This window comes from Amycolatopsis tolypomycina (genome assembly GCF_900105945.1).
In the GTDB taxonomy this organism is placed as follows: domain Bacteria; phylum Actinomycetota; class Actinomycetes; order Mycobacteriales; family Pseudonocardiaceae; genus Amycolatopsis; species Amycolatopsis tolypomycina.
Window position 1 is genome coordinate 6420875 of the sequence record NZ_FNSO01000004.1, and the last position, 449161, is coordinate 6870035.

437 protein-coding genes, 2 tRNA genes and 4 pseudogenes (2 of these 443 cut by a window edge) are annotated in these 449161 nt (G+C 71.6%); 195 read left to right on the forward strand and 248 right to left on the reverse strand.

What is annotated here, in order from left to right; genetic code table 11:
• Both BLW76_RS38965 and BLW76_RS38970 read right to left on the reverse strand, forming a co-directional pair.
• Positions 1-932, reverse strand: partial view of an HNH endonuclease signature motif containing protein gene (locus BLW76_RS38965; RefSeq protein WP_091316964.1) — the 5' portion only. The gene continues 196 nt to the left of window position 1, outside the view; only the first 932 of its 1128 coding nucleotides appear in the window; it begins with the start codon at positions 930-932; its stop codon lies beyond the left edge, outside the window.
• A gap of 132 nt (positions 933-1064) precedes the next feature.
• Positions 1065-3101, reverse strand: a complete 2037-nt coding sequence (locus BLW76_RS38970; RefSeq protein WP_244170521.1) for a cellulose binding domain-containing protein — start codon at positions 3099-3101, stop codon at positions 1065-1067.
• A 266-nt stretch (positions 3102-3367) separates the two neighbouring features.
• Between BLW76_RS38970 and BLW76_RS38975 the strand changes: the two genes are divergently transcribed.
• On the forward strand, positions 3368-4783 hold the full coding sequence (locus tag BLW76_RS38975) for a M1 family metallopeptidase (RefSeq protein ID WP_244170522.1): 1416 nt from the start codon (positions 3368-3370) through the stop codon (positions 4781-4783).
• A gap of 1 nt (position 4784) precedes the next feature.
• On the opposite strand, the gene BLW76_RS38980 is transcribed toward BLW76_RS38975, so the two are convergent.
• Positions 4785-6020: a hypothetical protein gene (locus tag BLW76_RS38980; RefSeq protein WP_143060768.1), complete on the reverse strand. Its 1236-nt coding sequence runs from the start codon at positions 6018-6020 to the stop codon at positions 4785-4787.
• 118 nt (positions 6021-6138) lie between these two features.
• Positions 6139-6807 carry a TetR/AcrR family transcriptional regulator gene (locus BLW76_RS38985; RefSeq protein WP_091316969.1) on the reverse strand — a complete coding sequence of 223 codons (669 nt, stop codon included), beginning with the start codon at positions 6805-6807 and terminating at the stop codon, positions 6139-6141.
• Positions 6808-6897: 90 nt separating this feature from the next.
• Here BLW76_RS38985 and BLW76_RS38990 point away from each other — a divergent pair, with 90 nt between their 5' ends.
• Positions 6898-8307 carry an MFS transporter gene (locus tag BLW76_RS38990; protein ID WP_091316970.1) on the forward strand — a complete coding sequence of 470 codons (1410 nt, stop codon included), beginning with the start codon at positions 6898-6900 and terminating at the stop codon, positions 8305-8307.
• A 24-nt stretch (positions 8308-8331) separates the two neighbouring features.
• On the opposite strand, the gene BLW76_RS38995 is transcribed toward BLW76_RS38990, so the two are convergent.
• Positions 8332-9543: an IS110 family RNA-guided transposase gene (locus BLW76_RS38995; protein ID WP_091303863.1), complete on the reverse strand. Its 1212-nt coding sequence runs from the start codon at positions 9541-9543 to the stop codon at positions 8332-8334.
• A 245-nt stretch (positions 9544-9788) separates the two neighbouring features.
• Here BLW76_RS38995 and BLW76_RS39000 point away from each other — a divergent pair, with 245 nt between their 5' ends.
• A complete protein-coding gene (locus BLW76_RS39000) occupies positions 9789-10427 on the forward strand; it encodes an NAD(P)-dependent oxidoreductase (RefSeq protein WP_091316972.1) in 639 nt (212 codons plus the stop codon).
• Positions 10428-10445: 18 nt separating this feature from the next.
• Here BLW76_RS39000 and BLW76_RS39005 read toward each other — a convergent pair whose 3' ends face one another.
• From BLW76_RS39005 to BLW76_RS39025, 4 genes are all read right to left on the reverse strand, one after another.
• Positions 10446-13760, reverse strand: coding sequence for an error-prone DNA polymerase (locus BLW76_RS39005; protein ID WP_091316973.1), 3315 nt, complete (start codon positions 13758-13760; stop codon positions 10446-10448).
• 152 nt (positions 13761-13912) lie between these two features.
• Positions 13913-15487: a DNA polymerase Y family protein gene (locus BLW76_RS39010; protein ID WP_167384879.1), complete on the reverse strand. Its 1575-nt coding sequence runs from the start codon at positions 15485-15487 to the stop codon at positions 13913-13915.
• A 472-nt stretch (positions 15488-15959) separates the two neighbouring features.
• On the reverse strand, positions 15960-16631 hold the full coding sequence (locus BLW76_RS39020; RefSeq protein WP_091320421.1) for a hypothetical protein: 672 nt from the start codon (positions 16629-16631) through the stop codon (positions 15960-15962).
• A gap of 115 nt (positions 16632-16746) precedes the next feature.
• On the reverse strand, positions 16747-17649 hold the full coding sequence (locus BLW76_RS39025) for a class I SAM-dependent methyltransferase (protein WP_091316975.1): 903 nt from the start codon (positions 17647-17649) through the stop codon (positions 16747-16749).
• 92 nt (positions 17650-17741) lie between these two features.
• On the opposite strand from BLW76_RS39025, the gene BLW76_RS39030 reads away from it, so the two are divergent.
• A complete protein-coding gene (locus BLW76_RS39030; RefSeq protein ID WP_091316976.1) occupies positions 17742-19142 on the forward strand; it encodes an NAD(P)/FAD-dependent oxidoreductase in 1401 nt (466 codons plus the stop codon).
• On the opposite strand, the gene BLW76_RS39035 is transcribed toward BLW76_RS39030, so the two are convergent.
• Positions 19070-20593, reverse strand: a complete 1524-nt coding sequence (locus tag BLW76_RS39035) for an alpha/beta hydrolase (RefSeq protein ID WP_091316978.1) — start codon at positions 20591-20593, stop codon at positions 19070-19072. The genes BLW76_RS39030 and BLW76_RS39035 overlap by 73 nt on opposite strands.
• Positions 20594-20768: 175 nt before the next feature.
• Here BLW76_RS39035 and BLW76_RS39040 point away from each other — a divergent pair, with 175 nt between their 5' ends.
• The 5 genes from BLW76_RS39040 to BLW76_RS50715 are packed head-to-tail and all read left to right on the forward strand — an operon-like array spanning position 20769 to position 26323.
• Positions 20769-21164 carry a GntR family transcriptional regulator gene (locus BLW76_RS39040; protein WP_167384880.1) on the forward strand — a complete coding sequence of 132 codons (396 nt, stop codon included), beginning with the start codon at positions 20769-20771 and terminating at the stop codon, positions 21162-21164.
• Complete coding sequence (locus BLW76_RS39045) at positions 21161-22042, forward strand: ABC transporter ATP-binding protein (protein WP_091316981.1); 882 nt, start codon at positions 21161-21163, stop codon at positions 22040-22042. The genes BLW76_RS39040 and BLW76_RS39045 overlap by 4 nt, the downstream gene beginning before the upstream one ends.
• Positions 22039-23022 (forward strand): ABC transporter permease subunit, encoded by a 984-nt coding sequence (locus BLW76_RS39050; RefSeq protein ID WP_091316983.1) that lies wholly within the window; start codon positions 22039-22041, stop codon positions 23020-23022. Before BLW76_RS39045 ends, BLW76_RS39050 begins: the two co-directional genes overlap by 4 nt.
• A gap of 20 nt (positions 23023-23042) precedes the next feature.
• Complete coding sequence (locus BLW76_RS39055) at positions 23043-24146, forward strand: alpha/beta hydrolase family protein (protein WP_091316985.1); 1104 nt, start codon at positions 23043-23045, stop codon at positions 24144-24146.
• Positions 24143-26323: an alpha/beta hydrolase family protein gene (locus BLW76_RS50715; protein ID WP_091316986.1), complete on the forward strand. Its 2181-nt coding sequence runs from the start codon at positions 24143-24145 to the stop codon at positions 26321-26323. Before BLW76_RS39055 ends, BLW76_RS50715 begins: the two co-directional genes overlap by 4 nt.
• 42 nt (positions 26324-26365) lie before the next feature.
• On the opposite strand, the gene BLW76_RS39065 is transcribed toward BLW76_RS50715, so the two are convergent.
• The 4 genes from BLW76_RS39065 to BLW76_RS39080 all read right to left on the reverse strand — a co-directional run bounded on the left by BLW76_RS39065 (position 26366) and on the right by BLW76_RS39080 (position 30805).
• Positions 26366-27277, reverse strand: coding sequence for an extracellular catalytic domain type 1 short-chain-length polyhydroxyalkanoate depolymerase (locus BLW76_RS39065; protein ID WP_091316988.1), 912 nt, complete (start codon positions 27275-27277; stop codon positions 26366-26368).
• An 11-nt stretch (positions 27278-27288) separates the two neighbouring features.
• Positions 27289-28917, reverse strand: a complete 1629-nt coding sequence (locus BLW76_RS50180) for an endo-1,4-beta-xylanase (protein ID WP_244170523.1) — start codon at positions 28915-28917, stop codon at positions 27289-27291.
• Entirely contained in the window at positions 28914-29966 is a 1053-nt protein-coding gene (locus tag BLW76_RS39075; RefSeq protein WP_091316989.1) for a glycoside hydrolase family 62 protein, read from the reverse strand. The genes BLW76_RS50180 and BLW76_RS39075 overlap by 4 nt, the downstream gene beginning before the upstream one ends.
• A 215-nt stretch (positions 29967-30181) precedes the next feature.
• Positions 30182-30805, reverse strand: coding sequence for a hypothetical protein (locus BLW76_RS39080; protein WP_208613475.1), 624 nt, complete (start codon positions 30803-30805; stop codon positions 30182-30184).
• Positions 30806-30863: 58 nt separating this feature from the next.
• Between BLW76_RS39080 and BLW76_RS39085 the strand changes: the two genes are divergently transcribed.
• Complete coding sequence (locus tag BLW76_RS39085) at positions 30864-31496, forward strand: TetR/AcrR family transcriptional regulator (RefSeq protein ID WP_091316992.1); 633 nt, start codon at positions 30864-30866, stop codon at positions 31494-31496.
• On the opposite strand, the gene BLW76_RS39090 is transcribed toward BLW76_RS39085, so the two are convergent.
• The 7 genes from BLW76_RS39090 to BLW76_RS39120 all read right to left on the reverse strand — a co-directional run bounded on the left by BLW76_RS39090 (position 31478) and on the right by BLW76_RS39120 (position 41069).
• Positions 31478-36358 carry an RHS repeat-associated core domain-containing protein gene (locus BLW76_RS39090; RefSeq protein WP_091316993.1) on the reverse strand — a complete coding sequence of 1627 codons (4881 nt, stop codon included), beginning with the start codon at positions 36356-36358 and terminating at the stop codon, positions 31478-31480. The two genes, BLW76_RS39085 and BLW76_RS39090, sit on opposite strands and share 19 nt — an antisense overlap.
• A complete protein-coding gene (locus BLW76_RS39095; protein WP_091316995.1) occupies positions 36355-36834 on the reverse strand; it encodes a YbaB/EbfC family nucleoid-associated protein in 480 nt (159 codons plus the stop codon). The genes BLW76_RS39090 and BLW76_RS39095 overlap by 4 nt, the downstream gene beginning before the upstream one ends.
• An 11-nt stretch (positions 36835-36845) precedes the next feature.
• Entirely contained in the window at positions 36846-37151 is a 306-nt protein-coding gene (locus tag BLW76_RS39100) for a type VII secretion target (RefSeq protein ID WP_091316997.1), read from the reverse strand.
• Positions 37148-39121, reverse strand: a complete 1974-nt coding sequence (locus tag BLW76_RS50580; RefSeq protein ID WP_091316998.1) for a PPE domain-containing protein — start codon at positions 39119-39121, stop codon at positions 37148-37150. Before BLW76_RS50580 ends, BLW76_RS39100 begins: the two co-directional genes overlap by 4 nt.
• Positions 39122-39126: 5 nt before the next feature.
• Positions 39127-39453, reverse strand: coding sequence for a hypothetical protein (locus tag BLW76_RS39110; protein WP_091317000.1), 327 nt, complete (start codon positions 39451-39453; stop codon positions 39127-39129).
• Entirely contained in the window at positions 39443-40249 is an 807-nt protein-coding gene (locus BLW76_RS39115; RefSeq protein ID WP_091317001.1) for an ESX secretion-associated protein EspG, read from the reverse strand. Before BLW76_RS39115 ends, BLW76_RS39110 begins: the two co-directional genes overlap by 11 nt.
• Positions 40250-40532: 283 nt before the next feature.
• Positions 40533-41069 carry a ferritin gene (locus tag BLW76_RS39120; protein WP_091317003.1) on the reverse strand — a complete coding sequence of 179 codons (537 nt, stop codon included), beginning with the start codon at positions 41067-41069 and terminating at the stop codon, positions 40533-40535.
• 48 nt (positions 41070-41117) lie between these two features.
• Here BLW76_RS39120 and BLW76_RS39125 point away from each other — a divergent pair, with 48 nt between their 5' ends.
• Entirely contained in the window at positions 41118-41876 is a 759-nt protein-coding gene (locus BLW76_RS39125) for an SDR family NAD(P)-dependent oxidoreductase (protein ID WP_091317005.1), read from the forward strand.
• Positions 41877-41925: 49 nt separating this feature from the next.
• On the forward strand, positions 41926-42573 hold the full coding sequence (locus BLW76_RS39130; RefSeq protein WP_091317007.1) for a PaaI family thioesterase: 648 nt from the start codon (positions 41926-41928) through the stop codon (positions 42571-42573).
• A 96-nt stretch (positions 42574-42669) separates the two neighbouring features.
• Here the strand turns inward: BLW76_RS39130 and BLW76_RS39135 are convergent, their stop codons facing one another.
• From BLW76_RS39135 to BLW76_RS39155, 5 genes are all read right to left on the reverse strand, one after another.
• The gene (locus tag BLW76_RS39135) at positions 42670-43428 is read right to left on the reverse strand and encodes an MHYT domain-containing protein (protein WP_167384881.1); all 759 of its coding nucleotides are present in this window, start codon (positions 43426-43428) and stop codon (positions 42670-42672) included.
• A gap of 19 nt (positions 43429-43447) precedes the next feature.
• Positions 43448-43987, reverse strand: a complete 540-nt coding sequence (locus tag BLW76_RS39140; protein WP_091317010.1) for a GTP-binding protein — start codon at positions 43985-43987, stop codon at positions 43448-43450.
• A 115-nt stretch (positions 43988-44102) separates the two neighbouring features.
• Positions 44103-44480 carry a DUF742 domain-containing protein gene (locus tag BLW76_RS39145; protein WP_091317012.1) on the reverse strand — a complete coding sequence of 126 codons (378 nt, stop codon included), beginning with the start codon at positions 44478-44480 and terminating at the stop codon, positions 44103-44105.
• The gene (locus BLW76_RS39150; RefSeq protein WP_167384882.1) at positions 44477-44911 is read right to left on the reverse strand and encodes a roadblock/LC7 domain-containing protein; all 435 of its coding nucleotides are present in this window, start codon (positions 44909-44911) and stop codon (positions 44477-44479) included. The genes BLW76_RS39145 and BLW76_RS39150 overlap by 4 nt, the downstream gene beginning before the upstream one ends.
• Positions 44908-47187 carry an ATP-binding protein gene (locus BLW76_RS39155; RefSeq protein WP_091320430.1) on the reverse strand — a complete coding sequence of 760 codons (2280 nt, stop codon included), beginning with the start codon at positions 47185-47187 and terminating at the stop codon, positions 44908-44910. Before BLW76_RS39155 ends, BLW76_RS39150 begins: the two co-directional genes overlap by 4 nt.
• A 395-nt stretch (positions 47188-47582) precedes the next feature.
• On the opposite strand from BLW76_RS39155, the gene BLW76_RS39160 reads away from it, so the two are divergent.
• The 3 genes from BLW76_RS39160 (at position 47583) to BLW76_RS39170 (ending at position 49528) form a co-directional block, all read left to right on the forward strand.
• A complete protein-coding gene (locus BLW76_RS39160; protein WP_091317013.1) occupies positions 47583-48542 on the forward strand; it encodes an ArsR/SmtB family transcription factor in 960 nt (319 codons plus the stop codon).
• 205 nt (positions 48543-48747) lie between these two features.
• Positions 48748-49017, forward strand: coding sequence for a hypothetical protein (locus tag BLW76_RS39165; protein ID WP_091317015.1), 270 nt, complete (start codon positions 48748-48750; stop codon positions 49015-49017).
• A gap of 37 nt (positions 49018-49054) precedes the next feature.
• Complete coding sequence (locus BLW76_RS39170; protein ID WP_091317016.1) at positions 49055-49528, forward strand: DUF4383 domain-containing protein; 474 nt, start codon at positions 49055-49057, stop codon at positions 49526-49528.
• A 1-nt stretch (position 49529) separates the two neighbouring features.
• Here the strand turns inward: BLW76_RS39170 and BLW76_RS39175 are convergent, their stop codons facing one another.
• The gene (locus BLW76_RS39175; protein WP_091317018.1) at positions 49530-50552 is read right to left on the reverse strand and encodes an NAD-dependent epimerase/dehydratase family protein; all 1023 of its coding nucleotides are present in this window, start codon (positions 50550-50552) and stop codon (positions 49530-49532) included.
• Between the two features lie 111 nt (positions 50553-50663).
• On the opposite strand from BLW76_RS39175, the gene BLW76_RS39180 reads away from it, so the two are divergent.
• Complete coding sequence (locus BLW76_RS39180; protein WP_091317019.1) at positions 50664-51095, forward strand: organic hydroperoxide resistance protein; 432 nt, start codon at positions 50664-50666, stop codon at positions 51093-51095.
• 252 nt (positions 51096-51347) lie between these two features.
• Positions 51348-51644, forward strand: a pseudogene (locus BLW76_RS50860) (alpha/beta fold hydrolase); the annotation flags it as partial.
• Between the two features lie 119 nt (positions 51645-51763).
• Here BLW76_RS50860 and BLW76_RS39190 read toward each other — a convergent pair.
• Both BLW76_RS39190 and BLW76_RS39195 read right to left on the reverse strand, forming a co-directional pair.
• Positions 51764-52798, reverse strand: a complete 1035-nt coding sequence (locus tag BLW76_RS39190; protein ID WP_091317023.1) for an alpha/beta fold hydrolase — start codon at positions 52796-52798, stop codon at positions 51764-51766.
• 94 nt (positions 52799-52892) lie between these two features.
• The gene (locus BLW76_RS39195) at positions 52893-55586 is read right to left on the reverse strand and encodes an ATP-binding protein (RefSeq protein ID WP_091317025.1); all 2694 of its coding nucleotides are present in this window, start codon (positions 55584-55586) and stop codon (positions 52893-52895) included.
• Positions 55587-55722: 136 nt separating this feature from the next.
• Here BLW76_RS39195 and BLW76_RS39200 point away from each other — a divergent pair, with 136 nt between their 5' ends.
• Together BLW76_RS39200 and BLW76_RS39205 are read left to right on the forward strand one after the other, a co-directional pair.
• Entirely contained in the window at positions 55723-57255 is a 1533-nt protein-coding gene (locus tag BLW76_RS39200; protein ID WP_091317027.1) for a tannase/feruloyl esterase family alpha/beta hydrolase, read from the forward strand.
• Between the two features lie 81 nt (positions 57256-57336).
• The gene (locus BLW76_RS39205; protein ID WP_091317028.1) at positions 57337-58392 is read left to right on the forward strand and encodes an aldo/keto reductase; all 1056 of its coding nucleotides are present in this window, start codon (positions 57337-57339) and stop codon (positions 58390-58392) included.
• A gap of 595 nt (positions 58393-58987) precedes the next feature.
• Here BLW76_RS39205 and BLW76_RS39210 read toward each other — a convergent pair.
• Positions 58988-59338, reverse strand: coding sequence for a helix-turn-helix domain-containing protein (locus BLW76_RS39210; protein ID WP_143060770.1), 351 nt, complete (start codon positions 59336-59338; stop codon positions 58988-58990).
• A 459-nt stretch (positions 59339-59797) separates the two neighbouring features.
• Positions 59798-62830, reverse strand: coding sequence for an AfsR/SARP family transcriptional regulator (locus BLW76_RS39215; protein ID WP_143060771.1), 3033 nt, complete (start codon positions 62828-62830; stop codon positions 59798-59800).
• Between the two features lie 223 nt (positions 62831-63053).
• Here BLW76_RS39215 and BLW76_RS39220 point away from each other — a divergent pair, with 223 nt between their 5' ends.
• Together BLW76_RS39220 and BLW76_RS49025 are read left to right on the forward strand one after the other, a co-directional pair.
• Positions 63054-64280 carry a hypothetical protein gene (locus BLW76_RS39220; protein WP_091317033.1) on the forward strand — a complete coding sequence of 409 codons (1227 nt, stop codon included), beginning with the start codon at positions 63054-63056 and terminating at the stop codon, positions 64278-64280.
• The gene (locus tag BLW76_RS49025) at positions 64277-64813 is read left to right on the forward strand and encodes a hypothetical protein (RefSeq protein WP_167384570.1); all 537 of its coding nucleotides are present in this window, start codon (positions 64277-64279) and stop codon (positions 64811-64813) included. Before BLW76_RS39220 ends, BLW76_RS49025 begins: the two co-directional genes overlap by 4 nt.
• A 107-nt stretch (positions 64814-64920) precedes the next feature.
• Here the strand turns inward: BLW76_RS49025 and BLW76_RS39230 are convergent, their stop codons facing one another.
• On the reverse strand, positions 64921-65646 hold the full coding sequence (locus BLW76_RS39230; RefSeq protein ID WP_167385061.1) for an ANTAR domain-containing response regulator: 726 nt from the start codon (positions 65644-65646) through the stop codon (positions 64921-64923).
• Positions 65647-65821: 175 nt separating this feature from the next.
• Between BLW76_RS39230 and BLW76_RS39235 the strand changes: the two genes are divergently transcribed.
• Positions 65822-66157 (forward strand): DUF3140 domain-containing protein, encoded by a 336-nt coding sequence (locus tag BLW76_RS39235; protein WP_091317038.1) that lies wholly within the window; start codon positions 65822-65824, stop codon positions 66155-66157.
• Positions 66158-66254: 97 nt separating this feature from the next.
• Here BLW76_RS39235 and BLW76_RS39240 read toward each other — a convergent pair whose 3' ends face one another.
• From BLW76_RS39240 to BLW76_RS39265, 6 genes are all read right to left on the reverse strand, one after another.
• Complete coding sequence (locus tag BLW76_RS39240) at positions 66255-68153, reverse strand: RICIN domain-containing protein (RefSeq protein ID WP_244170525.1); 1899 nt, start codon at positions 68151-68153, stop codon at positions 66255-66257.
• 121 nt (positions 68154-68274) lie between these two features.
• Positions 68275-70029 (reverse strand): glycoside hydrolase family 35 protein, encoded by a 1755-nt coding sequence (locus tag BLW76_RS39245; RefSeq protein WP_091317041.1) that lies wholly within the window; start codon positions 70027-70029, stop codon positions 68275-68277.
• Positions 70022-71566: an arabinosylfuranosidase ArfA gene (arfA, locus tag BLW76_RS39250; protein WP_091317043.1), complete on the reverse strand. Its 1545-nt coding sequence runs from the start codon at positions 71564-71566 to the stop codon at positions 70022-70024. Before arfA ends, BLW76_RS39245 begins: the two co-directional genes overlap by 8 nt.
• A complete protein-coding gene (locus BLW76_RS39255) occupies positions 71563-72906 on the reverse strand; it encodes an ABC transporter substrate-binding protein (protein ID WP_091317045.1) in 1344 nt (447 codons plus the stop codon). The genes arfA and BLW76_RS39255 overlap by 4 nt, the downstream gene beginning before the upstream one ends.
• Positions 72907-72938: 32 nt before the next feature.
• Positions 72939-73748, reverse strand: a complete 810-nt coding sequence (locus BLW76_RS39260; RefSeq protein WP_091320433.1) for a carbohydrate ABC transporter permease — start codon at positions 73746-73748, stop codon at positions 72939-72941.
• A 70-nt stretch (positions 73749-73818) separates the two neighbouring features.
• Positions 73819-74748 carry a carbohydrate ABC transporter permease gene (locus tag BLW76_RS39265; RefSeq protein WP_167384883.1) on the reverse strand — a complete coding sequence of 310 codons (930 nt, stop codon included), beginning with the start codon at positions 74746-74748 and terminating at the stop codon, positions 73819-73821.
• A 111-nt stretch (positions 74749-74859) separates the two neighbouring features.
• On the opposite strand from BLW76_RS39265, the gene BLW76_RS39270 reads away from it, so the two are divergent.
• Both BLW76_RS39270 and BLW76_RS39280 read left to right on the forward strand, forming a co-directional pair.
• Positions 74860-75912, forward strand: coding sequence for a substrate-binding domain-containing protein (locus BLW76_RS39270; RefSeq protein ID WP_091317048.1), 1053 nt, complete (start codon positions 74860-74862; stop codon positions 75910-75912).
• Between the two features lie 726 nt (positions 75913-76638).
• The gene (locus BLW76_RS39280; RefSeq protein ID WP_091317050.1) at positions 76639-76821 is read left to right on the forward strand and encodes a hypothetical protein; all 183 of its coding nucleotides are present in this window, start codon (positions 76639-76641) and stop codon (positions 76819-76821) included.
• On the opposite strand, the gene BLW76_RS39285 is transcribed toward BLW76_RS39280, so the two are convergent.
• Entirely contained in the window at positions 76799-77434 is a 636-nt protein-coding gene (locus BLW76_RS39285; RefSeq protein WP_208613476.1) for a DsbA family oxidoreductase, read from the reverse strand. The genes BLW76_RS39280 and BLW76_RS39285 overlap by 23 nt on opposite strands.
• 130 nt (positions 77435-77564) lie before the next feature.
• Here BLW76_RS39285 and BLW76_RS39290 point away from each other — a divergent pair, with 130 nt between their 5' ends.
• Together BLW76_RS39290 and bdeA are read left to right on the forward strand one after the other, a co-directional pair.
• Positions 77565-78164, forward strand: coding sequence for a QsdR family transcriptional regulator (locus tag BLW76_RS39290; protein WP_091317051.1), 600 nt, complete (start codon positions 77565-77567; stop codon positions 78162-78164).
• 198 nt (positions 78165-78362) lie between these two features.
• Positions 78363-79292, forward strand: coding sequence for a bis(hydroxyethyl) terephthalate hydrolase (gene bdeA / locus BLW76_RS39295; protein ID WP_091317053.1), 930 nt, complete (start codon positions 78363-78365; stop codon positions 79290-79292).
• On the opposite strand, the gene BLW76_RS39300 is transcribed toward bdeA, so the two are convergent.
• Positions 79289-80263, reverse strand: coding sequence for an NAD(P)-dependent alcohol dehydrogenase (locus tag BLW76_RS39300; protein WP_091317054.1), 975 nt, complete (start codon positions 80261-80263; stop codon positions 79289-79291). The two genes, bdeA and BLW76_RS39300, sit on opposite strands and share 4 nt — an antisense overlap.
• 91 nt (positions 80264-80354) lie before the next feature.
• Between BLW76_RS39300 and BLW76_RS39305 the strand changes: the two genes are divergently transcribed.
• Together BLW76_RS39305 and BLW76_RS39310 are read left to right on the forward strand one after the other, a co-directional pair.
• Positions 80355-81008, forward strand: a complete 654-nt coding sequence (locus BLW76_RS39305) for a TetR/AcrR family transcriptional regulator (RefSeq protein WP_091317056.1) — start codon at positions 80355-80357, stop codon at positions 81006-81008.
• A 45-nt stretch (positions 81009-81053) separates the two neighbouring features.
• Positions 81054-82046: an LLM class flavin-dependent oxidoreductase gene (locus tag BLW76_RS39310; protein ID WP_091317057.1), complete on the forward strand. Its 993-nt coding sequence runs from the start codon at positions 81054-81056 to the stop codon at positions 82044-82046.
• Position 82047: 1 nt separating this feature from the next.
• On the opposite strand, the gene BLW76_RS39315 is transcribed toward BLW76_RS39310, so the two are convergent.
• From BLW76_RS39315 to sigK, 4 genes are all read right to left on the reverse strand, one after another.
• Entirely contained in the window at positions 82048-82719 is a 672-nt protein-coding gene (locus BLW76_RS39315; protein WP_091320439.1) for a fasciclin domain-containing protein, read from the reverse strand.
• Between the two features lie 92 nt (positions 82720-82811).
• Complete coding sequence (locus tag BLW76_RS39320; RefSeq protein WP_167384884.1) at positions 82812-84305, reverse strand: molybdopterin-dependent oxidoreductase; 1494 nt, start codon at positions 84303-84305, stop codon at positions 82812-82814.
• A complete protein-coding gene (locus BLW76_RS39325; protein WP_091317059.1) occupies positions 84298-84978 on the reverse strand; it encodes an anti-sigma factor in 681 nt (226 codons plus the stop codon). Before BLW76_RS39325 ends, BLW76_RS39320 begins: the two co-directional genes overlap by 8 nt.
• Entirely contained in the window at positions 84975-85571 is a 597-nt protein-coding gene (sigK, locus tag BLW76_RS39330) for an ECF RNA polymerase sigma factor SigK (protein ID WP_091317061.1), read from the reverse strand. Before sigK ends, BLW76_RS39325 begins: the two co-directional genes overlap by 4 nt.
• 320 nt (positions 85572-85891) lie before the next feature.
• Between sigK and BLW76_RS39335 the strand changes: the two genes are divergently transcribed.
• Positions 85892-86305, forward strand: a complete 414-nt coding sequence (locus BLW76_RS39335) for an SsgA family sporulation/cell division regulator (RefSeq protein ID WP_091317062.1) — start codon at positions 85892-85894, stop codon at positions 86303-86305.
• A 13-nt stretch (positions 86306-86318) separates the two neighbouring features.
• Positions 86319-87674: a class I adenylate-forming enzyme family protein gene (locus BLW76_RS39340; RefSeq protein WP_091317064.1), complete on the forward strand. Its 1356-nt coding sequence runs from the start codon at positions 86319-86321 to the stop codon at positions 87672-87674.
• Here the strand turns inward: BLW76_RS39340 and ilvD are convergent.
• Positions 87653-89344, reverse strand: coding sequence for a dihydroxy-acid dehydratase (gene ilvD / locus BLW76_RS39345; RefSeq protein WP_091317065.1), 1692 nt, complete (start codon positions 89342-89344; stop codon positions 87653-87655). The genes BLW76_RS39340 and ilvD overlap by 22 nt on opposite strands.
• Before the next feature lie 114 nt (positions 89345-89458).
• On the opposite strand from ilvD, the gene BLW76_RS39350 reads away from it, so the two are divergent.
• Complete coding sequence (locus BLW76_RS39350; RefSeq protein ID WP_091317067.1) at positions 89459-90535, forward strand: NAD(P)H-dependent amine dehydrogenase family protein; 1077 nt, start codon at positions 89459-89461, stop codon at positions 90533-90535.
• On the forward strand, positions 90532-91017 hold the full coding sequence (locus BLW76_RS39355; RefSeq protein ID WP_091317068.1) for a carboxymuconolactone decarboxylase family protein: 486 nt from the start codon (positions 90532-90534) through the stop codon (positions 91015-91017). The genes BLW76_RS39350 and BLW76_RS39355 overlap by 4 nt, the downstream gene beginning before the upstream one ends.
• 34 nt (positions 91018-91051) lie before the next feature.
• Here the strand turns inward: BLW76_RS39355 and BLW76_RS39360 are convergent, their stop codons facing one another.
• Positions 91052-92605 (reverse strand): GMC oxidoreductase, encoded by a 1554-nt coding sequence (locus BLW76_RS39360; protein WP_091317070.1) that lies wholly within the window; start codon positions 92603-92605, stop codon positions 91052-91054.
• Between the two features lie 208 nt (positions 92606-92813).
• On the opposite strand from BLW76_RS39360, the gene BLW76_RS39365 reads away from it, so the two are divergent.
• A complete protein-coding gene (locus BLW76_RS39365) occupies positions 92814-93182 on the forward strand; it encodes an RNA-binding S4 domain-containing protein (protein WP_208613477.1) in 369 nt (122 codons plus the stop codon).
• Positions 93183-93330: 148 nt separating this feature from the next.
• Positions 93331-94173 carry an HARBI1 family protein gene (locus tag BLW76_RS39370; protein ID WP_091317073.1) on the forward strand — a complete coding sequence of 281 codons (843 nt, stop codon included), beginning with the start codon at positions 93331-93333 and terminating at the stop codon, positions 94171-94173.
• 200 nt (positions 94174-94373) lie between these two features.
• Here BLW76_RS39370 and BLW76_RS39375 read toward each other — a convergent pair whose 3' ends face one another.
• Entirely contained in the window at positions 94374-94907 is a 534-nt protein-coding gene (locus BLW76_RS39375; protein WP_091320444.1) for a TetR/AcrR family transcriptional regulator, read from the reverse strand.
• A gap of 91 nt (positions 94908-94998) precedes the next feature.
• On the opposite strand from BLW76_RS39375, the gene BLW76_RS39380 reads away from it, so the two are divergent.
• Positions 94999-95715, forward strand: a complete 717-nt coding sequence (locus tag BLW76_RS39380) for an SDR family oxidoreductase (RefSeq protein ID WP_208613478.1) — start codon at positions 94999-95001, stop codon at positions 95713-95715.
• Positions 95716-95841: 126 nt separating this feature from the next.
• Entirely contained in the window at positions 95842-96342 is a 501-nt protein-coding gene (locus BLW76_RS39385) for a sigma-70 family RNA polymerase sigma factor (protein ID WP_091317076.1), read from the forward strand.
• Between the two features lie 90 nt (positions 96343-96432).
• Here the strand turns inward: BLW76_RS39385 and shbA are convergent, their stop codons facing one another.
• On the reverse strand, positions 96433-97062 hold the full coding sequence (shbA, locus tag BLW76_RS39395) for an RNA polymerase sigma factor ShbA (RefSeq protein ID WP_167385062.1): 630 nt from the start codon (positions 97060-97062) through the stop codon (positions 96433-96435).
• A 154-nt stretch (positions 97063-97216) separates the two neighbouring features.
• A complete protein-coding gene (locus BLW76_RS39400) occupies positions 97217-98146 on the reverse strand; it encodes a hypothetical protein (protein WP_244170526.1) in 930 nt (309 codons plus the stop codon).
• Positions 98147-98386: 240 nt separating this feature from the next.
• Here BLW76_RS39400 and BLW76_RS48170 point away from each other — a divergent pair, with 240 nt between their 5' ends.
• On the forward strand, positions 98387-98647 hold the full coding sequence (locus BLW76_RS48170) for a hypothetical protein (RefSeq protein WP_143060773.1): 261 nt from the start codon (positions 98387-98389) through the stop codon (positions 98645-98647).
• Here BLW76_RS48170 and sigJ read toward each other — a convergent pair.
• A complete protein-coding gene (sigJ, locus tag BLW76_RS39405; RefSeq protein ID WP_244170527.1) occupies positions 98644-99510 on the reverse strand; it encodes an RNA polymerase sigma factor SigJ in 867 nt (288 codons plus the stop codon). The genes BLW76_RS48170 and sigJ overlap by 4 nt on opposite strands.
• A gap of 90 nt (positions 99511-99600) precedes the next feature.
• Here sigJ and BLW76_RS39410 point away from each other — a divergent pair, with 90 nt between their 5' ends.
• A complete protein-coding gene (locus tag BLW76_RS39410) occupies positions 99601-100080 on the forward strand; it encodes a carboxymuconolactone decarboxylase family protein (RefSeq protein WP_244170528.1) in 480 nt (159 codons plus the stop codon).
• Here the strand turns inward: BLW76_RS39410 and BLW76_RS39415 are convergent.
• The gene (locus BLW76_RS39415; RefSeq protein ID WP_244170529.1) at positions 100077-100397 is read right to left on the reverse strand and encodes an amidohydrolase family protein; all 321 of its coding nucleotides are present in this window, start codon (positions 100395-100397) and stop codon (positions 100077-100079) included. The two genes, BLW76_RS39410 and BLW76_RS39415, sit on opposite strands and share 4 nt — an antisense overlap.
• A gap of 246 nt (positions 100398-100643) precedes the next feature.
• Between BLW76_RS39415 and BLW76_RS39420 the strand changes: the two genes are divergently transcribed.
• On the forward strand, positions 100644-102956 hold the full coding sequence (locus BLW76_RS39420) for a putative bifunctional diguanylate cyclase/phosphodiesterase (protein WP_244170530.1): 2313 nt from the start codon (positions 100644-100646) through the stop codon (positions 102954-102956).
• Here the strand turns inward: BLW76_RS39420 and BLW76_RS39425 are convergent.
• A complete protein-coding gene (locus BLW76_RS39425) occupies positions 102953-103789 on the reverse strand; it encodes a cyclase family protein (RefSeq protein ID WP_091317086.1) in 837 nt (278 codons plus the stop codon). The genes BLW76_RS39420 and BLW76_RS39425 overlap by 4 nt on opposite strands.
• 82 nt (positions 103790-103871) lie before the next feature.
• Between BLW76_RS39425 and BLW76_RS39430 the strand changes: the two genes are divergently transcribed.
• Complete coding sequence (locus tag BLW76_RS39430) at positions 103872-104297, forward strand: DUF5709 domain-containing protein (RefSeq protein WP_091320448.1); 426 nt, start codon at positions 103872-103874, stop codon at positions 104295-104297.
• Positions 104298-104361: 64 nt separating this feature from the next.
• On the opposite strand, the gene BLW76_RS39435 is transcribed toward BLW76_RS39430, so the two are convergent.
• A complete protein-coding gene (locus BLW76_RS39435; protein WP_091320450.1) occupies positions 104362-104754 on the reverse strand; it encodes a MerR family transcriptional regulator in 393 nt (130 codons plus the stop codon).
• Positions 104755-104818: 64 nt separating this feature from the next.
• On the opposite strand from BLW76_RS39435, the gene BLW76_RS39440 reads away from it, so the two are divergent.
• Positions 104819-105982: an MFS transporter gene (locus BLW76_RS39440; RefSeq protein ID WP_091317087.1), complete on the forward strand. Its 1164-nt coding sequence runs from the start codon at positions 104819-104821 to the stop codon at positions 105980-105982.
• A 49-nt stretch (positions 105983-106031) separates the two neighbouring features.
• Here BLW76_RS39440 and BLW76_RS39445 read toward each other — a convergent pair whose 3' ends face one another.
• Positions 106032-107225, reverse strand: a complete 1194-nt coding sequence (locus BLW76_RS39445) for a glycoside hydrolase family 18 protein (RefSeq protein WP_208613479.1) — start codon at positions 107223-107225, stop codon at positions 106032-106034.
• Between the two features lie 153 nt (positions 107226-107378).
• On the opposite strand from BLW76_RS39445, the gene BLW76_RS39450 reads away from it, so the two are divergent.
• Positions 107379-107771 (forward strand): hypothetical protein, encoded by a 393-nt coding sequence (locus BLW76_RS39450; protein ID WP_091317090.1) that lies wholly within the window; start codon positions 107379-107381, stop codon positions 107769-107771.
• Here the strand turns inward: BLW76_RS39450 and BLW76_RS39455 are convergent.
• Positions 107765-109108 carry a pyridoxal phosphate-dependent decarboxylase family protein gene (locus BLW76_RS39455; RefSeq protein WP_091320451.1) on the reverse strand — a complete coding sequence of 448 codons (1344 nt, stop codon included), beginning with the start codon at positions 109106-109108 and terminating at the stop codon, positions 107765-107767. The two genes, BLW76_RS39450 and BLW76_RS39455, sit on opposite strands and share 7 nt — an antisense overlap.
• Positions 109109-109173: 65 nt before the next feature.
• A complete protein-coding gene (locus tag BLW76_RS50585) occupies positions 109174-109758 on the reverse strand; it encodes a YdeI/OmpD-associated family protein (RefSeq protein ID WP_091317092.1) in 585 nt (194 codons plus the stop codon).
• 85 nt (positions 109759-109843) lie between these two features.
• Between BLW76_RS50585 and BLW76_RS39465 the strand changes: the two genes are divergently transcribed.
• Positions 109844-110377, forward strand: coding sequence for a GNAT family N-acetyltransferase (locus tag BLW76_RS39465; protein ID WP_091317093.1), 534 nt, complete (start codon positions 109844-109846; stop codon positions 110375-110377).
• Here the strand turns inward: BLW76_RS39465 and BLW76_RS39470 are convergent.
• Complete coding sequence (locus tag BLW76_RS39470) at positions 110367-110834, reverse strand: nitroreductase family deazaflavin-dependent oxidoreductase (protein ID WP_167385063.1); 468 nt, start codon at positions 110832-110834, stop codon at positions 110367-110369. The genes BLW76_RS39465 and BLW76_RS39470 overlap by 11 nt on opposite strands.
• Positions 110835-110876: 42 nt before the next feature.
• Between BLW76_RS39470 and BLW76_RS39475 the strand changes: the two genes are divergently transcribed.
• The 4 genes from BLW76_RS39475 to BLW76_RS39490 all read left to right on the forward strand — a co-directional run bounded on the left by BLW76_RS39475 (position 110877) and on the right by BLW76_RS39490 (position 113528).
• A complete protein-coding gene (locus tag BLW76_RS39475; protein WP_091317096.1) occupies positions 110877-111506 on the forward strand; it encodes a class I SAM-dependent DNA methyltransferase in 630 nt (209 codons plus the stop codon).
• Between the two features lie 95 nt (positions 111507-111601).
• Entirely contained in the window at positions 111602-112780 is a 1179-nt protein-coding gene (locus tag BLW76_RS39480) for a PucR family transcriptional regulator (RefSeq protein WP_091317098.1), read from the forward strand.
• 56 nt (positions 112781-112836) lie between these two features.
• Complete coding sequence (locus tag BLW76_RS39485; RefSeq protein ID WP_091317100.1) at positions 112837-113316, forward strand: DUF2975 domain-containing protein; 480 nt, start codon at positions 112837-112839, stop codon at positions 113314-113316.
• Positions 113316-113528 carry a helix-turn-helix domain-containing protein gene (locus BLW76_RS39490; RefSeq protein WP_091317102.1) on the forward strand — a complete coding sequence of 71 codons (213 nt, stop codon included), beginning with the start codon at positions 113316-113318 and terminating at the stop codon, positions 113526-113528. The genes BLW76_RS39485 and BLW76_RS39490 overlap by 1 nt, the downstream gene beginning before the upstream one ends.
• Here BLW76_RS39490 and BLW76_RS39495 read toward each other — a convergent pair.
• Complete coding sequence (locus tag BLW76_RS39495) at positions 113525-113989, reverse strand: MarR family winged helix-turn-helix transcriptional regulator (RefSeq protein ID WP_091317103.1); 465 nt, start codon at positions 113987-113989, stop codon at positions 113525-113527. The genes BLW76_RS39490 and BLW76_RS39495 overlap by 4 nt on opposite strands.
• 63 nt (positions 113990-114052) lie before the next feature.
• Between BLW76_RS39495 and BLW76_RS39500 the strand changes: the two genes are divergently transcribed.
• On the forward strand, positions 114053-114484 hold the full coding sequence (locus BLW76_RS39500) for a RidA family protein (RefSeq protein ID WP_341866539.1): 432 nt from the start codon (positions 114053-114055) through the stop codon (positions 114482-114484).
• A gap of 291 nt (positions 114485-114775) precedes the next feature.
• On the opposite strand, the gene BLW76_RS39505 is transcribed toward BLW76_RS39500, so the two are convergent.
• Complete coding sequence (locus tag BLW76_RS39505) at positions 114776-115291, reverse strand: hypothetical protein (protein ID WP_091317106.1); 516 nt, start codon at positions 115289-115291, stop codon at positions 114776-114778.
• Between the two features lie 254 nt (positions 115292-115545).
• Here BLW76_RS39505 and pgfA point away from each other — a divergent pair, with 254 nt between their 5' ends.
• On the forward strand, positions 115546-116613 hold the full coding sequence (gene pgfA, locus BLW76_RS39510) for a cell envelope lipid trafficking protein PgfA (protein ID WP_091317108.1): 1068 nt from the start codon (positions 115546-115548) through the stop codon (positions 116611-116613).
• Here pgfA and BLW76_RS39515 read toward each other — a convergent pair.
• Positions 116610-117305, reverse strand: coding sequence for a class I SAM-dependent methyltransferase (locus tag BLW76_RS39515; protein WP_091317109.1), 696 nt, complete (start codon positions 117303-117305; stop codon positions 116610-116612). The genes pgfA and BLW76_RS39515 overlap by 4 nt on opposite strands.
• Positions 117306-117466: 161 nt before the next feature.
• Here BLW76_RS39515 and BLW76_RS39520 point away from each other — a divergent pair, with 161 nt between their 5' ends.
• Entirely contained in the window at positions 117467-118597 is a 1131-nt protein-coding gene (locus BLW76_RS39520) for a glycosyltransferase (protein ID WP_091317111.1), read from the forward strand.
• A 52-nt stretch (positions 118598-118649) separates the two neighbouring features.
• Here BLW76_RS39520 and BLW76_RS39525 read toward each other — a convergent pair whose 3' ends face one another.
• From BLW76_RS39525 to BLW76_RS39535, 3 genes are read right to left on the reverse strand one after another with little or no spacing between them, the layout of a single operon-like run.
• Positions 118650-119699, reverse strand: coding sequence for a hypothetical protein (locus BLW76_RS39525; protein ID WP_091317112.1), 1050 nt, complete (start codon positions 119697-119699; stop codon positions 118650-118652).
• A 3-nt stretch (positions 119700-119702) separates the two neighbouring features.
• Positions 119703-119885 (reverse strand): hypothetical protein, encoded by a 183-nt coding sequence (locus BLW76_RS39530; RefSeq protein WP_091317114.1) that lies wholly within the window; start codon positions 119883-119885, stop codon positions 119703-119705.
• Positions 119886-119888: 3 nt separating this feature from the next.
• The gene (locus tag BLW76_RS39535) at positions 119889-121565 is read right to left on the reverse strand and encodes an MmpA family trehalose lipid delivery protein (RefSeq protein WP_091317115.1); all 1677 of its coding nucleotides are present in this window, start codon (positions 121563-121565) and stop codon (positions 119889-119891) included.
• A gap of 70 nt (positions 121566-121635) precedes the next feature.
• On the opposite strand from BLW76_RS39535, the gene BLW76_RS39540 reads away from it, so the two are divergent.
• Positions 121636-122838, forward strand: coding sequence for a polysaccharide biosynthesis protein (locus tag BLW76_RS39540; protein WP_091317117.1), 1203 nt, complete (start codon positions 121636-121638; stop codon positions 122836-122838).
• Positions 122839-123029: 191 nt separating this feature from the next.
• On the opposite strand, the gene BLW76_RS50590 is transcribed toward BLW76_RS39540, so the two are convergent.
• Complete coding sequence (locus BLW76_RS50590) at positions 123030-127034, reverse strand: alpha-(1->3)-arabinofuranosyltransferase (protein WP_091317119.1); 4005 nt, start codon at positions 127032-127034, stop codon at positions 123030-123032.
• Positions 127035-127138: 104 nt separating this feature from the next.
• Here BLW76_RS50590 and BLW76_RS39550 point away from each other — a divergent pair, with 104 nt between their 5' ends.
• Entirely contained in the window at positions 127139-127813 is a 675-nt protein-coding gene (locus tag BLW76_RS39550; RefSeq protein ID WP_091317120.1) for a class I SAM-dependent methyltransferase, read from the forward strand.
• A 62-nt stretch (positions 127814-127875) separates the two neighbouring features.
• Here BLW76_RS39550 and BLW76_RS39555 read toward each other — a convergent pair whose 3' ends face one another.
• From BLW76_RS39555 to BLW76_RS39565, 3 genes are all read right to left on the reverse strand, one after another.
• Positions 127876-128112, reverse strand: a complete 237-nt coding sequence (locus BLW76_RS39555) for a hypothetical protein (RefSeq protein ID WP_091317121.1) — start codon at positions 128110-128112, stop codon at positions 127876-127878.
• Between the two features lie 97 nt (positions 128113-128209).
• Positions 128210-129955: a glycosyltransferase family protein gene (locus BLW76_RS39560; protein ID WP_091320454.1), complete on the reverse strand. Its 1746-nt coding sequence runs from the start codon at positions 129953-129955 to the stop codon at positions 128210-128212.
• 12 nt (positions 129956-129967) lie between these two features.
• Positions 129968-131548 carry a substrate-binding and VWA domain-containing protein gene (locus BLW76_RS39565; RefSeq protein WP_091317122.1) on the reverse strand — a complete coding sequence of 527 codons (1581 nt, stop codon included), beginning with the start codon at positions 131546-131548 and terminating at the stop codon, positions 129968-129970.
• Positions 131549-131743: 195 nt separating this feature from the next.
• Here BLW76_RS39565 and BLW76_RS39570 point away from each other — a divergent pair, with 195 nt between their 5' ends.
• Positions 131744-132535 (forward strand): glycoside hydrolase family 25 domain-containing protein, encoded by a 792-nt coding sequence (locus BLW76_RS39570; RefSeq protein WP_091320457.1) that lies wholly within the window; start codon positions 131744-131746, stop codon positions 132533-132535.
• A 3-nt stretch (positions 132536-132538) separates the two neighbouring features.
• On the opposite strand, the gene pdxR is transcribed toward BLW76_RS39570, so the two are convergent.
• Positions 132539-133927 (reverse strand): MocR-like pyridoxine biosynthesis transcription factor PdxR, encoded by a 1389-nt coding sequence (pdxR, locus tag BLW76_RS39575; RefSeq protein WP_091317123.1) that lies wholly within the window; start codon positions 133925-133927, stop codon positions 132539-132541.
• Positions 133928-133974: 47 nt separating this feature from the next.
• Between pdxR and BLW76_RS39580 the strand changes: the two genes are divergently transcribed.
• Positions 133975-134433, forward strand: coding sequence for a carboxymuconolactone decarboxylase family protein (locus tag BLW76_RS39580; RefSeq protein WP_091317124.1), 459 nt, complete (start codon positions 133975-133977; stop codon positions 134431-134433).
• 100 nt (positions 134434-134533) lie between these two features.
• Here BLW76_RS39580 and BLW76_RS39585 read toward each other — a convergent pair whose 3' ends face one another.
• Positions 134534-135994, reverse strand: a complete 1461-nt coding sequence (locus tag BLW76_RS39585) for an MFS transporter (RefSeq protein WP_091317125.1) — start codon at positions 135992-135994, stop codon at positions 134534-134536.
• Positions 135995-136080: 86 nt separating this feature from the next.
• Between BLW76_RS39585 and BLW76_RS39590 the strand changes: the two genes are divergently transcribed.
• Positions 136081-136458 (forward strand): MarR family winged helix-turn-helix transcriptional regulator, encoded by a 378-nt coding sequence (locus tag BLW76_RS39590; protein WP_091320459.1) that lies wholly within the window; start codon positions 136081-136083, stop codon positions 136456-136458.
• Here BLW76_RS39590 and BLW76_RS39595 read toward each other — a convergent pair.
• From BLW76_RS39595 to BLW76_RS39625, 7 genes are all read right to left on the reverse strand, one after another.
• Positions 136455-137765 carry a S1C family serine protease gene (locus tag BLW76_RS39595; RefSeq protein WP_091317126.1) on the reverse strand — a complete coding sequence of 437 codons (1311 nt, stop codon included), beginning with the start codon at positions 137763-137765 and terminating at the stop codon, positions 136455-136457. The genes BLW76_RS39590 and BLW76_RS39595 overlap by 4 nt on opposite strands.
• A 121-nt stretch (positions 137766-137886) precedes the next feature.
• Positions 137887-140313, reverse strand: a complete 2427-nt coding sequence (locus BLW76_RS39600) for a GcvT family protein (protein ID WP_091317127.1) — start codon at positions 140311-140313, stop codon at positions 137887-137889.
• Positions 140314-140326: 13 nt separating this feature from the next.
• Entirely contained in the window at positions 140327-141169 is an 843-nt protein-coding gene (gene purU / locus BLW76_RS39605; RefSeq protein ID WP_091317128.1) for a formyltetrahydrofolate deformylase, read from the reverse strand.
• Complete coding sequence (locus BLW76_RS39610; protein WP_091317129.1) at positions 141166-141636, reverse strand: sarcosine oxidase subunit gamma; 471 nt, start codon at positions 141634-141636, stop codon at positions 141166-141168. The genes purU and BLW76_RS39610 overlap by 4 nt, the downstream gene beginning before the upstream one ends.
• Positions 141626-144163 carry a 2Fe-2S iron-sulfur cluster-binding protein gene (locus BLW76_RS39615; protein WP_091317130.1) on the reverse strand — a complete coding sequence of 846 codons (2538 nt, stop codon included), beginning with the start codon at positions 144161-144163 and terminating at the stop codon, positions 141626-141628. Before BLW76_RS39615 ends, BLW76_RS39610 begins: the two co-directional genes overlap by 11 nt.
• A complete protein-coding gene (locus BLW76_RS39620; RefSeq protein ID WP_091317131.1) occupies positions 144160-144438 on the reverse strand; it encodes a sarcosine oxidase subunit delta in 279 nt (92 codons plus the stop codon). Before BLW76_RS39620 ends, BLW76_RS39615 begins: the two co-directional genes overlap by 4 nt.
• Before the next feature lie 24 nt (positions 144439-144462).
• A complete protein-coding gene (locus tag BLW76_RS39625) occupies positions 144463-145674 on the reverse strand; it encodes a sarcosine oxidase subunit beta family protein (RefSeq protein ID WP_091317132.1) in 1212 nt (403 codons plus the stop codon).
• 57 nt (positions 145675-145731) lie between these two features.
• Between BLW76_RS39625 and BLW76_RS39630 the strand changes: the two genes are divergently transcribed.
• The gene (locus BLW76_RS39630) at positions 145732-146379 is read left to right on the forward strand and encodes a GntR family transcriptional regulator (RefSeq protein WP_091317133.1); all 648 of its coding nucleotides are present in this window, start codon (positions 145732-145734) and stop codon (positions 146377-146379) included.
• On the opposite strand, the gene BLW76_RS39635 is transcribed toward BLW76_RS39630, so the two are convergent.
• Together BLW76_RS39635 and BLW76_RS39640 are read right to left on the reverse strand one after the other, a co-directional pair.
• Positions 146376-147494, reverse strand: coding sequence for an aromatic ring-hydroxylating oxygenase subunit alpha (locus BLW76_RS39635; RefSeq protein ID WP_091317134.1), 1119 nt, complete (start codon positions 147492-147494; stop codon positions 146376-146378). The two genes, BLW76_RS39630 and BLW76_RS39635, sit on opposite strands and share 4 nt — an antisense overlap.
• Positions 147495-147778: 284 nt before the next feature.
• On the reverse strand, positions 147779-148357 hold the full coding sequence (locus BLW76_RS39640) for a TetR/AcrR family transcriptional regulator (protein WP_091317135.1): 579 nt from the start codon (positions 148355-148357) through the stop codon (positions 147779-147781).
• Between the two features lie 92 nt (positions 148358-148449).
• On the opposite strand from BLW76_RS39640, the gene BLW76_RS39645 reads away from it, so the two are divergent.
• The 7 genes from BLW76_RS39645 (at position 148450) to BLW76_RS39675 (ending at position 159419) form a co-directional block, all read left to right on the forward strand.
• Positions 148450-149916, forward strand: coding sequence for an aldehyde dehydrogenase family protein (locus BLW76_RS39645; RefSeq protein ID WP_091317136.1), 1467 nt, complete (start codon positions 148450-148452; stop codon positions 149914-149916).
• Between the two features lie 30 nt (positions 149917-149946).
• Positions 149947-151515, forward strand: coding sequence for an amino acid permease (locus tag BLW76_RS39650; RefSeq protein ID WP_091317137.1), 1569 nt, complete (start codon positions 149947-149949; stop codon positions 151513-151515).
• A 9-nt stretch (positions 151516-151524) separates the two neighbouring features.
• Entirely contained in the window at positions 151525-153183 is a 1659-nt protein-coding gene (gene betA, locus BLW76_RS39655) for a choline dehydrogenase (RefSeq protein ID WP_091317138.1), read from the forward strand.
• 183 nt (positions 153184-153366) lie between these two features.
• Complete coding sequence (locus BLW76_RS39660; protein ID WP_091317139.1) at positions 153367-153687, forward strand: bifunctional 3-phenylpropionate/cinnamic acid dioxygenase ferredoxin subunit; 321 nt, start codon at positions 153367-153369, stop codon at positions 153685-153687.
• Entirely contained in the window at positions 153684-154832 is a 1149-nt protein-coding gene (locus BLW76_RS39665) for an NAD(P)/FAD-dependent oxidoreductase (RefSeq protein WP_091317140.1), read from the forward strand. The genes BLW76_RS39660 and BLW76_RS39665 overlap by 4 nt, the downstream gene beginning before the upstream one ends.
• Positions 154833-154843: 11 nt before the next feature.
• A complete protein-coding gene (locus BLW76_RS39670; protein ID WP_091317141.1) occupies positions 154844-155329 on the forward strand; it encodes a putative immunity protein in 486 nt (161 codons plus the stop codon).
• 37 nt (positions 155330-155366) lie between these two features.
• Positions 155367-159419 (forward strand): tetratricopeptide repeat protein, encoded by a 4053-nt coding sequence (locus BLW76_RS39675; RefSeq protein WP_091317142.1) that lies wholly within the window; start codon positions 155367-155369, stop codon positions 159417-159419.
• Positions 159420-159421: 2 nt separating this feature from the next.
• On the opposite strand, the gene BLW76_RS39680 is transcribed toward BLW76_RS39675, so the two are convergent.
• The 5 genes from BLW76_RS39680 to pdhA are packed head-to-tail and all read right to left on the reverse strand — an operon-like array spanning position 159422 to position 164239.
• The gene (locus BLW76_RS39680) at positions 159422-160402 is read right to left on the reverse strand and encodes a hypothetical protein (protein WP_091320461.1); all 981 of its coding nucleotides are present in this window, start codon (positions 160400-160402) and stop codon (positions 159422-159424) included.
• Positions 160399-160947 (reverse strand): hypothetical protein, encoded by a 549-nt coding sequence (locus tag BLW76_RS39685; RefSeq protein ID WP_091317143.1) that lies wholly within the window; start codon positions 160945-160947, stop codon positions 160399-160401. The genes BLW76_RS39680 and BLW76_RS39685 overlap by 4 nt, the downstream gene beginning before the upstream one ends.
• Before the next feature lie 55 nt (positions 160948-161002).
• Complete coding sequence (locus BLW76_RS39690; protein WP_091317144.1) at positions 161003-162178, reverse strand: dihydrolipoamide acetyltransferase family protein; 1176 nt, start codon at positions 162176-162178, stop codon at positions 161003-161005.
• Positions 162171-163169 carry an alpha-ketoacid dehydrogenase subunit beta gene (locus BLW76_RS39695; protein ID WP_091317145.1) on the reverse strand — a complete coding sequence of 333 codons (999 nt, stop codon included), beginning with the start codon at positions 163167-163169 and terminating at the stop codon, positions 162171-162173. The genes BLW76_RS39690 and BLW76_RS39695 overlap by 8 nt, the downstream gene beginning before the upstream one ends.
• Positions 163169-164239, reverse strand: a complete 1071-nt coding sequence (pdhA, locus tag BLW76_RS39700) for a pyruvate dehydrogenase (acetyl-transferring) E1 component subunit alpha (protein WP_091317146.1) — start codon at positions 164237-164239, stop codon at positions 163169-163171. Before pdhA ends, BLW76_RS39695 begins: the two co-directional genes overlap by 1 nt.
• A gap of 132 nt (positions 164240-164371) precedes the next feature.
• Between pdhA and BLW76_RS39705 the strand changes: the two genes are divergently transcribed.
• The 5 genes from BLW76_RS39705 to BLW76_RS39725 all read left to right on the forward strand — a co-directional run bounded on the left by BLW76_RS39705 (position 164372) and on the right by BLW76_RS39725 (position 172000).
• Entirely contained in the window at positions 164372-164848 is a 477-nt protein-coding gene (locus BLW76_RS39705; RefSeq protein WP_091320464.1) for an Lrp/AsnC family transcriptional regulator, read from the forward strand.
• 316 nt (positions 164849-165164) lie between these two features.
• The gene (locus tag BLW76_RS39710) at positions 165165-167753 is read left to right on the forward strand and encodes a glycoside hydrolase family 3 protein (RefSeq protein ID WP_091317147.1); all 2589 of its coding nucleotides are present in this window, start codon (positions 165165-165167) and stop codon (positions 167751-167753) included.
• A gap of 62 nt (positions 167754-167815) precedes the next feature.
• A complete protein-coding gene (locus BLW76_RS39715; protein WP_091317148.1) occupies positions 167816-169450 on the forward strand; it encodes a DUF885 domain-containing protein in 1635 nt (544 codons plus the stop codon).
• 53 nt (positions 169451-169503) lie between these two features.
• Positions 169504-170199, forward strand: coding sequence for a response regulator transcription factor (locus BLW76_RS39720; protein WP_091317149.1), 696 nt, complete (start codon positions 169504-169506; stop codon positions 170197-170199).
• Positions 170189-172000, forward strand: a complete 1812-nt coding sequence (locus BLW76_RS39725) for a sensor histidine kinase (RefSeq protein WP_091317150.1) — start codon at positions 170189-170191, stop codon at positions 171998-172000. Before BLW76_RS39720 ends, BLW76_RS39725 begins: the two co-directional genes overlap by 11 nt.
• Here BLW76_RS39725 and BLW76_RS39730 read toward each other — a convergent pair.
• The 4 genes from BLW76_RS39730 to BLW76_RS39745 form a co-directional block, all read right to left on the reverse strand.
• Positions 171979-173130 carry a 4-hydroxybenzoate 3-monooxygenase gene (locus BLW76_RS39730; protein WP_091317151.1) on the reverse strand — a complete coding sequence of 384 codons (1152 nt, stop codon included), beginning with the start codon at positions 173128-173130 and terminating at the stop codon, positions 171979-171981. The genes BLW76_RS39725 and BLW76_RS39730 overlap by 22 nt on opposite strands.
• 74 nt (positions 173131-173204) lie before the next feature.
• Positions 173205-173957: an IclR family transcriptional regulator gene (locus BLW76_RS39735; protein ID WP_091320465.1), complete on the reverse strand. Its 753-nt coding sequence runs from the start codon at positions 173955-173957 to the stop codon at positions 173205-173207.
• Positions 173958-174020: 63 nt separating this feature from the next.
• Positions 174021-175787 carry a chitinase gene (locus BLW76_RS39740; RefSeq protein WP_091317152.1) on the reverse strand — a complete coding sequence of 589 codons (1767 nt, stop codon included), beginning with the start codon at positions 175785-175787 and terminating at the stop codon, positions 174021-174023.
• 279 nt (positions 175788-176066) lie between these two features.
• Positions 176067-176621 carry an AAA family ATPase gene (locus BLW76_RS39745; RefSeq protein WP_091317153.1) on the reverse strand — a complete coding sequence of 185 codons (555 nt, stop codon included), beginning with the start codon at positions 176619-176621 and terminating at the stop codon, positions 176067-176069.
• 251 nt (positions 176622-176872) lie between these two features.
• Here BLW76_RS39745 and BLW76_RS39750 point away from each other — a divergent pair, with 251 nt between their 5' ends.
• Positions 176873-177295 carry a hypothetical protein gene (locus BLW76_RS39750; RefSeq protein ID WP_091317154.1) on the forward strand — a complete coding sequence of 141 codons (423 nt, stop codon included), beginning with the start codon at positions 176873-176875 and terminating at the stop codon, positions 177293-177295.
• On the opposite strand, the gene BLW76_RS39755 is transcribed toward BLW76_RS39750, so the two are convergent.
• From BLW76_RS39755 to BLW76_RS50205, 3 genes are all read right to left on the reverse strand, one after another.
• Positions 177273-179000, reverse strand: coding sequence for a serine/threonine-protein kinase (locus BLW76_RS39755; protein WP_091317155.1), 1728 nt, complete (start codon positions 178998-179000; stop codon positions 177273-177275). The two genes, BLW76_RS39750 and BLW76_RS39755, sit on opposite strands and share 23 nt — an antisense overlap.
• Complete coding sequence (locus tag BLW76_RS39760; RefSeq protein WP_091317156.1) at positions 178997-179782, reverse strand: hypothetical protein; 786 nt, start codon at positions 179780-179782, stop codon at positions 178997-178999. The genes BLW76_RS39755 and BLW76_RS39760 overlap by 4 nt, the downstream gene beginning before the upstream one ends.
• 354 nt (positions 179783-180136) lie before the next feature.
• Positions 180137-180514, reverse strand: coding sequence for a hypothetical protein (locus tag BLW76_RS50205; RefSeq protein WP_091320468.1), 378 nt, complete (start codon positions 180512-180514; stop codon positions 180137-180139).
• Here BLW76_RS50205 and BLW76_RS39770 point away from each other — a divergent pair.
• The 5 genes from BLW76_RS39770 (at position 180513) to BLW76_RS39790 (ending at position 185769) form a co-directional block, all read left to right on the forward strand.
• Entirely contained in the window at positions 180513-180749 is a 237-nt protein-coding gene (locus tag BLW76_RS39770; RefSeq protein WP_091317157.1) for a hypothetical protein, read from the forward strand. The genes BLW76_RS50205 and BLW76_RS39770 overlap by 2 nt on opposite strands.
• Before the next feature lie 43 nt (positions 180750-180792).
• Entirely contained in the window at positions 180793-181569 is a 777-nt protein-coding gene (locus BLW76_RS39775; protein WP_091317158.1) for an ArsR/SmtB family transcription factor, read from the forward strand.
• 210 nt (positions 181570-181779) lie between these two features.
• Complete coding sequence (locus tag BLW76_RS39780) at positions 181780-182937, forward strand: imelysin family protein (RefSeq protein WP_091317159.1); 1158 nt, start codon at positions 181780-181782, stop codon at positions 182935-182937.
• Positions 182934-184124, forward strand: coding sequence for a Dyp-type peroxidase (locus tag BLW76_RS39785; RefSeq protein WP_091317160.1), 1191 nt, complete (start codon positions 182934-182936; stop codon positions 184122-184124). The genes BLW76_RS39780 and BLW76_RS39785 overlap by 4 nt, the downstream gene beginning before the upstream one ends.
• 28 nt (positions 184125-184152) lie before the next feature.
• Positions 184153-185769 (forward strand): phospholipase C, encoded by a 1617-nt coding sequence (locus BLW76_RS39790; RefSeq protein ID WP_091317161.1) that lies wholly within the window; start codon positions 184153-184155, stop codon positions 185767-185769.
• A 60-nt stretch (positions 185770-185829) separates the two neighbouring features.
• Here the strand turns inward: BLW76_RS39790 and BLW76_RS39795 are convergent, their stop codons facing one another.
• The 5 genes from BLW76_RS39795 to BLW76_RS39815 are packed head-to-tail and all read right to left on the reverse strand — an operon-like array spanning position 185830 to position 189861.
• Complete coding sequence (locus BLW76_RS39795) at positions 185830-186237, reverse strand: ATP-binding protein (protein ID WP_091317162.1); 408 nt, start codon at positions 186235-186237, stop codon at positions 185830-185832.
• On the reverse strand, positions 186234-186590 hold the full coding sequence (locus BLW76_RS39800; RefSeq protein ID WP_244170534.1) for an STAS domain-containing protein: 357 nt from the start codon (positions 186588-186590) through the stop codon (positions 186234-186236). Before BLW76_RS39800 ends, BLW76_RS39795 begins: the two co-directional genes overlap by 4 nt.
• A gap of 34 nt (positions 186591-186624) precedes the next feature.
• Positions 186625-187065, reverse strand: a complete 441-nt coding sequence (locus BLW76_RS39805) for a response regulator (protein WP_091317163.1) — start codon at positions 187063-187065, stop codon at positions 186625-186627.
• Complete coding sequence (locus BLW76_RS39810) at positions 187062-188639, reverse strand: sensor histidine kinase (protein WP_091317164.1); 1578 nt, start codon at positions 188637-188639, stop codon at positions 187062-187064. The genes BLW76_RS39805 and BLW76_RS39810 overlap by 4 nt, the downstream gene beginning before the upstream one ends.
• On the reverse strand, positions 188629-189861 hold the full coding sequence (locus tag BLW76_RS39815; protein ID WP_091317165.1) for a PP2C family protein-serine/threonine phosphatase: 1233 nt from the start codon (positions 189859-189861) through the stop codon (positions 188629-188631). Before BLW76_RS39815 ends, BLW76_RS39810 begins: the two co-directional genes overlap by 11 nt.
• A 193-nt stretch (positions 189862-190054) precedes the next feature.
• Here BLW76_RS39815 and BLW76_RS39820 point away from each other — a divergent pair, with 193 nt between their 5' ends.
• Positions 190055-190411 carry a hypothetical protein gene (locus BLW76_RS39820; RefSeq protein ID WP_091317166.1) on the forward strand — a complete coding sequence of 119 codons (357 nt, stop codon included), beginning with the start codon at positions 190055-190057 and terminating at the stop codon, positions 190409-190411.
• A 4-nt stretch (positions 190412-190415) separates the two neighbouring features.
• Here the strand turns inward: BLW76_RS39820 and BLW76_RS39825 are convergent, their stop codons facing one another.
• Positions 190416-191477: a DUF6801 domain-containing protein gene (locus tag BLW76_RS39825; RefSeq protein WP_091317167.1), complete on the reverse strand. Its 1062-nt coding sequence runs from the start codon at positions 191475-191477 to the stop codon at positions 190416-190418.
• 74 nt (positions 191478-191551) lie between these two features.
• On the reverse strand, positions 191552-192739 hold the full coding sequence (locus BLW76_RS39830; protein WP_244170723.1) for a DUF6801 domain-containing protein: 1188 nt from the start codon (positions 192737-192739) through the stop codon (positions 191552-191554).
• A 349-nt stretch (positions 192740-193088) separates the two neighbouring features.
• Between BLW76_RS39830 and BLW76_RS39835 the strand changes: the two genes are divergently transcribed.
• Positions 193089-193655 carry a hypothetical protein gene (locus tag BLW76_RS39835; RefSeq protein ID WP_244170535.1) on the forward strand — a complete coding sequence of 189 codons (567 nt, stop codon included), beginning with the start codon at positions 193089-193091 and terminating at the stop codon, positions 193653-193655.
• The gene (locus BLW76_RS39840; protein WP_091317170.1) at positions 193652-194839 is read left to right on the forward strand and encodes a lipase family protein; all 1188 of its coding nucleotides are present in this window, start codon (positions 193652-193654) and stop codon (positions 194837-194839) included. The genes BLW76_RS39835 and BLW76_RS39840 overlap by 4 nt, the downstream gene beginning before the upstream one ends.
• On the opposite strand, the gene BLW76_RS39845 is transcribed toward BLW76_RS39840, so the two are convergent.
• Positions 194840-195475 (reverse strand): hypothetical protein, encoded by a 636-nt coding sequence (locus tag BLW76_RS39845; protein ID WP_091317171.1) that lies wholly within the window; start codon positions 195473-195475, stop codon positions 194840-194842.
• Between the two features lie 38 nt (positions 195476-195513).
• On the opposite strand from BLW76_RS39845, the pseudogene BLW76_RS39850 reads away from it, so the two are divergent.
• Positions 195514-195870: pseudogene (locus BLW76_RS39850) on the forward strand (GtrA family protein); the annotation flags it as partial.
• A 63-nt stretch (positions 195871-195933) separates the two neighbouring features.
• On the opposite strand, the gene BLW76_RS39855 reads toward BLW76_RS39850, so the two are convergent.
• The gene (locus tag BLW76_RS39855) at positions 195934-196647 is read right to left on the reverse strand and encodes a GNAT family N-acetyltransferase (protein WP_091317172.1); all 714 of its coding nucleotides are present in this window, start codon (positions 196645-196647) and stop codon (positions 195934-195936) included.
• A 55-nt stretch (positions 196648-196702) separates the two neighbouring features.
• Positions 196703-197899, reverse strand: a complete 1197-nt coding sequence (locus tag BLW76_RS39860) for a PucR-like N-terminal domain-containing protein (RefSeq protein ID WP_091317173.1) — start codon at positions 197897-197899, stop codon at positions 196703-196705.
• A gap of 191 nt (positions 197900-198090) precedes the next feature.
• Between BLW76_RS39860 and BLW76_RS39865 the strand changes: the two genes are divergently transcribed.
• The 3 genes from BLW76_RS39865 (at position 198091) to BLW76_RS39875 (ending at position 202546) form a co-directional block, all read left to right on the forward strand.
• Entirely contained in the window at positions 198091-199290 is a 1200-nt protein-coding gene (locus BLW76_RS39865; RefSeq protein ID WP_091317174.1) for a PucR-like N-terminal domain-containing protein, read from the forward strand.
• A 662-nt stretch (positions 199291-199952) separates the two neighbouring features.
• On the forward strand, positions 199953-201326 hold the full coding sequence (locus tag BLW76_RS39870) for a PucR-like N-terminal domain-containing protein (RefSeq protein WP_091317175.1): 1374 nt from the start codon (positions 199953-199955) through the stop codon (positions 201324-201326).
• Positions 201327-201352: 26 nt separating this feature from the next.
• A complete protein-coding gene (locus tag BLW76_RS39875) occupies positions 201353-202546 on the forward strand; it encodes a PucR family transcriptional regulator (protein ID WP_091317176.1) in 1194 nt (397 codons plus the stop codon).
• Between the two features lie 139 nt (positions 202547-202685).
• Here the strand turns inward: BLW76_RS39875 and BLW76_RS39880 are convergent, their stop codons facing one another.
• Genes BLW76_RS39880 through BLW76_RS39940 form a run of 13 tightly spaced genes read right to left on the reverse strand, consistent with a single transcriptional unit; the run spans position 202686 to position 214977 of the window.
• Entirely contained in the window at positions 202686-203795 is a 1110-nt protein-coding gene (locus BLW76_RS39880; RefSeq protein WP_091317177.1) for a KR domain-containing protein, read from the reverse strand.
• Positions 203795-204295, reverse strand: a complete 501-nt coding sequence (locus BLW76_RS39885) for a hypothetical protein (protein WP_244170536.1) — start codon at positions 204293-204295, stop codon at positions 203795-203797. Before BLW76_RS39885 ends, BLW76_RS39880 begins: the two co-directional genes overlap by 1 nt.
• Entirely contained in the window at positions 204292-204789 is a 498-nt protein-coding gene (locus tag BLW76_RS39890) for a hypothetical protein (protein ID WP_091317179.1), read from the reverse strand. Before BLW76_RS39890 ends, BLW76_RS39885 begins: the two co-directional genes overlap by 4 nt.
• A complete protein-coding gene (locus tag BLW76_RS39895) occupies positions 204786-205892 on the reverse strand; it encodes an MlaD family protein (protein WP_091317180.1) in 1107 nt (368 codons plus the stop codon). Before BLW76_RS39895 ends, BLW76_RS39890 begins: the two co-directional genes overlap by 4 nt.
• Positions 205892-206863: an MCE family protein gene (locus BLW76_RS39900; RefSeq protein WP_091317182.1), complete on the reverse strand. Its 972-nt coding sequence runs from the start codon at positions 206861-206863 to the stop codon at positions 205892-205894. The genes BLW76_RS39895 and BLW76_RS39900 overlap by 1 nt, the downstream gene beginning before the upstream one ends.
• Positions 206860-207900 (reverse strand): MCE family protein, encoded by a 1041-nt coding sequence (locus BLW76_RS39905; protein WP_091317184.1) that lies wholly within the window; start codon positions 207898-207900, stop codon positions 206860-206862. Before BLW76_RS39905 ends, BLW76_RS39900 begins: the two co-directional genes overlap by 4 nt.
• Positions 207900-208895: an MCE family protein gene (locus tag BLW76_RS39910; protein ID WP_091320472.1), complete on the reverse strand. Its 996-nt coding sequence runs from the start codon at positions 208893-208895 to the stop codon at positions 207900-207902. Before BLW76_RS39910 ends, BLW76_RS39905 begins: the two co-directional genes overlap by 1 nt.
• The gene (locus BLW76_RS39915; protein ID WP_091317185.1) at positions 208892-209908 is read right to left on the reverse strand and encodes an MCE family protein; all 1017 of its coding nucleotides are present in this window, start codon (positions 209906-209908) and stop codon (positions 208892-208894) included. The genes BLW76_RS39910 and BLW76_RS39915 overlap by 4 nt, the downstream gene beginning before the upstream one ends.
• Positions 209905-211098 carry an MCE family protein gene (locus BLW76_RS39920; RefSeq protein WP_091317187.1) on the reverse strand — a complete coding sequence of 398 codons (1194 nt, stop codon included), beginning with the start codon at positions 211096-211098 and terminating at the stop codon, positions 209905-209907. Before BLW76_RS39920 ends, BLW76_RS39915 begins: the two co-directional genes overlap by 4 nt.
• Complete coding sequence (locus tag BLW76_RS39925; protein WP_091317189.1) at positions 211095-211910, reverse strand: MlaE family ABC transporter permease; 816 nt, start codon at positions 211908-211910, stop codon at positions 211095-211097. Before BLW76_RS39925 ends, BLW76_RS39920 begins: the two co-directional genes overlap by 4 nt.
• Positions 211911-212696: an MlaE family ABC transporter permease gene (locus BLW76_RS39930; RefSeq protein WP_091317190.1), complete on the reverse strand. Its 786-nt coding sequence runs from the start codon at positions 212694-212696 to the stop codon at positions 211911-211913.
• Positions 212693-213412 (reverse strand): hypothetical protein, encoded by a 720-nt coding sequence (locus tag BLW76_RS39935; RefSeq protein ID WP_244170537.1) that lies wholly within the window; start codon positions 213410-213412, stop codon positions 212693-212695. The genes BLW76_RS39930 and BLW76_RS39935 overlap by 4 nt, the downstream gene beginning before the upstream one ends.
• Before the next feature lie 5 nt (positions 213413-213417).
• A complete protein-coding gene (locus BLW76_RS39940; protein ID WP_091317193.1) occupies positions 213418-214977 on the reverse strand; it encodes a DUF6801 domain-containing protein in 1560 nt (519 codons plus the stop codon).
• A 251-nt stretch (positions 214978-215228) separates the two neighbouring features.
• On the opposite strand from BLW76_RS39940, the gene BLW76_RS39945 reads away from it, so the two are divergent.
• Entirely contained in the window at positions 215229-216158 is a 930-nt protein-coding gene (locus tag BLW76_RS39945) for an ATP-binding cassette domain-containing protein (RefSeq protein ID WP_091317194.1), read from the forward strand.
• Positions 216159-216169: 11 nt separating this feature from the next.
• Positions 216170-217003: an ABC transporter permease gene (locus BLW76_RS39950; protein ID WP_091317195.1), complete on the forward strand. Its 834-nt coding sequence runs from the start codon at positions 216170-216172 to the stop codon at positions 217001-217003.
• 136 nt (positions 217004-217139) lie between these two features.
• Here the strand turns inward: BLW76_RS39950 and BLW76_RS49030 are convergent, their stop codons facing one another.
• From BLW76_RS49030 to BLW76_RS39975, 5 genes are read right to left on the reverse strand one after another with little or no spacing between them, the layout of a single operon-like run.
• Entirely contained in the window at positions 217140-218246 is a 1107-nt protein-coding gene (locus BLW76_RS49030; RefSeq protein WP_167384887.1) for a glycosyltransferase, read from the reverse strand.
• Positions 218243-219019 (reverse strand): alpha/beta fold hydrolase, encoded by a 777-nt coding sequence (locus tag BLW76_RS39960; protein WP_091317197.1) that lies wholly within the window; start codon positions 219017-219019, stop codon positions 218243-218245. The genes BLW76_RS49030 and BLW76_RS39960 overlap by 4 nt, the downstream gene beginning before the upstream one ends.
• Positions 219007-219291: an acyl carrier protein gene (locus BLW76_RS39965; protein ID WP_091317198.1), complete on the reverse strand. Its 285-nt coding sequence runs from the start codon at positions 219289-219291 to the stop codon at positions 219007-219009. Before BLW76_RS39965 ends, BLW76_RS39960 begins: the two co-directional genes overlap by 13 nt.
• Positions 219288-223040 carry a beta-ketoacyl synthase N-terminal-like domain-containing protein gene (locus BLW76_RS39970; RefSeq protein WP_425266068.1) on the reverse strand — a complete coding sequence of 1251 codons (3753 nt, stop codon included), beginning with the start codon at positions 223038-223040 and terminating at the stop codon, positions 219288-219290. Before BLW76_RS39970 ends, BLW76_RS39965 begins: the two co-directional genes overlap by 4 nt.
• Before the next feature lie 20 nt (positions 223041-223060).
• Positions 223061-228832 (reverse strand): type I polyketide synthase, encoded by a 5772-nt coding sequence (locus tag BLW76_RS39975; protein ID WP_091317201.1) that lies wholly within the window; start codon positions 228830-228832, stop codon positions 223061-223063.
• A gap of 205 nt (positions 228833-229037) precedes the next feature.
• On the opposite strand from BLW76_RS39975, the gene BLW76_RS39980 reads away from it, so the two are divergent.
• Both BLW76_RS39980 and BLW76_RS39985 read left to right on the forward strand, forming a co-directional pair.
• On the forward strand, positions 229038-229823 hold the full coding sequence (locus BLW76_RS39980) for an SDR family oxidoreductase (RefSeq protein WP_091317203.1): 786 nt from the start codon (positions 229038-229040) through the stop codon (positions 229821-229823).
• Position 229824: 1 nt separating this feature from the next.
• Positions 229825-230790, forward strand: coding sequence for an aldo/keto reductase (locus tag BLW76_RS39985; RefSeq protein ID WP_091317204.1), 966 nt, complete (start codon positions 229825-229827; stop codon positions 230788-230790).
• Positions 230791-230804: 14 nt separating this feature from the next.
• Here the strand turns inward: BLW76_RS39985 and BLW76_RS39990 are convergent, their stop codons facing one another.
• From BLW76_RS39990 to BLW76_RS39995, 3 genes are all read right to left on the reverse strand, one after another.
• Positions 230805-233297 (reverse strand): CHAT domain-containing protein, encoded by a 2493-nt coding sequence (locus tag BLW76_RS39990; RefSeq protein WP_244170539.1) that lies wholly within the window; start codon positions 233295-233297, stop codon positions 230805-230807.
• Positions 233298-233506: 209 nt separating this feature from the next.
• A complete protein-coding gene (locus BLW76_RS49035; RefSeq protein ID WP_167384888.1) occupies positions 233507-233683 on the reverse strand; it encodes a hypothetical protein in 177 nt (58 codons plus the stop codon).
• Positions 233684-234002: 319 nt separating this feature from the next.
• Positions 234003-235142 (reverse strand): serine hydrolase domain-containing protein, encoded by a 1140-nt coding sequence (locus BLW76_RS39995; protein ID WP_091317207.1) that lies wholly within the window; start codon positions 235140-235142, stop codon positions 234003-234005.
• Positions 235143-235274: 132 nt separating this feature from the next.
• On the opposite strand from BLW76_RS39995, the gene BLW76_RS40000 reads away from it, so the two are divergent.
• The 5 genes from BLW76_RS40000 (at position 235275) to BLW76_RS48175 (ending at position 239333) form a co-directional block, all read left to right on the forward strand.
• Positions 235275-235640, forward strand: coding sequence for a VOC family protein (locus BLW76_RS40000; protein WP_091317209.1), 366 nt, complete (start codon positions 235275-235277; stop codon positions 235638-235640).
• 76 nt (positions 235641-235716) lie between these two features.
• A complete protein-coding gene (locus tag BLW76_RS40005) occupies positions 235717-237387 on the forward strand; it encodes a hypothetical protein (RefSeq protein ID WP_091317210.1) in 1671 nt (556 codons plus the stop codon).
• A gap of 15 nt (positions 237388-237402) precedes the next feature.
• On the forward strand, positions 237403-237804 hold the full coding sequence (locus BLW76_RS40010; RefSeq protein WP_091317212.1) for an NUDIX hydrolase: 402 nt from the start codon (positions 237403-237405) through the stop codon (positions 237802-237804).
• A gap of 605 nt (positions 237805-238409) precedes the next feature.
• Entirely contained in the window at positions 238410-238856 is a 447-nt protein-coding gene (locus BLW76_RS40015) for a hypothetical protein (protein ID WP_091317214.1), read from the forward strand.
• Between the two features lie 33 nt (positions 238857-238889).
• Positions 238890-239333, forward strand: a complete 444-nt coding sequence (locus tag BLW76_RS48175) for a hypothetical protein (protein WP_143060774.1) — start codon at positions 238890-238892, stop codon at positions 239331-239333.
• A 54-nt stretch (positions 239334-239387) separates the two neighbouring features.
• Here BLW76_RS48175 and BLW76_RS40025 read toward each other — a convergent pair whose 3' ends face one another.
• From BLW76_RS40025 to BLW76_RS40035, 3 genes are all read right to left on the reverse strand, one after another.
• Positions 239388-240128 carry a dihydrofolate reductase family protein gene (locus BLW76_RS40025; protein ID WP_091317217.1) on the reverse strand — a complete coding sequence of 247 codons (741 nt, stop codon included), beginning with the start codon at positions 240126-240128 and terminating at the stop codon, positions 239388-239390.
• A complete protein-coding gene (locus tag BLW76_RS40030; protein WP_091317218.1) occupies positions 240125-240688 on the reverse strand; it encodes a pterin-binding domain-containing protein in 564 nt (187 codons plus the stop codon). Before BLW76_RS40030 ends, BLW76_RS40025 begins: the two co-directional genes overlap by 4 nt.
• A 108-nt stretch (positions 240689-240796) precedes the next feature.
• The gene (locus BLW76_RS40035; RefSeq protein ID WP_091320476.1) at positions 240797-241096 is read right to left on the reverse strand and encodes a YciI family protein; all 300 of its coding nucleotides are present in this window, start codon (positions 241094-241096) and stop codon (positions 240797-240799) included.
• Positions 241097-241308: 212 nt separating this feature from the next.
• On the opposite strand from BLW76_RS40035, the gene BLW76_RS40040 reads away from it, so the two are divergent.
• The 5 genes from BLW76_RS40040 (at position 241309) to BLW76_RS40060 (ending at position 245999) form a co-directional block, all read left to right on the forward strand.
• Complete coding sequence (locus BLW76_RS40040) at positions 241309-242217, forward strand: hypothetical protein (protein WP_091317220.1); 909 nt, start codon at positions 241309-241311, stop codon at positions 242215-242217.
• 32 nt (positions 242218-242249) lie between these two features.
• Positions 242250-243434: a pyridoxal phosphate-dependent aminotransferase gene (locus tag BLW76_RS40045; protein WP_244170540.1), complete on the forward strand. Its 1185-nt coding sequence runs from the start codon at positions 242250-242252 to the stop codon at positions 243432-243434.
• An 11-nt stretch (positions 243435-243445) separates the two neighbouring features.
• Positions 243446-244372, forward strand: a complete 927-nt coding sequence (locus tag BLW76_RS40050; protein ID WP_091317223.1) for a phosphotransferase enzyme family protein — start codon at positions 243446-243448, stop codon at positions 244370-244372.
• Between the two features lie 62 nt (positions 244373-244434).
• A complete protein-coding gene (locus BLW76_RS40055; RefSeq protein WP_091317225.1) occupies positions 244435-245124 on the forward strand; it encodes a TetR/AcrR family transcriptional regulator in 690 nt (229 codons plus the stop codon).
• 26 nt (positions 245125-245150) lie between these two features.
• On the forward strand, positions 245151-245999 hold the full coding sequence (locus BLW76_RS40060) for an LLM class F420-dependent oxidoreductase (RefSeq protein WP_244170541.1): 849 nt from the start codon (positions 245151-245153) through the stop codon (positions 245997-245999).
• Here BLW76_RS40060 and BLW76_RS40065 read toward each other — a convergent pair whose 3' ends face one another.
• Both BLW76_RS40065 and BLW76_RS40070 read right to left on the reverse strand, forming a co-directional pair.
• Positions 246000-246728: a nitroreductase/quinone reductase family protein gene (locus BLW76_RS40065; RefSeq protein ID WP_091317226.1), complete on the reverse strand. Its 729-nt coding sequence runs from the start codon at positions 246726-246728 to the stop codon at positions 246000-246002.
• Between the two features lie 198 nt (positions 246729-246926).
• Positions 246927-247754, reverse strand: a complete 828-nt coding sequence (locus BLW76_RS40070) for a hypothetical protein (protein WP_208613480.1) — start codon at positions 247752-247754, stop codon at positions 246927-246929.
• Between the two features lie 61 nt (positions 247755-247815).
• Here BLW76_RS40070 and BLW76_RS40075 point away from each other — a divergent pair, with 61 nt between their 5' ends.
• The gene (locus tag BLW76_RS40075) at positions 247816-249339 is read left to right on the forward strand and encodes an AMP-binding protein (RefSeq protein ID WP_091317229.1); all 1524 of its coding nucleotides are present in this window, start codon (positions 247816-247818) and stop codon (positions 249337-249339) included.
• Here BLW76_RS40075 and BLW76_RS40080 read toward each other — a convergent pair.
• From BLW76_RS40080 to BLW76_RS40120, 9 genes and pseudogenes are all read right to left on the reverse strand, one after another.
• On the reverse strand, positions 249332-249655 hold the full coding sequence (locus BLW76_RS40080; RefSeq protein WP_143060775.1) for a multidrug efflux MFS transporter: 324 nt from the start codon (positions 249653-249655) through the stop codon (positions 249332-249334). The genes BLW76_RS40075 and BLW76_RS40080 overlap by 8 nt on opposite strands.
• Before the next feature lie 248 nt (positions 249656-249903).
• Positions 249904-251010: an epoxide hydrolase family protein gene (locus BLW76_RS40085; protein ID WP_091317232.1), complete on the reverse strand. Its 1107-nt coding sequence runs from the start codon at positions 251008-251010 to the stop codon at positions 249904-249906.
• Entirely contained in the window at positions 251007-251552 is a 546-nt protein-coding gene (locus BLW76_RS40090; protein WP_091317234.1) for a dihydrofolate reductase family protein, read from the reverse strand. The genes BLW76_RS40085 and BLW76_RS40090 overlap by 4 nt, the downstream gene beginning before the upstream one ends.
• Positions 251553-251596: 44 nt before the next feature.
• The gene (locus tag BLW76_RS40095; RefSeq protein WP_091317236.1) at positions 251597-253900 is read right to left on the reverse strand and encodes a molybdopterin-dependent oxidoreductase; all 2304 of its coding nucleotides are present in this window, start codon (positions 253898-253900) and stop codon (positions 251597-251599) included.
• Positions 253897-254922, reverse strand: coding sequence for an LLM class flavin-dependent oxidoreductase (locus BLW76_RS40100; protein ID WP_091317237.1), 1026 nt, complete (start codon positions 254920-254922; stop codon positions 253897-253899). Before BLW76_RS40100 ends, BLW76_RS40095 begins: the two co-directional genes overlap by 4 nt.
• Positions 254919-255410, reverse strand: coding sequence for an SRPBCC family protein (locus BLW76_RS40105; protein ID WP_091317239.1), 492 nt, complete (start codon positions 255408-255410; stop codon positions 254919-254921). Before BLW76_RS40105 ends, BLW76_RS40100 begins: the two co-directional genes overlap by 4 nt.
• 59 nt (positions 255411-255469) lie before the next feature.
• Positions 255470-255973, reverse strand: a complete 504-nt coding sequence (locus BLW76_RS40110; RefSeq protein ID WP_091317240.1) for a winged helix-turn-helix transcriptional regulator — start codon at positions 255971-255973, stop codon at positions 255470-255472.
• Positions 255974-256370: 397 nt separating this feature from the next.
• A pseudogene (locus BLW76_RS40115) lies at positions 256371-257287 on the reverse strand (IS982 family transposase).
• Between the two features lie 28 nt (positions 257288-257315).
• Positions 257316-257696, reverse strand: a complete 381-nt coding sequence (locus BLW76_RS40120; protein WP_425266040.1) for a cupin domain-containing protein — start codon at positions 257694-257696, stop codon at positions 257316-257318.
• A gap of 52 nt (positions 257697-257748) precedes the next feature.
• Here BLW76_RS40120 and BLW76_RS40125 point away from each other — a divergent pair, with 52 nt between their 5' ends.
• Both BLW76_RS40125 and BLW76_RS40130 read left to right on the forward strand, forming a co-directional pair.
• Positions 257749-258714 (forward strand): GlxA family transcriptional regulator, encoded by a 966-nt coding sequence (locus BLW76_RS40125; RefSeq protein WP_091317243.1) that lies wholly within the window; start codon positions 257749-257751, stop codon positions 258712-258714.
• Positions 258715-258716: 2 nt separating this feature from the next.
• Positions 258717-259127 carry a GNAT family N-acetyltransferase gene (locus BLW76_RS40130; RefSeq protein WP_091317245.1) on the forward strand — a complete coding sequence of 137 codons (411 nt, stop codon included), beginning with the start codon at positions 258717-258719 and terminating at the stop codon, positions 259125-259127.
• A 25-nt stretch (positions 259128-259152) separates the two neighbouring features.
• Here BLW76_RS40130 and BLW76_RS40135 read toward each other — a convergent pair whose 3' ends face one another.
• Complete coding sequence (locus BLW76_RS40135) at positions 259153-259734, reverse strand: TetR/AcrR family transcriptional regulator (RefSeq protein WP_091317247.1); 582 nt, start codon at positions 259732-259734, stop codon at positions 259153-259155.
• Between the two features lie 60 nt (positions 259735-259794).
• Between BLW76_RS40135 and BLW76_RS40140 the strand changes: the two genes are divergently transcribed.
• The 5 genes from BLW76_RS40140 to BLW76_RS40160 all read left to right on the forward strand — a co-directional run bounded on the left by BLW76_RS40140 (position 259795) and on the right by BLW76_RS40160 (position 264870).
• The gene (locus BLW76_RS40140) at positions 259795-260259 is read left to right on the forward strand and encodes a GNAT family N-acetyltransferase (protein WP_091317249.1); all 465 of its coding nucleotides are present in this window, start codon (positions 259795-259797) and stop codon (positions 260257-260259) included.
• 334 nt (positions 260260-260593) lie between these two features.
• Positions 260594-260923 (forward strand): hypothetical protein, encoded by a 330-nt coding sequence (locus tag BLW76_RS40145; protein WP_208613481.1) that lies wholly within the window; start codon positions 260594-260596, stop codon positions 260921-260923.
• A gap of 89 nt (positions 260924-261012) precedes the next feature.
• Entirely contained in the window at positions 261013-262407 is a 1395-nt protein-coding gene (locus BLW76_RS40150) for an MDR family MFS transporter (RefSeq protein WP_091317252.1), read from the forward strand.
• Between the two features lie 82 nt (positions 262408-262489).
• On the forward strand, positions 262490-263980 hold the full coding sequence (locus BLW76_RS40155; RefSeq protein WP_091317254.1) for an alpha/beta hydrolase: 1491 nt from the start codon (positions 262490-262492) through the stop codon (positions 263978-263980).
• 50 nt (positions 263981-264030) lie between these two features.
• Positions 264031-264870, forward strand: a complete 840-nt coding sequence (locus BLW76_RS40160; RefSeq protein WP_091317255.1) for an SGNH/GDSL hydrolase family protein — start codon at positions 264031-264033, stop codon at positions 264868-264870.
• A 50-nt stretch (positions 264871-264920) separates the two neighbouring features.
• Here BLW76_RS40160 and BLW76_RS40165 read toward each other — a convergent pair whose 3' ends face one another.
• Positions 264921-265103 carry a hypothetical protein gene (locus tag BLW76_RS40165; RefSeq protein WP_143060776.1) on the reverse strand — a complete coding sequence of 61 codons (183 nt, stop codon included), beginning with the start codon at positions 265101-265103 and terminating at the stop codon, positions 264921-264923.
• A 158-nt stretch (positions 265104-265261) separates the two neighbouring features.
• Here BLW76_RS40165 and BLW76_RS40170 point away from each other — a divergent pair, with 158 nt between their 5' ends.
• Positions 265262-265702, forward strand: coding sequence for a GNAT family N-acetyltransferase (locus BLW76_RS40170; protein ID WP_091317258.1), 441 nt, complete (start codon positions 265262-265264; stop codon positions 265700-265702).
• A gap of 2 nt (positions 265703-265704) precedes the next feature.
• Here the strand turns inward: BLW76_RS40170 and BLW76_RS40175 are convergent, their stop codons facing one another.
• Positions 265705-266424, reverse strand: coding sequence for a hypothetical protein (locus tag BLW76_RS40175; protein ID WP_244170542.1), 720 nt, complete (start codon positions 266422-266424; stop codon positions 265705-265707).
• 88 nt (positions 266425-266512) lie between these two features.
• The gene (locus BLW76_RS40180; protein WP_244170543.1) at positions 266513-267259 is read right to left on the reverse strand and encodes an SDR family oxidoreductase; all 747 of its coding nucleotides are present in this window, start codon (positions 267257-267259) and stop codon (positions 266513-266515) included.
• Positions 267260-267311: 52 nt separating this feature from the next.
• Here BLW76_RS40180 and BLW76_RS40185 point away from each other — a divergent pair, with 52 nt between their 5' ends.
• From BLW76_RS40185 to BLW76_RS40195, 3 genes are all read left to right on the forward strand, one after another.
• Positions 267312-268226, forward strand: coding sequence for a LysR family transcriptional regulator (locus BLW76_RS40185; RefSeq protein WP_091317263.1), 915 nt, complete (start codon positions 267312-267314; stop codon positions 268224-268226).
• A gap of 195 nt (positions 268227-268421) precedes the next feature.
• Entirely contained in the window at positions 268422-269585 is a 1164-nt protein-coding gene (locus BLW76_RS40190) for a lytic transglycosylase domain-containing protein (protein WP_091317265.1), read from the forward strand.
• A complete protein-coding gene (locus BLW76_RS40195) occupies positions 269582-269848 on the forward strand; it encodes a hypothetical protein (RefSeq protein ID WP_244170544.1) in 267 nt (88 codons plus the stop codon). The genes BLW76_RS40190 and BLW76_RS40195 overlap by 4 nt, the downstream gene beginning before the upstream one ends.
• Here the strand turns inward: BLW76_RS40195 and BLW76_RS40200 are convergent.
• On the reverse strand, positions 269845-270615 hold the full coding sequence (locus BLW76_RS40200) for a TetR/AcrR family transcriptional regulator (protein ID WP_091317267.1): 771 nt from the start codon (positions 270613-270615) through the stop codon (positions 269845-269847). The two genes, BLW76_RS40195 and BLW76_RS40200, sit on opposite strands and share 4 nt — an antisense overlap.
• A gap of 61 nt (positions 270616-270676) precedes the next feature.
• On the opposite strand from BLW76_RS40200, the gene BLW76_RS40205 reads away from it, so the two are divergent.
• Positions 270677-271090 carry a DnaJ family domain-containing protein gene (locus BLW76_RS40205; RefSeq protein ID WP_091317268.1) on the forward strand — a complete coding sequence of 138 codons (414 nt, stop codon included), beginning with the start codon at positions 270677-270679 and terminating at the stop codon, positions 271088-271090.
• Here the strand turns inward: BLW76_RS40205 and BLW76_RS40210 are convergent.
• Positions 271073-271288 carry a hypothetical protein gene (locus BLW76_RS40210; RefSeq protein WP_244170545.1) on the reverse strand — a complete coding sequence of 72 codons (216 nt, stop codon included), beginning with the start codon at positions 271286-271288 and terminating at the stop codon, positions 271073-271075. The genes BLW76_RS40205 and BLW76_RS40210 overlap by 18 nt on opposite strands.
• Positions 271279-271692, reverse strand: a complete 414-nt coding sequence (locus tag BLW76_RS50210; protein ID WP_244170546.1) for a YidC/Oxa1 family membrane protein insertase — start codon at positions 271690-271692, stop codon at positions 271279-271281. The genes BLW76_RS40210 and BLW76_RS50210 overlap by 10 nt, the downstream gene beginning before the upstream one ends.
• 249 nt (positions 271693-271941) lie before the next feature.
• Between BLW76_RS50210 and BLW76_RS40225 the strand changes: the two genes are divergently transcribed.
• The 3 genes from BLW76_RS40225 (at position 271942) to BLW76_RS40235 (ending at position 274674) form a co-directional block, all read left to right on the forward strand.
• Entirely contained in the window at positions 271942-273063 is a 1122-nt protein-coding gene (locus BLW76_RS40225; RefSeq protein ID WP_244170547.1) for a metallophosphoesterase, read from the forward strand.
• An 85-nt stretch (positions 273064-273148) separates the two neighbouring features.
• Positions 273149-273940: an alpha/beta fold hydrolase gene (locus BLW76_RS40230; protein WP_091317271.1), complete on the forward strand. Its 792-nt coding sequence runs from the start codon at positions 273149-273151 to the stop codon at positions 273938-273940.
• Between the two features lie 86 nt (positions 273941-274026).
• Positions 274027-274674, forward strand: a complete 648-nt coding sequence (locus BLW76_RS40235; protein ID WP_091317273.1) for an HAD family hydrolase — start codon at positions 274027-274029, stop codon at positions 274672-274674.
• On the opposite strand, the gene BLW76_RS40240 is transcribed toward BLW76_RS40235, so the two are convergent.
• The gene (locus BLW76_RS40240) at positions 274664-275131 is read right to left on the reverse strand and encodes an NUDIX hydrolase (protein WP_091317275.1); all 468 of its coding nucleotides are present in this window, start codon (positions 275129-275131) and stop codon (positions 274664-274666) included. The genes BLW76_RS40235 and BLW76_RS40240 overlap by 11 nt on opposite strands.
• Positions 275132-275234: 103 nt before the next feature.
• Between BLW76_RS40240 and BLW76_RS40245 the strand changes: the two genes are divergently transcribed.
• On the forward strand, positions 275235-275669 hold the full coding sequence (locus BLW76_RS40245; RefSeq protein ID WP_091317277.1) for a DoxX family protein: 435 nt from the start codon (positions 275235-275237) through the stop codon (positions 275667-275669).
• A 109-nt stretch (positions 275670-275778) separates the two neighbouring features.
• Here the strand turns inward: BLW76_RS40245 and BLW76_RS40250 are convergent, their stop codons facing one another.
• From BLW76_RS40250 to BLW76_RS40270, 5 genes are all read right to left on the reverse strand, one after another.
• Entirely contained in the window at positions 275779-276381 is a 603-nt protein-coding gene (locus tag BLW76_RS40250; protein WP_004561734.1) for a GTP-binding protein, read from the reverse strand.
• Positions 276362-276733, reverse strand: a complete 372-nt coding sequence (locus BLW76_RS40255; protein WP_004561733.1) for a DUF742 domain-containing protein — start codon at positions 276731-276733, stop codon at positions 276362-276364. Before BLW76_RS40255 ends, BLW76_RS40250 begins: the two co-directional genes overlap by 20 nt.
• Positions 276730-277146, reverse strand: coding sequence for a roadblock/LC7 domain-containing protein (locus BLW76_RS40260; RefSeq protein ID WP_043776694.1), 417 nt, complete (start codon positions 277144-277146; stop codon positions 276730-276732). Before BLW76_RS40260 ends, BLW76_RS40255 begins: the two co-directional genes overlap by 4 nt.
• Complete coding sequence (locus BLW76_RS40265) at positions 277146-279719, reverse strand: sensor histidine kinase (RefSeq protein WP_091317279.1); 2574 nt, start codon at positions 279717-279719, stop codon at positions 277146-277148. Before BLW76_RS40265 ends, BLW76_RS40260 begins: the two co-directional genes overlap by 1 nt.
• A gap of 600 nt (positions 279720-280319) precedes the next feature.
• Positions 280320-280976, reverse strand: coding sequence for a transcriptional regulator (locus BLW76_RS40270; RefSeq protein ID WP_091317281.1), 657 nt, complete (start codon positions 280974-280976; stop codon positions 280320-280322).
• A gap of 197 nt (positions 280977-281173) precedes the next feature.
• On the opposite strand from BLW76_RS40270, the gene BLW76_RS40275 reads away from it, so the two are divergent.
• On the forward strand, positions 281174-283030 hold the full coding sequence (locus BLW76_RS40275; protein ID WP_091317282.1) for an AMP-dependent synthetase/ligase: 1857 nt from the start codon (positions 281174-281176) through the stop codon (positions 283028-283030).
• Positions 283031-283126: 96 nt separating this feature from the next.
• Here BLW76_RS40275 and BLW76_RS40280 read toward each other — a convergent pair whose 3' ends face one another.
• Positions 283127-284026, reverse strand: a complete 900-nt coding sequence (locus BLW76_RS40280) for an SDR family NAD(P)-dependent oxidoreductase (RefSeq protein ID WP_091317284.1) — start codon at positions 284024-284026, stop codon at positions 283127-283129.
• Positions 284027-284316: 290 nt separating this feature from the next.
• On the opposite strand from BLW76_RS40280, the gene BLW76_RS40285 reads away from it, so the two are divergent.
• Both BLW76_RS40285 and BLW76_RS40290 read left to right on the forward strand, forming a co-directional pair.
• A complete protein-coding gene (locus BLW76_RS40285) occupies positions 284317-285576 on the forward strand; it encodes an MFS transporter (RefSeq protein WP_425266041.1) in 1260 nt (419 codons plus the stop codon).
• 319 nt (positions 285577-285895) lie between these two features.
• Positions 285896-287302 (forward strand): GGDEF domain-containing protein, encoded by a 1407-nt coding sequence (locus BLW76_RS40290; protein WP_091317286.1) that lies wholly within the window; start codon positions 285896-285898, stop codon positions 287300-287302.
• On the opposite strand, the gene BLW76_RS40295 is transcribed toward BLW76_RS40290, so the two are convergent.
• On the reverse strand, positions 287280-288308 hold the full coding sequence (locus BLW76_RS40295) for a hypothetical protein (protein ID WP_091317288.1): 1029 nt from the start codon (positions 288306-288308) through the stop codon (positions 287280-287282). The genes BLW76_RS40290 and BLW76_RS40295 overlap by 23 nt on opposite strands.
• A 146-nt stretch (positions 288309-288454) precedes the next feature.
• On the opposite strand from BLW76_RS40295, the gene BLW76_RS40300 reads away from it, so the two are divergent.
• The 3 genes from BLW76_RS40300 to BLW76_RS40310 all read left to right on the forward strand — a co-directional run bounded on the left by BLW76_RS40300 (position 288455) and on the right by BLW76_RS40310 (position 293076).
• Entirely contained in the window at positions 288455-290608 is a 2154-nt protein-coding gene (locus BLW76_RS40300; RefSeq protein ID WP_091317289.1) for a phospholipase A2, read from the forward strand.
• A 145-nt stretch (positions 290609-290753) separates the two neighbouring features.
• Positions 290754-292427, forward strand: a complete 1674-nt coding sequence (locus tag BLW76_RS40305) for an LCP family protein (protein ID WP_091317291.1) — start codon at positions 290754-290756, stop codon at positions 292425-292427.
• A gap of 178 nt (positions 292428-292605) precedes the next feature.
• Positions 292606-293076, forward strand: a complete 471-nt coding sequence (locus tag BLW76_RS40310) for a helix-turn-helix domain-containing protein (RefSeq protein ID WP_091317292.1) — start codon at positions 292606-292608, stop codon at positions 293074-293076.
• 102 nt (positions 293077-293178) lie between these two features.
• Here BLW76_RS40310 and BLW76_RS40315 read toward each other — a convergent pair whose 3' ends face one another.
• Positions 293179-294636 (reverse strand): flavin-containing monooxygenase, encoded by a 1458-nt coding sequence (locus BLW76_RS40315; RefSeq protein WP_091317294.1) that lies wholly within the window; start codon positions 294634-294636, stop codon positions 293179-293181.
• A gap of 113 nt (positions 294637-294749) precedes the next feature.
• On the opposite strand from BLW76_RS40315, the gene BLW76_RS40320 reads away from it, so the two are divergent.
• Together BLW76_RS40320 and BLW76_RS40325 are read left to right on the forward strand one after the other, a co-directional pair.
• On the forward strand, positions 294750-295307 hold the full coding sequence (locus tag BLW76_RS40320) for a TetR/AcrR family transcriptional regulator (RefSeq protein WP_167385064.1): 558 nt from the start codon (positions 294750-294752) through the stop codon (positions 295305-295307).
• Between the two features lie 204 nt (positions 295308-295511).
• On the forward strand, positions 295512-295928 hold the full coding sequence (locus tag BLW76_RS40325; RefSeq protein WP_208613619.1) for a hypothetical protein: 417 nt from the start codon (positions 295512-295514) through the stop codon (positions 295926-295928).
• 4 nt (positions 295929-295932) lie between these two features.
• Here BLW76_RS40325 and BLW76_RS40330 read toward each other — a convergent pair whose 3' ends face one another.
• On the reverse strand, positions 295933-296154 hold the full coding sequence (locus tag BLW76_RS40330) for a DUF3618 domain-containing protein (RefSeq protein WP_004559246.1): 222 nt from the start codon (positions 296152-296154) through the stop codon (positions 295933-295935).
• Between the two features lie 99 nt (positions 296155-296253).
• On the opposite strand from BLW76_RS40330, the gene BLW76_RS40335 reads away from it, so the two are divergent.
• Positions 296254-296327, forward strand: a tRNA-Leu gene (locus BLW76_RS40335).
• 6 nt (positions 296328-296333) lie between these two features.
• Here the strand turns inward: BLW76_RS40335 and BLW76_RS40340 are convergent.
• Complete coding sequence (locus BLW76_RS40340) at positions 296334-297251, reverse strand: helix-turn-helix domain-containing protein (protein ID WP_167384889.1); 918 nt, start codon at positions 297249-297251, stop codon at positions 296334-296336.
• Positions 297252-297321: 70 nt separating this feature from the next.
• On the opposite strand from BLW76_RS40340, the gene BLW76_RS40345 reads away from it, so the two are divergent.
• From BLW76_RS40345 to bcp, 5 genes are all read left to right on the forward strand, one after another.
• A complete protein-coding gene (locus BLW76_RS40345) occupies positions 297322-298269 on the forward strand; it encodes a saccharopine dehydrogenase NADP-binding domain-containing protein (protein WP_091317301.1) in 948 nt (315 codons plus the stop codon).
• A gap of 105 nt (positions 298270-298374) precedes the next feature.
• Complete coding sequence (locus tag BLW76_RS40350; protein ID WP_091320484.1) at positions 298375-299262, forward strand: hypothetical protein; 888 nt, start codon at positions 298375-298377, stop codon at positions 299260-299262.
• Positions 299263-299397: 135 nt separating this feature from the next.
• Complete coding sequence (locus BLW76_RS40355) at positions 299398-299580, forward strand: hypothetical protein (protein WP_091317303.1); 183 nt, start codon at positions 299398-299400, stop codon at positions 299578-299580.
• A 190-nt stretch (positions 299581-299770) separates the two neighbouring features.
• Positions 299771-300316: a hypothetical protein gene (locus BLW76_RS40360; RefSeq protein ID WP_091317305.1), complete on the forward strand. Its 546-nt coding sequence runs from the start codon at positions 299771-299773 to the stop codon at positions 300314-300316.
• Between the two features lie 16 nt (positions 300317-300332).
• Positions 300333-300806, forward strand: coding sequence for a thioredoxin-dependent thiol peroxidase (gene bcp / locus BLW76_RS40365; RefSeq protein WP_091317306.1), 474 nt, complete (start codon positions 300333-300335; stop codon positions 300804-300806).
• 36 nt (positions 300807-300842) lie between these two features.
• On the opposite strand, the gene rdgB is transcribed toward bcp, so the two are convergent.
• The 5 genes from rdgB to BLW76_RS40390 are packed head-to-tail and all read right to left on the reverse strand — an operon-like array spanning position 300843 to position 304470.
• Positions 300843-301445 (reverse strand): RdgB/HAM1 family non-canonical purine NTP pyrophosphatase, encoded by a 603-nt coding sequence (gene rdgB, locus BLW76_RS40370; protein ID WP_091317308.1) that lies wholly within the window; start codon positions 301443-301445, stop codon positions 300843-300845.
• Positions 301442-302218 carry a ribonuclease PH gene (gene rph / locus BLW76_RS40375; protein WP_091317310.1) on the reverse strand — a complete coding sequence of 259 codons (777 nt, stop codon included), beginning with the start codon at positions 302216-302218 and terminating at the stop codon, positions 301442-301444. Before rph ends, rdgB begins: the two co-directional genes overlap by 4 nt.
• A gap of 22 nt (positions 302219-302240) precedes the next feature.
• Positions 302241-303008 (reverse strand): MBL fold metallo-hydrolase, encoded by a 768-nt coding sequence (locus BLW76_RS40380; RefSeq protein ID WP_091317311.1) that lies wholly within the window; start codon positions 303006-303008, stop codon positions 302241-302243.
• A 29-nt stretch (positions 303009-303037) separates the two neighbouring features.
• Positions 303038-303844 (reverse strand): glutamate racemase, encoded by an 807-nt coding sequence (gene murI / locus BLW76_RS40385; RefSeq protein WP_091317313.1) that lies wholly within the window; start codon positions 303842-303844, stop codon positions 303038-303040.
• The gene (locus BLW76_RS40390; RefSeq protein ID WP_091317315.1) at positions 303841-304470 is read right to left on the reverse strand and encodes a rhomboid family intramembrane serine protease; all 630 of its coding nucleotides are present in this window, start codon (positions 304468-304470) and stop codon (positions 303841-303843) included. Before BLW76_RS40390 ends, murI begins: the two co-directional genes overlap by 4 nt.
• Before the next feature lie 84 nt (positions 304471-304554).
• Here BLW76_RS40390 and BLW76_RS40395 point away from each other — a divergent pair, with 84 nt between their 5' ends.
• Entirely contained in the window at positions 304555-305415 is an 861-nt protein-coding gene (locus BLW76_RS40395) for an arylamine N-acetyltransferase family protein (RefSeq protein WP_091317317.1), read from the forward strand.
• Here the strand turns inward: BLW76_RS40395 and BLW76_RS40400 are convergent.
• From BLW76_RS40400 to clpS, 7 genes are all read right to left on the reverse strand, one after another.
• Positions 305373-306089 carry an aspartate/glutamate racemase family protein gene (locus BLW76_RS40400; RefSeq protein WP_091317318.1) on the reverse strand — a complete coding sequence of 239 codons (717 nt, stop codon included), beginning with the start codon at positions 306087-306089 and terminating at the stop codon, positions 305373-305375. The genes BLW76_RS40395 and BLW76_RS40400 overlap by 43 nt on opposite strands.
• A 13-nt stretch (positions 306090-306102) precedes the next feature.
• Positions 306103-307053, reverse strand: coding sequence for a PLP-dependent cysteine synthase family protein (locus BLW76_RS40405; RefSeq protein ID WP_004559267.1), 951 nt, complete (start codon positions 307051-307053; stop codon positions 306103-306105).
• A 3-nt stretch (positions 307054-307056) separates the two neighbouring features.
• The gene (locus tag BLW76_RS40410) at positions 307057-307329 is read right to left on the reverse strand and encodes a MoaD/ThiS family protein (protein WP_091317320.1); all 273 of its coding nucleotides are present in this window, start codon (positions 307327-307329) and stop codon (positions 307057-307059) included.
• Positions 307330-307394: 65 nt separating this feature from the next.
• Positions 307395-307802 carry a M67 family metallopeptidase gene (locus tag BLW76_RS40415; protein ID WP_091317322.1) on the reverse strand — a complete coding sequence of 136 codons (408 nt, stop codon included), beginning with the start codon at positions 307800-307802 and terminating at the stop codon, positions 307395-307397.
• Between the two features lie 64 nt (positions 307803-307866).
• The gene (locus BLW76_RS40420) at positions 307867-308835 is read right to left on the reverse strand and encodes a P1 family peptidase (protein WP_091317324.1); all 969 of its coding nucleotides are present in this window, start codon (positions 308833-308835) and stop codon (positions 307867-307869) included.
• Positions 308832-309389, reverse strand: coding sequence for a DUF2017 domain-containing protein (locus BLW76_RS40425; protein ID WP_091317326.1), 558 nt, complete (start codon positions 309387-309389; stop codon positions 308832-308834). Before BLW76_RS40425 ends, BLW76_RS40420 begins: the two co-directional genes overlap by 4 nt.
• Positions 309386-309685: an ATP-dependent Clp protease adapter ClpS gene (clpS, locus tag BLW76_RS40430; RefSeq protein WP_004560461.1), complete on the reverse strand. Its 300-nt coding sequence runs from the start codon at positions 309683-309685 to the stop codon at positions 309386-309388. The genes BLW76_RS40425 and clpS overlap by 4 nt, the downstream gene beginning before the upstream one ends.
• 74 nt (positions 309686-309759) lie before the next feature.
• Between clpS and BLW76_RS40435 the strand changes: the two genes are divergently transcribed.
• The 3 genes from BLW76_RS40435 to BLW76_RS40445 are packed head-to-tail and all read left to right on the forward strand — an operon-like array spanning position 309760 to position 312294.
• Positions 309760-311061, forward strand: coding sequence for a nicotinate phosphoribosyltransferase (locus tag BLW76_RS40435; protein ID WP_091317327.1), 1302 nt, complete (start codon positions 309760-309762; stop codon positions 311059-311061).
• 13 nt (positions 311062-311074) lie between these two features.
• Entirely contained in the window at positions 311075-311653 is a 579-nt protein-coding gene (locus tag BLW76_RS40440; RefSeq protein ID WP_091317329.1) for an isochorismatase family protein, read from the forward strand.
• Positions 311650-312294, forward strand: coding sequence for a bifunctional 4-hydroxy-2-oxoglutarate aldolase/2-dehydro-3-deoxy-phosphogluconate aldolase (locus BLW76_RS40445; RefSeq protein WP_091317331.1), 645 nt, complete (start codon positions 311650-311652; stop codon positions 312292-312294). The genes BLW76_RS40440 and BLW76_RS40445 overlap by 4 nt, the downstream gene beginning before the upstream one ends.
• Before the next feature lie 29 nt (positions 312295-312323).
• On the opposite strand, the gene BLW76_RS40450 is transcribed toward BLW76_RS40445, so the two are convergent.
• Positions 312324-312941 (reverse strand): choice-of-anchor P family protein, encoded by a 618-nt coding sequence (locus BLW76_RS40450; RefSeq protein WP_091317333.1) that lies wholly within the window; start codon positions 312939-312941, stop codon positions 312324-312326.
• Between the two features lie 210 nt (positions 312942-313151).
• On the opposite strand from BLW76_RS40450, the gene BLW76_RS40455 reads away from it, so the two are divergent.
• The 3 genes from BLW76_RS40455 (at position 313152) to BLW76_RS40465 (ending at position 316328) form a co-directional block, all read left to right on the forward strand.
• On the forward strand, positions 313152-313739 hold the full coding sequence (locus BLW76_RS40455; protein WP_091317335.1) for a biotin transporter BioY: 588 nt from the start codon (positions 313152-313154) through the stop codon (positions 313737-313739).
• Between the two features lie 139 nt (positions 313740-313878).
• Positions 313879-315927: an ATP-dependent DNA helicase gene (locus tag BLW76_RS40460; protein WP_091317337.1), complete on the forward strand. Its 2049-nt coding sequence runs from the start codon at positions 313879-313881 to the stop codon at positions 315925-315927.
• Between the two features lie 59 nt (positions 315928-315986).
• Complete coding sequence (locus BLW76_RS40465; protein ID WP_013229471.1) at positions 315987-316328, forward strand: hypothetical protein; 342 nt, start codon at positions 315987-315989, stop codon at positions 316326-316328.
• Here BLW76_RS40465 and BLW76_RS40470 read toward each other — a convergent pair.
• From BLW76_RS40470 to ctaD, 4 genes are all read right to left on the reverse strand, one after another.
• A complete protein-coding gene (locus BLW76_RS40470) occupies positions 316325-316729 on the reverse strand; it encodes an OsmC family protein (RefSeq protein WP_091317338.1) in 405 nt (134 codons plus the stop codon). The two genes, BLW76_RS40465 and BLW76_RS40470, sit on opposite strands and share 4 nt — an antisense overlap.
• Positions 316730-316745: 16 nt before the next feature.
• Entirely contained in the window at positions 316746-317525 is a 780-nt protein-coding gene (locus BLW76_RS40475) for a peptidyl-tRNA hydrolase (protein ID WP_091317340.1), read from the reverse strand.
• A complete protein-coding gene (gene serB / locus BLW76_RS40480) occupies positions 317522-318751 on the reverse strand; it encodes a phosphoserine phosphatase SerB (protein ID WP_091317342.1) in 1230 nt (409 codons plus the stop codon). Before serB ends, BLW76_RS40475 begins: the two co-directional genes overlap by 4 nt.
• Before the next feature lie 118 nt (positions 318752-318869).
• Positions 318870-320657, reverse strand: coding sequence for an aa3-type cytochrome oxidase subunit I (gene ctaD, locus BLW76_RS40485; protein WP_091317343.1), 1788 nt, complete (start codon positions 320655-320657; stop codon positions 318870-318872).
• 135 nt (positions 320658-320792) lie between these two features.
• Here ctaD and BLW76_RS40490 point away from each other — a divergent pair, with 135 nt between their 5' ends.
• Complete coding sequence (locus BLW76_RS40490; RefSeq protein WP_091317345.1) at positions 320793-321605, forward strand: phosphotransferase; 813 nt, start codon at positions 320793-320795, stop codon at positions 321603-321605.
• Here BLW76_RS40490 and BLW76_RS40495 read toward each other — a convergent pair.
• On the reverse strand, positions 321593-322354 hold the full coding sequence (locus BLW76_RS40495) for an alpha/beta fold hydrolase (RefSeq protein WP_091317346.1): 762 nt from the start codon (positions 322352-322354) through the stop codon (positions 321593-321595). The two genes, BLW76_RS40490 and BLW76_RS40495, sit on opposite strands and share 13 nt — an antisense overlap.
• On the opposite strand from BLW76_RS40495, the gene BLW76_RS40500 reads away from it, so the two are divergent.
• Positions 322353-322892 carry a GNAT family N-acetyltransferase gene (locus BLW76_RS40500; protein WP_091317348.1) on the forward strand — a complete coding sequence of 180 codons (540 nt, stop codon included), beginning with the start codon at positions 322353-322355 and terminating at the stop codon, positions 322890-322892. The genes BLW76_RS40495 and BLW76_RS40500 overlap by 2 nt on opposite strands.
• Before the next feature lie 33 nt (positions 322893-322925).
• Here BLW76_RS40500 and BLW76_RS40505 read toward each other — a convergent pair whose 3' ends face one another.
• The 3 genes from BLW76_RS40505 to BLW76_RS40515 all read right to left on the reverse strand — a co-directional run bounded on the left by BLW76_RS40505 (position 322926) and on the right by BLW76_RS40515 (position 325735).
• Positions 322926-323231, reverse strand: a complete 306-nt coding sequence (locus BLW76_RS40505; protein ID WP_091317350.1) for a hypothetical protein — start codon at positions 323229-323231, stop codon at positions 322926-322928.
• A 168-nt stretch (positions 323232-323399) separates the two neighbouring features.
• Entirely contained in the window at positions 323400-324500 is a 1101-nt protein-coding gene (locus tag BLW76_RS40510) for an NAD/NADP-dependent octopine/nopaline dehydrogenase family protein (RefSeq protein ID WP_208613483.1), read from the reverse strand.
• A 110-nt stretch (positions 324501-324610) separates the two neighbouring features.
• Positions 324611-325735, reverse strand: a complete 1125-nt coding sequence (locus BLW76_RS40515) for an alkaline phosphatase family protein (protein WP_091317351.1) — start codon at positions 325733-325735, stop codon at positions 324611-324613.
• A gap of 45 nt (positions 325736-325780) precedes the next feature.
• On the opposite strand from BLW76_RS40515, the gene BLW76_RS40520 reads away from it, so the two are divergent.
• On the forward strand, positions 325781-325987 hold the full coding sequence (locus BLW76_RS40520; RefSeq protein ID WP_091317353.1) for an FmdB family zinc ribbon protein: 207 nt from the start codon (positions 325781-325783) through the stop codon (positions 325985-325987).
• 6 nt (positions 325988-325993) lie between these two features.
• Here the strand turns inward: BLW76_RS40520 and BLW76_RS40525 are convergent, their stop codons facing one another.
• Positions 325994-327112: a trans-sulfuration enzyme family protein gene (locus tag BLW76_RS40525; protein ID WP_091317355.1), complete on the reverse strand. Its 1119-nt coding sequence runs from the start codon at positions 327110-327112 to the stop codon at positions 325994-325996.
• 58 nt (positions 327113-327170) lie between these two features.
• Here BLW76_RS40525 and BLW76_RS40530 point away from each other — a divergent pair, with 58 nt between their 5' ends.
• Positions 327171-327647 (forward strand): Lrp/AsnC family transcriptional regulator, encoded by a 477-nt coding sequence (locus tag BLW76_RS40530; protein WP_091317357.1) that lies wholly within the window; start codon positions 327171-327173, stop codon positions 327645-327647.
• Positions 327648-327649: 2 nt separating this feature from the next.
• Here BLW76_RS40530 and BLW76_RS40535 read toward each other — a convergent pair whose 3' ends face one another.
• Both BLW76_RS40535 and BLW76_RS40540 read right to left on the reverse strand, forming a co-directional pair.
• On the reverse strand, positions 327650-328174 hold the full coding sequence (locus tag BLW76_RS40535; RefSeq protein WP_091317359.1) for a EutP/PduV family microcompartment system protein: 525 nt from the start codon (positions 328172-328174) through the stop codon (positions 327650-327652).
• Positions 328158-328622: an Lrp/AsnC family transcriptional regulator gene (locus tag BLW76_RS40540; protein ID WP_091317360.1), complete on the reverse strand. Its 465-nt coding sequence runs from the start codon at positions 328620-328622 to the stop codon at positions 328158-328160. The genes BLW76_RS40535 and BLW76_RS40540 overlap by 17 nt, the downstream gene beginning before the upstream one ends.
• A gap of 93 nt (positions 328623-328715) precedes the next feature.
• On the opposite strand from BLW76_RS40540, the gene BLW76_RS40545 reads away from it, so the two are divergent.
• The 4 genes from BLW76_RS40545 (at position 328716) to BLW76_RS49350 (ending at position 331008) form a co-directional block, all read left to right on the forward strand.
• Positions 328716-329555 (forward strand): LLM class flavin-dependent oxidoreductase, encoded by an 840-nt coding sequence (locus BLW76_RS40545; RefSeq protein WP_091317362.1) that lies wholly within the window; start codon positions 328716-328718, stop codon positions 329553-329555.
• Positions 329552-329980 (forward strand): nucleoside deaminase, encoded by a 429-nt coding sequence (locus BLW76_RS40550; RefSeq protein ID WP_091317364.1) that lies wholly within the window; start codon positions 329552-329554, stop codon positions 329978-329980. The genes BLW76_RS40545 and BLW76_RS40550 overlap by 4 nt, the downstream gene beginning before the upstream one ends.
• Positions 329981-329991: 11 nt before the next feature.
• Positions 329992-330387, forward strand: coding sequence for a tRNA (N6-threonylcarbamoyladenosine(37)-N6)-methyltransferase TrmO (gene tsaA, locus BLW76_RS40555; RefSeq protein ID WP_091320488.1), 396 nt, complete (start codon positions 329992-329994; stop codon positions 330385-330387).
• Between the two features lie 105 nt (positions 330388-330492).
• The gene (locus BLW76_RS49350; RefSeq protein WP_208613484.1) at positions 330493-331008 is read left to right on the forward strand and encodes a hypothetical protein; all 516 of its coding nucleotides are present in this window, start codon (positions 330493-330495) and stop codon (positions 331006-331008) included.
• Here BLW76_RS49350 and BLW76_RS40565 read toward each other — a convergent pair whose 3' ends face one another.
• The 10 genes from BLW76_RS40565 to nucS form a co-directional block, all read right to left on the reverse strand.
• A complete protein-coding gene (locus tag BLW76_RS40565; RefSeq protein ID WP_091317365.1) occupies positions 331009-332775 on the reverse strand; it encodes a 3-hydroxyacyl-CoA dehydrogenase family protein in 1767 nt (588 codons plus the stop codon).
• A 118-nt stretch (positions 332776-332893) separates the two neighbouring features.
• Positions 332894-333565: a dihydroxyacetone kinase phosphoryl donor subunit DhaM gene (gene dhaM / locus BLW76_RS40570; RefSeq protein ID WP_091317367.1), complete on the reverse strand. Its 672-nt coding sequence runs from the start codon at positions 333563-333565 to the stop codon at positions 332894-332896.
• Positions 333562-334191: a dihydroxyacetone kinase subunit DhaL gene (gene dhaL / locus BLW76_RS40575; protein ID WP_091317368.1), complete on the reverse strand. Its 630-nt coding sequence runs from the start codon at positions 334189-334191 to the stop codon at positions 333562-333564. The genes dhaM and dhaL overlap by 4 nt, the downstream gene beginning before the upstream one ends.
• Positions 334191-335192, reverse strand: a complete 1002-nt coding sequence (gene dhaK / locus BLW76_RS40580) for a dihydroxyacetone kinase subunit DhaK (protein ID WP_091317370.1) — start codon at positions 335190-335192, stop codon at positions 334191-334193. The genes dhaL and dhaK overlap by 1 nt, the downstream gene beginning before the upstream one ends.
• Positions 335193-335259: 67 nt before the next feature.
• Complete coding sequence (locus BLW76_RS40585) at positions 335260-336252, reverse strand: DUF3558 domain-containing protein (protein ID WP_244170549.1); 993 nt, start codon at positions 336250-336252, stop codon at positions 335260-335262.
• 47 nt (positions 336253-336299) lie between these two features.
• Positions 336300-336584, reverse strand: a complete 285-nt coding sequence (locus BLW76_RS40590) for a hypothetical protein (RefSeq protein ID WP_091317373.1) — start codon at positions 336582-336584, stop codon at positions 336300-336302.
• A 9-nt stretch (positions 336585-336593) separates the two neighbouring features.
• Positions 336594-338291 carry a sodium:solute symporter family protein gene (locus tag BLW76_RS40595; RefSeq protein ID WP_091320491.1) on the reverse strand — a complete coding sequence of 566 codons (1698 nt, stop codon included), beginning with the start codon at positions 338289-338291 and terminating at the stop codon, positions 336594-336596.
• Positions 338292-338489: 198 nt separating this feature from the next.
• Positions 338490-339266: a hypothetical protein gene (locus BLW76_RS40600; RefSeq protein WP_091317374.1), complete on the reverse strand. Its 777-nt coding sequence runs from the start codon at positions 339264-339266 to the stop codon at positions 338490-338492.
• A gap of 399 nt (positions 339267-339665) precedes the next feature.
• Complete coding sequence (locus tag BLW76_RS40605; protein WP_091317376.1) at positions 339666-339872, reverse strand: DUF1653 domain-containing protein; 207 nt, start codon at positions 339870-339872, stop codon at positions 339666-339668.
• Position 339873: 1 nt separating this feature from the next.
• Positions 339874-340533 carry an endonuclease NucS gene (gene nucS / locus BLW76_RS40610; protein ID WP_167384890.1) on the reverse strand — a complete coding sequence of 220 codons (660 nt, stop codon included), beginning with the start codon at positions 340531-340533 and terminating at the stop codon, positions 339874-339876.
• 36 nt (positions 340534-340569) lie between these two features.
• Between nucS and BLW76_RS40615 the strand changes: the two genes are divergently transcribed.
• Complete coding sequence (locus tag BLW76_RS40615) at positions 340570-341115, forward strand: NUDIX domain-containing protein (RefSeq protein ID WP_091317379.1); 546 nt, start codon at positions 340570-340572, stop codon at positions 341113-341115.
• Here BLW76_RS40615 and BLW76_RS40620 read toward each other — a convergent pair whose 3' ends face one another.
• Together BLW76_RS40620 and BLW76_RS40625 are read right to left on the reverse strand one after the other, a co-directional pair.
• A complete protein-coding gene (locus BLW76_RS40620; protein WP_091317381.1) occupies positions 341116-341883 on the reverse strand; it encodes an enoyl-CoA hydratase-related protein in 768 nt (255 codons plus the stop codon).
• Positions 341862-342842: a GlxA family transcriptional regulator gene (locus BLW76_RS40625; RefSeq protein WP_091317382.1), complete on the reverse strand. Its 981-nt coding sequence runs from the start codon at positions 342840-342842 to the stop codon at positions 341862-341864. The genes BLW76_RS40620 and BLW76_RS40625 overlap by 22 nt, the downstream gene beginning before the upstream one ends.
• A gap of 71 nt (positions 342843-342913) precedes the next feature.
• Between BLW76_RS40625 and BLW76_RS40630 the strand changes: the two genes are divergently transcribed.
• Positions 342914-343483, forward strand: a complete 570-nt coding sequence (locus tag BLW76_RS40630) for a cysteine hydrolase family protein (RefSeq protein WP_091317384.1) — start codon at positions 342914-342916, stop codon at positions 343481-343483.
• On the opposite strand, the gene BLW76_RS40635 is transcribed toward BLW76_RS40630, so the two are convergent.
• The 4 genes from BLW76_RS40635 to BLW76_RS40650 form a co-directional block, all read right to left on the reverse strand.
• The gene (locus tag BLW76_RS40635) at positions 343449-345467 is read right to left on the reverse strand and encodes a protein meaA (protein WP_091317385.1); all 2019 of its coding nucleotides are present in this window, start codon (positions 345465-345467) and stop codon (positions 343449-343451) included. The genes BLW76_RS40630 and BLW76_RS40635 overlap by 35 nt on opposite strands.
• An 85-nt stretch (positions 345468-345552) precedes the next feature.
• On the reverse strand, positions 345553-345903 hold the full coding sequence (locus BLW76_RS40640; RefSeq protein WP_091317387.1) for a hypothetical protein: 351 nt from the start codon (positions 345901-345903) through the stop codon (positions 345553-345555).
• Between the two features lie 15 nt (positions 345904-345918).
• Positions 345919-346449: a hypothetical protein gene (locus tag BLW76_RS40645; RefSeq protein ID WP_091317389.1), complete on the reverse strand. Its 531-nt coding sequence runs from the start codon at positions 346447-346449 to the stop codon at positions 345919-345921.
• A 60-nt stretch (positions 346450-346509) separates the two neighbouring features.
• Positions 346510-347031, reverse strand: a complete 522-nt coding sequence (locus BLW76_RS40650; protein ID WP_091317390.1) for a YdbT family protein — start codon at positions 347029-347031, stop codon at positions 346510-346512.
• 153 nt (positions 347032-347184) lie between these two features.
• Here BLW76_RS40650 and BLW76_RS40655 point away from each other — a divergent pair, with 153 nt between their 5' ends.
• Both BLW76_RS40655 and BLW76_RS40660 read left to right on the forward strand, forming a co-directional pair.
• The gene (locus BLW76_RS40655; protein ID WP_091317392.1) at positions 347185-347811 is read left to right on the forward strand and encodes a LysE family translocator; all 627 of its coding nucleotides are present in this window, start codon (positions 347185-347187) and stop codon (positions 347809-347811) included.
• Positions 347811-348434: a LysE family translocator gene (locus BLW76_RS40660; RefSeq protein ID WP_091317393.1), complete on the forward strand. Its 624-nt coding sequence runs from the start codon at positions 347811-347813 to the stop codon at positions 348432-348434. Before BLW76_RS40655 ends, BLW76_RS40660 begins: the two co-directional genes overlap by 1 nt.
• Before the next feature lie 12 nt (positions 348435-348446).
• Here BLW76_RS40660 and BLW76_RS40665 read toward each other — a convergent pair whose 3' ends face one another.
• The 3 genes and pseudogenes from BLW76_RS40665 to BLW76_RS40675 all read right to left on the reverse strand — a co-directional run.
• Complete coding sequence (locus BLW76_RS40665; RefSeq protein ID WP_091317395.1) at positions 348447-349637, reverse strand: alpha/beta hydrolase family protein; 1191 nt, start codon at positions 349635-349637, stop codon at positions 348447-348449.
• Positions 349634-350452 carry an NmrA family NAD(P)-binding protein gene (locus BLW76_RS40670; RefSeq protein ID WP_091317397.1) on the reverse strand — a complete coding sequence of 273 codons (819 nt, stop codon included), beginning with the start codon at positions 350450-350452 and terminating at the stop codon, positions 349634-349636. The genes BLW76_RS40665 and BLW76_RS40670 overlap by 4 nt, the downstream gene beginning before the upstream one ends.
• A pseudogene (locus BLW76_RS40675) lies at positions 350445-350870 on the reverse strand (nuclear transport factor 2 family protein); the annotation flags it as partial. The pseudogene BLW76_RS40675 and the gene BLW76_RS40670, both read right to left, overlap by 8 nt.
• 92 nt (positions 350871-350962) lie before the next feature.
• Between BLW76_RS40675 and BLW76_RS40680 the strand changes: the two are divergent.
• Complete coding sequence (locus BLW76_RS40680; protein WP_091317400.1) at positions 350963-351556, forward strand: TetR/AcrR family transcriptional regulator; 594 nt, start codon at positions 350963-350965, stop codon at positions 351554-351556.
• Position 351557: 1 nt separating this feature from the next.
• On the opposite strand, the gene murA is transcribed toward BLW76_RS40680, so the two are convergent.
• The gene (gene murA, locus BLW76_RS40685; protein ID WP_091317402.1) at positions 351558-352832 is read right to left on the reverse strand and encodes a UDP-N-acetylglucosamine 1-carboxyvinyltransferase; all 1275 of its coding nucleotides are present in this window, start codon (positions 352830-352832) and stop codon (positions 351558-351560) included.
• Between the two features lie 62 nt (positions 352833-352894).
• Here murA and BLW76_RS40690 point away from each other — a divergent pair, with 62 nt between their 5' ends.
• Positions 352895-353467, forward strand: coding sequence for a cob(I)yrinic acid a,c-diamide adenosyltransferase (locus tag BLW76_RS40690; RefSeq protein WP_091317403.1), 573 nt, complete (start codon positions 352895-352897; stop codon positions 353465-353467).
• Here BLW76_RS40690 and aroA read toward each other — a convergent pair.
• The 13 genes from aroA to BLW76_RS40755 form a co-directional block, all read right to left on the reverse strand.
• Positions 353464-354702, reverse strand: a complete 1239-nt coding sequence (gene aroA, locus BLW76_RS40695; protein WP_091317405.1) for a 3-phosphoshikimate 1-carboxyvinyltransferase — start codon at positions 354700-354702, stop codon at positions 353464-353466. The two genes, BLW76_RS40690 and aroA, sit on opposite strands and share 4 nt — an antisense overlap.
• Before the next feature lie 54 nt (positions 354703-354756).
• The gene (locus BLW76_RS40700; protein WP_003102655.1) at positions 354757-355191 is read right to left on the reverse strand and encodes a DUF2550 domain-containing protein; all 435 of its coding nucleotides are present in this window, start codon (positions 355189-355191) and stop codon (positions 354757-354759) included.
• A 25-nt stretch (positions 355192-355216) separates the two neighbouring features.
• Positions 355217-355582, reverse strand: a complete 366-nt coding sequence (locus BLW76_RS40705) for a F0F1 ATP synthase subunit epsilon (protein ID WP_013229521.1) — start codon at positions 355580-355582, stop codon at positions 355217-355219.
• A gap of 113 nt (positions 355583-355695) precedes the next feature.
• Complete coding sequence (atpD, locus tag BLW76_RS40710; protein WP_091317407.1) at positions 355696-357123, reverse strand: F0F1 ATP synthase subunit beta; 1428 nt, start codon at positions 357121-357123, stop codon at positions 355696-355698.
• Positions 357123-358061 carry a F0F1 ATP synthase subunit gamma gene (locus BLW76_RS40715; RefSeq protein WP_091317409.1) on the reverse strand — a complete coding sequence of 313 codons (939 nt, stop codon included), beginning with the start codon at positions 358059-358061 and terminating at the stop codon, positions 357123-357125. The genes atpD and BLW76_RS40715 overlap by 1 nt, the downstream gene beginning before the upstream one ends.
• Positions 358062-358072: 11 nt before the next feature.
• Positions 358073-359710: a F0F1 ATP synthase subunit alpha gene (gene atpA, locus BLW76_RS40720; RefSeq protein WP_091317410.1), complete on the reverse strand. Its 1638-nt coding sequence runs from the start codon at positions 359708-359710 to the stop codon at positions 358073-358075.
• 57 nt (positions 359711-359767) lie between these two features.
• The gene (locus BLW76_RS40725; RefSeq protein ID WP_091317412.1) at positions 359768-360595 is read right to left on the reverse strand and encodes a F0F1 ATP synthase subunit delta; all 828 of its coding nucleotides are present in this window, start codon (positions 360593-360595) and stop codon (positions 359768-359770) included.
• 25 nt (positions 360596-360620) lie between these two features.
• Positions 360621-361172 carry a F0F1 ATP synthase subunit B gene (locus BLW76_RS40730; protein ID WP_091317413.1) on the reverse strand — a complete coding sequence of 184 codons (552 nt, stop codon included), beginning with the start codon at positions 361170-361172 and terminating at the stop codon, positions 360621-360623.
• A gap of 30 nt (positions 361173-361202) precedes the next feature.
• Positions 361203-361460: an ATP synthase subunit c family protein gene (locus tag BLW76_RS40735; RefSeq protein WP_043777226.1), complete on the reverse strand. Its 258-nt coding sequence runs from the start codon at positions 361458-361460 to the stop codon at positions 361203-361205.
• A 55-nt stretch (positions 361461-361515) separates the two neighbouring features.
• A complete protein-coding gene (atpB, locus tag BLW76_RS40740; protein ID WP_091317415.1) occupies positions 361516-362301 on the reverse strand; it encodes a F0F1 ATP synthase subunit A in 786 nt (261 codons plus the stop codon).
• Positions 362302-362844: 543 nt separating this feature from the next.
• Positions 362845-363288 (reverse strand): Cg1360 family ATP-synthase-associated protein, encoded by a 444-nt coding sequence (locus tag BLW76_RS40745; protein WP_091317417.1) that lies wholly within the window; start codon positions 363286-363288, stop codon positions 362845-362847.
• 48 nt (positions 363289-363336) lie between these two features.
• Positions 363337-364494 (reverse strand): glycosyltransferase family 4 protein, encoded by a 1158-nt coding sequence (locus BLW76_RS40750; RefSeq protein ID WP_091317418.1) that lies wholly within the window; start codon positions 364492-364494, stop codon positions 363337-363339.
• 74 nt (positions 364495-364568) lie between these two features.
• Positions 364569-365219 carry an L-threonylcarbamoyladenylate synthase gene (locus BLW76_RS40755; protein ID WP_091317420.1) on the reverse strand — a complete coding sequence of 217 codons (651 nt, stop codon included), beginning with the start codon at positions 365217-365219 and terminating at the stop codon, positions 364569-364571.
• Positions 365220-365936: 717 nt separating this feature from the next.
• Between BLW76_RS40755 and BLW76_RS40760 the strand changes: the two genes are divergently transcribed.
• Positions 365937-367910 (forward strand): M6 family metalloprotease domain-containing protein, encoded by a 1974-nt coding sequence (locus BLW76_RS40760; protein WP_091317421.1) that lies wholly within the window; start codon positions 365937-365939, stop codon positions 367908-367910.
• 489 nt (positions 367911-368399) lie between these two features.
• Here BLW76_RS40760 and prmC read toward each other — a convergent pair whose 3' ends face one another.
• Positions 368400-369266: a peptide chain release factor N(5)-glutamine methyltransferase gene (gene prmC, locus BLW76_RS40765; RefSeq protein WP_091317424.1), complete on the reverse strand. Its 867-nt coding sequence runs from the start codon at positions 369264-369266 to the stop codon at positions 368400-368402.
• A 245-nt stretch (positions 369267-369511) separates the two neighbouring features.
• Between prmC and BLW76_RS40770 the strand changes: the two genes are divergently transcribed.
• The 5 genes from BLW76_RS40770 to BLW76_RS40790 are packed head-to-tail and all read left to right on the forward strand — an operon-like array spanning position 369512 to position 373897.
• Positions 369512-370516, forward strand: coding sequence for a glycosyltransferase family 2 protein (locus BLW76_RS40770; protein ID WP_091317425.1), 1005 nt, complete (start codon positions 369512-369514; stop codon positions 370514-370516).
• A complete protein-coding gene (locus BLW76_RS40775) occupies positions 370513-370944 on the forward strand; it encodes a GtrA family protein (RefSeq protein ID WP_091317427.1) in 432 nt (143 codons plus the stop codon). Before BLW76_RS40770 ends, BLW76_RS40775 begins: the two co-directional genes overlap by 4 nt.
• Positions 370937-372202 (forward strand): mannosyltransferase family protein, encoded by a 1266-nt coding sequence (locus BLW76_RS40780; RefSeq protein WP_091317428.1) that lies wholly within the window; start codon positions 370937-370939, stop codon positions 372200-372202. The genes BLW76_RS40775 and BLW76_RS40780 overlap by 8 nt, the downstream gene beginning before the upstream one ends.
• Positions 372203-372225: 23 nt before the next feature.
• Positions 372226-373512: a hypothetical protein gene (locus BLW76_RS40785; RefSeq protein WP_091317430.1), complete on the forward strand. Its 1287-nt coding sequence runs from the start codon at positions 372226-372228 to the stop codon at positions 373510-373512.
• Positions 373513-373522: 10 nt separating this feature from the next.
• Positions 373523-373897, forward strand: a complete 375-nt coding sequence (locus BLW76_RS40790; protein WP_091317431.1) for a VOC family protein — start codon at positions 373523-373525, stop codon at positions 373895-373897.
• A gap of 136 nt (positions 373898-374033) precedes the next feature.
• On the opposite strand, the gene prfA is transcribed toward BLW76_RS40790, so the two are convergent.
• The 8 genes from prfA to argS form a co-directional block, all read right to left on the reverse strand.
• Complete coding sequence (gene prfA, locus BLW76_RS40795) at positions 374034-375104, reverse strand: peptide chain release factor 1 (RefSeq protein WP_091317433.1); 1071 nt, start codon at positions 375102-375104, stop codon at positions 374034-374036.
• A 78-nt stretch (positions 375105-375182) separates the two neighbouring features.
• The gene (rpmE, locus tag BLW76_RS40800) at positions 375183-375410 is read right to left on the reverse strand and encodes a 50S ribosomal protein L31 (RefSeq protein WP_003102730.1); all 228 of its coding nucleotides are present in this window, start codon (positions 375408-375410) and stop codon (positions 375183-375185) included.
• Between the two features lie 184 nt (positions 375411-375594).
• Complete coding sequence (gene rho / locus BLW76_RS40805; RefSeq protein WP_091317435.1) at positions 375595-377583, reverse strand: transcription termination factor Rho; 1989 nt, start codon at positions 377581-377583, stop codon at positions 375595-375597.
• 410 nt (positions 377584-377993) lie between these two features.
• Positions 377994-378878, reverse strand: coding sequence for a homoserine kinase (gene thrB, locus BLW76_RS40810; protein ID WP_091317436.1), 885 nt, complete (start codon positions 378876-378878; stop codon positions 377994-377996).
• 103 nt (positions 378879-378981) lie between these two features.
• The gene (gene thrC / locus BLW76_RS40815) at positions 378982-380043 is read right to left on the reverse strand and encodes a threonine synthase (RefSeq protein ID WP_091317438.1); all 1062 of its coding nucleotides are present in this window, start codon (positions 380041-380043) and stop codon (positions 378982-378984) included.
• Between the two features lie 76 nt (positions 380044-380119).
• On the reverse strand, positions 380120-381433 hold the full coding sequence (locus tag BLW76_RS40820; protein WP_167384891.1) for a homoserine dehydrogenase: 1314 nt from the start codon (positions 381431-381433) through the stop codon (positions 380120-380122).
• Between the two features lie 5 nt (positions 381434-381438).
• Entirely contained in the window at positions 381439-382869 is a 1431-nt protein-coding gene (lysA, locus tag BLW76_RS40825; protein ID WP_091317442.1) for a diaminopimelate decarboxylase, read from the reverse strand.
• Positions 382870-382872: 3 nt separating this feature from the next.
• Positions 382873-384537, reverse strand: a complete 1665-nt coding sequence (gene argS, locus BLW76_RS40830; RefSeq protein ID WP_091317443.1) for an arginine--tRNA ligase — start codon at positions 384535-384537, stop codon at positions 382873-382875.
• 196 nt (positions 384538-384733) lie between these two features.
• Between argS and BLW76_RS40835 the strand changes: the two genes are divergently transcribed.
• Genes BLW76_RS40835 through BLW76_RS40845 form a run of 3 tightly spaced genes read left to right on the forward strand, consistent with a single transcriptional unit; the run spans position 384734 to position 386661 of the window.
• Positions 384734-385531: a DUF3105 domain-containing protein gene (locus BLW76_RS40835; RefSeq protein WP_091317445.1), complete on the forward strand. Its 798-nt coding sequence runs from the start codon at positions 384734-384736 to the stop codon at positions 385529-385531.
• Positions 385531-386223 carry a DUF305 domain-containing protein gene (locus BLW76_RS40840; RefSeq protein WP_091317447.1) on the forward strand — a complete coding sequence of 231 codons (693 nt, stop codon included), beginning with the start codon at positions 385531-385533 and terminating at the stop codon, positions 386221-386223. Before BLW76_RS40835 ends, BLW76_RS40840 begins: the two co-directional genes overlap by 1 nt.
• Positions 386224-386259: 36 nt before the next feature.
• Complete coding sequence (locus BLW76_RS40845) at positions 386260-386661, forward strand: hypothetical protein (protein WP_143060777.1); 402 nt, start codon at positions 386260-386262, stop codon at positions 386659-386661.
• Positions 386662-386665: 4 nt separating this feature from the next.
• On the opposite strand, the gene BLW76_RS40850 is transcribed toward BLW76_RS40845, so the two are convergent.
• Positions 386666-387586, reverse strand: coding sequence for a cation diffusion facilitator family transporter (locus BLW76_RS40850; RefSeq protein WP_091317450.1), 921 nt, complete (start codon positions 387584-387586; stop codon positions 386666-386668).
• A 179-nt stretch (positions 387587-387765) separates the two neighbouring features.
• Positions 387766-388866: an epoxide hydrolase family protein gene (locus BLW76_RS40855; protein WP_091317452.1), complete on the reverse strand. Its 1101-nt coding sequence runs from the start codon at positions 388864-388866 to the stop codon at positions 387766-387768.
• A 150-nt stretch (positions 388867-389016) separates the two neighbouring features.
• On the opposite strand from BLW76_RS40855, the gene BLW76_RS40860 reads away from it, so the two are divergent.
• Positions 389017-389089: transfer RNA gene (locus tag BLW76_RS40860), tRNA-Arg, on the forward strand.
• Positions 389090-389412: 323 nt separating this feature from the next.
• Positions 389413-389940: a hypothetical protein gene (locus BLW76_RS40865; RefSeq protein WP_091317453.1), complete on the forward strand. Its 528-nt coding sequence runs from the start codon at positions 389413-389415 to the stop codon at positions 389938-389940.
• An 87-nt stretch (positions 389941-390027) separates the two neighbouring features.
• Here BLW76_RS40865 and BLW76_RS40870 read toward each other — a convergent pair whose 3' ends face one another.
• The 3 genes from BLW76_RS40870 to BLW76_RS40880 all read right to left on the reverse strand — a co-directional run bounded on the left by BLW76_RS40870 (position 390028) and on the right by BLW76_RS40880 (position 391810).
• Entirely contained in the window at positions 390028-390774 is a 747-nt protein-coding gene (locus BLW76_RS40870) for a hypothetical protein (RefSeq protein ID WP_091317454.1), read from the reverse strand.
• Between the two features lie 34 nt (positions 390775-390808).
• Positions 390809-391357, reverse strand: a complete 549-nt coding sequence (locus tag BLW76_RS40875) for an RNA polymerase sigma factor (RefSeq protein WP_244170551.1) — start codon at positions 391355-391357, stop codon at positions 390809-390811.
• A 120-nt stretch (positions 391358-391477) separates the two neighbouring features.
• Positions 391478-391810: a PilZ domain-containing protein gene (locus tag BLW76_RS40880; protein WP_143060778.1), complete on the reverse strand. Its 333-nt coding sequence runs from the start codon at positions 391808-391810 to the stop codon at positions 391478-391480.
• A 244-nt stretch (positions 391811-392054) separates the two neighbouring features.
• Between BLW76_RS40880 and BLW76_RS40885 the strand changes: the two genes are divergently transcribed.
• Together BLW76_RS40885 and BLW76_RS40890 are read left to right on the forward strand one after the other, a co-directional pair.
• Complete coding sequence (locus tag BLW76_RS40885) at positions 392055-393215, forward strand: pectate lyase (protein WP_091317459.1); 1161 nt, start codon at positions 392055-392057, stop codon at positions 393213-393215.
• Positions 393216-393363: 148 nt separating this feature from the next.
• Positions 393364-393639 (forward strand): YggT family protein, encoded by a 276-nt coding sequence (locus BLW76_RS40890; protein WP_091317461.1) that lies wholly within the window; start codon positions 393364-393366, stop codon positions 393637-393639.
• Here the strand turns inward: BLW76_RS40890 and BLW76_RS40895 are convergent.
• Positions 393636-394295 carry a TetR/AcrR family transcriptional regulator gene (locus tag BLW76_RS40895; RefSeq protein WP_091317463.1) on the reverse strand — a complete coding sequence of 220 codons (660 nt, stop codon included), beginning with the start codon at positions 394293-394295 and terminating at the stop codon, positions 393636-393638. The two genes, BLW76_RS40890 and BLW76_RS40895, sit on opposite strands and share 4 nt — an antisense overlap.
• A gap of 114 nt (positions 394296-394409) precedes the next feature.
• Between BLW76_RS40895 and BLW76_RS40900 the strand changes: the two genes are divergently transcribed.
• The 3 genes from BLW76_RS40900 to BLW76_RS40915 all read left to right on the forward strand — a co-directional run bounded on the left by BLW76_RS40900 (position 394410) and on the right by BLW76_RS40915 (position 397026).
• Positions 394410-395645 (forward strand): FAD-dependent monooxygenase, encoded by a 1236-nt coding sequence (locus BLW76_RS40900; RefSeq protein ID WP_143060779.1) that lies wholly within the window; start codon positions 394410-394412, stop codon positions 395643-395645.
• A gap of 4 nt (positions 395646-395649) precedes the next feature.
• Positions 395650-396621 carry an MCE family protein gene (locus BLW76_RS40905; protein WP_167384892.1) on the forward strand — a complete coding sequence of 324 codons (972 nt, stop codon included), beginning with the start codon at positions 395650-395652 and terminating at the stop codon, positions 396619-396621.
• A gap of 162 nt (positions 396622-396783) precedes the next feature.
• The gene (locus tag BLW76_RS40915; RefSeq protein WP_091317464.1) at positions 396784-397026 is read left to right on the forward strand and encodes a MarR family winged helix-turn-helix transcriptional regulator; all 243 of its coding nucleotides are present in this window, start codon (positions 396784-396786) and stop codon (positions 397024-397026) included.
• Positions 397027-397029: 3 nt separating this feature from the next.
• Here the strand turns inward: BLW76_RS40915 and BLW76_RS40920 are convergent, their stop codons facing one another.
• Together BLW76_RS40920 and BLW76_RS40925 are read right to left on the reverse strand one after the other, a co-directional pair.
• Positions 397030-397764: a class I SAM-dependent methyltransferase gene (locus BLW76_RS40920; protein ID WP_091317466.1), complete on the reverse strand. Its 735-nt coding sequence runs from the start codon at positions 397762-397764 to the stop codon at positions 397030-397032.
• Entirely contained in the window at positions 397761-398678 is a 918-nt protein-coding gene (locus tag BLW76_RS40925) for a proteasome assembly chaperone family protein (RefSeq protein WP_091317467.1), read from the reverse strand. The genes BLW76_RS40920 and BLW76_RS40925 overlap by 4 nt, the downstream gene beginning before the upstream one ends.
• Before the next feature lie 175 nt (positions 398679-398853).
• Here BLW76_RS40925 and BLW76_RS40930 point away from each other — a divergent pair, with 175 nt between their 5' ends.
• The 6 genes from BLW76_RS40930 to BLW76_RS40955 all read left to right on the forward strand — a co-directional run bounded on the left by BLW76_RS40930 (position 398854) and on the right by BLW76_RS40955 (position 403129).
• Positions 398854-399363, forward strand: a complete 510-nt coding sequence (locus tag BLW76_RS40930; protein ID WP_091317469.1) for a PH domain-containing protein — start codon at positions 398854-398856, stop codon at positions 399361-399363.
• Positions 399360-400889, forward strand: coding sequence for a PH domain-containing protein (locus BLW76_RS40935; RefSeq protein WP_091317471.1), 1530 nt, complete (start codon positions 399360-399362; stop codon positions 400887-400889). Before BLW76_RS40930 ends, BLW76_RS40935 begins: the two co-directional genes overlap by 4 nt.
• Positions 400890-401062: 173 nt before the next feature.
• Positions 401063-401848: an IclR family transcriptional regulator gene (locus BLW76_RS40940; RefSeq protein WP_091317472.1), complete on the forward strand. Its 786-nt coding sequence runs from the start codon at positions 401063-401065 to the stop codon at positions 401846-401848.
• Between the two features lie 31 nt (positions 401849-401879).
• Entirely contained in the window at positions 401880-402383 is a 504-nt protein-coding gene (locus tag BLW76_RS40945) for a GNAT family N-acetyltransferase (protein WP_244170552.1), read from the forward strand.
• A gap of 132 nt (positions 402384-402515) precedes the next feature.
• Complete coding sequence (locus BLW76_RS40950) at positions 402516-402713, forward strand: hypothetical protein (protein WP_004561810.1); 198 nt, start codon at positions 402516-402518, stop codon at positions 402711-402713.
• On the forward strand, positions 402713-403129 hold the full coding sequence (locus BLW76_RS40955; RefSeq protein WP_091317475.1) for a VOC family protein: 417 nt from the start codon (positions 402713-402715) through the stop codon (positions 403127-403129). Before BLW76_RS40950 ends, BLW76_RS40955 begins: the two co-directional genes overlap by 1 nt.
• A 93-nt stretch (positions 403130-403222) precedes the next feature.
• Here BLW76_RS40955 and BLW76_RS40960 read toward each other — a convergent pair whose 3' ends face one another.
• Positions 403223-404491, reverse strand: coding sequence for an aminotransferase family protein (locus BLW76_RS40960; protein ID WP_091317477.1), 1269 nt, complete (start codon positions 404489-404491; stop codon positions 403223-403225).
• A gap of 33 nt (positions 404492-404524) precedes the next feature.
• Positions 404525-405706: a CaiB/BaiF CoA transferase family protein gene (locus BLW76_RS40965; protein WP_091317478.1), complete on the reverse strand. Its 1182-nt coding sequence runs from the start codon at positions 405704-405706 to the stop codon at positions 404525-404527.
• 173 nt (positions 405707-405879) lie between these two features.
• Between BLW76_RS40965 and BLW76_RS40970 the strand changes: the two genes are divergently transcribed.
• A complete protein-coding gene (locus BLW76_RS40970; RefSeq protein WP_091317480.1) occupies positions 405880-407799 on the forward strand; it encodes an NPCBM/NEW2 domain-containing protein in 1920 nt (639 codons plus the stop codon).
• Here the strand turns inward: BLW76_RS40970 and BLW76_RS40975 are convergent.
• Positions 407789-408775, reverse strand: a complete 987-nt coding sequence (locus BLW76_RS40975) for an ArsR/SmtB family transcription factor (RefSeq protein ID WP_091317482.1) — start codon at positions 408773-408775, stop codon at positions 407789-407791. The genes BLW76_RS40970 and BLW76_RS40975 overlap by 11 nt on opposite strands.
• Positions 408776-408861: 86 nt before the next feature.
• Between BLW76_RS40975 and BLW76_RS40980 the strand changes: the two genes are divergently transcribed.
• Positions 408862-409110, forward strand: coding sequence for a hypothetical protein (locus BLW76_RS40980; protein ID WP_244170554.1), 249 nt, complete (start codon positions 408862-408864; stop codon positions 409108-409110).
• Here the strand turns inward: BLW76_RS40980 and BLW76_RS40985 are convergent.
• The 6 genes from BLW76_RS40985 to BLW76_RS41010 form a co-directional block, all read right to left on the reverse strand.
• A complete protein-coding gene (locus BLW76_RS40985; protein ID WP_091317485.1) occupies positions 409064-409777 on the reverse strand; it encodes a GntR family transcriptional regulator in 714 nt (237 codons plus the stop codon). The two genes, BLW76_RS40980 and BLW76_RS40985, sit on opposite strands and share 47 nt — an antisense overlap.
• 4 nt (positions 409778-409781) lie before the next feature.
• Positions 409782-410561, reverse strand: a complete 780-nt coding sequence (locus BLW76_RS40990) for an SDR family NAD(P)-dependent oxidoreductase (RefSeq protein WP_167384893.1) — start codon at positions 410559-410561, stop codon at positions 409782-409784.
• 2 nt (positions 410562-410563) lie between these two features.
• Entirely contained in the window at positions 410564-412261 is a 1698-nt protein-coding gene (locus BLW76_RS40995) for a hydantoinase B/oxoprolinase family protein (protein WP_091317488.1), read from the reverse strand.
• A complete protein-coding gene (locus BLW76_RS41000) occupies positions 412258-414276 on the reverse strand; it encodes a hydantoinase/oxoprolinase family protein (protein ID WP_091317490.1) in 2019 nt (672 codons plus the stop codon). Before BLW76_RS41000 ends, BLW76_RS40995 begins: the two co-directional genes overlap by 4 nt.
• On the reverse strand, positions 414273-415868 hold the full coding sequence (locus tag BLW76_RS41005; RefSeq protein ID WP_091317492.1) for a thiamine pyrophosphate-binding protein: 1596 nt from the start codon (positions 415866-415868) through the stop codon (positions 414273-414275). The genes BLW76_RS41000 and BLW76_RS41005 overlap by 4 nt, the downstream gene beginning before the upstream one ends.
• Before the next feature lie 71 nt (positions 415869-415939).
• Positions 415940-417115 (reverse strand): NAD(P)/FAD-dependent oxidoreductase, encoded by a 1176-nt coding sequence (locus BLW76_RS41010; RefSeq protein ID WP_091317494.1) that lies wholly within the window; start codon positions 417113-417115, stop codon positions 415940-415942.
• A gap of 80 nt (positions 417116-417195) precedes the next feature.
• On the opposite strand from BLW76_RS41010, the gene BLW76_RS41015 reads away from it, so the two are divergent.
• The 8 genes from BLW76_RS41015 to BLW76_RS41050 all read left to right on the forward strand — a co-directional run bounded on the left by BLW76_RS41015 (position 417196) and on the right by BLW76_RS41050 (position 423373).
• Complete coding sequence (locus BLW76_RS41015) at positions 417196-418560, forward strand: WS/DGAT/MGAT family O-acyltransferase (protein WP_091317496.1); 1365 nt, start codon at positions 417196-417198, stop codon at positions 418558-418560.
• A gap of 127 nt (positions 418561-418687) precedes the next feature.
• Positions 418688-418774 carry a pyrroloquinoline quinone precursor peptide PqqA gene (pqqA, locus tag BLW76_RS41020; RefSeq protein ID WP_043776987.1) on the forward strand — a complete coding sequence of 29 codons (87 nt, stop codon included), beginning with the start codon at positions 418688-418690 and terminating at the stop codon, positions 418772-418774.
• Between the two features lie 3 nt (positions 418775-418777).
• Positions 418778-419467, forward strand: coding sequence for a pyrroloquinoline-quinone synthase PqqC (pqqC, locus tag BLW76_RS41025; protein ID WP_091317498.1), 690 nt, complete (start codon positions 418778-418780; stop codon positions 419465-419467).
• Entirely contained in the window at positions 419464-419730 is a 267-nt protein-coding gene (gene pqqD / locus BLW76_RS41030; RefSeq protein ID WP_091317499.1) for a pyrroloquinoline quinone biosynthesis peptide chaperone PqqD, read from the forward strand. Before pqqC ends, pqqD begins: the two co-directional genes overlap by 4 nt.
• On the forward strand, positions 419721-420785 hold the full coding sequence (pqqE, locus tag BLW76_RS41035) for a pyrroloquinoline quinone biosynthesis protein PqqE (RefSeq protein ID WP_091317502.1): 1065 nt from the start codon (positions 419721-419723) through the stop codon (positions 420783-420785). Before pqqD ends, pqqE begins: the two co-directional genes overlap by 10 nt.
• Entirely contained in the window at positions 420782-421600 is an 819-nt protein-coding gene (gene pqqB, locus BLW76_RS41040; protein WP_091317503.1) for a pyrroloquinoline quinone biosynthesis protein PqqB, read from the forward strand. The genes pqqE and pqqB overlap by 4 nt, the downstream gene beginning before the upstream one ends.
• A 43-nt stretch (positions 421601-421643) precedes the next feature.
• Complete coding sequence (locus BLW76_RS41045) at positions 421644-422153, forward strand: helix-turn-helix domain-containing protein (RefSeq protein ID WP_091317504.1); 510 nt, start codon at positions 421644-421646, stop codon at positions 422151-422153.
• Positions 422150-423373, forward strand: coding sequence for an MFS transporter (locus BLW76_RS41050; RefSeq protein WP_091317505.1), 1224 nt, complete (start codon positions 422150-422152; stop codon positions 423371-423373). The genes BLW76_RS41045 and BLW76_RS41050 overlap by 4 nt, the downstream gene beginning before the upstream one ends.
• A 12-nt stretch (positions 423374-423385) precedes the next feature.
• On the opposite strand, the gene BLW76_RS41055 is transcribed toward BLW76_RS41050, so the two are convergent.
• Together BLW76_RS41055 and BLW76_RS41060 are read right to left on the reverse strand one after the other, a co-directional pair.
• Entirely contained in the window at positions 423386-424768 is a 1383-nt protein-coding gene (locus tag BLW76_RS41055) for an amidase (RefSeq protein ID WP_091317507.1), read from the reverse strand.
• Complete coding sequence (locus tag BLW76_RS41060) at positions 424765-425763, reverse strand: D-2-hydroxyacid dehydrogenase (RefSeq protein ID WP_091317509.1); 999 nt, start codon at positions 425761-425763, stop codon at positions 424765-424767. Before BLW76_RS41060 ends, BLW76_RS41055 begins: the two co-directional genes overlap by 4 nt.
• A gap of 100 nt (positions 425764-425863) precedes the next feature.
• Here BLW76_RS41060 and BLW76_RS41065 point away from each other — a divergent pair, with 100 nt between their 5' ends.
• From BLW76_RS41065 to BLW76_RS41075, 3 genes are read left to right on the forward strand one after another with little or no spacing between them, the layout of a single operon-like run.
• A complete protein-coding gene (locus BLW76_RS41065) occupies positions 425864-426604 on the forward strand; it encodes a maleate cis-trans isomerase family protein (RefSeq protein WP_091317510.1) in 741 nt (246 codons plus the stop codon).
• A 60-nt stretch (positions 426605-426664) separates the two neighbouring features.
• Positions 426665-427411 (forward strand): maleate cis-trans isomerase family protein, encoded by a 747-nt coding sequence (locus BLW76_RS41070; RefSeq protein ID WP_091317512.1) that lies wholly within the window; start codon positions 426665-426667, stop codon positions 427409-427411.
• Between the two features lies 1 nt (position 427412).
• Entirely contained in the window at positions 427413-428132 is a 720-nt protein-coding gene (locus tag BLW76_RS41075; protein WP_091317513.1) for a GntR family transcriptional regulator, read from the forward strand.
• Between the two features lie 236 nt (positions 428133-428368).
• Here BLW76_RS41075 and BLW76_RS41080 read toward each other — a convergent pair whose 3' ends face one another.
• Positions 428369-429028 (reverse strand): response regulator transcription factor, encoded by a 660-nt coding sequence (locus BLW76_RS41080; RefSeq protein WP_091317515.1) that lies wholly within the window; start codon positions 429026-429028, stop codon positions 428369-428371.
• Between the two features lie 199 nt (positions 429029-429227).
• Here BLW76_RS41080 and BLW76_RS41085 point away from each other — a divergent pair, with 199 nt between their 5' ends.
• Together BLW76_RS41085 and BLW76_RS41090 are read left to right on the forward strand one after the other, a co-directional pair.
• Complete coding sequence (locus tag BLW76_RS41085; protein WP_091317517.1) at positions 429228-429578, forward strand: hypothetical protein; 351 nt, start codon at positions 429228-429230, stop codon at positions 429576-429578.
• 68 nt (positions 429579-429646) lie between these two features.
• A complete protein-coding gene (locus BLW76_RS41090) occupies positions 429647-430000 on the forward strand; it encodes a hypothetical protein (protein ID WP_091317518.1) in 354 nt (117 codons plus the stop codon).
• Positions 430001-430047: 47 nt separating this feature from the next.
• On the opposite strand, the gene BLW76_RS41095 is transcribed toward BLW76_RS41090, so the two are convergent.
• The 4 genes from BLW76_RS41095 to BLW76_RS41110 are packed head-to-tail and all read right to left on the reverse strand — an operon-like array spanning position 430048 to position 433538.
• Positions 430048-431241 carry an ABC transporter permease gene (locus BLW76_RS41095; protein WP_091317520.1) on the reverse strand — a complete coding sequence of 398 codons (1194 nt, stop codon included), beginning with the start codon at positions 431239-431241 and terminating at the stop codon, positions 430048-430050.
• The gene (locus BLW76_RS41100) at positions 431234-431917 is read right to left on the reverse strand and encodes an ABC transporter ATP-binding protein (protein ID WP_208613485.1); all 684 of its coding nucleotides are present in this window, start codon (positions 431915-431917) and stop codon (positions 431234-431236) included. Before BLW76_RS41100 ends, BLW76_RS41095 begins: the two co-directional genes overlap by 8 nt.
• Positions 431914-432930: a peptidoglycan-binding protein gene (locus tag BLW76_RS41105; protein WP_244170555.1), complete on the reverse strand. Its 1017-nt coding sequence runs from the start codon at positions 432928-432930 to the stop codon at positions 431914-431916. The genes BLW76_RS41100 and BLW76_RS41105 overlap by 4 nt, the downstream gene beginning before the upstream one ends.
• Positions 432931-432983: 53 nt before the next feature.
• Positions 432984-433538, reverse strand: coding sequence for a hypothetical protein (locus BLW76_RS41110; RefSeq protein WP_143060780.1), 555 nt, complete (start codon positions 433536-433538; stop codon positions 432984-432986).
• Between the two features lie 137 nt (positions 433539-433675).
• On the opposite strand from BLW76_RS41110, the gene BLW76_RS41115 reads away from it, so the two are divergent.
• Together BLW76_RS41115 and BLW76_RS41120 are read left to right on the forward strand one after the other, a co-directional pair.
• Positions 433676-434803, forward strand: coding sequence for a sensor histidine kinase (locus tag BLW76_RS41115; RefSeq protein ID WP_341866540.1), 1128 nt, complete (start codon positions 433676-433678; stop codon positions 434801-434803).
• A 372-nt stretch (positions 434804-435175) separates the two neighbouring features.
• The gene (locus BLW76_RS41120; protein WP_208613486.1) at positions 435176-435856 is read left to right on the forward strand and encodes a MerR family transcriptional regulator; all 681 of its coding nucleotides are present in this window, start codon (positions 435176-435178) and stop codon (positions 435854-435856) included.
• Positions 435857-435908: 52 nt separating this feature from the next.
• Here the strand turns inward: BLW76_RS41120 and BLW76_RS41125 are convergent, their stop codons facing one another.
• The 3 genes from BLW76_RS41125 to BLW76_RS41135 form a co-directional block, all read right to left on the reverse strand.
• Entirely contained in the window at positions 435909-436334 is a 426-nt protein-coding gene (locus BLW76_RS41125; protein ID WP_244170556.1) for a DUF4262 domain-containing protein, read from the reverse strand.
• Between the two features lie 100 nt (positions 436335-436434).
• The gene (locus BLW76_RS41130) at positions 436435-437493 is read right to left on the reverse strand and encodes a tartrate dehydrogenase (RefSeq protein WP_091317530.1); all 1059 of its coding nucleotides are present in this window, start codon (positions 437491-437493) and stop codon (positions 436435-436437) included.
• On the reverse strand, positions 437490-438953 hold the full coding sequence (locus tag BLW76_RS41135; protein ID WP_091317532.1) for an NAD-dependent succinate-semialdehyde dehydrogenase: 1464 nt from the start codon (positions 438951-438953) through the stop codon (positions 437490-437492). Before BLW76_RS41135 ends, BLW76_RS41130 begins: the two co-directional genes overlap by 4 nt.
• A gap of 91 nt (positions 438954-439044) precedes the next feature.
• On the opposite strand from BLW76_RS41135, the gene BLW76_RS41140 reads away from it, so the two are divergent.
• Positions 439045-440301: an aspartate aminotransferase family protein gene (locus tag BLW76_RS41140; RefSeq protein WP_091317534.1), complete on the forward strand. Its 1257-nt coding sequence runs from the start codon at positions 439045-439047 to the stop codon at positions 440299-440301.
• A gap of 2 nt (positions 440302-440303) precedes the next feature.
• Positions 440304-440801: a DUF3830 family protein gene (locus BLW76_RS41145; protein WP_091317536.1), complete on the forward strand. Its 498-nt coding sequence runs from the start codon at positions 440304-440306 to the stop codon at positions 440799-440801.
• 502 nt (positions 440802-441303) lie between these two features.
• Here BLW76_RS41145 and BLW76_RS41150 read toward each other — a convergent pair.
• The gene (locus BLW76_RS41150) at positions 441304-442125 is read right to left on the reverse strand and encodes an aldo/keto reductase (protein ID WP_091320497.1); all 822 of its coding nucleotides are present in this window, start codon (positions 442123-442125) and stop codon (positions 441304-441306) included.
• A gap of 207 nt (positions 442126-442332) precedes the next feature.
• Between BLW76_RS41150 and BLW76_RS41155 the strand changes: the two genes are divergently transcribed.
• The 7 genes from BLW76_RS41155 (at position 442333) to BLW76_RS41185 (ending at position 448738) form a co-directional block, all read left to right on the forward strand.
• A complete protein-coding gene (locus tag BLW76_RS41155) occupies positions 442333-442704 on the forward strand; it encodes a hypothetical protein (protein WP_091317537.1) in 372 nt (123 codons plus the stop codon).
• A gap of 32 nt (positions 442705-442736) precedes the next feature.
• Complete coding sequence (locus tag BLW76_RS41160; RefSeq protein ID WP_244170557.1) at positions 442737-443186, forward strand: roadblock/LC7 domain-containing protein; 450 nt, start codon at positions 442737-442739, stop codon at positions 443184-443186.
• Positions 443187-443293: 107 nt separating this feature from the next.
• On the forward strand, positions 443294-444679 hold the full coding sequence (locus BLW76_RS41165; protein WP_091317539.1) for an FAD-binding oxidoreductase: 1386 nt from the start codon (positions 443294-443296) through the stop codon (positions 444677-444679).
• Between the two features lie 5 nt (positions 444680-444684).
• Positions 444685-446238 carry an acetolactate synthase large subunit gene (locus BLW76_RS41170; protein WP_208613620.1) on the forward strand — a complete coding sequence of 518 codons (1554 nt, stop codon included), beginning with the start codon at positions 444685-444687 and terminating at the stop codon, positions 446236-446238.
• A 45-nt stretch (positions 446239-446283) separates the two neighbouring features.
• Entirely contained in the window at positions 446284-447087 is an 804-nt protein-coding gene (locus BLW76_RS41175) for an SAM-dependent methyltransferase (RefSeq protein ID WP_091317542.1), read from the forward strand.
• Positions 447087-447890 carry an SAM-dependent methyltransferase gene (locus tag BLW76_RS41180; RefSeq protein WP_091317544.1) on the forward strand — a complete coding sequence of 268 codons (804 nt, stop codon included), beginning with the start codon at positions 447087-447089 and terminating at the stop codon, positions 447888-447890. The genes BLW76_RS41175 and BLW76_RS41180 overlap by 1 nt, the downstream gene beginning before the upstream one ends.
• 41 nt (positions 447891-447931) lie before the next feature.
• Positions 447932-448738: an SAM-dependent methyltransferase gene (locus BLW76_RS41185; RefSeq protein ID WP_091317547.1), complete on the forward strand. Its 807-nt coding sequence runs from the start codon at positions 447932-447934 to the stop codon at positions 448736-448738.
• Here BLW76_RS41185 and BLW76_RS41190 read toward each other — a convergent pair.
• A protein-coding gene (locus BLW76_RS41190) for an MFS transporter (RefSeq protein ID WP_091317548.1) crosses the window boundary here: on the reverse strand, positions 448735-449161 show its end. It continues 977 nt past the right edge of the window; the window shows 427 of its 1404 coding nt (coding positions 978-1404); its start codon lies off the right edge, out of view — the gene reads right to left on this strand; the stop codon is at positions 448735-448737. The two genes, BLW76_RS41185 and BLW76_RS41190, sit on opposite strands and share 4 nt — an antisense overlap.

A 449161-nucleotide genomic window follows, 5' to 3' on the forward strand; every position in this document is an offset into this window, starting at 1 on the left:
ATCAACCGGCGGAGGCGGCCGAGGTTGAGGGGTTCGCTCTTCTCACCCAGGAGCGCAGGGATGACCATGGCATCGCAGGCATGCACCCGGGCCTCAGCAGCAGTCATCGTCCCGGTGTCGCCGAGCGTGGCCTTCCCGACGCCGGACTTCAAGTCCTCCAACGACACCGCGACCATCACGTGGGCCCGTTCCCCAGCCTGCATCGGCAGGTCCGGGGAGTTGAGGGCGAGATCCACGGCGTCGGAGAAAGCATCCCCGTAGCGCTGCGGGGTGGTGCGGAAGTCGGGGCCGTCGTCGCCGGTGCGGCGCTCGGCCAACGCATCCAGCAACGCACTGGCCCGCTTACCGGTCTCGTCGTCGAACCGGCCGCTCAGCTCCCATACCCCGGTTCTTTTCCGGCGCAGGAACAACTCCCGCGTCGGCGCCACCGGCTCGGTGTCGTCGGGGGCGGGGCCGTCGGGGACGAGGTGGGCGAGGATGCGGGCACCGAGAGCGGCAACTTGCTTGTGCCCGGCCTCCTCGGCGAAAGTGAGCAGGTTGGCCTCGGCACTCAACCGATGTTCGGGCGGAACCTGGGTCAGGACATCGGTGATCACGTCGATCATCGGGTTGCTCAGCCGCCCAGCCCGGGCAGCAGCACCGGTCGCGGGTGCCAGGGCGGGAATCGGGCTGCCATCGAGGTTGCGGCCGGGATTCACCAAGCGGGCACGCTTCACCAGACGTTCCACGGTCGGCTTCGGCTCGTCGCCGAGGTGCTCCAGAAGCCGTGCCACAGAACGGTATCCGAACAGCTCCATCACCCCACGCTGCTCGATGTCCACCAGCAGCGCACCAAGCTCGGCCTCGGCGGAGCGTATGGTCGTGAGCAGCTCACCGATGCGGTCGGCGAATGCCACCGCCTCGGAGGAGGAGTGAGCCGCGTTGCCGGTCATACCTCCAAACTACCGACCATCGAACACACAGGCATCACTCGATCGGGCATAACCACGAAACCCCGGCAGGACAACATAAGCCTGCCGCAACCGGCCTTGCCTGACTCACTCAAGCAAGGCCGGCCGCGAAGGTCAGCCCAGTGCGCAGAGGACTCCGTTGAGGGTGAACGCCGTCGGCAGGATGTTCGGTCCACTGTAGTCTGCGGTGAACCCGACATCGACCCCCGTTGCCGTCGGGGCTGAGGACGACACCGTCACCGTTGTCCCGTTCTGCGCCCACGTGCCGTTCCAGCCGCCGGTGAGGCGCTGCCGCGCTGTCGGCCAGGCGAACGTCAGTGTCCAGTTGCCCACCACCCCGGTCGCGGTCACCCTGATCCCGCCGACGAAGCCGCTTGCCCAGTCGGTGACGTCGGTCATCCGGACCGTGCAGCTGCTCGTCGCCGGTGCGCCGGTGGTGAACGTCAGCGGTGGGGAGGCCGCCGACACGTTGCCGGCCGTGTCGCGGGCCAGGACGTTGATCGTGTAGCGGCTGCCGGGCACGAGGTTTGCGACGTCGAGTGACGTGCCGGTCGTCGCACCCCACTGCTCGCTCACCGCGCCCACCTGCCGGTAGACCTCGTACTTCGCGATCGGGTGGGCGCCGGGCGCGGCCGCGGGCCAGCTGATCGTCGCGGTCCGGTCGGTCGCCGTCCCGGACGGCTGCCCGGGTGTTCCCGGTGCGCCGGACGCGGCGATCGCGGGGTGCAACACAAGGGTGGTGAGCGAGTACGGCGGCAGCGTCTGGGACGTGCTCGTCCCGGTCGCCGACTCCGCAAGATCCCTGGCACCGTTGGTGAACGTGAACACCTGCGGCGCGCCGGCCGCGGGCGTGTAGCCCGCGTAGTCCAGCGTCACCGCCCTGGCCTGGTCGGGGTCCTTGTTGAGCAGCAGCACGGCGAGGTCGCCGTTCGGCCGGCGGACGGCGTGCGCGTCGACGAGCGGGTCGTCCGCCCCGGCGCGGACGAACTGGTCGCCGGGCCGCGCGAACTTGCTCAGCATCTTCAGGCCGTAGTAGGGCGCGAACGGCGTGTTGAGCGGCGGCTCGCAGGCGCCGCCCTCCAGGCACGTGCCGCTGGAGAGCAGGCCGCCGTCACCGTAGTCCGGGTATCCGGCCACAGTGGACAGTTTCGTCGGCCCGTTGTGCGTGTCCCACCAGTCGATGGTGAACACGCCGTTTTCCAGCAGGGAGCTGTAGGTCTCGGCGGCGAACAGGGCGCCGGGCTGGGTGTTCATGCCCACCGGGGTGTTCGTTTCGGTCATCGAGATGCCGATGCGCCCGGAGTTCGCGCCCGCGTACCGGGTGATCTGCTCGCGCGTCTGGTAGATCATGTCGTCGATCTGCTCCGGCTTGGCGATGGCTTCCGCCGCGGTCGCCCCGGTGGGGTACCAGTGCAGGATGACGAAGTCGATGTGCGGGCCCGCGATCGAGAGCACGGTCTGGTTCCAGCTCGCGGTGTCACCGGCGCCGACGATGGCGTCCGGCCAGTTCGCCGGGGTGGTCAGCACGGCGCCGATCTTGACGCCCGGATCGACGGCCTTCATCGCGTCGGCGTAGGCCACGACTCCGTTGGCGTAGGCCGTCGGGCTCTTGTCGGCGTGGTTGTCGGCTTCCCAGTTCGCCCCGTAGTGGCCGTTCCCGTACAGCTCGTTGCCGATCTCCCAGTACTTGACGCCGTAGCCCTTGGTGACGTTGGCGTACCGCACCCAGTCCGCGGCTTCCTCCGGCGTGCCGGTGCCGTAGTTGGCGATGATGATCGGCTGTGCCCCGGCTCTTCGGACCCCGCCCATGAAGGTGTCGAAATCGGTGTTCGGCGCCACGTACCCGCCCGGCGCGGTGTTGTCCTTCCAGTGGTAGATGTCGCCGTAGGAACCACCGGGGTAACGCATCGTGCGGACGCCGGCGGCACCGAACAGGTCGGCCACCTCGTCGGTCCCCAGCTGGCTGTCCCAGACCGCGTGGTTGATGCCGATCCCGGTGTCCGGCATGGTCGCCAGCCCGGCTCGGGCGTTGACGGTGACCGTCGCCGTGGGCGCGGTCGCCGCCCCGGCGGTACTGGGCAAGCTTGCCACCGCCGCGGCGAGCACGGCGGTCACCGGCCACGCTGCCCAGCGCAGACGTCGAGCTGTCATGAAGTCCATCCTCACTCGTCGGGCACGAACGGATGACTGGGAGCGCTCTCAGCGAGAGAACCACCGAGGCGGCCCGAAGTCAACGGACGTCGCGCGGGGGCCCGGTCCTCGTTGGATGTTCGAGGTTTTCGACGTGGCGAGGAAAACCCGGTCACCCCAACGCCACACGAACCGCCCCAACCGGACTCCGCGGCCGGCCACCATGCTTGATCCGCGCGTCGGATCGGTCCTACTCTGCAGCGTCGATGATTTGCCGAGGAGGAGCGATGCGAGGCGCCAACCGCAACCGTGGCCACCTGCTGGTCGTCTCCTGCGTGCTGTCCGCCGGCCTGCTGGCCGCGACGAGCCCGGCGGCGGAGGCGGCACCGCGCTACTCCCCCGGTGCCCCCGGCGCCGGGGACCCGTACTTCCCCGACATGGGCAACGGCGGCTACGACGTCAGCCACTACGACATCCGGCTGGCGTTCGACCCCGGCACCGGAGCCATCGACGCGACCACGACCGTGCTCGCCACGGCCACCCAGGACCTCTCCCGCTTCGACCTGGACTTCCAGGGCCCGCTGACGATCGGCAAGCTCTCGGTGAACGGCCGGGCCGCCACCTTCACCCGCAGCGGCGCCCAGGAGCTGGTGATCACGCCGCCGTCAGGGCTGCGGAAGGGCAGCCCGTTCGTCGTCTCGGTGAGCTACTCCGGTGTCCCGCAGAAGATCGACGACCCCGCCCTCGGCGTCTCCGGCTGGGTCGCCACCAAGGACGGCGCGGTCGCGCTCAACCAGCCGATCGGCGCCGCGACCTACTACCCGGTGAACGACACCCCCACCGACAAGGCGACGTACACGCAGACCATCACCGTGCCGGCCGGGCTCACCGTGCTGGCCAACGGCGAACCCGGGCCCACCACCACGCGCGATCACCGGACCACCTTCCGCTGGTCCATGAACCGGCCGATGGCCAGCGAGCTGAGCATGCTCGCGATCGGCGACTACGCCGTCACCCGCGGCGTCGCGGCCGGCGGGCTGCCGAACATCACCGCGATCGGCAAGTCGATCGACACGAAGCCCGGTCAGGGCAAGGTGTTCAACCAGACCACGGCGCAGATCGTCCAGTGGGAGTCCTCGTTGTACGGGCCGTACCCGTTCGACTCGACCGGCGGCATCCTCGCCGACGTCGGCGTCGGCTACGCCCTCGAGACACAGGGCCGCCCGGTCTACGACCGGCGCACCAATGACGTCGACGGCGACCTGCTCGCCCACGAACTCGGCCACCAGTGGTTCGGCGACAGCCTCACCCCGGTGCGCTGGTCGGACATCTGGCTCAACGAAGGCTTCGCGACGTACTCGGAGTGGCTCTACCAGGAGAAGTTCAACGGCATCCCGGTGCAGCAGACGTTCGCGAAGGTCTACGCCGACGAGAAGGACTGGAGCGGCCAGGTCGCCGACCCCGGCCGCGACCACATCTTCGACGATCTGGTCTACAACCGCGGCGCGATGACCCTGCACGCGCTGCGCACGAAGATCGGCGACGCCGCCTTCTTCAAGCTGCTGACGCTGTGGCCGGCGACGCACCGGTACGGCAACGTCTCGACGCGGCAGTTCATCGAGTTCGTCGAGCGGCTGACCGGCCGCAACCTCGACGCGTTCTTCGACACCTGGCTCTACCGGCCGGGCAAGCCGGCGCTCTGACTCACCCGGTGGTCCGTGGCGCTTCCAGGACGAAAGCGCCGTTGACCACCAGGTTCACCGTGGTCAAGTCCGTGGTCCGACCAGAGGGAACGAACTCGGCGTGCAGGGTGGTCATCCCGTTCTCGTTGGACGGCAACGTCGATGTCGCGGACGACGACTGGGACAACGCCGTGTCGAATGTTCGCCTCTGCACCATGCGCATCTCGCTGGCCAGTTCCAAGATCACCGGCGTCGGGATCTGCGAGCGAGTGCCAACGGCGACCTCTGCCCGGTGGTACTCCGTCGGCCGCGCTCCGTACAGACCGATTCGCTGGAGGAACCACTGCCATTCGTCACCCGCCTTGAAGGTGCCGAAACGCGATCGGCGCCTGTCGGGGTCCGGGAGCGATTCGACTTCACGCCACTTGATCGTGAGTTCCTCGAAAACGAGATCCGGTCCCGCGTCCGATGCCGAGAAGGCCCACCTGTCCAAGCGAGGACGAGGAACGTGCTCCGGCTCCTCGTAACCGCCGATCGCCCTTTCGTCGCGACTGGGCGTGTCGCCGTCGTCGACGCGCGCCAGAATCGGTGATTCGTCACCGAAGTGACCGGCGACAAGGTAAGCGTCACGCAAGGCGACGATTGACTCGTTGAAGTCCCTGACCGCGCCCTGGTCGATCCGCGACTGCTCGTTTCGCACTCGGTTCTCGTATTCGACGCGCGCTTTCTTGTCGGCTGCTTTCCTCGAGTCGGCTGGCACGCGCAGCGGACCGACGTGTTCACGGGCCACCGAGTCACTCAGCATGTAGTCACCGGCTGCCTTCAGCGCGCCGTGGAAAGCGGACCGTCGGAACAGCCGGTAGGCCGTCTCCGCCAGCTCCGGCTCGTCGAGGGCGAGCGCGCAGATCATCAGATATTCTTCGGCGATCGCCACCTGCACCGGCGACACCGCGGCGGCCTGCGCGTTCTTGAAGTGCTCTCGGGCGTCGATCAGTTCCCGCGGCCGCGCCGCCGCACCGACACTGGCCGCGTCCGCCAGCGTCCGGATGCCCCGGGCGAGGGCCATCCGGTAAGGGTGCTCGATGAGATTGCCGACGCCTTGCTCCACGCTGCGCCGCAATTCGTAGGAAAGATCTTGCAGGGCGGAAATGATCTCGGTTCGCACGCTGCCGAGCGTGGGAGTCCCTCGTAGCTGGTCGAGAAAAGATCCAATACCTTGTTTCGCCAAGGTCATCAACGGCGCCATGGTCAGCTCCATGGAAAGAGACTAATGGAAAGGCCGGCGGGTTATAGCCGGCTGTGGCTTCTTCCCGGCCGCCTACGCCACCACCATGACCCCGCGTCGTTCACAGCCGTGCGCCGGCCGGGACGGCGCCTCATGAGCGCGCCAGGACCCCGTCCAGGATCACGTCGATGATCCAGGCGCCGCGCTCCTCGTGGCTGCCGCCGACGAACAGCGCCGGCCCGAGCGCGTGCAGCGTCGGGTGCCGCTCGGGATCCGCCGCGCCGAGGGTGGCGACCAGGTCGCCGAGGTCCTGCTCGCCGCGGTCGCGGCGGCCGTCCCATTCCGCAACGGCCGCGGTGGCGTGTTGCAGCAGCAGGTCCGTCGCGCGTCCGGCGGGCTCCGGGCGCACGCCCGCCGTCGTCAGCAGCCGCATCAGCAGCTCGATCAGGTCGAGGCAGTGCGGCCCGTCCGGCCAGACGAACAGCGCCGACCGCGCGATGCCCGGGTGGGCGGCCAGCATCGCCGAGTAGTCGGCGAGCAGGCGGTGCAGCCGGTCGCGCCACGGTTCCGCCCCGTCCCAGGACAGGTCCAGCGAGGCGATCAGCCGGTCGATCAGCAGCGAGCTGAGCTCGGTGGCGTTGCGGACGTACACGTAAAGCGACGCCGGACCGGTGTCCAGCTCTGCCGCGATCCTGCGCATCGTCAGGGCCTGCGCGCCTTCCGCGACGAGGATCGCCATCGCGACGTCCACGATGCCGTCCCGGGTCAGGGCGGGTTTCGCCGGCCGTTCACGGCGGCTGACCGGCGTTTGGCGTGCCATGTGATCAGCGTATCAGCACCTGAACGCGATCGTGACGAACATGTTCGTTACGATCGCGTTCGTCAGATCACGCCGACCAAGGACACGCCCATGACCACGACCACCGCTCCCTCCCGGGCGTCGAAGCGAACGATGGTGATGACGCTCCTCGTCGTCCTGCTCGCGGACGCCATGGACCTGATCGACGCCACCATCGCCAACGTCGCGGCACCGTCACTGGCCGCCGACCTCGGCGCCGGACCAGGATTGATCACCTGGCTGGGCGTGTCCTACGCGCTCGCGCTCGGCTCACTGCTGGTGCTCGGCGGCCGGATCGGCGATCGCTTCGGCCAACGCCGGACCTTCCTGGCCGGCCTCACCGGGTTCGTCCTCGCCTCCGCCGCGGCAGGCCTCGCGGCCGGACCGGGGATGCTCGTCGGCGCCCGGGTCGCCCAGGGCGCGTTCGGCGCTTTGCTCATCCCGCAGGGCATGGCGATCATCACCTCGACGTTCCCGAAGGACGCGCTGCGCACGGCGTTCGGGCTGTTCGGTCCGATGCTGGGCGTCTTCGCGGTCGCCGGCCCGCTGCTCGGGGGCGTCCTCATCGACGCCGACCTCTTCGGCTTGGCGTGGCGGCCCATCTTCCTGATCAACATCGTCGTCGGGGGCGTGGCGCTGGCGCTGGCCTTCCGGTTCCTGCCGACCGTCGAAGCCGACCGCACCACCCGCATCGACCTCGTCGCGAGCGGGCTGCTCGCCGGCTCGCTCTTCGGCTTCCTGTTCGGCCTGATCACCGGCGCGGAGCACGGCTGGGGAGCGCTCGCGGTCGGCACCACGGCGGCCGGTGTCGTGCTCTTCGCCGTCTTCTGCCGCCGCCAGGCCCGCAGCGACCAGCCGCTGCTGGCCCGCTCGCTGCTGCGCAACCGCGGCTTCACCTCGGGCCTGGTCATGGGTCTGCTGGTGTTCGCGGTGTTCAGCGGACTGATGTACGTGATCTCGTTGTTCTTCCAGCTCGGCCTCGGCTACTCGCCGACCACGACGTCGCTCACCCTGATCCCGCTCACCGCGGGCATCATGGGCGGCTCCGGGATCAGCACCGCCCTGGTGGCGAGGCTCGGCCGCAAGCTCGTCGCCGGCGGCCTGCTCACCACCCTGGCCGGAACCGGGCTCCTGCTGCTCGTGGTGAACGTCGCCGGCGCGGAAGCGACGTGGTGGCACAACGCCGTCGCGACGGTCGTCGTCGGACTCGGCGCCGGCATCTGCTTCAGCACGATCTTCACCTTCGCGCTCGGCGACGTGGAGCCGCACGAGGCCGGCGCCGCGAGCGGCTCCCTCAGCGCCGTGCAGCAGGTCGCCAACGGCATCGGCTCCGCGACGGTCACCAGCGTCTTCCTCGCGGCGAGCGCCGGCGGAGGCACGACCACCGCCATGACCACGACGCTCCTGGTCGTCGGCGGTGTCGTGCTCGCCTGCCTCGCCGCCGTGCCGCTCCTGCCCCGCACCGCCGCCCTCGAAAACTGAACCCGGAGAACCGCCATGAGTTTCCTAAGTCAACCCTTCCACTGTGTTGATCTTGGTGGTGGTGTGGTGGATGGCAGGGTCGTAGCAGGTTCTGTCGCGCCAGCAGGCCCAGATGACGCGCAGCCAGGCGCGGGCCAGGATCCGCACCGCGTGGGGGTGGCGTTTGCCTCGGGAACGCGCGTTGTTGTAGATCGTGGCGGCCCAGTCGCTGTCGTGCCGGCTGTTGTCGGCGAAGGTCATCAGGGCTTGCCGGGCTCGGCGGTTGACCGCGTGCCGGAAGTTGACCTGGCGGTGTTTCCCGGATTCCTTGGTGACCGGTGCCGCACCGGTCTCGGCGGCCAGTTGCGCGCAGCCGTTGGCGCGTTCGAGCATGGGGCCGATCTCACCGATGACTTGACCGAGGTTGACGGAGCCGATCCGGGGCAGTCCGGCGATCAGTTCGGCCCAGGGATGCGTCTTGACTGCCTCGGCGATGGCGGCATCCAGTTCGCGGATGGTGACACGCAGGGACCGCACCAGCTGCACTTGGACACCGACCAGCCGGGTGATCACAGTCCGGCCCAGCCGGGAGGCCGCCGCGGGGGCGGTGCGCAGCCGCTCGATCAGCGCACTGCCGGGTCGTTTGCCGGAGTAGCCGTGGCGTTTGCAGAACGCTTCCAGCCGGCCGGCGGTCAAGCGGGCCGCGTCCGCGGGCGTGGGGTAGCGGTCCAGGAAGGCCAGGGCGATGTCACTGTCCAGGCTTGCGAACACGGCTTTCCCGCCGGGCCAGTGCTCATCCAGCAGCGCAGCGAGCTGGTTGACCGCCGCGACGCGCGCTTCGACGTGGTCGGCGCGTTGCCGGGTCAGCGCTTGCAGCTCCAGTGTCTCGGGCAGCGTGGGTGTCAAGGTCCGCAGCTGGTGGCCGTCGGTGCGCAGGTAGTCCGCGAGTTTGAACGAGTCGCCGGGGTCGCTTTTGGCCCGGGCTGCGCCCCAGCGGGGCCGGACGGCGTTGAAGGCGTTGGGGTGTATGGGAATCACGGGGTGCCCAGCAGCCAGCAGCCGGTCCACGACCAGTCCCCGGGTGGTCTCGATCGCTACCGGCAGCCCGGCCGGATCGCCGTGGCGGCGCAGCCTGGCCAGGGTGCCGGCAATTCCGGTTTCGGCGTGGGCCAGCGCCCATCGGTCGGTCCTCGTCCCGGCCTGGTCGATCACGGTCACATCGTGCGAGCCGCTGGCCCAGTCCCATCCCGCGAACACGCGCGCGGTGCTCCTTCTCTGACGGTGGAGGACCCGCTCGGTGGTGAGGACGCTGTCCGGAAGCTCATTAATCGGCCCTCGGCCAGGTCGGGGCATGTTCCTAAGGCCGGTAAAGCGGCCTCGGCCCGGCGGGGCTGGCAGTACTCATGCTGGCCGTCAAGCGGCACGCACGCTAGGCCATGCACCCACCGGGACCGAGTGGTCACAACCCTATCGGTTCGGGCTGCAGAAGGGATGGTGGCCTAATGAGCAAGCTCGTCGTCTTCGGCGCCAACGGCGCCACCGGTCACGCCATCGTCGAACAAGCCCTCCGCGACGGCCACCACGTCCGCGCCGCCGTGCGCGACCCGGCCACGTTCCGCCCGGTCCGGGCGGAGCTCCCGCCCGAGCTGGAGGTCGTCCGGGGCAACGTGCTCGACCACGAGGAGGTGCGCGCCGCGCTGAGCGGCCAGGACGCCGTCATCTCCGCGATCGGACCGTCCGGGAGCCGCTCCGGCGGCCTGTACTCCGGCAGCGCCCGCCACTTCGTGACCGCGATGACGGAGGAGGGCGCCGACCGGATCGTCGTGCTCTCCTCCAGCGGAGTGCGACACGACGACCCCCACCACCCCCGGTGGTACCGCGCGGTCGCCCGCACGCTCATGCGCGAGCTCTACGGCGACATGCGCGCCATGGAGCACGTTCTCGAAAGCAGCCTGCTGAACTGGACCGCCGTTCGCCCCTCCCGGATCGTCGACGCGCCGGCGACGGGGAACTACCGGGTGGGCGACGCCGAGAACCCCGAGGGCGGCACCGCCATCACCCGCGACGACCTCGCCCGGTTCGTCGTCCGGGCGGCCACCGAGGACCGGTGGTCACGGCGTCGTCCCACCCTCGCGCGCTAGCCGGAAAGCGCACCGAACTCACCGGAAGTCACGTGAAGGCCCGGTCCGCAGCGGCAGATCGAGGTTTTCGACGCGGTCGGCGAGAAGCGTGACAACCCCTTCCCCCGCCTGCACCCGCCCCCGGATCAGCAAGGCCGCGCTGGTGCGGGCGACGAGCAGCTGCCGCCGCCAGAGGCCCGGTGAGACGAGGACGTTGGCCATGCCCGTCTCGTCCTCGAGGTTGAGGAACGTGATCCCGCCCGCGGTCGCCGGGCGCTGGCGGTGGGTGACCGCGCCGCCCACCCACACCCGGGTGCCGTCTTCGGTGCGCATGAGCTCGGCGACGGTGATCGCGCCGCGGGTGGTGAGCAGTTCGCGCAGGTACTCCACCGGGTGGCTGTCCGGGGAGACGCCGGTGGCCCACAGGTCCGCCGCCGTCACCTCCACCCGCGTCATGCCGGGCAGTGCCGGTGCGTCGAGGCCGGGGGCGAGGCCCGGCAGGTGTCCCGGCCGGGTCGCCGCCGCGCCGGCGGCCCACAGGTCCTGGCGCCGGTCACCGCCGAAGCTGCTGAACGCGCCCGCCGTCGCGAGGGCTTCGGTGGCGTTCTTCTTCAGCCGCACGCGGCGGGTCAGGTCGCCGATGCTCCGGTACGGGCCGTGCGCCTCCCGCTCGGCGACCACCAGGGAGGCGACGTCTTCGCCGAGGTGGCGGACGGCGGCGAGGCCGAGCCGGAGCGCGACTCCGCCGTCGTCCGGTTCGAGCGTGGCGCCGGCGAGGCTCGCGTTGATGTCGGGCTCGCGGACGCGCACGCCGTGCCGTCGCGCGTCGGCGACCAGGGACTGCGGGCTGTAGAAGCCCATCGGCTGGGCGCGCAGCAGCCCGGCGCAGAACGCCGCCGGGTAGTAGCGCTTGAACCACGCCGACGCGTACACCAGCAACGCGAAGGACATCGAATGCGCTTCGGGGAAGCCGTAGCCGGAAAAGGCGTGGATCTGCTCGAAGATCCGGGTGGTGAGTTCGCGGTCGAGCCCGTTGGCTGCGCAGCCGGCGAAGAACCGCGCCATCAACGCCTTCATCTTCGCGCTGGACCGCTTGGCGCCCATCGCCCGGCGCAGCTGGTCGGCCTCGGCCGGGGTGAACCCGGCGACGTCGACCGCCATCTGCATCACCTGCTCCTGGAACAGCGGCACGCCGAGGGTGCGGTCCAGTGACGCGGCCAGCAGCGGGTGCGCGTGCTGCCACTCCTCCTCACCGCGGCGACGGCGGATGTAGGGGTGCACCGACCCGCCCTGGATCGGGCCGGGGCGGATCAGCGCGACTTCGACGACCAGGTCGTAGAACTCGCGGGGGCGCAGCCGCGGGAGCGTGGCCAGCTGGGCGCGGCTTTCCACCTGGAACACCCCGACCGCGTCCGCTGCGCAGAGCATGTCGTAGACGTTCGGGTCGGCCAGGTCGAGCTTTCCGATGTCCACTGTGGATCCGTGGTGCTCGGCGACGAGGTCGATCATGTGGTGCAGCGCCGACAGCATGCCGAGGCCGAGCAGGTCGAACTTGACCAGCCCGACGGTGGCGCAGTCGTCCTTGTCCCACTGCAGCACGCTGCGGTCCTTCATGGTCGCCCACTCGACCGGGACCACTTCGGACACCGGCTGCTTCGAGATCACCATGCCGCCGGAGTGGATGCCGAGGTGGCGCGGGAAGTCCTCGAGCCGCGCGGCCAGGTCGAGGACGTCGTCCGGGATCGCCCCGGCCGCCTGCTGCCTCGTCGCGGCGACCCCGCCCCAGCGATCGACGAGCTTGCCGTAGGCGTCCTGCTGCCCGGGGCTGTGGCCCAGCGCCTTCGCGGCGTCGCGGATCGCCGACGGCGCCCGGTAGGTGATGACGTTGGCGACCTGCGCGGCGTGGAACCGGCCGTGCTTGTCGTAGACGTACTGGATGGCTTCCTCGCGGCGGCCGGACTCGATGTCGACGTCGATGTCCGGCGGCCCGTCCCGCTCCGGCGCGAGGAACCGCTCGAACAGCAGGTTCCACTTCACCGGGTCGGCGTGGCAGATCTCCAGCGCGTAGCAGACCGCGGAGTTCGCCGCCGAGCCGCGGCCCTGGCAGAGGATGTCCGCTTCCCGGCAGAACCGGACGATGTCCCAGACCACGAGGAAGTAGCCGGGGAAGCCGAGCTTTTCGATGACGGCGAGCTCGTGGTCGAGCTGGGCGTAGGCCTTCGGGTCGTCCTCCCGCGAGCCGTAGCGCTTCGCCGCGCCCTGCCAGGTCAGCTCGGTCAGGAACGACATCTCGTCGTGCCCGGCCGGGACCGGGAACGGCGGCAGGTCCGGCGCGACGAGCTGCAGGTCGAACGCCACTTCGACGCCGAGGACGGCGGCCCGGCCGACGGCACCGGGGTACCGGCGCTCGAAGCGGCGCCGCTGCTCCATCCCGGAGCGCAGGAAAGCCTGCCCCGACGGCGGCCGCCACCCTTCGAGGTCTTCGGCCGACCGGCGCGCCCGGACGGCGGCGACCGCGTCCGCCACCACGGCGTCTTCGGGCCGGGCGTAGTGCACGTTGCCGGACACGACCGTCGGCAGGCGCAGGTCCTTGGCCATGCCGTCGAGGAGGTCGTTGACGGCGTCGTCGGTGGGCAGCCGGTGGTCGATCAGCTCGACGGCCACGTGCGAGCGCCCGAACCGGTCGACGAGCCGCGCCAGCTCGGCGCGCGCGGCGGCCGGGCCGTGGTGGGCGAGCGCCTGCCGGACGGCGCCCTTGCGGCAGCCGGTGAGGACGACGACGTGCCCGGCCAGCTCGTCGGCGACCTCGTCGAAGTCGTAGACGGGCCGCCCCTTCTCCCCGCCGGCGAGCTGGGCGCGGGAGATGACGCGGCACAGCCGGTGGTAGCCGCTCTGCTGCCGCGCGAGCACGAGCAGGTGCGACCCCCGCGGATCGGGTTCACCGGCCTGCGGCCCGGGCAGCCCGAGCGAGAGCTCGGCCCCGAACCCGACGCGCACGCCGAGCTCGCGGGCGGCGTCGTTGAACCGCACGGCGCCGTACATGCCGTCGTGGTCGGTGAGGACGAGCGCGTCGAGCTCGAGCCGCGCGGCCTCTTCGACGAGGGTCTCGGGGTGGCTCGCGCCGTCGAGGAAGCTGAAGTTGGAGTGGACGTGCAGCTCGGCGTAGGGCGCCCGGATCCGGTCGCCGCCGTCGTCCCGGCCGCGCCGGTTACGCAGGTCCGCGGGCGCCCCGGCATACCCTTCGCGCTTGCGCGACCACGCGGGGGCGTCGTTGCCGTCCCCGGGAACGGGTGGCCGCCCGGAGGCGATCCGCTCCACCTCGGACCACGGAACGCGCGGATTGTTGAACGCCAAGGCCTGCTCCCACCGGTTTCGCTGTGGGGAAGCCAGCGACTACTGTTCGAACACACGGACGAATGCCGTGTCCCGATCCTGCGTCGGGAGCACCGTCGCTGTCAACTGTGGACACTGCGGCACGGGTATGACGACCCTCACCCCGGTCGCCGTCAGTCGTAGCAGCCCTCGACTGTCCACTGTGGATCGTCGCCCAGCGTGGCCCGCAGCAGGAGCGCGACGTCGCCGTCGGTGTCGCCGGCCAGCACCACCTGGACGCGGGCGAACGGCCGCTCGCCGCGGCGGCCGGGCAGGGTCGGGCGCACCACCCACGGGCCTGCCGAACCGATGACCCGGCGGGGCGGCCCGCCGTCGACCGCGACCGTCGACGGCGGGTAGCCCAGCTCGCCGCGGGCGGTGCAGCGGACGACGTCGCCGACCGCGTCGAGCACCTCGGCCGGCACCGGGCGGGGCGGCACGACCGTCGGGGACGGGGCGGGCAGGCGGCCCGGCCACGGGCGGTCCGCGGCCAGGGGGCGGCGCGGCTCGCCCCACGGGATGAGCCGGACGCGCTCGCCCGGGCCGCGGCCGCCGTCCAGCAGCGGTGTGACGACGGCGGCCGGGCCCAGCAGGCCCTGGATGCGGACCAGGGCGCGGCCGGCGCGCTCGGCGGCGTCGGCGTCGGCGCCCACCGAGCCGAGCTGCAGCTGCAGCGCCTCGCCGCCGACGACCTCTTCGGGGTCGAGGCGCAGCCGGACGATGCCGGCGGTCGGCCGGTCCCGCGCGGTGAGCCAGCCTTCGCACTGCCAGCGCACGCGGTCGGCCGTCGCGCGGGCGGTGAGGGGTTCGGCACAGCGCCAGACGCGGACGCGTTCCTCACCGGCTTCGGTGACGGCGACGATGGCCAGGCGCGTGCAGGCGAGGCCGTGGTTCGCGAGCCCGGCGAAGAAGCGTTCGCCGAGGGTCTTCGCGACGAAGGCGGCTTCGTCGATCCTCTTCAGGGGTTCGTCGAAGGTTTCGGTGACCGCCAGGTCCGGCGGGAGGGCGCGGCGCAGGGGCGGGCGTTCGGAGCGGCCGCGGGCGAGCCGGTGGGCGGCGACGGCGTCCTTCGGGAAGCGGCCGGCGACGTCGCGTTCGGCCAGCGCGGCGAACGCGCCGAGGGTGCGCAGGCCGAGCCGCTTGAGCAGGTCGACGAGCTCGCCGCGGTCGTCACCCGGCTGGTTCAGCTCGGCGATCGAGAGCGGCGCGAGGAAGTCTTTCGCGGTTCCCCGGGGGACGAGAGCCGATCGCCGGGCGGCGAGGGTGGCGGCGAACAGCCCGTCGGCGATCCCGACCTGGCATTCGACACCGGCCCGGGCAGCGACCTCGTCGATGAGCAGCTCGGCGAGGGCGGCCTCCCCGCCGAAGTACCCGGCGGCCCCGTCGACGGGCACGGCGACGATCCCGGGCCGCACGACCTCGACCCCGACGGCCTGCCCTTCGACGGCGGCGGCCACGGGTTCGAACAGCCGGGCATCGCGGTCGGGATCGTGCTGGTGCACCACGAGTCCCGGACAGCGCGACTGGGCATCCCGGCGCCGCATCCCCCGCCCGACACCGTGCTGCCGGGCGGAAGCGGAGCAGGCAACGACGCGATTGGCGGAGAAGACGGCGGCGGGAGCAGAGGGCGGCGAGCCAGCCGCAGCCCCGGCGGCGACGACCGGCCAGTCCGGGCACCACAGCACGAGCAGCCGTGGCGCGTCGCTCATCCCGCGGCCGGCGGGTGCTGCCGGGGTGGGAGCGGGAGCGCCGGGGGCAAGGGGTGCTCGGGCAGGGGGCGGTCGGGCGGGTTTGCCGTCGCGGTCGTGAGGGGGACCGGAACTCGCGTGACCCAGGACGGAACTCGCGTGATCGGACGCGGGACTCGCGTGACCGAGGGCGGAACCCGCATGACCCGGGACCGAACCCGCGTGCCCCGGGACCGAACTCGCGTGATCGGACGCGGAACTCGCGTGACCGAGGGCGGAACCCGCGCGATCCGGGCCGGAACTCGCGTGCCCCGGGACCGAACTCGCGTGATCGGAAGCGGAACTCGCGTGACCGAGGGCGGAACCCGCGTGACCCGGGCCGGAACTCGCGTGATCCGGGACCGAACTCGCGTGATCGGAGGCGGAACTCGCGTGATCCGGGGCGGAACTCGTGTGGTCATGCCGTGACCCGCCTGGCCGCGTGACCCCGGCGTCACCCGGCCACCCCGACCAGCCGCCGCTCCGGGTGGTTGCCTTCCGCCACCGCTCCGCCCGGGCCTGGCAGCTGCAACGCCGCCGTCAGGGGGCGGGCTGCCGCGCCTCGGCCGTGGCTTGTGGCCTGTACCTCGCGGGATCTCAGGTGGCCGTGGCCGTCCTGGGTGAGGCCGTGCCAGCGGCGGCCCGAGACCGTCAGTTCCACGTCCGCTCCCGGCCAGGAGCCTGCCGTCAGCAGGACCGTTCCCCGGTTGCGGACCCGGCCCGCCAGCTTGCGGGCCGTCTGCGGCGACACCGAAGCCGGGCCCAGCACCACCAGGTCGAAGCCGTCGACCAGGGCCGACAGCACCGCCACCAGCTCCGCGCCCGGGTCCGGCACCAGCGCCAGCCGCGCCAGGTCGACGCCGAGTTCCGCCGCCGCGGCCAAGCCCAGGTCCGGCAGGCCCGTGACCGCCGCCCACGAGCCGTTGCGGGTCGCCGCCGCGAGGAGGGCCAGCACCAGGGACCGCGCGCCGCGGACCGCGACCGTGCTGCCGCGCCGCAGGCCGCCGCCGGGGAGCAGGCGGGCCAGCTCGGGCAGCACCGTCAGCACGTCCCCGTCGGCCGGCTCACGCAGCTGCGCGGCCGTGCGGACTCCCGGGATGGCCGTGAGCGCCTCCGGCACCGCCACCACCGCTCACCTCCAGCACCACGTACTCGCACCGGAGACGCCCACCGGCGCACCCAGACTCATCGAACACTTGTTCGCATACTGCGAGACGCGGCGGCCGCTGTCAAGCCGGGCGTCACCTCCGGGGGAGAACGCCGCTGACGTACCGCACGTCGCCGGTGCGCAGGTCGTCGTCGCCCAGCGGGGCGAGGCCGTGCGCGGCGAGCAGCTCGCGGACGGTGCTGGCGGTCAGCACCCAGCCCCGAGCGGCCAGGTAGGTCTCCACGTCGTGGCGTTCACCGTAATAGCGTAGCTTCGCCATGTCCGTGTCGAAGCGCTGTTCGCGCCAGCGCCCGGAGATCCGGTCCAGGCCCGCCTTCGTCCGCGCTTCGTCGCCCGGCCGCGGATTGGGCCGGTTTTCCGTCGCCAGCCTGCTGCCCTCCGCGCTGAGCCCGGTGATGACGTCCAGCAGGCGGTCCTGCGCCTCGGGCGGCAGGTAGCCGAGCAGGCCTTCGGCGCTCCACGCGGTCGGCCGCGAAGGGTCGAAGCCGGCGTCGCGCAGTGCGGCGGGCCAGTCCTCGCGCAGGTCGGCGGGCACCACCCGCCGGTCGGCGGCGGGCTCGGCCCCCAGCTCCGCCAGGGTGCGGGTCTTGAACTCGAGCACCTCCGGCCGGTCGACCTCGTACACGACGGTCCCGGCCGGCCACGGCAGCCGGTACGCGCGCGAATCCAGCCCCGCGCCCAGGATCACGACCTGCGGGACCGCCGATTCGCGGAAGAACGCGTCGTAGAACCCGGTCCGGACCTTGGCCACGTCGATCCAGACCTGCTCGACCAGGTCGCCGGGCGGGGTTTCGCCGCTCGCCAGCCGGGTGAGCAGGTCGACGCCGACGGCCCGGACGAGCGGTTCGGCGAAGCGGTCGTCGATGCGCGCGGGATCCGAGCGGGTCGCGATCGCCCGCGCCGCGGCGGCCATCGTGGCGGTCGCGCCGACGCTCGACGCCAGATCCCAGGTGTCGCCCTCGCGCCGGGAAGCCATCCCCGGATTCTGCCCGATCCCTGTGACGCGGCTCGCGGTCACACCCGCCCCCGCCACCTCGTCCAGGGGGTGAACCGAGAAAAGAGGACGAAATGCGCCGGATCCTGATCGTCGGTGGTGGTTACGCCGGTTTCTACGCCGCCTGGAAGCTCGAGAAGAAGCTGCGTCGCGGGGAGGCCGAGGTCACCCTCGTCGACCCGCGGCCCTACCTGACCTACCAGCCGTTCCTGCCCGAGGTCGTGGCCGGTTCGGTCGAGGCGCGGCACGCCGGGGTGTCGCTGCGGCGGCACCTGCGCCGCACCCGGATCGTCGCCGGGAAGGTCACCGCCATCGACCACGCCCACCACGTCGTCACCGTGCAGCCGGCCGACGGCGAACCCTTCGAAAGAAGCTACGACACCATCGTCGTCACCGCCGGCGCGGTCACCCGGACGCTGCCCGTGCCGGGCATCGCCGAGCAGGCCATCGGCCTCAAGCACGTCGAAGAGGCCGTCGCGATCCGGGACCGGCTGCTCACCGCCTTCGACCGCGCCGCCGCGCTGCCCGCCGGGCCGCAGCGCCGCAAGCTGCTCACCGTCACCTTCGTCGGCGGCGGCTTCTCGGGCGTCGAGGGCTTCGGCGAACTGCTGTCGCTGGCGACGGCGTTGCTCAAGCGCTACCCCGAACTGCACCGCGACGAGCTGCGGTTCCACCTCGTCGAGGCGTCGGACCGCATCCTGCCCGAGGTCACCGACCGGCCGGGCCGCTGGGTCGTGCGCGAACTGGAACGCCGCGGCGCCCACGTCCACCTGAACACCCTGGTGACGTCGGCGAAGGACGGTCACGTAACGCTCTCGACCGGCGAGGAGTTCGACGCCGAGCTGATCGTCTGGACCGCGGGCAACGGCGCCAACCCGGTCGTCGGGCGGCACACCGACCTCCCGGTCGACGAACGCGGCTTCCTCGTCGTGCGCCCGGATCTGCGCGTCGAGGGCGTGGCCGACGCGTGGGCCGCCGGGGACGACGCCGCCGTGCCCGACCTCACCTCGCCGGTGCCGGGCACGCGGACCGTGCCCAACGCCCAGCACGCCTACCGGCAGGGAAAACTGCTGGCCCGCAACATCATCGCGACGCTGCGCGGCCGGGAGCCGAAGCCTTACGTGCACCACAGTCTCGGCGCGATCGCGACGCTCGGCCTGGGCCGCGGGATCTTCCAGTACAAGCGGCTCGTCATCAAGGGCCTCCCGGCGTGGCTCATGCACCGCGGTTACCACGTGCTCGCCGTGCCCACCTGGGAACGCAAGATCCGGGTGCTCGCGGTGTGGCTGACGCAGGCGCTGTTCGGCCGCGACATCCTCAGCCTGGCGTCGGTCCAGCACCCGCGGGACGCCTTCGTGGCGGCGGGCCGCACCGTCGCCGATGCGGCCCGCCGGGGTCAGGATCAGCCCGCGAAGGGGCTCGCGTCGATCCCGCAGGTCGTGCCCGCGGCCGGGAAGGTCCCCGAGATCAGGTAGTCCCGCTTGACCTTCTCGGTGCACGTGCTCGGCACGTACATCGAGGAGTGACCGTAGCCCTCGGTCACGAACACGCGCGCCCGCGCCAGCTCCGCGGCGCCGTCGCGGGCGCCGTGCAGCGGGGTGGACGGGTCGTAGCGGTTGTTCAGCACGAGGATCTCCGCCGACGTCGGGCGGTTCCACGGACCCGTGTAGCGGTCGGTGTCCTTAGCCTTCCAGAACGCGCAGCTCATCATGTCCAGCACCGCGATCCGCCCGAAGTACGGCACGCGCTGGTCTTCCGACTCGGCGTAGGAGCTGTAGACCGCCGGGTCGGTCGGCACGTCGCTGTCGGAGCACTGGATGGCGTTGAACGCTTCGGTCCGGTTCGAAACGTACTGCTCGCCCTTGACAGCCGCGGAACGCAGGGCCGGCGTGGCCGGGGCTTCGTAAAGCCGTTGCAGCAGCGCGGCGATGTCCGCCCAGCCCCGCGAGTCGGACAGGTCCGCCGCCGCGTTGATGATGCCCGAGTACGTCCACGTCTCGCCGTCGCTGACGATCGGGGCCTGCTTGGCCCGCGCCGTCAGCGCCGCCCACTTCGCCTTCGGGTCACCCGAGGAGAACGCGCACTTCGGGCCGGCTTCCGAGCACAGCCGCAGGAACTGCTCGAAGGTCTGCGCGATGCCGGTCGCGACGTCCTGGCGGGTGTCCAGCGGGACGCTCTTGCCGTTGCCGTTCTGGCCGGTCGAGTTGCCGGCGAAGTCCATGGTGCCGTCGAACACCATCGCCCGGATCCGGTTCGGGAACAGGTTGGCGTAGGTCGCGCCGAGCTGCGTCCCGTAGGAAATGCCGTGGTAGTTCAGCTTCGGGTCGCCGACCGCGCGGCGCAGCAGCTCCAGGTCACGGGCGGTGTTGGCCGTGGAGACGTGCTCGAGGATCGGGCCCGCCTTCGCCGAGCAGCGGTCGGCGAGCTCCTTCGACTTGGCGTAGAAGGCCGCGTTGCCGCTCGGGTCGCCCGGCATCTCCGGGAACGAGCCGAAGAACGCCTGCTGCTCGGCCACGGTGTCGAAGCACCGGACCGCGGTGCTGTTGGCGATCCCGCGCGGGTCCCAGGAAACCAGGTCGAACCGCGCGCGCAGCTCGTCGGAGAACAGCCACGGCCACTTGCCGCGCTCCCGCAGCCGCTGCAGGCCGGACGCGCCGGGGCCGCCGAAGTTGACGAACAGCGAGCCGATCCGGTGCTTCTGGTCGGTCGCGGGCAGCTTGATCAGCGCCAGGTCGATCTTCGTGCCGGACGGCCGGTCGTAGTCCAGCGGCACGGAAGCCTTGCTGCACTGGAAACCGTCGGCGCAGTCCGTCCAGCTCAGCTGCGGCGTCGGCACGCTGTCGATGGAAGCCGGTGCCGCGGACGCGACCGCCGGTCCCGCCGCGACGGCCATCGAGACACCGAGTGCGACGACCACGCCGCGCACGATGCCTCCCCCAGAAATTCGACGCACGAAAGAAGTCCTCTCGAGAAGGGAAACGATCACCACCACAGACGGACGAGGGGGTGCCGAGGTTGGCTCCGGTCGCCGAAAAAGATCGCTGGCCATCTCCACCGCTACTTAGCTATAGTACTAGGCAACTAGATAAATGGAGTTGCCGATGATCGAGTTCCACCTGGACGCGAGGTCCGGCCTGTCGCCGTACCAGCAGCTGGTCCAGCAGGTGCGGCACGCGCTGCGCCTCGGCCTGCTGTCCGAGGGAGACCAGCTCCCGAAGGTCAAGGACGTCGTCGCGAGCCTCGCGATCAACCCGAACACCGTGCTGAAGGCCTACCGCGAGCTGGAGCACGACGGCCTCGTCGCCGCCCGCCCCGGCGTCGGCACCTTCGTGACGGCGACGCTGAACGGCGGCGCTTCGTTCGCCGCGATGGGCCCGCTGCGGCAGGACCTGCGCCGCTGGCTGGGCAAGGCCCGCAAGGCCGGGCTCGACGAAGAGAGCATCGAGGCCCTGCTGATGTCCACGTTTCGCGACTCCGCCAGAGAGGGAATAGCGTGACCGTCCTGCGCGCCCAGGGGCTGGGCAAGAAGTACAAGCGCAAGCAAGCGCTCACCGGCTGCACGCTGGAGATCGAGGCCGGCCACGTCACCGGGCTCGTCGGGCCCAACGGCGCGGGCAAGTCGACGCTGCTGAACATCGCGGCCGGCATGCTGGAGCCGACGACCGGCACGATCGAGGTGTGCGGCGGGGTGCCGGGCAGCGGCCCGGAGCAGCTGGCCAAGGTGGGCTACGTCGCCCAGAACACGCCGGTCTACAGTGGACTGACCATCGAGGAGCACCTGCGGCTCGGCGCCCACCTCAACCCGGGCTGGGACGCCTCGCTCGCCGAGAAGCGCGTCGAACGGCTCGGGCTGGACCCGAAGCAGCACGCCGGCAAGCTCTCCGGCGGCCAGCGCGCCCAGCTGGCGCTCACCATCGGCATCGCCAAGCGTCCCGAACTGCTGCTGCTCGACGAGCCGGTCGCGGCACTGGACCCACTGGCGCGCCGGGAGTTCCTGCAGGACCTCATGGAAGCCGTCGCCGAGCACGGGCTGTCCGTCGTGATGTCCTCACACCTGGTCAACGACCTCGAACGGGTCTGCGACCACCTCGTCGTGCTGGTGGCTTCGCAGGTCCGGGTGATCGGCGAGGTGGAGACGCTGCTCGCCACGCACCACCGGCTCTCCGGGCCGCGCCGCGACCTCGACACGCTCCCGGCCGACCAGCACGTCGTCTCGGCGAAGCACACCGACCGCCAGACCACCGTGCTCGTCCGCACCGAGGCCCCGATCCTCGATCCTTCGTGGACGGTCGGGCAGCTCGGGCTGGAGGACCTCGTCCTCGAGTACATGAGCAACCCCACCGCCGCCCGCCCCGCCCTGGAGGTCCTCCGATGACCTGGCTGACCTGGCGCCAGTTCCGCCTCCCCGCGCTGTCCGTGTTCTCCGGGCTGATCGCGATCGCCGTCGTGCTCGCGATCACCGGACCCGAACTGGTGGGCCGCACGGACTTCTCCGACCAGGATGTCCTCTTCCAGGGGACCATCCTGGTGCTGTACCTGCTGCCCGCGGTCATCGGCGTGTTCTGGGGCGTCCCGATGATCACGCGCGAGCTGGAGAGCGGCACGCACAGTCTCGTCTGGAACCAGACCGTCACGCGCAAGCGGTGGCTCACCACCAAGCTCGGCTTCGGCCTGCTCGCCGCGATGGCCGCCGCCGCGGTGCTGAGCGTCGCCGTCTCCTGGTGGGCGAGCCCGATCGACGCGCTTTCCGCGCTGCAGACCGATCGCGGCATGCAGGCGCGCATCGCCCCGGTGGTGTTCGGCGCCCGCGGCATCGTCCCGATCGGCTACGCGGCCTTCGCCCTCGCGCTCGGGGTCGCGGTCGGGATGCTGCTGAAGCGGACCGTCGCCGCCATGGCCGTCACGCTCGCCACGCTCGCTGCCGTGCTGCTCCTGGTGCCCGCCTTCGTGCGGCCGTACCTGCTGCCGCCGCAGACCCAGGTGGTCGCGATCACCGGGCAGAACATCACGAACATCAGCGGTGACGACACCCACGGGATCCTGGAGATCGGCGTGCGCAAGCAGGCCGGCGCGTGGGAGCTGGCGAACGAAACCCTCGACCCGGCCGGGAACGTGGCCGACCCGCTGCCGTCCTTCATCCAGAACTGCGCACCGAGGCCCGGCGCGGGCCCGCCGGAGCGAGGCAGCATGGAAGCGTGCCTGGCCCAGCTGGGCACCCACGGCTACCAGCAGCGCCTGACCTTCCAGCCGGGCTCTCGCTTCTGGCCGCTGCAGTGGCTCGAACTCGCGCTCTACCTCGCCATGACCGCCCTGCTCACCTGGTTCTGCTTCCGCCGTCTCCGCCACCTGTCCTGACGAATCCGACTGGGGGATTCATGCGCACTCTCGCGGTAGCCACCGCCCTGACCGTCGCTTTGTCGACACCCGCCGCGGCGGCCACGACGCCGTCCCTGCCCCGCCCGACCGGGCACGCACCGGTCGGCGTCACCACCTTGTCCTTTGTGGACAAGTCGCGCGCCGACCCGTGGGTGCCGTCGGTGCCCTACCGGGAGCTGATGGTCTCCTTCTTCTACCCGGCGACCTCGGTGCACGGACCGAAGAAGCAGTACATGACCCCGCTCGAGTCCGAACGCAACCTCGAGCGGCAGAACATCCCGGGCCTCCCGCTGGACGTCCTGAGCACGGTCCGCACGAACGCCGTCGTCGACGCGAAGCCGGCCGGACGGAGGCACAGCCTGCCGCTGGTCGTGCTGTCCCCGGGCTGGACGCAGCCCCGCGCGACGCTCACCGCGCTGGCCGAGGACCTGGCCAGCCGCGGGTACGCCGTCGCGGCGATCGACCACACCTACGAAAACCGCGCCACGACGTTCCCCGACGGGCACGTCACCGGCTGCGCCGCCTGCGAAGTCGACGACCAGCCCGGGTTCTGGGAGAAGTTCGCGCAGGTCCGGTCGAAGGACACGTCCTTCGTGCTCGACTCCCTGCTGTCGTCGAAGCAGGGTGCGCTGATCGACCCGCAGCGGATCGGCATGACCGGCCACTCCGCGGGCGGCGCGATCACCACCCAGGCGATGCTGGCCGATCCGCGCATCCGGGCCGGCGCCGACATCGACGGCAGCATCCACGTCCCGCTCCCGGCGTCCGGGCTTGCGCGGCCCTTCCTGTTCCTGGGCAGCATGGACAACTACACGCCGGGCGCGCCGGGGCCCTACGACGACTGGGAGACGGACTGGCCGCACCTCACCGGCTGGAAGCGCTGGCTGATGGTGTCCGGCACGGTCCACGCGTCGTTCACCGACCTCGGCGTGCTCGCCGCCCAGCTCGGCGTCGACATCGGCGACGCGATCGACCCGTACCGCGCGCTGGCGGTCACGCGGACCTACGTAAGCGCTTTCTTCGACCTGCACCTGCGCTGCCGCCCGCAGCCGCTGCTGGCCGCGCCCTCGCCCGCTTTCCCGGAAGTGACCTTCATCGGATGAAACTGAAGAGCCTCATGGTCGTCACCGCCCTCACCCTCGCGCTGACGTCGCCGTCCGCGTCGGCCGACCCGGTGCTCACGCTGGCGAAACCGACCGGCGACCGGCCCGTCGGCACGACGTCGCTGTACCTCAAGGACACCTCGCGGGCCGACCCGTGGGTGCCGTCGGTGCCCTACCGGGAGCTGATGGTCTCCCTCTTCTACCCGGTGGCCTCGGCCACCGGGCCGAAGAAGCAGTTCATGTCCGAAGCCGAAGCCAAGGCCGTCTTCGCCGAAGCCGGCATCGAGGGCATCCCGCCGTCGGTCATGACGACGGTCCGCACGGACGCCGTCGTCGACGCCCACCCGGCCGGGCGCGGCCTGCCCGCGGTCGTCCTGTCGCCCGGCTTCAAGCGGCCCCGCGCCGAGCTGACCTCGCTGTCGGAAGACCTGGCGAGCCACGGCTACCTGGTGGTCCTGGTCGACCACACCTACGAGAACGTGGCCACCACGTTCCCGGACGGCCGGGTCACCGGCTGCGCGGCCTGCGGCAGCTACAACCTCGAGTTCTGGCAGAAGCTGGGCCGTGGCCGGGCGAAGGACGTGTCGTTCGTCCTGGACTCGCTGATCCGCTCCCGGCCGGGTTTGCTCGATCCCGCGCGGATCGGCATGGCCGGGCACTCCGTCGGCGGCGCGAGCGCGATCGGCACCATGGTGGCCGATCCGCGGCTCAAGGCCGGGATCGACATCGACGGGACCACGGACGACCCGCTCCTGGCGCCGGGCCTGGACCGGCCGTTCCTGTTCCTCGGCAGGCAGGACACGTACACGCCGGGCACCGGCGACGAAGCCGCGACCTGGGAGCGGGACTGGGCGCAGCTCAAGGGCTGGAAGCGCTGGCTCACCGTGTCCTCCGGGGCTTTGCCCCGGGCCGGGGGCTCCGCCACCCGGAACCCCCGAAAGCCTCTCGTGGCCGGGATGCAGCACCCGTCGTTCACCGACATCGGCCTGGTCGGCGAGCAGCTGGGCCTCGATTTCGGCGCGACCACCCCGGCCGCGCGCGGCCAGGCGATCACCGCGGCGTACGTCCGGGCGTTCTTCGACCAGCACCTGCGCGGCAAGCCGCAACCGCTGCTGGACCAGCCGTCGGCGCAGTACCCGGAGATCGCCTTCGCCCGGACGTCGACGCCGTACCTGCCCGCCCCGACCGGCGACAAGCCGGTGGGCAGCACGGCGGTGTACCTGAAGGACACTTCGCGTCCCGACCCGTGGGTGCCGTCGGTCCCCTACCGGGAGCTGATGGTCACCCTCTTCTACCCGGCCGCGTCGGCGAAGGGCCCGAAGACGCAGTACCTGACGCCGCAGGAGTCGGCGGCATTGCTGGCGGGCAGCGGCCTGCCGTCCGGCACGCTCACCGGGCTGGTGACGAACTCCGTCGCCGACGCCCGGCCGGCGGGCCGCGGGCTGCCGCTGGTCGTGCTCTCACCGGGCTACACCAAACCCCGCGCCACGCTGAGCGCCCTCGCCGAGGACCTGGCCAGCCACGGGTACGTCGTCGCGGTGGTCGGCCACACCTACGAGAACACCGGCCAGAGCTTCCCCGGCGGGCGGTTCGCCGGGTGCGCGTCCTGCGAAGTCCCGCACGACAACGACGCGTTCTGGCAGAAGCTGGAGCGCGGCCGGGCCGCCGACGTCTCGTTCGTCCTCGACTCGCTGACGCGGTCGAAGTGGGCGGGCCTGATCGACAGTTCCCGGATCGGCATGGCCGGGCACTCCGTGGGCGGCGGGAGCACCATCCCCGCGATGGTCGCCGACACCCGGATCAAGGCCGGGATCGACATCGACGGGTCCAACAAGGTCCCGCTGACCGCACCGGGGCTGGCGCGGCCGTTCCTGTTCGTCAACCACGAGCAGGTGCCGAAGTGCGCACCGGGCAACGCGGACTGGGAACGGGACTACGCGCAGATGACCGGGTGGAAGCGCTGGATCGAGGTGGCGGGCACGCAGCACGCGTCCTTCACCGACGTCGGGCTGGTGGGCGAGCAGCTGGGCGTCCCCGTCGACGGCCCGAACGCGGCCGCGCGGGCGAGTGAGATCACCCGGGCGTACGTGCAGGCGTTCTTCGACCAGCACCTGCGCGGGCAGGCACGGCCGATCCTCGACCGGCCGGGGTTCCCCGAGGTCTCGTTCTGCCGGTGAGCACGGCGGAGGCGGCACTGGGGGTGCCGCCTCCGCCGGTCGTCACCGGTCGAGGCCGAGGAACGAAATCGCGTACGCCAGCTGGCCGGTCATCGGCAGGGAGTGCCCGACCCCGGCGATGCTGACGCCCTCCACCGTCGCCTGGGTACTCGTGTTGCCGTACCGGGTGCGCGTCCACGACGACTGCGGGTGGTCGGTGAACGCCGGGGTCTGGCCCAGCCCGTTCAGGTTGGTCCACTGCTTGATTTCTTCCCCGAAGTTCGGGTACGCCAGCGTGGTGTCGGTGGTGCCGTGCCACAGCTGCATCCGCGGGTAGCGGCCCGTGTAGCCCGGGTACATCGCCCGGGCCAGGTCACCCCACTGCTGCGCGGTCCTGATCGACCGCCCGCCCGAGCAGGTGCTGTTCCACAGCGAGCCGTTCGTGGTCGCGAAACACCCGGCAGGCACGCCGGAGAACGCCGAGGCCGCCGCGAACACGTCGGGGTACTGGGCGGCCAGCACGTTCGTCATCATCGCCCCGGACGAGAACCCGCTGACGACCACCCGCGCCGGATCGACGTTGTAGCGCGCTTTGGCCCAGGCGACCATCGACATGATCCCGGTCGAGTCCCCGCCCCCGTTGCGCCGCAGCGCGTTCGGCGTCGAGACGTCGAAGCACTTCTCGCTGCGGGTCGCTTCCGGCAGCACCATGACGTAGCCGTACCGGTCGGCCGCGGTGACGTAGTCCTTGCCGTTCCAGCCGAAGACCGAGCTCGCCGAGCCGCCGCAGTAGTGCACCAGCACCAGCAGCGCCGGCTTGGCCGCCACCCGGTCCGGGACGTAGACGTACATGTTCAGGTTCGTCGGGTTGTTGCCGAAGTTCGTCACCCTGGTCAGCGCGGCCGCGTGGGCGGGCGCGGCCAGGCCGGTGACCATGACCACCAGTGCCAGCAGGGCACCGAGCATGCGTTTCATCGCGTCTCTCCTCACGCCGCACCGAAGGCCGAAAGCACGGCGGTGTGGGCCTGCTTCTTGGTGTAGTTGCCGTCGAACAGCAGCGGGGTGCTGCCGGCGCGCCAGGAGTACTTGTCGGTGACGCCCCACGTGGTGATGCTCGTGCAGCGCGAAACCGCGAGGCAGGCCCGCACGACCTGGCCGTAGGTGTTCGCCTGGGCGCTGCCGGAGCCGCCGACGTCGAGCTCGGTGATGTTCACGTCGACGCCGAGCGCGGCGAACCGCTGGAGGTTGGCCTGCAGCGTCGAGAGGTTCTGCCCGGCCGAGAGGTGGGCCTGGAAGCCGACGCAGTCGATCGGCACGCCGCGGGCCTTGAAGTCGCGCACCATGGCGTAGACGCCGTTGCTCTTGGCGTTCTGGTTGTCGGTGTTGTAGTCGTTGTAGCAGAGCTTCGCCGAGCCGTCGGCCGCGCGGGCCGCCCGGAACGCCTCTTCGATGTAGCTGTTGCCGATGCGCTGCTGGAAGATCGACGGCCGCCGGGTGCCGTCTTCGTTGAAGGCCTCGTTGACGACGTCCCAGTAGGCGATCTTCCCGCGGTAGTGCCCGGCCACGCCGTTGATGTGGTTGCGCATCGCGGTGAGCAGGTCGGAGCCGGACACGATGCCGCTCACCCAGGCGGGCACCTGGGCGTGCCACACCAGCGTGTGGCCGCGGACCTTCTGGCCGTGGCCCTGGGCGTGGTTCACGATCGCGTCGCCGGCGCCGAAGCGGAACGAGCCGCGGGACGGCTCGGTCGCGTCCCACTTCATCTCGTTCTCCGGGGTGACGCCGGTGAACTCGCGGTCCAGTGTCGTGGTGTACGCCGATTCGCCGAGGTGGCTGTTGGCGACGGCGGCGCCGAACGTCCGGCCCTTCGCGCCGGCCGCCGAGCCGAGGGTCGCCGCGGCTTCGGTGGCCACGGCGGCGCGGGGGTTGCCGATGCTGCCCGGGACCGACCGCAGGGCGTTGTACCAGACCGCCGCCATCTTGTCGTAGCCCGCGGCGTTCGGGTGGACGCCGTCGGGGAGGTCGGCGGTGGCGACCGCGCCGTGCATGTTCACCAGGTGCACGCGCTTGCCGGCGTTCACCTTGCCCTGCACGATCCCGGGCAGGGCGTTGTTGAAGGTGCGCACAGCGGCGTCCCCGCTCGCCCAGCCGATCGGGATGAGCTGGGCGACGAACACGTCGGCGTTCGGCGCGGTCGCGGTGATGTGGTCGAGCAGGGTGGACAGCCGGCCGGGCGCGCCGGCGACGTTGTAGTTCTGCAGCACGTCGTTGGTGCCGATGTGCAGCAGCACCGAACGCGGGTTGTAGGTGCGCAGCCAGCCGGTGACGTTCGCGTCGATCTGGTCGATGCGCCAGCCGGGGTGCCCTTCGTGGTCGTGGTCCCAGAGGCTGCCGGGCCCGTTGAACTGCGAACCGACGAAGTCGTTGGTGTAGCGGCCGGCGGCGAGGCGCTGCCACAGGCCGATCCGGTACCCGCCGGGCACGCCCGTGCCGTGGGTGATCGAGTCGCCCAGCGGCATGATCCGCACCCCGCCGTTCGATTCGGCGTTCGCGACCCCGGTCAAGCCGGTGAACGCGATCGCCAGTGCCGCCGCGGCGGCCAGGAACCTCTTCATCGCCGTCCCTCCTTCAACCAGCAGTGGGAGTTCGTCTGGGTGAGCAGGCCGAGCCGCCAGGGCAGGCTGTTGTAGTCGCCACCCGCGGCCGGGTCCATGCCCTGGTAGAGGTACCGCAGCCGGCAGGGGCTGATCGGCAGGGTCTGGTCGTTGCCCGACCGGAGCATTTCGCCGTGGCTGATGTCCTTCGTCCACTGCCCGCCGGGGAAAGTCACGTTGGCCGCACGGGCGAACGGGTTGCTTTCGGTGTCGGCGAGCGGCCGCCAGGTGCCGGCGATGCTCGACGACGTCCAGGAGCGGAACCAGCGGCGCCCGTCGGCGCCGATCGCCTCCACCAGCAGCAGGTACTGGTTCCGGCCGGCGATCTTGTAGACGTTGCTGGCCTCGAACAGGTTGTACCGGTTCGGGTCCTGCATCGCGATCACCGTGTTGCCGAAGCCGTTCGGGAAGTTCGCCAGTGTGGTCTGCGACCGGTACAGGTGCCCGTTGTCGTCGGAGGAGAACAGGTAGCAGTCGGCCGAGTCGCAGATGACCCACATGTCGACCCAGTAGCCGTTGCCGATGTTCTGCGCGATGATGTCCGGCATCGCGTCGTAGAAGTTCTTCGGCGCGCTCCAGCCGTTCGGATTCGAGATATCACTGTTGGTGGAGTAGGCGGCGTTGCCGTTCTGGTAGACGAGGTACCACTTTCGCTGCGGCGCGAAGTAGAAGACCTGCGGCGCCGCCCGGTAACCCGGGCCGATGGCGGTTTTGTCGAGGTAGTGGTGCGGCGCCGAAGCGGCCTGTGACCAGTCGGAGAAATTGAGGTACACCAGGTTGTAGCCCGCGGCGTTCGCGGTGCTGGCGAACACGTGGTACTTGCCGCCCGAATAGACGACCGTGGGATCCTTGATCCCGGCGATGTCGTGCGTCGCATCGGACTTCGGGCTGATCAGCACCCCGCTGGAGCTCCACCGGAAGTGGCCCGGCAGCGCGGCGGCGTCCGCCGCGGGGGCGTTCAGGAGGGCGGTCAGCAGCACGACGACGAGGGCGAACAGGGACCTTTTCACATGACCTCCTGCAGGCAGGGACAAGTGCGCCGGTGGCGGCCGAAACTTTCGCCACCGGTCCCGAAATTCGACGAATTCTCGAAACTTTCGCTGATGCTGTTAGCGATAACATTCGATTGTTCGCCCAGCTTAAACCCGCGCACCGCTCAATGACAACGGCCGATGACGGACTCGTCACGCGCGGCAACGTGGAAAGCCCCGGTGGCGGGAAATGCTCAGAGCGCCAGCAGAGTGCCGCCGCCGGCGACGATCCACGTGATCCACCCCAGCCAGCCGATGAGCCCCACCGGAGCGAGCCGGTTCGTGCCGTCGACGTGGTACGGCGCGGCCGACGCCGAGACGAACAACAGGGCCGCACTGGCGTACCCGAGCCAGGCGTGCCAGTCCGCGAAGAGCCCCGCCTGCGCCCCCGCCGCGGAGAAGCCGAGCAGCGCGATCGCCAGGAACACCTGGTTGAACCCGAAGAGCACCGCACTGAAGCCCCACAGCCCCGCCACCGGTTCGCCGTCGCGCGCCGCCGCGGCCACGCCGAACCGCAGCGCTTCGACGACCGCGAAGGTGGCGTTCTGCAGGAGCACACCGGCGAACCCGGCCAGCGCCCATCCGCCGGGCAGGACGGAAAGCAGCCCGGCCGCGAACACCGTCGTGCCCAGCCACGACGCCGGAGCCAGCACCGAAGGCAGCTTCAGCGCGTTGCCCGCCGCCGCGAAAGCCGCGGCGACACCGTCCGGCTTCGCCCCCGGCATCGGGAGCCGGGCCCGGAGGTAGCAGGCGTTGACCACGACGGCCAGCAGCACGAACCCGAGGCCGCCCCAGCCGGCCACAGCGGTGAAACCCATGATCGTCCCCCTTTGGCTTTACGGATGTTATATTGAATATAGCCACCGGAAGGGACTCATGGGAGAACGCCGCTACGACTCACTGCGCCGGCTGGAACAGGCCCAGCGCACCCGCGCGGACATCGCCGAAGCGGCCCGCCGGCTGTTCGTCGCCCAGGGCTGGGCGGCGACCACGGTGCGGGACGTGGCGCGCGAGGCCGGGGTTTCGGTCCCGACCGTCTACGCGGCCTACCGGAACAAAACCGGCCTGGTCCGCGCGCTGGCCGACGCCGCGGACCTCACCGCCGACCTCCCGCGGCTGCTCGACGAGCTGGAAGGCACCGCGGTCCCGGCGCGGCAGCTGGCGGCCATGGCCGGGTACGACCGGCGGCTGTTCGAGCGCGCGGGCGACCTCATCGCGCTGGTCCGCGAAGCGGGCCGCACCGAACCCGAACTGGCGGACCTGTACCGGCAGGCCCGGCAGACGGCCGACGGGACCCGCGTGCAGGTGTTCACGTCCTGGCCGGAAGGCACGCTGCGCCACGACCTCCCGACCGCCGTGGACGTTTACGCCGGCCTGTGCACCATCGACGTCTACACCACGTTCACCGTCGAACGCGGCTGGTCGCCCGACCGGGTCGAGCGCTGGTGGGCCGGGGCACTGGCCCGGGAACTGCTCAGTGACCCGCCGGCTCAGTCGTCGGAGTCGTAGGACGGCCCCCCGAGGTCACCGCGTTCGAGCGCTTCCCAGTCCTGCGGCGTCGGGTCGCGGTACTTCCGGTGGCTCTCCTCGAGTTCTTGCTCGTAGGTCTGGTGGTCCGGGAACTTCCCGGTGCGCGCGGCTTCCCGGGCCGCCTTGAGTTCCCGGACGTCGTGCGTGCTGAGCGGCGGCGTGGTCGCGTTGACGCCCGGGCCCGTCGCGTACGTGACGCCCTTGCCCTTCGCGTGCTCGACCATGTGCCGGTAGGAGTCGTCCGCGATGTCGCCCCCGAGCGTGCCGGTCGTGGTGTGGAAGTGCTGCTGGTGGGCGTAGTCGAGCTGGTTGAGCTGCAGGGCCGTGTTCGGGTCGCCCGCCTCCAGCGCGGTGCGCTGCGCGTCGCGGTAGGACTGCGCGGTGAACCCGGACTCCGCGGTCCGCGAACTGGTGCCGGTCCCGATGTGCGCCCGGTGCGACGCGTACTCCTCCTGGTACGCGGGTGCGTGGTTCTCCAGCTGCTTCTGCTGGTCCCCGGCCCCGCGCTTGGCGGCGCTGCCGCGGCCGAGCACCTCGTAGCCGATCGGGTGCTCCGACTGGTGGGTGTCGCCGCTGACCTTGCCCTTCGCCGGGCCGCCCGGTGCCTTCAGCCGGGCGTCGAACAGCTTGGTGAGCCGCTGCTGCTCCCGGCCCTTCGCGCCGTGGGTGCCGTCGTCGTAGCTGGTCTTGGCGCGCTTCGGCGGCTGCGGACCCGACGACGAACCGGGCGTCAGCCCCGGGTTGCTGCCCGGCGGCCGCTTGCCGCCACCGCCGCCGGCCGCCGCGCACGGCGTCACGCCGGTGAGGCCGAGGGGGTCGATCTGGCGGGTCGGGTTGGGCACGTACGCCAGCGAGTCCGGCGCCGGGCCCAGCCCGAGCGGGTCGTGGCTGAGGTAGCGCCCGGTTTCGGGGTCGTAGTAGCGGTGGAAGTTGTAGTGCAGCCCGGTTTCCCGGTCGTGGTACTGGCCGGGGAAGCGCAGCGGGGTCCAGGCCCGCGCGGGCTCGTCGGCGACCTGGCCCCAGAGAGTGGCGCGCGGGTGCCAGGCGACCTCGCCCGCTTCGTCGACGAGCTCGGCCGGGGCCCCGACCAGGTCGGTGACGATGGTGTGGAACCGCTCGCCGGTCCCCCACCGCTCGGTCTGGGCGATCGGCCGCCCGGACCCGGGCTCGCGGTCCCACCCGACGGTCATCCCGGCGTGGGTCTCCTCGGCCAGTTCGGTGCCGTCCCAGGTGAAGCCGATCGCCTCGGCGACGCGCCCTTCGCCGTCGAGCCGCAGTTTCGCGATCCGCCGCCCGAGCGCGTCGTACCGGTACACCCACTCGGTCCCGTCCGGGGTGCCGACCGCGGTGAGCCGGTCGTCGGAGTTCCAGTGGTAGTGCCAGCTCCGGCCGTGCCGCTGCCGCTCGACCGTGCGGCCGAGGGCGTCGTGCCGGTAGACCGTGTCCCCGGCGGCGGTCAGCAGGGTGCCCGAGTACTGCCGCGGCCCGACCGCGGCGTCCGGTGACATCCGGGGCTCCGCCTCGGGCCGGGCCGGCCAGCCCGCGTGCGTGATGGCGCCGGACGCGCGGTAGGCGTAGTCCTCGCGCCACGCGGGCCCGGTCACCGAACACACCCGCCCGGCGGCGTCGACCTCCAGCGCGCGCGGGCCGGACAGCGCGTCGGTGACGCCGGCGAGGTGGCCGTCGGGCAGGTAGGTGTACTCGCGCCGCTGGGTCATCCGGTCGCCGGCGCGCACCGCCTGGCCGAGCAGCCGGTCCTGGGGGTCCCACCACTGCCGCAGCTCGGTGTGCCCGAGCCGGCGGGACACTTCGCGACCGCCGCGGTCGTGGGCGAACGACAGCTCCCGGGTGCCGGTGCGCAGCGCGACCGGACGGCCCGCCGCGTCGTAGGCGAAGGCGGACTGCGCCCCGGACGGCGTCCGCCGGAGGGTCCGGCGGCCGAGCGCGTCGTACGCCGAGTGCACCACGCGGCCGTCGACGGACTCGGCGACCACCCGGCCGAGCGGGTCGTGGGCGAAGATCACCTCCGCGGCGTCGTTGCGGGCGGAGATCAGCCGATCCGCGGCGTCGTAGGCGAAGACGGCCACGTCGGAACCCGCGCGGCGGGTGACGATCCGGCCCAGGACGTCGCGTTCGAGCAGGACGGTGCCGCCGTCGGCCCGGTCGACCCGGACGAGCTGTCCCGCGGCGTCGTAGCCGTAGCGCGTGGTGCGGCCGTTGAAGTCGGTTTCGGAGACCGGGTTCCCGGCGGCGTCGTACTCGTAGCGCCACACCAGCCCTTGGGCGTCGGTCACCGCCACGAGCCGCAGTTCGGTGTCGTAGGTGTACTCGAGCCGCTGCCCGGCCGGCCCTTCGTCGGAAACCGGCAGGTCGAACGGGCCGAACTCGGTCCGGCTGACCAGGCCACGCGCGTCGACGGCTTCTTCGGCGGTGCCCGCGGCGGCGTCGGACCAGCGCCAGGTCGCGCCGTCCGGGTCGACCTGCTCCCGCAGGTCACCGCCGGGCGACCAGCGCATCCTGGTCACCGCGCCGAGCGGGCCGGCGACGGTCGTGACCCGGCCGAAGCCGTCGTACTCGTAGCGGGTGACGGCGCCGAGCGGGTCGGTCACCGAGACCGGCAGCCCCGCCGCGTTGTTCTCGAACCGGGTGACCCCGCCGAGCGCGTCGGTGACGGCGGCGATGTTGCCCGCCTCGTCGTACCCGTACCGCGTGACCGCCCCCACCGGATCGGTGGTGTGCAGGAGCTTGCCGCGCGGGTCGTACTCCCACTGCCAGGCCGCGCCGTCGGGACCGACGCGCAGCACCGGACGGCCGTTGCCGTCGTACTCGGCGACCGCGACACCGCCGTCCGGCCGGGTCACGCGCACGACGTTGCCCGCGTCGTCGAACTCGTAGGCGGTGGTCCGGCCGAGCGCGTCGATGCGGGCGCGGACCCGGCCGAGCGCGTCGAGGTCCACTGTGGACGTGTGGCCGAGCGGATCGGTTTCGGCGACCACGCGCAGGCGTTCGTCGAGCCGGTAGGTCGTGGTCGCGCCGAGGGAGTTGGTGAGCCGGGTGACGCCCGGCTCGTACGCCAGGGTGCAGTCCAGGTGCCCGCCGTCGCTTTCGGTGCGGACGCACCGGCCGAGCGCGTCGAAGCCGTAGCGGTACCAGCGGCCGGCGCAGTCCTCCCACCGGACGATCCGGCCGTCGGCGTCGTAGGTGAACTTCGTCGGGACGCCGCGGGCGTCGGTCACCTCGGTGAGCCGCCGCCGCGCGTCGTAGGCGTAGCGGGCCAGCGGCGTTTCCGCGCCCGGCAGGCGCAGCGCCGTCACCAGGCCGTCGCCGGTCTCGACGAGCAGCCGGTAGCCGCCGGAGTGCCGCAGCTCGGTGGGCAGGCCGGCGGCGTCGTAGGCGATCGTGACGCGGTTGCCGTCGCCGTCGCCCTCGCCGTGCAGCCGGCCGCCGGAGTCGAAGAACAGCAGCCGTTCGGTGGCCGGGTCGCCGACGGCGTACCCGTCGCCGTCCCGCCACAGCCGCAGCCGCGGGCCGCTGTCCGGGACGACCGGGGCGGCCCCGGCGGGCACGGGGAAGGTGAGCACGGTGCCGTCGGCCAGCGCGAGGTCCAGCCCGCCGGGCCCGGCTTCGAGGCGCTGGTCGAGCGTGGACGCCCAGGACGGCCCGAAGAGGCGGCCGTGGCGGTAGGCCGAGAGGTGGGTGCGCGACACGACGAGCGGCAGGGCACCGGCGAACTCGGCGTCGTCCTTGGCGAGGACGACCCACCCGGTGGCGACGTCGACGGGGTCGGCGCAGAGGGTGCGGTCCTTGACCGGGACGTCGTGTTCGGCGGGGTTGCCGCGGTCGCTCAGCGGCCGCGTGGCCGACGCGGGTTTCGTGGCGGCGGGTGTGTCCGGAGTGTCTGGAGTGTCCTGAGTGGACGGTTTCGGAGGTGGGGCGGCGGCCGGTGCGTCACCGTCCGCGTGCGTCGGCGTGCTTCCGCCAGCGTGGGCGGGCGGGGTGGCACCGCCGCTGCCGCCCGCGTGGGCGGGCGTGACCGAGCCGCCGTCGCCGGGCAGGGTTTCCCCCGCGCCGGGCCGCGTCGGCAGGTCGCCGACCGCGCGCGACGGCGTGACCGAGCCGGCGTCGACGCGCCGCAGGGCCGCGGACGCGTCGCCGAAGACGTCACCCGCCCGCTTGAGCAGCGGGATCAGCCGGCCCAGCGCGTCGATCACCCGGCCGGTGAGGCTCGCGATCTTCGCGGCCGTCGAGGCGACCGCCCTGGCCACCTGCGGCACCACCCAGGTCAGGCCGATGCCGAACGTGCCGAGCACCTGCAGCGCCCAGCTGATCATGCGGCCGACCAGCTCGGCGACGATGTCGCGGACCAGCGAGCGGACCGCGCCCACGAGCTCCCCGGCGGTGCGCACCCCGCCCGCGGCGCCCTCGGCGGCGTTCTGCGACGCGAGCAGGAGCTGCGCGGTGTCGGCGGTCCGCCGGCGGTAGGCGTCGGCCGCCGGGCCGGTCCAGCTCGGCGTGTCGGCGGCTGCCAGCGCGGTGAGGTCGGTGCCGATCGCCGCCAGCTGGGTGCCGACGGACTGCCACGCCTCGGCGTGCGCGGCGATCTCCGCCGGGTCACCGGCGAGCGCGTCCAGGGCCTCCTTGAGCGGGCCCACGTGCTCCATCAGCCAGCCGACCCCCTGGGAGAGGATCGTGCCGAAGGGGTCCATCACCGCGCCCAGCGCGTCGAGCCCGGCGCCGGCCGCGGCGAGGGCACCGGCGGCCCAGTCCCCGCTGTCGATCGCGGACTTGAGGTCGGCGGCCGACTCCAGCAGCGAGGCCCCGGCGAACGCGGGGTCCGTCACCACGGCTCCTCGTCCTGGGCGGCGTCGTCGTCGCGTTCGGTCTCCTGCGGTTCGCCGGCGGAGTCTTCGACGGCGTCTTCGTCGGGCTCGGGGAACCGGCCGCGCAGGTCGGCCAGCATCAGTTCCCGGGTCTGGGGGTCTTCGTCGCCGAGTTCGGCGGCCAGGACGTCGCCGACCCGCCCGGCGATCCCGGCTTGGGCCCGGCGCATGGTGTCGAGGATGAGCGTGGCCAGCTCGGGCATCGGGACGGTCCGCGCCTGGGGCCCGAATTCGAGGTCGGTGACGCTCCCGTCGGCCCGGACGGTCACCTTCACGAAGTTCGACACGCTGGTGGCGCTCAGCCGCAGGTCACCGGTCTGCCGGGCGACCGACTCGTACTTCGCGGCCTTGGCGCTCAAGCCTTCGGCCCACTGGTCGAGGCGCGCTTTCGCTTCGTCGGGGCTGCCGTTCATGGCCATGACGCCGGGTCCGGTCATCTTCGGTCCTCTCAGGCGAGGTAGTCGCGGAAGGGCTGAGTGGAGGCGTCTTCCCGCTGCCGGTAGCTCCCGGCGGCGGTCCGCACGTTGACGGCGGTGGTCCGCACGGCCTCGACGGTGGCGGCCAAGGCGGCTTTCCCCTTGTCCTCGACCGGGTTGACGCAAGGAGGCAGGAAGGAGCAGAGCAGCCCATAGGCGTTCCCGGACATCGCCGCGGAGGCGGCAGCCTCGGCGACGGCGGCCAGCCGCCTCTCGATCCCGTCGAGGTGACCGGCATGCACGGTGAGCTCGTCCGCGGCCACTCCGAACCCGGTCACGGCTGCTTCCTCCAGATCTTGTTCTTCTTCCAGTCACCGAGCGTGGGCGGAACAACGGGCTGTTCGACGGCGAAGAGTTCGGGATCGGCTTCGAGGTAGTCGGCAACGCGGTGTTCGTCGTCTTCGGCAGGCTTGCCCCCAGGACGCGGAACCCCGGCAAGCGGAGCAGGCTGGCCGGTTCGCGGGGGTTCGGAGGTGCCGGCCGGGGTGTCCCGCACCGTCCCGGACCGTTCAGGCAAGGCGGCGGTGCCGGACCCGGTGGCGTTCCCGTGGTCACCACCGGGAGCGCCGGAGCCGGCCGGGGGCATCCCGGAGCCACCGGGACCACCGAAACCGGCCGAGGGCATCCCGGAGCCACCGGGACCACCGAAACCGGCCGAGGGCATCCCGGAGCCACCGGGACCACCGGCACCAAGCCGCGGCCGGCGGCTGCGGGCGTCCTCACCCGAGCCGAGCCGGGGTGCCCGGCCGAGACCGCCCACCCCCTGCGGCACCCGCCCCGGCCCGCCGGTGCCACCGGGAACCGGAGGATCGGGCGGCAGCGGCGGAACCCCAGCCGCAACAGCCGGATCACCCGGCGGCAGCGGAGGAATCGGCGGAACGAGCCGGGCACCACTCACCCCGGTCGAGTCGGAGTGCGGCGAAACCCCACCTGGCAGGACCGAACCCGGCGGCAACCCTCCCGGCACCCCCGAACCCGGCGGCAACCCTCCCGGCACCCCCGGACCCGGCGGCAGCCCGCCCGGCACCCCCGAACCCGGCGGCAATCCTCCCGGCACCCTCGAATCCGGCTGCGGGAGGGGCGGAACTCCGGCGGCGCGCACCTCCTCCAGCCCCGGCGGCACCCCGGCGGCGGCATCCACCCGCGGCCGCAACTCCTCGGACACCACCGAATCCGGCGGCAATCCGCCCGGCACCCCCGAACCCGGCGGCAGCCCTCCCGGCACCCCCGAATCCGGCTGCGGGAGAGGCGGAATCCCGGCGGCGCCCACCCTCTCCACCTCCGGCGGCACTCCAGCGGCGGCATCCACCCGCGACCGCAACCCCTCCGACACCACCGAACCCGGCGGCAACCCGCCCACCACCCCCGAATCCGGCTGCGGAAAAGGCGGAACCCCGGCTGTCGCATCCACCCGCGACCGAACCCCGTCCGAGGTCACCGAATCCGGCTGCGGCACCTCCGCCCGCGACCGAGCATCCTCCGCCACCACCGAATCCGGCGACGGCACCCCACCGGCCCCGCTCGTCACCACCGCCGCCGGCTGCACCCCGCCAAACCCCGGCACACCGCCCACCCCGGCGCCGTCCCGCGTCAGTCCACTTCGGACCGCCACTCCCGGCAACTCCGGCGGCGCCGCGAAGAACGGCGTCACCACCGCCTGGGCCAGCGCCCGGTCGAACTCCGTCATGATCCGCACCGCCTCGGCGTGGGCCGCTTCCTGGGCGTCGCGCAGCCGGGTGTCCTCGGCCAGCTGCCGCGCGTAGGCCACCGGATCCGTGATCCCCTGCAGCCGCGCGTTCGCCTCGGCCACGGAAAACGCGACCGGCGGGTTGGCCGCCATGCGACGGCGGGCCTCCTCCAGCGCCTGCGCGTGCGCCTGCTGCTGCCGTCCGGCCTGCTGCGCGCCGCGGGCCGTGGTGGCCAGCCAGTCCGCCACCTTCGTCAGGTGGCGGCGGACCGCGTCGCCGCCCGCGCCCCGCCAGTCGCCTCGGCTCTCCTCGATCGCCCGGCGCACCGCCCGCTCGTGCTGCTGGAGCTCGTCGGCGATGCGCAGCCACTCCTGCGCCGACTCCGCGACCGCCGCCGGGTTCGCGTTCGTCGTCACCTCGGCCGCCATCTGCTCGTGGGAGACGTTCGCCCACACCGTCATCGGCACCCCGTCGGACGGCCGCGGCTCCAGGCCGTCGGCCGGCACCGGGTCCGCGGCGGGTGGCCGCAGCAGCCGGCGCCGGAACTCTTCGTGCCACATCGCGGTCAAGACCCCGGCTCCGTGAAGACCGAGAGCGTCGCGGCCTCCCGCCCGGCGTAGTTCTTCGCCGCCGTTTCGATCGCCTCGACGTACTGGGGGAACGTCGTCCTGGCCCGCTCGAGCCCGGTCAGCAGACCGCGGTCGTCCGTTGCGGAAGCCACCATGCGGGCCGCGACGAACCGGCCCGCCGGCGTCGCCCCCAGCGGCGGCTGCCCGCCGATCACCGCCCACCGGCCCGCTTCCGCCGCCAACGTCGCCGCGACGGCGTCGAGCGCCGTCACCAGCTGGGCGCCGACCTGGGCGCCGACCGCGAAACCACCGTCAGTAGACATGCGCCACCGCCCGTCCGATCGCGTCGGCCACGACGTCGCGGCCGGCGGGTTCGTAGTGCGCCGACACGGCCCCGCCGGGCCCCGCCTGCGCGTGCACCAGATACCGGCCCGCGGCCGTGTCGACCCAGCCCAGCGTGGGCGCCCGGCGCCCGCGGCCGGTCACCACGATCTGCCCGCCGCCGTACCGGACGCCCGGAAGCAGCTCGTCCGCCTCGGGTTCCGGCGGCGCGCCGGGGCCGAGGTCCGGGCCCATTTCGAGGGTGTCGAAGGCCAGCGTCTCCGCGTCGTCGTGCTCGGCCTCGGCCAGGCGCCGGCGTCGCATCGCCGACAGCTCGGGGCCCGCCCGCCGCTCGACGGCGACGACCGGGCCGCCCACGCCCGCGACCGGCGGCAGCACCCCGGCGAGCACGTCGACGAACTCCTCGTCGGAGAAGAGCGAGAACCCGAGCCGGTCGTCCGCGGCGAACTGCGTGATGCCCAGTGCCTGCGCCCCGTCGGTCAGCGCGGCCACCGCGATGGTGGCGCCGAGCCCGTCGATCCCGGCGATGGCGACCAGCACGCGGTGCCCGGTGAACAGGGAAAACGCGGTGCGGAGGTGGCTGTTGAGGCGGCCGCGCACGGACAGCCGCCGCCCGGCGAGCGCCGTTTCGACGTCGTCGGCCAGCGCGGCCAGCCGCGCGGGGTCCCCGGGCGCGGGCCCGAACCGGAGCGGGAAGATCCGCGCGGGCACGCCGAGGGCTTGGCCGAGGACATCCGCTTCGACCGGGTCGAGGGTGAAGTCGAACCGCTCCGCCATCGCTGCCACCTTCCGCCGGCCCCGTCGCCGGCGAGAACCCTCACCATTACGCCGAACGGCGGCACGGCGCTAGCCCCGGCGGCTCAGAAGCGGCCGACCGACGGCAAATGGTTGCACGCCCGCAACCCCATCGAGGCCGACGTCGGAGTGCACCACCCGATCTCGCGGCAAGACCGCGCGAACAGGTGAAACGCAGCGGGTCGCGGCCATGCTGGGCGCTGCCGGCAAGGGGTGATCCGCCAGGACGGTGGCCGGGCCGCACCGCCCGGCCACCGTCCTGCCGTCACAGCTTGCCGCCCGCGACCGGCGGCATGTCCGGGGCGTCCTCGGCTTCGTTGCCCGCCTCGCGGAACAGGTGGTTCTCGACCTCGAACAGGTTGCCGCCGGCCCGCTCCACCACGGTGAGCAGCGTCGACATCTGCGCGACCTCCTCCACCTGTTCCTTCAGGAACCAGTGCACGAACTGCTCGCCGAGGTAGTCCTCCTCCACCCGCGCGGCCTTCGCCATCGCCTCGATGTCGGCGGTGACCGCGCGTTCCTGCGTCAAGGCCAGCTCGATCGCTTCGTGCACACTCGAAAAGTCGTTCCGCACGTCACCGCTGCCGGGGATGGCCACCGGCTCGTCGCGGTCGAGCAGGTAGCGCACCATCGCCAGCGCGTGGTTGCGCTCCTCGATCGCCTGCCGGTAGAAGCGCTTGGCCAGCCGCGGCAGGTCGCGGGCGTCGAACCAGACGGCCAGGGCGATGTACTGCTGGGCGGCGGTGAACTCGTGGCGGATCTGCGTCTGCAGCAGTTCGGCGAACTTCCGGGTCTTGGCCATGCGTCCCAACCTACGACGGACCCGGGGTGCGCAGCTACGATCGGCGCGATGACCGCCTTGCCCGACCTGTCCGGCTCGATCGCCTGCGTCACCGGCGCGTCCGGCGGGCTGGGCCGCGGGATCGCGCTCCGGTTCGCCGAAGCGGGCGCGGCGGTGGCCGTGCACCACCGCCGTCCGGGCGCGGCCGAGGACGTCGTCGCGGCCATCGAAGCGCTGGGCGGGCGGGCCCGCGCGTTCGCCGCCGAACTCACCGACGACCACGCCTGCCACACGCTGCTCGACGCCGTCGCGGACTGGGGCGGCCGGCTCGACGCGCTCGTCAACAACGCCGGCGTCCAGCCGGTCGAAGCGCTCGAGACGCTGCCGGTGCGGAGCTGGCGGGAAATGCTGGACGCGACCCTGACCAGCGCTTTTTCCTGCACCCAGGCGGCGGCGCGGCTGATGGGCGACGGCGGGAGCGTCACGCACATCGCGTCGATCGAAGCCCAGCAACCGGCGCCCGGGCACGGCCACTACAGCGCGGCCAAGGCGGCGCTGGTGATGCACGCCCGCGGCGCGGCGCTGGAGTACGGGCCACGCGGGATCCGCGTCAACACGGTGTCACCCGGGTTGATCTCCCGGCCGGGCCTCGCCGAGGACTGGCCGGAAGGCGTCGAGCGGTGGCAGCGCGCGGCACCGCTGGGCCGGCTGGGCACCCCGGCCGACGTCGGCAACGCGTGCGTCTTCCTGGCTTCGCCGCTGGCGTCCTGGATCACCGGCCACGACCTGGTCGTCGACGGCGGCGTCACGGCGCACCCGACCTGGTGATCCCCTGCTAGACTGAAACGTGTTCTAGTTCCGGTCCCCGGGGAGCGCGATGTCCGAAAATCCGTTTCCGGTAGTCGACGGCGTGCCGCCGGGGCGGGCGCTGCTCGGCGCCCGGATCCGCGAGCTGATCGAGGCCGCCGTCTGCGTCCGCGACGACGAAGCCGACCTCGCCGCCGCCGCTCGCCGCGTCGAAGCGGTCACCGAGGCGCTGCGGGCGGGCGGCCACCGGTCGCCGCTGCTGCTGGCCGCCCTCGACGGCGGGGGCCACCTGAGCATCAACAACCCGCTGGAAGGACCCGGAAACCCCCTGGCGCCACCGCTTTCGTGGGCGCACATCGGACCTGAGTCGGTGCGCGCCGACGTCCTCCTCGGCGCGGCACACGAAGGCCCACCCGGCCGCGTGCACGGCGGCTGGGTGGCCGCCGTACTGGACCACGTGCTCGGCCGCGCGACCGCGGCGGCCGGCTTCCCGGGAATGACGGCGTCCCTGACGGTCGATTACCACCACGGGACGCCGTACGCGGTGCCGCTCACCGCGGAAGGCCGGCTCGTCCGCCGCGACGGCCGGAAACTCCACGCCACCGGCGAACTCAAGGCGGGCGACGTCGTCTGCGCCACGGCGACGGCGATCCTCGTCCACTTCAGCGCCGACCAATTCCCCGTGGCGACCCGCGCCATGCCGTCCACTGTGGACTAACCGATCGAGTGATGATGTTCGAACGCTTGTTCGGGTAGCGTGGCAGCATGACCGAAACCGAGCAGACAACCACAGCCCAGCACCGAGCGGGAGCGCCTAGGACACGACCGTCGTGTGCCGGGGTGCTTCCGAACTCGACGTCGCCATCAGGACGGCGCAGATCGGCACGGCCATCGCCAGCGCAGCCAGGACGAACACGGGGAACAGGAAGGAGAACACCTCCGTGCCGGACGGGTCCGGCGCTTCCGCGTCCAGGTGCACGCGGACCGCCGCCATGCCCGTGTAGTGCATGCCGGTCACGGCCGCGCCCATCACCAGGCCCGCCGCCAGCCGGGGCAGGAGCTTGTCCAGGCCGACCGTGAACCACAGGGCCGCGGTCGCGGCGACGACAGCGATGACCACCGACAGCACCACCAATGTCGGGTCGTAGCCGATCGTGCCCTTGACCTGCACCGCCCACATGCCCGTGTAGTGCATGACGGCCACCGCGAGCCCGGTCAGCAGGCCGCCGAGCAGCAGCCGCTTCCATGCGAACCGGTTGCGGACACCGAACACCAGCAACCCGCAGAACACCGCCACCACGGAAAGGATCGCCGACAGCGCAGTGCGGAGGATGTCGTAGCGCACCGGCAGGCCGGGCGTGGAAAACCCGAGCATCGCGATGAAGTGCATGACCCAGATACCGACACCGCCGATGGACACCGCCGCGAGCACCAGCCAGGTCAGCCGGGCGCGCGGGCTGTCGGTCGACCGCGCCTGCAGCGTGCAGGCGAGGCCGAGGGCGCAGCCCACCACCGAGGTGAGATAGGCGAGCACGACGAGCCAGTTGCCCATCGCGAAGTCTTCGTGGTTCATGGGCATTTGTCCGGCTCCTTCAGGCTTTCCGTGATCTGGGCGCGTGGTGCTCCGCGAGCGCGTGCTCGGCTGCGGCGATGAGGGTCCGCTTCGTCGACTCCGGTGAGCGCGCGTCACACGTGACAACCTCCACCGCGGCCGGGATCTTGAGGGCCTCGCGCACCTGCTCGGGCCCGTGCTGACGGGTGTCCTGGAACTGGTTGATGGCAACCAGGAAAGGCAGGCCGCGCGACTCGAAGAAGTCGATCGAAGCGAAGGAGTCCGCCAGCCGGCGCGTGTCCACCAGGACGATCGCCGCCACCGCACCGCAGACGAGGTCGTCCCACATGAACCAGAACCGGTGCTGGCCCGGCGTGCCGAAGACGTAGAGCACCAGGTCTTCGGCCAGGGTGAGCCTGCCGAAGTCCATCGCGACCGTGGTGGCGAACTTCCCCGGCACCGCTTCGGTCCGGTCGACGCCGACGGCGGCCGAGGTCATCAGCGCCTCGGTCCGCAACGGGTCGATCTCCGAGACGGCACCGACGAACGTCGTCTTGCCGGCCCCGAACCCCCCGGCCACGACGATCTTCGCCGACGTGATCCGGTTCGTGGAGGCACCGTTTTGGGAGGCACTGGTTTGGGAGGCACTGTTATTGGCAGCACTGGTTTCGACAACGCGGCTTTCCGCCGCACCGTCAGAGCGCACGTAGTCCACTGAGGACCCTTTCGAGCAGGTCGTTCCGTTCGTCCCAGGAGGCGTCCGCGGTGAGCGTGTCGCGGATCGACACCTGGCCGGCGATGAGCAGGTCGCCGATGAGCACCCTGGCCACACCGAGGGGCACGCCCAGGTGGGCGCCGACCTCGGCGACCGATCGCTGGTGCAGGCACAGCTGCGTGATCACCGCCAGGGGGTTGGTCGGGCTGTACGGCGCCGTGCGGCCCTCCGCCGTCGTCTCCACGAGGGCTTCCACCGCCAGGTCGACCGTCGGCCGGGTGCGACCGGCGGTCCACGCGTACGGGCGGGCCAGCGACGCCGCGTGCCGCCCGCCCTCGCGTCGCCGGCCTTCCGTCACCGGGCCGCCCCCGGGGCGGCCGCGGGCCGAGCCGGTGTCTCGACCACCTTCCCGACCCGGTCCACCAGCAACGTCATCTCGTAGCCCACCAGTCCGATGTCGCAACCCGGGTTGGCCAGCACCACCAGGTTCGAGCCGTCGCCGACGTTCATCAGCAGCAGGAAGCCCTGCTCCATCTCGATCACCGACTGCACCACCCGCCCCGCGGTGAACAGGTCGGCGGTGCCGAGGGCGAGGCTGGAGAGGCCGGAGGCGATCGCCGACAACTGGTCGGCGCGGTCACGCGGCAGGGTTTCGTTCGCGGCCACGAGCAGCCCGTCCGCCGAGACGAGCGCGGCGTGCGCGACGCCGGGAACCTCCTGGGTGAACGCCGAAACCAGCCAGTTCCGGGACCTTTCGGCCACTTCCGTTCCTTCCTGCCGGGTGATCATCGCTGCTCCGCCTCCGGCTCGCCCGCGACCCGGTGCCGGGCCGCGCGCATGCCGCTGTAGTGCCGGGAAAGGTTGTTCCGCACCGCGGCCGGGTCGCGGAACGACGTGTCCGGCGGCTGCTGCGGACGCGGGGTGACCGAGCCGGGCGCCAGCTGCGCACCCGGTGTCCGGGCCGGCAGCCCCGAATCGGTGAACTCGATGTCGGCCAGGTCGTCGAGGGTGCCGACGGCGGCTTCCGCGGCCTGGCGGACCTGGTCGGCCGGGGTCGCCCAGCCGCCGGGCCGGGCCGGGGTCGCCGGGGCTTCGGCGAACCAGTGCGACAGCATCTGGTCGAAGATCGGCGTCGGCGGGTCCGCCACCGGGGGCGGTTCTTCGGCAGGCCACCGCGGTTCGAGCTCGTGCCGGGCGGTGCCGTTCGAGCTGCCGTTGACAGCGCCGTTGACCACAGCGCCGTTGGCCGAGCCGGTGAACGAGGCGCCGTTGACCACAGCGCCATTGACCACAGCACCGTTGACCACAGCGCCGTTGACGCCCGGCGTGGGCGGGGCGGTCCGGGGCGGCAGGTCGACCAGGATCAGCACCCCGGGCACGTGCACGCTGGCCGTGATGCCGGCGCTCGCCGTGCGCGTGGTCGTCGGCCGCAGGCGGACGGTGATCCCGTGCGACGCCGCCAGCCTGCTCACCACGAACAGGCCCATCCGGCGGGTGGTCTCCGGGCTGACCGAGGCCCCCGCGGCCAGCCGGGCGTTCGCCGCGTCGAGGTCTTCGCGGGTCATGCCGAGCCCGACGTCGACGACCTCGATGAGCAGGCCGCCGTCGAAGCCGCGGTCGGCGGTGAGCACGACCTGCTCGTCCGGCGGGGACGACCGGATGGCGTTCTCCAGCAGCTCGGCGAGGATGTGCACGACGTCCGCGGCGGCTTCGGCCTGCACCGACCCGCGGGGCGCGTTGCCGAGCGAGACGCGCTGGTAGTCCTTGACCTCCGACGTCGCGGCCCGCAGCAGCTCGACCGTCGCGACCGGGCCGACGTCGCGGCGAACCGGCCGGCCACCGGCGAGGACCTGGAGGTTCTCGCCGTTGCGCCGCAGCCGGGTGGCGATGTGGTCGATCTGGAACAGCTCGGCCAGCCGCTGCGGGTCCTGCTCGTCGGCTTCGAGGTCCTCGATCACCGACAGCTGCAGCTCCACCAGCGACTGGCTGCGCCGGGACAGCGTCATGAACATCTCGCTGACCTGGATCCGCATCTCGGCCTGCTCGCCGACGGCCAGGCGCACCGCCTGCCGGTGCATGTCGTCGAAGGCGCGCGCGAGCTGCCCGATCTCCTCCTCGGAGTCGACCGGGATCGGCGCGGTCGTCCGCCAGTCGACGTCATCGCCCTCGCGGATGCGTTCGATCGTGTCGGGCAGCCGGCGGCGCGCGGTGTCGAGCGCGGCCGCGTGCAGCCGCCGGATCGGGGCGACCACCGACCGGGCCACGGCGAGGGCGATGGCGAGGGCGCCGAGGAGCGCGGCGAGCACCAGGGCGGCGTCGCGCAGCGCGTCGGAGCGGGCGGTGTTGGTCTGCGCGCCCACGGCGTCCGAAAGCGTTTTCACCTGCTCGGCGAGGATGGTGCCGAGCATCGCGCGCTTCGCCTCGGCGCCCCCGGCACCGGGACTGGTGGCCGCGGCGAACCGGGCGGCCGCGGCGCCGGCGGGCAGGGCGCGCCGGATCTGTCCGGTGAGCACGGTTTCCTCCGCCGCGGCCCGTTCGGCGGCCCCCGCCGAAGCGTCGTCGGGACGGCCGGCCAATGCTTCTTGACCGGCGAGGCTGGTCCTCAGCTGGACCAGGGATTCGGCAGCGGCGGCCAAAGCGTCGAGATCACCATTCCCGGCCTGCTCGACGACCCCGTCGATCACTTCGCTCAGCCCGACGGTGAAGTCGTGGTACGCGGCGGTTTTCACGGGTGGCGAACCGGTCTGCTGCCGCAGGTCGGCCAATTTACCCAGCTGATCTTCCAATGACCGCGACAGCTCCGCGTTGAGCTGGGAAAATGCGGCGTCGTGGCGGACGGCGGCGGCTTTCTCGTCGACCGCTTCGGTCTGGGCGGCTCCGCCGCCGTGGATCATCTCGTCGTCGGCCAGTCCGGCGAGTTCGGAAATCCCTTGCACGACCGGCATTTGGTCGCGGACCGCGCTGAGCCCGCCCGCACGGGCGAGCTCGGCCTGCACCCGGCCACCCGCCAGCAGCAGGGCGACCAGGACGGGCAGCAACAGCACGACGGAGATCTTGGTGCGCAGCCGCCAGCTACCGGGATTCCAGGAGGCGATGGAACGGCGCGACAGGGGTTCGTCTTCTTTCATCGGTGGCGTGGCTCGATTCGTACCGGTGGCCCGAGAACCATTTCCGTTCTTTTTCCGCGGAATTCAGCCGACGACGTAACTCCGGCGACCGTGGTGCTGTCAAGGAATGCCGGTCGTTTCCCCCGTACGCACCAAGGACTCCCCCTTACGCACCAATGACACAGCGTGAAGCGCCACGGCATGGCTTTTTACCCTTGCGGAGGGTGAAGGCTTCTCGCAAGGCCGTGCGGAATTGCGACCCGGGTGCGTGAATTTCCGGCGGCCGCGCGACCCCCGTCGGCGGCCCCCGCGGCGCCCGTTACCCTCGGCCGGAAAGGGGGTGCGCACGGCGGATGTTGAAAGTTCACTTCACGGAAGCGGACCTGGCGAAGATCACCATCGCCGAGGACGCCGACCCGATGTGGGAGCTGCTGATGAGCAGCTACCGCATCCGGCGGCCGGAGGGTGAGCCGTTCTTCGGCCGCTGGCGGCGGGGGTCGCGTTCGGCGGTCCCCCAGTCCGGCCGGCTGCTGATGTCCGCCGTCCCGCCCTACGGCTACTGCCCGGACTTCCTCACCCCGGCCGGCGCCCGCACCATCGGCGAGGGCGTCTCGGCGGTGCTCGAAACACCGGCCGACTCGCTGGCCGGCGACGTCGCCGAGCTGACGGCACAGGGCACCCACGTCCCGGCGTGGCTGCGCCGCGTCGGCGACGGCGAGCCCGCCGAGCTGCGGCGGCTGGGCACGGCCCTGCACGACTACTACCGCCAGTGCGTCGCCCCCGACTGGCCTGCGGTCCGCCGCGCGGTCGCCCGCGACCGCCACCGGCTGCAGGCCAACCTGGACCGGGGCGGGCCGCAGCTGCTGCTCTCGACGTTGCACCCGGACGTGACGTGGTCCCCGCCGGTGCTGCGGGTGCGCTTCCCGATCGAGCAGGAGCTGCACCTCAAGGGCCGCGGGCTGCGGCTGATCCCGGCCTTCTTCGCCCACGGCATGCCGACGACGTTCAAGGACCCGGCCCGCCCGCCCGCGCTGGTCTATTCGATCAGCCACCCGCGGTTCGACAGCGACGCGGAGCCGGGCCCGTCACTGGCGGCGCTGCTCGGCCACACCCGGGCCCGGGTGCTGGTGACGATCGCGACGACCCGGTGCAACACCAGCGAGCTGGCGGAGCTGACGGGCATCTCCCCGGCCACGGCGAGCCAGCACGCGTCGGTGCTGCGGGCCAGCGGGCTGATCAGCAGCAACCGGTCGGGCAAGTCGCAGATCCACGAGATCACCCCGCTCGGCCTGGGGATCATCCGGGCGAGCTGACCGAGGTGGGGCGGTGGGCGACCGCCCGGCTCGTGCGCGGCGCTCCGAGGTCGTGTTAGCCTGTCGCCGTGCTGCGCCCGACGTTGTCCTCGCGACTCGTAACCCGGCGCGCCGGCTGAACCCAGGTCGCCGGCGCGCTGCGTCGACGACCGCATTTTTCCGGGACCTGGCCCCGATCTCGTTCCTTCCACACAGGAGATCAGCCATGTCCACTTCCTTCGCCGTTCCCGCACCCCGCTCCGCCATGCTGCTGCGCCGCCGGATCGCCACCTACTTCGTCGGCGGGGCCGAAGAGGTCCCCGCGCTCGTCGGTGCCCTCGGCGGCCGGCCCGTCCACGAGCTGTCCGTCGACGTCAAGGACGGCGTCCGCGAGAGCAGCATGGTCTGCGCCGTCCTGCTGGCCGCCGACGAGACCGGTCCCCTGCTCGACCGGCTGCGTGAGCTGCCGTCGGTCGTCTCGGCCGAGCTCGCCTGAGGCGTTTGCCGGGGCCCGCGGCGGGTAGCCCGGCGCCATGACGGACGTCCACGCCCGGCCCCGGCGGAGCACCGCCCGGGCCGCCGCCCTGCTGTTCGGTGCCGCGTTCCTGCTCGTCGGCGTGCTGGGGTTCGTCCCCGGCATCACCGTGGACTACGACGCGCTGAAGTTCGCCGGCCACGAGTCGGGCGCGCAGCTGTTCGGCGTGTTCACCGTGTCGGTGCTGCACAACCTCGTCCACCTGCTGTTCGGCGTGCTCGGCGTCCTCGCCTCCCGCGCCAACGGGAGTTCGCGGGCCTTCCTGATGATCGGCGGCGGGATCTACGTGCTGCTGTGGGTGTTCGGCCTCGCGATGGACCACGACAGCCCGGCCAACTTCATCCCGCTCGACAACGCCGCCGACTGGCTGCACCTCGGTCTCGGCGTGGCGATGATCGCCGCGGGGGTCGCCACCGCGGCGGCCGACCGGGCCCGCGGCCAGTACCCCGAGCCGGAGAAGCAGGGCCACTGACTCAGGGCTCGCGGCCCACGCCCGTCGCGATCTCGTGGAGCCGGTGGCGGTCCGGGGCCAGCGGAGCCGTGTCCGCCCCGGCACCCGCGCGCAGCCCCGCGAGGAACTCCTTCAGCGCGAACGCGGCGTCGTGCCGCGGCTGCCAGTCCAATACGGACTCCGCACGGCTCGTGTCGAGCACCGGCAGCCGCATGACCGCGTCGAACAGGCCCGGGCTGGCGGGCACCGCGTGCAGCCGCCAGGCCGCGTCCACCGCCGCGCGGACGACCCCCGCCGGGACCGGGATCGTGCGCGCGCCCAGCAGGTCCGCCACGAACCGGGGATCCACGACCGGGCCGGTCGCGATGTTGAACGGCCCGCGCACCGGGCGCGTCACCACCCGGCGGACGGCGTCGGCCAGGTCGTCGGTGTGCACCACCTGGACGCGCAGCCCGCGCACGTCCGGGACGACCGGGATCAGCCCCGGCCGCACCAGCGAACCCGGGAGGAACGGCCCGGCGAACAGGCGGCGCTGGGCCGTCGCGGCGCTGCGCTGGAAGACGAACCCGGGCCGCAGCCGGACGACGTCGAGCTTCGGGTGCCGCGCCTCGAACGCGTCCAGATACCTTTCCAGATAAGACTTTTCGCGCGTGTAGGCCGCTCCCGGCCAGCCGTGCGTCGGCCAGTCCTCGCCGACCGGCTCATCGTCCTCCCGCGGCGAGTACGCCCCGATCGACGACGTGTGGACGAGCTTGGGCACGCCCGCCGCGGCCACCGCCTCGAACACCCGCAGCGAGCCGAGGACGTTGGCGCGCCACGTCCGCTCGGGACGCCGGGTGGGCTGGAACAGCCACGCCAGGTGCACGACGGCGTCGGCACCGCGGAAGAGCGGTACGAGGTCGTCGCGTTCGACGTCGGCGGGCACCACCCCCTCCGCCGGCCGCCTGGCGAGCCCGACGATGGTTTCGACCTGCGGATCGGCGCGCAACGCACGCACGACTCCGGTTCCGATGTTGCCGGTCGCTCCGGTCACCACGATGCGCATCCGGGCCGGTTACCCCCGTCCCGGTGACGTACACGGATGACGTCGAGCGACGGTCGCCGCGGGTACTTCGGGATTCCTAGCGTGGTGGAGTCACCCGCTGAAAGGAACACCATGTCCGAAGTGACCTACACCGCCGTCGCCACCTCCACCGCGGAGGGTCGCAACGGCGGCCGCGCGACCTCCGACGACGGCGCGCTCGACGTCACCCTCGCCGTCCCCAAGGCCTTCGGCGGCGCGGGCGACGGCACCAACCCGGAGCAGCTGTTCGCCGCCGGCTGGGCGTCCTGCTTCGTCGGGGCCGTCCGCCGCGTCGCGGGCGCGAAGAAGGTGCCGCTGAACGACCTCGCCGTGGTCGCCGAAGTGACCCTCCACCACGACACCGACGCGGGCGAGTTCCAGCTCAGCGCGGTGCTGCACCTGGAGGCGACCGGCATCGACCAGGCCACCGCCGACGAGCTCGTCCAGGGCGCGCACCAGGTGTGCCCGTACTCGAAGGCCACCCGCGGCAACATCGAGGTCACCCTCGACGCGACGGTCGCCTGATGAAGCGCACCCTCACCGCCCTCGCGGCGGTGGCGGTCGCCGGGGCAGGCGTGCTCACCGCCGCCTCCCCCGGCGTCGCCGCCGCGCCTTCGGCCCCGAAGCCGACGGTCGTGCTGGTGCACGGCGCGTTCGAGGACGCGTCCGCGTGGGCGCCGGTGACCCGGCGGCTGCTGGCCGAGCACTACCCGGTCGGTCGTCGCGCCCGCGGTGCCGCTGCGGGGAATCGCCGCGGACGTCGCTTCGCTGCAAGGCGTGCTCGACGCGGTCAAGGGACCGAAGATCCTCGTCGGGCACTCGTACGGCGGCCTGCTGATCAGCGAGCTGGCCGGCCGCACGGCCGACGTGCGGGCCCTGGTCTACGCGGCGGCGTTCATCCCGGAGGCGGGTGAGACGGCCGGGCAGCTCAACGCGCAGTTCCCGGGGTCGCTCATCGGCCCGAGAAGGTCACCGCCACCGCGCCGGCGGGCATCCGGAAGTACGCTCTCGTCGCCACCCGCGACCAGGCGATTCCCCCGGCGGCGGAACGGTTCGAGGCCCGGCGCGCGCACGCGTCCATCACGGAGGTCGACTCGCCGCACGCGATCGCCTCGGCCGCACCCGGCGCCGTGGTCGACGTCATCCACCGCGCGACGCGCTGAAAAAGGGGCCCGGTCTCCCGGGCCCTTTCTTCACATCCGGGCGGCGTCGACGATCGCCTGGGCGAACGGCCGCGGCGCTTCCTGCGGCACGTTGTGGCCGATGCCGTCGAACACGCGGTGTTCGTACTTGCCGGTGAACCTGGCGCGGTAGGCCGCGCCGTCCTTGGCCGCGCCGTCGAAGTCGCTGCCGATCGTGATGGCCGGGACGCCGATGGTCGCGCCGGCGGTCAGTTTCTGTTCGTACGCCTCGTACTGCGGCTCGCCAGGGGCGAGGCTCAGGCGCCAGCGGTAGTTGTGGATGACGATGGCGACGTGGTCCGGGTTGTCGAACGCCGCCGCGCTGCGGTCGTACGTCGCGTCGTCGAACTTCCAGGCCGGGGACGCGGTCTTCCAGATCAGCTTGTTGAAGTCGTGGCGGTTCGCCGCGTAGCCGGCGCGGCCGCGCTCGGTCGCGAAGTAGTACTGGTACCACCAGCCGAGTTCCGCCTGCGGGGCCAGTGGCTTCTGGTTCGCCGCCAGGTTCGTGACGATGTACCCGCTGACCGCGACGATCGCCGTGCAGCGTTCCGGCCACAGCGCGGCGATGATGTCGACGGTCCGGCCGCCCCAGTCGTAGCCGCCGAAGACGGCCTTGTCGATCTTGAGCGCGTCCAGCAGGGCGACGACGTCGAGCGCGACCGCCGTCTGCTGGCCGTTGCGGACGGTCTCGGCGGACTTGAACGCCGTCGGGCCGTAGCCGCGCAGGTAGGGGACGATCACCCGGTGGCCGGCGGCGGCCAGGATCGGTGCGACGTCGACGTAGCTGTACGGGTCGTACGGCCAGCCGTGCAGGAGCACCACCGGCTGCCCGCCGGCCGGCCCGAACTCGTGGTAGGCCATGGTGAGCACGCCGGCGTCGGCGTGCTTGACCGGCCCGAGCGAGGTGTGTTCCCCGGACCCGGCCCGCAGGTCGGGGGCGGGCGCCGCGGCGGGGGCGGTGGCGGAGGTGCCCGACGAGCAGGCCGCCAAGGACGTCGCCGCGAGCCCGGCCGCGACCGTCTGCCCGAACCTTCTCCTGCTGATCATGTGCTGCTCCTGCGCCGAACGTGGGTGGGACTTTCACGACGTTAGGAGCAGGTTGGTGACCCTCGCGCCCGTCAGGTGACGCAGCCGGTGTACGTCACCCTTCGAGGGTCTTGAGCATCCCGGCGAGGTCGGCGCGGGAGCTCACGCCCAGCTTGGGGAAGATCCGGTGCAGGTGGGTGCCGACGGTGCGGTGCGAAAGGTAGAGCCGCTGCCCGATCTCCCGGTTCGTCAGCCCTTCCGCGGCCAGCTGCGCGATGCTCAGCTCGTGCGGGGTCAGCTTGTCGCGAGCGTCCGGGCCGCGGTTCGGGCTCGACTCACCCGCGCTGCGCAGCTCGCGCCGGGCCCGGTCGGCCCACGCGGCCATGCCGAGCGCGTCGAACGTCTTGCGGGCGGTGCGCAGGTGCGTCCGCGATTCCACGACGCGCCGCTGCCGCCGCAGCCACTCGCCGAACGCCAGGTGGACGCGGCCGCGTTCGGCGGGCCAGCCGGTCAGGTCGGCGTCGAGGGCTTCGGCGAACCGCTCGTCGCTCGGGTCGAGCACGGCACGGGCGTACCGGAGGCCGATCCGCAGGGCGGGTGCCGGGGCGCCGAGGGCCTCGAGTGCGGCCACGACGTCCCGCAGCGCGTCCGTCTGCCCGGCCCGGACGGCGGCTTCGGTGAGTTCCGGGACGCAGTACGCGCGCAACGCCGGCTGGTAGGCGGGATCGGCCGGGTCGAGCAGCCGCCGCAGGTCGGCGAAGGCGTCCTCGAAGCGGCCCTCGCTCAGGTTCGTCAGCCCGCGGGTCAGCTGCACGGTGGCCAGCACGGGCCGGGCGCCGGCCGCGAGCCCGGCGCGTTCGGCTTCGTCGGCCAGGGTCTTGGCCTGCTTGTGGTCGCCGCGCAGGGCGGCGATCTCGGCCTGGACCGCGGTGGCGAACCCGGCCATGAACGGCTGGCCGGTCTCCCGGGCGAAGCGCACGGCCTCCGCCGCGGCGGGCACGGCCCCGGCCAGGTCGCCGAGGCGGACGCGGCTCCACGCCTGCACGGCCAGCGCCCGCGGCAGCAGCCCGAGCCTGCCCTGGGCCCGCAGCCCGGGCGCGGCGGCGGCGGAGAACCGGGCGGCGAGGTCGAAGGCGCCGACCTGCAGGGCGGCGCTGCCCAGGTACCGGTCGACCTCGGGGTCGGCGCCGGTCCGGGAGACCAGGTCCCGCAGGTGCCCGAGGACGGCCTCGCCGCGTTCGAAAGGAGCCACGTACGCGGTGACGGCGACGATCCGCGGGTCGGCGCCGGGGACGGGCAGCCGGTCGGCGACGTCGAGGAGCTGTTGCCTCGCTTCGGGCCCGGGTTCGGTCCAGAAGCAGCGCATGGCGGCGCTCCAGAGGATCCGCAGGGCGGCGTCGTGCTGCCCGTCGGCGGCGACGGCGGCGGCGGTCCGGGCGAGCTCGGCGACGCGGGCGGGGTCTTCGCGGACGCCGTCTTCGAACTCGCTGAGCAGCCGGCCCGCGGTGGCTCGCCGCCGGGCATCGGCGGGGTTGGCGGCGTGCACGAGACGTTCGGCGGTTTCCCGCCGCCCGGACTCGACGGCCAGTTCGGCGGCCAGCAGCAGCCGGTCGGTCCGGTCGCCGGTGTCGGGACTCAGCCGCGCGGCCTGTTCGAGGGCGCTGATCGCGGCGGCGGCACCACCCCGGAACCGGGCCCGCTCGGCGGTGCGCACCAGCGCGGCGGCCACGGTTTCGTCCGGCCCGGCACAGGCGGCGGCCTGGTGCCAGGCGCGGCGATCGGGCTGGTCCCGGAGGGCGTCGACGAGGGCGAGGTGAGCGTTCCGGCGGTCGAGGGGCGTGGCGGAGGCGGGGAGCGCGGACCGCATGAGGGGATGCCGGAAGGTGACGGCCCCGGCGGAAAGTTCGATCAGCCGCGCCTCGACGGCAGGGGCGAGGACAGCAGGATCGGCGGCCACCCCCAGCAGGGTGCCCGTCGCCGTCAGGGTCTCTGTCAACGATGTCGTCTCGTTCAGCGCCGCCACCAGCAGGGCCGTGCGCGTCACCTCGGGCAGCGCCGCCACCCTCGCCGTGAACGTGCGCTCCAAGCGTTCCGTCAGCGGCAGCACCGGGTCCAGCCCGTCCAGCTCCCCGACCGCCGACGGCAGTTCCGTCAGCGCCAGCGGCAGTCCCGCCGCCTCGGCCAGCAGCCGCGTCCGGACCGGTGGGGCCAGCCGGGGCGCCACCGCGTCCAGGACCTCCGCCGCCGCGTCGGCCGGCAAGCGGTCCAGCACCATCGGGGCCAGGCCGGCCTCCAGCAGCGGGGACTCGAACCCGTCCCGCAGGGTCGCCACCAGGACGATCGGCTCGGCCTCGATCCGCCGCGCCACGAACGCCAGGACGTCCGCACTCGCGCGGTCCAGCCAGTGCGCGTCCTCCGCCACCAGCAGCAGCGGCTTGGCCACGGCCTCTTCGGCCAGCAACGTCAGCGCCGCCAGCCCGACCAGGTACGCGCTCGGCTCCGCCCCCGACGCCAGCCCCAGCGCCGTCCGCAGGGCGTCCCGCTGCGGCTCGGGCAGGTTCGCGACCCCGGCCCGGACCGGGTACAGCAACTGGTGCAGCCCGGCGTAGGCGAGGTTCCGCTCCGCCTCGGCACCGGTCGTCCGCAGCACCCGCAACCCGGCGACCGACGCCGCCGCGGCCGTCTCGGCCACCAGCGCGGACTTCCCGATGCCCGCCTCGCCGCGGATCACGACGCCGCTGCGGTCCTCCGGGCCGTCGACGAGCTCGCCCAGCTCCTTCAGCTCGGTGTCCCGTCCGATCAGCGCCATGGAAACGACCTTACCCAACCCGCGTTTCCGCAGCTCACGGCCGAGTGACGTACAGCGGCAGCGTCATCCGACGGGCGCGCGGCCGCGGCCGGCGCCCCTAGCGTTCCCCCGTCACGTTCAGCGACCGGAGAGATCTATGCTGAGATATTCGAAGAAGGGCCTCCTACTCGCCGCCGCCGTGCCGCTCCTGCTGACCACAGTCACGCAGCCGGCCGCTTCGGCAGCGACCTCGACGACCCCGTGCGCCGCCGTCGCGGTGCCCGCCCCGCCGGGCGCCAAGATCGAATCGGTGCAGGCTGACTCCCAAGCCGGGGCCCAGCCGTCGTACTGCCTGATCACCGTCACGCTGACCCACACCGGCGCGGACCACGTCAAGGTCGCCGTGGCCCTGCCGGACACCGGCTGGAACGGCCGGCTCCAGGCCCTCGGCGGCAGCGCCTACGCCGCCGGCAACTTCGACGCGCTCCCCCAGGCGGTCAAGGACGGCTACGCCGCCGTGACCACCGACGCGGGCGTGTCCCTGAACGGCCTCGACACGTCCTGGGCGCTCAAGGACGGCCAGGTCGACCAGACGCTGCTGACCAACTTCGCCACCCGGTCGGTGCACGAAGAAGCCGTGCTCGGCAAGGCCGTCACGCAGCGGTACTACCAGCGGCCGATCTCCTACTCCTACTGGACGGGCTGCTCGACCGGCGGCCGCCAGGGCTATTCCGAGGCGCAGAACTACCCGAAGGACTTCGACGGCATCCTGGCCAACGCGCCCGCCGTCGACTGGACGCAGTTCGCGGTCGCGACCCTGTGGCCGCAGGTCGTGATGAACCAGAGCCACGATTTCCCCAGCCCCTGCGTGCTTTCGGCGTTCCGCACGGCCGCGGTCCAGGCGTGCGACGCGCGCGACGGCGTCACGAACGGCATCGTCGACCGGCCCGACGAGTGCAGCTACGACCCGCGCACCCTCGTCGGGACGAAGCTGGCCTGCGACGGCCGCGAGGTCACCGTCACGGCCGCGGACGCCGAGGTCGTCCGCAAGATCTGGGCCGGCCCGACCGACGAGCGCGGCCGCCGGCTGTGGGCCGGGCTGCCGAAGGGCGCGGACTTCACCTGGCTGGCCGGCACCCAGCCGGGTCCCGACGGCACGCTGACCGCGCCGGGCTTCCCGGTGGCCGTCAAGTGGGTGCAGTCGTTCCTGGAGAAGCAGGCCGACTTCGACACCTCGAAGCTGACGTACGCGCAGTTCGCGGCCCTGTTCCGCCAGTCGGTGCGGGAGTACGACGGCGTCATCGGCACGTCCGATCCCGACCTGTCGGCGTTCCGCCGCGCCGGCGGCAAGCTGATCACGTTCGTCGGCGCGAACGACCAGCTGATCCCGCCGGGCGGCACGCTGTCCTACCGCACGCAGGTGGAACGCACGATGGGCGGCGCGCACCGGGTCAACGACTTCTACCGGCTGTTCCTCGCGCCGGGTGTCGAGCACTGCTTCGGCGGTGGCGGCCCGGAGCCGACGAACGCGCTGGGCGCGCTCGTCGACTGGGTCGAGCACGGCAAGGCGCCGGCCACGCTGGCGGCGGCGTCCGCGGACGGCAAGACGCGCGACCTGTGCGCGTACCCGCGGGTTTCGCGCTACACCGGCGGTGACCCGGCCACGGCGTCGAGCTACCGCTGCCGCTGAGTCTCCGGTCCGCGAGCGTCACCCCCAGGGCGCTCGCGGACTGGACTTGCGGGTCCAAAAATGGCTCGGCACGCTGAGGTCATGGCACTCGACCAGTACTACCTCCTCGGCCGCTCCGGCCTGCGCGTCAGCAGGCTCGCCCTCGGCACCATGAACTTCGGCACCGGCGGTTTCCACGCCGCCTACGGCAAAACCCTCGACGAAACCCGCCCGATCTTCCGGAAGTACGTCGACGAAGGCGGCAACTTCGTGGACACGGCGGACTTCTACACGGCGGGCGAGAGCGAGACGATACTCGGAAAGCTGATCGCCGAGGCGAAGATCCGCGACCGCGTGGTCCTCACCACCAAGTTCACCAACAGCGTCGACCCGGCCGACCCCAACGCCGGCGGCAACGGGCGCAAGCACATGATCCGCGCGCTCGAGGCGTCCCTGCGCCGGCTGGACACCGACCACGTCGACGTCTTCCTGCTGCACACCTGGGACCGGATCACCCCGGTCGAGGAGGTGGTGCGCACGTTCGACGACCTCGTCCGCGCGGGCAAGATCCGCTACCCGGGCCTGTCCGACGTCCCGAGCTGGTACGCGGCGCGGGCGCAAAGCCTCACGGAAGCGCATTCCCTGGCGCCGATGGTGAACCTGCAGCTGCCGTATTCGCTGGTCGAGCGGCAGATCGAAACCGAGCACGTCCCGATGGCCCAGAGCCTCGGCCTCGGCGTCACGGCGTGGAGCCCGCTGGCCGGCGGCATCCTCACCGGCAAGTACCGCGACGGCGGCACGGGACGGCTCAGCGACGGGCCCGAGCGCACCCCGCAGCTGCTCGGCCCCCTCGAAGAGGTCGCGGGCAAGCTGGGCGTGACGATGGCCCAGGTGGCGATCAACTGGGTGGCCACCCAGCCGGGCATCGCGGCGGCGATCGTCGGCGCGAGCAGCGCCGACCAGCTCGGCAAGAGCATGGCGGCACTGGACTTCGAGATCCCGGCCGAGCTGCGCACCCTGCTCGACGAGGCGAGCGCGGTCCCGCCGGAGTCGGTGTACCGCATGTTCACCCCGGCCTACCAGAACTGGATCGTCAGCCCGGAGCTGAAGATCGGCGACAAGCCGGTGGGGTACGCCCCCGCCGTGCGGAACTGGTAGCCCGCCACCCATTGGGGTGAAAATCATTCACTTTTCTTTCAGGGGGTGGCGAGTGAGGCGCTATCGCCACCCCAACAGGTGATAGAAATTCCTCGTTCGAGCTAAAGCCATCCACTGCGAGCAGCTTCGTGGCGCCCATGTCGACCCGGGCGAACGACGCATCGTTGCCAGAGAAGAGATCATCCGGACATCGAAGCTCTACTGTGGACTGTCCAATGGCGACCCGCAAGTTGAATTCGAGGCGGATTTGCCTGGTCAGGCCTTTGGGTGGCTTTTGCTCGAACGTGGCACACGATCGAATGACACCCCGCTTTGATTGGACCTCGTCCGACACGCTACGGTTCGACCACACCAACGAATGACAACCGAACGAGGTCCCCTTGACCACCGCACGACCCACGAGGGCAAAGATTGCACCTCATCCGGCAGCGGAGCGAGCGGCTTCCGGTCCCGAGCGATGGAAGGAGAAGCCGTTGACGCACCTGATGCCGTTCTGGTGGATCATCATGGCTCGCTGACCCGCCTGCGACCACCCTACCGGGGGCGAGTTGCGCCGGGCTTCACAGTGTGCTGACGAAGCCCGGCGTGGCCGGAGTCACGGCTGCCCCCGCCGCCGGAGTTCGACGCCTTCCGCGAGGAGGACGTTGCGTGTCTGGTTGTACGACATGCCGTAGGTCTTTGCGAGCTGGCGGATCGACCGCCCGTCGAGGTAGGCGTTGACCAGCCCGGGCGGGGTGGGCGGCAGCGGGATCCGCGGTGGACGCAGGGTGACCCCCGCGTCGAGCAGGGCGACGCGGATCTTGCGATAGCTGTAGGGGTGCCGCGCGACCAGGCTTTCGATCGTTTCCCCGGCGGCGTACCGGTCCACGAGGTACCGAACGAGGTCGGCCGGGATCTCCGTGGGAACGGGCTCGGGAGGACGCGTGTCTCTGTGGTCGTCGCTCACCAGATCATCGCCGCCCCGACCAGCTGATCCGTGTACGTGGGAACGCGGCCGAGGTCGCTGGCTCGCGTGTCACGCGGTCCGTATCCCACCCAACGACATCGATGTCGGCGGGTACACCGCCAACCGGGTGGCGGTCGTTCCTCACGTACGCTCATGGCTGGTTCCGCTCCCCGTGCGGTTGGCCTGTCCCTGAGGGAGGACCGGCTCGAGCGACGGTCATGACGTCAATGTGGGCCGTCGCACACGAGCGGCCGGAGAAGCCGAGTTGCCGGCACGAGCAAATCGGGCGCATGCCCCCAGCATGGTCGCCACGCCGTCCGGAACACCAGCGCACGATCGGGCCGAATATTCCACTGTGGACACAACCGCGCCGGAACACGCGTCGCACCAGGCTGTTGCCGGCTCCGCCTGTCGCGGACTCCTCGGGTGGCGGTCCGCGGAACGCCGGTTCGGGGGAACCTAGCGGTTGCGCCGCAACCGCGGTGGCGGCATCGCCACCGTGTCACGCTCGCCGTCGCGGGCGGCCGGGATGACCGGCTCCGAGGCATCCAGCTCGGCGACGAACTCCTCGACCTCCGCCGCACGCCTGGTTCGTGCCCGCCCCCGGTAGAGCTCCGCCGCCTGTACCCACAACGCCCTCGCGTCTTCTCGGTTCCCGTGGTCGCGCAGGATCGCCGCCAGCGTCGACAACGCCCTGGCCTGGCCGGTGGCGTGGCGGGTCCGGTCGGCCAGCTCGACCGCACGGTGCGCATACCACAACGCAGCCCGGGCATTGCCCTGCCGGTGCCGCAACCGGGCCAGCACGGTGTTCAGCTTCATCACCGCCGGCAGGTTCAGGCACACCGGGGTCAGTTCCGAAGCTCGCCGGCACTGGTCGTCCGCCTCGGCCAGGCGCCCCAGATCGGTGAGCAGCGCGGCCAGCGCCGTGTGGATCTGCAACCGCGCCGTCCCGTCCTCGGACTTCCACAGGTGTTCCAGCGCCTCGGCGTAGAGGTCCAGCGCCTCCTGCTCGAACCCACCCGCCGCCACCAGCGCGTTCGCCAGCCGGTGGGCCGCGGCCGCGCACAACGAAGGCTCGGCCAGTTCGTAGGCGACCTGCAGCGCCAACCGGCACAGCACAGCGGCCTCCGGTGCCCGGCCGACCCGCAGGTGCCACCGGGCGAGGTTCAGCGTCGAAGCGATCCGGCCCAGTGGGAAACCGTCGGTCTCCGCGAGTGCCAGCGCACGCCGGAGGTGGTGTTCCGCCTGCCCCTCTTCTCCCATGTGCATCAACACCACCGCGAGGTCGTTCAGGTGCGACCCGAGCACCTGACGCAGCTCCGGAACCGACTCCCCACCTTCGGCGAGGACCTCGTCGATGCTGCGGATCGCCCCGGTGAGGCAGCTGACCGCGTCGGCGTAGAAACCCATTTCGGTGATCAGCTCGGCGAACAACGCGGGGAGGTAAGCGCTTTCACTGCCACCGGCCGCGGCGATTTCCAGCAGCAGGTTCTTTTCCCGCACCACCCACTGCCGGGCCAGCGCCGCACTGCCGAAGCCGGCCCCCGGGTGCGTCCGGCTCACCGGCAGCCGCGGCGGCGGCTTGTGCGGGAAAACCAGGCGGTGCGCGTCGTAGGCCATCACCAGGTAGAAATCGAACAGCCGGCGCCGCACGGCCGAACCGTCGGCCAGCTGCTCGGCGACCGAGGCGGCGTAGGCGTGCACGAGGTCGTGGACGCGGTAGCGGTCCAGGTCGCTGGGGTGCTCGAGCAGGTGGGCCGCCACCAGGACGTCGAGCGAACGGCGAACAGCAGGCAAGGGGCGCCCGTCCCCGGCTGCCACCGCTTCGGCCGTCACCTCCGCACCGGGGTGCGCCCCGATCACCGCGAGCGCCCGTCGCTCACCGGGTCCCAGCACCTGGTAGGACGCCGTGAACGCCGCGCGCAGGCTCCGCTGGAGCGCGTCTCCCTCGTACCCGAGGTCCAAGAGCATGTCCGCGTCCCGCAGCTGCCCGGCCAGCGTCGACAGGAGCATGCCGGCGCGCGCCGCGGCGCGATCGGCCACCAACGTGAGCGCCAGCGGATTCCCCTGGCACACCCGCACGAGTTCGGCGACCCCGGCACGGTCGTCCCTGGCCCGTCGGCCGATCCTGCGGTCGAGCAGCGCGGTCGCGTCCGGCACGGCCAGCGGCGGCACCGTGACCACCGGCGGGGACACCGTCGCGGCCAGCGACGGCAACCGCCACCGCGAGACCACCAGCACCGTGCAGGCGTCGAGCACGCCCAGCAGCGGGGCGACCTGCTCGCGGCCACGCACGTTGTCGAGGATCACCAGCATCGACCGCTGGTGCAGCAGCGCCGAGAGCTTCGCCGCTCTCGCCACGGGGTTCACCACCTGGTCGACCGGGAAATCCAGCAGCGACAACAGCGTGTCCACGACCTCGCCGCTGTTCGCGGACGTCGCCTGACCGTCGCCCCGCAGGTCGAGCAGGACGACGCCGTGCCGGAACCGGCGCCGGGCCCGGTGCGCCCAGCGCACGACCGCCGTGGACTTGCCCACGCCCGGTCCCCCGGTCACCACGACCACGCCCCGGCGCGACGCACCGCTCGAATCGGAGGTGAAGGCGTCGAGTTCGGCGAGCAGTTCGGCTCGCCCCTCGACCCCGTCGCAGTCGGGGGGCACGTGCCACACGGCTTGCCCGGCCGGCTCCTCGGCAGCAGCCACGGCGCGCACCTGCACGGCCGGGCGCGGGAAGTCACCGTCACCCGAGATGACCTCGTCGTGCACGGCCCGCAGCTCGTCCGCGGCACGCAGCTCGCCGATGTCCCGGTACTCGCGGCGCTTGGCGAAGTAGAACTCGGTCACCTCGTCCGGGCGATCCGTTGCGGCCAGGGCCCGCAACCGCAGCTTCGCCAGGCTGAGCTCCAGCGGATGCGCGTGCTCCAGCTCCAGCAGCCTGCCGAGCGCCACGTCCGCATGCCCGACGGCGAGCAGCTCGGCGACGAGGAAAGCGTTGGCAGGCAGCCAATGGCCGCGCGTCCACTGCGCACGCCAGTCGTCGGCCCGCTGCGTCCGCAGGTCGGCCAGCGGATCGTCCCGCCACAGCCGCACCGCCGCCTGTGCCTCGATCTGGGCCCGCCGGTGGTCGCCGCGATCACGCAGCTCGCGCGCCCGCGCCATCCCGCGGGCGAACGCGCGGTGATCGACCAGCGCCTCGTCGATCTCCACCACGCACCCGTTCTTCCCGACCCCGACGCGCGCCGGGATTCCGCTCTTCTGCAGGGCTTGCCGGAGGTGGACGGCGTTCTGGTGCAGGGTGGCCAGCGCTCCTCGCGGCGCGTTCTCGTGCTCGGCCCACACCCAGTCCACGACCGCGTCGACCGGGAACCGCTGGTTGGGGGACGTCAGCAAGGCGGCGAGCACCTGCCTCGATCGCGGGTGAGCCCACTTCACATCCACTTTCCCGTGCAGCAGCATGGCCGTTTGCCCGAGAATTCCGAACGCGATTTCCACGCGGTCCCCCTTCGCCCTGGATCGGTCACCCGCCAACCGCTCCACCCCCCGGGCATTTTTCCATTGTCATCCGCGAATAACCACGTCAGAACCCTTGCGACGACCTGGATGACCGTCATTTTTGATCGATTGTCAACCGACAAAACCGCAGGCCGAAAGGCTTTTGTGAACCGCGCCCTCCACCTTCGTGACAACAACTGGACAAAACACGAGGAGGATCGCGATGACCGCCGGTACGTGGTTGCGCAGCCCCATCGGACGCACCGACGCGCACTGGGCGACCCGCTGCGGGACGAAGTCCGTCCTGGTGCTCGTCCCGCACGTCGTCGCCGGTGCACGGCTGCTGGATCTGCTGCCCCTGCTCGAAGCCGACCACCGTGTCCAAGTCGCGTTCACCGATCCCGAAGGCGGCGACAACTGGCAGGCCACCCACGAATTCCTGCGCGCACAGGGCGGCCCGGTGCTGCCGTGGGCGCAGGCCCGCCGCAGCGACGTCGACCTCGTCCTCGCCGGCAGCACCCGCGGCATCGACGACTTCACCGCCCCCGTGGTGCTGGTCCCGCACGGCGGCGGGCTCGGGCAGTACCGGCCCTGGCGCCCGCCCTTCGCCGTGGCGCGGCGCCACGACCCGCAGCTCGGTCTCGGGCCCGACCAGCTGGTGCGCGAAGGCCGGGTCCGCGCGGACGCGCTCGTCCTGGTCCACGACCGCGAGCGCGAACTCCTCGCCGAGGCTTGCCCGCGCGCCCTGCCCACCGCGGTCGTCGCGGGCGACGTCGCCCTCGACCGCATCACCGCCAGCCTGCCTCACCGCGACCGGTACCGGCACGCCCTCGGCGCCACCGAAGACGATCAGGTCGTCGTGGTCACCTCGACCTGGTCCCCCCGGTCGGCGTTCGGCCGTCACCCTGATCTGTTCGACCGTGTCCTGGCGGCGCTCCCGCGGGACGGCTACCGGGTCGTCGGGGTACTGCACCCCGCGATCTGGGCGCACCACGGGACCTGGCAGATCCGCTCCTGGCTGGCCGCCGCCCTCCGTTCCGGGCTCGTCCTGCTGCCACCGGAAGAAGGGTGGCGCGCGGCACTGGTCGCCGCCGACCACGTGCTCGGGGACTACGGATCCGTCACCGGGTACGGCGCCGCGGCAGGCGCGTCGATCCTGCTGGCCGGCGACCCCGGCCAGCCACTCCTGTGCGGCACCCCGGCCGAGGTCCTCGCCCGGCACGCACCCCGCTGGCAGCCCGGCCGGCCGCTGCGGCCCCAGCTGCGCGCCGCCAGGGAGGCCCGCGACGCCGCCGGGCTGCCGGACGTCGTCCGCGGCCTCCTGACCTCCCGCCCGGACGAGGCCGGCACGATCCTGCGCCGCACCCTGTACCGGCTGCTGGGCATTCCCGAACCGGCGCACGCCGTCCCGGTTGCCCCTGTCCCGCTGCCGAAACCGGTGACGGCATGACTGCCCGCCCCGCGGACCTCACGACGTGGCACTACACCTGCGGCCACCACGAAGGCACGGTGGTCACCGGCGCTCCGGACGACCGGGCTTCGCTCGCCGACGCGGTGATCACCCCGGCCCGGTCCCGCGAAGCCGACGGCCGCGCCGCGCTGGCCGGGCTCTTCGACCGGCTCCCGGGGCTCACCCTGGCCGCCGTCCCGATCCGCTCGACCGGTCTGCTGCTCGGCGACCGCCTCGGTCACCTCACCCTGACCGGCCACGGGCCCGCCGAACCGGCCGCGGTCGTCGCCTGCGCGTGGTTGACCACCGGACGGCCCTTGACCACCCTGGCGGCGATCACCGGCTGGGCATGCCGTCCCGGGTCCGCCAGGTGGCGGCCGGAGACCACTTCGCCACCCTGGATGATCTGGTGGGAGTGCTCCACCGTCGAGGTGGCCGAACGGAGGACCTCCGCGGGTGACCGGACCTCGGCGCGCGGGCGGAACTCGTGGTTCTGGTGGCGGTGCACGCCGCCGAGGGGGTCGGTTCCGTAGACCAGGCGGACGGCGGGCCGGCCCGTCGGCCGCGGCCGACGTCGGCGAGCAGCTCGTCGCCGGCCCACCTCGCCGTCCTCGAGCGGCTGGACGTCGAACGCGTTTGTTCAGTGCCGGGCCGGCCCTCCGTCCGCCGAGCTCATCCGCTTCGTGAACCGCGCCGCCACGTCGCGCAGCTTGATGTTCGTGTGCTGGGACTCCACGATCAGACGGTGCATCGCCGCGTCCTCGGTGACGCGGTGGATCAGCATCAGCATGCCCTTGGCCTGCTCGATCACCGCCCGGGTCTCCATCGCGTTGCGCAGCTCGTCCGCCAGCCGGCGCGCTTCGCGGTACCTGCGCGTCAGCCGCAGCACCGTCTCCACGCACAACGTGAACAGGCGTAGCACCTTCGTGTCGAACTCGTGGTAGCCGTGGGTCTCGAAGCCGAACAGCGTGATCGCGCCCACCAGGGTGTCGTCCACCCGCAGGGGGACCGCCAGGTAGCTGCCCACGCCGAGTTCCTTGGCCGCCGCCACGAATTCGGGCCACTGGTCGCCCGTCTCGGCGACCGCCACCCGGACCACCTCGCCCGTCAGTGCCGCGAGCAGGCCGGGGCCGTCGCCCGCCGCGTACTGGACGTCGTCGATGCGCCGGGCTCGCTCGTCGGTGAAGGCCGCGGTCTGCGTCACGCCGTCGCGGACGACCATGATGCTGGCCAGGTCCGCGTCCGGGACCACCCGGACCGCCTCGCCGCAGACCGCGTCGAGCAGGCCGGGCGTGTCGGACATCGATTCGAGGACCCCGACGAGGTCCGCCAGGACGGCGTTCAGCTCGTCGACCCGCTCCGCCATGCCGTCGCCAGTGGTCGGCAAGGCCCACCCCTCCCATGCGTCAAGCGGCGAGCACGGGATCGAGCTCGCCAGCAGCGTCAACAGAGACCACCGCTGGCGTTTCAACGGGTCCGAACGAATTCTACCGGCCACGGACCGCCGGTTTGGCGGAGGCCGCGCCGGGTAGCCGACGAAGATGGACAATCCGGCTGTTGACGACGAGCTGTGGGCGGAGTTCCACCGGGTGGTGAACATGACCTCGCGCGAGCTGGAGGACTGGCTGCGCACCCGCGACGCGGGCCCGGAGACGGAGCCGCTCCCCGACGAAGCGGGGCCGCCGACGGGGCACCAGGTCCTGGGCGTCCTGCGCAAACGGCGGTCCGACGTGGACGACCGCGACGCCGACGTGATGCGGAAGGTGGTCGACCGGGTGCTCTCGGAGCGCCGCGACGACCTCGAGCCGACGGCGGGCGAGGCCCACTGGCGCCACCGCCTGATGTCGATCGGCCACGACCCGCTCAAACCCGCCTGACCAAAGCGCCCCAATGTGGCGTTCGTTGCGTCCAACGCACCCAATGTGGCGTTCGGTGCGTCCAACGCACCGAACGCCACATTGGGGCGCTTGAGACTCAGCCGGCGATGGCCTGCCAGCGCTGGTTGGGCCCGTTGGTCGGCTTGTACAGGCCGATCCGGGCGCCGTCCTCACGGGACTCGCTCGTGACGTCGAGCAGCTGCCCGCTCGCCGCGTTGACGAACGTCCAGGTGCCGTCACCGGTCGTGGACAGCGTCCACTGCGCCGCCGGGTCGCACGCGCCCGGCGCGGCCAGCGTCACCGCGCCACCCGACGTGCTGAGCACCTGGCCGGTGCCCGCGTTGGTGATGGTGAACCGGTCGCGGTTGCCGTAGCGGCCCGTGCGGTCGGTGAGCGTCCAGCGCTGCGACGCCGCCGAAGCGTCCGTCGTCCGCTGGACCAGCGTGCCGTTCTCCGCCGACAGCGACTTGCCACTCTGCACCCCGGTGAAGGTGAACGGCTTGCCCGAGCCGATGCCCGTGCCGGCCGCCGTCGACGAGACGCCGTTCACGAGGAACGTCGTCACCGAACGCGCCGGCACCCGCAGCGTCGCCTTGCCCGCCGACACCCGCACCGGCTTGCCGCGCTGCAGGGCCCCGTTGACGTCGGTGACGACCGGCGTCACCGAGGCGCCCGGGCGCACGGTCCGGAAGCCCGACAGGTCCAGCGTGACGTCCTGGTCGTCGGTGCCCGCGTTGGTGTGCACGACCGCGGACAGGTCCTCGCCCCGCATCGCGACCGTCGACGCGGTGTCGTTCACGCCGATCAGCCGGTCACCCGGCTTGATGTAGTGGGTGAAGTTGCGCATCGTGTTGAACTTGGTGTTCGTCTTGATCTGGCACGTCTGCAGGGTGGCGTTCTTCGGGCAGTCGAACGGGACCTGGATCTCGCCCCAGTTCATCCCGGCCGCGGACTCGCCGCCCGGCTTCATGTTGTTGTAGTCCTCGATCGGCTGCCAGCTGACCCACGCGCTCGGCTCGAGCAGCCGCAGGTCGTCGGTGATCTGCTTGGCCATGCCGAGGCCGGGGTCCATGTTCGTGAAGTCCTGGCGGTCCAGCCAGCTGCCGCCGACCTCGCTCATCCACAGCGGCTTGTCCGCGCCCTTGGCCAGGTCGCGCGGGACCGGCCGGTTGCCGGTGCCGTAGGTGTGCACGTTGAGCCGGCCCGCCGCCGCGCGGGCGTCGGCCGACCAGCCGTTCCAGTCCGCGGCGAAGATGTCCGGGTTGGTCTCGTCGGGCGCGGAGACGATCGCCCGCGAGCCGGCCGACTTCAGGGCCGCGGCCATCGCCGGGATCAGCTGCGACTGGACCGCCGGGCCGATGTGCGCGCCTTCCTGCCGCCCGCCGGTCGGGTTGCCGTCGGCGCCGAGGGTGGTCTTCCAGTAGTTGGTGTTCGGCTCGTTCAGCGGGTTCACCGAGGCGAACTTGATGCCGTGCGCCTTTTCGAGGGCGCGCACGGCCTGCGTCATGTACGCGGTGAAGTCGCCGATCTTGTCGGTGCGCAGCTGCTCGTCGGTGGCGTTGAAGCCGCCCGAGACGTAGCCGGAGACGGTCTGGAAGTACGGCGGCGAGTTGCTGAACGCCTCCCACTTCGTGACCTGCTTCTTGATCTTGTCGATCCACCAGCGCTGGTTCGGGTCGGCCTTGGGGTCGAACTCGGCCGGGTCGCCGGGGGTCCACCAGTCCTTGTCGGTGCGGGTGGTGCCGGCCGGCGCCTTCCACCAGCCCGGCACCGCGGCGCCCGCACGCAGGTACGACGGGACGTCGGGGGCGTTGCCGCCGCCGACGTTGAACCGGGCGATGTTCAGGTTCAGCCCGTCCGGGCCGAAGACCAGGTCCGCCAGCTTGTTCCGGATGGCGTCGGGGTAGCCGCCGGTCGCCTCGGCCATCCAGGCCAGGCTGGCGCCCCAGCCGTCGAACGGCTGCTGCCGGTAGGTCGGGTCCGGCTTCACGGTCACCGTGGTGGCCGCTTCCGCCGGTGCGGCAACGACCGCGCCGCCTATCAACGGTACACAAAGGACGGTGAGCAAACGCCGCAAGTTCATCGTCGAACTGCCCTTCGGTGCGGTGGGGACTTTCTCAGGCCTCGGTGTGGCCCAGCAGCGGCCGCGGCACGAACCGGGCCGCGGGGTCGAGCATCGTGCCGAGTTCGAGCACGACCAGTTCGTTGGCGCCGGCCCGGACCACCGGGCGCGGCACGTACAACGTGCGTTGCGGGCCGCGCCGCCAGTAGCGGCCGAGCGCGAACCCGTTGAGCCACGCGACGCCCTTGCCCCACTCCCCGGTGTCGAGGAACAGGTCGGCGGGCTCGTCGACGTCGATCTCGGCGCGCAGCACCACCGGACCGGCCACCGCACCCGCCACCGGCGAAGGCGACGAAGGCCGCAGCGCGGGCAGCGCGGCCAGGTCGAACGGCAGCACGTCCCAGCCGGTCAGCGGCTCGCCGTGCAGCGCCGCCCCGCCGATGATGCCCTTCGCCTCGCCGATGCGCGGGCCGTAGTCGACACGGCCCTGGTCCTCGACCAGCACCAGCAGCTCGCCGGCCGCGCGCGGCAGCGGGATCGCGCGCTCGTGGTGGTCGCGGCTGAGGGTGCCGACGAGGTCGCCGTCGAAGAACACGGTGGCGCGGTCGCGGACCTCGCCGAAGGTCAGCACGCCGGGCCGGTCGCCCTCGACGGCACACCGCAGCAGCGCGAGCTGCGGCATCGGCGTGAGCTCGTCGAACGCGGGCAGGTCCTCGTGGAACTCCCAGGTGCCCCATCGCTCCGGGGCGTCGAGCAGCCGGACCGGGTCACGCAGCACGCCGGACGGCGTCGGCGCGGGCCGGGCCGGCGGCGGGACCGTGTCCGGCACCTTGTGGTAGCGGGCGATCACGTCACGGAAGGCGTGGTACTTCGGCGTCGGGTCACCGGCCTCGTCCAGCGGCGCGTCGTAGTCGTAGGACGTGATCAGCGGCTGGTAGACGCCCTTGTCGTTGGCGCCGTTGGTGAGGCCGAAGTTGGTGCCGCCGTGGAACATGTACAGGTTGACCGACGCGCCCGCGGCGAGCAGCGCGTCGAGCTCCGCCGCCGAGTCCGCGGCCGACGTCGTGTGGTGGTGCGCGCCCCAGTGGTCGAACCAGCCGTTCCAGAATTCGCTGCACATCAGCGGCCCGGTCGGCTGGTGCGCGCGCAGGATCGCCAGCCGCGCCTCGGCGGCCGACCCGAACGACGCGGTGCGGTGCAGCCCCTCGAGGCTGCCCGCCTCCAGCATCTCCGGCGTCGGCTGGTCCACTGTGGTCAGTGGCACGGTGATGCCGGACTCGCGCGTGTGGTCGGCAAGCGCTTTCAGGTAGCGCTTGTCGTCGCCGAACGCGCCGTACTCGTTTTCGACCTGGACCAGCAGCACCGGCCCGCCGCGGTCGATCTGGTGCGGGACGACGACCTCGTACACCTTCGTGAGGTACTCGCGGACGGCGTCCAGGTACTTCGGCTCGTACCGGCGCACCCCGACCGACGGGTCGCGGAACAGCCAGGCCGGCAGCCCGCCGTTGTCCCACTCGGCGCAGATGTACGGGCCGGGCCGCACGATCGCGTACATCCCGGCGTCGGCGACCATCCGCAGGAACCGGTCCAGGTCGAGCCCGCCGGTCAGGTCGAACGTGCCGGGCTCGGGGGCGTGGGCGTTCCACGCCACGTACGTCTCGATGGTGTTGAGCCCCATCCGCCGGGCCTTGTCGATCCGGTCGGCCCACAGGTCCGGGTGCACCCGGAAGTAGTGCAGGGCGCCGGACAGGATGCGGAACGGGCGGCCGTCGAGCAGGAAGTCGTGCTCCCCGATGGCGAACTCAGGCATGCGGGCCCGCCTGCGGGGTCAGCTGGAGCACGCTCCAGGACAAGGGTGGCAGTGTCACGGTGATCGTCGTCCCCCCGGGATCGGACGTCGCGGCGGCGCCGGGTAGCGGCACCGGCCGGACCGGTTGTGAGTCTGCGGTGTTCACCGTGTGGCGGGTCTCGCCGTCCGGTGTGGTCAGGGTTTCGGCGGCGTACACGCCGAAGCGGGCGCCACGCAGGCGGATCCGGACCTCGGTCGGCGACGCCGTCGCGCGGTTGGTCAGGAACACCGCCCCGCGCCCGGATTCCTCGACCGTCGCGGCAACGTCGACGAGGTCGACTTCGCCGTGCTGCGCGGTGCGGAGCCGGTCGCCGTCGACCGACAGGCGCAGGCTCGCGCCGCCGGCCAGCGCGGCCACCCGCTGGAACGGGTGGAACGTCGTCTGCCGCCACGCCGGCCCGCCGGGTTCGCTGCGGATCGGCGCGATGACGTTCACCAGCTGGGCCTGGTTCGCCATGGTCACGCGGTCGACGTTGCGCAGCAGGGAACTGAGCAGCGATCCGACGACGACCGCGTCGGTGACGGTGTAGGTGTCCTCGATGATCCGCGGGTGGTGCCGCCAGCCGCCCGCGGCCAGCTCGGCCTGGTCGACCTCGTTCCAGCGGCGCAGGTCCCAGACGTTCCACTCGTCGACGCTGATCCCGATCTTCTTGTCGAGCCCCAGCTCGGCGAGGGTTTCGTCGATGACCCCGGCCGTCGTGCGGATGTAGCGGTCGAGCGCGGCGCCGCTGGCCAGGTAGCTGTCGGTGTCGCCGTGCAGCTCCTGGTAGTAGGCGTGCAGCGAGATGTGGTCGACCAGCTCCGCGGTGTGGCGCAGCACCGTGCGCTCCCACGAGCCGAACGTCGGCATGTCGGCGTGCGAACTGCCGGCCACGACCAGCTCGAGGTCGGGGTCGATCATCCGCATGAGCCGCGCGGTCTCCGCGGCCAGGCGGCCGTACTCCTCGGCCGTCTTGTGGCCGATCTGCCACGGGCCGTCCATCTCGTTGCCCAGGCACCACAGCTTGAAGCCGAACGGGCGGTCGGCGCCGTTGGCGCGCCGCCGCTCGCTCAGTTCCGTGCCGCCGGCGTGGTTGCAGTACTCCAGGACGTCGGCTGCTTCCTGGATGCCGCGGGTGCCGAGGTTGACGGCGTACATCACCTCGGCACCCGCGGCTTCGGCCCACGCGACGAATTCGTGCAGGCCGAAGCGGTTGGACTCGACGCTGTGCCACGCCGGGTCCAGCCGGGCCGGGCGCGATTCGACCGGCCCGACGCCGTCTTCCCAGCGGTAGCTGGAAACGAAGTTGCCGCCGGGGTAGCGGAGCACGGTCGGCCCGAGTTCCCGGACCAGCTCCAGGACGTCGCCGCGGAAGCCGCGACCGTCCGATGTGGAGTGTCCTGGTTCGTACAGCCCGGTGTAGACCGACCGGCCCATGTGCTCCACGAACGAGCCGAAGAGGCGACGCGGGACCGGGCCGATGACCTGACCCGCGTCGCCTTCGATGTGGACGGTCATCCGGCGCTGACCGTGAAGCCCTGCTGGTTGCCGTAGTCGACGAGCGCCTGCTGCCAGGCCGCCAGCCCCGCGTCGAGGCCGGTGTTGGCGAGGTAGGCCTTGCCGACGGTGTCGCTGTAGATGCTGTTGGCGTAGGTCTGGAACGGCAGGTAGGTCCAGCCCGGGGCGACGTCCTTCGACGCCTGGGTCAGCACCTCGTTGACCTTCTGTCCGCCGAAGTACGGCATGGCCTGGTCGACGAACGCGGGCGAGGTCAGGTCGGCGGTGGTGGACGGGAAGCCGCCGCTCTTGATGAACGGCTGGACGCCGCCGCCGTGGTTGAGCCAGCGCACGAACGCCGCGGCCAGCGCCGGGTTCTTGCTCTGCTTGACCACGGACTGGGTGCTGCCGCCGTTCTCCGCGGTGACCGCCTTCTGGCCGTCGTAGGTCGGCATCGGCGCCACGGCCCACTTGCCGCTGCCCGCGGTCACCGAGGAGATGAAGTTGCCGGGCATCCAGGCGCCGGTGGGCAGGGTCGCGATGGTGCCGTCGCCGAGGGCGCGGAACCAGTCGTCGGACCAGCCGGCGATCGGCGAGAGCAGCTTGCCCTCGACCAGCTGGTTCCAGACCGACGTCCACTTCTTGGTGCCGGCGTCGCCCAGGTTGATCTTCACGTTCCGGCCGTCGACGGAGAACGGGTGGCCGCCCGCCTGCCAGATCATGCTCAGCGTGAACCCGGCGTCACCGGTGTCGGCGGTGATGTACTTGGTCGGGTCGGCGGTGTGCAGCTTCTTCGCCGCGTCGACGTACTCGGCCCAGGTCTTCGGCACGGCGATGCCGTACTTCTCGAAGACCTCCTTGTTGTAGAACAGGGCCATCGGGCCGGAGTCCTGCGGGAGACCGTAGAGCCCGTTGCCGTTCTTGACCTGCGTCCACGTCGAGGCGCTGTAGTCCTTCTCGAACGAGCCGAAGCCGTAGGAGTTGAGGTCGACCAGCGAGTCGGTCAGCGCGAACTGCGGGAGGGCGTAGTACTCGATCTGGGCGACGTCGGGGGCACCCGAGCCGGCCTTGATCGCGTTCTGGAGCTTGGTGTACTCGTCCTTGTTGGTGCCCGCGTTGACGTAGTTGACCTTGACGTTCGGGTATTCCTTCTGGAACGCGGCCACCTGGTCCTTGGCCGACGGGGTCCAGCTCCAGTACGTGATCTCGCCGCCGGCCTTCAGCGCGGCGTCGACGGAGTCCTGGGTGCCGGTGGCGGCGGCGGGCGCGGAGGACGTGCCCCCGGAAGAGCAGCCGACCGCGAGCGCGGCGGCCAGCGCGACGGCGGCGAACGCCTTGGCGCGGGTGCGGATTCTTGACATCGGGTGTCCCTTCACGGCGGTGTGACGGCGGGTTACTGCTTCACGCTTCCGGCGCTCAGCCCGGACTGCCAGAACCGTTGCATGAGCAGGAAAGCGACGACTAGGGGGATGATCGTGATCAGCGACCCGGTGAGGACCAGGTTGAAGATCGGCTGGGCGCCGGCGCCGTTGGCCTGGGCGCTCCACTGGTTGAGCCCGACGGTCAGCGGGTACCACTTCGGTTCGCTGAGCATGATCAGCGGCAGGAAGTAGTTGTTCCACGTCTGCACCATCGTGAACAGCGAGACCGTGATGATCCCGGGGACCAGCTGGCGCAGCGTCACGGTGAGGAAGATCCGGATCTCGCCCGCGCCGTCGATCCGCGCGGCTTCCAGGAGCTCGTCGGGGATGGCGTCGGCGGCGTAGACCCAGATCAGGTACAGGCCGAACGGGCTGATCAGCGACGGGATGAGGACCGCCCACGGCGTGTTGGTCAGCCCCATCTTGCTGAACATCAGGAACGTCGGCACGGCCAGCGCGGTCGGCGGCACGGCCACGGCCCCGAGGACGACGGCGAACACGCCGCGGCGGCCGGGGAAGCGGTACTTGGCCAGCCCGTAGCCCGCGGCCGTGGCGAGGATCGTCGCGCCACCGGCGCCGACCACGACGTAGAGCAGGGTGTTCCCGAGCCAGCGGAAGAAGATGCCGTCGTTGTAGGTGAACGTCTGGCCGATGTTGTCGAACAGCGCGAACGTGCCGCCGAGGGACAGCCCCGACGTCGAGAACAGGTCCGGCTGGGTCTTGGACGCGTTGATCACCAGCCACGCCAGGGGAACCAGGGTGTAGATCAGGTAGAGCGCCATGAAGCCGGTGAGGACACGCGACTTGCGGGGCTTGGTCACGGAGAACTGTGTCTTTGAAAGTACAGCCACGTCACATCTCCTTCCGGGAGCCGCGCAGCTGCACGACGTAGGCGATGACCGCGGTGATCACGCCCATCACGATCGCGACGGCGGCGGAGTAGTTGTATTGCTGCCCGTTGAAGGAAAGGTTGTAGGCGTACATGTTCGGCGTGTAGTTCGTGACGATCATGTTCGGCACGAGGTTGCGCATGATGTTCGGCTCGTTGAACAGCTGGAAGCTGCCGATGATCGAGAAGATCGTGGCGACCACGATGGCGCCCCGGATCGCGGGGAGCTTGACGGACAGGATCGTGCGGAACGTGCCGGCGCCGTCGATCGCGGCCGCCTCGAACAGCTCCTTGGGGATCACCTTCAGCGCGGAGTAGAAGATGAGCATGTTGTAGCCGACGAACTCCCACGTGACGACGTTGCCGATCGACGTGAGCAGCCAGTTCTGCGACAGCGGCTTGATCGCGTCGGTGCCGAACAGGTGGTTGAGGTCGGCCGCGAGTCCGAAGTGGTCACCGTAGATGAAGCCCCACATCAGCGCGGCGACGACGGCGGGGACCGCGTACGGCAGGAAGATCACGATCCGGAAGAACCCGGCGGCGTGCAGCCGCGCGCTGTCGATCGCCAGCGCGGCGATCAGCGCGAGCACCAGCATGATCGGCACCTGCACGACGAGGAACACCAGCACCCGCTGGAAGGCGTCCCAGAACTTCGGGTCGCCGAACACCTGGAGGTAGTTGTCGGCGCCGACGAACACCGTGCCGCCGAAGAAGGCCTGGTCCCGGTAGAGGCTGAGCACGAACGCGTACACAACCGGCGCGATGAAGGCCAGCGCGAACACGACCATGAAGGGGGCGACGAAGAGCCAGCCCCGCCATTTCCGCCGCGGCCGGCGGGCCGCGGGCGCCCGGCGCGAAGGCACCGGGGCGGGCGGAGCCGCTGTGGACGTCATCGTCTCTCCGAGTGATCGCGTGCGCCGGGTCTGGACCCGGCGCGATGTTTACGTCAACATGGACGGCCGCAGAGTAACGTGTTGACGTAAACATGTCCAGGACACCAAGGAGTGACCGTGCCGCGCCAGACAGCGACGTCATCCGCACCCGGCCCCGCGCGGCGCCGGGGCCCGTCGATGGCGGACGTCGCCCGCGAGGCGGGGGTGTCGGGCCAGACGGTTTCCCGGGTGGCGAACGGGAAGACGAACGTCGACGACGCCACCCGCGAGCGCGTCCTGGACGCGATGCGGCGGATCGGCTACCGGCCCAACAGCGCGGCCCGCGCCCTGCGCAACGGCCAGTTCCGCAGCATCGGCGTGATCATTTCGGCCCTCCCGACGTTCGGCAACAGCAGAACCCTCGACGCCATCGCGGCGGCGGTCGTCCCGGAGGGCTTTTCGATCATCCTGATGCCGGTGACGCGCCCGACGCAGGGCGAGGTGACGGGCGCGTTCAGCACGTTGAACGAGCAGGCCGTCGACGGCGTCATCATCCTCATCGAGCAACACCAGCTCGACCAAAGCGAGATCGAACTGCCACACGGGCTCCCGGTGGTGGTGATCGACTCGAGCGCCCGCTACGACTACCCGGTGGTGGACAACGACCAGGCGGACGGCGCCGCCCGGGCGACGAGCCACCTGCTGTCGCTGGGGCACTCGACGGTCTGGCACATCGCGGGACCGCCCCAGTCGTATTCGGCCGAGCGACGCCGGAAGTCGTGGCAGGCCACTTTGGAGCGGGCAGGTTGTGCGGTCCCACCGGTCCTGGTCGGCGACTGGTCGCCGGAATCGGGCTACCAGGCGGGCCTCCGCCTGGCGGCGGACCCCTCGGTGACGGCGGTGTTCGCGGCGAACGACCAGATGGCACTGGGCTTGTTGCGGGCGTTGCACGAGTCCGGCCGCGCGGTGCCGGCTTCGGTGAGCGTGGTGGGCTTCGACGACATGGAGGAGTCGGCCCACTTCTGGCCGCCGTTGACGACGATCCGCCAGTCGTTCGAGGCGGTGGGCCGGCACGCGGTGAAGGCCCTGCTGGCGGAGATCGAGACCGGCACCGAGGCCGGCGAACCGGTGTTGCTGCCGACGGAACTGGTGGTCCGGTCGAGCACGGCACCGCCACCCGCCTGACCCGAAACTGTCGGTGCCTTTCGGTAGTGTGGAAAACGGGGGGCGCCCCCGCGGGCCGGGCCTCGCACGTCGTGATCGGGTGGGCAGCACCGGTGTCCGGCCGGGCATGTCACGTGATTGGGCGGGCATCACGTGTGATCAGAACGGCATCACTCGTGATTGAGCGGGCATCGGCGCGATGCCCCGGCGATCACGCGTGTCGCCCCGCCAATCACGAGTGATGCCCCTTCAATCACGCGAGATGCCTCTCCGATCACGGGAACCGACCCTTCGGGTATGCGAGACGACCGGGTCGGTGCGCGAGGGGCGCGCGAGCAACTAGCCGGGTCGGTGCGCAAAGCGGGCGAACGGCCGGGATCCGCGATGCCGGCGGGAAGCAGCGAGGCGACCAAGCCGCGGGTGAGGTGACCGGGTTCGCGACCGGCGACGGTAAGAAGGCAGGGCGAGCTGCCCCTGAGGCGGGGCGAGGTCCGCGAAAGGCGACGGCGGGCAGCCAGGCGGGTGGGTTCCAAACGCGCGGCGGGCAGCTGGGCGGGTGGGTTCCAAACGCGCGGCGGGCAGCTGGGCGGGTGGGGCCGAGCGCGCGGGCGGGTGGGCGTGGGCGCGAACGAGCCGTTTCAGGCGGGCGGGGCGGGGGCATTACCGGCCACCAAGCCGGAAACCCCGGTACCCCCAACGTCCCAGTGGTGTGGACCGTTCGGCCCCACCCACGGAAACGAGGCCGTCATGCTTGCCATTCTCGCCGCCGTTCTCTTCGGGCTTGCCCTGCTCATGGAGCTGGCCGGGTTCGGGCTGGGGCCCGTGATCACCACCGGGACGCTCACCACCGCCGGGTTGCTTTGTGTTGCTCTGCACCTGGCCGGGGTGGCCACCGATCGGTCGCGGTTCAGCCGGCGGCGGCGTCGCTGACGCGCCTCAGCACCTGGGCGAACACCTCCGGCGACTGGGCTCCCGCCACGCCGAACCGCTGGTCGATCACGAAGAACGGGACACCGGACGCGCCGAGGGCGCGGGCCTGCTCGCCGTCCGCCGCCACCTCTGCTTCGTATGCGTCGGACTCGAGGACCGCTCGTGCCTCGGCTGCATCCAGTCCCGCTTCCGTGGCCAGTGTGACCAGGGAATCGTGGTCGAACAGGGACCGCCGCTCGGTGAAGTGGGCCGCGTAGAACCGGTCGACGACCGCGTCGGCCATGCCGTGCTCGGCCGCGAGGTGGACCAGGCGGTGGCCGTCGACCGTGTTGCCCATGTGGACGCCGTCGAGGTGGTACTCGAGGCCGTCGGCGGCCGCGCGGTGCTCCATGTCGGCTTCCATCGCGTCCGCTTCTTCCAGTGTGCGGCCGTACTTCTCGGCGAGCACCTCGCGCGTCGGCCGGGACGTGCCGCGCGGGAACGACGGGTCCAGCTGGAACGAGTGGTGCACCACCTCGACGTCGACACCCACCTCGGCGACCGCCCGCTCGAAGCGGCGTTTGCCGAGATAGCACCAGGGACAGACCAGATCGGACCAGATGTCTACGCGCACGAACCCACGCTAACCGAAGGGGCGCCGCGCACTTCAAGGTAACCGGACCCCACCTGCGGACTGTGACATCCGGGGCTTCGCCCCGAGCCGGGGACTCCGCCACCCGGACCCCCGAAGCTAGGGTGAACCGGTGACCGTCTCGACCGACGACATCGTCCGGCACGCGGCCCGGCTGCTGATGGCCGGGACGCGCCTCGACCTCGGGCGGATGGCGGCCGAGCTCGGGATCTCGCGCACCACCTTCTTCCGCCGCGTCGGCAACCGCGACGACCTCATGGGCGCCGCGCTGCGGCTGCTGTCCGAACGGACCTGGCAGCGGGCGCTCGACGGCTGGCGCGCCCAGCACGGCGACGCCGTCCGGTCGCCGGACGGCCGCCTGCGCTGCCTGTGGGTCATGGAGGCCTACCGCCGCGAAGTCGCCGCCAGCGAAGGGATGCGCAAGCTGATCGAGGCGGAGTCGGCGATCGCCCTCCGCGTGCTGACCGACCCGCGCGGCGCCGTCCAGCCCGGACTGGTCGACGCGCACGTCGAACTCTTCCGGGCCGACGTCGGCGCGGCCGGACTGGCCCCGCTCGTGGGACTGCCGGACCTGGCCTTCGCGGTGGTGCGGCTCGGCGAGTCGTTCCTCTACTCCGACGTCCTCGCCGCCCGCTCGGTGGACCTCACCGTTGCGACGACGCTGGTCGACACCCTCGTGCGCGGCGCCCTGGAACCGGTGCGCGTGCACTGAGCGACCGCACAGTTCGTCAGACCACTCCCCCATTCGGAGGATGTGGAACATTTCGCCAAGGTGTTTCATAGGCGTCGGGACAGCGGTTACCCCGTACCCCACCCGCGGCACGTGTTCCTGTTGCCGTGCACCAGTTCTGCCGATCCGCCCGTCTGTGTCCGGGCGCGCTTTCGCCTGCCCGGGGAAAGAGAGCGATCCATGTCCGCACTCACGAGCCCGCCGACGACGTCCGGCTCGCGTGAGAAAATTTCCCGCCGCCGTGGGTGGCGCGCCAAGACCGCCGGCGTCGTGCTGGCCGCTCTGGCGCTGACCACCGCGGTCGCCGCACCGGCGCCCGCCGCCGCGAACCCCTACGAGCGGGGGCCCGACCCGACCACGGCCAGCATCGAAGCCTCGCGCGGCTCGTTCGCGACGAGCACCGTGACCGTGTCGCGGCTGGCCGTCTCCGGCTTCGGCGGCGGCACGATCTACTACCCGACGACCACGACCGCCGGCACGTTCGGCGCGATCTCGATCGCGCCCGGCTTCACCGCCACCCAGTCGAGCATGGCCTGGCTGGGCCCGCGCCTGGCCTCGCAGGGCTTCGTGGTGTTCACCATCGACACGATCACCACCTCCGACCAGCCCGACAGCCGCGGCCGGCAACTGCTGGCTTCGCTGGACTACCTGACGCAGCAAAGCAGTGTCCGCTCGCGCATCGACAGCAGCAGGCTCGGCGTCGTCGGGCACTCCATGGGTGGTGGCGGCACGCTCGAAGCGGCCCGCTCCCGGCCGTCGCTGCAGGCCGCGGTGCCCCTGACCGGCTGGAACCTGACGAAGAACTGGTCGACGCTGCGGGTGCCGACGCTGGTTGTCGGGGCGCAGTCGGACACCATCGCGCCGGTGGCTTCGCACTCGATCCCGTTCTATACGAGCCTCCCGTCCACACTGGACCGTGCGTACCTCGAACTGCGCGGCGCCAGCCACTTCGCGCCGAACACCTCCAACACGACGATCGCGAAGTACACGCTGTCCTGGCTCAAGCGCTTCATCGACAACGACACGCGGTACGAGCAGTTCCTCTGCCCCATCCCGAGCAGCAGCCTGTCCATTTCGGACTACCGCGGCAACTGCCCGCACAACGGCTAGGCACCGGGCACGCCGAGGGTCACGACGATCTTGCCCTTGGCGTGCCCGGTTTCCGAGTACGCGAACGCGGCACGCAGGTCGTCGAACGGGTAGCTCCGGTCGACGATCGGCGTGACCGCGCCGCGCTCCACGAAAGCCGCCAGCTCGCGGAGGACCGCTGCCTTGTCCGGGCAGGCCACGGCGTCCGCGAGCACGACCCGCCGGCGTGCTATCCACCCGGACACCAGGGCCGCGAAGACGTGGCCCGCGGGCTGGATCCACCGCCCTGCCGGGCCGCCGACGGCGACGAAAGTCCCGTCCCGTGCGAGCACCCGACGGCAGGCGAACACCGACCTGCTGCCGGCGACGTCCAGCACGACGTCGTAGCGGTGGCCGCTGCGGGTGAAGTCCTCCGTGCGGTAGTCGAAAACCCGCTCCGCGCCGAGCGAGCGCACCAAGGAGGTGTTGGTGCTCACCGCGTCGACCTCGGCGCCGAGCGCCCGAGCCAGCTGGACGGCGAACGTGCCGACTCCGCCGGAAGCGCCGTTGACCAGCACCCGCTGCCCGGCTTCGACACCCCGCAGGGCCAGCAGCGCCGTGACGGCCGCCATCGGCATCGCCGCCGCCTGCTCGTGGGTGAGGTTCGACGGCATCGGCGCGAGCAGCTCCTCGCGCACGCGGACGTACTCGGCGTGCGCGCCCCGCGGCAGCAGCGCGTAGACGTCTTCGCCGGGCGAGAACCGGGCGCCGGCCGTCACGACGCGGCCCGCCAGGTCGCACCCGAGGACGCCCACCGGTGGACGGCGGCCGAAGCCGCCGGGCATCAGGCGGGCCACGTAGGGCTCGCCTCTCAGGAAGTGCCAGTCGTACGGGTTGACCGATGTGGCGTGCACCCGCACCAGCACCTCACCCGCCGCCGGCACGGGATCCGGGACATCTTCCCAGGTCAAGCCCTCCGCCGACCCATACGCACGCTGAACCAGAGCCTTCATCACCACTCCCTTACGTTGTAAGTCGTACGTCGTAAGGTACGCCGTACACCGTAAGAACGTCAACGCCGCCTTACCTTGTACGATCTTGTGGGTGACAACCGACGCGCGGATGCCCCTGAGCCGCGAGCGCGTCCTGCGCGCGGCCGTCGACCTCGCGGACGAACACGGGTTACGAGCGCTGACCATGCGCCGGCTCGCCGAAGAGCTCGGCGCCGAGGCGATGTCGCTCTACTACCACGTCGCCAAGAAAGAGGACGTGCTCGACGGCATCGTCGACGTCGTGGCCGGCGAGATCAACGAGGCCGTCGCCCGCGTCGAGCCGTTGCCGGACTGGAAGGCGTCGGTGCGGCTGCGGATCCTGGCGGCGCGGCAGGTGTTCCTCCGGCACCGCTGGGCGCCGGCCCTGTTCGAGACGCGGTCGTCGACGAGCGCCGAGGTCCTGCGCTACTACGACACCCTGGTCGGCCTGCTGCGCGACGGCGGGTTCTCCTACGACCTGGTGCACCACGCGCTGCACGCGCTCGGCAGCCGCGCGCTCGGGTTCAGCCAGGAGCCGTTCGACCCGAGCGCCGGCGAGCCTGCCGTGGGGCCGGTGGACCTGTCCTGGCAGCTGCCGAACCTGGCCGGGATGCTGAGCGAGATCGCCCACGACGACCCGGATTCGACCCTGGGCTGGTGCGACGACCAGGCCGAGTTCGAGTTCGGCCTCGACCTCATCCTCGACGGCCTCGACCGGCTGCGGTAGTCCACCAGGTGGGACTCCCCCGGGCACGGGGGCAAAATCGGAACCGTGTCACGACCACTGCGGAAGCTCGGCTTCCTCACCATCGGCCTGTTCGACGCGGCCGACCCGCGCCGGGGCCACGAATCGACGCTGGAGATCATCGAGCTGGGTGAACGGCTCGGGTTCGACAGCGCCTGGGTGCGCCACCGGCACCTCCAGTACGGCATCTCCTCGCCGGTCGCGGTGCTGGCCGCCGCGTCGCAGCGGACGAGCCGGATCGACCTCGGCACCGCCGTGATCCCGCTCGGCTGGGAGAACCCGCTGCGGCTGGCCGAGGACCTCGCCACCGTCGACCTGCTCTCCGGCGGGCGGCTCAACCCCGGCCTCAGCGTCGGCCCGCCGATGCGCTGGGACGACGTCAAGCACGCCCTCTACCCGGACACCGCCGAGGCCGAGAACTTCTCCTACGACCGCGTGCAGCGGCTGCTGGACTTCGTGCGCGGCGAACCGGCCACCGGCTTCAGCGGGACGCAGGGGTTCGAGGTGTTCTCCGACCGCGTCCAGCCGCAGGCGCCGGGGCTCGGCGACCGCCTCTGGTACGGCGGCGCGAGTCTGCGCTCGGCGGAGTGGGCGGGCAAGCACCGGATGAACTTCCTGACCAGCAGCGTGGTCAAAGCCGAAGGCGAGAGCACGGACTTCGCCGAAATCCAGCTCTCGCACATCCGGACCTTCCGCGAGCACCACCCCGCCGGCCGCATCTCCCAGGGCCTGGTCGTGATCCCCACCGACAGCGCCACGCCGGAACAGCGCGCCAAGTACGAGGCGTACGCCGAAAAACGGCTGCCCCGCACCGCGGAACCGCAGGGTCCCGCGCGGATGCTGTTCTCCCCCGACTTCGTCGGCACGTCCGCGGAGATCGCCGAGCGGTTGCACGAACACCAGGCGTTCCGCGAGATCGACGAGGTGGCTTTCGCCCTGCCGTTCACCTTCGAGCACGAAGACTACGTGCAGATCCTCACCGACATCGCGGAACGCCTGGGCCCCCTGCTGGGACGCTAGATCACTTGTTCGTGCCCGGCGTCAGCACCTTGTCGATCACGAAGACCGTGGCGTTCTTGGTGGGGATGTTGCCGCACAGGACCTTCGCGCCGTTGATCGTCATGTTCTCGCCGGAGCCCTCGATCTTCACCGGGCCACCGGCGGTGTTCAGCGTGTCGACCGAGCCCGCGGCGGTGAGACCCGTGGCGTCGTAGCGCTTGCCGACGACGTGGTACTGCAGGATCGGCGCCAGCTCGGCGGGCTTGCCGGCGAGCTCGTTGAACTTGGCGTCGCCCAGTGCGGCGAACGCCGGGTCGGCCGGCGCGAAGACCGTGATGGCCTCCTGGCTGTTCAGCGTGTCGACCAGGTTGGTGGCCTTGACCGCGGCCACCAGCTTGGTCAGCAGCGGGTTGGTCGACGCCGCCGAGGCGACCGGCTGCGGGCCCATCGAGTCCAGCGAACCGGGCGCGGAGCCCTGCGGCAGCTGCGAACAGGCCGGGCCGAAGACGTCGGCGTTGGTGGTCACGCCGTTGCCGGCACCGGCCGCCATGGTGGACGACGTCGCGGGCGCCGGCGGGGTCATCGAGCTGCTGCTGGAGCCACCCGACGAAGCGGTGTCGCTCCCGCTGCACGCGGTCAGCGAAAGGGCGGCGACGGCGGCGACGCCGATTCCGGCGACACGGAGCTTGGTCACGAAAATCACTCCCATAAACGGCTGAGAACTGCTTCTTGCCCTGGATTCGGAACTGCAGGGAAACCGGATTGCCCCCATTCGGGTGATCCGGGTCACCGAGCCGTGAAGGCGATGCTGTGCCACCCGGTCGCGCCGTCCGGAACGGTTCCGGCGCGCGTTTCCGTCTGCGTGTACCCTCTTTTGTCGGTCGCCCGGCAGACGACCTGGTGACCACCGGGGGCGACGTCGAACTCGAGCCACCACATGCGCCAGGTTTCGACGTTGACTTCCGCCGACAGCATGGCTTCCCGCCACGGTCCGTTGTCCATGCGCAGCTCGACCTTGGCGATCCCGGTGTGCTGCGCCCAGGCGATCCCGGTGACCCGCACCTTCCCCGAAGAAACGGTTTCAAACCCCTTCGGCGTATCGATGCGCGATTGTGTCTTGATCGGCGCTTCCCGACCCCACCCGCGTTTCAGCCAATACGCCTGCCGCGCGGCCCAGGTCGTGACTTCGAGGTCGGTCACCCATTTCGTGGCGGACACGTACCCGTACAGGCCGGGAATGACCAGCCGGGCCGGAAAACCGTGCTCGATCGGCAGCGGCTCGCCGTTCATGCCGATGGCGAGCATGGCCCCGCGCGAAGAGTCCATTACCGCCGCGATCGGGCTGCCCGACGTCCAACCGTCCACACTGGACGAGAAGAGCTGTTCCGCGCCGGGCCGCACCCCGGCCTCGTCGAGCAGGTCGGCCAGGTCGACGCCGACGAAGTTCGCGGTGGAGACGTAGGTGCCGCCGACTTCGTTGGACACGCAGGTCATCGTGATCGTGCGTTCCACCAGCGGCCGGTTCCGGATGTCGGCGTAGCGGTACCGGATCTCGCGGTCGACCAGCCCGTGCAGCCGCAGGCTCCAGTCCTCGGCCCGCACCTGCGGCACGGTCAAGGCGGTGTCCACGCGGTAGAAGCGGTCGTTGCGGGTCAGGAACGGCGGCGTGCCCAGCTTCGCGAAGTCGGCGTCGGCCGGGATCATCGGCGCGGTCCGCGCCGGCACGAGCCGCCCGACCGCCTCGCGCGACGACGCCGCGTCCCGGCGGCCGGCGAGCAGCTGCCCGCCGAGCCCGGCGAGCCCGGCTCCCGCGGCGACCCCGGCCAGCAGCACCGTCCGGCGCGAGGTGTCCGGGGCGACGTCGAGCCGGTGCAGGAAGGCGAACGTCCCGGCCCCGGTGACCAGGCTCGCCAGCGGGGCGAGCAGCGCGACCGCGTCGAGGTCCGGCCGCGCATACACCGCGGCGAGGCCGACGAGCCCGAAGCCGGTGATCACCACCAGCCCCGGCACCGGCGTGCGCCGGGACAGCAGGCCCGCCACCGCCGCCACGACCACCATGACCACGGCCATCCCGGACAGCAGCACGAGCTTGTCGTACGTGCCGAACGTGCGGACCGCGAAGTCCTTGAGCCACACCGGAGTCAGGTCGATGGCACCGTTGCCGACCGCCAGGTACGGCGACGCGTTGACGCCGACGAACCCGGCGACCAGGTGCCCCGCCGCCAGGGCCGCGGCGAGCGCCAGGACGCCGATCAGGGCCGCCCGCCACCGGCTAAGCAAGGGAGATCCTGGTGACGGCGGGGGTCGTCGGGCCGGGCGAACCACCGGCCGGCTCGACGGTGATCCCGATCCGGTCGACGTCCGGCGGGAGGTCGGCCACCAGCATCCGCTGCGACGGCTCGGCCGTCATCAGCCCGGCCGACCGCGCGCCACCGGGGCCGATCAGCCACACCTGGTAGACGTGGCCGGCGTCGAGCGCGGGCAGGTCCGACGCGAGCAGCACGGCCTGGTGCCGGCTGCGCGAGACGACGAGCGTGGCGTGGCCCTGGCCGGTCCCCTCGATCGCGGCCGCGTCCGGCGCGCCCAGCACCGGGTCGACGGGCGCCGGCGTCCTGGCGACGCCGAGGACGACCGCCACCACGGCCGCGGCGGCCGCCCCGAACAGCGACACGCGCAGCTGCCACGTCTTGGCGCGGCTCAGCCGGCGGGTCACCGGCACCTTCGGCGGCAGCTGGCGGGTGCGGGCGACGTCGGCGAGCACCAGCGGCTTCAGCGACGGCGGCGGGTCCACCGCGGCGGCCACGGCCAGCCGCGCGCCGGTCGCCCGCAGCTCCGCGACCTCCTGGCGGCAGGCCGCGCAGCGGCCGAGGTGCCGTTCGAACTCGGCGCGGTCCACATCGGACACCGCGTCCAGTGCGTAGGCCCCGGTCAGCGTGTGCAGCTCGGCGGTCATCGGTCCACCCCCAGGCAGTCGCGCAGCCGGATCAGGCCGTCCCGGATGCGGGTCTTGACCGTGCCCGGCGCGACCTGCAGCACCTCGGCGACCTCGGGGTAGGTGTAGCCGTTGTAGTAGGCCAGCACGATCGACTCGCGCTGCAGGTCGGTGAGCGCGGCCAGGCACTGCCGCACCCGCTGCTGCTCCAGGCCGGCCAGCGCGGACTCGGTGACCTCGTCGAACGGCCGCCGCACGTCCATCAGGCCGGCCCGCTCCTCGCGGTCGACGCCGGCCTGGTGCGCCCGCACGCGGTCGACGGCCCGGCGGTGGGCGATGGTCAGCACCCACGACAGCGCGCTGCCGCGCTCCGGCTCGTACCGCGCGGCCTTGCGCCACACCTCCACCAGCACCTCCTGCGCCACTTCCTCGGCCTGCGCGTGACTGCGCAGCACGCGCGTCGCCAGGCCGAGCACCGGACCGGCGACGAGGTCGTAGAGCGACGCGAACGCCGTCTCGTCGCCCGCCGCCACCCGCCGGAGCAGCTCTTCGGCGCTCGGCGCCGTCGCCGGTGCCTCGTCCGGTGGCAGCCGCAGCCGCCCACGCTCACCCATGCCCGACCCTCCAGTCACCCCTGACTCGTGGTGGGGTTCGCGGCCGGACGGCGGCCCGGACTGGTGTGCGGTGGCGCTTCCCACCCGGACGGCCCAAATCCGGCGCCGGGACCCATCCGGCGGCGGCGCGGCTCCGAATGCCTGTCACCATCGGTCACGGTCCGTGAGGGAGTTGCCCGTTCGGCCACGCTGCCGGTGACCTCGGACACTTCTTGATCACCCTCGCGTGTGAAAGTTTTTCGGAACGCTGGGCGTTGAACTGACTATGGGTTATCCCTGGAAGCAGCGGAAGTTAACCGACGAGTAGCAAAGGGGCCACCATGGCCGACCCGCACACCGTGACCAGCGCCAGCATCGACTTCGCCCTGCGCACCTTCGGGGCCGGGCCGCGACCGGTGCCGGCCGAGCTGGAGTACGACACCCGCGACCCGTACGCGGTCGCCGTGGTGCTGCACGCCGGCCCGAGCGCGGTCCGGTGGCTCTTCGGCCGCGACCTCCTGGCCGACGGCCTGCTCGCCCGCTGCGGCGACGGCGACGTGCGCATCGGCCCGGCCGGCGACCCCGCGCTGGTCGTCGTGGAGCTGAGCTCCCCGGACGGCGCCGCGGTGCTCGAAGCGCCCGCGAAGGAGATCGCGGCCTTCCTCGACCGCACCTACGACGTCATCCCGGCCGGCAGCGAGAGCGACTGGTTCGACTTCGACGAGGAACTGGCGAAGTTGTCCTACCAGGACTAGATACCGTCCCCGGGTGAGCTTCTTCCTGACGAAGGTCCTCGCCGCCCTCGACGACGGCGGTGACCGCCCGCTCTTCGTCCAAGACGGCGTCACCACCTACCACCAGGCCCGCGACCGGCTGCGCCGCCTGCACGGCGGCTTGGGCGACGCCGAAACCGTCGCGATCGACCTGCGCAACCGGCCCGAGACGGTCCTCGTCCAGCTGGCCGCCCTCCTGCGCGGCGCGACCGTGCTCCTGGTCCCGGCCTCGGCGCCGACGCAGCAGCGGCTCGCCGCGGCCCGTGGCGCCACCGTCGTCACCGACCGCCCGCACGACTGGCCCGCGGGCGACGTCCGCACCCTCGACGAACTCGACGCCGAACCCGCGCCGCTGCACCCGCCGGAGACCGTCCACCTCCTCTTCCCCACCGGCGGCACCACCGGCACCCCCAAGCTCATCCGCCACAGCGGCATCTACGACGGCATGGCGCACATCTTCACGCCGTCGCCGGACGGCCCGGGCCGCACGCTGCTGGTCGCCCCGATGACGCACATGACCGGCAACGCCACCGTGCTCGGCGCGCTGCTGCGGCAGGACACCGTGGTCGTCCACGACGGTTTCGACGCGGGAGCCGTGCTTGACGCGATCGAAACGCACCGGATCGACACGCTCTCGCTCACGCCGCCGCGGCTGGCCGCCGTCCTGGACCACCCGAAGCGCCCGGAGACCGACCTGACCAGCGTCCGCTCGCTCTCCCTCGGCGCCGCGCCGCTGCCGCCGCACCGGCTCGCCCAGGCGCTCGAGGTCTTCGGCCCGGTCGTCGGCCAGGGCTACGGCCTCACCGAGGCGCCGATGATCGCGAGCATCTCCGCCGCCGAACTGCTCGACCGCCCCCAACGGCTGGGCTCGGTCGGCCGGATCGTGCCGGGCATGGAAGCCCGCATCACCGATGACGGCGAGGTCGAGGTGCGCGGACTGTCCATGATGGACGGTTACCTCGGCGGCCCCGGCATCGGCGCGGGCTGGCTGCGCACCGGCGACCTCGGCCGCTTCGACGACGAGGGTTACCTCTACCTGCTCGACCGCGCCGACGACGTCGTCGTGGTCGGTGAGCACGGCACGAAGGTCGCCACCACCGTCGTCGAGAACGCGCTGGCGACGCACCCGGCGGTGCGGAGCGCGGCCGTCTTCGGCCACGGCGATCGCCTGCACGCCGTCGTCGTCGCGACGAGCGCGGTGACAGCGGACGACCTGCGGGCGCACGCCCGGGAGATCTTCGGCCAGGAGCACTACGTCCCGGCGGCCGTGGACTTCGTCGCCGCGCTGCCGCTCACCGACGTCGGCAAGGTCGACAAGCGCGCCCTCGCTCAGCTCGTGACGGCCCCGTAGGACGACGACCGCACCAGCTTCACGTACTTGCCGAGGACGCCCTCTCCGAACTTGTTCGGCAACGGCTCCCAGCCCTCGCGGCGCCGGGCCAGCTCGGCGGCGTCGACCAGCAGGTCGATGCTGCGGGCCTTGATGTCGACGGCGATCCGGTCGCCGGTGCGGACGAACGCGATCGGCCCGCCGTCGACCGCCTCGGGCGCGACGTGGCCGATGCAGAGCCCGGTGGTGCCGCCGGAGAACCGCCCGTCGGTCAGCAGCAGGACGTCCTTGCCGAGCCCGGCGCCCTTGATCGCCGCGGTGATCGCCAGCATCTCCCGCATGCCCGGGCCGCCCTTGGGGCCTTCGTAGCGGATGACCACGACGTCACCGGCCTCGATCCGGCCCTCGTTCAGCGCCGCCATCGCCTCCTGCTCACGCTCGAACACGCGCGCCGGGCCCTCGAAGTTGGCCGTGTCGAAGCCCGCGGACTTCACGACCGCGCCCTCGGGCGCGAGCGAGCCGCGCAGGATGGTGATGCCGCCGGTTGGGTGCAGCGGGTTGTCCAGGCCGCGCAGGACTTCGCCGTCGATCGGGTCGGGGTCGAGCTCGGCGAGGTTCTCGGCGACCGTGCGGCCGGTGACGGTGAGCGCGTCGCCGTGGATCAGGCCCTCGTCGAGCAGGGCCTTCATCAGCACCGGGATGCCGCCGTGGCGGTCGATGTCGTTCATGACGTACTTGCCGAACGGCTTCAGGTCGCCCAGGTGCGGGACGCGGTCGCCCACCCTGTTGAAGTCGTCGAGGGTGAGCGAAACCTTGGCTTCGTGCGCGATGGCCAGCAGGTGCAGCACCGCATTGGTCGAACCACCGAGGGCCATCACGACGGTGATGGCGTTCTCGAACGCCTCGCGCGTGAGGATGTCCCGCGCGGTGATGCCCTTTTCGAGCAGCCCGACCACGGCCTCCCCGGACAGGTGGGCGTAGTGGTCGCGGCGGCGGTCCGCGGACGGCGGCGCGGCCGACCCCGGCATGCTCATCCCCATCGCCTCGGCGGCCGACGCCATCGTGTTCGCGGTGTACATGCCGCCGCAGGCGCCTTCACCGGGGCAGATGGCGCGTTCGATCCGGTCGAGGTCGGCGGTGCCGAGACGGCCGGCCCGGCACGCGCCGACCGCCTCGAAGGCGTCGATGAGCGTGACGTCCTTCTCGGTGCCGTCGGTGAGCTTCACCCAGCCGGGGGCGATCGTGCCCGCGTAGAGGAACACCGAGGCGAGGTCGAGTCGCGCGGCGGCCATCAGCATGCCGGGCAGGGACTTGTCGCAGCCGGCGAGGAGTATCGAGCCGTCGAGCCGCTCGGCCTGCATGACCGTCTCGACCGAGTCGGCGATGACCTCGCGGGACACCAGCGAGAAGTGCATGCCGTCGTGGCCCATCGAGATGCCGTCGGACACCGAGATCGTGCCGAACTGCAGCGGGTAGCCGCCGGCCGCGTGCACGCCTTCCTTCGACGCCTGCGCCAGCCTGTCCAGCGACAGGTTGCACGGCGTGATCTCGTTCCACGAGCTGGCGACGCCGATGATCGGTTTCGTCCAGTCGCCGTCGCCCATCCCGACCGCGCGCAGCATGCCTCTGGCGGGCGCGGCCTCGATCCCGTCGGTCACCGTGCGGCTGCGGGGCTTGGGGTCGATCGTCATCGCAGGCCTCCGATACGACGTTCGGGCGCTGGTCATGTTACCAACGCCCGCGCGGTCCGCTGGCCGGAACGATTTCCTATCCGCGCGCGCGGGCGGCGGCGAAAACTTCAGCGCATGATCGCCACAGTGGTGTGGGGCACGGGCAACGTCGGCCGTGCGGCAATCCGGGCCGTCGACGCCCACCCGGCGCTGAAGCTGACCGCGGTGCTCGTCCACGACCCGGCGAAGGTCGGCAAGGACGCCGGCGAGCTGGCCGGCACCGGCCCGCTGGGCGTCGCCGCGACGGACGACATCGACGCCGTCCTGGCCGCGAGCCCGCGCGCGATCGTGTACGCCGCTTCGGGTGACGTCCGGTTCGACGACGCGCACGCCGACATCGTGCGCGCGGTCCGGGCGGGCGCGATCGTCGTCACGCCGGCCCTGTACCCCCTCTACGACCAGCGGAACGCGCCCCCGGAGCTGCGCAACCCGGTGCTGGCCGCCATAGAGGACGGCGGCGGGTCGCTGTTCGTCTCCGGCGTCGACCCCGGCTGGGGCAACGACGTCCTGCCGCTGCTGATCAGCGGGCTCGGCACCGACGTCGACGTCGTCCGCTGCCAGGAGATCTTCGACTACTCGACCTACGAGCAGCCCGACTCCGTCCGGTACCTGGTCGGGATGGGCCAGCCGATGGACTACGCCCCGCCGATGCTGATGACCGGCGTGCCGTCGATGGTGTGGGGCGGGCAGGTCCGGCTGATCGCGCGCGGCCTCGGCGTCGAGGTGACCGAGCTGCGCGAGACGCTCGACCGGCGGCCGCTCGAGGAGACCGTGACCACGCGGACCATGGGCGAGTTCGAGCAGGGCACGCAGGGCGCGGTGCGGTTCGAGGTGCAGGGCATCGTCGACGGCGAACCGCGGATCGTCATCGAGCACGTCACGCGCATCCACCCGTCGTGCGCGCCCGACTGGCCGACGCCGCCCAGCGGCGACGGCGCGCACCGCGTGATCATCGAAGGCCGCCCGCGCATCGAGGTCACCGTCGAGGCGACCGACGAAGGCGAGAACCGCTCGGCGGGCGGCAACGCCACCGCCGTCGGCCGCCTGGTCGGCGCGATCGACTGGCTGGCCGCGGTGGAACCCGGCCTCTACGACGCACTCGACGTCCCGCTGCGCCCGGCAGCAGGCAAGCTCGGAAGGAGCCGTCCGTGAACATCGACATCCCCGCGGGCAAGGACCCGATCGGGTACGTCTGGGGCGAAATGGTGCCCGGCATCGGGATCGCCGCGTCCAAGTTCTCCCTGGCGGTGTACGAGCACACGACACTGGGGTTGCGGGAGTTCGAGGCCGCGCGGCTGCGGATCGCGCAGATCAACGGCTGCGTCTTCTGCCTGGACTGGCGGACCGAGCGCGACGGCGTCAAGGTCGAGCCGGAGTTCGCGGACGCGGTGACGGAATGGCGCACCACCGACCGCTTCGACGAGCGGACGCGGCTGGCGGCGGAGTACGCCGAGCGGTACACCCTGGACCACCACAACCTGGACGACGAGTTCTGGAAGCGGATGTCCGCGTCCTACACGCAGCAGGAGATCGTCGAGCTCAGCATGAGCCTCGGCGCCTGGCTCTCGTTCGGACGGCTGAACCACGTCCTCGGCCTCGACACGGTCTGCGTCCTGCCGTCCCACAGGTCGTGAGGGGCGGGGGCGGCGCCCCTCACGAGACAGCGGGTCAGAAGTCCTGCGCGATGATCTTCTCGATGTTGCGTTCCGCCAGCGCGGTGATGGTGACGAACGGGTTGACGCTGGTGTTGCCCGGGATCAGCGAGCCGTCGATCGCGTACAGGCCCTGGTACCCGGCGAGCCTGCCGTAGTTGTCGGTCGCCTTGCCGAGCACCGCGCCGCCGAGCGGGTGGTAGGTGAGATGGTCGCCCCAGATCTTGTACGTGCCGAACAGGTCGGTCCGGTAGATCGTGCCCTCGGTCGAGTTGATCTTCTCGAAGATGGTCTTCGCCATGTCGATCGACGGCTGCTTCCACGCCGTCTGCCAGTTCAGCTCCACCGCGCGCGTCGTCGGGTTCCAGGTGAACTGCGCCCGGTTCGGGTTCTTCGTGATCGACAGGTAGAACGACGCCCACGTCTCGATCCCGGTCGGCAGCGGCGCGACTTCGGCGAAGGCGCCGCCCGCCGCCCAGTTGTCGATGCCGGCGCACGGGATGGTCGACTGCGAGGCCCCGGTCGGGTCCCAGATGTGGTTGGCGCGCCCGCACATCACGTTCCCGTTGTCCCCCCAGCCCTTGCCGATCTCGGCGTTGAGGTTCGGCAGCGCGCCGGTCGCCTTCAGCTTCACCAGCAGCTTGCTCGTGCCGACGCTGCCTGCGGCGAAGAACACGGTGTCCGCCGTGACGGTCTTGATGGTGGACACCGCGCCCGCGGTGGTGAGCTGTTCGATCGTCACGGTGTAACCGCCGCCGGACGCGGGGATCACCTGTGTCACGCGGTGCAGCGGCGAGATGGTGACGCGGCCGGTCGCGGCGGCCTTCGGCAGGTAGGTCTTCTGCAGCGACTTCTTGCCGTAGTTGTTGCCGAACAGGATTTCCCCGGCCAGCGCCGACTTCGTGACCGTGCCCGCCGCCTCCTGCTCCATGTAGTCCCAGTCGTACACGTCCGGGACGAACACGAACGGGAACCCGGACCGCTGGGCCTGTTTCCGGCCGACGCGGGCGAACTGGTACCAGTCGGTGGTGTCGAACCAGGCCGGGCGGATGGTGGCGACCCCGAGGCCGGCGTTGGCGCGCGGGTAGTAGACGTCGTACATCTCGTTCGCGTCGACCGTGGGCAGGACGGCGCCGAAGTTCTCCCGCTTCGGCGTGACGGCCATGCCGCCGTTGACGAGCGAGCCGCCGCCGACGCCGCGGCCCTGGTACACGGTGATCCCGCTGAACTCCTCGGCGTCGAGGATGCCCGTGTAGCGCGGGATGTCCTTGTCGATCGGGAACCCGAGGAACTGGGAGAACGGCTGTTTCGTCCTGGTGCGCAACCAGAACGACCGCTGGTCGGGGTTGGGGGTGGTGCAGAAGATCTTGCCGTCCGGACCGGGGGTGTCCCAGGCCATGCCCATTTCGACCAGCTGCACGTCGACACCGGCCTGGGCGAGCCGGAGCGCGGCGACCGAACCGCCGTAGCCCGACCCGATCACCAGCGCGGACACGCGGGCGCCGTCGGTGATCGCGGTCTGCCGCGCCGGTGCGGCGGAGGCTCTGCCCGCCAGCGCGGCACTCGCCAAGATAGAACCGGTTCCAGCGATGAAGAGACGACGGGAAACGGAGCCAGAAGTTGTTCTCCACACGGGTTCGCCACTCATGTGTTGTTCCTCACCGTTGAGGTATTTAGAACAAGTTATAACTCGGGGGTGCAGACAAGTCGACATGTACCCACGAGTAACCTGACGGGGTGGCGGGACCGTGCCGCTGAATGGGCCATGATGGACGACTGTGGAGTCCACCCGAGTGGACCGCTGGCTCTGGGCGGTCCGGCTGACGAAGACCCGCTCGGACGCCGCGGCGGCCTGCCGCGGCGGCCACGTGCGCGTCAACGACAAACCGGCCAAACCGGCAACCACGGTCGTCCCGGGCGACGAGGTCCGCCTGCGCGTCGGCGGAGTGACGAAGGTGTTCGACGTGGTGCGGGTGATCCAGAAGCGCGTGGGCGCCCCGGACGCGGTGACGTGCTACGTGGACCGGACGCCGAAGCCGCCACCGGAGGCGATGATCCCCGTCGCCCGCCGCGACCGCGGCGCGGGCCGGCCGACCAAAAGGGAGCGTCGGGTGCTGGACGCGTTCCGGTCCCAGCAGGAGCCCTAGGGGCGCAGGCCGTCCGACGTGGCCGAAGCCGTGTCCCGAGCGCCCCAATGAGGTTTTCTCAGTAGCGGTGTGGTGTGTGGATGAGGCGTGGGGCCCCTGGTAGGACTGGATTTGCGAAGATCGAATCCTAGAGTTCCAGAGGCCCCACGTGATCCATTATGGTGCCACCCTCGATGTGGCGCGTGAACTGGTCTGGTTCGTTGCCCGTGTCCTGCACACCGAGCGCCGGCGGCGTGGCACCCGCCGGGGCCGGCGCGCGTTGACCCCGTACTGGCAGGCGGTGCTGGTGCTGCGCTGGTTCCGCGACGCCACCCCCCTGCACCGGCTGGCGGCCGATCACCGCATCAGCGTCGCCACCGCCTACCGCTACCTGCACGAAGCGATCACCGCCCTTGCCGCCCAGGCCCCGGACCTGCATCAGGTCCTGCGCGAGCGGCACGCCCGAGGTGACACGCATGTGATCCTGGACGGTTCGCTGATCCCGTGTGACCGGGTCGCGGCCACCACGATCAAAACCAAAGGTAAGAACCGTGGCCGGATCGTGCACCTGTGGTACTCGGGCAAGCACCGCGCCTTCGGCGGGAACATCCAGTTCCTGGCCAGCCCGGACGGGTTCCCGCTGTGGGTCTCGGCGGTGCTGCCCGGCTCCCGCAACGACCTCTCCGCCGCCCGCGACCACGGGATCGTCGGTGCACTGACCGCCGCTGCAGGTCAGGGCCTGAGAACTCTGGCCGACAAGGCCTACCACGCAGCCGGGATCGGGATCCTTGCCCCGTTCAAGAAAACCGCAGGTCAACCACCCCTCAACGCCCGGCAACGGGTCCACAACCTGCTGCACGCCCGGGCCCGCGCCCTGGGTGAACGCGCCATGGCCATCCTCAAAACCCGCTGGCGAGCGTTGACCCACATCAGCCTCTGCCCCCACCGCATCGGCCACATCGTCCAAGCAGCCCTCGTCCTCACCCACCACGAACACCACGGACGCTACTGAGAAAACCTCAATGTGGCGTTGTTTGCGTCCAACGCACCCAATGTGGCGTTCGGTGCGTCCAACGCACCGAACGCCACATTGGGGCGCATCGCCCGGCCGCTGCCGCGACCTCGGCGAAGCGGCATGGCCCGGCTTTACCGCGGACATCTCACTCGCACGCCCCCGGTCAGCCGTGTCCCCGACCTCACCGGTCAGTACATCTAGGGACGCAAACCGTCCATGACCACCGACAGCAGGTGCCGCGTGCGGGCTTCGCGCTCGGCACCGAAGTCGTTGCGCCACAGGAAACCCACCAGCAGCAGGACGTCTTCGGCGTCGACGTCCGTGCGGAGCGTGCCCGCGGCTTTGCCCGCGTCGAGCAGCAGCGTGATGGCCTGGACCACCGGCGCGTAGTACTCGCCGGACAGGTCGGCGCGCGTGGCGGCTTCGACCGCCTCGGCGACGCCGTGCTTGATGCGGCCGTACGCCGCCAGGCGCTCGAACCAGCTGCGGAGCGCTTCCCGGGGCGGCTGTTCGCGCAGCAGCGCGGGCGCCGCGGCGATGAGCTCGTCGAGGTCGTGCCGGTAGACCGCGATCAGCAGCGCCTCCCGGCTGGGGAAGTGCCGGTAGAGCGTGCCCTGGCCGACCCCGGCCGCCTTCGCGATCGACTGCAGTGAGGCGGCGCTGGAGGCTTTGAGCGCCGTCCGCGCGACCTCCAGGATGCGCTCGCGGTTCTGCTCGGCGTCGGCTCGCATCGGCGTCACCCGGCCACCCTAGCCAACCGGACACCTGTCCACTACCGTGTAAACGGACATGTGTCCGGTTAGGTTCTTCCGAAGGAGCGGCATGATCGAGAACAAGGTCGTCGTGATCACCGGGGCGAGCAGCGGCATCGGCGCGGCCACGGCCACCCTGCTCGCCGAGCGCGGCGCGAAGGTCGTGCTGGGCGCGCGCCGCAAGGACAGGCTGGACGCGCTGGCCGAGCGGCTGGGCGCGGTCGCCCTGCCGACGGACGTCCGGCGCCCGGCGGACGTGGCCGCGCTGGTCCGGCTGGCCCGGGAAACGCACGGCAGGCTCGACGTCCTGGTCGGCAACGCCGGCATCGGCCCGATCTCCCCGCTGGACTCCCTGCGCGTCGACGACTGGGACGCGATGATCGACGTCAACGTCAAGGGCGTGCTGCACGGCATCGCGGCGGCCCTGCCGGTGTTCCGCGAGCAGGGCCACGGCCAGTTCGTCCACACGGCCTCGACGGCGGCGTACCGCACGGTGCCGGCGATGGCGGTGTACGCGGCGACGAAGACGGCCGTCCGCACGATCTCCGAAGGCCTGCGCCAGGAAGCGGGCCCGGATCTGCGCGTCACGCTGGTGTCGCCGGGCATGATCGCCACCGGCTTCATCGACGGCATCCCGGAGGCCGCGGTCCGCGAACGGCTCGGCGAGACCCGCGACGCGGTGGCGATCCCGCCGGCGGCGATCGCGCGGGCGATCGCGTTCGCCATCGACCAGCCGGCGGAGGTGGACGTCAACGAGATCGTGGTGCGGCCGACCGCGCAGGACTAGGTCATTTCCCTTGTCGACCAAGGGATCGTCGCCCCTTGCGCGGGAGCACCGGAAATAGCCGGGAATCGCCGCCGGCCGGGTCGATCCGCGTCGAATGCGGGTAGTTCCCCCCGACGGAGGGACGCCATGACCACCACCCCGGACCACCCGCTGGCCACCGCGCGGCCGCTCGTGGAGCGCTACTGCCGCGCGCGGCTGGACCCCGACTCGGCCGACGACGTCGCCCAGGACGTCTGCGTGGCGCTGCTCAAAGCCCTGCCGCGGCGACCACCGGAACGGCCCTTCCCGGACTTCGTCTGCGGCGTCGCCCGGACCAAGGTCGCCGCCGCGCGCAAGGCGGCCGCCCGGCAGGACGAGCCGGTGGCCGAACTGCCCGACGAGGCCGACTCGTCGCTGGGCCCCGCCGACCACGCGCTCCGGCGCGAACTCCGGGAACGGATGGCGAAGCTCCTGGGCGTGCTCCCCCGGAAACAACGGGAAATCGTCGTCCTGCGGGTGGTCGTCGGCCTGTCGGCGGAGGAAACCGCGGCGGCGGTGGGTTCGACGCCGGGCGCGGTCCGCGTCGCCCAGCACCGGGCGCTCGGCCGGCTCCGCCAGGTCGTCACCACGGCTGCCCTGGCCGGGTGAGCGACAGCGAAGTTCGCCGTGCCCGTCCCCGACGAGGCCGTGCACATCCACGAAAGCGACCACTTCGTCACCGAATGGCTCGAGTGACGCCTACAGCTCGCCGATCATGCCGCGCAGCTTCGTCAGGGCGCGGAACTGGGTGATGCGGACGTTGCCGGCGGAGATGCCCAGTGCCTCCGCCGTCTCGTTCGCCGTCAGGCCGGCGACGATCCGCAGCGACAGGATGTCCTGGTGCAGCGGCGGCAGCGCCGCGAGCAGGCGGCCCAGCCGGGCGCCGAGGTCCAGCTCGAGGACGTGGTTCTCGGGCTCGTTGCCGCCCAGTGGCCGGTCCGGCAGCTCCGGCACCGGCTTCGACCGGTCCCTGGCCACCGAACGGAAGGCGTCGGCGACCTTGTTCGCCGCGATCGCGCGCACCAGGTACAGGAACGAGCCCCCGCGGTCCTGGTAGTTCGGCAGCACCTTCAGCACCGCCAGGCACACTTCCTGGGCGACGTCGTCGGCCGAGAGGTACGAAAGGTCCCGCCCGCCGATCCGCGCCCGGCAGTAGCGCACCACCGTCGGCTTGATGAGCCGCAGCAGCGCCTGGACGGCGTCCGGGTCGCCGTCGCGCGCCGCGGCCACCACCGGGTCGAGCCGCTCCTTCGCCAGGCCGCCCTCCGGCCGCGGCGAATCCTCCAGCACGGTGTAGCCGTCGACGGCTGCCGCCGTCTCCGCGATCATGGTCTCCACGCCGCCCTCCTCGCGTCCGCCACCGGGAGGTCGTCCGTCCACAACGGACGCTGTGCCGTCTGGCGGTTCCCGGTCCGACATCCGGACTATCGAGCCGCTGACCAGCAACGTTGCAGTGTGCCGTTGGTTGTCCAGATATTGTCCGTTAATCGGTCCAGCGGATTCCGTACGCGTAACCCGGGGCGAGGTTCCGGAACCGGACGTGCACTTCGCCGGCGTCGTCGGCGGCCAGTGCGGCACCGGTTCGCGACCAGTCACCCGCACCGCCGGGGGAAAGCTCTTCCAACCGCACGATCCGTTCCGGCACGTGTTCACCGAACCGGACGTGCAGATCGAAAAGATCGCACGGATGCCGCGGAACGCAGACGTAACGCGGTTCTCGCAGGTTCGCCCGGAATCGCAGACCGACCTCGTGTCGCACCCCGCGGCGCAACGGCTCCGGCGGGCGCAACGCCAGCCCGATCCGGTCACTCGATTCCATCACCGGATCGTCGAGCACCCCGCCGAAGAACACGTCGACACCGAGCTCGGACGCCGTGACCGAATCGCCGGATTCGCCGGCGACCGGCAACGTGAGCGCCAGGTCGAGGACGGCGATTTCGTCGGCGTCGGCGACCACCCGCCGGAATTCGAACGCCTCCGGCACCGGCTGGTCGAGGGCCAGGGTGACGCGCAGTTCTTCGGTGTGCCAGCGGCGGCCAGGATAGTGCCGGGGCGCCGGCACGGCCGCCGCGACGGCCAGCGCGGCGATCTGCTCGATTCCCTCGTCGATGCGCCGCCGGACCGTCCGGTCGTCGCGGTCGAGCGTGATCGCCGCCCAGTGCACCCGTTCCTGGTAGAACGGTTTCCGCGCCCGCTCGTCGAGGGCGAACGCGGCGAGCAAAGCGATCTTCAGATCGTCGGGCAACGACTCGACGAGCGGGCGCAATCGGTCGGACAGCTTACGCCGCATCTCCACGGTTCCGTCATCTTCGAGAATGCCGCAAGTTGAGCGCAATGCGGGGCCGATCCGGTCCGCGAGCGGTGTCGTGAAAATTGCCCTCCCTTTGCGAAGGGCCTTGAGTTCGCCGACCACGTCCGCCGCACTGAGGCTCACCGTCCTCCCCTTCCCACGCACGAAGGTCAATGTTCGCCAGCGCCACCGCCGATGTCCAGTCGATCACGCTCCGGCAAACGGATCGTTATCCCGCGGTTTCCTTTTCCGCCATCCGGGTAATCGCCGAAACTTGTTGGCGTTGTGTTGACAACGAAACACATTGCGCCACAACGATTCCCAGGGGAAACCCACACGACCGCCGTTGGTGAAGGTGTCGAAATGACGGCGCCACCCCGGCGGGTGAACGTGACCGGTCCGTTGCCTCGGCACCGGTTGACCGCGGCCCGCCGCGGGTACTTGTTGATCATGAGCCCGAGGATGTGGCGCCTGCTGATCTCGGGGTCGTTACGGCTTTTCCTGCTCAGTGCCGTACCGGCCGCCGCGCACCTGTCCGTGCTCGCCGGCCTGGCGGCGGCGGTGATCGCGTTCGTCGTGCCGGCCCCGCGGAGCCGGCACGACGACCACGGCGGGGCCGGCTAGGCCGGCGCGCCCCGCCAGCGGCCGAGCTTCTCGGGGTTCCGCACCGCCCAGATCCGCCGGACCACGGCGCCGGTCACCTCGAAGGCCATCACCGCGACGATCGCGCCGTCCCGCTCGGCGACCAGGCCCGGCCGCCCGTTGACCGTGGTTTCGACGAGCGTCAGCGCCGCCATCCGGCCCGTGAGGTCCACGGCGTAGCGCGCGACCCGCTCGCCGCCCACGATCGGGCGGCGCACCGCGCTGACCAGCCCGCCGCCGTCGGCGACGACCGTGGCCTCCGGGTCGAGCAGCCCGACCAGCCCTTCGATGTCCCCCGCCTCCCAGGCCGCCTTGAAGGCGCGGACCACCTCGGCGCTCCCCTGGGCCGGCGCCGCGATGCCGGCCCGGACCCGGCGGCGCGCCGAGGACGCCAGCTGGCGCGAAGCCGCCGCCGACCGCCCGAGGACGGCCGCCACCTCCGCGAACGGGTAGCCGAACACGTCGTGCAGGACGAACGCCACCCGCTCGGCCGGCGTCATCGCGTCGAGCACCACGAGGAACGCCATCGTGATCGACTCGTCCAGGGTGACGCGGTCGGCCGGGTCGGCGAGCGCCCCCACCTCCCCGGGCAGCGGCTCCGGGAGCCACTCGCCGACGTAGCGCTCCCGCCGGACCCTGGCCGAGCCGAGCTGGTCGAGGCAGATGCGGCTCGCCACGGTCGTCAGCCACGCGGCGGGCGACTCGATCGCGTCCCGCTGCGGTCCGGTCAGGGCGTACCACCGGCCGTACGCCTCCTGGACGACGTCCTCGGCGTCGCTCAGCGAGCCCAGGAGCCGGTAGGCGAGGCCGGTCAGCTGCCGCCGCTCGTGCAGAACATCGGTCACACCCTTCCGACGGTTCGGGGCGGCGGTTTGTGACGTCACCTCACACTCCGGCGGGCCGTTTCGTCGAGACACGAAACGAAGGAGGAACCCGTGTCCGACAAGTCCCGCCTGCCCGACCCCGCGCAGTACTTCCCCGAGATGGGGGAGATCGCCGGCGCGCTGACCAGGATCACGATGAACGGCTCGATCCCGCGGCGCACCATCCACCTGGTCCAGCTGCGCATCGGGCAGCTGGTCGGCAGCACTTACCACACCGTCCGGCAGGCCGAGCTGCTCCGCAGGTCCGGCGCGACCGAGGAGCAGGTCGCCACGGTGGCGTCCTGGCCGACCTCGCCGTACTTCGACGAAGCCGAACGCGTCGCGCTGGAGCTCGCCGAGGCGGTCTTCACCACGAGCCCGGGCCGGGAGCGCGTGCCCGACGAGCTGTTCGCCAGGGCGTCCGCGTGCTACGACGACAAGGCGCTGTGGACGCTCACCCTCGTGCTCGGCCAGATGTGCTACTTCGTGCCGGTGGCGCTCGTCGCGAAGCCGATCCCGGGGATGCCGCTGGGGAAGAACTACACCCACTAGCGGCGCCGCACGCACCGGCCGCGCAGCACCACGGCGGCCGGGTCGGCGAGCTGGTCCGGGTCGCCCCGCGGATCCCGGTCGTAGACCACCGCGTCCGCCGGGGCACCCGGTTCCAGGCCGCCCAGCCCCAGGTACTCCCGCGCACTCCACGACGCCGCCGCCAGCGCGTCGTGCGGCGTCACCCCCGCGGCCACCAGCGCCCGGGTGCACGACGGCCCCGCAGCACGTCGACCGGCACCGCCGACGCGCCAGTCCGCGAGGACCTTCGCCCACCCCGTTCGGGCGGCCTGCGCCGCGGCCCCCAGTTCTCGAAGCACTGCCCGTGCTGCGCCGGCCACGGTCCCGCGTGCCGCGCCCGCAGCAGTCGGGGTCCTCGCCGAACCAGGGCCCGGCGTCCATCGGCTGCCCCGGTCGCGTGGCGTCAGCTCACGGTGGAGAGCGCCACACGCGCCGCCGGCCTGCCACACCGCCGGGACTTCGACCGACGCCGGTGCGCTTGTGCTTGATCACGCCCGGTGTAGTGTTTGCCGGTCCTACCGGCGTGCGTGACCGCGTGAGGTGCCATGACTGTGCGGCGGTACCCAGTGGCCATCCTGCTCGTCCTCGGCACGGCGGCCCTCATCGTGGTCAACGGCTTCGCCTTCTGGGGCGACACCTTCGCCCTCTGGGTCGACGACGCCATGCAGCTGAGCGCCGGGGTCACCGCGGTCGTGTGCGGGTTCGTCGTCGCGCGGCGGGTCCGCGGGCACCAGCGCTGGTGGCGGGTGCTGGTCGCGGCCGGCATGACCGGCTGGTCGCTCGGCCAGTGCGTCTGGTCCTGGTACCAGCTGGTCGACGGGCGCGGGCTGCCGTCGCCGTCGCTGGCCGATGTCGGGTACCTCAGCTTCCCGGTGTTCGGGCTCGCCGCCCTGTTCGTGCTCGCCAGGGCGCGGGCGCGGCCGGACCGCGAGCGCTGGCAGCCCGCCCAGTGGACGGCGCACTTCGGCGTCGCGGTGGTGCTCGACGGGCTCGTCGTCACCGGCTCGCTGTTCATCCTCACCTGGACCGCGGCGCTCGGGCAGGTGGTCCGGGCCACCGGGCCGGACGCGCTGACCTGGGCCGTCGCCATGGCCTACCCGCTGTCGGACCTGGTGGTCGTGGTCGTCGCGGTGCTGCTGGTCGTGTTCGACCGGGTGGACCGCCCCTACCGCGCGAACCTGCTGCTGGCCGCCGTCGGGATCGTCGCGCTGGCCTGCTCGGACAGCGTGTTCGCCTACCTGGTCAGCATCGGCGCGGAGAGCATGAAGCCGTGGTCGGACGCGGGGTTCGTGCTCGGCCCGCTGTTCATCGCCTTCGCCCTGCTGGTCACGCCCGACAAGCGGCGGCGCGGGGACGCCGGCCAGCCGGTCGGCGTCGACTGGTGGCAGGTGGCGCTGCCGTACCTGCCGGTCACGGCGGTCGCGTTGCTGATCACCGTGCAGGTCGTGGCCGGGGCCGGCCCGGACGCCGTCGAGGTGTACGTCGGCGTGCTCGTGGTGTTCCTGGTGCTGGCCCGGCAGCTGCTTTCCCTGCTGGACAACCGGTTGCTGCTGCGCCGGGTGTACGAGGGCCAGCAGCAGCTGACCCACCAGGCCTACCACGACCCGCTGACCGGGCTGGCCAACCGGGCGCTGTTCGCCGACCGGCTGGACCGGGCCGTCGAGCAGGGCGCCGACGGCGGGCACGGGCCGCTCGTGCTCATCTTCGTCGACCTGGACGACTTCAAGGAGGTCAACGACCGGTTCGGGCACGCGGGCGGCGACGTCCTGCTGCACGCGGTCGCCCAGCGGCTGCTGAGCTGCGTCCGCGCGGGCGACACGGTGGCACGCCTGGGCGGCGACGAGTTCGCGATCCTGCTGGAGGGCGAGGTCGACGCCCCGCAGGCCGTGGCCGACCGGATCCAGAGCGCGCTGCGGCGGCCGTTCGCGGTGCACGGCACCCTGGTCGGAGTCCGCGCGAGCATGGGCCTGGTCGTGCCGGACCCGGCCGAGCCTGCGGTGACGTCGGACGTGCTCCTGGGCCGCGCGGACACGTCGATGTACGCGGGCAAGCGGCTCGGCAAGGACACGGCGGTCGTCTACCACCCGTCGCCGGACGGGCCACCCGACTTCCCGTCGGCGCTGCGCCGCGCCGACGGCGGCCTCCCGGAGGGGTTCGCGCTGGTGTTCCAGCCGATCGTCCGGCTGGCCGACGAGCAGCCGGTGGCGGTGGAGGCGCTGGCCCGCTGGACGACGCGGGACGGCACGGCGGTGTCGCCCGAGACGTTCGTGCGGGCGGCGGAGGGTGCGGGCCTCGGCGCGGAACTGGACGCGCTGGTGCTGGACCTGGCCTGCCGCGAGATCACCGCGGCCGGGCTGGACCTGACGGTGCACGTCAACGTCTGCGCGAGCCGGCTGGGTGCCGCGACGCTGGAGCAGAGCGTGGGCTCGGCGCTGGACCGGTACGGCCTGCCGGCGGAGCGCCTGATCGTCGAGATCACCGAGACGGTCCCGGTCCCGGACCTCGAGGCGGGCGCGGCGGCGATCCGGCGGCTGCAGGACCTGGGCGTCCGGGTGGCCCTCGACGACTTCGGCGCGGGGTACAGCTCGCTGACCGTGCTGCACGCGCTGCCGGTGGACCTGATCAAGCTGGATCGGGCGCTGACCACGGGAGTCCGCCCCGACCGCGACGCGGCGCTGTGCCGGTCGCTGGTCGGGCTGTGCGCCGACCTCGAGGTGGCGGTGGTCGCCGAGGGCATCGAGACGGCCGAGCAGGCCGAGCTGGTCACCCGCGCGGGCTGCACCACCGCCCAGGGCTACCGCTTCGGCCACCCGGCCCCGCTCTCGTCGCTGCGGCTGTCGACGCTGTCGGCCGGTTAGCCCGCTTTCACCCCCGGCGGCAGCACGCCGAAGATCGTCGCCGTCGAACCGGCCCCCCTGCGGTTGATCGGGCCGCCCGCCAGGACCCAGGCGCCCGTGGTCGGCAGCGCCTTCAGGTTCGCCAGGATCTCCAGGCTGATCCGGTGGCGCCGGTAGACCAGCTTCGACACCGTGTACGTCTCGTCCGTGCCCACGTCCGGGCTGAACGTGTCGGTGCCCGTCCCGCCGCGGCGGCCCAGGCGCCCGGTGTCGATCAGCCACTGCACCGCCGGGATCGAGAAGCCCGGCTGGTGCAGCACCCCGCTGGAGTCGGTGTTCGGGAAGGCCGGCGTACCCCACTTGGCGTCCCAGCCCGTCCACAGCACCACGACCGACTCGTTCGGGATCCGGCCGTGGCGCTTCTCCCACGCCTTGAGGTCGTCGATCGTCACGGCGTAGTCCGGGTTCGCCGCGGCCTTCGCCCGGACGTCGATCTTCACCGCCGGCCGGAACAGGTCGGCCGGGTCCATGTCGTCGGCGAGCGGCTCGCCGGTGTTGAAGTGCCCGGGCGCGCCCCAGTGCGTCCCCGTGTGCTCGCCCTCGCGGACGAACTGCAGGTAGTAGCCGTCTTCCGGGATGGTCGCGATGGTCTCCAGCTCGAAGGCCGGGTCCCCGGGGAAGACGTTGGTCGTGGCGGGGTCGTTGACGTGCGACAGGTTGACCAGGTTCAGCTGGTCGAGCCGCACCGGCGGAGCGGCTTCGGCAGTCTCCGCGGCCTGCGCCGTCCGCCCGGACAGCGCGGCGCCGAACACCCCGGCCAGCCCCGCGGCCAGCACCCTGCGTCTCATCGGCATGAGGGATCACCTTTCAGCCTTGTTTGCACGGTCATATCACCCTGGCTGGGCGTGGCCAATGAGTTGCGCGAAGATGGTGGTCGTGGACGACGACATCGAAGACAACGCCGACAACGGCATCCTCGATCCCGAGGACACTTTGGACGACCGCGACGAGCTGGCGGAAGGTTATTCACCGCCGGAGCGCGCCCAGGCGACCGAAGGCTGGGGCACCACGGCGCGCGAAACCGCCGAGGGCGAGAGCTGGGCGGGCCGGCTCGCCCGCGAGGTTCCCGACCTGACCGACGACCTCGACGACGACGGGCTCGGCGACACCGAGGACACCGACGGCGAGCTGATCGACGAAGAGGTCGGCGACGTCCGCGCGGGCCGGCTGGTCGCCACGGACGAAGGCTTCGGCGAAGACACCGACGAAGAGCTGTACGCCTCGGACGCCGGCATCGACGGCGGCGCGGCCTCGGCGGAGGAAGCGGCCGTCCACGTGATCGACCCGTCCCGCCGCTGGTGAGGTGCCGGGCCGACCGACGTCATGAAAGAGTCGTTCACTTCGCCGGACGTCATGAACGACTCTTTCATGACGTCTGGGGAGTTGCGGTCCGTGCGGCGCCGTACTCGCGGACGGCCGTCAGGTACTCGGCGATCGCGTCGCGGTTGCGCAGCAGGCATTCCGCGCGGCGGGTCATGCGGTCGCGCTCCGCTTCCAGGGTCGCGATCATCTCCGGGGTCGCGTCCGGGAAGTAGATCGTGCGCGGCTTGTCGAGGCAGGGCAGGATCTGCTTGATGATGCGGGTCGGCAGCCCGGCGTCGAGCAGGCCGCGGACCTGGATCACCCGGTCGACCGTCGGCTCGTCGTAGTCGCGGTAGCCGTTCGGGCCGCGGCTCGCGATGATCAGGCCCTGCTCCTCGTAGTAGCGGAGGAGCCGGCGGGACGTGCCCGTGCGCTCCGCGAGCTCGCCGATCCGCATGTGTGCCACCTCACAGTCGCCGCGGTAGACCTTCACATCGATGTGAGGGTTCGAGCATAGCGGCATGACGAACCTCCGCCCCCGGACGCTTCCACTGGCCGCCCTCCTCGCCCTGACCACCGCCGCGTTCGTCACCGTGCTCACCGAGGCGCTGCCCGCCGGCGTGCTGCCCGGCATGAGCGCCGGCCTCGGCGTCGGCGAGGCCGCGGCCGGCCAGGCCGTGACGATCTACGCGCTGGGCACCGCGCTCACCGCGATCCCGCTGTCCGCCGCCACCGCGGCCTGGTCGCGCAAACGCTTGCTGCTCACCGGGGTCGCCGGGTTCGCGGTGGCCAACACCGTCACGACACTGTCCGCGGACTACGCACTGACGATGGTGGCGCGCTTCGTCGCCGGCGTGGCCGCGGGCGTCGTCTGGGCACTGCTCGCCGGCTACGCGCGCCGGCTCGTCCCGGACAACCAGGGCAAGGCCATCGCCGTCGTGATGGCCGGCATCCCGCTGGCCCTGTCGCTCGGCATCCCGGCCGGGACGTTCCTCGGCGGCCTGCTCGGCTGGCGCTCGGCGTTCGGCGTCATGTCGGTGATCGCGGTGGTGCTGCTCGCCTGGATCGCCGCGGCGGTGCCCGACGAGCCCGGGCAGGCGACCGGCCGGACGCCGGTCCTGCGCACGCTCGCCGTCCCCGGTGTCGTGCCCGTGCTCGCCGTGACGCTCGTGTTCGTGCTGGCCCACACCGTGCTCTACACCTACGTCGCCACCTTCCTCGCGCACGCCGGGCTGGGCGACGCGGTCGACGTCGTCCTGCTGGTGTTCGGCGTCGCGTCGATGGCGGGCATCGGCATCGTCGGCGCCCGGATCGACCGGGCGCTGCGGACGCTGACGGTGCTCAGCACCCTCGGCGTCGCACTCGCCGCCACGCTGCTGGCCGGGTTCGCGGGCAGTCCGGTGCTGGTCTACGTCGCCGTGGCGCTGTGGGGACTCGGCTGGGGCGGCGTCCCGACGCTGCTGCAGACGGCGGCCGGGAACGCCGGCGGCGAGGCGGCGGACAACGCGCAGGCCATGCTGGTCACGCTGTGGAACGCGGCGATGGCCGCGGGCGGGGTGGCCGGCGGGGTCCTGCTCGACGCCGCCGGGCCCGCGTCCTTCCCGTGGACGCTGCTCGTGCTCCTGCTGCCGGTGCTCGCGGTGGTGCTCGGCGCGCGGCGGCACGGGTTCCCGGCGCAATCCTAAGTGGACGAAGGGCCCGGACGCGCTCGCGCCCGGGCCCTCCAGCTCTGGTTCAGCAGCGGCCGGCGATGGCCCGCAGCAGTTCGGCGTCCGCCGTGTCGCCGGACAGCTCCCAGGCGAACACCCCGCCGAGCCCCTGCGACCTGGCGTAACCGGCCTTCGCCGACGCCGTCTCCGGCGTGTCGTAGCTCCACCACTGCGAGCCGCACTTCGCGTACGCGGTGCCCGCGACCCGGCCGTTGGCGGGGCACCGGGTCTTGAGCACCTTGTAGTCCTCGACGCCGGCTTCGTAGGTGCCGGGCGCGGGGCCGGTGGCCGTGCCGCCCGGCTGCTGCTGCGTCACGCCGTCCCAGCCGCGGCCGTAGAAGCCGAGGCCCAGCAACATCTTCGACGACGGCACGCCCTGGCGGCGCAGCTTCTGGATCGCCGCGTCGGCGTAGTAGCCGGCGCTCGGGATGCCCGGGTAGGCGCGCAGCGGCGAGTGCGGCGCGGTGGGCCCGGTCGGGCTGGCACCGGCGACGAAGTAGTCGTAGGTCATCACGTTGTACCAGTCGAGGTAGCGGCTCGCGGCGCCGTACTCGGTGGCGTCGATCTTGCCGCCCGCCGAGCCGTCCGCGGTGATCGCGGCGGTCACCAGCTGGCGCCCGAACTTCGCGCGCAGCGCCTTGACCAGCCCGGTGAACGCCTTCGGCCCGCTGGCGTCGCAGGTGTTGCCGCAGGCGTTGGGGTACTCCCAGTCGACGTCGATCCCGTCGAAGACGCCGGCCCAGCGCGGGTCGTTGACCAGGTTGTAGCAGGACTCCGCGAACGCGGCCGGGTTCTTCGCCGCCTCGGTGAAGCCCGCCGACCACGTCCAGCCGCCGAAGGACCACAGCACCTTCAGCTTCGGGTGCAGCTTCTTGAGCTCGCGGATCTGGTTGAAGCTGCCGTGCAGCGCCCCGGGTTCGGTGCTGTCGGCCTGGCCGCTGACGCTCGTGGCGGCGTCGTAGGGCATGTCGTGGTCGGCCCACGGGTCGCCGACCGCGCAGCCGCCGCCCGTGACGTTGCCGAACGCGTAGTTGATGTGGGTCAGCTTCGCGGCCGAACCCGACGTCTCGATGTCCTTGACGTGGTAGCCGCGGGCGTAGACGTCCCAGTCGGCAAAGTAGGCCATCACCTTGCCCCGGCTCTGGCCGGCGTCCGCGGGTGGTGCGACGACGGAGGCGCCGGCCAGCGCGAGCGCGACCACGGCGATGCGTTTTCTCATGCGGAGCACGGCATTCTCCCATCCGGACGGGGTGGCCGCGCCGAGGTTAACAGGTCCAGACCATTTCCGGCCAGGGCCAAATCAGTACGGTCAACGGATTTCCCGATGCTCCCCCAGCCGGGCGCGGATTCACCGGCGTGGAATGATCGGCCGATGACCGAGTTCGGCTGCGCGCGCTGCTCCGGCGAAGACGCCCTGACCGCGCTGGCGTTCTGCACGACCCGGCTCACCAAGACCCATCGCCTGGTCGAGCAGTCGCACTTCAGCGTTTCCCTGCGCCGGTGCCCGGAATGCGGGCAGTCGTTCGCCGCGATCTTCACCGAGTTCGTCGACTGGGTGGGCGGCGAAGACGCGCAGTACTTCGACTTCGTCCCGCTCACCACCGCCGAGGTGTCGGCGCTGGCCGCGCAGGGCGCCCGCGTCGACCTCGCCGAGCTGGGCGCGCTGGGCAGCGTCCGCCGCCGGCTGTCGTCGAGCTGGCCGACGGGCGGCGAGAAGGAGATCGCCTGGCGGACGGATCCCCTTTCGGTGCGCGAAGGTCACTGAGCCAGGCGCAGGACGGCCGCGGCGCTGCGGTCGACGTCGGCCTCCGTCGTCGCCCAGCCGGACACCGAGATCCGCAGGTACCGGCGGCCGCGCCAGGTGGTGCCGCCGAGCCAGCACGTGCCGTCGTCCTGGACCTTCCGGATGAGCGCGTCGGTGTCGTCGCCGAAGGACACCAGGACCTGGTTGAGGACGACGTCGTTGGCGATCTCGGCACCGCCGTCGGCGAGCCTCCCGGCGAAGCGGCGCGCGAGCCGGCAGCAGCGGTCGACGAGCTCGGCGACGCCGTCGCGGCCCAGCTCGCGCAGCGCCGCCCAGACGGCGAACCCGCGGGCGCGGCGCGACGACTCCAGCGTCAGGTCGCCCATGCCGGACACCTCGCCGGCGCCGGTGAGATAGGCGGCCCGGTAGGCGATCGCGGCGGCGTGGACGTCCGGGCGGGCGCAGAAGACGAAGCCGGAGTCGTACGGGACGTTGAGCCACTTGTGGCCGTCGCAGGCCCAGGAGTCGGCGAGTTCGACGCCGTCGAGCAGGGCGCGGGTTTTCGGATTCGCCGCGGCCCAGAGGCCGAAGGCGCCGTCGACGTGGATCCAGGCGTCGCCCGCGGCCGCACGGGCGGCCCGGAGGTCGTCGCACGCGCCGGTGTTGACGTTCCCCGCCTGCAGGCAGACGATCAGCGGCCCGCGGCCGGCTTCGCACACCCGGCGGAGGTCGCCGACGTCGATCGCGCCCTGCGGACCGGCCTTGACCGGCTCGACGACCCGGGTGCCGAAGCCGAGCAGCCGCAGGGCGCGGTCGACGGTGGCGTGCCGTTCTTCGCTCGCGACGACCCGGACGCGCGGGGCCCCGGCGAGCCCGTCGCGCTCGACGTCCCAGCCGGCTTCGGCGAGCACGTGGTGCCGCGCGGCGGCGAGGCCGGCGGTGTTCGCGGCCTGTCCGCCGGTGACGAACCCGGCGGAGGCGCCCGCCGGGATGCCGAGCAGCTCCTTGAGCCAGCCACCGGCCACGTCCTCGGCGGCGGCCGCGGCGGGCGAGAGGACGGCGTTGAAGCCGTTCTGGTCCCACCCGGCGGCCAGGACGTCCGCCGCGGTGGCGGCGGGGAGGGCACCGCCGATGACGAAGCCGAAGAAGCGCGGCCCGGCGGTGGCGACGAGCCCGGGTTCGGCGGCGCGGGCGAGCTGTTCGAGCACTTCGGACGGTGGGCTCGGCTCCTTCGGCAGCGGCCCGCCGAAGCCGGCCCGGAGAGCGGCGGGGTCGACGGGCCGGGCGACGGGCCGGTCCGCAAGGGACGCGCGGTAGCGGGCGCCCAGTTCGGCGGCGCGGGCCAGCAGGGCAGGCATCTCGTCCACGCACCGACTGTAGGCCGAATTCGCGCCGCCGCGGGTCGTGAGTGGTACGGCGTGTTCTAACCCGCCTTACCACTCACGACGGGTGGGTGGGCGGCCCGGCGGTTCTCCCGGGCCAGCGCCACCGTCGTCGCGATCCGCCGCTGCCGGGTCTCCGGCCGTTTCGCGCGAGCGATCCACTCCAGGATCAGCCGCCGCGACGAGGGTGGGAACTCCGCGAAGTACCGCGCTGACACGGCATCCGCGTCGAGCGCGGTCCGCAGATCCGGCGGCACCACGCCGTCCTGCGCCTCGGCCAGCACGTCCCACGTCCCGGTCCGCCGGGCCAGGTCGACCACCGCCTGACCGGCCGGCGTCATCAGCCCGGCCGCCGTCAGCCGCGCCACCCGCTCCCGGTTCACCCGGCTCCAGGTGCTTCCCGGCTTCCGCGGCGTGAAGCACAGGTACGTGCTGTCGGCGTCCCGTCGCAGCGCCTTGCTGTCGATCCACCCGAAGCACAGCGCCTGCTCCATCGCCTCGTGGATCCGCACCCCCGGCACCGCGCTCCCCTTGCGCCGGATCACCAGCCACACCGATGTCTCGCGAGCCGCCGCGAGCCACGCACGCCACTCCTCGGCCGAGGAGACCTCCAACACCTTGTCCATGCCTCCATCGTCGTCACCTAAGTGTTCATCTTCTGAGCACTTTTGCTCGGGAACAATCGGCGCCCTCCCGGCGTAGCGTCCTGGTATGGAGACCCCGTTGAGCACCGACCGGCTCGTGATCCGGGACTGGACGCCTGCCGACGCCGAAGCCGCGTTCGCCGTCTACGGCGCGGAGGACGTCACGCACTGGCTGACCCCGGCCATGGACCGCGTCGGCGACATCGGCGCGATGCGCGCGGTGCTGCACGCCTGGCAGGAGGCGCAGCCGAACCTGCCGCCGCCGCGCGGCCGGTGGGCGATCGAGCGCAAAGAGGACGGTGCGGTGATCGGCGGCCTCGGCATCCGGCTGCTGCCACCGTTCGAAGAGGACCTCGAACTGAGCTGGCAGCTCGCCCCCGGCGTCTGGGGCAAGGGCTACGCGTCCGAGGCGGCGACCGCGCTCATCGAGTGGGCGTTCACCCAGGACACCGAGGAGCTGTTCGCCGTCGCGCGGCCGAACAACACGCGGGCGATCGCGGTCGCCAAGCGGCTCGGCATGAACTGGGTCGGCGAGACCGACAAGTACTACAACCTGCGGCTGCAGGTGTACCGGATCCGGCACACCGACATCATCGGCTGACCGGCTCCAGCAGGAAGACGCGGATTTCGCGGTGCTCGGCCCGCACGGCGTACCGGTCGTACGCGGGCCAGTAGGCCGCGACCGCGTCCCACATCTCCCGGCGCTCGTCCCCGGTCAGGAGCCGCCCGGCGACGTCGATCGCGCGCCCGTGCAGCGCGACCGTCGCCGCCGGGTTCGCCAGCAGGTTCGCCGACCACGCCGGGTGCTCCTCGCCGCCCCAGTTCGAGCCGATCACGACGTACCCGCCGGCCCGCTCGACGTACAGCAGCGGCACCTGGCGGGGCTCGCCGCTGCGCCGCCCGATCGTCGTGAGCAGCAGCGTCCGCAGCCCCACCGCCGCGCCGACGCCGACCCGGCCGCCGCTGATCCGCAGCAGCACCCGGTCGGCGGGCACCAGCGCCCGCCCGAGCACCGCGAACGCCCTGCTCTTGCCGAACCCGGCGAAGACACCCCGCAAACCAGCCACGCCGGGATCCTAGGTCTGGCAGGGTGGACGGTCATGACCAGCCCCGAAACCGCCGCCGAGGTCTTCGACGCGCTCGGCACGGACTACGAGACCGCCTTTCCCGATCAGACCGGGCAGAAGGCCGTGCTCGAATGGCTGCTCGGCCGCCTCTCGCCCGGCGCCACGGTCGTCGACCTCGGCTCGGGCACCGGCCGTCCAGTCGCCGAGACCCTCGCCGCCGCCGGGCACGACATCACCGGGTATGACATCTCGGCGAAGATGATCGAAATCGCGCGAGCCCGGGTCCCGGCCGCGCGGTTCGAACAGGCCGACCTCCGTGCGCTGACCCGGCCTGCTGGGAGCCTGGACGCCGTCACGGCATTCTTTTCCCTCCTCCAGATGACCCGCGGCGAACTCGACGCGGTGCTGGCCAAGGTGGCGACGTGGCTCGTGCCCGGCGGCCACTTCGTGCTCGGCACGGTGGCCGCGGACGCCGACGAGGTCGAGTCCAGCTTCCTCGGGCACCCGATCCGCGCGAGCAGCTACTTGCCCGGGAAGTTCGTCGCGCGGCTGGAGGGCGCCGGCCTGGAGATCGTCTACCGCGAACTGGTCCGGTACGAGTCGAGCCATCCCGGCGTCCGGCCGGAGGAACAGCTCTACCTGACCGCGCGCAGGCCCGGCTGAGCCGTCAAGACCCCACGACGTCGATCACCCGACGGACATGAATTTTGCTCAACTTCGTGCATGTCCCGGGCGGCTCACCCGAGCTAAAGTGAGGAATGGGCATCGAAGCTCTGGCCAGGCCGGTACCTCGCGAGCACCGCGAGCTGCTGCGCGAGATGCTGGCCAGGCTCCCCGAGTTCGCCGACCGCCTGGCCCGGCTGCTCAGTGAGCAGGACGAGTTCTACCGGCAGGTCGAGGACGTCGCCCCCGGCGAGCTGCGGCAGGTCTGCCGGGCCAACCTCGAACGCGCGCTGACGGCACTGGCCGAGGGCCACGGCCTCGCCCTCGACGCCGCCCGCAAGACCGGGCTCACCCAGGCGCGCCAGGGCATCCCCCTGCCCGCGGTGCTGCGCGCGTTCCGGATCGGCGGCACCTTCGTCTACGAAGGACTCCTCGAGCTGGCCGGCCCGGAGTTCCTCAACCCGACCCGGACGATCGAGATCAACTCCTACGTCTGGAAGGCGATCGACCTCTACTCCGACGCGCTGACCACGGCGTACGAGGAGGTCGCGGCCGAGCCGTCGCACGCGAACGCGCGGCTGCTGGACGACCTGCTGCGCGGCCGGCTCGCCGGCCAGGCGGAGATGGAGGCCGCGGCCCGCGAGCTGGGCCTGCCGACCGCGGGCATGTTCGTCGCGGTGGTCACCGAACGCGTCGAGCCGGACGACCACGACTCCGTCGAGGCGCTGCTGCGGGCGCGGCGCTGGCGGTCGGCGTGGCGGCCCGGCGGCGAGGCGGGCCTGGTCGCGGTCGACCGGATCGAGGACGTCCGGCGGCTGCGCGAGGTGCTGGGTTCGCTGCCGGTGGCGGCCGGGATGAGCAAGCCGTTCACCGGCTTCCCCGACGTCCCGGACGCCCTGCACCGGGCCCGGATCGCCCGCCGCTCGCTGCCGTCGGCGACGGCCGGCGTGGTGGTGTTCGGCGACTCGCCGGTGACGACGCTGGTCGCGGCGGCGCCGGGGATGGCCCGCGACGTCGTCCGGTCGGCGCTGGCCGGCGTGCTCGCCCTGCCGGCGGCGGAGCGCAAGGTCCTGCTCGACACGCTGCTGGCGTGGTTCGCCGGCCACGGTTCGGCGAAGGAGGCGGCCGACCGCCTGTTCGTGCACCCCAACACGGTCCGCTACCGGCTGCGCCGCGTGCAGGAGCTGACCAAGCGCGACCTCACCGACCCGGTGGACATCGGCGAGCTGTACGTCGCACTCGAGTCGGTCCGCCTGGATCCGGAGCCGGAGTGATCGTTTCCCGATCACTACCGATTGACTTTCGATAGGAAGCGCGCGATAGTCGGCGCATGGTTACCGAGAGATGGGCCGTTGCCGCGCTCAGATTCTTCCTCGTGGTGCTGTTCGGCGTCCTCGTCGTATTCCAGACGATGTCCCTGCCGGGCGGCATCGCCTACCACGCGCAGCAGAACCCGCACGACGCTCCGCTGCGCTGGCCGCTGACCGCCATCGCCGTGTTCCTCGTGCTGTGCGTGCAGGTGGTGGTCGTTGCGACGTGGAAGCTGCTGACCCTGGTCAAGAAGGACCGGATCTTCACCCCGGCGTCCCTGAAGTGGGTCGACGCGATCGTCTGGGCGGTCGCGGCCGCGTGGCTGGTGGTCGCCGGCATGCTGCTGTTCGTCGGCTTCAACGCGGACGACCCGGGGATGCCGATGCTGCTGTTCCTGGTGACGGTGGCGATCACGGTGGTCGGCCTGCTGATGGTGGTCATGCGCGCCCTGCTGCGGCAGGCGACGGCGCTGCGCTCCGACATGGAAACGGTCATCTGATGCCGATCGTCGTGCGCATCGACGTCGAACTGGCCAAGCGCAAGATGAGCGTCGGGGAGTTCGCGGAGAAGGTCGGGCTGACCCCGGCCAACGTGGCGGTGCTGAAGAACGGCCGCGCCAAGGCGGTCCGCTTCAGCACCTTGGAGGCGATGTGCCGGGTGCTCGGCTGCCAGCCCGGCGACCTGCTGGAGTGGGTCGAGGACGAGGTCTAGCCCAGGTCGGCGGGCCGCACGCGCAGCTTGGCGGCGATCCGGGCGAGCGTCTCCTGCTCGGCCGCGGTGAGCGGGTCGAGGACGTCCAGCACGCTCCGCACGTGCGTCGGCGCGGCCCCTTTCACGACGCCGAACCCGGCATCGGAGAGGGCGACGAGGGTGTACCGGCCGTCATCCGGGTCCGGCGAACGCCGGACCCAGCCGCGCTGCTCGAACCGCTTGACCACATTGGACAGCCGGGAGAGCGAACCGTTGGCCAGGTAGGCGAGTTCGCTCATCCGCAGCCGGCGCTCGGGCGCCTCCGAGATGTGGCTGAGGGTGAGGTACTCGAAGAGCGTCAGGCCGGCTTCGTGCTGCAGCGGCGCCTCGAGGCGGCCCGGGAGCAGCAGGATGAGCGAGACCAGCCCGGTCCAGGCTTCTTTTTCGGCCGGGCTGAGCCAGCGCGGGCCTTCTTGGTCCATGCCGGGAGCCTAACCATCCGCGAATGACTTCACGCTTGAAGTCGTGCTATGTTGACTTCAAGCGTGAAGTCATTCGAAGGGAAGCGCATGTTCTACGTAACTCCCGGCTACAGCCCCCGCCACCTCGAGGCACTGCACTACAGCCAGGCGGTCCGCATCGGCAACCGGGTGGAGATATCGGGCCAGGGCGGCTGGGACGACAACACGGTGTTCCCGGCGGACCTGGAGGAGGAGATCATCCGGGCGTTCGACAACGTGGAGCGGACACTGGCCACGGCGAGCGCGAGCTGGGCGGACGTGGTGTCGGTGGATTCGTTCCACATCCCGACCGCGCCGGACACGATCGGGGACGAGCACACGCGGGTGATGGTGGAGCAGTTCCGCAAGCGGATGGGTGACCGGGCACCGATCTGGACGCAGATCGGCGTCGCGGCGCTGGGGGCACCGGGGATGCGGGTGGAGATCCGAGCCACGGCCGTGGTCGCCGAGGACTGAGCCGCGCGGCAGGCCGCCGGCCAGCCCTCGCCCGCCCTCGCCGCCCGCCTCGCCCGCCGGCCGCGCAGAGCCCCGGCCACCCGCTCGCGTAGGGCGGCCACAGCCCAGCTCAAGCGCCCCAATGTGGCGTTCGGTGCGTCCAACGCACCCAATGTGGCGTTCGGTGCATCCAACGCACCCAATGTGGCGTTCGGTGCATCCAACGCACCCAATGTGGCGTTCGGTGCGTCCAACGCACCCAACGCCACATTGGGGCGCTCGGGACCAGGCCGGGCGAGCAGCGGGCGAAGGTCAAGCCGCGTCGGCGTCCACCAAGCGGGCCAGCTCCAGCAGTGTCCCCTCGAAGCCCGGGCCCGCCGTCAACGCCACCGTCAGCGGCCCGCCGCGGCGATCGCGGCCCACCGGCAGCGTCACCGCCGGCTCCGTCCACTGGGGACGGTCCACACCGGCCGATACCACCACGTCCGGGCGGGCCGGGCGGTGTCGCCGGCCGCCCGCGTCGAGGTCGAGCACCACGTTCCCGTGCAACGAAAGCAGCGCTGCCACGTCCGCCACCGCGTCCCGCAGCTCGCGGTTCGCTATCGAGTCCGAATGCGCGCCGATCGCCGGGCGGGCCGGCGACCCGTCGTGGGTCAGGCGGGGCACTATCGCCCCCAAGTCACCCGACGCGCACGTCACCACCCGGATGCCCGGCACGCCCGCCAGCGGGTCGCTGATGCTGATCCCCGCGCTCGCGGCGGCCGCCACGATCCGGGCCCGCCAGCGCGCCGTCGCCGCGATGGCGACTTTTGTTGGGTCCTGCGACAAAAGGGGGTTTCTCCTTCGTGGTCCGGGCGCGGCGGCGTGAGGATCGTCCGATGGTGGGCCCGTGCCCGTTGTGCCCGGGAACAAACATGTTTGGTCGCTTGGTCCGAACGGCCGTGCGCATGCGACCTTCCGGTCGCACCGGACGTCTGTGACCGCGAGTCACACTTTGACGCGCGACGTGGCGCGGGCCACTATCCGTGCACCTGATTACCGCCGGGTAATTTGCGTGTCCGGAGTACGACCCAGGAGGACCGTTGCGACGAGCTTTGGGCCTGATCTTGCTGGCGCTGGGGGTCTTCGCGGTCGCCGGGGCGGTGCTGCTGCCGACCTACGTCTACCCGAGGCTCGCCAAGGTGCCGCTCGACCAGGATTCGACGTCGGTGCTGGAAGGCACCGCGAGCAAGGTCCTCGCCGTGACCGACAAGGGCGCCGGCCCGGTCACCGAGATCCGCAAGGACGCCAAGCTGACCGCCACCGCCCGCGTCCAGGCGAACTTCGCCCGGCCGGAGATGCGCGCGGACACCGACTACGCGGTCTGGCTGCTCGCCGTGCAGGTCAAGGACGACGACGACGGCACCGTGGTCAGCGCGAGCAAGCGGCAGGTCTGCTTCGACCGGCGCACCGCCGAGGGCTACGACCCGCGTGGCGACGCCGACCCGAAGTGCACCAAGGAAAGCAGCTACGTCACCGAACTGAAGGACAAGGCCGACAAGGACGGCGAGAAGCCGCCGGAGCAGAACATCTACCAGTCCCAGCCCGGCCTGAACTTCAAGTTCCCCTTCGGCACCGAGCAGAAGGACTACCAGGTCTACGACGACAACACCGGCAAGGCCGTCACGGCCCGGTTCACCGGCACCGAAGAGGTGAACGGGATCGAGACGTACAAGTTCGTCCAGACCATCGGCGACACCAAGCTCGAGACGAAGTCGGTGCCGGGCTCGCTCGTCGGCCTCACCGACCCGACCGTCGACGCCGACCTCTACTACCGCGGCATCAACACGATGTGGGTGGAGCCGGTCACCGGGGTCCAGGTGAAGCAGCAGCAACAGCAGCACCAGGAACTGCGACCGGCCACCGGCGCGCCGACCGTCGTGTTCGACGGGACGCTGGCCTACAACGGCGAGACGATCGCGAAGATGGTCGACCAGATCAACGAGAACAAGGGCAAGCTGGAGTTCCTGTCGAGCACCGGCCCGCTGTGGCTCGGCATCGGCGGCGGGGTGCTGATCGTCGGCGCCGTCTACCTGCTGGCCCGCCGTCGCCCGGCCGCCCCGCCGGCCCCGCCGGCGCGGCGACGGGTTCCGGTCGGCGCGGGACGTTAGCGTTTCTTCAGCACGAGCACGAGATTCCAGGAAGCAATTTCACGGAGGCCGGGAATCCGCACGATCCACATCGCCCAGCTCGGGTGGTACCGCGGATACCCGGCCACCAGGTCGGCGAGCGGCGTCGTCTTCGCCCAGCGGAGCGCGGCGCCGACCGAAACCGGGAACAGGCTTTCCCCGAATTTGTTCTTCGGCTGCTTCCCGAATTTGCGCAGATAACGGCTCCGAGCGTAGTAGCCACCGAGGAAATGCCACGGCGCGGTCTCGTGGCCACCCCACGGCGAATACCACGGCGTGAACGACGCGAACACCGTGCCGCCGGGCTTGGTCACCCGGCACATCTCGGCGAGCATGACCCACGGCTCGGAGACGTGCTCCAGTACGTTCGACGAGTAGCAGATGTCCACGGAACCGCTGCGCACGGGCAGTTCCGTGCCGCTCGCGCGGATCATGTTCTCCCCCGGCTCGCCGCGGGCGGACAGCTCGCCGACGTCCGGGTCCAAGCCGAGGTAGACCGCGCCGGCCGCGCGGAAGGCGTCCGAAAAATAGCCGGGGCCGCCGCCGACGTCGAGGATCGTGCGCCCGGACAGCGGAGTGTGCGCCGCCAACTGCCGGACGGAGTCGGCGGCGAGCGCGGAATAGAAGCCGTCCGGGTCCGTCTGCTCGGTGAGAAAAGTGCGGAACAGAGTCACGGAACGACGGAGCGTGGCGCGATGCGGCCGGGCCGTCGCGACGAGAACCGGATTACCTACCATTGAACCGTCGCTTTCCCGAATACGTTCATCTAGGGTGTACGCACCAGTAACCTAGCACCGTCGCTACAGTTTGGAAAAACCCGATGGAACGTCCTCGTGTGCTCCTCCTCAACTGGCGCGACACCGGCCACCCCGAAGGCGGCGGTTCGGAACGCTACGTCGAGCGCATGGCCGAAGGCCTGGCCAGAGCGGGGTACCGGGTCGAGATCCAGTGCGCCGCCTACCCGGGCGCGACCGCGGGCGAGTGGCGCGACGGCGTCCGCTACCGGCGCCGCGGCAACAAGTTCGGCGTCTACGCGCACGCGTTGCGCGCCATCCGCCGGGCCCGCGCCGATCTCGTGGTGGACGTGCAGAACGGCATGCCGTTCTTCGCCCGGCTGGTCGCCGGCTGCCCGGTGCTGGTGCTCGTGCACCACGTCCACAAGGAACAGTGGATCAGCGCGCTCGGCGAGACGCTGGGCCGGGTCGGCTGGTGGATCGAGTCGCGGCTGGCGCCGTGGCTGTTCCGCAAGTGCCGCTACATCACCGTTTCCGAGGTCACCAAGGCCGAACTGGCGGAGCTGGGCATCGGCCGCGAGCGGGTCACGGTGGTCCCGAACGGCCTCGACGCGCCCCCGCCCTGCACGTCCGAACGGGACGGCGAACCCACCCTGGTCGCGGTGAGCAGGCTGGTGCCGCACAAGCGGATCGAGCACGCCATCGACGTCGTCGCGCGGCTCGCGCGGCGCTGGCCGTCCCTGCGGCTGGAGGTCGTCGGCCAGGGGCCGTGGGACGAGGTGCTGCGCGCCCACGCGGCCGCGCGCGGGGTCGCCGACCGGGTCGTCCTGCACGGCTGGGTCGACGAGCAGGCCAAGCACGAGATCCTCGCGCGCTCGTGGCTGCACCTGTGCCCGTCGGTCAAGGAGGGCTGGGGCATCGTCATCATGGAGGCCGCGGCGCACGGCGTGCCCTCGGTCGCCTACCGCGCCGCCGGCGGCGTTCGCGAGTCCATTGTGGAAGGGCGCACCGGACTGCTGGCCGACGACTTCGACGATTTCACCGCCCAGGTCGAAGGTCTGCTCGCCGACGCCCCGCGCCGCGCGGCGCTGGGCCTGGCGGGTGCCGAGCGGGCCGGCGAGTACAGCTGGGACGCGAGCGCCGGGCAGTTCGAGTCACTCGTGCGGGACGTCGCCGGCTGTCCGGTGCCCCGCCCGCGCACCCTGGTCCCGGAGCTCGCCCCGCGGACTTGATGCCATGAAAGACTCTTTCAGTGCACCGGACGTCATGAAAGAGTCGTTCATGTCATTGCCGCGCCGCCTGGTCCCGTACTGCGTCCCGGAACTCGCCCAGGAGCCGGGCGGCCGCGGCCGCGTCGAAGTCCTTGCGGCGGGCCCGCACCGTGACGGTGGTCTGCCCGCCGGTCGTCGCCACGCCGAACGCCACGCCTGACCGGCCGCTCGCGGCCGGGTAGAACGCCAGCGACCGCACGGTGTCCCCGGTGGACACCAGGCCGAGGTTCGACACCAGGAACGTCGAACCGAGCCTGCTCGCCAGCAGCCGGGTGCCCAGCCGGGCGACGCGGCTGCTGCGGGCGGGGAAGTCCGGCTCCGGCGGCTGGGCCGCGAGCACCGCCGCGACGTCCGCGCCGCGGCCCAGCCGCAGCCGGAAGAACGCGCTGTCGTGCACCGGTTCCGGCGCCGCGCCGGACCTCCGCGACGCGCCCAGCGCGGCCACCACGCGGGCGGTACGGGCGCCGTGCGCGCGGTTCCAGCGTTCGGTGGCGCGGGCGGCGGCCGCGACGAACCCCGCGGCGCCCAGCCGCAGGCCCGGCTCGTGGCCGGCCACGAAGACGTCTCCCGCGGCCTCGCGACCACGTTCGGGGGTGATCCGGCCCGGTGGCGCGAAAAGCGCCTCAGCGAGCCGCTGGAGGGCCGAAACGGCAAAGGGTTTGCCACCCGCGCGTTCGCCGATCCCCCGTGCCGCCGAGGAAACCGGGACGTCGAGCAGGATGCCGAGCAGGGACAGCAGGCCCAGGCCGTCGAGGGCGCCGTGGTGCGCGGCGACGAGTAACGTCGTTTCGCCGGTGGCGACGCGCACCAGGGGCGCGCCCCGTTCGTAGGGCGCCGAGGCGAAGCGGTCCCGGACTTCCGTCAGGTCGGTGCTCCGCTCGATGTCGGGCACCACACCGAGGTGCGGGTACTGCCGGCCCGCGTCCGCGAGCCGCGCCCGGAGCTTCTCCGGTTCCGGTGCGGCCGCGCCGAGTTCCGCTTCGAGGAGGATGCTCCAGGAAACGGTGGGGTCGCCGTAGAGCCCGACGACGCGGTGCGCGTGGTCGGAGGCGAGCCGGGTCACGCGTCAGCGGTCCCCGTAGAGCTTGAGCGGGTGGTCGGCAGGGTTGTACTTCACCTGCGCGTTGAGCTTCGCCTGCACCGGCGCGGCGGTGTCCGGGTCGGCCGAGGTGATGAGGGCGAAACCGCCCGCTGTCGCCGCCCCGCCGCCGATGATGACGGCGACGATCGCGCCGATGACCGTGCCCACGAGTCACTCCTTCCGCGGCGGGAGAATCCTGCCGCGGCCCAATGTACGCATCGGTAACATGCGACACAACACTGCGACGCACAGCAACGTGAGCGCTACTCCGTTCGCCAGCAAGGCGGGCGTCCACGACACCGCTTTCACCGGCGGCTCACCCGGCGTCCGGTACAGCGTCAGCCAGTCACCCGACCACACCTGCGTCGCGCCGGCGAGCAGCTGCGGGTCCACGTAGCCGGGTGTGCCGTGCTCGACGAGGATCCAGCCGATGCCCGCGTCGGTCAGCTCCCGCGCGGACGTCGCGGCGCGGACGTCGCCGATCCTCGGGTCCTCGCCGGCCACGCGCTCGCTGCCGACCTGCAGGGTGTCGTCCATCAGCACGGGTTTCGGCAGCACGCGCGGCGCCGGGTCGAGCTGGGTGCGGTCGTCGTTCCAGGCGAACCCGCGGAACGCCGAGAGCGGCAACGCCAGCACGTCGCCGGGCCGGTCACCGAGCTTTTCGGACACTGCCTGCCAGTCGGCCGGGTACCGCGCGGTGCCGAGCCGCCCGAAGCCGCCCCACGCCAGGTCCGGCATGGTGAGCAGCGGGAAGACCACAGCCGCCGTCAGCAGGGCCACACGTCCGCTTTTCAGCTTCGCCGCGGCGAACTCGACGGCCAGCGCGAAGCCCAGCGCGAGCGGCAAGGCCCACCAGGCCACCCATTTCTGGGCGTCACGCAGCAGTCCGGCACCGGGCACGTACCGCGTCGCGGCGGTCAGCAGCGCGTCGCCGCCCGGCAAGGTCGCCAGGGACGCGAGGAAGACGCCGAGGACACCGAGCGCGGTCAACGAGCGGACCGGCGCCTTCCCCCACCGGTTCGCGAGCGGCCAGAGCCCGGCGACCGCGATCGCGACGACGATGAGCGTCAGCACGGGAACCAGCGGTACGGCCCGGCTGGCGGGCACGGTTTCGGCGTTCCAGATGCCGCCGAGCCCCAGCACGCTCAGCAGCGCGGGACCCCAGCTTTCGGCGCGGGCGCTGAACGCCGTGACGCCGGCCGGGTCGGAGAACGTGCCACCGGCGTTGAGGAACGTCGGGACGAGCCAGGGCAGGTTGAGCACAATGGCGAGCGGGACCGTCTGCCAGAGCCGCCTCGAGCCGGCGGCCACGACCATGACGGCGACCGCGAGGACGCCACCCGGCGGCGTCAGAACGGCCGGGGCGCAGGCGATCACCAGCTTCGGCAGGGCACGGGGTTCGTGCCTGCGCGCGGCGAGCCCGGCGGCGGCGATCCACGGCAGGCTCGCGTACGCCAGCAGCAGCGGCCAGTGCCCGATGAACAGCCGTTCCGCGAAGTACGGCGTCCACGCGTACGCGGTCGCGGCGACGAGCCGGGTGCCGAGGTGCTCGGTGGGGACGAGCCGTCCCGCGCCGAGCGCGGCGAAGAAGACGGCCAGGAGCAGGACGAGCTTCTGGACGAGGTCGCCCGGCAGCACGGTGGTGGCGAGCGCGACGGCGGCGTCGGCGGGGACGGACCGCGGCAGCGTGCCGCCGATCCCGAAGGCGTCCGGCACGAAGTACTGCCGGGGCGCGAACACCATGTCGTAGCTCAGGACGAACCCGCGGCCCAGCAGCGGCCCGCAGACGGCGAACGCCAGCGCGGCGGACAGCACGGGGAGGGCGAGCCGCCTGCTCGGTGCGTCCACGGCCCTTCCTTTCCGGTGCGTGCGCGGTTATGGTCCCTGGTCATTACCCGCCGGTAATGGGAGCACCCCGTTGAGCGTAGACACCGAAGTCCCGGCGCGGACCGGCAACCGGGTCGCGGCGATCCTCGTCTCACTCGCGCTCGCGGGCAACAACGCGGCGAGCTACGTGCTGAGCCTGGCCGCCGCGCGCCTCCTCGCGCCCGGCGCGTTCGGGGAGCTGAGCTCGCTGCTGGCGGTGCTGGTCGTCGGCGTCGTCCCGGCGATGGGCCTGCAGACGGTGGTGGCGCTGCGGGTGGCGCGCTCGCCCGGGCTGGCCGAGGGGTCGCTGTTCGCGCTCGGCCTGGTGACGAGCGCGATCGTCGCGACGACGGCGTTGATGCTGAGCCCGTTGCTGGTGCTGTTGCTGCACCTGGGTTCGCTGGCGCCGGCGCTGCTGGTGACGGCGGCGCTCGGGCCGCTGACGCTGCTGGGCGTGTTCCACGGTCTCCTGCAGGGCAGCCACCGGTTCGCGGTGCTGTCGGGGCTGATCGCGCTGGAGGGCGTGGGCAAGGTCGGCGGTTCGCTGGCGGGGCTGCTGGTTTCGGGCACCCCGACCGGCGCGCTGGCCGGGGCGGCGATCGGTTCCCTGGCGGTGGTCGTGGCGGGCTGGCAGCTGTGCGGCCGCCCGCGTCCCCGCTGGGCCGACCGCCACGGCGGCGAGGTGTTCCACACGGCGCAGGCGATGCTGGCGCTGGTGCTGCTGGTGAACCTGGACCTGGTCCTGGCCCGGCACACGCTTTTGGCGGGCGAAGCGGGCCAGTACGCGCTGGGGGCGATCGTCACGAAGATCGCGTACTGGCTGCCGCAGGCGGTGGGCGTGCTGGTGCTGCCGCGGTTCGCGGTGTCCGACCGCCGTCGCCGGGTCCTGCCGGTGGCGCTCGCGGTCTGTGCCTGCCTGGACGCGCTGGTGCTGCTGGTGTCGCTGGTGCTGGGACCTTCGCTGCTGGCGGTGATCGGGGGCGCGCGGTACGCGGGCAGCACGATGCCGGTGTGGCCGTTCGCGCTGGCGGGATCGCTGCTGGCCCTGGTCCAGATCCTGCTGTACGCCCGCCTCGCGGACGGCGACCGGCGCGTGACGGCCCTGATGTGGTCGGCGGTCGGCGTGGAGGCACTGCTGATCACGACGTGGCTGCACGGGTCACCCACCCAGGTGGTGACAGCGGCGGCCTGCACGGCCGGAGCCCTGGCCGCGGCCGGGGCGGTTCTCGAGGTCCGGTCGCGCAAACCGGCCTGAGCAGCCCCCGTTTTCCACGCTACCGGCAGGCACCGACACTTTTCGGCCCCAAGCGCCCCAATGTGGCGTTGGTTGCGTCCAACGCACCGAACGCCACATTGGGTGCGCTGGACGCACCGAACGCCACATTGGGTGCGCTGGACGCACCGAACGCCACATTGGGGCGCATCGTCGGGAGCGTGGGGCCCGGGTCAGGTCGGCTCGGTGGGGTTTTCCTTCCGGACGAACCAGTCCACGCACGTCGCCACCATCGCGGCCGCGGCCAGCAGCAGGGCCGCCTGGGTGACCGGGCCGTACGCCCACTCCTGGCCGTGGCCCAGGATGCGGCCCGTCACCGAGACCAGCGCCGCCACGGCCATGCCGCCGAACGCCAGGAACCTGGGTGCGCGCTCGGAGAACTGGCGGGCCAGCAGGCACGCGATCAGCAGCACCACCGGCAGCATCCCGCCCAGCGCCACCAGCAGCCCGATCAGCACCACCGGCACCACCGCGCCGCCGCCCGGGGCGATCGTGAAGCGACGCCGGTGCGCCGGCCACGCCACGCCCAGCAGCAACACCAGCACCGCCGCCGCGCCGATCAGGAGGCTCAGGCGGTAGTGCGCGTCCGGGGTGAACGACAGCGACACCACGCCGCCCGCGCCCGCCGGGACGATCCAGGCCTGCTGCCAGCCGTCCACGCGGGTGCGCGTCAGCTGCTGTCCGTCCAAAGTGGCCGTCCAGCCCGCGTTCGCGTTCTCCGGGACCGCCAGCACCGCCTCCGCGCCCGGTCCCACCGTCACCGACCGCGACGCCGCGTCCCAGTCGCCCACCTGCACCGTGCGGTGCACCGCTGGCGTCGTCTCCCCCGCCGGGCGCAGCCACAGGTCCTGGACCACGAACGACTCCGACCGGTCCGTCCGCAGCTCGTGCCCGCCGGCCGGCAACACGATGCCGCCCTCGGAGTCGCGGCACATCCCCAGCGCCAGTGGCCGGTGCGCGATGATGTCGGACAGCTTGCCCTGCACCGACGTCCGGTAGTCGAGCCCGTCCAGGTGCACGTTCGGGCCCGAGCCGCACGGCACCGAGAACGCCGGGTCCGGTCCCGGGAGCAGGTCGTCGCTGCCGGACAGCGAAAGGCTGCCGATGCCGACCGCCGCGCGTGCCGCCGGATCGTCGTCGTCGCCCGGGAGCACCACCTGCAGCTGGTCGGTTTCCAGCGGCTCGAAGGACGCCGACCCGCCCGCGTCGAGCTGCACCGTCCGCGTCGCCGACCGGCCCACCAGCTGCACCTGCCGGGGCGCGCGGGCCCCGCTGCCCGGCGCCACCTCGATGCGCAGCCCCGAAATCCGCTTCGGTGCCGTCCACCCGAGGGTCAGCGCCGGCCGCAGGTCGGTGACGTCGGGGCGCCACGTCGTGCCCGCGTCGCCGTCCACGGCCGCGAGCCCGGCCGCCGCCGGGTCGCCGCCCAGCTGGGACGTCGACGCGACCGTGACCCCCGGCAGCGACACCGGGTTGCGGCCGCCGCCCGCCGGCAGCACCGAGCCGCCGACCAGGTACGTCTGCTCGGCCGGGGTGCTGAACAACCGGCGGATCCCGTCGGGTTCCTCGCCGTCGCGGGCGGCGGCGGCGTCGCACCGGACGGCGTCGCCCACCGGCAGGCACGCGTACCGCGGCTGCGCGCCGCGGGTGAACGCGAACCCGGGTGCCGGGCCGGTCGGCAGGTCCGCGGGCACCTCCAGGGCCCGCTGCGGCTGGGTGCCCGGGATCTGCAGCTCCGCGATGCCGAAGTTGCCGTCCTGCCGCCCGACCACCAGCGACAGCAGGGTGATCCGCACCTTGCGCGTGACGCCGCCGGCGACGGAGTACTCGTGCGGCCCGGCGCCGCGGACCACCGGCTGGTCGACCGAGCCGTTGTCGGTCGTGATCCGGATCCGGGTGGCCGGCCAGCCCACCCGGAGGTCGTCCACGAGCTGCAGCTGCACCGACGTCACCAGCCGCGGCGTGTCCAGTTCCACCTCGAGCCACTGGCCGATCGCCCCGGTGAACGACGACGACTGCCACGCCGTGCGCGGGTCGCCGTCGATCGCGGCGAACGGCTGGTGCGAGGGATCGGACCCGCCGAAGGCGTCGGCGAACGAGGCCGCCGTCGACGCCGTCACCGAGCGGATCCCCCGGTAGGCGGCGACGGTCTGGTGTTCCTGGCCCGGGAACGGCAGCAGGTCGCCCGCCGCGCGCTGCTGGCGGTAGGCCTCGCCCGCGGTCAGGGTCTGGCTGAGGTTGTCGCGGACGCCGCCGACGTTCCGCTCGGCCCGGCGCAGGCCGTCGGTCACCAGCCGCGGGCCGCCGGGCGACCCGCCGTCGCCGGTGAGCACGGTCGGCGTCGCCGGGTCGAGCTGGCCGGAATCGATCAGCGGCAGCAGGTTCTCCGGCCCGCCGCTCACCGTCGGGACGTCCGTGGTGGCCGTCGCGGTGGCCAGCGGCACCGGCTTCTGCACCTCGTAGATCTCCAGGGGACCGAAGGCGGCCGCCTTGGCGATGCCCGGCGAGCCGGCCAGCCCCGCGCGCAGCGTCGCGATGGGCGGCGCGGCGGTCCGTTCGCGGTCGATGTCGTTGCGCAGCAGGAGGAACCGGTAGCCGGACCGCGCGAGCAGCGCGGCCAGCCCGGGATCGCCGCGGCCGTCGGCGAGCGCCGCGTCCACCGAGTCCATCAGCCGCGTGTTGCCTTCGGATCCCAGCGGCACCTGGTTGCGGACCGCCCACGGGCTTCGCGCGATCGCCTGCGCGGGCTCGTCGACCGTGCGGCCCCACTCGTACTCGCCGAACCCGGTCGCCGGCAGTAGCAGCGTCCGCGCGTTCGGGTCGGCCTTGGCGACGTAACCCATCGCGTCGTACCAGTAGCCGGGTACCGCGTCCCAGCCCGGACCGGACCGCAGGTTGAGCAGCCACGCCGGCGCGGCCATCACCACCACCAGCAGCAACCCCAGCGCGGGCCGCAGGAACCGCCGGGGCGACCGGACCGGGCTCGAGATGCCGTGCACGAACGCCAGCATCAGCGGCAGCCGCAGCACCGGCTCGAACTTGTGCACGTTGCGCAGCGGGGCCAGTGGCCCGTCGAGCAGGTGCCGGACCTGCTCGGCCAGCGGGCTGTCGAGCGTGCCGACGTAGCCGATGGTCAGCAGCGTCAGGCCGGTGACGACGCCGAGCACGAGGAACCGCCGGTCCGGCAGGCCGCGCCGGGTCAGCCCGAACAGCCCGACGCCGGCGACGAGCCCGGTGGCGAGCATCAGCACCGGGTTGTCGATCAGCGACCAGCCGCCGGGCCACCACGGCGTGCCCTGGACGACGTAGGCCACCCACTGGTTGGTGCCGCGCAGCACCTCGAACAGCGACATCGGCGCGGTCGTGTTCGTCGCGGACTCGATGTAGTCGAGGAACGGCAGGCTGTATTCACCGAGCAGCAGCAGCGGCAGGATCCACCACAGCGTCGCGCCGACGACGAAGACGAACCACCACAGCACGAGCTCGACGTGCGCGCGCGTCCAGCGGCGGGTGAGCAGCCACAGTCCGGGCAGGACGAGCGCCATCACGACCATCGCGCCGTTGACGCCGCCCATGCACAGCACGGCCAGCGCGGACAGCCCGGCGGCGCGCCGCGGCGAGCCGATCGCCTCGGCGCGCACGAGCGGCACGAGCACCCACGGCAGCAGCACCGCGGGCAGCATTTCCGCGGACAGGCCGCCGATTTCGGTCAGCATGCGCGGGGCGAGCGCGTAGCCGAGCGCGCCGATCAGCCGGGTGCGCTCGGTGCCGATCTTCATCGCCCGCGCCAGCACCAGCGCGCCGCCGAACGCGGCCGAGAGCAGGACCGCGCCCCACAACCGTTGCGCGATCCACGCGGGCACCCCGGCGGCCTGGCACAGGGCGAAGAACGGGCCCATCGGGAACAGGTAGCCGTACGCCTGGTTCTGCAGCTCCCCCGCGGTCGCCTCCGGGTTCCACAGGTGCAGCGCCCGCCCGAGGAAGGCGATCGGGTCGACGGCGAGGTCGAGCTTGGTGTCGAACGTCGTCTTCCCGGGCATCTGCAGGAACGACAACGTGGTCAGGGCCAGCACGATCCACGTGCTGGGCCGGCGGAAGAACGCGCCCACCGAGAACTTCCGGGCACCGCCCGAGTGCGGGGCGTCGTCCCGGGTCCGTTCGCGGGTGGCGGTTACCATCCGGTAGATACTAGGCCGAAACCTGGCTACCATGTGCCGACGAATTTTCCCGAGTCCCCCGAACTCCTGGCAGGTGCGCCATCTCGTTCGAAGATGCCTGGGCCTTGGCCGAGCCGGTCAAGGGCTGGATGACGCGCGCGCAGGGCGAAGCGCTGTGGAACGCCGTGTGCCGCCTGGAGAAGGGCGACGTCGTCCTGGAAATCGGCAGCCACCAGGGCCGATCCACGATCGTCCTTGGCTCGGCGGCCCGCACGGTCGGGGCCACGGTGATCGCCGTCGACCCCTTCGTGGACGGCCGGTTGTTCGGCGGCTCCCCGACGCGGCAGCTGTTCGAGCGCAACATCCGGCGGGCCGGGCTGGACGACATCGTCGAGCTCGTCGCCGGTTACAGCACGGAACTACGCCCTGACTGGACCCGGCCCATACAGCTGCTTTACATCGACGGCAAGCACGACTACTGGACCTACACCGACGATCTGCGCTGGTCGGCACACCTGCCGCCGGGCGCGGAAATCCTGGTCCACGACTGTTTTTCCTCGATCGGCGTCACGCTCGGCACGATCGTGAAGGTCCTCTTCGGACAGCGGTACACCTATGTGGACCGAGCCACGTCACTGGCGCGGTTCCGGCTGGCCCCACCGTCCACGGCGGACCGCGTGCGCGTGCTCGCGCAGCTCCCGTGGTTCGCGCGCAACGTCGTGCTCAAGGTGCTGCTGCGGCTGCGGTTACGGCCGGTGGCGCGGCTGCTCGGCCACGACAGCCCGTACGACCCCTACTGACGCGGCCCGCGGGCGCGGGATGCCGGGTGGTCCGTGGCACCCCGCGCCCGGTCAGCCGTGGGTCACCGCGTGATGGCCCACAGCTCCCAGGTCCAGGTCGTGGGCCGGCACTCGAACTTCACGAAGCCGCCGGTCTGCACGTACCACTGACCGTCGGAGTAGCAGTCGTACTCGTAGGCCGCCCCGTAGCTCCACTGGTACTTCATGATCTGGCTGTCCCCCGCGCTGGCAGCCGGCGCGAACACGACCGTTGACGCCAGAGCGCCCGCGACGGCGGCGGCTGCCGCGATCTTCTTCACCTGTCTGTCCCCCGTTCTCGTTCTCGAACACGTGCCCGCACAAACAATCATGAAACGGGCACGCTTGTCCGCGGAACGGGTGGATTCGCCGAAGCCGCTACTGGGTCACCGGCTTGCCGACCTCGACCTTCGCGACGCACACGGGCGCGCCCGGGCTCGACAGCTGCACGCCGATGTGGTCGAAGAGGCCGTCCACCGGCAGATACAGCGAGTGCAGCCCGGCCTGGAACCACACCGGTGTCCGCTCGACCAGCCCTTCGCCGCCGTCGGAGGTGAAGTAGTCGATCTTCAGCAGGTGCCTGCCGAGCAGCGGGGTGTCGAGCGGGATGCGCAGCGGCGTTTCGCCGACCGTGTAGCCGCAGTTCGGCACCGGTCCCGGCAGGCCGCGGGCCTGGGCCGTCACCCCGGTGATCAGGTGGGGGGTGCCGGTGGCGTCGAGCTGGTGCATCCGGTTCGTCGGCTGGTCGAAGCGGGTGCCGGGCAGCAGGCCGACCACGCGGGACGCCTGCGAGTCGGCACCGAACCATTCGTGCACGAGATCGGGCGGCACGAACGTGTCGTAGAACACCAGGCCCGGATCGGCCGCGACCGCCGCGCGGACGTTCCCGATGTACTGCCCGGAGTGCTCGAACCGCAGCGCGGGCGCCAGCCGGGAAAAGCCGACCGCGGAACTGGCGAGGAGGAGCACGCACACGACCACCACCGCGATCGGCCGCTCACGCCCGCCGCCGGCCGGCGCGGTCCCGTCCGGTGCCAGGAAGGCGAACGCGCCGCACAGGGCGGCCGTGAACGCCAGCTCGGCGAGGTAGCGCGGGTCGTCCCCGGCGCCCGGGCCGACTTCGCGCAGCCGAGTCAGGGCCAGCAAGCCGACGTCCACGGCGAACAGCAGCCCGAGCAGCGCCCACGCCCGCCAGGCCCGGCGGCCGCCCACGCGCACGCCGGCCACCAGCAGGGCCACGGCCGCGGCGCACAGCAGCACCACGACCGCGAACGGCGAGGGCGCCCAGGTCGCGCCCGGGCCGGGCCCCGACCACGGCCCGCCGGCCAGCCCGGGCAGCAACGTGTCGCCGAGCATCCGGCCGGTCAGGTCGGCGACGGTGCCGGCGGTCATCGGCGGGCCGCCGGGGGTCACCTGGCTCGACGTCAGCGCGAGGTAGCCCGCGACGAACGCGGCGAGCAGCGCCGCGTGTCCCGCCCAGTAGCGCCACCGGTCCCGGGAGGACTGTCCGAGCAGGACGGTCACCCCGGCCAGCAGCACTGGGATCACCGCGGCCTTTTCGTAGAACGCGAGCCCGAACAGCGTCCACGCGAACGCGCCGATCCACCAGCGGCCGCCGTCACGCAGGTAGCGGACGTGCCAGTACAGGGCGCCGGCGCTCGCCAGCACCACCGGGACGACCTGGCCGCCGAACGCCCACCACAGCGTCGGGACCAGCAGCAACGTCGAGGCGGTGAACACGGTGAACGGCACCAGGATCGCCCAGCGGCGGCCGAAGCAGCGCACCAGCAGGCACCAGAACAGCACCGTCGCCGCGGCCCGCATCAGCAGCAGCGGCGCCACCATGAGCGGGAAGTCCAGCGGCGCCCACCACGTCATCACCGCCGCGAGGAAGAGCCCGCCGGGCTGCAGGTGCCCGTGGTAGTCCTGGAACAGGTAGCCGAGGTCGAACGGCCCGGCCACGGCGGCCCGGTACGTCATGACGAAGTCGTCCTGGGCGAAGTTCCCGTGCAGCGCCGCCCAGGTGTGCAGCGCGAACGGCACCACGCCGGCGACGAACGCGGCGAGGACCAGCGCCGACGGTCTTCGGGTCACCCGTGGCGCGGGCTTTTCGATCTGCACCAACACGGGCGGTCCTCACTTCTTGCAGGCGGGCGGCTGGCACACGAGCTTGCTCAGTGCCTGGTAGAAGACGTCGGAGATCTTGCGCGGGTCCGGGGTGGTGAAGGACTCGCCGCCGGTCGCGGCCGAGATCTGCTTCAGCTCGCTCGAATCGATGTCCGGGCCGATGCCGATCCCGATCACCGGCAGCGGTTTCCGCGGGTCCTGCAGCCTGCCCAGCTCGGTGAGCAGGCCGGGCAGCCCGATCGAGTCGTCGTCCTCGTTGCGGCCGTCGGTGAGCACGACGACGACGTTGATCCGGCCGAGCTGCCAGCTCTGCCGCGCGTTCTGGTACGCGGCGAGGATCGAGTCGTACAGCCCGGTCGCGCCGCCGGCCTTCGGTTTGACGGCTTGCAGCGTCGCCACCGCGCCCGCCGCCAGCTGCTCGGAGATCGAGCGCATCGGCAGCAGTTCCTTGTAGTCCTTGGTGCCGTCCAGCTTGGTCGAGAACAGCCAGAGGCCGATCTCGGTGGTCTGCTTGAACAGCCCGAGCCCCTGCGTCGCGGCTTCGAGCGTCAGCGCCATCCGGCTGCGGCCGGTGCCGGGCACGGTGGCGGCCATCGAGCCGGACACGTCGAGCAGCACCTGGACGCGGGCGCTCAGGTTCGCCCCGGCCCACGCCTGGAGCACGCCGTACATGCCTTCGGGCGTGGGCGGTCCGGCCGGGCGGGCCGCCGCGTCGGTGCGGGTGTCGCGCGGCCGGTCGCCGAGCAGCTGCCCGGACGGCGTCCGGAACCCGCCGCCGGCGAACGTCCCGGTGGCGGTCTGGTCGAGCAGCAGCCGCAGGAACCGCTCGGCCGCCGAGCGCGAAGCCTCCGAGGCCCGCGGCAGGACGACGTACGGGTAGTCGAAGCTCGGGACACCGGCGGCGGGGTAGGCGGCGACGAGCTTGCGGGCCAGCACCGACTGCTCCGACGCCGGCCACGCGGGGTACGGCTGCTTGACCGCGGAGAGCTTGCGGATCTCTTCGGTGAACGCGGCGGCCGGGTCGGGCGCGTCCAAGGTCTGCTGCTGCAGGCCGAGCAGCGCGCCGATGGCGGCCGGGTCACGGCCCGGGTCGGGCAGCCCGACCGGGCTCTTCGCGAGGACGTCCGACCACGACGGCGACTTCCCCGGCCAGCCCGCCTGCTTCGCGACGTCTTCGGTCAGCGCCAGCACCACCGGCGAGCTCGCGACCGACTGGCCGGACTCGGGGAGGTTCCACGCGCCGCCGTCGCGGGCCTGCAGCAGCCAGGTGCTCGACTCCGGCACCCAGACGTCGGGGCCGTTCGCGCCGTTGGCCTCCAGCGCCGTCGCGGTGGCCGTCGACGGGCTCGCGGTGACCTCGACGGCGTAGCAGTCCCGCGCGGGGACGGTCCGGGCCAGGTCGGTGAGCACCGGCGCGATGTCCGGCGCGGCCGTGAGCCGCACCGGGGTGGTGGTGTCGCAACCGTTGCCGGCCAGCCGGTTCTTCAGGTAGTCGAAGCCGGCCCACGCGAGCAGGGCGACCACGAGCAGCGCGCTCAGGACGACGACCCGTGCGTCGATCCGCCGGGCCCGCGCCGGGTGTGCCGCCATGCACGTCCTTCCTTCGTGAGGTGCTGGCAGCTTGCCAGCCGGGTGCGCGGGAAGCCAGTACCGTGAGCGCCCGGTGAAGGAATGGCGGGCTGCGGCCATATTGGTGATTGACCGTGCGGTGACGCGTTTCGCGCTTGACGGACATCCCACGCGGGTAATTGCACGATGACGCTTTCCGGAACGGAGGCCGAGCCCGTGCGCACCATGTACGACGCCGTGACGGCCGCGAACATCCCCGCCGACGCCCGGATGGTCGCCGGCTACATCGACCGCATCAAGATCCCGCCCTGGACGCCCGCCGACTGGGCGCGGTTCCCGAACGCGGTCAAGGTGACCATCGTCAAGAAGGCGGCGACGAACGACGGGCACGTCCTCGACGTCGAGCCCGGCGACGCCACCCCGGCCGAGGCGCCGGGCTGGGTCCGGATGCGCCGCGCGGCGGGCGCGGACCCGTCGGTCTACTGCAACCTTTCGACGTGGCCGTCGGTGCGCGCGGCGTTCTCGTCCGCCGGCGTCGCCGAACCGCACTACTGGATCGCCCACTACAACGGCGATCCCGCCATCCCGGCCGGCGCGGTCGCCAAGCAGTACCGCGGGAACGTCGCACCGGGCTACGACGTGTCGTCCGTCGCCGACTTCTGGCCCGGCGTGGACGGCCCTTCGAGTGGAGTGGAAATCATGGAACGCATCACGGTCACCCCGCCGAACGCCGCGGAGAACGCGGTGCGGGTCTTCCTGTCCGGCAGCCCCGGAGCGGCGGTCGTCATCCGCCCCCGCCTCGGCGGCGACGGCTTCGCGAAGCCGATGTGGGTGGGCGACATCTTCGCCTGGGGCAGCGACCACCAGGGCGTCGGCCACAACCCGACCAAGACGGGCGGGTACAACTCGAAGCTGACGTCGCACCGGCGCTACGACCTGCCGGGTGCGGTGTGGGCGGACATCAACTACAGCGCGGCCGAGCCGTTCGAGATCGACATCGTCGGGTAGGTCTCACGCGGGTGGCAGCGCGCGGCACAACGCGTCGAGGGCCGCCGGGTAGGCGTGCTCGGGCGGGGTGGCGTAGCCGACCACCAAGCCGTCCATTGTGGACATGTCGCTGTCCGGGTGCCGGAAGGCGGCCAGGCCGTCCAGGGCCAGCCCCTGCCAGGCCGCGGCCTTCAGCGCGGCTTTCTCGGTGCCCGGCGGGAGCCGCAGCACGGCGTGCAGGCCGGCGGCGATCCCGGTCGCCGTCACGTGCGGGGCCCGTTCGGCGAGCGTCGTGACGAGGTGGTCGCGACGGCGGCGGTAGCGCCGGCGCATCCGGCGGATGTGCCGGTCGTACGCGCCCTCGTTCAGGAACTCGGCCAGGGTGAGCTGGTCGAGCGCACTGGCCCACGCCTCGCGCTCGCCCTTCACGGCCAGCACCCGATCGACGAGGTGGCCGGGCAGCACCAGCCAGCCGAGCCGCAGCGCGGGTGACAGGCTCTTGCTGACCGAGCCGACGTAGACGACGTGCTCGGGGTCGAGGCCCTGGACCGCGCCGACCGGCTTGCGGTCGTAGCGGAATTCGCCGTCGTAGTCGTCTTCGAGGAGCACGCCGCCGGTCGCGCGGACGTGCCCGACGACCGCGGCGCGGCGGTCGTGGTGCAGCGGGCCGCCGGTCGGGAACTGGTGCGCGGGCGTCAGCAGCACGGACGGGACGGCGAGGTCTTCGACGCGCGCGCCGTGTTCGTCCAGGGCCAGCGGGATGGTCCGCACGCCGGCCGCGGCGAAGATCGAGCGGTGGAACGCCAAGCCGTAGGACTCGACGGCGAGCGGCCCCGGCAGCACGGCCGGGAACAGCAGCCGCAGGGCGTGCGCGAACCCCAAGCACACGACGATCCGCTCCGGCGACGTCCGCACGCCCCGAGCGCGCGCGAGGTACTGGGCGAGGGCTTCCCGCAGCTCCGGGCGGCCACGCGGATCGCCGGGGCCGAAGGCGTCATGGGGCGCCACGGTCAGCGCGCGACGCGCGGCGGCGAGCCATTCGGTGCGCGGGAAGGATGTGGCATCGGGCTGGCCCTGCCGGAGGTTGTACGCGGGTGTCGGCGCTCCCGGGGCCTTTTTCGGTGTCCGGACGGGTTTCAGCGGCTCGGCCCGTTCGGCGACGCGGGTGCCGGAGCCCTGGACGGCGGTGAGCCAGCCTTCGGCGACCAGCTCGGCGTAGGCGTCGGCGACGGTGTTGCGGGCCAGCCCGAGGTCGACTGCCAGCGACCGGTAGGGCGGCAGCCGGGTGCCCGGAGCGAGCCGTCCCGCGCGGACGGCGTCCCGCAGGGCAGCGATGAGCGCGGCCCGCTTGGGTCCGGGGGCCAGCTCCAGGTGCAGGTCGCGCTCCCCTGAATTGACCCAGTCTTCTACCACGGAAATGCACCATACACAGGGGTCAAAGCGCGACTAGGTTTCTGGTCATGACGAACTCCCGCATCAACTTCGCCAAGACCACCCCGAAGGCCTTCAAGGCCCTGATCGGCTTCGACGCGGCCGCCCGCGCCGGCCTCGACCCCGCGCTGGTAGAGCTGGTCCAGATCCGCGCGTCCCAGCTCAACCACTGCGCGTACTGCCTGCACATGCACACCTCCGACGCCCGCAAGGCGGGCGAGAGCGAGGAGCGGCTGCACATGGTGGCGGTGTGGCGCGAGGCGAGCAGCTTCTTCAGCGAGAAGGAGCAGGCGGCACTGGCCCTGACGGAGGCGGTGACGCAGATCGCGGCCGGCGTCCCGGACGACGTCTACGCCCGCGCGGCGGCGGAGTTCGGCGACGAGGAGCTGGGGCAGCTGCTGGCCCTGATCTTCACGATCAACACGTGGAACCGCATCGCCATCACCACGGCGAAGGTGCCGGGCACGGACGAGCGCGCGCCCCGCTGACGCGCCCCAATGTGGCGTTGGTTGCGTCCAACGCACCCAATGTGGCGTTCGGTGCGTCCAACGCACCGAACGCCACATTGGGGCGCATGGGGCGGGGGGGTCAGTCGGCGAGCGCCAGCAGGTCCTCCTGCGCCGCGACCGGCTCCTCGGCCGGCCGCTTCCGGGCGACCAGGCCGCTGATCGCGATCAGCAGGCCGAGCACCGCGATCCCGGTGACCACGCTCAACGCCGGCGTCAGCCCGGTCAGCAGCGCCGCCGGCGAGGCTTCACGGCCGCCGTTGGCGGTGAGGACCGCCGTCACCACCGCGAGCCCGATGGCGCCGCCTACCTGCAGCGACGTGTTCAGCAGGCCGCCGGCCAGCCCCTGCTCGTCGTCCGGAATCCCGGCCGTGGCCTGGATGTTGAGTGACGAGAACGCCAGCGTGAAGCCGATGCCCAGCAGGATCATGCTCGGCAGCACGCTGCCCGCGTACCCCGAGTGCTCGTCGATGCGCAGGAACAGCGCGTAGCCGATGACGTGCGCGACCACGCCCGCGAAGATCGTGCGGGGCGTGCCGACCCGGTCGATCAGCGGCTCGATGCGCGGGGAACCGAACGCCACGATCAGCGCCGCCGGCAGGAAGCCGAGCGCCGTCTGCAGTGCCGACCAGCCCAGGACCCGCTGCAGGTACAGCATCACGACGAACTGGAAGCCGATGTACGCGCCGAAGAACAGCGCGCCGCCGAGGTTGGCGCGGGCCAGCGGGCCCGACCGCAGGATGCCCAGGCGCAGCAACGGGTGGCGGCTGCGCTTCTCGATGATCACGAACGTCACCAGCAGCGCCAGCGCGACGGCGAACGTGATCAGCGTGCGCGGCGCCGCCCAGCCGATCTCCGGCGCCTCGACCACGCCGAACACCAGCAGCAGCGAACCGGCGGCGCCGGTGATGGCGCCGGGGAAGTCGTACCCGCGGCCCTCCTCGGCGCGGTACGACGGGATCAGCTTCCACGCCGCCACCAGTGCGATCAGCGCGATCGGGGCGGGCAGCAGGAACGTCCAGCGCCAGCCGACCTCGGTCAGCAGGCCGGAGAACACCAGGCCCGCGGAGTAGCCGCTGGCGCCGAACACGGCGAAGATGCTGATCGCCTTGTTGCGGGCCGGGCCTTCCTGGAACGTCGTGGTGATGATGGACAGCGCGGCCGGCGCCGTGAACGCGGCGGCCAGGCCCTTGATGAACCGGCTCGCGATGAGCAGGGCGCCGTCGTCGACGAGGCCGCCGAGCAGCGAGGCCAGCGCGAACACGGCGACGGCGACGAGGAACACGCGGCGGCGGCCGAGCAGGTCGGCGGTGCGGCCGCCGAGCAGCAGCAGCCCGCCGTAGCCGAGCACGTAGCCGCTGACGACCCATTGCAGCGCGTTGGTGGACAGGCCGAGGTCGGCCTGGATGGCCGGGAGCGCGACCCCGACCATCGACACGTCGAGCGCGTCGAGGCCGATGACGATCGAGACGGTGAGCAGGACACCCCAGAGACGTGCGTCCCACCGCGTTGAAGTGGTGGACAAGGACACGGAAGAGCTCATGGCGGCGACATTACATGCACGCGCATCTAATGTCCAAGCATTTAATGTGTTTGCATCTGATGTCCGTGCATGCTAAGTTGGTCGCCGTGAGCGACGTCGCTGTTGAGCAGGGCCTGGTCCAGGAGTGGCACGAGCTGCTGGCCCGCTACTCGGCCGTGTTCAGCGCGCTCGAGTGCCGACTGCAGGAGCGCCACGGCATCGGAGCCAACGAGTTCGAAGCCCTGGAGCGGCTCGCGACCTGCGACTTCAAGTGCCGGTCGGCCGACCTGATCAGCACGATCCACCTCAGCCAGAGCGCCACGTCCCGCCTGGTGGCCCGCCTGGAGAAGGAGGGCCTGGTCTCGCGCGCCCTGTGCGAGGTCGACCGGCGCGGCATCTTCGTGACGATCACCGACGCCGGCCGGGAGAAGTACCTCGCGGCGAAGCAGACGCACCGCGAGGTGCTGCGGGAAACCCTGCGCTAACCCACCGGTCCTTCGATCGCCTTGACCTTGACCTGCTGCTGAGCACCCGAAGCGTCCGTCACCGTCAGGGTCAGCTCGTCACCCGGGTGGTGGGTGTCCATCACGTTGGTCAACGCCGTCGCGGAGCCGGTCGGCTTGCCGTCGATCGCCGTGATCACGTCGCCGGCCGCGAGGCCCGCCCGCTGGGCCGGCCCGCGCTGGACCACCTCGCGGACCTGGGCGCCGCCCTGGCCGTTCGTCACCGAGACGCCGATGAAGGCGGTCTTGCCGATGTGGATCTTGTCCGACCCCTGGCCCGCCACGATCTTGTGCGCGATGTCGATGGCCTGGTTGATCGGGATCGCGAAGCCCTGGCCGGCGCCGCCGGTGCGGCGGCCGTTCAGCTGGTAGCCGGTGGACGCCGCGGTGTTGACGCCGATGACCTGGCCGTTCGCGTTGGCCAGCGGGCCGCCCGAGTCACCGGACTCGATGTTCGCCCTGACCTGGATGAGCCCCTCGAGCTGCTCGGACGACCCGCTCGACTCGTCCGACGCCGTGATCGACTGGTTCAGCGCCGTCACCGTGCCCGGGGCGGGCACCGGGTCGCCGCCGCGGCCGCCCGCGTTGCCCAGGCCGAGGATCTGGTCGCCCACCTGCGTCGTGTTCGAGTCGCCGATGGACGCCGTCGGCAGCCCGGACGCGTCCTCCAGCTGCAGCACGGCGATGTCCTCGGTGCGGTTGTAGCCGACTACCTCCGCGTCGTAGGTGTCGCCGGTGCCGATGCTGGTGACCTTGATGCTGGTGGCGCCGGCGACGACGTGGTTGTTGGTCAGCACCTCGCCGTCGGCGGTGAGCACGATCCCGGTGCCCGCCGCGGCCGCGCCCTGCAGCCCGAGCTGGGTGTTGATGTTCACGATCGCCGGGTTGACCTTGGCCGACACGGCGTCGACGTCGAGCACCGTCCTGGCCTCGCTGGGCTGCCCGGAGAAGCCGAAGTTCTGGTTGCCGCCCGCGGTGGGCGCGTTCGCCCCGGAGATCAGGTGCCCGATCCCGAGCCCGGCGGCCACGGCCAGCGCGATCGCCACGATCGCGACGGTCAGCGCCCGCAGCGGGTGACGCCGGCGCGGCGGCGGCTCGTAGGCCGGCGGCGGGTAGGCGTAGTTCGGTTGCGTGTACGGCGAGTACGGCTGTCCCCACTGGTCACGGGGCTGGTGGTACTGCTGCCGGGGGTACCCGTCCTGGCCGTAGAACTCCGGCGAGTACCCGCTCTGCCCGTAGCCGTACGGGTACTCGCCGCCGCCCTGCGCTCCTCGGTCGTACTCGCTCATGCACAGCTCCAGCTCTCGACAAGCCTCCGGCCATACCAGGAAACGCCCCGTTCCTGAGAATTTCCTTGTCCGGTTCCATGGACTTGCTGTGGATTACCCCGTCGAGAGCACGTGACCGGTGTTACCGCCGGATTCGTTCCATGCCGGGGTCGACCAGCGGCTCGGCGGCCACGGTGGCCGCGACCCGGCGGCCGAAGTACTCGATCTCCACGCTGCTGCCGATGTCCGCCGACGCCGGGAGCCACGCGTAGGCGATCGGGCGGCCCACCGTGTACCCGTAGGCCGCGCTCGTGACGTACCCCGCGGCCACGCCGTCGGCGAACACCGGTTCCTTACCGAGAACGACCGTGCGGCCGTCGTCGATCGTCAGGCACCGCAGGCGCCGCGACGGCGTCCGGCCTTCGAGTGCGGCCCGGCCGAGGAACTCGCCCTTCGCCGGGCGCACCGCGAAGTCGACGCCGGCCTCGTACGGGTCGTGTTCGGTCGTCATGTCCGTGCCCCACAGCCGGTAGCCCTTCTCCAGCCGCAGGCTGTTGAACGCCGCCCGCCCGGCCGCGACCACGCCGAGGGGCTGCCCCGCCGCCCACAGCGCGTCCCACAGCCGCAGGCCGTTGTCCGCGCTCGTGTAGATCTCCCAGCCGAGTTCGCCCACGTAGGACAGCCGCATCGCGACCACCGGCACCCCGGCGATCCGCGCGCGACGCGCCCGGAAGTACTTCAGCCCGGCGTGCGAGAAGTCCTCCTGGGTCAACGGCTGCACGAGGTCCCGCGCCAGCGGTCCCCAGACGCCGACGCAGCACGTCCCGCCGGTGATGTCCCGGACCCGCACCCCCGCGGGCGCGTGCTTGACGAAGTGGTCGACGTCGATGTTGCCGTTGATGCCGACCTGGAACACCTCCGGCTCGAGCCGCGCGACCGTGACGTCGCTGCGGATGCCGCCGGCGTTGTCGAGCATCAGCGTGTACGTCACGGACCCGACCGACTTGTCGAGCTGGTTGGTCGTCAGCCCCTGCAGGAACTCCAGCGATCCGGGCCCGCTGATCTCCACGCGCTTCAGCGGCGTCATGTCGTACAGCGCGACGCCGTTGCGCGTCTGCCACGCCTCCGCGGCCGCGATCGGCGAGTGGAACTGCGCCGACCACGCGTCCCGCGCCGGCGGCAGGGCGTCGTGCGGGAGCTTCTTCAGCAGCGGCGCGTTGGCCTCGAACCAGTGCGGCCGCTCCCAGCCGCCGGCCTCCAGGAACACCGCGCCCAGCTCGCGCTGCCGGGCGTGGAACGGCGTCACCCGCAGGTCGCGCGGCGACAGCTTGGGCTGCAACGGGTGCAGGATGTCGTAGACCTCGACGAAGTTCTGCTGCGCCGTCTCGCGCACGTACGACGGCGCGAGCTGGACCTCCTCGAAGCGGTGGACGTCGATGTCGTGGGTGTCCACTTCGGAATGCCCATCGACGAGCAGCTCGGCGACGGCCTTCGCGATGCCCGCGGAGTGCGTCACCCAGATCGCCTCGGCCAGCCAGAACCCGCGGACGTCGGCCGACTCGCCGACCAGCGACTGGCCGTCCGGGGTGAAGGAGAAGATGCCGTTGAAGCCCTCTTCGACCTTGGTCTGGCGCAGTGCGGGCAGCAGCAGTTGACTCTGCTCCCACGACGGTGCGAAGTCGTCCTCGGTGAAGGGCAGCATGGACGGCATGGCCGTCTCGGTCACCGAGGGATCCAAAGTGGACTCGTCGACCGGCATCGGCCGGTGCGCGTAGGAGCCGATGCCGAGCCGGTCGACGTGCTCGCGGAAGTAGAGGTCCTGGTCCTGGTGCCGCAGGATCGGCAGGCTCGCCTCGACCTCTTCGGTGTTGCGCCCCACGAGCTCCGCCACCTGCCCGGTCTTGACGTACTGGTGGGCGAGCGGCAGCAGCGGGACGTCCATGCCCACCATCGCGCCGATCTCGCGGCCCCAGAAGCCCGCGCACGACACGACGACATCGGCCGGGAAGTCGCCCTGGTCGGTCCGGACGCCGGTGACGCGGCCACCCTCCTGGAGGACGTCGGTCACCCGCGTGGAGCCGAGGAACCGGGCCCCGCGCTCACCGGCCCGCGCGGCCAGCACCTCGACGGCCTTGGCGGCCCGCGCGAGCCCGTCGGTCGGAACGTGCAGCGCGCCGAAGATCCGGGAGCCGTCCAGCAGCGGCCAGCGCTCGGCACATTCGGAAGCGTCGATCAGCCGTCCGTCGACCCCCCACGACGTCGCCCAGCCGTGCTTGCGCTTGAGGTCCTCCCAGCGGGCCGGGGTGGTCGCCACCTCCATGCCGCCGACCTGGAGGAAGCAGTCCAGGCTCAGCAGCTTTTCGACGGTGTAGCGGGCGAAGTCCGTCATCGCCTTGGACGCGTTGGTCTGGAACACCAGACCGGGTGCGTGCGAGGTGGACCCGCCGGTGCGCGGCAGCGGGCCCCGGTCGAGCACGGTGACGTCGGTCCAGCCGCGGGCGGTCAGCTCGTCGGCGAGGTTCGCGCCGACGATGCCGGCGCCGATGATCACGACCTTCGGTGCACTCATGGCGGAACTCCTTCTACCGGAACACAACAGTGCTGTTGCCGTTGAGCAGGACGCGGCGTTCGCAGTGCCACCGCACCGCGCGGGACAGGGCCAGCGCCTCGGCGTCGCGGCCGACGGTCACCAGCTCGCGCGGCGAGTACGTGTGGTCGACGCGCTGCACCTCCTGCTCGATGATCGGGCCCTCGTCGAGGTCGGGGGTGACGTAGTGCGCGGTCGCGCCGACGTACTTGACGCCGCGGTCGTAGGCCTGGTGGTAGGGCTTGGCGCCCTTGAAGCCGGGCAGGAACGAGTGGTGGATGTTGATCGCGCGGCCTTCGAGCTTCTGGCACAGCTCGTTGGACAGCACCTGCATGTACCGGGCGAGCACGACCAGGTCGGCCTCGTATTCCCCGACCAGGTCGAGCAGCCGCTGTTCGGCCTCCGGCTTGGTCTCCGGCGTCACCGGGACGTGCACGAACGGCACCCCGGCGGCCTCGGCCATCGGCCGCAGGTCCTCGTGGTTCGAGACGACCACCGCGATCTCCGCGCCGAGCCCGCCCGCGCGCCAGCGGAACAGCAGGTCGTTGAGGCAGTGGCCGAACTTCGAGACCATGACCAGGATCCGCGGCGGGGTGCCGTCGGAGAACTCGAACTCCATGCCGAAGTCGCCCGCCACCGGCGAGAACGCCCGGGTCAGGTCGTCCACAGTGGCCTGCTCGGTGCAAGTGAAGGACGTGCGCAGGAAGAGCGAGCCGCGGACATCGTCGTCGAACTGCTGGTGCTCGACGATATCGCAGCCCTGCCCGACGAGGAACGTCGTGACGGCGTGCACGATGCCCGAGCGTTCCGGGCACTTGAGCGTCAGGGTGAAGGTCACGAGACGTACTCCAGGCTCGCGTCGGCCAGCCAGGCCGTGAAGTAGTCCGAAAAGGACTGGCGCACGAGGATGGTGAAGTCCTCTTCGCGGACCATCAGCACGATTCCCGTGCGCGCCAGCAAGGTCTGCACGCACGTACCCGGCGGCGAAACCTCCAGGTCGATCGAGCACCCGTGCGCCAGGACGTCGGCCGCGTGCGACCCGGCGAGCCGGTAGACGTTGCGCTGCGCCGAGACGTCCACCACAGCGAGGGCACTTTCACGTAAAAGTGCCGCTTCCAGCTCGGCCTGGCGGCCGGGCTCGGCGAGCACGAGGTACTCGTCGGGGCCCATCCAGAGGACGTCGACGCCGTGGCCGCTGGTGAACGTGCAGGGCGTGGGCAGGTCGACGCCGAGGAGCGTGTCACCCTGCCGGAGGCGGACGGTGAGCTGGGTGCGGAAGGGTTCGTGGACCGCTTCAACCGTCACGGCGGGCTCCTTCCTTGTCGAAGAGCACGGATTCGGTGACGGTCACCGGCACCACCTGGTCGCCGACCGGCACGTACAGCGTCTCGCCGATCCGCTCGCGGCCCGAGCGCACCAACGCCAGCGCGAAGGTCCGGCCGAGGGCGGCGCTGTCGTAGCTGGAGGTGACGTGGCCGAGCATCCGCACCGGCGGCTCCGGCACCGTCTCGGATTCGATGAGCTGCGAGCCCTCCGGCAGCAGCACCGACGGATCCACCGGGAGCAAACCGACCAGGTGCTTGCGGTCGGGCCGGGTGTTCTCGGCGCGGGCGAACGACCGCTTGCCGATGAAGTCGGGCTTCTTCTTCGACACCGCCCAGGACATGCCGAGGTCCTGCGGGGTGACCGTGCCGTCGGTGTCCTGCCCGATGATCGGGTAGCCCTTCTCGGCGCGCAGGACGTGCATGGTCTCGGTGCCGTACGGCGTGACCCCCTGGTCCACTATGGACTGCCAGAGCGCGGGCCCGTGCCACGAGGGGACGTTGATCTCGTACGCCAGCTCGCCGGAGAAGCTGATCCGGCACACCCGCGCCTGGAGTCCGGCGACCTCGGCGTCCTGCCAGGTCATGAACCCGAAGGCCTCGTTCGACACGTCGAGGTCCGGCGCCAGGCGGCCGAGGACTTCCCGGGACCGCGGGCCGACCAGCGGGATCGTGGCCCAGTGCTCGGTCACCGACGTCGCGAAGACGCGCAGGTGCGGCCACTCGGTCTGGAGCCATTCCTCCATCCACTCGAGGATCTTCGCCGCGTTGCCCGTGGTCGTGGTGACGAGGAAGCGTTCCTCGCCGACGCGGATCACCGTGCCGTCGTCGATCACCATGCCGTCGACGCCGCACATCACGCCGTAGCGGATCCGGCCGACGCGCAGGTTGCTCATCATGTTCGTGTAGAGCATGTCGAGGAACCAGCCGGCGTCCGGGCCCTGCACGTCGATCTTGCCGAGCGTGGAGCCGTCCATGCACGCGACGTCGTTGCGGGCCGCGCGGCACTCGCGCCGGACGGCGTCGGCCATCGACTCGCCCTGGCGCGGGTAGTACCACGGCCGTTTCCACTGGCCGACGTTCTCGAACTCGGCGTCGTGCTCGACGTGCCACGGGTGGATCGTGGTGACGCGCACGGGGTCGTGCAGGTCGCCGCGGTTCCGCCCGGCCAGTGCGGCGAACGACACGGGGGTGTACGGCGGCCGGAACGTCGTCGGACGGCGGTCGGCGAGGTCGACGCCGAGTGCTTCGGCGGTGATGCCGGCGGCGAGCATGCCGGACGTCTTGCCCTGGTCGTGCGCGGTGCCGATGGTGGTGTAGCGCTTGACGTGCTCCAGCGAGCGCAGCCCGGCACCGGTCGCGCGCAGGACGTCCGACACCGTGGCGTCGCGCTGCTGGTCAACGAACCGGGTGTCCACTTCGGACTCGGGCGCGGGCACCTGCCACAGCACCTTGGTCTCCGGCAGGCCTTCGCCCGCCGCCGCGCCGACGACGGTCACGTTCGGCAGGTCACCGGCCGGGACGTACGCACCCAGCCCGGCGTCGTAGCGCAGGGTGCCGCGGGCCTGGCTGTAGAGGTGCACGGCCGGGTTCCAGCCGCCGGAGACGAGCAGCAGGTCACACGGCACCCGCTCCCCCTGATGCTCGCCCAGTTTCGCCACGTGGGCGGCCGTGACGTGGGAATCGCCGTCGGTGCCGATGACGCCGTAGCCCTCGCGAGCGTCGACGATCCGCACGATCTCGGCCCCGGCTTCCGCCAGCTCGGCGGCGGCGTCGAGGGCGGAGTCGTTGGTGGTGAACACGACCACGCGCCGCCCGGCCAGGACGCCGTAGCGGTTCAGGTAGGTCCGGGCGGCCGAGGCGAGCATGATGCCGGGACGGTCGTTGTCCGGGAACACGATCGGCCGCTCGTGGGCGCCGGTGGCGATGACGATCCGCTTCGCCCGGATCCGCCACACGCGCTGCCGCGAGATGCGTTCCGGGGCCGCGGGCTCGCCCCGGCGCTCCAGGGCGAGCACGAACCCGTCGTCGTAGATGCCGAACGCCGTCGTGCGCGAAAGGAACCGGACGCCTTCGGGCGCTTCGCCGCCGGGCTGGTCGTCGACCAGGAGCACGCGTCCGTCCGCCGCCCGGGCCGCGGCCAGGCCCGCGGGCCCGGCGCCGATGACCAGGACGTCGCAGTGGGCGTGCTTGGCGTCGTACCGGGCCGGGTCCGGCTCGGTGGCGAGGCGCCCCTGACCACGCAGGCCGCGGGCCTCCAGGCCGTCGTACAGCTCGACGGTCGTCGCGCTCAGCATCGGCTCGGGGAACGGCTTCTCGATCTGCACCAGGGCGTTCGAGTCCTCGACGCCGGCGCCGACGATGCCGCGCGGCCGTCCGTACTTGATGCTGGTCGCGACCTGGTGGATGCCGTTGGCCAGCAACGCGGACGCCAGGGTGTCGCCGAGGTAGCCGGTCAGCTCGCGGCCGTCGAAGGTGAACTTGAGGGGGACGCCGGACAGCCTGGTCACGAGATCACCGGCCGGGGTTCGCCGAGGCGGTAGACCGCCAGGAGGTCGTGGGTGCGGGTGTCGCGGACGGCGTTGAACCACCGGCGGCAGCCCGCGGAGTGGCTCCAGCGCTCGGCGAGCGGCCCGCTCGGGTTCTCGCGGAAGAAGACGAACTTCGCCCAGTCCTCATCGGACAGTGCCGACGGGTCTTCGGGGTAGGCGACGTGCGCCTGGCCGCCGTAGTGGAACTCGGCTTCCTCGCGCGGCCCACACCAGGGACAGGGGATCAATTGCATGGAACGCTCCTGCTTTTGGACGACTCAGTGCGCGACGGCGGCGGCGCCGTGCTCGTCGACGAGGGCACCGGTGGTGAACCGGTCGAGGGCGAAGGGCTCGGCGTACTCGTGCGGCTTGCCGCGCGCGATGGTCCGCGCGAAGACGTCCCCGACACCGGGGGTGGCCTTGAAGCCGCCGGTGCCCCAGCCGCAGTTGAGGAACAGGTTCTCCACCGGCGTCAGGCCGATGATCGGCGAGGCGTCCGGGCTGGTGTCGACGATGCCGGCCCAGGTCCGCAGCAGGTGCGCCCGCGCGAACACCGGGAACAGCTCCAGCGCGGCGGCCATCTGCTGCTCGATGATGTGGAACGAGCCGCGCTGGCCGTAGCCGTTGTAGCTGTCGATGCCGGCGCCCATCACGAGTTCGCCCTTGTGCGCCTGGGAAACGTAGACGTGCACGGCGTTCGACATGACGACCGTCGGGTGGATCGGTTCGAGGAGCTCGGACACGAGCGCCTGCAACGGGTGCGACGTCAGCGGCAGGTCGAGGCCGACCATTTTCGCGAGGACGGAGGTGTGCCCGGCCGCGCACAGCGCCACCTTGCCCGCGGCGATCCGGCCCCTCGACGTCTCCACGCCGGTGACCCGGCCGCCGTTCGTCGTGATGCCGGTGACCTCGCAGTTCTGGATCAGGTCGACGCCCATCGCGTGCGCGGCACGGGCGAAGCCCCAGGCCACGTAGTCGTGCTTCGCGATGCCGGCGCGGGGCTGGAAGGTCGCGCCGAGCACCGGGTAGCGGACGTCCGGCGAGGTGTTGACGATCGGGCAGATCTCCTTGACGCCGTCGGTGTCCACCCACTCGGCGTCGATGCCGTTGAGCTTGTTGGCCTCGACCCGGCGGACGCTGTCGCGGACGTCCTGCAGCGTGTGCGCGAGGTTGAGGACCCCGCGCTGGCTGAACAGGATCGGGTAGCCGAGGTCCTCTTCGAGACCTTCCCACAGCTTGAGGGAGTGCTCGTAGATGCCGGAGCTCTCGTCCCAGAGGTAGTTGGAGCGGATGATCGTGGTGTTGCGGGCCATGTTCCCGCCGGCGAGCCAGCCCTTCTCGAGCACGGCGACGTTCGTGATGCCCTGCTTGGCCAGGTAGTAGGCGGTGGCCAGGCCGTGCCCGCCGCCACCGACCACGACGACGTCGTAGGCCTGCTTCGGGTCGGGGTTGTCCCAGAGGAAGTCCGGGTGTTCCGGCAGGTCCGTCATCGAGAACTCCGTCTGGTCGACTTCTGATATATCAATCGTCGATGTAGGCTATGCGCCATGCACCCGCAGGTCAATCCCCCGTCGCTGGCCGAACAGGCGTACCTCTTCGTCCGCGATCGCCTGGTCATGCTGGACATCCCGCCGGGCTCCCCGATCAACGAAGAGGAGCTCGGCACCACACTCGGCATGGGCCGGACGCCGATCCGCGAGGCACTGAAGCGGCTCGAGTCCGAACGCCTGGTCGTCGCCTACCCGCGGCGCGGGACGTTCGCCACCGACGTCAACATCGCCGACCTCGCGCACATCTCCGAGGTCCGGCGCACGCTCGAACCGATGGCGACGGCCGCCGCGGCTTCGCGGGCGACGGACACCGACCGGGCGACGTTGACCGAGCTGCGCGCGCAGCTCGACACGCGCGTCCCGGCCGGGGACAACGCCGAGCTGCTGCGCACCGACCTCGCCCTGCACCGGGCGATCTACCGGTGCGTGCACAACCCGTTCCTCGAGGACACGCTGATCCGGTACGACAACCTGGCGACGCGGATCTGGTGCGTGTTCGTGCCCCGGCTGTCCGGGATGGCCGGCCACGTCGACGAGCACGTCCCGCTCCTCACCGCGATCATCGAGGGTGACGCCGAGAAGGCGGCCGCGTTGACGCATGCGCACGTCACCGGGTTCGAGGCCGCCATCCGGGCGTTGATCTAGGCCAGCCTCGCCCGGACCCAGTCGTGGAAGGCGCCGATGTGGTGCTCGCTGGGCACGAGCACGCCGCCGTTGACGTAGGAGCGGGAGTCCATGGCGAGCTGGCAGCGTTCGCAGGCCTCGAAGTCCTGCAGGTTGACGCGGTGGAACAGCTCGACCGAGCGGCTCAGGTCCGTGCCGGATTCGACGACCTCGGGCAGGTAGAGCCAGTCGCAGCGGACCAGCGTCCGGTCCGGGGCCAGCGGGAACATGCGGTGGATGATCACGTGGTCCGGGACGAGGTTGACGAAGACGCCCGGTTTGATGGTGATCGCGTAGTACTTGCGGTCCTGGGCTTCGGAGACGCCGGGGAGGCGGTCGACGCCCTCGGAGCCGTCGACGGTGAAGCCCTTGATGTCGCCGCCGAACTCGGCGCCGTGGCCGACGTAGTACTGCGCGGCGTAGCCGTCGGCGAACTCCGGGAGCACCTCGGTGAGCTCCGGGTGGATCGTCGCGCAGTGGTAGCACTCCATGAAGTTCTCGATGATCTGCTTCCAGTTCGCCTTCACGTCGTACTCGATGCGCTTGCCGAGCGCGAGGCCGTCGATGCCGTAGGCGTCGATTTCGGTGGGCCCGCCGAGGCGTTCGGTGACGGCCCCGATCACGGTGTCCTCGAACGACGGCGGCTCGTCGGCCAGGCAGACCCAGGCGTAGCCGAGCCATTCGCGCAGGTGCAGCTTCGTCAGCCCGAACTCCGTGCGGTCGACGTCCGGCATCCCGGTGAGGTTCGGGGCGGCGATCAGCTTGCCGTCGAGGCCGTAGGTCCAGGCGTGGTACGGGCACTGGAAGGCGCGCTTGACGGTCCCGGTTTCGGACGTGCAGAGCCGCGCGCCGCGGTGGCGGCAGACGTTGAGGAACGCGTTCAGCTTCCCGTCCCGCCCCCGCGAGACCAGGACGCTCTCCTTGCCGATCTGCACGGTCTCGAACGCCCCGGGCCCGGCGAGGTCGGCACTGCGCACGGCGCAGAACCAGTCGGCCTCGAAGATCTTCGCCTGTTCCAGCGCGAAGATCGCCGGATCGGTGTAGGAGCGGCCCGGCAACGTGGCGAGCAGGCTCGGCGGGAGATCGATTGCGGTCACCGGCGTGGTCCTCTCCGCGGATCAGTACGGGAGTAGTTGCGCAGAACGCGTCTTGTTGCTCACTCCGCACCAGAGTGACTGCCGCCACGCCGCCCTGTCAACCCACGGTTTTCCACCGCCCACCACGGGTTTCACCCACACGGCGTGATTGCCGGGTCAACTCGCGTGATTGAACAGTCGACACGCGTGATCAGAGGGTCGACACGGTCCCGGCCCACCAAGCCGCCGTGTCGACCCTTCAATCACGCGTGTCGACCTCCCAATCACGCGTGTCGACCCTTCCTTCACACCGCGGGGCCGGTGATGGCTCGGCGGAAGAGGGCTTCTATCTCGTCTCGGGTGGGGCGGGGGTCGGCCAGGGCGGCCTGCATCAGGAGGCCGCAGAACAGGCCGGCCAGGAGGCGGCCGGTGAGCGGGTCGGTGCGGGAGCCGAAGAACGCGATCAGGGCGTCGTCCCAGGCCGCGCTCGCCTTGCGCAGGGCCGGGCGGTGCAGGGCGGCGACGTACAGGTCGTACTCGACGACCGTGTCGCGGTACTGCTCGTTGATGTAGCCCATCACCAGGTCGGCCAGCGCCGCGGCGAAGTCGGCGTCCGGCGGGAGCGCGGCCTCCCACTCCTTCAGGGCGTGGACGTTCTTCTCGGCCGCCTCGTGCAGGGCGACCTCCAGGAGGTCGTCCAGGGTCGCGAAGTGGTAGGTCGTCGAGCCGAGCGGGACGCCCGCCGCGGCCGCCACCGACCGGTGCGTGACCCCGTCGATCCCCCGCTGCGCGACGACCTCGATCGCCGCCTTGGCGATCCGCGCGCGCCGCTCGGGGTCGTTCGGACCGCGGCGCCGCGTTGCGCCGGGTTCGCTCTTGGCCATCGAGCCCCCTTGTGGACATCTGTACATGTTTCGCGTACAAATGTACGCACTCTTGACACGAAGCAGCCACTACCGATCCGGGAAGGGCGCCCGTGAAGGACCTCTACATCGACGGAATCTGGTTGGACGCGGCCACCGGGACGCGCTCCGACGTGCTGAACCCGGCCACCGGCGAGGTCGTCGTGACCGTCGCCGAAGCGGGGAAAGCCGAGGTCGACGCCGCCGTCAGAGCCGCCCGCCGGGCCTTCGACGACGGCCCGTGGCGCCGCACGACCGCGGGCGAACGCGCCCGGCTCCTGCGCCGGACCGCCGACCTGCTGGTCCGCGACCGCGAGGAACTGGCCCGCACCGAGAGCCTCGACACCGGCAAGACGCTCGGCGAAGGCCGCATCGACATCGACGATGTGACGAACGTCTTCCGCTACTACGCCGACCTCGCGGACAAGGACGCCGGCCGCCTGGTCGACGCCGGCAGCGCGACCGTCGTCAGCCGGATCGTGCACGAGCCGGTCGGGGTCTGCGCGCTCATCGCGCCGTGGAACTACCCACTGCTCCAGATGTCCTGGAAGGTCGCGCCCGCGCTGGCCGCGGGCAACACCGTGGTGCTCAAGCCCAGCGAGGTCACCCCGCTCACCACGATCAAGCTGGCCGCCCTGCTCGAAGAGGCCGGCACGCCGGCCGGCGTCGTCAACCTGCTGCTCGGCGACGGCCGCGTCGGCGCGGCGATGGTCGAGCACCCGGCCGTCGACCTCGTCTCCTTCACCGGCGGCTACGCGACCGGCGAGAAGATCATGACCGCGGCCGCGAAAGGTGTCCGGCGGGTCGCGCTGGAGCTCGGCGGCAAGAACCCGAACGTGGTCTTCGCCGACGCCGACTACGAGACGGCCCTGGACTACGCCCTGATGGCCGCGTTCGTCCACTCCGGACAGGTCTGTTCAGCGGGCGCGCGGCTGATCGTCCAAGATGGAATCCATGACCGGTTCGTCGCGGACCTCGCCGCGCGTGCCGACCGGATCCGCGTCGGCAACGGCCTGGACCCGGAGACCGAGACGGGCCCGCTCGTCTCGGCCCGGCACCGCGCGAAGGTCGAAGGCTACATCGAAAGCGCTCTCGCCGCGGGTGCGAAGCTCGAAGCGGGCGGCGAGCGGCCGGACGGACCCGAGTACGAAAGCGGTTTCTTCCTGCGCCCCACCGTGTTCTCCGGCTGCACGCGGGACATGGCGATCGTCCGGGAAGAGGTCTTTGGCCCGGTCGTCACCGTGGAACGCTTCGGCGACGAGGCCGAAGCGATCGCCCTGGCCAACGACACCGAGTACGGGCTCGCCGGAGCCGTGTGGACGTCGGACGCGTCCCGCGCCCAGCGCGTCGCCGGGGCCCTCCGCCACGGCACCGTGTGGATCAACGACTACCACCCCTACCTGCCGCAGGCGGAATGGGGCGGTTACGGCAAGTCCGGCATCGGCCGCGAACTCGGGCCGTCCGGGCTGGCCGAGTACCAGGAGAGCAAGCACATCTACCAGAACATCGATCCCGTTCCGCAGCACTGGTTCAAAGGCTGATCCCCTCCCCCACCACGTGAGGACGTTGCCATGACCACACAAGAAATACCGGCGGGCGGGGGGCCTGCCCCGGACGACAGCTCCGACCTCGAAAAGTTCGGCTACCGCCAGGAGCTCGAACGCTCTCTGGGTTCCTTCTCCAGCTTCGCCGCCGGGTTCTCCTACATCTCGATCATGACCGGCGTGTTCCAGCTGTTCTTCTTCGGGTTCGGCGCGGGCGGGCCGGCGTTCATCTGGACCTGGCCGCTGGTCTTCCTCGGCCAGCTCTGCGTCGCGCTGTGCTTCGCCGAGCTGGCCGGGCAGTTCCCGCTCGCCGGTTCGGTCTACCAGTGGGCCAAGCAGATCGCGAAGCCGGCGACGTCGTGGCTGGCCGGCTGGATCATGATCATCGGTGCGATCGTCACCGCCGGCGCGGTCGCGGTGGCCTACCAGATCATCCTGCCGCAGGTCTCGACCGCGTTCCAGATCGTCGGCAGCGACGCCGACGCCGGGCTGACGTCGACCCCGGGCGGCGCGCAGAACGCCATCATCCTGGCCCTCGTGCTGGTGGTGTTCGCCACGATCGTGAACGTCATCGGCGTCAAGTTGATGGCGAAGATCAACAACTTCGGTGTCGCGGTCGAGCTGTCCGCGGTCATCCTGCTGATCATCGCGCTGGCGGTGCACATCAAGCGCGGCCCGCAGGTCGTCCTGGAGACGCACGGCGCGGGTGAGGGTCACTCACTCGGGTACCTCGGGGCGTTCCTCGTGGCGTCGCTGATGAGCGCATACGTCTTCTACGGCTTCGACACCGCGGGCTCGCTCGCGGAGGAGACGACGCAGCCGCGCAAGCACGCGCCCCGCGCGATCCTGCGGGCGATCACGGCGTCGTTCGTCGTCGGCGGCCTGGTGATGCTGGTCGGCATGATGGCCGTCGGCGACATCAACGCCGAAGAGCTGAGCACGTCCGGCATGCCGTACCTGCTGAAGAGCACGCTCGGTCCCTGGCTGGGCAACGCGTTCCTGATCTGCTCGGCGATCGCGATCACGGTGTGCTGCCTGGCCGTGCAGACCGCGGCGATCCGGATGGCGTGGGCGATGGCCCGCGACGGCCGCCTGCCGTTCAGCAAGGCGATGGCCAAGGTGTCGCCGCGCTCGAAGACGCCGATCCTGCCGGCGCTGCTCACCGGCGGCCTCACCGTCGTGGTGCTGCTGATCAACCTCGGCAACCAGCGCGCGTTCTTCATCCTGACGTCGACGGCGATCATCCTGTTCTACATCCCCTACCTGATGGTCACCGGCCCGATGCTGCTGCGCCGCCTGCGCGGGCAGTGGCCGCGCCCCGGGCACGGCCCGTACTTCAAGCTGGGCCGCTGGGGCACGCTGGTGAACCTGGTCGCGGTGGTCTACGGCGCCGCGATGACGGTCAACCTGATCTGGCCGCGCGCCGAGGTCTACGGCGACGACCACTGGTACTTCCAGTGGGGCGCGGTGATCGTCACCGCGCTGATCGTGATCATCGGCGCGATAATGCTCTACGTCCGGCGCCGCACCTGGGGCTCGGCCCACACCAGCCCCGAACACATGCCGGACAGCACCCCGGACACCCTGCCCGGCTGAGGAGGACGCATGAGTACCGAAACCTACGACTTCGTCATCGTCGGCGGTGGCTCGGCGGGCTGCGCGCTGGCGAACCGGCTCTCGGCCGACCCGGCGAACAAGGTCCTCGTCCTGGAGGCGGGCCGCTCGGACTGGAAGTGGGACGTCTTCATCCACATGCCGGCCGCGCTGACCTTCCCGATCGGGTCGAAGTTCTACGACTGGGGCTACCGCAGCGAACCCGAGCCGTACATGAACCGCCGTCGCATCTACCACGCGCGCGGCAAGGTGCTCGGCGGGTCGTCCAGCATCAACGGGATGATCTTCCAGCGCGGCAACCCGATGGACTACGAGCGCTGGGCGAGCGATCCCGGGATGTCCACTTGGGACTACGCGCACTGCCTGCCGTACTTCAACCGGATGGAGAACTGCCTGGCGGACGCGCCGGACGGGCAGTGGCGCGGCCACGACGGCCCCCTCGAACTGGAGCGCGGGCCGGCGTCCAACCCGTTGTTCCAGGCGTTCTTCGACGCCGCCGAGCAGGCGGGCTACCCGCGCACCGACGACGTCAACGGCTACAAGCAGGAGGGCTTCGCGGCGTTCGACCGGAACGTCCGAAAAGGACGGCGGCTGTCCGCGGCGGGCGCGTACCTGCACCCGGTGATGCACCGGCCCAACCTCACGGTGAAGACGAACGCGTTCGTTTCGCAGGTCCTCTTCGACGGCACGCGCGCGGTCGGCGTCGAGTACGCGCAGGGCCGGGGCGTGCCGGGTGAGGTGTACGGCAAGGAGATCGTCCTCTGCGGCGGCGCGATCAACACCCCGCAGCTGCTGCAGCTCTCCGGCGTCGGCAACGCCGCCGAGCTGGAGAAGCTCGGCATCGACGTCGTCAAGGACCTGCCGGGCGTCGGCGAAAACCTCCAGGACCACCTGGAGGTGTACATCCAGTACGCCTGCAAGCAGCCGGTGTCGATGCAGCCGTCGCTGGCGAAGTGGAAGCGGCCGTACATCGGCGCGCAGTGGCTGTTCCTGCGGTCCGGGCCGGCCGCCACCAACCACTTCGAGGGCGGCGGGTTCGTCCGGTCGAACGACGAGGTGAAGTACCCGAACCTGATGTTCCACTTCCTGCCGGTGGCGATCCGCTACGACGGTTCGGCACCCACGGAAGGGCACGGCTACCAGGTGCACGTCGGCCCGATGTACGCCGACACCCGCGGCTCGGTGAAGATCAAGTCGACCGACCCGCGCGAGCACCCGGCGATCAAGTTCAACTACCTGTCGACCGAGACCGACCGCAAGGAGTGGGTCGAGGCGGTGCGGGTGGCGCGGAAGATCCTGAACCAGAGCGCGTTGGATCCGTACAACGGCGGGGAGATCTCGCCGGGGCCGTCCGTGGACACCGACGAGGAAATCCTCGACTGGGTCGCCAAGGACGCCGAAACCGCGCTGCACCCGTCGTGCACGACCAAGATGGGCGTGGACGACATGTCCGTCGTCGACCCGCAGAGCATGCGGGTGCACGGGACCGAGGGCCTGCGTGTCGTCGACGCGTCGGTGATGCCCTACATCACCAACGGCAACATCTACGCCCCGGTGATGATGACCGCCGAGAAGGCCGCCGACCTGATCCTCGGCAACACCCCGCTCGACCCCATCAAGCTGCCGTTCTACCGGCACGGGGAGAACTAGCTCCGGCGTCGTCGCGCCCGTACCGCCATCCTCGGTACGGGCCTTCGGCGTGCCCGGAATACCCGTTATCCGCTAACGAAAACTACCCCCGCGTACCCCCTTGACGGCGATCGGCGCCGGACTCAAACTTGTTGCGTATCACAGTTGATGTTCCCCCATGCGCAACATTCTCCCGGAGGCGTCATGATTCGCGCGTGCACGGTGGACGAGCTGCCCCCCGGCGAGTCCGTCCGGATCCCCGGGCAGCCCGCCATCGCGGTGTTCCACACCGAGGAGGGCGAGCTGTACGCCATCGACGACACGTGCACCCACCAGGACGCCTCCCTGGCCGACGGCTGGCTCGAAGGCTGCTTCGTCGAGTGCCCGCTGCACGCGGCGCTGTTCGACCTGCGCACGGGCATGCCGACCTGCCTCCCGGCGAAGGACCCGGTGCGCACGTACACCGTGGTCGTCGACGACGGCGTCATCTACGTCCAGGGCGTGGCCGGCGAGGACGCCGCGTGAAGCGCATCGCGGTCGTCGGCGCGTCGCTCGCCGGGGTCCGCGCGGCGCAGGAGCTGCGCGCGCAGGGGTACGACGGCGGGATCGTGCTGATCGGCGACGAGCCGCACCTGCCCTACGACCGGCCGCCGCTGTCGAAGGCCTTCCTGGCCGGCACGGCGTCGCGGGAGTCGCTCGACCTGCTCGACGCCGGTGACCTGGCGTCCCTCGCCCTGGACTTCCGGCTCGGCGTCCGGGCGACGGCACTGGAACCTTCGAACCGCCGGGTCCTGCTGTCGGACGGCACGTCGGTGCACGCGGACGGCGTCGTCATCGCCACCGGCGGCCGGGCGCGCACCCTGCCGGGTTTCGAGGGCGCTTTCGTGTTGCGGACCCTCGACGACGCCGTGTCCCTGCGCGCGGCTCTGGTCCCCGGCGTGCGCGTGGCCATCGTCGGGGCCGGGTTCATCGGGGCCGAGGTGGCCTCGACCTGCCGTTCGCTGGGTCTCGACGTCGTCGTCCTGGAGGCCTTGGCCGCGCCGCTGGCGCCGGTGCTGGGCCCTGAGCTGGCCGCGGTGTGCGCCCGGCTGCACCTCGACCACGGCACGGACCTGCGCTGCGGGGTCCAGGTCACGGGCCTGTCCCCCGACGGCGTCTCGCTGGCGTCCGGTTCGGTCGTCCCGGCCGACGTGGTCGTGACGGGCGTCGGGATGACACCGTCGACCGAGTGGCTGGCCGGCTCGGGGTTGAAACTCGGCAACGGCGTCCACACGGACGCCGGGCTGGTGACCGCGCTGCCGCAGGTGGTGGCCGTCGGCGACGTGGCGCGGTTCGGCGGGCGGCGGCACGAGCACTGGACGAACGCGTCGGAGCAGGCCCCGGTCGCGGTGGCGAACCTGCTCGCCGGGCACACCGCGCGGACGTACACGCCGAGCGGTTACGTCTGGTCGGACCAGTATTCGGGGACGATGCAGCTGGCCGGCCACCCCCGCCCGGACGACGAGCTTTCGTTCGTGGACGGCGACCCTTCGGCAGCTTCGTTCGTGGCGACGTTCACCCGGGACGGCGTCACGGTGGGCGTGTTCGCGCTGAACAACGCGAAGCTGTTCAACCGCCTGCGCCGGCAGTCCCTGCGCCGCCCCGAGTTTCAACCGGCGGTTCAAGGATAAGCTTCAGGGGCATGGAGCTGGATCTCGACGAGTTGCGGGTGCTGACGGGCTGGGCGGCGGACTGCGCCGAGCGGGTGCTGCCGTTGACCCCGGACGACCCCCGCCCGGCCGCGGCGATCGCGGCGGCCCGCGAGTTCGCCACGGGAGGCCCCCGCACTCGCGCATTGCGCACGGCGGCCTGGGGCGCGTTGGCGGCGGCCAAGGCGGCCGCCCCGGCGGCGGCAGCGGCAGCCCGCGCGGCGGTGGGCGCGGCCGGCGCGGCGTACCTGCACCCGCTGGAGTCACCGCACCAGGTGAAGCACATCGTCGGCCCGGCACAGCAGGCCGCGCTGGCCCGCGAGCTGGCGGGCGGTTCCGCGGAGGCGGAGATCGAGTGGGCGCTCTCGCAGGCACCGCCCGAAGTCCGCGTGCTCCTGCGCAAGTTCCCGCCGGGTAAGCCGGGCAATACCCGCTTGGGCGAGTTGCACCGAAAGCTGGAGTCCGCCCTCCGCGCTTGACGTCCGCAATGGCATCGCGACCGGGCACACTGTCCTGGTGACGTCGACGGGAGAACCGCGGCCGGTGCACAACACCGTGCCAGGCTCGGCCGGCACGGTCGTGCAGGCGGGGTCGATCGCCGGTGACGTGCACCTGCACGCCGCCCCTGCTCCGGAGCTCCCCGTACCACGTCAGCTCCCGGTCTTGCCCGACGGTTTCGCCGGGCGCTGCGCACAGCTTGGCGAACTGGACCGGCTGCTGGCCGGTGACCGCGCGGAAGCCGTGGTGATCTCGGCGATCGACGGCGCCGCCGGCATCGGGAAGACGACGCTCGCCCTGCGCTGGTCCCACCAGGCGACCGAGCGGTTCCCGGATGGGCAGTTGTACGTCAACCTGCGCGGTTTCGAGCCGGTCGCGGCCCCCATGACGGCAACGGAAGCGCTGCGGGGGTTCCTCGCCGCCCTGCGGGTGCCGGCGGACGCCATTCCCACGGACGAAGAGGCCCAGTCGGCGTTGTACCGGAGCATCCTGGCGGGCAGGCGGGTCCTCGTGTTGCTGGACAACGCGCGAGACGCGGCCCAGGTCCGGCCGCTGCTGCCAGGAAGCCCGACGTGCGCCGTCATCGTCACGAGCCGTAACCGGCTCGCCGGGCTCGTCGCCCGGGACGGCGCACACCTGGTCAACCTGGATGTGCTGCCCCACGCCGAAGCCCGGTCCCTCCTGGCGCACCGGCTGGGTACCGCCCGGGTCGCCGCCGAACCGGACGCCATCGGGTCACTCATCCGGTCCTGCGCCGGCTTCCCGCTGGCCCTGGCGATCGCGGCGGCCCGAGCCGCACTGAATCCGGGCCTGCCGATGCGGGACCTGGCCGACGAACTGGCCGACGAAGACGGCCGCCTCACCGCCCTCGACGCGGGCGACCCCCACTCGGATCTGGAGTCGGTCTTCTCCTGGTCGTACCGGTCGCTCACGCCGGGTGCGGCATCACTGTTCCGGCGGCTCGGCAGCCAGCCCGGCCCGGACGTCGGGTTCGAAGCCGCCTGCGTGCTGGCCGAGGCTTCGGCCCCCGAGACCAGGAAACTGCTCGGCGAACTCAGCCTGGCGAACCTGGTGGACCAGTACGTGCCGGGCCGGTACCGGCTCCACGACCTGCTGCGCCTCTATGCGAAAGGCCAGGCGAACGCCGAAGACGCCGAAGCCGGGCGGAGAGTGCTTACCTGGTACCGCGAGCGGGTCACCTCAGCCACCTCCTGGCTCGACTCTAGCCTGGCGGCCGACCGGTACTTCCGCCGCTGTTCCGACGCGATGCGGTGGCTGGATCTGGAACGCGGCAACCTCGTCGCTGCGGTCGTCGACGGCGACGAGCCGGAGCTGGCGTGCCTCCTCGCCCCGTATTTCCGGCACCGGCGCAACATCGACGACTGGCAACGAACACTGACTGCCGCGCTCGCCACGACCGACCGGGTCCGGCACGTCAAGCTCCGCGTGCAGCTGCACCTGGCCCAGGCCGAGGCACACGCCGGTGACGACCTCGACTCGAGCCGGCTCGAACACCTGGTGCGGGACCTGGAGCCACCCGACCAGGTTGCCGCCTGGCGAACCCTTGCCGAAGCGCACCTGGCCGGCGGACGCCTGACACTCGGCCGAAAGGCCGCCGAAACCGCTCTCGGCATCCAGCGAGAGCTGAGCGATATCCGATCCGAAGCCTGCACGATCGTGCTTCTCGCCGAGATCCAAAGCTACCAACTCCTCTTCGACGAAATAGCCGGCAACCTCGAGCAGGCCCTGGCACTGTGGCAACGCCTCGGTGACTCGTGGTTCGAGGCGGACACCCTCGTCCGCCGGGCGAACGCCGATCGCAACCGCAGCCATGTGGCCGAAGCAATAAGCTGTCTCGACCAGGCGCTGGTCATCTACGGTGAGTTCGAGGACTCGATCAGCACGGCCAAGACGACCAGCCTGCGTGGCAGCGTCTTCCTGCAGTTCGGAGCCGCCACCATGGCGCACCGAGCGCAGTTGACCGCGCACCGGACGCTGGCTGACGCGGAAGCCGCCCACGAGGAATTCGCCGTGCTCGACGAACTGCTCGAAGCGGCGAGAGAGGCCGGCGAATTCGCGGCCTGCGAAGAATATCTCGCGCGGCGTTCCATGGTCGCCCGCACACTGGGCGACCCGAAACTGGCTGCCTACGCATCGATCTCCCGAGGAGAATTCCACTCTTTCCGTGGGAAGCACGAGGAGGCTGTCAGGATCCTCGATGAACAACGAGAACGTTCCCGTGGAGAACGCCTCGAAGTCGAGAGCCGTGCACTCGAAGCACTCGGGACGGCCCATGCCGGACAGGGCCGCTTCCACTATGCGGCCGACTGTCTCGAGGAGAGCGCGAAGCTGACGGAGAACCACAGCGATCTGCGCCGGAGTGCTCTGTGGCGGCTGGTCATGATCTTCCAGGACTGCGGGCGGTACGCCGATGCGCTGGCCTGTGCCCGACGTCTCTTGGACCTCTATCGCCAGCAGGGTGACGCCGGTTCCTCCTGCTGGGCCCTCAAGTACATGAGTGACGCACAGGTCGGGCTCGGTCGTTACCACGACGCCCTCCAGGAACTCGAGCTTTCGTTCACGATACGGCGGGAAATGGGAAAGGATTCGTACCGCAACGGCTGGATCCTCGTCTTCGTCGCCGACGCGCAACGATCGACTGGGCGGTTCGACGATGCCATCACGAGTCTCGAGCGCGCGCTTCACCTACGTGAGCAGGCAGGTACCCGGTTCGGCGCCGACCAGATTTCCGGCATGCTCGCGAGCATCCACGTCTCCCGTCGCGAGTTCGCCAAGGCGCATCCTCTGCTGGAGCGCCTTCTCGGCTCTCCGTACGCGTTCCCGGATCCGGCTTGGGAAACTTTGACTGGCCTCGCTGCGAGCTATGCCGGTCAATACCGCTTCGTGGAGGCGCAGCAGTGCTGCGACCGCGCTTTGGCCATCGTGACCGAACTCGGGAACCGACCGCAGATCCTCCTGGTACGTCGAACAGCAGCCGAGGCGAAGGTCGCCGAAGGCCGGGCCGACGAGGCTCTCACCCTGCTGCAGGCCGACCTCGACCAGGCGACGGACATCGGGGACTTCACCACTGCCGGGCAGGTCCGCGGCCAGGTTGCCGCCATCCTCACCGGCCTGCGCCGGTTCACCCAGGCGGAGGTGGACGCGCGACAAGGCTTCGCCGTGGCCTGCTCGGTCGACAGCGACCTCGACCGCATCCGCTTCCTGCGCCTTCTCGGCGACATCGACCACAAGCGGGGCCGCTACGAAGAGGCGATGTGGTCGTACAGCGCAGCCGCCACGATCTGCGATCGCAACGGCGACCCCCAGCGGAGCGACATCCTGGCCGCCCTGGGCAAGACCCATGCTCGCGCCGGCCGTTTCCGGCAGGCCGTCGCGGCCGGCCGGACGCGGCTGGAACTCGAGCTCGCCGCGGGCGACCAGCGCGCAGTCGCCCTGGCCGTGGCCGGGCTCGCCCGGGCGCACGCCGGGCTCGGTGACCGAGCGAAAGCACTCGAGCTGCTCGACGAGGGCGCCGCTCGATCAGGGGCGCTCGAAGACCCCTGGTACGCGGCGTCGAACTTCGGAGAATGTGCCGAACTGGCCGCCGAGCTGGGCGACGCCGAACGAGCCGGGCGGGCGTTCGCGGCTCAGCGAGACCTCGCCCGGCAGGTCTTCGATCTGTCCGGATACGCCGAAAGCCTCGCGAAGGAGGCCGGACACCGCAGAGATTCCGGCGACTTGGGCGGGGCGCTCGAACTGCATGAGCAGAGCCTGCGCACCAGGGAGGAACTCGGTGACCCACTCGGGATCGTCGACCAGCTGCGCCGGTTGGGGGCCGCCAGCGGGGAGCTGGGCCGCCACGCCGACGCGGTCACCCTTCTGCAGGACAGTGCGGACCGAGCCAGGGAGCTGAGCGACGTCGCCCGGCTCGCGGACGCGGAACGTGCACTGGCGACCGTGCACCATCGGCACGGCCACAGCGCAGCCGCCAAGCGCTGTCTCGAGCAGGCTCGCGCGCGGTATCAGCAGCTGGGCGACATCCTGAACGAACAGGCCACCGTCCTCGGGTGAAGCTAGAGGGCGAGGTCGTCGAGCTCCGACTCCAGTCTGGCCCGCCAGGTCCACCGCCGTTCCGTCGTGTCCGCGCCCTCCCCTGCCGGCGGGCCCAGCGGGAGGGCCTGGTCGGTCACCCCGAACGTCACCCGGTACGCCAGCACCGACGCGGCCGTCCGGATCCACGCGTCACCCGATGTGCCCGACGGCGGTGCCACGCCCAGCGCGTGCCCGAACCACGTCGGCAGCAGCGCGTTCGACCCCAGCGCGTCGGTGATCCGGGTCCGCAGCCGTACCTGCAGGTCGTGCCACGCGCGTTCGGCCCGCTCCAGCTGCGGGACCACCCGTGCCTCGACCGCGTCGGCCTCGCGCAACGCCAGCCGCGCCTGGTCGGCCGCCGAGGTCGCCGCCGGGATCTCCTCGTCCAGCAGTGTCCGGCGCCGGGTCGTCAGCGCGCGCAACGACGACTCCGCGTCGCCTCGGGCGCGCGAAGACCGGTCGGTCGCGGCCAGGACGCCGATGACCTCCCGCAGGTCGGCGTCGCACCGGGAAAGCGCCGCCCGCACCGCGTCCAGGTGCGCGATCTCCTCCGCGTAGCGGGCCCGCTGCTCCTTGGTGACGAGCTCCTTGTGCAGGTCGTCCCAGCGCGCCGCCTCCGCCGCGAGCGCCCGCGTCTCCGTGCCGACGTCGTCGAGGTTCACCTGCGGGACGCCGTCGGACACGCGGACCGCGCGCTCCAGGACCCTGACCTGCTGCTGCAGCCGCTCCAGCTGCCTGCCGAGCTGGTCGAGCCGGTCCTGTTGTCCCTGAGCGCTGCCGCTTTCGAGCCGCTCGGTCAGGTCGGCGACGTCCTGGCCGAGGCGGTCGTCGGCCTCGCGCAGCCCGTCGACCGCCGCGAACAGCTCGTCGAGGTCGCGGCGTGTCGGGTCGGCGACGTCCGGGACCTCGTATTCCTGCGTGAACTCCGGGTCGTCGCCGTAGGTGGCGTAGCCGTGGCTCACGGGGTCCGGCTTTCCCGCCACAGCAGCGCGATCGTGCCCGCGATGCCCAGCGCCGTCAGGACCGTGCAGACGACCGCCCCGGACCACGGGACGAGGGCGAGGACCAGCAGCACCGCCGTGACGCTGCCCGCCCACGCCGCCCGCGTCCGCTCGCGGATCACCGCCCCGGCCCGGCGGACCGGCGCGAAGCCGACCCACAGGCCCGCGCCGAACAGCGGCACCAGAGCCGGCAGCCACGCCGGCGAAAGCACCTCGAACAGCACCAGCGCCGCGGCGACCAGCGGCACCAGCACGGGCGCGGCCGCGAACCAGACGACCGCGCGCTGCGTGGCCGCGTGCCGGGACTCGAGCTCGGCGTCGGCCAGCCGTTTCCCGGCTTCGTCGAACGCCACCTCGGCGTCGAGCAGCCGGTGGGCGTTCGCCACGAGCTCGTCCATCGCCGCGACGTCGCCGGGCGGGGTCGCGAGCCCGTCGCGCAGGTCCTGCTTGAGCCGGGCGACGCGCCCCTCCGCCAGGTCGCGGTCGTGCTGGGCCGGTGTCGTCACGCGACCACTTTAAGTGCCGCCACCGTCACGACCGGCCAACTCGGCCGGTGAGTCGTCAGAGGTCCCCGAGGGCGGTGACCGGCGACTCCACGCAGTCGGCGACGAACCGCAGGAACCCGCCCGCCGTGCCGCCGTCGCAGACGCGGTGGTCGAAGGCCAGCGTCAGCTCGCAGATCTTGCGCGCCACCAGTGCGCCGTCGACGACCCACGGCCGGTCGATGATCCGGCCGATGCCGAGGATGGCGGCCTCGGGGTGGTTGATGATCGCGGCCGAGCCGTCGACGCCGAAGACGCCGTAGTTGTTCACCGTGAAGGTGCCGCCGGTGAGGTCCGCGGGCGCGAGCTTGCCCTCGCGCGCGGTGCGGGCGCGGTCGCCGATCGCCGCCGAGAGGTCCCGCGTGGACAGCGTCCCGGCGTCCCGCACGACCGGCACGACGAGCCCGCGGTCGGTCTGCGCGGCGAACCCGAGGTGGATTTCGTCCAGCACGACGATCTCGTCGCCTTCGACGCGCGAATTCAGCTCGGGGTACCGGCGCAGCCCGGCGACGGCGAACCGCGCGATCAGCCCGAGCAGGCTGACCGGCCGGTCGGACTTGGCGTTCAGCGCGGCCCGCGCGGCGACCAGCTCCGTCGCGTCGACGTCCACCCAGACCGTGGCCTCGGGGATCTCGCGCCGAGACGTCGAAAGCTTGTCGGCGACGGCCTTGCGCACCCCGGTCAGCGGAATCCTGCGGCCGTTGGTCTTCTTGAGCGCCGCTTCGACGTCGGCGCGGCGGATGATGCCGTCCGCGCCGCCCGGCGTGAGCCGAGCGAGGTCGATCCCGTTGTCCGACGCCAGTTTCCGGACGAACGGCGAGATCACGCCAGGCTGCTGCGGCCGCGTGGGCGCGGTGACGCTCACCGGGCGTCGCGCGCGCTTGCGCCGGGTCGTGGGCGCGGTGCCGTAGCCGATGAGGACGTTGCCGCTGCCCGACGACGTCGTGACGCCGGGTTCGGCGAACCCGCCGACGGTCAGCAGCGGCGCGCCGACCGGCAGCAGCTGCCCCGGCTCGCCGTGCAGCGCGGACACCACGCCGGCGAACGGCACCGGCACCTCGACGGCCGCCTTCGCCGTCTCGACCTCGACGACGACCTGGTCGACGTCGACGGTGTCGCCGACCTTGACCCGCCAGTCCACGATCGCCGCCTCGGTCAGGCCTTCGCCGAGGTCCGGCAGCAGGAAGTCAGGCACCGGCCACCACCGGCGTGTCGTCCCACTGCAGGCGGGCGATCGTGTCGAGGATCCGGTCGACGTCGGGCAGCGTGTGCCGCTCCAGCTTCGGCGCCGGGTACGGGATGTCGAGCCCGGTGACGCGCAGGACCGGCGCGTGCAGCTGGTGGAAGCACTGCTCGGTGACGCGCGCGACGACCTCGGCGCCGTAGCCGCCGAAGCCGGCGGCCTCGTGCACGACGACGGCCCGGCCGGTGCGGCGCACGGACGCCGTCACGGTCTCGTCGTCGAACGGCGACAGCGAGCGCAGGTCGACGACCTCGACGTCCCAGCCCTCGGCCTTCGCCGCTTCGGCGGTTTCCATGGCGGTGGCGACCATCGGGCCGTACGCGATGAGCGTGACGTCCTTGCCGTGGCGGCGGACGACGGCCTGGTCCATGCCGGGGCCGCTGCGGGTGAAGCTGACCTCTTCGCTCGACCAGTAGCGGCACTTCGGCTCGAGGAAGATCACCGGGTCCGGCGACTCGATGGCGTCGCGGAGCAGGTCGTAGGCGTCCTGCGCGGTGCCCGGCGTGACGACGCGCAGGCCCGGCGTGTGCGTGTAGTAGGCCTCGCTGGAGTCGCAGTGGTGCTCGACGCCGCCGATGCCGCCGGCGTAGGGCACCCGGATGACCATGGGCACTTCCAGCGCGCCCCGGGTGCGGTTGCGCAGCTTGGCGACGTGCGAGGTGATCTGCTCGAACGCCGGGTAGGCGAAGGCGTCGAACTGCATTTCGACGACCGGGCGGAAGCCGCCCATCGCCATCCCGACGGCGAACCCGACGATCCCGGATTCGGCGAGCGGGGTGTCGAAGCAGCGGTCTTCGCCGAAGTCGGCGGTGATGCCGTCGGTGACGCGGAAGACGCCGCCGAGCGTGCCGACGTCCTCGCCGAACACGAGGACGCGGTCGTCGTCCTTGAGGGCGTCCCGCAGGGCCGCGTTGAGCGCCTGCGCCATGGTGGTGGTCGTCATCAGGCCTCCAGTTCGGCTTCGAGGGCGGCCCGCTGGGTTTCGAGCTGGCGGGTCGGCCGGGCGTAGACGTGGTCGAACAGCGAGAGCGGGTCGAGCTCGGGTTCGGCGTTCAGCGTGTCGCGAACGGACTGGGCATAGACCTCGGCGTCGGCCGCGAACCGCTCGATTTCGGTGTCCTGAAGCAGGTTCTCGTTCTTGAGGAAGGTTTCCAGCCGCTTGAGCGGGTCGGCTTCGCGCCACTTCGCGACTTCTTCGGCGTCGCGGTAGCGGGTGGCGTCGTCGGCGTTGGTGTGGGCGTCGATGCGGTAGGTGTGGGCCTCGACGAGCACCGGGCCCTTGCCCTCGCGCGCGTGCTTGACGGCGTCGTCGAGGACGGCCAGGACGGCGACGGCGTCGTTGCCGTCGACCTGCTCCGAGCGCATGCCGTAGCCGATGCCCTTGTACGCCAGCGCTTCGGCGGCGCTCTGCTTCTCGAAGGGCACCGAGATGGCGAAGCGGTTGTTCTGCACGAAGAACACGACGGGCGCCTTGAAGACGGCGGCGAAGTTGAGTGCTTCGTGGAAGTCGCCTTCGCTGGTGGCACCGTCTCCGATGAGCGCGAGCGCGACGGCGTCTTCGCCGCGTCGCTGCATCGCGTGCGCGAGCCCGGCGGCGTGCAGGGTCTGCGTCGCGAGCGGAGTGCACTGAGGTGCTACGCGCGTCTCGACCGGGTTGTAGCCGCAGTGCGCGTCGCCGCGAAGGAGCGTCAGGACTTCGCCGGGCTCGAGGCCGCGGGCGACGAGGGCGACGGAGTCACGGTAGGTCGGGAAGAGCCAGTCCCGGGCTTCCAGGGCGAGCGCCGCGGCGACCTGGCAGGCCTCCTGGCCGGCACTGGAGGGGTAGACGGCGAGCCGGCCCTGCTTGGTGAGCGCGGTGGCCTGCACGTCGAACCGGCGGCCGAGGACCATCAGCCGGTAGGCCTCCTTGAGCCGCGCTCCGGCGGGTTCGCCGTAGCCGCCGTTTCGGTCGGCACGGCTCCCGTCCTCGGCGACGAACCGCACGGGGACAGCGGACGGCAGCAGGGTTTCCACAGCACACCACCTCTCCCAGACATATGATGCTGAAATGGTGGTTCTCGGCGGTGTTGTGTTCAAGGGTTGGCGGAAATGAGCGACAAACGGCCTGTTTCTGGGTCTCCTGGGGATCAAACGTCCAGCGGTGTCCTGGCTCACGGCGGTCTGCCGGGACGAACGGTCCCGGCTTTGGACGACATCGACCGGGCGATGCTGGCTGAGCTGTCGGCGGACGGCCGCCTGGCGGTGCGCGCGTTGGCGGAAAAGCTCCACATCTCGCGGACGAACGCGTACGCGCGGCTGGAGCGGTTGATGGCGGAGGGGGTGATCACGGGCTTCGGCGCCCGGATCGACCCGCGCCGGGCGGGCCTGGGCACGTCGGCGTACATCATGGTGACGGTGGAGCAGACGTCGTGGCGCACGATGGCGACGGACCTGCACGAGATCCCGTACGTGGATCACGTGGCCCTGGTCGGCGGCGACTTCGACATCCTGCTGCTGGTCCGGACACCGGACAACTCGACGCTGCGCGACGTGGTCCTGGAGCGGCTGCAGGCACTGGAGGGCGTGCGGTCGACGCGGACGTGGCTGATCTTCGAGGAGCTGCCGGGCTCGGTGCTGAGCTGAGCGGCCGACGTCATGAACGACCCTTTCATGACGTCCGACGCAGTGAAAGAGTCGTTCATGGCGTGGCGGGCAGAACCCTTGCCCGGCAGTGCTCTTGACCTTCGGCGCGCCGCCGGATAAGGGTGGCCACGCCACCGAGCGACTCTTAGTTTATGTCGAGAATTAACAGGCCGTGCAAACAATCGAAACCCTTGACTGCCTCCCCGTCGCCCGGTGAGGATCGGCCGGTCCGCCGTTCATCGCAGAATGGACCAGACCCATGGCCCGTAGATCCCGCGCGTGGTCCCGTGCGCGCCGAAGTTCGCTCGTCACGCTGATGAGCCTGAGCCTGCTGGGCGGGATCGCCCAGGCGACGCCGGCCCAAGCCGACACCCCGCAACCCGTCATCGGCCAGCCCGCCAAGGACAAGGACGGCTGCGCCCGGATCGAGAAGAGCCTGCCGACCCTCGCCGACTGGCCGAAGGTCGACAGCCGGTTCAAGGGGAAGGCCGGCGACGAGCAGCGGATCGCCGAAATCCTCAAGGGCATGACCCTGGAGGAAAAAGTCGGGCAGATGACGCAGCCCGAGATCGCCGCCATCACCCCCGACGAGGTCCGCCAGTACGCCATCGGCTCGGTCCTCAACGGCGGCGGCTCGTGGCCCGGCGGCAAGAAGTACGCCACCCAGCAGGACTGGCTGAACCTCGCCGACGCCTACTGGAACGCCTCCAAGACCAGCCGCACGAAGATCCCCGTCATCTGGGGCATCGACGCCGTGCACGGCAACAACAACGTCTACGGCGCCACCGTCTTCCCGCACAACATCGGCCTCGGCGCCGCGCACGACCCCTGCCTGGTCCGCGACGTCGCCGGCGCCACCGCCCGGCAGATCCGCGCCACCGGCCAGGACTGGGCCTTCTCGCCCACCCTCGCCGTCGTCCAGGACGACCGCTGGGGCCGCACCTACGAAGGCTTCTCCGAGGACCCGCGCATCACGCGCTCCTACGGCTTCGAGGCCATCAACGGCCTCCAGGACGGCGCCACCAAGCGCATCGGCTACAACGGCGTCATCGCCACCGCCAAGCACTTCATCGGCGACGGCGGCACCATCAACGGCCAGGACCAGGGCGTCAACCCGGCGTCCGAAGCGGACATGATCAACGTCCACGGCCAGGGCTACTACGGTGCGCTCGCCGCGGGCTCGCAGACCGTGATGGTGTCGTTCAACAGCTGGACCAACGCCGACCTCGGCATCAACGAGGGCAAGCTGCACGGCAGCGACAAGGCGCTGAACCAGATCCTCAAGGGCAAGATGGGCTTCGACGGCCTCGTCGTGTCCGACTGGAACGGCATCGGCCAGGTCACCGGCTGCACGAACTCCTCGTGCCCGCAGGCGATCAACGCCGGCATCGACATCGTGATGGTGCCGAACGACTGGAAGGCGTTCATCACCAACACCGTCGCCCAGGTGCAGAGCGGCCAGATCCCGATGGCGCGCATCGACGACGCCGTCACCCGCATCCTGCGCGTGAAGCTGCGTGACGGCCTGTTCGAGTCGCAGAAGCCGTCCGACCGCTCCTACGCCAACTCCGACGAGGCGCTGAAGGACAACTGGCTGGCGCGTGACGCCGTCCGCGAGTCGCAGACGCTGCTGAAGAACAACGGCAACGTGCTGCCGCTCAAGCCGTCCTCGAAGGTCCTGGTCGTCGGCAAGAGCGCCGACAACATCGCGAACCAGACCGGCGGCTGGACGCTCAGCTGGCAGGGCACCGGCAACACGAACGCCGACTTCCCGAACGCCACGTCGATCCTGACCGGCATCAAGCAGAACCTCGGCGACGCCAACGTCACCTTCGACGCCACCGGCAACGTCGACCCCAAGGGCTTCGACGCGGTCATCGCGGTCATCGGCGAGACGCCGTACGCCGAAGGTGTCGGCGACCTGACCCGCAAGTCGCTCGAAGCGGCGCGGCTCTACCCCGAGGACCTCGCCGTGCTGGACAAGGTCAGCGGCAAGGGCACCCCGGTCGTCACCGTGTACGTCGGCGGCCGCCCGCTGTACATGAACAAGGAGATCAACCGCTCCGACGCGTTCGTGGCCGCGTGGCTGCCCGGCACCGAGGGCGGCGGCGTCGCGGACATGCTGGTCAAGGGCAAGGACGGCACCGGCTACCAGGGCACGCTGAGCTACTCGTGGCCGAAGAGCGCGTGCCAGTCGCCGCTCAACCCGTGGTCGCCGAACTACGACCCGCTGTTCAAGCTCGGCTACGGCCTCAAGACCGGCCAGCGCGTCACGGTCGGGCAGCTGGACGAGACCCCCGGCCCGGCGTCCTGCACGTCGACCGGCGGCGGCGGGACCGCGACCGAGGACCTGGCGATCTACGACCGCACCGACGTCCCCCCGTACACCAGCCAGATCGGCTCGGCGGAGAACTGGGGCGGCACGGTGATCGGCCCGGACGGCACGGCGGCGCACACCGAGATCAACGTCGTCCCGACGGATGTCAACGTGCAGGGCGACGGCCTGAAGGCGACCTGGACGGGCGCCGGCGCGGCCCAGCTGTACATGCAGAACACGGCGGGCACGAACGACCTGCGCGGCTACCTCAACGCGGACGCGGCGCTGGAGTTCGACACGACCGTCCAGCAGGCACCGGCCAACCGGACGGTGATCAGCATGCACTGCGTGTACCCGTGCTTCAGCGAGGTGAACGCGACGAAGCTGTTCACGGACCTGGCGGGCGGCGCGAAGACGACGGTGAAGATCCCGGTGTCCTGCTTCGACAACGGGCTGGACTTCGAGCACATCAACACGCCGTTCCTGGTGTACACGGATGGCGCGTTCCAGGCTTCGTTCGCGAACGTGCGGTGGGTGCCGGGCGGCGCGAAGGATCCGGACGCGAGAACCTGTTCGAGCTTGACCTGACGGCGACCGGGCCGGGAGCGGCTTCCGCTCCCGGCCCGGTTCGTTTCCGGCACGATGAAGAAATGACCTCCGAAGCGGCCACCCTCGCCGACGAACTCGTCCAGGTCCTGGCCACCTGGATGCCCCTCGAAGCGACCTTCGTGGGCGTCCCCGGCCACGACCACGAACTCGCCGACCCCAGCGAAGCCGGCCACGCACGCCTCCGCGCCGAAGCCGCCGGCATCCTCGACCGGGCCAGGGCCTCGGCCGATCCCGACAAGATCACGCTGGGGGTCGTCGTCCAGCAGACCGAGGCGCTGATCACCCAGATCGACGCCCGCGTTGTGGAATTCACCCTCGCCGAACCCATGTACGCGATCGGCATGAGCCACCTGGCCTTCCTGCCGCAGCTCGAGCCCACCGGCGAGCAGGCCGAGGAGGACTTCCTGAGCCGGCTCGCCGCGTTCCCCGCCTTCTACGACGCTCTCGCCGAACGCCACCGCGCCGGCCTCCGCGCCGGCCGGACGCCCGTCGACCGCAGGGCCCACCACGCGCTCGGGATCCTCGACCGGTTCCTCGCGCAGGACTCGCCTTTTCCCCAGCCGCTCACCGGAGACCGCGGCGCGCGCCGCGACGAACTGGTGGCCGGGAAGGTGCGGCCGGCGCTGGCCCGCTACCGCGAGTTCCTCGCCACGGAGGTCGCCGGGCACGGCAGAAAAGACGACCGGCCCGGCCTCTGCTGGCTCGAAGGCGGCGAAGCCCACTACACCGCCCTGGCGCGCATGTACACCACCACCGACCACACTCCCGCGGAGCTGCATGAGCTGGGCCGAAGCGTGCTCGCCGAGCTCGAAGCCGAGTACGCCGAGCTCGGCGGCCGGGTGTTCGGGCTGACCGACCCGGCCGAGGTGCGCCGCCGGCTGCGCAGCGACGAAAGCCTCCGCTGGCGGGACGCCGAGGAGATGCTCGAAACCGCGCGCGCTGCCGTGGCCAGGGCGACGGCCGCCGCGCCGGACTGGTTCCCGCGGGTGCCGAAGGCCGAGTGCGTGGTGAAGGCGGTGCCGGACGCCGAAGCGCCGGTTGCGTCGGCGGCCTACTACATGCCGCCCGCGCTCGACGGATCCCGGCCGGGCGTCTACTACACCAACACCCACGAGGTGCACACGCGCGACCGGTTCATCGCCGAGACCGTCGCCTTCCACGAAGCCGTGCCCGGCCACCACTTCGCGGAGTCGCTGGCGCTGGAGCTGACCGACCTGCCGCAGCTGCGGCGGATCGCGCTGATCACCGCCTACGACGAAGGCTGGGCCCTCTACACCGAGCGGCTCGCCGACGAGATGGGCCTGTTCTCGAGCGACCTGATGCGGCTCGGCATGGTGGCCGAGGACTCGGTCCGCGCGGCCCGCCTGGTGGTCGACACCGGCCTGCACGCGCGGGGCTGGACACGGCAGCAGTGCGTCGAGTTCCTGCGCGCGAACACCGGCCTGTCCGAGGTCGAAGTGCAGTCCGAAACGGACCGGTACATCGAGAGCCCCGGCCAGGCCTTGGCCTACATGACCGGGCGGCTGGAGATCGTCCGCCTCCGCCGGTTCGCCGAGGAAGCCCTCGGCGACGCCTTCGACATCAAGGAGTTCCACGGCGTCGTACTGGGCAGCGGAAAGCTGCCGATGAAGGTCCTGGAGGACGTCGTCCGGGCCTGGGTCGGCGCCAAGGTGTGAAGATCCGGTCAGGATGCGGTGGGAACGGTGTCAGGACGCCTACCCTCGACGCCGTGTGCGCACGTGTACTGGTCGCCGAGGACGACGAGAAGCAGGCCGAGGTCCTCCGGCTCTACCTCGAGAGCGAAGGCCACACCGTGGTGCTGGCCCCGGACGGCCGGGCGGCGCTCGACGAGGCCCGGCGTGACCGGCCCGACCTGCTGGTCCTCGACGTGATGATGCCGAAGGTCGACGGTCTCGACGTCTGCCGGATCCTGCGGCAGGAGTCCGACGTCGCCGTGCTGATGCTCACCGCCCGTGCCACCGAGGACGACCTGCTGCTCGGCCTCGACCTCGGCGCCGACGACTACCTCACCAAGCCCTACAGCCCACGCGAGCTGATGGCGCGGGTCCGGACGCTGCTGCGGCGCACCGCGCCGCGCCGCGAACCGCCCGACAGCGCGTTGCGCGCGGGCCTGCTGCGGCTCGACCCGGTGCGGCACGAGGTGTCCGTCGGCGGGCGGCCGGTCGACACGACGCCGGGTGAGTTCCAGCTGCTGGAGACGCTGATCCGGCAGCCGGGCCGGGTGTTCACCCGCCGTCAGCTGCTGGAGCTGACCCGCGGCGACGACCGGTTCGTCAGCACCCGGATCATCGACGTCCACGTGCTCAACCTGCGCAAGAAGCTCGAACCCGACCCGCAGAAGCCCGTCTACCTGCGGACCGTCTTCGGCGTCGGGTACAAGCTCACCCCCGAAGATGCCGCGTAGCCCGAGGCGCTCTTCTCAGCCGAGGGCGCGTCAGCACAGCTTCCCGCGGCGACGCAGTCTGGTCGTCCGGCTCACCGCCGTCTCGCTGCTGATCGCCCTCGCCTCCATCGCGGCGACCACCTGGCTCGCCGTGCAGACCACCACCCGCGCGATCCAGCAGGAGCAGGGCCAGGCCCTCTCCGGCGACGCGACGATCTACACCGAGCTGCTCGGCTTCGCCGCGGCGAACCACACGTGGGACCAGGTCGGCCCCCGGCTGCGGGCGTTGTCGGAGCAGACCGGCCGCCGGGTCGTGCTGACCACGCTCGACCGGCGCGTTCTCGGCGACTCCGGTGGCGCGCCGGTCACCCTGCCGGTCAAGGCGACCGCGTCGGTCGACCCGCTGCACGTCGACCCGGTGCTGCTGCCCGAGGCCGGCACGAGCGGCATCGACCCGCGCGCGACCGGCCCGTTCAAGCTGCCGCCGCCCGAACGCGCGGAACTCACCGCGCTGGCCACGAAGGCCACCGCCTGCCTCACCTCGCTCGGCCTGCCCAGCCAGATCCGAGACTCGCCGAGCGGGCGGCCGCTGCTCACCGGGATCGATCCGCTGACCGCCCGCTACTACGCCGCCAAGTGCCTGCTCTTCGAGCTCGCCGAGCCGACGCCGACCGAGCAGGCCGCGCTGACCAGCCTGAACGAGGCCGTCAACCGCTGCCTGCAGGGCCAGGGGGCCGAGCCGGTGAAACTGGGTCTCGACCTGGAAGCCCTCGGCGTCCCCGAGCAGCGGCCGATCGAGGGCTGCCTCGACACGGCCCGCCGCGAACAGCTCGCGCCGTACGTGGCGCCGCCCGCGTTGCTCTTCACGCTCGGCCCCGGCGGATCGCCGCTGCCGACGTTCACGCTGTCGCGGGAGAACCTCACCCGGATCCTGGCGGTGACCGGCGGCGTGCTGCTGCTGGCCGTCGCGCTCACGACGCTCGTCGCGCGGCGGCTGTCCCGCCCGCTGCGGGCGCTGACCGAGGCGGCGCAGCAGGACCGGCCGGCGCCGGTGAAGTCCCGCGACGAGGTCGGCTACCTCGCCGCCGCGTTCAACGACCTCACCGCGCGGCGCGAACGCATCGAGGAACAGCGGAAGGCAATGGTCGGCGACATCGCCCACGAGCTGCGCAACCCGCTCAACGTCATCCGCGGCCGGCTGGAGGCCGCCGAGGACGGGCACCTCCCGTTCGACCGGGCCCTGACCGCGTCGCTGCTCGAAGAGACCGTGCTGCTGCAGCACATCGTCGACGACCTGCAGGACCTCGCCGCGGCCGACGCCGGGCAGCTGCGCCTGCACCCGGAACCCCTCGACGCGGCGGAGCTGGCCGGCCACGTCGCCGCGGCGCACGCCGACCGCGCGGCCGCGGCCGGCGTCACGCTCACCGTAGACACCACCGACGCCACCGGCGGCTGCGCGCTGGAGGCCGATCCGGTGCGGCTGCGCCAGGTCGTCGGCAACCTGGTGACGAACGCGATCCGGCACACCCCGCCCGGCGGGCGGGTCACCATCCGCGTCTCGTCCACTGTGGACGAGGTGACGCTCGCCGTGGCCGACACCGGCACCGGCATCGCGGCCGAGGACCTGCCGCACGTGTTCGACCGGTTCTGGCGGGCCGAGAAGTCCCGCAGCCGCCAGACCGGCGGCAGCGGGCTCGGCCTCGCCATCGTGCGTCACCTCGTGCAGGCCCACGACGGCACGGTGGTCGCGGAGTCCGAAGTGGACGCCGGATCGACGTTCACCGTCCGGCTGCCGGTCGCCTACAGCGGCAGGCCGGCGTAGTTCTCGGCCAGCTCGGTCTTCGCGGCCGCCGACGTCACGGTGCGGTGGAGCTGGGCGAGCTGGAGCTGGGCGTCGAAGTCGTCGCCGTGGCGGTGCAGCATGGACGTCATCCACCACGAGAAGTGCGTGCAGCGCCAGACCCGCCGCAACGCCGTCTCCGAGTAGGCGTCCGCGAGCCGGTCGTCGCCGCGGAACGACGCCGTCAGGGCCCGCGCCAGCAGCGCGACGTCCGCCACCGCCAGATTGAGCCCCTTCGCCCCGGTCGGCGGCATGATGTGTGCCGCGTCCCCGGCCAGGTAGAGGTTGCCGTGCCGCATCGGCGTCGTCACGAAGCTGCGCATCGGGAGCACGCTCTTCTCCGTGATCGGCCCGGTCTCCAAGGTCCAGCCCGGGACGCCGAGCCGGTCGGACAGCGCCGTCCAGATCCGGTCGTCGCTCCACCGCGCGATGTCCTCGTCCGGCGCGACCTGCAGGTAGAACCGGCTGACCCGCGGCGAGCGCATGCTGTGCATCGCGAAGCCGTCCGGGTGCCAGGCGTAGATCAGCTCGTCGGTCGACGGCGCGACGTCGGCCAGCACGCCCAGCCACGCGAACGGGTAGGCCCGCTCCCAGACCTGCGGCTGCGGCACGGAAGCGCGGCTCGGCCCGTGGAAGCCGTCGCAGCCGACGACGACGTCCGCGTCGATCCGCCGCGCGGTGCCGTCGGCGTCCACAAAGGTCACCGACGGCTGCCCGGTGACGTCGTGCAGGGTGACGTCGGAGGCCGAGTAGTACGCCGGGCGGCCCGCCTTTTCCCGTGCCGCCATGAGGTCCTTGGTCACCTCGGTCTGCCCGTAGACGGTCACCGACCGTCCGATGAGGTCGGTGAAGTCGACGTGGTGCCGCTCCCCCGGCGATTGCAGGTGGATCCCGCGGTGCTCCATGCCTTCGACGTCGAGCCGGGCGCCGAGGCCGACGTCCCGCAGGAGTTCCACGGTCCCCGCTTCGAGGATGCCGGCGCGGATGCGCGCCTGGACGTACTCGGCGGTCTGCCGTTCGAGCAGCACGGAGTCGATGCCGTCGAGGCCGAGCAGGTGGGACAGCAGCAGCCCGGCCGGGCCGGCGCCGACGATGACGACCTGGGTACGCACTGGAGGATGTCCTTTCCCGCGACGAGGCCCCGAGCATGAATCGGCGGCCGGGCCCGCCACCAGGCCATTCTCATTCAGTGAGAGGAATTCCCCATCGCGCGCGAGATCCCGCGCGCGGCGGCCCGCAGCGCCGGGATCTGCGTCCGCGCGGCCCGGTCGTTGGGCACGATCACCGACAGCGCGGCGACGACGTCACCACCGGGCCCCCGCAGCGGGACGGCGATGCCCGTGGTCTCTTCGTCGATGAAGCCGGCACAGAAGGCGTAGCCGTTGCGCCGGACGTCGGCGAGGAACCGGCGCAGCCGCGCCGGTTCGGTCAGCGTCGTCCGCCGGAAGGCTTCGAGCGGACCGGCGAGCACCCGTTCCTGCAGGTCGGCGGGCGCGTGGGCGAGCAGCACCAGCCCGGAGGACGACGCGTGCAGCGGCAGCCGCCCGGCCACCCGCGTCACGTTGACGACGGCCCCGGGCGCCGAGAGCCGTTCGACGAACAGGACCTCGCGGTCTTCCAGCACGGCGAGCTGGGTGTGGTGCCCGACCACGGCGTGCAGGTCTTCCATGAAGGGCATCGCGGCTTCCCGCAGCCCCAGGGTCGGCGACGCCCGCGACGCGAGTTCCCAGAGCCGGACGCCGACGCGGATCCGCCGGTCGGGCTCCCGCCGCAGCCACCCGTGCCCGACGAGTTCTTCGACCAGCCGCGACGCGGTGGCGACGGGCAGGCCGGCTTTCCGCGCGATGTCGGTGACGCGCAGGGCGGGCGTGTCCGGCCCGAAGGTTTCGAAGATGCGGACGACCCGGCTGAGCACGGACTCGCCTGGAGCGCGCTTGATCATGTCACCAGCACCACGTCGGACAGTGTGCCCCACCGGGGCTGCGGGGCACACTGTCCGGCGTCAGGGCAGGGCGTTGAGGAACGGTTCGTGGCTGTTCTGGAACTCCCAGTTGTAGTACTTGTCCCAATTGATCGACCAGGTCATCAGCCCGCGGAGCGCGGGCGAAGTCCCCCCGCGCAGCGCGTAGGAGCCACACCCGCTGCCCTTGACCAGGCAGTTGACGGCGGTCTGCACATCGGCGGGCGAGGTGTAGCCGTTGCCGGCGCTGACGGCGGCGGGCAGCCCGATGGCGATCTGGTCGGGACGCAGGCCGGGGAAGAACTGCCCGGTGCCGGCCACGCTGAAGCCGGCTTTGAGCATGTCGGTCATCGCGATGTGGAAGTCGGGTCCGCCCATGGTGTGGTACTGGTTGTCGAGCCCCATGACTGGGCCGGAGTTGTAGTCCTGGACGTGCAGCAGGGTGAGCGAGTCCCGCAGCGCGTGGATGACGGGGAGGTAGGCGCCGGTCCGCGCGTCACCGGTGCCGGAGCCGCCGTAGAACTGGTGCCCGACCTGCACGAAGAAGGTCTCGGGAGCCATGGTGAGCACGAAGCCCGAGCCGTACTTCGCCTTGAGCGTCTTGAGCGCGGAGACGAGGTTGACGACGACGGGCGTGGTCGGGTTCCGGAAGTCGGTGTCCCCGGCGTTGAGGGAGAGGGAGTGCCCTTCGAAGTCGACGTCGAGGCCGTTCAGGCCGTATTTGTCGATGATGGCCGAGACGGAGCTGACGAACTTGTCCCGCGCGGCGGCGGTGGTCAGCTGGACCTGGCCGTTCTGCCCACCGATGGAGATGAGCACCTTCTTGCCCTGGGCTTGTTTGGTTTTGATGGCGGAGATGAACTCGGAATCACTCTCGACGTTCGGGCATTCGGCAACGGGACACCGGGTGAAGCGGATGTCCCCGGAGGTGACGGAGGTCGGCTCCCCGAAGGCAAGATCGATGACATCCCAGGCGGCGGGGACGTCGGCCATCCGGACATAGCCGGAGCCATTGGCGAAGCTGGCGTGCAGATAGCCGACAAGGGCGTGCTTGGGCAGCCCGGTATCGACGCAGCCACTGGTACTCCCGGTGACAAGGGCACTCTTGGCCGACTCCCCGGCCGCGTTGTAGGCGGCGACGGAGTAGCTGTGGGTTTCGCAGGCTTTGAGACCCCCGATGGTCGCGGCCGTCCCGCTCACGGTGGCAACGACGGCGGCGCCCTCGTAGACGCGATAGCCGCTGACGGTCCCGGCACTCGCACCCCAGCCGAGGGCGATGGAGGTGTTCGTGACGGAGGTGACCTGCGGCGCACCGGGCGAGCCGGGAGTGCCGGGGGTGCTCCCACCGGCACCATCGAGGACGACGTCGTCGGCGTAGTAGGTGCCGGCGCCGTACCAGCCGTGGAGGTAGAGCTGGGCGGAGGTCTGGGTGCCGGTGGTGGTGAAGGTGAGTTGGAGCTGGTTGTAGTTCGTGTTGCCGGACCACGTCGAGGGCCCACCGGTGATCCCGAGGTAGACGGGATTCCCCCGCACCCAGGCGGAGACGGAGTAGGTGGAGTTGGGCCGAACGGAGACGGTCTGCGAGCACTGAGCGTAATCAGAGCCCACAGGGGTGGCGGCCAGGGCATGACTGCCGGAGCGCACGGGCGAGCTCACGACGGCGGCGTTGGCACAGGTCCAGCCGGAGAGCGAGCCGTACTCGAAGCCGGGGTTGGCGAGCAGGTTGTCGGCTTGAGCGGGGGCGGCGAGAAGCCCGGAAAGGGTGAGCACGAAGGCGGCGAGTGTTACGGACAGTCGGGAACGCCTCATCGGGTCCTCCAGGTGGCGGGGAGGTTTATTGTCTGGACCAATATGCGAGTTGTCCAGACCAAAAGGAGGGGTTGCGCCAGGCGCCGGGTTGCGACGGGCCGCGGGCGGCCACAAACCCAGCCCCGACCACACCCTCCTGCCGACCCGATACGCAGCCGCCTCAGCGGCCGTCACGCCGGGTCAAGGCACGCTTTCCCGCCTTGACGCGGCGTGACGGCCGCCGAACGATCCGGCGTCCGGGTTGGTGGAATTACAAAACCCCAGGTCAGCCGGGAACCCTCAACACCCCACAAGCAACTTGGCCACCAACCGAGTCCGCCCAGCCCGCGGCCGATCGACAACCTGAACACTCCGCCACCCAACCGGAACCTGATCAGCCAGCAGCTCTTCCCGCCACTTCCCCACCCGCCGAACATGCCGCGCAAAGGACCGAGCCCGCACAACCCGCCCCCGGCTCACCTGCCCGGCCAGCGCAACCTCCGCCGGCACGTCGAGGAACAGCAACCGCACGGACCGCCCACTCAAAGCCCCCACCAAAGCAAGCAACGCCCGAGTCGAAGCGCGCGTCGAAGGCTCGTGCACGACAACCGGCCCGTCCTCGCCCAGCGCGTGCCGGACGATCCGCACCCGGTGCCAGGCGTGCACCACCGGCCGGTACCACCGGTACGGCACAGCCGGCACCACCGCCCCGAGTCTCTCCCGCACCTGGTCGGAGTCCAGCACGGGCAGCCCGACGGCGGCGTGCCGGAGCATCGTCGTCTTGCCCGCGCCGGGCAGCCCGGCCACGACAAGCAGGTCACGCGGGCCGAGCTCGATGACAGTGGGCTCGCTCATGCCCGGCCAACGTCCCGGCGAAGGTAATGGTTCCTTTACCCGAAGCTCACGCACAGTGACGACCGCCGGCGAAGACCACCCGGCCGGAGTGACGCCCGCCCCGGCGTCACTCCATCGCCTGAAAACCCATGCGCGGCAAGGCATTCGACGGCGAAACCGCTTCGGGTGAAGATCGCGCCGAGACCTTCCGGACGTCCGGAAAATCCCTATCTTCTGGAAGGGACGCTCAGTGAGAACAGGGGAAACTCGTCATGACCCAGTCGCTGGAACTCCCGGTCCAGGAATTCTGTCTCGATTGGACGCTCACGGGCGAAGAAGGCGCCCGCGTCGGGATCACCCTGTCCGGGCAGGTGTCCCTGCTGGACAACAACCGGTTCTACAAGATCGACGGCGTCGTCTACGTCACCGAGGGCGACACCGACATCCGCGCGGTCGGCAACCCGCGGATCTCCGTGCGCCGCAACGGCGTCGAGAAGACCGGGCGCCAATGGGGCTGGGAAATGTGCTCGGCCCGCAAGACCCTCGGCGCGCTGAACACGATGGAGGGCTACTTCGTCCGCACCGGCTACTGGGCGCCGGCCGACCGCGCGATCCAGCTGAGCCTGTGCGCCGAGCACGGGTGGAGCCGGCGCAAGAGCTACAGCCCGCACGTCACCGTCCGGATGGTCGACTGACCACTGTGGACGCCCGGCGCCGAGCGGCCGCGACGACCAGCCCGGCCGCGACGGCACCCGCGACGGCACACCCGGCCCCGAACCCGGCCGACGGCTCGTGCACCCGCAGCACGGACACACAAAGCCACACGGCGGTCCCGAACAGCAGGCCCAGCACGGGCCCGCCGAACGCGGCGCCCCGCCAGCGGTGGCCGTTGCGGATCGTCCGCAGCCCCGATTCGAGGTAGGCGAGGGCGAACAGGGCCAGGATGAGGCTGCCCGCGCCCATCGCACTGGCCAGCGGGTGCTGACTGGTGAGCAGGGTGAAGGTTTCCACGGACGAACCAGTTCGTACATCGGCGGTGACGGCCCCGCCGACGATCCACCGCGCGATCCCCGGAAGGGTGAGTTCGGCGGTGAAGCCGTTACCGTCGGGCTTGGCCTCGGCGGCCGCGGACCCGAGCGGAATCCCGGCGGCGGAGAGGTCCAGCACCACCCGCCCGGGGTTCCCGGGCCCGGTGAGAACGAGCGGCTTGCTCAGATCGACCTCGACGGGAGCCGCGACGGAGGCACCCCCGAGCCGCAAAGCGGCGGCCGCCTCGTGCGGCACCCGAGCGGGGTTGAGCAGGGCGAGCACGACGAGGACGATCGCAGCCGCCGCGGCGGCCAGCCGCAGCGAAAGGACTGCGGCCGACGACGCGGCAGGCGATTCGGGCTCCGGCGGCAGGCGGGGCGGCGGGCTGCTCGGCGCCCCCACCAACGTCGCTCCCGGACGCGCGACCGGGCGCGTCCTCGCCTCCGCCGGCGGCGCCGGGGCCGTCGCCGAGTTCAGGCCCGCGATCACCCGGGGCGTCAGGTGCAGCACCGGTACTCCGGACCGCTCCAGCCAGCCCGGCCCGTGCACCACCGTCGCCGCCGCGGCGAGGTCCGCCGCGAACGACTCCGCCTCCCGGTACCTCGCGTCCAGCTCACGGGCCAGGCTGCGCATCACCACCGCGGCGATCGGCGACGGCACCCCGGAAATCGGCTGCGGGTCGGTGAACATGTGCTGGCGCATCATGCTGATCGCGCCGCGGGTGTTGTCGAACGGCAGGCGGCCCGACAGCAGCTCGTACAGCACCGTCCCCGCCGCGTACACGTCCGCCGCCGGGCTCAGCGCGTTGCCCATCGCCTGCTCCGGGGCGATGTACGCCGGGGTTCCGAGGATCTCGCCACCGTGCGTCACCAACGTGGCGCCCTCGCTGATCACCCGCGCGATGCCGAAGTCCGCCACCTTCACCACGCCCTGCGTGCTGAACAGCAGGTTCCGCGGCTTCACGTCCAGGTGCAGCACGCCCGCCCGGTGCGCCGCGTGCAGCCCGGCCAGCATCGCCAGCCCGATCGCGCACGCCTGCTCGCCACTCACGCCACCACCGTGGAAGCGGCTGTGCACCGTCCCGCCGTCGAGCCGCTCCATCACCAGCAGGTGCTCGCGGCCCGTGCGGACGTAGTCGTACACCGGCACGATGTGCGGGTGGTCCAGGCTCGCCAGCACCCGGGCCTCGCGGTCGAACAGCTCGCTGCTCGCCGCGTGGTTGAGCACGTCCCACGGCAGCTGCTTGATCGCGACGCTGCGGCCCAGCGTCCGGTGCACGCCGGCGAACACGACGCCCATGCCGCCCTCGCCGATCGACTCCCCGATGTCGTACTGCGGCAGCGCGGCGACCAGCTCGGCCGGTGCGCTCATCGGGTGAATTCCTGCGTGGACGGGACCGGCAGCTGCACCGTCTTGTCACTCTCCGTGGCCGCGGGCGGTGCCGGGTGCGGGGTCAGGTAGCCGAGGAGGAACGCGATCGCCGCCGCGCCGAGCACCACGGGGATCTCGATCGCCGGCTCGGGCGGGACCAGGCGCAGCACCGACAGGCTGATCACCGCGACCAGCCCGGTGCCGAACCCGGCGGGCAGGAACCGCACGCCGCGGCGCCAGCGGTTGGGCGCCAGCCGGTGGCGGGCCAGCGCGAGCAGCGCCGTCACCCAGGCCAGGATCGTCAGCACGAGCATCGCCAGGCCGAAGACGCCGTAAACCGACCAGAAGGAGCCGCGGACGTCGGCGACCGTCGTCACCTCCCCCAGCGTGACGCGCCCGGCGTCGAGCAGCTCGACCGACGACGGCAGCAGCCCGGTCGCCTGCCCGGCCAGGTCGCCGAGATCGAGGACGAACGTCCGGGACACCGAACCGCGGGCAGGCACCTCGAACGGCGCGGTCGTGTCGTAGGCGAAGAACGTCAGCGCCAGCGCGACGCCCGAGAGCCGCACGCTGCGGACCTTCACCGGCGCGGTGCCGGAGTTCGTCGCCACGACCTGCAGCTCGACCTGGTTCGCCGGGTCGATCGGGATCGTGGCGTCCTCGATCGGCCGCTGGTCGATCGACACCTGCAGCCGCAGCGACGCCTGCTCCGCCGAGGCGGGCGGTGCGCCCACGAGCAAGCACAAACCCAACGCAACCCCCGCCGCGATGACACGTCCCATTGGGCATCCCCTACTTGCGTTATCGACTGGCCTGGAATGCTACAGCGAGCACACACCGGGGAGGGACGTCCCAATGCGATTCGTGGTTCGGCTGGTTTTCGGCGCCGTGGCCGGAACGTTGCTTTTGCTGACGACGACGGGCACGGCCAACGCACAATACACGTCTTCGGTTGGTTTGAAACCGTCGAGCGGTCCGGCCGGGAGTTCCTTCACCATTTCCTGGAATTTCTACCCGTGCAAAGGGCCGATCACTTTTTCCTGGAACGGCACGCCGATGTGGTCGGCGAACACGACCCTCCAGCAGCCGAGCGGCACGGTTGCGGCGACCGTGCCCGGCGGCGCCCAGCCGGGCACCTACCCGGTCACCGGCACGTGCACCAACGCCCGGACCGGCGGCCCGCTCACCGCGAGCAGCAGGTTCACCGTCACCGGCACCCCCACCACCACACCCCCGCCGCCGGTGACGACCACGCCGCCCCCGCCGGTGACCACGCGGCCGACCCGGCCCGGCGCCACCACGACCCCGGCCACGCCGACGACCACCACTCCGCCGACGACCACGAGCACCCCGCCGCCGAGCACGACGCCGCCGAGCACCCCCGGCGTCCCCACGACGTCGAGCACCGCGCCCAAGCCCGGTGAACTGGTGCTCGACCGGCCGAGCATCAAGCCGGGAGAGTCGCTCTCGGCGTCCGGGAAGGGCTGCCAGCCGAGCCGGATGGTGACGCTCATGTCCGGCGGCGCCGAGGTCGGCACCGCCTACACCGACAGCACCGGCGCCTTCACCGCACCGGTCGAGTTCACCCGCATCGAGGCCGGTCCGCACACCGTGGTCGCCGAGTGCGGGGTGCGGCTGACCGGTGCCGTCGACCAGGTCGTGACCCGTTCGTCCGGTGGGCAGACCAGCACGCTCGTCATCCTCGTGTTCTTCGTCCTCGCCGGTGTCACGGTGATCCGCTTCCGGTGACCCCCGGTTGACATGCAGCCATCTGGCTGCCTATCGTCGCGGCATGGACGAGGCCTTCAAAGCGCTGGCCGATCCCAGCCGCCGTCAGCTGCTGGACGTGCTCAACGAGCGCAACGGCCAGACCCTGCGCGAGCTGTGCGCGGGGCTGGACATGGCCCGCCAGTCGGTCAGCAAGCACCTGGCCGTGCTCGAGGCGGCCGGGCTGATCACCACCACCTGGCGCGGCCGCGAGAAGCTGCACCACCTCGACGCAGGCCCGATCAACGCGATCGCCGAGCGCTGGATGACCCGCTACGACCGGCGGCGGGCCGGCGCGCTGGCCGATCTCAAACGAGCACTGGAGTCCGCACCGATGAACGATTTCGCGTACACCACCTACATCAACACGACCCCGGAGAAACTCTGGCAAGCGCTTACCGATCCGGCGTTCACGAGCCAGTACTGGGGCGTCTCCTTCGAAACCGACTGGAAAAAGGGCTCGCCGATGACGTGGGCCGAAAGCGGGGCGAAAACCGCCGATCCCGAACAGGTCGTGCTCGAATCGAAACCGTTCCGCCGTCTCTCCTACACCTGGCACACTTTCACGGCGGATTGGGCGAAAGCCAACGGCATCGACGAGGAAACGCTTTCGAAACTGCAGGACGAGAGCCGGACGAAAGTCACGTTCACCATCGAGCCGCACGGGGAAATGGTGAAGCTGACCGTGCTCCACGACGGGTTCGACGCCGGCAGCACGGCGCGGGAGATGTGCAGCCAGGGCTGGCCCGCGCTGTTGTCCAGCCTGAAGACGCTCCTCGAAACGGGCACCCCACTGCCCTGACCTGCGCCTATCGGTCGAATTTCCTAATTGCGACACATCTGGCACACCGAAACGTCTGAATTCTCCCCCTTTCGTGGGCGCCCGGCTGAAGTCCGGGTGAATTTCGCTCGATTGACAGGATCCGATGCGGTTTTCCGGGCGTTAGGCTCGCATAATCCGTGATCGGTGCTGGTCCGATCGAGTGACAGGAGTGTGGGCGTGCCGGGGTCAGTGCGTACCCGCTGGATCGTGGTGGGCGTGGTCGTGGCCGCCGCGGCGGGCGCCGTCGTGGCGTTCCGGCCGGACAGCGCGGCGGCCGGCGACCCCGAGATCGCGGTGTCGCGCTCGGCGTGCGGCACCGGCTGGACGGACCCGAAGCCGGGGCCGCAGACGTTCCGCCTGCACAACACCGGGTCGGTGCCGGCCGAGGTCGACCTGATCGACCCGGCGACCGGCGTGATCTACGGCGAGGTCGAGGGCCTCGGCGCGGCGACGACCCGGCCGTTGCAGGTCAACCTGGGCAACGGCAGTTACGCGTTCCGCTGCCTGCCCGAGGACGCCGGCGCGATCGTCGGTCCCGCGGTGCGGATCACCGGGGGCGCCGAGCGGACCGGGCCGGGCGTCGCGCCGGTGACGCACGACGACCTGCTCGGCCCGCTCAAGGCCTACCAGCAGCACGTGACGGCGGGGCTCGGCGAGCTGGTGGCGAACACCGGCGCACTGAAGAACACCGTCCACGGCGGCGACCGCGCGGCGAGCCGGGCGGCGTGGCTGACGGCGCACCTGACGTACGAGCGCCTGGGCGCGGCCTACGACGCGTTCAGCGACTCCGACGGCGCCCTCAACGGCACGGCCGACGGCCTCCCGGACGGCGTGACCGACCCCGGTTTCACCGGCTTCCACCGCCTGGAGCAGGGCCTCTGGCACGGCGAGGACATGGCGGCACTGGCCGCCGTCGCCGACCGGCTCGACACCGACGCCCGCGCGCTGCAGACGTCCTTCGCCGACAGCCAGGTCGACGGGAACGACCTCGGGCTGCGCGCGCACGAGATCATGGAGAACACGCTGCAGTTCGAACTGACCGGCCGCACCGACTACGGAAGCGGCACGAACCTGGCCACGGCCCGCGCCAACCTCGACGGCACCCGCGCGGTGCTCGAGGTCCTGCGGCCACTGCTGACACCGCGCTACCCGGATCTGTCCAAGGTGGACACCTGGCTGACCCGGACCCAGTCCGCTTTGGACGCCGCGCACCGCCCGGACGGCACGTGGCTCCGCCCGGCCGAGCTGAGCCGGGAGCAGCGGCAGAAGCTGAACGCGGACGTGAGCGAGCTGACGGAACTGCTGGCCCCGATCGCGGCGATCGCCGAGCCGAGGAGGGTCTCGTGAGTGGCCTTCCCCGCCGTTCCTTCCTCCGCCGGGCCGCGATGGGTGCGGGCCTCACCGTCGCCGCCGGGGCCGGGCTCGGCGCGTCGTCCGCGACCGACGCCACCTCGCCCGTGCCCTTCCACGGTCCCCACCAGGCCGCCATCCTCCGCAAACCGCCGGCACAGACCATCGTCGCCTCCTTCGACTCCGTCGCCGAGTCCAAGGCCGAACTCGCCGAGCTCTTCCGTGCCATCACCGACCGGGCGCGGTTCCTCACCTCCGGCGGTGCGCCCGCCGCGCTCGGGATCACCGCGCCGCCCGCCGACTCCGGGGTGCTCGGGCCCGTCGTGCCCGGGAGCGACCTCGGCGTCGTCCTCGGGGTCGGCGCCGGCCTCTTCGACGACCGGTACGGCCTCGCGAAACTCAAGCCCGCCAAGCTGAAGCCGATGACGACGTTCCCGAACGACGCCCTCGACCCCGCCCAGTGCCACGGCGACCTCAGCCTGATCCTGTCCGCGAACGACACCGACACCGTCCTGCACGCGCTGCGGGACATCGCGCGCGCCACCCGCGGCGGCATGCAACTGCGCTGGAAGCTCAACGGCTTCACCTCGCCGTCGCGGCCGGACGGCGCGCCGCGCAACCTGATGGGCTTCAAGGACGGCACCGCCAACCCGACCGGATCCGAAGTGGACAGTCTGGTGTGGACAACCGGCGACCCCGCCTGGACCGCGGGCGGCAGCTACCAGGTCATCCGGCTGATCCGGATGCTCGTCGAGTTCTGGGACCGGGTCTCGCTCTCCGAGCAGGAGAACATGTTCGGCCGCCGCCGCGACACCGGCGCTCCGCTCGACGGTACCGCGGAGACCGACGTCCCGCGGTACGCCGACGACCCGGTCGGCAGCGTCATCCCGCTGACCAGCCACATCCGGAAGGCGAACCCGCGCACCCCGGAGACCGACGCCAGCCGGATCCTGCGCCGCGCCGTCAACTACGACCGCGGTGTCGACAGCAACGGCAACCTGGACATGGGCCTGCTGTTCGTCTGCTACCAGCAGGACCTGGAGCGCCAGTTCGAGGCCGTCCAGACGCGGCTGGCCGACGAACCGCTGACCGACTACATCTCCCCGTTCGGCGGCGGCTACTTCTTCGCCCTGCCGGGCGTCACCGGCCCGGACGACCACTTCGGGCGCGCCCTGCTCGCCTGAGCGACCCCACCACGAAAGGAACTCCACTGTGGACAGAAAGACGCGACGGCGTCGCCTGCTCGGCGCCGGGGCGCTCGCCTCGGTGGCCACGCTGGCCGTCGTCACCGGCTCCGCGGCGACCACCGCGGACGCCCAGCCGCTGAACCTGTTCCCCGCCCACTGGATCCCGACGTCGACGCCGATCAAGCACGTCGTCGTCATCTTCGGCGAGAACATCTCGTTCGACCACTACTTCGGCACGTATCCGAACGCGGCCAACACCGACGGCACCCCCTTCACCGCCGCCCACGGCACCCCGAAGGTCAACGGACTCGACAAGAAGCTCCTGACCGGCAACCCGAACGCCTACAACCCGAAGCGGCTCACGCCCCAGCAGGCGCTGACCTGCGACCAGAACCACAACTACGGCGCCGAGCAGGCCGCGTTCAACGGCGGCAAGATGGACAAGTTCGTCGAGAAGACCGAGACGGACAAGTGCACCGGCCAGCCGATCCTGTTCGGCGAACCGGGCCTGGTCATGGACTACTTCGACGGCAACACCGTCACGGGCATGTGGAACTACGCCCAGCACTACGCGCTGAGCGACAACTCGTTCAACACGGTGTTCGGCCCGTCGACGCCGGGCGCGCTGAACCTGATCTCGGGCAACACCCACGGCGGCCAGGCGGTCGACCCGGTGACGCACGAGCCGGTCAGCGACGCCTACGCGGTGCAGTCGCCGGACTCCGACGGCATCGGCACGGTGATCAACGACCCCGACCCGGCCTGGGACGACTGCTCGGACAAGAACCACACGAGCAAGGACAACCTGGCCACCATGCACGGCCGCAACATCGGTGACCTGCTCAACCAGCGGCACGTGACGTGGGGCTGGTTCCAGGGCGGCTTCCGCCCGACCGGCTCGGCCAACGGCTACGCGGTGTGCGGCCAGACCCACACGAACGTCGGCGGCAACGCGGTCGTCGACTACAGCCCGCACCACGAGCCGTTCCAGTACTACCCGTCGACGGCGAACCCGAAGCACCTCCCGCCGTCCTCGGTGCGGGCGATCGGCCAGACCGACCGCGCGAACCACCAGTACGACATCGCGGACTTCGACGACGCGCTGCGGGCAGGCTCGATGCCCGCGGTGAGCTTCCTGAAGGCCCCGGAGTACCAGGACGGCCACGCCGGCTACTCGGACCCGCTGGACGAGCAGCAGTTCGTGGTGAGCGAGATCAACAAGATCCAGCAGTCCCCGGACTGGCAGTCGACGGCGATCGTCCTGGCCTACGACGACTCGGACGGCTGGTACGACCACCAGAAGTCCCCGATCGTCAACGGCTCGCACGACGCTTCGCAGGACCAGCCGATCTGCACGGCCAAGGCGACGACGGCGGGCACGTACGCGGACCGCTGCGGCTACGGCCCGCGCCTGCCGCTGCTGGTGGTTTCGCCGTTCAGCAAGGTCAACCACGTCGACCACACGCTGACGGACCAGACCTCGGTGCTGAAGTTCATCGAGGACAACTGGTTCACCGGCCGCATCGGCGACTCGTCGTTCGACGCGCGCGCCGGCTCGCTGACCGGGATGTTCGATTTCTGGTGGCCGAAGGCGAAGAAGGTCACCCTCGACCCGAAGACCGGAGCCGTGGTCGGCAAGTAGCGCCCGGCCGCGACGTCATGAACGACTCTTTCATGACATTGGATGACATGAAAGAGTCGTTCATGACATGCGGTCCAGGTCCCAGGTCAGGGTGACCACCGTGCCGGAATCGCCGGACGTGATGTCCGCGCGGTCGGCACTCGCCCGCAGCAGCAGCAATCCGCGCCCCCGCAGGGAAACCGGCCGCGGGTCCGGGACCGGCGTGCGCCACTGGCCGTGGTCGGTGATCACCACCTCGAGCCGGCCGGGGTGGACCGCCGCGTCGATGTCGACCACGCCGGGTGCCGTGTCGTCGTAGGCGTGGTCGGCCACGTTCGCCAGTGCCTCGTAGCTGGCCAGCACGATGTCGGCCGCCCTGTCCTCGTCGACCCCCGCCGCCAGTACCCACGCCATCAGGTCGTGCCGGAGACGGCGGAGGGCGTCCGGTGCCGCCGGTACGCCGTGGCAGCGAAACGGTGCCGGCCTCACGTGAGTGCTTCTTCGACGGTCGAATGGACGCCGATCCACGTGTCGAGCCCCGTGGTCCTCAACGGCCCGGACGTCACCGGGGAATCGCTCACCACGCACAACGCGCGCTCGGCCAGCCTGCGGTGGGCCGCGGCGAGCACCTGCAGCCCCGCCGAGCAGAAGAACGTCACCTCGCGCAGATCGACCACCAGCTTCTCCGGCCCGCTGGCCAGCACCACGTCGACGACTTCCCCGAACTCCGGCGCGCTGACCAGGTCGATCTCCCCCGCCACGGCCAGCACCGCGGCCCGGCCCCGCCAGTCGAGCGTCACCGCCAGGTCGGTGGCGGGCAGGTCCGGCGTCGAAGGGGTCACGGCCTCCCATCGTGCCGCACTCCCCGCCATCCGGCTACCGGGGCGGGAGTTTCACGACCGTCACCCAGAAATCGTCGATCTTCCGGACCACCTCGACGAACTTCTCGAAGTCGACCGGCTTGGTGACGTAGGCGTTGGCGTGCAGCTCGTAGCTGCGCAGGATGTCCTCCTCCGCTTCGGACGTCGTCAGCACGACCACCGGGATCGTGCACAGCACGGGGTCCTGCTTGATCTCGCCGAGCAGCTCCCGGCCGTCCTTGCGGGGCAGGTTGAGGTCGAGCAGGATCAACCCCGGCCGCGGCGCCGCCCCGAACGGCCCTTCCCGCTTCAGGAACCGCATCGCCTCGACGCCGTCCTCCGCGACGTGCAGCGGGTTGCGGATCTTGTGGTGCGCGAACGCTTCCCGGGTCATCAGGACGTCACCGGGGTCGTCCTCGACGAGCAGGATGTCGATCGGCGCGGGCGCCTGCGTCATACGGTTCCCCTGTTTCCGGGAGCGGGGTTTTCGACGGCCGGCAGGGTGAAGCGGAACGTCGTGGCTTCGGCCTCGGTGTCGAGCCAGATCCGGCCGCCGTGGTACTCGACGATCCGGCGGCACAGGGCCAGCCCGATGCCGGTGCCCGGGTACGCCGAGCGCGTGTGCAGCCGCTGGAACAGCGCGAACACCCGTTCGGCGTACTCGGCGTCGATGCCGATCCCGTTGTCCACCACGGAGAACACCCAGTCGTCGCCGTCGCGCTCGGCGGTGACCCGCACTTCCGGCGGCGCCTCGCCCTTGAACTTCAGCGCGTTGCCGATGAGGTTCTGGAACACGGCCGTCATCAGCGCCGGCTCGACGCGCACCTCGGGCAGGTCGCCGCGGCTGACCTTGCCGCCGCTCAGCGAGAGCGCGACCTCGAGGTTCGCGATGGCGTCGTCGGCGAGCGCGCCCGCGTCGGCCACGACGTGCTCGCCCGGTTTCCGGCCGACCCGCGAGAACGCCAGCAGGTCGTTGATCAGGACCTGCATCCGCTTCGCGCCGTCGACGGCGTACTCGATGTACTGCTCGCCGCGTTCGTCGAGCAGGCCCTGGTACCGCCGCTGGAGCAGCTGGCAGAAGCTGGCCACCTTCCGCAGCGGCTCCTGCAGGTCGTGCGAAGCGACGTAGGCGAACTGCTCGAGGTCGGCGTTGGACCGTTCGAGCTCGCGCGTGCGGCGGTCCAGCAGGGCGTTGGACTGCTCCGCCTCCTGCGTCCGCCGGTCCAGCAGCGCGTGCGCTCGCTCGAGCTCGGCGACCTCGTCGAGGATGCGCTGCCGCATCGCCTCGACGTCGGCGCCGAGCTGGGCGATCTCGCGTGGCCCGCTCCCGCGCACCGGGTGGTGGACATCGGAGTCGGCGACCCGGCGGACCTCCCCGGCCAGCCGCAGCAGCGGCCGGGTGATGACCTGCCGCAGCCCGAAGAACAGCATCGCGAACAGCAGCAGGACCAGCACGGCGACGGCGACGAACATCGCGTTGAGGAAGCTCGCCGCCGCGTCCAGCTCGGCGCGGCCGGTGTCGCGGATCGCGGCGAGGTGGTCGAGCTGGGTGTCGAGCGCCCGGCGCACGTCGACGAACAGCGTCCGCCCGCGCTCGACCTGGTCCGCGGTGACCGGGGGCGCGCCGGGGGCGATGGTCGGCGCGGCCGCCTCCTGCCAGGCGGTGGCCGCCCGGACCACGGCGTCGAGGTCGTCGCCGATCTGGGTGCCCGTGGTCGCGCCGAGCTGCCGCAGCTGCGTGACGGCGTCGGCCTGCGCGCGGAGGCCGTCGGTGTAGGGGACGAGGAACGCCGGCTGCCGGCCGAGCTGGTAGCCGCGGACCCCGCTTTCCTGGTTCAGCAGCGCCGTGGACAGCTGGCTGGCGGCCAGGCGCTGCGGCGCGATCACGTCGAGCAGGCGGGTCCGGGCGTCGGTGAGGTTGTTCAGCGCGATCCCGGCGGCGACCAGTGCGGCGACCAGCAGCACGGTCTCGACGGCGGCAAGCAGCGCCAGCCGGCGGCGGATCGGCCGGCCGCGGACGTCAGCGCTCATCGGCCTCGGCTTCCGGGTCGTGGGCTTCCGGGTCGTGGGCTTCCGGGTCGTGGCTGAGCAGGGCGAGCGCGACGTCGTCGTCGAGCGGGCCGGAGTTGAGCCGTTCGGCACGGGCGATCAGCTCGTCGAGCAGGGCCCGGCCGTGCAGCCCGGTCGTGTGCTGGATGTCGAGCACGAGGGCGGCCATCCGCTCGTGGCCCAGGCGTTCGGACCCGGCGCCGACGCGGCCCTCGAACACGCCGTCGGTGTACAGCAGCAGCGACCACCCCGGCTCCAGCGGCACTTCCAGGGAGTCCCACTTCGCGCCTTCGACGACGCCGAGCGGGACGCCGAGGCGCTCGCCGGAGAGCAGGTGCCCGTCGCCGGGGGTGAGCAGCAGCGGTGGCAGGTGCCCGGCCAGCGACAGGCGCAGGGATCTTCGGTCCGGCGCGACGACGACCATGCAGACGGTGGCGAACAGCGGCTCGATCCGCTCGTGCACCAGTACCCGCTCGACCATGCTCAGCACGTCGGGCATCGGCAGGCCGGCCATCACGAGCGAGCGCCACGCGATCCGCAGCGCGACGCCGAGCGCGGCCTCGTCCGGGCCGTGGCCGCAGACGTCGCCGATCATCATGTGGACCGTGCCGTCGGCGAGCTCGATGGCGTCGTAGAAGTCGCCGCCGAGCAGGGAGCCGTTGCGGCCGGGCCGGTAGCGGGCGGCCAGGTCGAGGTGCCGGTCGCGCAGCAGCGGGCTGGGCAGCAGGCCGCGTTCGAGGCGGGCGTTCTCCCGCGCGAGCAGCTGCTGCTGGAGGAACTGCTGCTCGACCTGCTCGGCGCGCTTGCGTTCGCGGGCGAACCGCAGCGCCTTCACCAGCAGCGGACCGTCGACCTGGTCCTTGACGAGGTAGTCCTGCGCGCCGGCGGCGACCGCGGCGACGCCGGTGGCCTGGTCGTGCTGGCCGGTCAGGACGACCACCGCGACCCCGGGCGCGTGCTGCCCGAGCTTGGTCAGCCCGGACAGGCCCATCGCGTCGGGCAGCTGCAGGTCGAGCACGACGCAGTCGGCGGTGAGCGGGCCGCCGAGCGCGGCGCTGAGCGTCTCGACGCGTTCGAGTGAGTACGGCGTGGCCGTGTCCGCCAGCATCTCCTCGACGAGCAGCGCGTCGCCGTCGTCGTCCTCGATCAGCAGCACCCGCAGGCGCGTGCGGGGATCCCACGATGAGTCGAGCGCGGCGGTCACCGGCGTCTCCCGTTCGGCTGCTCTTGAGCCAGCACATCCAGACGATCAACCCTAGCGGCACCGGCGACGCCTACGGCCGCGAAACCGGTCCCACGGGGGTAGCGTTTTATAGCACCCCGATGTGACACCGGGTCGATAACGGTTCGGGTTACGTCCGTGCCGGAACCGGGCATACCGCGCATACGCTGCGCGGATGGCCCGGTCAGCCGCTCTCGCCTGGTGGGCCGCGACGGCGTGCTGGTTCCTCGGGACGCTCGCCGGCCGACTGACGGGCAGCCACACCGAGATCACCGGCGCCGTCCCGCTGCCGGTCGCGGTGCTCGTGTTCGCGCTCTGCGCCGGCCTCTGGGCACTGCTCGTCTACGGCGCGTACCGGGGCCTGAAGGGCGCTCGGGTGGTGCTGGCGGTCGCGGGTGGGCTCGCCATCGTGGGATTGGTGGCGCAGCTCGTCGGCGACGTCGTGACGCGCAACCTCGTGCACGGCGGGTTGTTCCTGGCCGCGCTGGTCCTCGCGGGAGCCGGGTTCACGCTGATGTTCCGGGACCGCTGAGCGGTCAGCGCGCGGTCAACGTCAGCGCGAACGTGTTCCCCTCGCCCTGGACCAGGGAGCTCAGGTACGCGGTGAACGCACCGCAGCCGGCCAGCGGCGGGATCGCGTACGTGCCGGTGACCGGGCCGCCCGTCGCGAGGGCGAACCCGGGCCCGGTCCGCAGGTCGACCGGGATGGGCGCGCTCGCGCGGCAGCCGGCGTCCGCGACCGGCAGGCCGAAGAGCGTCACCTGCGGCACGGCCAGGGCCAGCTTCGCGTGCGCGACGAAGCCGTCGCCGAGTTCGCCCGTCTGCGGGCCGTCCGGCGTGAACTGCAGGTCCGCGGTGCCGGGCACGAACCCGAACACCTTGAACTCCGCCCGCGTCCGGTCGAACGCCGGGCTGAACGACGGCACCGCGAAGGCGCCCGAGAGCGGCGCGGTCGCCCCGAGCGCCTTCAGCGTCGTCGAGCCCGTGACGCCGTAGTCGTGGGCAGCAGGGCCGCCCAGGTCGAAACTCAGCAGCACCGGGTCCTGGCCGGGGTCGAGCGTGCAGTCCGAGGTGAACGAGCCGAGCCCGGTGGCCGAGCCGTCGGCCTTCTTCGGCGTGAGCCGGGTGCTGAAGTTCCCGATGGTCAGGGTGGTCTTCCCCGCGTTCGGCAGCTGCACCGGCGGGACCGAGCCGGACGCGTTCGTGGTGAACGGTCCCGAGGCCGGCACCGCCGTCTTCGCCACCGTCAGCGGCAGGGCGAGCGGCAGCGTCAGCGAGCCGTTGGCCAGCGTCACCCCTGCGGACGCCGTCCCTTCGATGCTCGCCGCCCCGACCAGGGCCAGGCCGCGCGTCGACTTGTCCGGCACGGTCACCGCGACCGCGAGGTCCACCGTCGTGAACGTGCCGCCGGGCGCGGACGGCACTTCGAACGACGCCTTGATCTCGACGTCCAGCTTCTGCAGCCCGATCAACGGGAACGGGCAGGTGAAACCCAGCTTCTTGGCGATCGGCGTCGACGCCGCCGCGGGCGCGGCGAGGGCGACAGCGATGGCGAAAGCGAGCACGCAGGCGGCGAGCAGCGACCGGGCGATCCGCACGGGTAGTCCTTCCGGGGCATGGCACCGGCCCCCGCCGCGGCACGGTCGGCGCGCAGCGGGGGCCGGCAGCTCGGTCACTTCTTGGTGAGGGTGAGGTTCAGCGAGTTGCCGTCGCTCTTGGCGAAAGCGCTGATGATGTCGTTGAACGAGCCGCAGTTCTGCAGCGCGGACAGCGAGTAGGTGCCCGACAGCTTGCCGCCCTTGAGCAGGTCGAAGTCGGGACCGGTGGTCATTTCGCTGGTCGAGGGGCTGACCGTGCCGCACTTCGGGTCGGTGCTGATCGGGATGCCGAACAGGTTGACCGTGGTGAGGAACGTGTCGAACTTGATGTGCGCCTTGAAGCCGGTGCCCACCAGCTCACCGGTCTGCGGGCCGTTCTGCACGACCTTGACGTCCGAGCTGCCCTGCAGGAAGCCGAACAGCTTGAAGTCGGTGTGCGTCGGGTTCAGCTGCAGGCTCCCGGTGAACGTCTTGGCCGACAGGTTGACGTCGGCGTCGAACGAGCCGGTGATCGGCGCGGTGCTGCCGAGCGACTTCAGGGCCGTCTGCCCGGTGATGCCGAAGGAGTACTTGATGCCCCCGCCCGGCGGCGTGGTCGTGGGCGGGGTCGTCACCGGCGGCGTGGTCACCGGCGGCGTCGTGACGGGCGGCGTGGTCACCGGCGGCGTGGTCGTCGGCCCGCCACCGCCGTTGATGGTGATCGTGGCCAGGGTGTTGTTCTGGCCGCTGTCCTGCGTGCAGGGCGCGTCGATCGTGCCGTCCGGCGTGATGCCGGTGACCGAGCCGTCGGCCTTGCGCGGGGTGACCTTGAGGTTCAGGTCACCCACGGTGATCTTCGCCTGGCCGGCCTGGGTGAACGTCAGCGACGGCGTCTTGCCCGCGGCGTTGATGTTCATTTCCCCGGACGCCGGGATGTTCGTCTTGTCCAGCGTGATCGGCACGCTGACCGGCAGGTTGAGGCTCGGCGCGGCGACGGTCGCGCTCGCCGTGGCGGTGCCTTCCAGCGTGGTGGCGCCGATCAAGCTCAGGCCGCTGACGGTGTCCGCGTTGATGGTGGACACGGCCTTGATGTCGAACGCGCCGGTCGGCTGCCCGGTGTTCACCGTGGTCGGCAGGTCGGTGTTGATCACCACCTTCAGCGACTGCGAACCCACCAGCGGGAAGGTGCAGTGGTAGTTCAGCGTCAGCGAAATCGGGTCGGCGGCGCCGGCCTGTGCGCCGACGACGAGCGCGCCGGCGACGAGCCCGGCCGCCGCGGCCACGACCGTCAACTTCTTTCCTCTTGGGTGACTCACGATGGTCCTTCCGTGTATCAACAGTGATACGAAACGGCCCGCTATTGGAAAATCGCGACCGGACCGTAAGCTAACGAGCGCGTCCGGCGCCGATCAAGGCCTTTCGGTAAAAAGGCAACGCGGACACCGCAAATTGTCACCCCGGCACGTCACCCGGCCAGGGTTCCTAGCAGGCCGCGGAAGGTTTTCCCAGCACAGGGGCAGCTCCGAACCGCTGACGCGCGTGACAAATCCCCGTCGCGGAATGTTGACGCACGTGCCAACCGGCCATTCCGTCCTTGCTCGCGCACAACCGCGCCGCGTAGCTTCGAAACCCATGAAAAGAATGCACAGCGGGGTGCTCGCAATGGCGGCCGCCGCGCTTCTGTCGTGCGCCGCGTGCGCTTCGGACACCCCGCCGCCCGACCCGGGACGGCACGCCGACCCCGCGGCGCTCGCCTGGGTCGACAAGGTGTGCACCGGGGTGGCCGCGGGCTCGGCGAAACTCTCCCAGCCGCCCGCCGTCGACGACGCCGACCCGGTGAAGACCCGGGACGCGATGGTGGACTTCCTGGGCCGCCTCGGTTCCGCGCTCGAGGACATGGCGGGCGGCATGCGCGGCGCCGGCGTCCCCCCTGTCCCGGATGGACAGTCCGCTGTGGACAAAGCCACCGGCAACCTCGCCGAGACGAAGAGCAAGCTCGCCGAGACGAAGGCCCGCATGGAGCAGGCGAAGGTGACCGACCAGCCCAGTCTGCGCAAGGTCATCGCCGAGGCCGACTCGACCATGGGGCAGCTGGCCGACCCGGAGGGCCCGATCAAGGACCTCAAGGCGAACCCGGAGCTGAACCTGGCCTTCAGTGAGTCCGCGACCTGCAAGCGCGTCTACGGGACGGGCTCGTGACGGCCCGCCGCGTGCTCGCCACGCTGGTGGCGCTGGTCCTGACCACGGCCTTCGCCGGCGCCGACAGCCCGGCCGCCGCCGAGCCCGCCCCACCCGGCGACGCCTTCTACGTGCCGCCGTCGCCGCTGCCCGCGGGCAACCCGGGTGACGTCATCCGCTGGCGGCCGTCGCACGCCGGGCCGCGCCACGCTTCGGTCGACGCGTGGCAGGTGATGTACCTGTCGACGAACGCGCTCGGGCAGCCCGACGCCGTCACCGGCACGGTTCTGGTGCCGAAGACCGCCGACCGCGCGACCGCGCCGATCGTGGCGTTCGCCCCGGGCACGCACGGGCCGGCGTTCGGCTGCACGCCGTCGAAGATGATCGACATCGGCGCCTTCTACGAGCAGCCCGGCCTCGACGACCTGCTCGACGCCGGGTACGCGGTCGCCGTCCCGGACTACGAGGGCTACCGGCCGGACCCGAAGACGACGTACGTGGTGGGCCGGTCCGAGGGGCCCGCGGTGATCGACGTGGTCCGCGCGGCCCAGCGGCTCGGCGCGGCCGGGCTGTCGGCGTCGGCGAAGGTGGTCTTCCGCGGGTACTCCCAGGGCGGCGGCGCCGCGGCGTGGGCGGGCGAGCTGCAGCCGACGTACGCGCCCGAGCTGAACCTCGTCGGTATCGCGGCCGGTGGGGTGCCTGCCGACCTGGTCCAGGTGACGCTGCAGCTCGACGGCAAGTTCGGCTTCGGCGTGTTCGCCTACGCGCTGCTCGGGCTCGACCAGGCTTACCCCGAGCTGCAGCTGGACTCGTTCCTCAGCGACAACGGGCGGGCGAAGCTGGCCGAGATGCAGCGGAGCGCGTGCACGTTCGAGCTGCTCACGACGTATGCGAACCAGAAGATCGCGGACTACACGACCGGCCCGGGCTACATCAAGCCGGCGTGGGTGGCCCGGCTGAACGAGAACAAGCTCGGCGCAACGCCGCCGCGGGTGCCGGTGTTCCTCTACCACGCGACCGGCGACCAGCTGGTGCAGTTCGCGCAGGCCGACAGCCTGCACAAGGCGTACTGCGCGGCCGGGGTCCGGGAGACGTGGCAGACCTACGACACCGACCACATCACGCTGGTCTACACCGGCAACGCCGACGTCCTGGCCTTCGTCAAGGACCGGATCGCCGGGAAACCGGCGACGGCGAGCTGCTGATCAGCGGTTCCGGCCGCCGTGGGGGTGCTGCTGCTGCCACGAGCTCATCACCGAGCTGACGTACTCGCGCCACTGCTCCTCCGGCGACGCCGAGGTCGGCGTCGCCTCGGCCGGTGCGGGCTTGCGGCCCGCGCCGGCCGGCGCGCTGGTGGTCTCGGCCGTCGTGTGCCGGACCTCGGCGGTGAGCGGCGGCGCTTCCGCGGAGGCGCTCATCGTCTCCACGGCTTCGCTGGAGGTCGGCGGCGGCACGACCGGCGCGGGCGCGCCGGGCGGCGGCACGGCGGTCCCGCCCACCTGGTGCGGCTGCAGCAGCACGACGGCGGCCAGCCCGAGCCCGACGGCCGCGCCCGCGGCGAGGACGTACGGCTTCGCGCGCCGGGACCGGTCGGCGGGCGGCGCGTCCTGGGGACGTTCGGCTTCGTCGGCCGCGGCGAGCTCGGCGTCGAGCACGGCCAGCGGATCGGGGGTGGGTTCGGGCTGGGTGGGTTCGGGCTGGGTGGGTTCGGGCTGGGTGGCCGCGGCTTCTTCGGCGAGCTTCGCGTCGAGGTCGCCGCGGATCATCAGCGGCCTCGTCTGCGACAGGTTCACCAGCTCGGCGACCGAGGGGAGTTCGCCCTCACCGCCTGTGCGTGCCATCGAAAACCTCCACCCGTTCGGCGTCACCTGGAGGGACCATGCCCGAGCCGCGAGAGCTGCTCCGCTTCGCCGCCGTCGGCTTGGCTGCGTACGCGGTCACCCTACTGGGCGACTACGGCCTGAAGCTCACCGTGTGCCGGGAGAAGCCGGTGACGGCCCTCGCGATCGCCACGGTCGTGTCGACGGCGGTCGCGTACCTGCTGTCCCGGAGCTGGTCGTTCGCCGGACGGAGCGAGCATCGGCGGCTGCGCGAGGCGACGCTGTTCTTCGCCGTCAACGCGGGCGCGGTGGCCGTGAACCTGGTGCCGGCGCTGGTGTCGCGGTACGTGCTGCACCTGGCCGTGCCGCACGTCGGTTACCTGACGCAGGAAATCGCGGACTTCGTCGCCGGGATGCTGCTCGGCACCCTGGCGGGGACGGCGTTCCGCTGGTTCGGGTACCGCCGGTGGGTGTTCCCGTCAGCGCCACCAGTTCGCGTCGCCGAGATTGGCGAAGCCGAGCTTCTCGTAGAGCGGCCGCCCGGAGCGCGAGGCGGTCAGCGTGACGGGCACGTCCTCGAAGTGCCGGAGCACCGCGTACATCAGCGCGCGCCCGACGCCCTGGGAGCGGTGCTCGGGCATGGTCGTCACCCAGTAGACGCCGCCGACGCCACCGTGGGCCATGGTCAGGCAGGCGCCCTGGCCGCCCTTGCGGAAGAACGCGGTGGCCCGGTCGAGGAGCTCGGGCGGGAAGACGGTGCCGGGCCGGTAGGGCTGGTACTCCTCGAGCGGGAAGCCGTGGACGACGAGGTCCTCGGCGCCGGCCAGCTCGGCGGGGGTGGTGACGCGCTCGACGCCTTCCGGGCGCTCGGGCGCGGCGCCGGGCTCGCGGGCCATCACCGGCAGCTGCCCGGCGGTCAGCCCGAGGTCCGTCAGGTCGAGCACCCGGAACGGATCCTCGACGACGACCGCCCGCCCCTCGCCCCGGCGCTTCGCGGCCAGCTCGGTGAGCTCCTCGACGACGGCGTCGCCGGGGGTGGCGGTCCGCAGCATGATCCGGAAGCGGCGGCCGTCGATCGCGGTGAACGCGGGGTGCTCGACCACGTCGTCACCGCGGGCGCGGGCGAGGGTCGTCCACATGGCGACGGCGTTGTCGCAGGCCTGCCGCAGCCGCTCGGTGAGCAATCCGGTCATGCCGGGCAGCCTAAAGCCGGAGCGGGGTCCTTCGCGGGCGTTTCCGGGAAGGCGGTCAGCCTTGGTCCGGCAGGACCCGTTCGGCCAGCAGCGCCAGCTCCAGCCGCAGCCGTTCCGCCGGATCGTCCAGCCGCGCCCCGAACAGCTCCCCCAGCTTCTTGAGCCGCGCCCGGATCGTCTGCGGGTGCAGGTCGAGCAGGCGCCCCAGCTCGGGCGCGCTCCCCCGGGTCCGGACCAGGGCCAGCAGCGTCTCGGCCAGCTGCTCGCGGCGGCGGCCGGTCAGCCCGGACAGCGGCGCCAGCGTCGTCGAAGCCAGCTGGCCGACCAGGAACTCGTCCGCGAGCAGCAGCAGCGTCGTCACGTGGTCGCGGCACCAGATCACCGGGCCCGGGGCGTCGAGGAGGCCGCGGGCGGCCAGGTCGACCGCGCGGCGGGCGACGCGGAACGACTCGGGTGCCTCGACCGGCGGGACCAGCGGGCCGACCGCCGCCGTCCAGCCCGGTGGCAGGCCCGTCAGGTCGATCAGGTCGATGTCCGGGGCCGGTGTCAGCGCGGCAGGCGGGTCGCCCGCCGGATCGGCCGGGACGTGCTCCGGGAGCAGGCCGGGCGGGAACTCCGGGGCGCCCGGCAGCGCCCGGAACGCCACCGCCGCCAGCCGCTCGGGCACCGGCAGCCCGGACGCCGCGAGCAGACCGTCCACATCGGCCGGCGCGCGGCCGCCGAGGAGCGCGCGCAGCAGGCGGCGGTGCCGTTCGCCGGTGCCGGACACCGCGGCCTCGGCGGCGCTGTAGCCCTCCGCGACGGCCGCCATCGACGTCTCGACGTCGGCGAACATCCCTTCGGCGGCGCCGTAGAGAACGTCGCCGGACAGGCCCGCTTCCCGCGCGATGTCGGCGATCCACCGCCAGGTGACCCGGCTCGACACGCGCACGGCCGCCTGCACGGCTTCGCGGCTGACGCCGTTGTGGAACGCTTCGCGCCCGTGGCCGCGGAACTCGGCCAGCCGGTCGGCCTGCCACAGCGCGGGCGTGCCGACGCGGTCGACGTCCCGCTCGATCCCGCGCCGCGCCAGCTCGATCGCGGTCGCGCGGCCGGGGCCGGCGCCGAATCTCGCGGAATATTCCGGAATTTCGGCGGCGATGGCGTCGACGCAGGCCCGGGCGATCTCCGGGATCCGCGGGCGCACCGCGACCCCGAGTTCGGGCGGCAGCCGGGACCACACGGAGCTGTCCGAGGCAGCGGAACCGCGCATGGGGAATTCAGTCCTCCACATAGGAATTGGCGCCTCGGAAATACCCCCGCCATCTGACACGGAGCGTAGAACCCACACCCGTCCGTGTCAAAAGGACGTGTCTGCGTCACCCTTTCCGGGAACCGATCGTTGATTTTTCAGTCACACATGCGTCCGATACGCTCGCCGCACACGCACTCGAAGGGGGATTCGTGGTCGAGTACCGCAGCTTTCGCTTGCTGGCCTCGTTGCCGCGCGCGCTGGGCGCGGGCCTGCGCCCGCACGTCGGGCACGCCGCGGCCTCGATGATCCAGGAGGTGCAGCGCACGGTCCCGGCCTACGGCCAGCCGCTCAAGGGCGTGTTCGGCAAGGTGCTCGTGAAGAGCGTCGAGTTCGCGGTGCAGCACTGCGTCGACACGATGGGCGAGCCGACGCTGTCGCACGAGCACTGGGTCGAGTTCTACCGGGGCCGCGGCCGGATCGAGTTCACCGAAGGCCGCAACCTCGACGCGTTGCAGGACAGCGCCACGATCGGGGCCAGGGTGGCGTGGCGGGCCATGCACCCCGCGGTGGTCGCCGCCGGGGTCGACCCGGCCGTCATCTCGGTCGCCGCGGAGGCCATCTTCGCCTACGTCGACGAGCTGTGCGCGACCGCGATCGAGGGCTACCAGGAGGCGCAGGCCGAGGCCGAGGGCGCCGTCCCGGTCCGGCGCCGCCGGTTGCTGGAGCTGATCGCGGGCGCCCCGGAGGGCGCGGCGAGCAGCATCGCCGGCCTGGCGGGCGGCGCGGGCTGGCCGCTGCCGGAGACCGCGGCGATGGTGGCGTTGGAACGCGGCCCGGAAGCCGCGGACTTCCCCGCCGACCTGCTCGGCGACGGCGTCCTGGCCGACCTCGACGGCCCGGAGCCGTACCTGCTGACCCGCGACCCGGACACCGAGCTGGCCCCGCTGGCGGCCAAGCTCGACGGCTGGCGCGCGGCGGTCTCCCCGACGGTCCCGCTGGCCGACGCCCCGGCGGCGTTGCGCACGGCGCGGCGGGCGTTGCAGCTGTCCGGCCCGGACGTCCCCGGCCCGATCATCTGGTGCCGCGACCACCTGGCCACGCTCTGGCTGCTGGCCGAGGACTTCCTGGCGGCCGAGCTGGCCCGCCAGAGCCTCGACCCGTTCGACTCGCTCAGCGAGAAGCAGCGCGAGCGGCTGAGCGAGACGCTGCTGGCCTGGCTGGAGACGCGGGGCGGGGCGCCGGAGATCGCGCAGCGGCTGGGCGTGCACCCGCAGACGGTCCGCAACCGCCTGCGCCAGCTGGAGGAGCTGTTCGGAGACCGGTTGAAGGACGCGGACGACCGGCTGGGCATGCAGCTGGCCCTGCGCGCGCAACGGCTGATGCGCGCCCACCGGCCGCCGGAAGCCTGACGGTCCCCGGCTCGTTCACCGCGCCGAAGGCCACCTCGGGGCGCCCGGCACCGGCCGGCGGGCCCGGTCGAGCGCGCGGACCGGCATCGGCAGCACCCGCCGCCACGAGCGGTGGCGCGGCCACGAGCGCGGCACCCCCTGGTGAACGAAATGGAAACTCGCGCGGCAGGACATCAGCGCGTCCGGTGCGTCATTGCGACCATGCCTTCGAGGATTACCGGGCTCCGGCGGAATGTCGATACGCATTCCCGGTGACGCCGCCGAAACCCGCACGCGCCGCCGCCTTTCCGCAATCCTTCTTGTCACGGGCGTCCCAGGAATCACGCGTTCGCGAGAAAGGCTGCCCGGGACGGCCGCTTGACCCCACCGCCAAACGTGAAACACTTTCGACGCGGCGCCCGCCCCGGCCCGTCACGCGGCTGACAACCCCGCCCTCGGGCCCGCCGGAAAAGTTGTCACGCGCGCACCACCCGCCCGCGCCGGAAGTGTCACGTCCTCTCGCGCCGTTCCACCCGTTCGGGTGTAGTCCGGACGGGTTACCGCAAAGTCAGCGGAGAACCCGTTGACAGTGCTGATCGTGCGAAATTATGTTGCCTGAGCCACAAAAACCGGATCGGCGTCCCCGCCGACGAGGACGATTTTGTTGCCAGCAAGGATAAAACATGACCGACGTGGACACCGGATTCGCCGCCACCGCCCTGCGGGCCGGTCGGCCGAACGCCGGCGAGCGCACTCCCGGACCGGCCCACCGGCAGCAGTCCGTGTCGGCCGACCGGCCCCGGCCCGCCTACCCGCCCGCCCCGCGCACCCCGGCGGATCCCCGGCACGGCCGCGCTTCCGGCGCGATCGGGCTGTGGGCGTCCCTGCCCCGCGAGCTGGCGATCCGCTTCAAGCCGCGGGTCGACCCGCTCGCCCGCGCCATCCTGCAGGAGGTGCAGCGGGCGGTGCCCGAGTACCGCCAGCCGCTGGAGGGCGCGTTCGGGCACATCATCACGCAGGGTGTCCGGCAGTCGATCATCCAGTGCCTCGACAGTGTCGGCACGCCCGGCGCCGTGCCGCTCGAGACGTGGACGACCGTGTTCCGGAACCTCGGCAAGATCGAGTTCAACGAGGGCCGCAGCCTCGACTGCCTGCAGACCGCCTACCGGGTCGGCGGGCGGGTCGCGTGGCGGCACATCAGCGAGTTCGGGCAGGCCACCGGCGTCTCCGCGGACACGCTGTGCACGAGCGCCGAAGCCATCTTCGCCTACGTCGACGAGATCTCGGCGCTCTCGATCGAGGGCTACACGGCGGCGCAGACGCGTGCGGCAGGCACCCGGGCGCGCCGCCGGAGACGGCTGCTGGAACTGCTGCTCGCCGACCCGCCGTCCGCGCCGCAGACCATCACCGCGCAGGCCGCCACGGCCCAGTGGCCGCTGCCGGCCGAGGTCACCGTCGTCGCCCTCGAACCGCGGGCCGACCAGCACGGTGTCGTCAACCAGCACAGCCTGGCCGCGCCGGACCTGCATTCCGACGTCCTCGTCGACCTCGAAGGCAGCGAGCCGTGCCTGGTCACCGGCGACCCGGAAAAGCACCTGAAGAACCTCGCCGAGCGGCTGCCGGGCTGGCGCGCGGTGATCGGCCCGACCGTGCGCCTCAGCGACGCGCCGCGCTCGCTGCTGTGGGCCCGCCGCACGCTGAAGCTGCTCCAGCGCGGCGTCCTGCCGGACACGCCGGTGACGCGCTGCACCGACCACCTGTCCACGCTGTGGCTGCTGGCCGACGAGTTCCTCGTCCGCGAGCTGTGCGCCCGCAGCCTGCAGCCGTTCGAGAACCTCACGCCGAAGCAGCGGGCGCGGCTCGGCGAGACGTTGCTGATCTGGCTGCAGTCCCGCGGCAGCGCCCCCGAGATCGCGAAGCGGCTCAAGGTGCACCCGCAGACCGTCCGGTACCGCATGCACCAGCTCATCGACCTGTTCGGCGACCGGCTCAACAACGCCGACGACCGGCTCGACATGGAGATCGCGCTGCGGGCGGAGGCGCTGCTCGGTTCCTGAGTCCCCTTCAACGACGAGGTGGGTCAATGACGGGATCGCCCGTCGAGACGGCCTTCGGGCCGATGCTGAGCGGCGACGGACGGCCGGGACAGCTGTGGGCCATGCTCCCCCGCGAGCTGGCCGCGGTGTTCCGGCCGCGGCTCCTCGACGTCGCCGACGAGGTGCTGCGCGAGATCCAGCGGACCATCCCGGACTACGCGCGGCCCCTCGACGGCGCGTTCGGCAAGGCGCTGCGGGCCGGGGTCCAGGCGGCGATCCTGCAGTTCATCGACCGGATCGCCGCGTCGGGACCGCTGCCGGACGAGCGGCGCAAGGTGTTCGTCGGGCTCGGCGTGCACGAGCTCGCGCAGGGCCGCAACCTCGACGTCCTGCAGGCCGCGTACCGGGTCGGCGCGCGGGTGACGTGGCGGCGGATGGCGGAAGTGGGGACGCGCGCGGGCGTGCCGTCGGCGACGCTGTGCCTGCTGGCCGAGGCGATCTTCGCCTACATCGACGAGCTGTCCGCGTTGTCGATCGAGGGCCACGCGGCGGCCCAGGCGCGCGCGGCGGGCGCGCTGGAACGCCGCCGTCGCCGGCTGCTGGACCTGCTGCTGGCGGACCCGCCGTCGCCGTCACGAACGGTGCAGGAAGCGGCGACAGCGGCGGAGTGGCCGTTGCCGCACCGGCTCGTCGCGGTGGCGCTCGACGGGCCCGCCGACGTCACCGGGCTGAACGCACTGGAGGACCTCGAGGACGGCACCCCGCGGCTGCTCCTGCCCGCGCCGGCGGACCGTGGCGCGCTGACGACGGCACTGGCCGGCCACCGGGCGGCGGTGGGTCCGCCGGTGCCACCGCGCCAGGCGGCCCGGTCGCTGGCGACGGCGCAGGAGGCGTTGCGGCTCGCGGCCGACGTCCTGCCGGACGAGCCGCTGACCTGGTGCGAAGACCACCTCGCGACGCTGTGGCTGCGCAAGGAGCCGTTCCTCGCGACGGAGGTGTCCCGCCGCCGCCTGGCCCCGCTGACGGCGTTGACACCCAAGCAGTACAACCGCCTCGCGGGCACGTTGCTGGCGTGGCTGGAGACGTGCGGCAACGTCCGCGAGGTCGCCGAGCGCCTCGCGATCCACCCCCAGACGGTCCGCGCCCGCGCCCAGGAGCTGGAGACCCTGTTCGCGGACCACCTCCGCAACCCGGACTCCCGCTTCGAGATGATCCTCGCCCTCCGCGCCACCCTCCCCTGACGCCGTGTCGTCCCCCCAATCACGCGTGTCGACCTCCCAATCACGCGTGTCGACCCTTTCCGCACCGCTGACCTGAGCGGAAAAGGGCATCACGTGTGATCAGAGGGTCATCACTCGTGATTGGAGGGACGACACGGCGTCAGAGGGTGGAGAAGTAGGGACGGGGGAAGGGCGGGAGGTGGGGCGGGCCGAGCGGGACGGTCGTGGCGGGGAGGCCGCGGGAGCGGCGCCAGGCGGCGAACGCCGCCAGCCAGGCGTCCGCCGTCGCGCGGGTGGTGGCGCCCGGGGCGCCGAACAACGCCGTGGCCGACGTGCACAGCAGCCACCAGTCCGGCGGGCTGTCCGCGGTGGCCTCGTGCAGGCGGCGGGCGCCCTGGACTCCGCGCCGCCAGTCGGAGACGGGCGCGTGGACGATTCCGCGCAGCGGGAGGCCGTCCGCCGTGGCGGCCGCCACCAGCCGCTCCGCGACGCCGGGGTCGGCGACGTCACCCGGGACGACCAGCGTGTCCGGTGCCTCGGGAAACCGTCCGCACAGGACGACCCGGGTGGCGCCGGTGTCCACCAGCCACCGCGCGGCCGCCGGTGCCAGGCCGCCGGTGACCACGTACGCGCCGGGCCCGGTCGGCACCTCGACGGCGGACGGCACGCGGGCCAGCCGCGCCGCGTGGCGGACGTCGTGCCGCCAGCGGACTTCGTCGTCCGGCGCGTCCGAACGCAGCTCCCGCGCCAGCACGTCCACATCGGACCGCGCGTCGAAGTCGACCAGGCTCGCCCGCAGCGACGGCCGTTCGACCGCGAGCACCCGCACCAGCCCGCGCAGGCACACCAGCCCCGGCTCGCCGCCCGACTGCGTGCACACGTGGAACCGGACGCCGTCGCCGAGCCGGGCGACCACCGAGCGCACCGCGAGCAGCAGCTCCTGCGCGGCCTCCGGATCGTGGTAGGCGTACGGCGACCCGGTGAGGAAGACGACCCCGCGCACCGCCCGCCCGGCCAGGAACCCGGGCAGCTCGTCGAGGTCGTCACGCGGCAGCGAAAGCGCCTCGTCGCCCGCCGCGGCGAGCGCCAGTGCCAGCGCGACGGCCCGGCCGAGCGCCGCCGGGTGCTCGTCGGTGAGCAGCAGCCACGCCGCCGGCCCGGCCGGCGCCACCGGCGGCAGCGGCACTTCCGGCCAGGTCACCTCGTACGACGACGTCGCGAACGGAACGCCCGGCGACAGCGCCCGTCCCGCCGGCCCGGTCGTGGACATCAGGCGGCGGCCATCCCGGTGACGCGCCACTTCCCGGCGACGCGCTCGGCCGTGACGCTCAGCTGGGCGGCGCCGGTGCTCCGCTGCCCGTCACCTCGGGTGCCGGTCTGGTCGAGGAACACCAGCAGCGCCGCGCGGTCGCCGTCCAGGAGCTTGACGCCGGACGCGACGGCGGTGGACGTGACGACCAGCTTCTGCTCGACGGCCAGCTTCCGGACCTGGCCGAAGAGCTGCTCGTACTGCCCGAGCGCCGGCCCGGTCAGGACCTCCCGAGCCGCCTGCGAACTCTGGTCCGGATCGTCGTAGCGGTAGGAGAACACCGTGCCGAGCGCCGCGCCGATCTCCTTCGCGGCGTCCGCGGTCCCGGCCACGTCGGACATCGCGCTGTTGTGCGCGACGACGGCGTTCGCGCTCCGCGCTTCGAGCGTGAACCACACCGCGAGACCGGCCATCAGCACGACCACCGCACCCACCACCCACGCCCGGCGGCGCCTCGTCATGGTGCCTCCCCCACGGGAACCTGGCCGAGGCCGGTGACGCGCCAGCCGCCCGGCCCGCGCGTCAGGTCGGCCTGGAACCGGTTGCGTTTCGTCACGGCCTCGCCGCCGTCCGGTGCCACCAGCAGCTCGACCGACGCGATCAGCTTCGCCGTGCCCGCCCCGGTGTCCACTTCGGTCACCGCCGCGTCGGTCACCTTCCCGGTGGTGACGGTCTTCGCCTGGGCTATCCGGTCGAGGCTGCCCTGCCGGTCGGCCGCCAGCTCGTCGTGCAGCGCGCCGGCGGAGAGGTCCAGCCAGTGCTGGTACCCGGGCGCGGCCTGCCGGTAGTCCAAAGTGGTCAGTCCGGCGACGGCCGTCCGGCCCGCCCGCAGGGCTTCCTCCCGGACGACCGCGCGCGCGACGCCGTCGTCGTGCGCCGCCTGCCACCAGGTGAAACCCGACCAGCCGGCGGCGACGGTCGCCACGACCGCGACCACCGACGCAAGAATCCTCACGGCCGTCCTCCCGGTGCGTTCTGCGAGCCGCGCACGTTCGTCGGGTCGCCCTTCGGCAGCGCGCACCGCGCGGCCGTGTTCAGCGGGCGGACCGAGGTGTCGAGGCCGTCGCGGTACGGCGTCGGGTACCCGGTGGTGCACGGCGGTGGGTCGAAGAAGGTCAGCGACAGTCCGATGTGGACGCCGTCGGGACGCACGATCGTGCCGGCCGCGGCCACCGCCTGCGGCGCGGTGATCAGCAGCTGGCGGATGCCGTCCTGCCGCGCTTCCAGGACGTCCGCGGTGGTCAGCAGGTTGGCCAGCAGCACGCCCAGGTTCGGCCCGGCGTCGCGGAGCAGCGCGCTGACCTCGTTCGCGGCCGCGGGCACCGCCGGGATCAGGGTGCGCAGGTCGCCGTCGGACGCCTTCAGCGTCGACGCCAGCAGTTTCGCGTTGGCGCCGAACTCGCGGATCGCGGCGGCCTGCTGCACCTGCGTGTCGAGCACCGTGTGCGCGTCGGTGACGAACCGGGTCAGCGGCGCGACGTGCGCGCTCGCCGCCTGCACAAACTCGATGCCGCGGCCGACGAGCTGGTCCAGCGCCGGGCCGGCGTCGGACGTCGCGTTGTACAGCTCGTCGACGACCGTGCGCAACGCCGGCTTCGGCACCGAGTTGGCGAACGAGTCCACGGTCGACAGGACGACGTCGACCGGCAGCGGGATCTTCGTGTCCGCCTGCGTGATGACCGAGCCGTCGTGCAGCTTCGGGCCGCCGTCCACCCGCGGCCGCAGGTCGACGTACTGCTCGCCGACGGCCGAGCGGTCGGCGACGACGGCTTCGGTGTCGGCCGGGACGGGTGCGGTGCCGGAGTCGATCTCGAGGTCGGCTTCCATCCCGGCCGCGGTGAGCCGCAGCTCGCCGACGCGGCCGATCGGCACCCCGCGGTAGGTCACCTCGGCGTTGGTGAAGATGCCGCCGCCGGTCGGGAACTGCGCCGTCACGGTGTAGCCGCGGTCGAAGAACACCTTGTCGAGGCCCGCGTAGGTGGCTCCGACGTACGCCACGCCGACGACGGCGATGACGACGAAGGCCGTCACCTGCACGCGCACGAACCTGGTCAGCATCAGCGGCCCGCCTTCAGGAAACCGTTGAGGTAGTCGCCGCGGATGGTGTCCAGCGCGGCATCGGGGAACGGGAAGGTGAAGACCATCTCCATCGCCTTCGGCAGTTTGTCGCCCGAGTCGGCCAGCCGGCGCAGCAGCGGTTCGAGGGCACGCAGGTCGGCGACCAGGTCGTCCTTGCTGCGGTTCACCGTGTCGACGGCGACCGAGGTCAGCCCGTCCAGGGACTTCAGCATCCCGACCAGCGCTTCCCGCTGCTGGTTGAGGACGCCGATGCCGGGCGTGAGGCCGTTGAGCGTGGTCGTGATCCGGTCGGTGTGCGCGTTCAGGGTCGCCGCGAGCCTGTTGACGCTCTCGATCGCCCGGGTGATCTCGTTCCGGTGCTCGTCGAGGCCCCGTACGAAGGTGTCCAGCTGGGACAGCAGCGAACGCGCCGCGGTTTCGCGGCCGCCGAGCGCCTCGTTCAGCTCGTGGCTGATGTTCTGCACCTGCGCCACGCCGCCGCCGTTGAGCAGCAGGGACAACGCCCCGAAGACCTCCTCGATCTCCGGCGTCAGCGTGGAACGGTCGAGCGGGATGGTGGCGCCGTCGCGCAGCCGGCCGGACGGCGTGGCGTCGGCCGGCGGAGCCAGCTCGACGAACTTCTCGCCCAGGATGCTCGCCTGCCGCAGCCGGGCGACGGCGTTCGCGGGCAGGTCGACGTCGCCGTTGAGCAGCAGTTCGACGACCGCGCTGCGGGAGTCCGGCGCCAGCTCGACCTTGACGACCTGCCCGACCGGCACGTCGTTGACCTTGACCCCGGACTGCGGCACCAGGTCCAGCACGTTCGTGAAGCCCGCGGTGACGTGGATCGGGTGGTCGCCGAGCGCGGCGCCGCCGGGCAGCGGGATGTCGTAGACGCTCACGCCGCTGCCGCAGCCGGTGGTGACGAGCGCGAGCGCGACCACCGCGGTGAGCTTGACCAGCGATTTCATTTCGGCTCCGCGAACTCGAGGAGGTTGCCGCGGCCGTCGATCGTCCCGTTCGCCTGGTCGTAGGCGCCCAGGAGGTTCGTCAGGGCGTTCGGGGCCGCCTGGAGCGCCTCGGCGAGGGAGTCCTTCTGGTGCACGAGCACCTTCGTGACGTCGGCCAGTTTGTCCACATCGGACTGCACCTTGCCGCGGTTGTCCTTGATGAACCCCTGCACGACGCTCAGCGCCTGGGTCAGCTCGGTCAGCGCGCCGGAGAACTGGTCGCGCTGGTCGGCCAGCACCTTGCTCAGCGACGCGATCTGCGTGATGGCCTGCTTGACCTGGCCGTCGTTGGCGGCGAGCATCGCGGTGAACGTGCTGATGTTGTCGACCGAGCCGAACAGGTCGTCCTTGGAGTCGCTCGCGGCGCGGGCGAACTCGCCGAGGTTCTTGATCGCCTGGCCGATGGTCTGCCCGGTGCCGTTCAGGTAGTCCGCCGACCGGGTCAGCACCTCGCTGACCGCGCCGTCCCGGTTGGCCCCCTGCGGCCCGAGCGCGGACATCAGCTGGTTGAGGCTGTGCAGCAGGTCGTCGACCTCGACCGGCGTCGCGGTGCGCTCGCGCGGGATCGACGCGCCGTCGGGCAGCTGCGGCCCGCCGCGGTAGACGGGCGTGAGCTGCACGTACCGGTCGGCGACCAGGCTTGGCGTGATGACGACGGCGCCGGCGTCCGCGGGCAGCGCCACGCCGGGCCGCAGCGTCATGGTCACCTTGACGTCGGTGCCGTTCGGTTCCACTTTGGACACGGACCCGATGGCGACGCCGAGGACGCGGACGTCCGAGTTCGGGTAGATGCCGACGGCGGCGGTGAAGTACGCGGTCAGCGTCCGCTCGGCCGGCGCGGTCACCACGGGCCAGGCGGCCGAAACCACGAGCGCGAGGACGACGCCGAGCGCGAGGGCCCGCAGCCTCGTCCGGCGTTTCCCCCGCGCCCCGAGATCGGCGAGCGGAGAGTGGGCACTTTTACGTGAAAGTGCCCACTTCGAGCGGTGGTGGGCCATCAGCGTCCCCCGTTCTTCGGCGGCAGGCAGCTCCCGGGCGTGCTGCCGGTCGGGACCAGCCCGCAGATGTAGGTGTCGATCCACCGGCCGTTGCCGACGGCGTTGCCGAGCAGCCGGTAGAACGGCCCGGCCAGGCGCAGGCTGTCCTCGAGCTTGCCCTGGTTGCGCTGCAGCACCGTCGCCACGCGGTCGAGCTGGTCGAGTGCCGGGCCGAGCGTCTTCTGGTTCTCCGCGACGAGCCCGCGCAGCTGGACCGAGAGGTTCTTGACGCCGGTGAACAGCTTCGCGATGGCGTCCTTGCGCGCGTTGAGCTCGGTGAGCAGGGTGTTGCCGTCGCGGATCAGGGCCTGGATCTGGTCGGACCGCTGCCCGAGCGTCTTCGACACCTGGTTGGTGTTCTGGAACAGCTTGACCAGCTCCTCATCGCGGGAAGCCAGCGTTTGCGACAGGGCGGCGATGCCGTCGAACGCCGTGCGCACGTCGCTCGGTGCCGACGCGCCGAGCGTGTCGGACAGCACCCGGAACGCCTGCGCGAGCTGGTCGGTGTCGATGGCGCCGACCGTGCTCGCCAGGTCGTTGAACACCGCGGTGACGTCGTAGGGCGAGCTCGTGCGTTCGGCGGGGATCGGCTGGTCGGGGTTCAGCTCGGCGTTGCCGACCGGGTCGAGCACGAGGTTCTTCTGGCCCAGCAGGGTCTTGATCTTGATCGCCGCCGTGGTCCGGTTGCCGACCCAGGTGTCGCGGACCCGGAACAGCACCTCGACGTGGTCGCCGGCCAGCCGCACGTCGGTGACCTCGCCGACCTTGACCCCGGCGACGCGGACCTCGTCGTTCGGCCTGAGCCCGGCGGCCTCGTGGAACTCCGCCTTGTACGTGGTGCCGCCGCCGATGAGCGGCAGGTCGTCGGAGAAGAACGTGGCACTGCCTGCCAGCGCCATGACCAGCGCGGTCACCGCGCCGACGGCGATCGGGTTGCGGCTGCGGAACGGTTTCACCGGCACCTCGCAGCCGTCACCGGGATGCCCGGGGGCGGGCCGCCCGGCGCCGGTTTCGCGTCGGTTTCCACCGAGCACAGGTAGAAGTTCGCCCACGAGCCGTAGGAGAAGAGCGTGCCGATCCGGTCGAGCTTCTTCGGCAGGTTGTCGATGAACTGCTGGAACACCGGCGTGTTGTCGGCCAGGTTCTTCGACAGGTCGCCGAGGGCGGTGATGCTGTCCTTGAGCGGACGGCGGCCTTGTTCGAGCAGCCCGGCGGTGGCCGTGGTCAGCTCGCCGAGGCCGCCGATGGCCTGCCCGATCGGCTGGGCGTCCGCGGCGAGGCCGGTGACCAGCTGGGCGGTGGTGTCGACGAGCGTGTCGAACTGGTCGCCCTGGGCGTTCAGCGTGTCGAGCACGGTGTTGAGGTTGCCGATCACCTGGCCGATCAGCGCGTCCTTCCCGGCGAGCGTGGAAGTCAGGGACGCCGTGTGCCGCAGCAGGCTTTCGATCGTGCTGCCCTCCCCCTGCAGGACCTGGATGATCTCGAACGACAGCTGGTTGACGTCGTTCGGCGACAGAGCCTGGAAGAGCGGCTTGAAGCCGTTGAACAGCGCGGTGAGGTCGAGCGCCGGCCTGGTCCGCTCCAGGGGGATCTGCGCGCCTTCGGCGAGCGTCGGTGACGTGTCGGTGGCCCCGGGGTCGATCGCGAGGTACCGCTGCCCGACCAGGTTCCGGTAGCGGATGGTGATCGACGCCGACGCCGTGAGCCGGTGCGTGCGGCCGACCGAGAACTCGACGTCGGCGAACCGGCGTTCGACGACCCGCACCGCGTCGACCTGGCCGACCCGGACCCCGGCCACCCGCACCTCGTCGCCGGGGTTGACCGAGGTCGCGTCGGTGAAGCGGGCGGTGTAGCCGATCGTCACGCCGACGTTCGCATTGGCGATCGTGATGGCGAGCACGGCCGTGGCGGCCGCGGTGACCAGGAAGAAGATCAGGCCCTTGACGGCGGGTCCGGTGACGCTCCTCATCGGACGGTCACCTCCGTTCCGCGCAGCGCGGGTCCGATGAGGACGCTGCTCCAGTCCGGGACCTCACCCAGCGCCGGCCGCAGGAGTTCGGCGACGAGCCGGCGTTCACCGAGCGAATTCGCGGGCCCGAGGTCACCATCCGCGGCGGCCGCCGCGCCGCCACCGCCGTAGCACTTCGGCCCGCCGGTGGCGTCGAACCGCGGGGTGTCGCGGCCGGGGACGTACTTCTCGCGTGGGTCCTGCACGGTGAGCGTCACGTGCAGGCCCGGCTCGTTCGTGCCCTTGCCGAGGGCCTTCTCCATCAGCGGCTTGAGCCGGTTGACCGCGTCGAACAGGCACGGGAACTCCGGCGAGTAGCGTGCCAGCAGCTCCAGCGTCGGCCGGCTCGCCGCCGAGACGCCGATCAGGTTGTCCTTGTTCTTCCGCAGGAAATCGTTCAGGTGCCCGGTGGCACTGGTGACGCTCGTGTAGAGGTTGCCGAGGTCGGCGCGGGTGTCCACAATGGTCTTCGCGGTGGTCGACAGGTCGCTCAGCGCCTGCAGGATGTCGGGCGCGGCTCCGGTGTAGACGTCGGCGGTGTTCGCCAGTCCGGTGATGTCGGCCTTGAACTGCGGCATCAGCGGGTTCAGCTGGGCGAGGAGGTCCTTGAGCTGGACGAAGCTTTCGCCCAGTGGCTTCCCGCGGTTGTCCAGCGCCTGCGAGATCGCCCCGAGTGAGCTGTTCAGCTTCTGCGGCTGGACCGCGCGCAGCAGCGGCAGGAGGTCGCCGAGCACGCGTTCCAGCTCGATGGCGCCGGCGGAGCGGTCCTGGGTGATCACGTCACCGGCCCGGAGTTTCCCGTGGGGACTGTCCGGCAGCACGAGGTTGACGTACCGCTCGCCGAACACCGTCTTGGGCAGCAGCCGCGCGGACACGTTCCCGGGCAGCTGCCCGATCTTGGCCGGGTCGAGCGCGAGGTCGATCTCGGCGCCCGCGCGCGTGCTGCGCACCGCCCGGACCTCGCCGAACGGGACGCCCTTGACCTTGACCTCCGCGGTCGGCGCGAGCTGGTTGCCGACGCGGTCCGCCCGCAACGTCACCAGCTCGGCGTCGTCGAAGTCCTTGTCGTAGATGGCCACCGCGAGGTAGCCGAGCAGGACGAGCACGCCGAGGAAGGCGACCCCGGCGAGCTGCGTGCGGAAGCGGGTCATCCGGACACCTTCACCGTGGTCGTCGCGCCCCAGATGGCCAGCGACAGGAACAGGTCGAGCACGCTGATCAGCACGATCGACGTCCGCACGGCCCGGCCGACCGCAACACCGACCCCGGCCGGCCCGCCACTCGCGCGGTAGCCGTAGAAGCAGTGCGTCAGGATCACGCCGACGCTGAAGACGAGCACCTTGCCGAACGACCACAGGACGTCGCCGGGTGGCAGGAACAGCGTGAAGTAGTGGTCGTAGGTGCCACCGGACTGGCCGAAGAAGACGACCGTGGTGAGCCGCGAGCCGAGGTAGGAGATCAGCAGGCCGATGACGTACAGCGGGATGATCGCGACGAACCCGGCGACGATCCGGGTGGTGACCAGGTACGGCATGCTCCGCACGGCCATCACTTCGAGGGCGTCGATCTCTTCGGAGATCCGCATCGCGCCCAGCTGCGCGGTGAACCCACTGCCCACAGTGGACGAGAGCGCGAGCCCGGCGACGAGCGGCGCGATCTCGCGCGTGTTGAAGTACGCGGTCAGGAAGCCGGTCATCGCCGAGATGTTGATCTGGTTCAGCGCGCTGAAGCCCTGCAGGCCCACGGTGACGCCGGTGAACACGCACAGCCCGACCATCACGCCGATCGTGCCGCCGATGACCGCGAGCGCGCCGCTGCCGAACGTCACTTCGGCCAGCAGCCGCACGACTTCGCGGAAGTAGCGGGTCACGGCGAGCGGAATGGCGGCGAGCGCGCGGGCGTAGAAGAGCAGCTGGTCGCCGAGGTCGAACAGCCGGTCGCCGGGTTTGCCGAGGATGGCCACTCAGGTTCCCTTCGCCGGGACGAGCTGCAGGTACAGCGCGGTGAGCACGGTGTTGACGAAGAACAGCAGCAGGAACGTGATGACGACGGACTGGTTGACGACGTCACCGACGCCCTTGGGGCCGCCCTTCGGGTTCAGGCCTCGGTAGGCCGCGACGACCCCGGCCAGGTAGCCGAAGATGACGGCCTTGATCGAGCTGACGACGAGGTCGGGCAGCTGCGCGAGGGCGTTGAAGCTGGCGAGGTACGCGCCGGGCGTCCCACCCTGGACGATCACGGTGAAGAAGTAGCCGCCGAGCACGCCGACCACGCTGACCAGGCCGTTGAGCAGCACCGACACCCCGACGGCGGCCTGCACGCGCGGCACGACCAGCCGCTGGATCGGCGAGACGCCGAGCACCTCCATCGCGGCGATCTCTTCGCGGATGCTGCGCGCGCCGAGGTCGGCACAGATGGCGCTGCCGCCCGCGCCGGCGATGATCAGCGTCGTCACGATCGGGCTCGCCTGCTGCACGACGGCCAGGACGCTCGCCGCGCCGTTGAACTGCTGCGCGCCGATCTGGCTGGTGAGCGAGCCGAGCTGCAGCGAGATCACCGCGCCGAACGGGATCGACACCAGGACCGCCGGCGTGATGGACACGCTGGCGATGAACCAGAACTGCTGGACGAACTCCCGCACCTGGTACGGGCGGCGGAGCATGGCGAGCAGGACGTCGAGGCCCATCGCGCACATCCGGCCGAACTCGCGCAGGCCGTTGGCCGCTCGCTGCTGCACCTGGATCGTCATGCCTTGCACCCCGAGCTGAAGCAGCGCAGCTGGAGGTTCGAGACGAAGGTGTTGCCGGGCCCGGAAACCAGGCCGGTCAGCAGCCGGCTGACGTCCTCGTGCCCGACGCACCCGGCGAACCCCGGGGTGGTGAAGGTCGAGGTCACCTTCACCGGCGGGGCCGGCAGCGAGATCGGCACCAGCGCCTTGATGGTCACCGCAGCGGGCTGGGCCGTCCGGCAGTTCGGGCCGACGTCGAGGGGTTTACCGTCCACTTTGACTTCCGAGAGCTTGATGAAGACCTTCGCGGTCACGTCCGTGTCGGCGCAGATGTTCGTCTGGGTGGCCTTGCAGTCCTTGTCCTTGCCCGTGTGGATGGTGGCCGTGCCGGCGGCGTCGCCGTCCGGGACGATTTCGACCCGGCCGGTGGTGGGCATGAACCGGAACGCGACGAAGTAGCCGTTCGCGGGCGGGATGTTCAGCTTCCCGGTGATCGGCACGGTGTTCGTGAGGCCGCCGAGCGCGCCGTCGAAGGTGCCCGGCGGGAAGACGATGTCGGACCCGAGCTTGGCCACGTGGCTCGTGGTCGGCTGCTGCGCGTCCCCCAGGGTGAACCCGAACGGGATCTGCGTGGCCTGCTGCTGCGCGGGCGGGGCCTCGCTGGGCGCGGCCTCCGCCGCGCCCAGCGAGAAAGCCGCCAGCAGCAGCGGCACCGTGATTCGGATCAGCTTCCGCATCGAGCTCACTTCTTGGTGAGGGTCACGTCCAGCTTGTTGCCGGGGCCGGAGGTGATGCCGGTGATCAGGCCGGTCAGGAAGCCGCAGCCGGTGAACTGCGGGATGCCGTAGGTCGCGGTCAGCCTGCCGCCCTTGAGCGGGTCGAAGCCGGGCGCCGAGACGAGCGGCACGTCGGCCGGCTTGACCGTGTGGCACGACTTCGACGACAGGATCGGGAAGCCGAACACGCGGACCTTGGTGAGCTGGACGTCGACCTGGGCGTTCGCCTTGACCGCGCCGGCGGTGAGGGTGCCGGTGATCGCGCCGACCTGGTCGAGCTTCACCGTCGCGGACGCCGGGATGAAGCCGAGGACGCGGAAGTGGACGTCCGACTTCGGCAGCGCGAGCTGGGCGCCGAACCTGCCGGAGGCCGCGTCGAGCTTCGCGTCCAGGGTGCCCGGGCCGAGGGGCAGCGTGGCGTGCAGCTGCTTGAGGACCGACTTGCCCTGCACGGAGTACTTGACCTCGATGCCGCCGGGCGGGGTGGTCGGGGTTGTCGGCTGGGTGGTCGGGGTCGTGGGCTCGGTCGTCGGGGTCGTCGGTTCCGTGGTGGGCGTGGTCGGTTCCGTGGTGGGCGTGGTCGGTTCCGTCGTGGGAGTCGTGGGCGTCGTGGGCTCGGTGGTCGGCGTGGTCGGCTCGGTGGTGGGAGTCGTCGGTTCCGTGGTCGGAGTCGTCGGCTCGGTGGTCGGCGTCGTGGGCGTGGTCGGCTCGGTCGTCGGAGTCGTCGGCTCAGTGGTGGGAGTCGTGGGCTCCGTCGTGGGCGTCGTGGGCTCCGTGGTCGGAGTCGTCGGCTCGGTGGTGGGGGTCGTCGGCTCCGTGGTCGGCGTGGTCGGTTCCGTCGTGGGCGTCGTCGGCTCGGTGGTGGGCGTCGTCGGGGTGGTCGGCGTCGTGGGCGTGGTCGTGCCGCCCGCCGGCTTGATCTCGAACGTGCCCAGCTGCTGGTTCTGGCCCGGGACCGCGACGCAGTCCGAGGTGAACGTGCCGAGGTCGGTCGGCTGGCCGTCCGCGGTGCGCGGGGTCATCGTGGTGCTGAAGTTCCCGACCGTCACCGACGCGGTGCCCGGGCTGGGGAACGTCACCGCCGGTGCCTTGCCGCTGCTCTTGACGTGGAACGCGCCCGACGGCGGCACCGGCGTCGAGGGGATCGTCAGCGGCAGGTTCAGGTTCAGCGTCTTGTCGACCGGGTACTTGAGCACGGCCGCGGCCTTCGCCGAGCCGTCCAGCGACGTCGCGCCGACCAGGGCGAGGCCCTCGGTGGCGGTCTCCGGCACGGTGACGTCGACGTCGAAGGTGATCGGGGTGGAGGAGGCGCCCGCGACGGCGTTGTCGGGCAGGTTCGTGTCGATCTTCACCGCCAGGACCTGGTCGCCGATCAGCGGGAACGGGCAGTTGTAGTTCAGCGTCAGGCTCACCGGCGCGGCCTGCGTCGGGCCCGCCCCGACGAGCGCGACGGCCGCCGCGAGCCCGGCGGCGGTCACGGCGGCCAGGCCGAAGGCGGGCTTTCTCGACTTCCACGAAAACTTCACGGGTCGTCACCTCGGGAAATGGGGGAATTTCAGCAAAGCTACCTCCGTGTTTCCGGGCGAACAACCCGCGTTCCATTCTTTGTCACCCGCGGGAGATCAGCCACGTCAGGAAGAGTCACGCAGGTCAGCGCTTGTCACGCACGTGCGATCCGATTCCACGGAATTTGTCACTTACCCGGCGAATGGCGGCGTTCTTCTTGATCAGGACGGCAGCTCCCGATACCTTTTCCGGGGCAAGGAAAGGAGCGGCCATGTCCCAGCCGGTCATCGCCGTGACGGACCTCGCGAAGCAGTACGGCGAAGTCACCGCGCTCGCCGGGATCAGCCTCACCGTCGCCCGCGGCGCGGTGCTGGCGGTCCTCGGCCACAACGGCGCCGGGAAGACCACGTTGATCGACATCCTCAGCACGCGCGTGCGGCCGAGCGCGGGCACCGCCCGGGTCTGCGGCTACGACGTCGTGCAGCGCGGCCGCGCGGTCCGGCGGCGGATCGGGGTGACCGGGCAGTTCGCCGCGGTCGACGACACGCTGTCCGGCCGCGGCAACCTCGTGCTGATCGCCCGGCTGCTGGGCGCCCGGCCGCGGCAGGCGCTCGCCAGGGCCACCGAGCTGATCGCCGCGTTCGGCCTCGAAGACGCGGCCGACCGCCCGGCCGGGACGTATTCCGGCGGGATGCGGCGGCGGCTGGACCTGGCCGCGGGCCTCGTCGGCGCCCCGCAGGTGCTGTTCCTCGACGAGCCGACGACCGGGCTCGACCCGGTGAGCCGGGCCGGGCTGTGGGCGGTCGTCGAGGACCTCGCCGCGCGCGGCACCACGGTCGTGCTCACCACCCAGTACCTCGAGGAAGCCGACCGGCTGGCAGACCACGTCGTCGTCCTCGGCTTCGGGCACATCACGGTGTCGGGGACGCCGGCGCAGCTGAAGGCCCGGCTCGGCAGCCGCACGGCGACGCTGACGTTCGGCACCGAGCTGGCGTTGCAGCGCGCGGTGCACGCGCTGGCGCGCCTGGGTCTCGCGCCCGGCCGGGCCGCGCTGGTGCTCACCGTGCCGTTGTCCGGCCCGGCCGACATCCCGGTGGTCGTCCGCGCGCTCGACGCGGCGGGCGCGCCGCTGCGCGACCTGACGGTGACCGAGCCGACGCTCGACGACGTCTACCTGTCCCTGCACCGGACGGCGTCATGACACGGTTTGGAATGTCACAGTCCCGGCACCGCGCGGCCGTCACCGCGCTCGGCGACCCCGCGGCCTGGCCGGAGCCCGGTTTCTGGACGCAGGTCCGCGTCCTGACCGCGCGTTCCCTGCGCACGGCGTTCGGCGACCGCCGGCTGGTCTTCTTCGGACTGCTCCAGCCGGTGGTGCTGCTGTTGCTGTTCAGCCAGGTGTTCAGCGGCGTCGGCGCGCTGCCGGGGGTTGCGGCGTACCAGGGTTACGTGAACTTCCTGGTGCCGGCCACGCTGGTCAACATCGCGATGACAACGGCGATGAGCTCGGGAGCGGGCCTGCTGGCGGAGATCTACGGCGGCTTCACCGGACGGCTGCGCTGCCTGCCGATCTCGCTGTTCTCGGTCCTGGTGGCCCGCACACTGGCGGACGCGGCACGGCTGGGCGTCCAGCTGGTGGTGACGGCCGTGGCGAGCGTGGTCTTCCTGGGTTTCCGCCCGGCGGGCGGAGTGGCGGGCCTGGGCATGGCGCTGGTGGTGACGCTGGTGGTCGGCTGGTGCCTGAGCTGGGTGTTCGTGGCGATCACGACATGGCTGCGCAAGGCGGAAACCCTGCAGGCGGCCTCGTTCGTGGTGATGTTCCCGCTGATGTTCTCGTCGAGCGCGTACATGCCACTGGACACGATGCCGACGTGGGTCCGCGCGGTCTCGGCGGTGAACCCGCTGACGTACGCGATCGACGCAACCCGCGCACTGGCCCTGGCCCGCCCCCTCGGCTGGTCCCTCCCGGTGGCCCTCCTGATCGCGGCCGCAGCCGCCGCAGCAGGCTCCTTCTGGGCGGCCCGAACCTTCCGCGCCCACCCGTGATCAGAACGCCAACTCGCGTGATTGAAGGGTCAACTCGCGTGATTGAAGGGTCGACACGGCCCCGGCCGCCGCCCACGCCGTGTCGACCCTCTGATCACGCGTGTCGACTCTCCAATCACGCGTGTCGACCTCTCGATCACGGGTTGGCCAGGGACTCCAGGCGGGTTGCGGCCTCTTCCGCGCCGCCCGCGGCCTCGAACGACTCGCGGATCCGCGCCGCCCCGTCCGCGAAGTCCGGAGCCGACTCGATCGCCGTGCGGATGTCCGCCGCCTTCGCGCGGTCGAACCGGAGCCGGACTCCCGCGCCCGCCGCCACCACTTGCTGGGCCAGCATCGACTGGTCGTCCCGGATCGGGGCCACCACCAGCGGTACCCCCGCCGCCAGTGCTTCGCACACCGTGTTGTGGCCGCCGTGGCAGACGACCACCGATGCCCGCGCGAACACCGCCACCTGCGGGATCCGCCTGGCCAGCCCGACGGTTCCGCTCACCAGCGCCCCGGACGGATCCACCACCAGGCCCTGGACCGCGGGCATCGCCGCCAGGGCGTCGAGGCTCTCGGCCAGGAACCGCCCGCCCGCAGCGGCATTCGACGTCCCCAGGGTGACCACGACCAGCGGCCGATCGTCCACAGGGGACCACTCGCCGGCCGCGGGAGCCGGCACCGGCCCGACATACGCCACCGGCCACCGGGAGTCCCCGGCCAGCGCCCGGGTCGTGAACGCCAGCACCAGGTGCGGCGAAAACCGCAGGTCACCGACCACCACGCCGTGCCGGGCCCGCAGCCCCGCCTGCAGCTGCGCGACCCAGGACGCGATCTTGGGCAGCGCCCCCAGCGGGTCGGCCAGCTCGGTGGACGTCGACGCCGAGGTCGCCCACGGCAGGCCACACCGCGCAGCCACCAGTGCCCCCGCCATCGCCTGCTGGTCGACGACCACGACGTCCGGCGCGAACGCCGTCACGGCCGCGGCCACGCCCGGCACCATCGCGTCGGCCAGCGGCACCAGGTACGACTCCCACAGGTACTTCAGCGCGGCGAACCCGCGCAGCCCCGGCGGGCGCAGGGCCACCGCGAACGGGCCCGAATCCCCAGCCGGGAACACGCGGCCGGAGACCAAAGTGGACAGTTCCGGGCACGGACCGCACCAGGCGACGGAGTGACCCCGCCGCACCAACGCGGCCGCCACCCCGCGCAGCGGCGCCACGTGCCCGGCCAGCGGTGGCACGACCAGCAGGAACCTCACGCCGCGTGCCGTTCGATCCACTTCAGCACCAGCTCGCGCACCTCCCGGTGCTGCTCCACCAGCACCGAGTGCCCCTGTCCCTCGAACACGTGCAGCTCGCCGTTCGGCAGCAGCGACGTCAGCGCTTCGAGGTCGTCGGCCTGGTAGCCGTGGCTGCCCAGGATGGACAGCACCGGGCAGCCGATCGCCGCGACCTGCTCCCAGGTGAGCAGCGGCCCGAGCGGCACCTCTTCGGCCATCGACGTCGACGTGATCCGCTCCGCCGCCAGCCGCGCGAGCCGCCGGTGGTGCGCACTGAAGTTCGCCTCGATCCAGGCGAAGCTCTCCTCCACCTGCAGGAACCGCACGGTGTGCGCGAGGATCGCGCTCATCTTCTCCGCCCACACCTCGGTCGCCGGCTCCGACTCGATGCACACGATGCTGCGGACCCGGGACGGGCAAGCGACGGCGTAGCTGTAGGCCAGCGTGCCGCCGAAGCTGTTGCCCACCAGGTGCACCGGCCGGTCGACGCCGAGCTGCCGCAGCAGGTCGTCGAGGTCGGCGACGAAGTCCCCGAGCGTGTAGCCGCGCTCCGGCCGCTCGGTCTTGCCGTGCCCGCGCAGGTCGTAGCTGATCACGTCGATGCCGGCGGCCGCGACCGGCGGCGCCAGCGTGAGGTAGAAGCTCGCCAGGCTGTCGGTGCCCATGCCGTGCAGGAACACCACGGTTTCGGTGCCGCCGGCGGGCACGAGCTGCACGTTCGTGCGCAGCCCGTTGACGGTCATCGTGGGCACGTGCGCTCCCCCACGAACCGGGCGATGTCGCCGACGGTCAGGCCGATGACGTCGTCGAGGTCCTTCTCCGCCAGGTACTCGGCGAGGTTGACGGCCGGCCCGAAGTGCTCGGCGAGGATGCTCGCGAAGGTCACCAGGTCGATGCTCTCCAGCTGCAGGTCATCGTGGAACGTCGTGCCGGGCGTGATCTCGACGCCGAGGACTTCGGCGTCGCCGACGAGCTCGGCGAGCAGCTCGGCGACGACGTCGAACGTGGTGGACGCGATGGTCATTTCGTGCTCCTGACGTGGGCGATGGCGGTGTCGCCGTCCAGCTCGACCGGAACGGCGAAGCGCGGCAGGTCCCGGTGCCGTCCGGACACCGTGCCGTCGTCGTGGACGCGGATTTCCGCCGGGTAGACGGGTTCGCCGAGCCGGGCGCGGACGGCGTCCTTGACGGCGATCCGCCGCAGCAGCCAGCCGCGCTGCTGGCGCGGCGGGACGGCGGCGAACTCGGCGCGTTCGGACGCGCTGAGGTAGATCCCGGCGTAGATGTCCCGCGCGGCGACCGTCGGCCAGCGGTCGGTGACGGCGACCGAGCCGTCGTCCCGCCGCTCGCCCAGCAGGTGCTCCGCCGGAAAGGCGTAGACGCGGTGGGCCGCGCGGTCGCAGGGGAACCGGACGTCCCGCCAGCGCTCGACACTCGCCAGCACCCGGCCGTCGCGGACCAGCTCGGCGTCCATCTCGAGGACGTCCGGCCGCGGCAGCCGGATCCGCACCAGGCACTCCAGCCGCGTGCCGGGTGCCGGTTCGGGGCCGTGCCACCGCACCCGGCCGATCGAGCGCGGGAAGGCGAGCAGGTCGTCGGCTCGGGAGGCCATCAGCCAGCAGCCGAGCAGCTGGCCGACGTTGTCGAGCAGCCCGCCGGGCGCGGCCGGGACGACCAGTTCGCCGCGGACGTGCTGCTCGCCGAGCCCGCTCAGCCGGTAAAGGCCCTGGTAGGCCGGGCCGTGGAACATCTCCCGCCGCGCGTAGATCTCGGCCGCGGTCAGCGGCGGCGCGGTCTCCGGCCCGGGCACCGCGGTCCGCGGCGGTGGTGGTGGCGCGAACGCGCCCAGCTCGACGGTCAGCAGCGCGTACGGTCCTATTTCGACGGTGACATCAGAGCCCTCGCGGCTCATCGACAGCGGCACCCGCTGCGCCGGGGCCGCGATCAGCCAGCGCGAGAACACCGCGTCCCGCACCGCGACCGCCGTCGTGCCCGGCCAGGTGCGCTCGACGGCCCGGCAGGCGAGGTCGACCAGGGTCGTCGCGGGCACCACCGGCCGGAAGTCGGACTCGTCGGGCCAGTCGTCGCGCTGCCGGAAGAACCGGTGGTCGCGCAGGTACGGCATGGCCGCCAGCGAGACATCCACGGTGGACTCGACCCGGCGCCGGGCGGCCGCGACGACGTCCGCCGCGGCCTGCCGGGTTTCGGTGAGCAACGCGGTGAACTCGGCGACGATCGGGTCCGTGACCGCGGCGGGTTCGTCGAGCAGGCCGCGGGCGGATTCCCCCAGCGACAGCAGCGGGTTCCCGCTGGTGAGCCGGATCCGGCGCGGTTCCAGCGCCGCGAAGTCCGGGTCGCCGCCCTCGGTCCACAGCGCGGTCGCGAGCCGGCGCAGCTGGGCGAGCCCGGGCCGGGTGCCGGACGCGGCCGCGACGACCAGGTGCCGCCGCTCGCCCAGCGTGTCGGTGACGAACGAGCCGAGCTGCCCGGCGCCCACCTGCACGAAAACCCGGAACCCGGCGTCGAACATCGCCTCGGTCAGCTCCCGGAACCGGACCGGGCGCAGCAGGTGGTCGAGGTAGAGCCGGCGGACGTCGTCCGGGTCCGCCGGGTACGGCCGCGCGGTCGTCGCCGACCACACCGGCAGCCGCGGTGCCCGCAGGTCCAGGTCCGCGACGAGCCGGGCGAAGGGCGCGAGGTGCGGCGCCATCAGCGGGGTGTGGAACCCGGACCGGAACGGCAGGGTCGTGGCGACGATCCCGGCACCGCGGCAGGTGGCCGCGAAGTCCGCGACGGCGTCCGGCGGCCCGCACACGATCGTCTGCCGCGCCGCGTTCTCGTGGGAAACGACCAGGTCGGCGGGCAGCAGCCCGGCCACGCGCGCCGCGGGGGCGCCGAGCACGAGGTAGTCGGCCTCGGGCAGCTCGAAGCCGTCCGGCCAGTACCGCGTCAGGGCGTCCGGCACCGCGGTGTACATCCCGGCGGCCTGCATCGCGGTCCACTCCCCGACGCTGTGGCCGGCCAGCGCGTCCGGCCGGATCGCCAGCCGCCGCAGGACGTCGTCGAGCAGCAGCCCGGCCGCCGACACGCTCGTCGCGCGGTCGAGCACGCTCAACTCCGACCATTGTGGACGGTCGAGGCCGAAGTGCCTGGCCACGTCGTCGAGGCGCGGTTCGCCGCCGGCTTCGAGCCCGGGGTGGACGAACGCGGTCCGCCCGCCCGGCAGGAGGGGGTCGACGCTGCACCAGATGTCGCCGGCGCCGTGCCACGACCGGCCCTCGGCGGCCACCTTGGCGATCACCCGGCGCGCGGTCGCCCGCTTGCGCTCGTCCGGGCCGGCGATCGCGATCCGGCACGGGCCGTCACCCGGGCCCGGCCGGTCCAGCCGGTCGAGCAGCTCCTCCGGGGTGCGCGCGGCCAGGCGCAACACGCGTTCCGGCTCGTCCACGCGCACCCGCCGCTTCGGCGCCGGGTCGCCGGCTTCGAGGACGACGTGGGCGTTCACCCCGCCGAAGCCGAACGCGTTGACCGCGGCCACCCGCGGCAGCGCGCCCCACGGCTCGGCCTCGGCCAGCACCCGGAACCGGGTCTTGTCGAGGAGCGGGTTCGGGTCGGCGCAGTGCAGGGTCGGCGGCAGGACGCCGTGGTGCAGCGCAAGGGCCACCTTGACCAGCCCGGCGACCCCGGCGGCCGGCAGTGTGTGCCCGATCATCGACTTGACCGAGCCGATCACCGCGCGGGGCCCGTCCGCCGGGCCGAAGACGTCGGCGACGGTGGTCAGCTCGGCGGCGTCCCCGGCGGGGGTGGCGGTGCCGTGCGCTTCGAGCAGGCCGATCTCCGCGGGATCCCGGCCGGCCCAGGCCCGGCGCAGGGCGAGGGTCTGGCCGGCGACGGACGGGCTGAGCAGGCTCGCGCCCCGCCCGTCGCTCGACGTGCCGACGCCGCGGATCACCGCGTACACGCGGTCGCCGTCGCGGCGGGCGTCGGCCAGCCGCTTGAGCACGACGATCGCGGTGCCCTCGCCGAGCAGCATGCCGTCGGCCTGCCGGGACAGCGGGCTGATCCGCCGGCTCGGCGACAGCGCGCCGAGGTGGGTGAACAGCGACCACAGCGTGTCGTCCTGCGTCTGGTGCGCGCCACCGGCGAGGACGACGTCGCAGCGGCCGCGGCTCAGCTCGCCGATCGCCTGGTCGACGGCGACCAGCGAAGACGCGCAGGCGGCGTCCACTGTGTACGCCGGGCCGCCGAGGTCGAGCCGGTTCGCCACGCGGGCGGCGGCGAGGTTCGGCACCAGCCCGGCGGCGGTCTCGGGCCGGAACTCGCCGAGCGGTTCGAGCAGCGCCGTCCGCAGCCGTTCGAGGACGGCGGGCCCGGCCGACGGCATCAGCTCGCCGACCGTGCGGGTGATCTGCCGGACGGTGCGGACCCGCTGGTCGAAGCCCCGCAGCCCGGGCGAGAGGTACCCGCCGCGGCCGAGCACGACGCCGATCCGCTCGGGATCGCCGAGCCGGCCGAGGCCACCGGCGTCGGCGACCGCGCGGAGGGCGACGGCCAGCGCCGTCAGCTGGTCGGGCTCGATGCCGGCCAGGGACGTCGGCGGGACGCCGTGGGCGACCGGGTCGAAGTCCAGGGTGTCCGCGGTGAAGCCGCCGCGGCGGTCGGGGAACTCCGGGTCCCGGTGGTGCGGCGGGGCTTCGGTGACGGCGTCGGTGCCGTCGACCAGGTTCTGCCAGTACTGGTCCACTGTGGACGCGCCGGGCAGGAACACGCCCATGCCGACGATGGCGACCGGGGTCACCACAGCGACGCCGTGTACAGCACCGCACGGTCCGTGCCGTAGGCGAGTTCGCGCAGCAGGGCCGCGGTGGCTTCGGCCGGGTCGAGCAGGGCGACGTCGCGGCGTTCGTATTCGCGGGCCAGCTCCGGTGACACCATGCCGCCGTGGTTCGTTCCCGGCGCCCACGGTCCCCAGTGGACGGTCACGGCCCGGCCCGGCCAGGTCGTCCCGAGGGTTTCGAGTGCGTCGTTCGCGGCGGCGTAGTCGGTCTGGCCGCGGTTGCCGAGCACCGCGGCGATGCTGCCGAAGAACGCGACGAACCCGGGTTCGGTGTCGAGCGCGCCGAGCAGGGCGCGCGCACCGTCCACTTTGGTCTCCACGACGGTCCGGAACGATCGCTCGTCCTTGTCCGCCATGAGCTTGTCGTCGATGACCCCGGCGGCGAAGACGACGCCGTCGACCCGGCCGCCGAGGTCCTTGACCAGCCGGTGCACGGCGTCGGCGTCTCGCACGTCGAGGGCGTGGTAGGTGGGGTCGCCGCCCGCGGCGCGGATCTCGTCGAGGGTGCGGCCGATCTCGCGCTGGGCCAGGACGGTCCGCACGCGGCGTTCGATCTCGGCAACCGAGCCGCCGCGGCCGGCCAGCACCGCGCGCATCGCCGCGGGGTCTTCGGGCAGGTCGTCCGGCTCGCCCGGCCACGGGGTCCGCCCGGCGAGTTCGAGCCGGCACCCGGAGGCGGCGAACGCGACCGCCGCGTGGGCGGTGATCCCGCGGGCGCCGCCGACCAGCAGGACGACGGAGTCCGGGCCGAGGCCCAGCGCGGCGAGTTCGCCGCCACCCGGACCGGCGCCGGAGTAGGCGATCGACGGCAGGTCGGCCGGCCGCGGCTCGATCGTGAAGCGGCCGGCGTCGTCGTGGCCGACGACCGGGGGACCGTCGCTGAGGGCCTCGTCCACGAGGGTTTTCGCCACGTCCTGCGTGACCTCGACGAGCCGCGTGCCGCCGTCGCGTTCCAGCGCGGCCGACCGCACCAGGCCCCGCAGCCCGGGGACGGCGTCCGGCTCCGCCGCCACGAGGACGGTCCCCCGCGCTGTTTTGAGCCGGGTGAACACGTCGGTGAGGTCGCGGGCGAACAGCACGGTGATGTCCGCGTCGGCTTCGACGACGTCGGCCCCGGCCGCGGCGAAGGCGGCTCGCACGGCGTCGTCCGGCGCGGCCACGGTCTTCCCGCGCAGCCGCCCGGGGTCGGGGTCGAGCGGCACGGGCACCCGTTCGAGCCGGTACCGGCGCGGCGGGGCGGCCGCGGGTGGGGGTGTCAGCCAGTTTTCGAGGTGGGTGGCGAGGGCGCCGGCCGTGCGGTCGCGGCTGAGCTGGTCGGTGCGGTCGTCGGCGGGCAGGCCGAGGCGGGCCAGCAGGGTGCCGGCGATTTCGGTGCGTTTGATGGAGTCGATCGAGAGGTCGGCTTCGAGGTCGAGGTCGACGGCGATCATGTCGGCCGGGTAGCCGGTGCGTTCGCTGATCACGTCGATGACGGTGCTCATGACGTCGGCCGCCTCGGGTTCCTGCTGTTCGTGCTGTTCCGGTTCCTGCGGTTCCGGTGGGCCGATGACGACCGGAAGCGGCGCGGGCGCGCTGCCGAGGTAGCCGAGCATGACTTCCCGCTGGGCGGCGACGAGCTCGCGGGTGGTGCGCAGGAAGTCGACGATCGCCTGGTCGCGGCCGGGCGCGGGCTGGGTCATGGCGGTACTCCGGATTCGTCGGGCCGGGGGCAGGGCGGGGACGGCGGAGCCGGGCGCGCGGACGGACCGCCCGTCGACGGCCCAGGCGGTGGCGGACGGTGCGGGCGGCTTCGGCCGGACCAGCCGGTCGGTCCGGACGTCGACACCGGCGTCGGCGAGGGTCCTGAGCGCGGCGAGGAAGCTCGCGAGGTCGGGTCCGCAGGCGACGACGGTGTGCGGCCGGTCGCCGAGGATGTCCGTGACCAGTCGCGACAGGACCCGCCCGGGCCCGGCCTCGACGAAGACGCGGGCCCCGGCCGCGTACATGGCCTCGATCTGGTCGAGAAACCGCACGGGAGCGCCAATTTGCGCGGCGAGTTCGCCGCGGACGTCGTCGTGGTAAGGCTGGGCGGTCCGGTTCGCCCACACGGGTTTCCGCGGCGTGTTGATCTTTTCTTTGTCGAGTGCCCGGGCGAAAACCTCGCCCGCACCGGCGACCAGCGGACTGTGGAAGGCACAGGCAACGGGGATCCGCTGCGCGCTGATGCCGGTTTCCCGGAGCCGCCGCACGGCGCGTTCGATCGCGGGCACAGGCCCGGACAGGACGACCTGTTCGGGAGCGTTGTGGTTGGCAACGACGACATCGGGACCGACGAGGGTGGCGGTGAGCGCATCCCGCGGCGCCTTGACGGCGGCCATCGTCCCGGGCCGGGCGACCTGGGCAATGGCTTGCGCCCGCGCCCGGCTGAGGCGAAGGAGGGTTCCGGTGTCGAAGGCGCCGGCAACGGAGAGGGCGACGAGTTCGCCGTAGCTGTGCCCGCCGAGGAAGTCGGGGTGGACACCGAGCTGCCCGAGCAGCCGGACGACGGCGGTCTCGACGAGCCCGAGCGCAGGCTGGGCAACGCGCGTATCGGTGAGAGCGGCTTCTTGAGCAGCTGCGGCCTCGGGGGTGAAGGCCGTGGGCGGGAAGGCGACGGCGGCGACGGCGGGCGCGAGGCGGAGAAGTTCGGCGAGCTCGGGAAAGTGCACGAAGAGGTCGGCGAGCATGCCGGTGCGCTGGCTGCCCTGGCCGGGAAAGAGGAAGGCGACCTTGCCGGGATCGGTGGGGCCGGCCGCGCGAGGCTCGCCCGGCGCACCCTCGCCCCGGCCGGCCGGCTGCTTCTCCGCCACCGCGCGTTCCAGCTCGACCAGCGCCTCCTCCGCCGCCGGCGCCCAGTCCCGCAACCCGTGCCGGCGATCCGGAGCCACCGGCGCCGCCGCCAGGACCGCGTGGAAGTTCGTCCCGCCGAAGCCGAACGCGCTCACCCCCGCCAACCTCGCCGGATCCGCCCATGGCCGGGCCGCCGTCGTGAACGTGAAGGGGCTCTCCGCCGCGTCCCAAGCCTCATTCGGCTTGCTCAACTGCCGCGTCGGCGGGACCACCTCGTGCCAGAGCGCCAGCGCCGCCTTGATCAGCCCCGCCAGGCCTGCCGCGCACTTCGTGTGGCCGATCTGGCTCTTCACCGATCCCAGCACGCACGACCCCGCCGCCGCGCCCGCCTCCGTGAAGAAACCGGTCAGCGTGCGCAGCTCCGTCGCGTCGCCCACCACCGTTCCCGTGCCGTGGGCCTCGACCAGACCCACGTCCGCCGGGGACACTCCCGCGTCGCGGTACGCCCGCTCCAACGCGCGCCGCTGGCCGTCCGGGCGTGGGGCCGTCAGGCCGAGGGCCTTGCCGTCGCTGGCCGCGCCCACTCCCTTGACCAGCGCGTAGATGCGGTCGCCGTCGCGTTCGGCGTCGGTCCGGCGCTTGAGCACCAGGCACGCCACCCCCTCGCCCAGTGCGATGCCGTCGGCCGCCGCGTCGAACGGGCGGCAGCGGCCCGTCGGGGACAGCGCCCCCGCCGACGTGAACATCAGGTAGTCGTGGATGCCGTTGTGCAGGTCGACCGCGCCGCACAGGACGAGCGAGCTCGTGCCCGCGCGCAGCTCCTTCGCGGCGAGGTCCAGCGCGGCCAGCGACGAGCCGCACGCCGCGTCGACCGTGTAGTTCGCGCCGCCGAGGTCGAGGCGGTTCGCGATCCGGCCGGAGATGACGTTGGCCAGCGTGCCCGGGAACGTGTCCTCGGTCGGCTCCGGCAGCTGCGCGAGCAGCTCGGGCGGCACCTCGTCGAGGTAGCCGTCGAGCAGCGACCGCAGCGTGCCCGCGTTCGCCAGGTCGCCGCCCGCCTCCGCGCCGAACACGACGCTCGTGTGCTCGCGGTCGAAGTCCCGGTTCGCGTACCCGGCGTCGGCCAGCGCGCGGCGCGCCGTCTCCAGCGACACCAGCTGCGCCGGGTCGATGGCGCCCATCGCCGACGGCGGGATGCCGAACTCCAGCGGGTCGACGTCCAGCGCGGGCAGGAACCCGCCCCACTTCGACGTCGACTGTCCGAAGTAGACGTCCGGGTCCCAGCGGTCGCGCGGGACCTCGGTGACGGCGTCTTCGCCGCGCAGGATGTTCGACCAGAACGCCGGCAGGTCGCGCGCCCCGGGGAACGTGCAGGCCATGCCGATGATCGCGAGGTCGCCGGAGTCCGGCAGCGGTTCCTCCGGGCGCGTGAACGCCTTCCCGGCGGTGACCTCGCGGTGCAGCTCGGCGATCGTCGTCCGGCGGTCGCGCAGGACGGCCACCTCGCCCGCCATGAACATCCCCTCGGCCAGCTGGGTGGCGACGTCGAGCGCCTCGCCGTCGCGGCGGACGCCCTTGCTCGCGACGCGCAACCGTCCGGCATTCAGCTCCTCCAGCCGCTGCCACGTTTCGGGCGTGTCCGCCAGACCGGCCTTGACCTGCGCGAACTCTGCCGTGTACGGGCTGGGCAGGCACCGCGTGCGGTGGCCGGGCGCGGTTTCCAGCGTCACGGTGGCGTCCGCGGAGAGCGCGCGTTCCTGGAACAGCCCGGTGATCGCGCCGTGCGTCACGGCTTCTTCGGTGAACAAGTACGCCGTGCCCATCAGCACCCCGGCGGCGTCGAGCGGCGCGGCCATCGCGGCGACCATGGCCGCCGAGCGGGCGTCGTGGATCCCGCCCGCGAAGAGCACCTCGACGTCCTTGGCACCGTCGAGGACGGCCAGTTGTTCCTCCCACAGCGCGAAACTCGCCCGCGGGCCGACGTGCCCGCCGCATTCGGCGCCCTCGAAGACGAACCGGCGGACGCCGGCGTCGAGGTACTGGCGGAGCAGGACCGGCGACGGCACGTGCAGGAACGTCGCGATCCCGTCGGCCTCCAAGGCCTTGGCCTGCCCCGGTTTCCCGCCCGCGACCAGCACGCACCGCGGCCGCGCCGCCCGGATCGCGGCCAGCTGGGCGACGCGCAGGTCGTCCGGCACGAAGCCGAGGATGCCCGCGCCCCACGGCCGGTCGCCGAGGCACTCGCCGGTCCGGGCGAGCAGCTCGGCGGTGCGCGCGCCGTTCGCCGTGGCCACCGCGACGAACGGGAAGCCGCCCGCGTCGGCGACCGCGGCCGCGAAGCCCGGCTGGTCGCTCACCCGCGTCATCGGCCCCTGGACGAGCGGCAGCGCGCTGCCCAGCGTCCGGCACAACCCCGTGCCGAGCGCGGCCTCGGGCACCTTCGCGCCGACGATCCGTCCCACATCCACAGTGGATTCGACGACGACGCCCGCCGCACCGCCGGCGAGCGCGCCCACGGCCGTCCGCGGTCCGGCCACCCGGCCCCAGACCGGGACGTCGAAAGCGGCCAGAAGCTGTTGCAGCAGCACGAAGTCACTCAGATCGCCACCGCGGGCGACGAGCCCCAGCGCGCCACCGCGGACGGCCTCGGCGGCCGTGGCGACGTCGCCGACCTCGGCCAGTGCCCCCGCCCACGGCCCTTTCGTCCGGAGCGCGAAGGCCGCGCCGCCGGGCAGCGGGCCGTCCGTCCGCACCGCGTACGGCACCCGGACCCGGGCCGCGACCAGCCGCAGGTCTTCCGGGTCGGCGCCGTCGAGGACGCCGAGGCCGCCGCGGCGCGCGACCGCGGCGACCACGCCGGGGTCGCCGATGCCCAGGCACCGGAGCCGGCGAACGTGCGACGGCGGGACGAGCTCGGCCATCGGCGGACCTCCTGTGCGCGGGGCGTTGCGATCTTCAGGAATAACGCACCAGGCACCGCAAACGCAATACTCGTGCTACCGTGCAAAACTGTGGAACAAGGCACGATCATGGCGTCGACCAGCACTTTTATCACCTGTGTCGCAACCGGAAAATGCATTTACCGCACCTGCGTGACAATTCGACACTGAAATACCTGGAGCCCGCGTGGAACTGACTGGACGCGTGGTCGCGCTGACCGGCGCGGCACACGGAATCGGGGCCGCCATGGCCCGCCGCTTCGCCGCGGAAGGCGCGGCCGGCGTGGTCGTGTCCGACGTGGACGCCGGCGGCGCCGCGCGGGTGGCGGCCGAGATCACGGCGGCGGGCGGCCGGGCCGTCGCGGTGACCGCCGACGCGACGTCCAAAAAGGACTTGAAGGCCCTGGTCGCGACGGCGCGCGCCGAGTTCGGCCGCATCGACGTGTTCTGTGCCAATGCGGGCGCGGCGTTCGGCACCGGTGTGCACGCGGCCGACGAGCAGTGGCAGCGGTCGTGGGAGATCAACGTCATGCAGCACGTCCACGCAGCGCAGGCCGTGCTGCCGTCGATGCTGGCCCGCGGCGAGGGCTACCTGCTCATCACCGCATCGGGCGCCGGCCTGCTCGGCATCCCCGGCGACGCGCCGTATTCGGTCACCAAGCACGCGGCCGTCGGGCTCGCCGAGTGGCTGGCGATCACCTACCGGCCGCGCGGGGTGCGGGTCAGCGCGCTGTGCCCGCTCGGCGTCCGGACGGCGCTGCTGGAGCCCGGCATCGCCGCCGGCCACCCGGCCGCGCTGGCCATCGCCGCGGCCGCTCCGCTCATCGACCCCGAAGACGTCGCCGAAGCGGTCGTGCGCGGGCTCGGCGCGGAGGAGTTCCTGATCCTGCCGCACGAATCGGTGCGGGAGTCGTTCGCGCGCAAGGCGGGCGCGGTCGACGCGTGGATCGACGAGATGGCCGTGGGAGGCTGAGGTGGAGTACCGCAGGGTGGGCGCGAGCGGGCTCGCCGTCAGCGAGATCGCCTACGGCAACTGGCTGACGCACGGCGTGCCCGGCTGCGTCGCGGCGGCGCTGGACGCGGGCATCACGACGTTCCACACCGCGGCGGCCTGGGACGGCGGCGCCGCGGAGGCCGCGTTCGGGAAGGCGTTCGCCGGCGTGCGCCGCGACGACCTGGTGCTGTGCACCGGCGTGTTCTGGCCGGAAGGCCCGGGCCCGAACGACGCGGGGCTGAGCCGCAAGCACGTGATCGCGTCCCTGGAGGGCTCGCTGCGGCGGCTGCGCACCGACTACGTCGACGTCTACCAGCTGCTGCGCTTCGACTACCGGACGCCGGTCGCGGAGACGTTCCTCGCGCTGTCGGATCTGGTGCGGCAGGGGAAGATCCGGTACGCCGGCACGTCGGAGTGGACGGCCGAGCAGCTGCTGCAGGCCCACGAGGCCGCGGCGCGCTACGACGTGCCGCTGATCGCCAACCAGCCGCACTACTCGATGCTGTGGCGGGTGCCCGAGGCGCAGGTGATGCCGGTGGGCGCGCGGATCGGCGTCGGGCAGTTCGCGTCGGTGCCGCTCGCGCAGGGCGTGCTGACCGGCAAGTACCGGAACGGGCGGATCCCGGCGGGTTCGCGCGGGGCGGGGCCGTCGTCCGCGCGGCCGTTGCTCCTGCCGGAGCTGCTGGAGCGGGTGGCGCTGCTGCGCGGCGTCGCGGACGACGCGGGCCTGACGATGGCGCAGCTCGCGCTGGCCTGGACGCTGCAGCACGAGACCGTCGCGGCGGCGGTCGTCGGCGCGAGCACGCCGGAGCAGGTCACGGAGAACGCCAAGGCCGCCGGCGTCCGGCTCGACCTCGACGTGCTGACCCGGATCGACCAGCTGCTCGGCAGCTTCGTCCAGACCGACCCGCGGCTGGTGTGGTCGCCGCCGGCCCAGCTGTCCTAGCCCGCGCTGTCCGCTCAGCCGGCGCCGAGGCAGACGAACGGGCGCCGGAACGGGTCGACGGCGATCGCGTCGGCCAGCGCGAGCGCCGGGCTCTCCCGGACGGCCAGCGCGCGGTAGTAGTCGTCCATCGCGGCCGCCGAAGCGAGGTCGCCGACGCGCGACAGCGGCGCGATGACCGTCCGGGAGCCGCTGGCCAGCAGCGCGCTGGCGAAGCCGAGAGCTTCGTCGCCGGGCCGGATCCGGTTCATCGCGAGTTCGCAGGCGGCGAACACGACCTGCCGCGGCGGTTGCCGCAGCCCGGCCATCTCGTGGCCGAACAGGGCACCGTCGGCAAGCTCGAGCCGGGAGAAGAGCGCGTTCTCCGGCTCGTGCGCGCCGTGGGCGGCGAAGTGCGCGAGCTTGGCGCCGTCCATCGCCCGCAGCACGGACTTCACGGTGGCCTTGGCGCCGGTCATCGTCGTCGCGGTGCGGTAGTGCGTGGTGAGCTTCTCGAGTTCGCCGCGGGCGCCGGCCAGCCCGGGCCCGCGGACGAGCACGATCTTGCGCGCCCGCGACGACTTCGTCAGCTCGGCGGCGAGCCACGCGGTCGCCGACGGCGCGACCACGGTCGGCCGCCCCCGCAGGCCCGGCAGCACGCCCCACGGCACGGCGTAGAGCGGCCCGGTCGGGACGATGACGAGTTCGCGCTCGCCGATGGAGTCGGCGAGCGGCTGGATGAGCTGCGCGTCGAGCTTGTCGGCCTGCTTGTGCGCGGAGGCCATGACGACCTCGGCGAGCCGTTCGGGCAGGTTGTCGGGAGCGAGGGCATCGAGGTCGACGTTGAGCACGCGCGCGGACTCGGCGGCGGCCCCGGCGGACCCGAGCCGGACGAGCCGGCACTCACCCCCGGCCACGACGACGGCGACGAGCTCGTCCCCGGAGGCGGCGAAGCTGACCATGGCCCGCTCACCGAGCCGCGCGACGACCTCGGCGAGCCCGGCCACCGGCCGCGGCCGCCCCCACCGCCCGGTGTGCCAGCCGAGCCGCTGCGCTTCCCGCAGCCGTTCGTTGTACTTCGCCCGCAGCCCGGCGATGGGGTGCCCGTCGTGCTGGGCTTCCTGGATGGCCTGCCCGAGCCCCCGCACCTCGGCAACGCGCGCGGCCAGCTCCGGATCGGTCCCGGCGGAGAGGGGTTCGTAGCGGTAGGTCTGCGCGCGGGTGCGTTCGAGCCAGACGAACAGGCGCCGCGCATCGTTGCGTTCCAGCACGAGCTTGACGGCGAGATCGGCGAGCTCCTGCCCGTGCAGCGCGGTCCCGGAGACGAGATCGAGCCCACCCATCCGGTCCCGGACGGCGTCGAGCTCGGTGAGCCCGGACCGGATCTCGGTCAGCGCCTTGGCCCGGTCGTTCTGCGCGACGGCGAGTTCGGCCCGGCAGAGCCGGCGAAGCATGCGGTAGTCGATGGGCGTGAGCTGCCCGGGCCGGGGAACCTTCCGCAGGGTTTCGACGGCCCGCTTGAGATTCCCGCGGCGGATGTCCAACCGGACGGCCAGCATGCGCGCGGTGGCGGCCTGGTCGGAGAGCTGGGGGGTCGGCATCTTCGCGGCGAGCCGGAGCGCCCGTGTCGGAAGGGCCGCCGGGATGTGTACGGTGCGCAGCGCATCACGGACGTCCGACTGCAGGCCGGCCAAGGTGGCGTTGGCAATGCAGGTCCGGCAGCCGACGCGCAGCATCTTGCGCCGTGCGGAATCGGCCATCTGCCGCGCGAGCTCGATCTCGTCGGTCATCAACGCCGCGGCGGCCCGGTACAGCTCCGCTCGCGCCACCTCGCGGCTGATGCTCTGCTGGGCGATCAGCTTCGGCAGCACCTCGTCCAGGTGAGCGCCCGCTTCTTCGGCGAGCCCGGCTGCCAACAGCGCTTCCGCCTGCTCGAACCGAAGGCCGTCCGGAACCCCCAGCTCCAGCGCGCGGTAGGTCCGCTCGGCTTCCTCGTAGAACCGGAGAGCTTCCGGGACGTCACCGGTCCGCAGCGCGAGCATGCCCATGGTGCGCCGCATGTCGGCAGCCACGGTGCGGAGCTCGTACTTCTCGGCGAGCTCCAGCGAACGGTTGAGATCCTTCTGAGCCGCGCTCACATTGCCCAACCTGATCTGCACCCAGGCCCGCGAGGACAGGGTCTGCACGAAGGCACCCATCCGCGCCTCGGGAGCCGGGCCGTTCGCCAGCCGGTACTCCTGGTGTGTGACGGAGACGTCGAACGAAGCCAGGCTTTCCTCGTTGCGGCCGACGCTCATCAGCCGGGCCGCGTAGTTGTGGTTGAGAACGCCGTTGAGCTCGGCCTGCAGGACGGCGTCGGGCACCGCGTTGATGAGCAGCCGCACATCGTCGAGTCCGGCGAGTCCCGCCGCGAGGTCACCGCTGATCTCCGAGGACAGGGCCGCCATGAGGCTCGACAGCCGGATCCTGGCCACCAGCCAGTCGGTACGGTGCTCCGGCGCGACCGGGTGAATGGAGTCCAGCATCGTCATACCGCGACGAAGAAGCCGGACACCCTCTCGGTAGTGCTTCAGGCAGGACCCTTCGGCGGCTTGTCGCTGAAGGCCGCGGACCGTCTCGATGACCTCGGTCGGGTCCAGGTTCGTCACAGGCACACTCCTATGACATCACAGCAAGTCGCAGAAGAAAGCCCGCCTGCCAGGCGAAGATCGGCAGGCGGGCGGTCACGAATCGGTGAAGGTCAGGGCTTGACGACCTGGTAGCACGGGTTGCCGCAGTTCGGCACCACGATCGGGCCGTCCTTCGGCTTCTCCGGGACGTGGTCGATGTGCACCCAGCCGTGCTCATCCGGCTCCGGACCGGCCTGCCCGACCGGCTCCGGGGCTTCCTCGGGCTTGACATCCGTGGGCGTCGACATGGTCGATCTCCTCTCCCCTGGGGATCTTCATGGGGACGCGGCCGTGACGGTGAGTCCCCCTAGACGCGGGGCCCTCTCCCCGCGAACGGCCCAATAGTTTCACATCGGAGCAATGATCGGGAGAGTTTTCGCTACGGAAAGTCAGTCCAACCGGCGTGAGCTGGCTCGATGTCTCGATCGGAACGTCCTAATGGGTGAAGTCTGTAACGACGTCCACTCCGGACGTGCATCCGTGCAGCTAGAGGCCCTTCCAGCGGCACGTGTTGCCCCGGGTACGGAACGTGACAACCCCCCGGCTTCGAGCGTCCTGTTTGGACGGTTACGCGGTCGCGGCCGCGTGGACCGCGCGGACGAGCCGGGCGTTCTCCGGGGCCGCGCCGCCCGGGAAGGCGAAGCGGCGGCGGTTGTAGCCGTACGCGAGGCCGCTGCGCGGGTCCGCGAACGCCAGCGAGCCTGCCGCGCCGCTGTGGCCGAAGGCGCCCTGGCCCAGCACCGGGTAGTCGTCCGAGACGATCGCGAAGCCGAGGCCGAACGCGTTGTGGTTGCGCGTCGCGAGGTCGTCGCCGATCGAGTGGATCTGCGCGAACTCCGCCGCGGTCTCCGGGCGCAGGAGCGGCTCCGGGCCGCCGATCACCGCCGCGTACATGCCGGCCAGCCCGCGCGCTGACGCGACGCCGCCCACCGAGGCCGGGCTCAGCTGCCGGATCAGTTTGATGTTGGGCAGCTCCCAGAGCTCGGGCGCCTTCGGGTGGTTGCGGTTGAAGGCGATGCCCGTGAGGCTGTCCGCCCCGGTCGCGTTCGCCTCCAGCTCCGCCAGCTGCTCCGGCGTCGGCAGCATCGGCTGGGTCGTCAGGAACCGCGGCTCCAGTTCTTCGGGCAGCCCGAGGTAGAAGTCCAGGCCGAACGGCTTCCGGACGCGCTCCTCGTAGTGCTCCTGGATGCTGCGGCCGGTGACGCGCCGGACGACCTCGCCGGTCAGCGCGCCGATCACCAGCGCGTGGTAGCCGAACGCCGTGCCGGGCCGCCAGTAGGGTCGCTGCGGGGCGAGCCGTTCGGCGATGATGCGGTCGTCCGCGAGCTCCTCGGCGGTGAACCCCTCGTCCGCGCCCACGACGCCGGCGCGGTGCGCGAGCACGTCCCGCAGGGTGATCCCGCCCTTGCCGGCGGCACCGAACTCCGGCCAGTAGTGGGCGACCCGCTCATCGAGGTCGAGCACGCCGTCCTGGACGAGCAGCGCGACCACCAGGTGCGCGGCACCCTTGGTCGAAGAAAACACGCCGGTCAGCGAGTCGCCGGTGATGGCGGGTCCGGTCCACAGGTCGACGACGCGCTCCCCGCCGACGTGCGCGACGAGCTGGGCGGCGTAGTCACCACCCTCGTCGGCCGCGACGGCGGCGAACTCCTCCCGGACGGACTCGAACCCGTCGGCGACGGTTCCCTGGACGTGCTCGGACGACATGGCAGCTCCCTCAGTGATCGCACCTTCTGCGTCTGGGTGCAACCGCCGCGCTGCCGAGGTATTCCGGTGACGGGCAACCGCTCCTCTCCGGGATCGCGGTAGAGAACCCGCCTCGCGGGTACCAGTCCGATCATGAAGCTGACCTCCACTGTGCTCGGCACGCCGGAACCGCGTGCGCTCGCCGAGTTCTACTCGAAGCTCCTCGGCTGGCCGATCCGCACCGACGAACCGGCGTGGGTGACACTGCGCCCGGACGACGGCAGCGCTGGGCTTTCGTTCCAGCTGGAGACCGGGCACGTCCCGCCGGTGTGGCCGCCGGCCGACGGTGCGCAGCAGATGCAGCTGCACCTCGACATCGAGGTCGACGACCTCCAGGAGGCGACGGCGGCGGCGACCGCGGCGGGCGCCGTGGTCGCGGAATTCCAGCCGCAGGACGACGTCCGCGTCTGCTTCGATCCGGCCGGTCACCCGTTCTGCCTCTGGACGCGCACGGGGTGACGCCCCGCGTTCGAACGGTCACAGGATCCGCTATGTTCGGCTGAGGTCCTGTTCCCGGCGAACGGAGTTGAGTCCTGTGGGGGTGCACCGGATCTGGCACCACGGACTGGTCCCCACCGAGGGGAAACGCCCCCTGGACGCGTTGCGCAGCAGGCTGATCAGCCGCCAGCGGCAGCACGACGACTACACGGTCACCGATCTGGGCTCGTCCGACGACGGCGGTTCGCGCCGGTGCGACCTGAAGTTCGCGTACGCGGGTGGCGACGGCCGCTACTCCGTTCAGGTATTGCTCTCCCTGTGCTACCGCGCCGGCGACGACCGGGTGATGTGGTTGCTGTCCGCGGCGTGCACGCGGCCGTGGCGCAGCTGCCACGAAGCGCCGGCCCACCGGATCGGCTTGGAGGAGCTGGGCGCCAGCGGCAACGACGAAATCCCGATCGAAACGCCGGTGCTGGCGATGCGCGGCTGGTCGCGCAAGGAATGCGATCACCTCGCGGACCTGCTGGCCGAGGCGCTGATGGCGCCGTCGCGCTCTTCGGCCCTGCTGGTGCTCACCGAGCCGCCGACGGTGCCGGTGGAGGGCTGGCCCGGGCTGGTCAACGTCTTCGACGTCGACAACCGCTTCCGCCACACCCTCAACCGCAACCTCCCGCTCGGGTGCGCGGTGCCGCAGGGCGCGCGGCTGTACATGCCTCCGTGCGATCAGCTGCCGGACTTCGTCCTGACCGCCAGCCCGGTGTCCAGCGAGGTGCTGCAGGGTGAGATCACGCGGCTCATCCAGACCCGCGGCCGCATGCCCCTGCCCGAGGAGTGGGCGGACGTGCCCAGCGTGCGTTCGTGGCACGAGGCCGACCCGTTCGCTTCGCCGGAGCGAGAGCCCGACGCCGAGCTGGTGGAGAAGCTCAGCCGAGCCGAACGGGAGCTGGCCGAAGCGCGGGGCGTGATCACGATCCTGCGGAAGAAGGCCAAGGCCCACGCCGAGGACCGCGACCGGCACGCCGGCGAGGTGAAGTCGCTCCGCCGCCGCCTGGAGGACGCGCGTGCCTCCGACGTCGCCTGCCTGCGCGGGCAGCTCGCGCAGCTGGAGGCGGAGGTGGACGACTACGCGCGGGCGTTCGAGGAGACCGAGGCCGAGCGCGACGAGCTCCGGCGCGTCAACGGGCTGCTGGCGGGCCGGCTCGCCCGCCACCACGACGCCGACGACGAAGTCGCCGCCGCCGGGCGCCCACCGGAGGACTTCCCCAGTTTCGCCGACCTGATCGGCACCGCGACAGCTTCGCTGAAACACCTCGCGATCACTGCCGAACCGGCGCCGGCGGCGATCCTCGACCACCACCCGAAAGCCGCCGCCTGGCGCCGCAAGGCGTGGGACGCGCTTCGCACCCTCGACGCCTACGCGGCAGCCCGGACGTCCTTGCTCGACGCGGGCCAGGACCCGGGCCCCGAGCTGTCGGACGTGCTCGCGTTCGCCCGCACCGGCCAGCCGGGTTCGCTGATCAGCGCGAACATCATCGCGCTGGCCGAGTCGGACACGGTGACGACGAACGAGCGGCTCCGGCAGGCCCGCACGTTCCGCGTCGATCCGCGGACGAACCCGGCGGGCCGCGACTACTTCGGCGCCCACATCGCCTTGGAGCGGTTCAAGGCGCCGGCCCCACGCCTGCACTTCCTCGACGACACCGACCGCACGGGCACGGTGTACGTCGGGTACCTCGGCGCCCACCTGCCGACGTCGAAGACCAACTGAGCGAGAATCGCGCGCATGACGGAGATCGCGCACAAGCACCTGGCCTACTGCTGGATCGTCCGCGGCGACCGGATGCTGTTTCTCCGCCGCGCGCCCGGGGTGTTCCTCGCGGGCCGGTGGGAGCTGCCCGGAGGCACGGCCGAGCCGGGCGAGCGCCTCGAGGACACAGCGACGCGCGAGACGGCGGAGGAGACCGGGCTGACGGTGCGCGTCACGGGCGAGCTGGCGCGCGACGCGTGGCCGGACGTGGCGGGGCGGGCCCTGCGCATCCACGCTTTTGTTTACACGGTGGAAGAAGAGGGAGCCGGTGAGGTGGTGCTCAATCCTGAGGAGCATGACGACTTTGCTTGGCTGACGCGGGCGGAGGCTCGGGAACTGGCGCTGCCGGACCACTTCCGGCGACTGCTTGATCGGTAGGGGTTTTCTCTGGCGCAGCAACGGTTCGCGGTGCTGCGGGGGTCTTCGCGTTGTGATCATGTCTTCCACGCTACCCGAACAAATGTGCGAACGTCATCGCTGGAACGGGTGAACTGAAACGAGGGGCTGAGCGGCGATTTTCCCTGTACAGCAAGGGGAATCGGCCTAGGGAGCCCCCGAATTCCACGCTACCGGAAGGGACCGACAAAAGTGGACGCGCCCGCTGGGCCGGGACACTGTCGTTCGAACGGGCGCGGGCGGCAGTTGCCGGGTGCGGGCGCGGCGCGGTTGGTGTAGCGGGCGGTCGACCGCCGCGGGGGCTTTGGCTGCGCGGCGGGCGTGCGGCGTAGCCGAGTCGACACTCGAGCGAGACGCAATCACCGATGCTCGGCTTGACCGGTTTCACCCCACGCTGAAACCGTCGCAAGGATGGACATCCACCTGATAACGTCCGTCGCATTGGTCGAGCGAATGGGGGTTCGCGATGGGGGATCAATTCTTCGCTCGCCGGAGCCAGACACGCCTGGAACCGCACAGTAAAGCGGTCCGGTAATCATCCGCGCGGAGCGCTCTGCGGGTAATGAGCACAATACGAAAGGTTCAGCATGTCCTTGCAGGAAAAGAAAAACCAGAAGAGCCGGCTGACCCGGCGCGGTCTCGCCCTGGCGGGCGCGGGGGCCGTTCTGGCCACCCTGATATCCGCCACGCCCGCCGCCGCCGCGACCGGCGCCGGGTGCACCACCATTCAGAACAAAACCGGTTTGCTGTGTGTCGGCTGGGATGCCCAGACGACCAAGTACCTCAACACCATCAGGGGGAACTTCGACTCCCCCATCTGGGGCGTGGGCAACCCGCGCATCGAAGTCCGGGTCCTGGACGCCCAGAACAAGGAGATGTTCAAACGGGACCGCTCGTGGGGCGGCAACCGGCGCAGTGAGTACGCCGACTTCGAGGTCACGGTCATGATGCCGCGCGACGCATCGCGCGTCTGCGCCGTTCTCTTCGAAGGGGGCGGCTACATGGACATGGCCTGCAGCCCGGTTTACACCTGAGCCCGACACGCAGAAACAAGGAAGGACAACAGCATGAAACACCGCATGGCCGCCGCGATGGTCGTGGCCGCGGGAACCGTCCTGGCCGGAATTGCCTCCGGTCCCGCCTCCGCCTCCACCGCAGCAGCTGATTACGAGCGTTGCCAGTCGGCCGACTATCCCTCGGTTGCCTTTTCCCACACGGTGTGCGTGACCTTCCGGGGGAACGGGAGCGGCGTTCCGCCCAACGATGTCATCCGGATGAACGTCCGTTCCTCCGGCCGGACGGGAATCGGCCACTGGGAACTGTTCGGTCCGCACGGCACCGTCAGCAACAGCCTGGACGGCGAATGGAAAGACCGCACGCACGACTGGGCCGGATACCAGGACAGCTCGTTCGGTGACCGCTGGTGCGCCGTCTTCTGGCGGGACGGCGGCGGCGGCTCCGGTTACTACCGGGCCACCCCACCGGTCTGCGTGACGTCGTATTTCCCCTGACCTGCCGCCCCCGGCGGTCCTTGCAGGCTACCGCCGGGGGCTCAGGCGACCCGCTCAGCCCTGAGGCGCCAAATACCTCAACAAGACACTGGCGCCATCGGTCAGCACCGAAGCCAGCTCCAGCTCCGCCGGATCCACAGCCTCGCCGAGTGACGCTCGACCAGTCGCTCCCGCCACCAGGAACGGCGCCACCGTCAACCGGAACTCGTCGACCATCCCGGCCTCGATCAACGATCCGAACAACCTGGGCCCGCCTTCGCAGTCGATGCGGCCCAGTCCCTCCGCCACCAGCGTCGACACCACGCGCTCGGCCGACACCGCTGTCTCGCCCGTCACGAACACCTTCGCGCCGTTCGCCGCCCACGCCGAACGCAACTCCGCCGGTGCCGCCGCAGACGTGAACACCAGGGTCGGGACCGCCGCCTTGGTGATCACCGGGGCGTCCGGGGGCAGGCTGCGGCCCGTGGTCACCACCGCCACCGGGGCGATCGGGGCCAGGCCGAAGCGGCGCCGGCGGTCGGCCGTGGCCGCGTCCGGGCGCATGCCCTCGAAGCCCTCCGCCATGGCCGTTCCCGCGCCCACCAGGACCACGTCCGCGAGGTCGTTGCCGAGGCGGTAGACCACCCTGTCCGCCGGGGTCGACAGGCCCGCCGACCGGCCTTCGACTTCGATCGCGCCGTCCGTGCTCGAGACGAAGTTCACCGCCAGCCAGCGCGGGTCCGCCGGGTAGCTGTACAGGCGCTCGAGGTCTTCCTCGGCCAGGTCGCGGGCGGACGGCCAGACCTCGCGGATCACTCCCACCGGACCGCCTTCGCCGGCGGACGCGTGCCCGCGATGCTCGCCGCCATCTCCGCCGCGTGACGCACTCCGCGGACGTGCTTCGTGCTGATGATCGCCACTCCCGCCGAGGCCGCGAGGGCCGCCAGGGCCAGCCCGGCGGGCGTTCCGTCGCCCGCCACCGATGCCAGCACCGGCAGGTCGACGGCCGGCATCGACCGGAACTCCCCGATGTCCACGACAACGGACAGACCGGGCACGGAAGGCACCGCGGGCGCGACATAACCCACGCCGTGGCGGGCCGCGATCTCCGCCAGGTCCGCGCGCGCCACGATCAGGTCGGCGCCCGCTTCGCAGCAGGCCTCGGCGACCGACGGGTCGGCGGTGTCCACCCCGATGACGAGGTCGGGGAAAGCCGCACGCGCCTGCGCGACAAGGGAGGCGTCGGCGAAACTCACGAGGTCGGCGCCGTCGTCGACGGCGGCTCGGGCCGCGGGGAGCGACTCGACGGCGGCCAGCACCAGCGCGCGGTCGCTGCTCAACCGGCGGCCCCGGAAGACGAGGTCGGGGGTTTTCATCGCACTCTCCCTGGCTGGACGTCCTTCGCGATCATAAGCCAGCGGGTGTGCGTTCTTCGCCGTCAGGTGGCGGGGCTTCGTCGCCGGGCCACCCGACTCGACGGATCCTCAGGAGGCAATCGCCTCGTTGATCGCCAGCAGCTCCCGTGCGGTGCGCGTGGCGGTGAACTCGATGACGTCGTACCGGGCGAGCCGCTGGACCACGAACGGGTCGCTGGCGAGCACGGCGTCGAGCTTGCCGCGCAGCACCGAGCGGACCAGTATCACCTGGTCGGCCACGCCGTTGCCCTTTCCGCAAACCAGGAACAATCCTTGGGTAAATTGTTTGCGCACCCAGTCCGAATGATCCGGAAGCGCGTAGTCGACTTCTGTTTCGGGCGCTGTGTGTGTCAGCAATGCGATGTACATGTTTGCAGGGTAGAACGCCAAGGCCCGCACCGCATCCGCCTGGCGAGTGGCACCGGACACGCCTTTCGTCAATATTCCGTCAAGAACTCGGGAATTCCTTTACGGCGGCTTTTTCGACATACTCGCCGGTTACCGTACGCACCTCGTCGTACGTCGGGGTGTCGCCGCCGGGCCGACGCGGCGGCGCCCCGCGGGCCGCGACACTGCGAGGCATGAACGCACTGACCCGGATCTGGTACGACGGACGGCGAGCCGAGCGGATCGCCTACGCCGTCGGCGCCGCGCTGTTCGTGAGCGGCGTCGCGCACGCACTCGTGCTCATCGCCACCGGCGGCTCGTGGCTGGGCCCGCTGTCGATGCGCAAGGCCGTCACGTTCGGCCTGTCGTTCGGGCTGACGCTCGCGTCGGTCGCCTGGGCGACGTCGTTCCTCACCGTGCGGCCGCGGGTGCGCAACGTCCTGCTCGGGGCGTTCACCACGGCGAGCGTCGCCGAGGTCGTGCTCGTCAGCATGCAGGCCTGGCGCGGGGTGCCGTCGCACTTCAACTTCGAGACGCCGTTCGACGACGTCGTTTCGATGACGCTCGCCGCCGGTGGTGGCGTGCTCGTCCTGACCGTCATCGGCTTCACCGCCGCCGCGCTCGTCGAGCCCGGCCCGGCCGCGCCGAGCCTGCGCCTGGCCGTCCGCGCCGGCCTGGTGGTGCTGCTCGTCGCGCTGGCCACCGGCGCGGTGATGATCGGCCGCGGGGTCGTCGCGGCCCGCGGCGGCGACCCGCAGCTGGCGTACACGACGGCCGGCGCCCTCAAGCCGCTGCACGCGGTCGCCATGCACGCGATCCTGGTGCTGCCCGCGCTGGCCTGGCTGCTGCGCTTCACCCGCCACCCCGAGGCGCACCGGCTGAACGTGGTGAAAACAGCCGTGGCCGCCGACCTCGTGCTCACCGCCGTGATCGGTGTCGAGTCCTTCACCGGCATCGACCCGTTCGCCGCGCCGCTGCCGCTCATGGTGCTGTCCGCGCTGGCCGCGGCGGTACTGGCGGGAACCGGAATCCACGCGGTGTCCGGCATTGAACCGGGCGTCCGATTCGCACGTGTCCTCAACGGGAAGGCAAGGGGCCGGTAAAGGCGGCGGACGGAGAACACGTGCGGCACGGTATGACCACGACCCACGGCCTTTTTCAGCAGAACAAGGCTCACAGCCCGTCGTTCTTCTCCGTGGCGCGGGCGATGGGGCAGCACGCGGACGACCTGGCGGACTTCTGCATCCCCTGCAACCCGTACTTCCCGACCGACGAGATGTTCGGCGAGCTCGAACGGAACCTCCGCACGATCCTGAAGTTCTACCCGAGCGATTCCGCCGCGATCACCGCGCAGCTGGCGAGCGTGCTGCGGCTCAACCCGTCGACGATCTCGCTGGCCAACGGCTCGACCGAGCTGATCACCTGGATCGACCAGCTGCTGGTCGGCTCCAGCGTCGCCGTGCCGATCCCGACGTTCGGCCGCTGGACCGACCAGCCGATGGAGACCGGCAAGCGCGTCGACATGTTCCTGCTGAAGGAAGCGGACGGCTTCGAGCTGCGAGTGGACGAGTACATCGACTTCATCAAGCGCCGCGGCTCCCGGGTCGCGGTGCTGTGCAACCCGAACAACCCCGACGGCGGGTACCTGCCGCGCCGCGAGGTGATCCGGTTCATGGACGCCCTCGAAGACCTCGACCTGGTGGTGGTCGACGAGTCGTTCATCGACTTCGTCGAGGTGGAGCGCAACCCGTCGGTGGCCGCCGAAGCCGTCGTGCGGCCGAACGTGATCGTGCTGAAGAGCCTCGGCAAGAACTTCGGGCTGCACGGGATCCGGTTCGGCTACCAGGTCTCGAACCCCGCGCTGACGCGCAAGCTGTCGGCCGCGCTGCCGAAGTGGAACCTCAACTCGCTCGCCGAGACCGTGATCTTCATGCTCGCCGAGCGCCGCGCGGAGTACGAGGAAAGCCTGAAGAAGCTCGCGCTCGACCGGTTCATGATGCATTCGCAGCTCGGGCAGTTCCCGGAGCTGACGGTGTTCCCGTCGCAGGCGAACTTCCTGCTCGTCAAGCTGCCCGCGTCGGTCGACGGCGCCGAGCTGTGCGACTACCTGCTCGCCGAGCACCACCTGCTGGTGCGCCAGTGCGGCAACAAGATCGGCATGACCAGCCAGTTCATGCGCTTCGGGGTGCGGCCGGACACCGAGGTCGAGCGGCTGGTCGAAGGACTGCGCGGCGTGGAGCGGCTCGGCGGCGGGCGGCACACGACGCCGACCATCGAGCTGGTCTCGCACGCGCGCGAGCCGGAACGGTCGATCAGCTGAGCACCTGGGCGATGGCCGACTTCCAGGCGAACAGCCGGCCGTTCGCCGAGCTCGACCGCGCCGGCCGGACGCGTCGCCTGCGCCGGCTCGCCGAAGCGGCCCTGACCGCCTACGCCGTGCCGGTGGCCCGCCTGACGCCGCTGGCGCACGGGCACAACACGACGTTCCGCGTCGACGGCGCGGACGGCGAGCGGTACGTCCTGCGCGTGCAGCGTCCGGACGGCCCCGGCGTCGCGCAGGTGCGGGCCGAGATGGCCTGGCTGACGACGTTGCGCCGCGAAACCGGCCTCGTCGTCCCGCAGCCGGTGCCGACGCGCGCGCGGGACCTCGTCACCGTGGTCGCCGACCCGGCGGTGCCCGAGCCGCGCACCTGCGTGCTCTGCCACTGGGTCGAGGGCCGGTTCCTCGACGAGCGGCTCACCCCGCCGCAGCTGTACGCGGTGGGCGAGTTCACCGCGCGGCTGCACCTGCACGGTGCCCGGATGAACGGCCTCGACCGCGGCCGCGTCGACGACCTGACCGAGTTCGGCCGCACGCAGGTCGACGGCTTCTCCGCGGCGGTCGTCAACCGGGCCGTCGCGGCGGCAGGCGGCGACGAGCGGATCCGCCGGGCGGTGGCCCGCGTCCGCGCGGTGCGCGCCGAGCTGGGCTGCGGCGCCGACGTGTTCGGCCTGGTGCACGGCGACCTGCACCAGGACAACTACCTGCTGCACCGCGGCCGGGTACACGTGATCGACTTCGACGACTGCGGGTACGGGCACTTCGCCTACGACCTCGCCGTCGCCTCCGCCGCGCTCGCCCACCTGCCCCAGCGCCACGAGCTGCAGGAGGCACTCCTGGACGGCTACCGGTCCGTGCGTCCCGACGCGGCCACGACGGATCCGCAAGTACTGGCCGCGTTCGCCGCGCTCCGGCGGGTCCAGCTTCGCCTGCGCTGACCCGCCGAGGGGGCACTTTCACGTGAAAGTGCCCCGTTACAGGTCGTCGTTACAATTGCTATATGGCCGGACGATCGAGCAACGCCACCAGTACCCGCGACCGCCTGCTGCTGGCCGCCGGCCAGCTCCTGCACGAAGCCGGCGACGGGCCGGTGTCGACGCGGGCGATCTGCGAGCGCGCCGGCGTCCAGGCGCCCACGCTGTACCACCACTTCGGCAGCAAGCAGGGCCTGCTCGACGCCGTCGTCAACTACGGCTTCACCCAGTACGTCCAGGCGCCGGACCCGGACGGCGACCCGGTGGACCGGATCCGCACGGGCTGGGACAGGCACGTCGAGTACGGCCTCGCCCACCCGGCGTTCTACGTGCTGCTCTACGGCCAGATCGAGCCGGGCGTCCCGTGCAACCTCACCTCCAGCGCCGAAGCGATGCTGCTGGAGCTCTTCACGCCGTTGGCGCGCGACGGCCGGTTGCGCGTCGAGGCGGCGGAGGCCGCGCGGCAGTTCGCGGCGGCCAACAGCGGCGTCACGCTCAGCCTGATCGCCCAGCCCGAGGAGAGCCGCGACCTGATGATGTCCGCGCAGGTCAGGGAGTCGGTCCTGGCCGGGCTGCTCACCGACCGCCCCGCGGAAGGCTCGTCCGTGAGCGCCCTCGCTGTCGCTTTGTCGACCGCGCTCGAGGACGACGACCGCGCCCTGACCCCGACCGAACGCCTGATGCTGCGGGAGTGGCTGCACCGGCTGGCGAACTGACCGCTACATTTGCTACATTACTCGTTATGACAAATGTATCGAGCAAGTTCGGCCTGTTCCTGGCTCCGCACCGCGACGACGCGACCCGCAGGGAGCAGGCGATCGCGGCGGACGAGCTGGGGTACGGCGTGGTCTGGCTGGGCACCGGCCGCAACTCGGTCGGCGACCTCGCCTTCGTCGAAGACCTCCTCGCCGCGACCGAGCGGGTCACCGTGGCGACGGCGATCGTCAACATGTGGGTCGACGAGCCGGAGACGCTCGCCGCGTCCTACCACCGGCTCGCCGGCTGCTACGGAAAGCGCTTGCTGCTCGGCATCGGCGTCGGTCACCCGGAGGCGGTCACCGAATACCGCAGCCCGTACGCCAAGATCGTCGACTACCTCGACCGGCTCGACGCGGCCGGCGTCCCGGCCGAGGCCCGGGTGCTCGCCGCGCTCGGCGACCGCGTGCTGAAGCTGGCCGCCGAGCGCACCGCGGGCGCGCACCCGTATCTCGTCCCGGTCGCGCACACCCGGCACGCACGGACGATCCTGGGCGCGGGCAAGCTGCTGGCCCCGGAGCACAAGGTGGTCGTGGACGAAGACCCGGTGGCCGCGCGTGCCATCGGCCGTCCGTACGTCCAGACCCCCTACCTGGGGCTCAGCAACTACGTGAACAACCTGCTGCGCCACGGGTACACCGAGGCCGACGTCGCCGGCGGCGGCAGCGACCGCCTGATCGACGACCTCGTCCTGCACGGCACGCCGGAGACCATCGCCAAGGGCCTGCTGTCCCATGTGGACGCCGGCGCCGACCACGTGGCGGTGCAGGTGCTCGGCCCGTCACCCGAGGTGGAGCTGGCGAACCAGCGGCGGCTGGCCGAAGTGCTGCTCTGATCAGCCGGGCGCGGGCAGCAGGACGTTCAGCGCCGCGACGAGCGTGCGCTCCTCGTAGGCGAAGTGACTGTCCAATGCGGACTGGAGGCGGTCGAACTCCGCGCGCAGCCGGACCGGGTCGGTTTCCGCCTCGACGAGCCGCTCGATCTCCTCCTGCAGCCTGGCCACGACGACGTGCTCTTCGTCGAGCTTGTCCAGCGTGGGCTTGAGGGCCGGGAACCGCTCGGCCAGCACCGGGAAGATGTTCCTGGCCTCGCCGGTGTGGTGCCGGGTGAGGGCCGTGCAGAACCCGGCGCACCGCGTGCGCAGCTGCCGGGGGACGCCGCACTCCAGCTCGGCACGCACTTCCTTCAGCTCACCGCGCAGCCAGTCGTGCATCTCGACGAGCCAGTCGCCCATGCGGCGGGCGGTGTCGAACCGGTGCAGCTCGACGACGGGCAGGATCCGGGTCGTGCGCGCCTGGTACTGCGCGAACCCCGGCTCCCGCTCGATCACCTCGGCGAACAGCTTGTCGCGGTCCGGCGGGAGCGCCGCCATGGCCTCGTACGACTCGGTTTCCGTTTCCACCAGGACAAGCGGGTTGCGCCGGATGTTGTGGTACCAGGCCGGGTGGTGCGGCGCGCCCATCGCCGAGGCGACGACGACCAGCCGGCCGTCGATGTCCAAGGCGCCCAGGGGAACGCGGTGCTTCCGGCCCGTCCGGGCGCCGGTCGTGGTGAGCATGATCAAGCTGGGTTGTCCTTTCCGATGAAGAATTCACCGGAGGCCGAGAGGGCGACACGGAGGGCACAGCTCCGCCAGGGAAAGGCGGAACGTGTCGATCTCAAGGGGGCTGGGTAGCCACTACCTCCGTGTGTCGGCCCATCCGGGGCGCAAACCGCACGTTACCAACCTGGCCGGCGGACAGCCATACCTTAACCGCGTAGCTCAGCGGGCGGCGTCGGCGGCTTCCCGGGCGGCGGTGGCGGCCGCGTCGGCTTCGTCGAAAGCGGCTTTCGCCGTCTCGAACTCCGTCTTCGCACGCTCGGCGCGTTCTTCGGCTTCGGCCAGGCGCTCGCGCAGGTCTTCGACGCGGGCCGCGGCCTGCTCGGCCGCGCGTTCGGTGCGGACCAGGTCGCGCTCGGCCGTCGCGCGTTCCTTGTCCCGCTCGGCGGCTTCCTTGCGCAGGCGCTCGCGTTCGGCACGGGCCCGCGCCCGTTCCTCTTCCTCACGCCGGTGGTCGCGCTTCGGCTTGGCCGGCTCGGCCTTCTCCACCAGCTTCTTCGGCCGCTGCCCGGTGGCGGGCGGGACGCTCGCGGCGAGGCTGAACCACTGGTCGGTGTCCTGGTGCGCCACCGACGTCAGCCGGCCGGCCAGCGCCAGCGCGGCGGTGTCCGGGTCGGCCGCGACGGCCTCCAGGGTCGCCTCCACCTCGCGGGACACCGTGTCGCTCATCGACGGCAGCTCGTGCAGGATCCGCCGCACGAGCTCGCCGCGGCGCCGGGTCAGCGCGCGCAGGTCGTCACCGGCCAGGCGGGTGTGCGCGTCCCGCAGTTCGTCGCCGAGCTCGGCCAGCTCGCGCAGCTGCTCGGAGTCGTCCCTGGCCAGGCCGTTGACGATCGCCGCGGCCGTGGTCGGCTTGCGCAGTTGCTGGATCCGCTTCGCGAGCTCGGCGTTCCCCTCGGCCTTCGCCGCCTTCGCCGCCGCGTTGCGCGCGCTGGTGAACTCCGCGAGGTCACCCCCGTAGAGCTCGCCGGCCACCGTGTCGAAGTCCATCGTCGTCCAGCGAACCACATCGGACTGGTGCGGGCACCCGGTGAAGAGTCATCATCGGGGGATGTTCTTCGATCTGGGTGTCCGGGACTTCCTCGACCGCGCGGAAACGGTGTACCCGGACCGCGTGGCGGTGGTCGACGAGCCGGACCAGCCCGCGCCGAGCTGGGGTTCGCTCACCTACCGCGAGGTGGCGCGCCGGGCCCGCGCGCAGGCCGCCAACCTCGACGCGCTAGGCGTGCCGGCCGGCGGGCGCGTCGCGATCGTGTCGCACAACGCCGCGCGGCTGCTCGTGTCGTTCTTCGGCGTGTCCGCCTGGGGCCGGATCCTGGTGCCGGTCAACTTCCGGCTGGCTCCCGCCGAGGTCAAGTACATAGTGGAGCACTCCGGGGCGGAGGTGCTGATCGTCGACCCGGAGCTGGAACACCTGCTGGACACGGTGACGGCGAAGCACGTGTTCGTCCTCGGCCGCGACGACGAAGCCATCTGGGGCGGCGACGGCACGCCCCGGCCGTGGGAAGGCGACGAGTCGGCCACGGCGACGATCAACTACACGTCGGGGACGACCGCGCGGCCGAAGGGCGTGCAGCTCACCCACCGCAACATCTGGCTGAACGCCGCCGTCTTCGGCCTGCACACGACGTTGAGCGACCACGACGTCCTGCTGCACACGCTGCCGATGTTCCACTGCAACGGCTGGGGCATGCCGTACGCGGTGACCGGCCTCGGCGGGCGGCACATCGTGCTGCGCAAGGTCGACGGCACCGAGATCCTGCGGCGCATCGACGAACACGGCGTCACGATCCTCTGCGCGGCACCCGCGGTGGTCACGGCGGCCCTGGACGGCGCCGCGAGCTGGGACGGCGAGATCCCCGGCCGCGACCGCGTCCGGATCGTCGTGGCCGGCGCGCCACCGCCGACGCGCACGATCGAGCGGGTCCGGGCGGAGCTGGGCTGGGAGTTCATCCAGATCTACGGGCTCACCGAGACCGCGCCGCTGCTGACGGTCAACCGGATGCGCGGCGAGTGGGCGGACCTCGACCCGCACGAGCAGGCACGGCTGCTGGGCCGCGCGGGAACGCCGGCGCTGGGCGTCCGGATCGCCGTGGACAGCGACGGCGAGGTGCTCGCCCAGTCGAACCACAACCTGGACGGCTACTGGGAAAACCCGGAGGAAACCGCGCGGGTCACCGACGGCGGCTGGTTCCACACCGGCGACGGCGGCACGTTCTCCGAGGGGTACCTGACCATCGCGGACCGCAAGAAGGACGTGATCATCTCCGGCGGCGAGAACGTGTCGTCGATCGAGGTCGAGGACGCGCTGAACTCGCACCCGGCGATCCGCGAGGCCGCGGTGATCGGCATCCCGGACGAGAAGTGGGGCGAGCTGGTGACGGCGCTGGTCGTGGTGGAGGGCGACGTCACGGCCGACGAGCTGATCCAGCACTGCCGGGGGTACCTGGCGGGGTACAAGTGCCCGAAGCGGATCGAGTTCCTGGACGCGCTGCCCCGGACGGCGACCGGCAAGATCCAGAAGTTCAAGCTGCGCGAACCGTTCTGGCAGGGCCAGTCCCGCCAGGTCAACTGAGCTTCGCCGGGATGGCGAGGCAGGGGACGAGGGCCACCAGCGTCAGGCCGATGCTCCAGAGGAACGCGCCGTGGAAGCCGGACGCGGCCGCGATGCCGGCGAGCAGCGCGGTGCCCGCGGCGCCGCCGAGCTGCTGGACGAGCCGGACGATCGCGGAACCGGCCGGGACCTCGTCGCGCGCCAGTCCGCGGAACGCCCCGGCGGTGATGGCGATGTTGACCGCGCTGAGCGCGCCGCCGCGGACGACCAGCGCGCCGCCCAGGAGCACCCAGCCGGTGCGCGCGCCACCGCGAACGGGACGGTCGCCGCGGCACACAGCACGACGCCGGCGGTGGCGATGGGTCGGGCGCGTCCGAGAGCTCGCCGAGCGGGTCGAACAGATCGGCGTCGACGTCGCCACGGGCCTGCTGAGCGAGCTGGACGAAGTGCCCGAGGACGTCAAGCTGATCGTCCCCGGGGTGTTCGAGCAGGTCATCGACCGGGCGCGGGCCCGGGGCGAACTCGGTGGCTCACCCGTCCCCGACGCCGTGCTCGCGATGCCCTCGTGCGGCACCACGCCTCGGCTTAGCGGACCAGCCGGAAGAACGTCCGCACCTCGTCGGCGAACAGTTCGGGTTGCTCGTACGCCGCGAAGTGGCCGCCGCGTGGCAGCTCGTTCCAGTGCCGGATGTCGGGGTAGCGCTTCTCCGCCCACCGGCGTGACGGGCGCGGCATCTCCTTCGGGAAGATCGAACAGCCCACCGGGACGTCGACCGTGTCCTCCGTCGCTTCGGAGAACCACTTCTGGACCTTGCGGATGCTCTCCCAGTACAGCCGCGCCGAGGACGCCGCCGTGCCGGTGAGCCAGTACAGCGTGACGTCGTCCAGCAGCTCGTCGCGGGTGAACGGGAAGCCGTCGGACCAGGCGTGGAACTTCTCCACCAGCCAGCCGCAGAGCCCGGCCGGGGAGTCGAGCAGGCTGTAGCCGATCGTCTGCGGCCGGGTCGACTGCAGCACCGAATACCCGTCCTCCCAGCGCTGCGCGTGCTCCAACGCCTCCAGCGCGGCCCGCTCGGACGGCGTCAGGTCGCCGAACGTCGCCGGGTCCGGCGCAGCGATCGGCGGGTTCAGGTGGATGCCCGCCAGGTGCGCCGCGTCCTGCTGGGCCAGCGACGTCGTGATCGACGTTCCCCAGTCGCCGCCCTGCGCGCCGTAGCGCGCGTACCCCAGGCGGGCCATCAGTTCCGCCCACGCGGCCGCGATCCGCTCGATGCCCCAGCCCGGCGCCGATGGCTTGTCGCTGAAGCCGTAGCCCGGCAGCGACGGGATGACCAGGTGGAACTCCGCGGACAGCGGCTCGATCACCTTGCCGAACTCGAGGAACGAGCCGGGCCAGCCGTGCGTGAGGATCAGCGGCAGCGCGGCCGGATCCGGCGCGCGCACGTGCAGGAAGTGGATGCCCAGCCCGTCGATTTCGGTGCGGTACTGCGGAAACCGGTTGAAGCGGGCCTCCACCCGGCGCCAGTCGTAGTCCGTCGCCCAGTATTCGCACAGCGGACGCAGGTACGCCAGCGGCGTGCCCTGGCTCCAGTCGTCCACCGGCTCGGCTTCGGGCCAGCGCGTCTGCCGCAGCCGCGTGCGCAGGTCGTCGAGGTCGGCTTCGGGGACCTCGATCCGGAACGGGGTGATCACGCCGGCACGTAGATCAGCCGGACGACGCCGTTGCCGAACGTCGCGGACTTCTTCAGCTCCAGCGGGAACGACGGCCCTTCTTCGGGGAACAGCCGTTTTCCCCGGCCCACGACGACCGGGTACAGCAGCAGGTTGAGCTCGTCGACCAGCCCTTCGGCGAGCAGCCACCGCACGGTCGTCGGGCTGCCGCTGGTCATGATGTCCCCGCCCGGCCCGGCCTTCAGCGTCCGGACCGCCTCGGCCGGGTCGCCGGTGAGCAACGTCGAGTTGTTCCAGCCGACTTCGGACAAAGTCGACGAAAGCACGTATTTGCGCACGCTGTTCATGAATTCGGCGCCTTCGTCGTCCTCGACGGTCCGGCCGGGCCACGCCTCGGCGAACCCTTCGTAGGTGACGCGCCCGAGCAGCATCGCGTCGGCGGCAGCCAGCCCGCTGCCGACCGCCTGGCCGATTTCGTCGCTCCAGTACCGCAACGACCACTTGTCCGGCGCTTCGACCACGCCGTCCAGCGAGATGAACAGGTTCGAAACGATCTTGCGCATGGACCCCCCTCGGTGCGGGGTTCCACTATAAACCCGGCGAAGTGTCAGGACCGTCCACTCGCGACGGTCTCGCTGTCCGCCGCCGCCCGGGCCCGTTCCTCCTCCGTCACGGGTTCCAGGCGCGCCGGGACGTCCTTGTGGTGCGGCGTACCGGCGATCGGGTCGCGGTCCAGCGCGTCGGTCAGGAGGTTGATCCGCGGGCCGCTGACCACCCGGCGGCCGTGGGCGTCCGGGTGGGCCATGCCGTAGCCGTGCGGCAGCGCGAGCTGGCCCGGCCGCAGCGCGGGGTCGGCCTCGGCGCGGACGACCACCCGGCCCGCCGACGTCACCACGGCCACCCAGTCCCCCGGTGCGGCGCCGATCGACGCCAGCTCTTCGGGACGCGCGCGCAGGGCGCCGTCCGGATCCGTGCGGCGCCAGCGCGGGTCACGCAGGATCTGGTTCGCGTTGTGCGCCCGCCGTTGCCCGTTGATCAGCGAAAACGGGTACGCCGGGTCGGTCCGCTCGGCGGCCGGGTCCAGCGCGGCCAGCCAGTCCAGCAGTTCCGGCACGGCCAGCTGGACGCGGTCGCGGCGCAGGAGGGTCCACACCTCGTCCTGCTCGTGCGCCGAAAACGGCGTCGGGCCGGCCAGGACGCGGTCGAAGAGCTCTTCGCCGAGCCGCGCGCCGGTGGCGGAGCTGCCCAGCGCGCGCTGCACCGGCACGGTCATCGTCCGCGCCGCGCGGTGGCAGCCCGCCCACAGCGGCGCGATCGACGCGGCGCCGTCGGGCAGCGACGCGCCCAGCGTGCGGTAGAGCAGCACCGGCAGGATCGCCGCACGCTCCGGCATCGCCTGGACCAGGGCGCCGAGGCCCGCCTGCAGGTCCGTGCGCGGTCCCGCGGCCAGCTCGGCGAGGACGTCGGACGGCGGCAGCACGCCGAGCGCGTCGAACAGCCGCGCGTAGATCTCGGCTTCGACGAGCGTGCCCGGCAGCGGGTCCAGCAGCGGCCGCCGCAGCTGGAAGTAGTTCGTCGGCCACTCGAAGGTGAAGAGCGTGAACTCCCACTTCTCGTGCTGGGACGCCGCGGGCAGCACGTAGTCGGCCAGCGCGGCCGTCTCGGTGTAGGCGACGTCGACGACCACGGACAGCTCCGCGGCCTCCAGCGCGCGTTCGACGTCCCGCGTCCCGGCGAAGGTGTTGGCCGGGTTCGACGACTCGACCCAGACCGCGCGGACGCGGTTCGGGTGGTCGGCGAGGATCTCTTCGGCGAGGGTGTTGGCCGGCAGCAGGCCACCGATGTACTCGAAGCCGGTGATCTCGGAGCGCTGCCCGGTCGTCGCGCCCCACAGCGGCAGCAGCCACGAGTGCAGGTTGTTCGTGCCGCGCCTGCCGAAGTGCCCGGTGAGCAGGTACAGCAGCTTCTCGAGGTAGCTGTTGAGCGTCGAGTGCCTGCCCTGCTGGATGCCCAGCTCGACGCGGACGGTCATCGCCTCGGCCGCGAGGATCAGCTCGACCGCGCGCTCGACGTCCACACGGGACACCTCGGCGTGCGCGATCCATTCGTCAACCGGCACTTTCGCCAGCACGGCGGCGACCTCGTCGAAGCCTTCGGTGCGTTCGGCGAGGAACCGCTCGTCCGCGCCGCCGCGTTCGAGCAGCAGCGCCAGGATCGCGCCCAGCAGGTACGCGTCGGTGCCCGGGCGCAGCGAGAGGTGCAGGTCGGCCAGTTCCGCGGTCTCGGTGCGCCGCGGGTCGATCACGATCATCCGGCGGTCCGGGTCGTTCTTGAGCGTGTTGAGCGCGTGCCGGGCGTTGTTGAAGCCGTGCGCCTGCCAGGGGTTGCAGCCGAGCACGACCAGCAGGTCGCAGTGCTCGACGTCCTCGGCGGTGTGCACGAGCGTCGAGCCGAACAGGTGCCCGTTGACCCAGAAGTCGCCGGTCTTCTCCTGCGAAAGCGCGTTGAAGTGCCGCGTGGAGTTCATCCACTTCAGCAGCGACGCGCCGTACGCGCCGCCGGAGTGGTTGCCCTGGCCACCGCCGCCGACGTAGGCGAACGAGCCAGGCCGCCCGGCCGCGGTGTCGGCGTCGCGGATCGCGTGCAGCTTCGCGGCGATTTCGGTGAGCGCGGTGTCCCAGCCGATCGGCTCGTGCGTGCCATCGGGTCGGCGGCGCAACGGCGTCGTCAGGCGGTCTTCGTGGTCGCCGTAGAAGGTCAGGCGCTGGGCCTTCTGGCAGAGGTAGCCGCCGGAGCGGGGGTGCGCCTTGTCGCCGCGGACGCGGGTGATCTTCCGGCCGTCGAGCTGCACCTCCAGCCCGCAGTTGAGATAGCAGAGGCTGCACGCGGTGCGGTGCCACTCGCCGGTCATATCAGCTCCAATGCGCGACCGAGCGTCGTGAGACGCGCGTCGAGGGTTTCGCCGGCCGGGTAGAGCCGGACGGTGTCGATGCCGGTGTCGCGCCACACGCGCAGGCGGTCGCGCACCATCTCTTCGGTGCCGATCAGCGTCGTGCCCAGCACCATTTCGTCGGTGACGAGCGCGGCGGCGCCGTCCCGGTCACCGGCCTGCCAGCGCTCGCGGACCTCGGCGGCGACGTCCGCCCAGCCCTGGCGGCTGTAGGCGTCGTTGTAGAAGTTCGTGCCGGCCGAGCCCATCCCGCCGAGGCTGAAGGCGAGCTCCTTCTTGCGGCTGCCGACCAGGGTGCGCAGCTCGTCTTCGTTGTCGGCGAAGGCGACTTCGGCGCCCTGGCAGACGTCGATGTCTTCGCGCTGCCTGCCCGCCTTCGCGAGTCCGGCGTCGAGGTGGGTGAAGTACGCGTCGGCGCCTTCGGGCACGAAGCTGGTGCCGAGCCAGCCGTCGGCGACCTCGCCGGTGAGCTCCAGGAGCTTCGGCGACAGCGTCGCGAGGTAGATCGGGATGTCCGGGTTCGGCGCGGTGGACAGCCGCATCGGGCGGCCCTCGCCGGGCAGCGGGATCTCGAACGCCTTGCCGGAGAAGGAGATCTTCTCCCCCGCGAACGCCTGGCGGACGATTTCGACGGTCTCGCGCATGCGCGTCAGCGGCTTCGCGAACGGGACGCCGTGCAGGCCTTCGATCACCTGCGGCCCGGACGGGCCGAGCCCGAGCGCGAACCGGCCACCGGACAGGTCGGCGAGGGTGAGGGCGGCCTGCGCGATGGCGACCGGCGTGCGCGTGCCCAGCTGGATGATGCCGGAGCCGAGCCGGATCCGGTCGGTGCGCGCGGCGAGGTAGCCGAGCGCGGACGGCGCGTCCGAGCCCCAGGCTTCGGCCACCCAGCAGACGTCGAGGCCGAGTTTCTCCGCCTCGAGCACGAAGTCCAGCGTGGTGCGGGTGTCCTTCGAGAACTCGACGGTCGTCGCGGTCTTCATCGCGCTTCGATCCGGGCCTTGATCACGGCGAGGTTGCCCTGCATCGCCGTCTCGAACTCCCGCATGCGGACGAAGACGATCTTCTCTTCCTTCTCCGGCATCCGGTCGATGGCGAACGACAGCCCGGACCGGCCCGGCCCCATCCGCATCCACTGGGTCAGGACCGTGCCGCCCCTTTCGGGCTCGAGCGTGAACTTCCAGACGGCGCTGGGCTCGTCGGGATCCTGCACGGCCCACGCGAACACGCGTGGCGCTTCGCACTCCACCACGTACGAGGTGGTCTCCCACTCGCCGAACGCGTCGTGCTTGCTGCGGCCGAGGAACTTGCGGCCTTCTTCGCACCACTCGACGAACTGGAGTTCCGGGCTCAGCTCGGGCATCAGCGAGATGTCCGAGACCACCGGCCAGACGTCCTCGGGCGCGGCGTCGATCCAGGTCCACACCTCGGCCGTCGGCAGGTCGGCGTACCGCGCACCCGTCCACTCCATCGTGGTCGCCTTTCTCCCGTTTGACCACGATAGTTGCGTAGATAGACTGACCCTGTCAATCACTCCTGCCGGGCGAAGCGCTCCTCGACGTCCGGACGCTGCGCCAGCCGCGCCGGGAAACCGGGACCGCGCCGCATCCGCGTGTCGTCCGGCGTCAGCGGTTCCCGGCAGCCGGCACAGACGATTTCGGCGTGCGTGTCGTGCCCGCAGGCAAGGTGGTGGACGGTGATCGGCGGGCCGGCTTCGGTGGCCAGCCACTTGTCGCCCCAGCGGGTCATGGCGAGCAGGACCGGGTAGAAGTCGCGGCCCTTTTCGGTGAGGACGTAGTCGTAGCGCACCGGCTCGGTCTGGTAGGGAACCTTCTCCAGCAACCCCTCGTCGACCAGCCGTTTGAGCCGGTCGGCGAGGGTGTTGCGCGCAATGCCGAGCGCCTGCTGGAACTCGTCGAAGCGGCGCACACCGTAGAAGGCATCCCGCAGCACCAGCGGCGTCCACCAGTCACCGAGCAGGTCCATGGTGCGCGCAATAGAGCACGGCCACTGCGCGAACGATGTCCGTTTCATGCGGCCGAGAGTACGCCGTTCCGTCGGAAGACTCAGCAGGTCAGCCTGGACAAGGCTGGGTTGTACACAGTTTGGCCGGGGTGTGGACAACCTGGGCCGCGGCGGGCCTGGCTCCCGATTTTTGTCGGGGCGCCTCGATACGCTGGAAGCGGGGGCAGCCCCCAGGGAGGGCGGGCCGCGCCTTTCCTGGAAGTCGGCGTTTTCTCGCCACACAAAGCCGATGACCGTCGTCTGCCTTGTCCTCGTCGCGTCCGGCCCAGACCGCCGTCTGTTCAGCCGGAGGTCGGCCCCGCGAGATTCGACCGCGCACCAGCCGGCGAGCTCGGTTGCCCACATTCCGGACGGGCTGTGGACAACCGGGCCGCCGGCGGGCCTAGACGAGTGATGCGTAACTCGGTCAGTGGTCGTAGGCGGTCAGGGACCGGGTGGTGGGTTGGCCGGTGGCGCGGTTGTGCCAGATGGCGGCGGTGAGGGCCAGGAGGCGTTGGGCGATGCGGACTCCGACGCCTTCGATGGTGCGGCCGCCGTGCTGTTCGAGGTTGAGCTGGCCTTTGAGGGTGTCGTTGACCGACTCGATGAGCTGGCGGATGGACTTCAGCAGCGGTTCGCCGGGGTGGGGCGGCGGTTGCGGTAGGACGGCCGGATCAGCCGGACCCCGCGTTCGGTGAGGTAGTGGTCGAGCTCGCGGGAGACGTAGCCCTTGTCGGCGATGATCAGCAGGCCGGGGCGGCCGGTGAGCAGGTGGGGTTCGTGGTCGCAGATGGCCATGAGCACCTGCCGCTCGTCGACCTTCGGGTCGGCCAGGGCCCAGGCGATGGGGAGTCCGGCCGGGGTGCAGACCAGATGCAGCCGCAGTCCCCAGAACCAGCGCGAGTGTGAGCGGCAGAAGCCGTACTTGGCCCACCCGGCCAGCTCCGAACGCTTGACCGTCGGCCGGGATCGGCCGCACTCGACCGGGGTGGAGTCGACGATCCAGGTGGTGTCGGTCCACAAGTCCGTGTCCGCCGCCAGCCAGCGCACTACGTGCTTGACCAGCGGTAACGCGGCGCGCAGGCGGCGGTTGTAGCCGGATTGGCCGGGTAGGTAGCGGAACGCGCCGGGCATCCGGGCGGGCAGGAACCGCAGCCAGCGGGCCTCGGAGGTGAACCCCAGCAGCGCCTGGGCCACGGCCAGGGTCACCAGCTCGGCGTCGGTCAGCTTCGGTGGTCTACCCGTCCGCCGCCGGCCTGCGAGGTGGTCGTCGATCTTGACGTAGAGTGCGGTGAGATTTCCGTCGGAGCGCCCCGATACGCTGGAAGCGGGGGCAGCCCCCAGGGAGGGCGGGCCGCGCGCGTTCCCGGCGTCAGACGAGGTGCCCGGTGGTCACCTCGACGTGATCAGGGACGTCATCGTGCACGTCGCCGACCGAGAGCGTCCCCGCCGGCTCGACGAGCAGCACGCTCGCACCCGCCTTCGACGACGGCTTGTGGGACGTGCCCTTCGGAACCACGAACACCTGTCCGCGGCCGAGCGTGACGACGCGTTCGTCCGGGTCGCGCAGGCCGATCTCGATCTCGCCGTCCAGGACGAGGAAGAACTCGTCGGTGTGCTCGTGGACGTGCCAGACGTGCTCGCCGTCGAACCGGGCGAGGCGGATGTCGTAGTCGTTGACGCGGGTGACGATGCGCGGGCTCCAGGCGGCGTCGAAGCTCGCGAGGACTTCGTTGAGGTCGATCGGATTCATGCGTCCCATGCTCGACCTGGCGTTTCCCCGGCGCGAGTGCTAGGAATCGCACATGCCGCAAGAATTCTCGCACCGGGTGGTCGCGATCGTCACCGAGGAGTCGAACCCGTTCGAGCTGGGCGTGGCGACCGAGCTGTTCGGCCTCCGCCGCCCCGAACTCGACCGGCCCTGGTACGACTTCACGCTCTGCGCGGCGACGCCCGCGGTCCGGATGAACCTCGGCATGTTCACCCTGTCCGACGTCGCCGGCCTCGAGGCGGCCGACGCGGCGGACACGCTGATCGTCCCGGCCCGCCCGAACACGGGCGTCCCGACGGACCCGGCGATCATCGCGGCGATCCGCCGGGCCGCCGACCGCGGCGCCCGCCTGGTCAGCTTCTGCACCGGGGCGCTCGCCCTCGCCGAAGCGGGCGTGCTCGACGGCAAGCGCGCGACCACCCACTGGCAGTGGGCCGCTTCCCTGGCGGCGCGGTTCCCGCGGGTGCACTGGGAACCGGAGGTGCTGTTCATCGACGAGGGCAACGTCCTCACGGCGGCGGGCAGCGCGGCCTCGCTCGACCTCGGCCTGCACATCATCCACCGCGACCACGGCGCCGAGGTCGTCAACGCGGTCAGCCGCCGCCTGGTGTTCACCGGCCACCGCGACGGCGGCCAGCGCCAGTTCATCGCCCGCCCGGTACCGGCGGTCCCGGAGACGTCGCTGGCGCCGGTCCTGGCGTGGGCGTTGGAGCGCCTGGACCAGCCCCTGACGGTGCCGGACCTGGCCGCACGGGCGGCCACCAGCCCGGCGACGCTGCACCGGAAGTTCCGCGCGGAGCTGGGAACAACACCGTTGGCATGGCTGACGACGGAGCGGGTGAGCCTGGCGTGCCGCTTGATCGAGCGCGGCGAGCTGAGGCTGGACCGAGTGGCGGCTTCGAGCGGCTTCGGAACAGCAGCGAACCTGCGAGCGCAGCTGCGGCGCCACACCGGCCTCAGCCCAAGCGCTTATCGCCGCCGCTTCGGCCCGGCGGCGTGATGATGCCGCCGTACCGGAAGATGTCGCTGCACCTCGAGACCGAGCGGCTGACACTGCGCCCGTGGGCCGAGCAGGACGCCGATCGGCTGCGCGCCCTGCACGCCGAGCGCGGCACCGGGATGCCCACCGCCGAGCACATCCGGACTGTCATCGCGAAGCAGCTGGCCGCGCCGGCGGAAACGGGGATCTCGCTGTTGCCCGTCCAGCGCCGCCGCGAAGGTGACTTCATCGGCTACTGCGGGTTGATCGTCGGCCGCGCCACCCTCGACGAACCGGAGATCGCGTACGAGTTGTTCCGGCACGCGCACGGGCGCGGCTACGCCGCGGGGAACGCACCGTCGTTGCGCGTTCTGGAAAAACTCGGATTCACGCGGCACCACATCTCCACCGAGCCCTCCGGCGAAGTGGTGTAGCTGACCCGTTCGCTGCGGTGACCACTCAAGCCAGCGGAGCGAGCGCCTCCCCCAGCGCGGCCTGCTGCAGCCGGGCCGGGTAGGTCGGCGGGTCCGCCGCGGCCAGGACGTTCAGCCCCTCCACCAGCGCCACCAGGCTCTTCGTCGTCAGCTCGAGCCGCTCGTCCGTCCACTCAGGACGACAGGCCGCCACCAGGCGGCGCACGCGGGCGAGGAACGAACGGTTCGCCGCGCGGTGGCGCTCGGCCAGGTCGTCGTCGGCCAGTGCCGCGGCCAGGAAGCCCACCCAGACCCGGGATTCCTCGTGGTGGCCGTGCGGGAGGTCCACCGCCTGGCCGAGCACCGCCGCGAGTGCGTCGAACGGCTGGGTGCACGCCGCCTCCGCCGCGTCCGCGCGCACCGCCGTGCGCTCGTACAGCAGGTCGCGTGCGTGCCGCAGCAACGCCTTCTTCGTCGGGAACGCGTGCATCACCAGGCCCGTCGTGCAGCCGGCGCGCTCGGCGACCGCGCGCAGCGTCAGCCCCGGCAGGCCGTCGTCGGCGAGGACCTGCCACGTCGCGTTCGAGAGCAGCTCTCGTTGCGCCTGCACGTCACGCTGCTTGGGCATGGTCGGGAAGCGTAACAGATGCTACGGTAACGTCTGTTACGGAAAGAAGGGGTTCGCCTGATGATCGACTGCACGCTCACGGTCACCCCGGTGGCGTGGGACGATGCCGACGCCGTCCGCCTGCGGGAAGCCCAGCGGATCGAGCTCGACGCCCGCTACGGCACCGACGACCACGAACCGGGCGCCGTCCCCACCGCCGAGAGCGTCGCGGTGTTCCTGGTCGCGCGCGACGCCGGCGGCACCGCCGTGGGCTGCGGCGGACTGCGGCCGCTCGGACCCGGTTCGGGCGAGGTCAAGCGCATGTACGTCGAGCCGTCGGCCCGCGGCACCGGCGTCGCGACCGCCCTGCTGCGCGCCCTCGAAGACCACGCGAAGAGCCTCGGCATCACGCGGCTGCTACTGGAAACCGGCACCGGCCAGCCGGACGCCATCCGCTTCTACCAGCGCGAAGGCTACGAACCGATCGAGGCGTACGGGCCGTACCGCGGCGAACCCCTTTCGCGCTGCTTCGCCCGGGATCTGTGACCGGTTTCCCGATAGCCGGACTGGGTCCGGACCGTTTTGTCCACTTCGGACCGCTTGGCCGACCCGACGGCGGTGCAAGTCACCGGCAGCACGTACTGAAATGAACGTGCATCCGCACGTCGATTGTGCACGCGCTTTCCGCGATCTTCGGGAAATGGTTGCTGTCAACCAAAACCACCGGTAAGTTGGCGGACCCCCGGTGCCCAGCCATCGGTCACCGGGTTCGCGCTGCTCGGCGAAGCGGGGAGGCTCCCGCCGAGAATGCGCTTACCGGCGGTAGGGGTCGCCGCCGGGTGCAGGAGGGAACAGTGCCTTGGTGTTGCGGGGAACGGTCATGGCCGAGCACGTGACCGAGCCGTACGTGGTCGGCCTGGAAGCCATCGCGGGTGAGCTGCTACGCGGCAAGTGGTGTGTCTACCTGCACGAATGGCTCGGCGACGACCTCGATCTCCCCGGCTGGCAGGCCGAGGTCGCGGCCAACGCCGAGCACTCCGGCGTCGAGGTCTGCTTCATCGAAATCCCGCGCAAGGACATGACACTGGTGGCGAACGTGCGCGCGCTGCCCAGCTTCGAGCAGGTCACCGAGTCCGTGGCCGCCCTCGAGCACTACCGGGGTCTCAAGGCGGGCAGCCGGAGCGTCGTCAGCCGCCGCTCAGGCCACTGACACGAGCGCGATCGCCGCACCCGCGCCGAGCGGCACTGCGCCGGAGCGAGCTTGACCTCGACTATCGTCGAGCTTTTACCGTCGGCAGCATGACCGATCTCCGCACGGACCTGCCGCCGATCCCGCGCACCGTCTGGCTCGCCTCCGGTGTGATGGCGCTCGGCGGTTTCCTGGGCAACATGGACGCCTCGATCGTGGCCGTCGGGCTCGAATCGATGCGGCACAGCCTCGGCGTCGAGCTCGTCGCGATCCAGTGGGTCGCCACGGCGTACCTGCTGGGCCTTTCGGCCGCGCTCCCGCTCACGCCGTGGCTCGGCCGCAAGTACGGCGCCGGACGGCTGTGGCTCGGCGCGCTGACCGCGTTCCTGCTCACGTCGGTGGCGTGCGCGCTCGCCCCCGACGCCGGCACGCTGATCGGTTTCCGTGCCGTGCAAGGCATGGCGGCCGGCGTCATGGTCACCGCCGGGCAGACCGTGATCGGGCTGGCCGTCGGCCCGGAACGGCTGGGCCGCACCATGGGCACGCTGGCGCTCGCGGTCGGGCTCGCGCCGGTGGTCGGGCCGAGCGTCGGCGGGTTCCTGCTCGCGCACTTCTCCTGGCCGGTGCTGTTCTGGCTGAACCTCCCGATCGGGCTGCTCGCCTTCGGCCTGGCCTTGCGCTACGTGCCGCGCGGCGACCGGCAGCAGCCGCCGCCGATGGACTGGCGCGGCCTGGCCATGGTGTCGCTCGGCCTGCCGCTGCTGGTGTACGCGCTCACCGAGCTCGGCACGCCCGGTTCACTCACCATCGCACTCGCCGCCGTCGGCGCCGCCGCGATGGGCCTGTTCACCTGGTGGTCGCTGCGTATGCCCCACCCGGTGCTGCAGCTGCGGCTCGCCGCGCGGCCGGTCATGGGTTCCGCACTCGCGGCCGTGCTGCTCGGCGGCGCCGGGATGTTCGGCGCCGTCCTGCTGCTCCCGCTGTGGTTCCAGATCCGGCTCGGCGCCGGGACCGCCGAGTCCGGCGTCCTGCTCGCGCCGATGGGGCTGGCCACGGCGGTGTTCGTGTTCGTGGCCGGACGGCTGACCGACCGCCACGGCGGCGGCACCGTCGCGCTCACCGGGTCGCTCGTGGTGCTCGCGAGCACGGTGCCGCTCCCGTGGCTCGGCCCGGACTCGCCGATGTGGCTGGTCCAGGCCCTCCTGCTGGTCCGCGGCGCCGGACTCGGGCTGTCGGTCATCCCCGCGTCGACGGCGGCGTACGCGTCGGTCGACGCCGCCGAGCTGGGCCACGCCACCGCGCTGGTGAACATCGTGCTGCGCGTGGGCGGGGCGCTCGGCGGCGCGCTGTGCGTCATCGTGCTGTCGCAGGGCCTGCACACCGGTCCGGCCACCGGGTTCGGCTGGGCGTTCGGCGTGCTGGCCGTGCTGTGCGTGCTGAGCACGGCGACCGCGACCTGGGTCCGGCGGGCCGAGCGGCTGTCCGCAATGGACCGGAAGGCCTGATTCACCAGGGAAGCTGGCGCCTCCACCGGATCGGTGATTTATTGGAACCGATCATGCACTGTCGGTGAGGGGAAGGACTGGCATGACGGGGGTAAGCAAGCGGGTACTGACGGCCGTGGCCGTCAGCGCGGTACTGGGGAGCCTGCTGACGGCAACGCCGGCTTCGGCAGCGGAGTCCGTCGACTGGCAGCCGTGCGCCGACGCGCCCGGCGTCGACTGCGGCACGGTGACCGTGCCGCTCGACTGGGCGCACCCGGACCAGGGCACGGCGACCATCGCGCTCGCCCGGCGCAAGGCCACGAATCCCCAGGCCCGGATCGGCTCGGTCCTGATGGACCCAGGCGGCCCCGGCGGGTCGGGCACGGAGGAGGTCAAGGCGGGCTGGTCGCTCTCGGCCGCGATCACCGAGCGCTTCGACACCGTGGGCTTCGACCCGCGCGGCGTCGGCGCCAGCACCCGGATCAACTGCGGGCTCAGCGAGCTCATCGCCGACCACCCGCAGGTACCGCGCAACCAGGCCGAGTTCGAGCAGCTCGCGGAGTACAACCGGAAGCTCGGCGAGAGCTGCACCCGGATCACGGGCCCGCTGGCGCAGTTCGGCGACGCCAAGAGCGTCGCACGGGACATGGACGTCATCCGCGAAGCGCTCGGCGAGCGGAAGCTGACTTATTACGGCGTCTCCTACGGCACGCTGATGGGCCAGCAGTACGCGGAACTGTTCCCGGACAAGGTCCGTGCGCTCGTGCTGGACAGCAACATGGACCATTCGCAGTTCACCGCCTGGGAGTTCATCAAGAGCGAAACCCGGTCGCTGCAGGCGGGGTTCGGCGAGTTCGCCGCCTGGTGCGACCGGACGCCGAGCTGCGCGCTGCACGGGCGGGACGTCTCCGAGGTGACGCGTGACCTGCAGGACAAGGCCGCGCGCGGCGAGCTGACAGACCCGCGAAGCGGCGAGCCGGTCACGCCGCTGACGCTCGCCTCGATCATCCAGAGCAACTTCTACGGCCCGAGCTGGGATCGGCTCGCGTCGGTGCTCAAGTCCTTCGCGGACGGCACCGGCGCTTCGGCGCGGCTGCGTGCGGACATCCCGGTCAACTACGTCATCCCCAGCGTGTTCTGCGACGACTGGCGCCTGCCCGTGCACAACTTCGCCGAACTCGAGGCCTACCGCCGCGCGGCCGCGGTGCTCGCCCCGGACGTCAAGATCAACCCGCTGGGCTGGGCGTCGGTCACCGGCTGCATCGGCTGGCCGAACCGCACCAGCAACACGCAGCACCCGCTGCAGGTGCACGGCGCGCCCCCGCTGCTGATGCTGAGCAGCCGGCACGACCCGGCGACGCCGTACGCGTGGTCGCAGACGGCGGCCCGGCAGAGCGGAAGCACGCTGCTGACGTACGACGGCTGGGGCCACGGCGCGTACTTCAAGAAGAGCACGTGCGTGACCAAGGCGACCGACGATTATCTGATCACCGGGAAGCTCCCGGCTGCGGGCACGCACTGTCCCGCGGTCGAGCCGGGGTCGGCCAACGCGCTGCTCGCCGGCCCGAAACCGCCGTCGACGATCGGTTCCTGACGGATCCTTCGCGTGGCAGAATCACTTCTGCCACGCGAAGGGAGCCGGTCATGGGGTTCAGGCGTTTCCTCTTCGGCGGTGCGGTGGTGCTGGCCCTGACGTCACTGACCGCGGCACCGGCCTCGGCGACCGGCTACCACGGCCGCTACCTGGCACTGGGTGACTCCGTGGCGTTCGGCTACCGGCCGGCCGCGGTCACGCCGCGCACCGACTACCTCGACGCGGCCAACTTCCGCGGGTACGCGGAGAAGTACGCGGCACTTCGCAGCCTCCGGCTGGCGAACGCGTCGTGCCCCGGAGAGACGACGGCCAGCATGCTCACCCCCGGCGCGCAGAGCAACGGCTGCGAGAACTCGCTGGGGTCGCCGATCGGGTACCGGACGAATTTTCCGCTGCACGTGGCGTATCCGGGCACCCAGGTCGAGTACGCCGTGGCGTACCTGCGGGCCCACCCGGACACCCGGCTCGTGACGATCACCGTCGGCGCCAACGACATGTTCCTGTGCCAGAACACCACACCGGACCACTGCACCAGTTCGTTCCCGGCGGCTCTTCGCCAGGTGGAGACTCGGCTTTCGGCGGTTCTCGGTGCCTTGCGGGCGCACTACCGCGGGTCAATTGTCCTTGTGTCGTACTACTCTCTTGATTACCGGGACGCCACGCAGGTTTCGCAGGTTCGGGCTCTCGATTCGGCGTTGGGCCAGGTCGCCCGGCGGTATCGGGGTGCGGTCGCCGACGGGTTCACGGCATTTCGGTTGGCATCACTGGGTTCCGGCGGGGATCCGTGTGCTGCCGGCTTGCTGATCGCGTTGCCCGGCGGGGGCTGCGACGTTCACCCTTCGCCTGCCGGGCACCGGGTTCTGGCATCGGCGCTCGCTTTTGCCCACTGAGCACAGGCGCGAATCAGCGTCGGGCGATGCTCCTCGCGGCCGGGACCCCCTTACCTCGGCCTGCGCCGCCAAAGTCCGGTGACGACCGCGAGCGCACGAGACCTCGGCGACGGGACCCGCACCTCGGCCTCCGGGCCGATGCGGCGGCGCATCCGGTACGCCAGCTCGAGCACTTCCAGGTCCTCCGGGCGGCGTCGGCCGCGCACGTCCGGCCGCAGCATCAGCTCGCTCACCGTGACGGGTCTGCCAGTGGCACGGTGCGCCGGGCGCGCCATCAGAACCTCCGCTGCTCTCGCCGATCGAGGTCCCGATTCTATGAATTCGATTCGGGTTCGTCACCTTACTCGTGAGTTGTGTCCGGTGCGTGTCCCCTGCGCGTTAGCCTCGGTCCATGATCACCATTGGGGGCCTCACCGAAAACGACCGCGCGGCCTGGGAAAACCTGTTCGCCGGCTACAACACGTTCTACGGCAGAACCCTCGCGCCGGAACTCGTGGACCGGGCGTGGCGGGAGTTCGCGCGCGGCGAGCGGATGCACGCTCTCGGCGCGCGGGCCGACGGCGCGCTCGTCGGCATCGTCCACTTCTTCACGCACGTCAGCACCACTTCCGCCGACGTCTGCTACCTGCAAGACCTCTTCACCGACGCCGAGGCTCGCGGACAGGGCGTCGGGCGCGCACTCATCGAAGCCGTGGCCGACTGGGCACGGGCGCAGGGCTGCGTGCGTGTCTACTGGCACACCCAGACCTCGAACACGACTGCCCGGCGGCTCTACGACCAGGTCGCGCTCGACAAGGGCTTCATGCAGTACCAGATCCCGCTCGGCTCCTGACCTCAGCGGCGGTGCCGGCCTCCGCCACCACAGTGGTGCCGGCCCATGTCGGGGAAGCCGCCGGTGCGACGGGCTGCGACAGGGAAGCCCGCGGGGCGGCGGCCGCCCCAGATGGCCTGGCCGTCCGGGTTTCCCGTTCCCGGGCGGCCACGCGACCAGACCGGGATGTCCGGAATCTCGTGGCGCACCGGCGCCGCCTGCTCCGGCGGCTTCGGTTTCGCCTTCACCGACTCCTTCACCTTGTCGACGACTTTCACCGCGCGGGCCAGTTTTCCGCGCTGCACCGCCGGACTGACGGAATTCGATTCCGGGGCGTCGGCCGACTGGGCGATTCCCGCCGCCTGCGCGGGCGGCGCTACGGATTCCGGATCCGGCTGGGACGGTTGAGCCGGCTTGGCCGCGGGCACCACGACGTCCGCCGGCAGCGGCACCAGCGCCACCGCCGGGGGTTCCAGGCCGGCCGGCGTTCCGGCCCCGCCCGCGTTGTGCTGCGCCGGCATCGACACCGCCGCGCTGACCCCACCCGTCAGCGCCAGTGCCCCGGCGACCACGGACAACATGCGAAGCCGCGTCAGTGACCGCAGGACCTGCGGTTTCTCCCGGTGGCGCGCCCGCGGGAACACGACGGTGTCGTCGTCGCGGTACCGGTCGCGCGGGGCGTCGGACCGGCCCAGCAGCTCGGCGACGGTGACCTGCTCTCGGCGCGGAGCCCTACGTGCCATCAAACCCTCCACCTGGGCCGTCCGGACGGGCGGCAACGCGTCCGGACGGCCGATCATAGGAACGCTTCAAGTCCGTGTAAAGGCTTGTTCACCCGAGCCGGCCGCCACCGTCCACATGCAGCACCGAGCCGGTGACGAACGGGTTCGCCAGCAACAGCAACGTGGCCGCCGAAACGTCCGCGGGCCGGCCCACCCGGCCGGCCGGGATCGCTTCCGCGGTCCGGCGGAAGAACTCCGCCTTGGCCTCGCCGAGCCGGTCCCACGCTCCCGAATCGACGATGCCCGGAGAAATCGCGTTGACCCGGATCGGCGCCAGCTCCACGGCCAGCGCCTCGGCGAGGAATGCGACCGCGCCGTTCGTCGTCGCCATGACCGTCCGCTCCGGCGCCGGGCGCCACGCTGCGACGCCGGAGAACAGCACCATGGCGCCGCCGTCCCGGAACCGTGGCGCGAAGTGCTTCGCCAGCATCAGCGGACCGGTCACTTTGGCGTCGAAGGCCCGCCGTACCGCGTCTCGCTCCAGCGTCGCGACCGGCCCGTTCGCCGGCGCAGCGGCGAGCGAGACGACGAAGTCCATTTCGCCCACTTCGTGGGCAAGCGCTTTCAACGACGATTCTTCACCGAGATCCGCGAAAGCGGTCCGGACCCCCCGCCCCGCCAGTGCGGCCGGATTCCGGCCGGCCCGGATCACTTCCGCACCCGCCGCGGAGGCGTCCGATGCGATCTGCCGGGCGATACCCGCACCGCCACCCACGATGACCAGACGCTTTCCCTCGAACGACATTGCCATGCTCCTTTCGTCTCGCACACGGCGTTCAGCGCTCGAAGCCGCCACAACAATCCCGTCGCGATCCGAAGGTTTTCGATCGATGCGATAGAATTCGCTAATGCCTACGCTGCGCGCGCTGGAATGCCTGGTCGCGGTCCTCGACGCGGGCTCGATCACCGAAGCGGCCGCGCGGCTGCACCTGTCGCAGCCCGCCCTGTCGCACCAGATCGGTGCACTGGAACGCGAACTGGGGACGCCGGTGCTCGAACGGCTGCCCCGCGGGGTCCGGCCCACCGCGGCGGGACGGGCCGTCCTCGCCGACGCGCGGGCGGCGCTGGCCGCCGCCGAACGGGTGGTCCGGACCGGGCGCGCGGTGGCCGGCGGCGGTGAAGGCACGCTGCGGATCGCGTGCGCGGAGAGCATGACCGCCGGCCTGCTCGCCCCCGTACTGCGTGCCTGGCACCGGCACCGGCCGGAAGTGTTGATCACGCTGACCGAGACCACGAGCGCGGATGCACTGGTCGAGGCCCTGGAGACGGACGAAGCGGACGTCGCGGTCGGGCCGCGGCCGAGCCGCTGGACCGGGGCCGTCGAGGTAGTGGGGCGCGAGGAGATCGTCGTGGCGCTGGCCGCGGACCACCCGCTCGGCACCCGCGCGAGTGTCCCCATGACCGCCCTCACGGGCATTCCGGTGGTGCACTACCACCGCGACAATGGCCTCGGCGGGTGGCTCGACCAGGAGGCCGCACGGCGCGGCACGGTGCTGGAGGCGGTGATGCGGACCAAGCAGACGGCGACGGCGGCCCAGCTCGCCGCGGCGGGACTCGGCGTGGCACTGGTCCCGACCACCGCGCTCACCCGGACCTTCCCGGGCGCGTTGCGGCGGCTCAAGCCACCGCTGCACCGGGACGTCGTGACGTTCACCGCGACGCCGTCGGATTCGCTCGTCCGGCGGTTTTGTTCGGACGTGACCCATCGCGGGCTCACCGTGCCCGGTGTCCTGTCGGGCAAACTGTCCGCGGCACCCGGTTAAGCCCTGGTGAATCGGACAGATTTCCTACGAAGGTTTTGTGCCATCCAGACGAACTTCTCCCCCGAGGACAGATTTGGCTGTGTCATTCGCCAAACTTCGGTTCCATCGGATAGCTTGCTCCTACCGGTCAGTACCGGTGGGTGAGGCCGATCGAGTGAGGCGATCAGCGACAGATCGAGGGAAGCGGGGACGACCATGCCCAAGCACCGGCCACGTCGCAAGGGCGCGCGTTCGGTCCGGCGGACCGCCGCCGCGCTCGCGGGTGGGGCGCTCGTCGTGCTGCCCACGCTGACCACGGGCCTGCCCGCGCCCGTCGTCGTCGCCAATGCCGGGGACAGCCAGCCCGACCAGGCCGTCGCCGCTCCGTCGCCGCAGCAGCCGAACATCGTCATGCCGCCGATCGCGGTCGACGGCAGCCTGCCCCAGCCGCCGCTGCCCGAGCCGCTGGTCGTGCCGGGCGGGCGCGCCGGCTCCGCGGGCATCTCCGGTTCGCTCGGCATCCCGGGCAGCATGCTCAAGGCGTACAAGAACGCCGCCGACATCCTGGCCAAGGAGCAGCCCAACTGCCACCTCGACTGGGCGCTGATCGCCAGCATCGGCCGGATCGAGTCGAACCACGGCCGCGGCGGGTACGTCAACGCCCTCGGCGACACGCTGGAGCCGATCCTCGGCCCGGTGCTCAACGGTGCCGGCCCGTTCGCCGCGATCCGGGACACCGACGGCGGCAAGTACGACGGTGACGTCGTGTGGGACCGCGCGGTCGGCCCGATGCAGTTCATCCCGGGCACGTGGCGCGGCTACGCCTCCGACGGCAACGGCGACGGCGTGTCGAACCCGAACAACATCTACGACGAGGCGCTGGCCGCCGGGCGCTACCTGTGCTCGGGTGGTCTCGACCTGTCCACCGACGCCGGGCAGCGCATCGCCGTGCGCCGCTACAACAACTCGGCGTCCTACGTGAACACCGTGATGGCGTGGGCGGCGGCCTACCGCGCCGGAGTGGCCCAGCTGCCCGACAGCCAGGTGCCGATCGGCGCGCCCAACGCCCCGGACGCCGCCGCGGCCGGTGCCCCGGTCGGCCTCCCGGCCCCGCCTGCCCCGCCGGTGCCGCCGGTCACCCCGCCTCCGGGCACGACGCTGCCCGGCACGTCGACGACGCCCACCACGCCGACGTCCACGACTCCGACGTCGACCACGCCCACCTCGACCAGCCCGACGCCGACGACGCCGACGTCGACACCCACCACGCCGTCACCGACGCCGACGCCGACCAGCACCACTCCGCCGCCTTCGTCGACCGCCGCGGCCGGCTCGGAGAGCGCCCCCACCGAGACCACCTCGACCAGCCCGGCCGGGTGAGCCCGGTGGAGCCGTTCCTGGTGCACATCCGCTGCGACACCGACGGCTACACCCACGCCGTCACCGAGGACGAGTTCGCGGCGGGACGGCACGAAGGACGGTTCCGGGCGGTGTGCGGGCACGTCGTGCTGGCGGCGCCGATGATCGAGGAGCCCGGCCGGTTCGACCCGGTGTGCCGGGACATGCTCCGCGCCGGGGCCGCGCAGCCGGCCGAGGTGCCCCAGCAGGAGCGACGCCGGCTGCGGTGGCGCAGCCGGCGCTAGTCCACCAGGGCCTGGATGCCGTCGAGCATCCGGTCCAGGCCGAACTCGTACGCCGTGTCGCCCTGCGCCTTGGCGCTCTGGTCGAAGCCACCGCCGAGCCAGATGCGGTTCATCGCCGGGTGCGCGTCGACGACGAAGTAGTTCTCCCAGAACGACGAGCGCTGGTGCCACCACGCCTCGGTCGACTGGCCTGTACTGCGCTCCAGCCGGGCGTTCTCCGCGTCGAGCGCCGCGTTCGCGTCGACGTACGTGCCGATGCCGTTGGCCGCCGCGACCGCCTGCCGCGGCGGCAGGCCGAGCGCGTCCATGATCGACAGCAGGTACTCCTGGCCCGCCAGCTGGCCGGGGCCCAGCGGCGGCCGGACGCGTGAGACCTCGCACAGCCAGGGGTGATCGAGGTAGGCCTGCCGGGTGCGCTCGGCGTACAGCGCCACCTGCGCGCGCCAGTCCCCGTGCCGCGGCTCCCCCGGCCCGGGCAGCCGACGGCCGACGAGCACGTCGTCGACCATCAGGTCCACCAGCTCGGCCTTGCCGGGCACGTAGGTGTAGAGCGTCATCGTGCCGGCGCCGAGCTCCTTGGCGACGCGGTGCATCGACGCGGCGGCGAGCCCGTCGGCGTCCGCGACCGTGATCGCGGCGGCGACGATCTGCTCGATCGTCAGGGTGGGGCGGCGGCCCCTGGTCGGTTCGGCGGCGGCACCGCGGGCGCGCCAGAGCAGCGCGAGCGTCCGGTCGATGTCCTCGGCGCCACTGCGTTCGACGGTCATGCGGTCCCCTCGCTTGTCGTTCGGACATTACCCTGGAAGCAGACGGAGGGGGTGCGAGGAGATGAGCGGGCGCAAACCACCCAAGGTGTCCTTCCGCTGGTGGGTCGACCGGCAGATCGCCGAAGCCCGGGAGCGCGGCGAGTTCGACGACCTGCCCGGCACCGGCAAGCCGCTGCCGAAGCCCACCGGCAACGACGCGGCGACCGACTGGGTCCTTCGCGAAGTCCGGAAGGGCGGCCACGACACGAAGGCACTGCTGCCGCCGGCGCTCGCCCTCAAGCGCGAAGTCCAGGACCTGCCGGCGCGGCTCGCCGGAGAGCGGACCGAACGGCAGGTCCGGGACGTCGTCGAGGAGCTCAACACCCGGATCCGCCAGGCCTACCTCAACCACCACACCGGGCCGCCGCTCACGGTGGCGCTGGTGGACGTCGAAGAGGCCCTCGAAGACTGGCGGCGCTCACGAGCCGCGTCGTAGCAACGCGCGTTCCGTCGCGCTCCACGCGGTCGTGGTGAGCAGATAGATCCCCGCCGCCTGCGGCAGGACGAGCGTGGCGAGCACGGTGCCGTCGGGCAGCAGCCGCACCAGCTTCCCGCCCGGGACGCCGCCCGTGGCAGGCTGCAGGCGGACCGAGAACCACGCGACGACGGCGAGCCCGGCCGCGATCACGAACACGAGCGGGCCGCCGACGATCTTCGGGCGCCCAGCACGGCTCGCCCCGCACGACCCGCCCTCCCTGGGGGCTGCCCCCGCTTCCAGCGTATCGAGGCACCCCGACGGAAATCGGGGACCAGCCCTGCTGAAGCTCCGGTTGTCCACAGCCCCACCGAATTGTGGACAACCAGCCGGCGAGTCACCCGTCGAGTGTGGCGCGTGCGGCCGTGCTTCTCCTGCAGCGCACGGATTTCCGGCAGGAGGCGGTTCCGTTCGCCGCGGGCGGCTGACCGGGCGAGCGGGTGCAGCAGCAACCGCACCCCGGGGGTGAAGACGACGATGGCCAGCGGCGTCGAGAGCGGGCCGGTGAGGGCGTGGATCAGGTGGTACGCGCCTTCGACGGGCACGTCGAGAAAGCCGAACATGGGCAGCACTCCGCTTGAGTGAGAAGGGGTGGGGTGAGCGGAATGGCTGCGTCGAAGAGGCGCGCTGCGTGCTGCCGACGAGCAGCACGACCAGCAGACTGGCGGCGGCGAGGGAGGCGAAGGCGACCAGCGCGGTCGGGCTGACCAGCGCGGGGAATGCGAGTTCGAGCACCGTGTGCACGGCGTCCCCCTGCTTCCCCTCCAGCGTAGCAAAAACGCTAACAGCCCGATGGGCTGTAATCTGGTTCGATGAGAGGGCAACTGGTCGTCGTGCCGCTTCTGGCGGTGCTCCTGCTGTTCACCGTCCCCTGGTGGACGCTGGTGCTCGCGCCGGAGTGGGGTACCGCGGCGACGATCGCCGGCACGGCCTTGTTCGCGCTGGGACTCGTCACGATGCCGGTCGCCATGTTCCGCGGCCACTCCCGGCACCAGAGCGACGGTGCCGCCCGGCTCGGTGACTCGCTGCTCGCCGTCATCTGGGTGCTGTTCAGCTGGTCGATCCTGAGCCTGGTGCTGCGGGTCGCGCTGCTCGGCGTCGACGACCCGCTGCGGTCGCGGCTCGTCGCGGGCGTCACCGCGCTGGTCGCCGCCGGGTTGCTCGTGCACGGCAACCGCGTCGCCATGCGGGTGCCGCCGGTGAAGGCGGTCGACGTTGTCATCCCGCGGCTCGGGCCGGGGCTCGACGGCCTGCGCGTAGCCGTCCTCACCGACACCCACTTCGGGCCGATCGACCGGACGAAGTGGTCGGAACAGGTCGTCGCGGCGGTCAACGCGCTCGAGGCGGACGTCGTCTGCCACGCCGGTGACCTCGCCGACGGCGCGGTGGCCAAGCGCCGCAAGCAGGTCGACCCGCTCGGCGGCGTCCAGGCCGGGCTCGGGCGGTTCTACATCACCGGCAACCACGAGTACTTCGGCGAAGCCCAGGCGTGGCTCGACCACATGGACGGCCTCGGCTGGGACACGCTGCACAACCGCTCGACGCTGCTCGAGCGCGGCGGCGACCGGATCCTGTTCGCCGGCATCGACGACCCGACCGGCGCGGCGTCCGGCCTGCCCGGCCACGGCCCCGACCTGGCCGCGGCGCTGGCCGACCGGCCCGACGGCGTCCCGGTGGTCCTGCTCGCGCACCAGCCGAAGCAGGTGCGCGAGGCGCGCGAAGCGGGCGTCGAACTGCAGATCTCCGGGCACACGCACGGCGGGCAGATCTGGCCGTTCCACCTGCTGGTGCGGTTGGACCAGCCGACGCTGTCCGGGCTGACCCGGCACGGGCCGACCCAGCTGTACAACAGCCGCGGCACCGGGTTCTGGGGGCCGCCGTTCCGGATCTTCGCGCCCAGCGAGATCACGCTGCTGACCCTGCGTTCGGCCTGACGACCACCCCGGCTCGGCGGGGGCGGTACCTACCGACAAATTTTTTTGTCTTGACAGACGGATGCGTCGGAGGGACGCTGTCCGCATGACAACGACAATCTCCGCAGACGGCACCGAGATCGCCTACACCCGCGCCGGGTCCGGCCCCGCGCTCGTCCTCGTCGACGGCGCGATGTGCTACCGCGGCTCGTCCCCCAACGACGCGCTGGCGAAGGAGCTCGCCGCGCACTTCACCGTGTACACCTACGACCGCCGCGGCCGCGGCGAAAGCGGCGACACCGGGCCGTACGCGGTCGAGCGCGAGGTCGAGGACCTCGCCGCGATCGTCAAGGAGGCGGGCGGCGAGGTGTTCCTGTTCGGCATTTCGTCGGGCGTCGCACTGGCTCTCGAAGCGGCACCCAGCCTGCCGGTGCGCAAGCTGGCGCTGTACGAACCGCCGTTCGTCGTGGACGGCACCCGCCCCCGCGTCCCGGAGGGCTACGCGGCCCGGCTCGCCGAGGCGCTGACGGAAGGCAAGCGCGGCAAGGCGGTCAAGATGTTCATGACCGAAGGCGTCGGCCTGAGCGGGCTCATGGTGTCGGTGATGCGGATCATGCCGTTCTGGCCGAAGCTCAAGCGAGTGGCCCACACCCTCCCGTACGACACGGCGCTGGTGATCGACCACCAGACGGGCAACCCCCTGCCGGCGGCCTGGCCCGAGGTGAAGGTCCCGGCACTGGCGATCGACGGCGGCCGCAGCCCGGACTGGATGCGCAACGGCGTGGCATCGCTGGCGAAGGTGCTGCCGTCGGCGGAGTACCGGACGCTGCCGGGCCAGACCCACATCGTGAAGGCGCCCGCACTGGCACCGGTGTTGAAGGAGTTCTTCCTCGCTTAGACGGCAATCGTCCGGGAAGGGCGGAAGCGCCGGAGCTCGTCACAACTCCCTTGCCTGAACGATCACCGACCGGGCAGGGTGCAGGCGTGCCCACCCGCGCCCTGGTCTTCGACTTCGACGGCACGCTCGCCGACACCGAATCCGCCGTCCTGCGGTCGTGGCAGGAGGTCTTCCGCGAGCACGGCACGGAGCTGCCGATGGAGGCCTGGTACGCCGTCATCGGCACGCAGCACACCACGGCCGCCATGTTCGCCCTGCTCGCCGAGCACGCCCCCGGGATCGATCCGGAAGCCCTGCGGCCCAGGACGCGGGCCCACGTCCTGAAGCTCCTCGAAGACCTCGGCCCGCGCGATGGCGTCCGAAACTACCTCGAGACCGCCCAGCAGCACGGCCTCAAGCTGGCCGTCGCCTCCAGCTCGTCCGGGGCGTGGGTGAACCCGCACCTCGAACGGCTCGGCATCGACCACTACTTCGACGCCGTCCTCACCGGCGACCGGCACAAGGCCAAGCCCGACCCCGACCTCTACCTCGCCGCGCTCGACGCACTCGGAGCAGAAGCAACCGACGCCATCGCCTTCGAAGACACCCCGCACGGCGTCACCGCCGCCAAGGCCGCCGGGCTCACCTGCGTTGCCGTGCCGAACGCCATCACCGCGAGCCTCGACTTCGGGCAGGCCGACGTCGTGCTGCCGTCCTTCACGGCGAAGCCGCTCGAAGCCCTGCTCAGCCGCTGACCAGGGCCAGGAGCCGGTCCAGGAACGGCAGCTGGCCCTTCAGCAGTTTCTCCCGGGCAGCCTGCACCGAGAACCACTCGACCCGGTCCACCTCGGGGAACTCCCGCTGACGACCCGAGCGCGGTGGCCACTCCATGGTGAACGTCCCGGGCACCACCGCCACCGGGTCCAGGTCGGCCTCGACCGCCCACGCCGTGACGACCTTGCCGCCCGACTGCTTCACCTCACCCAGCGGGACGTACTCGCCGGCGGGCGCGGGCAGGCCCAGCTCCTCCTCGAACTCGCGCCGGGCCGCCTTCTCGGGCGGCTCGTCCGGGTCGAGCTCGCCCTTGGGCAGCGACCACGCGGCCGCGTCCTTCTTCGCCCAGAACGGCCCGCCCATGTGCCCGAGGAGCACCTCGACGTCGTCGCCGCGGCCTCGGTAGAGCAGGAGCCCGGCACTCTGTTTGCCCGCCATGGAGAAATTCTCCCAAGATTTTTCCGCGGAGGTGTCGAAACCCGCCGGGGCCCGATCGACGCGTTGGCAGAAGGCAAGGGAAACCCCAGGGAAGGAACCCACCATGACCGCCACCACCGTCCGCGACAGCCAGACCGCCACCCCGGCCAGGACCCAGGTCACCGGCCTCGTGGTCGGCGCGAGCCGGATCGTGATCTCGTTCCTGTTCGGCTGCCACGGCCTGCAGGGATTCGGCTTCTTCGGCGGGATCGACGGCCAGGGCGGCGGCGTCCCGTTCGGCTCGTTCCCCGGCTGGTGGGGCAGCGTGCTCGAGCTCGTGGGCGCGGTGCTGCTGCTCGTCGGGCTCGCCAGCCGGCCGGTCGCGATCCTGCTCTCCGGCGTGATGGCCTACGCCTACTTCACCGTGCACGCCCCGACGGGCCTGCTCCCGCTGCAGAACATGGGCGAGCCCGCCGCGGTCTACTCGTGGATCTTCCTGCTGTTCGCCGCGATCGGCCCGGGCCGCCTCGCGCTCGACAACCTCATCAAGCGACGCTGAGGCGCAAAGCGCGGTCCTGTGAACCTCATTCAGCCGTCGGCCGGCGCAAGGGCCACTACTTGCGGCGCGTTGCGGTCCGTAGCGCCGGCCTAACCAGAATGAGGTTCAATCAGTAGCCGCCCTGGGCGGCCGCGAGGTCGGACCGCGCCATCACGTGTTCCATCAGGCTGGTGAGGACCTGCTTCGTCGACTCGCGCTCGCGGGCGTCGCACAGCAGCAGCGGGACGTCCATGCCGACGTCGAGCGCCTGCCGGACCTCTTCCGTGCCGTAGCGGTACGCGCCGTCGAAGCAGTTCACGCCGACGACGAACGGCAGGTTGCGGCGCTCGAAGAAGTCCACCGCGGCGAAGCAGCTGTCGAGCCGCCGCGTGTCGGCCAGCACGACGGCGCCGAGCGCGCCTTCGGCCAGCTCGTCCCACATGAACCAGAACCGGTCCTGGCCCGGCGTACCGAACAGGTACAGGATCAGGTCGGGGTTGATCGTGATGCGGCCGAAGTCGAGCGCGACCGTCGTGGTGGTCTTCTGCTCGACGCCGGACAGGTCGTCGACACCCTCGGACGCGGTGGTGATGACCTCCTCGGTCCGCAGTGGCGGCACTTCGCTCACCGAACCGACCATCGTGGTCTTGCCGACCCCGAACCCGCCGGCGATGAGTACCTTGACCGCGGTCGCGGTCAGGTTCCGCCGGGGGTCAGAGTTTCCGGATGCCATCAAGAACCGCCTGCAATACGTGTCGGTTGGGGGTTTCCTGGACCGGTGCCGCGGTACGGAACAGCACCAGGTTCTGCTCGATGAGGTCGCTCAGCATCACCTTCACCACGGGCAGGGGCAGATCGACCCGGGCGGCCACCTCGGCCACCGAGACCGGCCGCTGGCACAGGGCGATGATGCGGGCGTACTCCGGTTCGAGCATGCCCGCTTCGTGCGCGGTGCGCAGCGCGACGACCAGCGTGATGAGGTCGAGCCCGAGCGTGTCCGACCGCGTGCGACCGCCCGTGACGGCGTAGGACCGGACCAGCGGGCCGGCCTCGTCGTCGAACCAGGCTTCGTGCCGTGCGCTCATGGCGCAGTGGGCTGCGCGCCGGCGGTCCGCGGGGCCGAGGTGAGGACCTGCCCGACCCGCTTCACCATCAGGTTCATCTCGTACGCGACCAGCCCCATGTCCGCGTCTTCACGGGCCAGCAGGGCGAGGCAGGCGCCCCGCCCGGCCGCGGTCACGAACAGGAACGCGTGGTCCATCTCGACCATCGTCTGACGGACGTTGCCACCGCCGAAGTGCCGCCCGGTGCCGCGGGCCAGGCTCTGGAACGCCGAAGCCACCGCGGACAGGTGTTCGGCGTCCTCCTCGGAAAGGTTGCCCGACCGCCCGATGAGCAGGCCGTCCGAGGACAGCACCACCGCCCGGTCCGCCCCGGCGACCCGCTTGACGAGGTCGTCCAGCAGCCAGTCGAGCTCGTGGGCGCCTGAGTTGACCATTACTCGCGCTCTCCGTACCTGTCGTCGTTCTCGGAAAACTCTTCGTCACGGGCCCGCCGGGTGCCCTGCTGGAAGGCGGACAGCCTGCTGCGGGCGGCTTCCGGCGAGTCCAGCCGGACCTCTTCGCGTTCCTGTGCGGGCTTATCTTCCCGCAGCTGGGGCACGAGGTTCTGCTGGCGTCGCCGTTGCGGCAGCGGCGGGCGGCCGGGGGCCTCCGGACGGCGCGGCTGCTGCGGACGGCTTTCGGGCGTCGCCGCGGCGCGCGGCTCCTGCGGCGGCCACACCGGCTGCTGCGCGGCCGGGCGGGCCGGGCGCGAGGTCCGGTTGGGCGACGCGGGCGGCCGGACCGCGGCCACCGGCTGGGCCTGGGTCGGCTGGCTCACCGGCTCCGACACGGCCCCGACCGGGACCGGCGTCGGCGCGGACGGCGGCTGCGCCGGGGTGCGGTCCGGGGTGGGCGGCGGGACGGTGACCGGCGGGACGGCCGCGGGCGGCACGGGGGCCGGCGGCGGGGTCACGACGGCGGGTGCCGTCGGCGGCGCGACGGGCGGGGCCGACGGCGCGGCGGGCTCGGTGCGGTGCCGCGGCGGGCGGCGCACCGGCCGCTTGAGCGGCGCGACCTCGTCGTTGGCCGTGGTCTCCGGCTCGACCGGGTTCGGCACGAGCTCCGGCTTCGGCGGGGTGATCGGCTGCTCCGGCTCGGACTCCGCCAGCGGGGCCAGCAGGTCGGTGCGCACCAGCACGATGGCCCGGGTGCCGCCGTAGGCCGACTCCCGCAGGTGCACCTGGATGCCGTGGCGGGCGGCCAGCCGCGCGACCACGAACAGGCCGAGGCGCGGCTCGTCCGACAGCGCCATGATCCCGAAGTCCGGCGGGTCGGCCAGCATCGCGTTGATCTCTTCGGTCTGGTCCGGCTCGAGCCCGAGCCCCTGGTCCTCGACCTCGATCACGACACCCTTGCCGACCACGTTGCCGCGGATCTCGACCCGCGACTGCGGCGGCGAGAACGACGTCGCGTTGTCGATCAGCTCGGCGAGCAGGTGCACGAGGTCGCCGACGACCGGTCCGCGGATGGCGATCTGCGGCAGCACCGCCGTCTTGACGCGCGCGAAGTCCTCGGTCTCGGCGGACGCGCCGCGGACCAGCTCGGCCAGCCCGACCGGGTTGCGCCACTGCCGGCCCGGCTGCCCGCCGCCGAGGATGATCAGGTTCTCGGCGTTGCGGCGGGCGCGGGTGGAGAGGTGGTCGAGCTGGAACAGCGTGTCCAGCTGGTCCGGGTCCTCCTGCTTGCGCTCGGCCTGGTCGAGCACCTTGAGCTGGCGGTGCACGATGACCTGGCTGCGGTGGGCGATGTTGAGGAACACCGTCTTGGTGCCCTCCTTGGTCTTCGCCTCGTCGATGGCGGCCGCGATGGCGGTCTGCTGCGCCTTGTTGAACGCGTCGGCGACCTGGCCGATCTCGTCGGTGCCGTGGTCGAGGAAGTGCCCGCCCTCTTCGAGGTCGACGGGCTCGCCCGCCTGGACCCGCGCGACCAGCTCCGGCAGCCGGACCTCGGCCGCGTCGAGGGTGTCCTCGCGCAGCCGGTGCAGGCGGCCGATGAGCCGGTTCGACAGCCGGACGGCGACGAAGACCACGAAGACCGCGAACAGGACCGCGATCACGCCGGCGATCAGCGACTGCGTGAACGTGGTGTCGGCGTCGTCGATCGCTTGCTGGCTGAAGTTCGAGTGCTGAGCCACGAAGATGTTCATCAGCGCGCCGCCGACCTGGCCGGCGGCGGTCCGCCACTGGTCCTGCGGCACGGGCAGCTTCGTCAGGTCGCCGCGGGCGAACGCGGACTCGACCTGGTTCACCGTCTGCCAGGCCTGGCTGCCCATCAGCTGGTCGAACTTCGCCTTCACCGCGGGAACGAGTTTCGACGCCGACTGGGCCAGCTGTACGTGGTAGGCACCCACCTGGGCGGTGTAGGCGCGGAAGTCGTCGTTCGAGAGCCCGCCCGCGACCAGCCCGGCGGCGGCAAGCGCGTCACTGCGCTGCATCGCGTCCGCGGCGGTGAACAACGGGATGGAGTTGAGCCGGTCGAACGCGTTCTGCGCACCGTTCGTGTTCTGGGTCAGCCCGGCGACGCCGTCGGTGAACTGGTCCAGCATCTGGTTGTAGTAGCCGAACGCCTGGCCGATCTGCATCTGGCCGCTGTCGACCGCCTGGCGGGTCTGCGGCAGCTGCTGGAACAGCCCGAAGAACGTGACGATGTTCTTCTGGACGCTCGCCGGGGTGTCCGAGCGGTCCGCGAAGTCGTTCTTGAGGAAGTCGAGCACCTTCGCCGCCGTGGCGTCGGTGTTCGGCCGGACCTTGGCGAGCACCGCGCGCTGCGAACCCTGGCCCGCCAGGAGCGCCAGGCTGGCCTGCCGCTCGGCCTGCAGAGCGGCGAAGAAGGGGATCGCGGGAGCTTCCGCGTTCCGCAGCCGCGTCGTGTAGTCGCGCGCCGTGACGGCGGTGTAGATGAGGTAGCCCGCGAGCGCCACACCGACCATCAGCAGAGCCATACTGGGGATGAGCGCGATCGTGAGCACGCGCTTCCGAATCGAGGATCCCCGGTTGCGTCGAAGAGAAATCTGCTTCACCTGGGTCCGTTTTCCTTCCGGCAGTACATGGTTTCGGGTCGCCCGAGGCGGTCAACACCCGGATTCCGACCAGCCGGATCAACATCACCGTGGTCTGCTTCGCCCGCGACGACGTTAGGCAGCCCTCCAGGGCGCGTCAAGTCCGTGGCAATAACGTGATCTTGGAACGGTGACCGCTCAACACTCGCTGCCTGCGCTTGGAAAGTCCACCACCGTAAGTCGTGACGTTCGTCGCACGGCGGGTTTCGTTCCACGCACGTATGTGAGTAACGGAAGCGCTCCCGGACCCTCGGCGCGTCGCGGCCGGCGCCCACTACGTACGACAGCGCCGAATCGTTCGGTGACGAACATCACGGACCTCCGCTCGCCCCGCCGCGGCCGCTCTTCGTCCGGAGTAGACACCCCCGGGAAAGCGGAATGGGCAGGATTCGCGGACGCGGCCGCGGATTCACCGGAGACCGAGCGAGAATTCCCGTTATTCCGCATGCGCAGCCGGACGATCACGCTGCGGCGGCCCCGGTACCGGTTCCGCGGCGCCGACGGGCCCGGTCAGCCCGGGAACTCGTCGGCGAGGGTGTTCCAGAAGAGCAGTTCGTAGCTCTGGAACAGCCGCGCGCAGCGGTGCGCTTCGCGTTCGTCGAGCCGGTGCGCGTCGAGACCGGCCTGGATCGCCGCGAGCGCTTGTTCCTCTATTTCCGGGACGTCCGCGGCGAAGAAGTCGAAGAACGCGCACTGGGTGCCGGTGAACCCGTAGTGCTCGCGCATCCCGGCGGCGACGTCCCGGCAGTACCGGCCGAAGGCGGCGAAGTTGGCGAAGATCCCCGCCGCGGTCGCCGACGACTCGCCGTTGAGCGCGAGCCAGGCGACGTAGGCCGGGTACGCCTGGCAGCCCGCGCGCGGCAGGTCCTTCCCATGGTCCGGACCAGTCGCCGCGAGCAGGGCGTCCAGCATCCCGTTCGCCTGCAGCTCGCCCGGCGCGAGCCCGCCGAAGAAGGTGCGCGCGTGCGGTTCGTCGGCCCGGGCCGCCAGCGCGTGGAAGCTCCGCCAGTCGCTGAGGGTGATCAGCTTCTCCTCCGCGGCGAGCGCGGCGAACACCGCCCGCGGCGCCCGGCCGGCGGTGATCAGCGGGACGAGCCGGTTGTCGCCGTCGCGCGGCGCGAGTTCGTCCTGGATCTCGTCGAGCAGCTTGCGCGCCGACCGCGTCATCGGTCCCCCCAAGGTGTCCGTGGTCCTCCCATTGAAGCGCGGTTCCCCCGGCGACGCCCGTGTACACAGTGGACAGTCGTGGGGACCTGACCGCTTTGTCCGGTTCGACGGCGACGCTTGACGTGGCCGCGATTCTCTATCCACCTGCGCCGGGAGCCCCTACAGTGTGGCCATCCGGAGCTCCGAGGAGGCCAGCGTTGACCACCCCGTCCGTCGCCGAGCAGACCGAAGGCCAGACGATCCCGCGGCTGCTGCACCGCAACGCGGTCGAATACCCGGACCTGCCGGCGATCACCTCGCTCGACATCGAAGGACACCCGACGCTCACTTGGCTGGAGTTCCGCACGGCGATCGCCGAGGTCTCCCGCGGGCTCGCCGGGCTCGGGCTCGCCGCCGGCGACCGCATGCTGATCATGGCGCCCGGCTGCCCGGACCACATCGTCGCCGACCTCGCCGCAACCCACCTGGCCGCGATCCCCTGCACCGCCTACAACACCCTCAGCCCGGACCAGATCCGGTTCGTCGCGCGGCACAGCGCGGCGCCGGTCGTGGTGCTCGGCGGGGAGAACGAGCTGGCGCGCTGGCGGCCGGTGCTCGACGACCTGCCCGCCCTGCGCCACATCGTCGTCATGGACGAGGCCGCGATCCCCGAAGGCGACGACCGCTTCGTCTCCCTCGCCGCGCTCCGGGACCGGGGCCGGGAAGCGCTTGCCGCAGACCCGGACGCGTTCGAGCGGTCGTGGCAGGACATCAAGCCGGACGACCCGCTGTCCATGATCTACACCTCGGGCACCACCGGCGACCCGAAGGGCGTCGTGCTTTCGCACCGCAACGCGATCCACCAGGCGTACGCGGTCACCGAGCTGCACCACCCGCCGATGCACGCGACGAACATCGCGTACCTGCCGCTCGCGCACATCGCCGAGCGCGAGCTGTCGATCTACCTGCCGATCGTCTGGGCGGGGCACGTGCACACCCTCGCCGACCCGACCGGCGTCGTCGGCGCGCTCGGCAAGGTGCACCCGCAGAGCTTCTTCGGCGTCCCGCGCGTGTGGGAGAAGATGGTCGCCGGCCTGAAGAACATGCTCGCCGGCGTCCCCGAGGACAAGCGAACCGCGCTGTTGCAGGCGAACGAGCTGCTGCAGCAGGGCTACAAGCTGCGCAGCGCCGGGCAGCCGGTGCCCGAGGAGCTGGCCGAGAAGATCCGGCAGACCGACGAAGCCGCGCTGGCGCCGATCCGCGCGCTGCTCGGGCTCGACAAGGTGCTCGTCGCCTCCAGCGGCGCGGCCGCCCTCCCGGTGGAGATCATCTACTTCCTGGCCGGGCTCGGCCTCGAGATCTGCGAGGTCTGGGGCCTGTCCGAGACGACCGGCGCGGCGACGTCCAACTCCGCCGAGGCGTTCCGCGCGGGCACGGTCGGCAAGGCGGTCGACGGCGTCGAGGTGAAGGTCGCCGAGGACGGCGAGCTGCTGGTGCGCGGGCCGATCGTGTTCCTCGGGTACCTCCAGGAGGACGGGACGATCGCCGACGCCACCGACGCCGACGGCTGGTACGCCACCGGCGACATCGGCACGATCGACGAAGACGGCTTCGTGACGATCACCGACCGCAAGAAGGAACTGATCATCACCTCGAGCGGCAAGAACATCGCGCCGACCCGCGTCGAGGGCCTGCTCAAGGAGCACCCGCTGATCGGCCAGGCCGTCGCGATCGGCGACGACCGGCCATACGTGACCGCGCTGATCGTGCTCGACGACGAGATCGCCCCCGGCTGGGCCGCGGCGAACGGCGTCGACGCGGCGCCGGAGGAGCTCGCCGACCACCCGGCCGTGCGGGCCGAGCTGGAGCGCGCGGTCGAGTCGGCCAACAGCAGGCTGGCCCGGATCGAGCAGATCAAGCGCTACCACGTGCTCCCGAAGGCGTGGACGCCCGAATCCGGCGAGCTGACGCCGACGCTCAAGCTCAAGCGCCGGGTCATCAACGACCGGTACTCGGCCGACATCGAGGCCCTCTACGCGGCAGTCCGCGACCCCGAGCCGGCCGCCGGTTCCTAGCCCGATGCGCCCCAATGTGGCGTTGGTTGCGTCCAACGCACCGAACGCCACATTGGGTGCGCTGGACGCACCGAACGCCACATTGGGGCGCTCGAGTCAGGCAGTACGGGGCGAGGTCGTCTCCGTCCACTTGCGCAGCCGCGGCGGGACGCGCTTTTCCAGGCCGTAGTTCTCCAGGTGGGCGGAGAAGACCTCGTCGAACGCCTTCTGCACGGTCTCGGTGTCCCACACCGGGCGTTCGAGGATGGGCTGCTTGAGGAACGGCTGGCCCATGACGTGCAGCTGCGGGCCGTTGCACCGGATCATCTGGCCGGTGATGCCGTGCGAGCCCTCGCCGAGCAGGAACAGCACGACCGGCGCGATCCGCGACGGCGTGCGGTCCGGCGGGCAGGCGCGCAGGGAGCGTTCGGACTTCCACACCATCCGCGTGTGCGCGAGCGGGCAGACGGCGTTGACGCGGATCCCGACGTCCTCGAGGTCGAGGGCCCAGGAGTAGGTCAGGGACGCGACCGCGCCCTTGCTCGCCGCGTACACGCCGAGCTTGCGCTGCCCGAGCGAAGCGCCGGAGGAGATGTTGACGATGGAGCCGCCGGTGCCCGCGTCGACCATCGCCTTGATCGCGGCCAGGCCGGTGTTCACCACGCCAAGGACGTTGACGGCGACCAGCTCCCGCGCCGCCTCGGCGTCGTCCTCCCAGGGCAGCGCCTCGTAGTTCAGCCCGGCGTTGTTGACCAGCCCGTCGATCCCGCCGAACTCCTTGACGCACAGGTCGACGATCTCCTGGGCCTCGCCCGCCTCCGCCACGCTGTGCCCGCTGGCCACGGCGCGGCCGCCGTGCGTCCGGATGTTCTCCGCCGTCCGCTCGGCCAGCTCGGCGTCGACGTCGTTGACCACCACCGCCCCGCCCGCGCGCGCGACGTGCACCGCGAACGCCTCGCCCAGGCCGCGGCCGGCGCCGGTGACCACGACCGCCTTGCCCTGCATCAACCCGTCCATGCTTCTCCCCGATCTGCAGCGCCGGCGGCGCGCGGTCCGTCCACCCCGGCCGGCTCACTGTCCAGTCTTGGCCCATTCGGTCCAACGCGGCATCGGCGCGACGACGAGCGGCCGCCGCCCTGCGCCGAGCGAGCCCGGTTCGATCAGTCGGGACGTACCCGCGGGCCGGTCACGAGGGGGTGACTGGCGGCCGTTCCGGGGACATCGCGGCGTAACCGGCGGCATACTGTGGGTGCTTCCCGGTGGTAGACCGTGACTCCCCCGGATGGGGTCGTCACCGGAGAGGCACAATGCGGACGTCCGTGTTCACTCGATCGGGGGACGGTGGTGACGAGGTGACGACGCGTGCGACACCCCGGCTCCGGGCCGTCCTGGCCAACCGCGAATTCCGCGCGCTGTGGTTCGCCGAGACGCAGTCGATGCTCGGTGACCAGCTCACCATCGTCGCGCTGGCCATCCTGATCTTCGACCGGACCGGGTCGCCGCTGCTGTCGGCCGTCGTCTACTCCCTGACGTTCCTGCCCGCGCTCGCCGGCGGGCTCGGCCTGTCCCAGCTCGCCGACCGGTACCCGCGGCGCGCGGTGCTCGCGACCGGCTCGTTCGCGCAGGCGGTGCTGATCGGGCTGATGGCCGTGCCCGGGATGCCGATGGGCTGGCTGTTCGTCCTCTTCGTCTTCGCCCGGCTGGCGAACGCGCCGTGCAACGCGGCGCAGAACGCGCTGGGCCGGGAGATCTTCGCCGACGACGACGTCTACCTGCAGAGCCAGGACCTGCGCGGGATCACGAACAACACGGCGATGCTGGCCGGCCTGGCCGCCGGCGGCCTCCTCGTGACCACCATCGGGACGTCGTGGGCGCTGGCGATCGACGCGCTCACGTTCGTGATCGCCACCGTCGCGGTGCGGCTGCTGGTGCTGCGGCGGCCCGCGGCGGGCAACGGCGGCGCCCCGTGGTTCGGCGCCGTCCGGCAGGTTTTCGGCGACGAACGGCTGCGGGTGCTGCTCTACCTGTCGTGGCTCGTCGGCCTGGCGGTGATCCCGGAGGGTCTCGCGGCGCCGCTCGCCGCACAGCTGGGCGTGGGTGACCAGGCTGTCGGCTGGCTGCTGGCCGCCGACCCGCTGGGTTTCGTGGTCGGGACGTTCCTGCTTTCGCGGTTCGTCTCGACGGAACACCGCCGCAAGCTGCTGGGGGTGCTGGCCGCCCTGCCGCTGGCCGCGCTCGCGGCCTTCGCGCTGAAGCCGAACCTGGCGGTGGCGCTGGTCCTGCTCGCGCTGGCCGGGGCGACCGGCGCGTACGTCATCACGGTGACGGCCACGTTCATCACGTGGGTGCCCAACGACATCCGGGGCAGCGCCGGCGGGCTCTACCGCACGGGGCTGCGGGTCGCGCAGGGCCTCGGAGTGGGGGTCGGCGGGCTGGTCGCGCAGGCGCTCGGTTCGGCGAACACGACCATCGCGCTCGCCGGGGCGGTGGGACTGCTCGTGGCCGTCCCGGTCGCGTTGTCCTGGCGCCGGGTGGGGAGCACGGAACCGGAGCCGGGGTCGTCATGAACGGTTTTCCGGAGGATTCAGCAGTCACGGTTCGACATCGGTCGTCACCTCTCCGTGCAGGGCAAGATCATGAATGACATTCAGCTGGGGACGGCGAGCAATTCGCGGCCGAGTCAGCCGTCGCGGTTCGACATCGGGTCGCCACCTCCGTCATGCGAAGCAAGAACAAGCGATTGAGCCGCGTTCGACGGTCAGTTCGACCACGAACGCGGGGTTCTGTTGGTGCAGGATGATACCCGGCTACGGAATGCGTCAACACTCTGGCAGGTACCGATGAGATTACTCAAGTGCCGGGCTAGGCTGGAAAGGAGGTGACCAATTGCATCCCGGACCAGACGACGACCCGGCCGCCGCCGGCGGGGCGGCCGCCCGGCGGGCGCGGGGAGCGGCCCCGCGCACGCCGGTGACAGCGCACGCCGAAGCGGCAGGCGGCCCGGCCGGGCGCGACCACCCGTACCGGCCCCGCAACTGGGCACTCTGGCGCCGTCCGCCGGTGCTGATCGTCTTCATGCTCGGCCTCGAAGCGGCCGCGATCGCCGTACTCGCGTTTTCCTTCGCCCATTCCGCGGTGCCCGGTGATCGCGACTGGATCAATTTCGGGATCCTCGCGGGTGGCGCGACCGTCCACATTCAACTGACCCAGCGACAGGAAGAGCGGCGACGCAACAAGGCCAAAAAAGTCCTGATCGACCTGACCGCCGTCTGGACGTTTTCCGCGGCGTTGATCCTGCCGATACCGCTGACCCTGCTCGTCGTTTTCCTGATCCGGCTGCAACACTGGTTCATCGCCCGCAGGCCGGCGCACAACTTCATTTTCTCCTCGATCACCCACGGCCTGGCCGGCGCGGTCGCGCACCTGACGTACGGAGCACTCGGGCCGCACCTGCTCGGGCAGCCCGGCTGGGGCGGCTTCTGGCACGAGGCGGGCACCATCGCGCTCACCGGTGTCGTGTACGAAGCGATCCAGATCCTCTACGTCGGCGGCGCACTGGCGCTCGGGCTCTCGTCCGAGCCGACCCTGCGTAACGTCCTGGGCAGCCCGGCCGACAACCTCCTCGAAGCGGTCACCATCGGCCTCGGCGCGGTGACCGCGATCCTGCTCGCCGTCGTCCCGCCGATGGTCGTGGTGATGGCGGTGGCCACCGTGGTCTTCAATCGCCTCGCAGAACTCGATCAGCTCCAGAACGACGTCCGGACGGACCCGAAAACGGGCATTCTCAACATGCGCGGCTGGTCGGAGTCGGCGGAGCGGGCGCTCGAACGGACCGCCCGATCGGGTGATCAACTCGCACTGCTGATGGTTGATCTCGACCACTTCAAGTGGATTAACGACACCTATGGCCATCCGGCGGGGGACGACGTCCTCCGCACTGTTGCGCAAACCCTCGACGAAGTGACGAGACCGACCGACTTGGTCGGCCGTTTCGGCGGTGAGGAATTCCTCGTTCTGTTGCCGGACATCGACGAAGAGGCGACGTGGGACGCGGCCGAGCGCATCCGCACGGCGATCGCCAAGCTGCACATAGTGACAACGGACAAGCGCGGCGACCCCGCGACGATCGCCGACCGCACGACGTCGATCGGCGTGGCCCGCCACCCCCGCCACGGGGACACGCTGGAGCGCCTGCTGCAGTCCGCCGACGCGGCGGTCTACCTGGCGAAGGAGAACGGCCGCGACCAGGTCTGTTTCGCCCCGGACACGGTCACCCGCCCAGCCGAACGGTGAGTTCGAGCTTGACGAGCACTTCGGCACAGGTCCCGGCTCCGGCGGGCTCCAGCCGCACCCGCTCCCCCCGGTAGCCGGCGGATTCGAGCCGCAGCACGCGGGCGCCGGGCGCCAGCCGCGGGTGACACCAGTGCCGGACGGTCCCGGCGTGCTCCCTGGCGAGAATCAGGTACTCGTGGCCGAGGTCGTCGGCGATCCGCCCGAGGCCGTTCCACCACAGGGCACGGAGGGTGAGGCCGTCGCGGTCCCGGAGGAGGTCGACGGGCGGATCGGCGTGCACGTCGACGAGGAAGCCGTGGTCGGTGACGCGGACCGAGCGGACTTGGAGGAAGGAACTGCCGCCGGGCGCTGCTGTGGTGGGCCGGCCGGGCCGGTCGGGCGGGTCACCGGTGGAGGCTGCGGGGCCCGGGGGCGAGCCGGTTGGGCCACCGGCGCCCGGCGCCGAGCCGGGCCGGCCATCCCCGCCGGTCACCGACTCCTCCGGCCAGGGCAGCAGCACCTCGCGCCCACAAACCCCACTCTCGGCCCGCGGCAACAACGCCGCCACCGCCAGCTCCGCGGCCAGCCGCCCGTCCTCGACCTCCGGCACGGCGCCGATTCCGCTCAGCTCCGCCGCCAGGATCCGGTACCCCCGCCTCTCCGCCCAGGCCAGCGCCGCCGCGCGCAAGCCGGGCTCCGTGGCCAGCCGCTCGTGGACCGGCCGCGCTCGGCGGACCCTGCTGTACCGCGCTGCCCGCACGAGCCGGGCCGCTTCCGGGCCGCTCGCCTCCGCGCCGAAGAACCCCGTCATCGCGCGGTCCAGCTCCCTCAGCTGTTCCGCCAGCACGACCCGGGCCACCGGCCCCGGATGAACCGCGGCCAGGTCCGGCGGCGCACAGTCCCGCAACGCGGCGGCCACCGCCCGCAGCTCCGGTGTGCCGGGCCTGCGCAGGCGGGCGCCGGGGGCGAGCCGGCGCAGGGCGCGCACCGTGTTCTCCACGGGCACGGCGAGCTCGGTCGAGCGCACTGCTGCCTCCTGGTCGCCGGCGGCGCCCCCTGTCCCCAGTCTCACCAGGGCCGCCCTGCCGCGGAAGGGAAGAACGGGCAGCCGTCCGGGCAGCCCTCCGGTTATCCCCATGTCGGCCGCCGAGCCGGGCTGGCACCCTTGAACCCATGCCGGCACCGACCCCTCCGCCACGCACCCGCCGACCCTGGTCGACGTCCGGGTGGCTGCTGCTGGTCCTGCTGGTCGTCTTCGCCTTCGGGCTGATCTCCTCCCGCCCGCCGTCGCCGCCCGACCAGGGGCCGCCGACCGGTGACGTGCTGGCCGCGCAGAACGCCATCGAGGCGCTGGTCCACCCCGGCCCGCACGCCGACGCGCTCGCGCGGCTGCCGAAGGACTTCACCGCGCTCAGCGGCGTCACCCCGGGTGCCATGCCGGCGCGTGACGGCACGGTCCGCGCCGTCCACGTCGACGGCGGCTGCTCCACGCCGTGGGGCGACGACAACACGAAGTGGGACTACGCCGTGCCGTGCAAGGCCCACGACCTCGGCTACGACCTGCTCCGGTACGCCGACCGCAAGGGCCACCCGCTCGGCCCGGAGGTCCGGGAGGCACTGGACGACCGGCTGTCCTACGACATGCACCACGCCTGCGACCTCAACCCGATGAACTCGGCGCTCACCTGCCGGGTCGTCGCCTCGCTCTACTCGGCCGGGCTGGTCGTCAACTCGTGGCACCAGCGCTGGGGCCCGCCGGTCGGCGACCCGATCGGCCCGATGGTCGCCGGGGTGCTGGTGATCGGCTGCCTGCTCGTCTTCCGGCTGCGCGGCTGGCTGCGGGCGCGCCGGGAGCCGCGGGCGCCGGTGCCCGTCGCCGACCCCGCCGAGGTCAGCCGGTGGGCCCTGCTCGGCGCCGGCGGCGTCGTCCTGCTGCTGCTCGGCGAGTCGCTGACGGCACTGGCGCACTGGGCAGGCGCGCCCGAGCCCGCGCTGTGGCCGCTGACGTGGCTCGCCCAGCTCGCCCCGCTCATCTACTTCGCCGGCGGGCACGCCAACGCGGCAGGCTGGCGCGCCGAACAGGACGCCGGTGGCGGCTACCGCCACTACCTGGCCGAACGCGCGAGCCCGCTGCTGCGGCCGGCGTTGATCTTCGCCGTCGTCGCGCTGCTGACGCCGCTCGCGCTCGAACTGCTCGGCAGCCCGGCGGGCACCACGGCCACCGTGATGCGGATCGCGCTGCACCCGCTCTGGCTGCTCGGCGTCTACCTGCTGACGATCGTCTGCGCGCCCCCGCTGCTGGCCCTGCACCGCCGGGCCCCGGTGAGCGCCGTCGCCGGCCTGCTCGCCCTGGCCGGCGGCGGGGAACTGACCGCGAGCTTGTCCGGCTCGCCGCTTCCCCGCTACGCGGCGACGTTCGCCATCGCCCTGCTCGCCCAGCAGCTCGCCTTCGCGCACGCCGACGGCGTCCGCCCGTCGCGGCGGCTGCTCGCCGCGGCCACCGCGGCCGGGGTCGCGGGGCTGGCCGGGATGAGCGTCCTGCGGGACGGGCCACCCGTCCTGCTCGGCAGCCCGGGCGCGCCCGCCGCGTTCTCCGCGCCGCCGTGGGGCGTGCTGCTGCTCGGCCTGGTCCAGCTCGGCGTGCTCGGGCTGCTGGCCCGCCCGCTCGGCAGGCTCGGCGATCGCCAGGGCCTCGCCCGGGCGTGCCGGTTCGTGCTCCGCGCGCCGATGAGCCTCTACCTGGCGTTCCTCGCCGGGATGCTGCTGCTGGTCGCCGTCGTCTACCTGCCCGGCCGGATCGCCGACGGCCTCAGCTGGCTGATCCGCCCGCGCACGCTGGTCGCGGTCGGGCTGCTCGCGGTGCCCGCGACGCTGGTGTTCTGGTGGTTCGAGCGGCACGCCCACGGCGTCCGGCAGCCCCGCGCGGCCGAGCACCCCGGCCGCCGGACGGCGGTGCTCACCCGGGCCGCGGCCGGGCTCGGGATCGGCTACGCGACGCTGGGCGTGTTCGGCTTCGCGCTGACCCGCTTCGGCGGGGTGGCCGCCGACGCCGACCTGCTCGGCCTGCGGCTCGACCCGATCCAGAGCCTGGTGCACCTGCTGCTCGGGGTCTTCCTGCTGCACACGATCCGGATCGGGGCCGGCGCGGCGACGGGCACGTGGCTGGCGACCGCGCTCGCCTGCGCGCCTTCGCTGCTGTTCGCCGCCGACGGCGCCAGGCCCGGCTTCCTCGGCGTCACGCTCCACGCGGTGACGGCCGCGTTTGCCCTGCTCGCGGCCGCGGGTACGCTCCTGCCGGCTCGGCCACCGGCGAATGCGACGTCCTGACCAGGCGAAACCGTCGAACATGCGGGAAACTGGGTGGTGCATGACACATTCGTGGGGGGATGTGTAACGCTACGGCAACCCGGGGCAGGCACCATGCGTCCCATCCCTGAGCACCACCCGATCGATGGAGTGAGGAGTCGCCCGCGTGGACCATCCGCCTCGGAACGGGCAAGGCGGCCGCCGCCCCGCCCGGCCCTGGCCGGACGAGCCAGGCCGGGACGACGCACGGCGCGGCACCCCGCCGCCGCGCCGCCCCGCACCGCGCCGCGAGCCGGCGGACGCCCGCCGCGCGGCCCCGCCGCCGGCCCGCCGCCCGCAGGCCCGGCCCGCCCCGCGCGCCCGCCGCAACTCCTTCCGCGGCGCGAAGATCGCGCTGGCCGTCGTCTCGCTGCTGGTGATGGGCCTGACCGGGTACGCATGGGCGGCCATGCAGGGCCTGGTCAACGGGCTCAACTACACGAACGTGATCAGTGAGGGCGGCGGTGGCGACAAGCCCGCCGACGGCGCCCGCGACATCCTGCTGGTCGGCCTCGACAGCCGCACCGACGCCCAGGGCAACCCCCTGCCGCGCGAGGTGCTCGACGAGCTGCGCGCCGGCGACGCCGACGGCGAGCTCAACACCGACTCGCTGATCTTCGTGCACATCCCGAACGACGGCAGCAAGGCCGTCGCGATGTCCCTGCCGCGCGACTCCTACGTCGACATCCCCGGCTACGGCAAGCACAAGATCAACTCCGCCTACGCGCGAGCGATGCTGGCGGCCCGCAAGGACCTGCAGAAGCAGGGCGTCACCGACCCGAAGGAACTCGACGTCAAGGCCAACCAGGCCGGCGCGAAGGAGCTCATCGAGACCGTCGAGAAGCTCACCGGGTCGACCATCGACAACTACGCCGCGGTCAACCTGCTCGGCTTCAGCGAGATCACCAAGGCCATCGGCGGCGTCGACGTCTGCCTGAACAACAACGTCAAGGACCAGTACTCCGGCGCGAACTTCACCAAGGGCCAGCACACGATCTCCGGCGTCGAGGCCCTCGAGTTCGTCCGGCAGCGCCACGGCCTGCCGAACGGCGACCTCGACCGCGTCGTGCGCCAGCAGGTGTTCATGGCCGGCATGGCGCGCAAGGTGCTCTCGGCGGGCACACTGACCAACCCGGGCAAGCTCAACGACCTGATCGAGGCGATCAAGAAGTCGGTCGTGCTCAACCAGAACTGGGACATCTTCGGGTTCGCCCAGCAGATGAAGGGTCTGACCGGCGGCCAGCTCGAGTTCCGCACCATCCCGGTGAAGAACGTCGAGTACCGGACGCCCGACGACGGCGTCGCCATCCAGGTCGACCCCGCCGAGGTGAAGCAGTTCGTGCAGGGGCTCACCGGGCCGCCGCCGGGCGAGTCGGCGCCGCCCGCCCAGCAGGCCGACCCCGCCAACAAGGCGACCACGGTCGACGTCCGCAACGCCTCCGGCCGCACCGGTCTCGCCGCGAACGTCGCCAAGACCCTCGAGGCCAAGGGCTTCACCTCCGGCGAGACGGCCAACGCGACCGCGCGCAAGACCACGGTGATCTGGGTGCCGAAGGGCGGCAAGGACAAGGGCGAGGCCGTCGCGGAGGCGCTGGGCGGCTCGCCGACCGTCCAGGAGGACAAGAGCGTCCAGTCCGGGCACGTGATGGTCTTCCTCGGCGCCGACTACGAGGGCACGAGCGCCAACGCCGGCTCGGGCGCCGGTGCCACGGGGGCGACGTCGCAGGCCACGGTCCCTCCGCCGGCCGCGAACGACGCCGAGAAGCCGATCACCGCCGAGGGCGTTCCCTGCGTGAACTGAGCCGGTCGCCGGGTCCCGTTAACCCGTTCGGCCTAACTCGCGCAATCGGTATCAAAGACATGCCCGAAATCGCGTAAGGGCGCGGCCCCAGCGCACTTACATACACGTGAGGGTGCACCTGCACGGGAATTATCACGCCCGTGCGGTGCCGCGGGAGCGCACGGCAGGGGACATTGATGTGCTGATCGACGCTGAGGAGTACCAGCGGATCCTCGGAGACGAGCTCCGCAAGCTCCGGCGCAGCCGAGGGTGGACGCGCAAGGAGCTGAACCAGCACTTGCAGAGCGAGATCTCGCTGCAGACGCTGGCCACCTACGAGCTGGGCACCAGACAGTGCTCCGTCGTGCGCCTGGTCGAGCTGTGCGTCGCGATGGACGAACTGCCCCAGGACCTGCTGGCCAAGGTGCACCGCCGGGTCTTCGTCGACGAGCCGGGCCGGGTCCGCGTCGACCTGCGCAAGGTCGTCGCCGACGCGCCGCCCGACCTGCTGCCGCTGCGCCGCTGGGCCGAGGACCGGCTGCGGCAGGCCGGTGAGCAGGGCGGCGGCGAGGTCGCCCTCGACCTGCCGGCGCTCGAGCGCATGGCCGAACTGTGCAGCCTGCCGACCGTCGACCTGATCGCCCGGCTCCGCCGCTACACCTCCCGCTGATCCCGGGGGTCGCGCAGCCACGCCCCGATGCCATGAAAGAGTCGTTCACTACGTCGGACGTAGTGAACGACTCTTTCATGACGTTCGCGGAACCCGACCGGCTCAGCCGACCAGGAAGTCCTCGCGCCGCACCTTCCGCGTGTCCAGCCAATACCGCCAGGTGAACCCCGGCCAGATCGTCCGGTTGACGCCCTTCGCGTCCAGGTACCAGCTCTTGCAGCCCCCGCGGGTCCAGATGCCCTTCGCGAGCTTGCGCTGGATCTGCGCGTTGAACCGCTCCTGCACCTCGGGTTTCGGCTCGATCGCCCGGCCGCGGGCCAGCCGCAGCGCCTCGGCGACGTAGGAGATCTGCGCCTCGATCATGAACACCACCGAGTTGTGCCCGAGGCCGGTGTTGGGGCCGAGCAGGAAGAACAGGTTCGGGAACCCGGCGACGGTGATGCCGAGGTGCGTCCGCATCCCCTCGGTCGCCCACTCCTTGCCGAGGTTGCGCCCGTCGCGGCCGACGATCTCCAGGTCGTCGAAGGCGTCGGTGACGTGGAAGCCGGTGCCGTAGATGATGACGTCGGCCTCGTGCTCGACCCCGGCGGCGTCGACGACGCTGTGCTCGCGGACCTCCCGCACGCCGTCGGTCACGACGTCGACGTTGTCGCGGGCCAGCGCCGGGTAGTAGTCGTTGGAGATGAGCACGCGCTTGCAGCCCATCGTGTAGTCCGGGGTGACCTTGCGCCGCAGCTGCGGGTCCTTGATGGCGCGGTCGATGTTGCGCCGGGCGATCCGCTGGCCGAGCTTCATCACCCACGACTGGCCGTTGAAGCCGATCGCGCGGGCTTCGAGCAGCCAGTAGAGCAGGGTGCGGTAGGCGCGCTGGGCCGGCGGGAACGCCTTGAACAGCGCGCGGGCGCGGCCGGACATCTCGTGGTCGGCCTTCGGCATGATCCACGGCGGCGTCCGCTGGAACAGCGTCAGCTCCGCGACCTCGGGCGCGATCTTCGGCACGAACTGGACCGCGCTGGCGCCGGTGCCGATGACCGCCACCTTCTTGCCCGCGAGGTCGACGTCGTGCCGCCACCGCGCGGAGTGGTAGGCCGGGCCCGCGAACCGCTCGATGCCGGGCAGCTCGGGGATCATCGGCAGGTGGAGGGCGCCGACCCCGGCGACCAGCGCGCTCGCGGTGAACTCGTCGCCGCCCCTCGTGGCGACGTGCCACCGGTTCTCCTCGGCGTCCCAGCGGGCGCCGGTCACCTCCTGGCCGAACCGGATGAACCGGCGCAGGTCGTGCTTGTCGGCGACCTCGCGCATGTAGCGCCAGATCTCCGGCTGCGGCGAGTAGGCCCGCGACCAGCCGGGGTTCTGCTCGAAGGAGAACGAGTACATGTGCGACGGGATGTCGCAGGCGCAGCCCGGGTAGCTGTTGTCCCGCCAGGTGCCGCCGACGTCGTGGGCCTTCTCGAGGATGACGAAGTCCTCGCGGCCCTCCTTGCGCAGCTGGATCGCCATGCCGAGACCGGAGAACCCGGTCCCGACGATGACGACCCCGGTCTCCGTGCGGTTGCCCATGACGCCTCCGGGTTCCTGTTACTCGTCGTCCATCTTACTGGGAGTAGGTTACCAGCGGTAGAGTGTGACCCGTGACGACCGCGAAGCGCAAGCGCATGCCCAGGGCCGACCGGATGCGGCAGATGATCGAGGTCGCCGAGCAGGTCTTTTCGACACGCGGCTACGCGGCGGCGTCCATGGACGAGATCGCCGAACTGGTGGGCGTCTCCAAGCCGATGCTCTACGAGTACTTCAACTCGAAGGAAGGCCTGCTGCTGGCCTGCATCCGGGAGTCGCGGGCCGTGCTGCGCGAGGTCACCGAGCAGGCGACCGTCGGCGCGACGGACGCCGAGGACGCGCTGCGGCGCGGCCTGCTGGCCTTCTTCGTCTTCATCCGCGAGCGGCGCCAGGCCTGGTCGCTGCTGCGGCACGAGATGGTGCTGATCGGCACGACGGCCGCCGACGAGGTCGAGGAGACCCGCCGCCAGCAGACCGACCTCATCGCCGCGCTGATGAGCGGCTACTTCGACAGCGGGGACGAACTGCGAGCCGAGGCCGCCGCGGAATTCGTGGTCGGCGCGTGCGAACGGCTCGCGATCTGGTGCGAGCGACACGACGAAGTGAGCCCCGAGACGGCCACCGGATACGCCATGGACGTGCTGTGGAGCGGCTTGCGGAGCCGCGCGCGGTGACGTGCGCGTGCATTAGGCCATGCGGCGACTACTCAGCGCAACCGTGTCCTGTGACACAGAGTTGCTCTACTGTTCCGATGACACGGTAGAAAGTGTGCTGGACTTTCGCGACCTGAGGGAGGGCGAGGGAACCGCGTCACGAAAGCGCGGTGCCCGCGTCACGGTTGTGTAAGGATGTTGGTGAGGGAGAGGGGTGTGAGGCAGATGGTGGAAACGATCACGGCGACGTACGTCCAGGAAGACGCCGACTGGGCCATCAAGGTCAGCGGCCTCGGCAAGGAGCTGACCGCCCGCGCGCCCGGGATCATCGCCGCGCGCGACCGGGCCGACCAGCTGGTCGAGGAGCTCGCCGGCGACGTCAAGACCACGGTGGTGCACCTGCTCAACGGCAGTGCGCTCGACTTCACCAGTGCCTACATGACGGCCCGGCTGACGCTTCCGAAGCTGCCGCCGCTCGAGGTCCCGCCGCCCGGCAGCGTGCCGAAGCAGCAGACCCCGGCCTCGGCGGACAAGAAGCCGCAGCTGCCGCCGAGCAAGCAGCTCCCGAAGGCGGTCGAGGACCGCAAGAGCCCGGCCCCGGCGCCCGCCGCGGAGAGCAAGGCGCCGGCGAAGCAGGCCTGAGCCGCTACTTCAGGAGCTTGCGCACCAGCAGGACCAGCACGAGCACACCCGCACCGATCAGCGGGAACTTCACCTTGGGGTTGTCCAGCTTGGCGCGCACGCCGTCCTTGGCCGCGTCCGCGAGCTTCTTCGGGTCGGCCTTGACGGTCAGCTGGTCGAGCGTCGCCGCCAGAGCGGTCCTAGCCTGCTCGATCTCACGCTCGATCGTCTCGGGATCGCGGGCCACGTGTCCTCCTCGCCGCATGGGACTTCCACGGCCCAACTTAGTCGACCGCCCCGCCGCGTCCGCACGGGCCACGCCGCACCGCTACGCTTCCAGTTGCTGGGGCCCGTAGCCCAATTGGCAGAGGCACACGGTTTAGGTCCGTGCCAGTGAGAGTTCGAGTCTCTCCGGGCCCACCCCCTTCAGCTGCGGAACGTCCGGCGGTAGGTGTCCGGCGGCACCCCGACCGTCCGGTTGAAGTGCCGCCGCAACGTCGTCGCCGTGCCCATGCCGACCGCCTCCGCCACCGCGTCGATGCTCGCGTCGGTGTTCTCCAGCAGCTCCTGCGCGCGCCGGATGCGCTGGTTCAGCAGCCACTGCAACGGCGTCGTGCCCGTCGCTGCCCGGAAATGACGGCCCAGGTGGCGTGAGCTCATGTTCGCCTCGCGCGCCAGGTCCTCCACCGTCAGCGGCCGGTCGAGGCGGGCCGTGATCCACGGGAGCAGCGCGGCCAGCGGGTGGTCGTCGCGGCTCGGGACCGGGGCCGGCACGAACTGGGCCTGGCCGCCCGCCCGGTGCGGGGGCACCACCAGGAGCCGGGCGATCGCGTTGGCCACCGCCGGGCCGTGGTCGGCGCGGACCAGGTGGAGGCACAGGTCCATGGCCGCCGCCTTGCCCGCGGAGGTCAGGACCTGGCCGTTGTCGACGTAGAGCACGTCCGGGTCCACCGTCACCGCCGGGTAGCGGGCGGCGAGGACGTCCGTGTGGGCCCAGTGCGTGGTCGCGCGCAGGCCGTCCAGGAGGCCGGCGGCCGCCAGGACGAACGCGCCCGTGCACAGCGACGCCACCCGGGCACCCCGGGCGTGAGCCGCCCGCACCGCGTCAACCAGGTCGGCAGGCGGGGCGCTGTCGACGTCGGCCCAGCCCGGCACGATCACCGTGTCCGCGCGCGCCAGCCGGTCGAGGCCGTGGTCGGGCTCCAGCAGGAAGCGGCCCACCCGCACCGGGGCCGAGCCGCACACCGCGAAGGCGTACCGCGGATCGTCGCCGAACACCTCGGTGGCGATCGTCAGCTCGAACGACAACATCCCGTCGGTGGCGGCGAGCGCGACAGCGTGCATGTCCGAAAGTGTACGCATCACGTCGTTCCGGACACTGGTGACAGCCCTCGCCGCTCGCCAGGATTACCTCATGACTTCGGTACTGGTTTACGGCGCTTACGGGCACACTGGCCGCTTCGTGGTGGCTGAACTGCGGGAACGCGGCTACGACGTCGTCCTTTCCGGACGGAACGCGGCGAAGCTGCCGGGCGGGCGGCCGACCCCGGTCGACGACCCGGCGGCCCTCGACCGCGCCTTCGACGGCGTCGACGCGGTGATCAACTGCGCCGGCCCGTTCGCCGAAACGGCACCCCCGATCATCGAGGCGGCCATCCGCGCCGGCGTCCCATACGTCGACGTCGCCGCCGAGATCGAGGCGAACATCGACACCCTCGCGCTGACCGCCGACACCGCGGTGGTGCCCGCGATGGCGTTCTTCGGCGGTCTGGCCGACCTGATGGCGACGGCGGCGCTGGGCGACCGGACGGCGGCCGACGAGGTGCACGTCGCCTACGGGCTCAGCGGCTGGCGCCCGACGGCGGGCACCCTCGCCGCCGGCCGGGTGTCCCGGGAACGCCGTGGCAGCAAGCGGATCCGGTACGCGGGCGGCCGGCTGGAGCACCGCGACGACGCCCTGCCGACGAGCGAGTGGGCGTTCCCCGAGCCGCTCGGCACCCGGCCCGTCTTCGGCGAGTTCTCGATGGCGGACATCGTCACGATCCCGCGGCACCTGCGGGTCCGCGACGTCACCAGCTACATGACCGTCGACGCGGCCCAGGGCCTCGCGGCGGCCGGCGAGCGCGACGCGGCCGAGACGTTCGTGGTCGACGTCGTCGTGCGAACCGGGGACGAAGAACGCCGGATCGTCGCGCGCGGCGAAGACATCTACGCGGTGAGCGCGCCGCTCGCGGTGGAGGCGGTGGACCGGATCCTGACCGGGCGGACGAAGGTGAAGGGCGTCGCGACGGCGGGCGAGATGTTCGACGCGGCCGACTTCCTGCGGGCGCTGGCGCCGCACATCACGGTGGAGCACCGGTAGCGGATGCCGCTGTGCAGCGCGGCGGGTACACAGTGGACGGTGCGCCGGGCCCGGACGTCCGATCCGTTCAAGACGCCCCGCCGCGCCGGGTGCGACGCTGGTGGCATGTCCGTGAACCTTCCCGCGGCGGCGGCCTTCCTGGCGACGCACGCCCGCCTCCTCGACCGGCGCCGGTTCGAACTGCTCGACGGCGCGACGACCACCGACGCGGTGCTGGCCGCCGTCGACGGCTACCGCAACCCCGACGGCGGCTACGGCTGGGGCCTCGAGCCGGACCTGCGGGCCCCGGAAAGCCAGCCCGGCGGTGCCCTTCACGCCTTCGAGGTGTTCGAGGAGATCGCCCCGGCCACGACACCGCACGCCGCGCGGCTCTGCGACTGGCTGGCCGCCGCGTCCCGGCCCGACGGTGGCCTGCCGTTCGCGCTGCCCGTCGCGGACCCGGCCGGCTGCGCGCCCTTCTGGGTCCAGGCCGATCCGGCGGAGGCGACGCTGCAGAGCACCGCGTTCACCGCCGGCGTGGCCCTGCGCGTCGCCCGGCACGACCGGGCCGTGCGCGAGCACCCGTGGCTGGCCGCGGCCACGCGGTACTGCTTCCGCGCCATCCGGGAGCTTTCCGCGCCGCCGCACGCGATCGCGTTGTCCTTCGCGGTGCAGTTCGCCGACGCGGCGCACGATCTCCACGAGGAGGCGGCGGAGCTCCTCGCGCACCTCGCCGCGTTCCTCCCGGCCGACGGCCTGGTCCCGGTCGAGGGCGGCTCGGCGGGCGAGACGCTCCGCGCCCTGGACTTCGCCCCGCTGCCGGACCGCCCGGCGCGCGCGTTGTTCGACGACGACGTCATCGACGCCGAACTGCGGCGGCTCGCGGACGAGCAGCAGGACGACGGCGGCTGGCGAGTGGATTTCGCGAGCTTCTCGCCCGCGGCGGCGCTCGAGTGGCGCGGTTACGCGACCGTCCGGGCGGTGTCGGTCCTGCGCCGGCACGACCTGGCCTGAGGTTCTACACGAGCGGCGCCGAGGTTCACCCGACAGTGGCGTGTCTTGAGTGGACGGCCGCCCGCGGCTTCCGGCGTTCGTGCCCGAACGCGTACTGTGACGGTGCAAAAAACCGAACCGGCCCGGAGGTGGAGCATGGCGTCGCGCAACCCGTTGCGCTGGGTCGCCCGCTGGGCGGACTGGTTCGAGGAACGCGGCGTGTACGCGCCCGGCGAGGAGAGCCGCGCGGTCGACCCGGTCCGGGATTTCGGCTGGCTGATGACGGCGTGGGTGGCCGGCGTCGCGATCTTCATCCTGTTGTTCGCGCTCGCGGTTTAAGTGGCATGTGGGCAGTGATTGTCACCAGCCGTGCCGTTCCGGTCACGGATTGGCCACGGGGTGGCACCAGGTGCGCGACAACCCCCGGTTGCGCCTCGTAACCACGCGCGATCACGGCCAGAGTGGAGCGGGTTCGCCCGGCAATCCCCCGTTGCCGACGGCACCCGACCCGCCGACTGGAGTACCCGCAATGGCGCTCGCGCGCACCCGCAAGATCATGTTCGCCGCAGGACTGCTCGGCCTGGCGGTGGCGTGCGGGGCCCCCTCGGCACACGAAGGCACCGCGGCGCTCGGCGCGGCCGGCTCCCCCGCGGGCGCCGGCGCCTCGGCCTCCCCCGTGGGCAACGACCTCAAGTTCGGCGCCGACCACCGGTTCGCCAGTGGCCTGACCATCTCGGTCGGCTCCCCGCAGTCGTTCCGGCCCAGCCCGTCGGCGTACCCGCAGAGCCCGCGCGGCGCGGCCTTCGACGTCCAGCTGACCAACGACGGCTCGACGACGTACAAGCTTTCGGGACTCAACGTCACGGCCACCGCGGGCGGCACGAGTGTCAAGCAGGTCGTGGACACCACCCAGGGCTTCACCGGCATCACCGACGCGGGCAAGGACGTGCTGCCGGGCCGCTCGGTGCACATCACGCTGGCGTTCGCGGTCCCGCGCGAGCAGACGCAGCTGCGCCTGCAGATCCGACCGAGCACGACCGAAGGTGTCGCTGTCACCTACTGCGGCCCCGCCTGACGTTAGGCTCGGGGGCATGACAGAGCGCCTCTCCCCGGGTGACGAAGCCCCGGACTTCACCCTGCCCGACAGCGAGGGCAAGGACGTGTCGCTGCGCGACTTCCGCGGCCAGTCCGTGGTGGTGTACTTCTACCCGGCGGCGAGCACCCCGGGCTGCACCAAGCAGGCCTGCGACTTCCGCGACAACCTCGCCGAGCTGAACGACGCCGGCTACCAGGTCATCGGCATCTCGCCGGACAAGCAGGCCAAGCTCGCGAAGTTCGTCGAGAAGGAAGGCCTGACCTTCCCGCTGCTGGGCGACCCCGAGAAGACGGTCATCGAGGCGTGGGGCGCATACGGCGAGAAGAAGAACTACGGCAAGACGTACATGGGCGTGATCCGTTCGACGCTCGTCGTCGACGCCGACGGCAAGATCGCCCACGCCTTCTACAACGTCCGCGCGGCCGGCCACGTGGCGAAGCTGATCCGGGACCTCGGCCTGGCTGCTTGACGCCCGGACGCGGCCGGCGGGCCGGCGCTGAAGGGGCTAAGCCAGCTCCCGCAGCGCCGGCACCAGCAGCCGCAAAGCCAGGCCCCGGTGCGAAACCGCGTCCTTCTCCGCCGGCTCCATCTCCGCCGACGTCCGGTTCTCCCCGTCCGGCCGGAAGATCGGGTCGTAGCCGAACCCGTTCACCCCGTGCCGTTCGCGCACGAGCGTGCCCCGCCACTCGCCGCGGACCACCGTCTCCTCGCCCGACGGCAGCACCAGCGCCGCCGCGCAGACGAACTGGGCTCCGCGGCGCTCGTCCGGCACGTCACGCAGCTGAGCCAGCACCAGGTCGAGGTTGGCCTCGTCGTCGCCGTGCCGCCCGGACCACCGGGCCGACAGCACTCCCGGCATGCCGTTCAGCGCATCGACCGCAATCCCGGAGTCGTCGGCGATCGTCGGCAGCCCGGTCGCAGCGACCGCGTCGCGCGCCTTCGCCACCGCGTTGCCCTCGAAGTCCGGCGCGGTCTCGGGCGCCTCGGGAAAGTCGGGCACGTCGGCCAGGCCGATGACCTCGAGGCCCGTAAGCCCCTCCGCCGCAACGATCCGCCGAAGCTCGCCGAGCTTCTTCGCGTTGCGGGTGGCCAGAAGCAGCTTCGTCACTTCGAGCCCTTCTTCTTGTCCGGACGCGGCTCCGGCAGCTCGCCCGGGTACGGCAGCGCCAGTGCCTCGTTCTGCAGCCGCGTCAGTTCCGCGCAGCCCGCCAGCGCCATGTCCAGCATCGTGTCCAAAGTGGACCGTGCGAAGGTGGCGCCCTCGCCGGTGCCCTGGACCTCGATCAGCGTGCCCGCGTCGGTCGCCACCACGTTCATGTCGACCTCGGCGCGCGAGTCCTCCTCGTACGGCAGGTCCAGCCGGACCCGGCCGTCGACCACGCCGACGCTCACCGCCGCCACCGAGGACGACAGCGGCTGCGGGTCGTTGAGCCGGTTCGCCGCGCCCAGCCACGTGATCGCGTCCGCCAGTGCCACGTACCCGCCGGTCACCGCGGCCGTGCGGGTGCCGCCGTCGGCCTGGATGACGTCACAGTCGATGACGATCGTGTTCTCGCCCAGCGCCGCCAGGTCGATGCAGGCCCGCAGCGACCGGCCGATCAATCGCGAGATCTCGTGCGTGCGGCCGCCGATGCGACCTTTCACCGACTCGCGGTCACCGCGGGTGTTGGTCGCCGACGGCAGCATCGCGTACTCGGCCGTCACCCAGCCGAGGCCCGAGCCGGCCCGCCAGCGCGGCACGCCTTCGGTGACGCTCGCCGCGCACAGCACCCGCGTGTTGCCGAATTCGATCAGCACCGACCCCGCCGGCCACTGCTGGAACCCCCGGGTGATCTTGATGTCGCGGAGCTGGTCGTCGGTCCTGCCATCTTTACGAGCCACAGGTGCACTCTATGACCGCCGTTCAGACGTCGTAGACGGCACCCTGCTTGACGACCTCGGCACCGGGGAAGCCGGCCGAGGCCTCGGCCAGCACCGCGCCGGCGTCGGTCCACGGCGCGATGTGCGTCAGCAGCAGCCGCCCGACACCGGCGTCGCGCGCCAGCTCGCCGGCCTGCTTGCCGGACAGGTGCACCCCCGCCGGCCGCTCCGCCGAGTCCGTCCAGGACGCCTCGGCGAGCAGCAGGTCGACGCCGTCGGCGAGCTCGTTCAGCGCCGAGCACGGCCCGGTGTCGCCGGTGAACGCCAGGATCCGGCCGCCGTAGGCGATCCGCAGGCCGTACGCCGGGGTCGGGTGGTCGACCTCGACCGCGACGACCTCGAACGGCCCGATCCGGAACGGCTCCGGCCGCAGCGGGCGGAAGTCGTAGACGTCGGAGAGGTCCGTGACGGCCCGCTCGGTCTCGTTGGGCGCGTACGCGTTCGCCAGCCGCGTCGGGGCGTCCGGCGGCGCGTACAGCGGCAGCAGCCGCGGGCGCGCCGGGTACGGCGGCGCCGGGTGGTAGCGCCGCAGGACGGTGAGCGCGCTGACGTCGGCGCAGTGGTCGGGGTGCAGGTGCGTGAGCACGAGCGCGTCCAGGTCGAACGGGTCGGCCACGGCCTGCAGCTGCGCGAGCGTACCGTTGCCGAGTTCGAGGCCGAGCAGGAAGCCCTCGGCCTCGACCAGGTAACCGGACGCGGCGGCGTTCGGCCCGGGGATGCTGCCGGAGCACCCGAGGATGGTCAGTCGCACGACGACACCCTAAGCGTCCACCGCCGCGATCACGCGGTGGTGGGAGCGAGGACACCCGGGGCGAACCCCATGAACCGCTGGGCGAGCCGGGTGAACGGCTCGGCCGACCCGGTGGCGACGAACTCGTGGCGCGGCGCGGTGTCGCGGGTGGCCAGCAGGTCGCGCTCGGTGAGCACCCGGACGAGGTCCTTGGCGGTCTCGTCGGCGCTGCTCACCAGGGTGACTTCCTGGCCCATCACGATCTGCAGCACACCCTGCAGCAGGGGGTAGTGCGTGCAGCCGAGCACGAGCGTGTCGACCTGGGCGTCGAGCAGCGGCTGGAGGTAGCCCTGCGCGAGCCCGAGCACCTGGCGCCCGGTCGTGATGCCGCGCTCGACGAAGTCGACGAACCGCGGGCAGGCGACGCTGGTGAGCGTGATGTCCGGCGCGGCGGCGAAGGCGTCCTCGTAGGCTCGCGACCGCACGGTGCCCTCGGTGCCGATCACGCCGACCCGGCGGGTGTGCGTCGCCACGACGGCGCGGCGCGCGGCGGGCAGCACAACCTCGATCACCGGGACGTCGTAGCGCTCGCGGGCGTCGCGCAGGCAGGCCGCGGACGCCGTGTTGCAGGCGATCACCAAGGCCTTCACGCCGCTCTCCACCAGCTCGTCGAGCGCCGCGAGGGCGTAGCTGCGGGCGGTGGCGATCGGGAGCGGGCCGTACGGGTTGTGCGCCGTGTCGCCGACGTAGCGGAGCTGCTCGGCGGGGAGCTGCTCGAGGATGGCCCTCGCGACCGTCAGCCCGCCGACGCCGGAATCGAACACGCCGATCGGGGCATCAGCGGGCGGAGACGTCACGCTTCGAGGTTACCCGGGGCGGCCTTGCCCGACCGGCGGGTGGTCAGCCAGGCCGCCAGGACACCGGCCAGCGCGCCGAAGAGGTGGCCCTGCCAGGAGACGCCGGGGTTGCCCGGCAGCAGCCCGGCCAGCATGCCGCTCCACACGCCGAGCAGGACGACGGCGACCACGATCTGCCCGGCCGCGCGGTTGAAGAGGCCGCGGACCAGCAGGTAGGCGAGCCAGCCGAAGGCCAGCCCGGACGCGCCGACGGTGACGCCGTCCGCAGGCCCGATCAGCCAGACGCCCAGCCCGGACACCACCCAGATGATGGCCGTGACCAGCGCGAACCGGCCGATCCCGGCGGCCATCGCGAGGAACGAGAACACCAGCACCGGGACGGTGTTCGCGAACAGGTGCGACCAGCCGGCGTGCAGGACGGGGGCGAACAGGACGCCGTCCAGCCCGGACAGCGCCCGGGAATGGATACCGCCCTGGTCGAGGTCGCCGGGCAGGATCACGTCGACCAGCTCGACCAGGTACAGCAGGAGGGTGAACGACAGCGCGACGATCGCGGCCGCCACCGGTTTCGGCGGCAGCACGCGCTTCGCGACGTCGGTTTCCGGGGCGGGGTTCACAGTGCTCACGTCTTCGAGGCTACGTCCGGCCACGGCCCCTTCACCTCGGGTGAAATCCCTGATCCGCGAGTTTTGTCGGTGGTGGCCGCTAGCTTGTCGGGCATGGACGTCACCGGTTATCTCGCGCGGCTCGGCCTCGATCCCGAACCGCCGAGCCTGGCAGCGCTGCGGCGCCTGCACGCGGCCCACGTGGAGCGCGTGCCGTACGAGGCATTGGAGACCCAGCTCGGGCGGCCGACCCCGCTCGAGCCGCCGGCGTCGCTGGCGCGGATCCTGCGGGGCCGCGGCGGCTACTGCTATCACCTGAACGGGGCGTTCTCGGCGCTGCTGCACGCACTCGGCTACCAGGTCACGCGCCATCTCGGCGGGGTGCAGGGCAGTGCGGCGGACGCGCCGAACGTCGACCGCAACCACCTGGCGCTGACGGTCACCGGGCTGCCGGACGCCCCGGAGGTGGCGTGGCTGGTCGACGTGGGGCTCGGAGACGGCCCGCACGAGCCGCTCCCCCTCCGGGAAGGCACCTACGTGCAGGGCCCGCACACCTACCGGCTGCGCCCGTCGGAGGTGGCGCCGGGCGGCTGGCGGTTCGAGCACGACCCCGCGGGCAGCTTCACCGGCATGGACTTCGCGCCCGGCGTCGCGGAGATGGCGGACTTCGCGGAGAAGCACGCCTGGCTGTCGACGGCCCCCGAGTCGGGGTTCGTCCGGGTCTGCGTGGTGCAACGGCGGGACGCGGAGGGGGTCGACAGCCTGCGGGCACGCACCCTCGACCGCCACGGCGTCAAGGAGCTGATCGAGTCACCCGGCGAGTGGTGGGCGGCCGCGGGTGACGTGTTCGGCATCCCGGCGGCGCAGTTCACGGCGGCGGAGCGCGAGCGGCTGTGGCGGCAGTGCGTCGCCCAGCACGAGGCTCACGTCGGCGGCAGGGGCAGCGAGGTGGTGCCGAGCGCGTAGTCCACCGCCGCCTCGGCGTGCAGGCGCGTCGTGGGGAAGGTCGGCACCGGGGCGTCCTCGGGGCCGACGAGCAGCTCGATCTCGGTGCAGCCGTAGATGACGCCCTCGGCGCCCGCGCCGGCCAGCCGCGCGATCACGCCGCGGTACGCCGCTCGTGAGCGGTCTTCGACGACGCCGAGCACCAGCTCGTCGTAGATGATCCGGTGCACGAGCTCGCGGTCCTCGGGCTCCGGCACGAGCACGTCGAGGCCGTGCGCGGCGAGGCGGTCGCGGTAAAAGGGCTGCCCCATGGTGAACCCGGTGCCGAGCAGCCCGACGCGGCGGATCCCGGCGGCCCTGACGGCCGCGGCGGTCGTGTCGCCGAGGTGCAGCAGCGGGATGCCGAGGCCGTCTTCGAGCTGCGCGGCGACCTTGTGCATGGTGTTGGTGCAGAGCACGACGAAGTCGGCGCCCGCGGCCTCGAGCGCCTTGGCGGCCCGGTTCAGCTCGGCGCCGGCCTCGTCCCAGCGGCCGTCGGCCTGCAGCCGCTCGATGGCGGCGAAGTCGACGGAGTAGAGCACAGTGTGCGCGGAGTGGAACCCGCCGAGAAGGGCTTTCACCCGCTCGTTGACGAGCCGGTAGTACTCCGCGGACGACTCCCAGCTCATCCCGCCGAGCAACCCGATGACCTTCATGCCATCAGGATGCCTAAGCCCAGAGCTGCCCGTCGAGCCGCTCGGCCGCCTCGTCCAGCGAGCCCGCGTAGGCGCCCGTCGAGAGGTACTTCCACCCGGCGTCCGCGACGACGAACGCGACATCCGCCTGCTCGCCGCGCGCCGCGGCCTTCTCGGCCACCGCCAGCGCCGCGTGCAGCACCGCGCCCGTCGAGATGCCCGCGAAGATGCCTTCGTGCTCCAGCAGCTCGCGGGTGCGGCGCAGGGCGTCGTACGCGCCCACGGAGTAGCGCCCGTTGAGCACCGAAGCGTCATACAGCTCCGGCACGAACCCTTCGTCGAGGTTGCGCAGGCCGTACACCAGCTCGCCGTAGCGCGGCTCGGCCGCGATGATCTGGACGTCCGGCTTCGCCTCGTGCAGGTAGCGGCCGACCCCCACCAGCGTGCCGGTCGTGCCGAGGCCGCCGACGAAGTGCGTCAGCGTCGGCAGGTCCTTGAGCAGCTCGGGGCCGGTGCCGCGGTAGTGCGCGTCGGCGTTGGCCGGGTTGCCGTACTGGTAGAGCATCACCCAGTCCGGGTTGGCCTCGGCCAGCTCCTTCGCCCGCCGGACGGCCTCGTTCGAGCCGCCCGCGGCCGGGGAGAAGACGATCCGGGCGCCGTAGGCCTGCAGCAGCTGCTTGCGCTCGGTGGAGGTGTTCTCCGGCATCACGCAAACCAGCCCGTAGCCCTTGAGCTTGGCGGCCATGGCCAGCGCGATCCCGGTGTTGCCCGACGTCGGCTCCAGGATGGTGGAGCCGCGCCGGAGCTTGCCTTCACGCTCGGCGGCTTCGATCATGGCCAGCGCGGGCCGGTCCTTGATCGAGCCGGTCGGGTTGCGGTCCTCCAGCTTCGCCCACAGGCGCACGTCGTGCGTCGGGGAGAGCCGGGGCAGCCCGACCAGCGGGGTGCCGCCGAGCGCGTCGAGCAGCGACTCGAAGCGAGCCATCGATCAGCCACCGGCCACAGCGGGGAGGATGGTCAGGGTGTCGCCGTCCTTGACCTCGGCCGCGAGCCCGCCGGCGAAGCGCACGTCCTCGTCGTTGACGTAGACGTTGATGAAGCGGTGCAGCTTCTCCTCCTTCACCAGGCGGCCCTTGATGCCCGCGTGGCGGGACTCGACGTCGTCGATGACCTCGAGGACGGTCGCACCCTTCGCTTCGACGGACTTCTCGCCGCCGGTGTGGGTGCGCAGGATCGTCGGGATGGAGACGGTCACGGCCATGGGTTCTTACCTCCGGTGGTTTCCTAGACGCAGACGCCTTCGGCGCGCGGTTTGTTCCGAACGGGTCAGTCGACGATCTCGACCGGCTCCTCGGTGATCTCGGCGTCCACGATCCGGTACGACCGGAACTCGTGCACTTCGGGGTCGCGGGTGGAGACGAGCACGTAGTGCGCGTCCGGCTCGGCCGCGATGCTCGCGTCGGTCCGCGACGGGTAGGCCTCGGTCGCGGTGTGCGAGTGGTAGATGACCACCGGCACCTCGTCGTTCGCGGCCATCTCGCGGTAGAGCTTCAGCAGGTCGCCGGAGTCGAATTCGTAGAACGTCGGCGAGCGGGCGGCGTTCAGCATGGGGATGAACCGCTCGGGCGAATCCGAGCCTTCCGGCCCGGCGATCACCCCGCACGCCTCGTCGGGGTGGTCACGACGGGCATGGGCGACGATCTCGTCGACGAGTTCACGGCGGATCCGGAGCACACCGACATCTTAGGTGGTGGACAAGGCCGGTCCAGATGATGAGACACAGCCCTCACCAGCGGGTTCAGGCGAACGCCTCCGGCCAGACGTCCCGGTAGGCAGGCACCCCACCGGCCGTGGTCGCCGTCAGCAGGCCGTGCACCATCGCCCGCGCGAACACCCGGGCCGCCGCCGAGCAGAGCGCGTCCAGTGCCGCCGGCCGGGCCGGGAACTCGGACGGCAGCTCGTGCGCCCCCGTGGCCAGCGCGAACACCGTGTCGCCGTCGAACATCGAATGCGCCGGACGCACCGCCCGCGCGAGCCCGTCCTGGGCCGCGACCGCGAGCCGCCGCGCCTCGGCCTTCGACAGCGCCGCGTCGACCGCGACCACGCCGATCGTCGTGTTGAGGTCCGTCCGCCGAGCAGGCAGGTCAGCCGGCCGCGAAGGCCACGTCACGCCGAAGTCGCCGTGGTCGGCCGCGTACGCCCGGCCCGTCGTCAGGTCCACGGCCTCACCGGCCGCGTTGACCGCAGCCAGCGCGCCCACGGTGAACTCGCCGACGACCTCGCTCGCCGAGCCGACCCCGCCCTTCAGCGACCCGACAGCGGCGCCCGCACCCGCACCGACCGTGCCTTGGGGCGCTGGTCCCGCGACGGCCGCTTCGCAGGCCGCGTAGCCGAAGGACGCGTCGGGCCGGTTGCCCCACTCGCTGCGCGGCAGGTCGAACAGCACCGCCGCCGGCACGATCGGCACGACCTCGTGCGGCTGCGCGCCCACCGGAAAGCCCAGGTTGCGCTCGGCCAGCCACCGCATCACGCCGTCGGCCGCGGCGAGGCCGTACGCCGACCCGCCCGAGAGGCAGACCGCGTTGACCCGCTGGACGAGGTTCTCCGGCTCGAGGAGGTTCGTCTCCCGCGTGCCGGGCGCGCCGCCGCGCTGGTCGACCGCGCCGACCGCGCCTTCGGGGACCAGGACGACCGTCGTGCCGGTGGCCCAGCCGTCGCCGACCCGCTCGTGGTGCCCGACCAGGACACCCGGCACGTCGGTGATCATCCCGTCAGCGCCTGGATCAGCGTCTCCTGCACCCAGGTCAGCCAGTGGTAGACACCCAGGTGCGGCGCCCGCGGGTCGTCCTCGGGCAGCTCGTCGGGCATGTCCTCGGTGACGTCGAGCGCGGTGCCCAGCGCCAGCCGGACGTCGTTGAGCGCGCCCAGCCAGGCGTCGGCCTGCTCCTCGGTCAGCCGGACGTGGCCGCCGTCGCGGGGCAGCGTGTCGAGCACGATCTTGGCCACGCCGACCTTCATGTCGAGCAGCTCGGGCTCGTGCAGCGAGCGCATCGCCGCGACCGAGTCGATGTCCTCACGGGACGGGTTGTCCGGGTCGAGCTTGTGGAAGTCCGGGAGCAGCCGCGAGAGCACCGGGTCGTCCGGGGACTCGGTGGGCCCGGTCCGGATGCCGGTGAGCTCGGCGAGCTCGTCCTGGGGCGCTTCCTCGGCACGCGCGGTGAGCATGTCCTCGAGCTGGCTGACCAGACCGCGCAGCACGGCCGCTTCCTGCTGCTCGAACCCCGCGTGGATCACCGCGCCCTTGCGCCGCCAACCGTTCACGAGGGCTGCTCCATCGTGGCCCAGAGGCCCGCCGCGTGGAGTTTCGCCACGTCCGTTTCCACCTTCTCCTTGCTGCCGGACGAGACGATCGCCTTGCCCTTGTGGTGCACGTCCAGCATCAGCTTGGTGGCGTGGTCGCGGCTGTAGCCGAACAGCTTCTGGAAGACGTAGGTCACGTACGACATCAGGTTGACCGGGTCGTTCCAGACCACGGTCCGCCAGGGGGTGTCCGACTCGGCGACTTCGGCACCGGCCGGTTCGACCTGCGTCTGTTCGGATGCGACAGGCGTGGACATGCACCCCATGGTGTCACGGGGGTGACGGGGTACGCCGCGCCAGGTCCGGCCATGTGGGTGAATAGGCTTACCCCATGGGTTCACCGGAGCCGGTCACGGCCAGCACTGCGCTGCTCACCGACCACTACGAGCTGACCATGCTGGGCAGCGCGCTCGCCGACGGGACGCACGCGCGGCCCTGCGTATTCGAGGTTTTCGCCAGGAGGCTGCCGGACGGGCGGCGCTACGGTGTCGTCGCGGGCACCGCCCGTGTCCTCGACGCGATCGCCGACTTCCGCTTCACCGACGCGGAACTGGCGCAGCTGGAGGCCACCGCGGTCGTCGACGACGCGACGCTGGCCTGGCTCGCGGACTACGAGTTCTCCGGTGACATCGACGGCTACCCCGAGGGCGAGCTGTACTTCCCCGGCTCGCCGATCCTCACCGTCACCGGCTCGTTCGCCGAGTGCGTGCTGCTGGAGACGCTGGTGCTGTCGATCCTCAACCACGACAGCGCCATCGCGTCCGCCGCGGCCCGGATGTCCGGCGCCGCGCACGGCCGCCCGATCATCGAGATGGGCGGCCGCCGCACGCACGAGTACGCCGCGGTCGCGGCCGCGCGCGCCGCCTACCTGGCCGGCTTCGCGACGACGTCCAACCTGGAAGCCGGGCGCCGCTACGGCATCCCGACGCGCGGCACCGTCGCGCACGCCTTCATGCTGCTGCACGACAGCGAGGAAGCGGCCTTCCGCGCCCAGGTGGACAAGATGGGCGCGGACACGACGCTGCTGGTCGACACCTACGACATCACCGCGGGCATCGAGACCGCGGTCCGCGTCGCCGGGCCCGAGCTCGGCGCGATCCGGATCGACTCCGGCGACGTCGGCCCGCTCGCCCGCCGCGCCCGCGAGCAGCTGGACTCCCTCGGCGCCAAGGACACCCGGATCGTGGTCTCCGGTGACCTCGACGAGCACGCCATCGCGGCGCTGCGCGCGGAGCCGGTGGACGCGTACGGCGTCGGGACGTCGGTGGTCACCGGGTCCGGCGCACCGACCGCCGGCATGGTCTACAAGCTGGTCGAGGTGGACGGCAAGCCGGTCGCGAAGCGCAGTGCGCACAAGGAGTCCCGCGGCGGCCGCAAGTCCGCGCTGCGGCGGCACCGCGGCACCGGCACGGCGGTCGAGGAGGTCGTCTGGGCGACCTCGGGTGCCGCGCCCGAGGCCGACGCCAACGACCGGCCGCTGCAGATCCCGCTGATCCGCGCTGGCCGCCCGGAGCCGGACCTGCCTACGCTCGACGACGCCAGGCAGCGGTTGCGCCGCGGCCTGGTCAGCCTGCCGTGGGAGGGCCTCAAGCTCTCGCACGGCGAGCCCGCAATCCCGACACTGTTCCTCTGAAGGAGAGCCACCGATGGGTACCGCGCTGATCGTGGTGGACGTGCAGAACGACTTCTGCGAAGGGGGTTCGCTCGGCCTGCCGGGCGGGGCCGCCGCGGCCGCCGCCATCTCGAAGCAGGCCGCCGAGGGCGGGTACAGCCACGTCGTCGCCACCCGGGACAACCACATCGACCCCGGTGACCACTTCAGCGAGACGCCGGACTTCAAGGACAGCTGGCCGGTGCACTGCGTGGCCGGCACCGCGGGCGCGTCGTTCCACGCCGCGCTCGACGTCGTCCCGATCGGCGAGGTGTTCTCCAAGGGCGAGTACACCGCCGCTTACTCGGGCTTCGAGGGCGCGGCCCGCGACGGGAAGTCCCTGGAAGCGTGGCTGCGCGAGCACGACGTCACCGACGTCGACGTCGTCGGCATCGCCACGGACTTCTGCGTCCGCGCGACCGCGCTCGACGCGAAGAAGGCCGGCTTCGGCGTGCGGGTGCTGCTGGACCTGACCGTCGGCGGCTCGCAGCCGACGGTCGACGCGACGCTGAAGGACTTCGACGAGGCGGGCGTCACCTACACCGGCACCGCCGTGGTCGGCCCGGCCGCGTGAACGACCTGCAGGCGGCGCTGGCCGAACACCGGCTCGTCGCGATCCTGCGGGCGTCGGACGCCACCCGGTTCGCCGACGCGGCGATGGTGCTGCACGCCGCGGGCGTCCGCCTGCTCGAAGCGACGCTGACGACGCCGGGCGCACCCGCGGCCATCACCGCGCTGCGCCTGGCGCTCGGCGAAGCCGCGCTGATCGGCGCCGGCAGCGTCCGTGAACCGTCCGATGTGGACGTCGCGGTCGACGCCGGTGCCGCGTACCTGATCACGCCGACGGTCAACCCGGCGGTGCTCGAGCGCGCCGCGGCCCTGGACACCCCGGTGATCTGCGGCGCGCTGACGCCGACGGAGATCGACCAGGCCTGGCGGCTCGGCGCGGCCGCGGTGAAGGTGTTCCCGGTCGCGGCCGTGGGCGGGGTCGCGTACCTGCGCGCGGTGCGGGCGCCGCTGCCGGACGTCCCCCTGGTGCCGACCGGCGGCGTCCACCTGGCCGACGTCGAGGGCTACCTGCGCGCGGGCGCGATCGCGGTCGCCGCGGCGACACCGCTGCTGGGCGACGCGCTCTCGTCCGGCGGCAGCCTGCCGGACCTGGCCACGCGGGCGGGCGAGTTCGTCGCCGCGGCTTCGCGCTTCGCCACCGCCTGAAGGGCACTTTCACGTAAAAGTGCCCTTCCTTACTTCTTGCCGAAGGGGTCGCAGGCGGCCGTGCCCAGGTAGATGTCCCCGCTCGCCGGGCCGCCCTGCGGGAACAGCTTGAGGTGCACCGCGTGCGTCACCAGGCTGCCGTCCGGCGGCTGCGGCGTCACGGTCTCGTTGAGCACGACCGTCGCCAGCGCGGTGCCGGCGGTGCCGCCGGGGATGACGATCCGGTAGTTCGGCGGGATCTCCGCCGGCACGGTGACGCCCTCCACGGCCCCGATCGTCACCTCGCCGAGGCTGCCGGTGGCGGTTGTCGCGCACTTCGCGGTGAAGGTGCGCACCGAGATCATCGGACCGCCGTAGCGCTGCAGCACGGTCGCCTTGAAGCGGCGGCCGGACGCCTGGGCGATCGACACGGCACCGGATCGGCCGCAGCCGGTGTCCCCCGCCCCGAACGCGGCGATGTCGCCCGTGGTGCCGCCCTGCGTCCAGCCCTTGTACGGCCCGTCGACGGTGCATTTCGCCAGCTCACCGGTGACGACGTGCTCGTTGTCGATCGTCACGTCCACCGAGCCGGACGACGCCCATCCGGTGGACGTCACCGGGGCCGCCGCACCGAGGAGCGGAACGGCGAGCGTCGTCACGGCCAGCAACCGATATGTCCTCTTCCTGGTGTTCCGCATGCTCCGGCCTCCTCGGTCCCGTGACAGATCGCAGCTATGCACTTCGTCATCGGCCGGTCCGGCGCCCACCCTGATCGGGTCCACCCGGACGAGTGGCCGGTGAGGAACGCAACTAGGGGGTCCACCGGGACGGTAACGAGCGTTAACCTCGGTCGTCGCCTGTTCCCCTCGGGAGGTTTCGTGTCTTCGCTGTCCTTCGCCGGCAAGCGGCCCGTGCTGGCCGACCTGGTGCCCGGCTCGCTCGTCCGGGACATCGCGCTGGTCGCCGGCGGTGCCGTGCTCACCGGCGCCGCCGCGCAGCTGACGATCCCGGTGCCGGGCAGCCCGGTGCCGATGACCGGCCAGACGTTCGCCGCGCTGCTCGTCGGCGCGTCGCTCGGCATGTCGCGCGGTGCCGCCTCGATGCTGGTGTACCTGCTGGTCGGCGCGGTCGGCGTGCCGTGGTTCCAGCACGGCACTTCGGGCCTGTCCGGCGCGAGCGCCGGCTACATCGTCGGGTTCGTCTTCGCCGGCGCCCTGGTCGGCGCGCTCGCCGGCCGCGGCGGCGACCGGACGCCGGTGCGCACCGCGGGCACCATGGTGCTCGGCAACCTGGTGATCTACGCGTTCGGCGTGCCGTGGCTGATGGCCTCGACCGGCTTCGACCTGTCGACCGCGTTCGCCAAGGGCGTCACGCCGTTCCTGGTCGGCGACGCGATCAAGATCGTCGTGGCCGCCGGCCTGCTGCCGCTGACCTGGAAGCTGGTCTCCGGCCGCAGCCAGGACTGACGCTCGCCGAAGGGGGCCTGTCCGCGCTTGCGGGTGGGCCCCCTTCGCCGTGCCCGCCCCCGCTGCCGGAGCGACGCGAGTGGCCCGTTCGCGACGGAGCACCGATCTCTGTCGGTGGTGGCGGCTAATGTGTGTCGCTGTGCCCGCCCGAACCGATTTCCCCGGCGTCCTCGAACTCCTCACCCACGCGGTGGAGTCCGTCGGCGGTGCCGAACGCCCAGGGCAGGTGCAGATGGCCGACGCCGTCGGCCGCGCCATCCGCACCGGCGAACACCTGGCCGTGCAGGCCGGCACCGGCACCGGCAAGTCACTGGCCTACCTCGTGCCCGCGATCCGCCACGCCGTCGAGAAGGAAGCCACGGTCGTGGTCTCCACGGCCACGATCGCGCTGCAGCGCCAGCTCGTCGACCGCGACCTCCCCCGCCTGGCGAAGGCGCTGAAGAAGCCGCTCGGCCGCGAGCCGACCTTCGCGATCCTCAAGGGCCGGCGCAACTACATGTGCCTGCACCGGCTCGATTCCGGCGCGCCGGACGAGCCGGAGGACGCCCAGCTCTTCGACCCGTTCGCGGTGTCGCGGCTGGGCAAGGAGGTCACGCGGCTGCGGGAGTGGGCGTCGGACACCGAAACCGGCGACCGCGACGAGCTCGTCCCCGGCGTCTCCGACCAGGCGTGGCGTCAGGTTTCGGTGACGGCGAAGGAATGTCTCGGCGCTTCGCGCTGCCCGATCGGCACGGACTGCTTCGCCGAGCGCGCCCGCGCCGAGGCCGGCCGCGCCGACGTCATCGTCACCAACCACGCGCTGCTGGCGATCGACGCCCTGCAGGGCTACCAGGTCCTGCCCGACCACGACGTGGTGATCATCGACGAGGCCCACGACCTGGTCGACCGGGTCACCTCGGTCGCCACCGGCGAGCTCACCAGCGCCATGTGCGCGGCGGCCGCGCGCCGCTGCGGCAAGCTGATCGACGCCGACGTCGCCGACCGCCTGCTGGAGGCCGGCGACGGGCTGGCGCTGATCGTCGACGACCTGCCAGCGGGCCGGATGGACGAGCTGCCGCGGCCGCTGCAGGGCGCGATCCCGGCGGTCCGCGACGCCGCGCACGCGTGCATCACGGCGCTGGGCAGCGACCGCAAGGAAGACGTCGAAGGGGCCACCGCGCGCAAGCTGGCGCGGTCGCTGCTCGACGAGGTGCACGACACCGCGGTCCGGCTGCTGGAGGCGTTCGACGAGGACCAGGCGCACCAGCGCGACGTCGTCTGGCTCTCCGGCGACAAGTACTCGTCGAACCCGCGGCCGCCGGCGCTGAAGGTGGCACCGCTCGGCGTCGCCGGCCTGCTGCGCGAGCGCGTGTTCAACCAGCACACGACGATCCTGACGTCGGCGACGCTGACCCTGGGCGGCACGTTCGACACGATGGCGCGGCAGTGGGGTCTCCCGCCGGGCGCGGCCCGCGTGGAGCAGGCGCCCGGCGCGGCGACGGAGAAGGAAGCGCCGTCGGACGAGTCGGGCCCCAAGTGGACCGGCCTCGACGTCGGCTCGCCGTTCGACCACCGGCGCAACGGCATCCTGTACCTGGCCAAGCACCTGCCGCCACCGGGCCGCGACGGCCTCACACCGTCCACAATGGACGAACTGGCCGAGCTGATCGAGGCCGCGGGCGGGCGCACGCTCGGGCTGTTCTCCTCCATGCGGGCGGCCAAGCAGGCCACCGAGGAGATGCGCGAGCGGCTGGACTTCCCGATCCTGTGCCAGGGCGACGACGCGACGTCGCTGCTGGTCCAGAAGTTCTCCGAAGACGTCCGCACGTGCCTGTTCGGCACGCTTTCGCTCTGGCAGGGCGTGGACGTGCCCGGGCCGTCGCTGCAGCTCGTGGTGGTCGACCGGATCCCGTTCCCGCGCCCGGACGACCCGGTGTCCTCGGCGCGGCAGCGCGCGGTGGAAGCCCGCGGCGGCAACGGGTTCCTCACCGTGGCGGCCACGCACGCGGCACTGCTGCTGGCGCAGGGCACCGGGCGGCTGCACCGCGCGGTCAGCGACCGCGGGGTGGTGGCGGTGCTGGATTCGCGGCTGGCGAACGCCCGGTACGGCGGTTTCCTGCGGGCTTCGCTGCCGCCGTTCTGGCCGACGATGGACCCGAAGGTGGTGCGGGAAGCGCTGCGCCGGCTGGACGCAGCCGCGCCCGCGTGACGCGGTCCGCGGCCGCGCCCGGTACGGTGAAGCCACCCAAGCAACAAAGGGAGCACCGGTTGACCCAGGATTCGTCCAGCGCCCAGTCCCGGACCGTCAGCGTCGACGACACCGGAGTGCGGCGGCGGCTCGCGGACGGCAGCGAAGAGGCCGTCACGTGGGCCGGCCTGTCGTCGGTGATGGTGCGGGTCATCCCCGACGGCCCGTGGAACGAAGACGTCTTCTTCATGCTCGTGGGCACCGACGGCAAGGGCACCGCGGTTCCCAGCGGCGACCCGGCGGCCGACGCGCTCATCGAGCGGCTGCAGGCCCTGCCGGGCTTCGACAACGAGAAGTTCATCGAAGCCATGACGACCGACGCCGACCAGGCCTACGTCGTCTGGGAGTCCGGCCAGAACTAGGCCTGCGGGAAGGTTTCCGTCACCGGGATCCCCTTCTTGAGCGTGCGGCTCACCGTGCAGAGCCGCTCGATCGCGCGGTCCACGGCGCCGACGAGCGCTTCCCGCTGATCCGCCGTCAATGTCGACACGTCGACGTCGAACGCGACGTGCACGGCGTCCAGCTCCGCAGCGCCCTCGCGCCGGTCGGCGTCGACGGTGACCCGGAACTTCGCGTCTTCGCCGATCCGCCGCGTGATCAGCTCTTCGGCGGTCACCGCGTTGCAGCCGGCGACCGCGATCTGCAGCAGCTCCGCGGGCGAAAACGCCCCCTCGGCGCCCTTGCGGCCCAACAGGACCTCCGCGCCCCGCTCGTTGCGCCCGACGAACGCGTGCTCGCCCGTGCGTTCCACTTCCAGTGTCATGCCCGCTCCAACCGGGTCAGGGGGCCGCTTGTTCCGGCGCCCACTGGGCGAGCACCGTGATCGTGCCGGGGTCGACCTCGGTGAACCCGGCGTCCCGCACGGCGATGACGCGGTCGCGCCGCCACGCGCCCTCGGGGTCGTCGCCCGGGTGCAGTTCCTTCCACTGCACGGGCGTCGCCGTGCGCACGGCCACCCGGTAGTCCCGCGCGGCCCAGGCGGCCCGCTCGGCGTCGCCCAGCAGTGCGGCGAGGATCATCGTCGCGTGGCCGACCTGGGCGGCGCCCTTGCCGACGGTCATCGGCACGTGCGGGTTGAGCAGCAGCAACGGAACGCCGTCCGGGAGCGGCCCCGGCTCGTCGGCCGGCAGTTCGCTGCCGGAGATCTGCAGCCGCGCGACTTCCTTGGGCGTCTCGGTGACCAGGCCCGGCACGAGCGCCCGCGCCTCGGCGCCGTCGACCTCGACGGTGATGCCCGGCAGGTCCTGGACGGCCGCCCAGTGCGCGCCCCGCGCCCGCCGCGCGACCTTCCGGATCCGGTTGTCCAACCACGCGTGCATCGGCTCGGCCCATTCGCCACCGGGCTGCGCACGCTCGTCGAGGCACACGGCCAGCGCCGCCGCGGCCGCCGCCTCCAGCAGCGGCGTGCGGCCCGGCGGCTCGGCGCGTTCGATGCGGAGGATGACCGGCATCGCCCGGACTTCCTCGGGGAGTTCGTCGGAGGTGTCCGACGTGTCTTCGGCCGGCAGCCCCAGCCAGAACGCGTAGCGGGCGCCCAGGGAGTCGAGAACGCTGCTCACGGGCGCGTCAGCTCGAGCCCGTCGGCGGCGTCGGCCGCTTCGACCTCGCCGCGGGTGAGGCCGAGCACGAACAGCACGGCGTCGAGGTACGGGTGCGACAGCGCGGTGTCGGCCACCTCGCGCAGCGCGGGCTTGGCGTTGAACGCCACGCCCATGCCCGCGGCCGAAAGCATGTCGATGTCGTTGGCGCCGTCGCCGACGGCGACGCACTGCTCGAGCGGGATGTCGTACTCGGCGGCGAAGCGGCGAAGCACCTTCGCCTTGCCCGCGCGGTCGACGACGTCACCGACGACCTTCCCGGTGAGCTTGCCGTCCTCGATCTCGAGCTCGTTGGCCACCGCGAAGTCGAGTCCCAGCTCATCCGCCAGGCCCGCGATGACCTGGGTGAAGCCACCCGAGACCACGCCGGTGCGGAAGCCCATCCGCTTGAGCGTCCGGACCGTCGTCCGGGCGCCCGGCGTCAGCTCGATCGACGCGGCGACCTGCTCGATCGCCGTCGCCGGCAGGCCGGCCAGCAGGGCGACCCGCCGCTCCAGCGACTCGGTGAAGTTCAGCTCGCCGCGCATCGCCGCTTCGGTGATTTCGCGGATCTCCGGCTCGACGCCGGCGTGCGCGCCCAGCATCTCGATGACCTCGCCCTGGATGAGGGTCGAGTCGACGTCGAACACGACGAGCCGCTTGGCCCGGCGCATGATGCCGGCCCGCTCCACGGCGACGTCGATACCGGCCTCGACGGCGGCGTCGGCGAGCTGCGAGCGCAGCGCGGCGTCGGCTTCGGGGGTGTCCTCGTCGACCGAGACGTACAGCTCGAGCCCGGTCACCGGGTAGTCGGCGACACTGCGGATCGCGTCGATGTTGGCACCCAGCGCGGCCAGCCGGCGCGCGACCTCGGAGAAGCCCCGCGCGGTGACCGGGCGGCCCAGGATGACCAGCACGTGCGAGGAGTCGCGGCGGCCGAGCGCGAACGGGTCGTCGCCGATCGCGCTGCCGATCTTGACGTCGACCTGCATGCCGACGGACGCCATCGCCTGCTCGACCGACTCCTGCAGCCCCTCCGGGTCGCGGTAGACCCCGGCGAGCACCCCGAGCACGAGCTGCCCGCGGATGACCACCTGCTCGACGTCGAGCACGTCGACGTCGTGCCGGGTCAGCACGGCGAACAGCACGGACGAGACACCCGGCTTGTCGGGGCCGGTCGTCGTGATCAGGACGGGGGTCTGGGTCACTGGTCATCCCTCGTTCGGCAACGCTGCACGATCAGTCTGCCGGTCCGGGGTCGAACATAAGTAGAGCGCGTGCCCGGCTTCACATCAGCCGGGCACGCGCTCACTCGATCAGGGGGTTCTACTTGTCGCCCTGCTCGCTCGCGTTGTCCTTGGAGTGGTCTCCCGGGATCACCGCTTCGGTGAGCAGCTGCGACGGCGCCGCGTGGCTGTTGACCTTCTGCTTCCCGAAGAAGCCGATCTCGCCTTCCTTGTGGATGCGCTCGATCATGTGCGGGTAGTGCAGCTCGAACGCGGGCCGCTCGGAGCGGATCCGGGGCAGCTCGGTGAAGTTGTGCCGCGGCGGCGGGCAGGAGGTCGCCCACTCGAGCGAGTTGCCGTAGCCCCACGGGTCGTCCACCGTGACGATCTCGCCGTACCGGTAGCTCTTGAAGACGTTCCAGATGAACGGCAGCGTCGAGGCACCGAGGATGTACGCGCCGATCGTCGAGATCGTGTTCAGCGTGGTGAAGCCGTCACTGGTCAGGTAGTCCGCGTACCGGCGCGGCATGCCCTCCGCGCCCAGCCAGTGCTGGACGAGGAACGTGCCGTGGAAGCCGATGAACGTGGTCCAGAAGTGCCACTTGCCGAGCTTCTCGTCCATCATCCGGCCGGTGATCTTCGGGAACCAGAAGTAGATGCCGGCGAAGGTGGCGAACACGATCGTGCCGTAGAGCACGTAGTGGAAGTGCGCGACGACGAAGTAGCTGTCCGACACGTGGAAGTCGATCGCCGGCGCGGCCAGCAGGATGCCGGTCAGGCCGCCGAAGAGGAACGTGACGATGAAGCCCATCGAGAAGATCATCGGCGTCTCGAAGGACAGCTGGCCCTTCCACATCGTGCCGATCCAGTTGAAGAACTTGATGCCGGTCGGGACGGCGATCAGGAACGTCATGAAGGAGAAGAACGGCAGCAGCACGGCGCCGGTGGCGTACATGTGGTGCGCCCACACCGCGACCGACAGCGCCGCGATCGCCAGCGTCGCCCAGACCAGGCTCTTGTAGCCGAACAGCGGCTTGCGGCTGAACACCGGGAAGATCTCCGACACGATGCCGAAGAACGGCAGCGCGACGATGTACACCTCGGGATGGCCGAAGAACCAGAACAGGTGCTGCCAGAGGATCACGCCGCCGTTTTCGGGGTCGAACACGTGCGCCCCGAGGTGCCGGTCCGCCAGCAGGCCGAACAGCGCCGCGGTCAGGATCGGGAAGGCGAGCAGGACCAGGATGCTCGTGACCAGGATGTTCCAGGTGAAGATCGGCATCCGGTACATCGTCATGCCCGGCGCGCGCAGGCAGACCACGGTGGTGATCATGTTGACCGCACCGAGGATGGTGCCGAGACCACCGATGATCAGGCCGGAGATCCACAGGTCCGCGCCGACGCCCGGCGAGTGGATCGCGTCCGACAGCGGGGTGTAGGCGAACCAGCCGAAGTCGGCGGCGCCACCCGGCGTCAGGAAGCCGGACATCACGATCAGGCCGCCGAAGAGGTACAGCCAGTACGAGAACGCGTTCAGCCGCGGGAAGGCGACGTCCGGCGAGCCGATCTGCAGCGGCAGGACGAAGTTCGCGAAGCCGAAGAGGATCGGGGTCGCGTACAGCAGCAGCATCACCGTGCCGTGCATGGTGAACAGCTGGTTGTACTGCTCCTGCGAAAGGAACTGCTGCCCGGGCCGCGCCAGCTCGGTGCGGATCAGCATGGCCATCGCGCCGCCCGCCATGAAAAAGGCGAACGACGTGACCAGGTACATGATCCCGATCTGCTTGTGGTCCGTCGTGCGGAACAACCGCAGCAGGTACGAACCCTTGACCGACTCGCGCGCGGGGTACGGGCGCGTCGCGATCGGCTTGGGGGCTACGGCCGTCACTCCTGCCTCCAACACTGAAACCTTGTGGTGGTCATCGTCGCGCCACCGGGGCTCGGGAACGCCCGACCCGGCGGCTTAGGGGGATCGTAGCCCTCGCTACCGACAGTCGCGCGCACCGGCTGGCAAGATCGGGGCGTGGCCGACGACTACACCCGCGCGGCGGTGCGCGCGGCGCTCGCCGTGACCGCCCGGCTGGGGCTGCCCGCGCACGATCCCGAGGTGCTCCACGAACGGTCGAACGTGCTGGTGAGGCTGGGTCCACTGGTGGCCAGGGTGCCGGCGACGACCCGCCTGGCACGGACCGGGCCAGCCTGGCAGGAGCGGGACGTGGCGGTGTCGGAGTTCCTCACCGAACGTGGTGTGCTCGTCGTCTCACCCACCACGGATCCCCCGGCCGGGCCCCATTTCGCCGAGGGGCTCCCTGTCACGCTCTGGCACCACACCCCGCACGACCCGGACCACCGGTACGCACCGGACGTCGTCGCCCGGTCGCTGGCCGAGGTGCACGCGGCACTGCGCGAGTACCCCGGCGAACTGCCCCGGCGCGGCCCGCTGGACGACCTCGGCCGCGTCTTCGACCGCCACGACCTGGATCCCCGGTTGCGCGCGGAGGCGGCCCGCCTCGCCGCGGCACTGCCGGCGGCCGCCGTGCAGCCGCTGCACGGCGACGCCCACCCCGGGAACCTGATCGCCACGCCCGCGGGGCCCTGCTGGCTGGACTTCGAGGACACCTGGCGCGGGCCGCTCGCCTGGGACCTGGGGATCCTCGCCCGGCAGGGCGGCCCGGAGTTCCTGGCCGCCTACCCGGGCGAAGTGGACGAAGGGGCGCTTCGCGTGTGTATGCGGCTTCGCGAGCTGTACTCGGTTGTGTGGCAGTTCGTCATCGCCATCCGGTTCCCGCACCGGCTGCCCGGAGCCCGCTCGGCGCTCGCCGCCTACTTCTCGTGAGTGGCCGGGTACCAGGACAGGATCGCCTCGACCACGCCGGCGGGGTCCTCGAGCGGGGTCAGGTGCCCGGCGTCGGGCAGCACGACGAACGTCGAGCCGGCCATGACCTCGACCATCTCGCTCGCCGCCGCCACCGGGGTGATCGGGTCCTCTTCGCCGACGATGACCAGTGCCGGGATGTCCGCGTTCCGCAGCAGCTCCAGTGAGTCGGGCCGGGTGCGCAGCGCCAGCGCCGTCCACGAGATCCCGGCTGGCGGCTGGGATTCGATGATCTCCCGGACCGTCTCGACGAGCTCGGGCCGCTGCTCGTGGGTCGATTTCGCCAGCAGGTTCGGCAGGTTGGCCTCGGCGAGCCAGGTCTTGGTGCCTTCGCGGTCGACGCGGGCCGCGACGTCCAGCCGGGTCTGCGCGGCCTCGGGTGTGTCGGGTGTGGCCTTGGTGTCGATGAGCACGAGCCCGCCGACCCGTTCCGGGGCGAGCCGCAGCACGGCCATCGCGAGGTAGCCGCCCATCGAGCAGCCGCCGAGCACGACGCGGTCGAGGCCCAGCCGGTCGAGCAGGGCGACGACGTCCCGCGCGGCGTCTTCGAGACTCGGCTCCCGGTCGGATTCCGGCAGCGGCGAGCGGCCGAGCCCGCGCTGGTCCGGCGTGATCACCCGAAGGTGTGAAGCGAGGGGTTCGCGCACCGCGTTCCACATGCGGGAATCCAGGGGAAAGGCGTGGAGGAGGACCAGCGGCAGTTCGGTCATGCGCCTCATTTTGTCGGACCCCGTCGTTAGCTTGGCCGATGTGTTCACCGACATCGAAACCGACCGGCTGCTGCTGCGTCCGCTCCACGAGGCGGACCGGCAGGCGATGGTCGACATCCACACCGACCCGCGCACCAACCGCTTCAACCCCGCGCCACCCGGGGTCACGGAGGCATCCGAGATGTTCTCGGGCTGGCTGGCGCACTGGGCCGAGCACGGGTTCGGCTACCCCGCGGTGTTCGAGCGCGGCGGCACCGAACTGATCGGCATGTGCGGCGTGCGGCTGCGCGAGTTCCACGGCGAGAAGGTGCTCAACCTCGGCTACCGGTTCCGGCCGTCGGCGTGGGGCAAGGGCTACGCGGTCGAGGCGGGGCAGGCGGTCCTGGAGTGGTGCGCCCGCGAGCTGCCGTCGGTGCCGGTGCTGGCGAGCGTGAGCATCGCGAACAAGCCGTCGCTGAGGGTGGCCGAGCGCCTCGGCTTCACCGAGTACACGGAGGAGATGTACGACGGCGCGATGTCGCGGCACTACCGGCGCTGAGCCGGGCGATGTTTGACAACTCCAGAGCGAAAGTCACCAGCGGCGGTGCGGCCGCCGCCGCGCCCGCGCTTCCCAGCAGGCCCGGTGCCAGTGCCGCCGGTCGGCGACGGAGCCGGTCTCGTCGGCAGGCCAGACGACGAGGTGCGGCGTCCCCGGCCGGATCTCGTGGTCGCACCCGGGACAGCGGTAGTGCTTGGTGGCCTGGCTCCCGGGCACGGTCCGCACCAGCCAGTCCCCGTCAACGCCGGACTCGGCCCGCGCCCACCCGGTGGCGGCACCGAGGTCACGTTCGGGCGGCCCACCGTCCGAACGGCGGCCGGGACGGTTGCGTCGTGGCACACCCAAACGGTAACCGCCACCCCCCGTGTCGTCCCTCCAGGCACGCGAGTCGACCCTCCAATCACGCGAGTCGTCCCTCCAATCACGCGCGTCGACCCTCCAATCACGCGAGATGCCCCGCCAATCACGCGTGATGCCCCGCCAGACACACGTGATGCCCGGCGGAGCTCAGGCCACCCGGGCCGCCACCCGGTCCCCTGCCCCCAGCCGGTGCACGATCGCGTCGTAACCGAGGCCGTCCCAGCCGAGCCGGCGGAGGGTGCGGCCGGTCCGGCGGAAGTCCTCGCCGCCGAGCACGGACATGATCGTGATCGCGGCGTCGACCATCGGCGTGGCGACGCCGGCGCACCGCGCGAGTGCCTGCAGCGGCACCAGGGTGGAGCGGATGTCCTCGGTGAGGAACCGGTGGTCGAGGCTGGTCGGCGCGGCGATCGTCCGGTACGGCTTCACGGTCCGCAGCGCGTCGAGCAGCGTCGTGGCCGGGCAGCCGTAGTAGCGGTCGAGGACCTCGGTCATGGGCAGCAGCCGGGCGCCGTAGGCGTGCGCGACGGCGGCGAACTCGGCTTCGGTGCGTTCGAGCAGGGCGATCGTCCGCGCCGAGACGCCCTCGACGTAGAACAGCAGCTCCTCCGCGCGGTCGATGGTGCCGAGGTTGGCCAGCGCGATCGGCACGTGCGCGACCGCGCCGAAGTCGTGCAGGCCGCGTTCCACCGGGTTGCGCGCGACCTCCAGCATCGGGAACCACTCGCGCAGCAGCCCGGCGCGCCGGGTGACGGCGGCCGCGCTGCTGCCGGAGATCAGGTTCCAGCCCTTGGCGCCGAGCACGGTGACGCCGTCGGTCCCGGACGGCCGCGCGGCGAACAGCGCGTCGGTCTCGACGACGTCGACGGCCGGCGCGCCGGCGGCGGCGAGCGCGTGGGCGAACTCGACGCTCCCGCAGAGCTTGCTGGAGAACAGCACCACGACCTGCCCCGGCCGCAGGTGCGGCGCGAGCCGGGCGGCGACCTCCGGGTAGGCGGTGGTCACGGTGGCGACCAGGACGACGGCCCGCGCGGCCAGCCCGGCCGGGTCCGCGGTCACCTCCCGGAGCGGGAACCGCCCGTCGAGCGCCCCGCGCGCGACGATCTCCCGGCGGCGCGCGATCTCCCCCACGGCCCCGAGATCCCGCGTGTACAGGTGCACGGGCAGTTCCCGCGCGGCGAGGTGCGCGGCCACGGCCCGTCCCTCACCACCCGCCCCGACGACCCCGATCCCGTCCAGCACGCTCATTCCGCCCACTCCCGTCAGTCCGGTACGCAGTGGACTGGTCGGCACGGGCACGGGGAAAGTTCCCGCGCGCGCCCGTTCCCGGCGACCGGACCACCCGGGCCCGGTCCGGCCTACCCCTGGGCCAGCGCCAGCGGCACCAGCTGTTCGGCGGTGGTGAGCGAGCCGTGCTGGCCGACCAGCGACGACTCCACGGCCTCCGCGAGCCCCCGCACCATCCCGAACCGGTCGCGGGCCGCGGCGACGACGTCGCCGATGCGCGGCAGCACCCGGTCGCTGACCGTGTGCCCGAACCACCCCTCGGCAACGGCCTCTTCGCGCGAACGCACCCAGGCCCGCTCGCCGAGCACCTCCCGCCAGGCCGCGAGGACGTCCGCGGCCGCGCCCGGCTCGGTGTAGACGTGCCGGGCGCGGACCTCGCCCCCGAACGTCCGGACGCCGGCCAGCAGCTCCGGCGCGTCCTCCAGGTCGAGCTTGTCCTCGACGGTCACCATCCCGTGGTCGGCCACCACCGCCAGCAGCGCGCCGGCCGGCAGACCGTCCACAAGGGACTCGACGAGCCGGTCGACCTGCCGCAGGTGCATCCGCCAGGCGGTCGAGCCGGGGCCGTAGACGTGCCCGAGCAGGTCGAGTTCGCTGTGGTAGGCGTAGCAGAACGCGCGCCCGTCGAGCACCGACAACGTCCGCGCGGCGAGGTCGCCCAGCGCGTGCACCCCGGCGTACTGCGCCCCGCTCTGGGTGGCCAGCGTCAGGGCCGTGTCGCGGAACTGGGCGGACGACACGACGGCGGCGTCGACGCCCGCCGCGGCGGCGCGTTCGAACGTCGTCGGCAGCGGCTGCACCTCGCGCGGCGGGAGCGCGCCGCGCAGGTCGCCGCCGTCGTCGTGGCTGCACCAGCGCAACGCGTTGAGCACGCCGGTGCCGGGCATCTCGAAGGTGTAGCCGACCATGCCGTGTTCGCCCGAGGCGAGCCCGGTGCCGATCGCGGCCACGCCGGCGGCCGTCGTCGACGGGAAGCCCACGCGCAGCGACTCGCGGGCGAGCTCGGTCAGCACCGGGGCGTCCGCGGCGTGCTCGGCGAGCAGCTCCCAGCCGAGCCCGTCGACGAGCAGCACGCCGGCACTCCGCGCCTCCGGCAACGCCAGCACGTTTCCGCAGCCGGGCACCCCGAGTGCCGCGAGCAGGGACGGGACGACCTGGCCGAGGTGCGGGACGTCGGCGAGCGAAGGCGGCTGCACGCGCCCAGCTTCCCATCCCCGGGCGCCCCCGGCGATAATCGCGGCATGCCGACCTACGCCTACCGCTGCCGCGAGTGCACCGAGACGTTCGAGCTCCTGCGCCCGATGAGCGAATCCGGCGCACCGGCGACCTGCCCGGAAGGGCACGCCGACACCGTCAAGCTGCTCACCACGGTCGCCCTCACCGGGGCCGCGAGCGATCCCGCGGCCCCGGCTGGCGGTGGCTGCTGCGGTGGCGGCTGCTGCGGCTGACCAGGCTCAGAGCGCCTTCAGCGCCTGGTCGAGATCGGCCCACAGGTCCTCGACGTCTTCGAGGCCGACGGACATCCGGATCAGCTGGTCGGACACGCCGGCGCCGTGGCGGTCGCCCTCGTCGACGATCCGGTGGCTGATCGAGCCCGGGTGCTGGATCAGCGTGTCGACGCTGCCCAGGCTGACGGCCGGGGTGACCAGCCGGACTGCCTTGATCAGGGCGTGCGGGTCGCCGTCGACCTCGAACGCCACCAGCGGGCCGCCGATCCGCGGGTAGTGGACGGCGGTCACGGCCGGGTGCCCGCCGAGCCGGGAAGCCAGCTCCGCGGCGGTCGTGGACGCGGCGTTGACGCGCAGCGGCAGCGTGGAAAGCCCGCGCAGCAACAGGTAACCGGCGAGCGGGTGCAGCACGCCGCCGGTGGCGAAGCGGATCTGCCGCAGCCGGGCGGCTTCCGCGGCGTCGCACGCGACGATCCCGCCCATCACGTCGCCGTGGCCGCCGAGGAACTTCGTCGCGCTGTGCAGCACGATCCGGGCGCCGTGGCGGCCCGGGCGCTGGAGCACCGGGGTCGCGAACGTGTTGTCCACCAGCAGGGTCACGTCGCCACAGGCCCGGGCCAGCTCGGCGATGTCGGCCTCGGCCAGAGTCGGGTTCGCCGGTGTCTCGACGAACACCAGCCCGGTGTCCGGCCGCAGCGCGGCGGCGACGGCGTCGGGTGCGGCCCAGGTGACCTCGGTGCCGAGCAGCCCGGACTCGAGCAGGTGGTCGCTGCAGCCGTAGAGCGGGCGCACCGCGACGACGTGCCGTTTCCCTTGCGACACCGCGGAAAGCAGGCAGGCCGAGACGGCGGCCATGCCGCTGGCGAACGCGACGCCGTGGTCGAAGCCTTCGAGCTCGGCCAGCGCCCGCTCGAACCGCTCGACGGTCGGGTTGCCCACCCGGCCGTAGATCGGCGGGCCGTCGAGCTCGGCGCCGGCGGCGAAGGCGTCGATCCGGGCGGCTTCGGCGGCGCTGTCGCGGGACGGGTACGTCGTGGACAGGTCGAGCGGAGCGGCGTGCACGCCGAGGTCCGTGAGATCGTCACGGCCGGCGTGGACGGCTCGCGTGCGCAGCGAGGAAGTCATGGCAGCATGGTCGAGCTTTTTCCGGGCCAAGGGCAAGAGTCTCGGATATCATTCGGCGATGTCCGCTTCCGTCGAACTGAGTCCGGTTGATCTCGAAATCCTGCGCTTGTTGCAGAACGATGCCCGGATCACCAACAAGGACCTGGCGGCCGCGGTCGGCATCGCGCCGTCGACGTGCCTGGACCGCGTCGCGCGGCTGCGCGACACCGGCGTGATCACCGGCCAGCACGCGTCGGTCGACGCGGCGAAGCTCGGGCGGCCGCTGGAGGCGTTCCTGTTCGTCCAGGTCCGCCCGCACCGGCGGCCGCTGGTGGACCCGTTCATCGAGCACCTGCTCTCGCTGCCCGAGGTGCGCGCGGTCTACCACCTGACTGGGCCGGACGACTTCCTCGCGCACGTCGCGACCAGCTCGGCCGGGGAGCTGCAGCGGCTGGTCCTCGACGAACTGACCGCGCGGGACGAGGTCGCGCGCGTCCACACCAACCTCGTCTTCCAGCACGGGAGCGGCGGCCCGCTGCTGCCGCCGGGGGCCTGAATTCAGAACGTCGAAAGCCAGCGGCGGGTTTCGTGCGGGGACGTCAGCCGGACGACGGCCGGGCCGGGCGGCTCCGCGGCCCACGCGCGGATGCGCTCCCGCTTGCGCGCGAACGACGTGAAGTGCCAGCGGATGATCGAGTCGGCGGAGAACACCTGCCGGAACGACTCGACGTTGCCGTTGCAGACCCGCCGGCGGGTCACCGCCCGCACGAACGTCCGGCGCACCAGCCGGCCCAGTGAAAGCCAGCGCGGGTAGTCTAGGCCCACGATCAGCTGGGTGCGGGGCAGGACGATGTCCTGCCACTTGCTGTAGACGGCGTCGAGGACCCAGCGCTCCTGCGCGCACACCTCGGCGACCCGGCGGCGTTGCTCCTCGTCGGGGGTCCCGATCCAGCCCGGCTGCCAGCCGATGTCGTCCGCGGCGTGGTAGGGCAGGCCGGTCCGCTCGGCGATCCGGGCGGCGAGCGTCGACTTGCCCGAACCGGTCACGCCGATGACGACGATGCGGTCAGGTCTCGAGGTCACGAGCGGGCTCCCGCGGTCCGCGGTAGGGCAGGGTCTGGGTGTAGACGATGTTCGTGGTGGTGCTGCCGAACTGGGCCAGCTCGTCGACCGTGCGCTCGAGGTGGGCCATGGAGGCGGCGGCGATCTTGAGCACGTAGCAGTCGTCGCCGGTGGTGCGCAGGCATTCCAGGATCTCGGACCGGTCGCCGAGCAGCTTGTGCAGCGGCTCGTGCCTGCTGCCGGGGTACTTGAGCCGGACCACGGCGAGCACCGGGTAGCCGACCTTGCCGAGGTCGACTTCCGCGCGGTAGCCGGCGATCACGCCCGCCGTCTCGAGCCGCCGGAGCCGTTCGGTGGCCGCGGACGCGCTGAGGTTCACCCGCCGGCCGAGCTCGGTGAGCGGGAGCCGGGCGTCGCGCTGGAGCTCGGCCAGGATGGCCCAGTCGGTCGGGTCGAGACTCTCGGTCATTCGCCGAACATACCGTGGGATCCACGGCGGAAGCGGCCGAACGCCGTGATCGTTCCCTTCCGGATCCGGGCAAAACGTCGATAGCCTTCTGCGGTGAAGATCGGCGTGAACGTCCCCAACTTCGGGCCCGGCACCGACCCGGGCGTCCTGCGCGCCTGGGCGCAGACGGTGGAAGGTCTCGGCTACGACCTGCTGATGGTGTCCGACCACGTCGCCATCACACCGGACGTCGCCGAGCAGTACCCGGCGCCGTTCTACGAGCCGTTCACGACGTTGTCGTGGCTGGCCGGGGTGACGCAGCGGGTGCGGCTGGGCACCACCGTGCTCGTGGTGCCCTACCGGCACCCGCTCCTGATCGCGCGGATGGCGGCGAACCTCGACGCGCTCAGCGGCGGCCGGTTCGTGCTCGGCGCCGGCATCGGCTGGGCGAAGCAGGAGTACGACGCCCTGGGCGTGCCGTTCGAGCGGCGCGGCAAGCTCACCACCGAGTACCTGCGCACGATCCGGGCCGCGTGGGCCGACCACGACGACTACCGCGCGGGGCCGATCCCGCTGTGGCTCGGCGGGCACAGCGACGCCGGGTTGCGCCGGGCGCTGGAGCTCGGCGACGCGTGGCACCCGCTGCGGCTGACGATGGCCGGGTTCCGGGAAACGCTGGGGCGCCTGGAAAAGCTGGCGGGCGACCGGCCGGTGCCCGCCTTCGCGCCGCGGATCCTGTTGCGGCTGACGGCGGCGCCGGTCACCGGGCCGGACCGGCGCGCCGGCGAGGGCACGCTCGAACAGGTCCTCGACGACCTGACGCAGCTGGGGGCGCTGGGGGCGGACACCGTCGTGCTCGACCCGTTCGACGCGGACCCGGCCGAAACGCTGCGCCCGGAGGTGGCGTGGCGTGATCTCGCGGCAGTGGCCGCATCCTGGAGGGAGAACCTGTGAAGGACACCGAAGAAGCCTTGCTGCGGCGGGCGATCGAGCTCGCCCGCGAAGCGCGTGAGGAACACGGCAACCCGCCGTTCGGCTCGCTGCTGGCCGACGCCGACGGGAAGATCCTCGCCGAGGACCGCAACACGTCCTTGACGGACAACGACATCACGGCCCACCCGGAGCTGAAGCTGGCCCGCTGGGCCGCGCAGAACCTGGACCCGGAAACCGCGGCGGCCACGACGATGTTCACCAGCACGCAGCCGTGCGGGATGTGCACCGGCGCGATCGAGCGGTCCGGGCTCGGCCGCGTCGTCTACGCGCTGTCGACGGAGCAGTTCCTCACGCTGCGCCCGCCGCTCACCTGGGGCCAGCACAAGCTGGAAGGCCCGGCGCTCTTCGACGAGGCCCGCGTGCCGGTCGAGGGCTACTACCAGTGACAGAGTACCGGGTGCGCCCGGTGGCGCGCATCGAGTCGCCCCTGACGGACCGCGCGGCGGCCCCGAAACAGGGCGACGAGGGCGCGCCACCGTCCCGGGTGGTCTTCGACCCGCAGTTCGCCCCGGCGGCGGCCGACCTCCGCCCGGGCGACCGCCTGGTCCTCCTGACGTGGCTGCACGAGGCGGACCGCGACGTCCAGGCGGTCCACCCCCGCGGCGACCGCGACCGCCCGAGCACCGGGGTCTTCTCGACGCGCTCACCGGACCGCCCGAACCCGATCGGCCTCCACACGGTCACGGTGACGGCGGTCGAAGGCGGCACGCTGACGGTCACCGGCCTGGAGGCCATCGACGGCACCCCGGTGCTCGACGTGAAGCCGGTCCTCGGCGAGGTGGCCGAGCGCTGACCCGGCCGATCACGATCCGGGCACCGGGGTAACGGCCACCATCGCCCGGCCGACCTCCTCTCCGTGCGATCGGAGCAATACCGGGCGCCGAACGGAGGAGCCGCGATGACCAGTGCGTTCGAACCCACCCAGCCCGACCCGTGGATGCCACCACAGCCTCTGCCACCGGTGCGCACCAGGACGAACCTTTGGCATCTGTTCTTCGCGGGTCTGGCGGGCGCGGCTTTGGTCGGCGCTCTGTGGGTCGGCCTGGACCTGGCCCACTCGGGCTCACCGAGCGCACCGGGTGGCAGCTCCGGGGAGACGTTCGACCTCCGTGGCACGTTCACGCTGAACAGCAGCGGGTACGGCTACAGCGCGTGCGGCGGCTCCGGCGACTACTCGGACATCACCACGGGGACGGCGGTTACCGTCTACGACGCGGCTGGAACCGTGCTCTCCCAGGGTGCGCTCGGAACCGGGCGGCCGGACGGTGCCGGCACCTGTGTGTTCTCCCTCGCCGCACCGAACGTGCCGTCGGGTGAGAAGTTCTACCTCGTCGAGGTGTCCCACCGGGGCCGGATCATGGTGCAGCCGGAAGACGCCCGGGCCGGGAAGGTCGCGCTGACCTTGGGGAACTGATCAGTAGTCCTTGAAGCCCTTCCCGGTCTTCCGGCCCAGCCGGCCGGCCGTCACGAGGTGCTCCAGCAGCGGTGCCGGCGCGAAGCCCTCCTCGCGGAACTCGTTGTACAGCGTGCGCTGGATGGCCAGCGACACGTCCAGGCCGACCACGTCCAGCAGCTCGAACGGGCCCATCGGCAGGCCACAACCGACCTTCATGGCCGTGTCGATGTCGTCCGCGCCCGCGTAGTGGGCTTCGAGCATCTTCACCGCGTCGTTGAGGTACGGGAACAGCAGCGCGTTGACGATGAAGCCCGCGCGGTCGCCGCAGTGCACCGCGTGCTTGCCCACCTCCTGGCAGACCGCGCTCGCCGTCGCCACCACGTCGGGCGCCGTCGCGATCGTCGACACCACCTCGACGAGCTTCATCACCGGGGCCGGGTTGAAGAAGTGGAGACCGACCACGTCGGCCGGGCGGGACGTCGAGGCCGCGCACTCGATCACCGGCAGCGAAGACGTCGTCGTGGCCAGGACCGCGCCGGGGCGGACCACCTCGTCCAGCGCGGCGAACACCGCCTGCTTGACCGACAGCTCCTCGGCCACCGCCTCGATGACCAGGTCGACGTCGGCCAGTGCCTCGAAGTCGGTCACCGGGGTGATGCGGGCCAAGGCCAGCGCGGCGTCCTCTTCGGACAGTTTGCCCTTGACCACCGCCTTGTCGAGCGACTTCTTGACGCGGGCCACGGACGCCTGCGCCTTCTCCAGGCTGCGGGCGCGCAGCACGACGTCGAGGCCGCGCTTGGCGAACACCTCCGCGATACCGGTGGCCATCGTGCCCGTCCCGACCACGCCGACCCGCGCCACCGGCCGCGGCGGCACACTATCCACTGTGGACACCGCGTCGGCCGGGACCACGTTCGGCGAGTCCGGGGCGTCGTAGGTGTAGAAGCCGCGGCCGGTCTTGCGGCCGAGCAGGCCCGCCGTGATCATCTGCTTGAGCAGCGGCGCGGGCGCGTGCAGCCGGTTGCGGGACTGGTGGTACATCGATTCGAGGATCTCGTTCGCGGTGTCCAGCCCGATCAGGTCGAGCAGCGCGAGCGGGCCCATCGGGTAGCCGCAGCCGAAGCGCATGGCGGCGTCGAGGTCCTCGCGCGTGGCGTAGCGCTGCTCGTACATCCGCACCGCGTGGTTGAGGTAGCCGAACAGCAGGGCGTTGGCGATGAAGCCGGCCCGGTCGCCGATCACCACCGGCACCTTGCCGAGCCGCTCGGCGAACTCGACGACTTCGGCGACCACGTCCGGCTCGGTCACCACGGTCTTGACGATCTCGACCAGCTTGAGCACCGGCGCCGGGTTGAAGAAGTGCATGCCGACGACCTTGCCGGGGCGCGCGGTGTGCACCCCGATCTCGGTGATCGACAGCGACGACGTGTTGGACGCGAACACGACCTCGGGCCGGGTGATCTTGTCCAGCTCGGCGAAGACGTCGGCCTTCAGCTCGAAGCTCTCCGGGATCGCCTCGATCACGAAGTCCACTTCGGACAGATCCGACAGTGACGTGCCGTACCGGATCCGGTCGAGCAGCGCCGAACGTCCCGGCGCGTCCAGCTTGCCGCCGGACAGCGCCCGTTCGGTGGAGTGCTCGAGGTGCCCGCGGCCGCGGGCGACGCCGGCTTCGTCGAGCTCGACCGTGACGACGTCGAGCCCGCTGCGCGCGAGCACTTCGGCGATGCCGGCCCCCATGGTGCCCAGACCGACCACACCGACCGTCGAAATGTCCCGCGCCATCGAGGCCTCCAGAGATGTTACTCGCTGGTAATTGGCCTCGATACTGCCACGCGGCACCGCCGGAGCCCAGACGGAATCGAGTCAGTACCGCTCAAGTCACCCGGCCGAGCTGACGGCTTCACTCGCCGAAGTCGCTGTCCACCAGCTCCCTGACCTTGGCCAACGCGGTTTCCGCCTGCGGTCCGCTCGCCCGCACGCGGAGCCGGTCGCCCTGGCGGGCGCCGAGCGACATCAGGGCCAGGACGCTGTGGCCGTCGGCCTCCTGGTCGCCGAGCCGGACGGTGACCTCGGCGTCGATCCCGCTGAGCGTGCGCACCAGCAACCCGGCGGGCCGGGCGTGCAACCCGACCTCGTTGCGCAGCTCCAGTTCGATTTCGGCCGCGTCGGCCTGGCTCTCGGCGAGGGCCAGGTCCTCGGGGACCCCGGCCGCCGCGGCGGCTTCGGCCACCGCCTTGCGGTCGCGGCCGGCCTGGGCGGCGACCGCCGCCGCGATCGCCCCCTCGACCAGCGGGCCGTCCGCGACGATCGCGGCCGAGGGGTCGGCCAGCGATTCGACGGCGAGCTCGGCCGTCATCTGGGCACTGCCGAGGTCGTAGAGCAGCACGACACCGTCACCGGAGTCGGCGCGCTGGGTGGCGGCGACAACCTCGTCGTAGTCCGTGCCGATCGAGCCGTCGGCGAGGCCGCCGGCCGGGAGGATGGTGACGTCCGGCGCCATCTGGGCAGCCAGCTCGGCCAGGCCTTCGGCGAGCTTCGCACTGTGCGACACGAGCACGATTCCCACGCTCACCGGGCGGCCTCCGCGAACGCCCGCAGCAGCAGCGCCGACGAGCGGGCGCCGGGGTCCAGGTGCCCGACCGCGCGCTCGCCGAGGTAGGACGCCCGGCCCTTCCGCGGCACCAGGTCCACAGTGGACTGGGCGCCGGTGTCGGCCGCGTCGGCGGCCGCGGTCAGCACCGCGGCGACGTCGCCGCCGTCGCCGGCCGCCTTCTCCGCTGCCGCCACCGCGGGGATCAGGGCGTCGACCATGGTCGCGTCGCCGCCCACGGCCTTGCCGCGGGCCTGGACGCCTTCGAGGCCGGCGCGCAGGGCGTCCAGCAGCGCCGGGACGTCGAGGCTGTCCACCGCGCCCAGCTTGGCCGAGGCACGCAGGAAAGCCGTGCCGTACAACGGGCCCGCGGCGCCGCCGACCTTGGAGATCAACGTCGTCGCGACGAGCTTCAGCACTCCGCCGGGGGTGTCCGGCGGGGCCGCGTCGAGCGCCGCCACGACGGCCGCGAAGCCGCGGTTCATGTTCTCGCCGTGGTCGCCGTCGCCGATCGCGCGGTCGAGTTCGATCAGTTCGGCGCGGTGCTCAGCGATCACCGCGGCGGCGGCGCGCACGGCCGCCGCGACCCCCTCGGCGGTGCAGGCCATCAGAGCCCCCACCGCAGCGCCGCGGTGTTGACCGGGGCGTCCCACAGCTCGGTCAGCTCGTCGTCCAGTTTGAGCAAAGTCAGGCTCATCCCCTGCATCTCGAGGCTGGTGATGTACGGACCGACCAGCCGGCGCTCGACCACGATCCCACGGTCGGCCAGCAGCCGCTCGGCGATGCCGTGGGCCAGGTAGAGCTCCACGAGCGGGGTACCGCCCATCGAGTTGGTGAACAGCAGCACGCGGTCGCCCGCGGCGAACGGCAGGTCCGAGACCACCGCGTCGACCATCCGCGACACCAGCGCGTCGGCCGGCTCGGCCGGGAGCCGCTCGCGGCCGGGCTCGCCGTGGATGCCGATGCCGAACTCGATCTCGTTCTCCTCGAGGTCGAAGCTCGGGGTGCCGGCGTGCGGCACGGTCGGCGCGGTGAGCGCGACGCCGATCGACCGGACCTGGCCGATCACCTTCTGCGCCAGCGCGGTCACCGCGTCGAGCGAGTCGCCGCGCTCGGCGGCGGCGCCGGTGATCTTCTCCAGCAGCACCGTGCCGCCGACCCCGCGGCGGCCCGCGGTGTACGTCGAGTCCTTGACCGCCACGTCGTCGTCGATCACGACGCTGCGCACCTCGAGGCCCTCGGCAGCGGCCAGCTCGGCGGCCGTCTCGAAGTTGAGCACGTCGCCGGTGTAGTTCTTGACGATGAGCAGCGCGCCCGCCTCGCCGGTGGTCGCGGTGACCGCGGCCTGCACCGCGTCCGGCGTCGGCGAGGTGAACACCGCGCCGGGCACGGCGGCGGCGAGCATGCCGTGGCCGACGAACCCGCCGTGCAGCGGCTCGTGCCCGGAGCCGCCGCCGGAGATGACGGCGACCTTGCCCGCGACCGGCGCGTCGGCTCTGATCACGACGTCCGGGTCGTATTCGACGCGGAGGACGTCGGCGTGCGCGGCGGCGAGCCCCCGCAGCGACTCGGCGACCACGTTCGCCGGATCGTTGATGATCTTCTTCACGGCAGCCTCCGGCGCGTCGGCGGGTGGGGTGTCCCCTTCCTACCTCTCCGCGCGGCGCACCGCCAGATCAGGGTTTGGGGAGCTTGGTGACCACGTTCTTCGCGACGGCCACCGCCTTGCCGCACGGATCGGCGTCGTTGTCGGCATAGCCCTGGTAGTCCACCTGGGCCAGTTCGACGTCGTCGCCCTGCCAGGGCCGGTGCTGCCACTCGACCTTGCACCGGGCCGAACCCCCGGTCTGCTGCTTCTGGAAGCCGGTCACGCCGTTGCCGAGGTCCACCTTGGAGTTGCCGTCGCCGACGAGCGGGGGCAGGCCGGGCCGGAACGCGACCGTCACCATCGGGCCCCGGTCCTTCCAGTCGCACGAGTGCAGGCCCGAGGCGGCGGGCTTCGCCGAGGGCACGGCGCCGGTCACCACCGCGGCATCGGCCATCGCGCACGGATCGGCGGTCAGCACGGTGCCCGCGGGCGTCGAGTACTTCTCCGGCGAGCTGTGCAGCTTCTGGACGACGGCCTCGGCCAGCGCCTGCCCGGGACGGCAGGGGTCACCGGCGTAGGTGACCGACACCTCGAGCGCCATGTCCGGCTTCAGCGCCGTCATCACCGCGACCGTGCAGTCGGTGTCGCCGGTCTTGTTCACGCGCAGCGGCAGCCCGCCGGCCACGCCGGTCGTCTTGTCGGCCCGCGGCGGCAGCGTGCTGCCGATCTCCAGCTCGAGCCGGATCTCCTTGCCGCCGGGGTCCTTCACCTTGTTGCTGCAGGTGTCGAAGGCGATCGACGACGGCGACGGGTCGTCCTCGACCGTGCCGAGGCCCAGCGTGCCGAGGGCGGCCTTGGTCAGGAACTGGCACGGCTGGATCGTGCGGAGCACGTCCGCCGCCACGGCGGCGTCGGTGATCGGGCCGTCGGCGACCTGGCCGGAGCCGGCCGCCGCGGGCACCGTCGTCCGGGCGAAGTTGGACTTGCCGAGGTCCTGCCCGCAGGCCGCCAGCGGCAGCGCGAGGGCGGTGACCAGCAGGAACAGCTTCGGGAGACGGCGGTGCCGAACGTCTGGGAACACGCGATGCACGGTAGCGGCACGCACGCGCCGCTGTCCGGACAACCCGGCTATTCGCCGGCTGCCGGCGGTGTGTCGCCGGTCTCGGGCTCGGCCGGCACCACGAGCGGGCGGAGCACGGCCCACAGGACGAACAGCGCGGCGACCACCAGCATGCCGATCCCGGCCCACAGGTTGATGTTCACGCCGGCGGCCTTCTCGATCTCCGCGTCGGTGGTGAAGCCGATGCCCATGACGGTGAGGATCACGCCGTAGACGCCGATCAGCAGGGCGATGATCAGCCGGATGTCGAAGGCACCTGCCTTGTGTGCGCGCGGCTGCGACTCGGTAGCCATTCCGACCTCCTAGAAGATGATGTTCAGCGCGATGGTCAGGACGAGCACGATGCCCGCGAGCAGGCCCGGCTTGCGGTACCAGCCCGCGTTCTCGCCGGTGTTGTCGTGCCGGCGCGTCTCCTTCGGCGTCAGCGAGTAGACGAGACCCACCAGCTCCTCGTCCGGCTTCGGCTTGGTGGCCAGCGAGACGACGACGCTCACCGCGATGTCGACGACGAACGCGGTCCCCGCGGCGACGAAGCTGATGCCCTGGCCGGTGAGGCCCAGCACTCCGGCCTGCGAGAGGCCCCAGACGGTGATCGCGGACGCCGTGCCCAGCACCAGGCCGCTCCAGCCGGCGTGCGGGGTCATCCGCTTCCAGAACATGCCCAGGATGAACGTCGCGAACAGCGGCGCGTTGAAGAAGGAGAACAGGTCCTGCAGGTAGTTCAGGATGTTGCCGGAGTTCGACGCGATGAACGCCGTGCCGATCGCCGCGATCGTGCCGAGCGACGTCACCACGCGGCCGAGGTTCAGGTAGTAGTGGTCCGGCTTGTCCTTCTTCACGTACGTCTGCCAGATGTCGTACGTGAAGACCGTGTTGAACGAGCTCAGGTTCGCCGCCATGCCGGCCATGAAGGACGCCAGCAGGCCGGCGATGGCGATGCCGAGCATGCCGTTCGGGAGCAGGTCGCGCATCAGCAGCAGGAGCGCGTTGTTGAAGGTGACGCCGCTTTCGGCCGTGCCGCCCTCGAGCAGCACCTGCTTGTCCTTCACGTACTCGGACACGGTGACCGCGGCGATCATGCCGGGGATGATCACGATGAACGGGACCAGCATCTTCGGGAACGCGCCGATGATCGGCGTGCGCCGCGCGGCGGACATGCTCTTCGACGCCATCGCGCGCTGGACCTCGACGAAGTTCGTCGTCCAGTACCCGAAGGAGAGCACGAAGCCGAGGCCGAAGACGATGCCCAGCACCGAAAGCAGGCTGTTGCCGAAGCCGGTCAGGTTGTCGCCGGGCCACGAGTGCAACTGCGCGCTGCCGCCCGGGCTGTTGGTCACCTTGTCGACCAGGCCCTGCCAGCCGCCGACCTTGACCAGGCCGATGATCGTCAGCGGCACCAGCGCGATGACGATGACGAAGAACTGCAGGACCTCGTTGTAGATCGCGGCGGACAGGCCGCCGAGCGCGGTGTAGGAGAGCACGATCGCGGCGGCGACGATGATCGACACCCACAGCGGCCAGCCCAGCAGCAGGTTCACCACGCTGGCCAGCAGGAAGAGGTTCGCGCCCGCGATGAGGATCTGGGCCGCGGCGAAGCTGACGCCGTTGACCAGGTGGGCCGGCTTGCCGAAGCGCCGCCGCATGAATTCGGGGACGCTGCGGACCTTCGAGCCGTAGTAGAACGGCATCATCACGATGCCGAGGAACAGCATCGCCGGGATGGCGCCGATCCAGAAGTAGTGCACGGTCGGCAGGCCGTACTGGGCGCCGTTGGCGGACATGCCCATGACCTCGACCGCGCCGAGGTTCGCCGAGATGAAGGCGAGACCGGTGACCCAGGCGGGCAGCGACCGGCCGGACAGGAAGAAGTCGAGGCTGCTCGACACCTGCCGCCGCGCCAGGTACCCGATGCCGAGCACGAGCGCGAAGTAGAACGCCAGCTCGATGTAGTCGATCGCGCTCGCGTCGAGTCGCAGGTTCGCATCGGCCAGTACGAGCACCCGACCCACCTCCGGCAGTTCCTTCTTCAAACAGGACAACAACCGACAGGAATCACCAGCATCCCGTCAGATCCGGACAGTACTGCATGGATTCAGGGTCGGCACGCCGACGTGTCCACAATGGCCGAAGGGCGCGCTCCCCCGGCCTTGACCAGGGGAGACGCGCCCTCGTTCACGCGCCGCGGGAGCGGCTGTGGATCAGCGGTCGGTCGGCACGGCGATCTCGCCGTCCTCGGCGATCAGGTGGGCCAGCACCTCGTCGGGCAGGTAGGTCCGGTGCGGGTAGCCCGGGCCCCACGAGTTGAGGATCGGCACGGCGCCGAGCTCGTCGGCACGCGGGTTGGCGAGCACGGCGTGCACGTCGTCGACCGACTTGGCCCAGCGGAACGCCTTGATGCCCTGCTTGCCCTCGGCGGTGTACTTGTCGCGGGTGCGCCAGTCGTCGTCGGCGTAGGACTCGTCCCACAGGACGTGCCCGGTGTCCTTGAGCACTTCGGCCGCGGCCCGGACCGACGTGCCGTTCTCGTCGCCGGGGTTGGTCTCGGGCCACTCGTCGCGCTTCTTGGCCTGGTCCCAGAGCCAGCGGGCCGCGTACTCGCTGCCGTTGAAGATCGACATGCAGCGCGACCAGCCGAAGCCGACGCACGCGCCTTCGTGGCCCTGGTCGTAGAACGCGTACCAGGCATCGGTGTCCGGAGTGCCGCCCGGCTCGAGGCAGACGCAGTGGCCGCCGCGGATCCGGCCGAGCTTCTTGACGCCGGCCTTGGCGATGAAGAACTCGCCGGACGTCTCATCCTGTTCCGGCGCGTCGAACGCCGAGTACCAGTTGACCCCGATCACGACCGGCGCCCTGGTGGGCTTGTCTTCGTCGGCCAGCGCGCCGAGCGGATACCTTTCCACGTGGCGCCAGTCGTCCGGAATGAACCGGCCCAGACGCGGGTCGGCCGGATCGGAACCGAGTGGGCGATAACGCATGTCTTCCTCCTTGCGTGCAGGCCAAAATGCGCGCACACCGGCCGGATGGCATGCACACCCCGAGCTCGAAGGCGGACTGAAACGTTGGCAGCACGAAAAAGTGACGGCCGAGCGCACCACCCTCCGGCCACGCCGGACGCACCGGCGGAACCCCTCGAATCGAGTGTCGCACGGCACGGGGGAATAAGAACCCGAACTCACCCGAACAGCGCACAAATCGCGGTGAAAAAGTAGCTGCCCACTGCGCACAGGCCTATCGGGTTAACGATTTCCTGGTGGAGCGACAATCAGCGAATCAGATACATTGATTTCGGCATCGATTCGGTATCGGCCGGAAGATCGGCCCGTTCGGGCAGCCGGGGGGTCAGTTTTTCAACGGGCGAGTTCAACGACCCGGGGTCACTCCGCCAGCCGCCGGAAGCGTGGCACGCGGCCCGCGGGCGTCTCGACCGTCTCGGTGAACATCGCCTTCGGCCGCACCCACAGCCCGTGCTCGCCGTAGAGCGCCCGGTACACCACGAGTTCCTCTTCGGTCTCGCTGTGCCGGGCGACGCCCACCACCTCGTACTCGGCGCCCTTGTAGTGGACGTAACGACCCGGCTGCACGTCAGAAGAGCCGGAACTCGTCGGACTCGATGCCGCGCAGCTCGTCGTAGTCCAGCGTCAGGCAGCGGATCCCGCGGTCCTCGGCCAGGGTGCGGGCCTGCGGCTTGATGATCTGGGCCGCGAACACGCCCTGCACCGGCGCCAGGAGCGGGTCGCGGTTGAGCAGCTCCAGGTAGCGCGTCAGCTGCTCGACGCCGTCGATTTCGCCGCGGCGCTTGATCTCGACCGCCACCGAACGGCCTTCGGCGTCGCGGGCCATGATGTCGACCGGGCCGATCGCCGTCGGGAATTCGCGGCGGACCAGCGTGTAGCCGTCGCCGAGGGTCTTGATGTGCTCGGCCAGCAGTTCCTGCAGGTGCGCCTCGACGCCGTCCTTCTGCAGGCCCGGTTCCGCGCCGAGGGCCTGGGAGTAGTCGTGGAAGACCTCTTCGATCGAGATCACCAGCTTCTCGCCCTGCTTGTTCTCGACGATCCAGAGCTTGCCGTCCTCGATCAGCCAGCAGGGCGGGCTCATCCAGTTCAACGGCTTGTACGCACGGTCGTCGGAGTGCACCGACACCGAGCCGTCGGACTTGACGAGCAGCAGGCGGGTGGCCATCGGCAGGTGGGCGGTCAGCCGGCCGGCGTAGTCGACCTGGCACCGCGCGATCACGAGACGCACCCGAGGAGGGTAGGACAGGTCCGGGATACTGGGCGGGTGGACCCCATTCAGCGTGTCGCGTCCCGCGAGGTGTACCGGAACAACTGGATGACCGTGCGGGAGGACGAAATCCGCCGCTCCGACGGCTCGCCGGGCATCTACGGCGTGATCGACAAGCCGGCGTACGCGCTGGTCATCGCCCAGGACGGCGACCGGTTCCGGCTGGTCGAGCAGTTCCGCTACCCGCTGGGCGAACGGCGCTGGGAGTTCCCGCAGGGCACCGCGCCGGACCTGGCCGACGTGCCGCCGCACGAGCTCGCCGTGCGCGAACTGCGCGAGGAGACCGGGTTGCGGGCCGGTTCGATGGTCACGCTCGGCAAGCTCGACGTCGCCGCCGGCATGAGCAGCCAGCGCGGCTGGGTGTTCCTCGCCACGGACATCACCGAGGGCGAGCCGCAGCGCGAGCACGAAGAGCAGGACATGCGCAGCGCGTGGTTCGCGCGCGCGGACGTCGAGAAGATGATCCTCACCGGCGAGATCACCGACGCGCAGTCCATCGCCGCGTGGGCCCGGCTCATGCTGTTCGAGCGCACCCGGGGGTGATCAGTCGGGCCAGGCGGGCTTGCGCTTCTCCAGAAACGCCGCCATGCCTTCGCGGGCGCCGGGCAGCTGGGACGCCGCGGCCATGACCTCCAGCGCGATCGCGTAGGCGTCGGCCTCGGGCCGGTCGAGCTGGGCGTAGAGCGTCACCTTGCCCATCGACTTGCTGGCGCGGCTGCCGCGCGTCGCCCGGGCCAGCAGTTCGGCGACGGCGTCGTCGAGCTGCTCGTCGGGCACGACCCGGTTGACCAGGCCCCAGTCGAGCGCCGTCGCCGCGTCGATGACGTCGCCGGTCAGCGCCAGCTCCATCAGCCGCTTGCGGCCGATCGACCGGGCCACCGGCACCGCCGGCGTGTGGCAGAACCAGCCCCCCTTGCCGCCCGGCAGCGCGAAGCCCGCCGACTCGGCGGCCACGGCCAGGTCGCACGACGCCACCAGCTGGCAGCCCGCCGCGGTGGCCAGGCCGTGCACCCGCGCGACGACGACCTGCGGGATCGACTCCATCGTCTTCATGACGTCGGTGCACAGCGTCAGCAGCTCGCGCACGCCCGTCAGGTCCCGCGCGGCGACGTCGGCGAAGTCGTGCCCGGCGGAGAACACCGGGCCGGCCCCGGCCAGCACGACGCCGGTCGCGTCGGACGTCCCCGCCTCGCGGAACGCGGCGAGCAGCTCGGCGAGGTGGTCCGCGGACAGCGAATTGCGCCGCGCCGCCCGGTTCATGGTGATCGTGACGGTGTCGCCGTCCCGCTTCACGAGGAGATGCTGGTACATGCTTCGACGGTAGACCTTCGGAATGTGCGCCGGTAGCTGTCCGGGCCGACACCGGCTTCGGCGCGCATCCGCCGCCGGAGGTTCGCCGCCGTGCCCAGCCCGGAGCGCTCGGCGACCCGCTCGACCGGCAGCGACGTCGTCTCCAGCAGCCGCTGCGCGTACCGGACGCGCTGGACGCGCAGCCAGCGGCCCGGCGTCACGCCGGTGGCCGCGGCGAACTCGCGGTGGAACGTCCGTTCGCTCATCCGCGCGTGCCCGACGAGGTCCTCGACGCCGATGCCGTCCCCGAGGCGGGCGAGCGCCCAGTCCATTGTGGACGCCAGACCGGGCCGGCCTGCCGACGGCGGCAGCGGGGTGTCGACGTACTGGCGCTGCCCGCCCTCGCGCGCCGGCGGCATCACCAGCCGGCGTGCCAGCGTGGCGGCGACGTCGGCGCCGTGGTCGCGCCGGACCAGGTACAGGCAGAGGTCGAGGCCGCCGACGACGCCCGCCGACGTCAGGACGCCGCCGTCGTCGGTGTAGAGCACGTCGCGCTGCAGGTCCGCGCGCGGCGCGACGACGGCGAGCGCGTCGAGGTCACGCCAGTGCGTGGTCGCCGGCCGGCCGTCGAGCAGGCCGGCGGCGGCGAGGGTGAACGCGCCGGAGCACAGCCCGGCGACGGTCGCCCCGGCCCGGTGCGCCCGGCGCAGCGCCGCGACGGCCGCCGGGGGCACGGGCGCGCGGGGGTCGTCGCGGCCCGGCGCCAGCACGAGGTCGCAGCCGTCGAGCCCGGCGAGCCCGTGCGTGGCCGCGACGTCGCCGAAGGGTGACACGGGCGTTCGCGCCCGGCCGGAGCTGCACAGCCGGACCGTGAACGGGCCGATCCCGCTGTCGGTCCGGTCCTGGGCCCAGACCTCGCCGATCACCGCGAGGTCGAACATCCGGGTGCCGGGCAGCAGCAGAACGCCGACGGTGCGCATGGCAGAAAAGTATCGCATCGCGCGTCTTCTGCCACTCCCCACGCGCCGGTCACGCGGCGAAACTCGGCGGTATGACCGAACCGGCACTCATCCTCATCGACGTCCAGCGCGGGTTCGACGACCCGGAGTTCTGGGGCCCGCGCAACAACCCGGGCGCCGAGGCGAACATGAAGGCCCTGCTCGACGCCTGGCAGGAGCGGCGGCTGCCCGTCGTGCTCGTGCACCACGACTCGCCGAAACCGGGCTCGCCGCTGCGGCCGGGGCAGCCCGGCAACGACTTCAAGCCCGAACTCGACGGCGCGCGCCCGGACCTGGTGTTCGGCAAGCAGGTCAACTCGGCGTTCCTCGGCGACGTCGACCTCGACGCGTGGCTGCGCAGGCGCGGCATCACGAGCATCGTCGTGGCCGGCATCCAGACCAACTTCTGTTGCGAAACCACCGCGCGGATGGGCGGGAACCTCGGCTACGACGTCACTTTCGCCCTCGACGCCACGTTCACCTTCGACCTCCCGGGCGTGACCGCCGACGAGCTCTACCGGGTCACGGCGGCGAACCTGGCGAACCAGTTCGCCACCGTGAAGTCCACAAAGGACGTCCTGGCGGAGCTCAGCCGAGACCGTTCCGCTCCCGGATCAGGCTGACGATGCCGTCCATGATCCCGGTCAGCTCGTAGTCCTTGGGCGTGAACACCCGGGCGATGCCGCGTTCGGTGAGCAGCGCGGCGTCGTCCGGCGGGATGATGCCGCCGACGATCACCGGCACGTCGCCCGCGCCTGCGGCGCGCAGGCCGTCGACGACGTGCGGGACGACCTCGAGGTGCGAGCCGGACAGCACCGACAGCCCGACGACGTGCACGCCTTCCTGCACCGCCGCCGCGACGATCTGCTCGGGCGTCAGCCGGATGCCCTGGTAGACGACCTCGAAGCCGACGTCGCGCGCCCGGACGGCGACCTGCTCGGCGCCGTTGGAGTGCCCGTCCAGGCCCGGCTTGCCGACCAGGATCCGCAGCCGTTCGCCCAGCTCCGCTTCCGTTTCCCGGACGCGCGCGCGGACCCGCTCCAGCTCGGGGTCGCCCGCGCCGGCGACGGCGGAGGCGGAAACGCCGGTGGGGGCCCGGTATTCGCCGAACACCTCGCGCAGCGCGCCGGCCCACTCGCCGGTGGTCACGCCGGCCCGTGCACAGTCCACAGTGGCCTCGAAGAGGTTCTCCGTGGTCCGCGCCCGCTCCTTCAGCGCGGCCAGCGACCGCTCGACGGCCTCGTGGTCACGCTGGGAACGCCACTCCTCGATGGCACTGACGGCGTCCTTCTCGACGGCGGGGTCGATCGTCTCGATCGCCTTCGCGCCTTCGGCCTGCAGCGGAGACGGCTCGGTCGTCGCGAACTTGTTGACCCCGACCAGGATCCGTTCGCCGTTCTCCATCTCCCGGCGGTACTCGGCCAGCGACGCCACCAGCTGCGACTTCATGTAGCCGCTCTCGACCGCGGCGACCGCGCCGCCGAGGTCCTGCACGCGGGCGATCTCCTCGCGGGCACCGGCCATGATCTCGTCGACCTTGGCCTGGATGACGTGCGAGCCGTCGAAGATGTCCTCGTACTCCAGCAGGTCCGTCTCGAAGGCGAGCACCTGCTGCATCCGCAGCGCCCACTGCTGGTCCCACGGCCGCGGCAGGCCGAGGGCCTCGTTCCACGCCGGCAGCTGGATCGCGCGGGCGCGGGCGCCGCGCGAGAGCGACACCGCGAGCATCTCCAGCACGATCCGCTGGACGTTGTTCTCCGGCTGGGCCTCCGTCAGCCCGAGCGAGTTGACCTGGACGCCGTAGCGCAGCCGGCGGGCCTTCGGATCCGTGACGCCGTACCGGTCGCGCGTGAGCTCGTCCCAGAGCGCGGTGAACGCGCGCATCTTGGACATCTCCTCGACGAACCGGACGCCGGCGTTGACGAAGAAGGAGATCCGCGCGACGACCTTCGCCATGTCGGCCGCGTCGACCTGCCCCGAGTCGCGGACGGCGTCGAGCACGGCGATCGCGGTGCACAGCGCGTAGGCGACCTCCTGCGTCGGCGTCACCCCGGCTTCCTGCAGGTGGTAGCTGCAGATGTTGATCGGGTTCCACTTCGGCACGTGGTGCACGGTCCAGGCGATCACGTCGGTGATCAGCCGCAGGCTCGGCCCCGGCGGGAAGATGTAGGTCCCGCGGGACAGGTACTCCTTGATGATGTCGTTCTGCGTGGTGCCGGCGAGCTTCGCGAGGACCTCGTCGACGTCGCGCCCCTCGGCCTCGGCCTGCTCGCGCGCCACGGAGACGTACAGCGCGAGCAGCCACATGGCCGGCGCGTTGATGGTCATCGACGTGTTGGCCTCGGCGAGCGGGATGCCGTCGAAGAGCTGCCGCATGTCGCCGATGTGCGACACCGGCACGCCGACCTTGCCGACCTCGCCGCGGGAGAGCTGGTGGTCCGGGTCGTAGCCGGTCTGGGTGGGCAGGTCGAACGCCACCGAGAGGCCGGTTTGCCCCTTCGCCAGGTTGCGCCGGTAGAGCTCGTTCGACGCGGCCGCGGAGGAGTGCCCCGCGTAGGTCCGCATCACCCACGGTCGGTCTCGCTCGCGGTCCGTTGGATACGGCACTGGACACCTCCGGCGGTGGACGTTTCGTCGAGTGTACCGACCGGTAACATAGGTGGGCAGTGGAATCGGCCACGTCCGGGTGACGTCAGTCCGCGGCCTGGGCCACCTCGACCAGCTCGCGGATCCGTTCGGGCTCCGCCACGGCGACGAACTTGATCGGGCTCCGGCTGCCGGCGAACCGCAGGGGCACGGAGTAGCCGAGGACCTCGACGACCAGGTCGGGTTCGGTGAAGGTGAGCGTGCCGAGGCTGCGAAGGTCAGGGCCGCCACGATCACGTTGACGAACGGGAATCCCTGGTCCGGAACGGGCCGCAGCCACCGCCACCGTGCCGGCGGCCGGGAGGAACCACTCGATCCCCGTCGGCACCACCCGCTGCGGCCGTCCCGACCACAGCTGCCTTTCCCCCGGCAGCAAAGCGATGAACGGTTCGTACACAGTGGCCTCCCGGGCTCAGCCGCTCGCCTGCGCCCGCGCGATCAGGTCACGGACCCGCTCGGCCTCCGGCACCGCCACCAGCACGATCGGGACCGGCATCGACCTCGTCTTGGTCTGCGCGCCGGCGAGAACGCCGAGAAGCCCGGCCGGCCCCCCGAAGGTCACCGTGCCGGCCCCGTCCCGGCCCGGGCGGGCGACCGGCGGCGGCAACGCGCCCAGGTACGCCGACACGCGGGTGCGGCCCGAGACGCCGTCGGCCACGACGACCCGCCGGTCGGTCACCGCGTACACCGCACGGCGCATCGCCCACAGCCGCCCGGCCACCGGCGCCCAGGCCGCCGCGAGCCCGCAGAACGCGAACACCGCGCCGATGTAGTGGGTCTGGCTCGACCGCCCGAACACCAGCGCGGAGGTGGCGACCACGGACACCCAGACCACACCGGAGGCGAGCTGGTACCAGTCGAGCCCCTGCAGGGTGATCCGCCGCGGCCGTCCCGACCACAGCAACCGCTCCCCCGGCAGCAGCACGTTCCCCGGCACATCCACGGCAGCCTCCCCGGTCCTCTTTGCCCGGTGACGCTCGGGAAGGCCGGAATGGTTGCCCGCTCAGGCGGCCGAACTGTCCGCTTCCGGCGGCGCCTGGCGCGCCTTGGCCTCGTCGATGGCCTTGGTGAGCAGGTCGCGGACCCGCTTGGGCTCGCCGACGCCGATCAGCGTCACCGCACCCGAGCCGCCGAAGGTGATGGTCCCGGTGCGGGACGGGCCCGGCTTGAGCACCGGCGCCGACAGGGTGGCCAGCTCGCTGGCGCGTTCCTTCTGCCGGAACAGGCCCGACCGCGCGATGATCCGGCTGTCCGTCACGGCGTAGGTCGTGCGCCCGAGCGCGAGGTACCGGACGATCGACCGGCCGACCGCGCCGTAGACACCGAGCACCAGCACGACGACGGCCACGGCCATCGTGGCGCCGCTCGGCTCGCGCGTGAGCAGGAACCAGAGCGCGGCGGCGGCGAGGACGAGACCGGCCGGGGCGATCACCCCGTCCGCGGCGACGTAGAGCGGGCGCTGGACCGGCTCTCCCGCCCAGAGCACGCGTTCACCGGGCAGAAGATCGATTTCGCCTGCTGACATGGCCGAACACTACTCTGTGGCGGCGCCTCCCGCCGAATCCCACGTGTGCTCGTGCACGATCTGTGCCCGGCCGATCCCGCGGAACCGGGTGACCAACTGTGTGACCGAAATCCGCGAGACCCGGCCGGGCGGCGTCGGTTAGCGTCAGTAGCCGTGACGTGGAGTTCGTACGGCAGTTACCTGGTCATCGTGGTCCTGATCGTCCTCGCGCCGGGGCCCGACACGATGGTGATGCTCAAGAACGCGCTGTCCGGCGGGTTCCGGGGCGGGCTGCTCGCGTCGCTCGGCATCTTCGCCGGCAACGCCGTGCAGGGCAGTGCCGCGGCGCTGGGGCTCGGCGTCCTCGTCGCCCGGTCGCAGCCGGTGTTCACCGCGCTCAAGTGGGCCGGCGCGGCCTACCTCGTCTTCCTCGGCGTCCAGGCGCTGCGCGGCGCGTTCCGCGGTGACTACCAGGCCGTCGAGGCGGTCCAGCGCCGCCGCGGCGGCGGCTTCCGGCGGTTCCGCGAGGGCTTCCTCTCCAACATCACCAACCCGAAGGTGCTGGTGCTGTACCTGTCGGTGCTGCCGCAGTTCCTCGACCCGGTGCGCACGACGACGTGGGACGCCCTCGCGCTCGCCTACACTGTCGCCGTGCTCGGCGTGGTGTGGCTGCTGGTGCTGCTGGTGTTCGTGCACCGCGTGCGCGCGTGGCTGGAGCGCCGCCGGGTCCGGCGCGCCCTCGACGGCGTCACCGGAACCGCCCTGCTCGGCTTCGGTGCGGCACTGGCCTTGGAGTCCTGATGACCTGGAGCACGTACGCGGCTTTCGCCGGGATGATGGCGTTCCTGGCGATGATGCCGGGCCCGGACACGATGGTGGTGCTGAAGAACGCCCTCACCGGCGGCGCCCGCGGCGGCGGCTGGGCGTGCGCGGGCATCACTGTCGCGAACTTCCTCCAGGGCACGGCGGCGGCGCTCGGCCTGGGCGCGGTGATCACCCGGTACCGCCCGGTGTTCGAGACGGTGAAGTGGCTCGGCGCGGCGTACCTGGTCTTCCTGGGCATCCAGGCGCTGCGCGGGGCGTGGCGCGGGAACTACGAAGCCCTCGACGACGTCCGCAAGGCGCGCGCGTCCCGGGTGCGGCGGTTCCGCGAAGGGTTCCTCTCCAACATCACCAACCCGAAGGTGATCGTACTGTACCTGTCGGTGCTGCCGCAGTTCCTCACGCCTTCGTCGACGCTCGGGGACTCGCTGCTGCTGGCGTACACGGTCGCGGCGCTGGGCGTGGTGTGGCAGGTGGTGCTGCTGTTCTTCGTGCACCGGGTCCGGGGCTGGCTGCGGCAGCGGAAGGTGCGCCGGGCGCTGGACGGCGCGACGGGCACCGCGCTCGTGGGCTTCGGCGCGGTGCTCGCCTTCGAAGGCTGACGCTTCGAAAGGCTAGAGCGTCCGGTCCAGCCAGTCGTAGATCCGGCCCGCCGCCAGGCGCTGGGCGCCGACGTGGCAGTGCGCGTCCGCGCCCTCCTCCGCCGTGAACGTCAGCAACGTCTTCGGTGCCGTCAGGTGCGCGTACAGCCGCCGCGGCTCGGTCTCCCGGTCGCCGCCGAAGAACAGGTCGTCCGCGGCTTCGCAGACCAGGACCGGGCAGGCGATCCGCTCCGCCACGCCGTCTTCCAGCGTGTACTCCAGGTACTTCGCGATGAACTCCCGGTCGGTCGCCGCGCCCAGCACGTACCGGCCGTGGTCGCACGCCCAGCGCAGCGTCGGGCTCGCCTCGCGCCCCGCCGCGAGCAGCGCGTCGAACTCCTCGTCGTGGTCGGCCCGGGCGCGGCGCACGATCTCCGCGCGCGGCCACGGCAGCAGCCCGGTCACCGCCGCACCCGCGTCGTACACGCCGTCCACCGCGACCACCGCCGCCAGGCGCGGCTCGAACGCCGCCGCCCGCGGGGCCAGCATGCCGCCCAAGCTCACGCCGAGCAGCGCGAGGCGCGCCGGGTCGACACCGTCGAGCGTCAGCGCGAAGTCCACCACGGGTGTCACCACGTGCTCCCAGTCCGGCCGGAACACGAGCTTCTCGCGCCGGACCGCGCTCGGCTGGCCAGGACCGTCGAACGTCAGGACGTGGTAGCCGTGCGCGGCGCCCGCCGCCGCGCCCATGAAGTGGCACTCCTCCGCGCTGCCGTCGAACCCGTTGTGCATGATCAGCAACGGCTTCGGCCCGGCACCCGGCGCGCGGTAGAAGTACCCGCGCAGAACCGTGCCCTCGTAAGGGATTTCGACCGGCTCGGCCACCTCCGCGCGGCGGAAGCACTCGACGCTGCGGTCGTACGCCGCCGCGATGCGCGGGTCCGCCGGGTCGCCGTGCAGGAAGAACTCCGACGAAAAGTAATACGTCGACGCGCGCAGCAGCAGGTCGCGCGCGGTGACGGGCCCCGCGTCGGCCGCTTCGGTGTAGAGCCGGTCGGCCAGCGCGCGGTAGGCGTCGTGCCAGCTGTCGTAGTCGCCCGGCGTCACCGTCGACGCCGCCGCGAGGACCTCGCCGAAGTCCGAGCCGCCGTAGGCCGCGTGGCCGAACAGGCGCAGGGTCTCGAACCAGAACTGCTGGTCGTCTTCGAACATCAGCTGCTTCATCGGATCTCCTCCTGGACAACGGTTGCGAACGACCGGGCCGGCCGCCCGGTGACCTGCTCGACGACCGGGGTGACGCGGTCTTCGGCACCGCGCCGGATGCCCTCGTCGAGGGCGGCGAGCACGGCCGCGAACGGCTCGGGAAGCCCGGACGACGTCAGCAAAGCCGCGAAGGCCTCGGTGCTCACCGCGCGGTGCCGCACCGGGCGGCCGAGGTGCGCGGAAACGAGCGCGGCCGCTTCGGCGTAGCTCAGGGCGGCCGGCCCGGTCAGGACGTGTTCGGTGTTGTGCGGTTCGCGATCGGTCAGCGCGCGGACGGCGACCGCCGCGATGTCGCCGGCGTCGACGAACGCCACCCGGCCGTCGCCGGTGGCCGTGACGATCTCGCCGTCCCGCACGCCCTGGGCGACCAGGTGCTCGCCGGTGAAGTTCTGCATGAACCAGGACGGCCTCAGCACGGCCCACTCCGGCGCCGCGCGCACCAGCCGCTGCAGGTCGCCCAGGCCGGGGGTGTCGTCGGTGACCGCCGACGAGCTGAGCAGCACGACCCGCCGGACACCCGCGTCCAGCGCGTCGTCCAGGAAGGGGGCGACGACCCCGGCGGGCGCAGCCTCGCCGATCGGGGCCAGCAGGTACACGGCGGAGGCGCCGCGCAAGGCCTCGGCGTGGGTCGACCGGTCCGCCCAGTCGAACCGGACCTGACCGGCCTCGCCCGGCTTGCGCGTGGCCGCCCGGGCCGGGAATCCCGCCGCCCGCAGGCCCGCGACGACCCGGCGGCCGGTCGTGCCGGTGCCGCCGAGGACCAGGACGTCAGCCACCGAACGCCGCCGTCAGCTCGGCCGCGCCACCGAGGATCTCCGCCGCGGCCAGCGGGCTCCAGTAGTCGCGGTAGTGGCTGATGAACCCGTCCGAAACGGTGATGACGGCGATGTATGACAGCTCGTACGGCTTCCGCGTCGCCACCACGACCCCGGCGACGGTGAACTCGACGACGACCACGGCCGGGTCGGTCGTCTCGTGCACGGTCTTCGCGGTGACCTCCCGGATGTCCAGCAGGTTCGGGTAGTCGCGCAGGTACTCGCGGATCGCGTCGCGCCCTTCGACGCGCTTCGGGTAGCCCGGGCCGGCGAACGGGAACTCGAGGACGCCGTCCTCGGCCCAGAGCCCGGCGAACCCGGCCATGTCGTGCTTGCGCAGCAGATCGAGCGCGTGCTCGACGAAGTCGTGCATCGCAGCCTCCTTCGACGTTCGGACGAGACGGTACCGTCCCGACGTAAGTCACCATAGACGGGACGGTACCGTTCCGTCCACCCGCTAGACTGCGAGCCATGGCACGCACCCCGACCGGCGCCGCGGTCCTCCAGCCCGAGGTCACGCAGGCGATCACCGACGCCGTCCTGCACGAACTCGCCGAGCAGGGCTACGGGCGGCTGTCCATGGAAGCGGTGGCCAAGCGGGCCGGGGTCGGCAAGAGCGCGCTCTACCGGCGCTGGCGGTCGAAGGACGAGATGATCGCCGCGGTCGTCACGGAGTTCAGCGTGACGCGGGCGGCGGAGGCGGACACCGGCTCACTGCGCGGCGACCTGCGGGAGGCGATGCAGGCACTGATCGACTGGCTGACGCACCCGCTGTTCTCGCGGATCCTGCCGGACCTGGTCGCCGAGGACGCGCGGAACCCGGAGCGCGGCCGCAGCACCCGCGAAAACATCGGCGGGCCCCGGCGCGAGGTCGGCGAGGCGATGCTGCGCCGGGCCATCACGCGCGGCGAGCTGCCCGAGGACCTCGACATGGAGATGGCGCTGGACGTCCTGGCGGCGCCGATCTACTGGCGCCTGGTGGTCCGGCAGGCCGAAGCCGAGCCGGACTACGTGGACCGGCTGGTGGCGTACGCCCTGCGCGCACTGGGCGCGCAGGGCGCGTGAATCAGCTCCGGTCGGGCTCGCCCGCAACGCGCTTGATGTTCGCGCCCAGCCGGTTCAGGTTCTCGACGAAGTGCGGGTAGCCGCGGTCGATGTGGAAGACGTCCCAGACCTCGGTGACGCCGTCCGCGCACAGGCCCGCGAGCACCAGCCCGGCGCCCGCGCGGATGTCCGACGCCCAGACCGGCGCGCTCGAGAGCTTCTCGACCCCGCGGACCACCGCGTGGTGGCCGTCCGTGCGGGCGTCACCGGACAGGCGCACCATCTCCTCGATGAACCGGAACCGCGCCTCGTAGACGTTCTCCGTGATCATCGACGTGCCTTCCGACACCGCCGACAGCGCCACCGCGAACGGCTGCAGGTCGGTCGCGAAGCCGGGGTACGGCAGCGTCACCCAGTCGACCGCCTTCGGGCGCTCCGGCTGGACCACGCGGAAACCCTTGTCGTCGTAGGTCTCGACGTCCGCGCCGGCCAGCTGCAGCTTGTTCAGCACCAGGTCGAGGTGGTGCGGGTTGACCCCGCGCACGGTGATGTCGCCGCGGGTCATCGAGGCGGCGAACGCCCAGGTCGCGCCCACGATCCGGTCGCCGATCACGCTGTGCGTGGTCGGGTGCAGCTGCTCCACGCCGTGCACGGTCAGGGTCGAGGTGCCGGCGCCTTCGATCTTCGCGCCCATCTCGGTGAGCATCGTGCAGATGTCGACGATCTCCGGCTCGCGCGCGCAGTTGTCAATCACCGTGGTGCCCTCGGCCAGCACGGCCGCCATCAGGATGTTCTCGGTCGCGCCGACGCTCGGGAAGTCCAGCCAGATCTGCGCGCCGACCAGCGTCTCGGCCTTCGCGACGACGCAGCCGTGCTCGATCGTGCTCGTCGCGCCCAGCTTGCGCAGGCCGTTCTGGTGCATGTCCAGCGGCCGCGAACCGATCGCGTCGCCGCCCGGCAGCGCCACGACGGCCTGCTTCAGCCGCCCGACCAGCGGCCCCAGCACGCAGACGGACGCGCGCAGCTTGCCCATCGCCGCCGAGTCCGCGCGGTGCGACAGCTCGGCCGGCGTCGTGATGGTGGCCGTGTCGCCGTCGATGACGACCTCGCAGCCGACGCTCCGCAGCACGTCGCCCATCAGCGGGACGTCGAGGATCTGCGGGCAGTTCGTGATGGTCGTGGTGCCCTCGGCCAGCAGGGCCGCGGCCATCAGCTTCAGCACGCTGTTCTTGGCGCCGACCACGTCGACCTCGCCGACCAGCCGCGCTCCGCCATGCACGTCGAAGTGCTCGCTCATGGCCGCCAATCATGCCCTCTCGCCCGGATTCGGCCCGGGCGGGGGCCGCTATGGTGGGTGCCATGGTCGTTCGCATCAACCGCGTCTACACGAAGGTCGGCGACAACGGCACGACCGCGCTCGGCGACGGGTCCCGCGTGCCCAAGACGTCCCCGCGGCTGGGCGCGTACGCGGACACCGACGAGACGAACTCGGTGCTCGGCCTGGCGATCGCGATGGGCTCGCTGCCCGCCGAGGTGACGGACGTCCTGCGCACGGTCCAGAACGATCTCTTCGACGTCGGCGCGGACCTCTGCCTGCCGATTTCCGACGACCCGCCGTACCCGCCGCTGCGGATCACCGAGAAGTACGTCGAGCGCTTGGAAGGCTGGTGCGACGAGTTCAACGAGCGCCTGCCGAAGCTGACGTCGTTCATCCTGCCGGGCGGCACGCCGGGAGCGGCGTTCCTGCACCAGGCCAGGACGGTGGCGCGCCGGGCCGAGCGCTCGGCCTGGGCCCTGCACGAGGCGGAGCCCGAGGCGACGAACCCGATCGCGGTGAAGTACCTGAACCGCCTGTCGGACCTGCTGTTCATCCTCGCCCGGCTGGCGAATCCCGAGGGTGACGTGCTGTGGCAGCCGGGCGGGCAGCCCTAGATCCCCCAGCTCGCCCGGAGGGCCCCCAGCGCCTGGTGGAAGCCGGGGAAGGTCTTCTTCACGCACTCCGGGTCATCCAGGGTGATGCCGTCGACGAGCAAGCCCGTGATGCTGAACGCCATCGCGATCCGGTGGTCGCGGCGGCAGGCCACCAGGGTGCCCGTCGGCTCGCCCGGCTGGATCTCGATCCAGTCGCGGCCCGTCTCGACCTGGATCCCGAGAGCGCGCAGGTTCTCCTCGCACGCGTCGAGCCGGTCGCACTCCTTGATGCGCGTGTTGTAGACGTCCTCGATGCGCACCGGGCCGGACGCGAACGGCGCGATCGCCGCCAGGGTCGGGACCGTGTCCGAGATGTCGCGCATGTTCACCGTGATGCCGCGCAGGCCGTCCGACGGTCCCGCGACCGTCACCGAGTCCGGCGCCAGCTCCACGTGCGCGCCCATCTCGCGCAGGACGTCGGCGAACTTCACGTCGCCCTGCAGGGCGTCCGAACCCAGCCCCGGGATGGTCACCGTGCGGCCGGTGACCGCCGCCGCGGCCAGGAAGTAGCTCGCCGTCGACGCGTCCGGCTCCACCGGGTACGCGCACGCCTGGTACGGCTGCGCCGGCACCACGAACGTCTGCCCCTCGCGGCGGACGTCGACGCCGAAGCGGCGCATCATCTCCAGCGTGATCTCGACGTACGGCACCGACACGAGGTCCGTGACCGTGATCCGCAAGCCCTCCGCGGTCAGCGGCCCGACCAGCAGCAACGCCGTCAGGAACTGCGACGACAGACCGGCATCGAGGGTCAACGAGCCGCCCTTGATGCCGTTCGCGCGGACGGTCAGCGGGTGGTGGCCCGGCTCGCCGCCGAACTCGAGGTCGACGCCCAGCTCCTGCAGGGCGTCGGTGAGCGGCCCGAGCGGGCGGCGGCGCATCTGGCCGGAGGCGTCGAAGCGGAACGTCCCGGTGCCGGCCGCGGCCAGCGCGGGCAGGAACCGGGCCGTCGTGGCGCCGTCCCGGCAGAAGACGTCGGCTTCGGCGACGCCCGGGCCCGACGGGCGGCCCTCGATGGTCCACGCGTCCGCCTGCCGGTCGACGCGGTAGCCGAGCTTGACCAGGCCCTCGGCAAAGCCCTCGGTGTCGTCCGAGTGCAGCGGACGGCCGAGGGTGGTGGTGCCGTGCGCGGCGGCGGCCAGGAACAGGCCGCGGGCGGTGACGGACTTGGAGCCGGGGATCTCGACGAGGGTCACCCCGACGAGTCTACGGAGAGCGGCACTTTCACGTGAAAGTGCCGCCTGGGAGCGTCAGGAGGCGCGCGGCAGGCGCCGTCCGGGCGGGGCGGACTCCAGCCAGGAGAGGAACCCGGTCAGCGCGCCCGGCCCCATGGCGATCTCGATCGCTTCCTGGGTCTCCGACTCGCAGCGCAGGACCGTCGAGCCCTCGGGCACGGCGTAGGCCTCGGTGCCGGACGGGTCGCGGCGGTCGGCGATCTGCATGCTCTCGCGCTGGAAGACGCGGTCGGCGCCGGTGCGCAGGCTCCACACCCGGTACCAGACGAACTCGTCGCCCTCGTAGCGGCCCAGCCCCAGGTGCCAGCTGGACCGCGGGTTGTCCGGACGCCACCGCAGCGCGACGCTCACGCCACCACCGCGGCGCATCCGGATCCACCGCTGGCCGTACCAGGCGGCCAGCACCGCGAGCACGATCAGGAGCCCGACTACGACCACGGTGATCTTCACGGCCCGGCTCCTGCCCGTCTCGCGCTCAGGCCGTCTGGCCCGCTGCGCGGAGCTGGGCCGAGGCCCTCGCCCGCTCGGTCTCGTCGTCCCCGGTCAGGGCCGCCTTGGCCGCCTCGACGTCGATCTCGTCGGAGAGCTCGGCGCTCTCGGCGAGGATGCTCACCCCGGTGCCGGTGACGGAGAGGAACCCGCCGTGGACGGCCGCGCAGACCGTCTCGCCGTCGGTGGTCGTCACCTTGACCACGCCACCCTCGACCAGCTGCCCGAGCACGGGTTCGTGACCGGCCATGATGCCGATCTCACCCTCGGTGGTCTGGGCCACCACGAAAGTGGCGGTACCCGACCAGAGACGGCGCTCGACGGCCACCAGCTCCACGGACATCTCAGCCACGTGCACTCCTTAACTCGGGGTGTTGCCACCGAGTGTAATAGGTCTGACTCAAACTACGAGAACGGCGGGGGTGAAAGTCCACATAGGACACCACCCCCGCCGCGCCCGGAGAATCACTTCTTGGTGATTTCCTTGTACTTCTTCTCGAGGTCCTCGAGGCCACCGATACCCAGGAACGCCTGCTCCGGGTAGTGGTCGAAGTCACCCTTGGTGATGCGGTCGAACGACTCGATCGTCTCCGACAGCGGCACCGTCGAGCCCGGGATCTGCGTGAACGCCTCGGCGACCAGCATGTTCTGCGACAGGAACCGCTCGATGCGGCGCGCGCGCTGAACGGTCAGCTTGTCCTCTTCCGAGAGCTCGTCCATACCGAGGATCGCGATGATGTCCTGCAGCTCCTTGTACTTCTGCAGGATCCGGATGACCTCGGAGGCGACGCGGTAGTGGTCCTCACCGACGATGGCCGGGTCGAGGATCGTCGACGTCGACGCCAGCGGGTCGACCGCCGGGAAGATGCCCTTCTGGAACACCGACCGGGAGAGCTCGGTGGTGGCGTCCAGGTGGGCGAACGTCGCGGCCGGGGCCGGGTCGGTGTAGTCGTCCGCGGGGACGTAGATCGCCTGCATCGAGGTGATCGACCGGCCACGGGTCGAGGTGATCCGCTCCTGCAGCTGCCCCATCTCGTCGGCCAGCGTCGGCTGGTAACCCACGGCGGACGGCATGCGGCCCAGCAGGGTCGACACCTCCGAGCCGGCCTGGGTGAACCGGAAGATGTTGTCGATGAACAGCAGCACGTCCTGGTTCTGGACGTCGCGGAAGTACTCCGCCATGGTCAGCGCCGACAGCGCGACGCGCATACGCGTGCCCGGCGGCTCGTCCATCTGGCCGAAGATGAGGGCGGTGTCGTTGATGACGCCGTCCTCGGACATCTCCAGGAAGAGGTCGTTGCCCTCACGGGTGCGCTCGCCGACACCGGCGAACACCGAGGTACCACCGAAGTTCCGGGCGACGCGGGTGATCATCTCCTTGATGAGCACCGTCTTGCCGACGCCGGCACCGCCGAACAGGCCGATCTTGCCACCCTGGACGTACGGGGTGAGCAGGTCGACGACCTTGAGGCCGGTCTCCAGCATCTCGGTCTTGCCCTCGAGCTGGTCGAAGGACGGGGCGTTGCGGTGGATGCCCCAGCGCTCGAGGTCCTCGCCGTAGCCGGGCTCGTCGAGGCACTCGCCGAGGGCGTTGTAGACGTGGCCCTTGACCTTGTCGCCGACCGGGACCGTGATCGGGCCGCCGGTGTCGGTGACCTCGGCGCCGCGCACCAGGCCGTCCTGCGGCTGCAGGGAGATGGTGCGGACGAGGTTGTCGCCCAGGTGGCTGGCGACCTCGAGGGTCACCGTCTTGCGGAGCTGCTCGAACTCGATCTCGACCTTGAGGGCGTTGAACTGGTCGGGCACGGAACCGCGCGGGAACTCGACGTCGACGACCGGACCGGTCACCGACACGATGCGCCCCTTGGCGCGCGGGGCTTCAGTACTGGTCATCAATCATCACTTCCTGCTGCGGTGAGCGCGTTCGCGCCACCGACGATTTCGGAGATCTCCTGGGTGATCTGCGCCTGGCGGGCCTGGTTCATCTCCCGCGTCAGGTTGCCGACCAGCTCGTTCGCGTTGTCCGACGCGGCCTTCATCGCCGTCCGGCGGGCGGCCAGCTCGGACGCGGCGGACTCGAGGAAAGCCGCGTAGAGCCGCGTGTTGATGTACTTCGGCAGGATCGCGTCCAGCAGCTTGTCGGCACTCGGCTCGAACTCGTAGCTGGGGAGCAGGCCGGCGGGCTTCTGCTCCTCGTCCTCGGAGTACTCGACCTCGAGCGGCGCGACGCGCTTGGCCGTCGGCCGCTGCGTCAGCATCGACACGAACTCGGTGTAGACGATGTGGATCTCGTCGACACCCGTGATGCCGTCGGCGTTGCCGTGGTCGTCGTCGACGCCCCGCATGAACGACTCGACCAGGGCGTCGCCGGCCGCGACCGCGTTCGCGTAGCCCGGCTGGTCGGAGAAGCCCGTCCAGCCGTCCACGACCTCGCGACCCCGGAACCGGTAGTAGTTCAGGCCCTTGTTGCCGGTGACGTAGACCTGCGGCTCCTTGCCCTCCTCGCGGAGGAGGGCGAGCAGCTCTTCGGTCGCGCGCAGCACGTTGGAGTTGTAGCCACCGCACTGGCCCTTGTCACTGGTCACGACCAGGACGGCGGCCCGCTTCGGGTTCGGGCGCTCGACCAGCATGGGGTGGTCGAGCGTGGTGGCCGCGCCGGCCAGCGCCGAGAGCACCTTGGTGATCTCGTCCGCGTACGGCCGGGAAGCGGCGACCCGAGCCCGCGCCTTGGTGATGCGCGCGGTGGCGATGAGCTCCATCGCCTTGGTGATCTTGCCGATCGACTTGGTCGCCTTGATGCGCGACCGGAGTTCCCGGAGTTGTGCGGCCATGAGCTACCAGCTCACTTCTTCGGCGCGGGCTTGTTGACCTTGACGGTCTCCTGCCCGACCTTGTCGGCTTCCATGGCGTCCGCGTTCTCCTCGAGCGGCTTGCCCTCGGAGGTCGTGAACTCCTTCTTGAACTCGTTGACCGCGGCGACCAGCTTGTCGGCCGTCTCGTCCTCGAACTTCCCGGAGTCGCGGATCGCGCCCAGGATGTCGTCGTGCTTGCGGCGGGCCGAGTCGAGGAACTCGTGGTTGAAGCGGCGGACGTCCTCGGTCGGGACCGAGTCGTAGTGGCCGTTCGTGCCCAGCCACACCGTGCAGACCTGCTCCTCGACCGGGATCGGCGAGTACTGCGGCTGCTTGAGCACCTCGTACAGGCGGGCACCGCGCTCGAGCTGCGCCTTGGAGGCGTCGTCGAGGTCCGAGGCGAAGGCCGCGAAGGCCTCCAGCTCGCGGTACTGCGACAGGTCGATCCGGAGCGAGCCGGAGACCGACTTCATCGCCTTGACCTGGGCGGCACCACCCACGCGGGACACCGAGATACCCACGTCGATGGCCGGGCGCTGGCCGGCGTTGAACAGGTCCGACTGGAAGAAGCACTGGCCGTCGGTGATCGAGATGACGTTGGTCGGGATGTAGGCCGACACGTCGTTCGCCTTGGTCTCGATGATCGGGAGACCGGTCAGCGAGCCGGCGCCCAGCTCGTCCGACAGCTTCGCGCAGCGCTCCAGCAGGCGGGAGTGCAAGTAGAAGACGTCGCCGGGGAACGCCTCGCGGCCCGGCGGGCGGCGCAGCAGCAGCGAGATCGCGCGGTAGGCGTCGGCCTGCTTGGTCAGGTCGTCGAACACGATGAGGACGTGCTTGCCCTCGTACATCCAGTGCTGGCCGATGGCCGAGCCGGTGTACGGCGCGATCCACTTGAAGCCGGCGGAGTCCGAAGCCGGGGCGGCGACGATGGTGGTGTACTCCATCGCGCCCGAGTCCTCGAGGGACTTCTTGACCGCGGCGATCGTGGAGCCCTTCTGGCCGACCGCGACGTAGATGCAGCGGACCTGCTTCTTCGGGTCGCCGGTCTCCCAGTTGGCCTTCTGGTTGATGATCGTGTCCACGGCGACGGCGGTCTTGCCCGTCTTGCGGTCACCGATGATCAGCTGGCGCTGGCCGCGCCCGATCGGGGTCATCGCGTCGATGGCGGTGATACCGGTCTGCAGCGGCTCCGACACCGGCTGGCGCTCGACGACCGAGGCGGCCTTGAGCTCCAGCGCGCGGCGCTCGGTGGTCTCGATGTCGCCGAGGCCGTCGATCGGCTGGCCCAGCGGGTTGACGACGCGGCCGAGGTAGCCGTCGCCGACCGGCACCGACAGGACCTGGCCGGTGCGCTTGACCTGCTGGCCCTCTTCGATGCTTTCGAAGTCACCGAGGATCGCGGCACCGATGGAGCGCGCGTCCAGGTTCAGGGCGACGCCCAGGACGCCGCCGGGGAACTCGAGCAGCTCGTTGGCCATGGCCGAGGGCAGGCCCTCGACGTGGGCGATGCCGTCACCGGCGTCCACCACGATGCCAACTTCTTCCCGGCTCACGTCCGGGGCGTAACTCGAGACGTAGTTCTCGATCGCGCTACGGATCTCATCCGAGGAGATCGTCAGCTCGGCCATGTCTTTCCCGCTCTCGCTTCGTTCTTGCCAGTATGCAAAGTCTTGTGTGACCTGGGGCTATGCCCGGGCCAGCCGCCTGCGCAACGCCGCGAGCTGCCCCGCCGCGCTCCCGTCGATGACCTCGTCGCCGACGCGGACGACGAGACCGCCGCCGAGCCGGGGGTCGACCTCGACGTGCAGGGCGATCGGCCGCCCGTAGAGGGCGTCGAGCTTCGCGCCCAGCTGGGCGACCTGCTCGTCGGACAGGGCGTTCGCGCTGGTCACGTAGGCCACCGAGCGCTGACGCCGCTCCGCGGCCAGCTTCACCAGCTTGTCGAGCCCGATGCCGACGCCGCGGCCCTTGGCCCGGCGCACGACCTGCTCGACGAGGGTCTCGGTGACCACGTCCACCTTGTCGGCGAACAGCCCGCGCACCAGCGTGCGCTTCGCGTCGGCGGAACCGGTCAGGTCCGACAGCGCCTTCTCGAGCTCGGGGTGGTTGGCCACGACCCGCGCGACCTGGAAGAGCTGGGACTCGACGGTGTCGACGTTCCCGGTCTTCTCCGCCGAGGTGAGCAGGGCCGAGCGGCCGAGCGACTCGAGGCCGTCGGTCAGCTCGCGGGGGCTGGACCAGCGGCTGCCCGCCACGGCGTCGAGCACCTTCAGGGCCGGTTCGGACAGCTTGCCGTCGAACAGCCGGCGCACCAGCGCGGTGCGCGCCTCCGACGTCGCCGAGGCGTCGCTCACTGCCCGGCGCAGGCCGATCTCCCGGTCCAGCAGGTCGACGACCGAGAGCAGCTCGTCGCCGACCGAGGAAGACACCGTGGCGTCGGCGTCCGCCAGAACCTCGCCGAGGCGTTCCTCGGCGAGGCCGAGCGCTTCACGGCTCGCAGCATGCAGCGTCATCTCTGGTTACTTCCCCGCTTCCGAATCAGGCACGGTAGGCACCGGCGGTTTCGAGCTCCGCCAGGAACCGGTCGACGGTGCCGCGGCGGCGCGCCTCGTCCTCGAGCGACTCGCCGACGATCCGGCTGGCGAGCTCGACGGCGTTGCGGCCCATGTCGGCCCGCAGCTCCGCGATGATCTGCGCCTTCTGGGCCTGCAGCTGGGCCTGGCCCTGGGCGACGATGCGCTGGGACTCGGCCTCCGCCTCGGCCCGCAGCTCCGCCTTGATCTGCTCGGCTTCGAGCCGGGCGTCGTCGCGGATCTTCGCGGCTTCGGTCCGGGCCTCGGCCAGCTGGGCCTTGTACTTGGCCAGCGCTTCTTCGGCCTCGGCCTGGGCCCGCTCGGCCTTCTCGATGCCTCCCTCGATCTTCTGCGCACGCTCTTCGTACGCGGCCTCGAAGCGAGGGACGACGTACTTCTTGAGGATGAACAGCAGGATCAGGAAGGCGACGATGCCGAGGATCAGCTCCGAGATGTCGGGGATGATCGGGTTGTGAACTTTGCCCTCTGCGGCGAGGACCAAGGCACTGTTCAGCACGGCGTCTCCTTAAGCGAGATGAGTGTCGACTCAGCCTGCGGAGGCGATGAAGTAGATGACGATGCCGATCAGGGCGAGCACCTCGGTCAGAACGAAGGTCGAGAAGCCGATGCCCTGCAGCTTGCCCTGCGCCTCCGGCTGACGCGCGGTGCCGTTGATGACGGCGGCGAAGATCAGACCCACACCGATGCCCGGGCCGATCGCGCCCAGGCCGTAACCGATGGCGGCGAGACCGGGGTTGATGTTGACGGCCTGCTCCGCGGCCTGGGCCAGAACGATGTTGCTCACGTGCATTTCCCTTCACTTCGGTCCACGCGCTCGCGTGGATCGGGGGCTTGTGTTCTCAGTGCTCCGACGCCAGCGCGGCGCCGATGTACCCGGCCGACAGCAGGGCGAAGATGTAGGCCTGCAGCACCTGGATGAAGGCCTCGAGGAACGTCATCGCGATGGCGAAGAGCCACGCCACCAGGGAGACCGGCTTCAACGCCCAGCCCGAGGTCTCGGTCAGCAGGAAGGTGCCGCCGAGGGTGAACACCGCCAGGATCAGGTGACCCGCGAACATGGCGGCGAAAACACGGATGGCGAGCGTGAGCGGGTTGAGGAGGAACTTCTCCGCGAACTCGATCAGCGCGAACAGCGGCAGGACCGGCTTCGGCACGCCCGGCGGGGCCAGTTCCTTCTTGAAGTAGCCCGCGAAACCGTGCCGCTTGAACCCGACGTAGTGGTACACCGGGTAGACGACGAGGACCGCCAGCGCGAGCGGGAAACCGAACCGCGCCATGGTCGGGAACTGCAGGAGCGGGATGATCCCGTAGAGGTTGTTCACCAGGATGAAGGTGAACAAAGCGAAAACAAGCGGCACGAACGGCTTGAAATCCTTCGAGCCGATCTGCTCGCGCGCGATGTTGTTGCGGCTGAAGTCGTAGATCGACTCGGCGACGAACTGTCCCTTGCCCGGCACGACCTGCAGCTTGCGGGTCGCCAGCAGGAAGTACGCCGCGATGATGACAACCGAAAGCACGACGAGCAGCATCGGCTTGGTGACGTTGCCGAACAGCGCCGGCAACTCGAAGCTTTCGGCGCCGGGCGGCGCGAACGTCGCACCCTCGGCCAATACCAGCGCGCCCACTGGGCTCCTTCCGGTTCTCCCGGCCGGCGTTCACTCCGCCGGGGGAATCGTCACGATCTGGACTTAACGTACCCGATACGTATCAGGTCGTCGGAGGCGGCTACCCCACCGTCCGCAGAACGCGCCTTCACGTTCTGCACACGGGGTTGTCTCGCGTGAACACTGCCCTGCGGTCTACTTCGGACCAGCGGCCGGAAGGCGGAACTACACGGTCGCCACACTGCTGATCGCGGTTCGTCTCGGGAAGCGCGCGGCCGAGGCCGCCACCCTTGACGCGGACCATACCAGCAGGTCAATCAGTGCCGGACAGGCGTACTCCTAACCAACCGATCAGCCCAGGACTTAGGTCCCGGGTCGTCCCGGGACCCAGGTCCGGCGCGGGCCGGGACCGCTTCCGGAACGTCGCAGGCACCAGCGTCGGCGGGGTCCCGGTCACGGTGCGCAGCCGCGCACGAAAGCGCACTTTTGTGGTCCCGGTCACACTCAGGCGGCCGTAGGTGGGTTCACGAAGAGTAACGGAAGCCCGCGACAAAACGGACGACGTCAGGACGGGATGATCGTCGGGATCTTGGTCTTGCGGAAGGCGGCGAACTCGGCCGCGGCGGCGAGCATGATGGCCACGATCATCGTGATGCCGAGCGACATCGGGTGCAGCGCGGTGACGCCCTTCAGCAGCGTCAGCGCGCCGAAGAGCAAAACGACCTTCACGACGTACCCGCCGAGCGCGATGACCATGACGAACATCGGGTCCTGGCCCGCGCTGAACTTCATCATGCCCAGCGTGGACAGCGACGTCAGCATCGCGAGCACACCGCCGACGAGCGAGCCCAGGAACCCGGGCAGGCCGTTGAGGATGCTGAACAACGCGATGCACACCAGCACCGCGGGCGGGGTGACCAGCAGCGAGGCCTTGGTCATCGCGCGGGCGGCCTGCAGCACCACCTTGGCGTGCGGGTTCTCCTGCTCGTGCGTTTCGGCTTCGCTCACACCTGGCTCCCTGCTCGGTTACCACCCGAGTGTAGAGACCCCGGCGGGTCAGGTGCCCGGCTGGTTGCGCGAGCGCAGCCGCGGGACGATCGAGACCACCGCCGCGAAGACCAGGCCGATCCCGATGATCCAGAGCGCCGCGACGTCGTCGAACAGCGTCACCGACACCGCGCCGAACGCGAGGATCCCGGCCCACAGGTAGATCAGCATGACCGCGCGCCGCTGGGAGTGGCCGATCTCGAGCAGGCGGTGGTGGAGGTGCATCTTGTCCGCCGCGAACGGGCTTTCGCCGCGGCGGGTGCGGCGGATCACCGCCATGATCAGATCGAGCATCGGCACGAACAGCACCGCCGCGACGACCACGAGCGGCGAGAGCAGCGCGATCGCGTCCTTGGCGCTGAACTGCGTGTACGGCACGCGCCCGGACGCCGACGTCGTCGCGCCGGCGAGCATCAGGCCGATCATCATCGAGCCGGAGTCGCCCATGAAGATCTTCGCGGGCTGGAAGTTGTACGGCAGGAAACCCAGACAGGCGCCGGCGAGCGTGGCCGCGATCAGCGCGGGCGGGTAGGTGCCGACGTCGCCGCCGGAGCTGTCGAGCAGGCCGAGGGAGAACGAGCAGGTGGCGGCGGCCGCGATGAAGCCGAGGCCGCCGGCGAGCCCGTCGAGGCCGTCGACGAAGTTCATCGCGTTGACCATGACCACGACCATGACGACGGTGAGCAGCGCGCCCTGGTTCTTGTCGAGCACGAGCACCGAGCCGAACGAGCCGCCGGTGCCGCCCCACGGCACCCAGAACGACACCCACTGCACGCCGAAGATGACGAGGATGCCGGCGCACATGACCTGGCCGGCCAGCTTCGTCCAGGCGTCCAGCTCGAACCGGTCGTCGAGCGCGCCGATCAGGGAGATGACACCGGCCGCCAGCAGCACGCCGACCGAGTCGAAGGAGGCGTCGAAGCCGTGCGACAGCGCGGGCAGCTGGTGGGCGAGGCCCATCGCGCCGGCGACGCCGAGGTAGATGCCGACCCCGCCCATCCGCGGGATCGGGGCCACGTGGACGTCGCGCGCCCGGGGGTTGGCGATCGCGCCGACGCGGATCGCGACCCGCCGGACGACGCCGGTGAGCAGGTAGGTCACGGCCGTCGCGGTCAGCGCGACGAGGATGTATTCCCGGATGGGGAGGAGACCGGATGTGGGCGGCACGGGGACGTCACGCTCGCGGGGTCGGGGTCACCCGCGACACGCTATCGTGCCGCGGTTTTTGTCGTGATCCGGCTTCACGCCAACGATTCCGCGGGCACACCCAGCACCTCCGCGATGGCTTCCTTGCCCACCGCGCCCTCGCGCAGCACGACGGGTTCGGTGCCGGTGAGGTCCACGATGCTCGACGCGACGGGCGCACCGCTCGACCCGCCGTCGAGGTAGACGGCGACCGAGTCGCCGAGCTGTTCCTGCGCCTCCTGCGCGGTGCTGGCTGGCGGGCGGCCGGAGACGTTCGCGCTCGAGACGGCCATCGGGCCGACGTCCCGCAGCAGTTCCAGCGCGACGGGGTGCAGCGGCATCCGGAGCATGACGGTGCCGCGGGCGTCGCCGAGGTTCCACTGCAGGCTCGGCGCGTGCGGCAGCACGATGGAGAGGTCGCCGGGCCAGAAGGCTTCGATGAGCGCCCGCGCCTGCGGCGGCACGCCGAGCACCAGCCCGTCCACAGTGGACCAGGACCCGACGAGCACCCCGACGGGCATGTCCGGCCCGCGGTTCTTGGCGCGCAGCAGCGCCTGGACGGCACCGGCGTCGAAGGCATCGGCACCGATCCCGTAGACGGTGTCGGTCGGCAGGACGACCAGCCGGCTCGACCGGACGGCCCCAGCCGCGGCGGCGAGCCCGTCGGCCCGGGTCTCCCGCTTGCTGCAGTCGTAGACCACGCTCATGGGGGCCAAGGGTAGTCCGGCCGGTCGGGCGGGCGTTCGCCGCGTCACACCGCCCCGCCCCTTCGCCCGGCCCACCCCACTCCGGCTCGGCCCGCCCCGGCTCGGCCGCCCCACCGCTTCGCTCCGGCTCACCGGTCGGGGTGCCGGCCTCCGGCCGAAGTCCGCCGGCGCCGGACACTGCGGCGAGCATCTCGCGTGTCGTCCCGCCAATCACGTGTGATGCCCCTCCAATCACACGCGATGCCCCTCCAATCACGCGCGATGCCCGCTTGATCACGGCTGATGCCCGCTCGATCACGGGTGATGCCCCCACCAGGCCGGGTTCGGACTGCCGATCGCGGCGCACACCTGCGTTCCGCGGCGGCGGGAGACTCATGTTCACCCAGGTCAACCGGGGCTGCACGCCGGCCACCCGCGCCACGGACCCAGGGCCTCGGGCGGCCGATCCGGAGACGCAGCCGGCCCGAAAGACGGAGGCCGCCGCGGGGGCGCCCCCCGTCTTCCACGCTACCGGCGACCACCGACAGTTTCCGGCGGCCGCCGGATGCACGGCCCGAACTTGTCCACAACGCCCGCCGGCGACTGACAACCGGCCAGACTTTCGTCGTGCGGCAAGCGGGTAAACCTCCCGTCGGGACAGAACTCCGGCAGTGCGGCTCAATACGGTCGATCTCCGGGAACCACCACCCCCGTGGGTTCCCAGTGAAGGAGCCGCACATGCGCCCCAGAACCCCGAAAGCGCTCGCCCTGCTCGCCGCCGTCACCGTGCTCACCGGGGTCGGGACCGGGACCGCCGCGGCGGAGCCGCTCACCCGTGGCTGGCCCGCCCCGATCGACGCCGCCCGGTGGGAGAACCAGGACCACATGACCTGGTCCGACTACCGCAAGGTCCCCGGCACGAACTGGGCCGACCCGAACCTCAAGCCGACCCAGCGCACCTTCAAGGGCGCCGTCGTCCTCGCCGACTACCCGGACCAGGACTTCGTCGTCACGCAGCCCGCGCGTTCGACCGTCTTCGGCAACCCCGCGCCCACCGCCGCGAACATCCCGCGGGACGACGTCGCGCAGTACTACGAGGACTTCCTCAACAAGCCCGTGGCCCTCAACAACGGCCACACGATCAACGAGTACTGGATGGAGGACTCCGGCGGCCGGTTCGGCGTGCAGCTGACCGCGTTCGGGCCGTACCGGATGCCCGGGAAGTCCTTCGAATACGGCATGGAGTTCCAGCCGAACGCCTGCCCGCCCGGCGCGAACTGCACCCGTGACATCCGCAAGGACGCCGGCGACGCCTGGCGCGCCGAAGTCGGCGACACCGCGAACCAGTTCGACTTCGTCTTCTACCTCTCCGCCGGCCAGGACGAGAGCTCGACGTGGCAGGAGTTCGGCGAGATGAAGTTCGGGACGAAGGAGAACGTCCCCGACAGCTTCGGCCCGCCGAACCACGACCTGCCCAACTACGCGGCGACCCGGTACGTGCCGTGGACGTCGTGGGCGTCGGCCGCCAGCATCTGGCCGAACGCCCAGAACGGCAGCTCGGTGCAGGCCGAGAGCTCCGGGCAGTCGACCTACGCCCACGAGTTCAGCCATATCCTTGGCATCGGCGACAACTACAACAACCCGTTCGGGAACCCGCCGTCGCGCGCCTACAGCGGGCCGTGGGACATGCTGTCGCGCGGCACGTTCAACGGGCCGGGCGGCCCGCACACGCGCTGGCAGATCCCGGCGACGCAGGGCAGCTCGATGGGTGCCCAGCACCAGCTGCGCAACAAGCTGAAGCTCGGCATCGTCGATCCGGCGGACGTGCTGCAGCTCGACCGCAACGAGCTGGCGAAGACCGGCCCGGTGTCGGTCCGGCTCACCGCGCGCGAAACCGAAGCGCAGCCGGGCGCGTTCACCGGCCTGAACATCAAGCTCGCCGGCGGCGACAAGGCGCCGAAGTGCGACCGGGCGACGGACCCGTTCTGCGACGGCGGCGGCTACGACAACTACACGGTCGAGGTCGTCGACCGGATGGGCGCGGACTCGTTCACGCCCGATTCGGGCGTGCTGATCACGAAGACGAAGAACAAGGACAACGCCCCGTTCGACTGGGTGATCGACGCGAACCCGCAGGACATCGGCATCACCGACTACACGAAGCCGGACGGGACGCCGGTGAAGATCACCATCGGTGACTACCGGCAGCTCAACGACGCCCTGTTCAAGGCGGGTACGGAGGCGGCCAGCCCGTACGAGTACACGGACGAGGCGAACCGCCTGCGCTTCCTGATCACCGACCTGGCGAGGGATCGCCGCGGCATCCTGTCGTACACGGTGACGGTGACGTCGCTCGACGGGTCGGGCAGCCAGTCCCGCGGGGCGGCGCTGACCCCGGCCCTCCCGGCGATCGCCCGCGGCGGCCTGGCAACGTGCGACTTCGGCCTGCTCAACACGGGCTCGGCGCACGGCGCGAAGGCCCCGTACGACACGGACACGTACCGGCTGAGCGTGTCCACGGACGCCCGCGGCTGGGAGGTCCGCCTGCCGAACGAGCTGGCAACGGCGAAGTTCGGCGGCCACGCGAAGGTCGCGGCGTACGCGAAGCGCGGCCAGGGCGGCGACCTGGCGGCCCGGGTGAAGCTGACGGCGACATCGGTGAGCGACCCGTCGAAGACCGCGACGGCGAGCTGCACGGTGTTCGGCTTCTAGCGCCCCAGGGCGGCCTTCGGTGCGGCTGACGCGCCGAAGGCCGCCTTGTGACGGCCACATCCGGGGGGCTTGGCCGGAGTTGTGGACAACTCCGGGCCCCGGCCGGATCGGGCCTGGAATTGTCGGTGCCCGCCGGTAGCGTGGAAGACGGGGGGCGCCCCCGCGGGCTGGGGCTGCTGCGGCAGCTGCTCAGCCCAGCCGGCGCGCTCTGACGAACCGGGCCCAGCCCGCCAGACCCGCACGATCACGGCCGCTGCTCACCCAGCCGGCACGCCGCGACGAACCAGACGCCACCCCGCCACGCCCGCACGATCACGGCGGCGGCTGCTCAACCGGCAAGCCGCGGCGAACCAAGCCCGGCCCGCGCCGGGCCCGCATGATCACAGCGGCCGCTGCTCACCCAGCCGGCACGCCGCGACGAACCAGACCCACCCCGCCACGCCCGCGGCCACGGCGGCAGCCCACCCCAGCCACCCCGCCAGCAGCCGCTCACCCCAGCCGGCGCGCCGTGACGAACCGGGCCCGGCCGGTCAGGTCCGCGTGGTCCTCCACCCCCGTCAGCACCCGCCGGGCCCTGACCAGGGCCGGGACCGCCGAACCGTGCGTGTCGTCGTGCTCGATCGCCAGGCCGCCGCCGGGGCGCAGCAGCCGCGCTCCCGCCGCGATCGCGTGGCGGATCACCGCCAGGCCGCTCTCCTCCGCGAACACCGCGCGGGGTGGGTCGTGCTCCGCCACCTCCGGGGGCACCGGGGTGCCCTCCGGGACGTACGGCGGGTTGCACAGCACCAGGTCGACCAGGCCGTCGAGCTCGGCGAACATCGTCGGGTCGCCGATGTCGCCCGAATACAGCCTGATCGGGGTGTTGCCCGCGTCCGCGTGGACGTCCGCGTTGTGGCGGGCCCAGGCCAGGGCCTGCGGGTCGATGTCCACCGCGTACACCACCGCGTCCGGGCGGGCGTTGGCCACCGCCAGCGCCAGCGCGCCCGAGCCCGTGCACAGGTCCACCACCACCGGGAACTCGCGGCCCTGGAGGAACTTGACCCCCCACTCGAGCAGCAGCTCGGTCTCCGGCCGCGGGACGAACACCCCGGCCCCGACCGCGACCGTGATGTCGCCGAGGGCCGCCCAGCCCGTCAGGTACTGCAGGGGGATGCGCTTGGCGCGCTGCTGGACGAGCTGGCCGATGGCCTCGATGACCGGCGGGTCGACCAGCGGCACCATCGGCAGCCGGCCGCGTTCGACCCCGAGCACGTGCGCGGCGATCACCTCGGCGTCGAAGCGCGGCGAGGCGACGCCCGCGCGCTCGAGGATCCGGGTGGCCTCGATGATGGCCAGGCGCAGCGGCTGCCGATTCACTCGTCGTCCTTCACCTCGTCGAGCCTGGCACACCAGGCGGAACTCCCCCGTGAGGACACGCGCCGGTCCTACGCCGTCCAGCGTATCGAGGCACCCCGGGCCCGCGGCCGACAACTGCCCGCCCGCCCGGGTGCCGGGATCGCGGCGGGCCCGATCTTCTAGGATGCAGGTCACCGGGTCGGGTTTCGCCTGCTCTGCGGCGCCGCCCGAACCGTTCCGCACTTGATACTCCGGGGAGCCCCGCAGTGCCCACAGAGCCGATCACCCGCCGGGTGGCGTTCATCTTCCCGATCTACAACGAGGAAGAGAACATCGACCTGCTGCACAAGACGGTCGACGAGGTGACAGCCCCGCTCGCCGGGAAGTACGACTTCAGCTTCCTCTACGTCGACGACGGCAGCCGGGACGGCTCGCTGGCCAAGCTCACCGAGCTCAGCGCCCGCGACGAGCGGGTCACGGTAGTCGAGCTGTCCCGCAACTTCGGCCACCAGATGGCCGTCACCGCCGGGCTCGACCTGGTCGACGCCGACGCCGTCGTCATCATGGACAGCGACATGCAGGACCCGCCGCGGGTCGCGCTCGAGCTGATCGAGAAGTGGGAAGAGGGCTACGACGTCGTCTACGCGCAGCGCCGCTCGCGCCAGGACTCGGCGTTCAAGAAGCTCACCGCCGGCGGGTTCTACTGGTTCCTGCGGAAGATGGCCGCCGTCGACATCCCGAAGAACACCGGCGACTTCCGGCTGATCGACCGCAAGGTGGTCGACGAGCTGCGCAAGTACCGCGAGCGCGACCGCTTCCTGCGCGGCCTGGTCAGCTACATCGGCTTCAAGCAGACGGCCGTGCTGTTCGACCGCGACAAGCGGCACGCCGGCGTCACCGGCTACCCGCTGCGCAAGATGCTGCGCTTCGCCGCCGACGGCATCCTCGGCTTCTCGGTGACGCCGCTGCGGATGATCACGCGCATGGGTTACCTGATCTCGTTCCTGAGCTTCGTCGGGATCCTCTACGTCGGCGGCGTCAAGCTGTTCGCGCCGGAGACGGCGGTGCCCGGCTGGGCGTTCCTCGGGATCGCGATGTTCTTCCTCGGCGGGATCCAGATCATCATGCTGGGCGTGCTCGGCAGCTACATCGGCCGCACGTACTCGCAGGTGCAGAACCGGCCGCTCTACGGCGTCGCGTCGGTGCGCACGGGCCCGGGCGCGCCGCTCGAAGCCCGCGAGGGCGCCGAAGCGGGACGAGGCTCCCGATGAAGCTGATCTCGGCGACCCAGCTGCGCTTCGGGGCGGTCGGCGTGGCGAACACGCTCGTCGACGCGCTCGGCTACGCGCTGCTGGTGACGCTGGGCGTCCCGCTGTTCGTGGCGAACTTCATCTCGACGACCACGGGCATGCTCCTCAGCTTCACGCTCAACCGGAACTTCACGTTCCGCGCCAAGGACGGCGACGTCCGCCGCCAGGCCCTGCTGTTCTTCGGCGTCACCGCGTTCGGGCTGTGGGTGGTGCAGGCGGCGATCATCTTCGCCGTCACCAGCGCCTTCCCCGGGGTGAACGTGCTGGTCCCGAAGGGCGCCGGCATCGTCGTCGGCCTGGTCTGGAACTACGTGCTCTACCACAAGGTCGTGTTCCGGCAGCGGCCCGCGCAGGTCGAAGCGCCGGTCGCGGAGGTCACGCATGACTAGCACGGCCGTCCCCTCCCGGGCCGCCGACCAGGTCGAGCCGGAACACCCGGAGCCGGCCCGCGCGAGCCGCTGGGCCTGGCTGAACGGCGACTACGCCCGCGTCTTCGCCGTGGTGCTGGCCTGGCACGTGGTGCTGATCGCGGTGGCGTACCTGTTCGCGCCGTCCAGCCCGGTCGACGAGGGCATCCCGAAGACCGGCATCGGCTCGACGATGAGCCTGCTGGCGCACACCTACCGCTGGGACGCCGGCAACTACGGCGAGATCGCGATGCACGCCTACACCGGCAGCTACGCCCCGACGCGGGCGTTCTACCCGGTGTTCCCGCTCCTGGTGTGGCTGGTGCAGACGGTCAGCTTCCACACGATCGGCCTGCTCGCCGCCGGGTTCCTGGTCAACCTGGTGGCCACCTGGCTGGCGGCGGTCGCGCTGCTGAAGATCGGGCGCCACTTCTTCCAGGGCGAGCGAGCCCCGTGGCTGGTCGTCGCGGCGTTCCTCACCGCGCCGGCCGCGTTCTTCCTGCACTCGTTCTACAGCGAGGCGGTGTTCTGCGCGCTGGGCTTCTGGGCCTACCTGTTCGCGCTGCGCCGCCAGTGGCTCTGGATGGGACTGACGCTGATCCCGCTGACGGCGTCCCGCATCACCGCGGCGGTGTTCGTCGGCCTGTGCTTCCTGGAGTTCTGGCGGTCGAAGGACTGGAAGCTGCGCGGCCTGCTGTCGTGGCACCTGCTGTGGTTCCCGGCGGCGTTCCTCGGCCTCGGCGGCGTGCTGGTCGCCATGAAGCTCCAGACCGGCGACTTCTTCGCCAGCTTCAACGCGCTCAAGGGCGTGCGGGAGTGGTCGTACCACAAGTTCAACCCGAACATCGTCGAGACGCTGTGGCGCGAAGCCAAGATCACCGGCCACGCGCTGCTCGGCGACACCAAGATGGACGCGTGGACGCTGATGAGCCACGTGCTGCCGATGATCGGGCTGGCGCTGCTGTTCGCGTCCTCGGTGTACGTCCTGGTGGCGTTGCGGTCGAAGGGCGTCCCGCTGGCGCTGTTCGGGTTCGCGTCGATCGTGATGCTGACGATGAACAACAACGTGGTGTCGGTGCACCGCTACCTGCTGCCGTGCCTGGTGATGTATGTGGCGCTGGTGCTGTTCGGCGAGCGCCGCCCGCAGCTGCGCGGCGCGGTGCACGTGGTCCTGTACGCGAACGCGCTGGTCTGCGGAATGATCTACCTGCGCTTCATCACGGGCTTCTGGTCCGGCTGAGCACGGCCAAGGAGAGTCAGGAAATGAGCTTGTCCGGTTCGCTGCGCCGGGAGACCGAGGACGAACCCTCGGCGACCGAACGAACCACCGAGATCGCCGCCGCAACGGGCGAGCCGCCGTCCGTGTCCCCCGAAGGCCCGTCCGAACGGACCCGCCGGTTCTACGTGATCGCCCTCGCCGCGCTGCTGGTCCTGCTGGCCTTCGGGGTCCGGCTGGCCCTGTTCCGCTACCAGACCGCGGACTACACCGCGTTCTACCGGCGCTGGTACGACTTCGTCGTCAGCCACGGCGGGATCGAGGCGCTCAAGTACGAGTTCTCCGACCTGAACGCGCCGTACCGGTACTTCATGGTCCTGCTGCCCCACCTGCCGGTGCCGTCGCCGCTCGCCGGGATCAAGGCCTTCTCGGTCTTCTTCGACATGGTGATCGCGTTCTTCGTGTTCCGCATCGTGGCGCTGAAGCACCCGTCGCGCTGGATCGCCGCCGCGGCCGCGTTCACCGCGTTCATGCTGCCGACCGTCGTGATCAACAGCGCGATGTGGGCCCAGGGCGACGCGATCTACACGGCGTTCTCGCTCGGCGCCGTGTACTTCCTGCTGCGGAAGCGGCCGTGGTGGGCCTGCGTCTTCTTCGGGCTCGCGCTGTCGTTCAAGCTGCAGGCGATCTTCCTCTTCCCGCTGCTGCTGGTGATGGTGCTGCTCGGCCGCGTGCCGTGGCGGGCCCTGGTGGCGATCCCGGTCGTCTACCTCCTGCTCGACGTCCCGGCGCTGCTGGTCGGCGCGTCGCCGTCGAAGCTGCTGACGGTCTACTTCAGCCAGACGAGCATCTACCCGCAGCTGACGCTCAGCGCGCCCAACATCTGGCAGTTCTTCCGCGGCGAGCACGGCATGGAGACGATGAAGACGGCCGCGGTGCTGCTGACCGCGTTGCTGGTCTTCACGCTCTGCCTGCTGGTGGTGCTCAGCCGGGTCGAGCTGACCGACACGCGGATCCTGCTGATCGGCGCGATCTCGGCGGTGCTGGTGCCGTTCGTGCTGCCGTCGATGCACGAGCGCTACTTCTACCTCGCCGACGTCCTGACGCTCGTCCTGGCCTTCTACCTGCCGCGGCAGCTGTGGTACGTCCCGATCATCGTCGAGTTCTGTTCGCTCATGTGCTACATGCCGAACATCTTCTTCGCGAAGGAGGGCGGGGAGGTGGTCGACTTCCGCATCCTCGCGGCGCTGGAGCTGTGCGCGCTGATCGTGCTGGTCCGGTACGCCGTCTGGGACTTCCGGAAGCACCGCGTCCCCGAGCCGCTCACCCGGTAGGGGGACAGCCATGCGCATCATGCACCAGGTGGTCACGTTCGACGCGGCCGACCTCGCGGCCGAGAGCCGCTTCTGGGCCGGCGTGCTCGGCGGCGAGGTCGATGACGACGGCGACTGGCACATGGTGCTGGTCGACGGGGCGCCGCGGATCGGGGTGCAGCTCGCGCCGGACCACCGGCCACCGGAATGGCCGGACGGCCCCACGAAGCAGCAGATCCACCTCGACCTGTGGGTCGAGGACTTCGCCGAGGCCCACGAGCACGTCACGGCCCTCGGCGCCACGGTGCTGAAGCCGGCCGCGGGCAACACGTCCGGCGACGACTTCCAGGTCTACGCCGACCCCGCCGGGCACCCCTTCTGCCTCTGCTGGCTGGTCCCCCGTTAGCCCGCATGGCCTCGGCGGCGACCACGCGTGACGGGAAAAGGCCGACTCGCGTGATCGGGAAGCCGACACGCGTGATCAGGCGGTCGACACGCGTGATCAGGCGGTCGACTCGCGTGATCAGCGGGTCGACACGGCGTCAGCCGGACTGAGCCGCCAGGCGCTCTTCGCGGTCCGCGGTCGCCAGGGCGTCCAAAACACCGTCCAGGTCGCCGTCCAGGACCTGGTCGAGGTTGTAGGCCTTGTAGTTCACGCGGTGGTCGGAGATGCGGTTCTCCGGGAAGTTGTACGTCCGGACCCGCTCCGAGCGGTCCACCGTGCGGACCTGGGAACGGCGGGCGTCCGATGCCTTCGCCGCCGCCTCCTCCTCCGCGATCGCCTGCAGGCGGGCCTGCAGCACCTGCAGGGCGCGGGCGCGGTTCTGGATCTGGGACTTCTCGTTCTGGCAGGAGACCACGATGCCGGTCGGGAGGTGGGTGATGCGGACCGCCGAGTCGGTCGTGTTGACGCTCTGGCCGCCCGGGCCCGACGACCGGAACACGTCGATGCGCAGGTCGTTCGGGTCGATCTCGACCTCGACCTCCTCCGGCTCCGGATAGATGAGCACGCCGGACGCCGACGTGTGGATGCGGCCCTGGGACTCCGTCGCCGGGACGCGCTGGACGCGGTGGACGCCGCCCTCGAACTTCAACCTGGACCACACGCCGTCGACGTCGGCCGTCTTGCTCTTGATCGACAGCGTGACGTCCTTGAAGCCGCCCAGGTCGGAGTCGACCGAGTCGAGGACCTCCGCCTTCCAGCCGTGGCGCTCGGCGTAGCGCAGGTACATGCGCAGCAGGTCGCCGGCGAACAGGGCCGACTCCTCGCCGCCCTCGCCGGACTTGATCTCCATCACGACGTCGGAGCCGTCGTACGGGTCGCGCGGCAGCAGGAGCTCGGTGAGCTTCGACTCCAGCTCGGGGATCTTCGCGGCCAGCTCGTCGGCCTCCGCGGCGAACTCCGCGTCCTCCGAGGCCATCTCACGAGCGGCCGCGAGGTCGTCGCGGGTGGTGTCGAGTTCGTGGACCGCGCGGACGACCGGGGTCAGCTCGGCGTAGCGGCGGCCGAGCTTGCGGGCGCGCCCCTGGTCGGCGTGGACCGCCGGATCCGCCAGCTGCTGCTCCAGCTCCGCGTGCTCGGCGAGCAGCCCCTTGAGCGAGCTCGAATCCACCTCTGCCACCTCTCAGCCCGGGAAACAAGACAAAAAACGACGCCCACTCGCGCAGGCGAGTGGGCGTCGTCGGAAAAGCTACTTGGCGTCGGCCTTCTTCTGGCGCTTGCCGTAGCGAGCCTCGAAGCGCGCGACCCGGCCACCGGTGTCCATGATCTTCTGCTTGCCCGTGTAGAACGGGTGGCAGTTCGAGCAGATCTCGACGTGGATGTTGCCGCTGGTCTTGGTGCTGCGCGTGGTGAAGCTGTTGCCGCAGTCGCAGTTCACGTTCGTGACCACGTACTCGGGGTGAATACCGCTCTTCATGGTGTCCTCTCTCGTTGGCTCCGGGTCCCCAGTCGTTCCACGGGGTGAACCGGCGCCGGACTTCAGCGGGTAATTCTGCCAGACGGGCAGACGTGTACTGGAACGCACCCCGCTGACCAGCTATTCCCGACGCGGAAGGGGCCTCCCCGGTCACCCGGGAAGGCCCCTTCTCCAGAGCCAGGACTCAGTCGTCTTCGCCGCCGCCGAGGGCGGTCTTCGAGACCTGCATGAGGAACTCGACGTTGGTCTTGGTCTTCCGCAGCCGCGAGATCAGCAGGTCGATGGCCTGCTGCGAGTCGAGCGCGTGCAGCACCCGGCTCAGCTTCACGGTGACCGCGAGCTCGTCCGGCGAGAGCAGCAGCTCGTCCTTGCGGGTACCGGACGGGTTGACGTCGACCGCCGGGAACACGCGGCGCTCGGCGATCTTCCGGTCGAGCTTGAGCTCGGCGTTGCCGGTGCCCTTGAACTCCTCGAAGATGACCGTGTCCATCGTCGAGCCGGTCTCGACCATCGCCGTGGCGAAGATGGTCAGCGAGCCGCCGTTCTCGATGTTGCGGGCCGCACCCAGGAAGCGCTTGGGCGGGTACAGCGCGGTCGAGTCGACACCACCGGACAGGATCCGGCCGGACGCCGGGGCCGCCAGGTTGTACGCGCGACCCAGCCGGGTGATCGAGTCGAGCAGCACGACGACGTCGTGGCCCATCTCGACCAGGCGCTTGGCCCGCTCGATCGACAGCTCCGCGACCGACGTGTGGTCGGACGGCGGCCGGTCGAAGGTCGAGGCGATGACCTCGCCCTTCACCGAGCGCTGCATGTCGGTGACCTCTTCCGGACGCTCGTCGACCAGGACGACCATCAGGTGGCACTCGGGGTTGTTCGTGGAGATCGCGTTCGCGATGTCCTGCATGATCGTGGTCTTACCGGCCTTCGGCGGCGACACGATCAGGGCACGCTGCCCCTTGCCGACCGGCATGATCAGGTCGATCACGCGGGTGGTGAGCTTGTGCGACTCGGTCTCCAGCCGCAGGCGCTCGTTCGGGTACAGCGGGGTCAGCTTGGTGAAGTCGGGACGCCGCTTGGCCTCGTCCGGCTCCAGGCCGTTGATCGAGTCGACGCGCACCAGCGGGTTGAACTTCTGCCGCTGCTGCTCACCCTCGCGCGGCTGGCGCACGACACCGGTGATGGCGTCACCGCGGCGCAGGCCGTACTTGCGGACCAGCGACAGCGAGACGTACACGTCGTTCGGGCCGGCGAGGTAGCCGGAGGTGCGGACGAACGCGTAGTTGTCCAGCACGTCCAGGATGCCCGCGACGGGCAGCAGGACGTCGTCCTCGCGGATCTCGGTGTCCGGCGAACCGCCTTCGCCCCGGCCGCCACCGCTGCCCCGGCGACGGCGGTCGCGGAAGCGACGGCCGCGACGGCCGCCTTCCTCGTCGTCGTCCGGCTGCTGGTTGCGGTTGTCACCGCGGTTGCCGTCGCCGCGGTTGCCGTCCTGCTGCTGGTTGCGCTGGCGGTCGCCGCGGTTGCCGTCCTGGCGGTTGTCACCCCGGTTGTCGCCGCGGTTGCCACCGCCCTGGCGCTGCTGGTCGCGGTTGCGGTCACCCTGCTGGCGCTCGCCCTGCTGCCGGTCGCCGCCCTGCTGGCGGTCACCCTGCTGCCGGTCACCGCCCTGCTGGCGCTCGCCGCCCTGCTGGCCGTCCGGCGCACCGGCGGCGCGGTTGGAACCGCGGCGACGCCGGCTGCGGCCGCCCTCCTCGGGCTGGCCGTCCTGGCCCTGGGAGCCGTCCTGCCGGTCCTGCTGCGGGCGCTCGGCCTGCGGCCGGTCGTCCGTGGCGGCGGGCGCCTCGGCCTTCGGCTCCGGCTTGGTCTCCGCCGGGGCGGCCGGCGCTTCGGCCTTGGGGGCCGCCTTGGGCGGCTCGCCGACACCCTCGAGCGGCAGCGTCTCGGCCGCCGCACGCGGCTTGCGGGACTTGCCCTGGCGCTCGCGGATCGCGGCGATCAGGTCGCCCTTGCGCATGCCCGTCGTCTCGCCGACGCCGAGTTCCCCAGCCAGCGAACGCAGTTCGGCGACGGTCTTACCGGTCAGCCCGCCGACCGTCCGCTTGGGAGCGGGGGCGGTGCCGTTCGTCTCGGCCGTGCCGCTCACGTCGCTCAAAAGATCGGTGTTGCTCACACATGTCCTTCCTGACCGATCCACGCCTCCAGGTGGATCAGCGGACTGCCGCTCGCTTCTGATCGCGAACCGGCGTAGTTGCCCCCCGATACGCGAGATGAGCTCTTCGGCCGTGCGAAACACAGCTGGAGCGCCTCCACCACAGGGGTTTGCGTCCTCCAAACGGAGGACACGGAATTCGGCACCGCCGAGACCGGAAACCCGCCTGCGTCCCTCCGCGTTACCCCGCGTGCCAGGCGGTGCGGATTCGGCGGATCGACGAAGGATGCGATCCCCAGGATTTCCCGGGACCGGCATCGGGTGCGGAAACGCACGGTGATCGAACGCCCCCGAGGGTAGACCGCAGCGGTGCCGGGTGCAACAACCACCCCCCGCGTGGCGGCCACCACGACGGCCATGTGACCCAGCCTTTACTGAGCCGCGACCTGCACGCCCGTGAGATCCACGGGCAGCTCGAGGACGTCGAAACCGGTAACGCCCACCTCAGGCGGAAGTATTCCCCCGGTGGTCAGCGCGAGCACCGTCGGACCGGCGCCGGAGACGGCGGCGGCCACTCCGTGTGCACGGAGCGTCGCCACCAGCTCCGTGCTCGCCGGGTACGCCGGGGCGCGGTAGTCCTGGTGCAGCCGGTCCTCGGTGGCCGCGAGCAGCAGCTCCGGCTTCGCCGTCAGCGCGTGGACGGCGAGCGCGGCGCGCCCGGCGTTGTGCGCGGCGTCGGCGTGCGGCACGGTCGCGGGCAGCAGGCCGCGCGTGGTCGCGGTGGCCGAGCGCCCCGACGGCACGGCCACGACCGGCCGGACGGCCGCGTGCGGTGTGAGCCGTTCGGCGTGGAACTTTCCGCCGTCGCACCAGGCCAGGACCAGCCCGCCGAGCAGGCTCGCGGCGGCGTTGTCGGCGTGGCCTTCGAACCCGGCGGCCAGCTGCAGCGCGTCGAACGCGTCGAGCTTCCGCCCCGCCAGCGCGTAGCCCGCGGCGACGCCGGACACCACGGCGGCCGCGGACGAGCCGAGGCCGCGCGCGTGCGGGATCGCGTTGAGGCAGCGCAGGTGCAGGCCGGGCGGCTCGACGCCGAGGTGCGCGCAGGTCTTGCGGATCGCGCGCACCACCAGGTGGCTCTCGTCGGTCGGGACGTCCGCCACGTCACCGGCGCCGGCGTCTTCCACCTCGACCTTGAGCCCGGTGTCGGTGACCTGCACCTCGACGACGTCGTAGAGGCTCAGCGCCATCCCGAAGGCGTCGAAGCCCGGCCCGAGGTTCGCCGTGGACGCCGGGACTGTCACTTTGAAGGTGGTCACCGGAGCGCCCCAATGTGGCGTTGGTTGCGTCCAGCGCACCCAATGTGGCGTTCGGTGCGTTGGACGCACCGAACGCCACATTGGGGCGCTGGCGAGCCGGGGGTCACCGGAGGTCCAGCGCCGCCGCGACGGCCGAGGGGTCGACGGCGAGGGGTTCGACCTCGACGTTGCCCGCCAGCGCCGTCTGCGGGTCCTTCAGGCCGTGCCCGGTCACCGTGCAGACCACGCGGGACCCGCGGGGGAGCCTGCCGTCGGCGGCAGTGGCCAGCAGGCCCGCCACGCTGGTGGCCGACGCCGGCTCGACGAACACGCCTTCGCGGCCGGCCAGCAGCCGGTAGGCCTCGAGGATCTTCTCGTCGGTGACGGCTTCGAAGAGCCCGTCCGACTCGTCCTTGGCCTTCACCGCGGCGGTCCACGACGCCGGGCTGCCGATCCGGATCGCGGTCGCGATGGTGTCCGGGTCGCGCACCGGCTCGCCGTGCACGAGCGGCGCCGCGCCGGCCGCCTGGAAGCCGAACATCCGCGGCGTGTTCTTCACCACACCGTCGGCCGCGTACTCCGAATACCCCGCCCAGTAGGCGGTGATGTTGCCGGCGTTGCCGACCGGCAGGCAGTGGATGTCCGGCGCGGTGCCCAACACGTCGCAGACCTCGAAGGCCGCGGTCTTCTGGCCCGCGATGCGCACCGGGTTCACCGAGTTGACGAGCGTGACCGGGTAGTCGGCCGCGGTCTTGCGGGCCAGTTCGAGGCAGTCGTCGAAGTTGCCGTCGACCTGCAGGATCCGCGCGCCGTGCAGCACGGCCTGGGCGAGCTTGCCCATGGCGATCTTGCCCTGCGGCACGAGCACCGCGCAGGTGAGCCCGGCGCGGGCGGCGTAGGCGGCGGCCGAGGCAGACGTGTTGCCGGTCGACGCGCAGATCACCGCCTTGAGGCCGCTGGCCAGCGCGTGCGTGATGGCCACGGTCATCCCGCGGTCCTTGAACGAGCCGGTGGGGTTCGCGCCCTCGACCTTGAGGTACACCTCGCAGCCGGTCAGCTCGGACAGGTGGTGGGCGGGCAGCAGCGGCGTGTTGCCCTCCCCGAGCGTGACGACCCGCGCGCCCTCCGGGACCGGGACGCGGTCCCGGTACGCCTCGATGATTCCCGGCCAGGCCTGGCTGCTCATGCGATCGCCTCGCTTCGCGAGACAGTGTTTGATTCCTTTTGGCGCATGATGTCTATGGTTCGCTCGCAAGCGTCGCTCACTGGTCTTCGCCTTCCACCCGCATCACGCTGACAACTTCGTGGACGACGTCGAGCCGCCCGATCTCGTCCACAGTGGACTGCAGGGCCGCGTCGGGCGCCTGGTGCGTCACCACGACCAGGCTCGCGCGGTCGCCGACGTCGCTCTGCCGGACCGCCGCGATGCTGACGCCGTGGTCGGCGAAGGCCTGCGCCACCTGGGCGAGCACCCCGGCGCGGTCGGCCACCGACAGGCTGACGTGGTAGCGAGTCGGCGTCTGGCCCATCGGCCGCACCGGCAGGGCCGCGTGCGCGGATTCGCGCGGGCCGCGGCCGGCGACGACCCGGTTGCGGGCCACCGCGACGAGGTCGCCGAGCACCGCGCTGGCCGTGGGCGCGCCGCCCGCGCCCTGGCCGTAGAACATCAGCTCGCCCGCGGCGTCGGCCTCGACGTAGACGGCGTTGAACGCGCCGCCGACGCCGGCCAGCTGGTGGCTGCGCGGGATCATCACCGGGTGCACGCGGGCGGACACCGACTCGACGCCGTCGTCGTCGGTGACCCGCTCGCAGATGGCCAGCAGCTTCACCGTGCGGCCGAGCATGCGGGCCGCGGCGAGGTCGGCGGCGGTGACGTCGGCGATGCCCTCGCGGTGCACGTCCGACGCCGTCACGCGGGTGTGGAAGGCGAGCGAGGCGAGGATCGCGGCCTTCGACGCGGCGTCGTAGCCGTCGACGTCGGCGGTCGGGTCGGCCTCGGCGTACCCGAGCCGGCTGGCCTCGTCGAGCGTCTCGGCGTAACCGGCGCCGGTGGAGTCCATCGCCGACAGGATGTAGTTCGTGGTGCCGTTGACGATGCCCATCACGCGGGTGATCCGGTCACCGGCGAGGGACTCGCGCAGCGGGCGCAGCAGCGGGATGGCCCCGGCCACCGCGGCCTCGAAGTACAGGTCGGCGCCCGCGGCGTCGGCGGCCTCGAACAGGTCGGCGGAGTGCTCGGCGAGCAGCGCCTTGTTCGCCGTGACGACGGACTTCCCGGCCTTCAGCGCGGCGAGCAGCCAGCCGCGCACCGGCTCGATCCCGCCGACCAGCTCGACCACGACGTCGACGTCGTCGCTGGTCACGAGCTGCTCGACGTCGGCGGTCAACAGCTCCGGCGGCAGCTCGGGGTGCTTGTCGGGGCGGCGGACGGCGATGCCGGCCAGCTCGACCGGCGCACCCGCCCGCGCGGCCAGCTCCTCGGCCTGCTCGGTGAGCAGCCGGGCGACCTGGCCGCCGACGGTCCCGCAGCCGAGCAGCGCGACGCGGATGGCCGGGCGTTCCTCAGGGGCAGCCACTGTGTTCAGACCTCCAGGCGGAGCATGTCGTCGGTCGTCTCCCGCCGCAGCAGCAGCCGCGAGCTGCCGTTGCGCACGGCGACCACGGCCGGGCGGGGCATCCGGTTGTACGTGCTCGCCATCGAATAGCAGTACGCGCCGGTCGCCGCGACCGCCAGCAGGTCGCCGGGAGCCAGCGTGTCGGGCAGCCAGCAGTCTCGTACGACGATGTCGCCGGACTCACAGTGTTTTCCCACGACCCGGGACAACACGGCCTGCACCGGCTGCTCGGCGTCGCCCGCGGAGCGGGAAACCACCCGGACGTCGTACACGGCGTCGTAGAGCGCGGTGCGGATGTTGTCGCTCATCCCGCCGTCGACGCTGACGTACCGCCGCGCCGACTCGTCGCCGAGCGAGACGTCCTTGATGGTGCCGACCTCGTAGAGCGTGATCGTGCCCGGACCGGCGATCGCGCGGCCCGGCTCGCCCGCGATCCGCGGCACCGGCAGGCCCGCGTACGCGCACTCCTTGCGGACGATCTCGCGGATCTGCGTGATCATCTGCGCGGGCGGCGGCGGGTTGTCCTTCTCGGTGTAGGCGATGCCGAACCCGCCGCCGAGGTCGACCAGGCTCAGCTGGTCGAGCAGCTCGGGGCCGTGTTCCTTGGCCAGGTCGGCGAGCAGCCCGACGACGCGGCGGGCGGCGACCTCGAAGCCGTCGGCGTCGAAGATCTGCGAACCGATGTGGCTGTGCAGGCCGACGAGCTTGAGCGAGCGCGCGTTGAGCACCCGGCGGACCGCCTCGGCGGCGTCACCGCCGGCCAGGGAGAAGCCGAACTTCTGGTCCTCGTGGGCGGTCGCGATGAACTCGTGGGTGTGCGCCTCGACGCCGACGGTGACCCGGATCAGCACCGGCTGCACGACGTCGTGGCGCGCGGCGATGTCGGCCAGCCGGGCGATCTCGAAGTAGGAGTCGAGCACGACCGTGCCGACCCCGGCGACGACCGCGGCTTCGAGCTCCGCGGGCGACTTGTTGTTGCCGTGGAAGGTGATCCGCTCCGCCGGGAAGTCCGCGCGCTGCGCCACGGCGAGCTCGCCGCCGCTGCAGACGTCGAGGCTCAGCCCCTGCTCGGCCACCCAGCGGGCGATCTCGATGGAGAGGAACGCCTTGGACGCGTAGTGCACGAGCGACGGGTCGTCGAAGGCCTCGGCGTAGTCCGCGCACCGGGACTTGAAGTCGGCTTCGTCGACGACGAACAGTGGCGTGCCGTGCTGCTCGGCGAGCTCGCGGACGTCGACGCCGGCGATCCGGACGACGCCGTCCGCGGCGCGGAAGGTGTTGCGCGGCCACACTTTCGCCGGCAGCTTGTCGAGTTCCTCGACCCCGGACGGCTGCAGCCCGGAGGTGTCGGCGTGGGGGTAGACGTCGGCGTGCCTGGGGCCCGCGGGGTGCGCCATTTCTTACATCCGTTCCGGAGCGGAGACACCGAGGAGGGCGAGGCCGTTCGCCAGGACCTGGCGGGCGGCTTCGCACAGCGCGAGCCGGGCGTGCGTCAGAGGGGTCACCTCTTCGTCGCCCATGGGCAGCACGCGGCCCACGGTGTAGAACTTGTGGTAGGCGCCCGCGAGTTCTTCGAGGTAGCGCGCGATCCGGTGCGGCTCCCGCATTTCGGCGGCGCGGCGCACGGTTTCCGGGAACTCGCCGATGGTGCGGATCAGGTCGCCCTCGGCGGGCAGCGTCAGCAGTCCGAAATCGACGTCCGAAGTGGACTCGGTGGACTTGATACCCAGATCGGCCGCGTTGCGCTGCAGGGACGCCAGCCGCGCGTGCGCGTACTGGACGTAGTAGACGGGGTTGTCGTTGGAGTGCTTGCGCAGCAGGTCAAGGTCGACGTCCAAAGTGGAGTCCACCGAGTAGCGGATCAGCTCGTAGCGGGCCGGGTCGACGCCGACGGCCTCGACGAGGTCCTCCATGGTGATCACGGTGCCGGCGCGCTTGGACATCCGGACCGGCTTGCCCTCGCTGACCAGGTTGACCATCTGGCCGATCAGCACCTCGACGGTGCCCGGGTCGTCGCCGAACGCGGCCGCCGCGGCCTTGAGGCGCGCGATGTAGCCGTGGTGGTCGGCGCCGAGCATGTAGATGCACAGGTCGAAGCCGCGGTTGCGCTTGTCCTTGAAGTAGGCGAGGTCACCGGCGATGTAGGCCGGGTTGCCGTCCTGCTTGATGACGACGCGGTCCTTGTCGTCGCCGTACTCCTTCGACTTCAGCCACCAGGCGCCGTCTTCGAAGTAGAGGTTCCCCGAGTCCTTGAGCTCCTGGACGGCGGCGTCGACCGCGCCGGACTCGTGCAGCGAGTTCTCGTGGAAGTAGACGTCGAAGTCGGTGCCGAACTTGTGCAGGCTCTGCTTGATCTCGCCGAACATCAGGTTGATGCCGATCCGGCGGAAGGTCTCGTGGCGCTCGGCCTCGGGCAGCGACAGCGCGCTCGGCTCGGCCTTGATGACCTCGGCGGCGATGTCGTTGATGTAGCCGCCCGCGTAGCCGTCCTCCGGCGCGGGCTCGCCCTTCGCGGCGGCGATCAGCGACCGGACGAACCGGTCGATCTGGGCGCCGGCGTCGTTGAAGTAGTACTCGCGGGTGACGTCGCCGCCCTGCGCGGCCAGCACGCGGCCCAGCGCGTCGCCGACCGCGGCCCAGCGGGTGCCGCCGAGGTGGATCGGGCCGGTCGGGTTCGCCGAGACGAACTCGAGGTTGATCTTCGTGCCGGCCAGCGCGTCGCCGCGGCCGTACGCGGCGCCGGCGTCGAGCACCTGGCGCACGATGTCGCCCTGGGCGGCCGCGGCGAGCCGGAAGTTGAGGAAGCCGGGGCCGGCGACCTCGGCGGAGGCGACGCCGTCGTCGGCCGAGACCGCCTCGGCCAGCGCCTCGGCGAAGTCACGGGGCTTGAGGCCGGCCTTCTTGGCCACCTGGAGGGCGAGGTTCGTCGCGTAATCGCCGTGTTCGGGGTTGCGCGGGCGTTCGATGGTCACCTGCTCCGGCAGCACGGCGTCGTCGATGCCGCGTGCGGCGAGCACCTGCACGGCGGAGCTGCGGACCAGGTCGGCGAGAGCGGCGGGAGTCACCTGCCGAATTCTAGGTGTGCCCTGGTGGGGCGCTTGCATCGGTCTCGAACATGTCACGGCGGGCAGTCATGTGAGGTGTTAACGGTGATCAGACGGCTGGTCTCTACACTGGCCCGGGCGGGAATCCGTCCGCAGCCACCAGAGGGAGAACGCGGGAGCCATGGCGAACGGGACAACTCGGAAAAAGGGGTCGGCGGTGAAGGCGGCCCGCGGTTCCGTGGTCAGCAAGAAGGGCACGCCCTGGGGCACGATCATCGCCGTGGTCGCCATCGTGGCGCTGGCCGCCTCGGTGATCATCTACTACATGGTCCAGTCGGCGCCGAAGCGGGAGCAGGCCGACCGTGAGGCCTCCGCCGCGTCGTTCGCGCCGACCGCGCAGGACCCGGACCCCTCGAAGCGCATCCCCGGCGTGGTGACCGCGACCTACACGGGCAGCGTCCACGTGCTCCCGACCGAGCGCGTCAACTACGACAAGACCCCGCCGTTCGGCGGCCCGCACGACCAGACGTGGGCCACCTGCACCGGCACCGTCTACCCGACCGCGGTCCGCACCGAGAACATGGTGCACTCCCTCGAGCACGGCGCCGTCTGGATCGCCTACAACCCGCAGCAGGTCACGGGCGAGGCGCTCAACCTGCTGAGCGTCCGGGCCAAGGACAAGCCGTACACGATGATGTCGCCGTACCCGGGTCTCGACAAGCCGATCTCGCTGCAGTCGTGGGGCCACCAGCTCAAGCTGGACGACGCCAACGACCCGCGGATCGACCAGTTCATCGCGGCGCTGCGCACCAACCCGAACGGCGTCTACCCCGAGGTCGGCGCGTCCTGCGACGCGGTCCCGGGCCAGTTCGACCCGGACAACCCGCCGCCGTTCGACCCGTCGAAGCCGGGTCCGGACGCGAAGCCGATGGACTACAAGGGCAGCACGTCCGCGCAGGGTGAGAACGGCATGCCGCCGTCGACCCCAGCCTCCCCCGCCCCGACCACGAAGTGATGGCCGAAGCCGACCTCGGCACCGAGCAGCCCACCTGGTCGCGCTGGGTGATCATCGGCGGGACGCTGCTGGCGGTCCTGCTGCTCGGCGCGACGGCGGGGATGTTCCTCACCCGGGCCATCGACGACCCGGCGGCCGCGGTGCCGGCGGCCGGGTCGGTCGAGGTCGGCTTCGCCCAGGACATGTCGACGCACCACCTCCAGGCGGTGACGATGGCGGGCATCGCCCGCGACCGCACGACCGACCCGGAGATCAAGCAGCTGTCGTTCGACATCGAGCGCACGCAGCTCGAGCAGGTCGGCCGCATGAAGGGCTGGCTCATGCTGTGGGACAAGCCCGAGCAGCCGATCGGCGCCCCGATGCAGTGGATGACGGAACCGATGCCGGGCCACGGCGGCATGGCGCCGGCCTCGGTCAACTCGGCGGCCGGCCCGCTGATGCCGGGCATGGCGACGGACACGGACCTGAAGAAGCTGCGTTCCCTGTCGGGGCGCGCGTTCGACGTGTTCTTCCTGCAGCTGATGCTCCGCCACCACGAGGGCGGCACGTCGATGGCCCAGTACGCGGCGGCGCATTCGACGTTGCCGGCGTTGAAGGCGCTGGTGAACAGCATCCTGACATCGCAGGGCGCGGAGATGGACCAGATCAAGCTGATGCTCTCGGGGCGGGGCGCCCAGCCGCTGCCCGCCTGACTCCCTGAAGGCGCCGAAGTCCGGCAAGATGCCGTCATGGCATCAAGGGCGGACCCGCGCACCCTCGTCGCGGCCGGGGTGATCGCCGCGTTGACCGGCGCCGCCACCGGTGTCTTCTGGGGCGCGATGTCCGGCGCGTACGACGGGGCGTGCACTCCCGGCAACCCGTTCTGCTCGTTCGGCCGGGCGATCGTGGGCGCGGAGATCCTCCTCGCGACCGTTGCCGGGACGTCGTTGCTCACGCTGTTCGCCCTGAGCATGACGCGCCTGCGGCCGAGGCGGCCGGTCGTCCTGACGGCGCTGCTGGCTCCCCTGGCGTTGGCGGTCGTCTACCACTTCACCGACGCGCTCGGCGCCTACCGGATCGCGCTGCTGGCCGCGGTTTCCGCGGTGCTGCACGTCGGGGTGGCCTGGACCGCGCGAACCGCCGTGCGCTAGCGCGTCACCAGGACAGCTCCTGGCAGCGGCGCGCGCACTGCGGCGCCTCCACCTGCAGCGTCGCGTGCTCGATCGCATACCGCGACGACAGCAGGTTCTGCGCCTCCGTCAGCACGTCCGACTGCTTCGCCGGCGGCGCCAGCGTCAGGTGCGCCGAAGCGACCTCCATGCCCGACGTCAGCGTCCACACGTGCAGGTCGTGCACGTCCGCCACGCCCGGCAGGGCCGCCAGCTCCGCGTTGATCGCGCCGACGTCCACGCCCTGGGGTGCGTGCTGGAACAGGATGCGCAGCGCGCGGCGGGCCAGCGTCCACGTGCGCGGCAGCACCCACAGCCCGATCGCGACACCGATGATCGGGTCGGCGTAGCGCCAGCCCGTCAGCAGCGTCACCGCACCGCTGACCAGCACGCCGACCGAGCCGATCAGGTCGGCCAGCACCTCGAGGTACGCGCCGCGGACGTTGAGGCTCTCCTTCGCGCCCGCGCGCAGCACCGCGAACGACACCAGGTTGGCCACCAGGCCTGCCGCCGCGGCCAGGAGCACCGGGAGGCCGGGGACCGACGGCGGGTCACCGATGCGGCCGACGGCCTCGATGAGGACGTACCCCGCGACGCCGAACAGCAGGAGCGCGTTGGCGAGCGCCGCCAGCACCTCCGCGCGGTAGAGGCCGAAGGTGCGGCTGACCGTGGGCCCGCTGCGCCGCGCCAGGATGATCGCGGTCAGGGCCATGCCGACGCCGAGGACGTCGGTGAACATGTGCGCCGCGTCCGAGAGCAGGGCCAGCGAGCCGGTCGTCAGGGCCACGACGAACTCGAGCACCATGAAGCCGGCGCCGACGCCCAGGGCGATGGCCAGCCCGCGCACGTGGCGTCCCGACGCGCTCGCCGGCGCGATCGCGTGCCCGTGGCCGTGTCCGTGACCCATTCCGCCTCCGTTCCCGGTTCACCGTCCGGTCAAACATATAGTCGGATGCGCATATGTGCAATATAGGCCAGCCTAAGTTCACCCACCCGCAAGCTACCGCGCGCGGCGGGGCCACCCAATCCACCAGGCGGGGTTTCCCGCCTGGTGGATCGGTCACACTGCGCCGCCGGCCGGCGTCGTCAGCGCACGAGCCGGAAGAAGCCGCGGACCTGCTCGACGAACAGCTCGGGCTGCTCGAGCGCCGCGAAGTGCCCGCCGGCGGGCAGCTCCTCGAACCAGCGCAGGTCGGTGTACCGCCGCTCGGCCTGCCGCCGCGACGGCCGGACGATCTCCTTGGGAAAAACCGAAACCCCGGCCGGAACATCCACTGTGGACAGATCACGGTCGTGGTTCGCCCAGTACATCCGCGCCGACGACGCGGCGGTCGCGGTGAACCAGTAGACGGAAATCGCGTCCAGGATGCGCTGCCGGTCGACGGCGTCCTCCGGGTGCCCGTTGTGGTCGGTCCAGGCCCAGAACTTCTCGGCGATCCACGCGGCCTGCCCGGCGGGCGAGTCGGTGAGGCCGTAGCCGAGCGTCTGCGGGCGGGTGCCCTGCTGGGCGGAGTAGCCGCTCCCGGTCCGCCGGAACTCCTGCAGGTCGGCGAGCGCCCGCCGCTCCGCCGGCGTCGGATCGTCGTCGTCCATCCGCACGGGCGCGAAGTTGACGTGCACCCCGGCCACCCGACCGGACCGCGCGAGCGCGTTGGTGACGGCGGCGCCCCAGTCGCCGCCCTGGGCGCCGTAGCGCTCGTAGCCGAGCGACACCATCAGCCGGTCCCACAGCTCGGCGACGCGCCCGATCTTCAGCGCGGGCTTGTCACTCCACCCGAACCCGGGCAGCGACGGCGCGACGACGTGGAAGGCATCGGCGGGATCGCCCCCGTGCTTCGCGGGATCGGTGAGCGGCCCGAGAACATCGAGGAACTCGAGCACGGACCCCGGCCACCCGTGCGTGAGCACGAGCGGCAGCGCATCGGCCACGGGCGAGCGAACGTGCAGGAAGTGCAACCCGACACCGTCCACGCCGGCCCGGAACTGCGGAAAGGCATTGAGCCGGCGCGCGAACCCGAAGTCGTACTCCTCGCCCCAGTCACGGCAGAGCTCACGCACATAGCCGAGCGGAACACCCTGCGACCAGTCATCAACGGTCTCGGCCTCGGGCCACCGGGTCCGCCGAAGCCGTTCCCGCAGATCGGCGACATCGCCTTCGTCGAGAGGTACCTGGAACACCTCGGCCATCGCGGCTCCTTCAGGTGGGCTTCCCACGCTAGCGAGCAAGCACCGAGTGGATCAACTTTATGGCTCTGACCAGGGCGGTTGTCGGTTGGACCACCTGCGGGACGGGGGTGGTGGCGCATGCGCTAAGCTTTCGGAGTCGCCCAGCGATGGGCCCTCGTAGCTCAGGGGATAGAGCACTGCCCTCCGGAGGCAGGTGTCGCAGGTTCGAATCCTGCCGAGGGCACCCTGTTCGATCGGCCCCTGCCAGCGGGAACGCGGTGGGGGCCGTTTCGCGTCTTGGCGGCTGCCGCACGCCCGTCGTACCCGGGCGATCGCACCGGCTCCAGAGGATTTGGGCGGCATGACAACTGGTGCCGCGGCATGGCAAAGCAACGATTTCCGAGTGAGAATGGAAAGCGGCTTGTCCCCTGAACCGTGCCGGCTCGGTTTTTTGTAACAGAAGTCGCCCGTTCAGGGTATCGAATTAGTTCTTACTCCTCCCTCGCCAGGTTCTGTTGGCCGAACCGGGATGCATCCTGACGAGCACCCGACAGCGAGGAGGAGATCATGAGTGTCATCGGTTACGGCGTTCTCACCAGGCTGCGCACCCAGGCGCCGGCAGACCAGAGCCAGACGGTCGAGGCGCCGAGCATGCGGGTCATAGTGGATGGCTTGGCCGCTCTGGTGCCGGGCGAGATCCTGATCCTGCACGGAGCGATCGTCGCCTGGGCGACGGTGACCACCACCACCGAAGAGCAGGGCGTCGAGAAGGTCGCGTCGACATTCGACGCGAGTTCGGTGCACTGGTTCGCCTTCTGGATTCTCGTCGCTGTGTGCGCACTTCTCTACGTCATCGCGCGAACGCGAAGAGAGGGCGGTTCTTCGTGGTCCGGGGTGGATTTCGTGCGGATGCTGCTGCCCGCGGCCGCTTTTGCCGCTTGGGCGCTACTGGGGAAGGGGACATTGGCCGATTCGACCTTCGGGGACATGAACGGTGGCCTGCGGCTCGCGATCGGCGGCTGCCTGGGTGTCGTCGTGGCCGCGGCGGCCGTCGCCCTCGGGAAACAGGCGGATGCCGCGGACGCCAAGCCCTGAGTGAGGACGGGCGGCGGCCCGGTGATGGCCGCCGCCCGTCCGGGGAGCGGTGATTCCTTGGGGGGAGGGGAAGGAATCGCCGCCGGGTCAGTGGGTCGGGCGGGTCGTCGGGGGGCCGGACGGGTGGGTGCTCGGCGCGCCCGTCGGGTGGGCCGGCGTCGGGTGGTCCTTGCCGTTGTCGGAGTTGCCCGGGTCCGCCGGTGCGCCCGTCGGGTGGGCCGGCTTCGTGGCTTCGGCCTTCAGCAGGACGTCGCAGTAGCCGTCGACCTTGGCCTTGTCGCCCGCGGCCGTGATCAGCGCCGTGAACGCCGGGCTTTCCAGTGCCTTGCCGTGCTCGGTCTTGTCGCCGGCGCTGTACGCGTGGCACAGCCCCACCAGGGAAGGCGACGGCGACGGCTGGTCCGCCGGCCGGGTTCCGTGCGTCTTCGTCGTCTCGGGCGCGGGGGCGGCCGGCGGCTGGGCGTGGCTGGACGCCGCGGGGGCGGGCGACGGCGCATCGCCGGACCGGAAGGGCAGGGCGCCGGTGGCGGCGGCCGCGGCGACGCCGCCGACGGTGAAGACCGCCGCGGCGGCGGCCGCGACCTTCACCGTGAGCAGCTTCGCCCACATGGACTTGATCATCGAAGGGCTCCGGGGTCGAGGGGGACGGGCGTGCTGAGCCGCCTCGAGGAACGCCGTCACGGCCGCTGGTTCCCCACCCTGCTCGCCGTCGCGCGGTGGGGCGGCCGCGGCAGCGAGCAGGCCGGCCAGCGCGTCCGGGGCGTCGGCCGGCGCACCCCGCAGCAACTGCTCCGCGGTGTGCCGGTCGATCCGGCGTCCTTGCTGCTTGCTCATCACACACCCCTCAGCGTCGGGCCGCTCGAAAGTGTCACACCCGGCCGCCGAGACGGTCGGCGAGCGTGCGAAGTGCCCGGTAGGCGGCGGTGCGGACGGCGCCGGGGCGCTTCCCCAGCACGGCCGCGGCCGCCTTGGCGTCGAGCCCGACCACGGCCCGCAGCACCACCGCCTCGGCCTGGTCACGCGGCAGCGTCGCGATCAGCGCGAGTGCCGCGTCGGTCGCCGTCGCCTCGATGGCCGCCCCGGCCGTGTCGTCGGGCGCGGGCCGCTCGGGAAACCACTCCGCCGGCGCTTCGGCGACCGGGCGGCGGCGCCGGTGCCGCAGGTGGTCCAGCGCCCGGTTCCGGCCGATCGTCGCGGTCCACGCGCGGAAGCCGTCCGCGTCGCCGCGGAACGAGGCCAGGTCGCGGGTGATCTGCAGCCACGCTTCGGAGGCGACGTCCTCGGCGTCCTGTCCGACCAGGACCCGCAGGTAGCGGCACAGGCCGGGCTGCACCGACCGGTACAGCAGGCGGAACGCGTCCTCGTCGCCGCGTTGCGCCCGCGCCAGCGTCGCCGAGAGGTCGTCGACGGGCTCCACGGGCGTACGCCGAGCACGGTTAGGGACCGACTCCAGCACCACACGCATCCTTTGCGGTCAGCCCCACCGCGTTGTTCGCGCCATCATGGTCCATCGCCGCGGCGCGCGGAAGCCCCACCCCTACCCGGCGCGCTCGATGTGGAAGTACCCGACCGGTTCGGGGCCTTCGGTGATGACGACGACGGTGCCCGGTTCGACCCGGAACGCGCCCGAGTTCTCGACCGTCAGCCAGCGCCCCTCCGCCGCGGACACCGAGGCGCCGGGCTCGAAGCCGCGCAGGACGAAGGACGCCAGACCGGTGACGGCCGTGTTCGGGGGCACGAAGGCGTTCGCGGCGTAGGCGTGGCCCTCGGCCGGCTGTGGTGGGCCGGTCGTGCGGCCGCCCTGGGCCGGGGTGAGCCAGACGACCCGGCCGCGGAAGGGGAACGGGGTGTCGTTCGGGAGCTTCGTCACCGGGGCATTGTGCACGGGCGCGGGGCGCCGCCCCCCGACTTCCACGCTACCGGTGGGCACCGACAATTTCGGGTGAAGCCCACCGCCGACTCCGGCCTGAAAGCGTTTTCAGTACAGACGACCCGCTTGGCCCACTCGGGCCGCCGCTACCCGGTGCTACCGTCGCCTCACCGAAAGACTCCCGCCCCGGCTCTTCCGGGAGCGCTCTCGGATTCGGCAACTTCCTGCTCGCAAGGAGGCGCGCATGGGTTCATCCGGACGCACCAAGAAAGCGCTTACAGCGGCCGTCGCGCTGGTCACGGTGGTCGCGCTCGCACCGCCGTCCGCTGCCGCTGCCACCACCTTGTTCGTGGCTCCCAACGGCAAGGACTCCGCCGCCGGGACGCTGGCGGATCCGACGACGCTCACCGCCGCCCTCACCCGCGTCGGTGCCGGTGACACCATTTCGCTCCGGGGCGGTACCTACTCCTTCGCCCAGACCGTCACCATCGCGCCCGGCAACAGCGGCACTTCGAGCGCGCGCAAGACGCTGTCGGCCTACGCCGGCGAGAAGCCCGTGCTGAACTTCTCGGCCATGAAAGAAGATCCAGCCAACCGGGGGCTCGCCGTCAACGGTTCGTACTGGCGCGTCGCCGGCATCGTCGTCGAACGCGCCGGGGACAACGGGATCTTCGTCGGCGGGAGCAACAACGTCATCGAACGCGTGGTGACCCGCTTCAACCGCGACTCCGGGCTGCAGATCTCGCGGATCGCGTCGAGCACGCCGAAGGACCAGTGGCCGTCGAACAACCTCGTCGTCAGCTCCGAATCCCACGACAACGCCGACTCCGACGGCGAGGACGCCGACGGGTTCGCCGCGAAGCTCACTTCCGGGCCCGGCAACGTCTTCCGCCACGACGTCTCCCACAACAACATCGACGACGGCTGGGACCTCTACACCAAGACCGACACCGGCCCGATCGGCCCGGTGACCATCGAGGACTCCCTCGCCTACGCCAACGGCACCCTCAGCAACGGCACGGTCAACAAGAACGGCGACCGCAACGGCTACAAGCTCGGCGGCGACAAGATAGCGGTCAACCACATCGTCCGGCGCGACATCGCCTACCGCAACGGCCACCACGGCTTCACCTACAACAGCAACCCCGGGTCGATGACCGTTTCGGACAACGTCGGCATCGACAACGCCGAACGCAACTTCTCCTTCGACACCGGGACTTCGGTGTTCCGCAACGACACCTCGTGCCGCTTCGCCAGTGGCGGCTCGAACGACAAGACCGTGGGCAACGTCGACAGCTCGGACCAGTTCTGGACCGGCAAGAACGGGGCACGCTGCTCGTCCTACGCCGGCACGATGAAGTGGTCCTTCGCTTCCGACGGACGGCTCGTGGTCACCTTCGGCTGAACCGGCGCCGCGCATGGGCCGGCCGACCCGGCCGGCCCACTACGCGCGGTGACCCTCATCACCCGATCCTGTCGAAATCCTGTGAACCGGACAGACCTGGCACTCCCGGCGCCGCCCGCGCGTTCTCCAGGTGGAGAACGGAGGGACCATGGGTGCACTGGGAACACTGCTCGGCTTCCTGCTGAGCCTGTACCTGCTGGTGCTGGTCGCGCGGATGGTGCTCGACTGGGTCGCGGTGCTGGCGAACACACCGCCCTGGGCGCGGCGCGCGCGGGGGCTGGCCTACGCCGCGACCGAGCCGGTGATCGGGCCGGTGCGGCGGGTCGTGCGGCCGGTGCGGATCGGCGGGCTCTCGCTCGACCTGGCCTTCACGCTGGTCTTCATCGGCGTGATCGTCCTGCGAAGCATCGTGTACGCGCTTTAGAGCGAGCCGCGGAAGCCCGCGGAAAGCCGGTCGACGCTGCGCTCCAGCTCGGCGCGCAGGCCGCGCAGGTCGACGCCGTCGGGGTCGATCAGCGCCTGCATCGAGATCCCGCGCAGCTGGGCGAGCAGCGCCGAGGCGTACGAATCGGGGTCGTGGACGCCGGTGATGGAACCGTCCGCGACCCCGCTGGCCACGGTCTGCGCGATGGCGAACCGGAACCGGCGGTCGGCCTCCGTCAGCGCGCCGCGCAGGCCCGAGTACTCCGCCGCCGCGTCGCCCCAGAGCGCCAGGAAAGCCTGGTTGAGCGTCGGCATCGTGCGGATCAGCTCGAAGATGATGTCCAGCAGCGCCCGCAGCATGTCCATCGGCGTCGCGTTCGCCGACCCGGTCCGGGCCGCGACAGCCTCGCTGTAGGCGTCGGTGAACTCCTCGACGGCGTGCTCGACGAGCCGCTGCCCGAGCCCGTCCTTGTCGCCGAAGTGCTGGAAGATCACCGACCGCGCGTAGCCCGAACGGGCGCAGACGCTGCCGACCTTCAGCCTGCCGAAGCCCTCTTCGGCGATCAGGTGAGCAGCGGCATCCAGGATGCGTGCCTCGACGATGCCCTCGCCGTCGTCCTGGATCCGGCCTTCGGCGGCGCGGTCCACCCGGGTCATGTTAGCGACTGCAACCGCGCGCGGGCGGGCGAGCCGTCAGCGAACCGTGCGAAAACGGTAAGCGGTCCCCCGCACTCTCGGCGTCGACACGAACGAACCGAGAGGAACACCCCGATGACCACCAAGACCGTGCTCGTTTCCGGCGCAGGCATCGCCGGCCCGGCCGCCGCCCACTGGCTGCACCGCGGTGGCTACCGCGTCACCGTCGTCGAGTCCGCGCCCGCCCCGCGGCCCGGCGGCCAGGCCGTCGACTTCCGCGGCGAGCAGGTGAAGCTGCTGGCCGCGATGGGCGTGCTCGACGAAGTCCGCCGGCACGAGACGGCGATGGGCGACCAGACCGTGCTCGGCCTCGACGGCCGCCCGGCGCTGACCGTGCCCGGCGCCGCCTGGAGCGGCGAGGTCGAGATCCTGCGCGGCGACCTCGCGCGAATCCTGTACGAGCACACCGCGGACCACACCGAATACGTCTTCGGCGACCGCGTCACGAGCCTCACCGAGACGGCGGACGGCGTCGAAGTCACCTTCGCCCGCCGTGCGCCGCGGAAGTTCGACCTGGTCGTCGGGGCCGACGGCGTGCACTCCGGGGTGCGGGCCGCCGCGTTCGGTCCGGAGCGGGACTTCCGGCGCGACCTCGGCTTCGGCATCGCCGGGTTCACCGCGCCCAACCACCTCGGGCTCGACCACACCAGCATCATGTACAACGAGCCCGGCCGCGGCGTGACCGTGGGCAGCCACCGGCTGCCGGACCGGCTGCACGTCGCCCTGGTCTTCGCGGCCGACGGCGTCGAGTTCCACCGCCGTGGTCTCGCCGACCAGCAGGCCCTGATCGCGCAGCTGTTCGCGGACACCGGCTGGGAGCTGCCGAAGCTGCTCGAAGCGCTGCCCGCGGCCGACGACCTGTACGTCGACTCGATCAGCCAGATCCACCTCGACCGCTGGTCGAAGGGCCGGGTCGTGCTGCTGGGCGACGCCGCCTGGTGCGCCGGGCCGGGCGGTTCCGGCACCGGGCTGGCGATGATGGGCGCCCAGGTGCTGGCCGGGGAGCTCGCGGCGGCGGGCGGCGACCACGTGACGGCGTTCGCGAAGTACGAGGAGCGGCTGCGGAAGCCGGCCGGGGTCGGGCAGAAGAACGGCAAGGGGTCCGGCAACTTCCTCGCGCCGCGCACGGCCGCGAAGATCCGCGGCCGCAACCGCGCCTACCGGATGCTGAGCACGCGGGTGTTCGGCGGCTTCTTCAGCTGGATGACCGACCGGGCGGCCAACGCGCTGGAATACCGCGAGTACCCGGGGCTCGATTCCGCTCATCGGGCGACTCGGCTGGCGGCCCGACGTGAGGTGGGTCACTCTTGACGCCATGTCAACGCCTCGGGCTCCGGTCAGGACCGCGCTCGCCGGCTTGAGCGTGCTGGCGCTGGGGGTGGTGACGGCGCTGAACGTGCGTTCCCTGCCGCTGATCGGCGACGGGACGACGTACTCGGCCGAATTCACTGAAGCGGCCGGGCTGAACGAGGGCAACGACGTCCGCGTCGCCGGCGTCGAGGTCGGCCGGGTGTCGGCCGTGCGGCTGCGTGGCGACCACGTGCTGGTGTCGTTCAAGGCCAAGGGCGCCTGGCTGGGCGACGCGACGGGCGCGGCGATCCGGCTGAAGACGGTGCTGGGCCAGAAGTACCTCGCCCTCGACCCGCAGGGCGAGGGCACGCTCGACCCGGGACGGCCGATCCCGCGGTCCCGGACCACCGTGCCCTACGACATCCTCGCGGCGTTCGGCGAGCTTTCGTCCACAGTGGACCGGATTGACACCGCTCGGCTGGCGCAGAGCTTCGACACGCTTTCGGCGACGCTGGCGAACACGCCACAGAGCGTGCGCGCCGCGCTGACCGGGCTCTCGCGGCTGGCGGACTCGGTGGCTTCGCGCGACAGGCGGCTGGCGGCGCTGCTGGGCAACACGCGCGTGGTCTCGCAGACGCTGGTCGACCGCGACGCGGCGGTGCGCAGGCTCCTCGACGACGGCAACACCCTCCTGGCGGAGGTGATCAACCGCGAGACGACGATCAGCACCCTCCTCGACAGCTCCCGGCGGTTGTCGGCGGAGCTGTCCGGGTTGATCGGCGAGTCCCAGGTCGGTCCGTTGCTGGCCGATTTGGACCAGCTGACGTCGATGCTGCAACGCAACCAGGACGCGCTGGCGGCGGGGATCCGCGGTTTCGCGCCGTTCGTCCGGCTGGGGACGAACATCGCGGGGACGGGCCGGTTCATCGACGGGTACCTGTGCGGGCTGGTGCTGCCGTCGTTCGGGCCATTGAACGAAGAAGGCTACCACGGCTAGGGTTTTGCGCGCCGAGGGGCGGAGGTATTCGATCGTGAAGCCGGCCGTCAGGAGGTGGGGCCGAGTACCGTGCCCGCCGCGTACGCGAGGACGCCGCCGTGGAGGTAGCCGTTCTGTTGCTGGAGCTCGGTCAGGCGGGCTCCGAGGAGCCTGCTGAACGGCGTGGCCGCCGACCGTCGTTGCCGGGCCGCGGCCGGGGTCACCACCGCCCTGCTCGCCAAGCGGCCGCACCCGCGTGAACACCGGGCGGTCTCCCTGCGGCTGACGGCGGCCGGCGAAGACGCGCTGGCCCGCGTCGGTCCGGCGATCGAAGAGTTCAACGCGCAACTGCTGGCCGTCCTGGGCGAACAGGGGTTCCGGGATACCGTCGACGGCGTCGGCAAACTCGCACGCCGTGAGTGGTAGCCGCTAGGCCACGATGAGCCGGAAGCCCGCGTCCCACTCCGGCAGGTCCAGCAGCTCCGCGTGGTTCTCCCGCCAGCGGCCGGACGCCAGGTCGTCCCGCAGCCGGGCCACTCCCCGGGACACCGCTTCCGGCGACGTCTGCGCCAGCGCCGAACACGAGCGTTGCACCACCGGGTCGAGGTAGGCCTCCGGGCGGCGCCAGTACGCCGGGAACACCCCGTCGGTGAAGTCCCACGGCACCGGCAGCGGCCGCACCGAAGCCGCCCCCAGGAACTCCGCGATCTCCGGGGCCGACGGCCTCGACGCCTCCAGGGCGGCGACCTCCGGCACGTACTCCCGGACGAACCAGAACTCGCTGTGCAACGCCGTGTCGTAGGCCAGCACCACCTGGCGGGACGAGACCCGCCGCAGCTCGGCGAGACCGGCCCGCCAGTCGGGCCAGTGGTGCACCGTCAGCACCGCGAGCGCCGCGTCGAACCGGCCCGAGGGGAACGGCAGCGCCTCCGCCACCGCCCGCACCACCGGCGCTGCCCCGGCGGGCCGCTGCCGGATCATCTCCGCCGACGGCTCGACCGCGACGACGTCCCGCGCCGGCGGCTCGTAGGAGCCCGTGCCGGAGCCGACGTCCAGCACCGACACCGCGGACCCGAGCGCGGACACCACCGGCTCGAACCAGCGCGGGTCGGTCCGCCGTCCCTGCGCGTAGCCGACGCCGATCTCGTCGTAGCGAGCCGTCACCGCTCGGTGCCTTCGCCACCGTTCTGCTCGGCCAGGAACCGCTCGAACTGGGAGCCGAGCTCCTCCGCCGTCGGCATGTGCTCGACCGACTCCGCGAGCAGGCTGCCGCGGTCGGAGGCCTCGACGAACGTGTCGTACTGCCGCTCCAGGGCGCGGACGACGTCGGCGATCTCGTCGGACTCCGCGACCTGGCGGTTGATCTCGGCGTCGGCGAGGTCCGCGGCCGCGCGCAGCTCGCCCTCGGGCAGGCTCAGGCCGGTCGCCCGGCTCAGCGCGTCGAGCACGATCAGCGACGCCGCCGGGTACGTCGACTGCGCGAGGTAGTGCGGCACGTGCGCGGCGAAGCCGATGGCGTCGTGGCCCCACTCGCCGAGCCGGTACTCCAGCAGCGCGGCGACGCTGCCCGGCACCTGCAGCCGGTTCGGCAGCGGCTGGTTGCCGCCGACCAGGTCCTTGCGGGTGGCGTGCGCGGTGACGCCGAGCGGGCGGGTGTGCGGCGCGCCCATCGGGATGCCGTGGAACCCGGCGGTCAGCCGGACGCCCCAGCGCTCGACCAGGTTCCGGACCGCCGCGCTGAACCGCTCCCAGTCGTGGTCCGGCTCCGGGCCGGACAGCAGCAGGAACGGCGTGCCGTCGGCGTCGTGCAGCAGGTGCACCACCAGCTCGGGCGCGTCGTAGTCCTCCCAGTGGTCGACGGCGAAGGTCATCGTCGGCCGCCGCGAGCGGTAGTCGATGAGCCGGTCGACGTCGAAGCGGGCGATCACCCGGTGCTCGCCGCCCAGCAGGTGCTCGGCCAGCAGACGGCCCGCCGAGCCGGCGTCCATGAACCCTTCGAAGTGGTGCAGCAGCACCGCCCCGGTCAGGTCGGGGACGTCCGAGTCCACCTCGTACAGGTCGTCGGGATCGAGTCCCACCGGATCCTCCTGCTGCTCTTCACATGGCTGTCCGTCAAGCACAACACACCCCGAGTGGGATTCCATTCCGCCGACGGTGTCGCCGATCGTAACGGCACGCGGTCGAGGCCGGGTCCGATCGGCATCGTGACAACTGTCCTGGGCACGCAAGGCCCCGATCGGGCACGCTTGAGCGGTGAGCGAACACACCACGAACACGGCGCTCGGGCTGCGGCCGCCGGCGCACCGGGTCAGCCGCCGGGCCATCGGCTACTGGACGGTGACCGCCTCGATCCTGTGGATCATCCTGATCGGCGTCCAGACGCTCATCGTGGTGACCAGCGACGACGCGCCGTCGTTCCTGAGCGTGACGCTCGTGCTGTCCTGCGTGCTCGGCCCGCTGCACCTGATCGTGATGCCGCAGTGGCGCTACCGCGTGCACCGCTGGGAGGTCACCGGCGAGGCCGTCTACACGCAGTCCGGCTGGCTGAAGCAGGAGTGGCGGATCGCCCCGGTGTCGCGGATCCAGACCGTCGACATCGAACGCGACCCGTTCGAGCAGCTGTTCGGGCTGGCGAAGATCACCGTGACGACGGCGTCCGCGGCCGGTCCGCTGCGCATCGCGGGCCTGGCGCACGACCGCGCGCTCGCGCTGGCCGACGAGCTCACGAAGACGACCCAGGCCGTGCGGGGCGATGCGACATGAGCAGTACGGAAGTGGTCTCCCCGCCGGCCGAAGGCACGCAGGACGCGCCGTGGCACCACCTCGACCGGCGCATGCTGCTCATCCGGCCCGTGCTCGACCTGGTGAAGTCGCTGCCGGTGCTGCTCGGCGCGCTGCTGTTCGGCCGCGGCGAACCGTGGCAGTGGATCGGCCTCGTGTTCACCGTCATCGCCGTGTTCACCGGCGTCTCGCACGTGCTGACCTCGCGCTACCGGATCACCGAGTCGCAGGTCGAGTGGCACACCGGGCTGCTGCTGCGCAAGCAGCGGGCCATCCCGCGCGACCGGATCCGCACGGTCGACGTGACGTCCGAGCCGAAGCACCGGCTGTTCTCGCTGGCCGCCGCGCGGATCGGCACCGGGCGGCACTCGCACGGCAAGGGGCCGGGCAAGGACGAGCTCGTCCTCGACGCCGTCACCATCGCCGAGGCCCAGCGGCTGCGGACGCTGCTGCTGCACCGCAAGGCCGAGGCGGCGTCGGAAGAGGCTGCCGCGCCGCCGGAGCAGCTGATCGCCGCGGTCGACAAGCGGTGGCTGCGGTACGCGCCGTTCACGCTGTCCGGGCTGGCGGTGGTCGGCGCGGCCGTCGGCACCGTCTACCACTTCGCGCACGAACTGCACTTCGACCCGATCCAGTTCTCCCTCGTCCAGGTCGTCGTCGGGCACTTCGCCGACACCCCGGTGTGGCTCAGCCTGGTGCTCGCCGCCGTCGGGCTGCTGGTGCTCGTCTCGCTGCTGTCGGTCGGCGGGTACGTGTTGTCGTTCTGGAACTTCCGGCTCACCCGCGAGCCCGCCGGCACGCTGCACGTCCGGCGCGGGCTGATCACGACGCGGTCGGTGTCGATCGAGGAAGACCGCCTGCGCGGCGCCGAAATCCGCGAGCCGCTGCCGCTGCGGCTGGCCGGCGGCGCCCGGTGCGTCGCCATCGCCGCCGGCCTGCGGGAGGGCAAGAGCGCGGACAAGGGCGGCAGCCTGCTGCTCCCGCCGGCGCCCGTGCGCCGCGCGCACGAGGTCGTCGCGGAGGTGCTCGGCGAAGACCCGGCCGCGACGCCGTTGACGCGGCACCCGCGCCGGGCGCTGTACCGGCGGATCTCCCGGGCCGTCCTCGGCGTGCTGCTGCTCGCCGCCGCGCTCCACGGACTGGCGTGGCTCGGCGCGCTGCCGGACTGGCCGTGGCAGGTCGCGCTCGTGCTGGTGCCGGTCGCCGCGCTGGTCGGCTGGGACCGCTACCGCAGCCTCGGCCACGCGCTCACCGGCCGCTACCTGGTGACGCGGTCGGGCTCGCTGGACCGCGGCACGGCGGCGGTCCGCTGCGCCGGGCTGACCGGGATCGTCGTCGAGCGCTCGTACTTCCAGCGCCGGGCCGGGCTGGTCACGCTGATCGCGCCGGTCGCCGCGGGCAAGGGCAAGTACGAGGTGCTCGACGTCGGCGAGGCCGACGGGCTGGCGCTCGCCGACCGGGCCCTGCCCGGCCTGCTGACGCCGTTCCTCACCGGTGACCGGCGATAACGGGCGTACCGCCGTCCGGAAACAGCAGTCGTACTACAACAAACAGCAGGTCGGCACATTTCGGTGGATATTCAATGCCGTGCCGAATTACTGGCCTTCCTTTCACACTACGTGCTAATTTATTCACCCCGTGTGATAGCGAAGGTAGTTTTTGTCTCACCGAGAGGGTCACGATGACGCCTGCCGTCAGTACCGTCGACGGTTCCGCCACCACTTCCCCGCGCCGCACCCCGGGTGCCAGCAGTTCCCGCAAGGTCCTCCAACTGCTGCTGGCTTTTTCGGAGCGCCGGTGGGAGGCGAGCGTCGCCGAACTGGCCGCGACGATCGGCACCCCGGTGGCGACGACCTACCGCTACGTCGCCCTGCTCAAGGAGCTGCAGCTGCTCGAGGAGGGCCGGGCCGGGCACTACCACCTGACGAGCCAGGTGATGCCGCTGGCGCGGGCCGCGCAGCTGGCGAACGACATGGTCCGGCTGGCGCGGCCGTCCATGGAATCAGCGGCCCGGGAGCTCGGCGAGACGGTGATGCTGTTCCAGCGGTTCGGCGACTCGGCCGTCTGCGCGGACCGCGTCGAGTGCGACCGCGCGATGCGGTTCACGTTCGAGCCGGGGCATTCGCTGCCGCTCGGCGTCGGCGCGTCCGGCAAGATGCTGCTCGCGCTGCTGCCGGAGATCGAACGCGAACGGCGGTGGGCGTCGATCGTCGAGCAGCGCGGGGCGGCGGTGCGCGACGAGCTGAAGCAGGCACTGGAAAACCGGTACGCGGTCAGTTCCGGCGAGCTCGACGAAGGCGTCTGGGCCTGTTCGGTGCCGGTGCAGACGATCGGCAGGCGGCCCACCGTGCTCACCATGGCAGGCCCGGCCGCCCGGATCAGCGAGGAGACGCGCCACACGGCCATCACCGCGCTGCAGGAGTACGCGATCCGCATCCAGCGGGCGATCGCGGCTTATTCGCTGTGAGAATCCCGCCCGGGCGCGTAGAACTGCCCGGGTGATCCGACTCGCGCGACCCGACGACCTGCCCGCCCTCATCGACGTCGAGCGCGCGGCCGGCGAGCTGTTCCGCGACGTGGGCATGGCGGCGATCGCCGACGACGACCCCGGCTCGGTGGCCGCGCTGGCGGCGTACCAGGCCGGCGGGCGCGCGTGGGTGAGCGTCGACGCCGACGGCCGGCCGGTGGCCTACCTGGTCGCGGAGGTCGTCGACGGGTGCGCGCACATCGAGCAGGTGTCGGTCCGGCCGTCGCACGCGCGCCGGGGAATCGGCAGCGCGCTGATCGACACGCTCGCCGAGTGGGCCCGCGCGCGGGGCTTGCCGGCGTTGACGCTCACGACGTTCGAAACCGTGCCGTGGAACGCGCCGTACTACGAACGGCTGCGGTTCCGGGTCGTCCCGGAGGCGGAAATCGGCGCCGGGCTGCGTTCGATCCGCCGTGCCGAAGCGGCTCGCGGCCTCGACGCCTGGCCGCGTGTCGCGATGATTCGACCGCTCTGACCTGCGGTTTCTTTCGTTCGTCCCCTAGTTGGGGGAGAGAGTGGCGCACGTGGTCGAACATGTGTTCTACTGTGCCTGCCGGTCCCGGAGGGGGAAGCTCCGCGGGCCGGCCCACAACTTCGGGAGGTACTCGTGGCGGTCAAGATCACCCACCTGACGAACGGCCAGCAGGTGCGGTTCGCCAACGCCGACGGAGCCCGCCGGTATGCCGAAATCATGGGCGGCGGCGTGGACAAGTGGCGCTTCACGGTCGTGCCCGAGGACCCGATGCTCCGGAAAATGTCGGACTCGGTCGTTAACGTGCCGGTATGGCGCATGACTTCCAGGTAGTGGTGGATTCGGCCGACCCGCACGTGCTCGCCGACTGGTGGGCCGAGACGCTCGGCTGGTCCGTGGAACCGACGGACGAAGACTTCGTCCGCGAGATGATCGCGAAGGGGTACGCGACGGATTCGGAAACCCGGACTTACCGGGGTTCCTTGGTGTGGAGAGCGGGGGCGGGCATCCGGCACCCGGACTCGCCACCGGAGGGCCCGCCGCGGCGGATCCTGTTCCAGGAGGTACCGGAGGCCAAGACGGTGAAGAACCGGGTTCACATGGACGTGTGGGTCGGCGCGGACAACGTCGAGGCTTCGGTCGAGAAGCTCACCGCGCGCGGGGCGAAGTTCCTGCACCGGGGGCGGCAGGGGCCGCACAGCTGGGTGACCATGGCCGATCCGGAGGGGAACGAGTTCTGCGTTTCCTGAGGAGCCGGGGCGGGCCGGGGGGCCGCCGCCGGCACCAACGTCATGAACGACTCTTTCCTGACGTCCGACGTCAGGAAAGAGTCGTTCATGACGTCACACCTGCGCCGCCAGGCGGTCCAACGCCTTCGGCAGGGCCGTCGCCAGCAGGTCCAGCTCCGGCTCCGCCGCCACCAGCGGGGGCGACACCGCCACCCCGCGTCCGAGGTTCCGCACGATCACGCCCTCGTCGCGGCACGCCCGCTGCAGCTTCACCGGCGCTCCCGGGTCCGCGTCCACCACCTCCGGTGTCAGCTCCACCGCCGCCAGGAAGCCCAGCCCGGCTCGGACCTCGGCGACCAACGTGTGCCCGCGGACCGAAGACACCGCGTCCGCCAGGGGTTTCTCCAGCTCTCGTCCGCGCGGGATCAGGCCTTCGCGCTCGTAGATGTCCAACGTCGCCAGGCCGGCCGCGCACGCCACCGGGTGACCCGCGTACGTCGGGCCGTGGCGGAAGATCGGGGCTCCCGGCTTGCCCGTGAAGAACGGCGAGGCCACCTCGGGCGCCACCACCAGCGCGCCCAGCGGGATCGTGCCACCCGTGATGCCCTTCGCCGTCGTGATCATGTCCGGGCGCACCGGCCAGCGGTCGATGCCGAACCACGTGCCCAGCCTGCCCCACGCCGCGATCACGCAGTCCGCCACGAACAGCACCTCGTGCCGGCGGCAGATCGCCGCCACCTCCTCGAGGTAGCCGTCCGGAGGCAACAACACTCCGCCCGCGCCGATCACCGGCTCGCAGAAGAACGCCGCGACGCGGGACGCACCGACGCGCGCGATCTCCGCCTCCAGCGCCGCCGCGTCGTCGTACGCGACGTGGGAAAACGACGGGGGCTGGGGGCCGACGCCCGCCGCGTTCGCCGGGATGCCGCCCACCGCCGTGCCGAAACCGTGCGTTCCGTGGTAGCCCTGGGCCCGGCCGATCACGTGGACCTTCTCCGGACGGCCGGTCTGCGCGAAGTACGCCCTGGCCAGCTTCACCGCCGTGTCGACGACGTCACCGCCGCCCGAACCGAAGAACACCTTCGAGCCCGGCTCCGGCGCCAGCGCCGCGACGCGGTCGGCCAGCTCGACCGCCGGGCGGTTCGCGTTGTAGCCGAACAGGTTCCACGAGTCCAGCTCCCCCAGCTGACGGGAAACCGCTTCGGTGATCTCGGGACGGCCGTGGCCGAAGTTCGCGTACCAGAGCGACGCCGTCGCGTCGAAGTACCGGCGGCCCGCGTCGTCCCAGACGTACGAGCCCTCGCCTCGGGTGATGACCATCCGGTCGCCGTCGACCGCGCCCATGTCGGCGAACGGGTGCCACAGGGCGTGCTGTGCTGACATCGGTCCTCCTCGCTCCTGCCCCCATCCCTACCATCAGTCCAGGAACTGCGCGATCTCTTCCGGCGAGTACCCCAGCTCGGCCAGCACCTCCTCGGTGTGCTGGCCCAGGGTCGGCGGGGCGGACGTCGGCCGGGCCGGGGTGTCCGACGCCTTCACCGGGAAGCCCGTGCCCACGTACGTCCCCACCGTCGGGTGCGGCAGCCGCACCACCTGCTCGCGCGCCGCCGCCCACGGGTCGGCGTAGACGTCGTCGAGCTCGTTGACCGGGGCCGCCGGGATGCCCGCCGCGTCGAACGCCGCCATCCACTCCGCCGCCGTGCACGTCAGGAGCACCGGCTCCAGGAGCTCGTTCAACGACGAGCGGTGCTCAGCGCGAAGAGCGTTCGACGAGAACCGCGGGTCGGTGGCGATGTCCAGGCCGAGCACGCCGCAGAACGCGTGCCACAGCTTCTCGCTGCCCACCGCGATGACCAGCCAGCCGTCAGCCACGTGGTAGCCCTGGTACGGGACGATGCTCGGGTGCGCCGAGCCCATCCGCCGCGGGCGTGGCGCGTCGTGGAACACCGCGCCCGCCGCATACACGTGCCAGGCCAGCTGACTGTCCAAAAGGGACACGTCGAGGTACTGCCCGCGGCCCGTGGTGTGCCGGGCCTGCAACGCCATCAGCACGCCGATGATCGCCCACGTCCCCGCGTTCAGGTCCGCGACCGGCAGCCCGACCTTCGCCGGCGCGCCGTCGGGCTCGCCCGTCAGCGACATCACGCCGCCGAGGGCCTGTGCCACCAGGTCGTAGCCCGCGCGGTCGCGGTACGGGCCGGTCTGCCCGAACCCGGTGATCGACACGTGGATCAGCCGCGGGTTCAGCGCCGACAACACCTCGTACCCGATGCCCCACTTCTCCAGCGTCCCCGGCCGGAAGTTCTCGACCAGGACGTCGGCGTCCGCGACCAGCCGCCGCAGGGCTTCCCGGCCGCGGCCGCTCTTGAGGTCGAGCACGATCCCGCGCTTGTTCCGGTTCGCCGCCAGGTAGTAGACGGCCTCGTCGCCGACGAACGGCGGTCCCCAGCCGCGGGTGTCGTCGCCGTGGCCCGGCGGCTCGACCTTGACGACGTCCGCGCCCATTTCGCCGAGGTACTGGGTGCAGTACGGCCCGGCCAGGATGCGGGAGAGGTCGACGACCTTGATCCCGTCCAGCGGGCGGACAGCGGGGGGCATCGGCGGCTCCTCGGCAGGCTCGGCGTTCGATCCTTTCTACCTGGCACCGCTCGGGAATTCACGCACCGCGCGCCCATCCCGGCCACCCGCCCGGAGGCGGCATTTCTCCCCTCATGCCGGGTTCGTCCCCACGCCACCCTGGAGATCTTGTCCGCAGTCCCGGGGAGGGAACCATGCGACGGTTCGGGGTCCTGCTGCTCACTCTTCTCAGCTTCGGCACGGCGGTCGCCGTGCCCGCGGCCGCCGACGAGCCGGTCATCGCCGCGACGCCACCCATGGGGATCTCGTGGTCCCGCGGCTGGAACCAGTGCCCGCGCATCGACGACGCCAAGGTCCGCGCGGCGGCCGACATGCTGGTCACCAGCGGCCTGAAGGACGCGGGCTACACCTACGTCAACATCGCGGGGTGCTGGGCAGCGAAGACGCGCGCCGCCGACGGCAGGCTCGTGCCCGATCCCGTCAAGTACCCGGACCTGCCGGGGCTCATCGCGTACGTCCACGCCCGCGGCCTGAAGTTCGGGCTGTACAGCGGCACCGGCGCGCTCGTCTGCGGCGGCGCGATGCCCGGCTCCCGCGACCGCGAGGAACTGGACGCGCAAACGTTCGCGGCCTGGGGCGTCGACTACCTGGACTACGACACGTGCGGCGGCGAGAACGGCGTCGCGGCGGCGGTCAAGAAGATGAGCGACGCGCTCAAGGCCACCGGCCGGCCGATCACGCTCGCCGTGGTCAACACCTTCTCGGGGAACTACCGCTCGTGGGAGTGGGCACCCGGCGCGGGGGCGCACACGTGGCAGCTCAACACCGACCTCCCGGACAACTTCCCGTCCGTGATGCAGGCCGTGGACAAGCAGATCCCGCTCGCCGGCCACACCGGCCCCGGCGGCTGGAGCGACCCCGGCTACCTCAACTTCAGCATCGTCGACCCGTGGGTGCGGCGCGCCCAGTTCTCGTTGTGGGCGCTGCTGAACGCGCCGCTCGTGCCGAACGAGGCGTTCCCGCTGGACACGATCGGCAACCGGGACGTGATCGCGGTCGACCAGGACTGGTCGGGCACCCCGGGCCGCAAGATCCGCGACCTCGGCGACGCCGAAATCTGGGCGAAGCCGATGTCCGACGGCTCGGTCGCCGTGCTCCTGCTGAACCGCGGCCCGGTCGCCCGGACGATCGCGTTCGACCTGGCGGAATCCGGGGTCACGGCGGCGTCCGCCTACCGGGTCCGCGACCTGTGGGCCGGCACCGAACTGACCAGCACCGGCACGCTGCGCACGTCCGCGCGCGCCAGTTCCGGGACGTTCCTCCGCGTGTGGCCGGGTCAGCCCGCCCCCGCCGAGCCGCTGGTGACGCTGGGCGTGGACCTGCCCGAGGGGTTCCTGGCCGGCCAGGCGGTGCCGGGCACCGTGACGCTGACCAACGACGGCGACACCCCGATCACCGACGCGCGGTACGCGATCACCGTGCCGTCCGGCTGGGAGCTGGACGGCCCCGCGCAGGTCGACGTCCCGCGGGTCTCCCCCGGCAGCACGGTGACGCGGGAGATCACGCTGCGGCCGACGGCGGCCCCCGCGGCGAAGGTCCTGGTCGGGGTGAGCGGCGGCTACACGAGCGAGTTCGGCCCGCGGACCGCGGCGGGCTCCGCCGAGGCACCGCTGGTGACCGCGCCGGGCACCGGGACGACGTACCTGAGCACCCGGCCGTGGCTGTACTCGGAAAACGGGCTCGGCCCGGTGGAACGCGGCAGCGTGGCCAACGGACGGGCGATGTCCGTCGGTGGCGTCGGCTACCAGCCGAACAGCGGGATCGGCGTGCACGCGCCGTCGGTGATCCGGCTGTACCTCGGCGGGGCGTGCAAGTCGTTCACGACCCAGTACGGCGTCGACGACGTGTCGGGCCCGGCGGCGACGGTGGCGTTCCGGGTGCTGGGCGACGGCCGGGAGCTGTTCGCCACGGGGGTCGTCGGGCGCGGCACGAGGCCGCAGAAGCTGACCGTGCCGGTCACCGGCGTGCAGCAGCTGGCCATCGCGGTCGACGACGGCGGCGACGGCTCGGCGGAGGAGTACGCGGACTGGATCGCGCCGTACGTCAGCTGCTGAGGGCTCCTTCGAGGAGCGCGACGGCCTGGGCGGTCCGCCGGTAGAGCACGTACCGGCCGTCCCGCACCTTGCTGACCAGGCCCGCCCGGTGCAACGCGGTCAGGTGGTAGGAGACGGTGCCCGGGCTGTACCCGGTCCGGGTGGCCAGCTCCGCGGTCGACCGCGGCGGCTCGAGGTCGGCCAGCAGCGCCGCCCGGGCCGCGCCGACGACCGGCGCGATCCGGCCCGGCCGCCGGTCGGCGCCCGTGCCGACGCCGTGCGCCGGGTAGCAGAGGACGACCTGGCCGGGGACGTCGATCTGGATGCTGGTGCCCGGCCAGCTGAGCACGCCCGGGGCGAGCACCAGTTCCCGGCCGGAGACGTCGGCCTCGCCGTCGAACGGCTTGACGACCGTGATCGCGTCGCCGGCCCAGCCGATCGTCGGGTGCAGGCCGCCGAGCACGCCGCCGACGCCGTGGCGGGCGATGGCCTGCGCGCGGTGGGTGATGTCCCGGTCGAGGACCGCCTGCAGGCCCGCCCAGTCCTCGGCCAGCGCTTCGCGCCAGAACCGGGCCAGGCCGTTGGCCAGCCGCCCGGGCATCGACCCCGACTCCACGCTCCGCCGGGCCGCGGCCGGCAGCGGCCGGGTCCAGTGGGCCTGCGTGTAGGCGAGCACCTGGGTCTCGATCTCGTCCTGGGTGGTCGCCTCGATCCGCGCGAGCTGCTCGTCGAACAGGTCACGCGGGCGGGTGGCGGTGCCCGGCTGCGGGGTGAGCAGGTCGGGCGTGTAGACCTCGCCGGGGCGCGGCAGCAGGTCGAGGAGCAGGGCGACGTCGGGGTGGCCGAGCGTAGAGCGGGCGAGCGGGCCTGGATCGCCGAACACCGGGTGCCTGCCCGCGTCGGCGGCCAGCTTCAGCCAGGCGAGGGACTCCGCCGCCAGCGACGGGGAAAACCGTGTCCTGGCCACAGTCTCGGCGTCCACCCGCAGCTTGAACACTTCACCGACGGTAGCAGCCGGGACGGCGGATTTGAACCGGCTCGAATCCTTTCCCGTGGCGGGTTGCCGCACGGTTGAGTGAGCTGGTGAGCTTCCGACGTGCGAGAACAGCCGCCGCCGTGGCCGCCGTGCTGCTCGCCGCGGCACCGGCAGGCCCGGCCCGCGCCGCCGAGCCGGCCGCGCCCGGCTACCGCGCGTGTTCCGTCCTCCGCACGGTCACCCGGCTCGGCTGGGCACCCGGCCGCGACGGGCGGTACCACCCCGTCACGGTCCGCCGGACGTACGCGGTCACCGTGGTGTTCCCGGCGGACCGCTTCCCGGCGCCGGCGCACTGAGTTCGAGCAGCCGGGCTTCGGCGTCGCGCAGGTAGCGGTCCAGCGCGGCCTCCGCGGCGTCGAACCGGCCGCGGCGCAGGTCGCGCAGGATCCGCTCGTGGCAGTCCAGGAATGGCTCGTAGAACTCGCGCGTGTTCTCGTTGAGCACGAAGAACAAGCGCGTTTCGGCGAGCACCTGGCGCATCGTCGCGGACAGGCGCTCGCTGCCTGCCAGGTCCGCGAGCGCCTGGTGGAAGTGGATGCTCGCGGTGCCGACCGACGGCCAGTCCTCGGCCCCCGCCGCCGCCCGGCCGTCGTGCAGCGCTTTCTCCACCGGCGCGAGGTCCACTGTGGACAGCTCGGCGGCCCGGCGCAGTGCCCCGCATTCGGTGGCGCGGCGCACGACGTAGAGGTCCGCGATGTCCGTCGTCGTCAGCTCGCGCACGAACACGCCGCGGTTGAGCTCGTGCACGGCCAGCCGCTCGTGGGCCAGCAGCTGGAACGACTCGCGCAGCGTGTTGCGCGAGACGCCGAGCGCCGAGCTGATCACCGGCTCGGACAGCCGTTCACCGGGGGCGAAGACGCCGTCGGTGATGTACTGGCGCAGGATCGCCGCGACCCGCTCGGCCGTGCCGCTGCGCTCGAGCAGGTGCCGCGCGCTCTCCAGCCCCGAGGCATCGACGGTCACGGCACTACCTGACGCCGAGTTCGAAGTCGAGGCTGTACCGGTTGCCCGGCATCGCGCCCGCGGCTTTCGCGCCGTCGATCGGCAGCACGACGCCGTTGACGAACCGCGACTCGTCGCTCGCCAGGAACACCACGGCCTTCGCGACCTCCCAGGCCTCGCCGACGCGCGCGGCGGGCGTGCTCGCGACCAGCTGGTGCTGCTTGGTCTCGAACTCTTCCGGCGAGTTGAGCGTGCTGCGCAGCATGTCGGTGTCGATCGCGCCCGGGTTGACCGTGTTGGCGCGGATGCCCTGGTGCGCGTGCGCGACGGCGATCGACTTCGTCAGCCCGACCAGCGCGTGCTTGGTGGCGTTGTAGACCGGGTCGCCGGGGCGGCCCATCACGCCGCCGTTCGACGACGTCGTGATGATGCTGCCGGACTTCTGCTCGATCATGTGCGGCAGCACGGCACGGGTGCCGAGGAAGGCGGCCCGCACGTTGAGCGCGAAGATGTGGTCGAAGTCGGCCAGCGTCGTGTCCACGAGGGACTTTCCGAGGTGGATGCCGACGTTGTTGAACAGCACGTCGATGCGGCCTGCCTCGGCGATGACGCCGTCGACGAACGCGCCGACCTGCGCCTCGTCCGTGGCGTCCACAATGGAGTACCCGGGTATCTCCTCGACGGGCTCGCGGATGTCGGAGGCGAAGACCGTCGCGCCTTCGGCGAGGAACTCCTTCACCGTGGCGAGGCCGATGCCCCGCGCGCCGCCGAAGACGACCGCAACCTTGCCGGCCAACCGACCCATGTTCACTGCCCCGCTCTCAGTCGTGCTGTCTGCTCTTCGTCCACCACGTAGTCCTCCGGCAGCCGGACGAGCGCGTCCGGGTCACCGAGGTACCGCACTTCGACGCCGTACACCTCGCGCGCCGCCGTCACCGAGACATAGCCATCGACGACGTCGGCGAGCACCGCCGCCACCGGCCGCTCGGCCGGCGGCCCGTACCCGCCGCCGCCGGGCAGCGTGACGTCCACGACGGCCTCCGCGGCCAGCGGCACCCGGCTCTTCGCGGGCAGGTCCGCCCCACCGCGCAGGCCGAAGCGTCCCGGCGCGCCGGGTTCACCGCCGTCCACCCCGGACGCGGCGGCGCGGACGCGGTCCACGTTCCCGTTGACGCTCCAGGTAGGCACGCCGAGTGCGCCCATCGTGGTCACCTGTCCGAGGCCGCCGCGGAACCGGCCCGCGCCGCCGGAGTCCACGCGCAGCGCGCGGGCGTGCTGGACCAGCGGCGCCATGGTCTCGATGACCTCGGTCGGCGTCGACCGCAGCCCGCTCGGGAACCCGGTCGTGGACAGGCCGTCCTGGTCCACCCGCGCGCCCATCCCGCCGGTCTGGAAGACGTTCAGCATGAAGCCGGGCCCGCGCCAGATGGTCATCCAGAGCGCGTCCGCGCTCGGCGCGATCGCCGTCCGGGGCAACGCGCCGATCAGCAGCGACGGCAGGAAGTGCCCGATCAGGTGCCGGGACGCGACTGGGGCCGGCGGCAGGCAGTTCAGCACCGAGCCTTCGGGCGCGGTGACGTGCACCGGCCGGAACGACCCGGCGTTGTGCGGCACCTCCGGCGAGATCGCGGCCTTGACGGCGAACGACGCGTACGCCCGCGTGTAGTTGAGCACCACGTTGATCCCGCGACGGCTCTGCGGCGAGGAGCCCGCGAAGTCGAGGTGGATTTCGTCGCCGGCCACCGTGGCCGTGACGCGCAGGACGATCTCCTCGTCTTCGAAGCCGTCGGTGCCGATCTCGTTGGTGTACGTGCCGTCCGGGAGTTTCCGCAGCGCGTCGCGCAGTGCCAGCTCCGAACGGTCCATGATCTCGGCGGCGACTGCGTCGAGGCTGTCGAGGCCGAGCTCGTCCAGCAGCCGCAGCAGGCTCGCCGCGCCGACCTCGTTGCCGGTGACCTGCGCGTACAGGTCGCCGACGGTCTCCTCCGGCGTCCGGACGTTCGCCCGGATCAGCCGCTCCAGGTCCGTGTTGACCTCGCCAGCGCGGAGGAACTTCATGATCGGCAGGCGCAGGCCCTCTTCGAAGACCTCGTGGGCCTCGGCGGACACCAGCCGCCCGCCGATGTCCGGCGCGTGGCAGCAGGACGCGAACCACGCGACCAGCCGGCCGCCGCGGAACACCGGCGTCGCCACCGTGATGTCGTTGATCTGCCCCGCCGTCTGCCACGGGTCGTTGGTGAGCAGCACGTCCCCGGGTTCGAGGGTCTCCGGCGGGTGGGCCGCGACGAAGTGGTGCATGCCGGTCGCCATCGCGTTGATGTGTCCGGGCGTGCCCCCGACGGACTGGCCGATCATCTCGCCGCGCGAGTCGAACACCGCGCAGGCGAGGTCGAGCGACTCGCGGACGACCGCGGAAAAGGCCGTGTTGACCAGCGCGTTCTGCTGTTCGGCGAGGATCGAGTGGAGGCGGTTGCCGAACAGCCCGGCCAGGATCGGATCGCTCACACCGTCACCTCCAGCGCCCCGTCCTCCCGGACGACGCAGTGCGCGCCGGGCGGGACGACCACAGTGGACTCGCGTTCCTCCACGATGGCCGGTCCGTCGACGCGGCTGCCCGGCGCCAGCCGGTACCGGTCGAACACCGCCGTGTCGACAAATCCACCAGTCGCCGGGAACCAGGCCTTGCGGGTGCCCTTGCGCGCCTCGCCCGCGGGCTGCACGGGAAGCCGCAGTGTCACGGACGGCTTCGGCCCGCTGGACACCACTCGCCAGTTCAGCACCTCGACGCCGACCTCGGGCCCGGTGCGCCGGTAGAGCGCGCGGTAGGTGCGGGTGAACTCGTCGATCAGGCTTTCCGGCCAGGGGCCGTCGTGGACCGGGACGCGGATCTCGTAGCCCTGCCCGGCGTACCGCATCTCGGCGACGCGGCGGTGCGTCACGTCGTCCACGCCGGACTTGGCGAGCAGCGCCGCGCCTTCGGCCTCCATCTCGGCGAACAGCGCGTCGACCTGCGCCCACTCGAGGTCGTGGACGGCCGCGCGCGCCGAGCGCACGAAGTCGAACGCCAGCGGCGCGGTGAGGAACCCGGCCGCGCTCAGCACCCCGGCGGCGGGCGGCGCGACCACCGACGGCGCCCCGAGCGCCCGCGCGACGCCGGCGCCGTGCACCGGGCCCGCCCCGCCGAAGGTGTACATCGGCAGCTTCGCCGGGTCGTGCCCGCGCTCGACGGCGTGGACCCGGGCCGCGTTGGCCATGTCTTCGTTGACGCTGGTGTGGATGCCCCACGCGGCTTCTTCGACACTCACGCCGAGCGGAGCGGCGATCCTTTCGGAGAGCACTGCTCTCGCCGCGTCGGTGTCCAGGCGCATGCTGCCGCCGAGGAAGTAGCCCGGGTCGAGGTAGCCGAGGACGAGGTCGGCGTCGGTGACCGTGGGCTCGGTGCCGCCGCGGCCGTAGCAGACCGGGCCGGGTTCGGACCCCGCCGAGTCGGGGCCGACGGTGAGCAGGCCCAGCGCGTCGATCCGGGCGATCGACCCGCCGCCGACGCCGATCTCGATCATGTCGGTGACCGGCACCCGCACCGGCAGCCCGGACCCGGGCAGCAGCCGGTACTTGCGGTCCACTTCGAACTCGTGCGTGACCAGCGGTGTGCCGCCGGCGATCAGGCACAGCTTGGCCGTGGTGCCGCCCATGTCGAAGGCGAGCAGCTCCGGCGGGCCCAGCTCCGCGGCCGCCAGCGCGCCGCCGGCCGGGCCGGACTCGAGGATCCGGATCGGGAACCGGGCCGCGGTGTCCACAGTGGCCAGTCCGCCGCTGGAGAGCATGATGTGCGGCGCGCGGGTGATCCCCAGCCGGCGCAGCCGCTGCTCGAGGTCGCGCAGGTACCGCTCGGTGCGGTCCTGGACGTAGACGTTGGCGACCGTGGTCGACGTCCGCTCGAACTCGCGGATCTCCGGGACGACGTCGGACGACAGCGCCACCCGCAGCGCGGGCGCGACCTCGGCGAGGATCTCGCCCGCCCGGCGTTCGTGCGCGGGATTGGTGAAGGAGTGCAGGAAACAGACGGCGACGGCCTCGATCCCCCGCGCGGCCAGCTCCCGGCCGAGGCGGGCGACGAACTCCTCGTCGAGTCCGGCGTGGACGGATCCGTCGGCGAGGATCCGCTCCGGGACGTCGAAGCGCAGGTGCCGCGGCACGAGCGGGGCGGGCAGCTCCAGGTGCAGGTCGTACAGCTCGTACCGGTGCTCGCGGCGCATCTCGAGGACGTCGCGGAAGCCGGCGGTCGCCAGCAGCGCGGTGCGCGAGCCCGTGCGTTCGATCAGGGCGTTCGTGACCAGCGTCGTCCCGTGCACCACCTGCTCGACGGCGCCGAGCCCGGGCAGCAGCGCGGCCAGGCCCTCCTCGACCGCACGGGCCGGCTCGTCGTGCGTGGTCAGGACCTTGTGGACGGCGACGATGCCGGTCTCGTCCACCGCGCAGAGGTCGGTGAACGTGCCGCCGATGTCGACGCCGATCCTCATGTCCGGTACCACCGCGGCGAGGTGTTCAGCGGCGGCTTCAGCTTCGCCTTGACGACCAGCACGTTCGGCTCGTCGGACTCGACGAACTCGCCGAGCAGCCGCCGGAACGCGCGCCCGAAGCCGGAGACACGGTCGGCGTGCACGCCGAACGACCGGGCGAGGCCGACGAAGTCCGGGCTGTCCCAGTCGACGCCGCGGTGCGGCAGGCCCTCGCGGTCCTGGTCGTAGCGCAGCATGCCGTACCCGCCGTCGTCGACCAGGACGACGGTGACCGGCAGCTGCTCCTGCGCGAGCGTCGCGAGGTCGCCGCAGCCGTAGAGGAAACCGCCGTCACCGGTGATGCAGATGGCCCGCCCGGTGCCGGCCGCCGCCGCGCCGAGCGACGCCGGGAAGCCGTAGCCGAGGGTGCCCCAGCCCATCGGGTAGGCGAGCTTGCGCGGCGCCCGCACCCGGTGGAAGCCGCCGACCCAGTAGCCGGCGACACACATGTCCGAGACGAGCACCGCGTCCGTGGGCAGCACCTCGTCCAAAGTGGACAAGAAGTCGTAGGCCTGCGGTTCTTCGTCGCGGATCCGCTGGCGCACCCGCCGTCCGATGCCGGCCAGCCGCAGCGTGATGTCGTCGAGCCCGTCCCGCTGCTTCGGCAGCAGCCGCTCGACGATCGAGCGCGCGTCGCCGACCAGCGTCAGGTCGGGCCGGTAGTTCTTGGCAGCGTCGTCGGCGTCGACGTTGACCGCGATCAGCTGGGGCGGCTTGGGCATCCGCCAGTTCTGCGTCATCAGGCCGTCGAAGTCGGTGCCGATGGCGAGCACGACGTCGGCCTCGTCCCACAGCTCGCCGACCTCCGGCGTGTGCACCGGGTTCGGCGCCAGGCACGGGTGGTCGAGCGGGAGCAGCCCGCGCGCGGCGAACGTGGTGATCACCGGCGCGGCGAGCTTCTCGGCGAGCGCGCCGATCGCGTCGCCGGCCCCCGACCGCAGCGCGCCGCCGCCGGCCCAGATCAGCGGGTGCTGTGCGTCGGACAGCATCGCCTCGGCGCGCGCGAGGTCGGGGACGTCGATGTCGGGCTTGCGGTGCGGGGCGGGCGGACGGCGGCGGGGCACCTGTTCGCGCAGGTAGTCGGTGGGCACGCCGAGGTAGACGGGGCCGCTCTGCGGCAGCTGCGCGAGCCGGGCGGCGCGGTGGACGGTGGTGCCGATCTGGTCGGGGGCCCGCACGGTGAAGCCGCCCTTGGTGACCGGTGCGAACATCGCCTGCTGGTCGGACGTCTCGTGCAGCACGCCGCGGACGACGCCGGGCCGCCGCAGCGTCGAGGGGATGTCGGTGGCGATCACCAGCACCGGGGCCGCGGACGCCATGGCTTCGCCGACCGCGCCGAGCGTGTTCGCCGCACCGGGACCGGTGGTGACCAGTGCGACGCCGAGCTTGCCGGTGGCGCGGGCGTAGCCGTCGGCGGCGTACCCGGCGGTCTGTTCGTGGCGAACGCCGACGAGCTTGATGCGGGTTTCACCGAGGGCCTCCCACAGTGGCAGGTTGTGCACCCCCGGAAGGCCGAAGACGATCTCCGTTCCGAGCGCTTCCAGCGCGTCCACCAGCTCCCGAGCACCACTCACAGCCACGGCCTGGATACTGCCAGATCGTTCAACGATCGGGCAATCAGGCCCTAGACGATGTTGTGCTCGGCGCTCGCCGCTCCCGCCGCGAACCGGCGGACGTCGAGCCCGGCGATGTCCACCGCCGGGCGTCGGCCCAGGTAGAGGTCCCGGATCAGCTCGCCGGTGGCCGGGCCCATCTGGAAGCCGTGGCCCGAGAAGCCGGTCGCGTAGAAGAACCGCGACAGCAGGACGCTTTCCCCGATGATCTGGTTGCGGTCCGGCGTCGTTTCGTACAGCCCGGCCCAGGCCGTCCGGATGCCGGCGTCGAGCACGGCGGGGATCCGGCGGCCCGCCAGCTCGGCCAGCCGCGGCAGCCACTCACCGGGTTCGTACCGGGTGTCGAAGCCCGGGACGCCGTCGCCGTCGGAGAACGACATCGCCAGACCGGGGCCTTCGCGGTGGAAGTAGAAGGCCGACGGCATCTCGATGGTGAGCGGAACCGCTTCCGGCAGCCCGGGCACCGGCCCGGTGAACACGACCTGCCGCCGGAACGGGCGCACCGGCAGGTCCAGCCCGGCCAGCTCGCCGATCCGGCCCGACCACGCGCCGGCCGCGCACACCACCGCGCCGGTCCGGACGAAGCCCGCCGTCGTGACCACGCCGGTCAGCACGTCGCCGTCACGCTCGATGCCGGTGACCTCGACGCCGGGCCGCAGCTTCGCGCCGTGCGCGCGGGCCGCCCGCGCGTAGCCCTGGACGACGGCGTCCGGCGTCGCCTTGGCGTCGTCCGGCGACCACAGCGCGGCCACGACGCCGTCGGTCTCGACGAGCGGGAGCACCTTCTTCGCTTCGCCCGGGTCGAGCAGCCGGCTGCGGACGCCGTGCTCGCACTGGAGCTCGGCGCAGCGTTCGAAGGCGGGAACGTCGGCGGGGTCGGTGACGAGGTAGAGGTAGCCGTCGCGGCGGAAGTCGATCTCGGTGCCGAAGTCACGCGAGAAAGCGCTGTACGCGGCCAGCCCGCGCAGGCCGAGCTCGACGTTCACGGGGCTGGTGAACGACGACCGGATGCCGCCCGCGGCCTTCGCCGTCGAGCCGCCGCCCAGCTCGCCGCGGTCGAGGAGCAGCACGTCGACCCCGGCTTCGGCGAGCCGGAACGCGCAGCTGACGCCGATGACGCCACCGCCGATCACGACGCATTCGGCCATCGGTGGCAAGGGCGTTTCCCCGGCGCCGCGGGCGGTCATACTCGCCAGAGTAGAACGTGATCCACCGGCGGCCCCCGAGCGCGTAGAGTCGGCGTGCCGAGCTCGAGAGGTGATGTCCCATGGCGATGATGCCCGTGACCGATTCGATGTTCCTCCTCGTCGAAACGCGCGAGCATCCGATGCACGTGGGCGGTCTGCAGCTGTTCAAGAAACCCGACGGCGCGGGCGACGAGTACCTGCGCGATGTCCGGAACAGCCTGCTCGAATCGGACAACATGCGGTCGGTGTTCCGGCGCCGCCCGGCCAGGCCGGTGAACACGATGGGCCACGTGGCCTGGGCGAACGACACCGAGCTGGAGCTCGACTACCACTTCCGGCACTCGGCGCTGCCGCGGCCGGGCCGGGTCCGGGAGCTGCTGGAGCTGACGTCCCGCTGGCACAGCACCCTGCTCGACCGGCACCGCCCGCTCTGGGAGACCCACCTCATCGAGGGGCTCGACGACGGCCGGTTCGCCGTCTACACGAAGGTGCACCACGCGCTGATGGACGGCGTCTCGGCGCTGCGCCAGCTGCAGGGCACGCTGTCGGACGACCCCACGGACATGGACTGCCCGCCGTGGTGGGGCACCCGGCGCGCGCCCGGCGGCGAGCGCGAGAAGCGCCCGCGGTCGCTGCTCGGGACGGCGCGGAAGACCGCCAACCAGCTCGCGAGCCTGGCGCCGGCCGCGATGAAGGTGGCGCGGGAGGCGTTCGGCGAGCACACCCTGACGCTGCCGGGGCAGGCGCCGAAGACGATGTTCAACGTGCCGATCGGCGGCGCGCGGCGGTTCGCGGCGCAGAAGTGGTCGCTGGACCGCGTCCGGCAGGTGGCGACGGCGGCCGGGGTGTCGCGCAACGACGTCGTGCTCGCGATGTGCTCGGGCGCGCTGCGGGACTACCTGATCGAACAGCGCGCGCTGCCGGACGCGCCACTGATCGCGATGGTGCCGGTGTCGCTGCGCCGCCAGAACGACCCCGGCGAAGCGGCGGGCAACAACATCGGCGCGCTGCTGTGCAACCTGGCCACCGACCTGCCCGACGCGGGCAAGCGGCTCGTCACGATCCACCAGTCGATGCGCAACGGCAAGCGGCTGTTCTCGGAGCTGACGCCGCTGCAGACGCTGCTGCTGTCGGCGGTGAACGTCGCCCAGCTCGGCGTCTCGCCGATCCCGGGCGTCGTCAAGAACACGCGGCCGCCGTTCAACCTGGTGATCTCGAACGTGCCCGGCCCGCGCAAGCAGATGTACTGGAACGGCGCCCAGCTCGACGGCATCTACCCGGCGTCGGTGCTGCTCGACGGCCAGGCCGTGAACATCACGCTGACGAGCAACGGCGACCACCTCGACTTCGGCGTCACCGGCTGCCGCCGGAGCGTCCCGCACCTGCAGCGGATCCTGACACACCTCGACACGGCCTTGGTGGAACTCGAAGCTGCGGTAAGGTAGCCCGCTCACCGGCACGCCTGCTCCCCCATCGGAAGGAAACTTTCCGAAAGCGGGGCGATAATGCTGTTCAGGCGGCTCTCCCCGCTCCTAGGGTGGCGACGATCACCCCCGGAGAGAGGAGCAGGGCATGACCGAGGAGTGGACGACCCCCGACTTCGTCGAGTACGAAACCCCGATGGAGGTCACCGCGTACGCGGCCCGCATGGCGGACTGACCGATGCCGGTCGAGCCACTCCCGGAAAGCGCATTCATCGAGGCGTTGCGCGGGCTTTCCGGCCGGTACTGGGGCACGCACCCGTTCCACCGCCGGCTGCACGCGGGCGAGCTCGACGAGCGCGCGCTGCGGATCTGGGCGGCGAACCGCTGGTACTACCAGTGCGTGCTGCCGCAGAAGGACGCGGCGATCATCAGCAACTGCCCGCTGCCGGAGATCCGCCGCCAGTGGCTCGACCGGATCGTCTACCACGACGGCGCGAGCGCCGGGACCGGCGGCATCGAACGCTGGCTGCGGCTCTGCACGGCGGTCGGGCTGTCCCGCGACGAGGTGCTCGACGAACGGCACGTCGCGCCCGGCGTCCGGTTCGCCGTGGACGCCTACGTGACCTTCGCGCGGACGAAACCGTGGCAGGAGGCCGTCGCCTCCGGGCTGACCGAGATGTTCGCCGGCCACCTGATGCAGCAGCGGGTGGCGGACATGCTCGCCCACTACGCGTGGATTTCCCCCGACGACCTCGCCTACTTCACCAACCGGATCGACAAGGTTTCCGGCGAAGGCAAGGACACGCTCGACATCGTGGTCCGCCACTGCGTCACGCGCGAGCAGCAGGAGCGCGCGATCGCGGCGCTGGCGTTCAAGTGCGACGTCCTGTGGTCGATGCTCGACGCGATCGAACGGGCGGCCGCGTGATCACCGCCGAGTCCGTGCCCCGGCTGCGCCGCGGCGTGCGGCTGTCCTTCGACCACGTCCGGGAGACGCACGTGCTGCTGTTCCCCGAAGGCGTCCTGGTGCCGAACGCCACGGCGGCGGCGGTGCTCGAACTCTGCGACGGCGCCCGGTCCGTCACCGAGATCACGACGGCGCTTTCGCGGCGCTACTCCGGCGTGGTCGCCCAAGACGTCCTCGCGGTCCTCTCCCGGCTGGGCGAACGGCGGGTCGTCGCATGGACGTGAGCCCGCCGCTGGGCCTGCTGGCCGAGCTGACCCACCGCTGTCCGCTGCACTGTCCCTACTGCTCGAACCCGGTGGAACTGACCGCGCGCGCCGCCGAGCTGTCCACTGAGGACTGGCTGTCGGTGTTCTCCCAGGCGCGCGAGCTCGGTGTGCTGCAGGTGCACCTGTCCGGTGGCGAGCCGTTGCTGCGGCCGGACCTGCCCGCGCTGGTTTCCCACGCCAGTGAGCTCGGGTGCTACGTCAACCTGGTCACTTCGGGGCTCGGCCTGACTTCTTCGCGGCTCGACGACCTCGTCGCGCGCGGGCTGGCGCACGTCCAGCTGTCGGCGCAAGGCGCGACCCGGGAGCGGGCCGACCTGCTGGCCGGCGCGAAGGCGCACGACCGGAAGCTGGCCGCGGCCGCGTTGGTGAAGGCAGCCGGGCTGCCGCTGTCGCTGAACGTGGTGCTGCACCGGCAAAACCACGACCAGCTGGCCGGGATCATCGAGCTGGCCGAGCGGATGGGCGCGGACCGGCTGGAGCTGGCGAACACGCAGTACTACGGCTGGGCGCTGCGCAACCGGGACGCGCTGATGCCGACGGCCGCGCAGCTGGCCGCCGCCGAGCCGGTGGTGCGCGCGGCGATCGACCGGCTGCGCGGCACGATGGAGATCGTCTACGTCGTCGCCGACTACCACGAGCCGTACCCGAAGCCGTGCATGTACGGCTGGGGCGCGCGGCAGCTGACGGTGGCGCCGGACGGGACCGTGCTGCCGTGCCCGGCGGCGTCGGCGATCTCGACGCTTTCGCTGTCTTCGGTGCGGGACACCCCTTTGGCGGAGATCTGGTACCAGTCGTCGTCGTTCAACGCCTACCGCGGCGAGGAGTGGATGACCGAGCCGTGCCGCACGTGCGACCGCCGCGGCCTCGACTTCGGCGGCTGCCGCTGCCAGGCGTTCCTGCTCACCGGCGACGCCGCGGCGACCGATCCGGTGTGCTCGCGCTCGCCGCGGCGGTCCGTGGTCGATCTGGTCTTGTCCCGTCCCGGTGTTTCCGACCTGGTGATGCGCCGGTGAAGGTGATCCTGCTGGGCACCGCGGCGGGCGGCGGGTGTCCACAGTGGAACTGCGCGTGCTTTTTGTGCACGGCGGACCTGCCGCCGCGCACCCAGGACTGCGTCGCGATCAGCGCGGACGGCGCCGGCTGGTACCTGCTGAACTGTTCACCGGACATCCGGGCGCAGATCCTCGGGACGCCGGAGCTGCGGGCCGGGCCGGGGCCGCGGGAGATCCCGCTGCGCGGGGTGCTGCTGACGGACGCCGAACTGGACCACACGCTCGGCCTGCTGATGCTGCGCGAGTCGGGCGGGCTCCCGGTGTGCGCGCCGCCGGCGGTGCGGTCGCCGGTGTTTTCCCTTGTGGACAGTTACGGCAGCTGGGCCTGGTCGTCCCGGGCGGACATCCCGGGCCTGCGGGTCGAGATGCTGCCGGTGAGCGACAAGCGGCCGAAGTACGCAGCGTCCGATTCTCCCGGGCCGTGGGTGGTCGCGTACCGGATCACGGACCCGGCGACGGGCGGGGTGCTGGTGTACGCGCCGTGCCTGCGGAGCTGGCCGGCCGGGTTCGACGAGTTCGTGGCGGACGCTTCGCTCGTGCTGCTCGACGGGACGTTCTTCGCGCCGGACGAGATGGCCGGGGTGGGCGGCCCGGACCAGCTCGCGATGGGCCACCTGCCGATCACGGCGAGCCTGCCCCGGGTGGCCGGGCGGCCGTGGGCGTTCACCCACGTGAACAACACGAACCCGGCACTGGACCCGGCGTCCCCCGAGCACGCCGCGGTGCTGGCCGCGGGGGCGTCGCTGCCGCCGGACGGGACGCGCTACACGCTGTGAGAACCCCCAAATAACTCTTTGACAGTGCTGCTTGACTTGGCTCATGCCCCACGACCACCTCCGGGTACTGGCCCACCCGCTGCGCCTGCGCATCCTGTCGTTGCTGACGGGAGCGGCCCTGAGTGCGGCCGAGGCGGCCCGCGAACTCGGCGAGACGCAGGCCAACGTCAGCTACCACATCCGCCGCCTGCACGACGCGGGCCTGCTGGAGGTCGCGGAGGAGGTCCGGATCCGCGGCGGCCGGGCCAAGCGCTACCGCCACGAGCCGGACTCGGGCAAGCACCTGACGACCCGCGCCCCGGGCGAGGAGAAGCTCCTGACGAAGGCGATCGCGAACGAGCTGCTGCGGCGCGCGGAGGCGCGGGTCGCCGAGCGTCCGGCGTCGTTGACGGACGCGGAGCTGTGGGTGGACCCGCAGTTGTGGGCGCGGCTGCTGGAGAAGGCGACGGAGCTGAGCGAGGAGCTGCACGCGGCGGCCCGGCCGCCACGGACGCCGGGCACGGTGCGGGTCAGCGCGAGCGTGGCGCTGTTCGAGCTGGGGAGCGCTTCGTGACCAGCCCACTCCTCGCCCCGCTGCGGGAAGCCCGGTTCCGCGCCCTCGTCGCCGGGCGGAGCCTGGGCGACTTCGGCAACGCCGTGGCGCCCTTCGCGCTCGCCTTCGCCGTCGTCGACCTCACCGGGTCCGCCGTCGACCTCGGGATCGTCGTCGGGGCCCGGTCGATCGCCAACGTTCTCCTGCTCCTCTTCGGCGGCATGCTCGCCGACCGGCTGCCGCGGTCGGTCATCCTGCAGGGCACTGAAACCGCCGCCGCGCTCACGCAGGGCGCCATCGCCGCGAGTGTCCTCTGTGGATTCGCCTCGGTCCCGCTGCTGGCCGGGCTCGGGATCGTCAACGGCGCCGTCTCGGCCATCTCGCTGCCCGCCGCCGCCTCGCTCACGCCGTCGACCGTTCCGTCGTCCTTGCTCGCCCAGGCGAACGCCCTGGTCCGGCTGCTGTCCAACGTCGGCCGCATCGCCGGGGCCGGGGTGGCCGGGGTGCTCGTCGCCTTCGCCGGGTCCGGGTGGGCGCTCGCCGGGAACGCCCTGCTGTTCCTCGCCGCCGCGCTGGCGTACCGGCGGATCCGGCTGCCGCGCGGCGACCGCGCCTCCGGCAGCCGTCCGCTGGCCGAACTCGCCGACGGCTGGCGGGAGTTCCGCTCCCGGTCGTGGGTGTGGCTCGTGGTGCTGCAGTTCATGATCGTCAACGCGGTGAACTCGGGCGCGCTGCTGGTGATCGGCCCGCTCGTCGCCGACGACACCTTCGGCCGCAGCGGCTGGGGGCTCGCGCTGGCCGTGCAGACCGCCGGTTCGCTGCTCGGCGGCATCCTCGCCGCCCACTGGCAACCGCGGCGGCTGCTGCTCTTCGGCGTCGCGCTGATCCTGCTCGACGCGCTGCCGATCTTCGCACTCGGGCAGACGCCGTACCTGCTGCCGCTGCTGGCCGCGATGTTCCTGTCCGGCGTCGCGATCGAGCAGTTCTCCGTCGCGTGGGACGTGTCGCTGCAGGAGAACATCCCGCCGGACAAGCTCGCCCGCGTCTACTCCTACGACATGCTCGGCTCGTTCGTCGCGATGCCGCTCGGCCAGATCAGCGCGGGCCCGCTGGCCGAACACGCCGGACGGCAGGCGACGCTCCTGGGCGGCGCGGCCCTGGTGTTCGGGGCGACGGCGCTCGTGCTGTGCAGCCCGCAGGTGCGCGGGCTCGTCCGCCGGGAGCCGGCCGGCACGGCCTGAGCCACGTGTGCGTCAGGCGGGCGCCCAGGGCCGTACTTCCTCCAGCAGCTTCGCGACGGCCAGCACGAGGTCGTCGGAGTGCCGCGGCCCGACGATCTGCAGGCCGACCGGCAGCCCCGCCGCCGTGCGCCCGGCCGGCACGCTGATCGCCGGCTGCTGGGTCAGGTTGAACGGGTACGTGAACGGCGTCCACTCCGGCCACTCGCTCAGCCCACTGCCCGGCGGCACGTCGTGGCCCGCCTCGAACGCCGCGATCGGGATGGTCGGCGTGATCAGCACGTCGTAGCGCGTGTGGAACTCGCCCATCAGGATGCCCAGCGCGGCCCGCTCGGCCGTCGCGTCGAGGTAGTCGCCCGCCGTCCACGTCCGGCCGAGCTCCCAGACCTTGCGCAGGCCGGGGTCGGTCCGCTGCTCGGACCCCGGCGGGAACGTGTCCAGCAGCTTCGCCGCACCCGATGACCACAGGACGTCGAACGCCGGTTTCGGGTCGGCGAACCCGGGGTCGGTCTCCTCGACGTGCAGGCCGGCGTCGCCCAGGGCGCGGACCGCCTCGGCGACGATCGCGGCCACCTCGGGGTCGACGTCGACGTAGCCGAGCGTCGGCGAGAACGCGGCGATCAGGCCGCGCACGTCCCGCCGGACGGCCTCGCGGAACGACCCCGTCGGCGGCGCCAGCGCGGCCGGGTCCCGGTGGTCGGGCAGCGAAAGCACGTCCAGCAGCAACGCCGTGTCGTCCACCGACCGCGCCATCGGGCCGGCGTGCGAGAGCGGGCCGAACGGGCTCGCCGGGTAGAGCGGGATCCGGCCGTGGGTCGGTTTCAGCCCGACGATGCCGCAGAACGACGCCGGGATCCGCACCGAGCCGCCGCCGTCGGTGCCGACCGACAGCTCGCCCATCCCGGCCGCGACGGCCGCGGCGCTGCCGCCGCTCGACCCACCCGCCGTCTTCGCCGGGTCGGCCGGGTTGCGCGTGACGCCGCACAGCGGGCTGTCGGTGACGCCCTTCCAGCCGATCTCGGGCGTGGTCGTCTTGCCCAGCAGCACCAGGCCCGCCTCGCGCATCCGCGCGGCGACCGGGCTGTCGACGTCCCACGGCTGGTCCGGGCTGATGCTCCGCGAGCCCCGCACGGTCGGCCAGCCCTGGGTGAGGAACATGTCCTTGATCGACGACGGCACGCCGTCGAGCCACCCGATCGGGTTGCCGTCGCGCCAGCGGACCTCCGACGCCTTGGCCTGCTCCAGCGCGCGGTCGGCGTCGACGAGGCAGAAGGCGTTGCACTCGCCGTCCCGGGCGTCGATGGCCTGCAGCGCGTTCTCCGTCGCCTCGACCGGCGAAAGCTCACCGGTCGCGTAGGCGGCGACGAGCTCGCTGGCGGTCAGCATCCTGTCGTTCATCCGGCTCCCTGGTTCCCCGACGGCACGTACCCGAGCGTCTTGTCGACGACATTGCGCAGCGGCTCCCCAGCGCGCCAGCGGCGGAAGTTTTCGGTGAAGACCTCGACGAGCGTGTTGCGCCAGCCGACGAAGTCGCCGGACATGTGCGGCGAGACCAGCACGTCCGGCAGCGTCCACAGCGGGCTGTCGGCCGGCAGCGGCTCGGTGTCGAAGACGTCGAGCGCGGCCCCGGCGATGGTCTTGTCTTCCAGCGCTTCGATGAGATCCGACGTCACCACCAGCTCGCCCCGGCCCACGTTGACGAACCGCGCCGACGGCTTCATCGCGGCGAACGCGCGCGCGTCGAACAGGCCCTTCGTGTGCTCGGTCAGCGGCGCGACCGCGACGACGTAGTCGGCGTGCGGCAGGACCTCGGTCAGCCGCGCGGACTCGTGCACCACGCCGAAGTCGGGGTCGCCGGTGCGCTCCCGGCGGCCGGCGCCGCGCACCCGCATCCCGGCCGCGCGCAGCAGCCGCGCGATGGCCCGGCCGATCGGCCCGGTGCCGACGACCAGCACCTCGCGCCCGGCGATCCGCTCGCTCTCGCGGTGCAGCCAGCGGCCTTCGCGCTGCAGGTTGTGCGAGCGCGCGAAGTCCTTCGCGAAGGCGAGCACCACGCCCAGCACGTACTCCGCGATGGCGTCGTCGAAGACGCCCCGCGAGTTCGTCAGGACGACGTCGCTCTCGACCAGCCCGGGGAACAGCACGGGGTCGACGCCCGCGCTGGCGATGTGCAGCCAGCGCAGCCGGTCGGCGGCGTGCCACGCTCGGGGGACGGCGGTCGACAGGAAGTCGTAGACGAAGAGGGCGTCCGCTCCGGACAACGCTTCGGCAAGGCCCGCCGCGTCCGTGTAACGCACGACCGCCCCGGATTCGACAGCACGCATGTCCGGTGGGCGGGACTCGCCGCAGAGCACTGCCAGGACGGGGAGTTCCCGGTGTTCCGAGGCGATCACGTTGACACGGTAAAAGTCACTCGTATGATTGTCAACAATCCGAGGAACGACCCCCGGAGCACCGGACTGTCAAGTTCAGACGTATTCCGGAGGCTGAGCCTTGGATTTCGACTTCCTGGCGTTCGAGGGCCCGCTCGCCCAGCGCGGCATCGGCGTCATCGCACCCTTCGACCTCGCGCTGGAGCGCGAGCTCTGGCGCTGGGTGCCGATGGAGGTGTCCCTCCACCTCGCCCGCACGCCGTACGAGCCGGTGCCGGTCAGCATGGAGATGGCCCGCCTGGTCAGCGACAGCCACCACCTGGCCGGCGCGACCCGCGACGTGCTGCACGTCGAGCCCGAGGTCGTCGCCTACCTCTGCACGTCGGGCAGCTTCGTCAACGGCGTCGACTACGAGCGCTCGCTGACCAAGGCGATCTGCGACGCCGGCGCGCCGGACGCCGTCACCACCTCGGGCGCGCTGGCCGAAGTGCTGCAGCAGCTCGACCTGCACCGCGTCTCGGTGCTCACGCCGTACGACGCCGACCTGACCCAGGCCCTGCACGCCTTCCTCGCCGAGCTGGACGTCGAGACGGTGGCCAGCGACCACCTCGGCCTGGGCGGCGGCATCTGGAAGGTCAGCTACCGGACCATCGCCGAGCGCATCCTCGCCGCCGACCACGGCGACGCCGAAGCGATCTTCGTCAGCTGCACCAACCTGCCCACCTACGACCTGATCGAGCCACTGGAAGCCGCGCTCGGCAAGCCGGTGCTCACCGCCAACCAGCTGACGATGTGGGCGTGCCTGCGCCGGATGAACCTCCCCATCGTCGGACCCGGGAGGTGGCTTCGTGACGTGTCGTGAAGGTATTCCTTGACCAGCCCTCTAGGATTGTCGACAATTTGCGTCCCCTCCGGAGGTTCCGTGACCACCATCGGTTTCATCTACCCCGACCACGCGGCCGAAGACGACTACCCGCTGGCCGAGCAGCTGCTCGGCGGCATGGCCGTCGACGAGGGCGACATCCGGCTGGCGGTGGAGCACATCTACGGCACCGACAAGCACGCGGTGGCCGAGCTGCTGGACCTCGGCAGCGAGGCCCGCCTCGCCGACGGCGCCGCCCTGCTCGCCAAGCACGAGCCCGCCGCGGTCATCTGGGCCTGCACCAGCGGCAGCTTCGTCTACGGCTGGGAGGGCGCCCGCGACCAGGCCGACCGCCTCGCCGCCGTCGCCGGGGTGCCGGCGTCCAGCACGTCCTTCGCGTTCGTGCACGCCGCGCGGGCGCTGGACGTCAAGCGGGTCGCCGTCGCCGCCAGCTACCCGGACGACATCGCCCGGCTGTTCGTGGAGTTCCTGCGAGCGGGCGGGATCGAGGTGGTCTCGATGGCCAGCGCCGACATCGTCACGGCGGCCGAAGTGGGCGCGATGAGCCCGGAGGCCGTCGTCGAGCTCGCCGTGAGCCACGACCACCCGGACGCCCAGGCGGTGCTCGTGCCGGACACCGCGATGCGCACCCTCGGCGAGATCAACGCCGTGGAGGCCGCCCTCGGCAAGCCCGTGCTGACGGCCAACCAGGTGACGGTCTGGGAGGGCCTCCGCCTGACCGGCCGGCAGCGGCTCGTCCGTTCGCTCGGCGCGCTGTTCCGGCACCTGCCGGACGGGAGCGCCTGAGATGGCACTGCCACCGGGCATGCTGCCCGAGATCGAGCCGGTGAGCCGCGAGTCGACGGCCGCCGTCATCGCGCGCCAGCTGCGTGACGCGATCATGACGGGCGCCCTCCCGCCCGGCACCCAGCTCGGCGAGACCGAGCTGGCCGCGCGGTTCCAGGTGTCGCGGGGGCCGCTCCGGGAAGCCATGCAGCACCTGGTGTCCGAGGGGTTGTTGCGGAGCGAAAGACACCGCGGCCTGTTCGTGATCGACCTCGAGCCGGGCGACGTCTACGACATCTACGCGGCCAGATCGGCAATAGAGAGAGCGGCCATGCTGCGGGCCCTGCGCGGCGGAGACCGCGACCGCATCGCGGACGTCCTCGAGCAGACGGTCGCCGAGATGGCCACGGCGGCGAGCGAGGACGACCCGACGGCCCTTTCCACGGCGGACCTCAAGTTCCACGAGGCGCTCATCAACGCATCGGGCAGCAAACGGCTGGTGCGGATGGCCCGGACGTTGCTGATCGAGACGCGCATGTGCCTGACGGCGCTGCAGAGCACGTACCAGCGGGTCGAGGAGCGCGTGGAGGAGCACACGAAGCTGATCCAGGCCCTGCGCGACGGCGACGAGAAGACGGCGTTGGCGTTGCTGGAGGCTCATATGGAGGACGCGGTGCAGCGGCTCGCACCGGGGACGAGCTTGAGGGAGGGAGAAGCGCCGCCGGTGCCGGGAAACGCGTGATTGGGAAGTCGACACGCGTGATTGAGGGGTCGACTCGCGTGTCTGGACGGACGACACGGCTCGCCGGGGCAGGCTTGCTCGGGCCAAGGCGGGACTCGCGTGATTCGGGGCGGGACTCGCGTGATTCGGGGCGGGACTCGCGTGATCCGGGGCGGGACTCGCGTGATCCGGGGCGGGACTCGCGTGATCCGGGGCGGGACTCGCGTGATTCGGGGCGGGACTCGGGTTGGGTGGGGTCAGGCTTGGAGGCGGTAGCCGATTCCGGGGATCGTGCGGACCACCGGGGGGTCGCCGAGCTTGCGGCGCAGGGTCATGATCGTGACCCGGACCGCGTTGGTGAACGGGTCGATGTTCTCGTCCCAGGCCTGTTCGAGCAGGCTCTCCGCGCTGACCACGCCGCCTTCCGCGCGCATCAGCACCTCGAGGACCGCGAACTCCTTGCGGGACAACGAGATGTGCCGGTCGCCGCGGGTGACCTGGTGCAGCGGGATGTTCAGCTCGATGCCCGCCACCCGCATCACCGGCGGCACCGCCGCGCGGGCCCGGCGCCCGAGTGCCTGGACCCGCGCCAGGAGCTCGTCCCAGGCGAACGGCTTCGTCAGGTAGTCGTCCGCGCCCAGCGCGAGGCCGTGCACCCGTTCGGGTACCTCGCGGGCCGCGGTCAGCATGATCACCCGGGTCTCGCCGCCTTCGGCCACGACGGCGCGGCACACGTCGTCGCCGTGCACGCCGGGCAGGTCGCGGTCGAGGACCACGACGTCGTAGCGGTTGACCGCCAGGCGTTCCAGGGCGTCCGCGCCGTCGAAGCACAGGTCCACGGCCATCGACGCCTCGCGGAGGCCCTCCGCGACGGCCTCCGCGAGCATCACTTCGTCCTCGATCACGAGTACGCGCACCCGATCATTGTGCCAGCGCGCGGATAAGGACGCCATAAGCGCCGGCCGCGGAAGTGATTTCTTCCAGCTCTTCCCGGATCGCCGAAATGCTGCTAGGAACCTCCGACCTGGAAGCCCTTTCTTCCATTTCTTAGCGACGCAGAAATTCCGGGACATTCTTTCCTGTGTTCGGGCCAATGTGACACCGGGAGGGACGGAAATGACCTTCAAAGAGCGGGTTTCCACGATGGGCAGGGCGGCGAAGATCTCCTTCGCAGCGCTGGCGCTGGTCGGCGGCTTCGCCACCGCGGCACCGGCGACCGCCAACGCGGCGCCCGCGGCCATCCAGTCGGCGGACGGCGTCCAGGCCTCGTGGAGCTGCACCTACACGCTGGGCTACTACCGCGCCGACGCGTACTGCAACATCTACTCCGGTGCCATCCGCCTGCGGTCCTACTGCGCGGGCTACGGCTACATCGCCACCGGGTATTTCCAGAACGGCTACGTGCACCTTTCGACCGACTGCTACCCGTACCAGCGCACCGGTTCCTGGATCGACTCGATCGGCTGACCCCGGTCGGACCTGGGCCCGTGACTTCTCCCCCTGGTCACGGGCCCTTCCGACGAATTGAGGACGAAATGGCACTGAAGAAGCGGATCTGCTCGATCGGCAGGACGGCGAAGATCTCGCTCACCGCCCTCGCGCTCGCCGCCGTGGCACCGGCGACCGCGACGGCGGCACCGGCACCGGCACCGGCGGCGATCCCGGCGGCGGACAGCATCCAGGCCTCCTACAACTGCAGCTACACACGGGTGAGCGACGAGCGGGCCACCGTCACCTGCACCGTCCGTTCGGGCGCCATCCGGCTGCGCGTCCGGTGCTCGGACGGCCGCGTGATCGTCACCCCGTGGTGGAACCCCGGGACCTGGTACGTGGTGATCGACTGCTACCCGGCCGAGATCACCGGGATCTGGATCGACAGCCTCGGCTGATCCCCGGGCCCGTGACCGCCCCTCGGTCACGGGCCCGGCCTCGTTCCTCACGTACTGGCCAACGCCTCCGTCGGCGTCAGCCGGGTGGCCCGCACCGCGGGATAGACCCCGGCCAGCACGCCCACCGCGGCCGCCGCCCCGGCACCCCCGGCGAGCACCGCGGGCGGCAGGACGGTGGGCCAGCCCTGTGCCGCCGAGTACCCGGCCGTGACCGCGACGCCGACGAGCAGGCCGAGCGCGCCGCCGAGCCCGGCGAGCAGCACCGACTCCGCGAGGAACTGGCCGCCGATGTGGACCCGGGTCGCGCCGAGCGCCCGCCGCAGGCCGATCTCGCGCCGCCGCTCCAGCACCGAGATGACCATCGTGTTGGCCACGCCGATGCCGCCGACCAGCAGCGCGATCGCGCCCAGCCCGAGGAACAGCGCCGAGTACGCGCGCTCCACGAACCGCTGCGCGGTCAGCACCTCCGACGGCCTGCTCACCAGAACCTGGTTGGGGTGCAGCGGGTTCACCGTCCGGCCGAGCACCGACTTCACCGTGTCCACGGCCGGCGAGTCCGCCCGCAGGTAGATGAACCCCGGACTGCCGTCGAACCCGAGCAGCCGCTCGGCGACGGGCCAGCCGACCAGCACCGAGTTGTCGATCTCCGGCGCGAGCGGCAGCGCGTCCAGCACCCCGGCGACGGAGAACCAGCGGTCCTTGATCCACACCAGCCGCCCCGGCTCGGCGGCCAGCAGTTCCGCGGCGCGGGCGCCGAGCACGGCCACCGGCAGCTCGGCGGTCGAGGAGGTGAGGAACGTCCCGGTGCGCACCGTGCCGTGCAGCACCGGCAGCAGGTCGAGCTTCGCCGCGCTCACCCGGATCCCGCCGGTCCGGTCGGCCGGCACGCGGTCGGTCCGGCGCACCGTGGCCGACGTCGTCCCGGTCGCGCTGACCGACTGCACGGGCGGGATCCGCCGGATCATGGCCGGCGCCGACGCGGGCAGCTTCGCGTCGCTTCCCGCCGCCACGTCGCGTCCCGGCGCCACGGTGAGCAGGTTCGGGCCCAGCGCTTCGAGCTCTGTGCGCAGTGCCGCCTGGTTGGACGCCGGGATCCCCACGACGGCGATCAGCGCGGCGATGCCGATCGCGATGCCCAGCGCCGCGAGCGCCGTGCGCATCGGGCGGGTGCGCAGGCCGACCGTGCCGAGGCTCAGCAGTTCGCGCGGGCCCAGGCGCACCGGTTCGGGTGGTTCAGTCATCCCGCACCCCCGAGTCGAAGCGGAGCTCGCCGTCGAGCATCTCGACCCGCCGCGGCAGCGCGCCGGCGATCGCCAGGTCGTGCGTGATCAGCGCGATCGTCGTCCCCGACGCGTTGAGCTCGCGCAGCAGGGCGAGCACGTCCGCGCCGACCGCCGAATCGAGGTTGCCGGTCGGCTCGTCGGCGAGCACGAGCAGGGGGCGGTTGACCATCGCGCGCGCGATCGCCACCCGCTGCTGCTCGCCACCGGACAGTTCGCTCGGCAGGTGGTCCGCCCGCCGGGAGAGGCCGACGCCGGCGAGCGCGCGGTCGGCCGCGGCCCGGCGGCGCCGGGGCGGGACACCGCGGTAGACCTGGGCGGCCATGACGTTCTCCCGCGCGGTCATCCCCGGCATCAGGTGGAACTGCTGGAAAACGAACCCGATCCAGCTCGCGCGCAGCGCGGCCAGCCGCCGGTCGGCCAGCTTCGCGGTGTCCTGGCCGCCGATGAGCACCCGGCCCGTGCTCGGCCGGTCGAGCGTGCCCATCAGGTGCAGCATGGTCGACTTGCCCGAGCCGGACGGCCCGACGATGGCGACCAGCTCCCCGGCCCCGACCCGCAGCGAGACGTCCCGCAGCGCCGCGACCCCGCCGCCGTAGACCTTCGTGACGCCGTCGAGCTCCAGCACGGCGCTCACGACGCGCTCACCACCCGCATGCCCGCGGCCAGGCCGCCACCGGAAACCTCGACCTTGCCGTCGGCGAACAGGCCCAGCTCGACCGGGATCAACCGCCGCGAAGCGCCTTCGAGCACCTCGAGCGCGTAGCCGCCTTCGCGGGGCGCCAGCAACGCCTCGACCGGCACCACCAGCACGCCGGAGTGCTTCTCGCCGTCGAACCCGACGTCGACCGAGCCGCCTTCGGCCAGGTTCGCCCGTGGGTCGTCCGGCGCGACGGTGACGTCGTACTTCGTGGTCTTGCCGCCGGACTTGTCGTCGGCCGACTTCGCCGTGATCGCGCGGATCGTGCCGGGCGTGTCGCGGCTTTCGGCCGTCTCGATCCGGACCTTGGCGCCCACGGTCGCGTGGCCGCGCTGCGCCTCCTCGAGCTCGACGGTCACCAGCCGCTCGGTACCGCCGACGGTCAGCACCTCGCCGGCCGCGGGCGCGCCCAGCTGCGCGGACACCGTGGCGACGCGCACCGCCGCGGGCATGACGGCGACGTCGCCCAAGGCGATCCGGCCGGTCTGCTCGACCCGCAGCGCCTTCTGCCAGCGTTTCAGCGCGGCCGTCGTCGACGCGCCGAACGTGCCGGCCTTGTCGGTCGTGCGGTAGCCCAGCGCGGCCAGGTTCTCCCGCAGGATCCGCACATCCGGCCCCTCCGCGCCTTCCGCGAGGTCACGGTACGCCGGCGTCCGTCCGAACAGGACGATCACCGGCTTGGCGTCCACGGCGTAGAGGGGACGGCCGCGGTCGATCACCGCACCCGGTTCGGGCAGCCAGGTCAGCGTCCCGGGCCGCGCCGAGGTGACCGGGCGGCCGGGACCGTAGCCGACCTTGCCGGTCACCGTGATCCGGTCGACCAGGTCGGTCTTGACCACCTCGGCCGTCGCCGGGGCGGACGGCGCCTTCGGCACGTCCGAGCGGCCCTTGACCGACCACCGGGTGAACCCGACCACACCCGTCGTGGCGAGCACCGCGACGGCGACCACGGCGAGCCCCGCCCTTCTCCGTCGACGCCGCCGGGCGACGCCGGGGCCCGCCGTCATTTCGTCGGCCGGACGACCGACGCGCCGCCCGCGACCTGCGCGCACTTGTCGTACTTGGCCCGCACGGCGGGATCGTTGATGTCCACGCCCTGCGGGATCGGCTCGACGACGGCGCCGGGCTGCGCCTGGTACCCGCCGGTGTTCGGATCCGGGTCGGGGAACGCGATTCCCTGTTCACGCATGCACTTCGCGAACTTGCGGCCCTGCTCCAGCGCCTCCGGGCTCAGCGGCTGGGGCTTCCCGCCGTCGGGCAGGTGCTTGCCGCACTTCGCCATCGCCTCCTGCTGTTTTCGCTGCTGCTCCGGCGACTGCGTGCCCTGCGTCACCGTGCCGCTGCCGATTTCCCCGAGCGACGTCCCCGGTTCGGCCCCGTTCTCCTTCATGCATTTCGTGTACGGGTCTTCGGCGCCGTTCTGCGCCCCGCCGGGTGTGCCGTTCGCCGACGTCGTGGGCACCGACGCGACGTCCCGGCCGGCGTCGGCCGGGCCGCACGCCGTCACGGTCAGCGCGGCGGCCAGCACCGCGAAGATCATTCGGCTTTTCGCGCTCATGGTCTGTACCTCCCCGGGATTTTCGTGTCCGGGAAAAGGTGTACCCGTAGGGTGCTCTCCAGGTCGTAAGCATCGGTCCTTATGCCCGGCTTACGACCGATTTCGCCAGACTGGACGCCATGGTCCGCCGATTCTCCGTGAAAACCAGGTTCGCGATCGTCTTCGCCGGGCTGCTGCTGGTCAGCGGCACGGTTCTGCTCGGGCTCAATTTCCTGCTCGTGCGCGGCGCGCTGCCCGGGCAGGCGAGCCAGAATTCCGCCGACCAGGCGATCGCGCCGGCCGAAAGCATCGACCTCGGCGGCCCCCGGCCGACCGGCGCGACGAGCTCCGAAGTCGTGCAGCGCAACATCGAGCAGTACCGGGCCGACATGCTGAACACGCTCCTGGTGCAGTCCGGGATCGCGCTCGCCGCCACCGCGGTGCTCGCACTCGGGCTCGGCTGGGTGGCCGCGCACCGGCTGCTGCGCCCGGTCCACCGCGTGACGGCCACCGCCCGGCAGCTCGGCGCGGACAGCCTCGACGAGCGCATCCGCATGCCCGGCCCGCGCGACGAGCTGACCGAGCTCGCCGACACCTTCGACGAGATGCTCGACCGGCTGGCCGGCTCGTTCGACAGCCAGCGCCGGTTCGTCGCCAACGCGTCGCACGAGCTGCGCACCCCGCTGGCCACGCAGCGGACGATGGTCGAGGTCGCGATGGCGAAGATGCCCGCCGACGCGCCGGCCCGGCGGCTGTGCGAGCGGCTGCTGACGGTGAACGCGCGCAGCGAGGAACTCATCGACGGGCTGCTGGTGCTCGCGAGCAGCGACCGCGGCCTCCGCGACCGCACCGACGTCCAGCTCGACGAGGTCGTTGCCCAGGCCGTGCTGCAGCACCGGGTTTCCGCCGAGGAGCACGGCATCACGCTCGACACCGAGCTCGTGCCGCGGACCGTGCGCGGCGACCGGCTGCTGCTCGACCGGCTCGTGACCAACCTGATCGACAACGCGATCAAGTACAACCACCCGGGCGGCTCGGTCCGGATCCGGGTGGCCGCCGAACCCGCGCTGACGGTGACCAACACCGGCCGGCCGGTGCCCGCCGACGCGATTCCCGCGCTGTTCGAGCCGTTCCGCCAGCTGCGGGAGGACCGGACGGGGCGGGGACCCGGCGTCGGGCTCGGGCTGTCGATCGTCGCGTCGATCGTGCGCGCGCACAGCGGCACCGTGCACGCCGTGCCGGGCGCGGACGGCGGCCTGTCGGTGACGATCGGATTGAGGTCGTGAACGGGGCCCCGGCCCGGCGGGACGGCGACGTTTCTTGACAAGGCGGTAGCACGCTGTTCCACGAATTCGAAGAAAAGGAAGCGATTCCTTCCGGAAGAACGCCGCATGGCCGGTTGCTGCTCCTTTCGCCAGCACCAGCTGCCCCCCTTCGACGCAGCATGTGCCGCATGGATAGGCCATCGGGGCAATACTTATGTCCAACTTATGGTGCCACTGGCAGAATTCGAACGGGGAGTGATCCCGTTCTTGGATGATCATAGGGACGAGGGGAACCTGTGTATCGTTATTCTTTTCCGAGCGACGCCGCCTTTTCCGCACCGCGGGCGGACGGCCGGTGTCATGCGCGGTGACGAAGGCGGTCCGAGAAGCCTCTTGGACACCCCCGCGCTGATGACCGCCGACCTGTTCGCGGCGACGATCGGGCTGTCCTCCCGCACCATCCGCTCCTACCACGCCCGCGGCCTGCTCCCGCCGCCGACGCGCGTCGGCCGCACGCCCTGCTACACCGAGCAGCACCTGGCCCGCATGCGGCAGGTGGTCGAGTTCCAGAGCCGCGGCCTGCCGCTGGACGCGGTCCGCGCGCTGCTGGAACCCGATCTGGTGCTCGGCGAGCTGACCGACCTCGGCCCCGCGATCCGGGAGGCCGTGCGGCGGCAGCCGGGGCTGCTGCCCGACCTGGTCGACGCCGGGGTGCTGGTCCGGCACGCCGACGGGACCCTCGAGCTCAAGGGCGTCCGCGCCGTGCTCGCGGCGCGGACGCTGGCCGGGCAGGGCGCCTCGATCCAGCGGACCCTGACCTTTCTGGCCGACGCCGTGCGCGAGGTGACACCGCACGCCGAGCACGCACTCGCCGAGGTGCTCAACGCCGTCGAAGACCGGCTGGCGCAGGCGGACCCGGGCTGGGGCGCGGTCCCGGAGCTCGCGGTCGAGATCGTCCGCGTGTGCGTCATGCGGCTGGCCAGGGCCCAGTCGATGGCGCACGCGCGACCGGAATTCCGGCGAAGCGGCGGACGGTCCCGCCACCACACGCCCCTCAGCGGCACGTCCCGGTGACCGAGGCGCCGCGGGTGTCCCGCGTGACCGGCGGGGCTGCGGAAGCGCGGCGTCAGCGGACACGGCGCACCCCCAGCACCGGCTGGCCGCCTTCGCCGTCACGGAAGTCGGACGACCACGGCCACCGGCCCTGTGCGTCCGCGTGGACCGCTTGCAGCGCGCGGATTTCCGGGCCGTACAACGCCACCGCGAAGTGCAGGTGGGCCGACGGCTCGGCGAGCTCGACGACCTCGACCAGCGGGCCTTCGCGCAACGGGACGCGGTCGCCCGCCGAGAAGGGCGGGCCGTGCAGGCTGCGGGCGGCCAGGGTGTTCAACAGGCTGCCGGCCGCGAGGGCAGGCAGGCCCGTGACGACCAGCTCCGGCAAGCCGTACCCGCTCAGGCCGATCGTGTAGGCCCACGGCGGGTACGGCCCGGCTGCGGCCACGCCCTGCACGAGCCAGCCCCGGTCGGCCACGCCGGCGCGCAGCCGCTTCACATACCCGGGTCTGTCCCGGTTCTCGCACTCGAAGCACATCGGTGACTCCTCCCCCTCGGTGGGCTCGTGGTCCACCGTGCCGGAGGGCACCGACAAAAAGTCAGCCCAGCGCTTCGGTCACCGCCGTGCCGAGGCGTTCTGTGGTATCCGTGCCGCCGAGGTCGGGCGTGCGCACGCGGCCCTCGTCGAGCACCCGGTCCACCGCGGTGCGGATCGCTTGTGCGGCAACGGTTTCGCCCAGGTGTTCGACCAGCATCGCGGCCGCCAGGATCTGCGCCACGGGGTTGGCGATCCCCTGTCCCGCGATGTCCGGAGCGCTCCCGTGGACCGCCTCGAACATCGACGGGAATTCACCCGATGGATTGATGTTGCCGGACGGCGCCATGCCGAGCCCGCCGGTGATCGCGGCCGCGAGGTCGCTCAGGATGTCGCCGAAGAGGTTCGACGCCACCACGATGTCGAGCCGGTCCGGCGCCTGCACCATCCGCGCCGCGAGCGCGTCCACGTGCATCTGTTCACTGTGTACGTCCGGGAACTCCGCCGCGACCTCGGCGAAGATCTCGTCCCAGAACGGCATCGAGTGGATCAGCCCGTTCGACTTCGTCGCCGAGCAGACGCGGGAAGACCGCGTCCGGGCCAGCGCGAACGCGTACCGGATGATCCGCGTGACACCGACGCGCGTGAAAACCGACTCCTGCAGCACGAACTCGTCCGGCCGGCCGGCGTTGTGCCTGCCGCCGATCGCCGAATACTCGCCTTCGGAGTTCTCCCGGACGATGACCAGTTCCAGCTCCTCGGCCTTCCGCCCGGCCAGCACCGACGTCGTGCCCGGCAGCAGCCGCACCGGGCGCAGGTTGACGTACTGCTGGAACGCCCGCCGCAGCGGGATCAGCAGGCCCCACAGCGAAACGTGGTCGGGGACGCCGGGGAAGCCGACCGCGCCGAGCAGGATGCCGTCGAACGCCGAGAGCTGCGAGACCCCGTCGTCCGGCATCATCGCGCCGACCCGGGCGTAGCGCTCGCAGCTCCAGTCGAACTCGGTCCACTCCAGCGAAAAGCCGAACTTCGAAGAAGCCCGGTCGAGGACCTTGCGGGCCTCGACCGTGACGTCCACGCCGATCCCGTCGCCGGGGATGCTCGCGATGCGGTAGGCCGTCACAGGGCCACCGCGATGTACTTGGTCTCCAGGAACTCGTCGATGCCGACCGAACCGCCTTCGCGGCCGAGCCCGGACTGCTTGATCCCGCCGAACGGCGCCGCCGGGTTCGACACGATGCCCTGGTTGAGCCCGATCATGCCGGCCTCCAGGGCTTCCGAGACCCGCAGCGCGCGCTTGAGGTCGCTGGTGAAGACGTAGGAGACGAGGCCGAACTCGGTGTCGTTCGCCTTCGCCACGGCCTCCTCTTCGGTGTCGAACGGCGTGATCGGGGCGACCGGCCCGAAGATCTCCTCGTGCGTCAGCCGCGCCTCCTGCGGGACGTCGGTGAGCACGGTGGCCGGGTAGAAGTGGCCCGGCCCGTCGACGCCCGAACCACCCGTGAGGACGCGAGCGCCGCGGTCGGTGGCGTCCTTGACCAGCTCGGTCACCTTGTCGACGGCGTTCTGGTCGATCAGCGGGCCGACGACGACGTCCTGCTCGGTGCCGCGGCCCATCGGCAGGGCCCGCATGCGCTCGGTCAGCCGCCGCGCGAACTCGTCGACGACGCCGCGCTGCACGTAGAACCGGTTCGCCGCGGTGCAGGCCTCGCCGATGTTGCGCATCTTCGCCTGCATCGCGCCGTCGATGGCGGCGTCCATGTCCGCGTCGTCGAAGACCAGGAACGGCGCGTTGCCGCCCAGCTCCATCGACGTCCGCAGGACCTTGTCGGCGCACTGCTCGAGGAGCTTGCGGCCGACCCCGGTGGAGCCGGTGAAGGAGAGCTTGCGGGCGCGGCCGTCGCGGATCAGCGGCTCCATCACGCCACCGGAGTCGGTGGTCGTGACGACGTTGAGCACGCCTTCGGGCAGCCCGGCCTCGGCGAGGATGCCGGCCAGCGCGAGCATCGACAGCGGGGTCTGGGCGGCCGGCTTGATCACCGACGTGCAGCCCGCGGCGATCGCCGGGCCGATCTTGCGGGTACCCATCGCCATCGGGAAGTTCCACGGCGTGATCAGCAGGGCCGGCCCGACCGGCTGCTTCGTGATCAGGAACCGGCCCGTGCCGTTCGGGGCGGTCGCGTAGCCGCCGTCGATGCGGACGGCCTCCTCGGCGAACCAGCGGAAGAACTCCGCGGCGTAGGCGATCTCGCCTTTCGACTCGGCCAGCGGCTTGCCCATCTCCAGCGTCATCAGCAGCGCCAGCTCCTCCTGGCGCCGCATCAGCAGCTCGTAGGCCCGGCGCAGGATCTCGCCGCGCTCGCGGGGCGCCATCTTCGCGAAGTCCGCCTGCGCCGCGACGGCGGCGTCCAGCGCCGCGACGCCGTCCGACGGCGAGGCGTCGGCGACCTGGCACAGCTCCTTGCCGGTGGCCGGGTCGACCACCGGGAACGTCTTCCCGTCCTGCGCGGCGACCCACTTGCCGCCGATGAACAGTTCCTTGCCGACCGCCTCGACGACGCCGGTCTCGGTGCTCGCGCTCATCCCGACTTGCTCCTCACGTGTTGTCCCCAGGGCCATGCTATGGATATTGTCAACAATCGACAACCCGCTCAGACCGATCGAGGAGCACGCTGTGGCCCAGCTCTCTCCGCTGCTCAAGCAGGCAACGCCCGTCGTGGTCGACCACGGTGAAGGGGCTTACCTCTACGACGTCGATGGCAAACGCCACCTCGACTTCACCGCCGGCATCGGCGTCACGAGCACCGGGCACTGCCACCCCCACGTCGTGCGGGCCGCGCAGGAGCAGATCGGCAAGCTCGTCCACGGCCAGTACACGACGGTGATGCACAAGCCGCTGCTCGAACTGACCGAACGGCTCGGCGCCGTGCTGCCGAGCGGGCTCGACTCGCTCTTCTACGCGAACTCGGGCAGCGAAGCCGTCGAAGCGGCGTTGCGGCTTTCGCGGCAGGCGACGAAACGCCCGAACGTCATCGTCTTCCAGGGCGGCTTCCACGGCCGGACCGTCGCCGCCGCGACCATGACGACGTCCGGGACGCGGTTCAGCGCCGGCATCGGCCCGCTGATGGCCGGCGTGCACGTCGCCCCGTTCCCCTACGCCTACCACTACGGCTGGGACGAGCAGACCGCGACGAAGTTCGCGCTGCGCGAGCTGGACTACCTGTTCCAGACGGTCAGCGCGCCGAACGAAACCGCCGCGATGTTCGTCGAGCCGGTGCTCGGCGAGGGCGGGTACGTCCCGGCGAACAGCGAGTTCATGGCCGGCCTGCGCGAGCGCGCGGACCGGCACGGCATCCTGCTGGTCGTCGACGAGATCCAGACCGGCTTCGGCCGCACCGGGAAGTTCTGGGGCCACGACCACTTCGACGTCTCCCCCGACATCGTGCTCATCGCGAAGGGCCTGGCCAGTGGCTTCCCGCTGTCCGGCATCGCCGCTTCGCAGGAGCTGATGGCGAAGGCGTTCCCCGGCTCGCAGGGTGGCACGTACGGCGGCAACGCCGTTTCGTGTGCCGCGGCGATCGCGACGCTCGAGGTCATCCAGCAGGAGAACCTGGTGGAGAACGCCGCCGAGCGCGGCCGCCAGCTCCTGGAAGGCGCCCGGGTGATCGCGGACAAGACGCCGTCGATCGGCGAGGTGCGCGGGCTCGGGCTGCTCGTCGGCTCGGAGTTCACCTCCGCCGACGGCGAACCGGACACCGCCACCGCCCAGGCCGCGCAGCAGGCGGCGGCGAAGAACGGGCTGCTGCTGCTCACCTGCGGGCCGTACATGAACGTGGTCCGCATGGTGCCGCCGCTGGTCGTCACCGCCGAGCAGGTCGACGACGCGCTGCGGATCTGGGGCGACGTCGTCGCGTCGGTCACGGGGAGCTGAGCATGGCCCGGTACATCACGATCACCCTCGACAAGCGCGGCGTCTCCTGCCGGGCCCGGCTGCTGGACGACGAAGCGCCACGGACGTGCCGCGCCGTCTGGGACGCGTTGCCGCAGAGCGGTTCCGCCTACCACGCGAAATACGCGCGCAACGAGGTCTACACGCTCGTGCCGCCGTTCGCCGAACCCAAGCCGGGGCGGGAGAACCCGACGATCACGCCGATCCCCGGGGACGTCGTCTACTTCGGTTTCGAAGCCTGGGAAATCGGCAACCCGGCGTACGGCTACGACGAAGGCAGCGAGGCACACAGCGACCAGGGCGCGACCGACCTGGCGATCTTCTACGGGCGCAACAACCTGCTGATCAACGGCGACGCGGGCTGGGTGCCGGGGAACGTGTTCGCCACGATCGAGGAAGGCCTGGCCGAGATGGCGGCGGCCGCGCAGGACCTGTGGCTGCGGGGGGTCGAGGGCGAGACGCTCTCGTTCGCGCGCGCCTGATTCCCTTTCCTGCCACCGGGACGTCGGGTACCGCACCCGGCGTCCCGGTGGCCCACCCGAAAGAGTGATCATCGCGAACTCACCTTTCGTGGCCGGTGATCACCGGATCGAGTTACCCGCGTACCCGAGGTGGCCGATCAAGTCCGCCGTCACCGAAAGTGATGATCTCCCCGCAGTGGCGGACGACCGATCAGGGCACCCCACGCGAAAACACGAAGGGATTACGTGTTTAGCATGGGAAGATTCCGGGGTGCCGACTCCGACCGGGAATGGCTTTTTGACAGGGCGCCAGCACGGTGAAAACCTGATTCCGCACCTCGCGAGGCGCACTCCAGGGAATCACCTTTCATCCGTTTAGGAGCCATTCTCATGCAGATGTTCGCGCAGCACGCCCACCACGCCCACGACATCCTCACCGGCGCGCTGGCGCACCTCGCGCACTTCCTCGGCTGGCTCGTCTGAGCCGACGGCCCGGCCGCGGAACCCCCGCGGCCGGGCCGCTTCACCCCAGCGCGTCCAACTGGTCGAAATCGGCATCGGAAAGCACGAATTCCGCGGCGGCGCAGTTTTCCACCAAGTGCCCGATCGACGACGTGCCCGGAATCGGGATCACCACCGGCGAACGGCGCAACAGCCAGGCGAGGGACACCTGAGCGGGCGTCGCACCGAGGTCGGCCGCGACCTTGCCGAGCACGCCACCCGCCGCGGCGTGGCCACCGGCGACGATCGGCAGCCACGGGACGAACGCGATTCCCTCCCTTTCGCAGTAGGCGAGCACGTCCTCGGCGGCACGGTCGGTCAGGTTGTAGCGGTTCTGGACGCTCGCGATCGGCGCGACGGCCCGCGCCTCGGCCAGCTGCGCGACGGTGACTTCGGACAGCCCGATCCGGGCGACCTTGCCTTCGTCCCGCAGCCGGGCGAGCGCACCGACCTGGTCGGCGAGCGGCACCTGCGGATCGACGCGGTGCAGCTGCAGCAGGTCGAGCCGGTCGACGCGCAGCCGCCGCAACGAGAGTTCCGCTTGCTGCCGCAGGTATTCGGGCCTGCCGAGCGGGACCCACTCGCCGCGGCTCGGGCGCGCGTGCCCGCACTTCGTCGCCACGAGCAGCCCCGGGTACGGGTGGAGGGCCTCGGCGAGCAGCTCCTCGTTCAGCCCCAGGTCGTAGGCGTCGGCGGTGTCGAAGAACGTCACGCCCAGCTCGGCCGCGCGGCGCGCGACGGCGTGGGCACCGTCCTTCACGTGGTCCCACTCCGTCAGCCGCATGGCACCGAAACCCAGGCGGTGCACGGAAAGCCCGTCTTCGAAGGTGTACGTCGAGGTCATGCCGGAAGCTTCGCCGCCGTGCCCGTCACCCACCAGAGATTTAGCCTGAGCTAAATCCACGGCGAACACTCTCCGTGACGTCGACCTTCCTTGTTAGCGCCAACAGACCAGGACGATTAGGCCGTTCAGGGATATGCGGGCGCATCGAGCGACCCTAGGGTGATCAAACCTGACCCACCTGCGGGAACCGAGGAGAAGGCGAGCCCGATGAACATCGAAACGGCGTTGAAGGAAGCCCTTTCCATCTCCGGCGCGGTGGGCGCGGCCCTCGTCGACTACGAGAGCGGGATGGCACTCGGGACGCTGGGCGGCGGCGACTGGCTCGACCTCGACACCGCGGCCGCCGGCAACACCGAAGTCGTCCGCTCCAAGCTGCGGGTGATCTCCGCGCTGCGGCTCAACGACGAGATCGAGGACATCCTCATCACCCTCGGCCGCCAGTACCACCTGATCCGCCTGCTGAAGCCCGCCAAGCACGACTCCGCACTCTTCCTGTACCTCGTCCTGGACCGCGAACGAGCCAACCTCGCGCTGGCCCGGCACTACCTCAAGAACATCGAGACCGAGCTGGTCGTGTGACGGGGATGCCCGCCGAAGGAGCAGGCGCGCCGGTGCCGCTGCCAACGCGCAAGCTCGGCGCGACGCCCGCTTTCCCGGTGCCGCAAGGGATCCGGGAGGCCCACCCGGACGCCGCGGCCGCCACCCGGGCGCTGGCGAAGATCCGGGACGAGGTCGACCGGGTCAACATCACCGGCCTGCTGGTGGCCAGCCGGGACGGCCTGCTGCTGGCCAGCGACACCCAGGAGATCGAAGACGACAGCGTCGCGGCCATGGCCGCCGCGTCCGTCGGGCTCGCCACGCGGTTCATCGGGCAGGCCGGCCTCGGCGAGGCGCGCGGCGCGATGTTCCAGGGCTCGCTCGGCCACGTCTGCGTCTTCCCCGTGCAGGGCCCCGTCCTGCTGGTCGTCTTCGCCCGGCCGGACACGACCATGGGCCTGTTCAACGTCGTCGCGAGGCAGGCGCTGACCCTGCTCCAGGACGCGCTGACCACGGGAAACTGACCACTCCGCCTCCTCCGCGCAAAAACGTGAAAAACCTTCATAGCGGCGTACCGCCGGTACGTACTACGCTGCGGTAACCACAGCGACGGCGCGGAGGAGAACTGCCGATGGGCGACGTGGCGGCACGCCTGGCCGAGATCGTCGGAGAGAGAAACCTGCTCACGGGCGAGGCCATCTCGGAGGACTACGCGCACGACGAAGCACTGACGGCAGAGCCGCAGAAGCCGGCGTACGTCGCGAAGCCGGCAACGGCCGAAGAAGTCGCGGAGCTGCTGAAGGCCGCTTCGGAACACAACGTCCCCGTGACCGCCCGCGGCTCCGGCAGCGGGCTGTCCGGGGCGGCCCGGCCGCAGGCCGACGGGCTCCTGATCTCCTTCGAGCGGATGAACGCCGTCCTCGAAGTCGACACCGGCAACCACGTCGCCGTCGTCCAGCCCGGGGTGACCCTCGCCGAGCTCGACGCCAAGACCGCCGAAGCCGGGCTCGGCTACACCGTCTACCCCGGTGAGCTGAGCGCGAGCGTCGGCGGGAACGTCGGGACCAACGCCGGCGGGATGCGCGCGGTCAAGTACGGCGTCACCCGCCACAACGTGCTCGGCCTGCAGGCCGTGCTGCCGACCGGCGAGATCATCCGGACCGGCGGCAAGACCTCGAAGGTCTCCACCGGCTACGACCTCACGCAGCTGATCATCGGCTCCGAGGGCACCCTCGCGCTGGCCACCGAAATCACCGTCAAGCTGTACCCGCGGCTGGCCCACGGCGCCACCGTGCTCGCCCCCTTCGGCGACTTCGGCCAGGTGATGGCCGCCGTGCCGGCGATCCTCTCCAGCGGGCTCGCGCCGCACATCCTCGAGTACATCGACAACCTGACGATGGCGGCGATCGTCTACAACGAGAAGCTGGAGCTGGGCGTCCCGGACAAGATCCGCGAGACCAGCGAGGCGTACCTCGTGGTGGCACTGGAAAACCGCGAGACGGGCCGCCTCGAAGAGGACGTCGAAACCGTCGGCGAGCTGCTCGGCGAACTCGGCGCCAGCGACGTCTACGTCCTCGAAGGCAACGCCGCCCGCAAGCTCATCGAAGCCCGCGAGAAGGCCTTCTGGACCGCGAAGGCGGCCGGCGCCGACGACGTGATCGACGTCGTCGTGCCGCGGACCGCGATGCCGCAGTTCATCACCAAGGCGCGGGAACTCGCGATGGCCGCCGGCGGCGGCGCGCTCGGCTGCGGGCACGCCGGCGACGGCAACGTCCACCTGGGAATCTTCTGCAAGGACGCAGCCAAGCGGAAGCAGCTGCTCACCGACATCTTCGCCTTCGCCATGGAACTCGGCGGCGCGATCTCCGGCGAGCACGGCCTCGGCCGCACCAAGGCCCACTACCACGCCGAACTCGAAGACCCGGCCAAGATCGAGCTGATGCGCCGGATCAAGCAGAGCTTCGACCCCGCCGGGATCCTCAACCCCGGCGTTCTCTTCCCCGAAGGAACCGCATGAGCGACATGAACGGCGCCCAGTCCCTGATCCGCACGCTGGTCGACGCCGGCGTCGAGGTGTGTTTCGCGAACCCCGGCACGTCCGAGATGCACTTCGTCGCCGCCCTCGATTCCGTCCCCGAGATGCGGGGCGTGCTCGCGCTCTTCGAGGGTGTCGTCACCGGTGCGGCCGACGGCTACGCGCGGATCGCGGACAAGCCCGCCGCGACGCTGCTGCACCTCGGCCCCGGCCTGGGCAACGGCCTGGCGAACCTGCACAACGCGCGGCGCGCGCACACCCCGATCGTCAACGTCGTCGGCGACCACGCGACCTACCACAAGCAGTACGACGCACCGCTGGAGTCGGACATCGAGGCCGTCGCGGGCTCCCTCGAGGGCTGGGTGCGCCGCTCGGAGCACACCAAGGACGTCGGGGCGGACGCCGCCGCCGCGGTCGCCGCCGCGCAGGACGCACCCGGCCGCGTCGCCACGCTGATCCTGCCCGCGGACGCGTCGTGGGGCGAGGGCGGCGAGACCTGCGCGCCGATCCCGCCGCGCGTGCCGCAGGCCGTGGACGCCACGACCGTCAAGGACGTCGCCGCGGTGTTCGGCACCGGGGAACCGGTGGCGCTGCTCGTCGGCGGCAGCGCGTGCCGCGAAGAAGGCCTGCGCGCCGCCAGCCGCATCGGCGCCGCGACCGGCGCCAAGGTGTTCGTCGAGACGTTCCCGGCCCGGCTGGAGCGCGGTGCCGGGCTGCCGTCGATCGAGCGGCTCGGCTACCTCGCCGAGCAGGTCGCCTACCAGCTCGACGGGATCAAGCACGTCGTCGTCGCCGGCACGAAGGCGCCGGTGTCGTTCTTCGCCTACCCGGGAAAGGCGAGCGACCTGGTGCCCGAAGGCGCCCAGGTGCACACGCTGGCGTCGGTCGGCCAGGACGTCACACGGGCGCTGAACGAGGTCGCCGAGCTGGTCGCCGCGGACACCGAGCCGGTGCTGGCGCCGGCGTCGCGGCCCGCGCTGCCCAGCGGGCCGCTGACCCCGCAGAACTGGGTCGAGGTGATCGGGGCGCTGCTGCCGGACAACGCGATCATCGCCGACGAGGCCAACACCTCCGGCCTGATGCTGCCGATGGCGACGGCCGGTGCGCCGCGCCACGACGTCCTCACGCTGACCGGCGGCGCGATCGGCTACGGCATGCCGGTGGCGACCGGGGCGGCCGTCGCGGCGCCGGACCGGCCGGTGCTGAACCTGCAGTCCGACGGCAGCGCGCTGTACACGATTTCGGCGCTGTGGACGCAGGCGCGGGAGAACCTGAACGTCACGACGGTGCTGCTCAACAACCGCGCGTACGCGATCCTGCGGCTGGAGCTGCAGCGCGTCGGCGCGGCCTCGGGCGGCCCGAAGGCGAACGACCTGCTCGACCTGTCCCGGCCGGACATGGACTTCGTGAAGATCGCGGAGGGCATGGGCGTCCCGGCGTCGCGCGCGACCACCGCCGAAGAGCTCGCCGAGCAGCTCCAGCGGGCCTTCGCCGAGCCCGGCCCGCACCTCATCGACGCCGCGGTGCCGCCCCTGCTGTAGAAACGGACTATTCTCCCGTCACACCCTCGATCCCGGGAGCGGCGGATGAGCGAAGACGAACACGCCAAGCGGGGCATCGACCTCGACAGACCGAACGCCGCGCGCGTGTACGACTACATGATCGGCGGCAAGCTCAACTACGCCGTCGACCGGATGTTCGCCGACCAGATCCTGAGCGTGCTGCCGAACGCCCAGCACATGGCGCTGACCAACCGGGCGTGGCTGCGCCGCGCCGCGCGGTTCGCGGCGGAGCAGGGCGTCCGGCAGTTCCTGGACATCGGTTCGGGGATGCCGACGGTCGGCCACGTGCACGAGGTCGTCCAGGCGATCGACCCGGACTCGCGGGTGGTGTACGTCGACAACGAGCCGATCGCCGTCGCGCACAGCGAGATCGTGCTGGAGGGCAACGACAACGCGGCCATGGTCCAGGCCGACGCCGAGTACCCGGACGAAGTGCTGGAGCACCCGGCGACCGAGGCGCTGCTGGACTTCAGCGAGCCCGTGATGGTGATCATGGCGGCGTTCGTGCACTTCATCCCGGACTCCCGGGACCCGGCCGGCCTGATCGGCACCTACCGCGACGTCCTCGCGCCGGGCAGCTACCTCGCGCTGTCGTCGGGCACCTGGGAGGGCCAGGGCGACGAGACACAGCGCTCGGTCGCGCTGTACGAGAAGAGCGGCACGCCGCTGACGCTGCGGTCGCCCGACGAACTGCGGGCGCTGGTGAAGGGCTTCGAGATCCTGCCGCCGGGGATCGTGTTCACGCCCGAGTGGCGTCCGGACGGGCCTCTGGAAGACCCGCCGGAGCAGTCGGGCGGTCTCGCGCTGGTGGCCCGCAAGGAGCGGTGATGATCGACGACCGGGCGCCGCGCGGCATCGACGTCGACAAGCCGAACGCCGCGCGCGTGTACGACTTCCTGATCGGCGGCAAGCTCAACTACGCGATCGACCGGGAGTTCGCCGAGCGGATCCTCCAGGTGCGGCCGGAGGCCAGGGAGCTGGCCCTGCTCAACCGGCGGTGGCTGCGCCGCGCGGTGCGGTTCGGCGCTTCGCAGGGGATCCGCCAGTTCCTGGACATCGGCTCGGGGATGCCGACGGTCGGCCACGTGCACGAGGTGGCCCAGGCGATCGCCGCGGACTCGCGGGTGGTCTACGTCGACAACGAGCCGATCGCGGTCGCCCACAGCGAGATCGTCCTGGAGGGCAACGACAACGCGGCCATGGTCCAGGCCGACGCGGAGCTCCCGGACGGCGTCCTCGAACACCCGACGACCCAGCGCCTGCTGGACTTCACCGAGCCGGTGATGCTGATCATGGCGGCGTTCATCCACTTCGTCCCGGATTCGCGCAACCCGGCCGGGCTGATCGCGGCCTACCGCGACGCGCTCGCGCCGGGCAGCTACCTGGCGCTGTCGTCGGGCACGTTCGAGGGCCAGGGCGAGGAGGTCCGCCGCGCGGCGGAGCTGTACCAGAAGAGCGTGACGGACGTCTTCGCGCGGTCGCGGGAGGAGCTGCGGGCGCTCGTGGCGGGGTTCGAGGTCCTGCCGCCGGGGATCGTGTTCACGCCGGAGTGGCGGCCGGACGACCCCGCCGACGTCGGGGAGCGTCCGGAGCTGGCCAGCCAGCTGGCCCTGGTCGCGCGCAAGAGCTGAGCGGCTATTCTCGCGGCACACCTGACTCCGGGGAGCGGCGGATGAGCGAAGACGAGCACGCACGGCGGGGCATCGACCTCGACAAGCCCAACGCGGCACGCGTGTACGACTACATCCTCGGCGGGCAGCTCAACTACGCCGTCGACCGGATGTTCGCCGAGCAGGTGCTCGCCGCGCAGCCGAACGCGCGCGAGCGGGCGCGGCTGAACCGCCAGTGGCTGCGGCGGGCCGTCCGGTTCGGGCTGGACCAGGGCATCCGGCAGTTCCTCGACATCGGCTCCGGCATGCCGACCGTCGGCCACGTGCACGAGGTCGCGCAGGCGGTCGACCCGGCCGCCCGGGTCGTCTACGTCGACAACGAGCCGATCGCGGTGGCGCACAGCGAGATCGTCCTGGAGGACAACGAGAACGCGGTGATGGTCCACGCCGACGCCGAGTTCCCCGACGACGTCCTCGACCACGACACCACCGAGATGATGCTGGACCTGGACCAGCCGCTGATGGTGGTGATGGCGCTGTTCGTGCACTTCATCCCCGATGAGCGCGACCCGGCCCGGCTGATCGCCGCCTACCGCGACGCGCTCGCGCCCGGCAGCTACCTCGCGCTGTCGTCGGCCACGTACGAGCAGCAGAGCGACGACACGGCCCGCGCCGTCGCGATGTACCGGAAGAGCGCCAATCCGGTGACGCCGCGTTCGGCCGACGAGCTGCGGGCCCTGGTCGACGGCTTCGAGATCGTGGACCCGGGCATCGTGTTCATCCCCGAGTGGCGGCCGGACGACCCCGCGGAGGTCCCGCCCGACCCGGCGGAGTGCGGCGGCCTCGCCCTGGTGGCGCGCAAGAACTAGACGCCGACCAGCGTCGGCGCCGTCCGCTTCCGAGGGACCAGCGCCGCCAGCAGCGCGCCCGCCAGCGCGGCGCCCGCGGCCACCGCGAAGGTGGCGCGGAAGCCGAACAGCGACGGCACCGGCAGCCCGCCGACGGTGATCGTCAGCTGGGCCAGCATCGCCGCCATCACCGCGCTCGAGATCGCCGTCCCGACCGAGCGCATCAGGGAGTTCAGGCCGTTCGCCGACGCCGTCTCGGTCACCGGTACCGAACCCATGATCAGGGCCGGCATCGCCGCGTACGCGATGCCGACACCCGCACCGATGATCACCGACGCCGTGATCAGCTCGACCGCGTTGTCCATCAGCACGATCGCGAACGCGTACCCGGCCGCGATCACCAGCGCACCGCTGATCAGCGTCGGACGCGGGCCGAACCGGGCG

What these genes read in the sequence shown, in the direction of transcription:
- rpmE (WP_003102730.1), bottom strand. Translation starts at nt 375,410, where the DNA reads ATGAAGAGCGGTATTCACCCCGAGTACGTGGTCACGAACGTGAACTGC.
- BLW76_RS38980 (WP_143060768.1), bottom strand. Translation starts at nt 6,020, where the DNA reads ATGGAGCTGACCATGGCGCCGTTGATGACCTTGGCGAAACAAGGTATT.
- BLW76_RS41155 (WP_091317537.1), top strand. Translation starts at nt 442,333, where the DNA reads ATGAACATCGAAACGGCGTTGAAGGAAGCCCTTTCCATCTCCGGCGCG.
- BLW76_RS39710 (WP_091317147.1), top strand. Translation starts at nt 165,165, where the DNA reads ATGAGCCTGAGCCTGCTGGGCGGGATCGCCCAGGCGACGCCGGCCCAA.
- BLW76_RS40015 (WP_091317214.1), top strand. Translation starts at nt 238,410, where the DNA reads ATGTCCTTGCAGGAAAAGAAAAACCAGAAGAGCCGGCTGACCCGGCGC.
- BLW76_RS41075 (WP_091317513.1), top strand. Translation starts at nt 427,413, where the DNA reads ATGGCACTGCCACCGGGCATGCTGCCCGAGATCGAGCCGGTGAGCCGC.
- BLW76_RS39995 (WP_091317207.1), bottom strand. Translation starts at nt 235,142, where the DNA reads ATGTCGTCCGAGCACGTCCAGGGAACCGTCGCCGACGGGTTCGAGTCC.
- BLW76_RS39745 (WP_091317153.1), bottom strand. Translation starts at nt 176,621, where the DNA reads ATGAGCGAGCCCACTGTCATCGAGCTCGGCCCGCGTGACCTGCTTGTC.
- BLW76_RS39040 (WP_167384880.1), top strand. Translation starts at nt 20,769, where the DNA reads ATGATCGAGTTCCACCTGGACGCGAGGTCCGGCCTGTCGCCGTACCAG.
- clpS (WP_004560461.1), bottom strand. Translation starts at nt 309,685, where the DNA reads ATGTCCACGCCTGTCGCATCCGAACAGACGCAGGTCGAACCGGCCGGT.
- BLW76_RS39010 (WP_167384879.1), bottom strand. Translation starts at nt 15,487, where the DNA reads ATGAGCGACGCGCCACGGCTGCTCGTGCTGTGGTGCCCGGACTGGCCG.
- pqqA (WP_043776987.1), top strand. Translation starts at nt 418,688, where the DNA reads ATGACCGAGGAGTGGACGACCCCCGACTTCGTCGAGTACGAAACCCCG.
- BLW76_RS40360 (WP_091317305.1), top strand. Translation starts at nt 299,771, where the DNA reads ATGGCGCTCGCGCGCACCCGCAAGATCATGTTCGCCGCAGGACTGCTC.
- BLW76_RS39475 (WP_091317096.1), top strand. Translation starts at nt 110,877, where the DNA reads ATGACCAGCCCCGAAACCGCCGCCGAGGTCTTCGACGCGCTCGGCACG.
- BLW76_RS41015 (WP_091317496.1), top strand. Translation starts at nt 417,196, where the DNA reads ATGGCGATGATGCCCGTGACCGATTCGATGTTCCTCCTCGTCGAAACG.
- BLW76_RS40055 (WP_091317225.1), top strand. Translation starts at nt 244,435, where the DNA reads ATGGCCGGACGATCGAGCAACGCCACCAGTACCCGCGACCGCCTGCTG.
- BLW76_RS39480 (WP_091317098.1), top strand. Translation starts at nt 111,602, where the DNA reads ATGGGCATCGAAGCTCTGGCCAGGCCGGTACCTCGCGAGCACCGCGAG.
- BLW76_RS41045 (WP_091317504.1), top strand. Translation starts at nt 421,644, where the DNA reads ATGCCCCACGACCACCTCCGGGTACTGGCCCACCCGCTGCGCCTGCGC.
- BLW76_RS40070 (WP_208613480.1), bottom strand. Translation starts at nt 247,754, where the DNA reads ATGGACTTCGACACGGTGGCCGGCGAGCTCTACGGGGGTGACCTCGCG.
- BLW76_RS39870 (WP_091317175.1), top strand. Translation starts at nt 199,953, where the DNA reads ATGACCGACGTGGACACCGGATTCGCCGCCACCGCCCTGCGGGCCGGT.
- BLW76_RS39220 (WP_091317033.1), top strand. Translation starts at nt 63,054, where the DNA reads ATGACCGCCGGTACGTGGTTGCGCAGCCCCATCGGACGCACCGACGCG.
- BLW76_RS39135 (WP_167384881.1), bottom strand. Translation starts at nt 43,428, where the DNA reads ATGAACCACGAAGACTTCGCGATGGGCAACTGGCTCGTCGTGCTCGCC.
- BLW76_RS39915 (WP_091317185.1), bottom strand. Translation starts at nt 209,908, where the DNA reads ATGAGGAGCGTCACCGGACCCGCCGTCAAGGGCCTGATCTTCTTCCTG.
- BLW76_RS39935 (WP_244170537.1), bottom strand. Translation starts at nt 213,412, where the DNA reads ATGCGGAAGCTGATCCGAATCACGGTGCCGCTGCTGCTGGCGGCTTTC.
- BLW76_RS39455 (WP_091320451.1), bottom strand. Translation starts at nt 109,108, where the DNA reads ATGCCTGCCCTGCTGGCCCGCGCCGCCGAACTGGGCGCCCGCTACCGC.
- BLW76_RS39810 (WP_091317164.1), bottom strand. Translation starts at nt 188,639, where the DNA reads ATGAGCGCTGACGTCCGCGGCCGGCCGATCCGCCGCCGGCTGGCGCTG.
- BLW76_RS40650 (WP_091317390.1), bottom strand. Translation starts at nt 347,031, where the DNA reads ATGTCAGCAGGCGAAATCGATCTTCTGCCCGGTGAACGCGTGCTCTGG.
- BLW76_RS39495 (WP_091317103.1), bottom strand. Translation starts at nt 113,989, where the DNA reads ATGGACCAAGAAGGCCCGCGCTGGCTCAGCCCGGCCGAAAAAGAAGCC.
- BLW76_RS40755 (WP_091317420.1), bottom strand. Translation starts at nt 365,219, where the DNA reads ATGAGCGTGGTCTACGACTGCAGCAAGCGGGAGACCCGGGCCGACGGG.
- BLW76_RS39885 (WP_244170536.1), bottom strand. Translation starts at nt 204,295, where the DNA reads ATGACGAGGCGCCGCCGGGCGTGGGTGGTGGGTGCGGTGGTCGTGCTG.
- arfA (WP_091317043.1), bottom strand. Translation starts at nt 71,566, where the DNA reads ATGACCGTCCACATCGAAGGCGACGCGGGTCAGGTCATCGGCCCGGTC.
- BLW76_RS39965 (WP_091317198.1), bottom strand. Translation starts at nt 219,291, where the DNA reads ATGACCATCGCGTCCACCACGTTCGACGTCGTCGCCGAGCTGCTCGCC.
- BLW76_RS40240 (WP_091317275.1), bottom strand. Translation starts at nt 275,131, where the DNA reads ATGGCGGGCAAACAGAGTGCCGGGCTCCTGCTCTACCGAGGCCGCGGC.
- BLW76_RS49350 (WP_208613484.1), top strand. Translation starts at nt 330,493, where the DNA reads ATGACCAGTGCGTTCGAACCCACCCAGCCCGACCCGTGGATGCCACCA.
- BLW76_RS41010 (WP_091317494.1), bottom strand. Translation starts at nt 417,115, where the DNA reads ATGACCGCCCGCGGCGCCGGGGAAACGCCCTTGCCACCGATGGCCGAA.
- dhaL (WP_091317368.1), bottom strand. Translation starts at nt 334,191, where the DNA reads ATGGCCTGCACCGCCGAGGGGGTCGCGGCGGCCGTGCGCGCCGCCGCC.
- BLW76_RS39235 (WP_091317038.1), top strand. Translation starts at nt 65,822, where the DNA reads ATGGACAATCCGGCTGTTGACGACGAGCTGTGGGCGGAGTTCCACCGG.
- BLW76_RS39760 (WP_091317156.1), bottom strand. Translation starts at nt 179,782, where the DNA reads ATGGGACGTGTCATCGCGGCGGGGGTTGCGTTGGGTTTGTGCTTGCTC.
- BLW76_RS41185 (WP_091317547.1), top strand. Translation starts at nt 447,932, where the DNA reads ATGAGCGAAGACGAGCACGCACGGCGGGGCATCGACCTCGACAAGCCC.
- murA (WP_091317402.1), bottom strand. Translation starts at nt 352,832, where the DNA reads ATGAGCGAGCACTTCGACGTGCATGGCGGAGCGCGGCTGGTCGGCGAG.
- BLW76_RS39175 (WP_091317018.1), bottom strand. Translation starts at nt 50,552, where the DNA reads ATGCGCATCGTGGTGACCGGAGCGACCGGCAACATCGGAACCGGAGTC.
- BLW76_RS39485 (WP_091317100.1), top strand. Translation starts at nt 112,837, where the DNA reads ATGGTTACCGAGAGATGGGCCGTTGCCGCGCTCAGATTCTTCCTCGTG.
- BLW76_RS40060 (WP_244170541.1), top strand. Translation starts at nt 245,151, where the DNA reads ATGACAAATGTATCGAGCAAGTTCGGCCTGTTCCTGGCTCCGCACCGC.
- BLW76_RS40625 (WP_091317382.1), bottom strand. Translation starts at nt 342,842, where the DNA reads ATGCGCACCGTCGGCGTTCTGCTGCTGCCCGGCACCCGGATGTTCGAC.
- BLW76_RS39900 (WP_091317182.1), bottom strand. Translation starts at nt 206,863, where the DNA reads ATGAAATCGCTGGTCAAGCTCACCGCGGTGGTCGCGCTCGCGCTCGTC.
- pqqE (WP_091317502.1), top strand. Translation starts at nt 419,721, where the DNA reads ATGGACGTGAGCCCGCCGCTGGGCCTGCTGGCCGAGCTGACCCACCGC.
- BLW76_RS40970 (WP_091317480.1), top strand. Translation starts at nt 405,880, where the DNA reads ATGCGACGGTTCGGGGTCCTGCTGCTCACTCTTCTCAGCTTCGGCACG.
- BLW76_RS39150 (WP_167384882.1), bottom strand. Translation starts at nt 44,911, where the DNA reads ATGATCACCCGGCAGGAAGGAACGGAAGTGGCCGAAAGGTCCCGGAAC.
- BLW76_RS40345 (WP_091317301.1), top strand. Translation starts at nt 297,322, where the DNA reads ATGACTTCGGTACTGGTTTACGGCGCTTACGGGCACACTGGCCGCTTC.
- BLW76_RS39450 (WP_091317090.1), top strand. Translation starts at nt 107,379, where the DNA reads ATGACCGAGTTCGGCTGCGCGCGCTGCTCCGGCGAAGACGCCCTGACC.
- BLW76_RS40315 (WP_091317294.1), bottom strand. Translation starts at nt 294,636, where the DNA reads ATGGGCAACCGCACGGAGACCGGGGTCGTCATCGTCGGGACCGGGTTC.
- BLW76_RS39195 (WP_091317025.1), bottom strand. Translation starts at nt 55,586, where the DNA reads ATGGCGCTGATCGGACGGGACACCGAGCTGAAGGAGCTGGGCGAGCTC.
- BLW76_RS39375 (WP_091320444.1), bottom strand. Translation starts at nt 94,907, where the DNA reads ATGCGAGCCGACGCCGAGCAGAACCGCGAGCGCATCCTGGAGGTCGCG.
- BLW76_RS49035 (WP_167384888.1), bottom strand. Translation starts at nt 233,683, where the DNA reads ATGTCGACGCCCACGGATGTCAAGCCCGAGGAAGCCCCGGAGCCGGTC.
- BLW76_RS40900 (WP_143060779.1), top strand. Translation starts at nt 394,410, where the DNA reads ATGACCACCAAGACCGTGCTCGTTTCCGGCGCAGGCATCGCCGGCCCG.
- BLW76_RS40790 (WP_091317431.1), top strand. Translation starts at nt 373,523, where the DNA reads ATGCGCATCATGCACCAGGTGGTCACGTTCGACGCGGCCGACCTCGCG.
- BLW76_RS40590 (WP_091317373.1), bottom strand. Translation starts at nt 336,584, where the DNA reads ATGGCTACCGAGTCGCAGCCGCGCGCACACAAGGCAGGTGCCTTCGAC.
- BLW76_RS50580 (WP_091316998.1), bottom strand. Translation starts at nt 39,121, where the DNA reads ATGTGGCACGAAGAGTTCCGGCGCCGGCTGCTGCGGCCACCCGCCGCG.
- BLW76_RS50205 (WP_091320468.1), bottom strand. Translation starts at nt 180,514, where the DNA reads ATGAGCGTCACCATCCGGCTCGGCTGGCAGCCCTTCCCGGACGCCGAG.
- BLW76_RS40045 (WP_244170540.1), top strand. Translation starts at nt 242,250, where the DNA reads ATGACCACGACCCACGGCCTTTTTCAGCAGAACAAGGCTCACAGCCCG.
- BLW76_RS40935 (WP_091317471.1), top strand. Translation starts at nt 399,360, where the DNA reads ATGAGCAGTACGGAAGTGGTCTCCCCGCCGGCCGAAGGCACGCAGGAC.
- BLW76_RS41110 (WP_143060780.1), bottom strand. Translation starts at nt 433,538, where the DNA reads ATGAGCGCGAAAAGCCGAATGATCTTCGCGGTGCTGGCCGCCGCGCTG.
- BLW76_RS39055 (WP_091316985.1), top strand. Translation starts at nt 23,043, where the DNA reads ATGCGCACTCTCGCGGTAGCCACCGCCCTGACCGTCGCTTTGTCGACA.
- BLW76_RS40155 (WP_091317254.1), top strand. Translation starts at nt 262,490, where the DNA reads ATGACGGGGGTAAGCAAGCGGGTACTGACGGCCGTGGCCGTCAGCGCG.
- BLW76_RS39115 (WP_091317001.1), bottom strand. Translation starts at nt 40,249, where the DNA reads ATGGCGGAGCGGTTCGACTTCACCCTCGACCCGGTCGAAGCGGATGTC.
- BLW76_RS40250 (WP_004561734.1), bottom strand. Translation starts at nt 276,381, where the DNA reads ATGGCATCCGGAAACTCTGACCCCCGGCGGAACCTGACCGCGACCGCG.
- BLW76_RS40140 (WP_091317249.1), top strand. Translation starts at nt 259,795, where the DNA reads ATGATCGACTGCACGCTCACGGTCACCCCGGTGGCGTGGGACGATGCC.
- BLW76_RS41000 (WP_091317490.1), bottom strand. Translation starts at nt 414,276, where the DNA reads ATGAGGATCGGCGTCGACATCGGCGGCACGTTCACCGACCTCTGCGCG.
- atpD (WP_091317407.1), bottom strand. Translation starts at nt 357,123, where the DNA reads ATGACCAGTACTGAAGCCCCGCGCGCCAAGGGGCGCATCGTGTCGGTG.
- BLW76_RS40600 (WP_091317374.1), bottom strand. Translation starts at nt 339,266, where the DNA reads ATGCGTTATCGCCCACTCGGTTCCGATCCGGCCGACCCGCGTCTGGGC.
- BLW76_RS41145 (WP_091317536.1), top strand. Translation starts at nt 440,304, where the DNA reads ATGGCCCGGTACATCACGATCACCCTCGACAAGCGCGGCGTCTCCTGC.
- BLW76_RS39160 (WP_091317013.1), top strand. Translation starts at nt 47,583, where the DNA reads ATGTTGAAAGTTCACTTCACGGAAGCGGACCTGGCGAAGATCACCATC.
- BLW76_RS40110 (WP_091317240.1), bottom strand. Translation starts at nt 255,973, where the DNA reads ATGAAACGGACATCGTTCGCGCAGTGGCCGTGCTCTATTGCGCGCACC.
- BLW76_RS38985 (WP_091316969.1), bottom strand. Translation starts at nt 6,807, where the DNA reads ATGGCACGCCAAACGCCGGTCAGCCGCCGTGAACGGCCGGCGAAACCC.
- BLW76_RS40280 (WP_091317284.1), bottom strand. Translation starts at nt 284,026, where the DNA reads ATGGACGGGTTGATGCAGGGCAAGGCGGTCGTGGTCACCGGCGCCGGC.
- BLW76_RS38970 (WP_244170521.1), bottom strand. Translation starts at nt 3,101, where the DNA reads ATGACAGCTCGACGTCTGCGCTGGGCAGCGTGGCCGGTGACCGCCGTG.
- BLW76_RS39660 (WP_091317139.1), top strand. Translation starts at nt 153,367, where the DNA reads ATGATTCGCGCGTGCACGGTGGACGAGCTGCCCCCCGGCGAGTCCGTC.
- BLW76_RS40350 (WP_091320484.1), top strand. Translation starts at nt 298,375, where the DNA reads ATGTCCGTGAACCTTCCCGCGGCGGCGGCCTTCCTGGCGACGCACGCC.
- BLW76_RS39110 (WP_091317000.1), bottom strand. Translation starts at nt 39,453, where the DNA reads ATGTCTACTGACGGTGGTTTCGCGGTCGGCGCCCAGGTCGGCGCCCAG.
- BLW76_RS40435 (WP_091317327.1), top strand. Translation starts at nt 309,760, where the DNA reads ATGGGTTCACCGGAGCCGGTCACGGCCAGCACTGCGCTGCTCACCGAC.
- BLW76_RS39860 (WP_091317173.1), bottom strand. Translation starts at nt 197,899, where the DNA reads ATGCGCGGTTCCGCTGCCTCGGACAGCTCCGTGTGGTCCCGGCTGCCG.
- BLW76_RS40285 (WP_425266041.1), top strand. Translation starts at nt 284,317, where the DNA reads ATGCGGACGTCCGTGTTCACTCGATCGGGGGACGGTGGTGACGAGGTG.
- BLW76_RS39920 (WP_091317187.1), bottom strand. Translation starts at nt 211,098, where the DNA reads ATGACCCGCTTCCGCACGCAGCTCGCCGGGGTCGCCTTCCTCGGCGTG.
- BLW76_RS39095 (WP_091316995.1), bottom strand. Translation starts at nt 36,834, where the DNA reads ATGACCGGACCCGGCGTCATGGCCATGAACGGCAGCCCCGACGAAGCG.
- BLW76_RS39300 (WP_091317054.1), bottom strand. Translation starts at nt 80,263, where the DNA reads ATGAAGGCTCTGGTTCAGCGTGCGTATGGGTCGGCGGAGGGCTTGACC.
- BLW76_RS40205 (WP_091317268.1), top strand. Translation starts at nt 270,677, where the DNA reads ATGAGCGGGCGCAAACCACCCAAGGTGTCCTTCCGCTGGTGGGTCGAC.
- BLW76_RS40440 (WP_091317329.1), top strand. Translation starts at nt 311,075, where the DNA reads ATGGGTACCGCGCTGATCGTGGTGGACGTGCAGAACGACTTCTGCGAA.
- BLW76_RS40300 (WP_091317289.1), top strand. Translation starts at nt 288,455, where the DNA reads ATGCCGGCACCGACCCCTCCGCCACGCACCCGCCGACCCTGGTCGACG.
- BLW76_RS39875 (WP_091317176.1), top strand. Translation starts at nt 201,353, where the DNA reads ATGACGGGATCGCCCGTCGAGACGGCCTTCGGGCCGATGCTGAGCGGC.
- BLW76_RS40990 (WP_167384893.1), bottom strand. Translation starts at nt 410,561, where the DNA reads ATGGGTCGGTTGGCCGGCAAGGTTGCGGTCGTCTTCGGCGGCGCGCGG.
- BLW76_RS41170 (WP_208613620.1), top strand. Translation starts at nt 444,685, where the DNA reads ATGAACGGCGCCCAGTCCCTGATCCGCACGCTGGTCGACGCCGGCGTC.
- BLW76_RS38990 (WP_091316970.1), top strand. Translation starts at nt 6,898, where the DNA reads ATGACCACGACCACCGCTCCCTCCCGGGCGTCGAAGCGAACGATGGTG.
- BLW76_RS40325 (WP_208613619.1), top strand. Translation starts at nt 295,512, where the DNA reads ATGGTGGAAACGATCACGGCGACGTACGTCCAGGAAGACGCCGACTGG.
- BLW76_RS40855 (WP_091317452.1), bottom strand. Translation starts at nt 388,866, where the DNA reads ATGGCCGAGGTGTTCCAGGTACCTCTCGACGAAGGCGATGTCGCCGAT.
- BLW76_RS39650 (WP_091317137.1), top strand. Translation starts at nt 149,947, where the DNA reads ATGACCACACAAGAAATACCGGCGGGCGGGGGGCCTGCCCCGGACGAC.
- BLW76_RS41085 (WP_091317517.1), top strand. Translation starts at nt 429,228, where the DNA reads ATGACCTTCAAAGAGCGGGTTTCCACGATGGGCAGGGCGGCGAAGATC.
- BLW76_RS39895 (WP_091317180.1), bottom strand. Translation starts at nt 205,892, where the DNA reads ATGCTGACCAGGTTCGTGCGCGTGCAGGTGACGGCCTTCGTCGTCATC.
- BLW76_RS40885 (WP_091317459.1), top strand. Translation starts at nt 392,055, where the DNA reads ATGGGTTCATCCGGACGCACCAAGAAAGCGCTTACAGCGGCCGTCGCG.
- BLW76_RS40190 (WP_091317265.1), top strand. Translation starts at nt 268,422, where the DNA reads ATGCCCAAGCACCGGCCACGTCGCAAGGGCGCGCGTTCGGTCCGGCGG.
- BLW76_RS39440 (WP_091317087.1), top strand. Translation starts at nt 104,819, where the DNA reads ATGACGAACCTCCGCCCCCGGACGCTTCCACTGGCCGCCCTCCTCGCC.
- BLW76_RS39600 (WP_091317127.1), bottom strand. Translation starts at nt 140,313, where the DNA reads ATGAGTGCACCGAAGGTCGTGATCATCGGCGCCGGCATCGTCGGCGCG.
- BLW76_RS39265 (WP_167384883.1), bottom strand. Translation starts at nt 74,748, where the DNA reads ATGACGTCCACAGCGGCTCCGCCCGCCCCGGTGCCTTCGCGCCGGGCG.
- BLW76_RS40905 (WP_167384892.1), top strand. Translation starts at nt 395,650, where the DNA reads ATGTCAACGCCTCGGGCTCCGGTCAGGACCGCGCTCGCCGGCTTGAGC.
- BLW76_RS39030 (WP_091316976.1), top strand. Translation starts at nt 17,742, where the DNA reads ATGCGCCGGATCCTGATCGTCGGTGGTGGTTACGCCGGTTTCTACGCC.
- BLW76_RS40940 (WP_091317472.1), top strand. Translation starts at nt 401,063, where the DNA reads ATGACGCCTGCCGTCAGTACCGTCGACGGTTCCGCCACCACTTCCCCG.
- BLW76_RS39380 (WP_208613478.1), top strand. Translation starts at nt 94,999, where the DNA reads ATGATCGAGAACAAGGTCGTCGTGATCACCGGGGCGAGCAGCGGCATC.
- BLW76_RS40010 (WP_091317212.1), top strand. Translation starts at nt 237,403, where the DNA reads ATGACGGAGATCGCGCACAAGCACCTGGCCTACTGCTGGATCGTCCGC.
- BLW76_RS41165 (WP_091317539.1), top strand. Translation starts at nt 443,294, where the DNA reads ATGGGCGACGTGGCGGCACGCCTGGCCGAGATCGTCGGAGAGAGAAAC.
- BLW76_RS40035 (WP_091320476.1), bottom strand. Translation starts at nt 241,096, where the DNA reads ATGTACATCGCATTGCTGACACACACAGCGCCCGAAACAGAAGTCGAC.
- BLW76_RS39750 (WP_091317154.1), top strand. Translation starts at nt 176,873, where the DNA reads ATGACCCAGTCGCTGGAACTCCCGGTCCAGGAATTCTGTCTCGATTGG.
- BLW76_RS40320 (WP_167385064.1), top strand. Translation starts at nt 294,750, where the DNA reads ATGCGGCAGATGATCGAGGTCGCCGAGCAGGTCTTTTCGACACGCGGC.
- BLW76_RS40410 (WP_091317320.1), bottom strand. Translation starts at nt 307,329, where the DNA reads ATGGCCGTGACCGTCTCCATCCCGACGATCCTGCGCACCCACACCGGC.
- BLW76_RS40520 (WP_091317353.1), top strand. Translation starts at nt 325,781, where the DNA reads ATGCCGACCTACGCCTACCGCTGCCGCGAGTGCACCGAGACGTTCGAG.
- BLW76_RS40960 (WP_091317477.1), bottom strand. Translation starts at nt 404,491, where the DNA reads ATGTCAGCACAGCACGCCCTGTGGCACCCGTTCGCCGACATGGGCGCG.
- pqqC (WP_091317498.1), top strand. Translation starts at nt 418,778, where the DNA reads ATGCCGGTCGAGCCACTCCCGGAAAGCGCATTCATCGAGGCGTTGCGC.
- BLW76_RS40845 (WP_143060777.1), top strand. Translation starts at nt 386,260, where the DNA reads ATGGCATCAAGGGCGGACCCGCGCACCCTCGTCGCGGCCGGGGTGATC.
- BLW76_RS40540 (WP_091317360.1), bottom strand. Translation starts at nt 328,622, where the DNA reads ATGACCGAGAGTCTCGACCCGACCGACTGGGCCATCCTGGCCGAGCTC.
- BLW76_RS40260 (WP_043776694.1), bottom strand. Translation starts at nt 277,146, where the DNA reads ATGGTCAACTCAGGCGCCCACGAGCTCGACTGGCTGCTGGACGACCTC.
- BLW76_RS40160 (WP_091317255.1), top strand. Translation starts at nt 264,031, where the DNA reads ATGGGGTTCAGGCGTTTCCTCTTCGGCGGTGCGGTGGTGCTGGCCCTG.
- BLW76_RS40145 (WP_208613481.1), top strand. Translation starts at nt 260,594, where the DNA reads ATGGCCGAGCACGTGACCGAGCCGTACGTGGTCGGCCTGGAAGCCATC.
- BLW76_RS39420 (WP_244170530.1), top strand. Translation starts at nt 100,644, where the DNA reads ATGACTGTGCGGCGGTACCCAGTGGCCATCCTGCTCGTCCTCGGCACG.
- BLW76_RS39180 (WP_091317019.1), top strand. Translation starts at nt 50,664, where the DNA reads ATGTCCGAAGTGACCTACACCGCCGTCGCCACCTCCACCGCGGAGGGT.
- BLW76_RS50180 (WP_244170523.1), bottom strand. Translation starts at nt 28,917, where the DNA reads ATGAAGAGGTTCCTGGCCGCCGCGGCGGCACTGGCGATCGCGTTCACC.
- shbA (WP_167385062.1), bottom strand. Translation starts at nt 97,062, where the DNA reads ATGATCGCGGAGACGGCGGCAGCCGTCGACGGCTACACCGTGCTGGAG.
- ilvD (WP_091317065.1), bottom strand. Translation starts at nt 89,344, where the DNA reads ATGACGATCGACCCCAAGCCCCGCAGCCGCACGGTGACCGACGGGATC.
- BLW76_RS40040 (WP_091317220.1), top strand. Translation starts at nt 241,309, where the DNA reads ATGAACGCACTGACCCGGATCTGGTACGACGGACGGCGAGCCGAGCGG.
- BLW76_RS39930 (WP_091317190.1), bottom strand. Translation starts at nt 212,696, where the DNA reads ATGACGATCCAGGTGCAGCAGCGAGCGGCCAACGGCCTGCGCGAGTTC.
- BLW76_RS39120 (WP_091317003.1), bottom strand. Translation starts at nt 41,069, where the DNA reads ATGGCCAAGACCCGGAAGTTCGCCGAACTGCTGCAGACGCAGATCCGC.
- BLW76_RS39725 (WP_091317150.1), top strand. Translation starts at nt 170,189, where the DNA reads ATGCCGCGTAGCCCGAGGCGCTCTTCTCAGCCGAGGGCGCGTCAGCAC.
- BLW76_RS40620 (WP_091317381.1), bottom strand. Translation starts at nt 341,883, where the DNA reads ATGTACCAGCATCTCCTCGTGAAGCGGGACGGCGACACCGTCACGATC.
- BLW76_RS40170 (WP_091317258.1), top strand. Translation starts at nt 265,262, where the DNA reads ATGATCACCATTGGGGGCCTCACCGAAAACGACCGCGCGGCCTGGGAA.
- BLW76_RS39740 (WP_091317152.1), bottom strand. Translation starts at nt 175,787, where the DNA reads ATGAGGCGTTCCCGACTGTCCGTAACACTCGCCGCCTTCGTGCTCACC.
- atpA (WP_091317410.1), bottom strand. Translation starts at nt 359,710, where the DNA reads ATGGCCGAGCTGACGATCTCCTCGGATGAGATCCGTAGCGCGATCGAG.
- BLW76_RS50715 (WP_091316986.1), top strand. Translation starts at nt 24,143, where the DNA reads ATGAAACTGAAGAGCCTCATGGTCGTCACCGCCCTCACCCTCGCGCTG.
- BLW76_RS39065 (WP_091316988.1), bottom strand. Translation starts at nt 27,277, where the DNA reads ATGAAACGCATGCTCGGTGCCCTGCTGGCACTGGTGGTCATGGTCACC.
- BLW76_RS40680 (WP_091317400.1), top strand. Translation starts at nt 350,963, where the DNA reads ATGGCACGCACCCCGACCGGCGCCGCGGTCCTCCAGCCCGAGGTCACG.
- BLW76_RS40760 (WP_091317421.1), top strand. Translation starts at nt 365,937, where the DNA reads ATGCGCCCCAGAACCCCGAAAGCGCTCGCCCTGCTCGCCGCCGTCACC.
- BLW76_RS40690 (WP_091317403.1), top strand. Translation starts at nt 352,895, where the DNA reads ATGGTCGTTCGCATCAACCGCGTCTACACGAAGGTCGGCGACAACGGC.
- BLW76_RS39595 (WP_091317126.1), bottom strand. Translation starts at nt 137,765, where the DNA reads ATGAGCGAGTACGACCGAGGAGCGCAGGGCGGCGGCGAGTACCCGTAC.
- BLW76_RS39805 (WP_091317163.1), bottom strand. Translation starts at nt 187,065, where the DNA reads ATGACGCAGGCGCCCGCGCCGATCGACATCCTGCTCGTCGAGGACGAC.
- BLW76_RS41090 (WP_091317518.1), top strand. Translation starts at nt 429,647, where the DNA reads ATGGCACTGAAGAAGCGGATCTGCTCGATCGGCAGGACGGCGAAGATC.
- BLW76_RS41175 (WP_091317542.1), top strand. Translation starts at nt 446,284, where the DNA reads ATGAGCGAAGACGAACACGCCAAGCGGGGCATCGACCTCGACAGACCG.
- BLW76_RS39490 (WP_091317102.1), top strand. Translation starts at nt 113,316, where the DNA reads ATGCCGATCGTCGTGCGCATCGACGTCGAACTGGCCAAGCGCAAGATG.
- BLW76_RS50585 (WP_091317092.1), bottom strand. Translation starts at nt 109,758, where the DNA reads ATGGACAAGGTGTTGGAGGTCTCCTCGGCCGAGGAGTGGCGTGCGTGG.
- BLW76_RS39625 (WP_091317132.1), bottom strand. Translation starts at nt 145,674, where the DNA reads ATGACGGACCTGCCGGAACACCCGGACTTCCTCTGGGACAACCCCGAC.
- BLW76_RS40715 (WP_091317409.1), bottom strand. Translation starts at nt 358,061, where the DNA reads ATGGCCGCACAACTCCGGGAACTCCGGTCGCGCATCAAGGCGACCAAG.
- BLW76_RS39640 (WP_091317135.1), bottom strand. Translation starts at nt 148,357, where the DNA reads ATGGCCAAGAGCGAACCCGGCGCAACGCGGCGCCGCGGTCCGAACGAC.
- BLW76_RS40340 (WP_167384889.1), bottom strand. Translation starts at nt 297,251, where the DNA reads ATGCACGCTGTCGCGCTCGCCGCCACCGACGGGATGTTGTCGTTCGAG.
- BLW76_RS39835 (WP_244170535.1), top strand. Translation starts at nt 193,089, where the DNA reads ATGAAAAGAATGCACAGCGGGGTGCTCGCAATGGCGGCCGCCGCGCTT.
- BLW76_RS49025 (WP_167384570.1), top strand. Translation starts at nt 64,277, where the DNA reads ATGACTGCCCGCCCCGCGGACCTCACGACGTGGCACTACACCTGCGGC.
- BLW76_RS39245 (WP_091317041.1), bottom strand. Translation starts at nt 70,029, where the DNA reads ATGCCTGAGTTCGCCATCGGGGAGCACGACTTCCTGCTCGACGGCCGC.
- BLW76_RS39335 (WP_091317062.1), top strand. Translation starts at nt 85,892, where the DNA reads ATGGCCGACCCGCACACCGTGACCAGCGCCAGCATCGACTTCGCCCTG.
- BLW76_RS39200 (WP_091317027.1), top strand. Translation starts at nt 55,723, where the DNA reads ATGCTGAGATATTCGAAGAAGGGCCTCCTACTCGCCGCCGCCGTGCCG.
- BLW76_RS39025 (WP_091316975.1), bottom strand. Translation starts at nt 17,649, where the DNA reads ATGGCTTCCCGGCGCGAGGGCGACACCTGGGATCTGGCGTCGAGCGTC.
- BLW76_RS40270 (WP_091317281.1), bottom strand. Translation starts at nt 280,976, where the DNA reads ATGACGCGGTCGGCGCGCAAGCTGCTCGACGAGATCCAGGACGAACTC.
- BLW76_RS40660 (WP_091317393.1), top strand. Translation starts at nt 347,811, where the DNA reads ATGACCTGGAGCACGTACGCGGCTTTCGCCGGGATGATGGCGTTCCTG.
- BLW76_RS50210 (WP_244170546.1), bottom strand. Translation starts at nt 271,692, where the DNA reads ATGTTCGGCTTTCTCGACGTGCCCGTCGAAGGCGCGTACCACCTGATC.
- BLW76_RS39165 (WP_091317015.1), top strand. Translation starts at nt 48,748, where the DNA reads ATGTCCACTTCCTTCGCCGTTCCCGCACCCCGCTCCGCCATGCTGCTG.
- BLW76_RS40565 (WP_091317365.1), bottom strand. Translation starts at nt 332,775, where the DNA reads ATGGCGCGGGACATTTCGACGGTCGGTGTGGTCGGTCTGGGCACCATG.
- BLW76_RS40775 (WP_091317427.1), top strand. Translation starts at nt 370,513, where the DNA reads ATGAAGCTGATCTCGGCGACCCAGCTGCGCTTCGGGGCGGTCGGCGTG.
- BLW76_RS39585 (WP_091317125.1), bottom strand. Translation starts at nt 135,994, where the DNA reads ATGAGCTCTTCCGTGTCCTTGTCCACCACTTCAACGCGGTGGGACGCA.
- BLW76_RS39465 (WP_091317093.1), top strand. Translation starts at nt 109,844, where the DNA reads ATGGAGACCCCGTTGAGCACCGACCGGCTCGTGATCCGGGACTGGACG.
- BLW76_RS41135 (WP_091317532.1), bottom strand. Translation starts at nt 438,953, where the DNA reads ATGAGCGCGAGCACCGAGACCGGCGTCGTCGAGGCGGTCGGCAAGGAA.
- BLW76_RS39975 (WP_091317201.1), bottom strand. Translation starts at nt 228,832, where the DNA reads ATGGCCGAGCTCGTCCCGCCGTCGCACGTTCGCCGGCTCCGGTGCCTG.
- BLW76_RS40105 (WP_091317239.1), bottom strand. Translation starts at nt 255,410, where the DNA reads ATGGAGTGGACGGGTGCGCGGTACGCCGACCTGCCGACGGCCGAGGTG.
- BLW76_RS40895 (WP_091317463.1), bottom strand. Translation starts at nt 394,295, where the DNA reads ATGACCCGGGTGGACCGCGCCGCCGAAGGCCGGATCCAGGACGACGGC.
- BLW76_RS40225 (WP_244170547.1), top strand. Translation starts at nt 271,942, where the DNA reads ATGAGAGGGCAACTGGTCGTCGTGCCGCTTCTGGCGGTGCTCCTGCTG.
- BLW76_RS40245 (WP_091317277.1), top strand. Translation starts at nt 275,235, where the DNA reads ATGACCGCCACCACCGTCCGCGACAGCCAGACCGCCACCCCGGCCAGG.
- BLW76_RS39000 (WP_091316972.1), top strand. Translation starts at nt 9,789, where the DNA reads ATGAGCAAGCTCGTCGTCTTCGGCGCCAACGGCGCCACCGGTCACGCC.
- BLW76_RS40850 (WP_091317450.1), bottom strand. Translation starts at nt 387,586, where the DNA reads ATGGGTCACGGACACGGCCACGGGCACGCGATCGCGCCGGCGAGCGCG.
- BLW76_RS40125 (WP_091317243.1), top strand. Translation starts at nt 257,749, where the DNA reads ATGCCGCAAGAATTCTCGCACCGGGTGGTCGCGATCGTCACCGAGGAG.
- BLW76_RS40000 (WP_091317209.1), top strand. Translation starts at nt 235,275, where the DNA reads ATGAAGCTGACCTCCACTGTGCTCGGCACGCCGGAACCGCGTGCGCTC.
- BLW76_RS40230 (WP_091317271.1), top strand. Translation starts at nt 273,149, where the DNA reads ATGACAACGACAATCTCCGCAGACGGCACCGAGATCGCCTACACCCGC.
- lysA (WP_091317442.1), bottom strand. Translation starts at nt 382,869, where the DNA reads ATGGCGCACCCCGCGGGCCCCAGGCACGCCGACGTCTACCCCCACGCC.
- BLW76_RS40840 (WP_091317447.1), top strand. Translation starts at nt 385,531, where the DNA reads ATGGCCGAAGCCGACCTCGGCACCGAGCAGCCCACCTGGTCGCGCTGG.
- BLW76_RS39905 (WP_091317184.1), bottom strand. Translation starts at nt 207,900, where the DNA reads ATGGCCCACCACCGCTCGAAGTGGGCACTTTCACGTAAAAGTGCCCAC.
- BLW76_RS41095 (WP_091317520.1), bottom strand. Translation starts at nt 431,241, where the DNA reads ATGACTGAACCACCCGAACCGGTGCGCCTGGGCCCGCGCGAACTGCTG.
- BLW76_RS39080 (WP_208613475.1), bottom strand. Translation starts at nt 30,805, where the DNA reads ATGGGTTTCACCGCTGTGGCCGGCTGGGGCGGCCTCGGGTTCGTGCTG.
- BLW76_RS38975 (WP_244170522.1), top strand. Translation starts at nt 3,368, where the DNA reads ATGCGAGGCGCCAACCGCAACCGTGGCCACCTGCTGGTCGTCTCCTGC.
- BLW76_RS40725 (WP_091317412.1), bottom strand. Translation starts at nt 360,595, where the DNA reads ATGACGCTGCATGCTGCGAGCCGTGAAGCGCTCGGCCTCGCCGAGGAA.
- BLW76_RS39350 (WP_091317067.1), top strand. Translation starts at nt 89,459, where the DNA reads ATGATCGCCACAGTGGTGTGGGGCACGGGCAACGTCGGCCGTGCGGCA.
- BLW76_RS40050 (WP_091317223.1), top strand. Translation starts at nt 243,446, where the DNA reads ATGGCCGACTTCCAGGCGAACAGCCGGCCGTTCGCCGAGCTCGACCGC.
- BLW76_RS40500 (WP_091317348.1), top strand. Translation starts at nt 322,353, where the DNA reads ATGCGCCTCATTTTGTCGGACCCCGTCGTTAGCTTGGCCGATGTGTTC.
- BLW76_RS40870 (WP_091317454.1), bottom strand. Translation starts at nt 390,774, where the DNA reads ATGAGCAAGCAGCAAGGACGCCGGATCGACCGGCACACCGCGGAGCAG.
- BLW76_RS39620 (WP_091317131.1), bottom strand. Translation starts at nt 144,438, where the DNA reads ATGCAATTGATCCCCTGTCCCTGGTGTGGGCCGCGCGAGGAAGCCGAG.
- BLW76_RS39715 (WP_091317148.1), top strand. Translation starts at nt 167,816, where the DNA reads ATGACCTCCGAAGCGGCCACCCTCGCCGACGAACTCGTCCAGGTCCTG.
- BLW76_RS40075 (WP_091317229.1), top strand. Translation starts at nt 247,816, where the DNA reads ATGTTCTTCGATCTGGGTGTCCGGGACTTCCTCGACCGCGCGGAAACG.
- BLW76_RS39255 (WP_091317045.1), bottom strand. Translation starts at nt 72,906, where the DNA reads ATGTCAAGAATCCGCACCCGCGCCAAGGCGTTCGCCGCCGTCGCGCTG.
- BLW76_RS39260 (WP_091320433.1), bottom strand. Translation starts at nt 73,748, where the DNA reads ATGGCGCTCTACCTGATCTACACCCTGGTTCCCCTGGCGTGGCTGGTG.
- BLW76_RS39845 (WP_091317171.1), bottom strand. Translation starts at nt 195,475, where the DNA reads ATGGCACGCACAGGCGGTGAGGGCGAACTCCCCTCGGTCGCCGAGCTG.
- BLW76_RS39170 (WP_091317016.1), top strand. Translation starts at nt 49,055, where the DNA reads ATGACGGACGTCCACGCCCGGCCCCGGCGGAGCACCGCCCGGGCCGCC.
- BLW76_RS40780 (WP_091317428.1), top strand. Translation starts at nt 370,937, where the DNA reads ATGACTAGCACGGCCGTCCCCTCCCGGGCCGCCGACCAGGTCGAGCCG.
- BLW76_RS40130 (WP_091317245.1), top strand. Translation starts at nt 258,717, where the DNA reads ATGCCGCCGTACCGGAAGATGTCGCTGCACCTCGAGACCGAGCGGCTG.
- BLW76_RS40355 (WP_091317303.1), top strand. Translation starts at nt 299,398, where the DNA reads ATGGCGTCGCGCAACCCGTTGCGCTGGGTCGCCCGCTGGGCGGACTGG.
- BLW76_RS39695 (WP_091317145.1), bottom strand. Translation starts at nt 163,169, where the DNA reads ATGACGACCACCACCATGGCGCAGGCGCTCAACGCGGCCCTGCGGGAC.
- BLW76_RS39230 (WP_167385061.1), bottom strand. Translation starts at nt 65,646, where the DNA reads ATGGCGGAGCGGGTCGACGAGCTGAACGCCGTCCTGGCGGACCTCGTC.
- bcp (WP_091317306.1), top strand. Translation starts at nt 300,333, where the DNA reads ATGACAGAGCGCCTCTCCCCGGGTGACGAAGCCCCGGACTTCACCCTG.
- BLW76_RS39565 (WP_091317122.1), bottom strand. Translation starts at nt 131,548, where the DNA reads ATGGCGGCACACCCGGCGCGGGCCCGGCGGATCGACGCACGGGTCGTC.
- BLW76_RS40400 (WP_091317318.1), bottom strand. Translation starts at nt 306,089, where the DNA reads ATGAAGGTCATCGGGTTGCTCGGCGGGATGAGCTGGGAGTCGTCCGCG.
- BLW76_RS40495 (WP_091317346.1), bottom strand. Translation starts at nt 322,354, where the DNA reads ATGACCGAACTGCCGCTGGTCCTCCTCCACGCCTTTCCCCTGGATTCC.
- BLW76_RS40510 (WP_208613483.1), bottom strand. Translation starts at nt 324,500, where the DNA reads ATGAGCGTGCTGGACGGGATCGGGGTCGTCGGGGCGGGTGGTGAGGGA.
- BLW76_RS50590 (WP_091317119.1), bottom strand. Translation starts at nt 127,034, where the DNA reads ATGGTAACCGCCACCCGCGAACGGACCCGGGACGACGCCCCGCACTCG.
- thrC (WP_091317438.1), bottom strand. Translation starts at nt 380,043, where the DNA reads ATGAGCAGCCAGGCCTGGCCGGGAATCATCGAGGCGTACCGGGACCGC.
- BLW76_RS40420 (WP_091317324.1), bottom strand. Translation starts at nt 308,835, where the DNA reads ATGATCACCGACGTGCCGGGTGTCCTGGTCGGGCACCACGAGCGGGTC.
- BLW76_RS40100 (WP_091317237.1), bottom strand. Translation starts at nt 254,922, where the DNA reads ATGAAGACCGCGACGACCGTCGAGTTCTCGAAGGACACCCGCACCACG.
- BLW76_RS40150 (WP_091317252.1), top strand. Translation starts at nt 261,013, where the DNA reads ATGACCGATCTCCGCACGGACCTGCCGCCGATCCCGCGCACCGTCTGG.
- BLW76_RS39325 (WP_091317059.1), bottom strand. Translation starts at nt 84,978, where the DNA reads ATGACCGCCGAGCTGCACACGCTGACCGGGGCCTACGCACTGGACGCG.
- BLW76_RS40865 (WP_091317453.1), top strand. Translation starts at nt 389,413, where the DNA reads ATGAGTGTCATCGGTTACGGCGTTCTCACCAGGCTGCGCACCCAGGCG.
- BLW76_RS40525 (WP_091317355.1), bottom strand. Translation starts at nt 327,112, where the DNA reads ATGACTTCCTCGCTGCGCACGCGAGCCGTCCACGCCGGCCGTGACGAT.
- BLW76_RS39435 (WP_091320450.1), bottom strand. Translation starts at nt 104,754, where the DNA reads ATGCGGATCGGCGAGCTCGCGGAGCGCACGGGCACGTCCCGCCGGCTC.
- BLW76_RS40470 (WP_091317338.1), bottom strand. Translation starts at nt 316,729, where the DNA reads ATGACACTGGAAGTGGAACGCACGGGCGAGCACGCGTTCGTCGGGCGC.
- BLW76_RS39280 (WP_091317050.1), top strand. Translation starts at nt 76,639, where the DNA reads ATGCTTGCCATTCTCGCCGCCGTTCTCTTCGGGCTTGCCCTGCTCATG.
- BLW76_RS40630 (WP_091317384.1), top strand. Translation starts at nt 342,914, where the DNA reads ATGACCGAACCGGCACTCATCCTCATCGACGTCCAGCGCGGGTTCGAC.
- BLW76_RS39425 (WP_091317086.1), bottom strand. Translation starts at nt 103,789, where the DNA reads ATGCCGATGAGACGCAGGGTGCTGGCCGCGGGGCTGGCCGGGGTGTTC.
- BLW76_RS39970 (WP_425266068.1), bottom strand. Translation starts at nt 223,040, where the DNA reads ATGGGCGTGTTCCTGCCCGGCGCGTCCACAGTGGACCAGTACTGGCAG.
- BLW76_RS39670 (WP_091317141.1), top strand. Translation starts at nt 154,844, where the DNA reads ATGGAGCTGGATCTCGACGAGTTGCGGGTGCTGACGGGCTGGGCGGCG.
- BLW76_RS40255 (WP_004561733.1), bottom strand. Translation starts at nt 276,733, where the DNA reads ATGAGCGCACGGCACGAAGCCTGGTTCGACGACGAGGCCGGCCCGCTG.
- BLW76_RS41150 (WP_091320497.1), bottom strand. Translation starts at nt 442,125, where the DNA reads ATGACCTCGACGTACACCTTCGAAGACGGGCTTTCCGTGCACCGCCTG.
- BLW76_RS40785 (WP_091317430.1), top strand. Translation starts at nt 372,226, where the DNA reads ATGAGCTTGTCCGGTTCGCTGCGCCGGGAGACCGAGGACGAACCCTCG.
- BLW76_RS39125 (WP_091317005.1), top strand. Translation starts at nt 41,118, where the DNA reads ATGACCGCCTTGCCCGACCTGTCCGGCTCGATCGCCTGCGTCACCGGC.
- sigK (WP_091317061.1), bottom strand. Translation starts at nt 85,571, where the DNA reads ATGGGTGAGCGTGGGCGGCTGCGGCTGCCACCGGACGAGGCACCGGCG.
- BLW76_RS40665 (WP_091317395.1), bottom strand. Translation starts at nt 349,637, where the DNA reads ATGAAGCAGCTGATGTTCGAAGACGACCAGCAGTTCTGGTTCGAGACC.
- BLW76_RS39385 (WP_091317076.1), top strand. Translation starts at nt 95,842, where the DNA reads ATGACCACCACCCCGGACCACCCGCTGGCCACCGCGCGGCCGCTCGTG.
- BLW76_RS39880 (WP_091317177.1), bottom strand. Translation starts at nt 203,795, where the DNA reads ATGTCCACGACCGGGCCGGCGGGACGGGCGCTGTCGCCGGGCGTTCCG.
- BLW76_RS39820 (WP_091317166.1), top strand. Translation starts at nt 190,055, where the DNA reads ATGGCCCGGTCAGCCGCTCTCGCCTGGTGGGCCGCGACGGCGTGCTGG.
- BLW76_RS40965 (WP_091317478.1), bottom strand. Translation starts at nt 405,706, where the DNA reads ATGCCCCCCGCTGTCCGCCCGCTGGACGGGATCAAGGTCGTCGACCTC.
- BLW76_RS40890 (WP_091317461.1), top strand. Translation starts at nt 393,364, where the DNA reads ATGGGTGCACTGGGAACACTGCTCGGCTTCCTGCTGAGCCTGTACCTG.
- BLW76_RS40405 (WP_004559267.1), bottom strand. Translation starts at nt 307,053, where the DNA reads ATGGCTCGCTTCGAGTCGCTGCTCGACGCGCTCGGCGGCACCCCGCTG.
- BLW76_RS40185 (WP_091317263.1), top strand. Translation starts at nt 267,312, where the DNA reads ATGCCTACGCTGCGCGCGCTGGAATGCCTGGTCGCGGTCCTCGACGCG.
- BLW76_RS40200 (WP_091317267.1), bottom strand. Translation starts at nt 270,615, where the DNA reads ATGACCGTCGAACGCAGTGGCGCCGAGGACATCGACCGGACGCTCGCG.
- BLW76_RS39945 (WP_091317194.1), top strand. Translation starts at nt 215,229, where the DNA reads ATGTCCCAGCCGGTCATCGCCGTGACGGACCTCGCGAAGCAGTACGGC.
- BLW76_RS40530 (WP_091317357.1), top strand. Translation starts at nt 327,171, where the DNA reads ATGTCCGCTTCCGTCGAACTGAGTCCGGTTGATCTCGAAATCCTGCGC.
- BLW76_RS39130 (WP_091317007.1), top strand. Translation starts at nt 41,926, where the DNA reads ATGTCCGAAAATCCGTTTCCGGTAGTCGACGGCGTGCCGCCGGGGCGG.
- BLW76_RS39205 (WP_091317028.1), top strand. Translation starts at nt 57,337, where the DNA reads ATGGCACTCGACCAGTACTACCTCCTCGGCCGCTCCGGCCTGCGCGTC.
- betA (WP_091317138.1), top strand. Translation starts at nt 151,525, where the DNA reads ATGAGTACCGAAACCTACGACTTCGTCATCGTCGGCGGTGGCTCGGCG.
- BLW76_RS39990 (WP_244170539.1), bottom strand. Translation starts at nt 233,297, where the DNA reads ATGACGATGCTGGACTCCATTCACCCGGTCGCGCCGGAGCACCGTACC.
- BLW76_RS48170 (WP_143060773.1), top strand. Translation starts at nt 98,387, where the DNA reads ATGACGGCGCCACCCCGGCGGGTGAACGTGACCGGTCCGTTGCCTCGG.
- BLW76_RS39630 (WP_091317133.1), top strand. Translation starts at nt 145,732, where the DNA reads ATGCACCCGCAGGTCAATCCCCCGTCGCTGGCCGAACAGGCGTACCTC.
- BLW76_RS39855 (WP_091317172.1), bottom strand. Translation starts at nt 196,647, where the DNA reads ATGACCGGATTGCTCACCGAGCGGCTGCGGCAGGCCTGCGACAACGCC.
- BLW76_RS39085 (WP_091316992.1), top strand. Translation starts at nt 30,864, where the DNA reads ATGGGAGAACGCCGCTACGACTCACTGCGCCGGCTGGAACAGGCCCAG.
- BLW76_RS39755 (WP_091317155.1), bottom strand. Translation starts at nt 179,000, where the DNA reads ATGAGCGCACCGGCCGAGCTGGTCGCCGCGCTGCCGCAGTACGACATC.
- BLW76_RS39770 (WP_091317157.1), top strand. Translation starts at nt 180,513, where the DNA reads ATGTCCGGCGGCGCCGAGGTCGGCACCGCCTACACCGACAGCACCGGC.
- BLW76_RS39775 (WP_091317158.1), top strand. Translation starts at nt 180,793, where the DNA reads ATGGACGAGGCCTTCAAAGCGCTGGCCGATCCCAGCCGCCGTCAGCTG.
- BLW76_RS48175 (WP_143060774.1), top strand. Translation starts at nt 238,890, where the DNA reads ATGAAACACCGCATGGCCGCCGCGATGGTCGTGGCCGCGGGAACCGTC.
- BLW76_RS41055 (WP_091317507.1), bottom strand. Translation starts at nt 424,768, where the DNA reads ATGAACGACAGGATGCTGACCGCCAGCGAGCTCGTCGCCGCCTACGCG.
- BLW76_RS40030 (WP_091317218.1), bottom strand. Translation starts at nt 240,688, where the DNA reads ATGAAAACCCCCGACCTCGTCTTCCGGGGCCGCCGGTTGAGCAGCGAC.
- bdeA (WP_091317053.1), top strand. Translation starts at nt 78,363, where the DNA reads ATGTCCGCACTCACGAGCCCGCCGACGACGTCCGGCTCGCGTGAGAAA.
- BLW76_RS41180 (WP_091317544.1), top strand. Translation starts at nt 447,087, where the DNA reads ATGATCGACGACCGGGCGCCGCGCGGCATCGACGTCGACAAGCCGAAC.
- BLW76_RS39050 (WP_091316983.1), top strand. Translation starts at nt 22,039, where the DNA reads ATGACCTGGCTGACCTGGCGCCAGTTCCGCCTCCCCGCGCTGTCCGTG.
- BLW76_RS39190 (WP_091317023.1), bottom strand. Translation starts at nt 52,798, where the DNA reads ATGATCAGCAGGAGAAGGTTCGGGCAGACGGTCGCGGCCGGGCTCGCG.
- BLW76_RS40090 (WP_091317234.1), bottom strand. Translation starts at nt 251,552, where the DNA reads ATGCGCAAGATCGTTTCGAACCTGTTCATCTCGCTGGACGGCGTGGTC.
- BLW76_RS40135 (WP_091317247.1), bottom strand. Translation starts at nt 259,734, where the DNA reads ATGCCCAAGCAGCGTGACGTGCAGGCGCAACGAGAGCTGCTCTCGAAC.
- BLW76_RS40175 (WP_244170542.1), bottom strand. Translation starts at nt 266,424, where the DNA reads ATGGCACGTAGGGCTCCGCGCCGAGAGCAGGTCACCGTCGCCGAGCTG.
- BLW76_RS40120 (WP_425266040.1), bottom strand. Translation starts at nt 257,696, where the DNA reads ATGAATCCGATCGACCTCAACGAAGTCCTCGCGAGCTTCGACGCCGCC.
- BLW76_RS39445 (WP_208613479.1), bottom strand. Translation starts at nt 107,225, where the DNA reads ATGAGAAAACGCATCGCCGTGGTCGCGCTCGCGCTGGCCGGCGCCTCC.
- BLW76_RS39580 (WP_091317124.1), top strand. Translation starts at nt 133,975, where the DNA reads ATGACGAACTCCCGCATCAACTTCGCCAAGACCACCCCGAAGGCCTTC.
- BLW76_RS39950 (WP_091317195.1), top strand. Translation starts at nt 216,170, where the DNA reads ATGTCACAGTCCCGGCACCGCGCGGCCGTCACCGCGCTCGGCGACCCC.
- BLW76_RS40095 (WP_091317236.1), bottom strand. Translation starts at nt 253,900, where the DNA reads ATGACCGGCGAGTGGCACCGCACCGCGTGCAGCCTCTGCTATCTCAAC.